This window comes from Dermabacter sp. Marseille-Q3180 (genome assembly GCF_940792985.1).
Classification (GTDB): domain Bacteria; phylum Actinomycetota; class Actinomycetes; order Actinomycetales; family Dermabacteraceae; genus Dermabacter; species Dermabacter vaginalis.
On sequence record NZ_CALNWU010000001.1, the window covers coordinates 1 to 461,373 of the forward strand.

The 461,373-nt window shown below is 62.4% G+C and carries 406 protein-coding genes, 14 tRNA genes, 1 other RNA gene and 2 pseudogenes (1 of these 423 only partly in view); 207 read left to right on the forward strand and 216 right to left on the reverse strand.

Annotated features, from left to right (window positions below):
• Positions 1 to 317: 317 nt before the first annotated feature.
• Positions 318 to 959: a hypothetical protein gene (locus NBW56_RS00005; RefSeq protein ID WP_250257504.1), complete on the reverse strand. Its 642-nt coding sequence runs from the start codon at positions 957 to 959 to the stop codon at positions 318 to 320.
• Here NBW56_RS00005 and NBW56_RS00010 point away from each other — a divergent pair.
• The 11 genes from NBW56_RS00010 to NBW56_RS00060 are packed head-to-tail and all read left to right on the forward strand — an operon-like array spanning position 939 to position 12,888.
• Complete coding sequence (locus NBW56_RS00010) at positions 939 to 1,745, forward strand: tetratricopeptide repeat protein (RefSeq protein ID WP_250257505.1); 807 nt, start codon at positions 939 to 941, stop codon at positions 1,743 to 1,745. The two genes, NBW56_RS00005 and NBW56_RS00010, sit on opposite strands and share 21 nt — an antisense overlap.
• A 1-nt stretch (position 1,746) precedes the next feature.
• Positions 1,747 to 2,760 (forward strand): HAD-IIA family hydrolase, encoded by a 1,014-nt coding sequence (locus NBW56_RS00015; protein ID WP_250257506.1) that lies wholly within the window; start codon positions 1,747 to 1,749, stop codon positions 2,758 to 2,760.
• A 10-nt stretch (positions 2,761 to 2,770) separates the two neighbouring features.
• Complete coding sequence (locus tag NBW56_RS00020) at positions 2,771 to 3,631, forward strand: TlyA family RNA methyltransferase (RefSeq protein ID WP_250257507.1); 861 nt, start codon at positions 2,771 to 2,773, stop codon at positions 3,629 to 3,631.
• A gap of 50 nt (positions 3,632 to 3,681) precedes the next feature.
• The gene (locus NBW56_RS00025; protein WP_284346067.1) at positions 3,682 to 4,638 is read left to right on the forward strand and encodes an NAD kinase; all 957 of its coding nucleotides are present in this window, start codon (positions 3,682 to 3,684) and stop codon (positions 4,636 to 4,638) included.
• Positions 4,639 to 6,351 carry a DNA repair protein RecN gene (locus NBW56_RS00030; protein WP_250257508.1) on the forward strand — a complete coding sequence of 571 codons (1,713 nt, stop codon included), beginning with the start codon at positions 4,639 to 4,641 and terminating at the stop codon, positions 6,349 to 6,351.
• Positions 6,348 to 7,529, forward strand: coding sequence for a putative cytokinetic ring protein SteA (gene steA, locus NBW56_RS00035; RefSeq protein ID WP_250257509.1), 1,182 nt, complete (start codon positions 6,348 to 6,350; stop codon positions 7,527 to 7,529). Before NBW56_RS00030 ends, steA begins: the two co-directional genes overlap by 4 nt.
• Complete coding sequence (locus tag NBW56_RS00040; RefSeq protein ID WP_250257510.1) at positions 7,526 to 8,599, forward strand: copper transporter; 1,074 nt, start codon at positions 7,526 to 7,528, stop codon at positions 8,597 to 8,599. The genes steA and NBW56_RS00040 overlap by 4 nt, the downstream gene beginning before the upstream one ends.
• Positions 8,596 to 9,483, forward strand: coding sequence for a hypothetical protein (locus NBW56_RS00045; RefSeq protein WP_250257511.1), 888 nt, complete (start codon positions 8,596 to 8,598; stop codon positions 9,481 to 9,483). Before NBW56_RS00040 ends, NBW56_RS00045 begins: the two co-directional genes overlap by 4 nt.
• Positions 9,480 to 11,150 carry a murein biosynthesis integral membrane protein MurJ gene (gene murJ, locus NBW56_RS00050; protein ID WP_250257512.1) on the forward strand — a complete coding sequence of 557 codons (1,671 nt, stop codon included), beginning with the start codon at positions 9,480 to 9,482 and terminating at the stop codon, positions 11,148 to 11,150. The genes NBW56_RS00045 and murJ overlap by 4 nt, the downstream gene beginning before the upstream one ends.
• 4 nt (positions 11,151 to 11,154) lie before the next feature.
• On the forward strand, positions 11,155 to 12,285 hold the full coding sequence (locus NBW56_RS00055) for a glycosyltransferase family 4 protein (protein ID WP_250257513.1): 1,131 nt from the start codon (positions 11,155 to 11,157) through the stop codon (positions 12,283 to 12,285).
• Positions 12,286 to 12,288: 3 nt separating this feature from the next.
• A complete protein-coding gene (locus NBW56_RS00060) occupies positions 12,289 to 12,888 on the forward strand; it encodes an NUDIX domain-containing protein (RefSeq protein WP_250257514.1) in 600 nt (199 codons plus the stop codon).
• Here the strand turns inward: NBW56_RS00060 and NBW56_RS00065 are convergent.
• From NBW56_RS00065 to glgX, 7 genes are all read right to left on the reverse strand, one after another.
• The gene (locus NBW56_RS00065) at positions 12,885 to 14,135 is read right to left on the reverse strand and encodes an HRDC domain-containing protein (protein WP_250257515.1); all 1,251 of its coding nucleotides are present in this window, start codon (positions 14,133 to 14,135) and stop codon (positions 12,885 to 12,887) included. The two genes, NBW56_RS00060 and NBW56_RS00065, sit on opposite strands and share 4 nt — an antisense overlap.
• Before the next feature lie 7 nt (positions 14,136 to 14,142).
• Positions 14,143 to 14,751 carry a DUF3000 domain-containing protein gene (locus tag NBW56_RS00070; RefSeq protein WP_074296966.1) on the reverse strand — a complete coding sequence of 203 codons (609 nt, stop codon included), beginning with the start codon at positions 14,749 to 14,751 and terminating at the stop codon, positions 14,143 to 14,145.
• A gap of 69 nt (positions 14,752 to 14,820) precedes the next feature.
• A complete protein-coding gene (gene msrB, locus NBW56_RS00075; protein ID WP_065247682.1) occupies positions 14,821 to 15,261 on the reverse strand; it encodes a peptide-methionine (R)-S-oxide reductase MsrB in 441 nt (146 codons plus the stop codon).
• The gene (locus NBW56_RS00080; RefSeq protein WP_250257516.1) at positions 15,258 to 16,043 is read right to left on the reverse strand and encodes a dihydrofolate reductase family protein; all 786 of its coding nucleotides are present in this window, start codon (positions 16,041 to 16,043) and stop codon (positions 15,258 to 15,260) included. Before NBW56_RS00080 ends, msrB begins: the two co-directional genes overlap by 4 nt.
• Positions 16,043 to 17,824 carry a malto-oligosyltrehalose trehalohydrolase gene (gene treZ, locus NBW56_RS00085; protein WP_250257517.1) on the reverse strand — a complete coding sequence of 594 codons (1,782 nt, stop codon included), beginning with the start codon at positions 17,822 to 17,824 and terminating at the stop codon, positions 16,043 to 16,045. Before treZ ends, NBW56_RS00080 begins: the two co-directional genes overlap by 1 nt.
• The gene (treY, locus tag NBW56_RS00090) at positions 17,821 to 20,340 is read right to left on the reverse strand and encodes a malto-oligosyltrehalose synthase (RefSeq protein WP_250257518.1); all 2,520 of its coding nucleotides are present in this window, start codon (positions 20,338 to 20,340) and stop codon (positions 17,821 to 17,823) included. Before treY ends, treZ begins: the two co-directional genes overlap by 4 nt.
• 30 nt (positions 20,341 to 20,370) lie before the next feature.
• Complete coding sequence (gene glgX, locus NBW56_RS00095) at positions 20,371 to 22,602, reverse strand: glycogen debranching protein GlgX (protein WP_250257519.1); 2,232 nt, start codon at positions 22,600 to 22,602, stop codon at positions 20,371 to 20,373.
• A 303-nt stretch (positions 22,603 to 22,905) separates the two neighbouring features.
• On the opposite strand from glgX, the gene NBW56_RS00100 reads away from it, so the two are divergent.
• Positions 22,906 to 24,099 (forward strand): IS481 family transposase, encoded by a 1,194-nt coding sequence (locus tag NBW56_RS00100; RefSeq protein ID WP_250257520.1) that lies wholly within the window; start codon positions 22,906 to 22,908, stop codon positions 24,097 to 24,099.
• A gap of 93 nt (positions 24,100 to 24,192) precedes the next feature.
• Here the strand turns inward: NBW56_RS00100 and NBW56_RS00105 are convergent.
• Both NBW56_RS00105 and NBW56_RS00110 read right to left on the reverse strand, forming a co-directional pair.
• Positions 24,193 to 24,268, reverse strand: a tRNA-Gly gene (locus NBW56_RS00105).
• A gap of 1 nt (position 24,269) precedes the next feature.
• Positions 24,270 to 24,341: transfer RNA gene (locus tag NBW56_RS00110), tRNA-Val, on the reverse strand.
• A gap of 366 nt (positions 24,342 to 24,707) precedes the next feature.
• Here NBW56_RS00110 and NBW56_RS00115 point away from each other — a divergent pair.
• The 4 genes from NBW56_RS00115 (at position 24,708) to NBW56_RS00130 (ending at position 25,917) form a co-directional block, all read left to right on the forward strand.
• Positions 24,708 to 24,780: transfer RNA gene (locus tag NBW56_RS00115), tRNA-Gly, on the forward strand.
• Between the two features lie 22 nt (positions 24,781 to 24,802).
• Positions 24,803 to 24,873: transfer RNA gene (locus NBW56_RS00120), tRNA-Cys, on the forward strand.
• A gap of 47 nt (positions 24,874 to 24,920) precedes the next feature.
• Positions 24,921 to 24,994, forward strand: a tRNA-Val gene (locus NBW56_RS00125).
• Positions 24,995 to 25,062: 68 nt separating this feature from the next.
• Positions 25,063 to 25,917 (forward strand): HAD hydrolase family protein, encoded by an 855-nt coding sequence (locus NBW56_RS00130; RefSeq protein ID WP_250257521.1) that lies wholly within the window; start codon positions 25,063 to 25,065, stop codon positions 25,915 to 25,917.
• Position 25,918: 1 nt separating this feature from the next.
• Here NBW56_RS00130 and NBW56_RS00135 read toward each other — a convergent pair whose 3' ends face one another.
• On the reverse strand, positions 25,919 to 26,908 hold the full coding sequence (locus NBW56_RS00135) for an L-lactate dehydrogenase (RefSeq protein WP_250257522.1): 990 nt from the start codon (positions 26,906 to 26,908) through the stop codon (positions 25,919 to 25,921).
• A 165-nt stretch (positions 26,909 to 27,073) separates the two neighbouring features.
• Here NBW56_RS00135 and thrS point away from each other — a divergent pair, with 165 nt between their 5' ends.
• The 12 genes from thrS (at position 27,074) to NBW56_RS00195 (ending at position 40,415) form a co-directional block, all read left to right on the forward strand.
• Positions 27,074 to 29,074 (forward strand): threonine--tRNA ligase, encoded by a 2,001-nt coding sequence (thrS, locus tag NBW56_RS00140; RefSeq protein ID WP_250257523.1) that lies wholly within the window; start codon positions 27,074 to 27,076, stop codon positions 29,072 to 29,074.
• A 5-nt stretch (positions 29,075 to 29,079) separates the two neighbouring features.
• The gene (locus NBW56_RS00145) at positions 29,080 to 29,682 is read left to right on the forward strand and encodes an HIT family protein (RefSeq protein WP_250257524.1); all 603 of its coding nucleotides are present in this window, start codon (positions 29,080 to 29,082) and stop codon (positions 29,680 to 29,682) included.
• The gene (locus NBW56_RS00150) at positions 29,679 to 30,959 is read left to right on the forward strand and encodes a PrsW family intramembrane metalloprotease (protein ID WP_250257525.1); all 1,281 of its coding nucleotides are present in this window, start codon (positions 29,679 to 29,681) and stop codon (positions 30,957 to 30,959) included. The genes NBW56_RS00145 and NBW56_RS00150 overlap by 4 nt, the downstream gene beginning before the upstream one ends.
• A gap of 23 nt (positions 30,960 to 30,982) precedes the next feature.
• A complete protein-coding gene (locus NBW56_RS00155; protein ID WP_250257526.1) occupies positions 30,983 to 31,738 on the forward strand; it encodes a YebC/PmpR family DNA-binding transcriptional regulator in 756 nt (251 codons plus the stop codon).
• 19 nt (positions 31,739 to 31,757) lie between these two features.
• Positions 31,758 to 32,342, forward strand: a complete 585-nt coding sequence (ruvC, locus tag NBW56_RS00160; RefSeq protein WP_250257527.1) for a crossover junction endodeoxyribonuclease RuvC — start codon at positions 31,758 to 31,760, stop codon at positions 32,340 to 32,342.
• A 27-nt stretch (positions 32,343 to 32,369) separates the two neighbouring features.
• Entirely contained in the window at positions 32,370 to 33,026 is a 657-nt protein-coding gene (gene ruvA / locus NBW56_RS00165; RefSeq protein WP_250257528.1) for a Holliday junction branch migration protein RuvA, read from the forward strand.
• Complete coding sequence (ruvB, locus tag NBW56_RS00170) at positions 33,023 to 34,132, forward strand: Holliday junction branch migration DNA helicase RuvB (protein WP_065247694.1); 1,110 nt, start codon at positions 33,023 to 33,025, stop codon at positions 34,130 to 34,132. Before ruvA ends, ruvB begins: the two co-directional genes overlap by 4 nt.
• Positions 34,133 to 34,200: 68 nt before the next feature.
• The gene (gene yajC, locus NBW56_RS00175; RefSeq protein ID WP_250257529.1) at positions 34,201 to 34,584 is read left to right on the forward strand and encodes a preprotein translocase subunit YajC; all 384 of its coding nucleotides are present in this window, start codon (positions 34,201 to 34,203) and stop codon (positions 34,582 to 34,584) included.
• A gap of 62 nt (positions 34,585 to 34,646) precedes the next feature.
• On the forward strand, positions 34,647 to 36,518 hold the full coding sequence (gene secD / locus NBW56_RS00180; protein ID WP_250257530.1) for a protein translocase subunit SecD: 1,872 nt from the start codon (positions 34,647 to 34,649) through the stop codon (positions 36,516 to 36,518).
• Entirely contained in the window at positions 36,518 to 37,507 is a 990-nt protein-coding gene (gene secF, locus NBW56_RS00185) for a protein translocase subunit SecF (protein WP_074296937.1), read from the forward strand. Before secD ends, secF begins: the two co-directional genes overlap by 1 nt.
• A complete protein-coding gene (locus NBW56_RS00190) occupies positions 37,504 to 38,052 on the forward strand; it encodes an adenine phosphoribosyltransferase (protein WP_074296935.1) in 549 nt (182 codons plus the stop codon). Before secF ends, NBW56_RS00190 begins: the two co-directional genes overlap by 4 nt.
• A gap of 80 nt (positions 38,053 to 38,132) precedes the next feature.
• Positions 38,133 to 40,415: a RelA/SpoT family protein gene (locus NBW56_RS00195; RefSeq protein WP_250257531.1), complete on the forward strand. Its 2,283-nt coding sequence runs from the start codon at positions 38,133 to 38,135 to the stop codon at positions 40,413 to 40,415.
• Here the strand turns inward: NBW56_RS00195 and NBW56_RS00200 are convergent.
• Positions 40,370 to 41,098: a hypothetical protein gene (locus NBW56_RS00200; protein WP_250257532.1), complete on the reverse strand. Its 729-nt coding sequence runs from the start codon at positions 41,096 to 41,098 to the stop codon at positions 40,370 to 40,372. The two genes, NBW56_RS00195 and NBW56_RS00200, sit on opposite strands and share 46 nt — an antisense overlap.
• Before the next feature lie 101 nt (positions 41,099 to 41,199).
• Positions 41,200 to 42,828, reverse strand: coding sequence for a DUF349 domain-containing protein (locus tag NBW56_RS00205; protein ID WP_250257533.1), 1,629 nt, complete (start codon positions 42,826 to 42,828; stop codon positions 41,200 to 41,202).
• Positions 42,829 to 42,990: 162 nt separating this feature from the next.
• Here NBW56_RS00205 and NBW56_RS00210 point away from each other — a divergent pair, with 162 nt between their 5' ends.
• From NBW56_RS00210 to NBW56_RS00230, 5 genes are all read left to right on the forward strand, one after another.
• On the forward strand, positions 42,991 to 43,731 hold the full coding sequence (locus NBW56_RS00210; protein ID WP_250257534.1) for an MBL fold metallo-hydrolase: 741 nt from the start codon (positions 42,991 to 42,993) through the stop codon (positions 43,729 to 43,731).
• A 48-nt stretch (positions 43,732 to 43,779) separates the two neighbouring features.
• The gene (gene hisS / locus NBW56_RS00215) at positions 43,780 to 45,126 is read left to right on the forward strand and encodes a histidine--tRNA ligase (protein ID WP_250257535.1); all 1,347 of its coding nucleotides are present in this window, start codon (positions 43,780 to 43,782) and stop codon (positions 45,124 to 45,126) included.
• 38 nt (positions 45,127 to 45,164) lie between these two features.
• Positions 45,165 to 45,536: a thioredoxin family protein gene (locus tag NBW56_RS00220; protein ID WP_055087681.1), complete on the forward strand. Its 372-nt coding sequence runs from the start codon at positions 45,165 to 45,167 to the stop codon at positions 45,534 to 45,536.
• Positions 45,537 to 45,645: 109 nt separating this feature from the next.
• Positions 45,646 to 46,500, forward strand: coding sequence for a siderophore-interacting protein (locus NBW56_RS00225; RefSeq protein WP_250257536.1), 855 nt, complete (start codon positions 45,646 to 45,648; stop codon positions 46,498 to 46,500).
• A 98-nt stretch (positions 46,501 to 46,598) separates the two neighbouring features.
• Positions 46,599 to 47,210 carry a DNA-3-methyladenine glycosylase I gene (locus NBW56_RS00230; RefSeq protein ID WP_250257537.1) on the forward strand — a complete coding sequence of 204 codons (612 nt, stop codon included), beginning with the start codon at positions 46,599 to 46,601 and terminating at the stop codon, positions 47,208 to 47,210.
• A 12-nt stretch (positions 47,211 to 47,222) separates the two neighbouring features.
• Here the strand turns inward: NBW56_RS00230 and nirD are convergent, their stop codons facing one another.
• A complete protein-coding gene (gene nirD / locus NBW56_RS00235) occupies positions 47,223 to 47,576 on the reverse strand; it encodes a nitrite reductase small subunit NirD (protein ID WP_250257538.1) in 354 nt (117 codons plus the stop codon).
• Between the two features lie 228 nt (positions 47,577 to 47,804).
• Here nirD and nirB point away from each other — a divergent pair, with 228 nt between their 5' ends.
• From nirB to NBW56_RS00250, 3 genes are read left to right on the forward strand one after another with little or no spacing between them, the layout of a single operon-like run.
• Positions 47,805 to 50,513 carry a nitrite reductase large subunit NirB gene (gene nirB, locus NBW56_RS00240; protein ID WP_250257539.1) on the forward strand — a complete coding sequence of 903 codons (2,709 nt, stop codon included), beginning with the start codon at positions 47,805 to 47,807 and terminating at the stop codon, positions 50,511 to 50,513.
• A 4-nt stretch (positions 50,514 to 50,517) separates the two neighbouring features.
• Positions 50,518 to 51,606 carry a uroporphyrinogen-III C-methyltransferase gene (gene cobA, locus NBW56_RS00245; RefSeq protein ID WP_250257540.1) on the forward strand — a complete coding sequence of 363 codons (1,089 nt, stop codon included), beginning with the start codon at positions 50,518 to 50,520 and terminating at the stop codon, positions 51,604 to 51,606.
• Positions 51,603 to 52,448, forward strand: coding sequence for a uroporphyrinogen-III synthase (locus tag NBW56_RS00250; RefSeq protein WP_239379579.1), 846 nt, complete (start codon positions 51,603 to 51,605; stop codon positions 52,446 to 52,448). The genes cobA and NBW56_RS00250 overlap by 4 nt, the downstream gene beginning before the upstream one ends.
• Here the strand turns inward: NBW56_RS00250 and NBW56_RS00255 are convergent.
• From NBW56_RS00255 to metG, 3 genes are read right to left on the reverse strand one after another with little or no spacing between them, the layout of a single operon-like run.
• Positions 52,429 to 53,151, reverse strand: coding sequence for a sirohydrochlorin chelatase (locus NBW56_RS00255; protein WP_239379580.1), 723 nt, complete (start codon positions 53,149 to 53,151; stop codon positions 52,429 to 52,431). The genes NBW56_RS00250 and NBW56_RS00255 overlap by 20 nt on opposite strands.
• 9 nt (positions 53,152 to 53,160) lie before the next feature.
• Positions 53,161 to 53,934: an ABC transporter permease gene (locus NBW56_RS00260; RefSeq protein ID WP_239379581.1), complete on the reverse strand. Its 774-nt coding sequence runs from the start codon at positions 53,932 to 53,934 to the stop codon at positions 53,161 to 53,163.
• A gap of 15 nt (positions 53,935 to 53,949) precedes the next feature.
• On the reverse strand, positions 53,950 to 55,746 hold the full coding sequence (gene metG / locus NBW56_RS00265; protein ID WP_074296914.1) for a methionine--tRNA ligase: 1,797 nt from the start codon (positions 55,744 to 55,746) through the stop codon (positions 53,950 to 53,952).
• Positions 55,747 to 55,797: 51 nt separating this feature from the next.
• Here metG and NBW56_RS00270 point away from each other — a divergent pair, with 51 nt between their 5' ends.
• Positions 55,798 to 57,171, forward strand: a complete 1,374-nt coding sequence (locus NBW56_RS00270) for a UTP--glucose-1-phosphate uridylyltransferase (RefSeq protein WP_250257541.1) — start codon at positions 55,798 to 55,800, stop codon at positions 57,169 to 57,171.
• Between the two features lie 247 nt (positions 57,172 to 57,418).
• Positions 57,419 to 57,760 carry a hypothetical protein gene (locus tag NBW56_RS00275; protein ID WP_250257542.1) on the forward strand — a complete coding sequence of 114 codons (342 nt, stop codon included), beginning with the start codon at positions 57,419 to 57,421 and terminating at the stop codon, positions 57,758 to 57,760.
• Between the two features lie 385 nt (positions 57,761 to 58,145).
• Here NBW56_RS00275 and pdxY read toward each other — a convergent pair whose 3' ends face one another.
• On the reverse strand, positions 58,146 to 59,000 hold the full coding sequence (gene pdxY / locus NBW56_RS00280; protein WP_250257543.1) for a pyridoxal kinase PdxY: 855 nt from the start codon (positions 58,998 to 59,000) through the stop codon (positions 58,146 to 58,148).
• Between the two features lie 41 nt (positions 59,001 to 59,041).
• Entirely contained in the window at positions 59,042 to 59,653 is a 612-nt protein-coding gene (locus tag NBW56_RS00285) for a thymidine kinase (RefSeq protein WP_250257544.1), read from the reverse strand.
• Between the two features lie 82 nt (positions 59,654 to 59,735).
• Here NBW56_RS00285 and NBW56_RS00290 point away from each other — a divergent pair, with 82 nt between their 5' ends.
• The 13 genes from NBW56_RS00290 (at position 59,736) to NBW56_RS00350 (ending at position 77,195) form a co-directional block, all read left to right on the forward strand.
• On the forward strand, positions 59,736 to 60,707 hold the full coding sequence (locus NBW56_RS00290; RefSeq protein WP_284346068.1) for a sugar phosphate isomerase/epimerase family protein: 972 nt from the start codon (positions 59,736 to 59,738) through the stop codon (positions 60,705 to 60,707).
• 114 nt (positions 60,708 to 60,821) lie between these two features.
• Entirely contained in the window at positions 60,822 to 61,847 is a 1,026-nt protein-coding gene (locus NBW56_RS00295) for a 3-oxoacyl-ACP synthase III (RefSeq protein ID WP_034374820.1), read from the forward strand.
• Positions 61,841 to 64,504 (forward strand): alpha/beta fold hydrolase, encoded by a 2,664-nt coding sequence (locus NBW56_RS00300; RefSeq protein ID WP_250257546.1) that lies wholly within the window; start codon positions 61,841 to 61,843, stop codon positions 64,502 to 64,504. The genes NBW56_RS00295 and NBW56_RS00300 overlap by 7 nt, the downstream gene beginning before the upstream one ends.
• Positions 64,501 to 65,481: an NAD-dependent epimerase/dehydratase family protein gene (locus NBW56_RS00305; RefSeq protein ID WP_250257547.1), complete on the forward strand. Its 981-nt coding sequence runs from the start codon at positions 64,501 to 64,503 to the stop codon at positions 65,479 to 65,481. Before NBW56_RS00300 ends, NBW56_RS00305 begins: the two co-directional genes overlap by 4 nt.
• Positions 65,474 to 66,142 (forward strand): vitamin K epoxide reductase family protein, encoded by a 669-nt coding sequence (locus NBW56_RS00310; protein ID WP_250257548.1) that lies wholly within the window; start codon positions 65,474 to 65,476, stop codon positions 66,140 to 66,142. Before NBW56_RS00305 ends, NBW56_RS00310 begins: the two co-directional genes overlap by 8 nt.
• 94 nt (positions 66,143 to 66,236) lie before the next feature.
• The gene (locus NBW56_RS00315) at positions 66,237 to 67,079 is read left to right on the forward strand and encodes a ComEA family DNA-binding protein (RefSeq protein WP_250257549.1); all 843 of its coding nucleotides are present in this window, start codon (positions 66,237 to 66,239) and stop codon (positions 67,077 to 67,079) included.
• A gap of 70 nt (positions 67,080 to 67,149) precedes the next feature.
• Positions 67,150 to 69,453, forward strand: a complete 2,304-nt coding sequence (locus NBW56_RS00320) for a ComEC/Rec2 family competence protein (protein WP_250257550.1) — start codon at positions 67,150 to 67,152, stop codon at positions 69,451 to 69,453.
• A gap of 119 nt (positions 69,454 to 69,572) precedes the next feature.
• Complete coding sequence (locus NBW56_RS00325; protein ID WP_250257551.1) at positions 69,573 to 71,192, forward strand: ABC transporter substrate-binding protein; 1,620 nt, start codon at positions 69,573 to 69,575, stop codon at positions 71,190 to 71,192.
• Positions 71,189 to 72,145: an ABC transporter permease gene (locus NBW56_RS00330; protein WP_250257552.1), complete on the forward strand. Its 957-nt coding sequence runs from the start codon at positions 71,189 to 71,191 to the stop codon at positions 72,143 to 72,145. The genes NBW56_RS00325 and NBW56_RS00330 overlap by 4 nt, the downstream gene beginning before the upstream one ends.
• Positions 72,142 to 73,020 (forward strand): ABC transporter permease, encoded by an 879-nt coding sequence (locus NBW56_RS00335; protein WP_250257553.1) that lies wholly within the window; start codon positions 72,142 to 72,144, stop codon positions 73,018 to 73,020. Before NBW56_RS00330 ends, NBW56_RS00335 begins: the two co-directional genes overlap by 4 nt.
• A 4-nt stretch (positions 73,021 to 73,024) precedes the next feature.
• On the forward strand, positions 73,025 to 74,869 hold the full coding sequence (locus tag NBW56_RS00340) for a gamma-glutamyltransferase family protein (protein WP_250257554.1): 1,845 nt from the start codon (positions 73,025 to 73,027) through the stop codon (positions 74,867 to 74,869).
• 9 nt (positions 74,870 to 74,878) lie between these two features.
• Positions 74,879 to 76,504 carry a dipeptide ABC transporter ATP-binding protein gene (locus NBW56_RS00345; RefSeq protein WP_250258510.1) on the forward strand — a complete coding sequence of 542 codons (1,626 nt, stop codon included), beginning with the start codon at positions 74,879 to 74,881 and terminating at the stop codon, positions 76,502 to 76,504.
• Positions 76,497 to 77,195, forward strand: coding sequence for a GntR family transcriptional regulator (locus tag NBW56_RS00350; protein WP_250257555.1), 699 nt, complete (start codon positions 76,497 to 76,499; stop codon positions 77,193 to 77,195). The genes NBW56_RS00345 and NBW56_RS00350 overlap by 8 nt, the downstream gene beginning before the upstream one ends.
• Positions 77,196 to 77,213: 18 nt before the next feature.
• Here the strand turns inward: NBW56_RS00350 and NBW56_RS00355 are convergent, their stop codons facing one another.
• On the reverse strand, positions 77,214 to 78,017 hold the full coding sequence (locus tag NBW56_RS00355; protein ID WP_250257556.1) for a sulfite exporter TauE/SafE family protein: 804 nt from the start codon (positions 78,015 to 78,017) through the stop codon (positions 77,214 to 77,216).
• Between the two features lie 99 nt (positions 78,018 to 78,116).
• Here NBW56_RS00355 and holA point away from each other — a divergent pair, with 99 nt between their 5' ends.
• On the forward strand, positions 78,117 to 79,106 hold the full coding sequence (gene holA / locus NBW56_RS00360; protein WP_250257557.1) for a DNA polymerase III subunit delta: 990 nt from the start codon (positions 78,117 to 78,119) through the stop codon (positions 79,104 to 79,106).
• A 213-nt stretch (positions 79,107 to 79,319) separates the two neighbouring features.
• Here holA and rpsT read toward each other — a convergent pair whose 3' ends face one another.
• Positions 79,320 to 79,586: a 30S ribosomal protein S20 gene (gene rpsT, locus NBW56_RS00365; RefSeq protein WP_250257558.1), complete on the reverse strand. Its 267-nt coding sequence runs from the start codon at positions 79,584 to 79,586 to the stop codon at positions 79,320 to 79,322.
• A gap of 253 nt (positions 79,587 to 79,839) precedes the next feature.
• Complete coding sequence (locus tag NBW56_RS00370) at positions 79,840 to 80,442, reverse strand: type II toxin-antitoxin system PemK/MazF family toxin (RefSeq protein ID WP_250257559.1); 603 nt, start codon at positions 80,440 to 80,442, stop codon at positions 79,840 to 79,842.
• A gap of 121 nt (positions 80,443 to 80,563) precedes the next feature.
• Here NBW56_RS00370 and lepA point away from each other — a divergent pair, with 121 nt between their 5' ends.
• The 3 genes from lepA to hemW are packed head-to-tail and all read left to right on the forward strand — an operon-like array spanning position 80,564 to position 84,358.
• Entirely contained in the window at positions 80,564 to 82,405 is a 1,842-nt protein-coding gene (gene lepA / locus NBW56_RS00375; protein ID WP_250258511.1) for a translation elongation factor 4, read from the forward strand.
• An 11-nt stretch (positions 82,406 to 82,416) separates the two neighbouring features.
• Positions 82,417 to 83,190 carry an MOSC domain-containing protein gene (locus NBW56_RS00380; RefSeq protein ID WP_250257560.1) on the forward strand — a complete coding sequence of 258 codons (774 nt, stop codon included), beginning with the start codon at positions 82,417 to 82,419 and terminating at the stop codon, positions 83,188 to 83,190.
• Complete coding sequence (hemW, locus tag NBW56_RS00385) at positions 83,174 to 84,358, forward strand: radical SAM family heme chaperone HemW (RefSeq protein ID WP_250257561.1); 1,185 nt, start codon at positions 83,174 to 83,176, stop codon at positions 84,356 to 84,358. Before NBW56_RS00380 ends, hemW begins: the two co-directional genes overlap by 17 nt.
• Before the next feature lie 504 nt (positions 84,359 to 84,862).
• Here the strand turns inward: hemW and NBW56_RS00390 are convergent.
• The gene (locus tag NBW56_RS00390; RefSeq protein WP_250257562.1) at positions 84,863 to 85,744 is read right to left on the reverse strand and encodes a DUF3097 domain-containing protein; all 882 of its coding nucleotides are present in this window, start codon (positions 85,742 to 85,744) and stop codon (positions 84,863 to 84,865) included.
• Positions 85,745 to 85,869: 125 nt separating this feature from the next.
• On the opposite strand from NBW56_RS00390, the gene hrcA reads away from it, so the two are divergent.
• The 11 genes from hrcA to NBW56_RS00445 all read left to right on the forward strand — a co-directional run bounded on the left by hrcA (position 85,870) and on the right by NBW56_RS00445 (position 96,569).
• Complete coding sequence (gene hrcA / locus NBW56_RS00395; RefSeq protein WP_250257563.1) at positions 85,870 to 86,898, forward strand: heat-inducible transcriptional repressor HrcA; 1,029 nt, start codon at positions 85,870 to 85,872, stop codon at positions 86,896 to 86,898.
• A 33-nt stretch (positions 86,899 to 86,931) separates the two neighbouring features.
• Entirely contained in the window at positions 86,932 to 88,086 is a 1,155-nt protein-coding gene (gene dnaJ / locus NBW56_RS00400; protein WP_250257564.1) for a molecular chaperone DnaJ, read from the forward strand.
• Positions 88,083 to 88,874 (forward strand): 16S rRNA (uracil(1498)-N(3))-methyltransferase, encoded by a 792-nt coding sequence (locus NBW56_RS00405; RefSeq protein WP_250257565.1) that lies wholly within the window; start codon positions 88,083 to 88,085, stop codon positions 88,872 to 88,874. The genes dnaJ and NBW56_RS00405 overlap by 4 nt, the downstream gene beginning before the upstream one ends.
• 124 nt (positions 88,875 to 88,998) lie before the next feature.
• The gene (locus NBW56_RS00410) at positions 88,999 to 89,349 is read left to right on the forward strand and encodes an HIT domain-containing protein (RefSeq protein ID WP_065247734.1); all 351 of its coding nucleotides are present in this window, start codon (positions 88,999 to 89,001) and stop codon (positions 89,347 to 89,349) included.
• Positions 89,350 to 89,351: 2 nt separating this feature from the next.
• On the forward strand, positions 89,352 to 90,359 hold the full coding sequence (locus tag NBW56_RS00415) for a PhoH family protein (protein ID WP_065247735.1): 1,008 nt from the start codon (positions 89,352 to 89,354) through the stop codon (positions 90,357 to 90,359).
• A complete protein-coding gene (gene ybeY, locus NBW56_RS00420; protein WP_250257566.1) occupies positions 90,356 to 90,850 on the forward strand; it encodes an rRNA maturation RNase YbeY in 495 nt (164 codons plus the stop codon). The genes NBW56_RS00415 and ybeY overlap by 4 nt, the downstream gene beginning before the upstream one ends.
• Positions 90,847 to 92,148, forward strand: coding sequence for a hemolysin family protein (locus tag NBW56_RS00425; protein ID WP_250257567.1), 1,302 nt, complete (start codon positions 90,847 to 90,849; stop codon positions 92,146 to 92,148). Before ybeY ends, NBW56_RS00425 begins: the two co-directional genes overlap by 4 nt.
• Before the next feature lie 10 nt (positions 92,149 to 92,158).
• On the forward strand, positions 92,159 to 93,097 hold the full coding sequence (gene era, locus NBW56_RS00430) for a GTPase Era (RefSeq protein WP_250257568.1): 939 nt from the start codon (positions 92,159 to 92,161) through the stop codon (positions 93,095 to 93,097).
• A 177-nt stretch (positions 93,098 to 93,274) separates the two neighbouring features.
• Positions 93,275 to 94,987, forward strand: a complete 1,713-nt coding sequence (gene leuA / locus NBW56_RS00435; RefSeq protein WP_250258512.1) for a 2-isopropylmalate synthase — start codon at positions 93,275 to 93,277, stop codon at positions 94,985 to 94,987.
• 14 nt (positions 94,988 to 95,001) lie between these two features.
• A complete protein-coding gene (recO, locus tag NBW56_RS00440; RefSeq protein ID WP_250257569.1) occupies positions 95,002 to 95,772 on the forward strand; it encodes a DNA repair protein RecO in 771 nt (256 codons plus the stop codon).
• Positions 95,769 to 96,569, forward strand: a complete 801-nt coding sequence (locus NBW56_RS00445) for an isoprenyl transferase (RefSeq protein ID WP_250257570.1) — start codon at positions 95,769 to 95,771, stop codon at positions 96,567 to 96,569. Before recO ends, NBW56_RS00445 begins: the two co-directional genes overlap by 4 nt.
• A gap of 6 nt (positions 96,570 to 96,575) precedes the next feature.
• Here NBW56_RS00445 and NBW56_RS00450 read toward each other — a convergent pair whose 3' ends face one another.
• Genes NBW56_RS00450 through NBW56_RS00470 form a run of 5 tightly spaced genes read right to left on the reverse strand, consistent with a single transcriptional unit; the run spans position 96,576 to position 100,331 of the window.
• Positions 96,576 to 97,142: a DedA family protein gene (locus tag NBW56_RS00450; protein WP_250257571.1), complete on the reverse strand. Its 567-nt coding sequence runs from the start codon at positions 97,140 to 97,142 to the stop codon at positions 96,576 to 96,578.
• Positions 97,143 to 97,157: 15 nt separating this feature from the next.
• Complete coding sequence (locus tag NBW56_RS00455) at positions 97,158 to 97,565, reverse strand: Fur family transcriptional regulator (protein ID WP_311201293.1); 408 nt, start codon at positions 97,563 to 97,565, stop codon at positions 97,158 to 97,160.
• A gap of 5 nt (positions 97,566 to 97,570) precedes the next feature.
• On the reverse strand, positions 97,571 to 98,440 hold the full coding sequence (locus tag NBW56_RS00460; protein WP_250257572.1) for a metal ABC transporter permease: 870 nt from the start codon (positions 98,438 to 98,440) through the stop codon (positions 97,571 to 97,573).
• A complete protein-coding gene (locus NBW56_RS00465) occupies positions 98,437 to 99,171 on the reverse strand; it encodes a metal ABC transporter ATP-binding protein (protein ID WP_250257573.1) in 735 nt (244 codons plus the stop codon). Before NBW56_RS00465 ends, NBW56_RS00460 begins: the two co-directional genes overlap by 4 nt.
• 44 nt (positions 99,172 to 99,215) lie before the next feature.
• Positions 99,216 to 100,331 (reverse strand): metal ABC transporter substrate-binding protein, encoded by a 1,116-nt coding sequence (locus NBW56_RS00470; RefSeq protein WP_250257574.1) that lies wholly within the window; start codon positions 100,329 to 100,331, stop codon positions 99,216 to 99,218.
• Between the two features lie 142 nt (positions 100,332 to 100,473).
• Between NBW56_RS00470 and NBW56_RS00475 the strand changes: the two genes are divergently transcribed.
• Genes NBW56_RS00475 through dnaG form a run of 4 tightly spaced genes read left to right on the forward strand, consistent with a single transcriptional unit; the run spans position 100,474 to position 106,375 of the window.
• Positions 100,474 to 101,862 (forward strand): glycine--tRNA ligase, encoded by a 1,389-nt coding sequence (locus NBW56_RS00475; protein ID WP_250257575.1) that lies wholly within the window; start codon positions 100,474 to 100,476, stop codon positions 101,860 to 101,862.
• 16 nt (positions 101,863 to 101,878) lie between these two features.
• Positions 101,879 to 103,036 carry a tRNA dihydrouridine synthase DusB gene (dusB, locus tag NBW56_RS00480; RefSeq protein ID WP_250257576.1) on the forward strand — a complete coding sequence of 386 codons (1,158 nt, stop codon included), beginning with the start codon at positions 101,879 to 101,881 and terminating at the stop codon, positions 103,034 to 103,036.
• A gap of 3 nt (positions 103,037 to 103,039) precedes the next feature.
• Positions 103,040 to 104,350 carry a deoxyguanosinetriphosphate triphosphohydrolase gene (locus tag NBW56_RS00485; protein WP_250257577.1) on the forward strand — a complete coding sequence of 437 codons (1,311 nt, stop codon included), beginning with the start codon at positions 103,040 to 103,042 and terminating at the stop codon, positions 104,348 to 104,350.
• An 18-nt stretch (positions 104,351 to 104,368) separates the two neighbouring features.
• The gene (gene dnaG, locus NBW56_RS00490) at positions 104,369 to 106,375 is read left to right on the forward strand and encodes a DNA primase (protein WP_250257578.1); all 2,007 of its coding nucleotides are present in this window, start codon (positions 104,369 to 104,371) and stop codon (positions 106,373 to 106,375) included.
• A gap of 29 nt (positions 106,376 to 106,404) precedes the next feature.
• Here the strand turns inward: dnaG and NBW56_RS00495 are convergent, their stop codons facing one another.
• The 4 genes from NBW56_RS00495 to NBW56_RS00510 all read right to left on the reverse strand — a co-directional run bounded on the left by NBW56_RS00495 (position 106,405) and on the right by NBW56_RS00510 (position 108,107).
• Positions 106,405 to 106,896: a DUF3145 family protein gene (locus tag NBW56_RS00495; protein WP_250257579.1), complete on the reverse strand. Its 492-nt coding sequence runs from the start codon at positions 106,894 to 106,896 to the stop codon at positions 106,405 to 106,407.
• 85 nt (positions 106,897 to 106,981) lie between these two features.
• Positions 106,982 to 107,467 (reverse strand): peptide deformylase, encoded by a 486-nt coding sequence (gene def / locus NBW56_RS00500; RefSeq protein WP_150333285.1) that lies wholly within the window; start codon positions 107,465 to 107,467, stop codon positions 106,982 to 106,984.
• Positions 107,467 to 107,955 (reverse strand): OsmC family protein, encoded by a 489-nt coding sequence (locus tag NBW56_RS00505; protein WP_250257580.1) that lies wholly within the window; start codon positions 107,953 to 107,955, stop codon positions 107,467 to 107,469. The genes def and NBW56_RS00505 overlap by 1 nt, the downstream gene beginning before the upstream one ends.
• A gap of 79 nt (positions 107,956 to 108,034) precedes the next feature.
• Positions 108,035 to 108,107, reverse strand: a tRNA-Asn gene (locus tag NBW56_RS00510).
• 151 nt (positions 108,108 to 108,258) lie between these two features.
• Here NBW56_RS00510 and NBW56_RS00515 point away from each other — a divergent pair.
• Positions 108,259 to 108,335: transfer RNA gene (locus tag NBW56_RS00515), tRNA-Ile, on the forward strand.
• 343 nt (positions 108,336 to 108,678) lie between these two features.
• Here NBW56_RS00515 and NBW56_RS00520 read toward each other — a convergent pair.
• The 11 genes from NBW56_RS00520 to aceE form a co-directional block, all read right to left on the reverse strand.
• Positions 108,679 to 108,819 carry a hypothetical protein gene (locus NBW56_RS00520; RefSeq protein WP_250257581.1) on the reverse strand — a complete coding sequence of 47 codons (141 nt, stop codon included), beginning with the start codon at positions 108,817 to 108,819 and terminating at the stop codon, positions 108,679 to 108,681.
• A 716-nt stretch (positions 108,820 to 109,535) separates the two neighbouring features.
• Complete coding sequence (locus NBW56_RS00525; RefSeq protein WP_250257582.1) at positions 109,536 to 109,952, reverse strand: hypothetical protein; 417 nt, start codon at positions 109,950 to 109,952, stop codon at positions 109,536 to 109,538.
• Between the two features lie 228 nt (positions 109,953 to 110,180).
• Positions 110,181 to 110,546, reverse strand: a complete 366-nt coding sequence (locus NBW56_RS00530; protein WP_250257583.1) for a helix-turn-helix domain-containing protein — start codon at positions 110,544 to 110,546, stop codon at positions 110,181 to 110,183.
• Between the two features lie 173 nt (positions 110,547 to 110,719).
• Positions 110,720 to 111,046, reverse strand: a complete 327-nt coding sequence (locus NBW56_RS00535; RefSeq protein ID WP_250257584.1) for a helix-turn-helix domain-containing protein — start codon at positions 111,044 to 111,046, stop codon at positions 110,720 to 110,722.
• A 151-nt stretch (positions 111,047 to 111,197) separates the two neighbouring features.
• On the reverse strand, positions 111,198 to 111,482 hold the full coding sequence (locus NBW56_RS10175; protein WP_502799319.1) for a hypothetical protein: 285 nt from the start codon (positions 111,480 to 111,482) through the stop codon (positions 111,198 to 111,200).
• A gap of 213 nt (positions 111,483 to 111,695) precedes the next feature.
• The gene (locus NBW56_RS00540) at positions 111,696 to 112,934 is read right to left on the reverse strand and encodes a beta-ketoacyl-[acyl-carrier-protein] synthase family protein (RefSeq protein WP_126845901.1); all 1,239 of its coding nucleotides are present in this window, start codon (positions 112,932 to 112,934) and stop codon (positions 111,696 to 111,698) included.
• Positions 112,935 to 113,021: 87 nt separating this feature from the next.
• The gene (locus NBW56_RS00545) at positions 113,022 to 113,270 is read right to left on the reverse strand and encodes an acyl carrier protein (RefSeq protein WP_055087801.1); all 249 of its coding nucleotides are present in this window, start codon (positions 113,268 to 113,270) and stop codon (positions 113,022 to 113,024) included.
• Between the two features lie 191 nt (positions 113,271 to 113,461).
• A complete protein-coding gene (locus NBW56_RS00550) occupies positions 113,462 to 114,463 on the reverse strand; it encodes a beta-ketoacyl-ACP synthase III (protein WP_250257585.1) in 1,002 nt (333 codons plus the stop codon).
• A 5-nt stretch (positions 114,464 to 114,468) separates the two neighbouring features.
• Complete coding sequence (locus NBW56_RS00555) at positions 114,469 to 115,410, reverse strand: ACP S-malonyltransferase (RefSeq protein ID WP_250257586.1); 942 nt, start codon at positions 115,408 to 115,410, stop codon at positions 114,469 to 114,471.
• 20 nt (positions 115,411 to 115,430) lie between these two features.
• Positions 115,431 to 115,814, reverse strand: a complete 384-nt coding sequence (locus NBW56_RS00560) for a GntR family transcriptional regulator (protein WP_250257587.1) — start codon at positions 115,812 to 115,814, stop codon at positions 115,431 to 115,433.
• Between the two features lie 5 nt (positions 115,815 to 115,819).
• A complete protein-coding gene (gene aceE, locus NBW56_RS00565) occupies positions 115,820 to 118,570 on the reverse strand; it encodes a pyruvate dehydrogenase (acetyl-transferring), homodimeric type (RefSeq protein ID WP_250257588.1) in 2,751 nt (916 codons plus the stop codon).
• Between the two features lie 249 nt (positions 118,571 to 118,819).
• Here aceE and NBW56_RS00570 point away from each other — a divergent pair, with 249 nt between their 5' ends.
• The 3 genes from NBW56_RS00570 (at position 118,820) to NBW56_RS00580 (ending at position 119,973) form a co-directional block, all read left to right on the forward strand.
• A complete protein-coding gene (locus NBW56_RS00570; RefSeq protein WP_074296849.1) occupies positions 118,820 to 119,230 on the forward strand; it encodes a DUF3052 domain-containing protein in 411 nt (136 codons plus the stop codon).
• An 80-nt stretch (positions 119,231 to 119,310) separates the two neighbouring features.
• Positions 119,311 to 119,384 (forward strand) — tRNA-Val (locus NBW56_RS00575).
• A 34-nt stretch (positions 119,385 to 119,418) separates the two neighbouring features.
• Complete coding sequence (locus NBW56_RS00580; protein ID WP_250257589.1) at positions 119,419 to 119,973, forward strand: hypothetical protein; 555 nt, start codon at positions 119,419 to 119,421, stop codon at positions 119,971 to 119,973.
• Between the two features lie 155 nt (positions 119,974 to 120,128).
• Here the strand turns inward: NBW56_RS00580 and NBW56_RS00585 are convergent, their stop codons facing one another.
• The 4 genes from NBW56_RS00585 to NBW56_RS00600 all read right to left on the reverse strand — a co-directional run bounded on the left by NBW56_RS00585 (position 120,129) and on the right by NBW56_RS00600 (position 123,190).
• Entirely contained in the window at positions 120,129 to 120,659 is a 531-nt protein-coding gene (locus NBW56_RS00585) for a DUF1697 domain-containing protein (RefSeq protein WP_074296847.1), read from the reverse strand.
• Positions 120,656 to 121,048, reverse strand: a complete 393-nt coding sequence (locus NBW56_RS00590; protein ID WP_074296846.1) for a DUF3224 domain-containing protein — start codon at positions 121,046 to 121,048, stop codon at positions 120,656 to 120,658. The genes NBW56_RS00585 and NBW56_RS00590 overlap by 4 nt, the downstream gene beginning before the upstream one ends.
• 495 nt (positions 121,049 to 121,543) lie before the next feature.
• Positions 121,544 to 121,978, reverse strand: a complete 435-nt coding sequence (locus tag NBW56_RS00595) for an MFS transporter (RefSeq protein ID WP_126845911.1) — start codon at positions 121,976 to 121,978, stop codon at positions 121,544 to 121,546.
• 132 nt (positions 121,979 to 122,110) lie between these two features.
• Positions 122,111 to 123,190, reverse strand: a complete 1,080-nt coding sequence (locus tag NBW56_RS00600) for a GNAT family N-acetyltransferase (protein ID WP_250257590.1) — start codon at positions 123,188 to 123,190, stop codon at positions 122,111 to 122,113.
• 134 nt (positions 123,191 to 123,324) lie between these two features.
• On the opposite strand from NBW56_RS00600, the gene NBW56_RS00605 reads away from it, so the two are divergent.
• The 5 genes from NBW56_RS00605 (at position 123,325) to NBW56_RS00625 (ending at position 128,077) form a co-directional block, all read left to right on the forward strand.
• Positions 123,325 to 123,846, forward strand: coding sequence for a TetR/AcrR family transcriptional regulator (locus NBW56_RS00605; RefSeq protein WP_284346098.1), 522 nt, complete (start codon positions 123,325 to 123,327; stop codon positions 123,844 to 123,846).
• A 573-nt stretch (positions 123,847 to 124,419) separates the two neighbouring features.
• A complete protein-coding gene (locus NBW56_RS00610) occupies positions 124,420 to 125,712 on the forward strand; it encodes an aminotransferase class V-fold PLP-dependent enzyme (protein WP_250257592.1) in 1,293 nt (430 codons plus the stop codon).
• Positions 125,709 to 126,173 (forward strand): Fe-S cluster assembly sulfur transfer protein SufU, encoded by a 465-nt coding sequence (sufU, locus tag NBW56_RS00615; protein ID WP_250257593.1) that lies wholly within the window; start codon positions 125,709 to 125,711, stop codon positions 126,171 to 126,173. Before NBW56_RS00610 ends, sufU begins: the two co-directional genes overlap by 4 nt.
• 33 nt (positions 126,174 to 126,206) lie before the next feature.
• Entirely contained in the window at positions 126,207 to 127,034 is an 828-nt protein-coding gene (locus NBW56_RS00620) for a Nif3-like dinuclear metal center hexameric protein (protein WP_250257594.1), read from the forward strand.
• The gene (locus tag NBW56_RS00625; RefSeq protein WP_250257595.1) at positions 127,031 to 128,077 is read left to right on the forward strand and encodes a S66 family peptidase; all 1,047 of its coding nucleotides are present in this window, start codon (positions 127,031 to 127,033) and stop codon (positions 128,075 to 128,077) included. Before NBW56_RS00620 ends, NBW56_RS00625 begins: the two co-directional genes overlap by 4 nt.
• A 3-nt stretch (positions 128,078 to 128,080) precedes the next feature.
• Here NBW56_RS00625 and NBW56_RS00630 read toward each other — a convergent pair whose 3' ends face one another.
• Positions 128,081 to 128,851, reverse strand: coding sequence for a YaaA family protein (locus NBW56_RS00630; RefSeq protein ID WP_250257596.1), 771 nt, complete (start codon positions 128,849 to 128,851; stop codon positions 128,081 to 128,083).
• Positions 128,852 to 128,900: 49 nt separating this feature from the next.
• Here NBW56_RS00630 and rnpB point away from each other — a divergent pair.
• Positions 128,901 to 129,236: RNase P RNA component class A (gene rnpB / locus NBW56_RS00635), an RNA gene on the forward strand.
• Between the two features lie 21 nt (positions 129,237 to 129,257).
• Here rnpB and ppgK read toward each other — a convergent pair.
• Positions 129,258 to 130,109 (reverse strand): polyphosphate--glucose phosphotransferase, encoded by an 852-nt coding sequence (ppgK, locus tag NBW56_RS00640; protein WP_250257597.1) that lies wholly within the window; start codon positions 130,107 to 130,109, stop codon positions 129,258 to 129,260.
• Positions 130,110 to 130,150: 41 nt separating this feature from the next.
• Positions 130,151 to 131,056, reverse strand: a complete 906-nt coding sequence (gene map, locus NBW56_RS00645; RefSeq protein WP_250257598.1) for a type I methionyl aminopeptidase — start codon at positions 131,054 to 131,056, stop codon at positions 130,151 to 130,153.
• A 52-nt stretch (positions 131,057 to 131,108) separates the two neighbouring features.
• On the opposite strand from map (NBW56_RS00645), the gene NBW56_RS00650 reads away from it, so the two are divergent.
• Positions 131,109 to 131,324, forward strand: coding sequence for an SPOR domain-containing protein (locus NBW56_RS00650; RefSeq protein WP_250257599.1), 216 nt, complete (start codon positions 131,109 to 131,111; stop codon positions 131,322 to 131,324).
• Between the two features lie 25 nt (positions 131,325 to 131,349).
• On the opposite strand, the gene panB is transcribed toward NBW56_RS00650, so the two are convergent.
• The gene (gene panB / locus NBW56_RS00655; protein WP_250257600.1) at positions 131,350 to 132,162 is read right to left on the reverse strand and encodes a 3-methyl-2-oxobutanoate hydroxymethyltransferase; all 813 of its coding nucleotides are present in this window, start codon (positions 132,160 to 132,162) and stop codon (positions 131,350 to 131,352) included.
• 103 nt (positions 132,163 to 132,265) lie between these two features.
• Here panB and NBW56_RS00660 point away from each other — a divergent pair, with 103 nt between their 5' ends.
• The 3 genes from NBW56_RS00660 to NBW56_RS00670 are packed head-to-tail and all read left to right on the forward strand — an operon-like array spanning position 132,266 to position 137,489.
• Entirely contained in the window at positions 132,266 to 133,597 is a 1,332-nt protein-coding gene (locus NBW56_RS00660) for a glutamine synthetase family protein (protein ID WP_250257601.1), read from the forward strand.
• A gap of 7 nt (positions 133,598 to 133,604) precedes the next feature.
• On the forward strand, positions 133,605 to 136,577 hold the full coding sequence (locus NBW56_RS00665; RefSeq protein WP_250257602.1) for a bifunctional [glutamine synthetase] adenylyltransferase/[glutamine synthetase]-adenylyl-L-tyrosine phosphorylase: 2,973 nt from the start codon (positions 133,605 to 133,607) through the stop codon (positions 136,575 to 136,577).
• 12 nt (positions 136,578 to 136,589) lie between these two features.
• Positions 136,590 to 137,489, forward strand: coding sequence for a hypothetical protein (locus NBW56_RS00670; protein ID WP_250257603.1), 900 nt, complete (start codon positions 136,590 to 136,592; stop codon positions 137,487 to 137,489).
• 26 nt (positions 137,490 to 137,515) lie between these two features.
• On the opposite strand, the gene glnA is transcribed toward NBW56_RS00670, so the two are convergent.
• Positions 137,516 to 138,940 carry a type I glutamate--ammonia ligase gene (glnA, locus tag NBW56_RS00675; protein WP_250257604.1) on the reverse strand — a complete coding sequence of 475 codons (1,425 nt, stop codon included), beginning with the start codon at positions 138,938 to 138,940 and terminating at the stop codon, positions 137,516 to 137,518.
• A gap of 113 nt (positions 138,941 to 139,053) precedes the next feature.
• Between glnA and NBW56_RS00680 the strand changes: the two genes are divergently transcribed.
• Positions 139,054 to 139,488, forward strand: a complete 435-nt coding sequence (locus NBW56_RS00680) for an RDD family protein (RefSeq protein WP_250257605.1) — start codon at positions 139,054 to 139,056, stop codon at positions 139,486 to 139,488.
• A 55-nt stretch (positions 139,489 to 139,543) separates the two neighbouring features.
• Here the strand turns inward: NBW56_RS00680 and NBW56_RS00685 are convergent, their stop codons facing one another.
• From NBW56_RS00685 to lipB, 3 genes are all read right to left on the reverse strand, one after another.
• Complete coding sequence (locus NBW56_RS00685) at positions 139,544 to 140,257, reverse strand: DUF4191 domain-containing protein (protein WP_065247774.1); 714 nt, start codon at positions 140,255 to 140,257, stop codon at positions 139,544 to 139,546.
• 67 nt (positions 140,258 to 140,324) lie between these two features.
• Positions 140,325 to 141,386 carry a lipoyl synthase gene (lipA, locus tag NBW56_RS00690; RefSeq protein WP_250257606.1) on the reverse strand — a complete coding sequence of 354 codons (1,062 nt, stop codon included), beginning with the start codon at positions 141,384 to 141,386 and terminating at the stop codon, positions 140,325 to 140,327.
• Between the two features lie 97 nt (positions 141,387 to 141,483).
• The gene (lipB, locus tag NBW56_RS00695; RefSeq protein ID WP_074296814.1) at positions 141,484 to 142,173 is read right to left on the reverse strand and encodes a lipoyl(octanoyl) transferase LipB; all 690 of its coding nucleotides are present in this window, start codon (positions 142,171 to 142,173) and stop codon (positions 141,484 to 141,486) included.
• 250 nt (positions 142,174 to 142,423) lie between these two features.
• On the opposite strand from lipB, the gene NBW56_RS00700 reads away from it, so the two are divergent.
• Positions 142,424 to 143,524: a hypothetical protein gene (locus NBW56_RS00700; RefSeq protein ID WP_250257607.1), complete on the forward strand. Its 1,101-nt coding sequence runs from the start codon at positions 142,424 to 142,426 to the stop codon at positions 143,522 to 143,524.
• 62 nt (positions 143,525 to 143,586) lie between these two features.
• Here NBW56_RS00700 and sucB read toward each other — a convergent pair whose 3' ends face one another.
• The 3 genes from sucB to NBW56_RS00715 all read right to left on the reverse strand — a co-directional run bounded on the left by sucB (position 143,587) and on the right by NBW56_RS00715 (position 148,404).
• On the reverse strand, positions 143,587 to 145,272 hold the full coding sequence (sucB, locus tag NBW56_RS00705) for a 2-oxoglutarate dehydrogenase, E2 component, dihydrolipoamide succinyltransferase (RefSeq protein WP_250257608.1): 1,686 nt from the start codon (positions 145,270 to 145,272) through the stop codon (positions 143,587 to 143,589).
• Between the two features lie 18 nt (positions 145,273 to 145,290).
• Positions 145,291 to 146,700 (reverse strand): dihydrolipoyl dehydrogenase, encoded by a 1,410-nt coding sequence (lpdA, locus tag NBW56_RS00710; protein WP_250257609.1) that lies wholly within the window; start codon positions 146,698 to 146,700, stop codon positions 145,291 to 145,293.
• Between the two features lie 234 nt (positions 146,701 to 146,934).
• The gene (locus tag NBW56_RS00715) at positions 146,935 to 148,404 is read right to left on the reverse strand and encodes a leucyl aminopeptidase (RefSeq protein ID WP_250257610.1); all 1,470 of its coding nucleotides are present in this window, start codon (positions 148,402 to 148,404) and stop codon (positions 146,935 to 146,937) included.
• A gap of 46 nt (positions 148,405 to 148,450) precedes the next feature.
• Here NBW56_RS00715 and NBW56_RS00720 point away from each other — a divergent pair, with 46 nt between their 5' ends.
• The 8 genes from NBW56_RS00720 (at position 148,451) to NBW56_RS00755 (ending at position 156,724) form a co-directional block, all read left to right on the forward strand.
• Complete coding sequence (locus NBW56_RS00720; RefSeq protein ID WP_250257611.1) at positions 148,451 to 148,798, forward strand: hypothetical protein; 348 nt, start codon at positions 148,451 to 148,453, stop codon at positions 148,796 to 148,798.
• 80 nt (positions 148,799 to 148,878) lie between these two features.
• Positions 148,879 to 149,238: a hypothetical protein gene (locus NBW56_RS00725; RefSeq protein ID WP_250257612.1), complete on the forward strand. Its 360-nt coding sequence runs from the start codon at positions 148,879 to 148,881 to the stop codon at positions 149,236 to 149,238.
• Between the two features lie 4 nt (positions 149,239 to 149,242).
• A complete protein-coding gene (locus NBW56_RS00730; protein ID WP_250257613.1) occupies positions 149,243 to 150,631 on the forward strand; it encodes a replication-associated recombination protein A in 1,389 nt (462 codons plus the stop codon).
• Positions 150,632 to 150,771: 140 nt separating this feature from the next.
• The gene (gene rpsD / locus NBW56_RS00735; RefSeq protein WP_126845948.1) at positions 150,772 to 151,395 is read left to right on the forward strand and encodes a 30S ribosomal protein S4; all 624 of its coding nucleotides are present in this window, start codon (positions 150,772 to 150,774) and stop codon (positions 151,393 to 151,395) included.
• 138 nt (positions 151,396 to 151,533) lie between these two features.
• Positions 151,534 to 154,218 (forward strand): alanine--tRNA ligase, encoded by a 2,685-nt coding sequence (gene alaS, locus NBW56_RS00740; RefSeq protein WP_250257614.1) that lies wholly within the window; start codon positions 151,534 to 151,536, stop codon positions 154,216 to 154,218.
• Positions 154,215 to 154,694, forward strand: a complete 480-nt coding sequence (gene ruvX, locus NBW56_RS00745; RefSeq protein ID WP_250257615.1) for a Holliday junction resolvase RuvX — start codon at positions 154,215 to 154,217, stop codon at positions 154,692 to 154,694. The genes alaS and ruvX overlap by 4 nt, the downstream gene beginning before the upstream one ends.
• 9 nt (positions 154,695 to 154,703) lie before the next feature.
• Complete coding sequence (gene mltG, locus NBW56_RS00750; protein WP_250257616.1) at positions 154,704 to 155,852, forward strand: endolytic transglycosylase MltG; 1,149 nt, start codon at positions 154,704 to 154,706, stop codon at positions 155,850 to 155,852.
• A complete protein-coding gene (locus NBW56_RS00755; RefSeq protein ID WP_250257617.1) occupies positions 155,834 to 156,724 on the forward strand; it encodes a shikimate dehydrogenase family protein in 891 nt (296 codons plus the stop codon). The genes mltG and NBW56_RS00755 overlap by 19 nt, the downstream gene beginning before the upstream one ends.
• Here the strand turns inward: NBW56_RS00755 and NBW56_RS00760 are convergent.
• Complete coding sequence (locus NBW56_RS00760; RefSeq protein ID WP_250257618.1) at positions 156,721 to 157,185, reverse strand: tRNA (cytidine(34)-2'-O)-methyltransferase; 465 nt, start codon at positions 157,183 to 157,185, stop codon at positions 156,721 to 156,723. The genes NBW56_RS00755 and NBW56_RS00760 overlap by 4 nt on opposite strands.
• Before the next feature lie 153 nt (positions 157,186 to 157,338).
• On the opposite strand from NBW56_RS00760, the gene NBW56_RS00765 reads away from it, so the two are divergent.
• Positions 157,339 to 157,427: transfer RNA gene (locus NBW56_RS00765), tRNA-Leu, on the forward strand.
• Between the two features lie 633 nt (positions 157,428 to 158,060).
• On the forward strand, positions 158,061 to 158,189 hold the full coding sequence (locus tag NBW56_RS10125; RefSeq protein ID WP_284346072.1) for a hypothetical protein: 129 nt from the start codon (positions 158,061 to 158,063) through the stop codon (positions 158,187 to 158,189).
• A 90-nt stretch (positions 158,190 to 158,279) separates the two neighbouring features.
• Here the strand turns inward: NBW56_RS10125 and NBW56_RS00770 are convergent, their stop codons facing one another.
• On the reverse strand, positions 158,280 to 158,783 hold the full coding sequence (locus NBW56_RS00770; RefSeq protein WP_250257619.1) for an A24 family peptidase: 504 nt from the start codon (positions 158,781 to 158,783) through the stop codon (positions 158,280 to 158,282).
• Positions 158,784 to 158,845: 62 nt separating this feature from the next.
• Entirely contained in the window at positions 158,846 to 159,133 is a 288-nt protein-coding gene (locus NBW56_RS00775; RefSeq protein WP_250257620.1) for a DUF5703 family protein, read from the reverse strand.
• Between the two features lie 112 nt (positions 159,134 to 159,245).
• Here NBW56_RS00775 and NBW56_RS00780 point away from each other — a divergent pair, with 112 nt between their 5' ends.
• Positions 159,246 to 159,545 carry a DNA primase gene (locus tag NBW56_RS00780; protein WP_065247792.1) on the forward strand — a complete coding sequence of 100 codons (300 nt, stop codon included), beginning with the start codon at positions 159,246 to 159,248 and terminating at the stop codon, positions 159,543 to 159,545.
• A gap of 145 nt (positions 159,546 to 159,690) precedes the next feature.
• Complete coding sequence (locus NBW56_RS00785; protein ID WP_250257621.1) at positions 159,691 to 160,563, forward strand: undecaprenyl-diphosphate phosphatase; 873 nt, start codon at positions 159,691 to 159,693, stop codon at positions 160,561 to 160,563.
• Positions 160,564 to 160,600: 37 nt separating this feature from the next.
• Here the strand turns inward: NBW56_RS00785 and NBW56_RS00790 are convergent, their stop codons facing one another.
• A complete protein-coding gene (locus tag NBW56_RS00790; RefSeq protein ID WP_074297029.1) occupies positions 160,601 to 161,443 on the reverse strand; it encodes a proteasome assembly chaperone family protein in 843 nt (280 codons plus the stop codon).
• A gap of 89 nt (positions 161,444 to 161,532) precedes the next feature.
• On the opposite strand from NBW56_RS00790, the gene NBW56_RS00795 reads away from it, so the two are divergent.
• The 16 genes from NBW56_RS00795 to NBW56_RS00870 all read left to right on the forward strand — a co-directional run bounded on the left by NBW56_RS00795 (position 161,533) and on the right by NBW56_RS00870 (position 177,156).
• The gene (locus tag NBW56_RS00795; protein WP_250257622.1) at positions 161,533 to 162,465 is read left to right on the forward strand and encodes a M50 family metallopeptidase; all 933 of its coding nucleotides are present in this window, start codon (positions 161,533 to 161,535) and stop codon (positions 162,463 to 162,465) included.
• Complete coding sequence (locus NBW56_RS00800; protein WP_250257623.1) at positions 162,462 to 162,623, forward strand: hypothetical protein; 162 nt, start codon at positions 162,462 to 162,464, stop codon at positions 162,621 to 162,623. Before NBW56_RS00795 ends, NBW56_RS00800 begins: the two co-directional genes overlap by 4 nt.
• A 30-nt stretch (positions 162,624 to 162,653) precedes the next feature.
• Entirely contained in the window at positions 162,654 to 163,691 is a 1,038-nt protein-coding gene (locus NBW56_RS00805; protein ID WP_150333258.1) for a tRNA (adenine-N1)-methyltransferase, read from the forward strand.
• Complete coding sequence (arc, locus tag NBW56_RS00810; RefSeq protein ID WP_250257624.1) at positions 163,688 to 165,241, forward strand: proteasome ATPase; 1,554 nt, start codon at positions 163,688 to 163,690, stop codon at positions 165,239 to 165,241. The genes NBW56_RS00805 and arc overlap by 4 nt, the downstream gene beginning before the upstream one ends.
• Positions 165,238 to 166,914, forward strand: a complete 1,677-nt coding sequence (gene dop / locus NBW56_RS00815) for a depupylase/deamidase Dop (RefSeq protein WP_250257625.1) — start codon at positions 165,238 to 165,240, stop codon at positions 166,912 to 166,914. Before arc ends, dop begins: the two co-directional genes overlap by 4 nt.
• A 63-nt stretch (positions 166,915 to 166,977) precedes the next feature.
• A complete protein-coding gene (locus tag NBW56_RS00820) occupies positions 166,978 to 167,169 on the forward strand; it encodes a ubiquitin-like protein Pup (RefSeq protein ID WP_250257626.1) in 192 nt (63 codons plus the stop codon).
• A complete protein-coding gene (prcB, locus tag NBW56_RS00825) occupies positions 167,166 to 167,924 on the forward strand; it encodes a proteasome subunit beta (protein ID WP_250257627.1) in 759 nt (252 codons plus the stop codon). The genes NBW56_RS00820 and prcB overlap by 4 nt, the downstream gene beginning before the upstream one ends.
• Positions 167,921 to 168,604, forward strand: a complete 684-nt coding sequence (prcA, locus tag NBW56_RS00830) for a proteasome subunit alpha (RefSeq protein WP_250257628.1) — start codon at positions 167,921 to 167,923, stop codon at positions 168,602 to 168,604. The genes prcB and prcA overlap by 4 nt, the downstream gene beginning before the upstream one ends.
• On the forward strand, positions 168,601 to 169,989 hold the full coding sequence (gene pafA / locus NBW56_RS00835; RefSeq protein WP_250257629.1) for a Pup--protein ligase: 1,389 nt from the start codon (positions 168,601 to 168,603) through the stop codon (positions 169,987 to 169,989). Before prcA ends, pafA begins: the two co-directional genes overlap by 4 nt.
• The gene (locus NBW56_RS00840) at positions 169,986 to 170,972 is read left to right on the forward strand and encodes an FKBP-type peptidyl-prolyl cis-trans isomerase (RefSeq protein ID WP_250257630.1); all 987 of its coding nucleotides are present in this window, start codon (positions 169,986 to 169,988) and stop codon (positions 170,970 to 170,972) included. Before pafA ends, NBW56_RS00840 begins: the two co-directional genes overlap by 4 nt.
• A gap of 30 nt (positions 170,973 to 171,002) precedes the next feature.
• A complete protein-coding gene (locus tag NBW56_RS00845; protein ID WP_126845975.1) occupies positions 171,003 to 171,377 on the forward strand; it encodes an FKBP-type peptidyl-prolyl cis-trans isomerase in 375 nt (124 codons plus the stop codon).
• 116 nt (positions 171,378 to 171,493) lie between these two features.
• Positions 171,494 to 173,461, forward strand: a complete 1,968-nt coding sequence (locus tag NBW56_RS00850; protein WP_250257631.1) for a primosomal protein N' family DNA-binding protein — start codon at positions 171,494 to 171,496, stop codon at positions 173,459 to 173,461.
• Between the two features lie 25 nt (positions 173,462 to 173,486).
• Entirely contained in the window at positions 173,487 to 174,434 is a 948-nt protein-coding gene (fmt, locus tag NBW56_RS00855) for a methionyl-tRNA formyltransferase (protein WP_250257632.1), read from the forward strand.
• Complete coding sequence (locus NBW56_RS00860) at positions 174,431 to 175,993, forward strand: RsmB/NOP family class I SAM-dependent RNA methyltransferase (RefSeq protein ID WP_250257633.1); 1,563 nt, start codon at positions 174,431 to 174,433, stop codon at positions 175,991 to 175,993. The genes fmt and NBW56_RS00860 overlap by 4 nt, the downstream gene beginning before the upstream one ends.
• Positions 175,994 to 176,005: 12 nt before the next feature.
• The gene (rpe, locus tag NBW56_RS00865; RefSeq protein WP_065247806.1) at positions 176,006 to 176,683 is read left to right on the forward strand and encodes a ribulose-phosphate 3-epimerase; all 678 of its coding nucleotides are present in this window, start codon (positions 176,006 to 176,008) and stop codon (positions 176,681 to 176,683) included.
• Positions 176,684 to 176,739: 56 nt separating this feature from the next.
• Entirely contained in the window at positions 176,740 to 177,156 is a 417-nt protein-coding gene (locus tag NBW56_RS00870) for a PH domain-containing protein (RefSeq protein WP_250257634.1), read from the forward strand.
• On the opposite strand, the gene NBW56_RS00875 is transcribed toward NBW56_RS00870, so the two are convergent.
• Positions 177,146 to 178,252 (reverse strand): DUF3866 family protein, encoded by a 1,107-nt coding sequence (locus tag NBW56_RS00875; protein ID WP_250257635.1) that lies wholly within the window; start codon positions 178,250 to 178,252, stop codon positions 177,146 to 177,148. The genes NBW56_RS00870 and NBW56_RS00875 overlap by 11 nt on opposite strands.
• A gap of 38 nt (positions 178,253 to 178,290) precedes the next feature.
• Between NBW56_RS00875 and NBW56_RS00880 the strand changes: the two genes are divergently transcribed.
• The 8 genes from NBW56_RS00880 (at position 178,291) to NBW56_RS00915 (ending at position 188,641) form a co-directional block, all read left to right on the forward strand.
• Positions 178,291 to 180,249: a WYL domain-containing transcriptional regulator gene (locus NBW56_RS00880; RefSeq protein ID WP_250257636.1), complete on the forward strand. Its 1,959-nt coding sequence runs from the start codon at positions 178,291 to 178,293 to the stop codon at positions 180,247 to 180,249.
• A 109-nt stretch (positions 180,250 to 180,358) separates the two neighbouring features.
• On the forward strand, positions 180,359 to 180,802 hold the full coding sequence (gene tatA, locus NBW56_RS00885) for a twin-arginine translocase TatA/TatE family subunit (RefSeq protein WP_150333244.1): 444 nt from the start codon (positions 180,359 to 180,361) through the stop codon (positions 180,800 to 180,802).
• Positions 180,803 to 180,874: 72 nt separating this feature from the next.
• Positions 180,875 to 181,762 (forward strand): twin-arginine translocase subunit TatC, encoded by an 888-nt coding sequence (gene tatC, locus NBW56_RS00890; RefSeq protein WP_074296755.1) that lies wholly within the window; start codon positions 180,875 to 180,877, stop codon positions 181,760 to 181,762.
• A complete protein-coding gene (locus tag NBW56_RS00895) occupies positions 181,759 to 182,694 on the forward strand; it encodes a diacylglycerol/lipid kinase family protein (protein ID WP_250257637.1) in 936 nt (311 codons plus the stop codon). The genes tatC and NBW56_RS00895 overlap by 4 nt, the downstream gene beginning before the upstream one ends.
• Entirely contained in the window at positions 182,691 to 185,528 is a 2,838-nt protein-coding gene (locus tag NBW56_RS00900; RefSeq protein WP_250257638.1) for a DEAD/DEAH box helicase, read from the forward strand. Before NBW56_RS00895 ends, NBW56_RS00900 begins: the two co-directional genes overlap by 4 nt.
• Before the next feature lie 139 nt (positions 185,529 to 185,667).
• Positions 185,668 to 187,278 (forward strand): apolipoprotein N-acyltransferase, encoded by a 1,611-nt coding sequence (gene lnt / locus NBW56_RS00905; RefSeq protein WP_250257639.1) that lies wholly within the window; start codon positions 185,668 to 185,670, stop codon positions 187,276 to 187,278.
• Positions 187,275 to 188,021, forward strand: a complete 747-nt coding sequence (locus NBW56_RS00910; protein ID WP_250257640.1) for a polyprenol monophosphomannose synthase — start codon at positions 187,275 to 187,277, stop codon at positions 188,019 to 188,021. Before lnt ends, NBW56_RS00910 begins: the two co-directional genes overlap by 4 nt.
• Complete coding sequence (locus NBW56_RS00915; protein ID WP_250257641.1) at positions 188,018 to 188,641, forward strand: FxsA family protein; 624 nt, start codon at positions 188,018 to 188,020, stop codon at positions 188,639 to 188,641. Before NBW56_RS00910 ends, NBW56_RS00915 begins: the two co-directional genes overlap by 4 nt.
• Positions 188,642 to 188,679: 38 nt before the next feature.
• Here the strand turns inward: NBW56_RS00915 and NBW56_RS00920 are convergent, their stop codons facing one another.
• From NBW56_RS00920 to NBW56_RS00940, 5 genes are all read right to left on the reverse strand, one after another.
• Positions 188,680 to 189,033, reverse strand: a complete 354-nt coding sequence (locus NBW56_RS00920) for an RNA polymerase-binding protein RbpA (RefSeq protein WP_016664563.1) — start codon at positions 189,031 to 189,033, stop codon at positions 188,680 to 188,682.
• 72 nt (positions 189,034 to 189,105) lie between these two features.
• Entirely contained in the window at positions 189,106 to 189,936 is an 831-nt protein-coding gene (locus NBW56_RS00925) for a glycerophosphodiester phosphodiesterase family protein (RefSeq protein WP_250257643.1), read from the reverse strand.
• 5 nt (positions 189,937 to 189,941) lie between these two features.
• Positions 189,942 to 190,865, reverse strand: coding sequence for an SURF1 family cytochrome oxidase biogenesis protein (locus NBW56_RS00930; protein WP_250257644.1), 924 nt, complete (start codon positions 190,863 to 190,865; stop codon positions 189,942 to 189,944).
• Positions 190,862 to 191,257 (reverse strand): DUF3099 domain-containing protein, encoded by a 396-nt coding sequence (locus NBW56_RS00935; protein ID WP_065247817.1) that lies wholly within the window; start codon positions 191,255 to 191,257, stop codon positions 190,862 to 190,864. Before NBW56_RS00935 ends, NBW56_RS00930 begins: the two co-directional genes overlap by 4 nt.
• Entirely contained in the window at positions 191,247 to 191,768 is a 522-nt protein-coding gene (locus tag NBW56_RS00940; RefSeq protein WP_065247818.1) for a hypothetical protein, read from the reverse strand. The genes NBW56_RS00935 and NBW56_RS00940 overlap by 11 nt, the downstream gene beginning before the upstream one ends.
• Positions 191,769 to 191,826: 58 nt before the next feature.
• Here NBW56_RS00940 and fabG point away from each other — a divergent pair, with 58 nt between their 5' ends.
• Entirely contained in the window at positions 191,827 to 192,609 is a 783-nt protein-coding gene (fabG, locus tag NBW56_RS00945; RefSeq protein WP_236886205.1) for a 3-oxoacyl-ACP reductase FabG, read from the forward strand.
• Positions 192,610 to 192,713: 104 nt separating this feature from the next.
• Positions 192,714 to 193,202, forward strand: coding sequence for a phosphohistidine phosphatase SixA (gene sixA, locus NBW56_RS00950; protein ID WP_065248743.1), 489 nt, complete (start codon positions 192,714 to 192,716; stop codon positions 193,200 to 193,202).
• A 57-nt stretch (positions 193,203 to 193,259) separates the two neighbouring features.
• On the opposite strand, the gene glgC is transcribed toward sixA, so the two are convergent.
• Positions 193,260 to 194,510, reverse strand: a complete 1,251-nt coding sequence (glgC, locus tag NBW56_RS00955) for a glucose-1-phosphate adenylyltransferase (RefSeq protein ID WP_065247820.1) — start codon at positions 194,508 to 194,510, stop codon at positions 193,260 to 193,262.
• A 210-nt stretch (positions 194,511 to 194,720) separates the two neighbouring features.
• Between glgC and glgA the strand changes: the two genes are divergently transcribed.
• On the forward strand, positions 194,721 to 195,914 hold the full coding sequence (glgA, locus tag NBW56_RS00960) for a glycogen synthase (RefSeq protein WP_065247821.1): 1,194 nt from the start codon (positions 194,721 to 194,723) through the stop codon (positions 195,912 to 195,914).
• On the opposite strand, the gene NBW56_RS00965 is transcribed toward glgA, so the two are convergent.
• Positions 195,884 to 196,672 carry an Rv1486c family protein gene (locus NBW56_RS00965; RefSeq protein ID WP_065247822.1) on the reverse strand — a complete coding sequence of 263 codons (789 nt, stop codon included), beginning with the start codon at positions 196,670 to 196,672 and terminating at the stop codon, positions 195,884 to 195,886. The two genes, glgA and NBW56_RS00965, sit on opposite strands and share 31 nt — an antisense overlap.
• Positions 196,669 to 198,201 carry an RNB domain-containing ribonuclease gene (locus tag NBW56_RS00970; RefSeq protein WP_236886207.1) on the reverse strand — a complete coding sequence of 511 codons (1,533 nt, stop codon included), beginning with the start codon at positions 198,199 to 198,201 and terminating at the stop codon, positions 196,669 to 196,671. Before NBW56_RS00970 ends, NBW56_RS00965 begins: the two co-directional genes overlap by 4 nt.
• Before the next feature lie 65 nt (positions 198,202 to 198,266).
• On the opposite strand from NBW56_RS00970, the gene NBW56_RS00975 reads away from it, so the two are divergent.
• From NBW56_RS00975 to NBW56_RS00995, 5 genes are all read left to right on the forward strand, one after another.
• Complete coding sequence (locus tag NBW56_RS00975) at positions 198,267 to 199,061, forward strand: ABC transporter ATP-binding protein (RefSeq protein WP_065247824.1); 795 nt, start codon at positions 198,267 to 198,269, stop codon at positions 199,059 to 199,061.
• Entirely contained in the window at positions 199,058 to 199,879 is an 822-nt protein-coding gene (locus NBW56_RS00980; protein WP_236886208.1) for a TrmH family RNA methyltransferase, read from the forward strand. The genes NBW56_RS00975 and NBW56_RS00980 overlap by 4 nt, the downstream gene beginning before the upstream one ends.
• Before the next feature lie 154 nt (positions 199,880 to 200,033).
• Entirely contained in the window at positions 200,034 to 200,828 is a 795-nt protein-coding gene (gene imuA' / locus NBW56_RS00985) for a DnaE2-dependent mutagenesis accessory factor ImuA' (RefSeq protein WP_065247826.1), read from the forward strand.
• Positions 200,829 to 200,875: 47 nt separating this feature from the next.
• Entirely contained in the window at positions 200,876 to 202,660 is a 1,785-nt protein-coding gene (locus NBW56_RS00990) for a DNA polymerase Y family protein (protein ID WP_157457091.1), read from the forward strand.
• 41 nt (positions 202,661 to 202,701) lie between these two features.
• Positions 202,702 to 206,241 carry an error-prone DNA polymerase gene (locus NBW56_RS00995; protein ID WP_250257645.1) on the forward strand — a complete coding sequence of 1,180 codons (3,540 nt, stop codon included), beginning with the start codon at positions 202,702 to 202,704 and terminating at the stop codon, positions 206,239 to 206,241.
• Here NBW56_RS00995 and NBW56_RS01000 read toward each other — a convergent pair.
• A complete protein-coding gene (locus NBW56_RS01000) occupies positions 206,238 to 208,829 on the reverse strand; it encodes a YhgE/Pip domain-containing protein (protein ID WP_250257646.1) in 2,592 nt (863 codons plus the stop codon). The two genes, NBW56_RS00995 and NBW56_RS01000, sit on opposite strands and share 4 nt — an antisense overlap.
• Complete coding sequence (locus NBW56_RS01005; RefSeq protein ID WP_250257647.1) at positions 208,826 to 211,576, reverse strand: MMPL family transporter; 2,751 nt, start codon at positions 211,574 to 211,576, stop codon at positions 208,826 to 208,828. The genes NBW56_RS01000 and NBW56_RS01005 overlap by 4 nt, the downstream gene beginning before the upstream one ends.
• Before the next feature lie 101 nt (positions 211,577 to 211,677).
• Here NBW56_RS01005 and NBW56_RS01010 point away from each other — a divergent pair, with 101 nt between their 5' ends.
• Positions 211,678 to 212,346: a TetR/AcrR family transcriptional regulator gene (locus NBW56_RS01010; RefSeq protein ID WP_250257648.1), complete on the forward strand. Its 669-nt coding sequence runs from the start codon at positions 211,678 to 211,680 to the stop codon at positions 212,344 to 212,346.
• A gap of 29 nt (positions 212,347 to 212,375) precedes the next feature.
• Positions 212,376 to 213,101 (forward strand): queuosine precursor transporter, encoded by a 726-nt coding sequence (locus tag NBW56_RS01015; RefSeq protein WP_065247832.1) that lies wholly within the window; start codon positions 212,376 to 212,378, stop codon positions 213,099 to 213,101.
• Positions 213,102 to 213,281: 180 nt separating this feature from the next.
• On the opposite strand, the gene trhO is transcribed toward NBW56_RS01015, so the two are convergent.
• Positions 213,282 to 214,163, reverse strand: a complete 882-nt coding sequence (gene trhO, locus NBW56_RS01020) for an oxygen-dependent tRNA uridine(34) hydroxylase TrhO (protein WP_065247833.1) — start codon at positions 214,161 to 214,163, stop codon at positions 213,282 to 213,284.
• An 84-nt stretch (positions 214,164 to 214,247) separates the two neighbouring features.
• Here trhO and NBW56_RS01025 point away from each other — a divergent pair, with 84 nt between their 5' ends.
• The gene (locus NBW56_RS01025; RefSeq protein ID WP_250257649.1) at positions 214,248 to 215,204 is read left to right on the forward strand and encodes a PAC2 family protein; all 957 of its coding nucleotides are present in this window, start codon (positions 214,248 to 214,250) and stop codon (positions 215,202 to 215,204) included.
• Positions 215,205 to 215,209: 5 nt separating this feature from the next.
• Positions 215,210 to 216,019 carry a ParA family protein gene (locus NBW56_RS01030; RefSeq protein ID WP_126846034.1) on the forward strand — a complete coding sequence of 270 codons (810 nt, stop codon included), beginning with the start codon at positions 215,210 to 215,212 and terminating at the stop codon, positions 216,017 to 216,019.
• A gap of 164 nt (positions 216,020 to 216,183) precedes the next feature.
• On the opposite strand, the gene NBW56_RS01035 is transcribed toward NBW56_RS01030, so the two are convergent.
• Both NBW56_RS01035 and NBW56_RS01040 read right to left on the reverse strand, forming a co-directional pair.
• Complete coding sequence (locus NBW56_RS01035) at positions 216,184 to 216,762, reverse strand: MerR family transcriptional regulator (RefSeq protein WP_065248744.1); 579 nt, start codon at positions 216,760 to 216,762, stop codon at positions 216,184 to 216,186.
• Positions 216,763 to 216,887: 125 nt separating this feature from the next.
• Positions 216,888 to 217,319 carry an FHA domain-containing protein gene (locus NBW56_RS01040; RefSeq protein ID WP_250257650.1) on the reverse strand — a complete coding sequence of 144 codons (432 nt, stop codon included), beginning with the start codon at positions 217,317 to 217,319 and terminating at the stop codon, positions 216,888 to 216,890.
• Between the two features lie 223 nt (positions 217,320 to 217,542).
• Here NBW56_RS01040 and NBW56_RS01045 point away from each other — a divergent pair.
• Together NBW56_RS01045 and NBW56_RS01050 are read left to right on the forward strand one after the other, a co-directional pair.
• Positions 217,543 to 217,616: transfer RNA gene (locus NBW56_RS01045), tRNA-Pro, on the forward strand.
• A 111-nt stretch (positions 217,617 to 217,727) separates the two neighbouring features.
• Positions 217,728 to 220,118, forward strand: coding sequence for a hypothetical protein (locus NBW56_RS01050; protein ID WP_250257651.1), 2,391 nt, complete (start codon positions 217,728 to 217,730; stop codon positions 220,116 to 220,118).
• 9 nt (positions 220,119 to 220,127) lie between these two features.
• On the opposite strand, the gene NBW56_RS01055 is transcribed toward NBW56_RS01050, so the two are convergent.
• The 7 genes from NBW56_RS01055 to NBW56_RS01085 all read right to left on the reverse strand — a co-directional run bounded on the left by NBW56_RS01055 (position 220,128) and on the right by NBW56_RS01085 (position 227,788).
• The gene (locus NBW56_RS01055; protein ID WP_250257652.1) at positions 220,128 to 220,613 is read right to left on the reverse strand and encodes an NUDIX hydrolase; all 486 of its coding nucleotides are present in this window, start codon (positions 220,611 to 220,613) and stop codon (positions 220,128 to 220,130) included.
• Between the two features lie 12 nt (positions 220,614 to 220,625).
• Complete coding sequence (gene der, locus NBW56_RS01060; protein WP_250257653.1) at positions 220,626 to 222,797, reverse strand: bifunctional cytidylate kinase/GTPase Der; 2,172 nt, start codon at positions 222,795 to 222,797, stop codon at positions 220,626 to 220,628.
• 72 nt (positions 222,798 to 222,869) lie between these two features.
• Positions 222,870 to 224,003: a prephenate dehydrogenase gene (locus NBW56_RS01065; protein ID WP_250257654.1), complete on the reverse strand. Its 1,134-nt coding sequence runs from the start codon at positions 224,001 to 224,003 to the stop codon at positions 222,870 to 222,872.
• On the reverse strand, positions 224,000 to 224,707 hold the full coding sequence (locus tag NBW56_RS01070; RefSeq protein ID WP_502799320.1) for a pseudouridine synthase: 708 nt from the start codon (positions 224,705 to 224,707) through the stop codon (positions 224,000 to 224,002). The genes NBW56_RS01065 and NBW56_RS01070 overlap by 4 nt, the downstream gene beginning before the upstream one ends.
• 179 nt (positions 224,708 to 224,886) lie before the next feature.
• On the reverse strand, positions 224,887 to 225,756 hold the full coding sequence (locus tag NBW56_RS01075) for a ParA family protein (RefSeq protein WP_065247842.1): 870 nt from the start codon (positions 225,754 to 225,756) through the stop codon (positions 224,887 to 224,889).
• Positions 225,757 to 225,871: 115 nt separating this feature from the next.
• A complete protein-coding gene (locus NBW56_RS01080; protein ID WP_250257656.1) occupies positions 225,872 to 226,819 on the reverse strand; it encodes a site-specific tyrosine recombinase XerD in 948 nt (315 codons plus the stop codon).
• Between the two features lie 9 nt (positions 226,820 to 226,828).
• Positions 226,829 to 227,788, reverse strand: coding sequence for a heme o synthase (locus tag NBW56_RS01085; protein ID WP_250257657.1), 960 nt, complete (start codon positions 227,786 to 227,788; stop codon positions 226,829 to 226,831).
• A 363-nt stretch (positions 227,789 to 228,151) separates the two neighbouring features.
• Between NBW56_RS01085 and tkt the strand changes: the two genes are divergently transcribed.
• The 5 genes from tkt to aroD all read left to right on the forward strand — a co-directional run bounded on the left by tkt (position 228,152) and on the right by aroD (position 235,554).
• On the forward strand, positions 228,152 to 230,251 hold the full coding sequence (gene tkt / locus NBW56_RS01090) for a transketolase (RefSeq protein ID WP_065248745.1): 2,100 nt from the start codon (positions 228,152 to 228,154) through the stop codon (positions 230,249 to 230,251).
• Positions 230,252 to 230,302: 51 nt separating this feature from the next.
• The gene (gene tal, locus NBW56_RS01095) at positions 230,303 to 231,406 is read left to right on the forward strand and encodes a transaldolase (protein WP_250257658.1); all 1,104 of its coding nucleotides are present in this window, start codon (positions 230,303 to 230,305) and stop codon (positions 231,404 to 231,406) included.
• 85 nt (positions 231,407 to 231,491) lie between these two features.
• On the forward strand, positions 231,492 to 233,030 hold the full coding sequence (gene zwf, locus NBW56_RS01100) for a glucose-6-phosphate dehydrogenase (RefSeq protein ID WP_126846054.1): 1,539 nt from the start codon (positions 231,492 to 231,494) through the stop codon (positions 233,028 to 233,030).
• Complete coding sequence (gene pgl / locus NBW56_RS01105) at positions 233,027 to 234,724, forward strand: 6-phosphogluconolactonase (protein ID WP_250257659.1); 1,698 nt, start codon at positions 233,027 to 233,029, stop codon at positions 234,722 to 234,724. Before zwf ends, pgl begins: the two co-directional genes overlap by 4 nt.
• Before the next feature lie 53 nt (positions 234,725 to 234,777).
• Entirely contained in the window at positions 234,778 to 235,554 is a 777-nt protein-coding gene (gene aroD / locus NBW56_RS01110; protein ID WP_250257660.1) for a type I 3-dehydroquinate dehydratase, read from the forward strand.
• 16 nt (positions 235,555 to 235,570) lie between these two features.
• Here aroD and secG read toward each other — a convergent pair whose 3' ends face one another.
• The 9 genes from secG to uvrA all read right to left on the reverse strand — a co-directional run bounded on the left by secG (position 235,571) and on the right by uvrA (position 246,894).
• A complete protein-coding gene (gene secG / locus NBW56_RS01115) occupies positions 235,571 to 235,813 on the reverse strand; it encodes a preprotein translocase subunit SecG (protein WP_065247849.1) in 243 nt (80 codons plus the stop codon).
• Between the two features lie 108 nt (positions 235,814 to 235,921).
• The gene (gene tpiA / locus NBW56_RS01120) at positions 235,922 to 236,704 is read right to left on the reverse strand and encodes a triose-phosphate isomerase (RefSeq protein WP_250257661.1); all 783 of its coding nucleotides are present in this window, start codon (positions 236,702 to 236,704) and stop codon (positions 235,922 to 235,924) included.
• A 2-nt stretch (positions 236,705 to 236,706) separates the two neighbouring features.
• Positions 236,707 to 237,903 (reverse strand): phosphoglycerate kinase, encoded by a 1,197-nt coding sequence (locus NBW56_RS01125; protein WP_239378452.1) that lies wholly within the window; start codon positions 237,901 to 237,903, stop codon positions 236,707 to 236,709.
• 148 nt (positions 237,904 to 238,051) lie between these two features.
• Positions 238,052 to 239,056 (reverse strand): type I glyceraldehyde-3-phosphate dehydrogenase, encoded by a 1,005-nt coding sequence (gene gap / locus NBW56_RS01130; protein WP_250257662.1) that lies wholly within the window; start codon positions 239,054 to 239,056, stop codon positions 238,052 to 238,054.
• 164 nt (positions 239,057 to 239,220) lie between these two features.
• On the reverse strand, positions 239,221 to 240,204 hold the full coding sequence (whiA, locus tag NBW56_RS01135) for a DNA-binding protein WhiA (protein WP_065247853.1): 984 nt from the start codon (positions 240,202 to 240,204) through the stop codon (positions 239,221 to 239,223).
• A gap of 1 nt (position 240,205) precedes the next feature.
• Complete coding sequence (locus tag NBW56_RS01140; protein ID WP_317889363.1) at positions 240,206 to 241,228, reverse strand: gluconeogenesis factor YvcK family protein; 1,023 nt, start codon at positions 241,226 to 241,228, stop codon at positions 240,206 to 240,208.
• Complete coding sequence (gene rapZ / locus NBW56_RS01145; RefSeq protein WP_250258513.1) at positions 241,228 to 242,130, reverse strand: RNase adapter RapZ; 903 nt, start codon at positions 242,128 to 242,130, stop codon at positions 241,228 to 241,230. Before rapZ ends, NBW56_RS01140 begins: the two co-directional genes overlap by 1 nt.
• Before the next feature lie 13 nt (positions 242,131 to 242,143).
• Positions 242,144 to 244,060 carry an excinuclease ABC subunit UvrC gene (gene uvrC, locus NBW56_RS01150; RefSeq protein ID WP_250257663.1) on the reverse strand — a complete coding sequence of 639 codons (1,917 nt, stop codon included), beginning with the start codon at positions 244,058 to 244,060 and terminating at the stop codon, positions 242,144 to 242,146.
• Complete coding sequence (gene uvrA / locus NBW56_RS01155; protein WP_150333214.1) at positions 244,060 to 246,894, reverse strand: excinuclease ABC subunit UvrA; 2,835 nt, start codon at positions 246,892 to 246,894, stop codon at positions 244,060 to 244,062. The genes uvrC and uvrA overlap by 1 nt, the downstream gene beginning before the upstream one ends.
• Before the next feature lie 50 nt (positions 246,895 to 246,944).
• Between uvrA and NBW56_RS01160 the strand changes: the two genes are divergently transcribed.
• Positions 246,945 to 247,637 carry an MBL fold metallo-hydrolase gene (locus NBW56_RS01160; RefSeq protein ID WP_250257664.1) on the forward strand — a complete coding sequence of 231 codons (693 nt, stop codon included), beginning with the start codon at positions 246,945 to 246,947 and terminating at the stop codon, positions 247,635 to 247,637.
• Between the two features lie 9 nt (positions 247,638 to 247,646).
• Here the strand turns inward: NBW56_RS01160 and NBW56_RS01165 are convergent, their stop codons facing one another.
• From NBW56_RS01165 to coaE, 3 genes are all read right to left on the reverse strand, one after another.
• The gene (locus NBW56_RS01165) at positions 247,647 to 248,120 is read right to left on the reverse strand and encodes a YbhB/YbcL family Raf kinase inhibitor-like protein (protein ID WP_250257665.1); all 474 of its coding nucleotides are present in this window, start codon (positions 248,118 to 248,120) and stop codon (positions 247,647 to 247,649) included.
• A 96-nt stretch (positions 248,121 to 248,216) separates the two neighbouring features.
• The gene (uvrB, locus tag NBW56_RS01170) at positions 248,217 to 250,316 is read right to left on the reverse strand and encodes an excinuclease ABC subunit UvrB (RefSeq protein ID WP_250257666.1); all 2,100 of its coding nucleotides are present in this window, start codon (positions 250,314 to 250,316) and stop codon (positions 248,217 to 248,219) included.
• A gap of 23 nt (positions 250,317 to 250,339) precedes the next feature.
• A complete protein-coding gene (gene coaE / locus NBW56_RS01175; protein ID WP_250257667.1) occupies positions 250,340 to 251,014 on the reverse strand; it encodes a dephospho-CoA kinase in 675 nt (224 codons plus the stop codon).
• Positions 251,015 to 251,093: 79 nt separating this feature from the next.
• Here coaE and NBW56_RS01180 point away from each other — a divergent pair, with 79 nt between their 5' ends.
• On the forward strand, positions 251,094 to 251,900 hold the full coding sequence (locus NBW56_RS01180; protein ID WP_250257668.1) for a trimeric intracellular cation channel family protein: 807 nt from the start codon (positions 251,094 to 251,096) through the stop codon (positions 251,898 to 251,900).
• A gap of 42 nt (positions 251,901 to 251,942) precedes the next feature.
• On the opposite strand, the gene aroB is transcribed toward NBW56_RS01180, so the two are convergent.
• From aroB to polA, 8 genes are all read right to left on the reverse strand, one after another.
• Positions 251,943 to 253,040 (reverse strand): 3-dehydroquinate synthase, encoded by a 1,098-nt coding sequence (aroB, locus tag NBW56_RS01185; RefSeq protein WP_250257669.1) that lies wholly within the window; start codon positions 253,038 to 253,040, stop codon positions 251,943 to 251,945.
• Complete coding sequence (locus NBW56_RS01190; RefSeq protein WP_250257670.1) at positions 253,027 to 253,638, reverse strand: shikimate kinase; 612 nt, start codon at positions 253,636 to 253,638, stop codon at positions 253,027 to 253,029. Before NBW56_RS01190 ends, aroB begins: the two co-directional genes overlap by 14 nt.
• The gene (gene aroC / locus NBW56_RS01195) at positions 253,635 to 254,867 is read right to left on the reverse strand and encodes a chorismate synthase (RefSeq protein WP_250257671.1); all 1,233 of its coding nucleotides are present in this window, start codon (positions 254,865 to 254,867) and stop codon (positions 253,635 to 253,637) included. The genes NBW56_RS01190 and aroC overlap by 4 nt, the downstream gene beginning before the upstream one ends.
• Before the next feature lie 128 nt (positions 254,868 to 254,995).
• The gene (rpsA, locus tag NBW56_RS01200; RefSeq protein WP_061211984.1) at positions 254,996 to 256,459 is read right to left on the reverse strand and encodes a 30S ribosomal protein S1; all 1,464 of its coding nucleotides are present in this window, start codon (positions 256,457 to 256,459) and stop codon (positions 254,996 to 254,998) included.
• A 715-nt stretch (positions 256,460 to 257,174) separates the two neighbouring features.
• Positions 257,175 to 257,573 (reverse strand): PKD domain-containing protein, encoded by a 399-nt coding sequence (locus NBW56_RS01205; RefSeq protein ID WP_250258514.1) that lies wholly within the window; start codon positions 257,571 to 257,573, stop codon positions 257,175 to 257,177.
• Positions 257,574 to 258,195: 622 nt separating this feature from the next.
• Positions 258,196 to 258,834 (reverse strand): DUF6318 family protein, encoded by a 639-nt coding sequence (locus tag NBW56_RS01210; RefSeq protein ID WP_250257672.1) that lies wholly within the window; start codon positions 258,832 to 258,834, stop codon positions 258,196 to 258,198.
• Between the two features lie 442 nt (positions 258,835 to 259,276).
• On the reverse strand, positions 259,277 to 259,903 hold the full coding sequence (locus tag NBW56_RS01215) for a DUF6318 family protein (RefSeq protein WP_250257673.1): 627 nt from the start codon (positions 259,901 to 259,903) through the stop codon (positions 259,277 to 259,279).
• A 322-nt stretch (positions 259,904 to 260,225) separates the two neighbouring features.
• On the reverse strand, positions 260,226 to 262,910 hold the full coding sequence (gene polA, locus NBW56_RS01220) for a DNA polymerase I (RefSeq protein WP_250257674.1): 2,685 nt from the start codon (positions 262,908 to 262,910) through the stop codon (positions 260,226 to 260,228).
• Between the two features lie 25 nt (positions 262,911 to 262,935).
• On the opposite strand from polA, the gene NBW56_RS01225 reads away from it, so the two are divergent.
• Positions 262,936 to 263,400: a PaaI family thioesterase gene (locus NBW56_RS01225; protein ID WP_250257675.1), complete on the forward strand. Its 465-nt coding sequence runs from the start codon at positions 262,936 to 262,938 to the stop codon at positions 263,398 to 263,400.
• Here the strand turns inward: NBW56_RS01225 and NBW56_RS01230 are convergent.
• Positions 263,397 to 264,035 carry an ANTAR domain-containing response regulator gene (locus tag NBW56_RS01230; RefSeq protein ID WP_065247866.1) on the reverse strand — a complete coding sequence of 213 codons (639 nt, stop codon included), beginning with the start codon at positions 264,033 to 264,035 and terminating at the stop codon, positions 263,397 to 263,399. The genes NBW56_RS01225 and NBW56_RS01230 overlap by 4 nt on opposite strands.
• A gap of 204 nt (positions 264,036 to 264,239) precedes the next feature.
• Between NBW56_RS01230 and NBW56_RS01235 the strand changes: the two genes are divergently transcribed.
• Positions 264,240 to 264,321: transfer RNA gene (locus NBW56_RS01235), tRNA-Leu, on the forward strand.
• 58 nt (positions 264,322 to 264,379) lie between these two features.
• Here NBW56_RS01235 and pyk read toward each other — a convergent pair.
• The 17 genes from pyk to NBW56_RS01320 form a co-directional block, all read right to left on the reverse strand.
• On the reverse strand, positions 264,380 to 265,858 hold the full coding sequence (gene pyk / locus NBW56_RS01240) for a pyruvate kinase (protein WP_074297015.1): 1,479 nt from the start codon (positions 265,856 to 265,858) through the stop codon (positions 264,380 to 264,382).
• Positions 265,859 to 266,000: 142 nt separating this feature from the next.
• Entirely contained in the window at positions 266,001 to 266,936 is a 936-nt protein-coding gene (lgt, locus tag NBW56_RS01245) for a prolipoprotein diacylglyceryl transferase (RefSeq protein ID WP_250257676.1), read from the reverse strand.
• A complete protein-coding gene (trpA, locus tag NBW56_RS01250; protein ID WP_250257677.1) occupies positions 266,933 to 267,739 on the reverse strand; it encodes a tryptophan synthase subunit alpha in 807 nt (268 codons plus the stop codon). The genes lgt and trpA overlap by 4 nt, the downstream gene beginning before the upstream one ends.
• A gap of 1 nt (position 267,740) precedes the next feature.
• Positions 267,741 to 269,012, reverse strand: coding sequence for a tryptophan synthase subunit beta (gene trpB / locus NBW56_RS01255; RefSeq protein ID WP_250257678.1), 1,272 nt, complete (start codon positions 269,010 to 269,012; stop codon positions 267,741 to 267,743).
• A 30-nt stretch (positions 269,013 to 269,042) separates the two neighbouring features.
• Positions 269,043 to 269,846, reverse strand: a complete 804-nt coding sequence (trpC, locus tag NBW56_RS01260; protein WP_250257679.1) for an indole-3-glycerol phosphate synthase TrpC — start codon at positions 269,844 to 269,846, stop codon at positions 269,043 to 269,045.
• Positions 269,847 to 269,939: 93 nt separating this feature from the next.
• Entirely contained in the window at positions 269,940 to 270,167 is a 228-nt protein-coding gene (locus NBW56_RS01265; RefSeq protein ID WP_065247870.1) for an HGxxPAAW family protein, read from the reverse strand.
• A gap of 102 nt (positions 270,168 to 270,269) precedes the next feature.
• Complete coding sequence (locus NBW56_RS01270; protein ID WP_250257680.1) at positions 270,270 to 270,893, reverse strand: Trp biosynthesis-associated membrane protein; 624 nt, start codon at positions 270,891 to 270,893, stop codon at positions 270,270 to 270,272.
• On the reverse strand, positions 270,893 to 272,461 hold the full coding sequence (locus NBW56_RS01275) for an anthranilate synthase component I (protein WP_250257681.1): 1,569 nt from the start codon (positions 272,459 to 272,461) through the stop codon (positions 270,893 to 270,895). The genes NBW56_RS01270 and NBW56_RS01275 overlap by 1 nt, the downstream gene beginning before the upstream one ends.
• 48 nt (positions 272,462 to 272,509) lie before the next feature.
• On the reverse strand, positions 272,510 to 273,715 hold the full coding sequence (gene metK / locus NBW56_RS01280) for a methionine adenosyltransferase (protein WP_250257682.1): 1,206 nt from the start codon (positions 273,713 to 273,715) through the stop codon (positions 272,510 to 272,512).
• A 52-nt stretch (positions 273,716 to 273,767) separates the two neighbouring features.
• A complete protein-coding gene (coaBC, locus tag NBW56_RS01285; protein ID WP_250257683.1) occupies positions 273,768 to 275,030 on the reverse strand; it encodes a bifunctional phosphopantothenoylcysteine decarboxylase/phosphopantothenate--cysteine ligase CoaBC in 1,263 nt (420 codons plus the stop codon).
• A gap of 16 nt (positions 275,031 to 275,046) precedes the next feature.
• Positions 275,047 to 275,388 (reverse strand): DNA-directed RNA polymerase subunit omega, encoded by a 342-nt coding sequence (gene rpoZ, locus NBW56_RS01290; protein ID WP_055088047.1) that lies wholly within the window; start codon positions 275,386 to 275,388, stop codon positions 275,047 to 275,049.
• A gap of 114 nt (positions 275,389 to 275,502) precedes the next feature.
• Complete coding sequence (gene gmk / locus NBW56_RS01295) at positions 275,503 to 276,090, reverse strand: guanylate kinase (protein WP_250257684.1); 588 nt, start codon at positions 276,088 to 276,090, stop codon at positions 275,503 to 275,505.
• On the reverse strand, positions 276,087 to 276,413 hold the full coding sequence (mihF, locus tag NBW56_RS01300) for an integration host factor, actinobacterial type (RefSeq protein WP_065247876.1): 327 nt from the start codon (positions 276,411 to 276,413) through the stop codon (positions 276,087 to 276,089). Before mihF ends, gmk begins: the two co-directional genes overlap by 4 nt.
• Before the next feature lie 257 nt (positions 276,414 to 276,670).
• A complete protein-coding gene (gene pyrR / locus NBW56_RS01305; RefSeq protein ID WP_250257685.1) occupies positions 276,671 to 277,234 on the reverse strand; it encodes a bifunctional pyr operon transcriptional regulator/uracil phosphoribosyltransferase PyrR in 564 nt (187 codons plus the stop codon).
• A gap of 15 nt (positions 277,235 to 277,249) precedes the next feature.
• Positions 277,250 to 277,792 carry a transcription antitermination factor NusB gene (gene nusB / locus NBW56_RS01310; protein ID WP_250257686.1) on the reverse strand — a complete coding sequence of 181 codons (543 nt, stop codon included), beginning with the start codon at positions 277,790 to 277,792 and terminating at the stop codon, positions 277,250 to 277,252.
• On the reverse strand, positions 277,755 to 278,312 hold the full coding sequence (efp, locus tag NBW56_RS01315; protein WP_065248752.1) for an elongation factor P: 558 nt from the start codon (positions 278,310 to 278,312) through the stop codon (positions 277,755 to 277,757). The genes nusB and efp overlap by 38 nt, the downstream gene beginning before the upstream one ends.
• A 120-nt stretch (positions 278,313 to 278,432) precedes the next feature.
• Positions 278,433 to 280,037 (reverse strand): ABC-F family ATP-binding cassette domain-containing protein, encoded by a 1,605-nt coding sequence (locus NBW56_RS01320; RefSeq protein WP_250257687.1) that lies wholly within the window; start codon positions 280,035 to 280,037, stop codon positions 278,433 to 278,435.
• 248 nt (positions 280,038 to 280,285) lie between these two features.
• On the opposite strand from NBW56_RS01320, the gene ald reads away from it, so the two are divergent.
• Complete coding sequence (ald, locus tag NBW56_RS01325; RefSeq protein ID WP_250257688.1) at positions 280,286 to 281,398, forward strand: alanine dehydrogenase; 1,113 nt, start codon at positions 280,286 to 280,288, stop codon at positions 281,396 to 281,398.
• Positions 281,399 to 281,503: 105 nt separating this feature from the next.
• Positions 281,504 to 282,781, forward strand: a complete 1,278-nt coding sequence (locus NBW56_RS01330) for a dicarboxylate/amino acid:cation symporter (RefSeq protein WP_250257689.1) — start codon at positions 281,504 to 281,506, stop codon at positions 282,779 to 282,781.
• Positions 282,782 to 282,870: 89 nt separating this feature from the next.
• Here the strand turns inward: NBW56_RS01330 and NBW56_RS01335 are convergent, their stop codons facing one another.
• Genes NBW56_RS01335 through NBW56_RS01360 form a run of 6 tightly spaced genes read right to left on the reverse strand, consistent with a single transcriptional unit; the run spans position 282,871 to position 287,759 of the window.
• Positions 282,871 to 283,191, reverse strand: a complete 321-nt coding sequence (locus tag NBW56_RS01335) for a metal-sulfur cluster assembly factor (RefSeq protein ID WP_250257690.1) — start codon at positions 283,189 to 283,191, stop codon at positions 282,871 to 282,873.
• A gap of 40 nt (positions 283,192 to 283,231) precedes the next feature.
• Positions 283,232 to 283,984: a Fe-S cluster assembly ATPase SufC gene (sufC, locus tag NBW56_RS01340; protein ID WP_065247882.1), complete on the reverse strand. Its 753-nt coding sequence runs from the start codon at positions 283,982 to 283,984 to the stop codon at positions 283,232 to 283,234.
• Between the two features lie 15 nt (positions 283,985 to 283,999).
• Positions 284,000 to 284,329, reverse strand: coding sequence for a Rieske (2Fe-2S) protein (locus NBW56_RS01345; RefSeq protein ID WP_126846626.1), 330 nt, complete (start codon positions 284,327 to 284,329; stop codon positions 284,000 to 284,002).
• Between the two features lie 6 nt (positions 284,330 to 284,335).
• A complete protein-coding gene (gene sufD, locus NBW56_RS01350) occupies positions 284,336 to 285,529 on the reverse strand; it encodes a Fe-S cluster assembly protein SufD (protein ID WP_250257691.1) in 1,194 nt (397 codons plus the stop codon).
• Entirely contained in the window at positions 285,529 to 286,956 is a 1,428-nt protein-coding gene (gene sufB / locus NBW56_RS01355) for a Fe-S cluster assembly protein SufB (protein ID WP_250257692.1), read from the reverse strand. Before sufB ends, sufD begins: the two co-directional genes overlap by 1 nt.
• Positions 286,953 to 287,759 carry a helix-turn-helix transcriptional regulator gene (locus NBW56_RS01360; RefSeq protein ID WP_150333188.1) on the reverse strand — a complete coding sequence of 269 codons (807 nt, stop codon included), beginning with the start codon at positions 287,757 to 287,759 and terminating at the stop codon, positions 286,953 to 286,955. The genes sufB and NBW56_RS01360 overlap by 4 nt, the downstream gene beginning before the upstream one ends.
• A 186-nt stretch (positions 287,760 to 287,945) precedes the next feature.
• Between NBW56_RS01360 and NBW56_RS01365 the strand changes: the two genes are divergently transcribed.
• The 5 genes from NBW56_RS01365 (at position 287,946) to NBW56_RS10130 (ending at position 294,001) form a co-directional block, all read left to right on the forward strand.
• A complete protein-coding gene (locus NBW56_RS01365; protein ID WP_250257693.1) occupies positions 287,946 to 288,845 on the forward strand; it encodes an ABC transporter ATP-binding protein in 900 nt (299 codons plus the stop codon).
• Complete coding sequence (locus NBW56_RS01370) at positions 288,842 to 289,636, forward strand: ABC transporter permease (RefSeq protein WP_250257694.1); 795 nt, start codon at positions 288,842 to 288,844, stop codon at positions 289,634 to 289,636. The genes NBW56_RS01365 and NBW56_RS01370 overlap by 4 nt, the downstream gene beginning before the upstream one ends.
• Before the next feature lie 37 nt (positions 289,637 to 289,673).
• Positions 289,674 to 290,642 (forward strand): COX15/CtaA family protein, encoded by a 969-nt coding sequence (locus tag NBW56_RS01375; RefSeq protein ID WP_126846126.1) that lies wholly within the window; start codon positions 289,674 to 289,676, stop codon positions 290,640 to 290,642.
• Positions 290,639 to 291,436, forward strand: coding sequence for a type I methionyl aminopeptidase (map, locus tag NBW56_RS01380; RefSeq protein WP_250257695.1), 798 nt, complete (start codon positions 290,639 to 290,641; stop codon positions 291,434 to 291,436). The genes NBW56_RS01375 and map (NBW56_RS01380) overlap by 4 nt, the downstream gene beginning before the upstream one ends.
• 330 nt (positions 291,437 to 291,766) lie before the next feature.
• The gene (locus tag NBW56_RS10130; RefSeq protein WP_284346079.1) at positions 291,767 to 294,001 is read left to right on the forward strand and encodes a CAP domain-containing protein; all 2,235 of its coding nucleotides are present in this window, start codon (positions 291,767 to 291,769) and stop codon (positions 293,999 to 294,001) included.
• Between the two features lie 210 nt (positions 294,002 to 294,211).
• Here the strand turns inward: NBW56_RS10130 and acnA are convergent, their stop codons facing one another.
• From acnA to NBW56_RS01400, 3 genes are read right to left on the reverse strand one after another with little or no spacing between them, the layout of a single operon-like run.
• Positions 294,212 to 296,872, reverse strand: coding sequence for an aconitate hydratase AcnA (acnA, locus tag NBW56_RS01390; RefSeq protein ID WP_250257696.1), 2,661 nt, complete (start codon positions 296,870 to 296,872; stop codon positions 294,212 to 294,214).
• A gap of 40 nt (positions 296,873 to 296,912) precedes the next feature.
• Complete coding sequence (locus NBW56_RS01395; RefSeq protein WP_250257697.1) at positions 296,913 to 298,238, reverse strand: class I SAM-dependent RNA methyltransferase; 1,326 nt, start codon at positions 298,236 to 298,238, stop codon at positions 296,913 to 296,915.
• Positions 298,235 to 300,244 (reverse strand): APC family permease, encoded by a 2,010-nt coding sequence (locus NBW56_RS01400; RefSeq protein ID WP_250257698.1) that lies wholly within the window; start codon positions 300,242 to 300,244, stop codon positions 298,235 to 298,237. Before NBW56_RS01400 ends, NBW56_RS01395 begins: the two co-directional genes overlap by 4 nt.
• Before the next feature lie 145 nt (positions 300,245 to 300,389).
• On the opposite strand from NBW56_RS01400, the gene NBW56_RS01405 reads away from it, so the two are divergent.
• Complete coding sequence (locus NBW56_RS01405; protein ID WP_250257699.1) at positions 300,390 to 301,058, forward strand: potassium channel family protein; 669 nt, start codon at positions 300,390 to 300,392, stop codon at positions 301,056 to 301,058.
• Positions 301,055 to 301,765, forward strand: a complete 711-nt coding sequence (locus NBW56_RS01410) for a potassium channel family protein (protein WP_065247895.1) — start codon at positions 301,055 to 301,057, stop codon at positions 301,763 to 301,765. The genes NBW56_RS01405 and NBW56_RS01410 overlap by 4 nt, the downstream gene beginning before the upstream one ends.
• 18 nt (positions 301,766 to 301,783) lie before the next feature.
• On the opposite strand, the gene NBW56_RS01415 is transcribed toward NBW56_RS01410, so the two are convergent.
• Genes NBW56_RS01415 through dut form a run of 4 tightly spaced genes read right to left on the reverse strand, consistent with a single transcriptional unit; the run spans position 301,784 to position 304,061 of the window.
• Positions 301,784 to 302,497, reverse strand: coding sequence for a DUF3159 domain-containing protein (locus NBW56_RS01415; RefSeq protein WP_250257700.1), 714 nt, complete (start codon positions 302,495 to 302,497; stop codon positions 301,784 to 301,786).
• Positions 302,494 to 302,856 (reverse strand): OB-fold nucleic acid binding domain-containing protein, encoded by a 363-nt coding sequence (locus NBW56_RS01420; RefSeq protein WP_236886214.1) that lies wholly within the window; start codon positions 302,854 to 302,856, stop codon positions 302,494 to 302,496. The genes NBW56_RS01415 and NBW56_RS01420 overlap by 4 nt, the downstream gene beginning before the upstream one ends.
• 3 nt (positions 302,857 to 302,859) lie before the next feature.
• Positions 302,860 to 303,543: a DUF3710 domain-containing protein gene (locus NBW56_RS01425; protein ID WP_250257701.1), complete on the reverse strand. Its 684-nt coding sequence runs from the start codon at positions 303,541 to 303,543 to the stop codon at positions 302,860 to 302,862.
• A gap of 2 nt (positions 303,544 to 303,545) precedes the next feature.
• Positions 303,546 to 304,061, reverse strand: coding sequence for a dUTP diphosphatase (gene dut, locus NBW56_RS01430; protein WP_250257702.1), 516 nt, complete (start codon positions 304,059 to 304,061; stop codon positions 303,546 to 303,548).
• Between the two features lie 123 nt (positions 304,062 to 304,184).
• Here dut and NBW56_RS01435 point away from each other — a divergent pair, with 123 nt between their 5' ends.
• The gene (locus NBW56_RS01435; protein ID WP_250257703.1) at positions 304,185 to 304,664 is read left to right on the forward strand and encodes a DUF3093 domain-containing protein; all 480 of its coding nucleotides are present in this window, start codon (positions 304,185 to 304,187) and stop codon (positions 304,662 to 304,664) included.
• A 12-nt stretch (positions 304,665 to 304,676) separates the two neighbouring features.
• Here NBW56_RS01435 and NBW56_RS01440 read toward each other — a convergent pair whose 3' ends face one another.
• Entirely contained in the window at positions 304,677 to 304,979 is a 303-nt protein-coding gene (locus tag NBW56_RS01440) for a DUF4193 domain-containing protein (protein ID WP_055088108.1), read from the reverse strand.
• Positions 304,980 to 305,244: 265 nt separating this feature from the next.
• Between NBW56_RS01440 and sepH the strand changes: the two genes are divergently transcribed.
• Positions 305,245 to 306,531: a septation protein SepH gene (gene sepH, locus NBW56_RS01445; protein WP_250257704.1), complete on the forward strand. Its 1,287-nt coding sequence runs from the start codon at positions 305,245 to 305,247 to the stop codon at positions 306,529 to 306,531.
• A 21-nt stretch (positions 306,532 to 306,552) separates the two neighbouring features.
• On the opposite strand, the gene NBW56_RS01450 is transcribed toward sepH, so the two are convergent.
• Genes NBW56_RS01450 through NBW56_RS01460 form a run of 3 tightly spaced genes read right to left on the reverse strand, consistent with a single transcriptional unit; the run spans position 306,553 to position 310,645 of the window.
• Complete coding sequence (locus tag NBW56_RS01450; RefSeq protein WP_250257705.1) at positions 306,553 to 307,647, reverse strand: alkaline phosphatase family protein; 1,095 nt, start codon at positions 307,645 to 307,647, stop codon at positions 306,553 to 306,555.
• Positions 307,644 to 308,201 carry a DUF5998 family protein gene (locus NBW56_RS01455; RefSeq protein WP_074296647.1) on the reverse strand — a complete coding sequence of 186 codons (558 nt, stop codon included), beginning with the start codon at positions 308,199 to 308,201 and terminating at the stop codon, positions 307,644 to 307,646. The genes NBW56_RS01450 and NBW56_RS01455 overlap by 4 nt, the downstream gene beginning before the upstream one ends.
• Complete coding sequence (locus NBW56_RS01460) at positions 308,198 to 310,645, reverse strand: GNAT family N-acetyltransferase (RefSeq protein WP_250257706.1); 2,448 nt, start codon at positions 310,643 to 310,645, stop codon at positions 308,198 to 308,200. The genes NBW56_RS01455 and NBW56_RS01460 overlap by 4 nt, the downstream gene beginning before the upstream one ends.
• A gap of 62 nt (positions 310,646 to 310,707) precedes the next feature.
• Here NBW56_RS01460 and NBW56_RS01465 point away from each other — a divergent pair, with 62 nt between their 5' ends.
• Positions 310,708 to 313,170 (forward strand): DNA gyrase/topoisomerase IV subunit A, encoded by a 2,463-nt coding sequence (locus NBW56_RS01465; RefSeq protein WP_250257707.1) that lies wholly within the window; start codon positions 310,708 to 310,710, stop codon positions 313,168 to 313,170.
• Positions 313,167 to 314,039, forward strand: coding sequence for a D-hexose-6-phosphate mutarotase (locus NBW56_RS01470; RefSeq protein WP_250257708.1), 873 nt, complete (start codon positions 313,167 to 313,169; stop codon positions 314,037 to 314,039). The genes NBW56_RS01465 and NBW56_RS01470 overlap by 4 nt, the downstream gene beginning before the upstream one ends.
• A 27-nt stretch (positions 314,040 to 314,066) precedes the next feature.
• Here NBW56_RS01470 and NBW56_RS01475 read toward each other — a convergent pair whose 3' ends face one another.
• On the reverse strand, positions 314,067 to 316,184 hold the full coding sequence (locus NBW56_RS01475; protein WP_250257709.1) for a DNA gyrase/topoisomerase IV subunit B: 2,118 nt from the start codon (positions 316,182 to 316,184) through the stop codon (positions 314,067 to 314,069).
• Positions 316,185 to 316,334: 150 nt separating this feature from the next.
• On the opposite strand from NBW56_RS01475, the gene NBW56_RS01480 reads away from it, so the two are divergent.
• A complete protein-coding gene (locus NBW56_RS01480; protein ID WP_074296640.1) occupies positions 316,335 to 316,538 on the forward strand; it encodes a DUF7455 domain-containing protein in 204 nt (67 codons plus the stop codon).
• 152 nt (positions 316,539 to 316,690) lie between these two features.
• Here the strand turns inward: NBW56_RS01480 and NBW56_RS01485 are convergent, their stop codons facing one another.
• The 3 genes from NBW56_RS01485 to NBW56_RS01495 all read right to left on the reverse strand — a co-directional run bounded on the left by NBW56_RS01485 (position 316,691) and on the right by NBW56_RS01495 (position 320,156).
• Complete coding sequence (locus NBW56_RS01485; RefSeq protein ID WP_250257710.1) at positions 316,691 to 318,211, reverse strand: RNA polymerase sigma factor; 1,521 nt, start codon at positions 318,209 to 318,211, stop codon at positions 316,691 to 316,693.
• Positions 318,212 to 318,339: 128 nt separating this feature from the next.
• Positions 318,340 to 318,765 carry a universal stress protein gene (locus NBW56_RS01490; protein ID WP_065247906.1) on the reverse strand — a complete coding sequence of 142 codons (426 nt, stop codon included), beginning with the start codon at positions 318,763 to 318,765 and terminating at the stop codon, positions 318,340 to 318,342.
• A gap of 158 nt (positions 318,766 to 318,923) precedes the next feature.
• Positions 318,924 to 320,156: a hypothetical protein gene (locus tag NBW56_RS01495; RefSeq protein ID WP_250257711.1), complete on the reverse strand. Its 1,233-nt coding sequence runs from the start codon at positions 320,154 to 320,156 to the stop codon at positions 318,924 to 318,926.
• A gap of 164 nt (positions 320,157 to 320,320) precedes the next feature.
• On the opposite strand from NBW56_RS01495, the gene NBW56_RS01500 reads away from it, so the two are divergent.
• Complete coding sequence (locus NBW56_RS01500) at positions 320,321 to 321,403, forward strand: polyprenyl synthetase family protein (RefSeq protein WP_250257712.1); 1,083 nt, start codon at positions 320,321 to 320,323, stop codon at positions 321,401 to 321,403.
• Here the strand turns inward: NBW56_RS01500 and NBW56_RS01505 are convergent.
• Entirely contained in the window at positions 321,400 to 321,774 is a 375-nt protein-coding gene (locus tag NBW56_RS01505) for an Rv2175c family DNA-binding protein (RefSeq protein WP_250257713.1), read from the reverse strand. The two genes, NBW56_RS01500 and NBW56_RS01505, sit on opposite strands and share 4 nt — an antisense overlap.
• Positions 321,775 to 321,838: 64 nt before the next feature.
• Between NBW56_RS01505 and pknB the strand changes: the two genes are divergently transcribed.
• A complete protein-coding gene (pknB, locus tag NBW56_RS01510; protein ID WP_250257714.1) occupies positions 321,839 to 323,950 on the forward strand; it encodes a Stk1 family PASTA domain-containing Ser/Thr kinase in 2,112 nt (703 codons plus the stop codon).
• 6 nt (positions 323,951 to 323,956) lie between these two features.
• On the opposite strand, the gene NBW56_RS01515 is transcribed toward pknB, so the two are convergent.
• Both NBW56_RS01515 and NBW56_RS01520 read right to left on the reverse strand, forming a co-directional pair.
• Complete coding sequence (locus NBW56_RS01515; RefSeq protein WP_250257715.1) at positions 323,957 to 325,357, reverse strand: class II 3-deoxy-7-phosphoheptulonate synthase; 1,401 nt, start codon at positions 325,355 to 325,357, stop codon at positions 323,957 to 323,959.
• Between the two features lie 58 nt (positions 325,358 to 325,415).
• The gene (locus NBW56_RS01520) at positions 325,416 to 326,156 is read right to left on the reverse strand and encodes a lysophospholipid acyltransferase family protein (RefSeq protein ID WP_250257716.1); all 741 of its coding nucleotides are present in this window, start codon (positions 326,154 to 326,156) and stop codon (positions 325,416 to 325,418) included.
• A 132-nt stretch (positions 326,157 to 326,288) separates the two neighbouring features.
• On the opposite strand from NBW56_RS01520, the gene NBW56_RS01525 reads away from it, so the two are divergent.
• Both NBW56_RS01525 and NBW56_RS01530 read left to right on the forward strand, forming a co-directional pair.
• Entirely contained in the window at positions 326,289 to 328,091 is a 1,803-nt protein-coding gene (locus NBW56_RS01525) for an AMP-dependent synthetase/ligase (RefSeq protein WP_250257717.1), read from the forward strand.
• 12 nt (positions 328,092 to 328,103) lie between these two features.
• Positions 328,104 to 329,810 carry a DEDD exonuclease domain-containing protein gene (locus NBW56_RS01530; protein ID WP_284346099.1) on the forward strand — a complete coding sequence of 569 codons (1,707 nt, stop codon included), beginning with the start codon at positions 328,104 to 328,106 and terminating at the stop codon, positions 329,808 to 329,810.
• Here NBW56_RS01530 and trpD read toward each other — a convergent pair.
• Positions 329,788 to 330,858: an anthranilate phosphoribosyltransferase gene (trpD, locus tag NBW56_RS01535; RefSeq protein WP_150333163.1), complete on the reverse strand. Its 1,071-nt coding sequence runs from the start codon at positions 330,856 to 330,858 to the stop codon at positions 329,788 to 329,790. The two genes, NBW56_RS01530 and trpD, sit on opposite strands and share 23 nt — an antisense overlap.
• Positions 330,859 to 331,086: 228 nt before the next feature.
• Here trpD and ctaE point away from each other — a divergent pair, with 228 nt between their 5' ends.
• The 6 genes from ctaE (at position 331,087) to NBW56_RS01565 (ending at position 337,467) form a co-directional block, all read left to right on the forward strand.
• Entirely contained in the window at positions 331,087 to 331,773 is a 687-nt protein-coding gene (gene ctaE, locus NBW56_RS01540) for an aa3-type cytochrome oxidase subunit III (RefSeq protein ID WP_250257718.1), read from the forward strand.
• 49 nt (positions 331,774 to 331,822) lie between these two features.
• Positions 331,823 to 332,623 carry a cytochrome bc1 complex diheme cytochrome c subunit gene (gene qcrC / locus NBW56_RS01545; RefSeq protein WP_126846175.1) on the forward strand — a complete coding sequence of 267 codons (801 nt, stop codon included), beginning with the start codon at positions 331,823 to 331,825 and terminating at the stop codon, positions 332,621 to 332,623.
• Between the two features lie 5 nt (positions 332,624 to 332,628).
• Complete coding sequence (gene qcrA / locus NBW56_RS01550) at positions 332,629 to 333,705, forward strand: cytochrome bc1 complex Rieske iron-sulfur subunit (protein WP_164497567.1); 1,077 nt, start codon at positions 332,629 to 332,631, stop codon at positions 333,703 to 333,705.
• Positions 333,706 to 333,711: 6 nt separating this feature from the next.
• On the forward strand, positions 333,712 to 335,343 hold the full coding sequence (gene qcrB / locus NBW56_RS01555) for a cytochrome bc1 complex cytochrome b subunit (RefSeq protein WP_250257719.1): 1,632 nt from the start codon (positions 333,712 to 333,714) through the stop codon (positions 335,341 to 335,343).
• Between the two features lie 664 nt (positions 335,344 to 336,007).
• Positions 336,008 to 336,334 (forward strand): ArsR/SmtB family transcription factor, encoded by a 327-nt coding sequence (locus NBW56_RS01560; protein ID WP_074296621.1) that lies wholly within the window; start codon positions 336,008 to 336,010, stop codon positions 336,332 to 336,334.
• Positions 336,334 to 337,467 (forward strand): MFS transporter, encoded by a 1,134-nt coding sequence (locus NBW56_RS01565; protein ID WP_250258517.1) that lies wholly within the window; start codon positions 336,334 to 336,336, stop codon positions 337,465 to 337,467. Before NBW56_RS01560 ends, NBW56_RS01565 begins: the two co-directional genes overlap by 1 nt.
• Before the next feature lie 763 nt (positions 337,468 to 338,230).
• Here the strand turns inward: NBW56_RS01565 and ctaF are convergent.
• The 5 genes from ctaF to NBW56_RS01590 all read right to left on the reverse strand — a co-directional run bounded on the left by ctaF (position 338,231) and on the right by NBW56_RS01590 (position 343,432).
• Entirely contained in the window at positions 338,231 to 338,647 is a 417-nt protein-coding gene (ctaF, locus tag NBW56_RS01570; protein ID WP_250257720.1) for an aa3-type cytochrome oxidase subunit IV, read from the reverse strand.
• A 2-nt stretch (positions 338,648 to 338,649) separates the two neighbouring features.
• Positions 338,650 to 340,362, reverse strand: coding sequence for an aa3-type cytochrome oxidase subunit I (gene ctaD, locus NBW56_RS01575; protein WP_250257721.1), 1,713 nt, complete (start codon positions 340,360 to 340,362; stop codon positions 338,650 to 338,652).
• Entirely contained in the window at positions 340,359 to 341,267 is a 909-nt protein-coding gene (gene ctaC, locus NBW56_RS01580) for an aa3-type cytochrome oxidase subunit II (protein WP_250257722.1), read from the reverse strand. Before ctaC ends, ctaD begins: the two co-directional genes overlap by 4 nt.
• A 333-nt stretch (positions 341,268 to 341,600) precedes the next feature.
• On the reverse strand, positions 341,601 to 341,957 hold the full coding sequence (locus tag NBW56_RS01585; RefSeq protein WP_150333157.1) for a HesB/IscA family protein: 357 nt from the start codon (positions 341,955 to 341,957) through the stop codon (positions 341,601 to 341,603).
• Between the two features lie 101 nt (positions 341,958 to 342,058).
• Positions 342,059 to 343,432, reverse strand: coding sequence for a dipeptidase (locus NBW56_RS01590; protein WP_250257723.1), 1,374 nt, complete (start codon positions 343,430 to 343,432; stop codon positions 342,059 to 342,061).
• 132 nt (positions 343,433 to 343,564) lie between these two features.
• On the opposite strand from NBW56_RS01590, the gene NBW56_RS01595 reads away from it, so the two are divergent.
• On the forward strand, positions 343,565 to 344,164 hold the full coding sequence (locus NBW56_RS01595) for a DUF3043 domain-containing protein (protein ID WP_250257724.1): 600 nt from the start codon (positions 343,565 to 343,567) through the stop codon (positions 344,162 to 344,164).
• A 71-nt stretch (positions 344,165 to 344,235) separates the two neighbouring features.
• Here NBW56_RS01595 and aspS read toward each other — a convergent pair whose 3' ends face one another.
• Positions 344,236 to 346,047: an aspartate--tRNA ligase gene (gene aspS / locus NBW56_RS01600; protein WP_126846190.1), complete on the reverse strand. Its 1,812-nt coding sequence runs from the start codon at positions 346,045 to 346,047 to the stop codon at positions 344,236 to 344,238.
• Between the two features lie 583 nt (positions 346,048 to 346,630).
• Here aspS and NBW56_RS01605 point away from each other — a divergent pair.
• The 3 genes from NBW56_RS01605 (at position 346,631) to NBW56_RS01615 (ending at position 352,313) form a co-directional block, all read left to right on the forward strand.
• Positions 346,631 to 348,541 carry a DEAD/DEAH box helicase gene (locus tag NBW56_RS01605; RefSeq protein ID WP_250257725.1) on the forward strand — a complete coding sequence of 637 codons (1,911 nt, stop codon included), beginning with the start codon at positions 346,631 to 346,633 and terminating at the stop codon, positions 348,539 to 348,541.
• A gap of 151 nt (positions 348,542 to 348,692) precedes the next feature.
• The gene (locus NBW56_RS01610) at positions 348,693 to 350,207 is read left to right on the forward strand and encodes a peptide MFS transporter (RefSeq protein WP_250257726.1); all 1,515 of its coding nucleotides are present in this window, start codon (positions 348,693 to 348,695) and stop codon (positions 350,205 to 350,207) included.
• A 45-nt stretch (positions 350,208 to 350,252) separates the two neighbouring features.
• Complete coding sequence (locus NBW56_RS01615; RefSeq protein WP_250257727.1) at positions 350,253 to 352,313, forward strand: CocE/NonD family hydrolase; 2,061 nt, start codon at positions 350,253 to 350,255, stop codon at positions 352,311 to 352,313.
• A gap of 68 nt (positions 352,314 to 352,381) precedes the next feature.
• On the opposite strand, the gene NBW56_RS01620 is transcribed toward NBW56_RS01615, so the two are convergent.
• Entirely contained in the window at positions 352,382 to 352,735 is a 354-nt protein-coding gene (locus NBW56_RS01620; RefSeq protein ID WP_150333152.1) for a sigma factor-like helix-turn-helix DNA-binding protein, read from the reverse strand.
• A 140-nt stretch (positions 352,736 to 352,875) separates the two neighbouring features.
• On the opposite strand from NBW56_RS01620, the gene NBW56_RS01625 reads away from it, so the two are divergent.
• Both NBW56_RS01625 and NBW56_RS01630 read left to right on the forward strand, forming a co-directional pair.
• Positions 352,876 to 353,040 carry a hypothetical protein gene (locus tag NBW56_RS01625; protein WP_250257728.1) on the forward strand — a complete coding sequence of 55 codons (165 nt, stop codon included), beginning with the start codon at positions 352,876 to 352,878 and terminating at the stop codon, positions 353,038 to 353,040.
• On the forward strand, positions 353,037 to 353,888 hold the full coding sequence (locus tag NBW56_RS01630; RefSeq protein WP_250257729.1) for an SDR family NAD(P)-dependent oxidoreductase: 852 nt from the start codon (positions 353,037 to 353,039) through the stop codon (positions 353,886 to 353,888). Before NBW56_RS01625 ends, NBW56_RS01630 begins: the two co-directional genes overlap by 4 nt.
• A gap of 34 nt (positions 353,889 to 353,922) precedes the next feature.
• Here NBW56_RS01630 and NBW56_RS01635 read toward each other — a convergent pair whose 3' ends face one another.
• Positions 353,923 to 354,519: a cation efflux transmembrane domain-containing protein gene (locus tag NBW56_RS01635; protein WP_250257730.1), complete on the reverse strand. Its 597-nt coding sequence runs from the start codon at positions 354,517 to 354,519 to the stop codon at positions 353,923 to 353,925.
• Complete coding sequence (locus NBW56_RS01640) at positions 354,516 to 354,947, reverse strand: pyrimidine dimer DNA glycosylase/endonuclease V (RefSeq protein WP_250257731.1); 432 nt, start codon at positions 354,945 to 354,947, stop codon at positions 354,516 to 354,518. The genes NBW56_RS01635 and NBW56_RS01640 overlap by 4 nt, the downstream gene beginning before the upstream one ends.
• A gap of 133 nt (positions 354,948 to 355,080) precedes the next feature.
• Between NBW56_RS01640 and NBW56_RS01645 the strand changes: the two genes are divergently transcribed.
• The 4 genes from NBW56_RS01645 to pepT all read left to right on the forward strand — a co-directional run bounded on the left by NBW56_RS01645 (position 355,081) and on the right by pepT (position 359,395).
• Positions 355,081 to 355,776, forward strand: coding sequence for a hypothetical protein (locus NBW56_RS01645; protein WP_250257732.1), 696 nt, complete (start codon positions 355,081 to 355,083; stop codon positions 355,774 to 355,776).
• A gap of 34 nt (positions 355,777 to 355,810) precedes the next feature.
• Positions 355,811 to 356,437: a hypothetical protein gene (locus tag NBW56_RS01650; protein ID WP_250257733.1), complete on the forward strand. Its 627-nt coding sequence runs from the start codon at positions 355,811 to 355,813 to the stop codon at positions 356,435 to 356,437.
• A gap of 107 nt (positions 356,438 to 356,544) precedes the next feature.
• Positions 356,545 to 358,116 (forward strand): AbgT family transporter, encoded by a 1,572-nt coding sequence (locus NBW56_RS01655; protein ID WP_250257734.1) that lies wholly within the window; start codon positions 356,545 to 356,547, stop codon positions 358,114 to 358,116.
• A 16-nt stretch (positions 358,117 to 358,132) separates the two neighbouring features.
• Complete coding sequence (gene pepT / locus NBW56_RS01660) at positions 358,133 to 359,395, forward strand: peptidase T (protein ID WP_250257735.1); 1,263 nt, start codon at positions 358,133 to 358,135, stop codon at positions 359,393 to 359,395.
• Between the two features lie 81 nt (positions 359,396 to 359,476).
• Here the strand turns inward: pepT and NBW56_RS01665 are convergent, their stop codons facing one another.
• Both NBW56_RS01665 and NBW56_RS01670 read right to left on the reverse strand, forming a co-directional pair.
• On the reverse strand, positions 359,477 to 362,137 hold the full coding sequence (locus NBW56_RS01665) for an esterase-like activity of phytase family protein (RefSeq protein WP_250257736.1): 2,661 nt from the start codon (positions 362,135 to 362,137) through the stop codon (positions 359,477 to 359,479).
• A gap of 192 nt (positions 362,138 to 362,329) precedes the next feature.
• A complete protein-coding gene (locus NBW56_RS01670) occupies positions 362,330 to 364,357 on the reverse strand; it encodes a S9 family peptidase (RefSeq protein WP_250257737.1) in 2,028 nt (675 codons plus the stop codon).
• 251 nt (positions 364,358 to 364,608) lie between these two features.
• Between NBW56_RS01670 and NBW56_RS01675 the strand changes: the two are divergent.
• Positions 364,609 to 364,785, forward strand: a pseudogene (locus NBW56_RS01675) (AraC family transcriptional regulator); the annotation flags it as partial.
• On the opposite strand, the gene NBW56_RS01680 reads toward NBW56_RS01675, so the two are convergent.
• From NBW56_RS01680 to NBW56_RS01690, 3 genes are read right to left on the reverse strand one after another with little or no spacing between them, the layout of a single operon-like run.
• Positions 364,754 to 364,978: a hypothetical protein gene (locus NBW56_RS01680; RefSeq protein WP_250258544.1), complete on the reverse strand. Its 225-nt coding sequence runs from the start codon at positions 364,976 to 364,978 to the stop codon at positions 364,754 to 364,756. The pseudogene NBW56_RS01675 and the gene NBW56_RS01680 sit on opposite strands and share 32 nt — an antisense overlap.
• A complete protein-coding gene (locus NBW56_RS01685) occupies positions 364,975 to 365,643 on the reverse strand; it encodes an NAD(P)-dependent oxidoreductase (protein ID WP_284346081.1) in 669 nt (222 codons plus the stop codon). The genes NBW56_RS01680 and NBW56_RS01685 overlap by 4 nt, the downstream gene beginning before the upstream one ends.
• Positions 365,640 to 366,554: an EamA family transporter gene (locus tag NBW56_RS01690; RefSeq protein ID WP_250257739.1), complete on the reverse strand. Its 915-nt coding sequence runs from the start codon at positions 366,552 to 366,554 to the stop codon at positions 365,640 to 365,642. Before NBW56_RS01690 ends, NBW56_RS01685 begins: the two co-directional genes overlap by 4 nt.
• 79 nt (positions 366,555 to 366,633) lie before the next feature.
• Between NBW56_RS01690 and NBW56_RS01695 the strand changes: the two genes are divergently transcribed.
• On the forward strand, positions 366,634 to 367,554 hold the full coding sequence (locus NBW56_RS01695) for a LysR family transcriptional regulator (RefSeq protein WP_250257740.1): 921 nt from the start codon (positions 366,634 to 366,636) through the stop codon (positions 367,552 to 367,554).
• Between the two features lie 452 nt (positions 367,555 to 368,006).
• Positions 368,007 to 368,570 (forward strand): hypothetical protein, encoded by a 564-nt coding sequence (locus NBW56_RS01700; protein WP_250257741.1) that lies wholly within the window; start codon positions 368,007 to 368,009, stop codon positions 368,568 to 368,570.
• A gap of 644 nt (positions 368,571 to 369,214) precedes the next feature.
• Here NBW56_RS01700 and NBW56_RS01705 read toward each other — a convergent pair.
• From NBW56_RS01705 to NBW56_RS01725, 5 genes are all read right to left on the reverse strand, one after another.
• Positions 369,215 to 370,039 (reverse strand): abortive infection family protein, encoded by an 825-nt coding sequence (locus tag NBW56_RS01705; RefSeq protein WP_154654214.1) that lies wholly within the window; start codon positions 370,037 to 370,039, stop codon positions 369,215 to 369,217.
• An 87-nt stretch (positions 370,040 to 370,126) separates the two neighbouring features.
• Entirely contained in the window at positions 370,127 to 370,870 is a 744-nt protein-coding gene (locus NBW56_RS01710) for a hypothetical protein (RefSeq protein ID WP_250257742.1), read from the reverse strand.
• Positions 370,871 to 371,323: 453 nt separating this feature from the next.
• Entirely contained in the window at positions 371,324 to 372,412 is a 1,089-nt protein-coding gene (locus NBW56_RS01715; RefSeq protein WP_250257743.1) for a DUF4238 domain-containing protein, read from the reverse strand.
• Positions 372,413 to 373,108: 696 nt separating this feature from the next.
• Entirely contained in the window at positions 373,109 to 373,495 is a 387-nt protein-coding gene (locus tag NBW56_RS01720; RefSeq protein ID WP_230403683.1) for a recombinase family protein, read from the reverse strand.
• Complete coding sequence (locus tag NBW56_RS01725; RefSeq protein ID WP_250257744.1) at positions 373,492 to 373,899, reverse strand: hypothetical protein; 408 nt, start codon at positions 373,897 to 373,899, stop codon at positions 373,492 to 373,494. The genes NBW56_RS01720 and NBW56_RS01725 overlap by 4 nt, the downstream gene beginning before the upstream one ends.
• A gap of 324 nt (positions 373,900 to 374,223) precedes the next feature.
• Between NBW56_RS01725 and NBW56_RS01730 the strand changes: the two genes are divergently transcribed.
• Together NBW56_RS01730 and NBW56_RS01735 are read left to right on the forward strand one after the other, a co-directional pair.
• On the forward strand, positions 374,224 to 374,976 hold the full coding sequence (locus NBW56_RS01730; RefSeq protein WP_108871775.1) for a hypothetical protein: 753 nt from the start codon (positions 374,224 to 374,226) through the stop codon (positions 374,974 to 374,976).
• A complete protein-coding gene (locus NBW56_RS01735; protein WP_250257745.1) occupies positions 374,976 to 376,364 on the forward strand; it encodes a helix-turn-helix domain-containing protein in 1,389 nt (462 codons plus the stop codon). The genes NBW56_RS01730 and NBW56_RS01735 overlap by 1 nt, the downstream gene beginning before the upstream one ends.
• A gap of 130 nt (positions 376,365 to 376,494) precedes the next feature.
• Here the strand turns inward: NBW56_RS01735 and mobF are convergent, their stop codons facing one another.
• Positions 376,495 to 380,055, reverse strand: a complete 3,561-nt coding sequence (gene mobF, locus NBW56_RS01740; protein ID WP_250257746.1) for a MobF family relaxase — start codon at positions 380,053 to 380,055, stop codon at positions 376,495 to 376,497.
• 200 nt (positions 380,056 to 380,255) lie between these two features.
• On the reverse strand, positions 380,256 to 380,465 hold the full coding sequence (locus NBW56_RS01745) for a hypothetical protein (RefSeq protein ID WP_250257747.1): 210 nt from the start codon (positions 380,463 to 380,465) through the stop codon (positions 380,256 to 380,258).
• A gap of 105 nt (positions 380,466 to 380,570) precedes the next feature.
• Here NBW56_RS01745 and NBW56_RS01750 point away from each other — a divergent pair, with 105 nt between their 5' ends.
• The 3 genes from NBW56_RS01750 (at position 380,571) to NBW56_RS01760 (ending at position 384,401) form a co-directional block, all read left to right on the forward strand.
• Complete coding sequence (locus tag NBW56_RS01750; protein WP_250257748.1) at positions 380,571 to 383,069, forward strand: helicase C-terminal domain-containing protein; 2,499 nt, start codon at positions 380,571 to 380,573, stop codon at positions 383,067 to 383,069.
• 53 nt (positions 383,070 to 383,122) lie between these two features.
• Positions 383,123 to 383,308, forward strand: a complete 186-nt coding sequence (locus tag NBW56_RS01755; RefSeq protein WP_108871779.1) for a hypothetical protein — start codon at positions 383,123 to 383,125, stop codon at positions 383,306 to 383,308.
• An 892-nt stretch (positions 383,309 to 384,200) separates the two neighbouring features.
• Positions 384,201 to 384,401 carry a hypothetical protein gene (locus tag NBW56_RS01760; protein ID WP_165884072.1) on the forward strand — a complete coding sequence of 67 codons (201 nt, stop codon included), beginning with the start codon at positions 384,201 to 384,203 and terminating at the stop codon, positions 384,399 to 384,401.
• 45 nt (positions 384,402 to 384,446) lie between these two features.
• Here NBW56_RS01760 and NBW56_RS01765 read toward each other — a convergent pair whose 3' ends face one another.
• A complete protein-coding gene (locus tag NBW56_RS01765; RefSeq protein WP_250257749.1) occupies positions 384,447 to 385,196 on the reverse strand; it encodes a TioE family transcriptional regulator in 750 nt (249 codons plus the stop codon).
• A gap of 81 nt (positions 385,197 to 385,277) precedes the next feature.
• On the opposite strand from NBW56_RS01765, the gene NBW56_RS01770 reads away from it, so the two are divergent.
• The 6 genes and pseudogenes from NBW56_RS01770 (at position 385,278) to NBW56_RS01795 (ending at position 394,210) form a co-directional block, all read left to right on the forward strand.
• Positions 385,278 to 387,581, forward strand: a complete 2,304-nt coding sequence (locus NBW56_RS01770; RefSeq protein WP_250257750.1) for an ATP-binding cassette domain-containing protein — start codon at positions 385,278 to 385,280, stop codon at positions 387,579 to 387,581.
• A gap of 100 nt (positions 387,582 to 387,681) precedes the next feature.
• A protein-coding gene (locus NBW56_RS01775) for an IS3 family transposase (RefSeq protein WP_250257751.1) occupies positions 387,682 to 388,904 on the forward strand; the annotation gives its coding sequence in 2 pieces (ribosomal slippage) (positions 387,682 to 387,958 and positions 387,958 to 388,904; 1,224 coding nt in all).
• 35 nt (positions 388,905 to 388,939) lie between these two features.
• The gene (locus NBW56_RS01780; protein ID WP_250257752.1) at positions 388,940 to 390,235 is read left to right on the forward strand and encodes an MFS transporter; all 1,296 of its coding nucleotides are present in this window, start codon (positions 388,940 to 388,942) and stop codon (positions 390,233 to 390,235) included.
• A 122-nt stretch (positions 390,236 to 390,357) separates the two neighbouring features.
• Positions 390,358 to 391,227, forward strand: a complete 870-nt coding sequence (locus NBW56_RS01785; protein WP_349815700.1) for a helix-turn-helix transcriptional regulator — start codon at positions 390,358 to 390,360, stop codon at positions 391,225 to 391,227.
• Between the two features lie 241 nt (positions 391,228 to 391,468).
• Positions 391,469 to 392,558: pseudogene (locus tag NBW56_RS01790) on the forward strand (ArdC-like ssDNA-binding domain-containing protein).
• Positions 392,555 to 394,210: a recombinase family protein gene (locus NBW56_RS01795; protein ID WP_250257753.1), complete on the forward strand. Its 1,656-nt coding sequence runs from the start codon at positions 392,555 to 392,557 to the stop codon at positions 394,208 to 394,210. The pseudogene NBW56_RS01790 and the gene NBW56_RS01795 overlap by 4 nt, the downstream one beginning before the upstream one ends.
• On the opposite strand, the gene NBW56_RS01800 is transcribed toward NBW56_RS01795, so the two are convergent.
• From NBW56_RS01800 to NBW56_RS01855, 12 genes are all read right to left on the reverse strand, one after another.
• A tRNA-Ala gene (locus NBW56_RS01800) sits at positions 394,202 to 394,274 on the reverse strand. The two genes, NBW56_RS01795 and NBW56_RS01800, sit on opposite strands and share 9 nt — an antisense overlap.
• A 44-nt stretch (positions 394,275 to 394,318) precedes the next feature.
• Positions 394,319 to 394,960 carry a histidine phosphatase family protein gene (locus tag NBW56_RS01805; protein ID WP_250257754.1) on the reverse strand — a complete coding sequence of 214 codons (642 nt, stop codon included), beginning with the start codon at positions 394,958 to 394,960 and terminating at the stop codon, positions 394,319 to 394,321.
• Positions 394,960 to 395,349, reverse strand: coding sequence for a ribosome silencing factor (gene rsfS / locus NBW56_RS01810; RefSeq protein WP_250257755.1), 390 nt, complete (start codon positions 395,347 to 395,349; stop codon positions 394,960 to 394,962). The genes NBW56_RS01805 and rsfS overlap by 1 nt, the downstream gene beginning before the upstream one ends.
• A complete protein-coding gene (locus tag NBW56_RS01815) occupies positions 395,346 to 396,260 on the reverse strand; it encodes an ICP22 family protein (RefSeq protein ID WP_250257756.1) in 915 nt (304 codons plus the stop codon). Before NBW56_RS01815 ends, rsfS begins: the two co-directional genes overlap by 4 nt.
• On the reverse strand, positions 396,247 to 396,855 hold the full coding sequence (gene nadD / locus NBW56_RS01820) for a nicotinate-nucleotide adenylyltransferase (RefSeq protein WP_126846219.1): 609 nt from the start codon (positions 396,853 to 396,855) through the stop codon (positions 396,247 to 396,249). Before nadD ends, NBW56_RS01815 begins: the two co-directional genes overlap by 14 nt.
• A 10-nt stretch (positions 396,856 to 396,865) precedes the next feature.
• A complete protein-coding gene (locus tag NBW56_RS01825; protein WP_065247941.1) occupies positions 396,866 to 397,075 on the reverse strand; it encodes a hypothetical protein in 210 nt (69 codons plus the stop codon).
• A gap of 91 nt (positions 397,076 to 397,166) precedes the next feature.
• A complete protein-coding gene (locus NBW56_RS01830) occupies positions 397,167 to 398,447 on the reverse strand; it encodes a glutamate-5-semialdehyde dehydrogenase (protein WP_250257757.1) in 1,281 nt (426 codons plus the stop codon).
• A 37-nt stretch (positions 398,448 to 398,484) separates the two neighbouring features.
• Entirely contained in the window at positions 398,485 to 399,657 is a 1,173-nt protein-coding gene (gene proB / locus NBW56_RS01835; protein WP_250257758.1) for a glutamate 5-kinase, read from the reverse strand.
• Positions 399,657 to 401,195 carry a GTPase ObgE gene (obgE, locus tag NBW56_RS01840; protein ID WP_250257759.1) on the reverse strand — a complete coding sequence of 513 codons (1,539 nt, stop codon included), beginning with the start codon at positions 401,193 to 401,195 and terminating at the stop codon, positions 399,657 to 399,659. Before obgE ends, proB begins: the two co-directional genes overlap by 1 nt.
• Positions 401,196 to 401,342: 147 nt before the next feature.
• A complete protein-coding gene (gene rpmA / locus NBW56_RS01845; RefSeq protein WP_055088258.1) occupies positions 401,343 to 401,597 on the reverse strand; it encodes a 50S ribosomal protein L27 in 255 nt (84 codons plus the stop codon).
• 33 nt (positions 401,598 to 401,630) lie between these two features.
• Positions 401,631 to 401,939: a 50S ribosomal protein L21 gene (rplU, locus tag NBW56_RS01850; protein ID WP_016664727.1), complete on the reverse strand. Its 309-nt coding sequence runs from the start codon at positions 401,937 to 401,939 to the stop codon at positions 401,631 to 401,633.
• A 243-nt stretch (positions 401,940 to 402,182) separates the two neighbouring features.
• The gene (locus NBW56_RS01855; protein WP_250257760.1) at positions 402,183 to 405,155 is read right to left on the reverse strand and encodes an Rne/Rng family ribonuclease; all 2,973 of its coding nucleotides are present in this window, start codon (positions 405,153 to 405,155) and stop codon (positions 402,183 to 402,185) included.
• Positions 405,156 to 405,669: 514 nt separating this feature from the next.
• Here NBW56_RS01855 and NBW56_RS01860 point away from each other — a divergent pair.
• The 5 genes from NBW56_RS01860 (at position 405,670) to NBW56_RS01880 (ending at position 413,084) form a co-directional block, all read left to right on the forward strand.
• Positions 405,670 to 407,244 (forward strand): cytochrome ubiquinol oxidase subunit I, encoded by a 1,575-nt coding sequence (locus NBW56_RS01860; protein ID WP_250257761.1) that lies wholly within the window; start codon positions 405,670 to 405,672, stop codon positions 407,242 to 407,244.
• A 19-nt stretch (positions 407,245 to 407,263) separates the two neighbouring features.
• On the forward strand, positions 407,264 to 408,352 hold the full coding sequence (gene cydB / locus NBW56_RS01865) for a cytochrome d ubiquinol oxidase subunit II (RefSeq protein ID WP_250257762.1): 1,089 nt from the start codon (positions 407,264 to 407,266) through the stop codon (positions 408,350 to 408,352).
• A gap of 73 nt (positions 408,353 to 408,425) precedes the next feature.
• On the forward strand, positions 408,426 to 410,078 hold the full coding sequence (gene cydD / locus NBW56_RS01870) for a thiol reductant ABC exporter subunit CydD (RefSeq protein ID WP_250257763.1): 1,653 nt from the start codon (positions 408,426 to 408,428) through the stop codon (positions 410,076 to 410,078).
• Positions 410,075 to 411,925 carry a thiol reductant ABC exporter subunit CydC gene (cydC, locus tag NBW56_RS01875; protein WP_250257764.1) on the forward strand — a complete coding sequence of 617 codons (1,851 nt, stop codon included), beginning with the start codon at positions 410,075 to 410,077 and terminating at the stop codon, positions 411,923 to 411,925. Before cydD ends, cydC begins: the two co-directional genes overlap by 4 nt.
• Entirely contained in the window at positions 411,903 to 413,084 is a 1,182-nt protein-coding gene (locus NBW56_RS01880; RefSeq protein WP_250257765.1) for a sensor histidine kinase, read from the forward strand. The genes cydC and NBW56_RS01880 overlap by 23 nt, the downstream gene beginning before the upstream one ends.
• 16 nt (positions 413,085 to 413,100) lie before the next feature.
• Here NBW56_RS01880 and NBW56_RS01885 read toward each other — a convergent pair whose 3' ends face one another.
• The 7 genes from NBW56_RS01885 to NBW56_RS01915 form a co-directional block, all read right to left on the reverse strand.
• The gene (locus tag NBW56_RS01885; protein ID WP_065247950.1) at positions 413,101 to 413,724 is read right to left on the reverse strand and encodes a response regulator; all 624 of its coding nucleotides are present in this window, start codon (positions 413,722 to 413,724) and stop codon (positions 413,101 to 413,103) included.
• 121 nt (positions 413,725 to 413,845) lie between these two features.
• A complete protein-coding gene (mutM, locus tag NBW56_RS01890; RefSeq protein ID WP_250257766.1) occupies positions 413,846 to 414,808 on the reverse strand; it encodes a bifunctional DNA-formamidopyrimidine glycosylase/DNA-(apurinic or apyrimidinic site) lyase in 963 nt (320 codons plus the stop codon).
• Positions 414,809 to 414,815: 7 nt separating this feature from the next.
• Positions 414,816 to 415,565 (reverse strand): ribonuclease III, encoded by a 750-nt coding sequence (gene rnc / locus NBW56_RS01895; RefSeq protein ID WP_250257767.1) that lies wholly within the window; start codon positions 415,563 to 415,565, stop codon positions 414,816 to 414,818.
• Positions 415,562 to 416,185 (reverse strand): YceD family protein, encoded by a 624-nt coding sequence (locus NBW56_RS01900; RefSeq protein ID WP_250257768.1) that lies wholly within the window; start codon positions 416,183 to 416,185, stop codon positions 415,562 to 415,564. The genes rnc and NBW56_RS01900 overlap by 4 nt, the downstream gene beginning before the upstream one ends.
• On the reverse strand, positions 416,182 to 416,697 hold the full coding sequence (gene coaD / locus NBW56_RS01905; RefSeq protein WP_065247954.1) for a pantetheine-phosphate adenylyltransferase: 516 nt from the start codon (positions 416,695 to 416,697) through the stop codon (positions 416,182 to 416,184). The genes NBW56_RS01900 and coaD overlap by 4 nt, the downstream gene beginning before the upstream one ends.
• Before the next feature lie 9 nt (positions 416,698 to 416,706).
• A complete protein-coding gene (locus NBW56_RS01910) occupies positions 416,707 to 417,288 on the reverse strand; it encodes an RsmD family RNA methyltransferase (protein WP_065247955.1) in 582 nt (193 codons plus the stop codon).
• Between the two features lie 2 nt (positions 417,289 to 417,290).
• Positions 417,291 to 419,549 carry an ATP-dependent DNA helicase RecG gene (locus NBW56_RS01915; RefSeq protein WP_250257769.1) on the reverse strand — a complete coding sequence of 753 codons (2,259 nt, stop codon included), beginning with the start codon at positions 419,547 to 419,549 and terminating at the stop codon, positions 417,291 to 417,293.
• A 214-nt stretch (positions 419,550 to 419,763) separates the two neighbouring features.
• On the opposite strand from NBW56_RS01915, the gene rpmB reads away from it, so the two are divergent.
• Complete coding sequence (gene rpmB, locus NBW56_RS01920; protein WP_065247957.1) at positions 419,764 to 419,955, forward strand: 50S ribosomal protein L28; 192 nt, start codon at positions 419,764 to 419,766, stop codon at positions 419,953 to 419,955.
• Positions 419,956 to 420,097: 142 nt separating this feature from the next.
• On the opposite strand, the gene NBW56_RS01925 is transcribed toward rpmB, so the two are convergent.
• From NBW56_RS01925 to NBW56_RS01935, 3 genes are read right to left on the reverse strand one after another with little or no spacing between them, the layout of a single operon-like run.
• Positions 420,098 to 420,757: a class I SAM-dependent methyltransferase gene (locus NBW56_RS01925; protein ID WP_250257770.1), complete on the reverse strand. Its 660-nt coding sequence runs from the start codon at positions 420,755 to 420,757 to the stop codon at positions 420,098 to 420,100.
• Positions 420,758 to 420,766: 9 nt separating this feature from the next.
• The gene (gene thiL / locus NBW56_RS01930) at positions 420,767 to 421,795 is read right to left on the reverse strand and encodes a thiamine-phosphate kinase (RefSeq protein WP_250257771.1); all 1,029 of its coding nucleotides are present in this window, start codon (positions 421,793 to 421,795) and stop codon (positions 420,767 to 420,769) included.
• Positions 421,796 to 422,887 carry a GNAT family N-acetyltransferase gene (locus NBW56_RS01935; protein WP_250257772.1) on the reverse strand — a complete coding sequence of 364 codons (1,092 nt, stop codon included), beginning with the start codon at positions 422,885 to 422,887 and terminating at the stop codon, positions 421,796 to 421,798.
• Between the two features lie 66 nt (positions 422,888 to 422,953).
• On the opposite strand from NBW56_RS01935, the gene NBW56_RS01940 reads away from it, so the two are divergent.
• Positions 422,954 to 423,490 (forward strand): DUF3515 family protein, encoded by a 537-nt coding sequence (locus tag NBW56_RS01940; protein ID WP_250257773.1) that lies wholly within the window; start codon positions 422,954 to 422,956, stop codon positions 423,488 to 423,490.
• A gap of 11 nt (positions 423,491 to 423,501) precedes the next feature.
• Here NBW56_RS01940 and NBW56_RS01945 read toward each other — a convergent pair whose 3' ends face one another.
• From NBW56_RS01945 to leuC, 6 genes are all read right to left on the reverse strand, one after another.
• A complete protein-coding gene (locus NBW56_RS01945) occupies positions 423,502 to 424,602 on the reverse strand; it encodes a D-alanine--D-alanine ligase family protein (RefSeq protein ID WP_250257775.1) in 1,101 nt (366 codons plus the stop codon).
• A 10-nt stretch (positions 424,603 to 424,612) separates the two neighbouring features.
• Positions 424,613 to 425,632: an NAD(P)H-dependent glycerol-3-phosphate dehydrogenase gene (locus NBW56_RS01950; RefSeq protein ID WP_284346087.1), complete on the reverse strand. Its 1,020-nt coding sequence runs from the start codon at positions 425,630 to 425,632 to the stop codon at positions 424,613 to 424,615.
• Complete coding sequence (locus tag NBW56_RS01955) at positions 425,616 to 426,209, reverse strand: hypothetical protein (protein WP_250257776.1); 594 nt, start codon at positions 426,207 to 426,209, stop codon at positions 425,616 to 425,618. The genes NBW56_RS01950 and NBW56_RS01955 overlap by 17 nt, the downstream gene beginning before the upstream one ends.
• Before the next feature lie 33 nt (positions 426,210 to 426,242).
• A complete protein-coding gene (gene murA / locus NBW56_RS01960; RefSeq protein WP_250257777.1) occupies positions 426,243 to 427,559 on the reverse strand; it encodes a UDP-N-acetylglucosamine 1-carboxyvinyltransferase in 1,317 nt (438 codons plus the stop codon).
• A 119-nt stretch (positions 427,560 to 427,678) separates the two neighbouring features.
• Entirely contained in the window at positions 427,679 to 428,290 is a 612-nt protein-coding gene (leuD, locus tag NBW56_RS01965; protein WP_250257778.1) for a 3-isopropylmalate dehydratase small subunit, read from the reverse strand.
• 31 nt (positions 428,291 to 428,321) lie between these two features.
• Positions 428,322 to 429,758 carry a 3-isopropylmalate dehydratase large subunit gene (leuC, locus tag NBW56_RS01970; protein WP_250258519.1) on the reverse strand — a complete coding sequence of 479 codons (1,437 nt, stop codon included), beginning with the start codon at positions 429,756 to 429,758 and terminating at the stop codon, positions 428,322 to 428,324.
• 133 nt (positions 429,759 to 429,891) lie between these two features.
• Here leuC and NBW56_RS01975 point away from each other — a divergent pair, with 133 nt between their 5' ends.
• Entirely contained in the window at positions 429,892 to 430,623 is a 732-nt protein-coding gene (locus NBW56_RS01975; RefSeq protein ID WP_126846256.1) for an IclR family transcriptional regulator, read from the forward strand.
• A 21-nt stretch (positions 430,624 to 430,644) separates the two neighbouring features.
• On the opposite strand, the gene NBW56_RS01980 is transcribed toward NBW56_RS01975, so the two are convergent.
• The 11 genes from NBW56_RS01980 to NBW56_RS02030 form a co-directional block, all read right to left on the reverse strand.
• Positions 430,645 to 431,463: a universal stress protein gene (locus NBW56_RS01980; RefSeq protein ID WP_126846258.1), complete on the reverse strand. Its 819-nt coding sequence runs from the start codon at positions 431,461 to 431,463 to the stop codon at positions 430,645 to 430,647.
• A 129-nt stretch (positions 431,464 to 431,592) separates the two neighbouring features.
• A tRNA-Glu gene (locus tag NBW56_RS01985) sits at positions 431,593 to 431,665 on the reverse strand.
• A 77-nt stretch (positions 431,666 to 431,742) separates the two neighbouring features.
• Positions 431,743 to 431,814, reverse strand: a tRNA-Gln gene (locus tag NBW56_RS01990).
• A gap of 139 nt (positions 431,815 to 431,953) precedes the next feature.
• Positions 431,954 to 433,114: a hydroxymethylglutaryl-CoA synthase gene (locus NBW56_RS01995; RefSeq protein ID WP_250257779.1), complete on the reverse strand. Its 1,161-nt coding sequence runs from the start codon at positions 433,112 to 433,114 to the stop codon at positions 431,954 to 431,956.
• Positions 433,111 to 434,172, reverse strand: coding sequence for a hydroxymethylglutaryl-coenzyme A reductase family protein (locus NBW56_RS02000; protein WP_126846262.1), 1,062 nt, complete (start codon positions 434,170 to 434,172; stop codon positions 433,111 to 433,113). The genes NBW56_RS01995 and NBW56_RS02000 overlap by 4 nt, the downstream gene beginning before the upstream one ends.
• Complete coding sequence (gene fni / locus NBW56_RS02005) at positions 434,165 to 435,250, reverse strand: type 2 isopentenyl-diphosphate Delta-isomerase (protein ID WP_250257780.1); 1,086 nt, start codon at positions 435,248 to 435,250, stop codon at positions 434,165 to 434,167. Before fni ends, NBW56_RS02000 begins: the two co-directional genes overlap by 8 nt.
• Entirely contained in the window at positions 435,243 to 436,361 is a 1,119-nt protein-coding gene (locus tag NBW56_RS02010) for a phosphomevalonate kinase (protein ID WP_250257781.1), read from the reverse strand. The genes fni and NBW56_RS02010 overlap by 8 nt, the downstream gene beginning before the upstream one ends.
• A complete protein-coding gene (gene mvaD / locus NBW56_RS02015) occupies positions 436,358 to 437,350 on the reverse strand; it encodes a diphosphomevalonate decarboxylase (protein ID WP_250257782.1) in 993 nt (330 codons plus the stop codon). Before mvaD ends, NBW56_RS02010 begins: the two co-directional genes overlap by 4 nt.
• Positions 437,347 to 438,519 carry a mevalonate kinase gene (gene mvk / locus NBW56_RS02020; protein WP_190870322.1) on the reverse strand — a complete coding sequence of 391 codons (1,173 nt, stop codon included), beginning with the start codon at positions 438,517 to 438,519 and terminating at the stop codon, positions 437,347 to 437,349. Before mvk ends, mvaD begins: the two co-directional genes overlap by 4 nt.
• Entirely contained in the window at positions 438,516 to 439,943 is a 1,428-nt protein-coding gene (gene gltX / locus NBW56_RS02025) for a glutamate--tRNA ligase (RefSeq protein WP_239378762.1), read from the reverse strand. Before gltX ends, mvk begins: the two co-directional genes overlap by 4 nt.
• Positions 439,944 to 440,109: 166 nt before the next feature.
• Positions 440,110 to 440,901, reverse strand: coding sequence for a fumarylacetoacetate hydrolase family protein (locus NBW56_RS02030; protein WP_250257783.1), 792 nt, complete (start codon positions 440,899 to 440,901; stop codon positions 440,110 to 440,112).
• Between the two features lie 195 nt (positions 440,902 to 441,096).
• On the opposite strand from NBW56_RS02030, the gene NBW56_RS02035 reads away from it, so the two are divergent.
• From NBW56_RS02035 to NBW56_RS02060, 6 genes are all read left to right on the forward strand, one after another.
• Complete coding sequence (locus NBW56_RS02035; protein ID WP_250258520.1) at positions 441,097 to 442,050, forward strand: 3-methyladenine DNA glycosylase; 954 nt, start codon at positions 441,097 to 441,099, stop codon at positions 442,048 to 442,050.
• Positions 442,051 to 442,125: 75 nt separating this feature from the next.
• A complete protein-coding gene (locus NBW56_RS02040; RefSeq protein WP_250257784.1) occupies positions 442,126 to 442,959 on the forward strand; it encodes an endonuclease/exonuclease/phosphatase family protein in 834 nt (277 codons plus the stop codon).
• A gap of 34 nt (positions 442,960 to 442,993) precedes the next feature.
• Positions 442,994 to 445,549, forward strand: coding sequence for a DEAD/DEAH box helicase (locus NBW56_RS02045; RefSeq protein ID WP_250257785.1), 2,556 nt, complete (start codon positions 442,994 to 442,996; stop codon positions 445,547 to 445,549).
• Complete coding sequence (locus NBW56_RS02050; RefSeq protein WP_250257786.1) at positions 445,546 to 446,055, forward strand: PTS sugar transporter subunit IIA; 510 nt, start codon at positions 445,546 to 445,548, stop codon at positions 446,053 to 446,055. Before NBW56_RS02045 ends, NBW56_RS02050 begins: the two co-directional genes overlap by 4 nt.
• A 38-nt stretch (positions 446,056 to 446,093) precedes the next feature.
• Complete coding sequence (locus tag NBW56_RS02055) at positions 446,094 to 446,795, forward strand: sigma factor-like helix-turn-helix DNA-binding protein (protein WP_250257787.1); 702 nt, start codon at positions 446,094 to 446,096, stop codon at positions 446,793 to 446,795.
• 1,348 nt (positions 446,796 to 448,143) lie between these two features.
• Positions 448,144 to 448,728 carry a helix-turn-helix domain-containing protein gene (locus tag NBW56_RS02060; protein ID WP_250257788.1) on the forward strand — a complete coding sequence of 195 codons (585 nt, stop codon included), beginning with the start codon at positions 448,144 to 448,146 and terminating at the stop codon, positions 448,726 to 448,728.
• A 547-nt stretch (positions 448,729 to 449,275) separates the two neighbouring features.
• On the opposite strand, the gene NBW56_RS02065 is transcribed toward NBW56_RS02060, so the two are convergent.
• From NBW56_RS02065 to ilvD, 9 genes are all read right to left on the reverse strand, one after another.
• A complete protein-coding gene (locus NBW56_RS02065) occupies positions 449,276 to 450,565 on the reverse strand; it encodes an MFS transporter (RefSeq protein WP_250257789.1) in 1,290 nt (429 codons plus the stop codon).
• On the reverse strand, positions 450,534 to 451,733 hold the full coding sequence (locus NBW56_RS02070; protein WP_250257790.1) for a radical SAM/SPASM domain-containing protein: 1,200 nt from the start codon (positions 451,731 to 451,733) through the stop codon (positions 450,534 to 450,536). Before NBW56_RS02070 ends, NBW56_RS02065 begins: the two co-directional genes overlap by 32 nt.
• A gap of 675 nt (positions 451,734 to 452,408) precedes the next feature.
• Positions 452,409 to 454,022 (reverse strand): citramalate synthase, encoded by a 1,614-nt coding sequence (gene cimA / locus NBW56_RS02075; protein ID WP_250257791.1) that lies wholly within the window; start codon positions 454,020 to 454,022, stop codon positions 452,409 to 452,411.
• Positions 454,023 to 454,066: 44 nt separating this feature from the next.
• On the reverse strand, positions 454,067 to 455,149 hold the full coding sequence (locus tag NBW56_RS02080; protein WP_250257792.1) for a branched-chain amino acid aminotransferase: 1,083 nt from the start codon (positions 455,147 to 455,149) through the stop codon (positions 454,067 to 454,069).
• Between the two features lie 41 nt (positions 455,150 to 455,190).
• A complete protein-coding gene (locus tag NBW56_RS02085; protein ID WP_250257793.1) occupies positions 455,191 to 456,246 on the reverse strand; it encodes a 3-isopropylmalate dehydrogenase in 1,056 nt (351 codons plus the stop codon).
• 49 nt (positions 456,247 to 456,295) lie between these two features.
• Positions 456,296 to 457,327, reverse strand: a complete 1,032-nt coding sequence (ilvC, locus tag NBW56_RS02090; protein WP_150333116.1) for a ketol-acid reductoisomerase — start codon at positions 457,325 to 457,327, stop codon at positions 456,296 to 456,298.
• 131 nt (positions 457,328 to 457,458) lie between these two features.
• A complete protein-coding gene (ilvN, locus tag NBW56_RS02095) occupies positions 457,459 to 457,989 on the reverse strand; it encodes an acetolactate synthase small subunit (protein WP_065247984.1) in 531 nt (176 codons plus the stop codon).
• Positions 457,990 to 457,991: 2 nt separating this feature from the next.
• Positions 457,992 to 459,746, reverse strand: a complete 1,755-nt coding sequence (locus tag NBW56_RS02100; protein ID WP_065247985.1) for an acetolactate synthase large subunit — start codon at positions 459,744 to 459,746, stop codon at positions 457,992 to 457,994.
• 218 nt (positions 459,747 to 459,964) lie between these two features.
• On the reverse strand, positions 459,965 to 461,373 hold the 3' portion of the coding sequence (ilvD, locus tag NBW56_RS02105) for a dihydroxy-acid dehydratase (protein WP_250257794.1). It continues 424 nt past the right edge of the window; the window shows 1,409 of its 1,833 coding nt (coding positions 425–1,833); its start codon lies off the right edge, out of view; the stop codon is at positions 459,965 to 459,967.

The following is a 461,373-nucleotide window of genomic DNA, read 5'->3' on the forward strand; positions in this document are numbered from 1 at the left end:
AACACCAAACGTCTTCACGAAGCATTGGGCTACGCCACCCCACAAGAAGTAGAAACCGAGTACTATCTCACCGAGCCCATCAACACAGGGCCGTAAAAGAAGCGGAACCAAACCCAGGACGCTTCACAGTGTGAACTTGGCCGGAAAACGGTGCCTACGGAGGCCTCGGAACGCTCGCGTCTATTAGCGTAGAACTACGTTGTGTACCGCGCTTGCGCGGGACCGCCAACGATGAGAGTTCCCCGCGTGCTGCACGATCGTGCCATGGCGCGCCCCCTGTGAGGAGTTGCGGATTGTCCGACAACGAAAGCTTTGAATCAAACTCGCGGCCTGCCCGCGATGACCGCCCCCGAGCCAAAGGCGAGTATGGATCGCGTAAGCCGCGTTCCGATGCCGGGCGCGGAGAAGGGCGTAAGAATGTGCGCGGTGGACACGATCAGCGGGGCGGAAACGGTCGCGAAGGCAAGCGACGGTCCTACGGATCCGATCGCAGCTCGCGCTACACCCGCGCCGGCCGCGACGGTGAATGGAAGGACCGCCGCACAAAGCGCGATGATCGTGATGGTGAACGGCGCTGGGGTCGTGAGGATCGGCCGCGTCGTGATGGTGAGCGTCGCCGAGGTCGTGAGGATAGGCCGCGTCGTGATGGTGAGCGCCGGTGGAATCGCGACGGCAAGCCCCGACGTGAGAGTGATCGCCGCCGAGGCGAATTCAAGGGTCGCGAAGGTCGCCCGGGTCGCGGAGATCGCGGCTTCCGCCGTGACCGTGATCAGAGGCGTTTTGAGCAGCGCGAACGTCTGTCGAGCGCGGAGGGGTTTGAGGCGGATCGCCAGGAGCGTTTGCGCGAAGGTCGCGAGCCCTTCGTTCCCGCGGACATCACCGGCAGTGAGCTCGCCCCCGAACTGCGCGGCACGCTCAGGGCTCTTACCAAGGAACAAATGGAGCGAGTGTCTCGCCACCTCGTAGCCTGCGCGATGCTGACGGAAAGCGAACCGGAACGGGCACTCGAACACGCCAAATGGGCTGCGCGTTTCGGAGCGCGCGTTGCCTCGGTACGCGAACTTTACGGCGCCTTGCTTTATGAGGCCCGAGATTACCGCGGTGCGATGCGCGAAATGCGCGCAGCGATGCGCATGAGTGGAAACGTCGATCTTTTGCCGATCGTTGCCGACTGCGAACGCGGGCTCGGCAGGCCAGAAAAAGCGTTCGACATTGCGCAGTCCGAAGAGGCGGCAAAGCTGACCAACGCCGAAACGATTGAACTCATGATGGTGGTTGCGGGCGCCTACGCTGACCTCGGCGATCTAGATACGGCGATCGCCACCCTCGAGATTCCCGCTCTGCGCTCCAAGGTCGATGGAAAATGGCAGTTCAGGCTGTGGCTCGCCTACGCCGATCTCCTCGAGGCGGCAGGTCGGGCCGACGAGGCCAAAAAGTGGGTCACGCTCGCCGCCGATGCCGACGTCAACGAAGAAACCGACGCGTATGCACGCCTTGGGCGCGCCCCGCGTCCTCGCGAGGCAGCCATCGAGCGCACCGAGGAAGAAATCGGTGTGTTCGACGTGGAAGCAGACTTCGAAGAAGCCGAGCGTGAAGCCGCAAAAATTGAAGGCCTGAATGCTCAGCAGTCGTCGGACCTCGAAAAGGCGACCGAGCGAACCGAGCCCTCCGCTTCTCCCGAGACTCCCTCATCTGCCCTGACCTCAGGTCCCTCCGATGCAGATTCCCCTTCCGAGGAGGAATGACGTGAAGCTTCCTGAACCGACGTTCGTCGATCTTTTCGATGCGCTCCTGTTTGATATGGACGGGACGCTCATGAACGGTGCGCGCGTGATCGACCACGGTGTAGAGGCGATGGCCCATGCCAGGGCTAAGGGCCTCGCGATCGCCTTCGCCACAAATAATGCCTCGCGCACGCCAGACATGGTGGTTCACCACCTGACATCGCTCGGCTACGAGGCCCATGCGAACGAAGTCGTGAACTCGCCGATGGTGGCGATGAGCCTTGTGAAGAAGCATGTTGAGCCGGGCAGCACCATCCTCGTCGTGGGCGGCCGTGGGCTTGTGGAAGAGGTCGAGCGGCATGGTTATACCGTGACGCGTGAAGACCGCGAGGATGTCAAGGCCGTCATCCAGGGTTTTGCGCCGACCGTCGGCTGGGCTGATCTCGCGGAGGCGGCCTATGCCATTCGCCGCGGTGCGTTTTTCGTTGCCACCAATATTGATTCGACCCTGCCCACGGAAAAGGGTTTTGCCCCCGGTAATGGCTCGCTCGTGCATGCGCTCGAGTTTTCGACTGGGGTGAAGGCCATCGCGGCAGGCAAGCCGGAGCCGGCAATGTTTACGGTCGCGGCGGAAAATGCCGGATCGACGCGCCCGCTCGCGATTGGGGATCGCCTCGATACCGATCTTGAAGGCGGCAATCGCGCGCATGTCCCCACTTTTCACACGCTCACGGGTGTCTCAAGCTGGCTTGATGCTGCACACGCGCCCGCTATTCAGCGCCCCGTGTTCGTGCGCCCGAACCTTTCGTTCCTTGCGCAGAGCGCCGCGCACCCCGTGATTGACGGTGAGCGTGCGCATCTGGGAGGGACTTCAGCTCGTCTTGAGGGAGGCGACATCATCGTGACAGGAGATGCCTCCAGCTGGCGTGCAGCGCAGGTCGTCGTGTCGCTCGTCAATGCCCGTTTCCCCGAAAGCGCCTTCGAAGGCGAGATCCGCGCGGTATCGGGCGAACTCTTCGCGCCGTTTGGCGACTAGCGCTTTCACCGTGCCACGTCTCGATGCCGCTCTTTTCGCTCGCGGCCTCGCACCCTCGCGCACGCATGCGCGACGCATCGTTGAGGAAGAGCGTGCGCTCGTCAATGGCCGCCTTGCCCGAAAGCCCTCGATGAGCGTCTGCGCCACTGACGTGCTTGAGGTGCGCGGTGTACCCGAGGGAGGAGAGTTCGCTTCGCGTGCGGCCCTCAAATTAGAGGGAACGCTCGAGCGGCTCGGCCCATGTGCGCCGCGAATTGAGGGGGCCCGGGTGCTTGACCTGGGAGCGTCAACCGGGGGTTTTTCCGACGTTTGCCTTCGCCGCGGTGCACGCCACGTGTGGGCGGTCGATGTTGGGCACGGGCAGCTTCTTGCACGCCTTGATCGCGAGGAGAGACTCGCCAACCTCGAGGGTACTGATGCGCGCTCTCTCACGAGGTCCGTGCTCGCCGCGGCAGAGCCGAACGGAGTGGGCACTCCCGATCTCGTGGTCACCGACGTGTCGTTTATTTCCCTCACCCACATTCTTGAGGTGGCCGCGGGGCTCGTGGAACCGGGTGCTCCTCTCCTTTTCATGCTCAAACCTCAATTTGAGGTGGGGCGTGCGCGGCTGCCAAAGTCGGGCGTCGTGACCGATCCCAGGGCTTGGCGCGACGCGCTTATGAGCATCGTCGAGTGCGCCAGAAGCGTCGGACTTTCGCTCCTGGCTGTGCACCCGAGCCCGCTTCGGGGGCAGGACGGGAATATCGAGTTTTTTCTTCTGTGCGAAAAATTGCCCCTTGGCACACGCGCGGCCGAGGGTGAATGTGGAATGATCGAGGGTGCCCTTGCCGAAGCCGAGGGTCGTCGTCACGAGGACTGCGCCGGCTCATAGGAGTTGGGCGCGCCGCACGTTCCGGGAGGAGGAGAGTCCTGAGGCGTTTTTTGCTGTACGTTCACACGGGCCGCGTCGTGGCTCTCAAAGCGGCGCGAAGAGTTGCGCAAGACCTCCACGCTGCTGGCGTGAAACCAACCTTGACGCGGGCGCAGGCCGAAGAAATTGCCGCGTGCACCGATGAGCCGGAGGCCCGTGCGCTCGTCGAGACGATTAGTGCCGGCCAGCTCGAGGTTCTCGACCAAGAGAAACTGCCGGCAGAAACTGAACTGTGCATCGTCCTTGGCGGCGATGGCACGATCCTTCGCGCGCTTGAGTTGATCCGCCCGCTGAGCATTCCGGTGCACGGCGTGAATCTCGGGCACGTGGGCTTCCTCGCGGAGAGTGAAGTGGCGGAGCTTGGTGCGACCGTGCGCAGGCTCCTTGCACGCGACTACGTTCTTGAAGCGCGAAGCGTGATCCGCACGAAGGCCTTTGCTGCGAGCGGTGCCCTCCTTTACGCCGATTGGGCTCTCAACGAAGCGAGCCTTGAAAAGAGTGAGCGGGCGCGCATGATCTACGTCGTGGTGGGTATCGACGGACGCCCCGTTTCGGAGTTCGGGTGTGACGGGGTGCTCTTGTCGAGCCCCACGGGCTCGACCGCCTATGCGTTCTCGGCGGGTGGCCCCGTGATGTGGCCCGAGGTCGACGCGATGCTGCTGGTTCCCCTCGCCGCGCACGCGCTTTTTGCGAGGCCGCTCGTGATGGGGCGCTCTTCCGTTGTGGAGATCGAGATTTCGCCTGACTCGCCTTCGCCCGCCCTGTTAACGCTCGACGGTCGCCGCCAGGTTGAACTTCCACCCGGCTCACGTCTCGAGACTCACCTTTCGAAAAGCAGCGTCCATTTTGCGCGTTTTGCGGAGACCCCGTTTGCGGATCGACTCGTGGAGAAGTTCAAGCTTCCCGTGGAGGGCTGGCGCGGTGGCAATCCCGATGCGCGGTACGAGCCGGGCGCGGAGGAGAGCTGAATGCTGCGATCGCTTTCGATTCGCCGCATCGGGGTTATCGACGATGCCACGATCGATTTTGGGCCCGGTTTTACGGCGCTCACGGGCGAAACCGGTGCGGGCAAGACCATGGTGATTACGGGCCTCGGCCTTCTTATGGGGCGCCGTCTTGATTCGCGGCGGGCCGGCGTGTCGAGCACTGTTTCAGGGTGCGTGGGCCTTGAAAAAGGCGCGCCCGTTCTTGCACGACTCGACGAGCTGGGCGCAGAGGTGGAAGACGACGAAGTTCTCGTGGTGCGCCGCGTGACGAAAGAAGGGCGCTCTCGCGCGCATATTGGCGGAGCTCCGGTTCCCGTGGGCACGCTCGGCGAGGTCATGGGGGCAGAAATCACGATTCACGGGCAGAGTGATCAGCTTCGCCTGCGAGAGCCAGCCGCGCAGCTTGCGGCACTCGATTCGATTCTGGGGGAGGAGGGCCGACGCTTGCTCGCCCAGCATCGTGCCCTTTTCACTGAAAGTGTTTCCCTCGAGAAAAACGTCCAGCGCCTCTCGAATGCGCTTCGCGATCGCGAGCGGCGCGAAGGTGAGTTGAACGAGATTCTCCAGGCGATCGAGGCGGCGAGCACTTTCGAAGGTGAGGATGACGCTCTGCGGGAGGAAATTGCGCGCTTGAGCGATGCTGCCGACACCCTCGCGGCGCTCGAGGGTGCGCTCATGCACCTTGCCGGCGATGAGACTTCGAGTGTGCTGACCCATGCCGATGCTGCTGCCGCTTCGCTTGGCTCGGCGCCTGGAACCCCCGAGATCCTCAATCGCCTTCTTGCGCTGCGTGAAGACGCGAGCGAGATCGCACGCGAGATCTCGCTTGTGCGCGACGGATGGGAGGCTTCGCCGGGAAGACTCGAGGAAGCGCAGGAGCGCCTGCACGAACTCAGCGTTCTCGTGCGCGACCTCGGCCCACGTCTGGGAGGGGCGCAGAGTGTGAGTGCGCTTTTGCATCATTCGCGCGAGGCACTGGAGGCTCTCCATGAGCTCGAGGACGGAGCGAAGCAGCTCGAGGAGTACGAGAGGCGCCGCAGGGAGCTCGAGGGTGAGCTTACTGAGGTGGCATCGGCGTTGAGCGCTCAACGGCGCGAGGCGGCCACTCGGCTCGCGGGGGAAATTGAAAGCGAGCTCGCGGAGCTCGAGATGCCAGGTGCGGCGCTTCGCATTGATGTTGAACCCGCGGCGCGCACCGCGAGCGGCAGTGACCAGGTGACGTTCACGATGCAACCGCACCCCGGTGCGGAGTTCATGCCGGTCGCCACCGGTGCTTCTGGCGGCGAGCTTTCCCGCGTGATGCTCGCACTCGAGGTTGCTATTGCTTCGCTTGCCGAGGCGTCGCGCGGCGGCGTCCATCCGGTTTTTGTTTTTGACGAGATCGATGCCGGGATCGGAGGGCGTGCGGCTCGTGCCGTGGGCGAGCGGCTCGCGCGGCTCGCCGAAAGTGCCCAGGTTATCGTCGTCACTCACCTTCCGCAGGTGGCGTCGTGGGCCGGCTGCCACGTGCGGATCGTGAAAGAAACGCGTGTCGAGGATGGCGAGGAGCGCACGCTCTCTCGGATCGAGCCGCTCGAGGGGGAGGCACGCGTACGGGAGCTCGCTCGGATGCTCGCGGGGGATGCAGAAAGCGATGCTGCACTCGAGCATGCTGCGGAATTGCTCGCGACCTCAACGGGGGTCCGTGGCGCGTGAGTAGTGAATATGATTTCCCGATCGCTGGTCGGGCGAAAGTTGGGGCACGCACCAAGGATCTGACGAAACGCGTTGAGCCTGGCGACATTGTGGTGATCGACCACGAGGACATTGATCGTGTCGCCGCCGAAGCGCTCGTTGATCGCCATCCGGGTGCTGTGCTCAACGCCGCCCCATCGATTTCGGGCCGCTACCCGAACGCCGGCCCGAAGATCCTCGTCGACGCCGGTATCCCCGTTTTTGACGTCCTGGATCAGGATTTGTTCGACACGGTGCGCGAAGGGCGGTTCGTCGAGATCGACGAGAGTGGTCTCTCGCTGAGTACCGGCGAGCGCCTTGAAGCGGAACTGTACTCACGAGAGGTTCTCGAGGAAAAGCTCGAGAAGGCCCGCGAGGGTCTCAGCGAGCAGCTCGAAGCCTTTGCCTCCAACACGATGGAGTACATGCTCCGAGAACGAGAACTGCTCATTAACGGTGTGGGAACGCCCGAAGTGCACACGCGTTTCCAGGGGCGGCCGGTCCTGATCGTTGTGCGCGGCTACCACTACCGTGAGGACCTCGCGACCCTCTTGCCGTTCATTCGCGAGAACAGGCCAGTCATCATCGGTGTTGATGGTGGCGCTGACGCCGTTCTCGATGCCGGATATCGGCTCGACATGATCATCGGTGACATGGATTCGGTTTCCGATCGCGCGTTGAAGAGCGGCGCTGAAATTGTTGTGCATGCGTACCGCGACGGCCGTGCTCCGGGTATGGAGCGCATTCGTGAACTTGGCCTCGCGGACGACGCCGTGACGTTCCCAGCCTCCGGTACAAGCGAGGACATCGCGATGCTCCTCGCTGACGATCGAGGCGCTGACGTGATTGTCGCCGTGGGCACCCACGGGACTCTCGAGGAATTTCTTGACAAGGGCCGAGCGGGCATGAGTTCGACCTTCCTCACGCGTTTGCGTGTGGGATCAAAACTCGTGGACGCCAAGGGAGTCTCGCGCCTGTATCGACAGCGCATCTCGACCATTCAGCTTGTCTTCCTCGTTGTCGCGGGTCTTCTCGCGCTTGCCGTCGCCCTTTCGGTGACCGACGGAGGCCAGGCACTCATCCAGATTCTTGGTGCGAGGCTCGATGATGCCTTGCGCTTTTTCACCGCTCTGTTTACCCAGGGAGGACCAATCCCATGATCGACTTTCGCTACCATCTTGTCTCGCTCGTGGCGGTGTTCCTCGCGCTCGCGATTGGTATCGTGCTCGGCGCGGGTCCCCTCCGCGACGGTGTTGGGCAGACACTGACCGCACAGGTCGAACAGCTGAGAGTGGAGCGCGATGAGATGCGGGCGTCGAACGACGCACTCACCGCCGAAAATGACGATCTCGAGGGTTTCGTGGAATCGTCTGGCGCAGGACTCGTGACCAACACGATGCGCGGCGAGAAGGTCGCGACGATTGCGGATCACTCCTCGCTCAGGAAGGAAGCCGAGGCCACGCGCGCCCTTGTGGATGCCGCTGGCGGAGAGAGCGGCCCGCGCATTGAGCTTGGTCAGGCGCTGTGGGATCCGGCGGCGGAGGGCGAGCGCCGATCTGCCCTCGCGACGATCACGAAAACGTGGCCTGGCGTGAAGCCGAGAGGCGCCTCAACCTCCGAGATGCTCGCGTCGATCGTTGCGCGGATCCTCGCACCGAGCGAGGACCTTGATGATGCGGCACGTCTAGAGATTGCGAAGGTCTTGAGCGCGAGCGGTGTCCTTACACTCGAAGGCGATATTTCCGCTGTCGATTCCGTGCTTCTGCTCTCGGGTGAAGAATCGCTGTTTGCGGTGACGAGCGATTCACCAGACTCGGCTTCGAAACGCGCGGATAATCTCCAGAAGGCTCGTCTTTCGCTTGTGACGACTCTCGACCGGCGAGGTGTATCGCTGGCCGTTGGCGGTTCTTCGACCGCGCGCGGCAGTTCGGAAGGGATCGTATCGGATGTGCGCTCGGGCGATCTTCGCGACCGAGTCGCAAGCATCGACATGCTCACGTATGCCTCGGGTCCCGCGACGCTGACGCTTGCGCTTGCCGCGGCCCAAGTCGACATGCCTGGAGCGTTCGGCTCAGCTTCCGATGCCGAGACCCTGACCCCCGACGCGGCGGCGATTCGTGAGGCGTCAAAAACGACGGCCGAAGAAAACGGAGATGAGGATTCGCAGGAGCCGCACACCGAGGCGAATGAGAACGAAGACGCTCCCGCAAGCGATGGCGGTGGGCAATGAACGCTACTGTGCGCTCGATCATGCTTGGGGCGGGAGCAGCGGCAATGGCCTCGCGCGCATGTGCCGAGGTTCTCGATAGGGCCCCCGCGTCGCTACTCACGCACCTCGCGCGCCGCAACTTTCGCGGCGAGCATGTCACGTTGGCCGAGGGGATCGAAGTCGCGTGCGCTCTCACTGCGGGTGCTCTCGTGAGTCTCGGCGCGAAGTCAGCAGCAGCGATGGCTCTCGTAGGTGCGGTTGGTGTTGGCGACGATGTGCTCGAGCCGGTCCTCATGCGGGGCGGCGAAGCGCCCCCGAAGGGACTTAAGGGGCACGTCGGGGCGCTCGCGCACGGACGCCTCACGACAGGGAACGTGAAGATTCTTGGTATTGCCGCGGCAGCCGGCGTGCTCGCGCGAAAATGCGCAAGGGCTCGGGGGGAGAGAGGGGCCGACGCTTCCTGCTCTTCGACTGCTCTCGCCGTGGTCGATTGCGGTCTCGATACCGTTCTTATTGCCGCGAGCGCTAACCTCGCAAATCTTTTCGATCTGCGCCCCTCGCGGGCACTTAAAGCAACGACGCTCGGGGCGATTCTTGCCCTTGCAGGTCCTTCGGGCGCAACTTCCTCGCGCGCGCGTGCCCGCCTTGCCTCCGCGCATGCGGCGGCGATGCTTCTTGCCGCACCTCGCGACTTTGGTGCGCGTGGCATGCTCGGTGATGCCGGTGCCAACGTTCTCGGCGCGAATGCGGGGGCGATGGCGGCGCTTTCCTCTTCACGTGGTTTTCGCGCGGCGGTGGCATGCGTGGCCGTGAGTCTCACACTCCTTAGTGAGCGTGTGAGTTTCACGCGCCTCATTGCCTCCTCTGAAGTTCTCACGGCGATTGACGAATGGGGGAGGTCATGACGGCTCCCTCTCGAACCTCCTCGCTCGTGCGCGCTACGGGTCTTATCGCCGCTATCACGGTCCTCGCGCGTCTCGCAGGATTTGTGCGTTACCTCGTGTTCGGCGCAAGCGTCGGCGCGGGTGAGATCGGAACCGCGTACGCGAGCGCCAACCTCGTGCCGAGCGTCCTGTTCGAAGTTGCTGCGGGTGGCGCGCTTGCGAGCATGGTGATTCCGCTTATTGCGGGAGTCCTTGAGGAATCGCCTCGTGAGCATCACGGCGGAAGTCGCCTCGTTTCGCATGAGAGTGCCTCAGGGATCGTCTCGGCGCTGCTCACGTGGAGTGTGCTGCTCACGCTTGTGCTCGCTGCGGTGCTGTGGGTTGTCGCTCCGGTTCTCGCCGAGGTGATTCTCGGCAGCGGCGCCCTCGCGGCCCAGACGCCCGCGATTGACCTGGGCGCCCGCCTCATGCGGGTCTTCGCTCTTCAACTACCGTTCTATGCCGTGACAATCGTGCTCGGTGCCTACCTTCAGGCCCGCCGTAAGTTCTTTTGGCCTGCTCTTGCACCTCTCGTCTCGAGCGTGGTCGTCATGGGCACCTACGGGATCTATGCCCTCACCATTCCCGTGGGCGTTTCGCCTGCCACCCTTTCGAGCGTTTCCGAGGCCGCGCTCGGCTGGGGCACGACACTCGGTGTCGTGGCTATGGCACTGTGCGTGCTGATTCCGGCGGTGCGTTTCGGTTTCGCCTATAGGCCGCGCCTTGCCCTTCCCCGGGGCGTGCGCTCGCGCGCGCTGGGACTTGCGGGCTCAGGCCTTGCCACCGTCGGCGCCCAGCAGCTCACGACGGCACTGATCCTCGCACTCGCCGTTCGTGCGGGCGGCACGGGAACCCTTCCGCTTTTCCAGTACGGTCAGGCCGTGTATCTCTTGCCCTATGCGGTACTCCTCGTTCCCGTGATGACGAGCGTCTTTCCCGAGCTTTCCGAACTTCGTGCCCTTGGTGATCGGGTGAAATTTTCGGCCCTCACGCTGCGCTCGGTGCAAACGGTCGTGGCCTTTGCAGCGGTGGGCGGTGCGGCGCTCTGGGGTGCGGGCATGCCGATCGATCGGTTTTTCGTCGTGGTCGATCGTTCAGGTATCCTCGGGGTTGGCGCTGTCACGGCGGCACTTGCCATGGGACTCATCGCTTACGGGATTGTGATGCTGACGACCAAGGTGCTCTACGCGGCGCTTCGGCCCGGAGAAGCGCTCGCGATCGGCGCAACCGGCTGGGGAATTGCAGGTGTGCTGATCCTCGTGACGGTTGTGACGTCACCGCCGCGAACGACGGCAACCGCCGGGGTTCTTTTTGGTCTGTGCATTTCCGCAGGAATGTGGATTGCCGCGATCGGTGCACTCAACCTTATTCGCGAACGTGTGTTGGTCCGTGAACACGTGCGGCCACTTTTCACGACGGTTCTCGCGTCCATCATCGCCTCCGCGCTCGGGTCGATTGCTGGGCTCGGGCTTGCGAAGCTGCTGGGCGAACTGTTCCGTGGCGTGTGGGGCACGCTTATTCTCGGCATCGGCACCGGTGTTGCAGGGGCAGCTGTGTGCCTCGGCGTGCTCATGCTCTCCGATCGTGCGCTCGCGGCCCCCGTGCTTGGACTCGTTTCACGCCTCGTGAAAATCCCGAAGGAAGCGTAGCGGCATGCGCCGTGTGATTCTCGTGCGGCCGCGTGCAGAAGGCGGTCTTCTCGCACACGTGCGCGAGGAAGCGCTCCTTCTCGCACATGCGGGTGTGCGCGTTGTGGACGCGGGGGAAGAGGCCCTCGTATCCAAGGCCACCTCTAACGCCAGTGCATCCGGCATCCACCACAGGCCTCTCGCAATCGCGTCCGGGGCGTCGCCGCGTCAAGCATGGGGTGCAGGTCGGGCGCTGCGGGAGATCGTCCGGGAGGAGGTGGAAGGCGCCGACGGGGAGCTGCTCACGGTTCATGCGCACGGTGCGCGAGCGGGAGCGATCGCGGCCCTCGCGCTCACGCCAAAGCTTCGCGCGCGTGTGCGCCTTGTCACGACGCTCCATAACCGCATGCCACGTTCGGGCTTTGCTGCACTCATTGGGCGGGCGCTCTTCACCTTCGCGTCGCGAAAGAGTGCTCTCATACTCGCGGTGTCGCCGGACCTCGCGGTTGCCGCGCGTGCCCGCGGAGCACGCAGGGTTGAGCGCGCAGTCATCCCGGCACCTGGCGCGGCGCTCGACGGTGAACGGGGGCCAGGCCAGAGCGATGTTCTTGAGGTCCTGTGTGTTGCGCGCCTCGCGCCTCAAAAAGACCTTGCGTGCCTGTGCGAGGCTGCGAGGATCGTGGAGGAACGCTACCCCGGCGCGCTTCGCGTGAGGATCGCGGGGGAGGGGCCCGAACGCCAAAACCTCTCCTCACGAATTGCCGCCGAGAAGCTCCCCATAGAGCTTCTCGGCCGGGTAGAAGATCCACGCGCGCTCATGCGCAAGGCCGATGTCGTTGTGCAGACGAGTCTCTGGGAAGGTCAGCCCGTCGCGCTCCAGGAAGCCATCAGCGAGGGCGCCGCGGTTATCGCCACGGACGCGGGCGGTACCCGGTGGGTGACGGGTGAGGAGATCCCTTTGGCCGCGCCGGGGAAGGCGCGAGAGATCGCCGAGCAACTCATAGCCGTGCTTCCCACCGTGCCCGGTTCCCGCGCGCGTCTTGAACAGATGCGTGAAGCCTCGCGAAGACGCGCGAAGCAACTTCCCACCGAGGGTGATTTATTAGCGCAGCTCGAGGGCGCGCTTTTTCCCGACACACGCGACGAGGAGCGATAGTGCATGACTATTCACGAGGACACGCTTGCCGACGAATTCTGCCCACGGCCCGTTGCCGAGAGTCGAACCGTGTACGAAGGGCTCGTGTGGAACGTCGCTCGCGATAGCGTCGATTTCGCTCCGGGCGTGCGTTTTTCTCGCGACTACGTTTCGCACACGGGTGCCGTGGCGATTCTCGCCTTCACGGTCGAGGGCGAAGCGATTGTGATCAGGCAATACCGACACCCCGCCGGTGCTCACATGTGGGAGCTTCCCGCGGGCCTCCTCGACAAGGAGGGTGAAGATCCCGCCGCGGCAGCGTTGCGTGAGCTCGAGGAAGAAACCGGGTACACAGCGCAGAGCGCGCGCCACTTGCTCGACTATTACCCGAGCGCTGGAGGCTCAAACGAGAAAATTCGCGTGTACGTGGCGCACGGGTGCACGAAGGCCTCGAGCATCGATTTCGCGCGCGTCGACGAGGAGGCGGAGATTCTCACGCGCACCGTGCCACTTGACGATCTTGAAAGTGCGGCGCTTTCGGGCCGGCTCCACAACAGTGCACTTCTCATCGCAACCCTCGCCTACACGTCACGCGTGCGGAAAGGCGAGGACGTCGCGATCTAGGTGCTCGGAGGTGTGTAATCGCGCAGCGATTCGATGATCGCGGGTGTCGCTTGTGCAGCCTGCCACGGCCGCGCGCCTACGGCCTCGAGTTCGCGCTCGATCTGTTCGGGGCTCGCGTGAGGTATACGGTGTTCCGCCTCGGCGTTGAAGTGACTCCACACCCAGTGGCGCACATGGCCGGGAGAAATGAGATTCTCGACCGGCATATGTAGTTCATCGGCGCGCGCAAGAAGCCCCTCACGAACCTTCTTGTAGGCGCCGAGAACCTCTGGGAAACGCTTCGACCACGACCGGTGATTGGGGTAGGGGCCCGCGGCTCGCGTTGAGGGGAGGTGCACGCGAGGAAGTTCGCGTGCTTCACGTACGCATCGCCACCACTGCTCGCGATGCTTGAGATTTTTCGGTGCCGCCTTGTCGAATGCCTCGCGGCCTTTGCTCGAGGCCTTCGCCATGGCCACAAGTGGTTTATCGCGAAGCACCATGAACGGCGCGATATCGGCATGACGGGCAATCGAATCGCGTCGCTCCCACATCGCACGTGCGACCGCAAGCTGAAGCGGGCTTTTGAGAGTACCGAGCCCGTGCAGGCTACGCCACGGCTCGTCGGGTGTGTCGGGGTGCGCAAATGTTGCTTCGAACGCAAATTCCTCTTGAGCCCACGCGGTTTTACCGCTCTCGTCGAGCCGCCGCGTGAGAGCAGCCTTGAGCTCGGCGAGGTATTCCACATCGAGTGCGGCATAGTCGAGCCATGATTCCGGAAGCGGCCTCTTCGACCAATTCGCGCTCGAATGCTCCTTGGCGAGCCGCACACCGAGCAGCTCTTCGGTGAGGGCGCCAAGATTCACCTTGGGCAGTCCCACAAGCCTGGCGGCGACCTCGGTGTCGAAAAGCGCGGGTGGTGTCAGCCCGAGCATCGAGAGTGAGGGAAGGTCTTGTCGAGAGGCGTGCAGAATCCACGGGTGAGAGTTCATGATGTCCGTGAAAGTTCCCGGGAGTTGGCACGCGAGCGGATCGAGCAGCAAAATTCCGGCTGCCTCGGTTTTGATCTGCACGAGGTAGGCCTTCGCGGAATACCGGTAACTCGAGGCACGTTCGACATCGATCGCAAGGTCCTCGCCGCTTTCAACGCGCGCGCACCACTCGAGGATGCCCTGGATGGTCGCCACGAGAGCTGGAGTTCCTCCCGCGGGCTTCTTAATGAGAGGCGCGGATGCTGTTTCCGTCGCCTGAGCGTTCGCGTCAGTCATGGATCCTTTAGCGGTCCTTCGCGGCAGAAAGGTGAGGAGCCCTCGCACGGTGCGAGGGGTGAAGGGGGCTTACGGATAGCGGCTGCGGTGGGAGACCACCGGCAGCGCACAGAATCGCGGACCACGCGCCAAAGTGAGGCCCGAGGGCGAGCGAGTCCGGTGTCCACGAGGCACGCATCTCGACGTCCACAGTCGTGGGCCGTGCCGCGAGCGCCCCGTAACTTTGCGACACGACGCGCGTCACGGTGCATCCGAGTTCGTGTGCCTCGGCGCCCGCAAGTTCAAGCGACTCGGTGACCCAGCTCCACGCGACATCGCCGAGCATCGATTCGAGGGCGAATTCGTGCTCCAGTTGGGCTTGGATAAGGGTCACGACCCTGGCCCGGCCCTTCCAGTCATCCTTGCCGTTCGGATCGTAGAGCACGATGAACTTTCCGCTCGCGAGGTCGGTGTCGTGCATGACGACGTCGGCCTCGGCCGCCCATGAAAAAGGAGCCAGGCGAGAAGGCGCGGGGATTTCTTCCCACTGAACCTCGTGGCGGAGGGGAGCGGCAGTGAGCGCGTCGATCGCGCTCACGAATTCTTCGCGCTCCTGAGGAAAGTGATGAATGGCCACGGCTGCAAACCTATCGCCCCGTGTCGTGATGGCGGGGGAGGCGCGCCGCGACCGCGTTACTCGGCTGAGTTACTCGGTCGAAGCCTCCGCATCGTCGCTGTGAACGAGGCAGATGGAATTGATGCAGTAGCGCTCGTTGGTGGGCGTGGGGAACCCTTCCCCCCTGAAAACGTGCCCGAGGTGCGATCCACATGAGGCACAGCGCACTTCGGTGCGAACCATGCCGAGGCTGCGATCCTCACGCAATTCCACGCGGTCGCTTTCGGAAGGTGCCCAGAACGCGGGCCAACCGCAGTGGGCGTTGAACTGTTCGCTCGCGCGGAAAAGCTCTGCACCGCACGCGCGGCACGCGTAGGTTCCCGCCGCCCGCACTTCCTCGTATTCGCCTGTGAACGGTCGCTCCGTTCCGCCCTCACGCAGTACGTGATATTCGTCAGCATTCAAACGCTCGCGCCATTCGTCGCGCGAAAGGGCAAAGCGGTAGTGGCCTTCACCAAGCGGTGAGTTCATCGGTTCTCCTTGAGCGTCGTGGGGACGTAGCGTTCGATGCACGCTCCGGGGCTGTGGAAGAGATCCGTGAGGTGCCACGTGAGTCGGTGCAATTTTCCGACGCTTGCCCGCGCCGCCTCGCCTCCCACGGTGATCGCCGAGCGTGTCCATACAAGTTCATCAAACGCCCCATCATCAAAAAACATTCCATTGACGAAAGGACCGCCCTCAACCTGAATGCCTCGAAACCCTCGCTCAGCGAGGGCCTCGACGATCGCGCGGGCTCCGTCGGCTTCGATGATGGCGTCACTCGAAAAACCACTTTCGCGCGCCACCCGGGAGCCATTCCCGGACGGGCACACGAGGAGTGTCGGCCACGTTTCATCAATGTGCGGGGGGATCTTACCGCTCGTCGTGAGGATCGCGAGCGCGGGAAGTTCCGCACCGCATGGACGCAGCCCTTCGCCGCGGAGCACCTTCCGGCCCGAAGGACGGCGAAAGTCTTCGCGTCGCACGGTTGTCGCGCCGCACACGATGATGTCGGGAAGGGCCCGTAGAACCGTGAGCATGAAGAAATCCCACGGGTTTGAGAGCGAACTGGAGGAACCATCCTCGCCAGCGGTGGCGCCGTCGAGACTCTGATTCATCATCGAACGCACGTGAACGCGGTCGCTCGGGAACGCGAGCAATTCACCGAGGCGAAGCGCGCCTTCGTCGTCGAGCCTGATCGACTCGGCGACGGGATGCCCACCTCCCACGAGGCGGGAGAGAGGGTGGGGGGTATCGGAACTGTGTGTCGCCATCAAGCGTCGGACCTTTCGCACACGAGTGCCCCCGCCCCCTCGAGCGTGAGGCTCTCTCCCTCGAGGTGTGCCCCACCGAACGAGGCCAGTTTCCGCACGGGAGAGGGCGACTGCCACGTCACGGGGGCGTCTCCGCGGGAGGCAAGAATGCTGTAACGGCCCCGATGCATGAGGATGGCCCCCTCGGTGAGCGCCTCCACCTCGATCGAGGCGAAATCGCCGCACTGGAAATCGTTGCGCTCGCGCCGAAGGGTAAGGAGAGTGCGGTAGAACTCGAGGAGCGCCGCGTGCGCACCGCTTTGAGTTTCACTCCAGTCGAGGAAAGACTCCTCAAAGGTGGTGCGCGCCTGGGGGTCGGGAACCGCGTCCCCCCAGCCCATGCGTGCAAACTCTTCCCTTCGACCCGTACTCACGAGTGGGCCGATTTCTTCGCCATGATCGCTGAAAAACGCGAACGGCACCTTCGTGCCCCACTCTTCGCCCATGAAGACCATCGGTGTCGTGGCACCGAGGAGATAGAGCGATGCGAGTGCCGCGTGGGTACCAAAGCCGATCGTCTCCGTGAGGCGGTCACCCGCAGCTCGGTTGCCCACCTGATCGTGGTCTTGGATGAACGCGACGAAGGCGTGCGCGTTGTAATCGCCGCTTGCGGGATCAACCTTCTGGCCCCAGGTCTTCCCCCGAAAGGTCGAAAAGGAGCCATCGTGCTCGAAGATTCGCTCGAGAGTTTTCTTGACGCCCCTCGCTTCTCCGAAGTCGACGTAATAGCCCTCGCGCTCCCCGCTCGCCCACGCATGTAAGTGGTGATGGATGTCATCGGCCCATTGAGCATGCATGCCAAACCCACCCTCGGCCACGGGCGTGACCATTGCGGGATCATTGAGGTCAGACTCGGCGATGAGCGAAAGCGGGCGACCCGCCTCGGTACTCATGCACTCTACGGCCCTGGAGAGCTCAGCAAGAATATGCGTGGGAGAGTCATCGCGAAGTGCGTGTACGGCATCAAGTCGAAGCCCGTCGAGGTGGAAATCACGCAGCCACTGGCGCGCATTCGCGAGGATAAACGCGCGCACCTCGCTTGAACCATCGGCGTCGAGATTGACCGCGGGACCCCACGGCGTGGAATGAGTATCTGTGAAGTATGGGCCGAAGTGTCCGAGGTAGTTGCCGTCGGGACCGAGGTGGTTGTACACGACATCGAGAATGACGGCGAGGCCGCGCTCGTGCGCAGCGTCGACAAAACGCGCCAAGGCCGCGGGGCCGCCGTAGGCCTCGTGCGTGGCGTAAAGACCAACGCCGTCGTACCCCCAGCCGCGTTCACCGGGAAACGCTGCGATGGGCATAATCTCGACCGCATTGACGCCGAGCGCACTGAGGTGGTCGAGGCGTGCGATCGCGGAGTCGAATGTGCCCGCGGTCCCGGCTGTACGATCTGCGCCGAACGTACCGATGTGCAGCTCGTAGATGACCTTCCCGCGAACGTCCATCCCCTTCCATGGAGCCTTGAAGCTCAAAGATCGCGGGTCGAAAACCTCGCTCAGGCCGTGTACGCCCTCCGGTTGTGAAAGCGAGCGCGGGTCGGGCAGCGGTGATGTCGAACCGTTAAGGAGGAAGCCGTAGCGGTCACCGGGCTGTGCCGCGAGACCGGGAGCGTGCCACCAGTCGCCATCGCCGCGTTCCATCGCGATCTCACGGCGATGTGTGCCAGTGCGCGGCTCGAGCGCAAGGGCGACCTCGCGGGCGTTCGGCGCCCAAACCTCGAAGCGCGAATAGTCTCTCATCTTCCATCCTCCTCCAGGCCATCGACATCCTCGCGCACGAGGAGCGCGATGGGCCAGTCGGCGAGCAGCGCGTCGAGCTCGAGCGTTCCGCCTTCGATCCGCTCGCCCGTGAGAACGTTCGTGTAGCGCCCCTCGTCGATCACGATCCGTGCACCCCGCCAGCCCTGAGCGCGCGTGTCGAGCACATGCGGAAGGCGGGTGGCGATGGTCACGACCTCGGCAGGGCCGCCTGCGCGGGCACGGGCAAACGCGACCGCGTGGGCGGACGACGTGGGGAGCGGCAGGTAGGTGGCATCGGGACCTATGAAAGCTTCGCGTCGATCGCGCCGGGCCTTGAGGGCCCGGTGCACGAGCAGGAGCTTCTCATCGGCGATGCCGTCTAGCGCCTCACCGGCAAGAAGGGCGTCGAGCCGACTAGCGTGCGCATCGTGGTTCGCCAGACGGCGGTTATCGGGATCCACGAGGCTCAGATCGAGAGTCTCGTTGCCTTGGTACACATCGGGAACGCCGGGCATGGTGAGCTGGATGAGTTTCTGGCCGAGGATGGCCGTGCGCTGCGAGTCGAACGTGAGCGACGTCCACTCGTCGAGGATCGCGCGCACCTGCGTGCTGTCGAGAGCCCACCGCGCGAAGTCGAGCACCTCGCGCTCGTATTCCTCGTTGCCATCGACCCATGCCGTATGCACCTTCGCCTCGCGCATCGCCTTCTCGAGATAGCCCGTGAGGCGCTCATTCGTGAGGGGAGCGAGCCTCGAACCGGGAAGCTCTGTCATCGCTGCGAGGGTCTGCCACACGAAAAGTTCGATGTGGGGGTCCACGAGAGGACCGCGGTGGTGAGTGCTTGCGGAATGCAGGCGCGCCACGTACACGGCCCATTCCGACGGATACTCGGTGAGTGCCGATAGCCGCGCGCGCACGTCCTCGCTGCGCTTCGTGTCGTGCGTCGAGAGGGTCGTCATCGAGGCGGGGAATGTTTCGAGCATATGCACGCAGAAGGCATGAAGCGCCTCGGGATCCACGCCTATGCGCCTCGGATCCGCTCCCACCTCGTTCACCGCGAGAAAGCGGTGGTAGCGGTAGAAGGCCGTGTCCTCGAGCGACTTTGCGTGAACAGGTCCGCACGTTTGCGCGAACCGCGTCACGAACTCGGCACGCAGCGGATCGAGAGTACCGTCGGGCATGAACTGTCCCTGCCCGGCAGCGAGCGCGGTGACAGTCTCGAGCGCAGCGAGGTCATCCGCGTCATTGCCAATCTCGAGGGCCGCGCGCTCGGCGGCCTCTGCGAGCACCTCGCGTTCGGTAGCGGGGGCTTTTTCACCCGGCACGATGTAGGCACGGTAGCGGTCCATCGCCATCAGGAGTTCGATAATGGCCTGTTCGAGCCGACGCGTGGTCGTATCCCGCAGCATGATGTCCGCATCGCAAATACGCCTCGCAAGGCGAACGAGCCGCGAGATCTCAGCCCACAGTGAGCCGTCGATGATCTCTTTTGCGCTTTCACGCACGATCTGGTCGAACGAACGGGTGTCGGAAGTGAAAACCTGCCACAGGCGCGTGAGCTCCGTGGCACCGACCGGGTCGTGGAACAACCCTTGGACGCGCCAGAGGGCGTCGTAGCCCGTTGTTCCCGCGACCGGGAAATCCTCGGGGAGCGACTCTTCGCCCTCGAGAATTTTTTCGATCACTGTCCAAGCGCCACCGGTCGCGCCCTCGAGGCGTCGAAGGTACCCGCGGGGATCCGCGAGGCCATCGGGGTGATCGATCCGGTAGCCGTCTATGATGCCTTCGGATTGGAGGCGGATGAGCGTCTCGTGAGTCTTTTCGAAGACCGAGGGGTCCTCGACCCGAATGGCGGCGAGGGTTTCGACGTCAAAGAAACGGCGGTAATTCAACTCGTCGGTTCCGATACGCCAATACGCGAGGCGATAGTGCTGGGCCTCGAGCAATTCCACGAGGGGAAGGTCCTCGGTGCCCTTCGCCAGCGGGAAAACGTGATCGTAGTAGCGAAGGACGCTCTCGGTGCGCACCGAACCATCGGGTTGCGGCACCTCCGCCTCACTTCGTTCGAACTCCTCGTCGAGGATCGCCTTTGCCACGGGGCGGCCCAAAACGGGCAGCACGATCCCGTGTTCGCCTCGCCAGTCGATATCGAACCACGAGGCGTAGACGCTCTCTTGCCCCTCCCGCAAGACTGACCACAGGGCGCTGTTGTGCCAGATTGGCGTGGGAATCGTCATGTGATTCGGGACGACATCGACGATGAGGCCCATGCCGCGCTCGTGCAAGGCATCCGCGAGCCTCCTCAGCCCTTCCTCACCGCCGTTCTCCAGGCTCACGTGCGAGTGATCCACGACGTCGTAACCGTGCATTGAACCAGGTGAAGCCTGGAGGATCGGCGAGATGAACGCGTGAGTGACTCCGAGCCGGTCGAGGTACGGCACGAGTTTTTCTGCGTCCTGGAAGGTGAACTCGGGGGTGATCTGTAAACGGTAGGTACTCGTAGGTGCATCGAGCATGGGCGATCCCTCTCGTTGATGAGGCGTGTCTCAGTACTTCTCGCGGCCGTCTCCGCCTTCGGGCTCGCTTGGTGTTGCGGGAGTCAGCACTGACGTATGCGGAGTGAGGGGATTGGTGAGAGACGTGGAGTCGTCATTTTCGCCAGGGGGAGTCAGAGGGCCGCGGCCGAGAACGAGGGTGGTGAACGCAGGGCGCGTGAGTACTTCGCCGGCCTTGACCGTGTCGCCTTGGCTCAGTGCCTTCGAGGTCGAGGCGGTCACCACCCATTCGAGGCCGTACTCTTCGCCCGGCACCGTGAATTCCACGTCTGTTTCAGAGGCGTTAAACATGAGCAGTGCTGAGTCATCAACAATGTGCTCGCCACGCTTATTCGGCTCAGGAATCGCACTCCCATTGAAAAAGACCGTGAGGCATTTCGCGACTGGGTCGTTCCATTCGTCGTCCGTCATCGGGGTGCCGTCAACGCCGAGCCACGCGACATCAGGCAGGGGCGACTCCGCGCCATCGCGCACCTCGCCGAGCAGGAAGCGGCGGCGACGGAAAATCGGGTGGGCGCGGCGAAGCTCGATCAGCATGCGAGTGAAGTTCAGCATCTCCTGCTGGCGCGGACTAATCTCCCAGTTCATCCATGAGATCTCGTTGTCCTGGCAATACACGTTGTTGTTGCCCATCTGCGTGCGGCCGAGTTCATCGCCGTGAAGGATCATGGGGACGCCCTGGCTGAGCAGCAGCGTTGCCATCATGTTTTTTGTGCGTTGAAGCCGAAGATCGAGGATGGATTCGTCATCCGTCGGCCCCTCCGCGCCCGAGTTCCACGAACGGTTATTCGATTCGCCGTCGTTGCCACCTTCGCCGTTGTCGTCGTTATGTCGCTCGTTGTAGCTCACGAGGTCGCGCAGGGTAAAACCGTCGTGAGCCGTAAGGAAGTTGACGGAGGCGATCGGCGTGCGCCCCGTGTGTTGATACAGGTCACTCGAGCCAGCGAAACGATTCGCGAACTTCGCGAGCATGCCCGATTCCCCGCGATGGAAATCGCGCATGGCATCGCGATATTTCCCGTTCCACTCAGACCACAGGGGAGGGAACCCACCGACCTGGTAGCCACCTTCGCCGAGATCCCACGGCTCCGCGATGAGTTTGACCTGGGAGATAATCGGATCCTGCTGAATGATGTCAAAGAAGCTCGAAAGGCGATCGACCTCGTGGAGTTCGCGCGCGAGGGTCGAGGCCAAGTCGAACCGGAAACCATCGACGTGCATCTCGGTAATCCAGTACCGGAGCGAATCCATGATGAGCTGAAGGACGTGTGGCGTGCGCATGCGCAGGCTGTTGCCCGTGCCGGTCGTGTCGTAATAGTGCGCGAGATCCTCGTCCACGAGGCGGTAGTAATTCGCGTTGTCGATCCCGCGGAAGCACAGCGTGGGTCCAAGATGATTGCCCTCGGCCGTGTGGTTGTACACAACGTCGAGAATGACCTCGATGCCTGCAGCGTGGAGGTTTTTCACCATCTGTTTGAACTCTTGAACCTGTTGGCCCGTATCGCCCGCGTAGGCGTATTCATTGTGTGGGGCGAAGAAGCCGATCGTGTTGTAGCCCCAGTAATTGCGAAGCCCTCGATCCTGGAGATGTCCGTCCTGAACGAACTGGTGAAGCGGCAAGAATTCAACCGCCGTGACGCCGAGGGATGTGAGATAGTCGATCGCCACGGGGTGTCCCATCGCCACGTAGGTACCGCGGATGCTTTCGGGGATTTCCGGATGCGTCGCCGTGAACCCCTTGAGGTGCGCTTCGTAAATGATCGAATCGTGGTACTCGTGAGCCGGAGGGTGATCATTGCCCCAGTCGAAGTAGGGGGAGACCACGACGGAGTGCATCGTGTGGTCTTTCGAATCGAGATTGCTGAGCTCATGGGGGTTTTCGAGGTCATAGCTCAGGAGGCTCGCATCCGTATCGGGCATCCCTGCGATTGCGCGCGCGTAGGGGTCGAGAAGCAGCTTCGAAGGGTCACATCGATGCCCCGCCGCCGGATCATAGGGCCCGTGCACGCGAAAACCGTAGCGCTGCCCCGGCTGAACAGCAGGGAGGTACACGTGCCACACGAAAGCATCCACTTCGGTCATCTCTACGCGGCGTTCGGAGAGATCATCGCCTATGAGGCAGAGCTCGACCTTGTCGGCGATTTCTGAATAGAGAGCAAAGTTCGTGCCGCTGCCGTCGAAAGTCGCACCGAGCGGATAGGGGGAGCCTGGCCAAATCTGCACTGTGAAAGATTCCTTGCGCTGAGGCAGCGAGTAGCTGCACGTGAACAGGTCTGCACCGTTATTGTGTCCCGCTGGCCTGGCAGAAAACCGAAGTGCACAAGCATGAGAAAAGGCCTCGTGCGCGTGCACGAGGCCTTTCTACTGGAGCGGATGACGGTGTCCGAGGTCATGACATATTTGACGGGGTGTGCCTGGGGAAGGCGTTGTGATCCTTGACAGGTCAGTCGCGTCACTGTTGACACTTAGGGTTACCTCACTCGTGTCGGTGACGCTTGACTGGTGAGTCGGGACATGGTTGACACCATGAACAGTCCCAACCGCAACCTCGCCATCGTCAGAGCCGTTCAAGACCAAGGCGGCACACCCACCAACGTCGCCAAACGCTTTGGCATCTCACGCCAACGCGTCCACCAGATACTCAACGCCTACGACGCAGGCGGCGCCGAGGCAATCGCACCGAAATCACGTGCCCCTCACACCCACCCACACGCGGTACCGGACGCGTTGCGCAACGAAATCATCGATATCCGCAAACAGCTCACCCGGCACGGACTTGACGCAGGACCCGAAACCATCGCCTACCACCTCGAACAGGCCGGCAAACGTGCCCCGTCAACTTCGACGATCCGTCGCATCCTCACCAACGAAGGCCTGATCACCCCGCAGCCGCAAAAGAAGCCAAGAAGCTCCTACATCCGCTTCGAGGCCGCAATGCCCAACGAATGCTGGCAAGCCGACATCACCCACCTCTTCCTTGCCGACAACACACGCATTGAAGTCCTCGACTTCCTCGATGACCACTCGCGATACCTGTTGTCAATCACCGCGGCCGCCGCATTCACAGGCCCCGCCGTCGCCGCCGAACTCACACGCTTAATCCACACATACGACCCGCCAGCATCCACGCTTACGGACAACGCACTGGTGTTCACCGCACGCCTAGCCGGGCGCAAAGGTGGGAGAAACGCTTTCGAAAAAGTGCTCGTCGCACACAAAATCCAACAGAAAAACGGCCGGCCAGGCCACCCTCAAACCCAAGGAAAAATTGAGCGGTTCCACCAAACCCTCAAAAAATGGATTAAAGCCCGACCCCCAGCACAAAACATTGATGAGCTGCAACAACTCCTCAATGAGTTTCGCCAATACTACAACTGCACCCGGCCCCACCGCGCCCTGGGCAGACGCACCCCACAGCAGGCATACACCACCGGAGTCAAAGCCACACCCAACAACAACCCCAAAGAAGAATGGCGAACCCGAAACGACACAATCGACAAAAACGGCAAAGTCAGCGTGCGCTACGCCGGCAAACTTTTCCACCTCGGCATCGGACGCGCCTACAAACACAAGAAAATTCTCATGGTCATCACCGACAACCACATCATCACATCACTGGTTGAAACCGGAGAAGTACTCACCGAGCACTACATCGACACCGCCCGCGACTACCAAAAGGCCTACTGGAAACACGGCGACCCACCGCTCTACCCCAAATGAACAAAACCGGCACCCCAGAACAAAAACAACTGGGATGCCGGCCCGTCCAGCATGTCGCGACTCATGCGTCAAGCATGACGCGACTCATGACACTGGAGCGGATGACGGGACTCGAACCCGCGACCCTCACCTTGGCAAGGTGATGCTCTACCAACTGAGCCACATCCGCGTGGGCGATACTGGGATCGAACCAGTGACCTCTTCCGTGTGAAGGAAGCGCGCTACCACTACGCCAATCGCCCGCATGAGCGTCGCGAAAATTTTCGGTTTCGCTCTGTGCGACTAGACAACAGTACACCACCTAAGCCGGGTCCCAAACTTTGATCGCCCTCGCGGGCCTCTTTTGTGGTGAGGCTCGCAGGCGCTTGGGGGAGTGCGGATTCTTCTATTGGAGTCGACCCAAAGGAGCGGGATTCCAGGAAGTCTCGTCGCCCACTATCGAGGCTCGGCGTTTCCGGAGCTTCTTTACGGGTCGCGAGTTTTCGCTAGTGGAGAAGGCGCGGGTGGGCTCCGAGGTGATCTGGGTCAAAAGGGGGCCTTTCGCTTTGCGCCGGGGGCCATCCTGACGTAATGTATCTATTCGTTGGTCCGAGCGATCGGCCAAAAATGCGGATGTGGCTCAGTTGGTAGAGCATCACCTTGCCAAGGTGAGGGTCGCGGGTTCGAGTCCCGTCATCCGCTCTGGAATCTCAGGTTTCCACGTGGTGGGTTGGCCGAGAGGCGAGGCAGCGGCCTGCAAAGCCGTATACACGGGTTCGAATCCCGTACCCACCTCTCGTGTGGCTTATGACCACGCATAAATAGACCGCACGGTCTCATACGGGCGATTGGCGCAGTTGGTTAGCGCGTTTCCTTGACACGGAAGAGGTCGCTGGTTCGAGTCCAGTATCGCCCACAAATAAAGGCGCCCCGCGGGGCGCCTTTTGTCATCTCTCGTGTTCCTTGACGTGAGAAGGTGGCAGCATGAGCGAACAGCACGCACTCTTTCTCGACTTCGATGGCACCCTTGCCGACCACGGCATCGTCCCCGCAGCGCACGTCGAGGCCCTCCAACGGGTCCGCGAGGCCGGGCATCTCGCCTTTCTCTGCACGGGGCGCCCACATTCCCTCATTCCGCACGACGTCGAGGATGCCCTCGATGGCGTCATTGGTTCCGCTGGCGCCTACGTGAAATTTGGCGACCTTATTCTCGAGGATTCTCGATTCCCCGACGATCTCGCGAAGCGCACGCTGCGTGTTCTTCAGGAGGCAGGCGATTTTCCCTTCGTGCTCGAATCTCCCGAGGCTACCGTCGGGAATCACACTGCCGAGCGGTACATTCGCGAGCGACTCACGCGCTCCTTCTCAACTCAAGAGGTGCTCCCCGCGAAAGAAGTGGGGACCCTCGGTGGGGGAGCGTCGGAGCTGCTCGACGCCTTCGTTCTTCGTGAAAGCCTTGCGGGGGTATCCTTCGCGAAAATCGTGGCGTGGCAAATCCCCGTGAGTATCACCGAGATCGCCCGGCACATCGGCCCGAAGGTGCGCGACATGCCCTACTCGATCGGCGAGGACAAAGACACTTCGGGTGAGTTGCAGCTTGCCGCGATCGACAAGATCGACGGTGTGAAGCGCATGCTCGCGCACGTTGGAATCCCGTGTGAGCGGGCGGTGGGCTTCGGCGACGGCATGAACGATATCGGCATGCTCAAAGGGGTGGGGCTACCGGTACCGGTTGAAGGATCCGACGCCTCCCGCGCGATCGCCGATCCCGCATTTGTGATGCGCGGCCCGCGCGAAGGCGGCTTCGCCGAGGCGATTGAACAGTTGGGGCTCGTGTGACTTATTCGAGCTCGAGGCCGAGCTCCTCCTGAATCGCGCTGAGCTGTCCGGCCGAGGCTCGGAAAAGCAGAGTTTCACGTTCGTCGAGGGGGATGTTGAGAACGCGCTCAACACCGCCACGGCCCACAACGCTCGGCACGCTCATCGCTACGCCGCTGACGCCGCGGTAGTCATCAAGCACGGTGGAAACGGTGAGAACGGCCTTTTCGTCGTTGATAATCGCTTCGCAAATACGCGCGGCGGAAACGCCGATCGCAAGATTCGTGGCGCCTTTCCCCTGGATGATGGCGTAGGCCGAGTTTGCGACCTCGTCGCGCACCGCATCAAGGTCAGCTTCGGTGAAAGCGAGAGTGCCGTCGGCCCCTCGCCATTCACGAAGCGGAATCCCGCCGATGTTGGCGTTTGACCAGACCGCGAATTCACTGTCGCCGTGCTCGCCGATAATGCGCGCGTGTACGCTGCGGGGGTTCACGCCGATCTTCTTGCTGATCAGGAATTTGAGGCGGCTCGAATCGAGCACGGTTCCGGAGCTGAAAACTCGCGAGGAATCAAGGCCGGTAATCTGCTGTGCCGCGACCGTGAGCACGTCGCACGGGTTCGTCACGAGCATGAACATCGCCTCGGGGGCCTGCTCAAGGAGTTGCGGCATGAGTGAACGCAGAATCTTGACGTTGATGCCGGCGAGGTCAAGGCGAGACTGCCCCGGTTTCTGCCGGGCGCCGGCCGTGATGACGACGACATCGGCGCCGGCGACGCACGTAATGTCACCGCCACCGATGACGGTGGCCCCCGAGCCGAACTGCGAACCGTGAGCGATGTCGAGTGCTTCGGCCTCCGCCTTTTCAGCCGCAAGATCATAAAGGGCGATCGTTTGCGCGCTTCCTCGCAGCATCGCAGCGTAGGCAACGGACGCTCCGACGCTTCCGGCGCCAACGATGGCGATCTTGGTAGGGCGGGGAGAGAGGGCGGTTGAAACATGCTGAGCGGTCATATTTTCATCGTTCGCTTCCCGACCACCGTTTCGCAAGTCATTGATTCTCTTTTCACACCTCCCGCATGCGAAACCGGCGCAGAAACACTTCGTGGGTACTCGTTAGACTGTGCGGTGGAGCCGGCAGCGTAGGTCGGTTCGCCCCCGAGATTAAAGGAGTTACCCGTGTCCCAGCTTTCCATCGTCCTCGACGGCTCGCCCACCACGATCGAGCAGGGGACCACGGGAGAAACGCTGTACGAGGGTCGCCGCGAGATCGTCGCCCTGCGCATCAACGGCGAACTGAAGGACCTGTACATTGCGCCTGCCGACGGCGATGAGGTCGAAGGTGTGGATATCGCGAGCGACGATGGCCTCAATATCCTGCGTCACTCATGTGCGCACGTGCTTGCCCAAGCCGTCCAACGCCGTGACGAAAACGCCAAGCTCGGCATCGGGCCGTTCATCACCGACGGCTTCTATTACGACTTCGATGTTGCCGAGCCCTTCACGCCCGAAGACCTCAAGGCGATCGAGAAAGACATGCAGCGCATCGTCAAGGAAGGGCAGCGCTTCCAACGTCGCGATATCGATGATGCCGATGCGCGCGAAGAAGAAAAGAATGAGCCGTACAAGCTCGAGCTCATCGGCCTGAAGTCAAACGCGGACACCGCAGCTGAAGGCGCAAGCGTCGAAGTGGGCGACGGCGGCCTCACGATGTACGACAACGTCAATAAAAAAGGCGAGGTAGTGTGGACCGACCTGTGCCGCGGGCCGCACCTGCCCTCGACGCGCCTCATCGGCAACGGATTCTCCCTCATGCGTTCTGCTGCGGCCTACTGGCGCGGTAGCGAAAAGAACCCCATGCTCCAGCGCATCTACGGCACGGCGTGGGCCACAAAAGACGACCTGAAGGCTTACAAGTTCCGCCTCGAAGAAGCGCAAAAGCGCGACCACCGAAAGCTCGGTAGCGAACTCGACCTCTTCAGCTTTCCCGATGAAATCGGCTCCGGCCTCGCCGTTTTCCACCCCAAGGGCGCCATGGTGCGCATGGAGATGGAAAATTACTCGCGCCTACGCCACGTCGAGGCCGGATATGACTTCGTGTACACGCCGCACGCGACCAAAGGGCAGCTTTTCGAGACCTCCGGTCACCTGGACTGGTATCGCGACGGAATGTACCCCCCGATGCACCTCGATGAAGAGCGCGATGCCGAAGGCAACGTCACGAAGCAGGGCCAGGACTACTACCTCAAGCCCATGAACTGCCCGATGCACAACCTCGTGTTCGCCTCCCGCGGCCGCTCCTACCGCGAGCTTCCGCTGCGCCTATTCGAGTTCGGCACCGTGTACCGCAACGAAAAGAGCGGCGTGATCCACGGGCTCACGCGCGCACGCGGCTTTACCCAGGACGACGCGCACATTTATTGCACGCGCGAGCAGATGCGCGACGAACTCACGACCCTGCTCACCTTCGTGCTCGACCTTCTGAAAGATTACGGTCTCGACGACTTCTACCTTGAACTCTCGACCAAGAACCCCGAGAAGTTCGTGGGCAGCGACGACGTGTGGGAAGAAGCGACCCGCACACTCGAAGAGGTAGCGACCGCCTCGGGCCTCGACCTTGTTCCCGATCCGGGCGGCGCAGCCTTCTACGGTCCGAAGATTTCCGTGCAGGCGAAGGATGCGATCGGGCGCACGTGGCAAATGTCGACCATCCAGCTCGACTTCAACCTCCCTGAGCGCTTTGACCTCGAGTACACGGCTCCCGATGGTTCGCGTCAGCGCCCCGTGATGATTCACCGTGCACTTTTCGGGTCGATCGAGCGTTTCTTCGGGGTGCTCACCGAACACTACGCGGGTGCGTTCCCGGTGTGGCTTGCGCCCGTGCAGGTCGTTGGCATTCCGGTCGCTGGCGAATTCGTGCCGTACCTCGAAGAGGTCGCCCAAAAGCTCCGTGCGCACGGAGTTCGTGTGGAGGTCGACTCCTCAGACGACCGCATGCAAAAGAAAATCCGCAACCATACGAAGGAAAAAGTGCCGTACATGCTCATCGCGGGCGGTGAGGATCGCGACGCCGGCGCCGTGAGCTTCCGGATGCGCGACGGTAGCCAGGACAACGGTATTCCCGTTGATGACGCCGTCGAGCGGATCCTCGAGGCGATTCGCACAAAGGCTCAGGTGTGAACCCGATGAACACAGAGCACGAGGGCGGAGTCGGGCACGCCTTCGAGAACGCGCACGCGTTCGCCGGGACCCCCGACTCCCTCCAACGCCTGTGGACACCGCACCGCGTGGCGTACATTCAGGGGGAGGGCAAACCCTCGAGCGCGGAGGCTACCGACGAATGCCCGTTTTGCACGGGGCCGGACAAGAGCGATGAGGACGCACTCATCGTTCACCGAGGCGACTTCGCGTTTGTGATCCTCAACCTGTTCCCCTACAACTCGGGGCATCTGCTCGTGTGCCCGTATCGTCACGTGAGCGACTACACCGAATTAACGCGGGAAGAATACACGGAGATTGCGGAACTGACGCGCACCGCCATGAGCGTGGTGCGAGCGGTCTCGAAGCCCGCGGGCTTCAACCTTGGAATGAATCAGGGCGAGGTTGCCGGTGCCGGCATCGCCGCGCATCTGCACCAGCACGTGGTGCCTCGCTGGCTCGGTGACGCGAACTTCCTCCCGATCGTGGGGCGCACGAAGGCTTTGCCCTTCTTGCTCTCGCAGACTCGCGAGATGTTTGCCGCCGCGTGGCCCGCAGCGGGGGAGAAAGGCACGAAGGAGCGCACGTGAGCACTACTGGAAAGGCGCTCGGGTACGGGTACGACGTGGAGCGTGAAATCCCCGCGGATCTTGCACATGTCATGCCGTCGTTTGCCGAGCGAGAGCAGCAAAAAAAGAAGCGCGGAAAGTTCGCCACGTGGGTCATCTTTACCCTTGCCTTCGCTGTTCTCGCGTTTGCCGCAGCAGCTCTTTTCCTGCTAGTGATTGTGCCGCTTGGGATCGGCACAAGCCTCGTCTCGCTCACGGCTGCGCTTGTGCCCTTTAGCATCGTGCTTTTCGCCGTGTGGTGGCTTGACCGAACGACCCCTCAACCGCGCTTCACGATGGCCTACGCCTTTCTATGGGGGGCGATCGGCTCGATCTCGCTCACCTACATCTTCGGCACCGCCGTGGTGATCATCATCGCGCTCCAAACTCAGGATGCCACTGCTCAGGAGTTTCTCTCGGTGGCATTCCAGGCGCCGGTTGTGGAGGAAACAACGAAGGCGTTTGGTCTCGTACTGCTGCTCCTCTTCGGCAGGCGGTACATCTCGGGAACGATCGATGGCGTGATCTACGCGGTACTGATCGCGGCCGGCTTCGCTTTCACTGAGAACATCACCTATTTTGCGCGGTCTTTCGCCGAGGCTCAGGTGATGGGGAACTCGACCGTATTCTGGCAAACATTTTTTATGCGCGGCCTGCTTTCGCCGTTCGCACACGCCTCCTTTACCTCGCTCGTAGGTTTGGGAATTGGCATTGCGGCACAGAGGCGCAGCCTTCCGCTCTACTTCTTCTTGGGAGCAGGCGGTCTCGGTCTTGGCATGGGGCTTCACGCCCTGTGGAATGGCGGCTCGATGCTCCTCGCGCTCAATGGCGTGACGAGCCTCAAAGAGTTGCTCTTTTGGTACGCCGTGATTGAAGTGCCAATTTTCCTCACGTTTGTTCTGGTCATGGTCTTCCTTCGGTGGCGTGAGAAACGTATGCTCCGAAGGCGGCTTTCGGAATACGGGCGCGCGGGATGGTTCACTCCGAGTGAGGTCGATATGCTCGTGAGCCTGCGCGGGCGGCGACGTGCGAAGGCGTGGGCGTCTAGTTTTGGCGCTGTAGCGACGTGGACCATGGCGGAGTTCCAGAGCCTTGCGCTTCGGCTCGCAGCCCAGAGGCAGGCGGCAGTTGCGGGACACACGTCCTCGAGAATCAAGGAATCCGAGGCACTGTTGCTTTCGCAACTCACCGAAACGCGCCGTGTGATAGCTGCACTGACGACTCCCGTCGTACCGGCGCGTACAATGGTTCAGCGATAATTGACGACGAATGAGGGAAACCGATGTCAGGTCACTCTAAATGGGCAACGACGAAGCACAAGAAAGCGGCGATTGACGCCAAGCGTTCCAAGCTCTTCGCGAAGCTCATCAAGAACATTGAAGTTGCGGCGCGCATGGGCGGCCCCGACCCCGCTGGTAACCCGACGCTTTACGACGCCATCCAGAAGGCAAAGAAGAGCTCCGTTCCGAACGACAACATCGATCGAGCGGTCAAGCGCGGCGGCGGCCTCGACGGCGCGGGCGTGAACTACGAAACCCTCATGTACGAGGGTTATGCACCCGGCGGCGTTGCGCTCCTCGTTGAATGTCTCACCGACAATAAGAACCGCGCCGTGTCCGAGGTGCGCGTGGCGTTCACACGCAACGGCGGCAACATGGCTGACTCCGGCTCGGTGTCTTACCTTTTCCACCGCAAGGGCGTTGTGACCGTGGCGAAGGCCGGTCACACCGAAGACGAGCTTCTCGAGATCGTGCTCGATGCGGGCGCGGAGGAAATCAATGACGAGGGCGAGGTTTTCGAGATTATTTCGGAGGCCACCGACTTCGTGAACGTCCGTAAGGCACTCCAGGAGGCCGGGGTCGACTACGAGAGTGCGGAAGCGTCGTTCGTACCGACCATGCGTACGGCTGTTGATCTCGAGGGTGCCCACAAAGTGCTTCGCCTTATCGATGCACTCGAGGATAGCGACGACGTGCAGAACGTGTACTCGAACCTCGACATTCCCGAGGACGTGGCCGCACAGCTCGCGGCTGAATAGTTCCTCCTCGGGGGCTTTGATGCGAGTCCTGGGTATTGATCCCGGTCTCACCCGGTGCGGGTTCGGGGTTGTCGATGGCGGCCCCGCCCGCTCCGTGCGCCTCGAGGGCGTGGGGGTCATTACCTCGAACAGGGGCCAGGGGGTGGATTTACGTCTCCTCGAGATTTACCGCGGGCTTACACACGTGATCGAGCAGTATGCCCCCGACATGGTGGCGATCGAGCGCGTGTTTTCGCAGAATAACGTCTCGACGGTCATGGGGACTGCGCAGGTGTCGGGCCTCGCGATCGTGCTCGCCGCCGAGCGGGGGATTCCGGTTCAGATGCACACCCCCTCAGAAGTCAAGCGTGCGATCACGGGCAACGGACGCGCGGATAAGGCGCAAATCCAGAACATGGTGCACAAAATTCTGAGGCTTGACGCGCTACCGAAACCGGCCGATGCCGCGGATGCGGTGGCGATCGCCATTACGCAACTGTGGCGCGGTTCTGGCCCGGTCAAGTTAGGGTCCGACGGTGCCCGGCGCACGAGTGCCCAAGCTCAGTGGGCTGAAGCCGAGCGGAAGGCTCGACGCGCCCAGGAGAAGTCGACCTCCCGTCTGTAGTCGTACGCGTGTTCTAAAATCGTGGGCGTGATTGCTTCCCTTCGCGGCGCCGTGAGCGCCATCGCTCTCGATTCGTTCGTGCTTGAGGTTGGCGGTGTTGGCTACTTGGTGAACACCTCGCCTCAAACTCTTTCCGCCGTCCGCACGGGGCAAGAGGTTCTCGTGCACACAGAGCTTGTGGTGCGCGAGGATTCGATGACCCTCTACGGTTTCCTCACGAAGGACGAAACCGACCTCTTTCGCACGATTCAATCCGTCTCGGGGATCGGGCCGCGCATCGCCATTGCCGTGCTCGCGGTCATGGATCCCTCTCGATTTGCGCGTGCGGTGCTCGACGAGGATGTGAAGACCCTCACGTCCGTCCCGGGCATTGGCAAGAAGGGCGCGCAGCGCATGGTGCTCGAACTGAAAGATAAGGTCGCACCTTTCGCCTCGAGTTCCAAAGAGGGCGGGGAGCCTGCACCTTTGGAAGCAGATCCCGCGCAAGAATCGGTTCTTGAGACACGTGCGGCAAAGGACGTCGTGCAGGGGCTCCAAGGCCTTGGTTGGCCCGAGAAAGGCGCGCGTGAAGCTGTCGAATCTGTGCTTGCGGGTTACGAGGAGAAAGAGAAGGGCTCGAGTGCGAACCTTGATTCGGGCGTGCTGTTGCGCCTCGCCCTGCGTCATCTAGGTGGCCGTGCATGATCGAGCATTCACATGTGAGCGGCGAGAGCGAGGAGTCGAACGAGACCCTCCAGCGGATTATCGGTGCCGAGGCCGGTGCGCTCGACCGCGCCGCCGAGGGCGCACTGAGGCCGAGAGAACTTGCGGACTTCGTTGGTCAAAAGAAGGTGCGTGAGCAGCTCTCGCTTGTTCTCGACGCCGCTTCGATGCGCGGAACGCCGCCCGAGCACATGCTCCTTTCGGGGCCTCCTGGGCTCGGTAAAACGACTCTCGCGATGATCATTGCCCACGAGCTTGGTTCCCCGCTCAAGATCACCTCCGGTCCGGCAGTGCAGCACGCGGGGGACCTCGCCGCCATTCTGTCGTCCCTTGAGGAAGGGGAGGTGCTCTTCATCGACGAGATTCATCGCCTCGCCCGTCCTGCCGAAGAGATGCTTTACATGGCGATGGAAGATTTCCGCGTTGATGTCGTGGTGGGGAAAGGCGTTGGTGCCACGGCTATTCCACTCGAATTGCCGCCGTTCACCGCTGTCGGGGCAACGACGCGTGCTGGCATGTTGCCCTCGCCTCTTCGCGATCGTTTCGGTTTCACGGGGCACCTTGACTACTACACTGCCGAGGAACTGTCTCGTGTGATCGCACGCAGTGCTGCGCGTTTGGAGATCGAGATTGAGGCGAAGAGCGCCTACGAAATTGCTTCTCGTTCGCGAGGCACACCTCGTATCGCCAATCGGCTCTTGAGACGTGTGCGCGACTATGCCCAAGTACGTGGCGGCGGAGCGATCACGATGGAGTCCACTCTCGAGGCGCTCACGGTCTATGAGGTCGATCCTCGCGGGCTTGATCGACTCGACCGCGCCGTGCTTCATGCGCTTTGTACGAAGTTCGGGGGTGGGCCAGTCGGTCTCTCGACCCTCGCGATCGCCGTGGGCGAAGAAACAGAAACCGTCGAGACCGTCGTGGAACCGTTCCTCGTGCGCGAGGGACTCCTGGGGCGTACTCCGCGCGGAAGGATCGCCACGCCGGCCGCGTGGCGGCACCTCGAACTCGACGCTCCGGCTCCTGATTCGGCGCATGACTCTACGCTCTTCGATGTTTCCGGACGTGAGGACGGTCGCTTTACCTGAATGGGAAATTGAGGGCGATGCGCGGGTAGAGTGGAAGAGACTGTGACCCCCGATGGAAGGCTCGCCTCGTGCAAAACCCCATGTTTTTGTTGATCATCATGCTCGTCGTGATGGCCGTACCGATGTTCCTCATGTCGCGCGGTCAGCGCAAGAGGGTTCAGCAGCATCAGGAGCTCGTCAAGTCCCTCGGCGTCGGTGATGAAGTGCGCACGCACTCCGGGTTCTACGGCATGATCGTCGAAGAAGAAGGCGACACTGTCATTCTCGAAACCGAGGATGGCTCGCAGCTCAAGTGGAACCGCAACGCCATCGCTGAGCGCACCGAGAGCTTCGGTGACAACGCCAACGATCAGTCGGCCGCTGGCAGCAACGAAGCGTCGGTCTCTGACGCCGACCTTCGCAGCGATGCGGAAAAGTCCTCGGATTTCCTCGCGGACGACACCAAAAACTGAACCGTAAAGGGCGACGCGCGGAAGCTTCGCGCGTCGCCTTCGTGTGACATAAAGGACCGTTCATGCCAGCACGACGCATAGCGCTTTCGGCGCTCACCGTCCTGATTCTCGTCCTCGGGGGCATCCTCGGCTTCGGCGTGGCGAACAACGGGTGGAAGGCCGCCCCGAAGCTCGCGCTCGACCTCGAAGGCGGAACCCAGGTCATTCTTCAAGCCAAATCTCACAACGGCGAGACCATCACCTCCGAGCAGATGGAGCAAGCGCGACAGATCATTTCCCAACGCGTCAATGCGATGGGCGTTGCCGAAACGGAGATCTCCGTCCAGGGCGGCACGAATATCGTCGTCAACGTTCCTGGGAAAATTGACGAGGCGACAAGCGATGCCCTTCGACGCACCGCGACGATGAGCTTTAGGCCCGTTCTCCTCCAGGTCGGGCCCAATGCAGGGGTTTCGGATGCTGGTGGTGCAAGCGACGGCACCTCGGGGGAGGACGCGGCGTCTCTCGGGCCCGTTGCCCAGGATGTGGCGTCGGCATCGGACGGTGGGGGCGAGAAGTCGTCTTCTTCGAGCGAGGGCGTGAACACCTACGAAGGTGAGAAGGCCTGGAGCCAAGCTTGGCTGAACACTGTCGACCAAGAAGAGTTCGCGAAGCTCGACTGCACCGACCCGGATACTCTCAACAATCACACGATCTCGGGGCGTGACGACGAGGCTGTCGTCGCGTGCGGGGCAGGCGGTACCTCGAAGCTCATTCTCGGCCCCGTTGTCGTCTCCGGTGAGGCCATCACGGATGCGAACGCCGGTGCTGATCACAACCAAGCGGGGCAGGCCACCGGGTACTACGCGGTCAACCTCTCTTTCAATGACGCCGCAGGCAAGGCCTTCGGGGAAATGAGCTCTGCGCTTTATGGCGGCCAGGGCGCAACTCAGCAGTTCGGTATCGTTCTCGATTCGCTCGTGATTTCCGCTCCGCAAGTGCAAGCGGTCACCACGACACAGTCCACGATCACGGGCAACTTCACGGCTGATCAGGCGAAGGAACTCGCCAGCCAATTGAAATTCGGTGCGCTTCCGCTCGAGTTCACGGTGCAATCCGAGCAGCAGATCTCGGCGACCCTCGGTTCCGATCAGCTCACTTCGGGTCTCATCGCGGGCCTCATCGGCCTCATTCTCGTCGTGATCTACGCGGCCTTCCAATACCGTGTGCTTTCGATCGTCACGACCGCCTCACTCGCCATCATGGGCGTGCTCGCCTATCTGATCATCACACTTATGTCGAACATGCCGGAGATCGGCTACCGCCTGTCACTTGCGGGCGTTGCCGGCCTCATTGTGTCGATCGCCTTCACCGCCGACTCGTTCATCGTCTATTTCGAACGCGTACGTGATGAAATCCGCGATGGCCGCGGAATTGTCGCGGCAATTGATCACGGTTGGGATCGCGCGAAGCGCACGATTCTCGCTTCCGATGCCGTCAACGTCATTGCCGCGGTGGTGCTTTACCTCGTGAGTGCTGGCGGTGTTCGAGGCTTCGCCTTTACGCTCGGACTCACGACGATCCTCGACCTTCTCGTGGTTTTCTTGTTCACCCACCCTCTTCTTCAGAGTCTCGGTCGCACGAATTTCTTCGGCAAGGGGCACCCGGCCTCGGGTCTCGACCCGGCGCTGCTCGGCCGCGACGTTCCCGCGTATGCCGGACGCGCGCGTTTCCGCAGCCCTGAGGAACGTGGGAAGAGCCGCAAGAAAAAAGTGGGCGATCAGGGCTCGGTAAGCGTCGGAACTGAAACGCTCGCCGAACGAAAGGCGCGGCTTGCTCGTGAAGCTGCGGAGGATTCGCACACTTCGGACACCTTAGTTGAGCGCTCTGGCTCGCACGCAGCGGCGAGCGGGGATTCCTCCGCTCCCACCACGACCCCGAAGGAGGATCGCTGATGTCGCGCTTTTCCACGTTCGGCAACGAACTGCACTCCGGTGAGCGTTCGCTTCCCATCGTGACCCGCCGCAAGTGGTGGTACCTCGCCTCCGCAGCCATCCTTGTGATCCTCGCGGTCATCACGGGTGTGCGTGGTGTCAATTGGGGCATTGAATTTACGGGCGGGAGCGAATTCCAGGTCTCGCACGTGCAAAATCCGGACCAGTCGCTCGCGCGTGACGTCGTTCGCGAGCACGTTCCCACGAATGAACCGCGCATCTCCCAGGTGGGCGGCAACATTCTTCGCGTGCAAACCGAGGAACTTTCCACCGACGCCACCAAGGCACTCAGCGCTGACCTTGCGAAGGCCTATAGCGTTCCGGCAGAGGACGTCTCGAGCTCGTTCATTGGCCCGAACTGGGGTGGGGATGTCACCGCCAAGGCCATCCAAGGCATCGTGATCTTCATGCTCCTCGTGACCATCGTGATGGCGCTGTACTTCCGCAACGTGAAGTCGTCGATTGCGGCAATGGCCGCACTGATGCACGACCTCCTGTTCACGGTTGTGGCCTACGGTGCGATCGGCTTCGAGGTCACACCAGCGACCGTGATCGGTTTCCTCACGGTGCTGGGCTACTCGCTTTACGACACCGTGGTGGTGTTCGACAAGGTGCGTGAGAATACCGAGGGCTTCCTGGAGCGGGCGGATGCGACTTTTGCATCGCTAGTGAACCGCGCTACCAACCAAACCCTCGTGCGCTCGATCAACACCTCGGTTGTGGCGCTCCTTCCCGTCGGGTCGATCCTCGTGATCGGCGCATTTATTTTGGGTGCCGGCACTCTCAAGGACATTTCGCTCGCCCTCTTCGTGGGCATCATCGCCGGTACCTATTCCTCCATCTTTCTCGCGCCCAGTTTCCTTGTGGACTTGCGCAAGGGCGAGAAAGCCATCAAAAACCACACCGCGCGTGTTGAGCGCACACATGAAAAGGACGTTGCCACGGCATGACCACCACTCCAGTTCCCCCCGAAATCGCCGAGATCGAGCGCACCCACATCGGGCTCTATCAGGACTTCCCACAGCCCGGTGTGCTGTTTCGCGACATCACCCCGCTGCTGCGCGACCCGAAAGCGATGAAGAGCGTCATCAAGTATTGGGCGAGCACCGTTCCGGGCGACGTGGATCTGATCGTCGGTACCGAAGCTCGCGGATTCGTCTTCGGGGCCCCGCTCGCGTACGAGATGGATCGCGGCTTCGTGCCTGTTCGCAAGGCCGGAAAGCTGCCCGGTAAGCCCACGTCGCTGACGTACGACCTTGAGTACGGCAGTGCAACGATCGAAATCGCTGAGAATGCCGTGCCGAAGGGCTCTCGCGTGCTCGTGCTCGATGACCTTCTGGCAACTGGTGGCACTGCGGCGGCCACGATCAAGCTGGTGGAGTCGCTCGGTGCCGAGGTTGTGGCGGCGAGCTTCCTGATTGAACTTCTTGGCCTGGGCGGCCGCGACAAGCTCGGCGATATTCCCTTGCACACGGTCTGGAGCATTCAGAACTGAAGAGTCGCATCCCGGTGCAGGCCGTGGGCAAAAACGGTCTAGACTGGGATGATTCCACGATGAGGAAGGCGGTGAGCGGCATGGACGCGGATCGTGATGACTCCCGCCCGCGTAGCGTATGGGGAACGAAGGATGACCCTCTGCTTGTGCCGCTCATCGAAGCGATCAGGGAGCTGCATCCTGACGCCGATCTCGCCCTCGTGTATCGGGCCTACGAGGTTGCCGAGTACTGGCACCGCCCGCAGTTTCGCAAAAGCGGCGAGCCTTACATCACGCACCCCATTGCGGTCGCGACTATCCTCGCAGGCATGGGCTCCCCGCCCGATGTGCTCGCTGCTGCCCTCCTTCACGACACGGTCGAAGATACCGACTACACGCTCGAGGAACTGACCGACGATTTCGGTGAAGTGATCGCGGTCATGGTTGATGGCGTGACCAAACTCGACAAGGTGCGTTACGGCGAGGCCGCCCAGGCCGAAACCGTCCGCAAGATGATCATCGCGATGAGCCGCGATATTCGCGTGCTGCTCATCAAGCTCGCCGATCGCCTTCATAACGCTCGCACGTGGAAGTACGTGTCGAGCTCGAGCGCCGAACGCAAGGCGAAGGAAACACTCGAGATTTACGCTCCTCTCGCCCATCGCCTCGGCCTCAACGCGATCAAGTGGGAACTCGAGAACCTGAGCTTCCAGGTGCTGTATCCGAAGCTGTACAACGAGGTGGTCGCTCTCGTGGCTGAGCACGCCCCGGCGCGCGAGGAATACCTCGCAGGCGTGATCGGCACGATTCAGGAAGACATTAAATCGGCACACATCGAGGGCACCGTGACGGGGCGCCCGAAGCACTATTACTCGGTGTACCAAAAGATGATTGTGCGCGGGCGTTCCTTCAGCGACATCTACGATCTCGTGGGAATCCGCGTGCTCGTGGATACGGTGCGCGATTGCTACGCGGTGCTCGGTATTCTTCATGCGCGCTGGAGCCCCATGCCCGGACGGTTCAAGGACTACATCGCGCTTCCAAAGTTCAACCTGTATCAGTCGCTCCACACCACCGTGATCGGTCCGGGCGGAAAGCCAGTTGAAATTCAGATCCGTACGTGGGATATGCACCGGCGCGCCGAGTACGGCGTTGCCGCGCACTGGAAGTACAAGGCGGCGACCGCGCGCGGGGAAAAAATCGATGATTCACCCCAGGATGCGGCCGTGGGTGGGGATATGTCGTGGTTGCGCCAGCTCCTTGACTGGCAAAGAGACACGACCGATTCGGATGAATTCCTCGATTCGCTGCGTTACGAGATGGCCTCGAACGAGGTGTATGTGTTCACCCCGAAGGGCGACGTGGTTTCTCTGCCGCAGGGGGCAACGCCGGTAGATTTCGCCTACGCGGTGCACACGGAAGTCGGGCACCGCACGATGAGCGCGCGCGTGAACGGCAAGATCGTGTCGCTCAAGTCAGAGCTCGCCACTGGCGACGTCGTCGAGGTGTTCACATCGAAAGCCGAAGGGGCAGGCCCGAGCCAGGATTGGCTTAACTTTGTGGCTTCCACACGTGCGCGCACGAAGATCCGCCAGTGGTTCTCGAAGGAGCGACGCGAGGAAGCCCTCGAGCGCGGACGTGACGAGCTTGCTCTCCAGTTGCGCAAGCAGAACCTTCCTCTCCGCCGGATGCTCACGCACGAGATGCTCACGAACGTCGCTGCAGACCTCAACTACGATTCCGTTGATGGCCTTTACACGGCGATCGGTGAACACCATGTGAGCGCCGAGAACATTGTGGGTCGCCTCGTTGCTGAGGTTGGTGGCGCGGAAGGGGCACAGGATGACATCGTTGAGTCGGTCGTGCCCTCGAGGGCACTCGCGAAACCACGCCGTACCACGCACGCTGATCAGGGAGTGGTCGTTGATGGTCAGCGCGACCTCTGGGTGAAGCTTTCCAAGTGTTGTGCGCCCGTTCCTGGTGACGAGATTGTGGGCTTCGTGACGCGTGGCAACGGCGTGAGCGTGCATCATGCGGCGTGCGCGAACGCGATTCAAATGCGCGAACAGCAAGCCGATCGTTTTGTTCCCGTGAGGTGGTCGGGTGCCACGAACCAGGCGTACCTCGTGCATATCAAGGTGGAGGCGCTCGACCGCGCGCGGCTCCTGACGGATCTCGCTGACGTGATTTCGGAGCTTGAGGTCAATATCCTTTCCGCTTCCGCTCATTCTTTGCCGGATCGGATTGGAATCGCGTTGTTCTCGTTCGAGCTTGCTGATCCGTCGCATCTTCGAACAGTGCTCAAGCAGGTGCGAAAGGTCTCGGGAGTGTTCGATGCCTACCGCGTGACGAGCGACGGCAAACCGATGGGATCCACCCTCTGATGGCCCGGCGCTGGGCTGTGGGCCTCGAGTCTTTCCTCAATCTCTCTCGCGAGTGCGGCGAGCCGCTTGTAGAGTGCCCTTCCCGTGCGTGGACCTGAATAACCGCGGCCGCGGCCTGAGCGACGGGCACGATAGGCAATTCTCGTGAGGTCGCTGCTTGTGACCCAGCCCTGTGCCACGAGCCTTTCGGCGAAGTCGCTCGCGCCCTTCGGCGCGCTCGCACGCGTTAATTCGGCGAACACGCGGTGAGGCGCGAGGGTAGGGACTCCTGCCGGGTAGGCGACGTCTCCCGTGGTGATGGTGATTTTCCGCAGGTGGATTCCCTCGTGTTTTTGGCTGTGCCGTTCGGAGGCGACGATGAGGCATTCGTGGGGCTCACCTCCGCACCACACCCACGCGGCTGTGTGGTCGGCGAGCACGGCGCCGGGAGCAGTAGCAGCCTGGGGAGAGCGCTCAAGGGCTATTCCGACGGCGGCTGCTCTTTCTCGAACCCCCATGTCGTGAGTGAGCATGACGGCAAAGCCGGCTCCAATCGGTGCGAGCGGTATATCGCGTGCATAAAACGGGAGGGATGCGCCGGGCGAAACGAGAAGGTCGTTTCCGGCTTCGAAAGCAAACGGCGAGCGGCCAGCGTTGCGAAGCAGGGGAGCGAGGGCCGCCGTGGCGTGTGAGTGCCGAGTCATGACTCAAGGGTCACACGAAGGGCGGGGTCCCGCTGGAACCCCGCCCTTCATTGTGGAGAACTTTCTCTCAGGAGCGTAAGGCGTACCTCGTGAGCCGTAGCTTAGCCGAGATCCTTTGCACTGCGCTCGATCACTTCGAGCCATTCACGCCTCGCATCGAGAGCGGCTTGCGCCTTCTCGATCTTCTTCGCATCGCCTGTAGCTTTCGCCTTCTCGAGGTCGTCCTCGTAGCTCGCGATCGCGGCGTGTAGCTGCGAGGAAGCACCTTCAACGCGGGCTTTCGTGCGCGGGTCGGTGCGACGCCACTCGTCGTCCTCAGCCTTCTGGAAAGCGGCGCGCACGGCACGGATGCGCTCGTCGACGCGGCGCATCGCGTTGCGCGGAACCCGCCCCGCGGCATCGAAGCGGTCTTCGATCGAGCGGAACTGTTCTTTTGCTTTGCCGAGGTCCGTGATGGGCAGGAGTGCCTCGGCTTCGGCGAGGAGGCCTTCTTTGACTTTGAGGTTTTCGGACTGCTCGGCGTCGATCTTCTTGAGGTCCGCGTTACGGCGCTCGAAAAACGAATCCTGCGCGGCCTTGAACTTGGCCCACTGGGCGTCGTCTTTCTTGCGGTTGCCGCGCGGAGCCGCACGCCACTGGTCCATAAGCGAGCGGAATTCGCGTGCCGTGGGGCCGAAATCTTCCGAGTCTTGAATCGCCTCGGCCTGCTCAATGAGGCGCGCCTTGATCTTCTCCGCTTCGGCGTGCTGCTCATCGAGTTCGCTGAAGTGGGCGCGCCGCTTGCGGTCAAACTCGCTGCGGGCAGCCGAGAGGCGCTTCCAGAGCTTGTCTTCGACCTCGCGCTCGAGCGAAACCTCGTTCTTCTGCATTTCCTTCCAGTCCGGAACCATCGAACGCATGCGCGCGGCAGCCTTCTTCCAGGAAATGCGGTGCGAATCAGTTGCGACGAGCTCCTCGATTCCTTCGACAAAGGCCGTGCGCTTCTTGGTCGATTCCTCGCGAGCCTCAAGGCGAGCTTTTTCAAGTTCACCAATCAGTTCTTTGGCCTTTTCTCGAAGCTCATGGGCGCGCTCGCGAAGTGCGGGAATATCGCCGACGACCTTCGGTTCCTTCATGTTTTTTCGCATCTGCTCAAGGATGCGATTGAGATCGGCCTGGGTGAGCCCGGGGACCTGGAGTTTTTGATCCACAACATCGAGGAACGCGCTCAGGTCGAGATATGCGTGGGCGAAAGGCGTGAGAGCCTTGTCGCGCTCGGTGCCCTTTTCGACGGTTCCGATCTCGCGGATCTGCGTGCCGTCTTTCACCGTGACCGTGCCTTCGGCGTTGACCTCGCCGTATGCGAGTGCCTCGGTGACCTTGGCGTCGTCATAGCTCGTTGCGGTGGGAACGATGGGCACCAGGGGAGTGCGGGGGGCTTTGCCCTTGAGCTGCGCGGGGGAGCCGGGCTTCGGGGCCCCGGGCCTTGGCGCTTGCGGCTTTGGAGCGGCGGGTTTCGGTGCCTGGGGCTTTGCAGCGTTACCCGATGCGTCCTTCGCCTCGAGGTCGTTGGCCGCGGTGGAGGCCTCAGATGCGAGCCCGGCTTCCGAACCGCTCGTCGAGGATTCAGGAGCCTCCGTTGCCGTGGATGATTCGGTAGCCTCGGGCACTTCGGTCGTGCTGGGTGTTTCGACGGCTTCGGGAGCTTCAGGCGCGGTGGTCTCGGGGGTTTTCTGGTCGTTCTCGTTCACGAGCTTCTCCTAGGATTCGAGGGCACCGGAGTGCCTCGGACAGGGGGCGGGGCGTATTGCCTCGCACCAACGGCGGCGCTTGGGCCACGGCATCACGTAAAACTGTATCGCGGATAACACTGCTAACGGAATTTCATGTGTCTTTCTGGGAAAAGGGGCACGATGGTGAGTATGAATGCAGAGCGCGCCACCCTCGATTTTGTTGTATCCCCTTATCTCAGCGCGACATGCTCGCTTCTCCACAACGACCGCGATGCGCTCCTCGTCGATCCCGGTCTTGACGTTGCGAAAGATGTGAGTGCGCTGCTCGAGAAGAATGACCGTGAACTTCGCGCGATCCTCGTTTCCCACGGCCACCTCGATCACGTCGCCGATGTGTCGCTGCTTGCCGAGACGTACGGCGTACCCGTGTACGTGGGCAAAGCGGATGAATACAGGCTTGAGAACCCCTTGGGCCAGCTACCGTCGGCCTTTACGCATCACATTCGCCCCCGCTGGGACGAGCGTGGATGGACGAAGCCTCGGGCAGTACATGCCCTCGCCGATGGTGAAGCCCTCGAAGCCGGGACCCTTCGCCTCGGCGCGCACGCCTATCCCGGCCATACCGAAGGCTCGACACTCTACTTCTTCGACGGTGAGGTGCAGATCAATCCACTCGTTGGTGTCACGCCGCGCGCGATGACCGCACCCGCGCTTGCGTTCACGGGCGACGTGCTGTTCAAAGGCACGATTGGTCGCACCGATCTTCCGGGTGGCAATGCCGAGGACATGAAAGCCTCGCTCACCAAGCTTCGTGCGTTCGCACTTGAGCACGCTGAAGCCGTGATCGTGCCGGGGCACGGCCCGCTCAGCACCTTCCGCGACGAACTTGCCGATAATGGATACCTGCGCACCGCTTTCTAAAGCGGGTTTCGCGCACACGACACCACGACCAGAAAAGGAGAAGTGCCCATGGCGAAAGTGACGCCACTTTCCGGATTCCCCGAATGGCTTCCCGCCGAACGCCGAATCGAGCAGCACGTGATGGACACGTTCCGCGAGGTTGCCGAGCTGCATGGCTTCTCCAACATTGAAACGCGTGCGGTTGAGCCTCTCGATCAGCTCCTCCGTAAGGGCGAGACCAGCAAAGAGGTTTACCTGATCTCACGCCTTCAGGCCGAAGAGGAGGAGAGAGAAAAGGAAAGCCAAAAACTCGGCCTTCACTTTGACCTCACCGTTCCGCTCGCGCGCTACGTGCTTGAGCACCAGAACGACCTTGCGTTCCCGTTCCGCCGCTACCAGATCCAGAAGGTGTGGCGCGGCGAGCGTCCCCAAGACGGTCGCTTTCGGGAGTTTTACCAGGCCGATATCGACATCATCGGGCAGGATACTCTGCCGTCGCACATGGATGCCGACGTCGCGATCGTCATGGCCGAAGTGCTTGGCAAGCTTCCGATTCCCGGTTTCACCATCTCGATTAACAATCGCAAGCTCTCGCAGGGGGTTTTTGAAGCGCTTGGCCTGAGCGATATCGAAGGCGTTTTGCGCCAACTCGACAAACTCGCAAAGGTGGGTGAAGCGGAGGTGCGCAAGCTCCTCATCGAACAGGTGGGGGCAAGCGAAGAGCAGGCCGACGGCTGCCTCGCCTTCGCGAGTATCAAGGCGACTCACGAGGACCTCGCCGACAAGGTTGGGGCGCTCGGGGTCTCGAGCGACGACATCACGAACGCACTCGAGGAACTGAGCTTCGTGATCCGCACCGTTAACTCTTCGGTGCCGGGCGCATGCATCGCCGATCTTTCGATCGCGCGTGGACTCGACTACTACACGGGCACGGTGTTCGAAACGTTCGTGGAGGGCCATGAGGATCTTGGCTCGATCTGCTCTGGCGGCCGTTACGACACGCTCGCGACCGACAACCGCCACTCGTACCCGGGCGTTGGCCTCTCGATCGGTCTTTCACGTCTCGTATCAAGGCTCGTGACGCGTTCGCTCGTGACGGCCACGAGGGCCGTGCCGACCGTCGTGCTCGTGGCCGTCACGGATGAGGAGCACCGAGTGGCAAGCGTCGAGGTTGCTCGCGTTCTGCGCTCGCGCGGCATTTCCGCCGAGATCGCGCCGAGCGCGGCAAAATTTGGGAAGCAGATCAAGTATGCGGACCGTCGAGGCATTCCGTTCGTGTTCTTCCCCTCCGAGGATGGCAGGGGAGAAGTCAAAGACATTCGCAGCGGCGAACAGACCCCAGCCGACGCGCACACGTGGCAGCCACCACAAGACGACATGACCGCGCGTGTGGTGGCGACCACCTCGACCAAATAACCTGAAATAAGAACGCCTTTAAGGGAGTTAAAAACGACATGGCTACCGTAGAAATGACCAAGGACAACCACGACGAACTCGTCAAGGACGGGATCGTCTTCATCGACTTCTGGGCAGAATGGTGCGGTCCGTGCCAGCGCTTCGCCCCGATTTTCGAGAAGGCCTCGGAGGAGAACCCCGACCTCACCTTCGCGAAGGTCGACACCGAGGACCAGACGGAACTCCAGATGCAGTACGGTGCGACCTCGATCCCCACGATCGTGGCCTACCGTGACGGCATCCCCGTTTTCGGCCAGCCCGGTGCGCTTCGCCAGGCTGATCTCGATTCGCTTATTTCGCAGGTGCGCGGCCTCAACATGGACGAGGTCCGCAAGGCTTACGAAGAGCAGCAGGCGAAACAGGGCAAGTAAGCACTCGCTCTCCGCAAGAGGGAAGAGGCTCGCCAGGAACGGCGAGCCTCTTCCCTTTTTTGAAAGGGTGCAGTTTTGAAAATGGGGAGCTGTCGGTATAGTGCTGCGCATGACATCGGAAAGCGCCGCAGCCCCTCCCCGTGGCAAAACCAAGCGCCAGCAGGCCGTGCTCACAGTTCAGGACAAGACGCAGGTGAGTAAGAACCTCGTGAGGCTCTGCCTTGGCGGCTCTGACTACGTAAAGCTCAACCGCAATTCGTGTACGGACGCATACGTCAAGCTCCTTTTGCCACAGCCGGGAAGCGGTCTAGCAGCACCCTTCGACATGGATCGGCTGCGAATTGAGGCCCCCGAACTCCTGCCCGCACGCCGCACGTATACGGTCCGCCGCTGGGATGATGCGAATGAACGGCTCTGGATTGACGTTGTCGTGCACAACGCTCCGGGTCAGCACGGCCTTGCATCCGACTGGGCCACACGTGCGCACGAAGGTGACCAAATCGCGCTCATGGGGGCTGGTGGTGGCTATTTGCCGCACCCAGAAGCCGATCTCCACGTCCTCGTGGGGGATCACGCAACAGTCCCGGCGATCGCCGCCGCGCTGGAGGTAATGCCGTCGAGCGCACGAGGCCACGCCGTCATTCACGTCGAAGACGAAGCCGATATTCTCCCCTTCTCTCTCCCGGAGGGCTTTTCGCTCGAATGGGTTGTTGGCGCGCGCGAAGGGCTTCTCGTGGCTGTCGAAACGCTCGATATTCCACACGACATCATCGACAAGCGCGGTGTCCATGTCTTTTGCCACGCCGAACGCGGCCTCACGAAGCAGTTGCGTGCCCATCTCGTGCGCGAAAGGGGTATTGCGCGCGAAGACATTTCGATCTCGGCGTATTGGGCGCTCGGCCGAGTGGAAGATCGATTCCAAGCAGAAAAGCGCGAAGCGATCGGTCGCATCGACCCCGATTGAGGGCGGTCTTGCTACGGCTCGTGCTCCACACCTTGGTGTTTTCCATGTCCTTGCACGGCCGAGAACATGCTGCGAAGAACAGTCGCTAGTCTCGAAGCATGAACAGCACAGTCACGCAGTTGCCGAGCTGGGCGAGCTCGAGCCCGCTCATGGAGAACTACTACCTCACGGAATGGGGTGTCCCTGTCACTGATGAGACCGGCGTTTTTGAGCGTGTGAGTCTCGAGGTCTTCCAATGCGGGCTCTCGTGGTCCACGATACTTGCGCGCCGCGAGGCTTTCCGCGAGGTTTTTCACTCCTTCGAGGTGGACCGGGTCGCAGCGATGGGGGAGAGCGACGTCGAGCGCCTTATGGGGGACCGGCGGATCATTCGCAACCGTCGGAAAATCGAAGCGACCATTGGTAATGCTCGTGCCGCGCAGGTCTTGCGCGAAGAAGGTTCGGACCTCGCCACACTCATTTGGAGTTACGTTCCCGAAGAGACGTACGCCCCTCAAGTACAAGAAGAAATCCCCTCGCGCGATGAAGTCTCGACGCGAATGTCGAAGGACCTCAAAGCTCGAGGGTTCTCCTTCGTGGGGCCCACAACCTGTTTCGCCTTGATGGAGGCGATTGGAGTTGTGGACACGCACCTCGTGACGTCACCGCGACGCGGTAGCTCGGGTGTTTTCGGTTCCGACGGCCGCCGGGCTGACGCCGCGACGCTTTAGGTGAGGTCGAGGTTAGGCGGGATTTTTCGAATCGAGATCAACCTCGATCACGCCGTCACTCACGCGCGAATCGTAAACGGGCAGTGTGTAGGCATCGCTCCCGTAGCATTGACCATTCTCAAGGTCGTAGACCTCTTTGTAAATGGGGCTGGCGAGTGTGGGGCGTGAAGCGCCGTCCACGGTGCGATCGCCCACAATGCCGCGCGACATAACCCCCTGCTGGGTGCGCGGATCCACATTCGAGACAACGTAGATCTTGCCATTCCACGCCTTCACCACGGCAACCTGCTCGGTGCCGAAGAGCGCCGCTTCAGGCAGGTCCTGGTTGATGTCGGTCTCCTTGCAGATGCTCTGCCAGTTGCTCATGGTCGTCCTCGCTTGTCGGTCAAGTGGCGGGCAATGTCGATGGCGGGGGAGTTCGGCCAAAACTGTGTTTGGCCTGCGGCGTAGCGGACCAAAGTCCCCCGTGGAACTCGTGTGGACCGGCGCGAAAAATCCCTCGCTTGTGCACCTCCACTGTACTCGAAAACGGGAGTCGATTTTGTGTAGGGTGGAAAGACATCTACACCCCTAAGCCTTGAAGTAGGAGCTGCCGTGAGCACTACCGACGTTGCCCTCAACTCTGAAACCGCTAACGAGGATGCTCTCGTCAAGCACGTCGTCGTCGTGGGCGGCGGTCCCGCCGCCCAGCGCTTCGCCGAAACGATGCAGGCACGCGACAAAGCCGGTGCCTACAAGATCACCGTCATCTCCGAAGAAAAGGTCGAACCCTACGATCGTGTCAACCTCGCGAAGCGCTGGGACAAGAGCTACGACCTGACCCTCGGCGACCGCTCGCTTTGGGAGGATCCGCATATCGACCTGCGCCTCGGCGACCGCGTGAACTCGATTGAAACGGACTCGAAGCTCGTACGCACGTCCTCCGGCACGGTCTACGGCTACGACGAGCTCGTGCTCGCGACCGGTTCTAACGCCTTCACCCCGCCCATTAGTGGCTGGGATACGAAGGGCGTTTTCGTGTACCGCACCGTTGACGACGTTGACGGCATGAGCGCCACCGTCGAGGGGCTCAAGAACGACGCCAAGCGCACGGGCAAGGCAGTCGTGCTCGGTGGAGGTCTTCTCGGTCTCGAGGCTGCGGGCGGTCTCGCGAGCGAAGGCTACGAAGTGCACCTCGTTGAGCTTGCGGGCTGGCTTATGCCCGCTCAGCTCGACGAGGGCGGTGGCAACCTTCTCAATCGTCTTATCGAGCAGCGCGGCATCGTGCTCCACACGGGCGTGAGCCTCGAGCAGGTGCTGCCCCGCGTCGAATACCGCAAGGGCAATACCGCTGACGAAGAGGCGATTAATGCCGCCGCTTCCAACGTGCGTGGCGTCAAGCTTTCCGACGGCACCGAACTCGATGCCGACCTCGTGTGTCTTGCCGTCGGTATCCGCCCCCGCGACGAGCTCGGCAAGGTCAACGGCTTCGAAATGGGCCCGCGCGGCGGCATTATGGTCGGCCAGGATTGCCGCACCTCGGTCGAGCACGTGTGGGCAATCGGTGAATGCGCCGCCATGGAAGGCCGCACGATCGGCCTCGTGGCCCCCGCCAACACGATGGCCGAGGTCGTTGCCGATCAGCTCCTCGGTGGCGAGAAGCTCTTCGGCGAGATCGACGGCTCGACCAAACTCAAGCTTTCCGGCATTGATGTCGCCAGCTTCGGCGATGCGAAGGGCGCCGAGAAGGACTCGCTCGATGTGGTCTACGCCGACCCCACGCGCGGCATCTACCAGCGCCTCGTGATGAGCCCCGATGCAGCCGTTCTCCGCGGCGGCATCCTCGTGGGCGACGCCTCGAACTACTCGACGCTTCGCGCGTACATCGGCCGCGAGCTTCCGGGTGATCCCGCCGCTTACCTCGCTGCGGGTGGCGGCGAGGTTCCTGACTCGGGCGACATGCCCGACGACGTCATCGTCTGCTCGTGCAACAACATCTCCGCGGGCACCATCAAGGCAGCGATCAACGGTGAGGGCGACTTCGCCGAGGCCTGCCACGATATTCCGTCAATCAAGGCTGCCACCACGGCAGGCACCCAGTGTGGCTCGTGTGTGCCCCTTTTGACCAAGATCCTCGGCAACGAGCTCGCAAAGTCGGGCATTGCCATGTCGCGCGGGCTCTGCGAACACTTCTCGATGCCCCGCGCCGAGCTGTTCCAGATCGTGAAGGAACATGACCTCAAGAGCTTCCCCGAGGTGATCGGTCGCTACGGTCAGGGCAACGGCTGCGATGTGTGTAAGCCGGTCGTGGCGTCGATTCTTGCGTCGCTCCGCGATGATTACATTCTCGGCAGGGGCCTGCAGGAGCTTCAGGACACCAACGATCGCTTCATTGCGAACATGCAGAAGGATGGCACCTATTCGGTGATCCCGCGCATGCCCGGTGGCGAAGTGAACCCCGAAGCCCTCGTGGTTCTCGCCGAAGTTGCGCGCGACTTCAACCTTTACACCAAGATCACGGGCGCTCAGCGCATCGGCCTTTTTGGTGCCCGCCTCGAGCAGCTCCCGAACATTTGGACCCGCCTCGTCGAGGCCGGCTTCGAGTCAGGCCAGGCCTACGGCAAGAGCCTCCGCGCCGTGAAGAGCTGCGTGGGTACGGATTGGTGCCGCTTCGGTCAGCAGGATTCGGTTGGCATGGCCGTGCTTCTCGAGAACCGCTACAAGGGGCTTCGTTCACCACACAAGTTCAAGCTTGGCGTTTCGGGCTGTGCGCGCGAATGTGCGGAGGCCCGCGGAAAAGACATCGGCGTCATCGCGACCGACAAGGGCTGGAACCTCTACGTTGGCGGCAACGGCGGCTTCACGCCTCGCCACGCCGACGAATTCGCGCACGACCTGAGCGACGAAGAACTCGTGAAGTACGTTGACCGCTTCCTCATGTACTACATCTCGGATGCTGACAAGCTCCAGCGAACCGCGTCCTGGGTTGAGGCACGCGGCATCGACCATGTCAAGGAAGCCGTACTCGAGGATTCGCTCGGCATGGGCGAGCAGTGGGAACACGAGATGCAGAAGTTTGTGGACAACCACAAGGACGAGTGGGTCGAGGCAGTGAAGGATCCCGAGAAGCTCTCGCGCTTCCGTTCGTTCATCAACGCCCCCGAGACCCCGGACCCGCTGTTCGCGCGTGTACCGATGCGCGATCAGAACCGCCCGGCCACCCTTGAAGAGCGTGAACAGGTGCTCATCTCCGGCCCGGTGATTTCCTTCCGCGATGCCCACGGCCAGGAGGTTCCCGCCGCTCAGGTTCTCGAGCGCAAGTAACTTCGTGAAGGCTTCTGCTCTCTCAGTAGCCCACCGATGGCAGGGCCGCGCCGTGGATCTTTCCGATCATCGCGGCCCCGCCAGCTGGCGGGCGGCGCAAGCCCTCGCGCTTGAGGGCGCTACGGTCTACATCGGCGATTCGCGCGCTCGCGATCGAGCACACGGGTTCGATCGTCTTGCGAGGGAGCGCGGGCTTGAGAAGCTTGCCCTCCAGTGGGCGGCGGAGCTACGTGGGGAGATCAGCTCCGACGCTTGTGCGCCCCACGCCGAGAAGATTGCGCTCCATGAGGCTGAGGAACCGTCGGAAAATGGGGAGAATCCCGCCGGCGTTGTGACGCTCGTAGGCGGTGGCCCAGGAGATCCGAGCCTCCTGACCGTGGCCGCACTTACAGCGATTGCGCGTGCCGACGTCGTTCTTCTTGATCGGCTTGGGATTGCACTGAACGTTGTGGACTTCGCGCCCGCCGCCCTCGTGATCGATGTGGGTAAAGCCCCGGGCCGCCACAAAATGTCGCAAGATTCGATCAACGAGACCATGCTGGCTTTCGCCCGCGCGGGTGCGCGAGTTGTGCGTCTCAAGGGCGGCGATCCGTTTATTTTCGGGCGCGGTGGCGAAGAGTGGCGATTCCTCGCGGAACAGGGGATTCGTGTCGACGTTGTTCCTGGCCTGACGAGCGCCCTGAGCGTTCCCGCACACGCGGGAGTTTCAGCGACGTATCGTGAGGTCACGCGCGCCGTCACGATCATGTCGGGCCATCAGCCCTTCAACCAGGCCGAACTCTCTTCTCTCGTGTCTCTTGGAAGCACCATCGTGATCCTCATGGGAGTCGCGACCTTCCCCTCAACCGTCGCGGGGCTTCGAAAGGCCGGCCTGCCCGATTCTACGGGCGTTGCACTCCTCGAGCAGGGGTACACCGCGAACGAACGGCACACTTTTACGACGCTCGGCGCCGCGATCGACGAGGCGCGCGCCCGAGGCGTCACGAATCCCGCGGTCATCGTCATTGGCGACGTCGTGAACGTCAGGGAAGCGTCGGCAGAAATCATCGAAGCCCGCACCGATACCCCTACCGAAGGAGAGGAACTCGCGTGAGTCACCCCAACCCCACGAGCCCGATTGACTCTCACGAGCGTCCCCTCGAGGGCCTCCGCGTCGCCGTGACCGCGGCACGCCGTGCTAACGACCAGATCGCCGCTCTTGAGCGAGCTGGTGCGAGCACCGTACATGCCCCAACGATGCGGATCGTGCCGGTAGAAGACGACACCGCCCTCATCGACGAGACCCGTGCTCTACTTGAGGCGGCGCCGCCCACGTTTTTCGTGACGACCGGGCAGGGCATCAACTCGTGGCTCCAAATTCTCGACGAGCCCCTCAAGCAGCAGGTTCTCGACTACCTCTCGTCAACTCAGATCATTTGCCGCGGTGCGAAAGGGCGCGGCGCGGTTCGTAAGTGGGGCCTTCCCGACGCGCCGAGCAGTGAAAAGGAAACGAGCACGTCGATGGTGGAACTCGCCCTCGACCTCGGTATTGCCGACGGCCCCGTGGGCCTTCAGCGTCACGGCTACGTTCCTGAAAAGGCGCTTGCCCCGCTTGGCGACCGTGAAGTGTATGTTGTGGCTCCCTATCGTTGGGAGCTTGCGGAGGACCTCACACCAGTGCACGATCTCGTGAAGAGCATCATCGCTCGCGAGGTTGACGCCGTGACGTTCACGGCGGCTCCGGCCGTCGTGGCGCTTCTGGAAGTCGCCGACGGAATGGGTGTTCGCGATCAGCTCCTCGAAGCCTTCGGCAGCGATGTGCGTCCGGTTGCCGTCGGACACGTCACCGCCGAACCTCTCGAAGATGAGGGTCTTGTGCCGCTGTACCCTGAGCGCGAGCGCCTTGGGGCGATGGTCAAGCTGATGGGGGAGAAGCTCAGTCCTCGCGGGCGCTGATCGCTTCCAGTGCGGTTTCGTAGCGTGCCGCCACGATCGGAGCGAGAGCATCGCCGAGGTGCGCGAGAACCTGCCAGCCGGCCCCTGTGGCGCGCTCACGTGCCTTATCGAGCAAAAGCCCGGGCGCAGTGAAAAGGGGCAGAACCGTGCCCGGCGTGTTGGCGGCTTCGAGACGGTCGTTTAAGCGCGGGGCACACGTGGCGAAACGCGCGCGCACATCCCGGCCCGTACGCTTGGCGAGTGCGGTCGCGAGCGACTCCACCGCTTCATTAGCGCCGGGGCGAGAGGAACCAACGGCGAGCAGAACGATCTCGCCGCGTACGCTTTGATCCTCAGTGCCGGCAAGATGTGTCTCAAGAACATCGACGAGATCCTCACCCGTGCCGATCACGTCAGCCTGGACGAGATCGAGGCCGTGGGCGAGCGTCGCGTCGCGCAGCTCGCTCGGCGCATCCTCTGTTGCGTGATAGGCCTCAGTGAAAAGGAGAGGTACGGCAATCGCCGAGGAGTACCCGTGGTCGGCAAGCGCGCCCGCCACCTCTGGAATCGACGGCGAGGCGAAATCCTCGAGGTACGCCGCGTGAGCCTCGACCCCGAGAATCGCGCCCGCTTTGGCCACAAGTGATTCGGTGGCGACCGCAGCGGCGGGGTTGCGGCTGCCGTGGGCGATGCCTATGAGGGCGGGTATTTCGGTGTGCATCATGCAAAAACCCTACCCGAGGTGGGATTTTTTCTCGCTTACGGCGCGCGAGGGCCGCCCGCTCGCGACGGGGTCCGAGCCCCACATCACGAGCGCCGCCGCGACCGTCCCCGTTGCCATGATGCCTGCAAGCACGAGAAGTTGGAACCGGCCTGCTTCGAGGGGGGAGGCACCCGCGAAGACGGCCCCCACGAATGCCCCCGGCATCGTGACAATGCCCGTCACACGCGTTTGATCAACGTTTGGAATGAGCGCCTCGCTCATCGCCCTCGAGGCAATATCGCGCACTGCCCGACGGTTTGTCGCACCGAGGCCGAGCCACCCTTCGATCTCACCCCAATGCTCAGCGACGTCCTGCGAAAGCCTGCGGCCCGAAAGCGTCACGACGCTCATGGCATTCCCCGTGATAATGCCGCCAAAGGCGAGAAGGTTCTGGCCCGTGAACTCGAGTGCCCCGGTGAGGAATACCGTGAGCACGGAGATCGCGACTGCGGCGGTCATGGCCCCTGCGACGAGCGCGACCGTGCGCGCATTGGCCCCGAGTCGGCGTGAGGAGGTCCAAATGCCGAAAGCAAGCATGATGAGCAGTGCGAGGAAAACGTAGGTGACCTGCGTAATCGCGATGCTGAGAACACTCGCGAGGATCGCGAGTTGCACGAGCGCCCGCAGCAGTGCCACGGCGGGATCAGCCCACTTTGGTACCGTCCATGCGCGCCTGAGCGCAAGGGTGAGAGCGAGACAGAGCGCTAAAGCAACCGCTGTTGACACAAGAGAAACGGTGCTCACAGCGCTCCTCCCGAACTATTTGCTTGCAACCCCGAGGCGCTCGAGTTCCTCTTCGACAATGCTGGGGTCGAGCTTCTGGAAAATCGGCTTGGGCTTTGCGACCGGAGCGCCCACCGTGACATCGCGATGCCCCCAAGCAGGAACGTGCGTGTAATCGCCCGTGATGATGGGGTAGGTGGCGTCGGCATCGAGATCCTCAACCTCTTCGATGTGTGGCATCGGCGCGATCTCGAGCGTGCCGCCCAGAACCTTCTCGACTTGGTTCGCGGAGAACGGCAGGAACGGCGAGAGCATCGTGTTGAGGTCGGTCACGGCCTGTGCCAGCACATGCAAAATCGTGAGCAGGCGTGGGCGCTCTTCTTCGGCTTTGAGCTTGAACGGCTCGGTCGCCGACACATACGCGTTCGCTTCTCCCACGAGATGCATGATTTCGGAGATGGCCGCCCTCTGGCGGTGGGTGCGAATGAGGTTTCCGACGGTGTCAAAGCCCTCGGTGATCTTCGTCAGGAGGGCGCTGTCTGCTTCCGTGAGCTCGCCCGCTGCGGGAATTTCACCCACGTTCTTGGCGATCATGGCAGCGGTGCGGTTCACGAGGTTGCCCCATCCAGCAACGAGCTCGTTGTTCGTGCGCGACACGAACTCGCTCCACGTGAAGTCGGCGTCCTGGTTTTCGGGGCCTGCCGCGGAAATGAAGTAGCGCAGGGCATCGGCCTGATAACGCTCGAGAACATCGCGCACATAAATCACGATGCCCTTCGAACTCGAGAACTTCTTCCCCTCCATCGTGAGGAACTCCGAACTCACGACTTCCGTCGGAAGGTTGAGCGTGCCGAGCCTTCCCGGCTCACCGCCCTTGCTGCCGCCGCCGTTGTGCGCAATGAGCTCAGCCGGCCAAATCTGCGAGTGGAAAACGATGTTGTCCTTGCCCATGAAGTAATACGAGAGGGCTTCCGGGTCATTCCACCACTTGCGCCAGGCCTCAGGGTCGCCAGAGCGGCGCGCCCACTCGATCGACGCCGAAAGATAGCCAATCACGGCATCGAACCACACGTACAGGCGTTTCGTGGGCTGATCTTCCCAGCCGGGAACGGGGATTCCCCAGTCGATGTCGCGGGTCATCGCGCGCGGCTTGATGTCCTTGAGGATGTTCTGACTGAAGCGAATCACGTTCGGGCGCCACAGCCCCGTGGCCTCGCGCTCATCGAGCCATTTGCCGAGTGCATCGGCGAGTGCGGGCAGGTCGAGGAAGTAGTGGGTGGTTTCGATGAACTGTGGGGTTTCGCCATTGATGCGCGAGACCGGGTCGATGAGGTCGGTTGGGTCGAGTTGGTTGCCGCATGCGTCGCATTGGTCGCCGCGGGCACCGGCCGTCTTGCACAGCGGGCATGTGCCTTCAATGTAGCGGTCGGGGAGTGTGCGGCCGGTCGACGGGGAGATTGCGCCGCGCGTCACCTTTTCGATCATGTAGCCGTTGTCGCGCACGGTCGTGAACATTTCCTGCACGATCGCGTAGTGATTGCCGGAAGTCGTGCGCGTGAAGAGGTCGTAGGAGAGCCCGAGGTTCACGAGGTCTTCAACGATCACGCGGTTGTTGCGATCGGCAAGCTCGCGCGCCGTAATTCCTTCTTGATCGGCAGCCACGAGGATCGGGGTTCCGTGTTCATCGGTTCCCGAGACCATGAGCACGTCGTGCCCGGCCATGCGCATGTAGCGCGAAAAAACATCGGAGGGGACACCGAATCCGGCAACGTGGCCGATGTGGCGGGGTCCGTTTGCATAGGGCCAGGCGACAGCAGAAAGCACAGTACTCATAGGGCACCAATTCTACGACGTTTTATGAGGGAAGCGCCTTATCCTGGACTCATGAGTTACGACAACGACACGAATGCCACCGGACTCACGCTTGCTCAGCAGAAAATGCGCGAGGCGGGCGTGGCCGAAGCCGCTATCAATGTCTTCAGCGATTTTTACCACCAGCTTGCGCAAGGCGTGACCGGTTCGATCCCGGAAGAGACGATCTCGCCGCTCACCGAGGTGGATCGACTTGCCGATGTCGAGGTTGATCCCGAGGTTGCGAAGGATGCTTTCTCGAAGCTCGTTGTCATTAACCTCAACGGTGGCCTTGGCACCTCGATGGGCATGGACCGCGCGAAGTCCCTCCTCCCCGTTCGTGAGGGAAAGAGCTTCCTCGAGATTATCGTTGAGCAGGTACTCGCGGCCCGTAAGAAGACCGGAGCGCGCCTCCCGCTTTTGTTTATGAACTCTTTCCGCACGCGCGAGGACACCCTCGAAGTACTCGCGAAGTACCCGGATCTTCAGGTGGGGGATCTGCCGCTTGACTTCCTCCAGAACAAGGAGCCAAAGCTCAAGCGCGATGACCTCACCCCCGTGGAGTTCCCGGAAAACCCGGAGCTGGAATGGTGCCCGCCGGGCCACGGCGATATTTATACGGCGCTTCTCACCTCGGGCGTGCTCGATGCGCTTCTTGAGCAGGGCTTTCGTTACGCATCGATCTCGAACTCGGACAACCTCGGCACGGTTCCTTCGCCCGAAATCGCCGGGTGGTTCGCCGCCTCGGGTGCACCGTACGCCGCGGAGTTGTGCCGCCGCACGGCCGCAGACCGCAAGGGCGGGCACCTTGCGATCCGCAAATCCGACTCCCGCCTCATCCTGCGTGATACCGCCCAAACCCCGGCGGAGCAGATGGAGTACTTCACCGATGAACACCGCCACCCGTTCTTCCACACGAACAACCTGTGGTTTGATCTCGTGAAGCTCAAGGAGATCCTCACCGAGCGTGAGGGTGTCATGGGCCTTCCACTCATCCGCAACGAAAAGACTGTTGATCCTTCCGATAAGTCGAGCACCCCCGTCTACCAGATTGAATCGGCGATGGGAGCGGCCATCGAAGTGTTCGAGGGCGCGACCGCGATTGTGGTGGACCGATCGCGTTTCCTGCCGGTGAAAACGACGAGCGACCTGCTGCTCGTGCGCTCCGACGTGTATGCACTCAGCGACGAGTTCGCACTCGAGAAGGTCGTGGACAAGGCGCCGCTCGTCAAGCTCGCCGATGGCCCCTACAAGCTTGTGGGTGACTTCGAGAAGCGTTTCCCGGGTGGTGCGCCGAGCCTTAAAGACGCGTCTTCCCTGACCGTTGAGGGCGATTGGACGTTCAATGAGGGCGCCCGGATTGAAGGCGACGTGACCCTCGGAGCTGAGGGCGGAATCCTCCCGTAGTTCCCCTCCTCGAATTGCATAGAGGTTGCGGGGGTTTGGCGCGGTGTGTGTGGGCCGCCCAGGCCCCCGTTTCCATGCTGAGCCGCCGCTGAGTCGAGCGCATCCCGGCTCGCCAAACTCTCTTTGCCCATGAAGAGCTTCCACAATTTCCAAACACCCGTTGCACAGGCTTTAGCGTTCTGGTTGGCTATGCGACATGGGCCTCGCTCGGGGGAGTGGGGCCGCGTCGAGCTGGATGGGGGAGTGCATGCGGAGCGGGCGGGCACAGGTTCTTGGTGCGTTGAGTGTCGCGGTTGTGGTGGCGGCTGGTTTCGTGGGCTGTGGTGGTGAGTCTGCGGGTGGTCCGACGCCTGCCGCACAGTCATCCAGTTCTCCTCTGAGCAGTGATGCTGGCGGTTCAGATTCTGGTGGTGGCAGTGATGGCGGTGGTGAAGCGTCCGGCCGCACGCCGAATCTTCCGCCCGAAAACGCGGCGCTTGAGGCTCCTGATTTCAAGGACTACACGGGCATAAAGTACGAAACCGATCAGGGTGCCCAGGACGCTTCAGGGCGCTGGGTACCTCAATCAGCGCTTCGTGCGGTCAACTGATTGACGCCGCTTGTGGAAGACGGAAAAACTGGAAAAGAGCGGCGAGGTCGGGAATCCCTGGCTGGAAGGGCGAGGTTAGATCAGGTTGGGAAATCCACGAGGCGGAACCGACTGAAGTAGTGCGGCGGTATGAGGCCGAGGCAACCGTCGGACCTGGGCGCCGACCCCAGTGACCACCGGCCCTGAGTTCACGCCATTGACCCGTCTCGCAAGACGATCGAATTAATCGAAGAAGGGGAGGGGCAAAGGCGCCGCGATCGGTGATTTCTAGGCCTCCCAAACCCCCACAGGGACAATGCAATCCAAGGAGGGGAGGGGGAAAGCCCCCACAACCCCTATGCAATCCGGAGGGGACCCCACCAAACCCCCACAACCCCTATGGAATTCAGTGAGGGAGGGGGTGGGCCTTGAATTTCGTGTCGGGATTGACGAACGCATCCTGGCTTTCGACGATCAAGAGCTCACGTGCATTCACTTTGAGGGTGCGGTCGATGAGCTCGAACACCGACGCGGCTGTTTTCTCAAGCGCCTCAACAGGGCCGGCACCGCCAAGCAAGTGCGCCGTGAAAAGAGCCGTCGTCACATCGCCGCTGCCGTGAACCTTGCGCTTCAGGCGCGGTGTCGAAATAAGGTGAGCGCCGGAAGAATCGGCCACGAGAAGTTCGAGGGTGCCGGGCGTGGTTTTATCGGTGAGTACGCTCGTGACAAGGATGGTCTCGGGGCCCTCGGCGCGCAGTTGTTCGACAGCAGTGAGGGTGCCCTCGAGAGTGGACACATCGGTGTCGGTGAGCACGCCCAGCTCGAAGTGATTCGGCGTCAGCACCTCCGCGGCCGGAACAACCTTGTTCGCCATGAGCGGCGGGATATCGGAATCAACGTAGAAACCTTCGCCCGCATTGCCCATCACTGGATCGGCGATATACACGGCGCGTGGATTGTGCTTCTTGACGCGCTCAACGGCATCGAGGATGACGTCAGTGACGGCAGCGGAGCCCTGATAACCGCTGAGAACAGCGTCGGCTTCGCCGAGGATGCCGAGCTCTTCGATGCCGAGAACGACCTCGTGTACGTCCTTCGCGTCGATCACGGGGCCACGGAATGTGGGGTGGCCCGTGTGATTGGAGAAGAGAACTGTATTCACGGGCCACACTTCGTGGCCGAGACGCTGGAGCGGGAACACCGCCGCGGAGTTGCCCGCGTGACCGTAGGCCACGGCAGATTGGATCGACAGAATTTTCATGCGTCACTCCTTGACGGCTTGGGAACGGGAAACATCGGTGTTTAGAAGAGAGCGGGGCCGAGCGCTTGCGTTTTCTCTTCGAGGTAGCACGTGCCACACAGCGACTCGTAGGTCACGCGGCCCGCGCCATCGATCGCTACTTGGTCGCCTTCGAAGACGAACGCGCCGTTCACGCTGCGGCAATTGAACTCGGCTTGCGACCCGCATCGGCACATCGTGGGGAGCTTCTCGAAGTTGTCGGCAAGCTCGAACAGGCGCGACGAGCCGGGAAATTGACAGGCGAGAAAGTCGGTGCGAAGCCCGTAGCAGATGACGGAGATTTGGTCGTTTTTAGCGACGAGGAACAGCTGGTCGATTTGATCGCGGTCCAGGAATTGGCTCTCATCGACGAGAACGACATGAAAGTTTCGCTCAGGGCGAGCAGCGATGAACGCTTTGATTTCTTCGCGGAGGTCGTGCCCGGACTCAATGAGAACATCGACCCGTCGCTTCGCGCCTCCGCGCGCGAGCACCCAGTCTTCACCCTTCGTATCGACAGCGGGCTTGACGGTAATGGTGCCGAGGCCGCGTTCCTCGTAGTTGTAGGCCGTCTTGATAAGGGTGTCGGATTTTCCCGAGTTCATCGCGCCGTATTTGAAGTGGAGCTTAGCCATCGGTTCCTCCTGAGCATCCCTTCGGCGCGCGTGAATATATCCTCCACAACCTTAGTGCACCTGGCCTTGCTAGCGTGAAGGCGTGACGACAAGCGACAAAAGTGGCAACGGCCGAAAGGTCTTCACCCGTAAGAACCAGGCGAGAAAAAACTCGAGAGCGTGGCGTGAGAGGAGCCGAGCAGGCGTCGGACCCAACGCTTCTCACTCCAGAGATGGGGCGGGCCGAACTGAAACAAGCGAAGCCGCACACCCGAGCACCCGCGCTGGTCGCACTATTCCCGTTGGGCTTTCCACTTCGTCGCTGTTCCCGCTCGGCCTCGAAGACACATTCAAGGCGGCCCGGGAAACGGGCTATGACGGCGTAGAAGTCATGTGTTCGCTCGATCCGGCTACCCGTGACGCCATGCGCCTTGAAACCCTTACGCGTGTGTACGACCTGCCGATTTTGTCGCTTCACGCCCCGACCCTCTTCTTCTTGCAGTTCGCAGGTGGTCTCGACCCCAAAAAGAAGCTTGAGGATACGATGCGCCTTGCCGTGGATCTTGGGGTTCCGACGGTTGTTGCCCATCCGCCGTTTCGGTGGCAGGGGCGTTATGCCCGGGATTTCGTCGATATCGTTGCCGAGCTTGAAGAGCGCTACGGGATCGCGCTTGCCGTGGAGAACATGTACCCGTGGCGCCTTGGAGTGCGCGAGGCACTCCCGTACTACCCGGACCACGACCCGACTGACGAAGATTACGCGCACCTCACGATCGACCTCTCTCATGCGTCGACCGCGGGTGATGATGCCCTTGCGATGATCGAACGTGTCGGGGATCGGCTCAGCCACCTCCACCTCACCGACGGTTCAGGCCACACGCTTCGCGATGAGCATCTCGTGCCCGGAGATGGCGATCAGCCGGTGACCGAAATTCTTCGCACCCTCGCGCGCGCCAACTGGGATGGATCAGTAGTCGTGGAAATCGCGACGGGTGCGAGCCGGAAGTTTGAAGCGAAGCTTCCCCCTATTGAACGCTCCCTCGCCCTCGCGCGCCGAGAACTCAGTCACGTTTGAGTCCTCCAGGGCCTTGAACTGGTCACTTTTTCATCGAATCTCCAGTGCTTCGGTGGACAATAATGTGGCGCTTTGAGAGGCGCGAACCGAGACTGAAAGCGATTAGTAGTAGTGATCCCCAATACCGCGTTTGACCATAAAAACGCCGCCATTCTCTCCGTTTCCGCCGTGGAAGCTCAGGTTCCCGTCACCTCTGACTCGATCGACGAGATGCTTTCACCGGCCCGCAAGCGCCTTCGACTTCCGAAGGGCACACTTCAGCGCGTCGCCGGGGTGTACGAGCGTCGATGGTGGAAGGACCCGGAAAACGGCTGGAAGCAAGGCGCAGTGATTGCCGCCGAGCGTGCGATGGCGAGTGCCGGCATAACGCGTGAGGACGTCGGCGTTCTCATCAATGCGTCCGTGTCGCGTCAGCACCTTGAACCGGCGATGAGTACGCACATTCATGCGGCGCTCGGCATGCCGGCCTCGTGCATGAACTTCGACATTACGAACGCGTGCCTGGGGTTCGTGAACGCGATGACTTTTGCCTCGGGCCTTATCGACGCGGGTCAGATTGACTACGCCCTCATCGTGGGCGCTGAGGACGTTGAAGAGGTGCAGCGACGCACCATCGCGCGCCTCAACGACAAGAACTCGACCCGCCAAGACTTCAACAATCAGTTCGCGTCACTCACGCTTGGCTCGGGTGCCGCCGCCGCGGTCGTGGGGCGCTTCGACAAGCACCCCGAGGGGCACAGGATTCTCCACACGCAAACGCGTGCGGGCACCGAGCACCACGAACTGTGCATCGGCGACATGGACGACATGCGTACCGACACGGCGGGCCTGCTTGAGAACGGCCTGGAGCTTGTGACGCAGACGTGGCGCGCCGCGGAGGAGAGCGGCCGCACCTATTCGAACAAGCAGTGGTACATCACCCACCAGGTGTCGATGGTGTACACGCGTGCCTTCGCGAAAGCCATGGGAATCAACCCTGAGATCATTCCGGTGACGTTCCCCGAACTTGGCAACATTGCCGCCGAGGCCGTTCCGCTCACTCTCGCCCTCAACCAAGACCGCTTCGCGAAGGGTGATGAGCTGCTGCTACTCGGCGTGGGCTCGGGCCTCAACACCGCGATGATGGAGGTGCAGTGGTGAGCGCCAAGGACTTCCACGACGTACAGGACGTTCCCGACCTTCCCGGAGTACAGCCTGAACTACACCACACGCTAAAGGTGCGGGATTCCTACGGCGACATGCGCCGCTGGCACTACCTCGACAACGTCCGCCAGCTAGAGAAGCGAGGCGTCGAGCCCCGTGGCACGCTTCTGTGCGTGCACGGCAATCCCACCTCTTCGTTCCTGTATCGCAGCCTGTTCAACGAGGAGATGCTCGAAGCCGGCTGGCGCGTCGTTGCCGTTGATCAGCTTGAGATGGGGTACTCGGAGCGCACGGGTCACGAGCGCCGCCTTCAGGATCGCATCACCGATCTTTCGCTTTTCACGGATGCGCTCGGCCTTGCGGGCAATGTCGTGACGGTGGGGCATGATTGGGGCGGCATCGTCTCGATTGGTTGGGCGCTCGATAATCGCCACGACGTGATCGGCATGATTCTCACGAACACCGCCATTCATCAGGAACTTGGTGAATCGCTGCCGGCTTCGCTTCAGCTCGCAACGGCCCCGGGTTTCCTGCCGTTCTCGACTTCGCGCACGGACGCGTTCCTTCGCACGACCGTCAATCTTTCCAAGCCACCGCTGCCTCGCGAGGTGCGTGAGGGGTATTACGCGCCCTACCGGTCGAAGGCGCGCCGCCGAGGCATAGAAACGTTTGTGGCCGACATCCCTGCGAGTGCGGACCATCCTTCGCGCGCAACGCTCGAGCGGCTCGCCGAAGGCCTCACAACCATGGACGTTCCCACCCTTATGGTCTGGGGGCCGCGCGATGTGGTGTTCTCGGACCGCTACTTGCGGGATCTTCTTGAGCGCGTGCCCCACGCGGATGTACATCGCTTCGAGGGAGCCTCGCACCTCGTGTGGGAGGACGCACCCGTGGCGGGCGTTGTGGAGCGCTGGCTCGAGGAACGATTCGTCAAGGGGGAAAACCTTCGCGAGCGTTCGGTGTCGAGCTATGCCGAACAGCCGGAGTACAAGCGCCTAGGGTCCCTCATCACCGAGCGCGCGAACGATCCTGGAACCGCATTTGAGCCCGCAGTCGTGGAGATGCGCGCCGAAGGGCCCCGCACTATTACGTGGAACCTGCTCGAAAAGCGTGTTTCGCAGCTCGCGAGCGGCATGCGCGCGCACGGCATCAAAGCGGGGGACCGCGTAAGCGTGCTCGTCACTCCGGGTGCCGATCTCACGGCCGTGCTCTACGCATGCTTGCGCATCGGTGCGGTTGCGGTTGTTGCAGACGCAGGCCTCGGCATCAAAGGCCTCACTCGTGCAATCGTGGGCGCGCACATCGACTACATCGTCGGCATTCCCACCGCTCTCGCCGGTGCGCGGGCGCTCGGCTGGCCGGGCGAACGCATCTCCGTGCGTACGCTCCCCACGATCGATCGCGCCGTGTTCGGGGTGAAAGCGTCGATCGATGAGCTTATGCGCGAGGGCGAACAGATCCATGCTCTCGGCGGCGGCGATGACACTGCCGATGTTGATCCGGATGCGGATGCGCTCGTGTTGTTCACGTCTGGTTCCACAGGGCCCGCGAAGGGGGCCGTATACACGCACCGTCAGGCGAGCGCGATGTTTACTGCGGTCGGCGACACGCTGCAGTTGCGGCCGGAGCGCGGCCTTGTCGCCGGCTTCGCGCCGTTTGCTCTGCTCGGGCCGGCTCTTGGTGCGCCGAGCATCGTCCCCGAAATGGACGTGACGCGCCCCGGCGAACTCACGGCAGCGGCACTTGCCGACGCCGTTGACGAACTCGGCTCGCCCGCGGTTTTCACAGCCCCGGCGGCCCTTCAAAACATCATCGATACGGCAGGCGATCTCAACGACCGCCAGCGCGAGGCGCTTTCACGTGTGCCGAGCTTCTTCAGCGCCGGCGCGCCGATCCCCGCGCCGCTCCTTCGCGCCCTCCGAGACGTTCTGCCAAACGCGCACTCGTACTCGCCGTACGGCATGACCGAGTGCCTCGCAGTCGCCGCGATTGATCTCGACGGAATCGAGGCGGCCGGCGAGAGCAGCGGCGTGTGCGTGGGTGGGCCCGTACCACGCGTGGAGCTTGCGATCGCACCTCTCGAGTCCGACGGTCGCGCAGCCTCGACTGTGACGACAGAGCCAGGCGTCGTTGGCGAGATCATGGTGCGCGCTGCGCACGTTCGCGACCGCTACCTCATGTTGTGGGATACGACCCGCGAGTCGATGCGCTGCGAGGGCTACCACGCGACGGGCGATGTTGGCCAACTTGATGCCGAGGGGCGCCTTTGGGTCGAGGGGCGCCTCGCCCACGTGCTGACCACCGCGGCGGGCCCCGTGACTCCCGTGCAGATCGAGAAGGCGGCGGAAAGCCTCGAGTTTGTACGCCGCGCGGGTGTGTGCGGTGTGGGTCCGTCGGGCACCCAGCAGGTAGTGGTCATCTATGAGGATCCCGCGACGTTCCGCCCGGGCAAGGGCCACACGCCGAAGCCTGCGACCCCGGAGCGTCAGGCTGCGATTCGCGAAGCGGTTGAGGCAGCGACCGGCATCGCCGTGACCGCCGCTTTTGAAACGACAACGCTCCCAACCGATATCCGCCATAACTCGAAGATCGAGCGGGCGCGTCTCGGTGCGTGGGCCGAACGTGAACTTGCTGGTGAAAGGAGCGCGCTGTGAAGGTTCTCGTGACCGGTGCGAGCGGCATGCTCGGCGGTGAAGTGGCGAAGCGGCTCCGCGATGCGGGCCACGAAGTAAGCGCGTTTCAGCGCCGTCCCGCTGGGATCGACGGCGTAAAGGACGTGTGCGGTTCGCTCACCGAAGCGGCCGATGTACGACGCGCCGTTGACGGTCACGATGCAGTCGTGCACCTCGCGGCCAAGGTCTCGATCTCGGGTCCGGAAGAGGAGTACCGCGCCGTCAATATTGACGGCACCCGCAACGTCGTGAATGCACTTCGCGCGCAGGGTGGCGGAAAGCTCGTCAACACGTCCTCGCCGTCTGTCGCCCACTTTGGCGAGGCTATCGTCGGGCTCGACGCGACCGCCCCCGAACCCACGCGTGCCCGCGGGCCCTACGCCCGCACCAAGGCCGCCGCGGAGCTCGTGGCGATGGAGGCTGACGGCAGCGATGGCATTCTCGTGACGACTTTGCGCCCGCATATCGTGTGGGGGCCGGGAGACACGCAACTTGTTGAGCGCATCGTCGAGCGTGGTCGTAAGGGCACGATGCCGCTCCTTGATCGAGGCATGGCGCTCATCGATACCACCTACATCGACAACGCTGCGGAGGCGTTCGTGGCAGCTCTCAACCGCATCGAGCACGTGCATGGCGAGAGCTTCGTGATCACGAATGGCGAGCCGCGCACCGTTCGCGACTTCGTCGTGGGGCTGTGCGATGCCGCAGGCGTCTCACGCCCACGGATCACGGTTCCCGGCCCTGCTGCGCGGATTGCCGGTCGCGTGATCGAGAAGGTGTGGGAGCTTCGCCCAGGTTATGACGAGCCGCCTATGACCGAGTTCCTCGCGGAGCAGCTTTCGACCGCGCACTGGTTTGATCAGCGCCGGACATGCGAGCGTTTGCAGTGGAAACCGCGCGTCAGTATGGACGAAGGCTTCGCGAAGCTCAAAGCGTATTACGATAAGGCGCGTGACTGAAAATTTAACGACTCGCTCGTTCGATGGTGCGGAACTTTCCAAGATAGACGCGGAAATCCGCGCCGAGCAGGACGCGAAGCCCCGGGCTTCCCAGCGCACCGTTGGGCTCGTGCTTCTCATCGGGTCTGTCCTCGGGATTGTGGCGTCATTTGCGCTCATGCAGGATAAGCTCGCGATTTTGGCGGACCCGAATGCCTCGCTCGCCTGCGACATCAACCCGTTCATCTCGTGCGGCACGTTCATCCAAACGTGGCAGGCCCAGACGTTCGGTTTCCCGAATATGTACCTCGGTTTCATGGGCTTCTCGATCATGGGTGTCGTCGGCGCTCTGCACCTTTCGCGACTTGCGCTTCCGCGATGGTTCCAGTGGGCGACCTTCGGTGGGCTCGCCTTTGCCTTTGCGTTCGTGCTGTGGCTCTCGAGCAACGCGCTGTTCGCGATTCGCGCGCTGTGCCCGTGGTGCCTAGTCGTGTGGGCCGTTGTGGCTCCCATGTTCTTTTCCTTCGTGGCTTTCCTCGTTGAGGAGGACGTGATTGACGTGCGGGGGCCGGTGCGCGCTGTACTGCGCTCATGGGTTGCGCTTTCGCTTGCGTGGTACGCGCTCGTGTTTATTGCGGCGTTCTTCGTGTTCCTGCCCGAGTGGGAGGCAATGTTCCTCTAAGCCGCACGGCGCTTCTTACTCCACACGCCCCGCCTGTCCCCAGCGGATAGCCGGGGCATTTTCGTCGGGCTTTTGTGGTCCTAGCGTGGTGGCTATGAACACAGACACGGGGCGCGAGGGGCGGCATCGCGCAGTGACGAAGGGCAGCGCGACAACCCCCTCGTGGGAAGATCTCGAGGAATGGTCGCGCGAGGGTTCTGGTGGGCGCAAGGGGGTTCGATGGTCAGCGCTCAAGGAGCCTCGAGTGCTCCTCGGCATTGTCACGGCGGGTGCACTCGCCCTCGGCGGAGCCCACATGGCGACATCGATGACACCACGTGAGGACACGGTTGCCGTCAATGGGGAGGCGCCACAGGAACTGCCGCACTCCACTAGTTCGCCGCGGGACTTCGCGAGTGCGGCGCCCACGGCCTCAAGCCCTCCCGCAATTGTGGGCGGCGAAGCCCAGCCCGTAGCCTCGCCAGAGGCGCCGCACACCATACTCGTTCATGTTGTGGGAGCCGTGAAGGATCCTCGGGTTGTGGAACTTCCCTCCCAGTCCCGCGTAGGGGAGGCACTCGAAGCGGCGGGTGGCGCCACGGATGAAGCTGACCTCAGCCGGCTCAATCTCGCTCGAGTGGTGAGTGACGGTGAGCAGGTGTTCGTTCCGCGCCAAGGTGAGGATATTCCCGCAGGGCTACCCGCACCTTCGCCGCAGCAAGGTGCAACACCCGGTGAGTCCACGGGAGAGAACCCTTCGGATCACGGACTCCTCAACATCAACACCGCCACGGAAAGCGAGCTTGAAGAACTTCCCGGCGTGGGGCCCGCCATCGCGTCCCGGATTGTTGAACATCGCACCACGAACGGCGCCTTCACGAGTATCGAACAGCTCCAAGACGTCAAAGGGATTGGTCCCGCGATCTTCGAGAAACTTCGTGAACGCATCACCGTGTGACGCCATTGGCGTAAGAGTCGGCGGTTTCGGGGAGAAGCCCGTTCGGGGGTTAAGCCTCATCCCTCACGCTGTGGTGGTATGGCCCGCGACGATTGCAGGGGTGTCCCTCGGCCCCGTTGTTCTGCTCGCCGTGATCCTCCCGGGCCTCCTCATGCTCATGGTTCGCGATAGGCGCGTGCGGGCACACGCCCTCCTTGCCGTCGCTCTCGGGGCGGCGATCGCCGGGCCGGTCGGGCGTGCACACGCCGCAGAGCTGAGCCTCGACGAGGCACTTTCGATAAGAAACGTCGTGACCGAGGTGCAGGTAACGCTTGGCGAGCAACCGTCGGAACCCAGGAAAACACGCGCGTGGGATACGGCACGCGCCCGCGCATCCGCTCTGCCTGCGACGTCGACGATTTTGGTGGGAGCGGGGAAGCAGGAGCTTCCTGGCAACGGACGTATTGTGTTGACGTGGAGCGAGACGACGCGCGGGGAAAATCCGTTGGCGCTTACACGGGGCGAGATTCTCACGGCACGGGGCTACGCCGAACGGGACGGTTCTACCTTTTTCCTCGACGTCACCGAGTGGGAGCGATCGAAGGTCGCGAATGAGAAGAATGAGGGATTTGCGTCACGAATAGGGCGCTTCCTCGACGACTGGCGTAACGCACGCAAGGATCTCGTGCGCGAGACATCGGCATTCCTCCCGCTAAATGAGTCCGCGCTCGTGGTAGGCATGACGCTTGGCGACGTGACCGGGCTCGACAAAGACACGAAGGACGCCATGGCGACTTCGGGTCTCACCCACCTCGTTGCCGCCTCGGGCGCAAACATCGCGCTGACCTACGCGTTTGTCACTCTGCCGCTTCTGGCGTTCGGCGTGCGACGCAAGGCGAGGGTAGTCGCGGGTGCGGTGGGAATCGTCGTGTATGTCGCTGCAGTGGGACCCGAACCTAGTCTGCTGAGAGCCGCGCTCATGGCTGTGCCCCTCTTGATTGGTCGCTACTGGGGGTTTCGCACCCCAGCCGTGAACGCCCTCGCGCTCACCGTACTCACGTGGTGCCTCCTTGACCCTTCACTCGTGGGGGAAGTGGGGTTCGTGCTGAGCGTCGGGGCCACGTGGGCGATCCTCGCTCTCTCGGTTCCACTCGCGGATGTTCTCCAGCAGGTCAGCGGTGGGCGAATCTCGCGGAATCTCGCGCTCGTGCTCGCCGTTCCGACGGTTGCCCAGGCTGCGTGTACTCCCGTCTTGCTTTTGCTCGCTCCCGAAACTTCCGTGTGGGCGGTTCCTGCAAATATCGCTGCCGAAATTGTTGTGGCTCCCGCGACCGTGGTGGGGTTCGCGGGCATTCTTGTCGCGCACGTCTGGCCGCCGCTGGCGATGCCTTTTTTCGCCGTCTCCGGGGCGGGCGCACACGTTCTTGTGCTCATCGCGACGGTGGCCGCCGCACTCCCAGGCGCGCACCTTTCGCTGCCGGCGGAGGCGAGCGGCGCGCTTGCCATAAGTGGACTTCTCGTGCTTGTGGGTTTGACGCTGTGGCTTCGCAAGCGGAGAGAAGTGCGCCTCGCGATTGCCTTCGTTGTGATCGTTCTTCTCGTGGTTGGCGGCTCACGGCTCGTGAGTCACGACGCGGGGGACTGGGATGTCGTGATGTGCGACGTCGGGCAAGGCGATGCCATGCTCGTGCGTGCAGGCGAGCACACGGTGCTCATCGATACGGGGCCCGACCCGGCAAAGCTCGCGAGGTGTCTCGATCGGGCCAGCGTAGAGTCGATCGATCTTCTCGTCGTGACCCACCCTCACGCCGATCACGACGGGGGTATCCCTGCACTTGAGGGGCAGTGGGCACCAAAACGTGCATGGGTGTGCCCTCTGGATACATCTACGGAACCCAAACTCCCGCGTGCAGAGGTGGAAGTGGTGCTCGCACCCCGTACGGAAACCCTGGGGGCGCTTTCCCTCGAGGTTGTGTGGCCGCGTTCGGCCGAGGAAGCGCGAGTCGTTGGTGCTGGCGAGGGTGGGGGAGAGGAGTCCGCGCTTAACGACTGTTCAATTTCGATGCTTGTGAAGGCGCCCGGATGGAGCGCCTTGACGCTAGGGGATCTAGAGCCAAATGCGCAAGCTAGCCTTGCGCGTTCGGGGGTTGTGGAACCTGTTGAGTTCGTTAAGGTTGCGCATCACGGTTCTCGGCGGCAGGCGCCCGAGCTTTATGAGCGCTCGCGAGCCTCTCTCGCCGTCATCGGTGTTGGTGAGAACACCTTCGGGCATCCGCATCCACGAACGCTCACGATGCTCAAGCGGCAAGGGGCGGTGGTGAAGCGCACCGACGCGGACGGAATGCTGGCCTTTGAGCGCACCCCGGAAGGGTGGAGGGTTGTCCCATTGCCATGAGTGTGTATACAAAAGGTCTCAAGATATGAACGGAGTCGACGCCCTCGATGCCACCCCTCTAGGTTGTATACAAAGCTTCGGGGAGGTGCCTCGAAAGCTCCTCTGAAGGGAGGTGCGGGATGAAGCGCAGAACGGTACTTAGCGCAGGCCTCGTGGCGTTCGTCGGTGCGGGGTGCGTCCCACGCCAAAGTCTCGAAGATCCACCGGAGCGGCCCGACATTGTGGACAGTAATTCCACGGGGCAGAGCCTTCGCAATGGTGGCGATCTCGTCATGGCTCTCTCGGCAGAACCCGACAAGCTTGACCCCACGACTTCCTCGTCGCTCTACACGCGATACGTCATGCAAACGATGTGCGAGAAGCTGTACGACCTCAACCACAAGGGCGAGATCATCCCGATGCTGGCCGCCGCTCTTCCCGAGATTAGCGACGATGGGCGTGAGGTCGTGATCCGCCTCCGCGAGGATGCGGTCTTTGCCGACGGCGAGCCGTTTAACGCCGAAGCCGTTCGTATCACGCTTGATCGCCACCTCAATCACGAGCAGTCTTCCCGGCGTTCGGAGCTCGGCCCCATCACCGGCCTCGAGGCAATCGAAGAGTTCGCCGTGCGAGTGACTTTCGAAAAGTCATTTTCTCCCTTTACCGCTGCGCTTGCCGATCGTGCGGGCATGATGCTCTCCCCGAAAGCACTCGAGGAACTCGGAGATGACTTTGCATCGCATCCGGTGGGGGTCGGGGCTTTCAAATTCGTTGAGCGCATTCCGCAAACCTTAATTACCGTCGAACGCGATCCGCTCTACTACGACGCACGCAACGTGCGACTCGACAGCGTGACCTACCGCATCATGGCCGATGCCAACATCCGCGCCGCGAATATTCAAAGTGGCGACGTGCACGTTGCCGACAACATCTCGCCGCAGGACATCGAAGCGGTCAAGGCGTCGCGTGACATCAACACTCTCCAGGTGCTCTCGCTTGGATACCAAGCCATCACCATCAACCTTGAGCCCAAAGACGACGCTGGTCACCCCCTCGATAAGGGCCTCATAGCGACAGACGAGCGAGTGCGACTTGCGTTCACGAAGGCGATCGATCGCGAGGCCCTCGTGAACACGGTGTTCAACGGGTGGTTCGATGCGGCGTGCTCGCCGATTTCTCCCTCGAGTCCGTTCGCGACCGAGGAATCCACTCAATGTCCTGAGTACGATCCCGAGGAATCAAAGCGCTTGCTCGAGCAGGCGGGCGCCCCGGTGCCGTACCCGATCACCCTCAAGGTCTCGAATTCTCAAGATTCGCTCCGCTTCGCCCAGGCCCTGCAGGCCCAAGTAAAGGAAGCGGGGTTCGCCATAAGCGTTGTTCCTATGGAGTACACGGCAATGCTCTCGGCTCAAGATTCGGGTACGTACGAGGCGATTCAGCTCGGTTGGTCCGGGCGTGTGGATCCCCACGGCAACGCCTATAACTTCTGGACCACCGACGCGAACAACAACTACGCGGCCTTCAGCGATCGCACGCTCGACGATCTGCTCACGAAGGCTTCTGAAGTCACCGACCTTGACGAACGCTCCGCGCTGTACGGAGCGGCTGTGAAACGCATGCAGGAAACGAACCCCGTGATCTACCTGTACCGCCAGCGCTCGCTCACCGCCTACAGGGCGAATCTCGTGGGGGTCTCGACCTACGCGGACGGCGTCGTCAAGCTCTCCCACGCGGCTTTTATCGAAGGGGAGCAGCCATGACTCGCTTTATCTCCGTACGCTTCCTCGAATCGCTGTGTACGCTCGTGTTGTCGTCGATCGTGATCTTCGTTGGCGTACGTGCGCTTCCGGGCGATCCCGCCGTCGTAATGGCGGGGGAGGAGGCCTCAAAGGAGCAGATCGAGGCAATTCGGGCAAGTCTTGGGCTCGACGACCCCCTCATCGTTCAGTACGGCGCGTTCGTGAAGAACATGTTTACGCTCAACCTTGGGGAGTCGACACGTACGGGCCAGGATGTTGTGTCGATGCTTGTGACCGCCCTTCCCGTCACGGTCCTGCTCTCGCTGTATGCCATCATCGTCGGGATCGTGATCGGGCTGCTCTTCGGGATCTTTGCCGAGCGCCGCAAGGGCAAAATCGACGAGCTCGGGGCCAATATCGCCGTTCTTTTCGGGCTCTCCGTGCCGAATTTTTGGCTTGGCCTCCTCGCGATTCTCGTGCTTGCCGTCTCGCTCGGGTGGTTCCCCGCCTCGGGGTACGTGTCCCTTACGGAGGACCCGCTGAGGTGCCTGTACTACCTCACGCTTCCTGCCTTCGTGCTGGGATCGGGGCTCGCTGCGGTCATCGCACGCCAAACCCGTGCGAGCCTCATCGACACGATGGCGACGGACTACGTGCGCACGGCCCGGGCTACGGGCATCGCGCCCTCCCGCATCTTGTTTCGATACGGCCTTCGCAATTCGCTCATCGTGCTCGTCACGATCGTCGGTCTCCAGATGGGCGGTCTGATTTCCGGTGCCGTTGTGACCGAGCGTATTTTCGCGCTCCCGGGAATCGGGCGCATCACGCTCGATGCGGTGTTTTCGCGTGACTATCCCGTGATCCAGGCCGTTGTGCTGCTCGTGACGGTTGCCTACATCGTCATTAATTTCCTCGTGGACATCCTCTACTCCGTTGTCAATCCGCGAATCAGAACGGGAGGTGCTGCATCGTGACTGCTACCGCGATCTCGCACTCATCCGATACTTACGCCCCTACGAAAGGCGTGGGCAAGCGTCTCCTCGCTTCCCCCGCGGGCCTCGTCGGTTCCGTGCTCGTGGCGTTCGTGATTCTCGTGGCGCTACTTGCGCCAGTGATCTCTCCGTACCACTACGCCGACACGAATTTCACCTACCCCTTCCAAGTGCCGTTCACGGAGGGCTTTTGGCTCGGAACCGACGACCTTGGGCGTGACGTGCTCTCTCGCTTGCTCTACGGCACCCGAGCATCGCTTCTCGTCGGCCTGCTCGCCGTTGCTCTCGCGGTTGTCGTGGGAACGCCCCTCGGCTTGCTTGCGGGATATTGGCGCAAGGCGGATATGGTCATCTCTCGCTTTGTTGACGTGACTCTTGCATTTCCGTTTCTTGTGCTCGCCGTGGGTCTCGCCGCGATCTCGGGTGCGAGCCTCACCAATGCGGCGATTGCATTGGGCGTTGGCAATATCCCTTCGATGGTGCGCGTTGTGCGCGGCGAAACGATGCGGCTGAAAGGCGAGGCCTTCGTTTCGGCGGCGATTGCTGCCGATGCTTCCCTCGTGAGGATTCTCGGGATGCACATTCTGCCGAACACGCTCAGCGCGATCATTGTGCAGGTCACGGTGATCCTTCCCGCTGCCGTCATCGGCGAGTCGATGCTGTCGTTCCTAGGCCTCGGCATCCAACCGCCAGCGCCGAGCCTCGGCATCATGCTTTCTGATGCGCAGCAGTACATCTACCGCTCACCTACCGTCGCGATTGCGGCTGGCTTGACCATCGTCCTCATTTGCTTCGCGTTCAACCTTTTTGGAGATGCGTTGCGCGATGCACTCGATCCCAACTCGTCGAAGGAATGACCCCATGACGACGTCGTTCACACCCGCCCCGGCTCCGCTCGCTCGCCTCGATCTAAAGGGCACGTTTGGGATGAGCGCATCGACGCACTGGCTTGCGACCGCGAGCGCGCAATCGGTCCTGGAAAAGGGCGGTAACGCGTTCGATGCGGCGACGGCTGCGGCATTCGTGTTGCACGTCGTCGAGCCCCACTTAAACGGCCCCGGTGGTGACATGACGGGGGTGTTCGTGACTGCCGAGGACCCACGCCATCCGCGTGTACTCATGGGGCAAGGCGCTGCTCCCGCCGGTGCGAGTGTCGAAACATATCGGGCGCTCGGACTCGAACGTGTGCCCGGTTCGGGTGCGCTTGCGGCCGCGATTCCTTGTGCTGTGGACGCCTGGCTCCTTCTGCTTCAAGAGTACGGAACGCTCACCTTGGGCGAGGTCCTCTCGTACGCGATTGGGTACGCGCGCGGGGGCCATCCTTTGCTCGAACGTGCGGCAGGCGTCATTGAGTCCATGCGCGAGTTTTTCGAGGAGCACTGGCCGACGTCTGCCGATCTCTGGCTACGTGATGGTGTCGCGCCGAAAGCCGGCGATATCGTGAAGAATCCTGCTTACGCGACTGTGCTCGAGGATCTTGTCGATGTGGCCGCGGCGCATGAGGACCGCGCCAGTGGGATTCGTGCAGCGCGTGAGCGTTGGCGCACGGGCCCTGTCGCCGAAGCGATGACCGCTTTTGTGCAGGAGCCGCACCGGCATTCCGACGGCGGTGATTACTCGGGGGTGCTGACGAAGGAGGATCTTGCGTGCCCGGGCGCGCGCGTGGAGAGTCCGACGGTTGCGTCATTTAGGGGCTTCGACCTCTATAAGACAGGCCCGTGGGGCCAGGGGCCCGTGCTACTTCTTGCGCTCGGTATTCTCGAGGGCTTTGAGGATGAGGATCTCGATCCGTCGACGGCTCGCGGTATCCACACGATCGCGGAGGCACTCAAGCTTGCGCTTGCCGATCGCGATGCGTTTTTCGGCGACGACAATAGTGTGCCGCTCAAGGAACTGTTGAGCGAGGAATACCTCGCCTCTCGCCGCGCGCTTATAGGCGAGAAAGCGTCGGAAGAGCTTCGCCCCGGTCGCCCCGGTGGGCGTGTCCCAACGCTCGTGTGTGCTGAAACCCGTGAGGCATACGATGCGCGCGGCGGAGCCCGCGGTGACGCCGCAGGTGAGCCGACCGTGCGCGTGAACACGGGTGAGGAAGAAACTGATCCTGAAACGGGCGAGTTGCGCGGCGACACCGTTCACATCGATGTCGTGGATCGGTTCGGCAATATGGTGAGCGCGACCCCTTCGGGTGGGTGGCTCCAATCCTCGCCGACGATTCCTGAACTGGGTTTTTGCCTTGGCACGCGGCTCCAGATGACGTGGCTGGACGAAAGGTCACCGTCGGCCCTTACCCCCGGGAAACGACCCCGCACGACGCTGAGCCCCACTCTCGTGCTGAAAGACGGCGAGCCTATCCTCGCGACCGGAACGCCGGGAGGGGATCAGCAGGATCAGTGGCAGCTTCTCTTCCTTCTGCGCGTGCTCGTGGGCGGGTACAGCCCGCAAGAAGCGATCGAATCGCCCATGACGCACACGACCTCGATGCTCGAAAGCTTTTGGCCGCGCACGTGGGAACCCGGTCAGCTCGTGGTCGAGGATTCGCTGGGCGACGACGTCATTGGCGAACTCGAGGCTCGCGGACACCGAGTCGTGCGGGCAGGGACGTGGTCACTCGGGCGTTTGAGCGCTGTGACGCGCGACCCGGCGACAGGAATGCTCGGTGCCGCGGCGAACAACCGCGGCCAGCAAGGATACGCGGCAGGAAGGTGAGGCTCCATGATGCACACAGATGAATTCGTGCTTGAGGTACGCGACCTCGACGTCACGTACGGGAGCGCGGCCAGCCCCACTGTCCACGGAGTGTCTTTCACGCTTAGACCGGGGGAGAAGCTCGCGCTCGTAGGCGGGTCCGGTTCTGGCAAGTCCACGACGATCGCCTCCATCCTCGGCCTACTGCCGGGCGAAGGTCGCATCACGGGTGGCTCGATCACCTATCGCGGAACCGAGCTCGTGAACGCGTCGCCGGCACGATGGCGAGACGTCCGCGGCAAGCGGATCGCGCTCGTGCCTCAGGACCCGATGTCGAACCTCAACCCGACGATGCGGGTTGGCGATCACATTGCCGATGCGCTTCGCGCCTACGGGATGAAGGACAAGAAGGCGATCGAGCGCGAGGTTGTCCAGCTCATGGCGGAATCGGGCATCCCGGATCAGAAGCGGCGTGCGCAGCAGTATCCGCACGAGTTTTCCGGGGGCATGCGCCAGAGGATTCTCATCGCGATTGCACTCGCGGGTGACCCCGACCTCGTGATCGCGGATGAGCCGACGAGTGCACTCGACGTCACCGTTCAAAAGCACATTCTTGACCACCTCGAATCCCTCGTGGAAGAACGCGGGATGTCGCTGCTGTTTGTGACGCACGATCTTGGCGTCGCGGCCGATCGAACCGACACCGTTCTCGTGATGAGCAAGGGCGAGATCGTCGAAAGAGGGGTGCCGGGACAGGTCCTAGCGAATCCCCAGCATCCATACACGCGGGAGCTCGTTGACGCATCCCCCACGCTCGAAGGAACGAAGAAGAGTGCTTCCGCATGCGAGGGGAGAGAAGGCGCGCCGAGCGAAAATGTCCTCGAAGTTGAGAAGGTGACGAAAGTCTTTCGCTTGCGTGGTGCGCGCAAGGGGGAGGTTCGTGCAGTGGACGACGTCAGTTTCACGGTGCGACGTGGATCGACCCTCGCGATCATCGGCGAATCGGGGTCGGGAAAATCGACCCTGGCCTCGATTATCCTCGGTTTGCAGGAAGCAACGAGCGGGGAAGTGAAGCTCGACGGGCGCTCAGTCGTCACCGCGAGCGCACAACAGCGCAAGGAACTTCGCCGCTTCACGCAGCCCGTGTTCCAGGACCCGTACTCGTCGCTCAACCCGATGTGGACGGTCGAACGGATCGTGCGCGAGCCCCTCGACACATTCGGAGTCGGGAACAAGAGCGAGCGCCGTGCGCGTGTACTCGAGGTGCTCGATCACGTTGCACTACCGTCGAGTGCCGCTCGGGTGCTTCCCGGGCAGCTCTCGGGCGGGCAGCGTCAACGCGTCGCAATCGCCCGGGCACTGGCGGCGCATCCCCAACTCCTCGTGTGCGATGAGGCGGTCTCAGCCCTCGACGTTCTCGTCCAAGACCAGATTCTCGATCTCCTCGGAGCCCTCCAAAAAGACCTTGGTGTCAGTTGCGTGTTCATCACCCACGACCTCGCGGTGGTGGCAAATCTCGCGGACGACGTTGTGGTGATGAAGGCCGGAAAGGTCGTGGAAAAGGGCTCGGTGTACGATGTCGTGCGAAACCCTCAGCACGAGTACACGCGAGGGTTGCTCGATGCCGTCCCCGGAAGGGAGTTCATGCGTGTCTGACGCCGCGGCGAAGACTGTGACCGCCACCCTGCGCAAGCGAATTATCGCTGCCCAGTATGCGGCCGGCACTCCACTTCGTGAAGTTGCCTTGGCGAAGGAGTTTGAGCTGTCGCGCGTCCCCGTGCGTGAGGCATTGCGCATCCTCACGGCGGAGGGATTCGTTGATACGCGGGCAAACGTCGGATCCCGCGTGGCCCACCCGCCCTTTGACGATGCGCGCGAGCTGTTTGACCTCCGCATCACCCTCGAAACCTCACTCGTGCGGGACGCAGCCGCGCGATTTGCCGAGTTCTCCGCTCCCGGGGCCGCTCATGTCGAGCGTTCGCGCCGTCTGTGCACGGAAATTGAGGATGCCCTCGCGCAAGGCGACGAGGCGTTTGCGAATCGAGACGGTGCTGGAATCGCGGAGGCGAATCTCCGCGTGCACCAGGGACTTGCGGATCTAGCCATGCGCCCTGTGCTGAGCCACATCCTCCAGCAGATTGGCGGGCGCGTGGAGTGGCTTCATAGCGCGCATCATGGCTTCACGGTTACGCGCGATACGTCTGCCTGGGATCAGCACAAAGTGATTTACGATCTCGTGCGCGCAGGAGATGCGCACAACGCGCCCACGCATATGCGCGCCCACCTGGAGGCGTCGCGCGACGCTTTCCTCGCGAGCCTCTCGAGTTTGGCCGACGAGGATCGGTAACTAGCCCCTTCGCTTTTCCTATACGAACTGTCGCACGAGCGCGACGAGTGCGACGACGACGATGGTCGCACGCAATACCGAGTTCGGTAGACGCTTCGCAACGTGCGAGCCAACATAGCCACCGATCATCCCGCCCGCGGCGAGAATGACGACGCCAGCCCACCACACGTGCGCGTTGAAAAACAAGAACGCCACGAGGTAGATAATTGCGGCCGTCGCATTGACGTAGAGCTGCATGAGGTTCTTGACCGGGTTGACGTCTTTCATGCTGCGGGACGTGGCGACGCCGAGGATCCCCATGTAGAGAACGCCCTGTGCAGCGGTGAAGTATCCGCCATAGACGGCGGCCGCCCCCATGGGCGCGACGAGCCACGGGCTCTCGTATGCCTCGCCTACGGGGCCGGTTTGCGTGCAAGGAGCGGCCTCGCGCCGTTTATTGAGCCACGCCGTCAGGTAGGGCTGACCGATGACGAGGGCGAGCGCAGCGATGATGAGAATGGGCACGACGATGTCGAGAGCGCTCGAGGGGGAGAGGAGGAGCAGTATCGAGCCTGCGCTTGCGCACACGATCGTGGTGAGCGAGAGGGGAGCGAGGTAGCGCTTCTCCGCCGCGATTTCTTTGCGAAAGCCAAGGACGGAGGCGATTGTCGCGAAGGACATGCCGATCGTGTTGGTGCGCACGGCCACGCCGGGCGGGACGCCGAGTGCGAGGAGCACGGGAAGGGTGAGGAGAGAGCCGGATCCGACGGCTGCATTGACGATGCCCGCGAGTATGCCCATGATGAACAGCAGCAGCGCGCTCAAACCCAACACGGGTTCCACCTCCAGTTTGTTGTATACATTTAGATGTCATGAGTCACCGTAGCCGTTGACCTCGCGTCAAGCGCAAAGCGTTCGCCATGCGGTCGATAGACTCTCTTCATGGCCGAAGTCCAGTGGCACAGTATCGAACCCGCGCCCGTTGTGCTTATCGCGGGCAAGGAAGCGCTCCTTGCCCAGCGTGCGCTCGAGCGCATCGTGAACCTTAGTCGTGAACGGCACGCGGACCTCGAGGTTCACCGCTTTACTTCGACCGAGATCACGAAGAGCGATCTTCTCCAGTACACGGCGCCTTCACTCTTCGGTGAACCACGCCTCGTGATCATCGACGAGGTTACGCGCGGTGCCGAGCCCCTCATCAACGCCCTCATGGAGTACGTGAAAAATCCCGAACAGGATGTCACGCTCGTGCTCATCAACCGGGGAGACCAGCGTGCCAAGAAACTCCTCGATGCCGTGAAGAAGTCGGGCGCGCCCTGGGTGAATGCCGCCGAGATCAAGACTCAAAAGGCAAAAATGACGTTCGCGATGAGCGAGTTCTCTCGTGCGCGCCGCCGCGTCAACTCCGATGCCGTCAAAGCTCTCGTTGATGCGTTCGGCACCGACCTCATGGAACTTGCAGCTGTGAGCACCCAGCTCATGCGCGACACCGAACCCGAGCCGGGGCAGCAGCCCGGCCCCATCACGCTCAGGCACGTCGAGGCTCTTACGGCAGGTCGCGCGGAGACAACGGGTTTTGCGATCGCCGACGCCTGCCTCGCCGGCAAAGAACGCGAAGCGCTCGTGCTGCTTCGCCAAGCCGAACTCTCGGGGCTGTCTCCCGTCGCCATCGTCGCGACGATTGTGCGCAAGGCCAGGCAGGTGGCGCAGGCAGCGATCCCCGGTGCGACGGCAAAGAGCACAGGCATGCAGGACTGGATGTTCCGCAACAACGCTCAGCTCGCCCGCCACTACTCGGAGCGAGCGCTCGCCTCAGTGTTCGAGTCCCTCGCTGCAGCGGATGCCGCGGTTAAGGGTAATGATCGTGACCCAATGTGGGCGCTTCAACGCCTTATCGTTGAGATTTCGCGCGCCAGGAGGGGCCGGGCATGAATCGTTTCGACTGGAGAACCGCTCTGTGGGTGGCGGGTGGTGCGCTTCTCACGCTTCTTCTCGTGCTGTCGTTCGCGAAGGACCTCGTCGCGCAGGTGCTGATCATCTTCGGCTAGGAAGGTCGACGCACGGGTCGATCCATTGCCAACAAGGCAACGAAAAAGGCCCCGCCGAAGCGGGGCCTTCCGTCACGCTAAAACGTGAGAACTATGCTCACTTCTCGAGCGTCGCCACAAGCTTCGCGAGACCCGACTTGCGGTTCGCGGCCTGGTTCTTGTGGATAACGCCCTTCGACACAGCCTTGTCGAGCTTGCGCGAAGCCTCACGAAGAGCCTTGGTCGATGCTTCTGCATCGCCAGCGGCAACCGCGGTGCGAACCTTACGCACGTAGGTCTTGAGCTCGCTGCGGTACGCCTTGTTGCGTTCCTGAGCTTTCGCGTTGGTCTTGATGCGCTTGATCTGGGACTTGATGTTTGCCACGAGGTGCCTTTTCTAGATGTTGAGGTGAAACGCCGCTCATGAGAGGTGCTCGCGCTCGACGGGGACGGGCGGTGGGGTATCGCCTGGAGACGTCAAACGTTCGCATCACGAACGGAAAAACTCACGCCGGCGCATGCAGCACTACGCCCCAGAGACACGAAAGGGGTGCAAGTGCGCCGCACTCAGCGCAGTATGTTCACACATACAGCCGTCAACTCTACCAGCGGCCGGCGCGAAAGCACAGGGCTTCAGCTCACCAGCCGTGTTCTTCGCGTGTGGCATTAGCCACCCGATCAAAGCGAGCCTTGTCGAGCTTGCCGCCCTCGCGTCGCACCTTGGAGGCTTCGAGGCGAATGAGGCGATCGACCCTCACTTCCGAGGGACGGTGCTTGGCGTCCCACGAACCGGTGCCGATGTCCACCCAGCGATTGCCGTGTTCATCGGTGTGATCGCCCTTGCCTCGATCGCGCGAGGTGAGCATGAGTGCCACGATCACGCCATTGCCCTCCTCAGCAAGCACGAGAACGGGGCGATCCTTGCCCTTCGAATGATCCTCCTCGAACGGCACCCACGCCCACACGACCTCGCCCGGATCGGGGTTGCCGTCTGCCGCAGGTGCATACGTGATGGTCAGGGGAGCGCTGCTGGCGCGATCGGGGAGCGCGGAGTGCGCTTCGCTTGGGCCGGCACCATCGCGGGTTTGTGGTCCGACGTTTGCCGGGCCGGCGTCGGACCTTTTCCGTTTGTTTTCGAAGGCCCGCACTCCCTCCCGGGCGAGGCGGCCAGCGGCGCGCTGCACCCGCCGGTTTCGGGCGAGTGTGCCAGCGATGGACTTGAGTGACGAGAGAACGCTCATGGTGTGACCGTATCAACCCGTGCGATGGCGGGAGTGAACGGGCCAAAAACGAGTGTGCATGGGACAATGAAGGCATCTTTGCCCGTCGAAAGGATTCCCGTTGACTAGCGCCCCCGCGAACATGCGCGAGATCGAGCCAGCCGCGACCTCCATGGAGAGGATTCGCAACTTCTGCATCATCGCGCACATCGATCACGGCAAATCGACTCTCGCCGACCGCATGCTCCAGCTCACCGGCGTAGTTGATGAGCGTGCGATGCGGGCCCAGTATCTCGACCGCATGGATATTGAACGCGAGCGCGGCATCACGGTGAAAAGCCAGGCCGTGCGCATGCCGTGGGTCGTGGATGGCGAGGCCTATGCGCTCAACATGATCGACACGCCGGGCCACGTGGACTTCACCTACGAGGTCTCGCGTTCGCTCGCCGCTTGCGAAGGCGCGATTTTGCTGGTCGATGCCGCTCAGGGGATCGAAGCACAGACCCTCGCGAATCTCTACCTCGCGCTCGATAACGACCTTGAGATCATCCCCGTGCTCAACAAAATTGATCTGCCGGCTGCCGATCCGGAAAAGTACGCCGCGGAGATTGCCCAGCTCGTGGGCTGCGAACCCGAAGACGTGCTCAAGGTTTCCGGCAAGACCGGCGAGGGAGTTGAGGCGCTTCTCGATCACGTCGTACGCACGATCCCGAAGCCCCATGGGCGCATCGATGCGCCCTCGCGCGCGATGATTTTTGACTCCGTGTACGACACCTATCGGGGCGTTGTCACGTATGTGCGTGTGGTTGACGGGCAACTCGACCCGCGCGAGAAAATTCAGATGATGTCGACCGGTGCGACTCACGAACTGCTTGAGCTCGGCGTGATTTCGCCCGAGCCGAAGCCCACGAAGGGGCTCGGCCCCGGCGAGGTCGGTTACCTCATTACGGGCGTGAAAGACGTGCGCCAGTCGAAGGTCGGTGACACCGTGACCGCTGCGCTGCGCGGCGCCGAAGAACCGCTAGCCGGCTACTCCGAACCGAAGCCGATGGTGTTCTCGGGGCTCTTCCCGATTGATGGCTCCGACTACCCGGCACTGCGAGACGCGCTCGACAAACTCAAACTTAACGACGCCGCGCTCAATTACGAGCCGGAAACGTCGACCGCGCTTGGCTTCGGTTTCCGCGTGGGCTTTTTGGGGCTGCTTCATCTCGAGATTGTGCGCGAGAGGCTCGAGCGCGAATTCAACCTGGACCTGATCTCGACTGCGCCAAGTGTGATCTACCACGTGACCATGGAGGACGGCACCGAGGTTGAAGTTCTCAACCCCTCGGACTTCCCCGAGGGCAAGGTTCACGAGATTCGCGAGCCCGCCGCGAAATCCACGATTCTCGTGCCTAAGGAATTCGTGGGCACCGTTATGGAGCTGTGCCAGTCAAAACGCGGAACGATGAAGGGTATGGACTACCTGAGCGAAGACCGCGTGGAGCTTCGGTACACCCTTCCCCTTGCCGAAATCGTGTTCGATTTCTTCGACCAGCTCAAGAGCCGAACGAAGGGCTATGCCTCGCTCGACTACGACGTGCAGGGTGAGGAAGCGGCCGATCTGGTTAAGGTGGACATGCTGCTTCAGGGCGAAACGGTGGACGCCTTCAGCGCGATTGTGCACCGCGATAAGGCCTACCACTACGGCGTAGAGATGGCCGGCAAACTCAAAAACCTCATTCCTCGCCAACAGTTCGAGGTGCCCATCCAGGCGGCGATCGGCTCGCGCATCATCGCTCGCGAGAACATCCGCGCGATTCGCAAGGACGTGCTCTCCAAGTGCTACGGCGGCGACATCTCACGTAAGCGCAAGCTGCTCGAGAAGCAGAAGGAAGGCAAGAAGCGCATGAAGTCGATCGGCTCGGTTGACGTGCCGCAGGAAGCGTTCATCGCGGCATTGCGCTCGGACGGCGGCTCGGCCGACGGCAAAAACAAGTGAGAGGCGTGAGCATGAACGTTGAACCGCTTTCGGTCACCATTACTGACGCCCCGGCGCGCGTGGTCTCGACGTGCTCGGTGGATTCCCTCTTCCACGTCGAAGCAACGGGGATACGCTCGGGGATCAACAAGGTCCCGCGCCCGGAGGGGATCAAGCTCTTGACGCACGGCGTGCTCGGCGACGTGCAGGGCGATACCGAACATCACGGCGGTCTTTTCAAAGCCGTGTACGCGTTCGCGCGCGAAACTCGCGAAGAACTTGCTCGCCAAGAAGGTTTCAGTGGTCTGCCCGACGGTGCCTTCGGTGAAAATCTGGTCACGGAGGGCATTGATACCGACGAGGTCGTCATCGGCTCGCGCTGGCGGATTGGCGGTGCCGAGCTTGAGGCGAGCGTGCCGCGCCAACCCTGCAAGACCTTTGCCGTCTGGATGGGGCGCTTCGCCGATCAGGCGGGGCTCGAACAGCGGGGCCCGTGGGGACGCCGCTTCACTGCTTACGGCAAGTGCGGCGCGTACTTCCGCATCGTGCGCGAGGGCGTTGTGCGCCCGGGCGATGAGATCGAGGTCCTGTCGGTTCCCGAGCACGGCGTCAGTATCGGCGAAATATTCCGCGGACTCACGGACGAGATTGATCCGGCGAGCGCCAAGGCGCTCCTGACCTGGGCCCGCGACACTGAAACGCCCGTGTACACGTCCATGGCAAAGGGATGCCTCGCGGCGCTCCAAAGTGCCGATATCGCGTTTGAATTCCCCGCCTCGCTCATCACTGATGGCCGCGGCAACTAACGTCAAGGGCCGAGGCCTCTCGGTCTATATTCATGTGCCGTTTTGCGCGGTGCGGTGCGGGTACTGCGACTTCAACACCTACACCGCGAAGGAACTCGGCGGCGGAGGCTCCCAGGCCGAATACCCCGCTAATGCGATGCGCGAAATGGATCTCACGCTCGCGGATGATGAAGCGTCGGGCTTTTCTTACAACCGAGTTGACACGGTGTTCTTTGGTGGCGGAACCCCCACGCTGCTTCCTGCCGATGACCAGGCGCGCATGCTCGCGCACCTCAGCTCGCTCATCCCTCTCGCCCCCGATGTCGAGGTGACGACCGAAGCGAACCCCGATTCCGTCACGCGGGACTCCCTCTTCCGCCTCGCCGATGCCGGATTTACTCGCGTGAGCTTTGGGATGCAATCGGCGGTGCCGCGCGTGCTCGCGATCCTCGACCGCACCCACAACCCCGAATCCGTGCCACGGGCCGTCGCGTGGGCCCGGGAAGCGGGCCTTCAAGTAAGCCTCGACATGATTTATGGAACGCCGGGGGAGACGCTCACGGACGTCGAGACCACGATCGAGGCGATCACCGAGATGCAACCGGATCACGTGAGCGCCTACTCGCTCATCGTCGAGGGCAACACCAAAATGGCGCGTCAGCTGCGGCGTGGAGAGCTCACCGAACCCGACCCAGACTTCATGGCCGATGCCTACGAACTCATCGCGGACCGCACGCGAGCCGCGGGCTTCGAGTGGTATGAGGTCTCGAACTTCGCGCGCGGCGAGGCGTATCAATGCCGCCACAACCTCGCCTACTGGCGGGGCCGCGACTGGTGGGGGATCGGCCCCGGCGCGCATCGACACCGCGACGGCTACCGCTCGTGGAACCTCAAGCACCCCTCACGCTATGCCGCCGCCCTCGCCGCCGGGCGTTTGCCCGTCGACGGGTTCGAGAACGTTTCGCCCGAGGATCGCGCGCTCGAGCGCCTCATGCTCGAGATGCGTATCCGGGAGGGTTTCGAGGCGGCGAGTAACCCGCTCACCTCGAGCGATGAGGCACGCGAGGTGCTCGAGCAGCACGTGGCAGCGGGGCGGTTGGATGCGTGTGCATGGGATAGCGGGATCGTGAGGCTTTCCGACGCCGGCCGGCTCATCGCCGATGCCATTGCGCGCGATGTTTTGCCTTGAGAGCGCCTTTGAAGCGGCGAAGACTCGGGTGATCCCTACGGTTCATCTTGATCACTTTCGTTGTCCGTTTTCTTATGTCGGGCGACGAATTGTTGAAGAACGGTAAAAATTAGAAAGCCGAGAAGCAGGATCGCCACGATCATCACGACAACAACGAAAATGACCATAAACCACGGGGACCTAAAAATCATGAGATACCTACGCTTTCGAAAGTCACCGATAACCCGACCTTGCACCTACCTGAACCTATCACGTGGCTTGGATCACGTTTAGTGCAGATGAGGGCCCGGACAGTCGGACGGGCAGTTGTGGCGTCCGTCAGGGCAGTGCATGATGTCTCGGTTGCGGCTTACGGCTGGATCTTGAATGAATACAGAGCACCGCATGGTTTTGGCAGAAGCGGGGACTCGGCCGCATAGTTAATGCTTCTGGTGGCTCTTGGGCGCGGGCGAGGTAAGCGTCGGATTTGGTTCCGTGCTCAAACCCCCACAAACCCAATGCAATTCAGTGAGTGGCGGTGACGAAATCGATAAGTTCTTCGATGCGCCCGCTAAGGGTCGGCTCGACATCCGCGTACGAGCGCACCCGCCCGAGAATCTTTTGCCACCCTTCGGCGATGTCCGCCTGCGACTCTGCGGGGAGGCCGAGCGCCTTGAGCGAGCCGACCTTGATGTCGACGCCTCTTGGGATGTGCGGCCACTTCTCGAGCCCTACTCGCGCGGGTTTCACGGCCTGCCACACATCGACGTACGGGTGACCGAGGATGAGAACGTGCTCACGTATTCCCGGCTCGCGCATGACGCTCTCGGCGATGCGGGTTTCCTTGGATCCCGCAACGAGGTGATCGACGAGCACGCCGAGCTTGCGGTCCGGCCCCGGCCGGAAAGCCCGAACGCGCTCGAGAAGATTATCGGCGCCATCGAGCATTTCGACAGCAACGCCCTCGATACGCAGGTCGTGCCCCCACACCTTCTCCACGAGTTCCGCATCGTGCTTGCCTTCCACCCAAATCCGCGAGCCCCGCGCCACGCGGGCACGCGCTCCCTCAACGTAGGTCGAGCCCGACGCGCTTCGCTTCGGGCCCGACGTTTGCCGAGCAGCCGGCGGATCACCCTTTGTGGGTGGAACAAGGCGAACGGGTTTCCCATCGATCAAGAAGCCTGGGCCGAGGCGGAACGTGCGGAGGCGCCCATGACGATCCTCGAGTTCGACGATGTGGATGCCGCCGGATTTCTCGACGCGCGTGACGGCGCCAACCCAGCCGGTTTGGACATCCTCGACGACGAGCCCGCGCTCGGCGGGGACATCCCTGCTCGCGGGGCGTTTCGGGTGAAAGGCATCCCCGGTACCGGAAAGGACGTCGTGGCCGTAGCGATCGATATTCACGGCGCTTTACGCTACCAGGGGCGTGTTCGCTCACAGGGGATCGCCACACCGTGCGAGGAGCGACCAGTGCGCGTAGTATTGGCACTCGAAGCCCGTGACTGCTAACGCGCGAAAGGATGAGATACATGGATGAGCGCAAGCTCAGCATCCTCGGCGCAATCGTGGAAGATTACGTGGCGACCCGCGAACCCGTGGGCTCGAAGTCACTGCTGGAACGTCACGAGCTAGGCGTGAGCGCCGCGACCGTGCGCAACGACATGTCGGTGCTCGAAGAAGAGGGGCTCATCATGCAGCCCCACACCTCGGCGGGGCGCATCCCCACCGATAAGGGCTACCGCGTGTTCGTCGATTACGTCGCGCAGGTCAAACCCCTTTCAGCGCCCGAGCGTCGCGCAATCCACACGTTCTTCGACGGTGCCCACGACCTCGATGATCTGCTGTCCCGCACGGTGCGTCTGCTCTCGCGCCTCACGAATCAAGTCGCCGTTGTGCAGTACCCCGCGTTGCGCCAGGCTCACGTGCGTCACGTTGAACTCGTGAAGACTTCCGAAACCCTCTTGCTCGTTGTGCTCATCACCGATGCGGGCCGAGTGGATCAGCAAACGATTTCTCTTCAGCACCCGCAGGATGCCGCGTTCTATGAACGCCTGCGCGAGCGCATCAATCGCGTGTGCGCATCGAGGCCCGTGACCTCAGTGGGCGGGGACCTCAATGCACTCCTCGAGGAGGAATCCGCACCAACACGCGCTGCCGCCACCGAAGTGCTCGAGGCGCTCGGCGAACTGCTTGCCTCGCGCCGCGAGGATCGTATGATCGTCGGCGGCGTCTCGAATCTTGCTCGCGGTGAGCAGTTCTCGCGCGAAGTTGGCCCGATGCTCGACCTCCTCGAGGAGCAACTCGTGCTTTTGCGGCTTCTTGGCGAGATGCATTCGAACTTCGGCGAGGTCGACGTGCTGATCGGCGAGGAGCTCAGTAGCGTTTCCGGTGATGCTCTTCAGCGCGCAGCCCTCGTGGGGAGCGCCTATACCGAAGCGGCGGGTGGCGTTTCGCCGTCTTCACGTATTGCGATCCTCGGCCCCTCGAGCATGGATTACGTGACCTCCATATCTTCCGTGCGCGCCGTCGCCCGGTATATTTCCCGTTTCATCGGTTAAGAACTGCACCCAACTCTCAAGGAACCACACTTCGTGAACGACGATTTTTACGAGATCCTCGGCGTCTCCAAGGACGCCAGCGCGGACGAGATCAAGAAGGCCTACCGTAAAAAGGCCCGCAAGCTTCACCCCGACGTGAACCCCGATCCTTCTGCGGCCGATCAAATGAAGAAGGTCTCGCAAGCCTACGAGACGCTCTCCAATCCTGAAAAGCGTCGCATGTATGACATGGGCGGGCAGAGCCCGTTCGGCGGCGGTGGTTTCGGTGGCTTCGGTGGGGGAGCGACGTTCGACTTCTCCGACCTGTTTGAGGCGTTTGCGGGCGCGAGTGGCATGGGCGGCGGGCGCGGGCGCGGTCCCATTCCCCGTGAGCGGCGCGGCAACGACATTCTCCGACGCATGACGCTCGAACTCGACGACGTTGTGTTCGGCTCCGAAAAAGAGCTCACGTTCCCGACGGCTGTGACGTGCAATCGATGCCACGGCAATTGCTGTGAACCGGGAACCGGAACGAAGAAATGCACCGTGTGTAGCGGAAGCGGACACGTGCAGCGCACCGTGAACTCCCTGCTTGGGCAAATGGTGCAGCTCGCGCCGTGCTCGGCGTGCCAGGGCCACGGCACGACCATCGAGAATCCTTGCGCCGAATGCCAGGGCCACGGCCGTGTGCAAGAAGAGCGCACGATTACCTTGCGCGTTCCCGCGGGCATCGATACGGGACGCCGCATTCAGCTTCGCGGCGAGGGCGAGGCCGGTGAGGCCGGCGGCCCCGCGGGTGATCTGTTCGTTGAAGTGCGTGTCAAGGAGCACGAAATCTTCCACCGTGAGGGCAACGACCTGCTTGCGCGCCTCACGATTTCGATGGTGGCCGCAGCCCTCGGCACGAAGGCCACTCTCACCACGTTTGACGGTGAACGAGAGGTCGAGATCAAGCCCGGCACCCAGCCTGGCGAGGTGTACCGCATGCGGGGGCTCGGTGTGAACTCGCTTCATGGTGACACGCGCGGCGACATTCTCATCGAAGTGGGCGTGGAAATTCCGAAGAAGCTCTCCGGTGCCGAGCGCGATGTGCTGTCGCAGTTTGCTGAAATGCGCGGGGAATCCGACCTGCGCGAAGCCGCCAAGAATGCCCAGCACAGCGATGGCGGAGTTTTCGCCAAGATCCGCGAGAAGTTCCGCGAGCTGTGAGCCTCAAAAACTTTCTTCTCCTCGAAGACACGCTCGAAGGAGCGAGCACCGGGGCAGCGTTCTCGATCGGTGGGGATGAGGGCCACCACGGGGCGCGCGTCATGCGTTTGCGCTCGGGAGAGCGCATCCTCGTGACCGACGCGAGCGGGCACCAGGCGGAGGCCTTGGTCGTAAACGTGTCGAAATCGGGTTTTGACATCGAGCTCAATGAAACACCGATTTCCCAGGCAGAGCCTTCGACTCTGCTCGTCCTCGTCCAAGCACTCGCGAAGGGTGGTCGGGACGAATCGGCGATCGAAATGGCGACCGAACTCGGCGTGGACCGTGTGATTCCGTGGCAAGCGGACCGCAGCGTCGTTCAGTGGAAGGGTGTGAAGGAAGAAAAGGGGCGCGAGAAATGGCGCTCGCGCATTATCGCCGCGGTCAAGCAATCGCGCCGCGCACGCATCCCTGCCCTGGAGACCGCTGTGACGAGTGCGGAACTTGTGCCCCTCATCGAGAGTGCGGTTTCTCGTGGGGCCATGGTCCTTGCTCTCCACGAGAGTGCGACCGAAAGGCTCGGTGGAGTGACTCGCGAGCTCGCGATGCGCGCCGCGAACGCGGGAGAAATGCCTGGGGAAGTGTGGGTCCTCGTCGGTCCCGAAGGGGGCATAAGCGACGAGGAGATTCGCCGATTTTCCGCCGCCGGCGCGGCCCCAGTTCTACTCGGGAACGAGATTCTTCGGGCGTCAAGCGCGGGACCAGCGGCTCTTGCCGCACTCTGCTCGGTGATCGGTCGATGGCAGTAGCTCGTTCACAATGACACCCGTGGCCCCAGGTGCACGCTCGAAGGCGTCGGACCCCACACGTGGGCACACCGCTTGCCCACTAGACTGGTGGGGCCAACGCTCTCATGCACCCGAGGAGGAGCCGATGACCACCACCGATCCGAACTGTATCTTCTGCAAGATCGTTGCTGGCGAGATCCCGTCGACCAAGGTCTACGAGGACGCCAACGTCGTGTGCTTCAAGGACCTCGAGCCGAAGGCTCCCGTGCACGTGCTCGCCGTGCCCAAGGAGCACTACTCCAACATCGTGGAACTCTCCGCCAATAAAGACCTGCTCGCCGCGGTCGTCAAGGCCGCGGGCGCCGTTGCGAAGGAACAGGCCCAGGGGGAGTTCCGCTTCATTTTCAACACCGGTGAAAGCGCTGGCCAAAGCGTTTTCCATGTACACGGACATATTCTCGCCGGTACGCCCCAGTCTGAAGGAGACCTCTTCTAACCGTGCAGGAGACCACCGAAATTCTCGAGCGCTACGTCGCGATCCCCGATCACTTGCGCCCCGTCGCCGTCCTCGGCGCAAACGACCAGGCCCTCAACGTCATCGAAAAAATCATGCCGGACATCGACGTGTCGATGCGCGGGCATCAAATCACGCTGCGCGGCCCCGAAGGCTCGCTCGACCGCGCTGCCGCGATCATGAACTCCCTTATTGAAATCGCCGCGAGCGGCGAAACCGTGACGGGTGAGGCGGTCCACCGCGCGGCGGAACTCTACGGCGATGATCGACGCCGGGATCAGCACGTGTCGCAGATCCTCAGCCAGTCCGTGCTCTCGTCCCGGGGCCGTACGATCCGCCCGAAGACCGTTGGGCAAAAGGACTACGTGGACGCGATCGACGAGAACACCATCGTGTTTGGCATTGGCCCCGCGGGCACCGGCAAAACATACCTCGCCGTCGCGAAAGCCGTGCGGGCTCTGCTCGATAAGCAGATCAACCGCATCATTCTCACCCGCCCCGCGGTCGAAGCAGGGGAGAGGCTCGGCTTCCTCCCGGGCACGCTCAACGAGAAGATCGACCCGTACCTGCGCCCGCTTTACGATGCCCTCCACGACATGCTCGATCCCGAGTCGATTCCGCGCCTCATGGGCGCCGGAACCATCGAGGTTGCTCCGCTCGCCTACATGCGCGGGCGCACCCTCAATGACGCCTTCATCATCCTCGACGAAGCCCAAAACACGACCGCCGAGCAAATGAAGATGTTCCTCACGCGCCTTGGGTTCAACTCGACAATGGTGATCACCGGAGACGCGACCCAGGTTGACCTCCCCGGCGGAACGAAGAGCGGTCTCAAGGTCGTTGAGCGAATCCTCGGCAACGTTGACGACATCGCCTTTTGCCACTTGAGCTCGAAGGACGTTGTGCGCCACCGACTCGTGAGCGACATCGTTGATGCGTACGCACGCTGGGATCTTTCCGAGTTCTCTCCGAAAAAGAAGGCCAAGCGATGAGCATCGAAGTCAATAATGAGACCACCGCGAAGATCGACGCGCGCGAATTCGTGGATCTTGCCCGATATGTCTTTGACGCGATGTTCCTGCATCCCGCAACGGAACTCTCCATCACGTTCGTGGATGAGAGCGCAATGAGCGACCTTCACGAGGAGTGGATGGACCTCGAGGGCCCCACCGACGTGATGAGTTTCCCCATGGATGAATTGCGCGAGGGAACCGAAGGCGAGCTCGCCCCCGAAGGGCTCCTCGGCGATATCGTCATCTGCCCCTCCGTTGCCGCCACCCAGGCGCGCATTGCGGGGCACAGCACCGAAGAAGAGATGCTCCTTTTGCTCACGCACGGCATCCTTCACCTGCTTGGCTACGACCATGTTGAACCCGAGGATGAACGCGTGATGTTCACGCTCCAGCGCAAGCTTCTCCTCACGTTCCTCGCGGGCCGTACCTCGCGCGTGGGCATCTCCGATACCGGGGGTCCGCGCCCGTGAACACGATCGCTATTCTTATTCCCCTCGCCATCATCGCGATCATCCTCGCGGTGTGCTTCTCGGCGGCCGATGCTGCCCTGAGCGCGCTGTCGCGCCACAGCATCGAACGTTACTTTGAGGATGAGGAGAAGAAGCGCGACCGCATCCTCACGATGCACGACGACACGCACACGACGTTCGCGACCATCGCGCTCGGGCGCGTCCTTGCCGAGGCAACCTACGCGGTCATCATTACGGCCTGCATGTTCGAGAGCCTCGAGGGCCTGTGGCTTCCGTTGCTCCTCGCGATCACGGTGACGTTCCTCGTGTCCTTCATGGGAGCCTCCGTCTCGCCTCGAACCCTTGGGCGTCGCGCTCCAGAGAAGACAATCTCGTTTCTCGTCCCCCTCGTGCGGTTCGCTCGCATTGTGCTCGCGGTGCCGTCGAAGGTGCTCATCCACATCTCCAATGCCTTTACCCCCGGCGGCAAGGTTGCGGGAGGTCCCTTCGCCACCGAAGAAGAGCTGCGCCACTTCGTTGATCGAGCGAGCGAAACCGAGGCGCTCGAAGACGACGAACGCAACATGATCAAGGGCGTGTTCGACCTCGACGACACGATGATTCGCGAGGTCATGGTGCCGCGCACCGACATGGTGACGATCGATGCGGATGCAACAGCAAATAAAGCGATGCGCCTCTTCGTGCGTTCGGGCTACAGCCGTATCCCCGTGATCGGTGAAGAGGGCGTTGACGACTTAAAGGGCATGCTTTACTTCAAGGACGTCATGCGCGCGATCCACTCGCCGTGGAATCCAGGTGGGGATCGCCCCGTCACCGAGATCATGCGGCCCGTGAAGTTCTACCCGGAATTTCTTACCGCGGACCGGGTCATGGAGGAAATGCGCACCTCCCGCGTCCACGTGGGCATCCCCGTCGACGAGTACGGAGGCGTCGCCGGCATCGTCACCATCGAGGACATCCTGGAAGAAATCGTGGGCGAAATTGCCGACGAGCATGATCGGCGCGAGCACGAGGCGGAAAAGGTTTCCGACGCTGAATACCGCGTGTCCTCGCGCATGACCGTCGTCGAGGTGGGGGAACTCTTCGATCTCGAGATTGAAGATGAAGATGTCGATACGATCGGTGGCCTTCTCGCGAAAACCATTGGCCGAGTGCCCATCATCGGAGCCGAAGGGGACGCGCACGGTCTCCACATGGAGGCCGATCGCACGAGCGGCAGGCGCAAGCAGGTCTCGGCGATCCTCGTGAGCCGCGCCCCGCGCGAGACAGCCAACGATTCGCGCGAGAGCGACGACTAGGAGAGCAAAGGTGGAAACTGTGCATCGAAGTGGCTTCGTCGCGCTCGTGGGAAGGCCCAACGTGGGCAAATCGACCCTCACGAACGCGATGGTAGGCGACAAAGTCGCGATCACGAGTTCGAAACCCCAAACGACGAGGCGCGCGATCCGAGGGATCGTGAGCCGCGAAAACGATCAGATCATTATCGTTGATACGCCGGGTGTGCACCGACCGCGCACCCTTTTGGGTAAGCGACTCAACGATCTTGTACGCGAGACCCTGGCCGAGGTTGACGTCGTGGGCTTTTGCCTTCCGGCGGATCAGAAGATCGGGCCCGGCGACCGCTATATCGCGGAGGATCTTCGGCAGTTGCGAGGCAACCGTCGGACCCCCGCGATCGTGGCGATCGTGACGAAAGCGGACCTCGTGAGCCGTGATGATCTGGCCGCCCACCTCATGGAAGTAGAGCGATTCGTTCAGGCGGAGGACATTGTTCCCATCTCCGCCGTCGAGGGACAACAGATCGACGTTCTCATGGACGTCATCGCCTCGCATCTTCCCGAGGGGCCGGCGCTCTACCCGGATGATCAACTCACCGAGGAGAGCGTGAGCGACCGTATCGCGGAGCTTGTGCGCGAGGCGGCTCTCGAGGGCGTCCGCGACGAGCTTCCACATTCGCTCGCGGTCGTGGTCGAGGAGATCGTCGAGGAGTCTCTCGATGGAGATCCGTTTGCCGAGGTGGTACTAGGGGAGGGGCGGCTTGTGGTACGCGTGTCCCTCTTCGTCGAACGCGATTCGCAAAAGGGCATCGTGATCGGCAAGGGCGGCAAGCGCCTCAAGCAGGTCGGCACGCGGGCGCGCCGCGGTATTCGGGATCTCATGGACCGCCCCGTTCATCTCGATATTCGCGTCAAGGTCGCGAAGGATTGGCAGCGTGACCCGAAACAGCTCGGCCGCCTGGGCTTCTAATATTTTGGGCGTTTTCATCTCACAGTTTGAGTGTCCGACGGTTGCCGCCCTGAGGTTTGCGCCCTCAGGTGTAAGGTGACGGCCATGAACCGTCACGCTCGTACCGTCTCCGCGACCGAAGATCCGAGTACGCCCGTTGTGGGTCAGCACGGCGATGCGCCGCAAACCCCCTCTGGCATGCCTGTGGATCGCTATACGCCCTTCCACGAGCACATTCCCTTCACTCTCGAGGATCGTCAGTGGCCGAACCGCGTGGTGACGCGCGCCCCGCGGTGGTGCGCGGTTGATCTTCGCGACGGCAATCAGGCCCTCATCGACCCCATGAACACCGAGCGTAAACTCCGGATGTTCAACCTTCTCGTGGAGATGGGTTACAAGGAAATCGAAATCGGTTTCCCCTCGGCCTCGCAAACGGATTTCGATTTTTGCCGCACGCTCATCGAACGGGATCTCATTCCCGATGACGTGACGATCCAGGTGCTTGTGCAGTGCCGTGAGCACCTCATCGAACGCACGTATGAGGCGCTTGAGGGGGCGAAGCGGGCGATCGTGCACTTCTATAACTCCACGTCGATTGTGCAGCGTGATGTCGTGTTCCGCGCGAACGAAGACGAGGTGCTCGACATCGCCGTGCAGGGAGCGTTGCTCGCGAAGAAGTACGAGGAGTCGCTTGAGGGCTGCGATATCACGTATGAGTACTCACCGGAGTCGTTCACAGGGACCGAGGTCGAGTACGCGGCGCGCGTGTGCAACGCGGTTATTGACATCATCAAACCCACGCCCGACAAGAAAATCATCATTAACCTCCCCGCGACCGTCGAGATGGCGACCCCGAACGTGTACGCCGATTCGGTCGAATGGATGGATAGGAACCTTCATTCGCGCGAGAGCGTGGTGCTCTCGCTTCACCCGCACAACGATCGCGGTACGGGTGTGGCGGCAGCGGAGCTCGGTTATCTCGCGGGCGCGGACCGCATCGAAGGTTGCCTCTTCGGCAACGGCGAGCGCACGGGCAATGTGGATCTTGTGACACTCGGCCTCAATCTTGCGACGCAGGGCGTTGATCCCCAGATCGACTTCTCTAACGTGCCCGAGATCCGCCGCACGGTTGAGCACTGCAATCAGATCGATGTGCACGAGCGCCACCCCTACGGCGGCGATCTCGTTTTCACGGCATTCTCGGGCTCGCATCAGGATGCGATCAAGAAGGGGCTCGAGCGCATGGAGGCCGATGCCTCCGAGGCCGGCGTCGAGGTGAGCGATGCGACGTGGCGCGTCCCGTACCTGCCGGTTGACCCGAAAGACATTGGCCGCAGCTACGAGGCCGTCATCCGCGTCAATTCGCAGTCCGGTAAGGGCGGCATGGCGTACCTTTTGCGCACCGAGCACGGCCTGGACCTACCGCGCCGTTTGCAAATCGAGTTCTCGAGCATCGTGCAGCATCGCACCGATACCGCTGGTGGCGAGGTGACCCCGGCAGAGCTGTGGGAGACCTTCGTGGACGAATACCTGCCGCACCCCGATGCGGCAAAACGCTGGGGGCGCTACGGTTTCCGCGGTGTCACCCAGCACTCCGAAGGGGACGGCACCGATCGGATCGCCGTACAGCTGCGCGTCGAAGACCACGAGAGCACGGTCGAGGGGCTCGGTAACGGCCCGCTCGACGCGTTCGTCAAGGCTCTTGCCTCACGCGGCGTGAAGCTCAGGATTCTCGACTATGCGGAGCACGCCCTTAGCGAAGGCGATGACTCGCTCGCCGCCGCGTATATCGAAGCGGAGATCGGCGAATCGATCTACTGGGGCGTGGGCGTCGACGGTTCGATTACGCGTGCCTCGCTCCAGGCCCTCGTTTCAGCACTCAACCGGGCGGCACGCGCCGGGATCCTTTAAGGGGCGCCAGTCGGGTGGTCTCGAGGCTGTACCGTGACGATGCGATTGTTCTTCGCACCCAGGATCTGGGGGAGGCCGATCGCATCGTCACCCTCTATTCGAAAAATCACGGGAAGCTTCGGGCCGTGGCGAAGGGGGTAAGAAAAACCTCCTCGCGGTTCGGAGCGCGACTTGAGCCTTTTCAGCGCGTCGACGTGCAGTGCTATCGCGGCCGCTCGCTCGATACCGTCTCGCAGGTCGTGACAATCACGGCCTATGCCGAGCAGATCGCGGGTGACTACGGCCGATATACGGCCGCAGCGGCCATGGGAGAGGCCGTCGAACGGCTCACCAATGAAGGCTTCGACCCCACCAGCGCACACTACATGATGCTCGTAGGAGCGCTTCATGCGCTCGTGCATTCGGGGCGCCCACCCGTGCTCATTCTCGACGCTTTTCTTTTGCGCACGATTGCGATGGCGGGCTGGCGCCCGGAGCTTCGACGCTGCGCCGTGTGCGGCGCCGAAGGCCCACACCACGCCTTCGATGTGGCCCAAGGAGGCGTCGTGTGCCGTGATTGTCGGCGCCCCGGCGCCGTTGCCGCGCGGCCGAGCGTGACCGAGCATATGATCTTTCTCCTCGCGGGCGATTGGGAGGAAGCTCTCGCAACCGAGGCCGCGGCCCAGGGAGAGGCCGGCCGGCTCATTGCGCGTATCCTCGCCTATCACCTGGAACGGCCGCTCACTGCCCTAGACTTGGTGGATCGATCCATTGAAAGCGCCCCGGCGCCGAAGGAGCACGCGTGAAATCCTCGTTTGTGAAACCGCCCGAACACCCCTCGGGCGAAACCGCCCCGATTCTCGAGGAACGCTTTATCCCGAAACACGTGGCGGTAGTCATGGACGGAAATGGTCGATGGGCGAATAAGCGTGGCCTGCCGCGAACAGAGGGGCACGCCGCCGGCGAAGCAGCGCTGCTTGATGTAGTGGCAGGCGCGATCCAGGCGGGTGTCACCCATCTGAGTGCGTACGCATTTTCCACCGAAAACTGGTCGCGATCCCCAAGCGAAGTGCGCTTCCTCATGGGCTTTTCGCGCAGCGTTCTTCGCCGCCAACGCGACACCCTTCACTCGTGGGGGGTTCGCATCAAGTGGATCGGTCAGGCGAAGCGCCTGTGGCCGAGCGTGATTAAGGAACTGCGAGAGGCCGAAGAGCTGACGAAGCACAACCCGGGTCTCACGCTCTACATGTGCGTCAACTACGGTGGCCAGGCGGAACTCGCGGATGCGGTAAAGGAGATCGCCGCGAAGGTCAAAAGTGGCAAACTCTCGCCCTCGCGCGTGAGTGAGAAGACTATCCGTGCGCATTTGTACGATCCGGAAATGCCCGATGTTGACCTGTTCATCCGTACCTCGGGTGAGCAGCGCACGTCCAATTTCCTCCTCTGGGAGGCCGCGTACGCTGAAATGCTTTTTGTTCCCGAGCTGTGGCCCGATGTGGATAGGCGAACGCTCTGGCGCGCAATCCTCGACTACGCGAAGCGCGATCGTCGATTCGGTGGCGCGGTCGACAAAGTCGCGAGTTCGCCTGAGAGCAGCGCGTAGGGCCTGCTAGATCCCACGCCCGTTGGCATCGTTCGTGGTCTCGTCGGGAAGGAGGGGCGCCCGCTCACCCGTCACATCACGCTCATGGGCAAGTTCTCGCGTGGCCCGGTTCCGCTCGGCACGCTTACGAAGGATGTGGAATGTGAGGAGTCCGACGGCTGCCAGGGCAATCGCCGCGGCCACGTAAGGGTTCGAGAGTGCCACTTCCCACCACAGTGCAAAAGCGGCGAGGCCCACGGTCGCGTATATCACGGCCCACGCGATTCCCCCCACGATGAGGGCTGGGAGGTAGCGTGTTAGCGGCATGCGAGTCACGCCCGCCGCGAGGTTTGCGGCCGTTTGGAAGCCGACCGTGAGGAAGCTGAGCGCGACGATCGGCGCACCCCACCTATTGACCTTCTCCGCGGCATTTTCCACGCGTGGGCTCGTGAGGATCGCGTGGAAGCGGCCACGGTTCGCGAGCCTGTAGGCGAGGCGCCCCAAAAGGTACGTGCCTCCTGCTCGGCAATAGATGACGACGAGAAGGAAGGCGATGGCGGGGACGAGGGGGAGTGAAGTGATCCAATCAAGCATTCGAGCGGATCGCGCCTACTTCGACGCTGATGCTGCGGAACACTCGGGGCAGGAGCCGAAGATTTCCATCGTGTGCTCAATCTGGGTGAAGCCGTTTTCGCGAGCGATGGTGTTTGCCCACTCCTCGAGCTCCGGCGGAAGAAACTCGATGGTTTTGCCGCACGTTCGGCACACGAGGTGGTGGTGGTGTGATTCCGTGGTGCACTGGCGGTAGATTGCTTCGCCGGAATCGGTGATGATGACGTCAACGAGTCCGGCATCCACCAGCGGCTGCATGTTGCGGTACACGGTCGCAAGGCCCACTGATTCACCGTCGGCTCTCAAAAGATCGTGAAGCTGCTGCGCGGTCATGAAATCTTTTGCCGATTCGAGCGCGCGCAAAATCGCGGTGCGCTGCTTTGTGGTGCGCAGTGGTTTCGCCACTTCAATCACATGCCCTTCGGTTCCGTCGAGATTCGCGCACGGCCAAGAATCGTTTGCGCGAGAACTCCCAGGATATAGAACCCGATCGCGATCAGCACGATCACGCCGCCAGGTGGGAGGTCGACGTACACGGTCAGTACCAGCCCACTCACCGCGCAGATCACACCGAGGAGCATGCTCATACGCATTGTGCGGGCGAAGCCGCGAACGATTTGTTGCGAAGCGGCGACCGGCACGATCATGAGCGCGGAGACCATGAGAGCACCAACGATTCGCATGGCGAGAGTTACGGTGAGAGCGGCCATGATTGCGATGAGCACGTTCACGGCACGTACGGGAAGGCCGATGGCACGCGCGTGTTCCTCGTCGCTTGTCACGGCGAACAGAAGCGGGCGCGCGCCGACACCGACGACAAGAATGACGAGCGCAAGGGCGAGGGCAACCCACAGATCAGAGTGCGTGACCGTCGCGAGTGACCCGAAGAGATACGCCATGAGGCTCTGCGACGTGCCACCAGCAAGTTGGATGATCACGACACCGCCGGCGATGCCGCCGTAAAAAAGGATCGCGAGGGCTGTGTCTCGGCTCGTGTGGCCGACTTCGCGCACGTACTCGATGAGCACGGCACCTATGACACTCGCGGCGAGCGCCCCCGGGATGGCGAGCGCATCGCTACTGGAAAGTTGGAAGATCGAGCTTGCAAACCACCCGATAGCCACGCCCGTGAGCGCGACATGGCCAAGTCCGTCGCCAAGGAGCGAGAGCCGCTTTTGCACGAGGTAGGTGCCCACGACGGGCGCTGTAAGCCCCACGAGAACCGCGATGATGAGGGGGTAGCGGACGATCGGCGAGAGAAGAAGGTCGAGGGGGCTCACGGGTGAATCTCGTTCCCTAGGCACTGGTCGATGGTCTCGTTCACGTGGTGCTTTCCGTCCTCGCTCTCGCTTGCATCCGCATGCGGATCGTCGTGGGGGAGTGGGCCGTCGTGAACAATTCGACCTTCCTCCATCACGATTGCGCGCGTAATGAGGTCGCGCAGCGGGTCGAGATCATGGAGCACGACAACGACGGTCGTCCCACGCTCGTGGAGCTTGCCGATGAGCTGAGAGATGTTCTCTTGAGTCGCGGCGTCAACCCCGGTAAAGGGCTCGTCGAGGACAAGAATGCGTGGCTCCCGCACGAGAGCGCGAGCGATCATGACGCGCTGACGCTGGCCGCCGGACATTTCCGTGACGGCGCGGCTCGAAAGATCACCGAGCCCCACGAATTCGAGGGCTTGCTGGACCTTGTGCTTCGGCGCCCGCGTGAACAGTCGCGTGCTCGTGAGCAGACCGCTCGCGGTTGTTTCGTACGCGCTTGCCGCGATATTTCCGCTGAACGCGGCCATCTGCGGCACGTACCCGATCGCGTCGTGCACACCGCGCGTAGTCGAGGGGCGCCCGAGAATCTGAGCGCTTCCACCTGAAAGGGGGAGCACCCCAATCATGGCCTTGAGCAGCGTCGACTTGCCCGAGCCGTTTGGCCCAAGAATAGCGACGACTTCACCCTCGTTAATGCGGGCTGTGACATCCTTGAGTACGACGGAGCCGCCGCGTTTGAGATTCACATGTCGAACCTCAAACGCGGCGGCGTCGTGGGTGCTGGCGCTACTCACTGCCAGGAGGCAACGAGTTTGTCGGCGTTGTCTCGCATGACCTGAGCATAATCTTTCTTTGCATCGAGCTGCGTCTCAAGATTGTCAAGTTCCTCAGCCTTTGCGCCGGTGCGGCTCGCGAGTGCCTCCGCAACGGCGGGAGTCGCGGAGGTTTCGAAGAACACGGTCGTGAGCTTTTCCTTCTTCACGAGTTCGGCAAGCTCGAGCAGGCGCTCGGTCGACGGTTCATTCTCGGGGTCGATACCGGCGATACCGATCTGGTGCAGATCGTAGGTGTCTGCGAGGTAAGCGAAAGCCGTGTGGCTCGTAATGAAGGCCTTCTCGCGGTCCACCGACTCATACTTTTGGTGAAGCTCCTCGTCGAGGTCCGTAAGCTCCTTCTCGAGTGCCTCGTAGTTCTTCGCGTAATCCTCGGCATGCTCGGAGTCGATGTCCGAAAGGGCGTCGGCAAGTGCCTTCGCAGCCTTGATCATGCGGTGGGGATCCTGCCAGAAGTGGGGATCGATTCCGCCGTGATCGTGGTGGTGGCCCCCGTGATCGTGATCATCGTGGTCGTGATCGTCGTGCTCATGGGCGTGGTCATCGCCTCCGCCGTCGCTCGCTTCGTGCTCATGATCATCGTGGTCGTGATCGTGTTCGTCGCCGTGCTCATGTTCATGCGCATGACCGTGCTCGTGCTCAAGCTCCTCGCCGCGCGCGGGAAGGATGTCCACGAAGTCGTTGAGGTTCACAAGCTTCTTTGGCTTGTGTGCCCTGATCGCGTCGTCAACCGCGTTCTGGTAGTGCTCGATCTGCACCACGAGATCGGCGTCGGCCATCTGCGCCACCTGCTGCACCGACAGTTCGAGACCGTGCGGGTCGATGCCCGGCTTCACGGGATTAATGATCGACACGTGCTCACCGCCCACCTTTTCGGCGAGGTACTGGGTGGGGTAGCACGTGATCATGACGGAAAGATCGCCGGATCCCGAGGTGGCGTCGGAACCCTTGCCCTTCTCAGAGGTGCCGCCGCACCCTGCAACGAGGGCAGCGAACGAAAGCCCGCCGCCGAGGGTGAAAGCACGGCGCGAGACCGGGGTGGACAGACCGAAAGAAGACCGTGAGTTATTCATGAGAACTATTATCAGTGATGCTTGTGGCATGCGGCAAATCTGTGGCCGTGCATGCGTGAGAAGAAGCAACGTTTTCGCGGTTTCTGGTTAGGGTGGAACAAAGCGTGCAAGCCATGCATGCCCAGCGTCCCAAGGAGATCTCGTGGCGAAGCCCCAACCGTCGAAGCTCGATAACGTCATCGCCCTCGCGAAGAAGCGTGGTTTTGTGTTCCCCGCCGGCGATATTTACGGCGGCACGCGCTCGGCGTGGGATTACGGCCCCCTCGGCGTTGAGCTCAAGGAGAACATTAAGCGCCAGTGGTGGCGCACCTTCGTGACCTCCCGCGCTGACATGGTGGGGCTCGACTCCTCGATCATTCTGCCCACGCGCGTGTGGGAGGCCTCGGGTCACGTGAAAACCTTTACCGACCCCCTCATCGAGTGTCGCAGCTGCCACAACCGTTTCCGCGAGGATCACCTTGTAGAAGAGTTCGAAGAGCGCAAGGGACGCAAGGCCGAAGGCATGAGCGAGATCCCGTGCCCGAACTGCGGCACGAAGGGCGAATTCACCGAACCGCAGCAGTTCTCGGGTCTCATGAAAACCTACCTCGGTGCCGTCGATAACGAAGCGGGGCTTCACTACCTGCGTCCCGAAACAGCGCAGGGGATTTTCGTGAACTTCCTGAACGTTGTGAACGCCGCGCGCGTGAAACCGCCGTTTGGCATTGGCCAGGTGGGCAAGTCCTTCCGTAACGAGATCACCCCCGGCAACTTCATTTTCCGTACGCGCGAATTTGAGCAGATGGAAATTGAGTTCTTTACGCAGCCTGAGCGCGCCGGTGAGTTCTTTGACGAGTGGGTTGAGGCGTGCGAAAAGTGGTTCTTTGACCTCGGCATCAAGCCGGAAAACGTTCGCCGTTTCGACGTTCCAGAGGAGGAGCGTGCGCACTACTCCGATGCAACGATTGACCTCGAATACCGCTTTGGATTCCAAGGCAGTGAATGGGGTGAACTCATGGGCGTCGCGAACCGCACCGACTTCGACCTCGCGAGCCACGCGGAGGCCTCGGGAACAAAGATGCAGTACTTCGATCAGGCGAGCGGCGAGCGCTACACGCCGTACGTGATCGAACCATCGTTCGGCCTTACTCGCTCGATGATGGCCTTCCTGATCGACGCCTACGAAGAGGATGAGGCGCCCAACACCAAGGGCGGTGTGGATAAGCGCACGGTGCTCAAGCTCGATCCACGCCTCGCCCCCGTCAAGGTCGCCGTTCTTCCGCTCTCCAAGAGCGAAGATCTTCAACCCACCGCGCACAACCTCGCCGCGGAGCTTCGCGCCCTGTGGAACATCGAGATGGACCTTTCGGGCGCGATTGGTCGTCGCTACCGTCGCCAGGATGAAATTGGTACGCCCTATTGCGTCACGGTCGACTTCGACACTCTCGATGACCAGGCCGTGACGGTGCGCGACCGCGACACAATGGCGCAAGAGCGCGTGGCCCTATCAAAGATCAAGGGTTACCTCGCTGAGCGCCTTGCGGGCTGCTAAGGAGCGCCTTTCACGCATGAGCCGTTCCCTCACGATTGGCCCTCACACGAGCGATACTCCCGTTGTTCTCGCCCCGATGGCTGGGGTCACCAATATGCCGTTTCGGCTTTTGTGCCGCGAGTTCGGTGCCCGTCATTCGGCGAATGACGGTGGTTTCTTCGTCTCCGAAATGGTCACGAGTCGCGCGATCGTCGAACGTCACCCCGAAACGATGCGCCTCGTCACCATGGGGGAGCGCGAAACTCCGCGCTCGATCCAGCTGTACGGCGTAGATCCCGCCACCATCGCGGCTTCGATCCGCGTACTGCGCGAGCTCGACCTCGTTGACCACGTGGATCTCAACTTCGGCTGCCCCGTTCCGAAGGTCACCCGCAAGGGCGGCGGCGCGGTGCTTCCGTGGAAAACGGAGCTTTTCACGCGGATCGTGACGGAGGCAGTGAAAGCGGCCGAGGACGTTCCAGTGACGGTAAAAACCCGCATGGGCGTCGACGACTCTCATCTCACCTACCTTGATGCCGGTCGGATTGCGGAGGAAGCCGGTGCTGCAGCCATCGCCCTTCATGGCCGCACCGCCAATCAGCATTACTCCGGACACGCTCGCTGGGAGGCGATCGCGAGCCTCAAGCAAGCTGTCACGAGCATTCCCGTTCTCGGCAACGGGGATATTTGGAGCGCCGAGGATGCGCTTCGCATGGTCGAAGAAACCGGGTGCGACGGCGTCGTTGTGGGGCGCGGGTGCCAGGGCCGCCCGTGGCTTTTCGCCGATCTCGCGGCAGGATTTGCCGGCAAACCAGACCGCGTGAAACCCACGCTCGGTGAGGTTGCCCAGGTGCTCATTCGCCACGCGGAACTTCTCATCGAATTTTTCGAGGATGAGGGCCGCGGCGTGCGGGATCTGCGCAAGCACGTTGGGTGGTACTTCAAGGGGTATCCCGTAGGCGGAAAGGCACGGCACGCTCTCGCGACGATGGAATCGCTCGACGACCTCAAGGAAAAGCTTTCCGTGCTTGATTGGGAGGCCCCATACCCGGGCGAGCCGGTCGAGGGCCCGCGAGGGAGAGCGGGCCACCCGAAGCGCACGCACATGCCCGACGGTTGGCTCGACTCACGCGAGATTTCCCAAGAGCATCGCGCCCGCTTACACGAGGCGGAACTGTCCGTCTCGGGAGGGTAAATCGTGCCACCGCATATTCCCGCCCCCTACCATTCGCGCGACATCGAGCGTTTCTTCCAAGAGCCCCCAAAGTCGCAAGCCCGCACGCCCTTTCAGCGCGACCGCGCACGGGTGCTGCATTCCTCGGCTCTTAGGCGCCTCGGTGCGAAGACACAAGTGCTCGGCGCTGGCTCCAACGATTTTTCCCGTACGCGCCTCACACACTCGCTCGAGGTCGCCCAGGTCGGCCGCGACATTGCTCACGAGCTCGGCTGTGACCCAGACGTGGTGGATGCCGCGTGCCTCTCGCACGATCTCGGACACCCGCCCTTCGGGCACAACGGTGAACGTGTACTCAACGATCTCGCGAGCGATATCGGCGGGTTCGAAGGGAATGCGCAAACCTTGCGTTTACTCGCGCGGCTCGAGCCGAAGGTGCTCGGCGGTGAAAAGAGTTACGGGCTCAACCTCACTCGCGCGGCTCTCGATGCCGCGATTAAGTATCCGTGGCAGCGCGCGAAGGGACCGGACCCCGATTCGCCAAAGTTCGGGGTGTACGAAGACGACCTGCCCGTGTACGAGTGGGCGCGCGAGGGCGCACCCGAGCATCGCAAGTGCGTTGAGGCGCAGGTGATGGATATTTCCGATGACATCGCCTACTCCGTGCACGACATTGAGGACGCGATCACGGGCGGATCGATCACGCTCAATGCCCTCAAAGACCCGCAAGAGCGCGCCGCCGCGCTCTACGTCGTGCAGGATTGGTATGCCCCGCACCTCTCCCTCGAGGAGCTGGATGTTGCACTCACTCGGCTCGAAACCGGCACGGTGTGGCAATGGGAGTACTCGGGTGATCCCTTTTCCGCGGCGGCGCTCAAGGATATGAGCTCGCAGCTCATCGGTCGTTTCGTGGGATCGGTCGTTGAGGCGACCCGCGCGGCGCACGGCGATCATGCCCTCGCGCGCTTTGAGGGGAGCGTCGTGGTGCCCGAAGAAACGGAGCGGGAGATCTCGGTGCTCAAAGGCCTCGCCGCCGCCTACGTCATGTCGAGTAGGGCGCAGCAGGGTGTGTACGCGCTCCAGGAGCAGATCCTTAGCGATCTTTTCGCGCTCTTTCGCCGCACGGGAGCGGCGCACCTCGACCCCATCTTCACGGTGCTCTACGAGCGCGCGAACAGCCTCGAGGAGCGCGAGCGGGTTATCGTGGATCAGATCGCTTCGCTCACTGACGTCTCCGCCGTGCGCCTTCATTCTGAATTCTTCTCGGGGGCCTATTCGGACGCTCTCGCGGGCGATGTACCACTCCCGGGCTTTGGCCCGGAAATTCCCTTTTAGAGTGCGAGGAAGGTGCGCGTGAAAGGTCTCATTAAGCGCGAGGACATCGTGGCCGTGCGTGAGCGCGCGAACCTTGAAGAGATCGTGTCCGAGTACGTGTCGCTCAGGAGCGCGGGCCTTGGCTCGATGAAAGGGCTGTGCCCCTTTCACGATGAAAAGACGCCTTCGTTCAACATTCGCCCCGCAATTGGCCGCTACCACTGCTTCGGCTGCGGCGAAGGTGGGGACGTGATCGAGTTCGTGCAAAAAATCAACCACATGAGCTTTACCGAGGCCGTCGAATATCTTGCCTCGCGTTATGGCGTGCAGCTTCGCTACGAGGAATCCTCGTCGAGGGGCGATCGCGATTCGGGACCGCGTACCGACTTTGGTACCCGCCAACGTTTGCTCGCCGCACACGAGGTCGCGGAGGAGTTCTTCCGTGAGCACCTCACGAGTCCCGAGGCTGAGACCGGGCGTCGTTTTCTTGCCGAGCGTGACTTCGGCCCTCGTGCCGCCGCTCATTTCGGTATCGGATTTGCCCCGCAAGGGTGGGACAACCTTACGCGGCACCTGCGCGGACGCGGCTTCACGGAAAAGGAATTGACGCTGAGCGGGCTCGTTTCCGAAGGTCAGCGCGGCGTGTACGACCGTTTTCGCGGCCGTCTCGTGTGGCCCATCCGCGACGTGACGGGCAAAACCATCGGTTTTGGGGCGCGTCGCCTTTTCGAGGACGATAAGGGGCCGAAATACCTCAATACGCCCGAAACTCCCATCTACAAGAAGTCCCAGGTCCTCTACGGCCTCGACCTCGCGCGTAAGAACATCTCTTCCAAGCGCCAAGTGGTCGTCATGGAAGGTTATACAGATGTGATGGCGGCGCATGCCGCCGGGATCGACACGGCTGTCGCTTCGTGCGGAACGGCTTTCGGCTCCGAGCACGTCACGCTCGTGCGCCGAATCATGGGGGATACCTCAGCGCTGAGTTCCTTGAGCCTCGCAAGCGGCGCGGGCAGCGCCTTTGCCGGAGTCGGAGGCGAAGTCATCTTCACGTTCGACGGCGATGCGGCAGGTCAAAATGCCGCACTTAAAGCCTTCCGTGAAGATCAACGTTTCGTTGCCCAGACCTATGTCGCCGTCGATCCGCAGGGCATGGATCCGTGCGATATCCGCGTGAAGCGTGGCGAGGAAGCCCTTAAAGACGTTATTGCCGCGCGTATCCCCATGTTCGAATTCGCGATCCGCGCGGCCCTGCGTTCCGTCGATCTCGACACGGCTGAGGGGCAAATTGCGGGGCTGCGCATGGCCGCGCCCGTGGTCGCCCAAATCAGAGATCACGCGCTCCGGCCCGAATATGCACGCAGGCTCTCCGGGTGGCTTGGCCTCGACGAACGTACGGTTCAGCGGGCTGTTCAGGACGCCGGTAAGGCGGTATATGAGCAGCGCAGGATTGCGCAGCAAGCGTCGGAATACCCCCCGGAGAGCCCCGAGGTGAACGATTCCGACGCCACCCACGCACCCGATGAGAGCTCACCTCTCTTGGCGCCCATTCGGCTGAGGGACCTCACGCAAACCCGCGATCCAATCGAAACCGCCGAGGTGCAGGCACTTGCGCTCATGCTCCAAGCACCCTCGAGTGTGAACCTCGCGGATGTGCACGCCCTCCCCGATGAGCCCTTCCGAACCGTGACGCTTCAGAGCGTGTGGGACTGTGTGATTGCGACCGGCCTCTTCGAAAACGCGGCCGAGAACAACGTAAGCGTGCGGGAGTTCGTCGAGGCAGTGATGGAAATCGCGGGGGAGTCGCTACGGCCACTCATCGGTGATCTTGCCTCGTACCCGCTACCTGCCCGTGACGAGCAACAGCTCAATCGCCTGGGCCCTGCGCTCATACGCCGACTTCAGCAGTTGAGCTTCACGCATGAAATTTCGGAGCTGCGAAGGAAGCTTGGCAGGCTTACCCCGGATCGCGAAGCCGAGGAGTTCCGTGCGACGATGACGGCCCTTCAAGACGCGCAGCAGAAGCTTCGCGCTCTCAAAGAGTAGGGGAGTTCCTCCCGGGGTGCAGGGCGCTGTTAGCCGACGAGGTGAAGGCGGCGCGGCTCCTCACCGCTTGCGGCGGCGCGGAAGCTTTCCAATTCATGGTCCCAAGCCTCGCCGAGGGCCTTGCCGATCTCGTTTTCAATCCGCGCGGCATCGCCTGCCCCGGTGGCAATGCAATAGCGAATACGGTCTTCGGTGAGGGTGACGTTGCCGGCGGCATCGATCGCCGCGTGGTGAATGCCGAGCGACGGCGTGTACATCCATCGCGAGCCTTCCTCGCCCGCGCTTGGCTCCTGCGTGACTTCGAAGCGAACGCTGTCCCAACCGCGAAGGGCGGTCGCGAGCCGCGCGCCCATGCCTTCGGGGCCGGTCCAGTTAATTGCCATGCGCAGCTGTGAAGGGTCGCCTTCGTGGCGGTGCCACCTCACGCGTACGGGCAGGCCAAGAACTCCGCTCACGGCCCATTCAAGATGAGGAGCGAGGGCACGCGACACGGAGTGGATTGTGAGGGTTCCACGAGCCATGGGCTTACCTTTCGTATCAATCGAAACGTCTTCCCCACGATTCGCGTTGATACCTATGGCGACCCGGCTCGGGCCTGAGAACAGTCTAGAGGGTTTCGCGGATCGCCCGCAACGCCTTCTTTTTCTCGCTCTTGTCGAGTCCATCGATGTAGAGGGCACCATCGAGGTGACCGACCTCGTGCTGGATGAGACGCGCGACGATGCCCTCGCCCTCAAGCGTCACCTTTTTTCCGTCAAGATCAATGCCCTCGCATGCAGCTTTCGCCGCACGCTCACGCTCGAACCAAAGCCCAGGAACGGAGAGGCAGCCCTCGTCGCCTCCCTGCTTCTCTTCCGAAAGGTACGTGATCACCGGATTGAGGATGTAGCCGAGTTCGCCATCAATGTTCCACGAGAACGCCCTGAGGCTCACGCCAATCTGGTTCGCGGCAAGACCTGCGCGCCCTTCCTCATTAACGTTTTCGAGGAGATCCTCGACGAGGGCGCGAACACCCGGCGTGATCTCCTTGATCGGATCGCACTCGGTACGCAGAACCGGGTCACCAACAACGCGAATCTCGCGCTTCGCCATTACTTCTCCTCCTCGTCAGACGCAGTGCACGATGCGAGGCCCGCGTCGGTGATTGTGTGGCGCACCTCGGCGCCTGGAACGACAGTGCGTTGAATCGTGCACGCAGCGTCGATCACGCGATCGATCACGGCAGCAAGTTTCTCCCGCTCGCGGTCATCCAGACCGGAGAGGTCAAGCTGAATCGTCTCGTCAATCTCATGGTAACGGTCATGCTCGGCATCGGATGTGCCGTGCGCGTACAGGCGCGCCGCAAAATCGTCACCAAGGCGCCGTGCGACGGCGTGATCCATCGACATGCCCGCACAGCCGATCAGCGCAAGCTTCAAGAGTTCACCGGGACTGACGCGCCCCTCTTCGAGCCCGATGGGAATCTCCACACCGCTTTGCGTATAGCCCACGAACTGGCGCGTGGCGACCCTGTCGACCCACACGCTGCCCGGTCCGAAATCCTCGGGGCGCTCGAAAGACTCGGGCGAGTGAACACTCATGGGTACCTTCCTCCAGGCCTCGGGGCTTAACGCTACCGCGAAAAGTGAAGGCCCCGGGTTTCCCCGGGGCCTTCGGTTGCTCCCCCAATTGGACTTGAACCAATAACCCTTCGATTAACAGTCGAATGCTCTGCCGATTGAGCTATGGGGGATCGACTCGAAATACATTAGCAGCGACCGGGCGCGGATCGCCAATTCAAAGCCCATATTTGGCCGGGATGTGCCAAAGGCCACGCTATCGCCCGCCACGCGGCGAGAACTTTCCAAGAAGACACCCGAGCGGCGATAATAGAGCGCGTATACGGGCCCGTAGCTCAGTTGGTTAGAGCACCGGACTCATAATCCGTCGGTCGCGGGTTCAAGCCCCGCCGGGCCTACCATATGCCCAGGTCACGCAGTGTTTTGGGCTTATTTCCGTCCTAGTCTTGTCACGGACAAAGTGGCGATTGTCCGTTTATCGTCCGTTTTTGCCTTGCCTGCGACGCCTCCAGGGCACGCTGGGGGACATAGTCGAGGGAGTAGGGACGCTCATTTGGTCGGGTCGATTCCGCGGATAGATATTTTCTGACCGCCGCCGACCGGAGCTGAGGCGGATCCCCTGCCGCCGGCGGCGGGGCTACAACGCATCGACAGTAACCCCACGGCCCTTCATGAGGCGTCGAGCAGCTCAATGAACTTGTGGAATACAAATCTCACCGTTCATCCAAGGTTCGCTAGTCCGTTTTATTGAAGCGGATGGCAGATAGTACAGCCGAAGCCGAGCAGTTCACCAGCCCTAGCATTATCGATGCCGTTCTCGCGGCCTGCGACGATTATCCGGTGGTCGTCCCAGGTGATGGCGGAGTCGTAATTGTTGGGATACATGGTGAGATCCGTTCAGCTTCAAATTCGGGCTGTCACCCCGTGAAAGGTGGGTTCTGCTTTCTCATCTCGCGGTATCGAAGTTGAAGTTGTTCGCCCCGCTACCAGGGAATTCGCCTTCACATAGGCCGTGCGCTTGGAGGCCCTGGCGGAGGTCGCAGAGGGTGAGGTTGCGGTCGGATGCAAGTGGGGTCTAGGCGGTTAGGGCGTTCGCTTTTAGGAGGGAGAGGGGAAGACAGCGCATGTGGTGGCCCTTAGCTTGGTCTGCGTCAGCGGGCGTGGATGATTTCGAAGTACGTCGCGGACTTCGGCGATCTAACGCCGGACGAGCTTCGCAGATCCCTTGAGGCTCGCAGCCCGTGGTTCAGCTTCGCTAGTGTGTATCGCGCTAACCTGCCACGTACCGAATGCGGGGGATACCTGTAGCCGCCATGCCGTGCGCCCGTCCGCTAACGTCGTCGGTATCACTTGGCTTGCTTTGATGGTGAAGTAACGTTCTTCGAGGTCTGCGTGGCGTGTCTTGCCGTCGGTGACGGACACGAATGCGCCGGCGCGTTTCGCTGTGTCGGTTTCGGTTAGCCATTGTTCGGCGGCGCGTTTCGTGGTGAAGCCGCGTTTCACGGTTCGGCGTCCGTCTGGTTTGCGCTAGCGGACGAGGTAGCGGGGTTTTCCGGTGCGTTTGTCGTCGTACCGTTTCACACGTGGGTTGCTGGTCGGTTTCATCCCCGGTTGTCCAGGATGCTCATGTCTAGACCCCGTTTCGGGTGGTAAGTCCACTGGTAGCGGAAGCCGTTCTCAGACACGGTTTGCACGCCGTCGATAGCGCGGGTCATTTCGATCTGGTCAATGACGGTTTGAGAGGTGCCGATTTTCTGGAGTACGCACGCGGTTTCGTTGATGTCCCCGTCGAGTGTGATGATCGCACCAGTAATGTCAGGGTTTGTGATGTCGCATGCAGCGGCGGCAGCGCGAAGGATTCCCCCGGGCTTGTATGGCTCAGATTCCTTTTTTTCGGGTGTCATGATGGTCGCGTACACGGTGAGCGCAACCAGTGCGGCCAGGACGATCCCGCCGATTTTTACCCACTTCATAAAGAGTTTGTCCCCTGGGGTGTCTTCCTTTTTGGCGGTGCTCATGTAGCTGTCCTTAGAGTCTCGTAATAGGCGTGGATAACTTCTCGCCACGCGCGGGCTTCAATGTGTGAGGGTTGTGGGTATTGGTCGCCGTGTATGGCGTGGGCGATTTCGTGTGCGAGGGGGCTGCAGGTTTCGGCGTTGGTGAGGTTTCGGGGGAGCCAGATTGATAGGCGTTGGTGGGAGTAGTAGGTGTGTTCGTGTGGTGTCCACCAGACGCGGACGCCTAGGTTATGCGCTCTCGGTATGAGGGCCGTGTGGTGACGTGATGGTCTCAAGGGGGTGAGACATTTCGACGCGACCGTTCAGGACGCGGGTGCGAAGCTCGTCGAGGAGTTCGAGGGAACTGAAATCTGAGGGTCTATGGATAACTTTGGGAATTCGCACCTCGTCGTCATGGAGGTAACCAGCGGCCACTAAGCCGTCAACGGCATTCGCTTTGAATGCGCGTGCTACTTGGATGATGGTCTCTGGACGTGGCGGTGCGCCTTCCCACCGGCCGACGGTGGACTTTGCGATCCCTGTCTTATGGGCGATTTCGGCGTTGGTGGCGTTGCTCGTTGCTTCGTTGAGCCATGTGCGAAAATGAGAGTGCATGTAGTAATCGTATTGCTTCTCGAATGGTATCCGTTTGAGCTTCAGCGAGATGGTTGAGGTTCTAATACCTGGATTGCGATAGCGATGAAATTAATGGTGCTAGGTTAGCGCCAATTGTCACCAACTTATTTGTGGGTGCGAGTCGAGTTAGCGGGGTAATTTTCCGTTCGGATCTATGAGCGCTGATGCCCGTTGACTCCAAGTCGGGTGGCAACGAGCGCGGCGAGTTGTTCGTTCGAGATTTCCTCTACTTTGACGACACTGTAGGAGACGAAAGCGGAGGCTTCGGTGGGGGTAATGAAGCCTGCTGCAATAAGTGCTTCGGTAACTGGACGCTCGTAGGCACGAGCAAAGGAAATTACGTCCGTTGCCTTCGGACGACCCCATCTACTAATAGTGGACGGACCTATGCCTGTGCGGTTGGAGATTTCGACGTTTGTCTCTCCGGCCGCGATCGTTCGGATGTACTGGTTCCAGTCGAGGGGGTCGTGGAATTGCATAGAAACATCATAAAAGGTTTCGCGGGGTATCTGCCTTGGGTGCCTGGAACAGAGCCAGCAAAGAGGTTGAATTACCGAACTATCTAGGATGCGGTGCTGAACGTGACACGAATGAGTTGTCAGAGGTCAGCGGGTCTAACCCCTGAGATACTCAAGATACTCGCTTGCGAAGTTCAGCGAACAGTTCGTCTGTAGTGAGGTCGGACAGTGCTGCTGGACCCGCCCCGGCCTCTTCATCGGTGAGGAAGCCGGCTGCCACGAAGGCTTCAAGTACAGCCCGGCCGTATGCGTGAGCAGCAGCTGATGCTTGTTCGGTAGATGGTGAGCCTCCATCCCTCCATCTGGTTACAGTCGAAGGCTGTATTTGTAAACGACGAGCAATGGCAGTGGGCGTGGATCCTCCGGAGACCTTCTGTAGCCATTCAAACCAAGTCATAGGTCTAGTATGCGTTTAACTGGGAACTTTACGAAACGCCGCCGCCTCTAGCACCTGCGTGAAGTAATCAAGCGACTGAATTGTCATCAATCCCCTGACCTGACATGCGGACCGCTTTTCTTGGAATCCGATGCGTTGGTGCACCGATAGACAACCCTGAGGGGCCCGACAACCGTCGGACCCCGTTTTCGTACGCCTATACGTGCGCGCGGTTTACGCGCTCGCGAATACGACCGACATGTCGTGACCGCCGAAGCCGAAGGCATTGTTGAGCGCGGCGATGTCGCCGCTCGGAAGCTCGCGTGCTGTGCCGTTCGCAATGTCCATCGTGACGCCCTCATCGAGGTTCTCAATGTTGATCGTGGGCGGCGCAACGCGATTGTGCAGTGCGAGGATGGAGAAGATCGACTCGACAGCACCTGCGCCGCCGAGGAGGTGGCCGGTCATCGACTTCGTGGAGGTCACGACGATCTGGTCGGTTTCGCCATCGAGGGCGATCGAAAGAGACTCGAGCTCGTTGAGGTCGCCGAGCGGGGTCGACGTGCCGTGGGCATTGACGTGGACGATATCGCGTGCGGTGAGGCCCGCATCCTCGAGCGACTCGCGGATGGCGCGCGCTTGGCCCTCGGTGCTCGGCGCGGAAATGTGGTGGGCGTCGGACGCCATGCCGCGGCCGGCGAGGTAGGCGTAGATCTGCGCACCGCGTGCCTTTGCGTGCTCTTCGGTCTCGATCACCATGATGCCTGCGCCTTCACCGAGGACGAAGCCGTCACGATCGCGGTCGTAGGGACGCGAGGCTGTCTCAGGTGAATCGTTGCGAGTGGAGAGCGCGCGGATATTTGCGAAGCCCGCGAGGGGGAGCGGGTGCACGCAGCCCTCGGTGCCGCCAACGATCGCGATATCGGCGCGTCCGCTGCGAATGAAGTCGAGGCCGTGCGCGAGCGCCTCAGCGCCCGAGGCGCACGCCGAGACGGGCGTGTGTGCACCGGCTTTCGCTCCGAACTCAATCTCGATATGCGCGGCCGCGGAGTTCGCCATGAGCATGGGAACGGTGAACGGGTTGACGCGGCGCGCGCCGCGTTCCTTCACGGTGTCCCACTGATCGAGGATCGTCCACACGCCACCGATGCCGGTACCAACCACGACGCCAAGTCGCAGAGGATCAACCTCGGGGCTGCCCGCATCCTCCCACGCCTCGCGCGCGGCGATCATCGCGTACTGCCCGTTCGGATCAAGCTTTTTTGCCTCGGGCTTCGAAAGGTGCTCGAGAGGATCGCCCGCGACCGTGCAGGCGAAGTTCACCGCGAGCCCGTAGCGCTCCGCCCAATCATTCTCAAGCGTGTGCGCGGTGGATACTCCCGCAAGGGCAGCCTTCCAGGAGCTCTCGATGTCGACTCCAAGCGGGTTGAATGTGCCGAGGCCGGTGACAACTACGCGAGGATTCTCGCTCATGGGTTCTCCTTGCGGGCGTGGTGAAAAAAGGGGAAATGATTAAGGTGCGCGCCCGCCGCAAACGGGCGAGCGCGCACCAGATAAGAATCAGGCCTGAGCGTTCTCGATGAACTTCACGGCGTCACCAACGGTCACGAGGTTCTTGACCTCTTCGTCGGGGATGCGCACGTCGAACTTTTCTTCGGCGTTCACGACGATGGTCATCATCGAGATCGAGTCGATGTCGAGGTCGTCGGTGAACGACTTGTCAAGCTGAACGTCAGCGGTCTCAACACCGGTCTCCTCGTTCACGATCTCGGCAAGGCCGGCGAGGATTTCGTTTTCGGTGTGTGCCATGGAGGCTCTCCTTTGTGCTTTACGAATTAGATCAGCGGCATTAGCCTACAGCGCCAAACCTGAAGGTTCAGGTTCCGACGGCTGCAAGTTTGACGCGTGTCTCGCTACTGCCGGTCGCTTCCTGCCCCGCGTTCTTCTTCGAAGAACCTTCTCTTTGGGCGCGGCTTCGACCAAACAATACGGGGCACGCGTTACGGCAAAACGACGATCTGGCACGCGTAGGCGAGTCCGGCGCCGAAGCCGATCTGCACGCACACATCACCGGACTTCGCCTGACCCTCGTCGAGGAGGCGGTGCACGGCAAGTGGAACAGATGCGGCAGACGTGTTGCCCGTGTCAGCAATATCGCGGCCAATCACCACACTCTCGGGAAGCTTGAGCTGCTTCGCGAGCTCGTCGATGATGCGCATGTTCGCCTGATGGGGCACAAAAACGTCGATGTCCTCAACGGTGAGCCCCGCTTCGTCGAGCGCCTTTCGAACAATCTCAGCCGTGTGCCACACGGCCCAGCGGAACACGGTGCGGCCATCCTGCTCGAGCGTGGGGAAGCCCAGCTCCGGCTTATCGCGGTAGTCGAGAAGCGAATGGGTCATGCGGATCGTGTCCCAGTGCTCGCCGTCACTGCCCCAAATAGTGGGGCCAATCTTAGGCTCGTCGCTCGCGGAGATGATCGCGGCTCCCGCACCGTCGCCGAGAAGGAAAGAAATCGAACGGTCGGTGGGGGAGATGAGGTCCGACAGCTTCTCGGCCCCCACGATGAGAACGTTTTTTGCCGCGCTTGAACGCACGAGGGCATCAGCCTGGCCCACCGCGTAGCAGAAACCCGCGCACGCCGCCGAGATGTCGTAGGCAACCGCATCCTCAATGCCGAGGCGCGCCGCGAGCAGTGTTGCCGCCGAGGGCGTCTGATATTCGAACGAGATCGTTGAAACGATCACCGTGTCGATGTCCGAAGCGTCAAGCCCGGACTTTTCAATCGCGTCACGTGAGGCTTTCTCGGCGAGGTCGATCACGTGGACGTCGTCGCCGGCGCGTTTGCGAGTGACGATGCCGGTGCGGCGGCGGATCCATTCATCCGAGGAATCAATGGGGCCTGCAATGTCGTCATTTGTGACAACGAGTTCGCCGCGAGCGGCGCCATAGGAGAGAATCTGCGAGCCCGCAACGGGTTTTGAGGGGCGAAGAGTGACCACCGAGATTACGCCTCCTTCGGGGCCTGGCCAGCGTGCTCGCGCACAAAGTCGCGTGCGGCATCGAGCTGATCGGGAGTGTTGAGATCGAAACGTGCAAGAGCTTTTGCATCGCGCTTCACGAGACCCGTGAGGGTACCCGCGGGTGCGAGTTCGAGGATGCCCGTAACCCTCTCGGCCTCGAAGGTGTGCATGCACGCGAGCCAATCCACGGTGTGGGCAACCTGGGTGACGATCGAGTTGAGGAACGCCTGTCCTTCCCGCACCACAGCACCGTCGGCGTTTGAAATCACGGGAATCTGGGGTTGACGCACCGAATAGTCGCTTACGCGCGCGGCAAGCGCCTCGCGAGCCTGCGCCATGTACGGGGAATGGAAGGCGCCGGCAACCTGAAGCGGGATCACGCGAGCCTTCGCGGGCGGGTTCTCCCTCAGCGTTTCGAGCTGCGCGATCGAGCCTGCTGCGACCACCTGGGCAGCACCGTTGATGTTCGCGGGAACGGCACCGGCGGCCTCGATTTTCGTGAGCACATCCTCACGCAACCCACCGACAATAGCAACCATGCCGGTCTTCTCCGCCGCTGCAGCCTCGGCCATGGCCTTCGAGCGGTCACGCACAAATTCCATCGCGTCGGTTTCGGTGAGCGCGCCACTGAGGCCAGCGGCGGCGACCTCGCCCACCGAGTGGCCGGCATAAAAATCGGGGCGTGGCACATCGAGAGCGCCGAAGAGAACGCTATGCACAATGAGGCTGGAGGCGACGAGGAGCGGCTGTGCGATAGCCGTGTCGCGGATCGTGTCGGCATCCGACACGGTCCCGTGTTTCACGATGTCCACCCCCGCGGCCTCACCGAGCGAGCCCGCGTATTCGGCCACGCTATCGATGTCGAGCCACGGAGCGAGGAATCCGGGCTTCTGAGCGCCCTGTCCGGGCGATGCAATGACGAGCACGCCACTGTCCTTTCACGTGTCTATCGGGAAGAGGCCGCTTCTGTGCGCAGCGCGGCCTCAAACATTGCGAGGGAGGCGTCGGACCCCACCCCAGACGAAACTGCCAGGCGCGCGGCATGCGCGAGTGCCTCCTGAAGCGAGCGTTCTACCTCGCCCCAGGGCTTCACGCGCGTGCCACGTCGCCCATCCGTTTCCACAATACCCGCCGCCGCAAGCGACTTGATGGCCTTCGCGGCCGTGTTCGGTGCGACGTTGCAGGCCTTGGCGAGCGAGCGCACGGAGGGCAGTTTCTCACCCGGGGCGAGAGTGCCCTCCGCAGCGGCGTTCGCGATCGCATCATGGAGCTGCGCGGCGGCATTCGGCGTTGAGGCGTCGATGTGCAGCCATGGCAGTTCAGCGGTCATGATGCTCAGGCGTCCCCGCCCGCCATGCCGGAAGAGCCGGCGTTCACGTTGAGCAGATCGTACTTGTCGATGGCCTGCTTGACGACCGAGCGATCGACCTTGCCCTGATCAGCGAGCGACTTGAGGGCGCGTACCACGAGCGACTCGCGGTCGATGTGCAGGTAGCGGCGACCGGCGGCGCGGGTATCGGAGAAGCCCCAACCCTCGGCACCAAGAACGGCGTAGTCGTTCGGGATCCACGGGCGGATCATGTCGGGAACGAGGTAGTCGAAGTCCGTCGTCGCCACGAACGGGCCCTCGGCGTCCTTGAGCTTCTCCACCATCCACGGGGTTTTGGGTTCTTCTTCGGGGTGGAGGAAGTTGTGCTTATCGGCGGCAAGAGCGTCGTTACGCATCTCGCTCCAGGACGTCACCGACCATACGGCCGAACGCACGCCCCAGTCCTTGTAAAGGAGATCGCGAGCTTCGCGAGTCCACGGAACCGCGACACCCGAGGCCATGAGCTGCGCGACCGGGCCATCGCCCTCCTGGACCTCGTCGACCTTGTACATGCCCTTGATGATGCCCTCGACATCAACGTTTTCAGGCTCAACGGGCTGGTGAATCGGCTCGTTGTACACGGTCAGGTAGTAGAAGACCTCCTGGAGGCGCTCCTCGTTATCGCCGTACATGCGCTGGAGACCATCGCGCACGATATGGCCGATCTCGTAACCGTAAGCGGGATCGTAGATGATCGCCGCGGGGTTCGTGTAGGCGAGAAGAGGCGAGTGGCCATCCATGTGCTGGAGACCCTCACCCGCGAGGGTGGTTTTACCGGCGGTCGCGCCGATCACGAAGCCCTTGGCCATCTGGTCGCCCGCGGCGTAGAAGAAATCGCCGGTGCGCTGGAAGCCGAACATCGAGTAGAAAATGTAGAACGGCACGAGAGGAACCTCGTGCGTCGAGTACGCGGTACCGGCGGCGGTGAAGGCACTCGTCGAGCTGATCTCGTTGATGCCCATGTGCTTGATCTGGCCCTGCGCCGACTCCTTGTAGGCAAGGAGAAGATCGCGGTCCACCGAGAGGTAGTTCTGGCCCTTCGGGTTGTAGATCTTCGCGGTCGGGAACATCGCATCGAGACCGAACGTGCGTGCCTCATCGGGAATGATCGGCACCCAGTACTTACCCGTCTCCTTGTCGCGCATGAGGTCTTTGAGCAGACGCACGAGCGCCATCGTCGTGGCGACTTCCTGCTTGCCTGAGCCGCGCTTCGCCACAGCCCACGTCTTTTCACCGGGGACGGTGAACGTCGCCTTCTTATGGCGGTTGTCGGGAACGACACCGCCGAGCTCAGCGCGACGATCACGCATGTACTGCATCTCGGGGGAGTCCTCCGCCGGCATGTAGTACGGCTGATCGTAGAGATCCGCCTCGAGCTGCTGATCGGTGAACGGAATGTGCAGCGTGTCGCGAAGCTGCTTGAGATCATCGATCGTGAACTTCTTCATCTGGTGAGTGGCGTTGCGACCAGCGAACTTCTTACCGAGCACGTACCCCTTAATGGTGTGCACGAGGATCACGGTCGGCTTCCCGTTCTTCACGGTCGTCGCGTGCTTGAACGCCGCGTAGATCTTCTTCGGGTCGTGGCCGCCGCGCTTGAGGCCCCACCAGATATCGGCATCGCTCATGTCCTCGACAAGAGCCTTCGTGCGCGGATCACGGCCGAAGAAGTTATCGCGGATGAAGCCGCCGGATTCGGCGCGGAAGGTCTGGAAGTCACCATCGGGGGTCGTGTTCATGAGATCCACGAGCGCGCCGTCGGTGTCCTCGGCAAAGAGCTTGTCCCAGCCTTCGCCCCACACGACCTTGACAACGTTCCAACCGGCGCCGCGGAACTGAGCCTCGAGCTCCTGGATGATCTTGCCGTTGCCGCGCACGGGACCGTCGAGGCGCTGAAGATTGCAGTTGACGACGAACGTGAGGTTGTCGAGCTGTTCATTGGCGGCGATGTGCAGTGCGCCGCGCGATTCGACCTCGTCCATCTCGCCGTCGCCGAGGAATGCCCACACGTGCTGTTCGCTCGTGTCCTTGAGTCCGCGGCTGTGGAGGTAGCGGTTGATCGAGGCTTGCTCGATCGCGTTGACCGGGCCGATGCCCATGGAGACGGTCGGGAACTGCCAGAATTCCGGCATCGCGCGCGGGTGCGGGTAGCTCGGGATGCCGCGGGGATTCGACTTTTCCTGACGGAAGCCGTCGAGGTCCTGCTCGCTCAGGCGGCCCATGAGGAAGGCGCGCGAGTAGATTCCGGGGGAGGCATGGCCCTGGAAGAAGACCTGGTCGCCGCCACCGCGGTGCTCGCGGCCGCGGAAGAAGTGGTTGAAGCCCACTTCGTACACGGTGGAGATCGAGGCGTAACTAGAAAGGTGGCCACCCACACCGATCTCGGGGCGCTGGGCGCGATGTACCTGCATCGCCGCGTTCCAGCGCACGGCGCGACGAATCGACTTTTCGATCTCAAGGTCGCCGGGGTATTCGGGCTCGTCCTTCGCCGCAATCGTGTTGACGTAGTCGGTGTTCTCCACGCTCGGCACGTCCAGATCCCGCTCGCGTGCGTGCGTGAGGAGGTTGCCGACGATGTGCGAGGCGCGCTCAGCGCCGCCGTTCGCGACGACCGCGTCGAGCGATTCCAACCACTCCCTCGTCTCCTCGGGATCCACGTCGTTTGCGTGGCTGGGAAGACCGATTCCTTGACGCCCGGTGATGTCGTTCGAGTTCACGCTTTTGTTCTCCCTCGTGGTGTGGGTGAAAAAGGGGCTGTGCCTTTGGGCCCGCCTTTGTGCTCATCTAGCGTATAGCGTGCGCCCGAAAGAGACGTGAGCGCGTGGGCGCGAAAGGTGCCGTGGCTCTCACCGGGTTCGGTTATTTCTCGTATTGTTTTTTGTGAGTGACACCGCCATGGACCTTCGGTACAGTTGGAGCGTCCCGAGATCCCCATCTCACTTTCCGAACCCCGAAGGAGTCGCCCCTTGTCACCGGTTGCAGCTTCGAGCGACAACCTTGCCGAAGTTTTTGAGTTCCACGAAGGCCAGCTTGTGCAGGAGTTCGGGTACGACGACGATGTAGACCTCGACCTTCGCGACGCCATCGAGGATCTCATCGACGCCGATCTCGAAGATGAGTACTCCCGCGAAATCGTGGATGGCGTCATCATGTGGTGGCGCGATGGCGACGGCGACCTGACCGATGGTCTCGTCGATTGTCTCTCGAGTCTCGTTGCGGGTGGTCCAGTGTGGCTCCTCACGCCGAAGCCCGGCCGTCCGGGTCACGTGGATCCCGCCGACATCCAGGAAGCAGCGAATACTGCGGGGCTCCGCGGGATGAATGCGGTGTCGCTTGCACCGGATTGGTCCGGTACGCGTCTCGCTTCGCGTTCGTAAGGGGCTGCTGGCAGACGGATCGACGCTCGCTCGCTCCCCGTTTTGCCGAATCGTGCACGTCGTGGGATGATGTCCTGCGCGGGTCTTTAGCTCAGTTGGTTAGAGCGCCACGTTTACACCGTGGATGTCGGGGGTTCGAGTCCCTCAAGACCCACGTAAGATGAGAAAATCGAAACTTGCCCCGCCTGATGGCGGGGCAAGTTTGTTTCTGCGGTGACGTGCGCCGGGGCGTCGAAGCTGGTGTGGGCGAGGACGGTGGCGGTGGTCTGCTCGGGTGTGTAGGTGGCGTTTTCTTCGTCGTTGATGGTGATGCGGGTGAACAGGGCGCGGTTGAGGATGCGTCGTTCGGCTGGGTCGCACTTGTTGTAGAGGTTGTCGAGGAGTTTGGTGAGCCGGTCCAAGCCTGTTCGGGCCTCGGCGTAGGTGTCGGTGAGGTTGTCGAGCCGTGTGCTGATCTGGTCGAGGCTGGCGCGGATGCGGTCTTGCTCGCTCTTGAGGAGGTCGAGGGGGATCGCGTCGGCGTAGTGGGCCTGGACGAGCTTGAGGCGTTCGGCTTCGAGCTTGTCGCGCTGGGCGGTCAGGAGCTTGCGTTCGTCCTCGCTGGATCCTTCGAGCTGGTCGAACACGTCGTTGAGGACCTTCCGGACGTGCTCAGCCTGGGTTGGGCTCAGGGAGTTGCGCTGGTAGGTGCGTTCGATCTCGGCTTCGGCGCGTTCGGCGAGGATCGCGGAGCGGGTGCATGACACTGCGGTGCATGTCGTAGATAGTCGCAGAAGATGATGCACAGCACGCTCGCCTGAGAAGCCCGTCGGTCTCGCGCTAGACAGTGGGAAGCAAGAAACTTGTCCGGCGGTGCCATCGTGCCCGGGGCAATCCGCTGATTCCCCTTGGGTTGCGGTTAGAGCTTGGTAGCGATCTTCATGAGCGTGTTCCAATTTCGAGCGGTCGCCGTCCCCCCGAAGCGCTTCTCCAAGGCAGTATGTGAGACCTTCATCGCCTTGACGCCACCAGGGGTCCACACGAACGCGGTGCGCCCGATGAGCCGTACTACTTCAGGACTGACATCTTCTGACTCTAGGGCCGCAACTTCCGCCATAGCGGGCGTTGCAGACAGGAAGATAGCCAAGTACTTGGAATAGTCGGTAGCGACGTCTGCTAAAGGATTGCTCGCCAAGACCTCGCGTACTTCGTCGGCTTGCCGCACCACCATGGGGACCGTAACTCCAAAGGCATCAGCCATTACCGACTGCACCTCAATGATAACTTGATCCTCACTCCCTGACCGAGTGGCAATAATGTTCCCACTTTGACCAATCGTGACGACAGCCTCGAACCCGGCGTCAGTGAGCGCGGAACGCAGTTCAGCCATTGGTACCCGGTTGTTGTTACCTACGTTGATGCCACGCGGCATGACAAGCCAGCGAGTCATGCGAGTTTGTAGTCAAACGTATAGGAGTGGTCACCGTCAACGTCGTCGATGGTCAAGGTGCCACTGATCCCGGTCAGCTCACCAGTACCCGTCCCAGGAACGATAACCACGGACAACTCCGGTTCCCCATGAGCGACGATTCCATGGTGTTGCAAGACGAAGGTGCCTTCCTTGCCATTAACGGTGCCGGTGAAGTGTTCGATCGCGACATAACCAGCCGAACCGGGATCAGGGGTGCGCGCTGCGATCATATGCGCTTCGGAGGTGCCGGTGACCGCACCTGTGAAGGTCTTACGCACCACATTGCGGTTGATTGTGACCCCGTCCTGTTCATAGAAAGGGGGCTCACTGTCAGTGGTGACCTCGAATGGTCCGCGAAGGATGGTCATTTTTCCCCTCTTCAATTGAGGCGGCGAATCGCCGGCGATAAGTTGGCATCTGCCTGCGGTCTCGGGGGGCCGAGGTCTCCTCAGACGCGCTCTCCCCGGGCACCGTAACACACCTCTTGGGGTTCGGTCATGTTGACGTGACCCTGCTACGACGACCGCCCCTAGAAGGTATGGACCATCAGCATCAACCGATTCAACCGCGGTGAAGTCGACTCTTGGATGATCGGTCAAAGTGCCTCGAGTCAACGTTCGCTCGATGTCCCGAGATTTTTGTGTTCTGGAGCGTTAAGGTGTGACTTATGGTCAACGGTTCATCGCGCACAGCCAAACGGGGGGCGTAGGCGCACCGCGTATATTGTTGTCGCAATTGTTGCTGTCGTTGCGTTTCTTGCGATGGTAGGAGTTGCCCAGTTCACCTCGGGAAATGCCAACGCTTCCAGTGACGGGTTAGCTCAGAGGAGTTCATCATCCTCGAATGAGAACACAAACGACGGGTCATCGTCCGGTCACGAAGGCAATGCCACCGATCGAGACACTCGACCAAACAGCGATGGCGACGTTGCGCTCATCCTCGTCCTCGAACGTGAACCGGATGATCGCGAGTGTCGCGGGCAGCATCAGTGCTGCACCCACCGCGAGTAGTGCCCGCGCGACGATCAGCACCCACACGTTTGGAGAAAAGGCTTCGAGTAGGGAAGCTATCCCGAACGCGCTGATGCCAATCTGGAACACCAGCTTGTGTACGAACCTATCCCCGAGCGTCCCGGTGCCCAGCAGTAGGCCAGTCATGACGAGGGGGTACATGTTGATAATCCACAGTGACTCACTTACGCTCGCCGACAACTCGTCCGTCAGAAGAGGCACGACCACGTAGAGAATCGAAGTGTCGACCGTTGCAAGCAGCAAACCGAGAGAGACGGCGGTGAGCACGAACCACCGTGTGCGCTGCGAGGCCGGCGCAGGGGATCTTGAGTCATCTCAGCCTTGCAATATTCCGATACGTCGTCAGAGCGCGGTAGATTTGGGGGCCGTATACAGGGAGCATGAAAGTCAGACTCCTGATCATTGGCGCATGTGCTCGGAGGCAAGTCGCGCGAAGATGAGGGTGTCGGTCCATTCGCCCTTGCTGAACCAGTCCTGGACGTGATGTGCTTCGAGCCGGAGCCCGACACGAGGAGCCAGTGCTGCCGAGGCGCTGTTGCGGGCATCCATCTGCGCGGTGATGCGGTGGAGCTTGTAGTGGTCAAACCCGAGGGCGAGTACTGCTCGGACGGCTTCGCTGGCGAAACCTTGCCCACCGTGCGCTGGGTCGAGAACCCACCCGATCTCGCCTTGACGGTGCTCGTGATCGGTGAGCCACAACGCGACGTCTCCGATTGGGACGCCGTCATGCTCGATGACCAGCGCAAGCGCGCCAGTCTCGCCATCGATGTCAGTCTTCGCTAGACGTTCGGTGAGCTTGTCGTGGGTGACTTCCGCGGTCCATGGCTCGTCCAGCAGGTAGCGGGCAACGTCGGGTCGCGAGTACAGCTCGTGAAGCCATTCGGTATCGTCGGCGTTATGCGGACGGAGCCGAAGCCGCTCCGTCGCCAACGGCCACTGGGCGGTGGGCTTGAGATCGCGCCGGTAATGGAAAAGTTCCTCGCGCTGTCCTGCGGGCGTGGTCCCGACGGCTCGCTCGACCTCATGGAACCCTGCGTTCGTCAAGCACCGCTGGGAGGCCTTGTTCTCCAGGAGCGTGCGTGCTGTCAAGGTTCGCAGTCCACTGTTGCGTGCGAAGCGCGATGCCAACTCCAGGCCCCGACGAGCGTGCCCTGCTCCCCGCGCATCCGGATGAATCCAGAACCCGACCTCGGCAGCCTCGGAGCTGACGTCGAAGAGCACCAAGGAGCCCATAAACCGGTCCGTCTCGGCGTCGGCAAGTGCGAGAACTGCCAGCGTGCCGGACGACAGACCCTCAGCAACCTCGTCACGGATCATCTGTCGCACGGACTCGGGGGTGTAGTCGGACTCGGGCAGGTGGCCGAAGCGCCGCACAGCTTCATCCTTGGTGCCGGCTGCATACGCGTCTGCGTCCAGCTCAGAGAGGGGACGTAGGCGAGTGTTCTCAAAGGTGATCGGGAGGGTGGTGGCATCCAGCATGCGCGAAACCTAACATAGAATGGATAGCTAACGGAAGCGTGTTTGGTTAGGCTGGTGGGGTGAGCTACTGGGAACATCGCAAACCTGTGCGACGCCTCCGCGCAGTGGACATCGGGGAGGTTGCGAGGGCATTGGTGAGGCTGCTGGACGAAGGCGGGTTGAGGGCCCTCACCCTGCGATCTGTGGCACAACAGGTGGGTGTCGCTCCAGCCAGCCTGTACTCCCGCGTCGAATCCGTCGACGACCTGTTCGACCTCGCCCTCGACACAGCGCTTGCAGACGATCCCGTGGTGTCCGAGTCGATCCGCAACGCCGACCTGTCTGCCCTGATGCACGCCTTCTTCGCGCACCTCACGACCCACCGGTGGGCCGGTCAGGTCATCGGTATGCGCGCTCCCAGGGGCCCGGCGTACCTGGCTCTTTCCGAGCGGATGTGCGTCCTGCTCGAACAAGCGGGTACCCCGGATCCGCTGGGAACTGCCTACCGATTGTCCAACCTGGTGATTGGCGCCTCGCTGACCGCACCCATGGCGTCTGACGAGAAGCGCGTCGCCATTGACCCTGACCAAGCTCCTACCTATGCGCGGCTCCACGCGACGCACCACGTCAGCCCACGCGAGATTCTCTCCGACGGCCTCACGGCACTCCTGTCGTGAGGGGGCCTTTTGATTCGGGGCCGCCCTGCGTTGCTGATGGCCACGGACTGGTCTCCGTGAGAGTGCGCCCCTTCGCAGTGCGCCGATAGTCGGACTGGCTGATCCCGACATCGTTCGCGATCGCGCGGAGCGCCTCGCTATCGTGATATCGCCGTTCCAGAGAGTCGACTGCCTCGCTAGCGATGCTGCGGTGCGGACTTACCGGTTCTGGCTCACGTTGGGTAAGCCGCCCCGCGCGACTGCGGATCGTTCGGTGCAGTGATCTCATGTAGCCCACCGGTGGGGCGAGTTTCTACAAGCTTTCTGCTAGGTCCACCATCGCCACCCTCAATCTTCGCGAAGAGTGAGGGTGTTGTGACGTTGAGTTCTGGTTGCTCAGTCGCGGTGAGCGCACGGCGTGTCGACAATGCGGGCGCAGCGCTTGTATCTTCGCTCCGGACGAAGGGCGGGGCCCGTGGCCCGAACGGCTCGTGTGAGGCTCTGACATATTCCCCACAGATTTGCGCTTTCGGTTTTGCAAAATTCCTATACTGGAGGTCGCACGCTCGAACGGTCGACAAGGAGCATTCATCCATGACACCTGAAGTGTCCGCGCAGCATCCCGGGCTCGACGTCGAGGCTATCCGCCACGACTTCCCGATTCTCCATCAGAACCTCGCGGATGAAAGACCGCTGGTGTATCTGGACTCGGGGGCGACGAGTCAGCGCCCCCAGAGCGTGATCGATGCCGAAGTAGCGTTTCTCACGGCGAGCAACGCGGCGGTTAAGCGCGGCGCCCACCAGCTCGCGGAGGTGGCAACGGATCGTTACGAGGGGGCGCGTGAATCGATCGCAGCCTTTATTGGCGCGACGGATCCTCGCGAGCTTGCTTTCACGAAGAATGCGACCGAGGCTCTCAACCTCGTGGCGTATGCACTCGGCAATGGCGATGCGTCGACTCCGGAACATCTTCGTGTGCGCGAAGGAGACGAAATCCTCGTCACGGAGATGGAGCACCACTCGAATCTTGTGCCCTGGCAGGAACTTGCCCGCCGCAGCGGAGCGACGTTGCGCTACCTTCCGCTCACGGACGATTTCGAGCTCGACCTCACCGACTTTGAGTCCCTTCTCAATGACCGCACGAAGGTTTTCGCCTTCACGCATCAGTCGAACGTGCTCGGCACGATCAATCCCGTGCGTGAGTTCGTGAAGCGGGCCCGCGAGGTCGGCGCGCTCACGGTTCTTGATGCCTGCCAATCCACTCCGCACATGCCGATTGACGTGACCGAGCTCGACGTCGACTTCCTCGCTTTCTCGGGGCACAAGATGCTGGGACCCACAGGTATCGGCGCGCTGTGGGGGCGGTACGAGCTTCTCGCAGAGCTGCCTCCATTTATGCTTGGCGGTTCGATGATCGAAATCGTCCACATGGATCGCACCACGTTTGCGGAGCCACCAGCACGTTTCGAGGCCGGCACCCCAATGATTTCGCAAGCGGTGGGTCTCGAGGCAGCCGTCGGATACCTCCGGAACCTGGGCATGGAGAACGTTGCCGCCCACGAAGCTGCGCTGACCGCGCGGGCCCTCGACAACCTCTCGCAGATCGACGGCGTACGGATTATCGGCAAGGGGCCGAGTACCGGTCGCGTGGGCGCTGTTGCCTTTAGCGTCGAGGGACGCCACCCGCACGATATTGGGCAGGTTCTCGACTCACTCGGGGTCGAAGTACGCGTGGGGCATCATTGCGCGTGGCCGCTCCATCGTCGATATGGTGTTCATGGAACGACTCGCGCGAGCTTTAGCGTGTACAACACACTCGACGAAGTTGATCGCCTTGCCTCCGCGCTCGAGGAAGCCATCTCGTTTTTCAAAGGATTTGATCGATGAACCTCAACGCTATGTATTCCGAGCTCATTTTTGAGCACGACAAGCGGCCTCAGAACTTCGGGCTGCGCGAACCGTTCCAATCTGAAGTGCACCATGTGAACCCCTCGTGCGGCGACGAGATCACGCTGCGAATCGAGCTCGAAGGCGATGCCTATAACCCGACTATCAAGGACCTTTCCTACGACGCGACGGGCTGTGCTATGAGCCGTGCGTCCGCTTCGATCATGAGCGACCTGCTCATTGGCGAGAGCCTTGAGGACGCGCAGAAAACCTACGCTCACTTCGATGAGGTCATGCATTCGCGTGGCAAGAACGAGGGTGATGAGGAGATCATTGGCGATGGCATCGCGCTCGTGGGCGCCGCGAAGTTCCCGGGGCGCGTAAAGTGCGTGCTCATGCCGTGGAAGGCGTATCAGGCGGCGCTTGCCGAAGCCCAGACAGCGCGCGCAGCTAACGCCTGATCCCTCATTCCTCACTGCACCAAGGAGCATCCCGTGACAGCGATCAACCGTGTGACCTCTTTTCTCGAAAACCTCTATCCGCTTGCGTGGGCGGAGGATTGGGACCGCGTGGGTCTCGTACTCGGGGATCCGGCCTGGGAGGTCGCTCGCCTGCGCCTCGCCGTGGATCCGACGGTTGCCGAGGCTCGTGAGGCTGCTCAGAACAACGGGACGCTTCTCATCGCCCACCATCCACTCCTTTTGAAGGGAGCGAGCTTCTTGCCCGCGACGTGCGGTAAGGGCGCCGTCGCCACCGAGCTCCTGCGCTCCCAGGGAGGCCTGTGGTGTGGGCACACCAATAGTGACCGCTCGCGTCACGGCACCGTTGGGGCATGGATCGATCTTCTTCGCCTCAAGGAAGCGAAGCCTCTTGAACCCGGAAAGCCCGAGGAGAGCGAGTCATTCTTCGGGCTCGGCGCCGTAGGTGAGCTTCCCGAAGCGTCGACGGTAGGCGAAATCGCCGAGCTCATCAGCAGGGCTGTTCCCGCGACGGCGCAGGGCGTTCTTCACACGGGGGATGCTGGACGAAAGGTCCGCCGTGTCGCCGTGTGCCCCGGCGCAGGTGACTCGTTCCTCGAGACCGCGACGGCCGCAGGCGTGGACCTGTACATCACGTCTGACCTGCGCCACCACCCGGCTCTCGAACATCTCGAATCCCGCGCTGATCATTCCCGCGTGCCCGCGCTCATCGACCTTCCGCATTACGCGAGCGAATCGCTGTATCTTCCACACCTCGCTAGCCTCTTGCGCGAAGAGTTCCCGGAGCTCGAGGTTGAAGTGTCCTCGCTCTCGAGCGATCCGTTCACAGGCGCCGCGCGATGAAGTCCCTTGTGCGTCCCGCTCCCGTGCGCGAGGGTGACAAGGTCGCTGTTCTCTCGCCCGCGTGGGCCGCGCCCGCGTATTTCCCGGCGATCCATGAACAGGCTATGCGCCGGCTCGAAGAGCTGTTCGGTGTGGAGGTTGTCGAATACCCCACGACCAGAGCGCTCGGAGCAAGCCCCGAGGAACGCGCCCGCGACGTCAATGCCGCCTTCGCCGATCCCCACATCCGTGCGCTTTTCTCGACAATCGGGGGCGACGACCAGATAAGGATTCTTCGCTACCTGGACCCGAAGCTCCCGCTCGCCGACTCAAAACCGTTTTTCGGCTACAGCGACAACACGAATCTGAGCGCATGGCTTTTCGCGCGCGGGATCGCGAGCTTCTACGGAGGCTCAACGATGGTGCACCTCGGTAGTGGTCCGACGGTCGATCCCGAACACCTCGCCTCACTTCGCGCGGCGCTCTCGGGTGAAGGGGACCTGACCTACGCTCTTCCGGCCGATAGCCAGGACTACGGTTTCGATTGGAGCGAGGAGCGCGCTCTCACGGAAGCCTCTCCTCGGGAAGCGGCAGCCCCGCTGGAATTTTACGGCCCTAAGGTTCGTGTTCGGGGCGGTACCTGGGGTGGGTGTCTCGAAGTACTCGATCAGCTCGCATGGGCGAATCACCTGCCCGATCCCTGCGAGCTCGACGGCGCGATCCTCATTTTCGAAACCTCCGAGGTGCTTCCGAGCCCCGACCTTGTGGGTCGCTGGATTCGGGGCATGGGGGAGAGGGGCTACCTCGAGGCTGCCGCGGGCGTGCTCGTTGCCCGCCCGGTCGTTGATGATCGCGACAATCCCGCACCCGCGAGCGTACGCGCGGCTCGTCGCGCGGCGCAGCGTGATTACGTTTTAGCCGAGCTCACACGCTACGCCCCGGATACGCCCGTCTGCTTTGGCCTTCCCTTTGGCCACACGCGACCCCAATACGTCATTCCCTACGGCGGCGAGATCACGCTCGATTCCGAGCTAGAGACGATCACGGGTCACTACGGCGCTTAGCGCTTAGTGGCGCTCCCAATCGTCGACGACGGTGAGCGTCGAGCGGGCTTTGCCTGAGCTGAGTTCAAACCCGAGGGAGTCCCCGAGGCCATTCATGAGGATCTCGAGCACGTCATCGGCCGTTTCAGCGGGAGAGGTCGCCTCGCATAGGGCACGCGCCACGAGGCCGCGATAGCGCTTCGCGTCGTGACTAATGACGCGGCGTTTTCCCTCGCGCACTGCCACGGGGGAGACTTCGAGTACCTGCGCCCCCTTGAGCGGCATCATCGAGCGATAAGCCCCTGAGCGGCAATCGATCACGATCTCGCCGCTTTCCTCGATCCCTTCGGCAATGTGCTTGAGGCGAGGCTTCCACCACGCAGCGACTTTCCCGAGCCCTTCAACTTCGCTTCCTGCCGAAAGCCTGTAGGCCGGAATTGCATCGGCATGGCAGTCCACGATTCCGAAAAGCGCGGAGGCGGCGAGGAGCCGGCAACCGTCGGAAACAGAAGGCTGCCCGAGTGCATCGAAAAGCACACCCGAGTACACCTCGAGCGGTGCTGCGACCGGCTCGTTCTCAAGGTGCGCCATGCGCTCGCGAAGTTCCGGTTGCGAGGCCGGAATCTTGAGTTTCTCCACGGCCACATCACCCCTCGCCGTGCGCCCGGCTGCCGCGATCATCTCTCGTCGAGACTCGGTTAGCTCGGGAAAGGCCATGGAAGAAAGATCGAGGCATGGCGCATCCGAGGCTGGCGGGCGAGTTTTCGTTTCCGAGGGTGGTAAGAGGATTAACATCTCGCGCGTGCTCCTTATGCTTAGCAGTGGAGTAAAGTTGAGACCTGGACCAGTCAGCTGGACAGTCGCGAGGCACAGCCTCGAGGAAAGTCCGGGCTCCCCCTGGCGCGGTGGTGGGTAACACCCACCCGGAGCGATCCGCGGGCCAGTGCCACAGAAAGCAAACCGCCTGCTGAAGTAGGTAAGGGTGAAAGGGTGGTGTAAGAGACCACCGCGGCCCCAGTGATGGGGCCGGCACGGTAAACCCCACCGGGAGCAAGGTCATGCAGGAGGCGCCAAGGCTGCCAGGCCGAGCCTCCGGGTAGGCCGCTCGAGGTCACCGGCAACGGTGATCCTAGATAGATGACTGTCGAAACAGAACCCGGCTTATAGGCTGGCTGGTCCGCGCCCTTGGCGCCCCCTCAGATCAGGCCTCTTCGACCGACTCGGCAGCGAGCTCTGCGGCCGACGTGTTCTTCTTGTCCTTCTTGGCTTTCTTCTCGCCCTTGTCTTTCTTCACCTCGAGCTTGCGCTCGGCGTGCGCGAGGGCGGCCGCACCGATGATCCCGGCCTCGTTGCGAAGCTTCGCGGGTACGATCTCGGTGTGGAGGTCGAGGAAGTGGAGGTATTTCTTCGAATCCTTTGACACTCCTCCGCCCACGATGAAGAGGTCGGGAGAGAAGAGGAACTCCACGTGCGAGTAGAACACCTGGAGGCGTTCCTTTGCCCATTCTTCGTAGCTAATACCGAGCTTTTCAAACACCGAACTCGCGGCGAATTTCTCGATGCTCGCGCCCTCGTAGTTCAGGTGGCCCAGTTCCGAGTTGGGGATGAGCTTGCCATCGATAAACATGGCCGATCCGATGCCCGTGCCGAGTGTCGTCATAATCACTAGGCCCGACTTATCTTTACCGACACCAAATTCCATTTCGGCGATACCGGCGGCATCGGCGTCGTTCACCACGAAGACCGAATGGCCCGTGGCCTCTGAAAGAAGCTGGTCCACGTTCACGCCGATCCAGGAATCGTCGACGTTCGCTGCGGATTTTGCGACGCCGTGCTGGATAATCGCGGGGAACGTGACGCCCACGGGCATATCGGAGGGGACATCAAACGAATCGATGAGCTCCTTGACGGTCTTCGCGACCGCCTTTGGGGTTGCCGGCTGCGGCGTAGGGATACGCACGCGCTTCGCGGCGAGCTCACCTTTCTTCAGGTTGACGGGAGCGCCCTTGATGCCGCTTCCGCCGATGTCGATTCCGAATGCTTCCTTAGCCATGGTGAAATGCTTCTCCTTGCGAGGTGACTACGTCGTTCATTTTACGCGGAAATTTCGGCATCGGGATCAGTGAGCACCTCGTAGCCGTCGTCGGTAATAAGGAATGTGTGCTCGAACTGTGCCGTGTACCCCTTATCGCGGGTCGTGATCGTCCAGCCGTCATCCCATTGATCCCACGCGCGCGAGCCGAGAGTCACCATGGGCTCGACGGTGAAAATCATGTTTGGCTCAATGATGTCGTCGTAGTGGGGTGCCGAATCGTAGTGGGGGATGATGAGGCCGTTGTGGAAGCCCTCGGCAACGCCGTGGCCCGTGAAGTCACGAACCGAGTCGTAGCCGAAACGCCCCACGTACTTCTCGATGACACGACCCACGACATTGACCTCGCGGCCCACCTTCGCAGCGCGGATTCCCCGGAACATCGCCGTTTCGGTCCGTTCGATGAGCTCCGCGGCCTCGGGTGCGATCTCACCGATGGGGAACGTGGCGTTCGTGTCGCCGTGGACACCGTCGAGGTAAGCGGTGACATCAACGTTGAGGATGTCGCCCTCCTCCATGACGGTTGAGTCAGGGATGCCGTGGCACACCACCTCGTTGAGGCTCGTACAGCACGACTTCGGGAAGCTCAGGTAGCCGAGGGTTGAGGGGTATGCGCCGTGATCGAGGATGACTTCATGCACGAGGGCATCGATTTCGTCGGTCGTGACGCCGGGCTTCGCAGCCCTGCCTGCCTCGCGAAGGGCGAGGGCGGCGATCTTCGAGGCACGGCGCACGCGTTCGATGACGTCGGGCGTTTGCACGTACGGCCCGCAATTATCGGATTGCGCTTCATCTTTGAACGCATACTCGGGGCGCGCAATCGAGGCGGGGACCGAGCGAAGCGGACTAATGGTGCCGGGTTCGATCACGGAGCGTTTTTCGGGGCGAAGCCAGTGGTCTACAGTCATGACTACCAGTCTGGCAGGTTCTTCTGGATATCGATGAACGAAAGGCCGCGTCGTGAGCGAGTTCTATTACAACACCAAGACGAAACAGATCGAAGAGGGAAACCAGAGTCCGGCGATCGAACTCATGGGCCCTTACGCGACGCGTGCCGAAGCCCAGCATGCGCTCGAGCTCGCCGAGGAGCGTAACGAGGAATGGGACGAAGCGACTGAAGAGTGGAACGAGTATTACAGAGACGACGACGAAGACTCACAAGACGAGCAGTTCTAGTTCACCCTCGTGCGCGTTGCGCGCACTATTTGTCGAATGTGTGCTCGGGGGCGGGGAATTCTCTCGTGCGAACCGCGTCGCCATACTCCACCGCCGCGCGCATGAGGTCCGAGCGGAGGTCGGCAAAGGCCTTCACGAACCGGGGCTTGAAGCCGCTGAGTCCGGCCATGTCCTGCCACACGAGCACCTGACCATCGCAGCCTGCTCCCGCGCCGATGCCGATTGTGGGGACCTCGAGCTTTTCGGTGACGCGCTCGGCGAGAGGAGCGGGGACTAGTTCGAGCACGACGGCGAACGCGCCGGCATTTTGGAGGGCTACCGCATCGGCGAGAAGAGCGTCGGCCTTCTCCCCGCGCCCCTGCACCTTAAACCCGCCAAGCTGGTTGACCGATTGCGGTGTGAACCCGAGGTGCCCGCAGACGGGAATACCCGCGTGCACGAGCGCTTCGACCTGAGGGAGAATTTCGCGTCCGCCCTCAAGCTTGACTGCCTGCGCGCCCGCCTGCATGAGCTCGACACCGTGACGCACCGCGTCCTCGACGCTCGCCTGATACGTGCCAAACGCGAGATCAGCGAGCACGAGCGGGCGCTCGCATGAGCGCGCGACGGCCCCGGTAAAGCGCACGATGTCCTCGTGTTTCGTGTACACGGTGGAGTCGTAGCCGAGCACGGTGTTGCCCGCAGAATCACCCACGAGAAGCACGTCGATTCCGGCCTCGTCAAAGATGCTGGCGCTGAAAGTGTCATAGCTTGTCAGCATCGTGATGGCCCGCCCCTCCTTCTTGAAGTCGCGAAGGGTGTGGGTTCGGATCTTGCGCGGGGTGACGCTCTCGCTCACGTGATGTCCTTTCGTGCGCGCCAAGTGCAGCGCGTTCGTCATCAGCGTATCCGGCCAAGCGCAGGACTTCAGTGGCGAGGCGGAGATGGGGCACAATTGATGTATGGAACGCCACCAGGATTCAGTGCTTCGGCAGGTCGAAGAGCAGGGGATTGACTACATCCGCCTATGGTTCAGCGATGTGGTGGGACGCCTCAAGTCAGTCGTGATCTCGCCGCATGACCTCGAAAAAGCGTTCGATGAAGGCATCGGCATCGATGGCAGCGCGATTGAAGGGCTCACGCGCTCGTATGAGTCAGACATGCTGCTTCGCCCCGATCCCTCGACTTTCCGCGTCATGGGTGCACCGCCAGGTGGTGAAACCGGCGTGATGATCTGTGATGTGTTTACGCCCGACTCCGCCCCCGCGGCATCGGATCCGCGCCGAGTCCTTCGCGACGCCCTCTCTCGCGCCGAGGCCAAGGGGCTTGAGTTCCTCACTCATCCCGAGGTGGAGTTCTACCTTTTCAACCGGCGCTATGAAAAAGGAATTCCCCTTGAGCCCGTCGATCAAGGCGGCTATTTCGACTACGTGCAACGGATCGATGGCAGCCGCTTCCGCCGCGAGGCGATGCAGGAACTCGAACGCATGAACATCCATGTCGAGTATTCCCACCACGAAGGCGGTCCCGGGCAAAACGAGATCGACCTCCGGTACGCTGATGCGCTCACGACCGCGGATAATTTGCTCACCCTTCGAGCCGTCGTCAAAGGCATCGCCCTTGCCGAAGGGAAGTTCGCGAGCTTCATGCCGAAGCCTATGATCGAACACCCCGGTAACGGCATGCACACGCATCTCTCGCTTTTCCATAACGGTACGAATATTTTCCACGAGCCGGGAGCCGAGTACGGGCTATCGCGCACCGCGCGTCACTTCATCGCGGGGCTCCTTGTGCACGCTCGCGAATATTCGATCCTCACGAACCAATTCGTCAATTCCTACAAGCGTTTGTGGGGCGAACAAGAGGCTCCGAGCTACATCGTGTGGGGTCACAACAACCGAAGTGCCCTCGTGCGCGTACCGTTCCACAAGCCAACGAAGGGAACCAGTTCTCGGGTGGAGTTTCGGGGTCTCGACTCAGCGGCGAATCCCTATCTCGCGTTCGCTGCGCTCCTCGGCGCTGGCCTCAAGGGCATCGAGGAGGAATACCCCCTCCCCGAAGGTGCGGAAGACACGGTATGGGAACTCACCGAGCGCGAACGGCAAGCGATGGGCATCAAACCGCTGCCCTCCGACCTCTTGCGAGCTATCGAAAGTTTTGAGACTTCCGAGCTCATGGCCGAGATTCTCGGTGAGCAGGTGTTCGAATACATCCTGCGCGATAAACGCCGCGAGTGGGACGGATATCGCCGCCAGGTGACCGAGTCCGAGCTCCGCACGACATTCGATATTTAACAACCACATGAGGCTTGAGACCGGCGCAATTGAGGCCCTCCAATCCGGGGAGGCCGGGGGCGAGTTCACGCACTTTGATCTCGCACGCCTTGGTTTCGTTCGAACGGACCGGAGCGCCGCGCTCCTCGCGAGCGCTTCACTCTCGTGTGTTCCGCCACAGCTCGTGCGCGCGATGGGGGAGGCGGCAGACCCTGACGAGGCTCTCCTCGGGCTCACCCGCCTTGCCGATGCGGCTCAGGAGGCGGGCCAGACCCACCAATTCGCGCGCGTCGTTGGCGACGAAAGACTCGGGCGCACCCTGGTGCTTGTGCTCGGCAGTTCGATCGCGCTCGGGGATGCTCTCGCGCGGCAGGTGAACGAGCTGGAGGAGATTCTTCAGTGTCCGACGCTTGACGGGCCCACGCGCGAGAGTTTTCGCGAGGTGATGCTGGCCGCCGTCGGCTCTCACCCTTCGGCCGCGGTGCCGGTTGCTGCTCCCGGCCCCGAGCCGCGTAGGGCCTTTCGCCGCGCCTACTATTTTGTGCTCGCTCAAATAGCGGCTCGAGATGTGGAGGCGGAAGCCCCCGTGGACCGCCAAGCCGAGATCTCAAGACTCCTTAGTGACCTCGCCGACGCCGCGCTCGAGGGCGCGCTCGCACTGGCCCGGGCCGCTACCGAGGGGCATGAAAGTGTGCAACTTGCGATCATCGCGATGGGGAAATCCGGGGCGCGCGAGCTCAACTATGTTTCCGACGTCGACGTCATGTACGTTGCGGAGGCAGCACACGAGGGTGTGAGCGAGGATGAGGTGACGAGGGTGGGAGGCGCGCTCGCACGCGAACTCGCTCGAGTGTGCGAGGAGCGCACGGCCGACGGCAGCCTCTGGGCGATTGACGCGAACTTACGGCCCGAGGGGCGCGATGGGGAACTCGTGCGGACGATCGATTCCTACGCTCGCTATTACCGAAAATGGGCTCGGACGTGGGAGTTTCAAGCGCTTCTCAAGGCTCGCGCCTGCGCGGGGGATCGCTCACTCGGTGAGCGATTTGAAGAGATCGCCACGCCGCTTGTATGGCAAGCCTCCACACGCGAGGGGTTTGTTGACGACACTCGCGCGATGCGCGCCCGGGTGCTCGCGCACGCCGATGCCGAGCGCGATCTCAAGCTGGGCCGGGGCGGTCTTCGCGATATCGAATTTACGATTCAATTGCTCCAAATGGTGCACGGCCGCGCTGATGAAGATATTCGTGAGGCTGGAACACTTGACGCCCTCGACGCTCTCACGCGAGGCGGATACGTGGGCCGCGAGCATTCGGCCGAGCTCGCCGGAGCCTATCGATTCTTACGCGTGTGCGAACACCGGCTCCAAATGTGGCGCCTGCGGCGAACCCACATGCTTCCCACCGGGGAGCGCGACATTCGGCGCCTTGCGCGCACAATCGGGGCGCAGCCGGCAAAACTTCCTGCCGAGATCGATACCGTGCGCCGGCGCGTGCGCCAGCTTCATGAGGAGATCTACTATCGCCCTCTCCTCGCCACCTCCGCAGGGCTAAGCGACGGGCAAATCGCCCTTAGTGCCGAAGCTCAGCGCGATCGGCTCGAAGCGATCGGCTACCGCGATCCCAATCGTGCTCTGCAACACATTGACGCGCTTACGAGGGGACTCAGCCGTGGGGCCGCGATCCAGAAACAGCTGCTTCCGGCCTTCCTCGAATGGTTCGCGGGGGGCGTTGATCCAGATCTGGGCCTGCTGTCATTCCGCAGGCTTTCCGAAACTCTGCGCGAAACCCACTGGTTTCTCGGCATGTTGCGCGACTCGGGGGTTGCTGCCGAACGGCTCACGCATATCCTCTCGAGTTCACGCTACGTGGGCGAACAGCTCGAACAGCACCCGAATACCGTGCGCTGGCTATCGAACGACGCCCAGTTGCAACCCCTTACGCGGGCACAGATCACGCAAGAACTCGACTCGATCGCGGGCCTGGCAACGAGCGACGAACACGTGATTGACGCCCTTCGCGGTGTGCGCGCACGCGAGATCGTCAGAATCTGCCTCGCCCACCTCTCGGGCGTCCTTGATCTGCGGGAACTCGCCCGGTCTCTGACTGACCTCGCGGAGGCGATCCTCGCCTTTACCCTGACCCGCGTAAGTGCCGAAGCGGACGTTGCGCTTTGCGTGATAGCCATGGGCTCCTTCGGCGCGGGGGAGATGGGCTATTCTTCCGATGCCGATGTGCAGTTCGTGTGCGAAGGCAACCTCGAGGTCGCGACCCGGATTGCCGCCCGCGTACAAAAGATCCTCAATGCCCCGGCCTCGGGCATCAACATGCGCGTCAATGCCGATCTGCGACCGGAAGGCCGCTCAGGCCCACTCGTGCGCACGCGCACGAGTTTCGAGGACTATTACGCGCATCACGCTGAGAGATGGGAACGCCAGGCGCTTTTGCGCGCTCGGTGCGTTTCCGGCCCCAAAGACATCTGTGAAACGCTCACCGCGATCATGGACCGCGAGCGCTTTCGCCCCGGCGGGATGGACGCGCACGAGCGCCGAGACTTCGCTCGCATGAAAGCCCGCATCGAAGGAGAGCGACTCCCGCGTGGCGTGAGGCCGAGCCATCACCTCAAACTGGGGCGGGGTGGAACGACCGACGTCGAATGGTGCGTACAGCGACTATTGCTTGAACACGCGGGAAACGACGAGAGCCTGCGTACCGTCGGAACCCTCGACGCCCTCGCAGCCCTCGAGAGCGCCGGGCACCTCACTCCTTCCGATGCACTCGCACTTCGCCGCGCCTGGATGCTGGCATGGGAGTTGCGGCGAGCGCTCTTTTTGTGGCGCGGTCGCGAGAGCGATGTTCTTCCTACCGACCTCGTTGACCTGAACGCTATCGCCACCCTCGTACGCGAGCCCGTGGAGAATGCCCGTGCGATCGAGGAGAGATACCTCAAAGTGACGCGCCACTCGCGCCAGGTCGCCGAACGCCTGATCTTTGACGAGTAGCCTGAAAGGGCTATGACCTCACCCGAACTGAGCGCTCAGACCCCTCGCGGCCGCATGTACCGGATGGAACCCGGAGGGAAACTCGTCCACCCATCCATCACCACTGTCGCAGGGATGCGCGCGAAAGACCACCTCAATGGCTGGTACGCGCGTATGGCTTCGAAACGCGCGCTTGAGATGTTCTCGTACCTCGATCGCAACCCCTCACGCGCCTTTGACGAAATCCGGCGCGTGAACCGCAACAGCTGGACCACCCAAAAGCGCATTGCCGAAGCAGCACCCGACTACACGAAAACAACCGCGGATTTCGGCACCTACGTTCATGCGCTATGCGAAGCATGGGAACGATCGGGAGAGCGGCCCACCGAGTCCGACATGCGTGAACTCGCGACAGAGATGCGAAGCGGGGGAGACCTCCTGAGCATGGAAACGAACCTCGGGGCGCTCGTGGGGCGAGCGAATGTTCGGCTCGACGGCTTTGCGGGTTTTCTCGAGGATTTCCAACCGGAATTCGTCGAGATCGAACAAACAGTGGTGAACCGCACCGTGGGCTACGCCGGCACAACCGATGCCATTGTGAAAATCGGCAACACGCTGCTCACGGGGGACATCAAGACCTCGAAGAAGGTGCGGGGTGACTACGCGCTCCAGGGCGTTGCCGTCATGAGGGCCGAAAACCTCCTCGACAATGACGGAACCTTGCGCGAGATGCCCGAACTCACCGGCGCGTTCATCATTCACCTGCCGGAAACGGGCGGGTACAGCGCGGTGCCGCTTCGCACATCCGACGCTGAGTGGGAAACGTTTAAAGCCCTGCGAAAAGCGTGGGACTTCGCGCCCGACGACTGCGCGCTCAGCGAAGCGCAGAGCCCGAAGGAACTGCTGCTTTCGCTCTTGAACGCGAAGCTCTAGCGCGAAGCCCCACGACACGACCCGGTTTAGAGGTCGTAGTAGAGCTCGAACTCGTAGGGGTGGGGGCGAAGCCTGAAGGGCTCAACCTCAAACTCGCGCTTGTAGGCGATCCACGTGGTAATGAGATCCTCCGGGAACACATCGCCCTCGGTGAGGAAGTCGTGACCACGCTCAAGCTCATCGAGCGCTTCCTCGAGCGAGGCCGGGAGAGTCTTGATATCCGCATGCTCTTCCGGCGGAAGCTCGTAGAGGTCTTTGTCGATCGGCTCGGGAGGTTCGATGCGGTTCCTGATGCCGTCGATGCCCGCCATGAGTTGAGCCGCAAAAGCCAGGTAAGGATTTGCCGACGGATCCGGGGCACGGAATTCGAGGCGCTTAGCCTTCGCCGAATTGCCCGTGACCGGGATGCGAATCGCCGCTGAACGGTTCCTTGCCGAATACACCATGTTGACCGGTGCTTCAAAGCCCGGCACGAGGCGCTTAAACGAATTCACCGTGGGGTTGGTGAAGGCGGTAAGCGCGGGGGAGTGCTCGATCAAGCCGCCAATGTACCAGCGGGCGAGATCCGAAAGCCCGCCGTAGCCACTCTCGTCGTAGAAAAGCGGCTCACCGTTCTTCCAGAGCGACTGATGGCAGTGCATGCCCGAGCCGTTGTCTCCAAAGATCGGCTTCGGCATGAACGTTGCCGAGCGCCCATTTTCCCACGCAACGTTCTTGATGACGTACTTGAACTTCATGACGTCATCGGCAGCCTGCAAAAGCGTGGAAAAGCGGTAATTGATCTCTTGCTGGCCTCCCGTGCCAACCTCGTGGTGGGCGCGCTCCACCTCGAGACCCACTTCGTCGAGCACGCGCACCATCTCATCACGCAGATCGGCCATTTGGTCTACGGGAGCCACAGGGAAGTAACCGCCTTTCATTGCGGTTTTGTAGCCCTGATTCCCAAACTCTTCTTCGCGGCCCGTGTTCCACGCGGCCTCGTTCGAGTCGATCTCGTAAAAAGCGCCGTTTGCTTCCGTCTGATAGCGGACGGAGTCGAAAATGTAGAACTCGGCTTCGGCGGCAAAGAAGGCGGTGTCGGCAATACCGGTTGAACGGAGGTATTCCTCGGCTTTCGCAGCGACGGTTCGCGGGTCGCGGCTGTAAGGAGCATCGGTGAAGGGATCGACGATCGCGTAATTGATCACGAGGGTCTTCTGATCGCGGAACGGGTCCACGTAGGCCGTGCTGAGATCCGGGATAAGTTTCATATCGGATTCGTGAATGGCCTGGAACCCGCGAATCGAGGAACCGTCGAACAGCTGTCCCTCGGCGATTGCTTCTCCGTCAAAGGTTTTCGCGGGAACATTGAAGTGCTGCATGACGCCGGGGAGATCGCAGAAGCGAATATCAATGAACTTGACATCCTCTTCCTCGATGAACTTCACGGCTTCGCTGGGATTGCTGAACACGTATCCTCCGTCCGTGCTGAGCGCACGTTAACTTTGAGCAGTTGCCTCTCCTAGTTTACGTCCACCCACGTCAGGGTTTGCCTCACGCACGGCCGCGAACGTACGGTTTTGGAATGAATCGCCCCATAAATAGTGACGAGTCAGTCGAAAACGACGCCCAAGCAGGGGCGCATCCCGGCGAAGTTTTTGGCCTTCCCGACCGCGGCAGATACTCCATTGCGCCGTTGCCGCGGCGTTTCCTCTCCATGTGCCTCGACTGGGCAGCCGCGGCAGCCGTGTCCTTTCTCGCCTTTCACTATGACCCGCTTGCCACTCTCGCGTTGTTCCTCGCACAGGTCACCGTGATGCAGACACTTTTTGGCGCAAGCCTCGGCCAATTCCTGACCGGGCTTCGCGTTCTGCCCGTGACTGGGCGCTCGCCCATGCTCCTTCGCGCCCTCGTACGTAGTGCCATCATGCTGAGCGTGATCAGCGCGTTCGTGGTGAACGAGAACAGGCAGACTCTCCACGACCTCGTCGCGGGGGTCGTTGTCGTGCGCTCTCAATAAGCATCGCCCCCAGCGGCCTGTACCGAAGGGGGCGAATACGCAGGTGTCGGTCGGCTTAGCGACCGCGCATAGCCTTGCGATTGGGGCGAGCGCGCATGGGATCGACGCCTTTGGGGATGGCCTGACGAACGGGATTGGGCAAGGCACGGAGGCGTCGGCCAATCTCGCCGGCTTCCGCCTTCGTGAGTTCATTCTTCATGGCGGTCAGGTGCCGGTTGAGCTTCGGAAGCGGCACTTCGCCCTCGCCGTGGCCCACATACACCGCATGCACCGGAACGTTCGGGAACATGCGGTTCATGCGCTTGACTTCCTTACTCATGAGCTTTCGCGAACCACCGCCGGAGCCCTCCGACACGAGTGCAATGCCCTTGCGGCCGCTCGCACGAAAGAGCATCGAACGACTGCGAGCATCGAAGGCCGCAGGATCCTGCTCAACATTCCACCCTCGCGAAATCTGCTGCATCACGGCAATCGCGGCACCCGGTTGATCCTCGATCTTCGAGTACGTGGCTTTCTGTGCCCTGCGGCCAAGGATGATCATCGCAAGGAGAAGGCCGAAACCGAGACCGATGAAGGCTCCGTAGATCGGGTGGCCGAAGGCCCCGAAAATGAGAGCGAGCAGGACGGTGAGACCCACGATCGAGAGAATCATGAGCGGTGCCGTCGAGCGATCGTACGCCTGAGTTTCCTTGAAGACGTCGATCGTCTGCCGGATGCGGCCGGGCTTCTTCGTCTTAGCGGGGGCGTCGGTCGTGTTCTTGCGTGCCATTAATCCTTGTCCTTAGCGCGATGCGGGTGGTTCGAAAACCATCCCCAAGCATAACCGGGAAATGGGCCTAAGCCGTTGCCGAAGCCTTCCGCTCAGCACGCTCCCTGTCACGCTTTTCACGTGCGGCCTGGCGCTCCACCACGCTCGTGGCTTCCTGGAGGGCGGGCGCCGAGGAATTGAGGTGCGAGAGTTCTTCGGGAATCTCGCGACCAAGTTTCTCCATCGCCTGAGCCCACAGCCGGCCGGCGCGATACGACGAACGCACCATGGGCCCGGCCATGATCCCCGCGAAGCCCATTTCATAACCTGCCTCGGAGAGTTCGAGGAACTCTTGCGGCTTCACCCAGCGATCGATCGGGTGATGAAGTTTCGAGGGGCGCAAATACTGGGTGAGGGTGAGAATCTCGCAACCGTGGTCGCGAAGATCCTGCATAGCTGAAAGAATCTCGCTCGTTTCCTCCCCCATACCCAGGATGAGGTTCGACTTCGTGATCATCCCGTTCGCCTTCGCATCGGCGATGACGCCGAGGCTGCGCTCGTAACGGAAGGCCGGGCGAATCTTTTTGAAGATGCGAGGCACGGTTTCGAGGTTGTGACCGAAGACTTCGGGCTTCGAGTCGTAGACCTGCTGCATCGCGCTCGAATCACCCTTGATGTCGTCGATGAGGAGTTCCACACCCGTACCCGGGCTGATGGCGTGGATCTGGCGGCAGGTCTCGGCAAAGAGCCCCGCGGCGCCGTCTTCGAGGTCATCGCGGGCCACTCCTGTCACGGTCGCGTACTTGAGGCCCATTTCCTTGATGGAAGTGGCGACCTTGAAAGGTTCGGCAGGGTCGATCACTTGTGGTTTGCCGCTTGCGATGTCGCAAAAATCGCAGCGGCGCGTGCAGGTGTCGCCGCCGATCAAGAAGGTCGCCTCGCGATCCTCCCAACACTCGAAGATGTTGGGGCAGCCCGCTTCTTCGCACACCGTGTGCAAGCCGCGTGAATGCACGCGTTTCTTCATATCGGTGTACTCGGGGCCCATGTTTGCCGTGGTTTTGATCCAGCTAGGTTTGCGTTCGATCGGGGTTTCCGCATTGCGGGCCTCGACTCTGAGAAGGCGTCGTCCTTGGGGTTCAACTGCCACGTCACACTCTCCTTGCGAGTAGGGGTCTCAAGATTCTAGTAGGCGTTGCTGCCAACTCCCGCACAGCGCTCATGCGATCTCGGCGGGTGGTGATTGTTTACTCGAGGCCGCGTTCGGCTTCGAGTTCCTTCATGGCGTCTTCGACATCAGCGAGCACATCCTTCGGGCGCACTGTACGGCCGCTTTCAACGGAAAGTGAGGTCACACCTGCGTCGTCGATTCCGCACGGGATCACGTTCATGGCCCACGAAAGGTCATTCTCGCAGTTCAGTGCGAAACCATGCATCGTGCAGCGCTTGGCGACGCGCAGCCCAATTGCGCACACTTTTCGGTCCATCCCGAGCTCATCGAGGACCCACACGCCGCTTCGCCCTTCAACGGGAGCCGTAGGGACGCCAGCCTTGGAGCACACGCCCATGATGGCCCGTTCGATGCCCCGTACGAAGCCCACGACATCGATGGGGGCAGGAAGCTTGACGATCGGGTAGCCCACGAGCTGACCAGGACCGTGCCAGGTGATCTTGCCACCCCGATCGACATCAATCACGGGGGCGCCGTCACGTGGACGCTCGACCTCGAGGGTGCGCCGACCAGCGGTATAGACCGGCTGATGCTCGAGAAGGAGAAGCGTATTTGGGCGCTCGCCCGCAATCACCTCCGCGTGGATCTGTTTTTGCACATCCCACGCAGCGTTGTAGTCAACGGGACCGGGCGGAAGATTGAAATCTTCGTGAGCGGATTCAATCCCGGAATCTTCGGAAAAAGCGAGGTGAATAATGTCGAGCACCTCACCATGCTAGTGGTCGACGTGGATAGGGAAAAGTTTCCGCGGGCGAGTGCACACGTTTGACGAGCGGGTTATCCACAATTTCGGATCAGCCCTGGGATTGGCATCGTCAAAGGGCTGAAATGATCTCATGAGACTTGACACCTCGCGCCTGACATTAGTTTTTGGCACAGGGCTTCAGCCCGTTCGACTGGTCCGCTCGGAAAATGGCCGGCAAGTGTGGCAGGCCCGGGATCACAGGGGCCGACGCTTGACGCTCGTCCGTGCTCGCACACTTCGCGCGGTGAAGCAGGTGCGGCGCGAGATCGCGCTGCTTCGAGCCCTCGAAGCGGGCAATATTTCGGCGGTTCCTTCGCTTAAATGGCGCGGCCTCGCAGCCTATGCGTTTGCGGAGGGGCCCAGTGCACTTGCGCCGCCACGCGGCAAAAGGGCCGCGCGGAGTGCGAACACGCGAAGTGGCGGAACGGTGGCGGAAATGGCGTCGGACCTCGCGGTTCTCCTGAAAGCACTGCATTCGCGAAACCTCACGCTCGGCCTCCCCGGGTTTCGCGGGCTCGAACTTTCGCCGCGCGGCCGTGTCGTCGTCACGGACTTTTCGCATGTAGCGCAGCTGAGTCCGGTGAAAAAGCGCGGTGATGAGCAATGGCTTGCGCGCCTCACAAGTGGTGCGGGAACCTACCGCTACGCGCAGCGCAAAGCTGAAGAGTTGGAGGGGTGGACATGGGAGGCTGGGAGTGAGGCCCCGGCAGCCGTATGCCCTACTCCATCCGGGCGGGGCGTGCCGGCTGGCGCTGCTCCGCGGCAGCGCAAGGGAAAGCCCGGGCGAAACCGCCCCCGAACGCGTAGCAAGCGCTCTTTGACGTTCGTCGCGGTGGCAGCGCTCGCGTGCACGGTTCTCGTAGGCGGAGCCATGAGGGCTTCCACCCCTCAACTGGCACCCTCCGAGGCGGCTGCGGTCGCCGCTGAAAGCGACGACCCGGTCACAATCATCACAGCCCTTGCCCACGCCAGGCACCGCTACCTCACCGGAAAGACTGAGCGCAATGACTCAGCGGTTCCTGGAAGTGAAGCGGAACTGGCCGACCGGAAGCTCCGTGCAGCTCTCGAAGGGGTGCAGGTTGAGGGTGGTGAAGTGCGCGTTCTCGAAGCACACACTCTCGAACAGAGCGAGAATGATGCGCGCGTGCGCGCTCGGCTCAAGGACACCCCCGCGCGCATGGGCGAAGGCGTGCACTCTCTGGAACTTGACCAAAGTAGGCCCTATGAAGTTGACATCCGCCTTGAGCGCATCGCGGGGTCGTGGCGGATCGCCTCCACGACGCCCGTCGGTGAGGGAGGGGAGAGCGCTTAAGAAAAACCCGGGCCGGGCTTTCTCGCGAAAGCACGGCCCGAGCTCTTGTCAGAGGAACTCGGTCAGAGTCCGAGATCCCCCTCGAAGGCGCCGTCCTCGAGGCGCTTCTTCATCGTGGAGAGGAAGCGGGCAGCGTCGCCGCCGTCCACGAGGCGGTGATCGTAGCTGAGGAACAGGTACATCATCGAGCGGATCCCGATCGTCTCATTGCCGTCGGCATCCTTCACGACTGCCGGACGCTTCACGATCGTGCCGCAACCGAGGATGCCCACCTGCGGGTTCGGAACGATCGGCGTATCGAACAGTGCCCCGCCCGATCCGGTGTTGGTGATCGTGAACGTCGCACCCTGCAGGTCATCCGGGGTGAGCTTGTTGCCCTTGGCCTTCGCGCCGAGCTCACCAATCTGGCGAGCGAGTCCCGCAAGGTTGAGATCCCCGGCGTTCTTGATCACCGGAACGACGAGACCGCGCTCGGTGTCCGCCGCCATGCCGATGTTTTCCACACCGTGGTACTTGATCATGTCGCCCGCGATCTCGGCATTGAGCTTCGGATGCGCCTTGAGCGCTTCCACAGCCGCCTGCATGATGAACGGGAGGAACGTGAGCTTCGCACCTTCACGCGCGAGGAAGTCGTTCTTCGCCCGGCCACGAAGAGCCGCAATGCGGGTCATATCGACCTCAACGGCGGTGGTGAGCTGCGCCTGTGTCTGGAGCGACTCGACCATGCGCGAGGCAACGATCTTGCGCAAGCGGGTCATCTTCTCCTCGGTACCGCGCAGAGGCGACACCTCGACCTTGGGGGCTTCCTTCTTCGCGGGAGCCGCGGCGGACGGGGCCGAAGCGGCAGCGGGAGCGGGAGCCTCCGCCTTCTTCTTCGCCTCGATCGCTTCCTGTACATCCTGCTTACGGATACGGCCGCCGATGCCCGAGCCCTTGACCGAGCCGAGATCAATGCCGTTATCCGAAGCAAGCTTTCGCACGATCGGCGTCACGTACGCCTGCGCGTTGCTGCTCGACGAGACGGCCTCGGACGCGGAAGCCGCGGGCGCCGCGCTCTCTTCGGCCTTCGGAGCGGCCTCGGCCGGCTTTACAGCGGGAGCGGAAGGTGCCGGGGCATCGCCAGCTGGGGCGCCCGAGCCGATGACGGCGATCGGAGCACCGACCTCAGCTTCCTCATCCTCCTGCACAAGGATCTTCTGGAGCGTGCCTGCGATAGGCGAGGGAACCTCGGTGTCGACCTTGTCGGTCGAGACCTCGAGGAGAGGCTCATCGGCCTCAACCTGTTCGCCAACCTCCTTGAGCCAGCGCACAACGGTGCCCGAATCAACGGATTCACCGAGTGCGGGCATCGTGACCTCTTCGCCCTCGGCGCTACCGGAGTTGCTCGATGAGTCACCGGGCGCTTCGCTTTCACCAACGGGGGCCCCCTGCGTTGTCGAGGGGGCAACCGTAGGATCCGAGGCAAGGTTCTCACCCTCGCTTGGCTCCGCGGAGCTCGATTCAACGCCGGAACCATCGCCGACCACGGCAAGGTCAGCGCCGATCTCGGCGTCCTCATCCTCATTCACGAGAATTTTCTCGAGAACGCCGGCAACGGGGGAGGGGACCTCGGTGTCGACCTTATCGGTCGAGACCTCGAGAAGCGGTTCGTCAACGGCGATTTCCTCGCCAACTTCCTTGAGCCAGCGAACAACGGTGCCCTCGGTGACGGACTCACCGAGCGCGGGCATCTTGACGATTTCAGACATAGGTATCTCTCCTCGTGATCAGGCGTGTGCGTGGAGCGGCTTGCCAGCGAGAGCGAGCGCAGCCTCGCCCATCGCCTCGTTCTGGGTGGGGTGGGCGTGGATGAGCGAAGCAACATCCTCGGGCTCCGCCTCCCAGTTGACGATGAGCTGTGCCTCGCCGATCTGCTCCGACAGGCGTGCACCGATCATGTGGACACCGACGATCGGGCCGTCCTTCTCACGCACGAGCTTGATGAAGCCCTGAGTGCCGAGGATCTGGGACTTTCCGTTGCCGCCGAGGTTGTAGTCGTAGGTCGCGACGTTGTCGTCGCCGAACTTCTCTTTTGCCTGCTTTTCGGTGAGCCCCACCGAGCCGATGTTCGGCTCGCAGTAGGTGACGCGCGGGATGCCCGACTCGTCGATCGGCTGGGGGTTGAGACCCGCGATCTGTTCGGCCACGAAGATGCCCTGCTGGAAGCCGCGGTGAGCGAGTTGGAGGCCCGGAACGATGTCGCCCACGGCGTAGATACCGGGAACGTTCGTTTCGAGGGTGTCCTTGTTGGCGAGCACGAATCCGCGATCCATCTCGATGCCCTGCTCTTCGTAGCCGAGCCCCTTCGTCTGCGGGCCGCGGCCAACAGCGACGAGGAGGTAGTCACCTTCGTAGGTCTTGCCGTTGGCGAGCGTGACCTTGACGCCAGTCTCGGTCTGCTCAGCCTTCTCGAAGAACACGCCGAGCGAGTAGGCGATCTTACGCTTCTTGAACGCGCGCTCGAGATTCTTAGAAATTGCCTCGTCCTCGTTAGCAACGAGGTGGGGGAGGCCTTCGATGATCGTGACCGATTCAGCGCCGAGCGACTTCCACACGGAAGCGAACTCGACGCCGATCACGCCGCCGCCAAGAATGATCGGGTTCTTCGGAACTTCGGGGAGCTGAAGAGCGACCTCGGAGTCAATGATGCGGCCGCCGAGTTCGAGGCCCGGGAGGGTCTTGGAGAAGGAACCCGAGGCGAGGATGATGTTCTCACCCGTGAGGGTCTGCTTCGAGCCGTCTTCCGCCTCAACCTCGACAGTGTTCTTACCCGTAAGGCGGCCGAAACCGTTGACGAGGGTCGCACCGGAGGAACCCACGAGGCCCTGGAGGCCTTTGTAGAGGCGCCCGATGACTTTGTTCTTGAAGTCGAGCATCTTCTCGGTGTTGATCGCGGAGGCGGTCATCTCAATACCCACGGCCTTCGCTTCGGCGGGGGTGTCGGCAATCTCGCCTACGTGAAGCAGCGCCTTGGTGGGCACGCAGCCGCGGTGGAGGCACGTGCCGCCGAGCTTGTCTTTCTCGACAAGGGCAACGCTCTTTCCAAGCTGGGTGGCGCGCAGCGCGGCCGCGTAGCCGCCGCTGCCACCTCCCAGAATCACGATGTCGAACTTCTGGTCTGTGGAGGTATCCGCCACGTTCAGCTCCCTAACTGTTGAGGATTGGGGGCATGTCGCCGAAGGTCCCGGCCTCGAACGCTAAGCCAGCCGGTGCGGCATGCACGCCCATTATCGTAAGACACGCCCCTGGATGTCGCCGTGGGCCGACCGTAAGTGGGGCCAGAGTGTGGGAAAACCCCCAACTCCGCCCGCGGGTGCGGGGCAAAAGCGGGGGCTTTCCGACGGTCGCTGCGCGTGAAGTGCGCAACCTTTTTACTTGGCGACTTCGCGCTCAATTACTTCGACGAGCGTGCGCATACTCATGCCGGTGCCGCCGATGTTGTTGTAGCCGAAAGGCTTCTGCGTGAAAGCGGGGCCAGCGATGTCGACGTGTGCCCACTTCGTCTCGCCAACAAACTCCTTGAGGAAGATGCCCGCGCTCAGCGCGCCTCCGGGGCGTTCGCCGATGTTGCTGAGGTCGGCCACGCGGCCGTTCAATCCCTCGCGAAGCTCTTCCGGGAAGGGAAGCGGCCACATGGGCTCGCCCGCGGCCTTAGATGCTTCCCACACCTCGTCGCGGGCTTCATCGGTCCCCATGACTCCTGCAGTGCGGTTGCCAAGGGCGACGATCGCCGCCCCCGTGAGTGTCGCGACGTCGATCAGGAGGTCGGGCTCAAGCGCCGCGGCATCCACGAGTGCGTCGGCCATGACCATGCGGCCCTCGGCGTCGGTGTTCAGCACCTCAACGGTCTTACCGTTGCGCATCGTGACGACATCGCCGGGGCGCTGCGCTCCGCCTCCGGGGAGGTTTTCCGCGAGCGCAAGGAAGGTCGTGACGTTGACGTCGAGCTCAAGGGCTGCAGCGGTGATGGTCGTGGCGAGCACGGTTGCGGCGCCACCCATGTCCATCGTCATCTCGTCCATTCCGGCGCCGGGCTTCAGCGAAATGCCGCCCGAATCGAACGTGATGCCCTTACCTACAAAAGCGACGTGCCGCTTGGCACGCTTCGGTGCGTAAGAAAGTTTGACGAGACGGGGCGGGCGGGTCGAGCCCTGGCCCACGCCCACGATGCCGCCGTAGCCGCCGTCGGCAAGGGCCTTCTCATCGAGAACCTCGACGCTCACGGGAAGCTTCTTCGTGAGATCCTTCGCGCGCTTCGCGAAGGAATCGGGGTAAAGCAGGTTCGGTGGGGTGTTCACGAGATCGCGAACGATGTGCACACCCTCGGCGATTTTCTCGGCGCGGTTTGCGGCTGCTTCGAGAGCTTTGAGTTCCTTTTTATCGGCCACGGCAAGAACGATCTCCTCGACGGGCTTTTGATCGTCCTTGAGGTCGCTCTTGTGGGAAACGAATGCGTAGGCGCCGAGAGCTGCGCCCTCGAGAGCGGCGGCGATGTGAGCTTCGGAGGCGGCCGGGAATGCGAGCGCGATGCTCTTGTGGCCGGTGAGCGTGCGCGAGGCGGCACCAAAGGCGTAGCGCACAGCCTCGCACGTCACGTCTTCCAGTGCTTCGGCGCCGAGGCCAACGCCCACGATCGCGTGGGCGCGATAGCCGGCGGGAGCCGGGATTGTCGTGAGCGCACCTTTGGCGCCCTCGGCCTTGACGGCCGTGAAGGATTCCTCAAGCGAGGGCAGCCCCACGGGGGTAGCGGGCGCGCCCTTTGCGCCCTTGAGGAGGGGGACCACGAGTACAACGGTCGTGATCGAATCAACGTTGCTGATGCTCATTTTTATATGTGCCATGCGTTTATCGTAGGGGAGTCAGTCAAGTTTGAGGTGGGAGCGGCGCATGCTGGTCGTTTTATACGTCGTGGCGGCGCTCGTCACTGCGCTTGGCGCGCTCTACGTGATCAAGGACCTTGCCGCTGATCTCGTGCTTATGGGCGCTTCACTGCTTCTGTCGTGTGTATGGCTCATTGGTGCTGGTGCGTGGCTGCTCGCTCCGATCGGTCCCACCGATGCGGTGATTTTTTGGGGCTACGTCGCGACTGCTGCGGCTTTGCCGATCGCAGGTGTCTACATTTCGTTCCTCGAACGCACCAAGTGGGGATCATTCGCGATCGCCGCGATAGCGCTCACATGTGTATTTCTCGCCTATCGTCTTCCACAAATCTGGCCCGCGGGGTTCGCGCAGTGACGAGGTCAAAGGCGAGTGGTGCGCCGGAGACGGGAGAGGTCTCTCGTGGGTTTCGCACGGCCCTCTTCGTGGTTTATGGCGTGTTTGCCGTATCAGCTACAGCCCGTGCGCTCGTTCAATCGATTCGCGATTTTTCCGAGGCCCCGCTCGCCTTTTCACTGAGCATTTTTGCTGCGCTTACCTATGTGGCGATTGCCGTTCTTCTCATGAGGAAAACCCCGCACTGGGGCGCAATAATGAGCCTCGTCGGTGTAGAGCTCGCGGGCGTGCTCGCGGTGGGATCCTTGAGCTTTGCGAAGCCCGAGTGGTTCCCCAAGGCCACCGTGTGGTCGCACTTCGGCGAGGGGTACGGGTACGTTCCGCTTGTGTTGCCGTTCGTGGCGGGCATCTCCGTTCTGGTTGCCCGTCGCCGCGAATCCCGTCGCGCCTCGTTACGCTAGAGACGTGGATGACGATCTCTTTTCCCTCAAACCTGGAGTCGAGGCTCCGAAAACTCTTGCGGACCGCAATGTCGATCACCGCGCGCCGCTAGCCGCGCGCATGCGGCCGCGCACGTTGGAGGAGATCGTCGGGCAAAGAAACGCCCTTGCCGATGGTTCGCCTTTGTATCGGCTCGTGGGGGAGGACGATTCGCATACCGCCCCGAGCTCAATCATTTTGTGGGGCCCTCCGGGCACCGGAAAAACAACCATCGCGTACGCGGTCGCGCGCGAGGGCAATCGTGAATTTGTGGAAGTGTCTGCTGTTCTCGCTGGTGTTAAGGACATTCGCGCCGTGGTGGATGCCGCGCGGTCCCGCTTGCGCACGACCGGCCGCGAAACGATCCTTTTCGTTGACGAGGTTCATCGCTTCAACAAGTCTCAACAGGATGCCCTTTTGCCGTCGGTCGAAAACCGCTGGGTGACCCTGGTCGCCGCGACCACGGAAAACCCGTATTTTTCGATCATCACTCCGCTTATTTCGCGGTCGATTGTGCTCACTCTCGATGCCCTTGGAGCCGAAGAAATCGATGCCCTTTTGACACGCGCACTAACCGAAGAACGCGGGCTCGGCGGCTCGGTTGCACTTGATGAAGATGCGCGTGAGGCTCTCGTACGGCTCAGCGGTGGTGATGCCCGCAAGTCGCTTACGGCTCTCGAAGCGGCTGCTGCGTCGGCACTCACAACGCCCGAAAAGCGCATCACTGGCGACATTCTTGCCCACGCCATCAATCGCTCGATGCTGACGTATGACCGCGAAGGCGATCAGCACTACGACGTCGTTAGCGCTTTCATTAAATCAATGAGGGGAAGCGATCCCGACGCGGCGTTGCATTACCTCGCGCGCATGATCGAGTCAGGCGAGGATCCTCGCTTCATCGCGCGTCGCGTCGTGATTGCCGCGAGCGAAGAGGTCGGCATGGCCGATCCGACGGCCCTCCAGGTCGCCGTTTCCGCGATGCAAGCCGTTCAGATGATCGGTATGCCCGAGGGGCGCATTCCTCTCGCGCAAGCGGTCGTGCATATCGCGACGGCACCGAAGTCGAACGCGAGCTATGCGGGCATCAATCGCGCGATTGACGACGTGAGGCACGGCAAAGGGCGTTCGGTTCCCGCGCATTTGCGCGACGGGCACTACAAGGGAGCGGAGAAGCTCGGGCACGGCGTGGGATACGTGTATGCGCACGATGAGCCTCGCGGTGTGGCGCGGCAGCAGTACGCTCCCGATGACCTCGTGGGCGTGAACTACTACGAACCGACCGATCGGGGATTTGAAGGGCGAGTAAAGAGCTCGCTGGCGATTCTGCGCTCGCTCACACGGGGCACGGGAGGGTCCGGGAGGTCCGACGACTGAGATGCGGTGAGCGATCCCACAGCGGCACGGCGCACTCAAGCCTTCTCCACGCTTGAGGTGGGGGCCTAAGCCCGGTAAAGTGTTGCGCTGAATCCGCGGCTGCCAAATGGATTCATCGCATCGAAATTGAGGTAACTTACGTGACCAGTGTCACCAAAGCACGTCGTACTGCACGCCTTTCGCGTGCACTCGGTCTTGCGCTTACCCCGAAGGCCGTCAAGTACTTCGAGAAGCGCCCCTACCCGCCGGGCCAGCACGGTCGTGGCCGCCGTTCGAACTCGGACTACGCGGTTCGTCTGACCGAAAAGCAGCGCCTGCGCGCTCAGTACCAGCTTCGTGAGAAGCAGCTTCACCGCGCCTACGTAGAGGCGAAGAAGCTCCCGGGTCTGACCGGTGAGTCGATGGTTGAGCTCCTCGAGACTCGCCTCGACGCGCTCGTTCTTCGCGCGGGCTTCGCCCGTACGATCCTCCAGGCTCGCCAGTTCGTCTCGCACCGCCACGTTCTCGTGGACGGCGAGATCGTCAACATCCCCTCGTACCGCGTGCAGCCCGGCCAGACCATCCAGGTCAAGCCGAAGTCGCAGACTCTCGAAGCTTTCGCGGATGCCGCTGAGGGTGCGAACTCCGACGTTCAGGCGTCGGTTCCTTCGTACCTCTCGGTGCAGCTCGAGGAACTTAAGGCTCAGCTCGTTGCTCGCCCGAAGCGCTCCGAGGTCCCCGTGACCTGCGACGTGGCGCTCGTCGTCGAGTACTACGCTCGCTGATATCTTTATGAAGGAGGCCTCACGGCCTTCGTCTCAGGCGGCCCCGACCAGTACGAGAACGTATACTTGGTCGGGGCCTCCTGTAGTTAAAACGCCCAGCCAGTCCGTGCCCGCGAGGGCTGAGGGAAGGAAGAATCCATGCAGACAGCCGAGGTCTCGCGCCGCTGGCTCGACTTCTTCAAGAACAAGCACCACGAGATCGTTCCGAGTGACTCACTCGTCTCGTCGGATCCATCGATCCTTTTTACCGTCGCCGGCATGGTGCCGTTCATTCCCTACATCGTTGGCACCGACGAGGCGCCCTGGCCGCGCGCGGCCAGCGTGCAAAAGTGCATCCGCACGAACGACATCGATAACGTCGGCAAAACCACCCGCCACGGCACGTTTTTCCAAATGGCGGGCAACTTCAGCTTCGGCGATTACTTCAAGGAAGGCGCGATCGATTTTGCGTGGGAGCTTCTCACGACCAGCGTCGACGAAGGCGGCTACGGCCTTGACGGTGACCGCATGTGGGTCACGCTTTGGGAAAACGACGCCGAAGCGTTCGACCACCTGACGCGAGTGATCGGTATCGATCCGAAGCACATCGTGCGACTTCCAAAGGAAGAAAACTTCTGGTCGACTGGCCAGCCGGGACCCGCGGGCCCGTGTGCCGAATGGCACTACGACCGTGGACCCGAGTTCGGGCCGGAAGCCGAAGGCGGCAACGTGGATCCGGGTGGTGATCGCTACCTTGAGATTTGGAACCTCGTTTTCGACCAGTTCATGCGCGGCGAGGGCAGCGGAAAGGACTACCCGCTTCTCGGGGAACTTGACCGCAAGGCGATTGATACGGGCCTTGGCGTCGAGCGCCTCGCTTATCTTTTGCAAGGCAAGAGCAATATGTACGAGACCGACCAGGTCTTCCCTGTGATCGCGCATGCCCAGGAACTCACTGGCCGCCGCTACGGCACTGGCGATGAGGAAAGCGACGTGCGCATGCGCGTCGTCGCTGATCACGTTCGCAGTGCGATGATGCTCGCTTCCGATGGCGTGCGCCCGGGAAACGAGGGGCGCGGATACGTCATGCGCCGACTCATTCGCCGCGCTGTGCGCTCGATGCGCCTTCTCGGTTTTGACAAGCAAGCGATGCCCGAGCTGCTGCCGGTATCGAAGAACGCCATGGTCGCCTCCTATCCCGTTCTTGAGGAGAAGTTCGCGGCGATCGAAGATGTGCTCTACACGGAGGAGGAGGCTTTCCGCCGCACCCTGTCTCACGGCACGCAGATTTTCGAGGGCCTCAGCTCCAATCTCAAGAAGAGCGGCTCCGATCTCCTCGCGGGCGAAGATGCCTTTACTCTCCACGACACCTATGGTTTTCCCATTGACCTCACTCTGGAAATGGCGGAAGAGGCTGGTCTGCGCGTTGATGAAGCCGGTTTCCGCGCCGCCATGCAGGAGCAGCGTGAGCGTGCCCGCGCCGATGCGCAGGCAAAGAAAGCCGGCCACACGGATACGGCGCTTTTCCACGACATTGTGAATGCGCATGGTCTTACCCGTTTCGTGGGCTACACGGACGACACGGTCTCGACGACAGTGGGTTCGATCCTCGTGAATGGCGCTCTCACCGAACAGGTGAGCGCGCCCGCAGATATCGAGATCGTTCTTGCCGATACTCCGTTCTACGCCGAGATGGGCGGACAGCTTGCCGATCAGGGCACCATTAGTCTCGCCGGAGGCGGCATCATCGAAGTTGACGATGTCCAGGCGCCCGTGAAGGGCCTTTCGGTTCACCGCGGCCGCCTCATCGAGGGGAGCGCCCGCGCCGGCGAGGCGGCGGTTGCGCGCATCGACACCGAGCGCCGCGGTGCCATCGCGCGCGCCCACACGGCGACCCACATGGTGCACCAGGCTCTTCGCGAGGAGCTCGGCGACGGCGCGACCCAGGCCGGTTCGGAAAACTCGCCCGGTCGCATGCGTTTCGACTTCCGCTACGGCCAGGCCGTACCTCAGAGCTCCCTCGCACAGGTCGAAGGCAAGGTCAATCAGATGCTTCAGCAGAACCTTGACGTCACCGACGCGCAAATGCCCATCGATGAGGCGAAGGCTCTTGGCGCTCAGGCGCTCTTCGGTGAGAAGTATGGCGATATCGTCCGTGTCGTGTCGATTGGCGGCGACTGGTCTCGCGAACTGTGCGGCGGCACTCACGTCCCGATTACGGGCAGCCTCGGCTCGGTTCAGCTCGTGTCGGAATCATCTATCGGTTCAGGCGTGCGCCGCGTGGATGCACTCGTGGGCGAAAGTGCGTACAAGTTCCACTCGAAAGAGCACGCGCTCGTGTCGCAACTCGCGGAAATTCTCAAGGTGGGTGCGGAGGATATTCCCGAGCGCGTTCAGGCGCTCACAAAGCGCGTGAAGGAGATGGAAAAGAACCTCCAGCAGATGCGCGGCCAGCAGCTCCAAGCTCAAGCGAGCTCGCTCGTCCAATCTGCGGCAGTCGTGTCGGGTGTTCGCGTCCTTGTTCACGATGCAGGCGAGGGCGTCGCCGCTGGAGACCTGCGTACTCTCGCCACCGATTTGCGCGCAAGGCTTGGCGAGGCCGAGGCGAGTGTGGTGGCGCTTGCAGGGGAGTCCGACGGTCGCGCGGCTCTCGTCGTGGCCACCAATGCCGCGGCGCGCGAAGCTGGCCTCAAGGCAGGCACGCTCTTGCGTGACGCTGCCGCTGTGATGAACGGCCGCGGAGGCGGCAAAGATGATCTCGCGCAGGGCGGTGGCGGCGACCCCGCGCTCGTGTCTGCCGCGCTCGAGTCGATCACGACCGCGCTTCGTGACCGCGCCTCATGAGTCGTCGCTTTGTGCGCATCGGCGTCGACGTGGGTGATGCCCGCGTCGGCGTCGCTCGAAGCGATGCCGACGGCCTACTCGCGACCCCCGTGGTGACCCTTCCGCGGGAGGACTCCGCGGCTCGGTTACAGGAATTGATCGTCGAACTCGGTGCAGAACGCCTGTACGTGGGAAAGCCTCGCCTCTTGAGCGGGAAAAACGGTTCGGCCGTCGAGAAAGCCAATGCTTTCATTGCGGAACTCGCCGAACTCGAGCCCCTCGCGGAAGAACCCGACTACGACGTGTACCTTGTAGACGAGCGCATGAGCACCGTGAGTGCGCACCGTGCCCTGAGCGATTCCGGCCGCAAGCATCGCAAGCATAGACCGGTGATCGATCAGGTCGCTGCGGTCATGATTTTGCAGACCGCCCTTGACTTTGAACGCGCGCGCGGCGCAGCGGCCGGAGAGCCGTGGATCCCAGACGATTCCCACTAAGGAGTATTTGTGCCAGATTCTTCACTTGAGGACCTGCTGGGTTCGTCAGGCGAAAGTCAGTCTCGATCGGGGCATGGCAAGCGTCGGAACGCAAAGCCGAGCAAACTCAAACGTTTCCTGCCCGCCTTTGTGGTGGTCGTGGTGCTCGCAGCGCTCATCGGCGGTGGATACTTTGCCTACTCGTGGGTTTCACACAACGTGAATGTGGCGAGCGCGTCGAAGGATTTTGATGGCCAAGGTAAGGGCGACGTCGAGATCGTCGTCAACAGTGGTGATACCGGTTCAGACATCGCGAGCACGCTCGTCGACGCCGGAGTGATCAAGACTAAAGGCCCGTTTGTGACGGCGTTCTCGGCGAGCCAGGATGCTTCGAGCATCACTCCCGGCACGTACAAGCTTCGAAAAGAGATGAGCGGAGCCTCTGCCCTGCGCTTACTTCTTGACCCCGCTAGTCGCGTGGGCATTCGTGTGACGTTCCCCGAAGGACTTACCGCCCACAAGATGTACGAGCGTTTGAGCGAAGCCACGGGGTTGCCCGTCGAGGACTTTGAAAAGGCGGGCGCTGACTACGAGGCGCGCGGTGTTCCACGTAATCCGGCGAAGTCGATCGAGGGATACTTGTGGCCCGGTACATATGACTTCCACGAGGGAGATTCCGCCGAAGACATTCTCGATGAGATGGTCTCGCGCATGACAACCGAACTTGAGAAGAAGGGCATCCCGAAAGAGAAGTGGCACGAGACCCTCACGATCGCCTCGATTGCGGAGAAGGAAGCTCGCAACCCTGACGACTACGGCAAGGTCGTGCGAACGCTTGAGAATCGCCTCGCTGGCGTGGGAGAAGCAGGCGGAAGGCCCATGAACCTCCAGCTGGATTCGACCGTGGCCTACTTTACGAAGAGCGAAACGATTTCGACGACCCCCGAGCAGCGTGCGACCGATTCGCCCTACAACACTTATAAGCACCCCGGGCTTCCCGTGGGGCCGATCGCCAACCCCGGCGAAGCCACACTCGATGCCGTGGAGAACCCTCCAGAGGGGCCGTGGCTGTACTGGGTGACGGTCAATACCGACACCGGCGAAACGAAGTTTGCGAGCACCAAAGCCGAGCATGATAAGAACGTGCGGGAGTGGCGCGAATGGGCGAAAAACAAGTAGGCGAGAGCGGGCGGCGATTTGCCGTGATCGGCGATCCCATTGCGCATTCTCTCTCGCCCGAACTGCACGCGGCGGCGTATCGCGCGCTCGGAATTGAAGGCGCGAGCTACGAACGAATCCACGTGCCTCGCGGCGAATTCGCGAAGTTCGTGCACGAAACGCTCCCGACGCTCGATGGCGTGAGTGTCACCATGCCGCACAAGGCTCACGCTCACGACCTCGCCGTGGCGCATGGCCCGCACGCGGAGCTCGGCATCGCGAACACCTTGATCCCTCTCGGCTCCGGCCACTCGCGCCGCTACGCAGCCTTCAATACCGACATCGCAGGTATCACCGGAGCACTCGCAACGGTCGGCATCGGCGCTCTCGAGAGTGCGACACTGCTCGGATCAGGGGCGACGGCGCTTTCGCTTGCGACGGCCCTGTGCGAGTCCGGTTGCACGCGCTTCACACTCCTCGCCCGCTCACGCGAAAAGCTCGCCGCACTCGAAGGACTCGTCGCGCGGTACGGAGCACAAGTTCACATAGGGGAGTGGGAGCGACCCGAACTGAGCTTCCACTCCGACATCGTGGCGAGCGCGCTCGCACTTGACGGTGCCGAAGCCTTCGCCGAACGCGTTTTCCACAAAATGCACGATGTTGCGCGGGTACCGTCGGCCTTTTTTGACGCCCTGTATTTTCCCGATCCCACCCCCCTGACGCGCATTCGAGACGCGCTTTGCCGTGAACGAGCAGTGCACGAAGAGCCCGCGTTCGCGACCGGCGCCCACATGCTCGCGCATCAAGCTGCGAGACAGGTCGAGCTCATGTGCGGTGTTGAGCATGCACCTGCCGAGGTCATGTACGAGGCCGTCTTTGGGCAGGAGCTCTAGAGCGCTCCCGTGTAACCAAGCTGTCGCCACGCTTCATACACCGCAATGGACGCGGAGTTCGCGAGGTTGAGCGAGCGTCGTCCCTCGAGCATGGGAATCCGAACCGATTTCGTGATGCGTGGGTGGTCGAGAACCCACCGGGGTAGGCCCGTGTCCTCGCGACCGAAGAGGAGAACGTCGGTGTCTTCGTAATGCACGTTTTGAAAGTGGGCATTGCTGTGCCCCGTGAAGGCGAAAATGCGAGAGTCGGGAAGCGCCTCGAGCGCGTGATCGAAACTTTCGTGCACAGTCATGACGGCGAGGTCGTGATAGTCAAGGCCGGCGCGCTTGAGGTGAGAGTCATCGAAGTTGAAGCCGAGAGGCTCGATGAGGTGCAAGGGCGCACCTGTCACAGCAGACAGGCGTATGGCGTTACCGGTGTTGCCGGGGATGAGCGGCTCAAAAAACATGATGTGGGGCATGGATTCGAGTCTCTCACGTTGCGCATCCAGGCACCGTAGAAGGACCTTGCGTGATTCCGTTCACGAAATAGCGAAAAACGGCCTCTCAATTTCCCCCGCAGCAACCACGGTGGTAATCTCATTGAGTCGCAAACGACGAGCGACAAAAACCCAGTCCGGGTGGCGGAATAGGTAGACGCGCTAGCTTGAGGTGCTAGTGCCCGCTTAAGGGCGTGGGGGTTCAAGTCCCCCCTCGGACACCACAAGATCCCGTGCAGGAGAGCCTGCACGGGATTCGTGGTTAATTCACCCTGATGAATGGGCCGACGGCGGGGAGGGCGGCGGCTAGTTCGTCAACGTTCACTCAGAGTTATCCGCAGTTCAGGTAAAAGTCTGCCCCTTGTCCTTTTCCTCTGCTTAGTTTGTGATGGGCGTCTCGTGGGGCGGAGAGACGAGTCCCAACCACGCGGAGCGGGCATGCGCTAACGCACCTGCGGTGTGAGGGTGAGGCGGGGGCCTCCCTTCAACACTCACGCTGCGGCATGAATGAAGACTGGTTGGGACCGCGGGCGAAGCCACGCATCGCGATATGCGAGATGCTTCGCCCGCCCCGCCCGCACCACACGACTAGGAGCCGGATAGCGCTTCGCGCACCTTAATGTCTTTGGCGTTTCACACAAGAGGCTCCCGCAGTATCACAGTGCCACGCCTAGGGGGTGTTAGTCCCGTATTCGCCAGCAGGGCGTTACGGTAACTGCGTTACACCAGGGCTACTGCCTGACGTCCGTGACACCTATCGGTCATTTTCACATGATCCGAAAGAGCCTGCGGCGCACACACAAATCTGGTTAGCCGGTTCTATCCAGTCTCGGTCCTTTTCCTAACTAGGGGGAATCATGAAAGCTCTTTACCGCATGAGCACGGTCGCTGCTGCCGCTGAGAACGACTACCTCGACGCTGCCGAGGACGAGTACAACCGCCTCAACGCCGAGCAGGGTGCTGAGGGCGATGTCACAAGGCTTTGAAGGTGCGGATGTGTGCCAGCGCATGCCCTTGCACGGCCCGCAGACCCGCGACACAACACAGAGTGGGAGGGCCCCGTGGACTTTACTGCTTTAGAAGATCCCAAGGAGAGTAAGAGCGAGGCCACCGTAGGGCGCACTCAGGATAATGGGGCCAAAGGCAAAGCGCGTTTTTGTACTCTTCGTTCGCATGAGGACCCACAGCGCAGAGATGGCGCCCGCACCACACACCCAGGCAAGGGCTCCGAGCAGGACTGGTGCGCCGCCTAGGGCCGCGAGGAGCACGGTCGCGGGCGTCACCTTCGCGTCGCCCATCCCGAGGCTCGCGGGGGAAAAGAGAGCAAAGCCAAAAGTCAGGGCACCCACGACGAGAGCGATGATGCAGGCGCCGAGCACGCGGGTGTCGAGTTCGGGAACGATAAGGGCGCCGATCGCCGCCGTGCAAAGGACTGCCCCGTTAAGGGCGAGGGTGAGCTTGTTCGGAAGACGATGCTCGCGAATGTCGTAATAGGAAAGTGGCACGGCGAACGTGAGGTGCGCGCACGTCACGAAAATAAAATGCATGACCGCGACGGTTGATTCGAAACTGCTGATCACGTCTCACAGTCCATCACATCGGTGGTGAACCCGGGCCTTAAACGGCGTGGTGTGGAGAACTTTTAAGGTGCACTCACACGCATGATTCGTCGGCGCAACCACACCTTCTTACCGCCGCCGATGAATTTTTGTGTGCGGGCAAGTTCCCAGCGCCCATACTCCGCCTCATCGGTGAGCGCCTGACGCGCCAGACCGATCGACGTGCCCTTCGGAATTGTCAGCACCTGAAACTCGTAATCACGCACGGAGCGCCCCCGGGTCACGGGAGCATCGCTAAGGTTCGAGGGCTTCGAGACCTTCCACTTCGGAGGAAGTACGAAGGTGCGCGAACGATCCGGAATGTTCGTCATGGGAGCTCCTTTCTCAGGTCGAGTCTGCCACCTTGTGCGAGCCTCGGAAAATTGGTGACGAAATCCGGGCAATCGGCTACCGCTCACTTCTTTTTCGGGGTATTTTCGTTCCATGAACACGAAAGATCCTCGCGCCGCACTGACCGCACTGATTGCCGCCCTTGAGCGCCACTACGATGTCATCGCCGCCACCAATGGCGAGGATGAAGATCAACTCGATGTGGCGACCGAACGCCTCTCGATGGCCTTCGAAAATTACGACGACGCGCTCTTCGATGCGTACAGCGTCGCGACTCCGTTCATCATTTTCGACGACGAGGACGATGACTACGACGACGATGATGACTTCGACGACTTTGACGACCTCGACCTGGATGAGGACGACTACGACGATGAGGATGACGAGGACTGAGCCCATGAGGCGCATCCCGTAACCGATCACACACCTCGCGGTGCCTTCCAAGTGGGGAGGCACCGCGTAGTGTCGCTTCGTGGCGCCAATGTCGCGCGCTGCGCATTGAATCGCCGGGCGTGCATGTTCTTAAGGAGTCGTTGAGTTGAGTTTTCTCGATGCGGTTATTTTGGGCATAGTCCAGGCACTCACCGAGTTTCTTCCCGTATCTTCAAGCGCACACGTGCGCGTCGTGGGTGAACTGCTGAATCCTGGGAAGGATCCGGGCGCGGCCTTCACGGCGATCATGCAGCTCGGTACGGAACTAGCCGTACTTCTCTACTTTTTCAAAGATATCGTTCACATCATCGCCCAGTGGGCGAAATCCCTAGTGGACAAGGTTCCTCATTCGGACCCGGATGCACGCATGGGCTGGTTCGTGATCCTCGGCTCGATCCCTATCGGCATCCTCGGGCTGCTGTTTGAAAACCAGATCGATCACGCGCTGAGGAACCTCTACATCACGGCGGCGATGCTTATTCTTTTTGCCGTGTTTCTTGCCTACGCGGACGCGCGTGGTGCTCAGGAAAAGAGTCTTGAAGAACTCACCCTCAAAGACGCGATTTTCTACGGCCTCGCGCAAGCCCTGGCACTCATCCCGGGCGTGAGTCGTTCGGGCGGGACCATCACGATGGGTCTCATCCTCGGCTATAGCCGCAAAGCGGCAGCGCGATACGCGTTTCTTCTGGCGATTCCCGCCGTCTTTGCGTCGGGCCTCTACAAGGCCTACAAGGAAGTTCCCGCGCTCTTGACCCCCGAAGGGCGTGCCGCAGCGGCCGTAGCGGGGGAACCCAGCCTCACGGCGATCATTGTGGCAACCGTCGTTGCTTTCGTGCTTGGGTATGCCGTGATCGTGTGGTTCATGCGCCTCATCGAAACCCACTCGTACGCGGTGTTCGTGTGGTATCGCTTGATCGCAGGCACGGTGCTCCTACTGCTGCTTCTCTTCGGAGTCGTCTCTCCGATCGGCGGCGCATAGAATCCCGCACTGTGCATCCGGCACGACGAAGCTGAACCTAGCCCTCCTTGCCATCTTCGCGGCTGCGCAGGAACTGCTCGAATTCCGAAGCGATTCGTTCGCCTGACGCCTCGGGAAGCTCAGTAGCATCACGCAAGCTTTCGAGCTGTTCAATGTAGTGCTTGATGTCTTCTTCCTCGTTGGCCATGGCGTCCATCCCGCGCTCCCACGCTCGAACGTCCTCATCCAGCTCCCCGAGAGGGATCTGCATGTCGAGTTCGCGCCCCAAAGTTGTGAGGAGGTACCACGCAGCTTTGGGCACGGGGTTTTGGCCAACGTAGTTAGGTACCTGTACCCATACGGCTAGGGTGCCGACGCCTGCTTCGACCGCAATGTCGTTGAGGATCGTGGGGATCCCTATCGGACCTTCGTAGTCGTTGGCATCAGCAACTTGTGGCGTGTGAGAGCTCCACGTGACCGTCGTGGGAAGCGGCCTTGTGTGGGGCGTATCGGCGAGGAGAGCCCCCAGGGTGACGAGGAGCGTGCAGCCTTCGATGTCAATGCGGTCGAGGATCTCTTCGCAGTACCCCGTCCAGTTGAACGAGGGCTCTGGACCGGTGATGAGGAGAATGCGGGTGCCCTGATGCGGAAGCAACGGAATGATTTGCGTGTGTGGCCACGTGACTCGACGCTGGCCTTCGCTGTCTCGCGCGATGAGGGGGCGGTTGATCTGGAAGTCCACGTAGCCGTTGGCATCGATGGTGTGAGTGGGGGCGTTCTCGTCGACACCGATCGTGTTCATGAGGTGGGAGAGAGCCTCGCTACTGGCGGTCCCCGCATCGTTCCATCCGCCGAACGCGGCGATGGCAATGGTGCGGATTACCTCGTCGTTCGCGGGCATTTCGGCCACCTTTCCTCCTTCATCAAGCACTGTTACGGCGCGTCGTGCAAGTATAGAACTCGATACTGCAGGCTCGAAAAGAGGTGCGTGTGCAAGAGACGTCAGAACGGTCGATGCCGAAGATCTCGATGGGGATCGGAAGCCTTCTCTTTACCCTATTGCTCGCGGTCATGGTGGAACCGCGATTCGCTCAGGTTCTGCCGCAGGGATATGCGATAGGGGCAGCCGCGATTGTAGCCGTGGTGTTCCTGCTTTCGGTTGCTCTTCACGAGGTCGCCCATGCGCTGGTTGCGCACGCCTTCGGTGCGCGAGTGTGCGAGATCGCGCTCACGGTCTATGGCGGGCACACCACCTATGAAGGGCCGCGCCTCAAGCCCGTGCGTTCCATGCTTATTTCGCTCGCGGGCCCCGGAACAAACGCGATCCTCGCCCTTGTTCTCAGTGCTTTCTCTCAGAGCCTGACCCCGGCTTTCATGAATAGCGGCTCCGCGGCGCTACTGATGGTCGCGATCGCATGCCAGTTTTTGGCCACCCTGAATTGGGCCCTCGCAATCTTCAATGTCATGCCGGGGCTTCCCATGGATGGCGGCCGCGCTTTCGAGGCGCTTCTTCGCGCATCAGGGGTCAATTCCGCACGCGCGACCATCATCACGGGGTGGACCGGTCGTGTGATTGCCGTCGCTGTCGTTGCTGTTCCGCTCTTGCTTGCTCTCCTGAACGGCACGTATCCCTCGCCCATTTGGATCGTGTGGAGCGTTCTGATCGCGCTTTCGCTTTTTCAAGGGGCGTCGCAGGCAATTGCCCACGCGCGGCTTCTTGAGGAGGCGGATATGCTTCACACTTCACACGTTTCACGGGAGGTCAGGAGACTGTCGAATGCAGCGACCGTTGGACGCGAACGCGCGTACGTTGAGCGGGGCGGCCTGTACGTCGATAGCGAGAACGTAGTGCTTGCACCGGGTGCCGAGGTCGAGCAAGCCCCGATAACTACCCGGTCCACGCGGTTCTCACGCCGCTCGTGAAAGCGAGTGTTCTTGAAGGGAGCCCCGAAGGCAGCGATCTGCTCGCGGCCATGCAAGCCGACGAAGCGTCCGCTTACCTCGTGCGTAACGACGCCGGTCTGGTCGAGAGCGTGATTTTTGCTGAGGACGTTGCTCGAGCGTTGAACGCTCGCGGGTGACGGACGGTAAATCCACGTAGACTCACGAGTATGACTTTGCCCGATTCCAACGAAAAATCCGTGACCGCGCGCCTTGACCGCACCGGGCCCTTTGTCGTGGGAGATAAGGTCCAGCTAGCCGATCACAAGAATCGCCTCAACACGATCACCCTTAAAGAGGGCGGGGTGCACCACTCGCACCGCGGGTACGTTCGCCACGATGATCTCATCGGGAAGCCCGACGGCACGGTCGTCGAGAACAGCGCGGGGGTTGCCTTTCAAGCCCTTCGGCCTCTCTACAACGACTACATGATGGCGATGCCGCGTGGTGCCGCGATTATCTACCCCAAAGATTCGGCGCAGATCCTCATGTACGGGGATATTTTTCCGGGGGCCCGCGTGCTCGAAGCGGGCGTGGGTTCGGGCGGTCTCACGATCGCGCTCTTGCGCGCGCTTGGTTCCGACGGCTCCTTGCGTTCCATCGAACGCCGCGAGGACTTTGCTGAGGTCGCGAAAGCCAACGTCGAGAATTTCTTCGGGGAGCTTCCCTCGTGGTGGGATCTGAGCGTCGGTGATTTCCAGGACGGAGCGCACGCACTCGCCGAAGCCGGCGGGCGCGTTGACCGGGTTGTCCTCGATATGCTCGCCCCTTGGGAGTGTGTGCAAAGCGCGGGCGAGGTGCTTGAAGACGGGGGAGTCTTCCTTGCGTATGTCGCGACGGTGACGCAGCTGTCGAGAACGGTGGAGGCTCTTCGAGATCACGGTGAGTTCACGGAGCCGTACGCGTGGGAGACGATGATGCGTCCCTGGCATCTCGACGGACTTGCGGTGCGTCCGGAGCATCGTATGAACGCCCATACGGGATTTTTGCTGACGTCGCGGCGTACCGCTCGCGGATCGAAGGCGCTCCTTCGCAAGCAACGCCCCGCGCCCGGATCGCGCGACGAGGCCGAGCTCAACGATCCCGCGAATGAGGGCTTTGGTGGCACGAACAATACATGGACCGGTGAGGATTTCCACGAGCGCAACGTCGCGCCGCGCAAAACGAAACGTGCCCTCCGCGACATTAGGCAAGGGAGGACCAGGTGAAGACTTATCAGGAGCTGAACGAGGAGCTCTCAAAGCTCGCTCGCAGTAACGATCAACTCGTCACATCACTGGCGAAGGCGCGTGAACAAATCGTGCAGTTGCGCAGTGATCTCGAGTCTCTTGCCGACCCGCCGTCGTCGTTTGGCGCCTTTGTCGAGCGTGTGGGGGAGAACCAGATCGATATCCTTCACAACGGTCGCAAACTCCGCGTGCTCGTGGCACCCGAGGTAGACGTGGATGCCCTCATGAAAGGCCAGGAGGTGCGGCTCAATGAGAACCTCATCGCCGTGGAAGCTCTTGCCCACGAGACGACGGGCTTCGTCGCGACCGCTGTCGAGCAGCTCGAGGATGCGCGCGTGCTCGTCCAGGTGCACGCGGATGAGCAGCGAGTGATGAACGTCGTGCCCGCGCTTCGCGAGAGCCGTATCAATCGCGGGGATCACCTCATGGTCGATCCCAAGTCTGCACTCGTGCTAGAGGTGCTCGAGCGCAAGGAAGTCGCGGACCTCATTCTCGAGCATATTCCCGACGTTTCCTACAGTGACATCGGTGGTCTCGGTGATCAGATCGAGGCGATTCGAGACGCCATCGAAATGCCGTTTCTCCACCAGGATCTTTTTCGCGAGTACGGCCTGCGGCCGCCGAAGGGGGTTCTCCTCTACGGCCCTCCCGGGTGTGGCAAGACCATGATCGCGAAAGCTGTGGCCCATGAACTTGCGTTGAAGGCTGCTCGGCAGCGCGGTCAGGACCCGAGCGAAGTCGTGAGCCGATCGTGGTTCCTCAACGTCAAAGGCCCTGAGATTCTGAACAAATACGTGGGGGAGACCGAGCGCTCAATTCGCCTCGTGTTCGAGCGGGCCCGGGAGAAGGCTAGTTCGGGCAACCCCGTCGTGGTGTTCTTTGACGAAATGGACTCGCTTTTCCGTACCAGAGGTTCCGGTGTGAGTTCGGATGTCGAGTCGACCGTCGTACCGCAGCTTCTCGCAGAAATCGACGGCGTGGAGAGTCTTGAGAACGTCATCGTGATCGGGGCGTCGAATCGCGAGGACATGATCGATCCGGCCATTGTGCGGCCCGGAAGGCTTGACGTGAAGATCCGCATCGAGCGTCCAGGGCCGAAGGCCGGCGCGGAAATCCTGCGGCTTTACCTTACGAATGATGTCCCGCTCGCCGAGGACCTCGATGCTCTCGTGAACTTCGCGATCGAACGCGTCTATGCACGTGAAGAGGAGATGGCGTACGTCGATCTCGAGTATGCCGACGGCACGACCGAGGTGCTGTACTTTGCGGAGTTCATGTCGGGTGCAATGCTGCGCAACATTGTGGATCGCGCCAAGAAACTTGCGATCAAGGCCGAGCTTTCTGATGGTGAACGCGGCATTACCCGCGCCCACCTCCTCGAGGCGATCCACACCGAGTTCAAGGAGAACGAGGATCTCCCGTCGACCGCGAACCCCGACGACTGGGCGCGCGTTGCCGGTCGTCGCGGCCAAAGGATTACGCGCATGACTCCGCGCCGAGCCGGCGCCACCGGTGGTGGTGCGCAGTGACCTCGAAGCTTTCACCGCTCACCACGCGTCGAGCGATGGGAATCGAGACCGAGTTCGGAATTGTCCATACCTCGGCGAGCGACCGCGAGCGCGCCGGTGCGAACGCGTCGATCCGCCTCTCGCACTACGCCGTGGCCGCGTACGCACTGCTCGAAGATTCGAATAAGCGTCGCGTGCGCTGGGATTACGGCGATGAAACACCCCTGCGCGATGCACGTGGTTTTGAGCTGCAGCGGGCTGCTGCCCATCCCACTCAACTCACGAACGAAACGCACGACGCTCATGTGCCGAGCGTCGATGCGGAGTTCGAAGTTGCCGTCGGTGACGACATCCCCCTCGAACTCGACGACGCCGCGACTCTTCACTTTGCGGAGCGACGCGCGATCGGCAACGCTGTTCTGCGAAACGGTGCTCGACTCTACGTGGACCACGCCCACCCCGAGTACTCCTCACCCGAAGTCATGACGGCCCGCGAAGGACTCCTATGGGACAAGGCCGGTGAAGAGATCGCCCGCCGCGCGATGGCACGCGTGGAGGGGGCCGACGGCATTTCGCCCCTCGCGCTTTTCAAAAACAACACCGATGGCAAAGGCCAAAGCTACGGAACCCATGAGAATTACCTCGTAGAGCGCTCAGTTCCGTTTGATCGTCTTTGCGAAATCCTCATCCCGTTCTTCGCGACACGGCAGATTCTCGTGGGCGCGGGCCGCGTGGGAATCGGTACCCGGGGCGAAGTCTCCGGCTTTCAGATCAGCTCGCGTGCGGATTTCTTCGAGAACGAGGTTGGGCTTGAGACAACCCTCAACCGCCCGATCGTCAATTCGCGCGATGAGTCGCATGCCGACGCCTCGCGGTTTCGCCGCCTCCACGTCATTATCGGCGACGCCAACGTTTTTGAAACCTCGACGTTCCTCAAGCTCGCGATGACTTCGCTCGTGCTGAATCTCGCTGAGCGCGAGCACGCGACGGGTGAGGTCTTGCTGCCCAACATCACTCTCGTGGATCCAGTCTCGGCCGTGCACGAAATCTCGCATGACCTGAGCCTTTCGAAAGCCTATGAAACCACGGACGGCGGTCAAGCGTCGGCCTTGGACATTCAACGTGCATATGTGAATGCCGTCCACAAAGCCCTCGAAGGTGAACAGCCGGATGCCGAAACGCGCGAAGCCGTGGCGCTGTGGTCCGAACTCCTCGACACTTTGGAGCGTGACCCGCTGGATGCCGCCGACAGGATCGAATGGGTGGGCAAGTATGCACTGGTGAACGCGTTTAAAGAGCGGCACTCACTCACGTGGTCGGATCCGCGCCTTACCGCCCTCGATCTTCAGTTCACCGATCTGCAAGCGGAGAAATCGATATATGAGAAACTCGCGCGGTCCGGGCGTGCCAGGCGCCTCGTGAGTGACGAGGAGATCGCACACGCGGTCACGCACCCACCCGAATCAACCAGGGCCTACCTGCGCGGCGCACTGGTGACGCATCACCGCGAGGATCTTGACTCGGCCGGCTGGGATGTCGTGACGGTCCGTACCAAAGGTGCTGCCATGCGCGTGAGGCTTGCCGACCCGGCGCTCGCGTCACAAGAGTGGTGCGAGGAGTACGGGATTGATCCGAGCGGCGACCTCGAGACGATCCTCGAGAGGTTCCGTCAGATTGCCGAGCACTCTCAATGATGCTGTTCCACGTTTCGCAAGGCGTGTAGCGTGGAAAACGATGTTTAGAAAGGACGAAACCGCATGACCCAGTCGCATATTCACGGCTCCGGCGGGGGCGATGATCACCAGGATGAACCGCTCGCCACGCAGGGCTCTGGTCAGATTCAGGCATCGATCGCTTCGAGCGACGATCTGCTCGACGAAATTGACCTCGTACTCGAATCAAACGCCGAGAGCTTCGTGAAGTCGTTCGTGCAAAAGGGCGGTCAGTGACTGAGCTCAATGACCCCCTCACCTCACTTTCGGCGCACCTGAAAGCCGAGGGACTGCTCGCACCGGAACTTACGGCTACGGGCGACATGGCGGTGAGCACGCCCGAAGCGACAACAATCGTCGCCCTTACACATTCGCAGTGCGCCGCCGTTACGCTTGCCGCCGATCGACGTGCGAGCGCGGGGCACCGTATCGTCAAGGACGATATGACGAAGCTGTTCCTTGCCGATCGCTTTTCGGCAGTGGGTATTGCGGGAGCGGCAGGTCTCGGCATTGAGTTCGCCCGGCTCTTTGCACTCGAACTCGAGCACGTGGAGAAGATCGAGGGGCGAACCCTCAGCCACGAAGGTAAGGTTCGCAGGTTAAGCCTGCTCGTGCGTGCTCATCTCCAGCTCGCCATGCAGGGGCTTGCCGCAGTTCCACTACTCGCGGGTTTTGATACGCGCACCGGCACCGCCCGACTCCATACCTTCGATGCGACGGGTGGGGCCTACGAAGAACGCTTGTGCGCCGCGATCGGATCGGGAAGCGATATTGCGCGCGCTGTACTCGACTCGCAGCGCTCCCGAGCAGAAACGACACAGGAGGACGCACACACACTCGTGCTCGAGGCACTCGCAGCGGCCTCTCGCCGGGATTCAGCAACGTCCGGTCTTCGTGGCGAAGCTCTTCCGGTTCTCGTCGACATAGACATCTCCGGTGCGCGATTCGTGAATGCCGATCGGGTAAGGCACAGTGTGGAGGCTCTCGCATGAGCATGCCGTTTTATATCGATCCCGAGCAGCTCACAAAAGACCGGGCAGATTTCTCTCGGCGGGGCGTGTCGCGCGGGCTTCCCGTGATTGCCGCGAGCAGCGCCGAGGGGATCGTGATTATCGCGCTCAATTCCTCGACCTCGCTCATGAAGATTGGGGAGGTGCACGACCGGATCGCTTTCGCTGGAGCGGGGAAGTTCCATGAGTACGAGGCACTCAGACTCGCAGCGGTGCGCTGGGCGGATACGAGGGCTTACCAATACTCGCGCCGCGACGTCTCGGCTTCCTCGCTCGCCAATGCTCTCGCCCACGCGATCGGGGAGGCGTTTGTGTCTGCACCGAAACCACTTGAGATCGCCCTTCTTCTTCCCGAGGTGGGGGAGCACGTGGGCGATGACCGGATTTTTTCGTTGAGCTTCGACGGATCCCTGAGCGATCACGGTACTTTTGCGGCTATCGGCGGAGTTCCAGAGGGGCTCGCGTCTCGCGCGCTCGGCGCGGATCTCGACAAACGAGGCGCCGAGGACGTCATCGATTTTTGCATCGACGAACTTTCGCACACCCACGCGCATGCCGGTACTCATGCCGAGATTGGTGTCCTCCGTCGTGGCGTTGCACTGCGCGCCTTTGAAAGGCATACCCCTCGAGACATGGGCGGTAAAGAAAGGATGAAGTTGTGAAACGGCGTGTAGGCGGCCTGGAAACGGAGTTTGGCCTCCTTGCTGTCTCGAAAGACGGCCGGCAGGCTCTCGAGCCCGAAGCGGCGGCACGCGAGCTGTTCCGCCCCGTTGTGGCGTGGGGCCGATCGTCGAACGTTTTCCTCACAAACGCGGGCAGGCTCTACCTCGACGTGGGGTCCCACCCCGAGTATGCGACGGCCGAATGCGATGATCCGTGGGAGATCGTTGCGCAAGAGCGGGCGGGGGAGCGGGAACTCCACGCGCTCGTGCAAGAGGCGAACGCTCGGCTTAGTTCCGACGGTTCCGATGCCCGCATCCATCTTTTTAAGAACAATGCGGATTCGCAGGGAAACTCTTTCGGGAGCCACGAAAACTATCTGGTCGAGAGGCGTGGCGAGTTTACGCGCCTTCCCTCACTCCTTTTGCCGTTTCTTATCACGCGCCAAATCATGACCGGTGCGGGCGGCGTTCTCGAAGGCGAAGGCGGGCCGGTATTCGGATTCTCGCTCAGGGCGGACCACATGTGGGAAACCGTTTCTTCGGCAACAACTCGAGCACGCCCGATTATTAATACGCGCGATGAACCTCATGGCGACCCATCGCGCTTTAGGCGCCTGCACGTGATCTCGGGGGATTCGACCATGAGCGAGGTCTCCACGTGGCTCCGGTTTGCGATGACCTTCGCGGTTTTGCGCTTTATCGAGGACGGCCATGCCTTCCCCGACTTCGAGCTTGCGGATCCGATCAGCGATATTCGTCGCATTGCGCGCGATCTCACGGCAAGCGAGCCGTTGCAGCTGAAGAACGGCGGTGTGAGTACGGCGCTTTCTATTCAACGCGCGTACTTCTCAGCGCTTGCGCGCACCTACGACGACCTCGACGAACGCATGATGGACACCTGGGATCGTGGACTTCGCGCCCTCGAGACCGGCGATTTCTCCCTCGTCAATCGTGAGCTTGATTGGGCAATTAAGCACGATCTCTTCACGACGGTTGCTCGCAGGCGAGGTCTTGCCCTCGATGCGCCTGAGATTCAGCGTCTCGAACTCGCCTATCACGACATTGACCCAGAACACGGCGTTTTCTACGCGCTCAAGAGACGCGGGCTTGCCCCGAGCGTGGTCAGCGAGGAACGCGTGGAGAACGCGCGTCATACCGGTCCTTCTACAACGCGCGCGCACTTGCGCTCCAAAGTTCTCAAGGCCGCACGGGACAGGGGCGTGGATATCGCCGTGGATTGGACGACGGTTCGCCCGAATGCTCCCGGAGCGCTCCCGATCACACTGCTCGATCCGTTTGAGACCGAAAACCCACAAATCGAGGCTCTCCTCGTTACGCTTGATGAGAATTCATCGGCACCTGCCGAGTTGAAAGGACTCCAGTGATTAACCGCCGCTCGCTGCTCGCCGCAGCCGCATCTACCTCCGCTCTCATCACTCTCGGGGCCTGCTCTGGTTCCTCGTCGCGAGAGGTCAACGGGGCCGCGCAGGCCTCGGATTCTGGCGGGAAAGCCGCCTCCGATGGCGGCGGCGACAAGCGCGATGAGGCACACGTGCTCGACGGCGTCAAAGTCACGAGCGGATTTGGTGAAGATCCTGCCCTCGAGTTTGATGCTCCCCTCGAGTTTTCTGAGTTTCACTCCGCCGTTGTCAGCGAAGGTGATGGTGCCGCGATCGTTGAGGGCGATTTCATCGTGACGCGTTCTGCCTACTTTGACCCTGAGAGCGGAGACGTACTCGCCTCGCAGTGGGAAGAAGGATCCTACTCGCCGTTCAAGGTGGAAACTAAATCGGTGGGAGATACTGCGACTGAGTTCTTCACGGGCCTCAAAGAGCATGCCCGCTTCCTCATGGCTGGTGTTGCGGGCACCCAAAAGCAGAAGGTGCTTCAGGTGGGAGATGTCGTGGGGATAGCACTCAAGCGTGCCGAAGGGGCGCGCAAGGATCTCCCTCCGGAAGTCCCCGCCTATACGCTTGCGAAGGATGGAGCCCCTGAGCTTGGCGGCAAACCCGAGGGCGCTGCCCCTGCATCGATGCTCATCGCACCTGCGATCGAGGGGGCCGGCCCGGCCGCAAAGAAGGGGGACACTCTCGTGATGCACTACCGAGGCTGGGATTGGGAGACTGGCGAGGAGTTTGACTCGTCATGGGGCCGCGGTGCACCGTTCTCCTTCAGGCTCGGCGAAGGTCAGGTCATCAAGGGCTGGGATGAAGGCCTCGTCGGCGCGAAGCAGGGAAGCCAGGTCGCTCTCATTCTCCCGCCCGCCTCTGCTTACGGTGACGCGGGTGAAGGCAACCAACATCCACTCGCCGGCAAGACCTTGTTCTTCGTCGCCGACGTCCTTTATGTCGCTTCACCCGAAGCCTAAAAAGTCATCCACACTACCGAGGAGATCATCATGGAAAAGCCCGTTGTGAGTGTCGAGGGGTGCTCGGCACCCGAGGAGCTCGTCATCATCGATGAGACGGTTGGCGATGGCCCCGAAGCCCAAGCCGGTGATGTTGTTGATGTGCACTACGTTGGTGTGGGCCTGAGCGATGGCAAGCAATTCGATGCCTCATGGGATCGCGGCGAGCCGTTGAGCTTTAAGCTCGGTGTCGGGCAGGTCATCCCGGGTTGGGATCGCGGTGTACAGGGGATGCGCGTTGGAGGTCGCCGACGTCTCGAAATCCCGTCGTCGCTCGCCTACGGCCCCCGTGGAATTCCTGGCGTGATCAAGGGCGGCGAAACCCTCATCTTCGTGTGTGACCTTGTTGGGGTGAGGGGACGCTGACATCTGAGCCACCAGCGCTCTTTGAACCTTCGCCGCGTGTCCGTGAGCCTGAGTGCGGCGAAGGGCGGCCGTTCGACACGACTTCGGGCTTCACTCTCGCCCCCGAGCGTCCCGTTGTGTCCGTGCACGTGCTGGGGACGCTCGCGCATCTCGATCGGGCTTTCGAATACGCCGTTCCTGACACGCTCGGTGCCGTTGCTCCCGGCATGCGCGTCAGGGTGCGTTTTTCCGGCCGCGAGCACGAAGCGCTGGTGCGGGACCGCTACGAACTTCCGGAAACAACGCGGCCACTCGCCCCCCTCATCAAGATCGTGAGCGAGGATCGCCTCATCTCCGAGGGCATGTTTCGCGTGTGCGAAGAGGTTGCGAAACGGTACGCGGGCTCTCTCAGCGATGTGTTGCGTCTTGCGGTTCCCGCTCGCAGCGCTGCCGCGGAAAAAGCCCACCGCGCACGCCTCGAGCGTGACAGGGACACGAGTGCCCACGCTCCCGGGACTGCACACACCAGAGGCCCCGATCCCCTTCCCGATGAACGCTCCTATCGCGCGAAGTTTGCGGGGCTCGGCGCCTTTCTCGAGCATTCACGCGGAGGGGAGGCCACGCCACGCGCCGCCCTTGTCCTCGACCCCGTTGATTCCTGGATTTCCCTCGTGATCGAAGCGCTAAGAAGCCTCGATTCTGATGCTGGCGCGATCATTCTCGCGAGCGATCAGCGTGATGTCGATCGGCTCGCTCGCGCTCTCACGAAAAGCGCCATTGACCACGTCCAATTCGGTAGCGCCCAAGGACCGCACGCCCGTTACACGGCGTTCCTCTCGGCGCTCGACGGGCGGGCACGCGTGGTGATTGGCACGCGCAGTGCCGTTTTTGCGCCCGTCAGGAATCTCCGCATGATTGTCGTGTGGGACCCGGACGACGATCTCTATGAAGAACCACGCGCGCCATATCCCCACGCGCGCACCGTTGCTCTCACTCGAAGCTTCCAAGAGCGGTGCTCCCTCCTCTATGTTTCGCGGGCCCCGTCGGACTTCGCACGCTACTTGACCCTTGCGGGAACGCTTGCGGCCCTCGAACCCGTGCCCGCACCCCACGCGAGCACCCACCCCCGCATCGAACTTATGGACGCCTATTTGCGCGAGCGAGAGGGTGCGAGTGGATTTTCTCGCTTGCCTTCGCATGCCCATGCGGTTATTCGTCGCGGGCTTGCTGAGGGTCCTGTTCTCGTGCACGTGCCTCGAGCGGGGTATGCCCCGGCTCTTGCGTGCCGTTTTTGCGGGACGAAAGCCACGTGCGTTCAGTGTCACGCGACCCTCGCCGCTCCGGGGCGAGGCGAGCTCAGCTGTAGTGTCTGCGCGCGCCGGTACGGGCAGTACCGTTGTCACGAATGCGGGGGGGTGGACCTGCGCCCTCTTGTTCTTGGACAGGAGCGCACTGCGGCCGACCTCAAGCGATCGTTTCCCCACGCCACACTTCACGTGTCGGGTGGGGCCTCGGGCATCGTGGACGACGCTGACGTCCACGACGGCGACCTCGTCATTGCGACCCCGGGCGCCGAACCTCAAGTGACAGGAAAGTATGCCGCCGCGGTCATCGTCGACGCCTCCGCGTCTCTCGGCCGAGCCGAGTACAACGCCGATACAGAAACAGTTCGGCGCTATTCCCACGTGATCGGCGCTACGCGGACCTTCGATTGTGGCGGGCAGGTTCTCGTGGTGGGGCCGGATCAACATCCGGCACTGCGCTCTCTCGTGCTCGTTCGCTCGAACGCTTTCATTGATCGTGTGCTCGAGGAACGAACCGAACTGGGGTTGCCTCCCTCCTCCAAGGTTATTGAGGTCCGCGGTGAGAGAGCAGCCTGCAGCGATTTTCTTGAGCGATTCGAAGCGCCAAAAAGCACCGAGATTTTCGGCCCTACGGAGGCCGCTTCCTTCGGCATCGACGCCGAAGCCAGAGTCATTCTTCGATGCCCCGTGAACCGCGCCTCGGAGCTTGTTGAGGCCGCTCGAGCAGCGATGCTCGTGCGGAGTGCGAAGAAGCTGCCAGGATCGCTTCGCCTTCAGGTTGACCCGCCGCACGTGTTCTAGACGAGGCCGGTAGACTCGAGGCATCATGCGAATACTTTTTGCCGGAACGCCCGACGTCGCCGCGACGTGCCTTGCTGCACTCGCCGATTCCTCACACGAGGTCGTGGGGGTGCTCACTCAGCCCGATGCGCGTGCGAGACGCGGCAATAGACTCGTCCCCTCACCCGTCGCCTCGCTCGCAAAGGAGCGAGGCATTCCCACGCTTAAGCCCGCGGACGCGAAAAGTGATGAGACCCTCGCCTGGATTCGCGAGACCGGCGCTGAGGTCGCGGCGGTGGTGGCCTACGGCCAAATCCTTGACGCACGCGTGCTTTCGTCTCTCACGCACGGGTTCTTCAATCTTCACTTCTCGCTGCTGCCCGCTTTCCGTGGCGCTGCTCCCGTCCAGCGCGCCATCGAGCAGGGCTTAAGCCAGAGCGGCGTGAGCGTATTTAAACTCGACGAGGGGCTTGACACCGGACCTCTCGCACGACAGGAAGTGCAAGAAATCCCTCCGCTCGCGACGGCTGGCGAGATGCTCGAAAGCATGGGTGCTCACGGCGCGCAGGTGCTCGTCGACGTTATGGAGGCGATCGAAGCCGATTCGCTCACGCTCGTGGAGCAGCCTTCGGAGGGGGCAAGCTACGCACGTAAACTCCACCCCGATGAAGCCGCGATTGATCCCGCTCGACCCGCGAGTGACGTTGCCGCTCACATCAGAGCATTTGCCCCGAATCCGGGAGCTTTTGCGAGCGTCCGAGGCGCCCGCCTTAAAATTTTGGGGGTCGGCGCTGCCGAGGCTCCGGAAGGCATGATTCTCGCCCCGGGGGAGTTCGGCGTGACGAAAAAGAAAGTCTTTCTTGGAACGGCGACGCGACCAATTGAACTCACGATCGTGGGTCCAGCCGGAAAGAAACACATGGGCGCAGCCGACTGGGCGCGCGGCGCCCGACTTGAAACTGGCGAACGCCTAGACGAGGAGAGCGCGGCATGAGTGAGAAGCCGAGGAAATCCCGCGGGGGACACACGCAGCGGCACAGGAATGATGCCGGCCACGAACGCAGCGGCTCGCGCGGTAAGGGAGGCCCGCGTAAAGGCTATTCGCGTCATCGCCCTAGCGAACGCCGACGCCACACAACGCCTTCACGCCTTGCTGCCTACGAGGCTATAAGGCGCGTGAGCAGCGAGGATGCTTATGCGAATATCGTGTTTCCCGCCGTACTTCGTCGTCACCGCATCGAGGGTCGCGACGCGGCTTTCGCCACTGAGCTGTTCTATGGGTCCCTGCGGGCACAAGGCCGCCTCGATGCTGTTCTCGCGCAGTGTGTTGATCGACCTCTCACGAAAATCGAACCGGCCGTCCTCGACGTCCTACGCCTCGGCGCCTACCAAATGCTCGATATGGAAGTCGCGGCGCACGCCGCGGCGTCCGAAACCGTGGGCCTCGCCCGGGAAGTGACGGGCGCCGGCTCGGCCAGCCTCGTGAATGCGGTGCTTCGGCGCGTCGGCGAACGCACTCGTGAGCAGTGGCTCGACATCGTCGTGCCCTCACGCGACGACAACGCTGACCGCTTCCTCTCGATCACGTATTCGCACCCTGAGTGGATTGTGCGGGCGCTGCGGGAGGCCCTCAAGGCGCACGGTCGAGATCCACGCGAAATTGACGCGCTTCTGGCGGCCCAAAACGAGGCTCCGTTCGTCAGCCTTGTGATGCGTCCGGGCCTGACGGATGAGAACGAGCTCACGAGGTCGGGGGCGACGCCCGGTAGGTGGTCATTGTTCTCCATGGCGTGGCCGGGGGGAGATCCGGGCCAAATCCCCGCGGTTGAAGAGGGGCGTGCCGCGGTTCAAGACGAAGGTTCACAGCTCGTCGCTCTCGCCCTTGCGCTGGGCGCGGATACCCTCGTTTCCGAGCCCGATCACCACTGGCTTGACCTGTGCTCCGGCCCCGGCGGGAAAACGGCACTGCTTGCTGGAGCAAGCATTACCCATGACGCCGAGGTCATGGCGGTTGAGCTTCAGGAACACCGCACGCGCCTCGTTGAACGCTCGGTCGCCACGCTCGTTGAGGCAGGTGCCGAGGTGGAAACGCTCACGGCCGACGGACGCGAGGTTGGGCAGAGATTCCCGGAGCAGTTCTCGCGCGTACTTGCCGACGTTCCGTGCTCGGGCCTCGGCGCTCTTCGTCGCCGACCGGAGTCACGCTGGCGGAAGAAGCCGGGAGACCTCGGCGGCCTCGCGCGTCTGCAGCGCGAGCTCCTCGACAGCGCCGTGCAGTCCGCCCAAGTCGGCGGAATCATTGCCTACGTGACGTGCTCGCCCCACGCGAATGAGACTCTTCTCGTGGTGAAGGAGGCTCAACGTCGCCATAAGGATCTCGAGGTGATCGATGCACGAGAGGCCGTTCGCGCGGGACTCCGTAGCGATGCGGGCGACATTGATCTTGGCGATGGTCCCTACGTGCAGTTGTGGCCGCACGTGCACGGCACCGACGCCATGTTCCTCGCGCTTTTGCGAAAGACCGATGCCCCAACCACCTCGCACGTTCAATAGGAGAGTTCCACCGTGTATTCGACGTCTACGACGACCATTCACCCGTCAATTCTCAATTGCGATTTCATGCAGATCGGTTCCGAACTGGACAGGATCAACAACGCCGAGGCCGCGCACATCGACATCATGGATCAGCACTTTGTGCCGAACATGACGTTTGGTGTGAGCATGGTCGAACAGATCGCGAAGCGGTCGCCAATCCCTCTCGACGCGCACCTCATGATCGATTCGCCCGATCGAGACGCCGTTGCTTATGCGGAAGCCGGAGCCCAGTCGGTCACTTTCCATGTGGAAGCTTCGAGTGCGCCCGTGCGTCTTGCGCGGGAACTTCGTGCCAAGGGGGTGAAGGCCGGGGTGGCACTACGCCCCGCTACGCCCGTCGAACCGCTCATGGACATCCTTGGTGAGTTCGACATGCTCCTCGTGATGACCGTTGAACCGGGTTTTGGCGGCCAGTCGTTCATAGAATCAATGCTTCCTAAGGTGCGCCGCGCAAGGAAGGCGATCAGCGAGCGGAACCTCGAGGTTTCGATCCAGGTCGACGGGGGCATTTCGCGCACCACGATTGAGAGTGCCGCGGAAGCGGGCGCGAATGTTTTCGTTGCGGGAAGTGCCGTGTACAAGGCTCCCGACGCTGCGGCCGAAATCGACGCACTGCGCGCTCTTGCGCGCGCTCACCGCCACGCTTAAACCCCTCCATGAATGCCTCATTGCCGCGCACCGATGGAGGTCCTGGCGCCCTTCCGGTGACATTTCGCCCCCGCGCGGTGCGCACGTGGGGGTACATCGTCGCGGGAAGCTTCGCCCTCGCGTGCGTTGCTATGGCCCTCACGCTCCCGCTCATCATTCACCGAATTCTTGACTCTTTCGGTTTTGTTGTGCTTGCCCTGCTCGTGGGGTGGTTCTGCCACCGCCACGCGAGCGTGGAGGTCATGGCGAACGCCACCCACGTGCACATACGAAATGCCTTTTCGTCGCGGAGCTTTGAGTGGCCCGAACTCATCGGGGTGAGCTTCCCGGAAGGCGATCCGTGGGCGCACGTGGATTTGGCCGACGGCGACACCTACGCAGTCATGGCTGCTCAACGGGCCGATGGGGCCCGCGGAGTCGCCATGGCACGCGAACTCAATTCACTTATCGAGGAGCACTCGCTCACCTCGTAGCCCCCGACGCCGCGAGGGCACCCGCGAGGGCGCTATAGAGAAAGCTTGCGTAATCCTCGTCGAGGCCACGGCCCATGGTCGAGACGCGGATGGGGAGGTCGCGCAGTGCCTGTTCGAGGCCGTCAGGTGAGGTTTCGACAACGTGATGCTGCTGCGCCCCGCGCGCAAGGCGTGCCCTATTGATGCTCGCGTATGATCCGGCGATGCTCTCGTCGATCTCGCGCCTGTTCGGCGCCTGCACGCACGGGAGTTCGACACTCGGAAAAAGCATGCGTTCGAGCACGATTCGAGAATGATGGGAAAGACCTACGTGGCGTTCGCGGGGATCGGCTTCGGAAACTCGCGGTGCGTGAATCGCGCGGGCGCCCATGGCACAGGCGGCGTGGAGGGCATCGGCGATCGCGATCGAGCCGAATCCCCAGCGGGTGCCCGTACCGAGGTTGCCGGGGCCTTGGGCGACGATCACGGCATCGGCTTCAAAGTGTGCGCGCGCGGCGGCAAGCGCGGAAGGGATGGACACCGCTTCGGCGTCGCCGCCAAAGGATTGCCCCGCGCTGATCGTGGCCGCGAGGAGGCCTTCCTCGCGCAGGCGCGCATTCGCGCGAGAATACGCTACGGGAAGCGCAGCCCAGTCCGTGTGCACATACACGAGGCGAGCCGCGGGGGAGTGGGTGCGAAAACCTGCAGCGATGGGTCCGACGGCTGAATGCAAACCGGCGACCACCACGCTCATCCCCTCGAGGTCCTCAAGAGCGTCAATGGCGTCGTGAGACTGCGAAGCCGGGTCGTCAAGTGCGTTCACCATCATTTGCTGAGGGGTATAGCGCGCCTTCATCATGTGCCCTTCCGGCAGCGCGGTCTCGCCCTCGGCATCAAGATTGGCGACAACAAAGGCATCCCCGCCCGTCCCGAGACCTTTGCGAAGCGCGTTCGCATTGAGAAGGAGTCGATCACCCGGCTTAGGAGTACCAACTATGTCGAGATACGAGAGCGCACTCACGCGGCTACCGTCGGAATCAAGTGCAACCCACACCCGGCTGACACCCGGCCACGCGTCTCGTTTTTCGAGCACCGTTCCTGTTTCCTGCGCGATCATGCCCCAAGCTTATCGAGCCGCCGCGCTAGTCTTAACGCGTGCCACCCACCCATAATGTCGAGCGTCTTTTGAGCCTTGCCCTGACCCTCACGTCGAGCACGAGGGGTCTCACGCGCGAGGAAATCACCGAGTTCGTTCCTGGCTACGACCGCATGAATCCCACAAGCGTTCGTCGCCAGTTCGCGCGTGATCTGGCGCGACTCAGTCGTCTTGGCCTTGACGTGTCCTCTCACCCTGACCTCGTGAATCCTTCGACCCTTCGATACACCGCATCCGCACGCGAGGGGAGAGCGACGACCGCCTCCTTCACTGAAACTGAACGGCTCATGCTCGCTTCGGCCGCAGCGATGTGGAATGCTGAATCCACCGGGAGTCTCGGTGCGCGTATACGTGCGAAGCTCGCGTCTTACGGGATTTCAACCACGGCGGAAATGGCGCGCGGCGCGCTCGGTTCCTCTCCGGCAACGACGCCGCTGCTCGAAGCCCTTGAATCGCGGCAGTCAGTTGTTTTTTCCTATCGCTCGTCGACTTCGCAGAGCGCGCAAAGGCGCAAGGTCGAGCCGTGGGCACTCGATGTGGTTGACGGCCGCGAGTACCTCTATGGATTCGATCTCGAACGCGAGGCCCCGCGCCTGTTTCGTGTGAGCCGCATCGAATCGATTCCCCTCGAAGGTCCTGAGGCAAAGCATCCACGCCACGCTCATCCCCCTATACGAGAGCTGCTCTCCGAATCGGAAAGTCGCGAGGATGATGAGCCTCAAAGCCCTCCCATACGCGTGCGCATTGCCCCCTTCAAAGCCCTTGCACTGCGCACGGCCCTAGGCTTAAATGCCGCCGAATCCGTGATCGACCTGCCCGCATCGCGGGCGAGGGGACTGCTCGAATCAGCGTGGGCCGAACCCCTGTGGGTGAGCCTCGAAGGAGAGAGGGCGGTTGCCCTCACGTGGAAGCGCACAAGAGAACGCATTGCCGCCCTGCACGCTGGATCGCCTTCACTCACCTGGGAGGAGGCTAGATCCTTTGAAAAAATCAAGCTTAAACGCGCCCGCGACGTGGGAAGCGGCGAAGGCGAACTGACGCGCCTCAGCGCCGAAATTGCTTACCTGCACGCCCACGGCGAGGTCGACACGGCGACGATGGCGAAGGAGTTTGGCCTCACGAACGAGGAACTTGAGGCCGATCTCGAAGTCATCTACAACGCGGGGGACTATTCGCGAGGGTACGACGACTTGGTCGACGTGATTCGCGACGACGGGTACGTGTCCATCTCCGGGGCCGAGTCGCTGGCCCATCCCATGCAGCTCAGCGCGAGTGAAACGAGTGCGCTTCTCATGGGACTCGAAGCGCTTTCCGAATCGGGCACGAGCTTCCCGAGCGAGGATCTCAGGGGATTGACGTCCAAGCTGACCGCGCTGCTGCCCGAAGGGACGGCGGTTGCCGAGGTGCCGTCGGATCCAACACCGACCCGAGAAACTGAAGCCCTCCGTCGCGTTCTTCGCGCCCACGCGCGCCGTGGCTCCGTGCGGATCATGTATTCGCCTCCCACCAGAGAGGGCGTGAGCGTGCGCGATATTAAACCGCTCGAGGTGAGTTCTCGATACGGGATGCTCTACATTCGCGCCTACTGCGAGCTTTCCGAAGCCGAGAGGGAATTTCGATCCGATCGCATCGTCGAATCGTGGGCCCCCGGTGATCCTTACGCCCCTGAAATCGGTGACCGCACGACCCCGCTTTCCTTCCCGCTAGAGGAATGGCCTAGCGTGACGCTCGCCATCGGCCACAAGGCCCGATGGGTCCTCGAGGCGTTTGGGGCGAAGGATCTTCGCGCTGAGCCCGCTTCTGGGCGGATCATCGCGCGGATCGCGCCATCCTCACCCCATGCTCTACTCGCGGCGGTCTTCGAAACCGGAGGCGAGGTAGAAATTCTTGACCCGGATCACATTCGGGAGGCCGTGCGTGGCGTGGCTGAGACCAAGGTCGCGCGTCTAGGGGAGTAGGCTGGAGCGGCCGAGACGATCCGGACTGACCGGTGGTGTCTATGCGAAAATATTTTCACGTGTCGATCTTCTCGGCACATACATCACACGCTTTGGATGGTGATTAAACATGGGTACAGGTTTCATTCGGAGCCCTTGGCCGATTCTGATTCTTCTCGTACTGATCGTGCTGCTCTTCGGCGCGAACAAGCTTCCGGGCCTCGCGCGCAACATGGGTGAGTCCATGCGCATTTTCAAGAGCGAGGTTTCCGAAATGCGCAAAGACGATGAGGATGGCGACCACAGCGAGGCCTCGATCGACGTCAAGCGTGAGCGCGGCGAGCGTTCGTACGACGCACGCGACGACCGTGATCGTGACTACCGCCGTGACGATCGTGATCGTGACTACCGTCGTGACGACCGTGATCGTGACTACCGCCGTGACGATCGCGACCGTGACTACCGCCGCGATGATCGCGACGACTTCCGCCGCGAAGAACCGGTGCGCGAAGTTCGCGATCGAGAGGACTTCCTCGGCGACAGCCGCTCTGACGACCTCTACCGCCGAGACTGAGACGAAACGCATCTAGCGTGCCCGGCCCTCCACTGGCGAGGGCCGGGCAGAAACTGAGGGTAGGCAACACACGTGGCAAAAAAGAAGAAACGCCCCCGCGATCCGGAAGGGCGCATGAGTCTTGGCGAACACCTCGCCGAACTTCGTGACCGCATCTTCATCGTCGCGGTGTTCGTGGTCCTCTTCTCGATTGCCGGTTGGTTCCTTTACTACCCGCTATATGAGGCACTCGCCGTACCGTTCCGCGAACTCAAAGGCCTCGGGTATAACGTTGCGATCAACATCGGCGGTGTTGCCGGTACGTTCGAAACTCACTTGAGGCTCGCCGCCTACATCGGTGTCGCACTGAGCATCCCCGTGATCGTCTACCAAGCGTGGGCGTTCATTTCCCTCGGCCTCAAAAAGAATGAGAAGCGCTGGGCACTGTCCTTCCTGTTCTCCTCGGGGCCGCTTTTTCTCGCCGGCGCGATCTTCGGATACTTCGCGATCACGCGCGCGATACCGATCCTCATGACCTTCGGGCCGAACAAGGAAGTTCTCCAGCTCGTGGAGTTCCGCGACTACATCGAGCTCGTCGTCAAAACCTGCATGGTGTTTGGGATTGCCTTCATCTACCCGGTGTTCCTCGTTGCGCTGAACATCGTGGGAATTCTCCCGTGGCGCACAATCCTCAAGGGATGGCGCTGGGCAATCCTCCTGAGCTTCATTTTTACCGCGGCTATGGTGCCTACCCCGGAGCCGATCACGCTTTTGCTCGTGACCTCGCCGTTCCTTATCCTGTTCTTCGGTGCCGTCCTTGTGGCCTACCTCCTTGAGACTCGGCGCGAAAAGCGGCTCAAGAAGCAAACGGCCTTCACGGAATCCGGCGAGTACATTCCGTCGGAGATCGCGCTTCCGAAGTCTCTCGACGACGCGTACGCCGACTCCCACAAGGATTCGGGCGGCTCGAACGACTCATGAACCGCCTGCGAGTCGGCGTGATCGCGAACCCATATGCGGCAAAGCGTCGAGCCGGCAACATCGGTCATGATGTATGCGCGCTTCTCAGCGTGGCTGGATTGTCGGTCGTCGATCTCTCCGCCCCCGATGCGCGCACAGCCCGGCGCCGTGCACGTGCGGTTCTCGACACGCTCGATGCGCTCGTAGTCGTGGGAGGAGACGGCACGGTCGCACTCGGCGCCTCCCTAGTGTGCAGGACCCGCACACGACTCGGTATCGTCCCGGCCGGCTCGGGAAACGACCTGGCCCGTGCGCTCGCGCTTCCTCTTGGTGATCCCGACGCCGCCGTGCGCACCATCGTGTCCGCGCTAGCACGCCCTGAGCAACGCATCGACGCGATTGAGACTCACTTTGAAGGCGAAGGGGAAACCGAGAGCGTGATCGCCCTCGGCAACCTGAACATGGGCTTCGATGCCATCGTGAACGCACGCGCGAACCGCTCCCGCTACGGGTATACGGCTGCGGTTGCGCGCGAACTTCTCGCGTACAGGCCACGCGAGTACTGGGTTGAGATCGACGGTGGTGCCCGCACCGAGTTCGAAGCCTCACTTCTGACGCTCTGCAACTCGGGCTACTTCGGTGGGGGAATGAAGTATTGCCCGTGCTCGCGCCTTGATGACGGCATACTCGAACTGGTGAGCGTCGCGGGTATCCCGCGCGCTGGACTCGTGCGGTTTTTTCCTCGCGTTTTCTCCGGTACTCATGCGAGTCTCGAGCAATATACGCTCACGCGGTGCACGAGCCTGAAGATCGGCTCGCGCGAGCCACTGGAGGTATGTAGCGATGGGGAGTCGCGTTCGTTCCTCCCGCTTCACGCACGGGTCTTGCCCGGGGCGGTGAGCATCCTGTCCCCGCCCCTTCACGACGACGAGACAGAGGAAGGAACAGTATGAGTGAGCACACGATCGCCAACATCCGCGAGGGCTTCACCGGGCGTTTCTCGTTTGACCTCGATCCCTTCCAGCTCAACGCCATGGACGCGCTCGATCGCGGAAGCTCTGTACTCGTCGCCGCACCCACCGGGGCTGGGAAGACCATCGCGGGGGAGTACGCGGTGCACCGCGCGATTGCCCACGGGGTCAAGGTGTTTTACACAACCCCCATCAAAGCGCTCAGCAACCAGAAATATCAGGAACTCGTCGAGTGGCTTGGGCACGAAGCCGTGGGGCTCGTGACGGGTGACGTCAACATCAACTCCGAGGCACAAGTTGTGGTGATGACGACCGAGATCCTCCGCAACATGATGTATGCCGACTCCCCCACGCTTCACTCGCTCGGCTACGTCGTCATGGACGAGGTCCACTACCTCGCCGACCGCATGCGCGGACCCGTGTGGGAAGAGATCATCATCCACTTGCCCCGCAGCGTGCAGCTCGTGGCACTTAGCGCGACAGTGTCCAATGTCGAAGAATTCGGCGCGTGGCTCGAGGAAGTTCGCGGAAGCACGGAGGTGATCGTCTCGGAGCGCCGGCCAATTCCGCTGTGGCAGCACGTTCTCAGCGATCACGAACTCATTGACGTGTTTCTCGATGAAGATGGCCAGGCGACGCCTTCCCACGGCCCCTTTACGCATAGACGCTACCGCGAGGTCAATCCCTTGCTTGCCGAGATCGGCAAGGACTCGTGGGAGAAGGTCCCCACCGACCGCCGCCACGGATCTCACCGCCGCGGGCGGGGCCGCAAGCACGGAAGGTCGGGCCGGCGGGGGTATCGTGATCGGCGCCAGGACCAGCGCGGGCACCGACGTTCAAGTCGCCATGACCAGCAGATGCGCCCTCGCGCCATGAGCCGCGCGGATGTCGTTTTCCTCCTCGAGAAGAAGGGCATGCTTCCCGCCATCTTCTTCATTTTCTCCAGAAGCGGTTGCGATCAAGCCGTATCGCAACTCATGCGCGCGAACGTGCGTCTGACCGATGACGCGGAGCGCTCTCAGATTAAGGAAGCCTTTCGGGCTGCGCTCGGCGATGTGCGCGCGGATGACTACGAAGCGCTAGGGATCGGCAGAATCGAACGCGCAGCCATGAACGGACTCGCCGCCCACCACGCCGGGCAGCTTCCCGCGGTCAAAGCCGTGATTGAGGATCTCTTCGCGCGGGGCCTCGTCAAGGTCGTATGTGCAACGGAAACGCTCGCGCTCGGCATCAATATGCCCGCACGCACGGTCGTGCTCGATAAGCTCACAAAATTCAACGGCACAGAACATGCGCAGATCACCCCTGGCGAGTACACGCAGCTCACGGGGCGCGCAGGGCGCCGCGGTATTGACGTCGAGGGGCATGCGGTGGTCGTGGTCGGATCCTCGGTAGCGGCCCAGGACGTCGCCGGGCTTGCCTCAACGCGCACGTACAAACTCCGCTCGGCATTCAGGCCCACCTACAACATGGCCGTCAACCTGCTTGGCCGCTACAGCCTCGAAGAGGCCTACGAAACGCTTGAAAGCAGTTTCGCGCAGTTTCACACAGACCGAAGCGTTGTCGCGCAAGCCCGCAAGGCGCGCGAAAAGCACGACGTGGCCGAGCAGTATCGCGAGGCGATGCATTGTTCGAAGGGCGATATCGCCGAATACGCGGACATCCTCGAAAAAATCTCCGCGAGGGAAAAGGAATTGAGCCGCAACCGTGCCGACAAACAGCGCGAGCGCACCCGTTCGATCGTTGGCAAACTTCGACGCGGCGAGATTATTGCGATCCCCGGCGGGCGCCGCTCGGGATTTGCCGTGGTGATCGACCACGAGAAAACCGTGAAGGGGCCACGAGTATGGGTCGTGACCCGCGAAGGGCAGCTCAGGGATCTCTACACCGAGGATTTTTCCGCGAGTCCCATGGTTCTCGAAACAATGAGGGTCCCCTCCCTTGACCGCATACGAAGCGCTCGCGTGCGTAAGGACACAGCCTCGGCCCTGCGCGAAAAGCTTCGCGGTGAGGATTCGCCCCGAAAGGCTGTGAGGGCCCGTTCAACGGGGAAAACGGCCAACCCCAACCACGATCCTCTTCTGGTAGAACTTCGCGAAGCACTGCGCGCGCATCCGTGCCATCACTGCGAGGAGCGCGAGCAGCACATGCGATGGATTTCTCGCTATCGGAAGGCGGCCCGCGAGGCGGCCCGTGCCGAGCGAACAGTCACCCAGCGCACTTCTCATCTTGTGCGGCAATTCGACCGCGTGAGGGCAGTTCTTGAAGCGCTCGGGTATGTGGGGGAGGCCGACGCCGCAGGGCACGTCAGCGTGACTTCGAAGGGCGAGCTACTGAAACGCGTCTATTCGGAGCGCGACCTTATCGTGTGCGAGGCTCTCGATCAAGGGGTCCTCGAGGGCCTCTCGCCGGACGCGCTCGCAGCGGTTGCGAGCGCCCTCAGCTACGAGCCTCGACGCGATGATGGCGGGAGCGAGGACCATGACGATCGCGCCGTCACCCGCGCGCTCTATGCCCTCTCCTTCCTCGTCGATGACATCAACGTTCAGGAAAGGCGAGCCGGGCTCGAGCAGACTCCCGCTCCACACCCTGGTCTGTGCTCGGCCGTGTACCGCTGGGCGCACGGGGAAGGATTCGCACAGTCGGTAGGCAATATTCCCGTGGCGCCCGGAGACTTTGTTCGCCACGTTCGGCAGGTCATCGACCTTCTTGACCATCTCGCTCACGTCCCGGGGGAGGCACACACGGGGGTTGCAGCAACCGCACGTAAGGCACGCCTTCAGCTTTTGCGCGGGATCGTGGCTCAAGATATGTAAAAGCGCTGTTTTGAGAAACAGTCTGTGTCGGTCTACCGGTGAAGGCGAGGAATGACGGTTAAGAAGAGGCGTGCGGCGTTCATCTTCGCTCGCTCCTTGGCGCCGTTGTTCGTCTGCTACGTCGTGCGAGGAGCCGCGCGTGAAGGCTAAGAACAGCAAAGCCGAAACTGAGACCCGCGAAATCCTCGTACCCCATTTCGAGGGCGAAAAGTTTACGCCCCCAATTTTTGCCCTCGTGAGCGCGGTGATTGGTGGTCTCCTGTTCCACTTCGCGTTTGATCCCTATGGCCTGTGGGGCCTTTTGCCGCTTGCTCTCGGCGCCCTCTTTTTTGCGTCGTTTACGCGACGCGCGAGCGTGGCGTTCGTGAGTGGTCTTGCCTTCGGAATCAGCGCTTTCATCCCTCTCTTCTCATGGGCGAGTATCTACGCCGGGCTTGGTCCGCATCTCGCACTCGCCATCTTCGAGGCTCTGTATATCGCCGTGTTCAGCGTGCTCGCACGGTTTATTCTCGTGCGCCGGGGTATCCGTTTCTCGAGCAGTGTGGGTATTGCCTGCCTGTGGGCGATCACGGAGTTTGCCCGCGCAACCGTGCCGTGGGGCGGGCTCTCCTGGGCAATGAGTGCCTTTGCCTACGCCGATTCCCCGCTCTTGAATTTCGGACCGTGGCTCGGGGTGACGGGGCTCGGGGCCATCTCAGGTTTGCTTGGCGCCTATGCTCTCAGCACCGTGGGCGCACTGACGTTCCGCCGCGCACGCGGCCGCAACGGGGTGCACGCCGTGTGGCCAGCCTCCGTGGCCATCATCATCGTGCTGTGCGCGCTAGTGACACCCAGGCCGGCCAACTCTGTGGATGCAGGCCATCATTCGCTTCGGGTCGCTGGGATTCAAGGAAACATCGAACGTCCCGAAGCCGGTTCTTACTACATTCCCGACACGATGTTTGACAACCACGTCGAGCAAACGCGCGACTTTCTTGCGGGCGGAGGTCATGCACGGCTTATCGTGTGGCCAGAGGATTCAACCGGCTGGGATGTGCAAAACAACCATGAGCGCATGGCCACTCTTCAACAGCTCGCACGTGACGCTGGTGCTCCCCTTCTCGTCGGCACACAGAGCCCTGATGGGGAAAAGGCCCGCATGAACACGTCGATTCTTCTTGACGCCGAGGGACCCACTGGCCAGGAATACACGAAACGACACCCGGTTCCCTTCGGGGAATACATTCCGCAGCGTGAATTTTTCTCGAAGATTACCGACAAAGTTTCGCTGGTGGAGCGGGATATGACCCCGGGCACCCAGGTCGGAGTGCTCGACCTTTCAGGCACCGAAGTAGGCGTACTCATTTGCTTCGAAATCGCTTATGAGCAGAGCGTCGCCGATACCGTCAACGCGGGCGCTGAGCTGCTCGTCGTACAGTCCAACAACGCCCTCTTCCTCGACTCCCACGAGTCCGTCCAGCAACTCGCACAGGCCAAGGTATTCGCCGTTATTTCTGGCCGGAGCGTCGTTCATATTTCTACCGTCGGAGATTCCGCTATCTACACCCCTGAAGGGCGGAAACTCGCAAGCCTCGACCACTGGACCGAGGGGACGATGGTTGCCGACGTCCCCGTGCGTACGGGTCGCACTCCCGCGATGGAGCACGGAGTCGTGATCAGAGGAATCATCGCGGCCCTTGCCGGCGTTGTTCTTCTTGCAAGTCTCCTCGCTCCGCCGCGCACGATCAAAGAAAGGCGCTCACGCCCGTGACCACGCTCGTGATCATTCCTACCTATAACGAAATCGACGCGCTCCCGCCGACTCTGACACGGCTGCGGGATGCCGAACCACAGGCTCACGTCCTCGTTGTCGACGATGCCTCACCCGACGGCACGGGAGAGTGGGTCGAGCAGATGTCGACCAACGATGACCACGTGCATGTTCTCCATCGCACCGACAAAGGTGGACTCGGCCCGGCGTATCTCGCTGGTTTCGCGTGGGGACTCGAGAACGGCTACGACGTCTTGTGCGAGATGGACGCCGATTCTTCCCATCGGCCCGAGCAGCTCGGCACCCTCCTCACCGCGCTCGAACGCGGTGCCGATCTCGCGATCGGATCACGCTGGGTCACCGGTGGGGCCGTGCACAATTGGCCCCTGAACCGCGAGTTGCTGTCACGGGGCGCCAATACCTACGTGAATCTTGCCCTCGGTCTCGGGGTGAATGACGCGACGGCAGGCTTCCGCGCGTTTCGTGCTGACGTTCTCGAGACCGTCCTTGCGGGTGAATCAATTGCAAGCCAAGGTTATTGCTTCCAGGTCGATATGACTCGCAGGGTTCGCGCTGAGGGTTTCGTCATCCGCGAAATTCCCATCGACTTTGACGAGCGAGAATACGGAGAATCAAAGATGAGTTCCGCGATCATTCGCGAAGCTATGCTCCGCGTGACGCAGTGGGGCCTTGAGCACCGTCTCTCGCAGGCTCGTAGGCTCGTGAAGGCAGGTGCCCGATGAACACTTCTCAGAAAGCTCGCTCGCTTCCCGCTTGGGCGCTGCCGGTCGGTGCCATCCTCCTTGGGATCCTCGAAATTGCGCTCCTCATTTGGATCGGTTCAGCCACGCGCTGGTGGATCCCACTGCTTCTTATCGCGCTCGGCTGGGTCGTGGGGTTCGCACTCGTGCTTTCCGCGGGCCAGCAATCACTCACGCGTATCATCTCGCTGTGGCGTGCCGCAACGGGGCGAGGGGAGCGCAAGAAGCATCTTTCGCGGCCCGCTTTTACCCTCATTTCCGCCGTGCTTTTCTTCTTTCCCGGCGTTCTCACTGACATCGCGGGCCTCGTACTTCTCTTCACCCCCGTGCAGGAAAAGACCCTCACCTCAATGGGGCTCGGTGCTGGTTCCTCTCCACGACGATTCCTCTTCACCTCTCATCGTGGGGCGGCTATCGAGAGTGAAATCGTGATCGATACAACCTCGCAGGCGTCGGAGCCGCCAAGGGGTGCGTACCAGGGCGGTTCCTCCCACGTGAGCGGAGATACTCCCCAGATCGACGCGAGCGATCGCACTCGACGCGACGGCCACGATCACCGAGACGGAAAAACGCCGCCCCCTTACGAGGGCGACGTTCTCTAAATGGCTTTGATCCCGGCCTGGATGGCCGGGCTTGGCTGCTACAGGAAGTGGCGGTTCGAGTGGAGCTTACCGGCGCGTAGCAGCTCGAGGCGCTTATCGAGAAGCTCCTGGAGTTCTTCCTCCGAGCGACGTTCGAGAAGCATGTCCCAGTGCGTGCGCTGAGGTTTGCCGGGCTTCCCCTCGGGCTTTTCGTGGTCGCGAAGGACGGCGGTCTCGCCGCAGCGGCACTCCCACACGAGGGGCACATCAGCCTCAACCGAGAACGGGAGAATGATGATGTGCTTATTGGGGCAGTCGTACTTCGCTTCTTGGCGCGGCGCGGCGAGTACGCCGTCATCCGTTTCCATCGAGAGCGAACCGAGTCGGGTGCCTCGCAGTGAGCGAGAGTTCATCAAACGACCTTCTTCCCTACGTAGTCCAATATGGACGCCTCCGCCGGCTCTGCGCCGGGCATTCACAAGCTTTCAACGCTTCGGCCGGGGGCGATATTCCCCTCCAGGTCCCGTGCGGCGTGCGGCACGGGCCTCGCGAACCTTCACGAGCCGATCAACACGGTTACTTACGATACCATCCACCCCCATGTCCAGCAGTGCGTGCATGGTCGGTTCCTCATCGATCGTCCACGCGTGCACCTCGCATCCGGCGCGGTGAGCGGCAGCAACAAAGCGTGGAGTGATGATCTTGATCCCCCTGAAACGAATGGGGACTTGGAGCGCTGCGTAAGGCGCGAGCATTCTTGCGTTCAGGCGCTCGACACCGAGGCTGGACGACGCGAGAAAGGCAGCCACGGTAGAGCGGGACGCACTCGCCATCACTGGACGCCCGCACTCCCGGCGCGCCAGTGCGACAACCTCACGCGCGACCGCAGGGTCGAAGCTCGTGAGGCACACGCGACGCCCGGCTCCCGTTTTCGCAATGGCCGCCACCGTTGGCGCAATTGCACGAGCACTTTTCACATCGATGTTGAAGGGCACATCCGAGAAGGCGTCCAGGGCGTCTTCAAGCCGAGTCACCGTTCCCGCGCCTTGAACGCGCACGGAACTAAGCTCTGTCCAGGACGTTTCAGCTACGGCTCGATGGTCTCCCTGGGCGATACGAGAAAGACTCGCGTCGTGAATGGTGAGCGCCACGCCGTCGCTACTCGCGCGTACGTCGGTCTCGAGTACGTCGGCTCCCTGCGCGAGCGCCGCTTCAAATGCTTCGAGAGTATTTTCCCCGCCATGAGGGGCAAAGCCGCGGTGCGCGATGGCACGGGGGAGTGGGCCCGAAAAATATCGACGCTCCATCTCACTCATCACTCTTACCTTTCTTCGAGTAGCGAATCTTCCTCGTCCTCGTCGGTCCCACGAGACCTGTGGTGGCCCCCGCGAGTCGAACCGTAGCGATGCAACCGTCCGTGTGCGGAGGGCGATGCTTGACCCCCGGGTGCCCCGGGCGCTGAGGAAGCGTCGGGCTCCGCTTCTCTTTCTTCGGCCTCATCGCGCAGTGTACGACGCACCGCGACTACAAAGCCGAGGAGGAAGAACACCGAAAAGATCCACCATTGGAACGCGTACGAGAGGTGGGGTCCAATCGACGTCTCGGGTTTGCTAAGGCCGGCAAGACCTTCTGGCGCGGTACCGTTTTCGCGCACGGCCTCGCCGTACGTGCCTTGGAGGACCTGGGTGAGCCCTGGCGCTTGTGAAACGACATCGGGGGCGTTCACGGAATGAAGTTGCCCTTCGACCTGGGGCCTGTCTGTAAGGCGCGGCTCTGTGGGCCTCAGCCGGGCGACAAGCTCCACCTCGCCGCTCGGAACATCGGGGCGCGTCGAGGGAACCGAATCCGTCTGCCCCGCGACAACCCACCCTCGCACCACGAGAAGGGTCTGCCCCGATACCGCCTTAAAAGGCACGAGCTGCCAAAAACCCACGCTTGAGCCTTGCACGCGGTTTCGAACGTAGAGCACGCATTCAGGCTCCGCGCAATAGTGACCGCGAGCTTTCACAACCGTGTAATCGTCACTCGCTGCAAGCTTCGTCCGTGCCGAGGCTGGAGCGTCGGCAAGGGGAATCGGCTCGGCATCGTAGTGCTGTTCGATCACGTCCGCACGGGCGTTCTTTTCCTCGAACCGATGCCACTGCCAGATCCCGAGGCGCACGCACGTCAAAGTAGCAAGGAGGACAAAAAGAAGGGCGAGCGCCCAGCGCCACGTGACGACGACGCGCAGATTCGCACCCCTCACAGGTGCTCACCACCCCAGGTCTCGCGCACCGTGCCATCGTCATCAACCGTGATAAACGGCTGTGAGGCCTCCGCGGTGAGAACGAAAGGCGCAGGTTGCGAGTCGTGACTCTGAACTCCCGTAGCGCTAGTAGGAACTGCTTGATCGTTGGCGACGAGCACTGCAAAAAGAGGGAGAATGACCGCGCCGATCAGCGCGGCGAGCTTCCACGCGCCAGGCACGATGATGAGAAGCACGAGACACACCATGCGGATCGCCATTGCCACGATGTAGGTGCGCGAACGGCGCGAAACATCAACCGATCGGGCAACGGGAATGGCCGCGGGAGGGGTCGAAAACGACGTGTGGTCACTCGCGGGTGGAAAAGAGCTTTCGAGGCGCTCAGAGGGCATGAAAACCCGTCGTTGGCAAATGGTGCGCGAGTGAAGCCGCCGCGCTTTCCCCCTTGGGGAGTTCATTCATCGCATAAGAGTAGAGCTGCGCAAACCCGTACACACTAGCGGCCGCAAGCACAAGGCCCACGAGGCACAGGCACAGATTCACGATGAGCCTTCTCCTACCGGCGTGCGGATCGTGCGGACCGAAAGCACGCGGTTTCTCGGGAGGAAAACCATTCACGAGTGAGGTATCGGTGTCGCGCATTTCGACGTGCCCGGGTAGCTCTACTCGAGCTGGGTACTGGCCTGGGCGCTCGGCAACAACACCGCTCGCACGGAGAGTTTCACTTCGAGTGACGGGAGCCGGAACAGCGGGGGAAGGTCCGACGGTTGCCGGGTCAAAGTCGAGGCGCCACCCAGCGGGTGTTTCGGGCCATCGCGGATCGGGGCTCCACGACGCGGGGAGATCGCCCGTTCCTTCGGGGGGCTCAGGCCATGACGGAGGCGGATTGAAGCGCTTAGCCATCGGTGCTCTCCTCCCAAGCGCGAATCAGGTCCATAGCCATGCCGTTCCATCGTAGGCTATGCGCGGCCGCACGATCTTTAGCGATAGGGTGGGCGCGAGACTCATTCTTCCACAGCGTGAAAGGGCTACCGTGACCTCACGAAGCGTGTTGATTACCGGCGGCAATCGTGGCATTGGCTACGCGCTCGCCGAACACTTTATTTCCCTCGGCGACAAGGTTGCCGTGACATCGAGGTCGGGCGAGGGCGGCCCCGAGGGAGCCCTCACCGTCAAGGCAGATGTCACCGATCCGGCCTCGCTTGACGAGGCCTTTGCCGAGGTCGAAAAGGAACAGGGGAGCGTTGAGGTTCTTATCGCCAACGCGGGCATTACCGACGATCAGCTCATGCTCCGCATGAGCGATGATTCTTTCGAAAGCGTTGTCAACACCAATCTCAACGGGACGTTCCGCACGGTGAAGCGTGCGATTAAGAGCATGATGCGCAAAAAGCAGGGCCGCATCATTCTTCTCTCCTCTGTCGTGAGCCTCCTTGGTTCCCCGGGGCAGGTCAATTACGCCTCCTCCAAAGCCGGACTTATCGGAATGGCCCGCTCACTCACGCGCGAACTCGGCTCACGTGGCATTACGACAAACGTGATCGCTCCCGGCTACATCGAAACGGAGATGACGAGCCAGCTCGACGACGCACGTAAGAAGCAGTATCTTTCGCAAATCCCCGCGGGGCGCTTCGCCGCACCCGCCGAAGTTGCCAAGGTCGCGGCGTTCCTCGCGAGCGACGATGCGTCCTACATCTCGGGTGCGGTCATTCCTGTTGATGGCGGCCTCGGCATGGGACACTGAAACCACCTCACCACGAGTACAAAACTGACGTCGAACGCGCCTTCGGGGCGCAGAATGGGTGAAATTGCGTGAGTGATGAACCTCCTAGTCGCATCCTCCTCCTGATGCGGCACGGAAAAGCAGAATCGGATGCCGCAAGCGATATGGAGCGCGCTCTTACCGACAAAGGGCATTCCCAGGCCCGGCTCATCGGTGATTACCTCCGCGCTCAAGGTGTGAAGCCGAGTCGTGTCCTCGTATCGACCGCGGCGCGCACGCAAGAAACGTGGAGCGACGTTCATCATTCGCTCGGCGACATCGAGTGCGAAGTGAGTGTCCTCGATGATCTCTACCACGGAGGAGTTCGTGATGTCCTCCGGATTGTCCGTGGAGTCGACGAAACTTCGAAGGTCCTGCTCGTTGTAGGGCACGAACCCACCATGAGCCAGTTGGCCGCCTATCTTGGCAACGATGACCGCTCTGATTCCGCGGCGCTTGCACAGGTGCGTATCGGCGTGCCCACCGGCTCGATGAGTGTTCTCACGTCGAGAGCCGAGACGTGGCAGGACATCGCCGAGGACGAACTCGACCTGCTCACCCTCGTGCGAGGTTAGCCTCGAAAGGACAACGAAAAAGAGGCGCCCCTTCGAGGGCGCCTCTTTTTTCAGGTGTTAGTGCTGTGGCTCGATGATGGTGCCTTTGCCGATCACCGTGATGCCCGAATCAGTCACGGTCCAGCCGCGAGCGAGATCTTCCTCGCGGTTGAGGCCAATCTGCGTACGCGGCGGGATATCAATATCCTTATCGATGATCGCGCGATGAATTTGCGAGTGGCGCCCCACGGTCACGTTATCCATAATGACCGAATCGGAGATCGAGGACCATGAGTGCAACTGCGCACCGGGGCCGATGACCGAGTTCGAGATTTGCGCGCCCGAAACGACGACGCCCGCCGAAACGATCGAATCTACCGCGGTGCCCACGCGGCCGGGACCGGCGTGCACGAACTTCGCGGGAGCAAGTGCCGAGCGCGACTCGGTGAAGACCGGCCACGCGGTGTTGTAGAGGTTGAAAATCGGGTGGATCGAAATGAGATCCATGTGCGCTTCGTAGAACGCATCGAGAGTACCGACATCGCGCCAGTAGTCGCGGTCGCGATCGGTCGAGCCAGGCACATCGTTGCGAATGAAGTCGTAGACGCCCGCGTCATCGAGGTTCACGAAGTGGGGGACGATGTCGCCGCCCATATCGTGCTTGGAGTCGGCATCTTCGGCGTCTTTCGTCACGGCCTCAACGAGAGCATCGGCCGTAAATACGTAGTTGCCCATCGAGGCGAGCACCGAGTCTGGGTCGTCCGGAAGCCCCTGAGTCTCCTTCGGTTTCTCCACAAACTGGGAAATGCGCGTGGGATCCTCGGGATCTACCTCGATCACGCCGAACTGATCCGATTGTTCGATGGGTTGGCGAATCGCGGCAACCGTGCACGAACGCCCCGACTCGATGTGTGCCTCCACCATTTGGGAGAAGTCCATGCGGTATACGTGGTCGGCGCCAACCACGACGATGTAGTCGGGCTTTGAATCGCCAATGATATTGAGGTTCTGGTAGATCGCATCGGCACTTCCGAGGTACCAGTGCTTGCCCATGCGCTGCTGGGCCGGCACGGGAGCAACATAATTGCCGAGAAGCGAGCTCATGCGCCACGTCTTCGCAATGTGCGTATCCAGTGAATGCGACTTGTACTGCGTGAGAACCACGACCTGGAGATACCCAGAGTTCACGATGTTCGAAAGCGCGAAATCGATGAGTCTGTAGGAGCCGCCGAACGGAACGGCGGGCTTTGCGCGATCGAGTGTGAGCGGCATGAGGCGCTTGCCTTCACCGCCGGCGAGAACAATTGCGAGGACCTTCGTTGCGACCATGCTTCCATCCTAATGCACAGTTAGCTGCATCACGTCATCGTTCACCCTGTGCTCACCTGGAGGCCGCTGAGCTTTTATTTCGCTGGAAGATCCGGACCACGCGCGGCACGATGAGTGTGACTATCATGACAGTGGGGCTGCGCTCAACGAGCGAGTCGATCAGTGCATCCCTATCACCCGAGAGGATTTCCCACAGTGAGGCAGACCGGCATGCGCGTTGATATCTTGACGAAGGAGTACCCGCCAGCGATTTACGGAGGTGCCGGCGTTCACGTCGATGAACTCAGCAAAGTGCTCCGCAATCGCGTTGACATACGCGTACGGTGCTTCGGGGAGAAACGCGAGGCCCCCGGTGTTCAGGCCTACTCCGTGCCTGCTACGCTCGCCAACGCCAATTCCGCTCTGCAAACCTTCGGCATTGACCTTGCGATGGCGGAGGATTGCGCGGGCGCAGACCTCGTGCACTCACACACGTGGTACGCGAACTTTGCCGGGTTTGCCGCCCAACAGTTGCACTCAATTCCGCACGTGCTCTCGGCGCACTCTCTCGAACCGCTGCGCCCGTGGAAGGCCGAACAACTCGGCGGCGGCTATAGGCTCAGTTCTTTCGCGGAGAAGACCGCTTACGAAAATGCCGATGGCATCATCGCCGTCTCCGGTGGCATGCGCGAGGATATTCTGCGCTCGTACCCCAACGTTGACCCCTCACGCGTTCATGTCGTCCACAACGGGATCGACGTGACCGAATGGAAGCCCAATCCGGCAACCGATGTGCATGAGCGCTACGGGATCGACCCCACAGCACCGACCGTCATCTTTGTTGGTCGCATCACCCGTCAAAAAGGCCTGCCGTACCTCCTGCGTGCCTTGCGCACGCTTGATCAGGGAGTTCAAGTCATCCTTTGCGCTGGGGCTCCTGACACTCCTGAGATCGCTGCCGAGGTGGAGAACCTCGTCACGGACCTCAAAACCGCTCGCGAAGGAGTGTTCCTCATTTCCGAGATGCTCCCGCGCCACGAACTTACCCAGCTGCTTTCACACGCCACGACCTTTGTGTGCCCCTCGGTCTACGAACCCCTCGGCATCGTCAACCTCGAGGCGATGGCCTGCGGCATCCCCGTAGTGGGGACGGCGACCGGGGGCATTCCCGAAGTAATCGTTGACGGTGAGACCGGAGTCCTCGTGCCGATCGAACAGGTGAGTGACGGCACCGGCGCCCCGGTCAATCCCGAGAAGTTCGTGGGCGACCTCTCCGATGCCCTCAACGACACGATCGCCAACCCCGAGCGTGCTCGAGCCTGGGGTAAGGCCGCGCAGCAGCGCGCCCGCGATCACTTTTCATGGGAGTCTATTGCTGACCGCACGCTCGAGGTTTACAACGCCGTGCTCCGCGGCGACGCATAGCTGAGCGTCTGCGCCAACACCGCACGCCCCTCGCGTGCAAGAAATCGCAATTCCTCGAGGGCCCGTTGTGCACTCGGCTCACCGGAGGCCGTCGCTTGCGTGATCCCCGCTTCCGCAAGCGACACCACCCGCCCCGCAAGCCTTGCCGCGTGAGCGTGGGTCGCGGGCATTCCACGCGGAGGTTCGATGAGCACCCATCCTTTCGGAAGAGCATCGGGGCGAACGGGTTCTTCAGGAATCATGTCGTATTCACGAAGCCTTTCATGGCTTCCCGACAGGGCGCGATAGAGCCGCTCTCGGGCATGCGCGGCTTCCGAGCCCGCTACGTGGGTTGAAGTGCCAGGCACATCCGTGCGCACAAGATCGAGCGTCGTGGCACCCTCGTAGCGCGGCGAAGCAATGGTGAGCTGATGGGAGGCATGAACACCGTCGCCCACCGTGAGTGCTTGGCCACCCGCGAGCGCAGCCATGACGGCTCGGGGACCGCCCACGAGCCCCGCAATCCTCCCGGGCTCGGGCATGACGAGTGTGAGCGCGGGAGAGGTGAAAGCGCGCACTTCAAGTAACCAGGCGAGAGTGTCGAAGTGTGCGCCTCCAAAGGTTCCTTCGTCCGCATCAAGGAGATCAGCGGCCTCCTCAAGAGAAATGTCTCGGCGCAAGGCAGCTCCCGCAAAAAGCGAGAGTGCCCCGAGGTAAGGGGCCGCAATGAGATTCCCCAGAGAGGAAGGCGCGTGCGATGTCGCAGCGATGATTCTCATGCAGACGTCGGACCCTGCCCCTCACTCGCGTGGCCCGGGCGCCCCGAGCTGACCACCGAGAATTCAGCCCAGTTCCTTTCCTCATCGACGCTTTCGAGCCGCGCCGTGACGCGGGTGCCAATCGGTAGCCGGGCGCCGTCAATCCACCGCGCGACCGGCGGGTTACTGAACTGCACCTCAATGCGGTCGGGCCGAGCATTGGAGGGATTCGAGCCACCATCGGTTTCAGGGCGGAAGTCGAGCACCGTGCCCTCAAATTCGGTTCCCACAAGGGTGGAAAGCACGCCGATCTCGGCGATCTCCCGCGCCTTCTTTTCCAGCATCGAATTGCGTTGCTGAGCCCCCTGCATCAGAGAGGGGAGTTCAGGCAGCGCCGCTCGGATACGCTCATCAAGCGGAGCGCCGGTGATGAGGCTGTGACACACGTGAAGCACGAAACGATCGACGAGTCGGCGTAGGGGCGCGGTCGTGTGCGCGTACGGGGCCGCGATTGCCGATTGTTCAAGAACCTCGGGCAGGGTGCCGTCGAAGGCTTCGTATCCCGCGCCACGGAAAAGTGAGGTTGCCTGGTCGAGAAGGGCGAGATGGCGGCCCTTGCGCCAATCGAGGGTACGCAGAAACTCCCCATAGGGCTGATCCTGAGGCCACGGCTCCTTGAGGGCCGCGGCTTGCGCGCGGAAGCGATCGATCGCCTCTGGAGTCGCGGGCGGCATCGTGCGCAAGATCCCAAGCTTGCCCTCGATCATGATCTTCGCCGCTGCCATGCCCGTCATGAGGGAGATTTGCGCATTGTGTTCCTCGATGGGTTCGGGAAGGCGCCACTGAAGGTGCACCGTATCCTCATCGGTCACGACTTCTTGCTCGGGGGAACTGAGCGAGGCACCACCGCGTTCGATTTCGAGCGCGGCCCGTTTTTCGCCCACTTCAACGAGGAGCTGCATGACCTCTCCAGCCTCCCCTTTCTCGAGTGCATGCTGCACCTCGGTGTAGGCGAGCTTCTGGCGGTTGCGCACGAGCGCGCGCGTGAGATTGACGTTCGTGACGCGTGCGCGTTCATCGAGAGTGAAATCCCATACGAAGGCGGGGGTGTCCTTGTGTGGAAGCAGCGAGGCTTCATCCTCGGAAAGTACTACGGGGTGAAGAGGAATCCGTCGATCGGGGAGATAGAGCGTGAGGCCCCGTTTGCGTGTCTCGCCGTCGAGCGCGCTTTCGGGCTCGACGAAAAGGGGAACATCAGCAATCGCGTATCGCACGCGATAGCCCTCGCCCTCGCGTTCGATATGAAGCGCCTGGTCGAGATCAGTCGAACTCTCCGGGTCGAGGGTGACGAACTCGATCGAGGTGAGATCCGCGTGCCCCGCCGTGTGTTCGCGCCACGTACGCGCCGCGTGCTCGGCTTCTGCGAGGGCCGCCTCGGGGTAGTCGGTGTCGATATCGGACTTCTCGAGTGCCTCATCGATCCTTGCCGCGAGCGTATCGAGTGGTGCTTTTTTGCGGTCGCCGGGCATTGAGAGGCGTTGTACGGGCACAGCTCACTCCTAGGGATAACGGTCCGTTTTAGTCTAGTGAGCACCTCCTGCCGTAGGCTGGAGACATGGTTGCTGTGTGCTCATTGAGCGATGTTGTGGTGCGCCGAGGCGCGAAGACTCTCCTTGATCATGTCGACTTTTGCGCGCGCGAGGGGGAACGTTGGGCGGTGCTTGGCCCGAATGGCGCGGGCAAGTCCACACTCATCCGCCTCCTTTCCTCGCGCCTGCACCCCACGAGCGGGAACGTCCAGATCCTCGAGGAAAAGCTCGGGCGCGTTGACGTATTCGAACTGCGCCCCCTCATCGGTCTTTCGAGCCAGGAGCTGGCCGAGACCATCCCCTCCGAGGAGACGTGCCTCAACGTCGTCATGACCGCTGGTTACGCGGTCGTGGGGCGCTGGCGGGAGCGCTATGACGAGGAGGACGACCAACGTGCCCGGCTGCTTCTTGGCGCGTTTGGCGTCGCCCCGCTTGCCGAGCGCCCTTTCGGTTCGCTGTCGACGGGGGAGAAGAAACGCGTGCTCTCGGCCCGCGCGCTCATGACCGATCCGGAGCTTCTCCTCCTTGACGAGCCCGCCTCCGGCCTCGATGTGGGTGGGCGCGAAGAGCTCGTGCGCTCGCTTAGCACCCTCGCGAAAGACCCCGCCACTCCCGTGACGGTCATGGTCACCCACCATCTCGAGGAAATCCCCGAGGGATTCACTCACGCGCTTCTGCTGCGCGAGGGGCGCGTCGTGGCGTCGGGACCGATCGCGAAGACCCTCACTTCGCAGAATCTCACGCGCACATTTGGCCTTCCGCTCGCACTTGAGGAGCGCGCCGGCCGGTACTTTGCAACGGCGGTTCCTCTTTCGCGATGAATCTTGTACCGATGGGCGCGCATGCGGATCACCCGCTGCTCGCCGATTACGTGTCGATGACCGACGTGAAGCTCCGCTCGAGCCTCGAGGTTGAACGCGGCCTTTTCATGGCGGAGAGCTATAACGTGATCGAGCGCGCCCTCGACGCAGGTGCACAGCCGCGCTCGTTCATGATGAGCGAGAAGTGGCTCGAAAAGTTCTCACCTCTCTTTTCCCGCTTCCCGGATGTGCCGGTATTCGTGGGCACCGAAGGTGAACTCGAGGCGTCGACGGGTTTTCACGTGCACCGAGGCGCGCTTGCCTCGATGCAGCGCCCCGTGAGTCGCTCCGTTGACTCGGTCCTCGAGGGCGCACGCACGGTGGCCGTACTCGAGAACATCGTGGACCACACGAACGTGGGGGCCATGTTCCGAAGCGCTGCCGCTCTTGGGGTGGACGCGGTTCTCGTCACGCCCTCGGCGGCAGACCCTCTTTACCGGCGCGCGATTCGCGTGTCGATGGGCACCGTGTTCCAAGTGCCGTGGGCGCGCATGGAATCGTGGCCGCACGGGGGAGTGGAGATCCTTCGTGCACACGGCTTCAACACGCTTGCTCTCGCGCTTACGGAAAACTCCCGCTCGCTTCATGACGTCGATCTTTCGGCTTCGCGCAAAGTTGCGTTTGTGCTCGGCACCGAGGGGCACGGCCTTACCGCCAGCACGCTTCGTGCCGTGGATGAGAGCGTGATTATCCCCATGAGTGGAGGCGTCGACTCCCTTAACGTGGCTGCGGCAAGTGCGGTGGTGTTCTGGCAACGCGAGGTATGCATGCGCGCGTGAGACGCGTGCGAGTTTAAATGTCCCACCCCTCCCCATAATGAAAACAAGTGTTCGATTATGGGGTGAAACGCTTGTAAATCTCCCTTGATTTCTCCCTCTTTCACTCCTACTATTCGAACACGTGTTCTAGTTCGTGGTGTGGGAAGGAAGAGCGATGTCCGCACAGGCTTCGGCGACACCGCGCGTTGCGGCGGATCCGCAACGCCTCGCGCTCGCGCACTCCATCCTCGGAAAAGCGGAGGCGAAAACCAGGCGTGAGCACAGCCCGCGGCATGAGGAGTGGTCCTCGTGCGAAGGGCGTCAGTTCGCGATCCCCGAGGCCCTTGCCTCACTCATGCCTCAAGGCAAGGTGCGCGCGGGCAGCAGTATTGAAGTCACGGGACCGTGCGGAACCTCTCTCGCACTCGCGTTTGCGGCAGCGGCCATGGGGGAGGAGTCCTGGTGTGCCCTCGTGGGGATGCCACACGTGGGGCTCGCCGCGTGTGCGGATATCGGCATGGACCCGCAGCGCACGGCCCTCGTACCTGCCCCCGGGGTGCAATTGTCGCCCGTACTCTCCGCGCTCATCGATGGAATCGACGTGATCGTTCTCGGTGCAGACCTTGACCTCACACCTGCCGAGTGGCGAGCGGCGGAAAACCGTGCACGCACGCAGGGAACGCTCCTCATTCGCGTGGGGAAAGCACGCTGCGATCTCACCGTGCGCTCCTCCTCTCCGCACTGGCTGGGGCTTGCGCGGGGCTCGGGGAGGCTCAGGCTTCGAAACGCTCGCGTGTCGGCGTGCGGTCGGGGCGTTGAGGGAGCCGGCTCGAGTGTGGGCGTTCGGGTTCCGACGCCCGCTGGGGCACTCTCGAGCGCACCCTGCACAGGGTCTTCCACCCCACACGTGAGTGAAGCACAAACCGAGGCGCGCGCAAGGCTCACGCTCGTGCGATCGGGGGCGCAGTGAAACCTCAGGGCACGCGTACGACGTGCGTATTCATCGAGAATTGGCCCGTGCTCACCGCGGTTGAGGGGTATGAGCGCGCAAACAAAGAAGCACCGAGCGAGATCGCTGTCATGGAGCACCATCGAATCGTGGCCGCAAGCACCGCGGCCAGGCAGAGCGGGGTGGCGCTCGGCATGAAGAAGCGTGCCGCCGAGGCGCTATGCCCGCGTATTGCGATTGTGGAGCGTGACCTCGATGCCGAGTGGCGCGTGTTTGAAAGCGTATGCTCAGCCGTCGACACGGTCGCGTCCGGGATCGAACCTCTCTCACCAGGAACACTCTTGCTTCACACGCGAGGGCCTGCACGACACGCGGGGGGAGAGGAGCCGCTCGTGCGCGCCCTGATCGATGCCGTCGCCGATAACACGGGTTGGGAATGCTCCGTGGGGATCGCCGATGGTCCACTCGGGGCGATTCTCGCCTCCCGCTCGGGGCGTATTGTGCTTCCGGGTGAGTCGGCGCGTTTCCTCGCGCCTTTCCCCATCGACTCACTTGCACATGCCCCCGTGGGCGCTGGTCAGCGGTTTCGGGTACCGGGGGGAGGCGAGGGGGTCGCGCGCGTGAGTGAGCTCATCGACGTGCTTCGCCGCCTCGGTATCAGCTCTCTCGGTGCGTTCGCCGATCTTCCTCGTGCCTCGGTGAGTGCGCGGTTTGGAGCCCTCGGCGTTCTTCTGCATACTCTCGCGTGTGGAGCCGAGATCGGCGAGGGCAAGCGTGAGCGGCCAGCTCAACCGATCCTCGTGGAACGGCACCTCGAGCCGCCACTCGAACGCATCGATCAAGCAGCGTTCATCGCGCGTCCCCTCGCCGAAGAGCTCGAGGAAGAGCTGCGTCAGCGCGGCCTTGCATGCATGGGCTTGCGCATCGTCGCACGCGGCGAAAACGGAAGCGAGATTGAACGCACGTGGCGCCACGAGGGCGCCCTAAGCATTCGCGATGTCGTGGACCGCGTGCGTTGGCAGTGCGATGGTTGGATACTTGCGGCTGAACGCGAGGCTTCCCGTCCCGGCGGGCCCCGTCATGGAGCTCCTTGTGCGGGATCCATCGTGCACATTCAGCTCATCCCTGTGCACACCGAGAGCGCGGGGGAGTATGCGCCGGGGCTGTGGGGGCGTGCGAGCACAGCCGAAAAGCGCGCCGCGCGCGCCCTCACACGCGTGCAGTCGCTCGCGGGGGAGCGGTCCGTGCTTGTGCCCGCCGAAAAGGAGGGGCGTTTCTTGCGCGAGGCAATCGCGGTGCGCCCCTTCCGCACGGCGCCCGCGCGCGAGCGCCGCGAGGGGCCCTGGATTGGATCTCTACCGCGTCCACTGCCCGCCACGGTTTTCACCCAGCAGATTGCGGCGCAGCTTATGGGCGAAGGGCGAGCGGTCTATGTGAGTGCGCGTGGCCTTCTCACGGGCGTGCCTGCTCATCTCGTCCTTATGCGCGAGGAAAGAAGCAGCTGCGAGATGAGAAGCGAGCGCGCGGCGGATACAGCAACCGCAGCAAATCTTCACACCTGCGCACGCGATGTCGCGGCCGTGAGGAGTTCTCGAACGGGTGCGAGCCACGGCGATGAGCACCGTGAGGGTGAGGAGTGCGCTCCCCTTCCCGCGGCACTGCGCCACTTCGGCTACGAGAGGCTTCTCCCTATCGCACACTACAGCGCCCCCATGCTCATCGATCAGCGGTGGTGGAGCGAGGGAGAAGGAAGCCGCAGGGGAGCGCGGCTTCAGGTCGTGCTCGAAAGCGGTGAAGCGCTCGCGCTGCTCTCGAGGGAGCGCACGTGGGAAGTAGAGGCGATCTATGACTAGGTACAGCGCGGGGAAGCGGGATCGCAAGAAAAGAGGCGGGCATGAGTAAATGGTTTCTAGGGCCGCCCTCGTGGCGCGATCTCGAGGCGGGTTTCAGTGATCGGCCCCCACCCCTGCGCCCCACGGGGCGCGTCATCCGTACCGGGGTAGGCGAGAAGCCTGAGCATAGCGGCGAGGGCGAAGAGCAAACACGCCCTCGCCAGGCGGGAAGTAGGCACGAGATCCCCTTCGCCGAGCTCCACGCACACTCACACTTCAGTTTTCTCGACGGAGCTTCGAGTCCCGAGGACATGGTTGAGGAAGCGGCTCGGCTTGGGCTTCGCGGTCTGGCCCTCATCGATCACGATGGGTTTTACGGGGCGATTCGCTTCATGAAGGCAGCGTCCGAAGTTTCGCTTCCCACCGTCTACGGCGCGGAGCTCACGCTTCCCGCGGGGTTTACGGCTGCCCTCACGGGGGAGTCCTCGACCGCCACGCCGGCTCATCCCGCCGTTGCGAGCGCCGCCCGGACGGGAAGCGCCGACCCCGAGGGTGAACACCTCGTGCTTCTCGCTCGCGGAATCGCGGGGTATAGGCGGCTTTCTTCCCTTATGGCGCGCGCACATCTCGCCGGTCCCGGCAAGGGCGAGCCGCTTTATCGTTTCGAAGCTGTGCGGGAGGCCCTCGCGAGCGGGGATGTCGTCGCGCTCACGGGCTGCCGAAAATCACCTTTTGTGCAAGAGGCTCTAGCGGTTCTGCCGCAAGGGGATATGGAGGCTTCGGCATGTGCTGCCGCGCGAGGAATCGAGGCTGCGCTCCAGGCAACCGGAATGCTCCACGCGGGGGATGCCGTGCCTTCTCACATGCCTCGGCCGCCGCGCGTGATCATCGAGCTTCCGCTCACGGGTGAGGCTCTCGAATCAGAGCTTCACGACGCCCTCGCTCAAGGCGCGCGCATCGTGCGCGAAGAGCACGGCCTAAGTGAAGCCGAACTGCCCGTTGCTCTCACCACCAACGCGCACTACGCACGCCCGGAGAATAAGCACCTTGCGGACACCCACGCCGCGCTTCGCGCACGGCGAAGCCTCGCCGACGCCGACCCCTACCTCCCCTCGCGGCTTGCCCATCTCAGGAGCGGGGCGGAACTCACCCAGCTCGTCCCGCGCTATCCGCGCGCGATCACCACCGCCGCGAGCCTTGCGTCAACGCTTGCCTTCGATCTTTCACTCGCCGCCCCCAACCTTCCACCAGCCCCCACCCCCGAGGGGCACGGTGAGGAAAGCTGGCTTCGATCCCTCACCGAGCGCCTCGGCGAGAAACGCTACGGCCCGCGAGAAAATCCCCGTGTTGAGGGGGCGTGGGAGCAGGTCGACCACGAGCTTCGTGTCATCACTGATCTGGGCTTTCCGGGGTACTTCCTCATCGTCTACGACATCGTCGAATTTTGCCGCACCCATGGCATCCTGTGTCAGGGGAGGGGCTCCGCCGCCAACTCCGCCGTGTGCTACTGCCTCGGCATCACGTCGGTCGATCCCGTTTTTCACGGACTTCTCTTCGAACGTTTCCTTGCACCCGAGCGGGACGGCCCTCCGGACATCGACGTCGACATTGCCGCCGATAGGCGAGAGGAAGTCCTTCAGTATGTTTTCGAGCGGTACGGGCGCGAGAACGCCGCGCAGGTCGCGAACGTCATTTCCTACAAGGCGAGGCTCGCGGTACGCGACGCGGCGCGCGCGCTCGGCTATAGCGTGGGGCAGCAGGATGCGTACGCGAAAACAATCGAACGTTCCTTCTCTTCGCTGAGCGATGCGAACATTCCACGCGATGTGAAAGACCTCGCGACTCAGCTTCGCGATGCCCCGCGCCACCTCGGCATTCACTCGGGCGGAATGGTGCTGTGCGATCGTCCCGTGATCGATGTCGTCCCGGTCGAACACGCACGCATGGAGGGCCGAACCGTCGTGCAGTGGGACAAAGACGACTGCGCCGATGCGGGGCTCGTGAAGTTCGATCTCCTCGGCCTCGGTATGCTCACGGCTCTCGATCACGCCTTCGAGATCGTCGCGCGCGTTCACGGTGAAGCGTTCACCCTCGCGAGCATCCCGCAAGAGGACCCCGCGCTCTACGACATGCTGTGCAGCGGAGACGCGGTGGGCGTGTTCCAGGTCGAATCACGTGCGCAGATCGCGACTCTCCCACGCCTCAAACCGCGCGAATTTTACGATCTCGTTGTCGAGGTCGCGCTCATCCGCCCCGGTCCTATCCAGGGTGGGAGCGTGCACCCGTATCTGCGCAGGCGCTCCGGAGCAGAAGATGTCACCTACCTCCACCCGCTTCTCGAAAAATCCCTCGGCCGCACTCTCGGGGTACCGCTCTTCCAAGAACAGCTCATGCAGATGATGATCGACCTCGCGAGCTTCACGCCGTCGCAAGCTGATCAGTTGCGCCGCGCGATGGGATCGAAACGCTCGACACGGAAAATGGCCGCGATGCGCGAATCGATGTTTGAGGGCATGGCCGCAAACGGCCTCACGCCTGAACAGTGCGAACTCGTGTACCGCAAGATCCTCGCGTTCGCGAGCTATGGTTTTCCCGAGTCACACGCGTACTCTTTCGCCTATCTCGTGTACGCGAGCGCGTTTCTCAAATGTCACTTTCCCGCGGCATTCACGGCCGCGCTCCTTCGGAGCCAACCGATGGGCTTTTATTCGCCGCAGTCCCTCGTTGCCGACGCTCGCCGACACGGCGTCGAGGTGAGGGGCGTGGACATCACCCGCAGCGACGCGTGGGCGAACCTGGAGCTCGATGCCGAGCATGCGGCTTATACCTTCGCTGCGCGCGCGCAGACGCACGACGGTGCCCACCCACCACAGGTACGGGGGAGTGAGGCGACGAGTGGCCCCGTGATCCGGCTCGGGCTCGAATCGGTGCGAGGGATCTCCCGCACGCTCGCAAAGCAGATTTGTGAGGAGCGCGCACGCGCACCCTTCCGCTCAATCGCGGATCTCGCGCACCGCACGGGCCTCAACACACGTCAGCTCGAGGCACTCGCCACGGCGGGGGCGCTCGACGCACTCGCGCCTTCGAGGCGCGCCGCCCTCTGGAGCGCGGGCACGGCGGCAGCCGTGAAGCCCGGGATGATCCCCGGACTCACATTCGCGCAGAAGGCCCCGACGCTGCCTGGGATGAGCGACGCCGAGCTCGTGGTCGTCGATACGTGGGCCACGGGAGTTTCCCCCGCGCGCCACCCGTTCACGCTTGCCCGCGAAAGTGCGCGCGAGGGGGGTGTGCTTCGCATCGAGGACGCCAAGAAAGTCGCGCATGGCACGCGTGTGTGGACGGCTGGCATCATCACCCATCGCCAGCGACCCGCGACCGCCACGGGCATCACGTTCCTTGGTCTCGAGGATGAAACGGGCATCCTCAACGTCGTGTGCTCGCACGGTTTCTGGAGTGCCAACAGGGCACTTCTTCGTACCGCGCCCGCGGTTCGCGTGCGCGGCCTCGTCGAGCGCAACGAGGACGGCGTTGTCAGTTTCCTCGCCGATGCCGTCGAGCCGCAGTCGCTCGAGGCGACCACGACCTCGAGGAACTTTTGCTAGCCCGCGGCCCGTGCAACCCCTATGCTCGGCGCCTGTCGCGGGGCCGAGGAAGGCTTCACTCGGCGTGCCCCGCGCGAGAACACGAGCGTGAGGGCAAAACTCACGGCGGCGAAGAGGGCGAGTTCCGCGAGAGTCGTTCCAGTCGAGACGATCGCACCGCCGAGGGCAGCACTCACGAGACCCTGGGATGCAACGGTGAGCGGCATGAATGCAGTGAGGGACTGCAAGAGCGAGGGGGCACTCTCGAGCGGGAGGATCCCCACGAGGGCAACGACTTGAAGCACGAGGACGATGATTGACACCACTCGCCCCACTCGCACACCACACACGGTCAGAAGCATTTGATGCACGATCGCGAAGCACAGGGCCGCGGCTACCGTAATGGCGGCCACCGAGGCAAGCGACGCCACGGGCACGCCGAAGGCCACGAGCAAGCCGATCACCAAGAGCGCCTGGCAAGCGGCAACGACGAGCGGCCACAGAAGCGACCGCAAAGCCACCCGCCACATGGGACGGGCCGAATCGAGGAACCTCTCACGAAGCGCCGGCCACACGAGGAAAATCCCGAAGGCGCCAAGCCACAGGCCGAGTGCCGCGACGAAGGGGAACGTCGCGACGGCGCCGCCATCGGCTTCGTTTTCGCGCGTCGTCGAAAGCGTCACGGCTTTCGTGCTCACCTCGGAGAGGTGCTTGCGTTCAGTTTCGGAATAGCTCGGGACTTCCTCGGCGCCGTCCCGAAGGCCGCTCGCGAGTTCGCCACTGCCGTCCGCGAGGCCGCGAGTGCCGTCCGAAAGCTGAGTGGTGCCGTCGGCGAGGCCATGTGCGCCCTCCACGAGAGGCGCGGTGCCCGAGGCAAGCTTGGATGTGCCGTTCGCAAGCCCATCAGCACCCTCGGCAAGCTGCCCCGTGCCCGAGGCGAGCTCGCTCGTCCCTCCCGCGAGTCCCTTGGCACCCTCGTCGACCTGGGCTGCGCCGCTCGAAAGCTTTCCGGCGCCATCGGCAAGCTGCGTTGCCCCGTCGCGAGAGGCATCGATGCCATCAGCGACTTGCGCCGCTCCCGGGGCCAGCTGCGCCGCACCATCTCCGAGCTTCGCGATCCCACCGTTCAGCTGATTGATGCCGTCCACGAGTTGCGGAGCGGCGTCGGCGGAGGCCGATGCGCCGTCGGCAAGCTTTCGCGCGCTCGGCGTAAGGCCCGGGTTCTCACGCGACCCGTCCCCCTCGAAGACGGTGTCGACGGCCTGGGGAACAACCTGCTCGGAAAGTGCTGATCGCACGCCATTCACGCCTTCCTCGCTCATCTGGGTGAGCCCGCCGCACATGTCGTCGAGACCCAAGACACGCGGGTCCCCGCTAAGGCGAGGATCAGCGCTAAAGGCCTGTTCGAGTTCCGTGCAGCTCGCGGCGAGTGTGCTCATCGATTCCGCGAAGCCCGGTTGACCGTCGCGCCCCGTGTCGAATGCTTGATCGATACCATGCTGAAGACCCTGCGTGAGTCCCTCTTGGGCTTGGGGGAGTCCTGAAGCGTACTGCTCGAGGCCTTCCGCCAGCTGCTGCGCGCCGCCCGCGAGTCCGGGATTTTCCGCGCTCCCGTCGCCATTGACCCCCGACGCGAGCTTTTCGGCGCCCTGGCGAAGCCCGGGCTGCGCGTCGGTGCCGTTGAGTCCGTCGGCAAGCTGGGCAACACCTCCAGAAACCTTATGTGCGCCATCGGAAAGCGCACCGAGGCCCGTCGAGAGGTCGTGCGCGCCACCGGCGAGCCCGTCCGTTCCGGACGCAAGCGTGCCCGTGCCGTCCGCGAGTTTGTGTGCACCGTCGGAGAGTTCCTTCGTTCCCTGATCAAGCCCGCGCACGCCATCGGCGAGTTTCCCCGCACCGTCGTCGAGCGAGACCACGCCGCCGTTCAGTTCGTCAATTCCTGTGGCGAGCTTGCCGGCGCCGTCGTCGAGGCCTTTCGCGCCGTCGGCGAGTTCGTGGGCACCGTCGGACAGTTCACCTGCGCCATCGGCGGACTTGGTGAAGCCGTCTTTGAGGCTGTTGAAGCCCACGTACATTCCCTCGAGGTACTGCTTTGTCATCGTTCCGTTGAACTCGCTCGCAACGACCTGGGTAATGGCCTGGCCCACCATCGAGTCGAGCATGCCCGAGGAGTCATTCGTGTTGACGATCACGGTGGCCTGGCGAGCATCGGTCTTGCCCATGGTTCCCAGGTTGTTGCTGAAGTCCTTGGGGATCACGACGACCGCGGAATAGGTGCCGTCCTCGAGTCCGGCTTCGGCGTCTTTCTGCGTCGTGAGTTGCCAATCAAAGCCCGTGGAGTCGAGGTTTACCGAGCTGCCGTCGGAATTCTCGTTCTTCATGGTGCCCGGCTGCGTGAGCGCCCCCGCGAGAAGCCTTCCGAAGGGGACGGTTTGCGTGTGCCCGTCCACCTCCATTTCCGTTCCCTCATCGAGGTTGACCACGGCTGCGGGCACATTTTCGAAGCCCGACGCGCGGTCTTTGAGCGCCCATATGCCGACCCCCGCCACGAGGAGCGGCAAGAGCACAACGACGAGAAGGGCTTTCGGGAAGCGAGCGAGGGTTTTCATGCGTATGCCTCCGCATCCGTGTGTAGTGGCAGGGGATCGGTGTGGTCGGTGACGAGGTGTGCGAGGGGGAGGACCTCGACGCGTGCGGGGTCCCGCAGACGTTCGGCAAAGCCCTCAGTCAGGGCGTCCACGCCGATGACGATTGTTGTTCCGTGTGAGGCAAGCAGTTCGAGTCGGTCAAGCGCCGTGTCGCCTGCTTCGAGAAGGTCGGAAAGGGATTCGATGACAACAATCCGCGTGTCGCGTTCTCGCACGAGCGCCTGGCCGCATGTGCCACCGCGGCCTTCGGGGTAAAGCTCAACGTGTGCTTGCGCCGCTCCCGTTTCGCCGGGAACCTGACGATCGTGTACGAAGAGTGTGCCGGTTGAGGGCTCGAGGCGCGCGGAGAAGAGTGCGAGGACGCTTGCGCGCGCGTCCGCGTCTTCACTTGCGAGAAGCGTGATGGACCCGGGGGCCAGAGCCCCGGAGAGTGGGCCGAGCGTTCCGCGGCCGCTCACGCGCGGGATTTCGACGTCGCGAAGCCGCAGCGCGCTGGCGCCGTTCGCCGCCGTCCATTCGCGGTGCTCCAGGGCAATTCCTAGCCCTTCGCCTTCAACGTCGAGGTGGGGGAGGAGGCGGTCGAGCACAGCAGGGAATCGCCACGCGCCATCGCCGAGGAGGGCGAGAACGGCGGGCACGAGCGTCATGCGCACAACGAAAGCATCCACGAAAACGCCGACGGCGAGGGAAAGAGCGATCGGCTGAATCATGTACTTCGACCCGGGAATGAAACCCGCAAAGATGAAGATCATGATTGCCGCGGCCGCGATCACCACGGGCGCCGATGCCGTGAACCCTTTAATGATGGCCTGGCGAGGATCGCGGGTATGCATGTACTCCTCGCGCATGCGCGTCACGAGGAAGACCTCGTAATCCATGGCGAGGCCGAAGAGTACGCCGAGTGTCATGATCGGCAAAAATGGAATCACTGGCCCCGTGGCTTTCGCTTGGAGGAGGTCCGCGCCCCACCCGTAGGTGAACACCATGGAGGTCACGCCGAAAGCAGCCCCCGCGGAGAGAAGGAAGCCGACGGCTGCTTTCAGGGGAACCCAGATACTTCGGAACACCATCGCGAGAAGCACGAGGGAGAGCCCCACGACAAAAATTGTGAAGGGAAGGAGGGCCTTGTCGAGGCGGTCGGCAATGTCGATCGCCACGGCGGTGGCACCCGTAACCTTGATATCGGAGATGCCGAGGTCCTTTTCCCACTGAGGCGCATCGGTGCGGAGGGTGTCCACGACGTTCTTGGTGAGCTCTGAGGTGGGGCCTTCGGTAGGTCGAAGCACAACGACGCCCATGTCGGCGCCCATGTTGGGGGTCGCAATCTGCACGCTGTCCACGCCGTCGATCGCGAGAACGTCCCGCTCGAGTTCATCCATGACGCCGAGCGGATCCTTCGTGTTGATAATGTCGGCGGTCAGCATGATCGTCGCGTTGTGGCCCGCGCCGAATTTCTCGGCCACGATGTCGTAGGCTTCGCGACCGTAGGAGCCCGGATCTTCCGTGCCCTGGTCGGGAAGCGCAAGTTCGAGGTCTTTGAACGGAATGGCCACCGCGCCGAGCCCCACCGTGACCACGATGATCGTCACGAGGGGGAAGCGAATGGCGGCGCGCACCCAGCGTTCAAGCAGGGGAGTGCGGGCAGCGCGGGTGGAGGGGTCCGACGCTTGCTGGGCGGTGCGTTGACGCTGGCGTTTGGGGCGGATTTTCTCGCCGAAGAGTCCAAGGATTGCGGGCAGGAGCGTGAGCGCGGCGAGCACGTTGCACGCGACCGCCACTGCGGACACAACACCCATGACGGTGATGAAGGGGATGCCGGTGATGAACAGCCCCACGAGGGCGATCACGACCGTGAGGCCCGCGAAGATGACGGCGCTACCGCTCGTGGCGGTTGCGCGCGCGATGGATTCATACGGGTCGAGACCGCTTCGAAGCTGGTCGAGGTGCCGCGAGACGATGAAGAGCGAGTAGTCGATGCCCACGGCGAGGCCCAGCATGAGGGCGAGAGTTGGGGTTGCCGAGGAGATCGTGAAGATGCTCGTGCCCATGAACATGACGATCATCGAGACGATGATGCCCGTGATCGCAGTGACGATGGGAATGAAGGCGGAGCGCACTGCGCGGAAGACGATGCTGAGCACGATGAGGGCGGCGATCACGCCGAGGACCTCCATGATGCTCATCCCCATTTCGGGGGTCATCGTGACCTGACCACCGATGTAGGCGTGGAGGCCATTGCTCGTGTGAGTTGTGTCGTCAACGATGTCCGTGAGCCCGTTCAAGGTTTCTTTGGGGACGACGTCGAGCTCGGGGTCGAGCTGGATGTTCGCGATGATGGCCGTGCCGTCCTCGCTTTTTTCGCCCGGCATGTCCTTGTCGAACGGATTTGTTGCGGTTTCGACGCCCTCGACCTCGCGGGCGCGGTCCATCGCTTTGATGATCTGGTCCTCGTGGGCGGTGATGGGGGAGTCGTCTTCGCTGACGAAAATTATCTGGCCACCCGTGCCACCGAGCTGCGGGAAGCGCGTGGCGAGGGAGTCGAGGCCTTCTTGAGATTCGGTTCCGGGGATGCTGAAGGCGTCGTCAAGGCCTTTCCCGAGGGTGAGCGCGCCGGCGGCGGCGAGGAGGATGATCGCGAACCACGTGCCGAGAACTTTCCAGGGCGAGCGTGCGGCGCTGAGGCCGAGGCGGTACAGGGTCGATGACACGAATGCTCCTCGCTACTCTCGAGACACTGAATACACTTTCGTATCGAGTTCGATACTAAGATGTCTCGAGTAGGACCCGTAAGGCCAACAGGAGCAATATCGTGGACGTCACAGCCTCGGAGAGCGCGCAGCCGGCGCGATCCAAGGAGAACACCCGCCGAAGGCTCGTCGACGCCTCCATCGACGTTTTCACGCAAAAGGGCGTTGAGGGGGCCACGGTCGATGACCTCACTCGGGCCACGGGCTTCACGCGCGGCGCTTTCTATTCAAACTTTTCCTCGAAAGACGAGGTCTTTTGGGAGGCCTTCACCGAGGTCACGACGCGGGCGCTAGCGGCCACGCAGCCCTTCCCGAATGCAGAAGACCAGGGGAGCAGCGCCCCTGAAAGCGCCGGCGAACCAGATCTTCTCGAGTCCCTCGAGTCACTTCGTCCGCTCGGCCTTGCCTGGTACCTCATGCACACCGAGGCCGTGTCACTCTCCCTTCAAAACATCGACGCTCGTACACACCTCGGGCGCGAGCGTGATCGCCTTATCACGGGGATCGCGCAGATCTTCGAAGAGCTTTCGGCGAGATACCCGATCACCCTCACCGTTCCGGCAGAAACACTTGCGGAAACACTTCTCGGGGTCTATCTCAACCGCATGGTCGCTGAACTCGCCACGGAGGAGAGACTCGAGGAAGACACCTCCCGCATTCTCGAAGCGATCCTTGATGCCTTCGTTGAAGGACGTGGCACACACGCTCCCGCAGTGCCTTGGAAGCAATGAGGAGGGCGAAGCGGCTCTAAGGTAGGCGCATGGGAGAAAACACCACGGGCTCACCAAACACCAAGTCGCGCAGCAAGGCCGCGTACGCGACGCGAGGAAATTCGCATTACGACCTTTTGAGCGCACTCATGGCGGTCGTCGTCGTCATTTCCGGCATTGGCGCCGCCAAGGGCGTCACGATCGGATTCGTCATTACCGACGCGGCGTTCTTTCTTTTTCCTCTTGCCTATATCCTTGGCGACATCATCACCGAGCTGTATGGACCGAGTGCTGCGCGCCGCGCCATCCTGACGTCCTTCGCGCTCAATATTTTCGCGGTCGTGTGTTACGCCGTGATCATTTGGCTTCCGGGCTTCGATGACGATTACGGAGTTGCGAAACAGGGAGCGCTCGAGCTGGCGATTGGGCCGGTATGGCAAATCGTTCTTGCCTCGCTGTGCGGTTTTCTCGCGGGTCAAACGCTCAACTCGTTGATCGTGAGCCGAATGAAGCGCCGCACGGGCGAGCCTGGCATCGTCGCTCGACTACTCATGTCAAGCGGCACGGGCGAACTGGTTGACACGATGATTTTCTGCACGATTGCCGCGCCGGTGCTTGGGATCACGACAGTCGGCCAATGGCTCAACTACACGGCCTTCGGCTTCCTGTACAAGGTCATCGTGCAATACGCGGCCATTCCCGTGACGGCTCACGTGATCGCACGACTCAAAAAGGCTGAGCCTAGCTACCAAGAAGCCCTCACGCGAATTGCATAGAGGTTGTGGAGGTTATAGGCATCGGCGCAGTTCCGCCTCGCCACACGTATTACGCCGATAATGTACGTTATGTAAAGTGAGCGCTGGGAGCGCCACCCACTTCAGTCCGACGGTTGCCGATCTACCGTCGGACCCACTCCCCGCACACCAGCACCACGACCGGATACGAAAATCGAGCCCCTAGGCTCCGCACGCGCCGCAATGAGGGGCGAGCCCCTTATCCGTGCACGCCTCGCACCGCAAAAATTGCGTGCGGCACGAGGGGTTTTCACAGTTGACGTAGACCGGCGTTTTCTCGCCGCACGAGACGCACGACCCGAGAGATTCCGCGCCGTCACCGAACTCCATGTGCATACGGCCGTCAAACACGTAGAGCGAACCGTCCCACAGCCCGTCATTGCCGTATTTTTCGCCGTAGCGAACGATTCCGCCGTCGAGCTGGTACACATCCGTAAAGCCGCGATTTTTCATGAGAACCGTGAGAACTTCGCAGCGGATACCGCCCGTGCAGTACGTCACGATCGGGCGGTTCTTGAGGTCGTCATACATCCCCGATTCAAGCTCGCCTACAAAGTCTCTCGTTGTTTCCGTTTCGGGCACGATCGCCCCGCGGAAGCGCCCAATTTCCGCCTCCATGCGGTTGCGCCCGTCGAAAAAGACAACCTCTTCTCCGCGAGAATCCACGAGCGCATGCAAAGCCTCTGGGCTTAGGTGCTCTCCCCCGCCAATCACACCCTCGGCACCCACCTTAATTTCCTCGGGAACGGTGAAGGTCACGAGTTCTTCTCGGACCTTCACGGAGAGCTTCGGGAAGTCGGCACCAGTTCCCTCAGACCATTTAATGTCGGCTCCGTGAAATGGCGCGTAGGCCTTCGTACGCTTGACGTACTGCTTGACAGCGCCAATCTCACCTCCGACGGTCGCGTTGATGCCATCTTTCGAGATGATCACTCGCCCTTTGAGGCCAAGCGACTCGGCGAGGGCAAACTGCCAGAGTTTCACTGCCTCCGGATCGGCGAGCGGAGTGAAAACATAGAAGAGAACGATTTTGTGAACGGCCACGTCACAAGTCTAATCGGCCGAGGAATAACTCTCCGACGACTTGGCGTTCAAGGAAGCATTAGCCGTGCACATTAGGAGGTTTTCGTGCTCGATCCCACCACGCTCTTCACCTATGAGCGCGATGTCGACTCGCGTTCGCTCCACGCGAGCACGCTCGTCGTGACTCTCGGCTCGTTTGTGGACTCCGGGCGTGTCCAGGAGAAACTCGACGAGTTCATTACGGCGAATCATCCGAACCGCCTCGTGGGCACGTTCGATTCCGATCAGGTCATCGATTACACCGCTGTACGCCCTCCCATCTCCCTTGACCAGGATCATCTCACCGGGTACTCCTCCCCTGCGCTGACACTTCGTGAGGTCACGCCCGAGGGCGAGAAGCCCTTCCTTCTGCTCAGTGGTCCCGAACCGAACTTTCAATGGGAACGTGTTGCGCACGCCGTGCGCATTATCGTTGAGCAGCTCGGCGTGACGCGCACCCTTGTTGCCACGAGTTTCCCCGGCGCAACACCGCACACAAGACCCGTGGCCGTGAGCCGCTACGCCGGCGACCCCAAGGACCTCGTTCTTGCGAGCCCGTTCCCCGGCACGATCGAGATGCGGGCCTCCTTCCCCGCTCTGCTGATCGTTCGCATGGCTGAAGCAGGTCACCCCATCATTGGGCTCGCCGCCCATGTGCCGTCCTATGCACATGAAATCGAGTACTACCCCGCGCTCCCTGCACTGTTCACGGCACTTGACATCGAGGGCGGTCCGGCGTTCACGCCCACAAGGGAACTCGAAGAGAAAATCGCCGAGGTGCGCGAGGCACTCGACCACAGCGCAGCGGAAAATGAGCAGCTCTCCTCTCTCATCAAAGGGTTTGAGGAAAACTATTCGCGCATGGACGGGATGGTGCAGCACCTCTCCCCCGGCACCGACACTCCCCTGCCTGGCGCCGAAAAGCTCACCGACGAAGTCGAGGACTTCCTCAAGGAAATTTCTGATGAGCCGGAAAACACGGACGGACGAAGCGATGACCGCGGCCCTGATTCGGTAGGCTAAATTTCGTGTTTGTCGTCAGCGTATATTCACTCAAAGGTGGCGTAGGAAAAACCTCCGTCACTCTCGGCCTCGCATCCGCCGCCCTCAACCAGAGCGTCAATGCCCTCGTTCTGGATCTCGACCCTCAGGGAGATACGACCCTCGGTCTTCTTGGACACCCTGGCGGCGAACCCGATATCGCTGAAGTGATTGCGTCTGCGCGCACCGAGACCGTCGATCGAGCTATCGTTCAAACCCCGTGGGCTCAGCGCGAGGAAAGTACAGCCTCCGCTTCGAGCCACCTCGACATCATCCCTGGAAGCCACCGGTCCTCGCGTTTAGACTCCCCCGCGCTCGCCCGCCGTGGCGTTCGGCGCCTGCGCGAAGCCCTCGACAAACGATCCTTCCACTACGACATCGTCTTGATCGATTGCCCGCCTTCTCTCAACGGTCTCACGCAAATGGCTCTCGCGGCCTCTGATCGCTCGATCGTGGTTTCCGAACCTGGCTTTTTCGCGGTGTCGGCCGCCGATCGCGCTCTCAAACTCGCTGATGAGCTCCACGAAACCGGTATCGCGCCACGCCTACGTCCGCTTGGCATCCTTGTGAACAGGTATCGCCCTCGCAGCGTCGAGCACCAGTTCCGCCTCAATGAATTGCGTGAACTGTTTGGCGACCGCGTGCTCACGCCGGTTCTTGAAGAACGAGTAGGCCTTCAGCAGGCTCAGGGCGGCGCGATCCCTCTTCACGAGTACGAAGGTGCGAGCGCAAAACAGCTCACTCACGACTTCGATCGTTTACTCGCGACGATTATGGATTCACGCCAGGATTCCTAAGCCCAGGCTGTGGCATGGGAGTCGCCCAACCTCGCGGCCGGCTCCCCTCTGTCATGAAAAACTGACGCCCCTCCCGCATGTCGATGATCCCGACGTGACGTGCGAAAAGGGGCGTGAGTTAACGAGGAAACTTGAGGTACGACTTAGCGCCGAGGGGAAAGGCCTCAGCTTGCCTTTCGCGCACGGCGTGCGGCGAGTTCGTCTCGAAGAGCCTCCGCTGCATCGTGCTGCGGGTCAACGCTCGGAAGAATGGCGAGATCGGTCTCGACCTCGCGGGCCACGCGACCAACCGCGATACCAAAGACGCCCTGGCCACCGGAGACGAGGTCGTAGACATCTTCGGCGCTCGTGCATTCATACACCGAGGCACCATCGCTCATGAGGGTGATTTGCGCGAGGTCTTCCACTCCGCGTGCGCGCATGGCATCCACGGCGACGCGGATCTGCTGGAGCGAAACTCCGGTGTCGAGCAGACGCTTGACCACTTTGAGAACGAGGATGTCACGGAAGCCGTAAAGGCGCTGCGAGCCCGATCCGGTGGCGGAACGCACGCTCGGCTCAACGAGGCCGGTGCGCGCCCAGTAGTCGAGTTGCCGATACGTGATGCCTGCCGCTTTGCATGCCGCCGGTCCGCGGTAGCCGAGTTCGCCGGGCGTATCAACGAGATCGTCGAAAAGGACGCCCTGGGCTTCGGTCGCCGGGACGGTGCTCTGTGCACCAAAGGTGCTTTCGCGCTTGCTCACGGTTGCCTCCAGATGGACTTTCGTGTCGGGGAAGGGAGAAAGTCTCGACGACAGAATACCCACCCGGATACGCATCCGGGATTAAACGCGCCGAAATGTGGCGAGAATTTTTTGCGTGTCGCCCCTCACGAGGGGGTGAAGAAGGTGAAGCGGTACTTACCGATCTGGATCTCGTCGCCGTTGTTCAAGCGCGCCTCGTCGGTAAGTTCGCGGTTGACGTAGGTGCCGTTAAGAGAGCCCATGTCGAGGACGAGGAAGCCGCCTTCGCCGCGCACGAACGTGGCGTGCTTGCGGGACACCGTGACATCGTCGAGGAAAATCTCCGATTTCGGGTTACGGCCTGCCACCGTACTCTCAGAGTCGAGGAGGAAACGGGCCCCCATATTGGGGCCTTTCCGCACGATCAACAGTGCCGTACCTGCCGGAAGAGCTTCGACGGCTTGGCGATCCTGCGGGGATAGGCCGTGTTCGGCATCCTCCGCGAACTCGACCCTGCCGTCGATCGGAGAGAGTTTCGTGGTCTGCTCGGGGTTCGAGTCAAACATGTGTTCATTCATGACACAGACCTTCTTTCCACGCTCACCCATTGCACAAAACGGCATGAGAGTTCATTGCTTCCGCATCTATTTTGACACGTCGTTTTGGGCAAGCCCGCGTTTTTTGGCCGATCGCTGCGAACCCTTTAGTTCCTCTTGACTAATTTTGGGCGTGGCACGCCTCACCCTCCTGAATTCGCGCTTCGGCATGCACCTCCGCTATAGTTGACAGGGTCGAAAACCGCGGGCTGTGGCGCAGTTTGGTAGCGCACACGACTGGGGGTCGTGGGGTCGCAGGTTCAAATCCTGTCAGCCCGACGCGGATAAATGGGCGAGGCATCTCATGGGTGTCTCGCCCATTTCTTTATATTCACCCTTATGTGACTGCCCTATAGTCGAGGGCTGAATGAGCCTTGGGAGGTTGATGCGATGTCCACATTTTTCGGTCATGTGTCCTTTGACGGAGACACTAAGGCGTGGCCCGAGGGTGCCGGTAGCGAGTGTTGTGCGCTCGAGGGCTATGTTCTCCCGGTCGGCTCGCAAGAAACCCTTTCGGGCGCCTCGGGTTCCGACGCCTGCATGCGCATTATCGAGTCTGAAGGTCTTTCAGGGCTTGCCACGCTTGACGGCGAATTCGCGGTGGCCTTTCGCGACTCCGACTCTTCGCTCGTGCTCGCGAGGGACGTCCTTGGATCGCGGCCTCTGTACTACGCCAAGACCTCGGCAGGCGTAGCTTTCGGGACGTCGATTGCCACCATCATCGACAAGGCCGAGCTTCCGTGCGAACCCCACCTCGATGTGGTGCGCCAGTACCTTCTTGGCGAAGACCGCCGCGGTGTCGAGACATTTTTCGCGGGGATTTCCCGTGTGCTTCCGGGCGAGGTTGTGCGTATTTCACGGGGCGAAGTGGAACGCACCGTGTTGACGAAGGAAAAGGACCAGTTTTTCTCGGTTCCCTCGAACCCACGACGCGCCGACCACACGTGCGTTGAGGAGTTTCGCACGCGCCTCAGCGATGCGGTCGCACGCCGTGCAGGCGAAAGCGGTGCACTTCTTCTCACTACCGTGGATCCCGTCGCCGCGGCTGCGCTAGACGGCGCCGCTCGGGCCTCTCATGCACCCCTTGACTCGCTTTCTCTCAGCGCTTCTACGGGCGGTCCTGAGCTCGATTCGGGGCACGAGGGTGAAGTGAGGGCGACCCCTCAGGGTTTGAAGAACGATCTTCCGCGTATGCTTCGCGTGTTCGAAGAACCGCCCACGTCGCTCACCTCGTACTTTATGTGGCTTCACCTGCACGCATGTCGGCAGGAGGGCCGTTCTCTCGCGATCGACTCCTACGGTGCTCGCGCACTTCGCGCTCCCGCAAGAGCCCACCGGTCGGTTCTCTCGCGCGCGTTCGCTGCCGCCCGGCGGCGCGAAAAAACCGTTCCAGCATCCCTTCTCGGCTCTGCACTGCACCGTGATCATGCGGGTCAAAGGGTCGCACCCGAGCCGCTTCCCGAATATGCGGGCCCGCTCGCCCCGCTCGGCTATGCGGGGAACGTTGAAGCAGAGCAACGAGCCAAGGCCGCACAGGCTTTCGGCTCGGGCGTTGCGGTGTGCTCACCGTTCACCGATCGCGCTTTTCTTCGCTTCTACGCGTCTCTCGATGACACTGCATTCGGTGCGGGAGCGCGCCCATCCCTGATCGAAGCAGCCGCTGATGTATCGCATGGTGAAGGGACCACTCTCACCGACGGTGAGCGTGAAACCGCGTGGTTCAAGCGCATCAAGGGCACGTACTTTGCGCTGTTTTCGTCGCAATCCTTCGGCACGCGCGGCTGGTTCAACCAGGCGGAGATTCTCAAGGCCTATGACGCGCACATCAATGGTCGTCCGAGCCTGAGCGCCGGTCAGCTTTGGCGCTTCGCGTGCGCCGAGCTGTGGGCGCGCCTCTTCTTTGACGCGGATGATCTTCGAGAGCAACACGAGTGGGAGGACTCCGCACTCCTTGCCGACGATAACGGCCAGTCGCTCCCGCCGGATCCCCACACACCGCTCACGGCGAACGCGGGTAAGCAGCTCGACCTTGCGCTCGATGGCGACGTCGTCGCCCGCCGCTATCCCATCCAAACGGAGAAGTTCTCGAAGGAATCCCGTATGGACGAGGAGATTGCCGGCTACGTGAAGGGCTTCTTTAAAGAGCTCGACGAACGCGGCACCGACGATGATCGTCATGCGACCGAAGGACGCCGATGGAATTTCACGGTCTCGGAAAAGATCATCGCGATCATGCAGGGCCGCTCGTGGTTTGTGTGGGAGATCAAACCTTCCTTCGCCGCGAAGCAACTGTCAAAGTTTGTGACCCGTACACCCGCGGGCATCGGTCTCGGTGACCCGGTAACGATGCAGCTCGCGATCAATGAGGCAGGGCTTGCGCGCATCACCTATGCGGCCGCCCTCGGCGCACTTGGCAAACTGCGAGGCAAGCGAGGAGTGTTCTACGAACTCGCAGGTGCCGATGTGCGGGCGATCGACGGCCCCACCGAATACTCGGTGTATCCGTCGAATGTGTCGGCGAAGCTCCCGCCTAAGGATCCGGATCAGGTCGCGGAGCATCTCGTGCGTGTGATCCGCGACGTTGTTCCCGCGCGTTTTGCCGAGACCTTCGACGGCGTGGTCGTCATGGATGCCAATGACATTGGGCGTAACGTCCTTGGTCTTTCTGCCACCCAGGAACGCGCGCACTACGAGGCGCAGTTCGCGGATAATCCGCTTGGCCAGGGGTCGCAGCAAACGCCCATGGCAGTCGTGTTCGAGCGTCCCACGAGCGAGCGCTAAGAAAGATCCCTACCGCTCAAATTTCGCCACGTGCTCGCCACTCTCGACTTGCGCGAGCGCGTGGCGAAATCCTTCTGTGAAGCGGCGATTGAGCTCCGGCGGCTCACCGATGGGGAACCACGCGGCTTGCAGGTTTTCGCCATCCGCTGGGTGCGGGTCACCCTCCACGTGAGTCGCGACGAACGCGAGATCGAGATAGCTCGCAACGTCACCATTGGGGTGGGTCACCGGGCCGACGCATCCCACATTTGAGAGGAACTCAATTTCGCACGTGCATCCCGTTTCCTCGAGAACTTCGCGCACCCCCGCCCGTGCGGGTGCCTCCCCGGGATCGATGATGCCCGTGACGGGAGTCCACTGCTGATTGTCGGCCCGTTGCACGAAAAGACAGTGCGTGCGCTCCTCATTGAAGACGAAGACCGTGACGCCTGAGAGCCACAGGTGGTCGTGGCCGATCTTTTCGCGCAGAGCAATCACAAAGTCGGGCGCGGGCACGTTCTCTCCCCTCTAGCGGTTCTTTCTCTTTTCGCGCACGCGCACGCTGATCTCCACGGGCGAGCCGTCAAAGGAGAAATCCTCGCGAAGGCGACGCTCGATGAAGCGACGGTAGCCGTGTTCGAGGAATCCCGAGGCGAAAATGACGAAGCGCGGTGGCCGCGTGCGCGCCTGTGTGGCGAAGAGAATGCGAGGCTGCTTCCCGCCGCGCAGGGGGTGCGGGTGCGCCGCCACGAGCGTTCCAAGGAAGGCGTTGAGACGCGCTGTGGGGATGCGCGTATCCCACGACTCAAGGGCGAGGTCGAGCGCTGGAACAAGCTTGTCGGTGTGGCGCCCCGTGAGCGCGGAGATGTTCACACGCGGCGCCCATCGCACGTGGGAGAGATCCTTCTCGATTTCCCATTCGAGCTGTGCGCGGCGCTCCTCATCGAGGAGGTCCCACTTGTTGAATGCGAGCACAAGGGCGCGGCCGGACTCGAGCACCATGTCGATGATCTTGAGGTCTTGGGTCGAGATCGGTTCGGTGGCTTCAAGGAGAACGACGGCAACTTCGGCGCGGTCAAGCGCGGCCTGGGTACGGATCGAGGCGAAGAAGTCGGCGCCTTCGCTCTGGCGGATGCGGCGGCGAATGCCAGCGGTATCCACGAACGTCCATTCACGGCCGTCAAGTTCGATGACTTCGTCAACGGGGTCACGCGTTGTGCCCGCTGTCGAATCCACGACAACGCGATTTTCCCGCGCGAGCTTATTGAGCAGGGAGCTTTTGCCCACGTTGGGGCGGCCGATGAGTGCGACGCGGCGAGGCCCGCTCGGTTTCGCGCGCGTTTGCCCTTCCTCGGGGAGGATTTCAAGGATGCGATCCAGCACATCACCCGAGCCGCGACCGTGCAGCGCGGAGACCGGATGCGGCTCACCGAGGCCAAGGTTCCATAGCGCGGCAGCTTCGAGTTCACCTCGCTGATCATCGACCTTATTCGCGACGAGAAGCACGGGCTTTTGAGAGCGGCGAAGCACCTTGACGAGCTGCTCGTCGGTGTGGGTGATGCCCACGTTCGCGTCGACGACGAACATGACGGCGTCAGCGAGCCCAATCGCGAGTTCAGCCTGTTCAGCCACACGGTAGGCGATTCCCTCGACCTTGTCTTCCCAGCCGCCCGTATCGACGAGCATGAAGTCGCGTCCCGCCCAATTAGCCTCGTAAAACACGCGGTCACGGGTCACGCCCGGGGTGTCTTCGACGACCGCTTCGCGGTGACCGAGAATGCGGTTCACGAGGGTGGATTTTCCAACGTTGGGTCGACCAATGACGGCGAGTACGGGAAGCATGCGCTCGTCCTCGGCGGTAGCGATCGGCGCGTATTCCTCGGTCAGGAGGTGTTGATCGTCCTCGTCCAGGCCGTACTCCTCAAGGCCCGCTCGCAGCGAGGCCGTGCGGGCCTCATCACCGAGCGACTCGAGGTCGTGATCGTCGTGCGGCTCCTCAAGTTCAAGGTCGTCGTCCACGAGCTCGATGCCGGGAACGAGCTCGAGAACCGCGTTAATCACATCGTCAATACCGAGGTTGGTCGTATCGATGAGGGCGACGCCTTCGGCCGCTTCGGTGAATTCGGAAACTGTCGAGTCGTCGGCATCGCGACGAAGAACCTGGTCGCGCATGCGCTCGCGCACGCTCTCCGATTCCTCAAGTCCCAACTGGCCAGCGCGGCGTTTCAGTCGTGCCTCCGCGCTTGCGGTGAGGAGCACGCGAACGTCGGCATCCGGTGCCACAACCGTCGTAATGTCACGGCCCTCCGCGACGCAGAAGCCCTTCTCATTCGCCGTGCGGAAGAAAACTGCGCGCTGGCGTTCCTGAAGAATCGCGCGCACATCGGTATTCGTCGCCACGCGGCTCACGCATGTGGAGATTTCCTCGCTGCGGATCTGCTCAGAAATTTCCGTGCCTTCAACGAAAATGTAGGATTCGTCGGGGTCGGTCGACATCACGAGGTCGAACTCCGCCACGTGCTGCGTGACGGCCTCGCGGTCATCGAGGTCAACCCCTTCGTTGAGGCACGACCACGCCGCCGCGCGATACATCGCACCCGTATCGAGATAGCCGCCTTCAAGAGCGCGTGCCAACTCTTTCGACACCGTGGACTTCCCCGAGCCTGCGGGGCCATCGATCGCGATGGTGACGCCGTTCATGCCTTTACCTCCCCTGTCGCTGGTTATTTTCTCACCCTAATGGTGGGTTGCTCACGCGCGGCGTGCGCGCCTTCACTCGGTGCCCGCGCGTGCCCAACCTCTCTTTTCTAGCATCGCGGTGAGCCGCTGTTCGTCGGCCCTCGCCACACTCACGTGGGCAAGACCCACGCGCTGCCCAAGCGAATGTTCAAGGCGTAAATCCTCGAGGTTAATCTGCTCCTCCCCCATATCACCCAGAAGTCTCGCCAGCTCACCGGGCTCATCGGGAACGAGAACCGTGAGTTTGCAGAAATTCTCCGCTCCCCCGCCATGCTTACCGGGGATGCGCGCCACGCCGTCGTTTCCCGAGGCGATAGCCCGGGCAAGACGTGCCCGCGACCCGGGCTGCGGGTCGGGCTCGTTCAGCACCTCGAGGGCTCGCGTGAGCGCGGCAAGATCCTCGCCGAGGGCGCGGAGAATAGGGGCAATGCGCCCGGCGTTTGCCGAAAGAATTTCCACCCACAGTCGCGGATCGCTCGCGGCAATGCGGGTCGTATCGCGAAGTCCCTGACCCGAGAGCCCCAGGGCGGCCTCGCTCGCGCTCGTAAGCCGGGCTGCCAGAAGACTCGCAACGATTTGCGGCACGTGCGAGACATACGCAACGGCCTCGTCGTGCGCATCGGGGTCGATCTCGACCACGGCCGCACCGAGTTCAATTCCGAGCAGCCTTGCGAGAGCGTAGCTTCGTGGCGAGGTAGCCGGCGTCGGAACGACAACGAAGGCTCTCCCCCGGAACAGGTCTCCACGGGCCGCGACCACCCCGGCGACCTCACGGCCGGCCATGGGATGCGTACCCACGTAACGCGAGGAATCAAGCCCTCGAGCCCTCGCTCCCGCAAGGATCTCCTCGGCGATGTGCTGCTTCACGCTTGCCACGTCGAGCACGCATGCCTCGGGAAACTCCTCGAGCGCCTCGAGAACGATCCGGGCGGAAACATCTGGAGGCGTCGCGACGACAACGAGTTGGGGCGTATCCCCGCGCTCCTCCTGGCGTCCAGCGCCCAGCTCGCACGCGAGAAGTGTGGTGCCCGGCGACGAGTCGCGCACGAGAACGTCAAGACCCGCATGCGCGAGCGCCATACCGATCGAGCCGCCAATAACTCCCGCGCCAATCACGAGGATCGGACCTTCGAGCGCGATAGTTTCGCGCTCCGCCTCGGTACTCACAGACCGACCTCCGCCATGAGGGTTCCGAGCTCTTTCGCCGTCAGCTCGCGCGTGGCGCCCGGGGCAAGATCAGCAAGCACGACCGGGCCAATGCGGGTGCGCACGAGGCTCGTCAGCTCATATCCCAGGGAGGAGAACATTCGGCGTACGATGCGATTACGCCCCTCGTGAAGTGTGACTTCAACGATCGCTTCTTTCCCGTCATGCGCGACGAGACTCGCGCGATCGGCCTTCGCGAGGCCGTCATCAAGATCGAGGCCCGAACGCAGTTTCGCGAGAATCGATCGCGGAAAAGATCCCGGGCAGTCGAAACGGCACACATACGTTTTTGAGACCTCAAAACTCGGGTGCGTGAGGCGATGGGTGAGTTCACCGTCGTTACTGAGCAGCAAAAGCCCTTCGGTTTCGTAATCCAGCCGTCCCACGTGGTAGAGCCGCACGGGGTAGCGCTGCGCAAACTCCTCGAGCGTTCGGCGCCCCTGCGGATCTTCCATCGCGCTCATGATCTTGCGAGGCTTATTGAGTGCGACGGTGAGCTTTTTCTCGTCGAGCTGCACACGGCGGCCATCGACGTGAATCACCGCCGAGCGTGGATCCACGCGCACGCCCTGTTCCTGAACGGTGTGCCCACCGACCGCCACACGGCCCTGCGCTATGAGAGCTTCGCATGCGCGACGCGAACCGAACCCCGCCTGCGCGAGCACCTTTTGAAGGCGCTCCCCGTCGCTGGCGGTGTCTTCCGACGGCGACTGCGAATGATCGCCGCTGGCAGTGCGCGGCGTACCATCGGACTCTCGGAGCCGAACTTTTTTCGGGGCGGTGAAATCACTTTTACGCCGTTGCGGCCCACGCCCTCGCCGGCGCCCCCGTCCTCGCGCGGGCGTCAAGCTGCGGCCCCGCGCGCAATGAGCTCGCGCGCAAGCTGGCGGTAGGCGTCGGCGCCCTTGTTGTTCGAGGCGAATGTCGTGATCGGCTCGGCCGCCACCGAGGCATCCGGGAATTTCACGGTGCGGTTGATCGCTGTGTGGAAGACCTTGTCAGGGAATGCCTCCACCACGCGACTCACGACCTCCCGCGCATGCAGCGTGCGCGGGTCAAACATGGTGATGAGAATGCCGTCCATTTCGAGGCGCGGATTGATGCGGTCCTGCACCTTCTCAATGGTCTCGACGAGAAGCGCAACGCCGCGAAGCGCGAAGTACTCTGCGCCGAGGGGAATGATCACGCCATCGCTTGCGGCGAGAGCATTGACGGTGAGCAGGCCTAGCGACGGCTGACAGTCAATGAGAATGACATCGTACTCGCCCACGACAGGGCGCAGCACGCGCGCGAGCGCCATTTCGCGGGCGACTTCGTTCACGAGCTGCACCTCGGCAGCGGAGAGGTCGATGTTCGCCGGGAGAATTTCCATGTTCTCCGTGGTCGTCGCCTGGATGGCCTCGCGGATGTCATGGTCGCGCTCGAGAAGGAGGTTATACACCGTAAGATCAAGTTCGTAGCTGTTGATCCCCGTGCCTGCACTGAGAGCGCCTTGAGGATCGAGATCCACGAGGAGAACCTTGCGGCCCAGCTCGGCAAGCGCGGCGCCGAGATTGATCACCGAGGTCGTCTTGCCCACACCGCCCTTCTGATTCACCATCGAGATGATGCGCGCGGGACCGTGGGAGTCGAGCACCTTTGGCTCGGGAAATTCCGGCAGCGGGCGCCCCGTGGGGCCGAAGTTCAGCTTGAGATCAAGCTCGCTCTTTGTCACGTGTACCTGTCCCTACGTCGTTGATGTTCGTGGGTTTCCGTGCGCGCAGAGCGCACACCACCCTTGGGCAATATCCTAACCGGCAGCCCTGAACACGGCCGCCACCCTCGCCCGTTCACAGCGCGCGCGGATGAGAAGTCGCGTGGATCTCGCGGAGTGCTTGGGCTCCAAGGTGCGTGTAACGCTGGGTCGTGGTGATCGAGGCATGACCGAGAAGTTCCTGAACCGTGCGAACGTCAGCCCCACCTTCCAGCAAATGCGTCGCGTAACTGTGGCGGAGGGTGTGGGGGCTCACGTGCGACGAAATCCCTGCGTCAGCAGCCGCGTTTTTGACGATGGCAAAGGCCGCTTGGCGTGTGAGGCGCGTGCCGCGGTTGCCGAGAAAAATCGCGGCGCTTCCTTTCCCCTTCGCGAGAAGAGTTGGCCTCGCACGCGTCATATACGCTTCGAGCGCCTCGAGAGCGAAGCGGCCTAACGGAATGAGCCTCTCCTTTTCGCCCTTGCCGCGCACGCGCACGAGGGCATCGGCGAGTCCCGTGTCATCCACGTCAAGGGCGAGAGCCTCGCTAATGCGGCAGCCAGTGCCGTAAAGAAGCTCCACGAGCGCACGATTACGCAGGGCGCGTTCTGTCGCGAAGGGGCCGGTGAAGGGACCCGACGCCGCCTCAATAAGCGCGGAGACCTCAGCAATACTGAGGGCGTCCGGCAAACGCAACGGACGGGAGGCTTCTCGCACCAGGGCCGACGGGTCACCGGTACGCGCTTCACCCTCCTCGTCGAGAAAACGATGAAAAGCACGGATGGACGCGAGCGATCGCGCGGCGGATGAGGCCGCAAGGGGAGCCCTTTCGGCGGTTCCCTCGCGCAAGGAGCCCACGTATCCCGCAATCGTGGGCGTATCAACATCGCGCACATCGATGCCACGAGAGTGAAGGTAGGCGAGGTAGCGATGAAGATCGCGGCGATAAGCCGCGACCGTGTTGGGGCTCAAGCCGCGTTCGATGCGGATGTGAGTGAGGAAGGATTCTGCGAGTCGCGAACCGCTTCCGGCGCGCTCGGGCATGCGTTCTCGCTAGAGCGCCACGAAGGGATCGATCGCGAGAGCGACGAACACGAGCGTGAGATAGGTGATCGACGCGTGGAATACCCCCATGGGGTTGAGCTGCTTACCTTCCGCACCCCGGCGCACACGAACTGCGTAGCGCACGACCAGGAAGAGGAACCAACCACCGAACACGATCGAACTCACGGTATAGACGATTCCCGTGGGCGCGAGAGGAATGATCGCGAACGAGCTCGCAAGCATGAGAACCGTGTGAAACACCATCTGGTTCGCCACGTTTTTTCGCGAGCTGACGACGGGGAGCATCGGAACTTCGGCACGCGCGTAGTCCTGCGTGAATCGCTCTGCGAGCGGCCAGTAATGCGGGGGCGTCCAGAAGAAGATCACGAGGAACAGGAAGAACGCCGTCCACGACACGCTTCCCGTGACGGCGGACCAGCCAATGAGCACGGGCATGCACCCGGCGATGCCACCCCACACGATGTTCTGGCTCGTGCGACGCTTGAGGATCATCGTGTAGAACACGACGTACAGAAGAATCGCGCCGAGAGCAAGAAGCGCCGAGGGAGCATTCACAAAGGCCCACAGGTATGCCACCGAAAGGGCACTCAACACGAGACCGAACGTGAGCGCCGCCTGCGGGGATACTTCTCCCGTGACGAGCGGGCGATTCTTCGTGCGCTTCATCTTCGCGTCGATATCGCGATCGAGGTACATGTTGAGCACGTTCGCGCCGCCGGCAGCGAGGTAACCGCCCACCATCGTGTTCAGGATGAGCAGCCACGAGGGAAAGCCGCCCGCCGCAAGAAACATCGTGGGGATGGTCGTGATCAGCAGGAGCTCGATGATGCGGGGCTTGGTCAGCGCAACGTACGCGAGGACGGTTCGGCGAAGCGAAGGCTCCTGCGACTTCCCACGCTGCGCCGTCGCTTTGTGGGAGAGGGTTGTCGTGCCGGGGCTTTGATTCACTCGCGTTCCTCGATTGCGTGGAGAAGACTGTGGAGGCCGGGAAAAGTGGGAAAGGGCCTAACGTCCCTCCACAATAACCGGCACGACGCGTCCGGGGCCAGGAACTCGCGGGTAAGTCACGCCACTAGAAACTCGGTTCCGACGTCTCCCAGGCAAGCGTCGGAACCGTGACTTCCAAAGATCCCGGCGCCCGCCCCGTCGGCGCACCCCGGATCCCCGAACCTCCCTGCGTTTCCTGAGACAGCAGTCACCTTTCGCCCAAATTCGCGCGATACTATCGACACGATTTTGGCCCCTCGCGCCGAAATGGTGATTCGCCATCGGCGCTCGAGATGGATCAACCGATGGAAGGGAAAAACTTTCGTGAGTAGCAATTTCGTAGCCCCCGAGGGCTGGAGCGATCTCGACAAGCGCGCTATCGACAACGCGCGCATCCTCGCCGCCGATGCCGTGCAGAAGGTCGGCAACGGGCACCCGGGCACTGCCGTGAGTCTCTCCCCCGCCGCGTACCTCCTGTACCAGGACATCATGAACCACGACCCGAAGGACCCGGAGTGGTTCGGTCGCGATCGATTCATCCTTTCGTGCGGGCACACGAGCCTCACTCAGTACCTTCAGCTTTTCCTCGGAGGCTTTGGCCTCGAGCTCGAGGATCTTCAGGCCCTCCGCACCGAAGGTTCGAAAACCCCGGGCCATCCCGAGAATTTCCACACCGCTGGTGTTGAGATGACGACCGGCCCGCTCGGCCAGGGAATCGCCTCCTCCGTTGGTTTCGCGATGGCACAGCGTCGCGTGCGCGGCCTCCTCGACCCGACTGCCCCTGCCGGCGAAAGCCCGTTTGACACGTTCACCTACGTTCTCGCTTCCGACGGTGATCTGCAGGAAGGCGTGAGCAACGAGGCCAGCTCGATCGCGGGCACCCAACAGCTTGGCAACCTCATCGTCATCTGGGACGACAACGAGATTTCGATCGAGGGCGACACGAACATCGCGTTCACCGAGGACACGGCCGCGCGCTATCAGGCGCTCGGCTGGGACGTGCGCACCGTTGACTGGACGAACGGCGGAACGGACTACGTCGAGAACCTCAAGGAGCTCAAGGACGCGATCCTCGCGGGCCAGAAGGTCACCGACAAGCCGACTTTCATTCAGCTTCGCACCGTGATCGCATGGCCCACCCCGGGCAAGTCGGGCGACCACGCCGCTCACGGTTCTGCACTCGGCGATCAGCCGGTCTCGGGCCTCAAGGACATCCTCGGCTTCGATACCGAGAAGACCTTCGAAATTGACGAGGACGCCCTCGCTCATGCGCGCAAGCTCATCGAACGCGGTGCCGAGAAGCACCGCGAGTGGGATGCGAAACTCGACGAGTGGCGCAATGCCAACCCGGATGCCGCGGCGCTCTACGACCGCCTGACCGCTCGCGAACTTCCCGAGGACCTCGACGCGGCGCTCCCGGTGTTCGAGGCGGACGCCAAGGGCATCGCCACCCGCGCCGCTTCGGGCAAAGTTCTCGGTGCCCTCGCCTCGGTCATGCCCGAGCTATGGGGCGGTTCCGCTGACCTCGCCGGCTCGAACAATACGACCATGAAGGGTGAGCCGTCTTTCATCCCCGAAGCCAACCAAACCAAGGATTTCCCGGGTAACCCGTACGGCCGCACGCTTCACTTCGGCATCCGCGAGCACGCCATGGGCGCGATTTTGAGCGGTATTTCGCTCTTCGGTCTTACACGCCCCTACGGCGGCACGTTCTTCCAATTCGCCGACTACATGCGCGGCTCGGTGCGCCTCGCTTCGCTGTGCAAGACCCCGGCAACCTACGTGTGGACGCACGACTCGATCGGCCTCGGCGAAGACGGCCCGACCCACCAGCCGGTCGAGCACCTCGCGGCCTACCGCGCGATCCCGAACCTCTCGGTTGTGCGTCCGGCCGACGCGAACGAGACGGCCCAGGCATGGAAGGCCATCCTCAAGCGCGACGAGGGTCCAGCGGGTCTCATCCTTACGCGTCAGGGCGTTCCCACGTTCGATCGCGACGAGTACGCAGCCGCGGAGAACCTCGACAAGGGTGCCTACGTCATGAAGGACGCCTCGAACGGTGAGCCCGAGGTCATCCTCATCGCCACCGGCTCCGAGGTACAACATGCTGCCGGCGCACAGAAGCTTCTCGAGGAAGAGGGCATCCCCACGCGACTCGTGTCGATGCCGTGCGTGGAGTGGTTCGACGAGCAAAGCGAGGAGTACCGCGAATCGGTTCTCCCGAGCTCGGTCAAGGCGCGCGTCAGCGTCGAGGCGGGTATCGCGATGCCCTGGTACCGCTTCCTCGGCGACGCTGGTCGAGCGGTCTCGCTCGAGCACTACGGCGAGTCCGCCTCGGGTGCGCTCCTGTTCGAGAAGTACGGCTTCACCGCCGAGAACGTTGCGGCAAAGGCAAAAGAGTCCCTCGCCGCAGCCCGAAAGTAGAACAGTCCATCGGAATATCGCGCAAGCAACCTCTTAACGAAAGGTTTTGCCATGACCGAACTGACCCAGAAACTGAGCGACCTCGGCGTCTCGCTGTGGCTTGACGATCTCTCGCGCGCTCTCATCGAGAGCGGCGACCTCGAAAAGCTCATGAGCGAGCGCAACATCGTGGGCGTCACCACGAATCCCGCGATCTTTAAAGCGGCTATCGCCGGAAAGTCGGATTACGACGCGGCGATTGCCGACGCAGCCTCGCGAGGCCTCGATGTCGACGACACCATCACCGAGCTCACGACTGCGGACGTGCGCAGCGCGTGCGACGTGTTCAAGCCGACCTATGAGAAGTCGAATGGCTTCGACGGGCGCGTGTCCATCGAGGTCGACCCCCGACTCGCTCACGAGGAAGAGAAGACCGTCGAGCAAGCGAAGTCTCTCCACGCGCTCGTGGACCGCGAGAACGTCATGATCAAGATCCCCGCGACAGATGAGGGACTCCCGGCGATCACTCGCGCCATCGCCGAGGGCATCAGCGTGAACGTTACGCTGATCTTCTCGCTCAAGCGCTACCGCCAGGTGATCGACGCCTACCTCGCGGGCCTTGAAAAGGCCGCCGAGAACGGCGTAGACCTCTCGCGCATCCACTCGGTTGCCTCTTTCTTCGTGTCCCGCGTGGACAGCGAAGTCGATAAGCGGCTCGAAGCCATCGGCGGCGAGGCCCTCGAGCTTCGCGGCAAGGCTGGTCTCGCCAACGCGCAAGCTGCCTTCGCCGAATACCTCGATTACGTTGGCTCCGAACGCTTCGCCGCGCTCAAGGCGAAGGGGGCGAACCCTCAGCGTGCGCTGTGGGCATCCACGGGCGTCAAGAACGAGACCTACCCCGACACGATGTATGTCGACCGTCTCGTGGCTGACCCCGTCGTGAACACGGTCCCGGGCAAGACACTCGAGGCTGTCGCCGACCATGCACGTGTCGAAGGCACCCTCACCGAAAGTGACTTTGCCGAAGCGCGTGACGCACTCGAGAAGATCAGTGCCGCCGGCATCGATCTTGACGATGTTTTCGCGGTTCTCGAGCGCGAGGGCGTCGAAAAGTTCGAGACCGCGTGGGAGGAACTCCTCTCGGCAGTCCGGGACGCCGCTGCGTCCACCAAGTAAACCTCGAAGCCTCGTGCCCGCGTGCCCTTTCTTGGGTGCGCGGGCACGGGTGCGACACACACATATCCCTACACAAAGGACCACAGTGAGGCAGAACGAAGCTGCACCCGGCAACCCCTTGCGCGACACGCGCGACCGTCGCCTCCCCCTCATCGCTGGACCGTGCTCGGTCGTGATGTTCGGTGTGACGGGCGATCTTGCCCGCAAAAAACTGCTCCCCGCCATCTACGACCTCCATAATCGCGGTCTCCTCCCCCCGGCCTTCGGTCTCGTGGGCTTCGGCAGACGCGAGTGGAGCCACGACGACTTCGCGACGTACATGCGGGAAAGCGTAGAAAAGTACGCGCGTACCCCCTTTAACGAGCATGCCTTTGAACAGCTCCGGGGCGGGCTGCGTTTCGTCACGGGTGCCTTCGATGACACCGAAGCGTTCGAAGAACTCACGCGTGTGGTGAGTGAGCTCGACGAATCGCGCGGCACGGGCGGAAACCATGCCTTCTATCTCTCCATTCCGCCGAGTGCCTTCCCCCAGGTGGCCGAGCAGCTCGCACAGTCCGGACTTAACACACCCTCGGAAAACTCGTGGCGCCGCGTCGTGATTGAAAAACCCTTCGGGCACGATCTCGACAGCGCACGCGAACTCAACGACATCGTCGAAAAAGTCTTTAAGCCCGAGGAAATCTTCCGCATCGACCACTACCTCGGCAAGGAGACGGTGCAAAATCTCCTGGCGTTCCGGTTCGCGAACCAAATGTTCGAACCGGTGTGGAACTCGCGCTATGTCGATCACGTACAAATTACGATGGCCGAAGACATCGGCATCGGCACCCGCGCGGGGTACTACGACGGCATCGGCACGGCTCGCGACGTCATCCAGAACCACTTGCTTCAGCTCCTCGCTCTCACGGCGATGGAAGAGCCCATTACGTTCGATGCAGCCGAGCTTCGCAACGAGAAGGAGAAGGTTCTCGCCGCTATTGAGCTGCCAGAAGATCTCGCTGAAGGTACCGCGCGTGGCCAATACGTGGGTGGCTGGCAGGGCGGCGAGCAGGTCAACGGGTACCTCGAGGAAGACGGCATTTCCCCAGATTCGACGACCGAGACCTTTGCCGCTATTAAGCTCATGGTCAACACGCGCCGATGGGCTGGTGTGCCGTTCTATCTCCGCGCAGGCAAGCGCCTTGGCCGCCGCGTCACAGAGATCGCGATCGTCTACAAGCAAGTTCCGTTCTTGCCGTTCCGCGATACCGACACGGTCGATCTCGGCCAGAACGCAGTCGTGATTCGCGTCCAGCCAGACGAGGGCGTGACGATGCGATTCGGCTCCAAGGTGCCGGGCACGCAAATGGAAGTGCGCGACGTCAATATGGACTTCGCGTACGGCTCGACGTTCACGGAAGAGTCACCTGAGGCGTACGAGCGTCTGATTCTCGATGTTCTGCGTGGCGCTCCCCCGCTCTTCCCGCGGCAAAAAGAGGTCGAACTTTCGTGGCAGATTCTCGACCCCATCCTTGAATTCTGGGATGAGCACATGCCGCCAGCCCCGTACCGCTCTGGCACGTGGGGGCCGCAGACCGCACACGACATGATGGCCCGCGACGGCCGCACTTGGAGGCGTCCATGATTTCCACCCTTGAGAACACCACCGCTTCGCAAATCAGCGCGAGGCTTCGCGATTTGCGCGAGGAGGAGGGGCTCATCTCCCTCAATCGCGTCGCGACCCTCGTGATCGTGACCCACACAGGTTCGCTCGATGACCCGATTAAAGCGGCCGTTCGTGCGAGCCAGGAGCACCCTGCCCGCATCATCGTGATCGTGACCGAACACGGCTCGACGCGCGACGCCCTTGACGCGGAGATTCGCGTGGGCACCGACGCGGGTGCGGGAGAGGTCATTATTCTCCGGGCACACGGGCGCGTGAACGCGGGTCTCGACACGCTCATCACCCCGCTCCTCCTTCCCGATGCGCCGATTGTCACGTGGTGGCCGTACACGCCTCCAGCTTCACCGTCCCAGGACCCGCTCGGGGCGATCGCCCAGCGTCGCATTACCGACGTCTACCAGTGTGAGAACCCGAAATCTTCGCTTTTGCGCTTGGCTCGCGGCTACAAGTCCGGAGATTCCGATCTCTCGTGGTCGCGCATCACCAACTGGCGCGGTCTCGTTGCTACCGCGTACGACTATCCGCCCGCACCTACGCCCACCGCAATCACGGTCGAGGGGATCGAGAACAATCCGTCTTCGCTGCTCATGCAAGCATGGCTGCAGAACTCGCTCGGAGACGATGTGCCCGTGGAGTTCAAGGCGGTTGAGGCCGATCATGGCCTGAGTGCGGTGACGCTGCATCGCACGGACGGCGATATTCGCCTCATGCGCTCAAGCGAGGAGGGCATCACGATGAGTCTTCCCGGCAACAATGACGACCAGTTCGTGACGATGCCGAAGCGCACCATGTACGACCTCTTGAGCGAGGAATTGCGACGCCTCGATCCCGATGACGTCTACGGCGACGTTCTCAAAAAAGCGTTCCCCCTCACGGGCGATCCGGGCAGTTTCGCCGTTGGCAAGCCCGAACCGACCGACGTTTTCACGGCCGATATGGATGCCGTCGTGAAAGCCGTGGCAAAGGACGCCGTTGCGCGCATCGCCACCGCGATCGAGGAACGCGGAATCGCGCATCTCGTACTCACCGGCGGGCGTGCGGGAACGGCAACAGCCGAGCGCATCGCCATTTCTCTCGAGTTCGCCGACGTGGATACGTCAAAGCTCCACGTGTGGTGGGGGGATGAACGGTTCGTCGCGGCGAAGTCCTCGGATCGTAACGATCGGCCCGTGATATCGGCCCTGACGACCGGTGCGGGAATCCCCGTGTACAACGTCCACACGATTCCCGGGGCCGACGCAGGCATGAACCTCGACGAGGCTGCCGCGTGGTACGGCCAACAGCTGACCATTCAAGGTGGTGACTCCGCGTTTACCACCCAGGGCGAAGCGTATTTCGATGTGCTCCTTCTCGGTGTCGGACCCGACGGCCACGTGGCTTCGCTTTTCCCGGAGCACCCCGATGCACGCGCAACCTCGGCCTACGCGGTTCCCGTGCGTCAGTCCCCGAAGCCTCCTTCGGAACGCATTTCGCTTTCCTGGCCGGTTCTCAACAGCTCGCGCCACGTGTCATTCCTCGTGGCGGGCTTCGATAAGGCCCAGGCCGTGAAGACCGCGCATACGAAGATCGATGCGGCACAGTGCCCCGCCTCCGCGGTGCGCGGTACCGAATCAACAACGTGGTTCCTTGATAAGGAAGCCGCGCACTTCCTCTGAGCAATCATCGGCCCCGCACTCGTCGAATGCGGGAAAACATAGATGGAGATCCCATGACAACGGGCGTGATGATCGGTAATGTTCCGCTTGGCGCGGAGCACGAGACGGCGATCATCGCGCCCGTCTTGGGGTCAACGCTCGATGAGCTTAAGGCCGAGGCTCACGCGGCTATCGATGCCCCCGTGGACATTCTCGAGGTGCGCCTCGACCACGTCCTAGCCGCTTCCCAAGCTTCCCCAGCTACTGCCAAAGAACGTGCCTACGCCGCACTTCAGGGCGTTAGTGAGGTCGCTTCCTCACTGCCTCTCCTCGCGACGATACGGACCGCACGTGAGGGCGGTGAGTGGGGTGTTTCCGACGACGTGTACGCCGAGCTGCTCTGCTCGATTACGAGCTCCGGCCTCGCGCATGCCATCGACGTGGAAGTGGCGCGTCACCCCGCCGCCATCAGCGCCGTTCTCGACGCGGCTGAAAAGTCGGGCCTCCCCGTCGTTCTCTCGCGTCATTTCTTCGATGCCACTCCTACGCGTGAAGAAATGCTCGCCATGCTCGAATACATGGCGGCTCTCGCGCCTGCCGATCGTGCCGTCGCCAAGCTCGCCGTCATGCCTCATACCCCCGAGGATGTCCTCGCGCTCCTCGGTGCTGGCCTCGAGGCAAGAAACAGACTTGAGCATGCGCTCATGGCGATTGCCATGGGGCGCCTTGGCAGGGTGAGCCGGCTTGCCGGCGGAGTTTTTGGTTCCGACGCCTGCTTTGCCACCGTCGGACCCGAATCCGCCCCCGGGCAGCCAAGCGCCCGTGCCCTCGCTGCTCTCCTTGAGCGGTAGCGCGCCCGAGGGGCGATTAACCTAAGCGTTCAAGCACGGCGATGCCGATCGCACAACCGAGCCACACCACGCCGACGATGGTCGTGATGATGTTAAGGTTGCGTTCGGCAACTCCCGAAGAACCCGCGCCGGTCGAGATGCCGCCACCGAACATGTCGGAAAGGCCGCCGCCGCGCCCCTTGTGCATGAGGATGAACATCATGAGCAGGAGGCTCGTGATCGCAAGAAGAATGAAGAGTGCGATCTTCAGAATTTCCATGACCGGGCGAATCCTTCGATTGAAAAACGGGCAACGACGTTAACAATACGCTACGCGGCCCAGCCTATGGCCGAGCCGCGTAGCACACTACTTCGTTCGTGAGGGAAATCAAGCAGCCACGTTGTAGGTGGCGATCCTCGCGAACTCGTCAGCCTTGAGCGACGCACCGCCCACGAGGGCGCCGTCGACATCGGCCTGCTGCATGAGGTCCACAATCGAGGAGGACTTCACCGAGCCGCCGTAGAGCACGCGCACGGCGTCGGCAACCTCGTCGCCGAACTTCGTGGCGAGCAGATCGCGGATCTCGTGGCACACTTCCTGTGCGTCCTCGCTCGTGGCGACCTCGCCGGTGCCGATGGCCCACACGGGCTCGTACGCGATAACGACCTTCTTGACCTCCTCAGCCGAGAGGCCTTCGAGACCGCCCTCGACCTGAGCAAGGGTGTACTCGACGTGCTTGCCGGCCTTGCGCTCTTCGAGTGGTTCGCCAACGCACAGGATGGGCGAAAGCTCATTCGCGAGGGCGGCCTTGACCTTAGCGTTGGTCACCTGCTCGGTCTCACCGTGGTACTGACGACGCTCCGAGTGGCCAACAGCGGCGTAGGTCGCGCCGAGCGCCTTGAGCATCTTGCCCGAGACCTCGCCCGTGTAAGCGCCCGACTCGTGCTCGGAAATATCCTGGCCTCCGAAAGCGATGCCGGAATTCGAGCCATCGAGAACGGTCTGCACGGTGCGGATGTCCACGAACGGGGGAAGAACCGCGACCTCCACGGCATCGGCCTTGTGGCCGGCCTCCTTGAGGTTCTCCACGAGATCCTCAAGCAGCGCCTGTGCCTCGATGTAGGTCAGGTTCATCTTCCAATTGCCTGCAATGAGCGGTGTACGAGTCATAATCACTTCTCCTCAAGAATGGCGATACCCGGCAGTTCCTTACCCTCGATGAGCTCGAGGCTGGCCCCGCCGCCGGTGGAAATGTGGGAATAGCGTGCTTCGTCGAAGCCAAGGTTACGAATCGCGGAAGCGGAATCGCCGCCGCCCACAACCGTGTAGCCCGGGCACTCGGCGAGTGCCTCGGCGATAGCCTTCGTGCCGTCGGCATAAAGCTCGAACTCAAACACGCCCATGGGGCCGTTCCAGAAGACCGTGCCGGCATCGCCCAGCTTCGAGGCGAACAGTTCGCGGGTCTTCGGGCCAATGTCGAGGCCTTCCTTTTCGGCCGGGATTTCGTTCGAGGGAACGACGTCCGCGGGGCCATCCGGACCGAAGTTCTCCGACACGACGTTGTCGACCGGAAGGACGATCTCGACGCCCGATTCCTCGGCGCGCTTGAGGTAGCCCTTCACGGTCTCCACCTGGTCTTCTTCAAGGAGCGACTTGCCAACCTCGTGGCCGAGGGCCTTCTGGAAGGTGTAGCTCATACCGCCACCGATCAGGAGGCGGTCAGCCTTGCCGAGGAGGTTATCGATCACACCGAGCTTGTCCGAAACCTTCGAACCGCCAAGGATCACGACAAACGGGCGGGCCGGTTCATCGGTGACCTTGCGCAGCGATTCCACTTCCTTCTCCACGAGGGAACCGGCGGCAGCGGGCAAAAGCTGAGCGACGTCGTACACCGAAGCCTGCTTGCGGTGGACAACACCAAAGCCGTCCGAAACGAAGGCATCAGCGAGCGAGGCAAGCTCCTTGGCGAAGGCTTCGCGCTCAGCTTGATCCTTGCTCGTTTCGCCAGCGTTGAAGCGAACATTCTCGAGCACGGCAACATCGCCATCGCCAAGGTTCTCGACGGTCTGCTTAGCGCTGTCGCCAACGGTGTCGGTAGCGAAAGCCACGGGAGCGTCAAGGAGCTCGCTCAGGCGATCCACAGCGGGCTTCAGGGAAAACTTGGGATCCGGCGCACCTTTCGGACGGCCGAGGTGAGCGGTCACGATGACACGCGCGCCCTTCTCGCGCAGCGCATTGATCGTCGGCAACGAGGCACGGATACGGCCATCGTCCGTGATGGTCGTGCCGTCGAGCGGAACGTTGAGATCGGCGCGCACGAGAACGCGCTTGCCGGCGAGGTCGCCGAGCGAATCGATGGTCTTAAGCATGGGTCACATCCTCATGAAAAGGGGCGGGGCGGCGATTGCACGCCCCGTGTGGGGCACGATGCCCCGGGTGGACGAAGGGTCCGCGCCCACAGCCGTGCCGTGACGCGGACCCTTCATCGAGGTACTCAAGAGTGAGCGTTGGGGAGAATCAGAGCTTCTCGCCGATAAGGACGGTCAGGTCAACGAGGCGGTTCGAGTAGCCCCACTCGTTGTCGTACCACGACACAACCTTGACCTGGTTGCCGATGACCTTGGTGCAGCCAGCATCGAAGATCGAGCTGTGGGGATCGGTCTCGATGTCCTTCGACACGATCGGGTCCTCGGTGTAAGCAAGAACGCCCTTGAGCGGGCCTTCAGCCGCCTTCTTCACGGCAGCGTTGATCTCCTCGACGGAAACCTCGCGCTCAGCCTCGAAGGTGAGGTCAACAACCGAGCCGGTCGGCGTGGGAACGCGGAGTGCGTAGCCATCGAACTTGCCCTTGAGCTCGGGGAGCACGAGAGCAACGGCAGCAGCAGCGCCGGTCTTGGTCGGAATGATGTTGAGGGCTGCGGCGCGGGCGCGGCGCAGATCCTTGTGGGGCGCGTCGAGGATGCGCTGGTCACCCGTGTAGGCGTGAACCGTGGTCATGAGGCCCTTGACGATGCCGAATTCATCGTTGAGAACCTTGGCGAGAGGCGCGAGGCAGTTGGTCGTGCACGACGCGTTCGAGACCACGTGGTGGTTGTCAGCGTCGTAGTCGCCTTCGTTCACGCCGACCACGAAGGTGGCGTCAACGTTCTTGCCGGGAGCCGAGATGATGACCTTCTTGACGGTGTCACCGAGGTGTGCCTTGGCCTTCTCAGCGTCGGTGAAGAGACCGGTCGACTCCACGACGACCTCAGCGCCAACCGACGCCCAGTCGATCGCTGCCGGATCCTTTTCCGAGAACACCTTGATCGACTTGCCGTCGATGGTGATCGAATCCTCGGTGGACTCAACGTCGCCGTTGAAGCGGCCGAGGATCGAGTCGTACTTCACGAGGTGCGAGAGGGTCTTGGTGTCGGTGAGGTCGTTGACGGCAACGATCTCGATGTCCGCACCCTGCTCAAAAGCAGCGCGCGCGAAGTTACGGCCGATACGACCGAATCCGTTAATACCAACCTTTACGGTCACAGTTCCTCCTTGGTGCACGGCGGCGTTTCCGCCGTGTGGGACTGGGCTTCGCGCACCTCGTTGTACGCATGGATCCCGCATGTGCGGGTTGCCTCAACCCTATCAACGTTGTGATGCGAGGCTCACAGGAACCTGGACGAAAAACCGGGCTCAAAAGCGATTTTTTATTCCCCATCTAACAATTCGGGACTAATGTTGGCCTCTGTTCCCGGAATGCCGCGCTCTTCGGCGGTCTTGTCGGCAAGGGCGAGAAGGCGTCGAATCCTCCCCGCCACCGCATCCTTTGTCATGGGTGGGTCGGCAAGTTGTCCCAACTCCTCGAGGCTCGCCTGGCGATGCTCGATCCGCAATTGGCCCGCAGCGCGCAAGTGATCGGGAATGTCGTCTCCCAGAATCTCAAGCGCCCTCTCGACCCGCGCACCAGCGGCCACGGCGGCTCGGGCGGAGCGACGCAGATTAGCGTCGTCAAAGTTCGCGAGCCGATTTGCGGTGGCGCGCACCTCGCGCTTCGAGCGCTTGTCGTTCCACAGTGCCGCGGTTTTCTCCGCTCCCATGAGCGTGAGCATCTGACCAATGGCCTCGCCGTCGCGAATCACCACCCGATCGGTGCCGCGGACTTCCTTCGATTTTGCCTGGATCCCGAGCCGACGTGCCGAGCCCACCATGGCGAGAGCGACTTCGGAGCCAGGGCACGTGAGTTCAAGCGCCGCGCTTCGGCCGGGTTCGGTGAGGCTTCCGTGGGCGAGGAAGGCCCCGCGCCACGCGGCAGCCTGATCCTCAGCGCTACCGCCAACGACGAGCGGCGGAAGCCCACGAACGGGCCGTGAACGCGCGTCAAGAAGGCCGGTTTGTTTCGCAAACATCGCCCCGTCAGAAAGAACGCGCACGATGTAGCGAGTCGAGCGTCGGATGCCCGAAGCCGCGAGTACGGTCACCTCACTTGCGTGACCGTAAAGATCAGCCACGTAGGTTTTGAGCCTGCGCGCGCTCGCCGACTGGTCGAGTTCGGCTTCAATTGACACGCGACCACCCACGAGATGAAGCCCACCGGCAAAGCGCAAAAGGGTTGCCACCTCCGCTTTACGCGCACTTACGCGCGTCACGTCGAGATGGGAGAGCTCCTCCTTGACATCGGCAGTCAGGGCCATTTCAGTCCTTCCGTGGGTGGGTGAAAACGCCATTAAACACGTCGCGATACGCGGTCGCGAGTCGAAGTGGATCGTGTGTGGGGGTTCCATCGCCGGTCGACACCATGCGCATGAGAACGTCAATTCCACGTTCGTGAGCGGCACTCGTCAGTGCTTTCCCACCGTCTCGTTCGGCGGAAGGGTCGGCAATGAGGGCGTCGAACGCGAGGCCTGGGGCCGCATCACACACGATGTTCAGGAGGTCAACCCCGGTGAGTCCGACGGTTTCCGAGCGCCCCGCCGCAAGATTCATCGTGAGAATTTTCCGTGCTTTTGTATGCTCGATCGCCTCGCGCAATTCGGGGATTTTCACGTGCGGGAGAACCGAGGTGTACCAACTTCCGGGGCCGATCACGAGCCATTCGGCCTCATCGATGGAGTCAAGGACCTCGCGTGCGATGGCGGGCTCGGGCGGGATCACGCGCAAGGTTTCGACGTGGCCGGTGGTCGCGGCAACATCCGCCTGTCCACGGATTGTCCGTGTCCCCTCCCCCGGGAACGACACGAGGGCTTCAATGTCGAGAGGCTCGAGTGCCATGGGCAGCACGCGCCCAGAGGTGCCGAGGAGCTCGCCCACGTAGTCGAGCGCGGCGATAGGGTCGTCCAGGAGCTGCCAAAGGGCAACGATGAGGAAGTTGCCGAGAGAGTGGCCATCCATGTCGCCCTCGGAGGTGAAGCGATGCTGTACGACATCGCGCCATGTCACTCCCCATTCCGAATCTTCACACAGGGCGGACAGCGCCATGCGGAGGTCCCCGGGCGGAAGGATCGGCATTTCAGCTCGGAGCCTGCCCGAAGAGCCTCCGTTATCGGCGACCGTGACGACAGCGGTGAGGTCGCGCGTGAGGTGTCGAAGCGCATTGAGGCTTGCCGAAAGGCCGTGCCCACCGCCGAAGGCCACGACTTTGGGCCCACGTGTGCGGCTGCGAAGAGGCGTGGGCATGAGTGAGGACGTACGCCTCGGAACATTCGCACTCACGGTCATTACTCCCGGCCGAGGTCGCGGTGGCGCACGCGCACGGGGTAGCCGAGCTTGCGAAGTTCATCCCCAACGTTTTCCGCGACTGCGACGGAGCGGTGTTTTCCACCGGTGCATCCGATCGCGACAGCCGCAAATTGTTTGTTTTCCTCACGATACCCGCGGAGAACAGGAATGAGCATGTCGACGTAGCGGGCGATGAACTCTTGCGCGTTGGCCTGTTCAAGAACGTAATCCGCGACCTCTTTATCGATGCCGCGCTTGTCGCGAAGCTCCGGAACCCAGTACGGGTTCGGGAGGAAGCGCACGTCGGCAACGTAATCCGATTCAATGGGAATTCCGTACTTGAAGCCGAAGCTAAGAACGTTAACGGTAACGGTGTGGTCGTCACCTTCGCCAAACTCTTTGCGCATGCGCATCGAGAGCTGATGGACGTTGAGAGGCGAGGTGTCGATGACGATGTCAGCCATGCGACGAAGTGGGGCAAGCTGCTCACGCTCACGGCGGATTCCTTCGAGCACTCCCTCCTCTCCCTGAAGAGGGTGGGGGCGGCGCACCGAGTCGAAGCGGCGCACGAGTGTATTTTGGTCGGCACTCAAGAAAACGAGGCGCGTGCGGACTTCTTGCTCGCGCAGGTCCTGAATGACCTCGGGGAGGTCGTTGAAGAACGGGCCCGAACGAGGATCTGTCACGACCGCAAAGCGATTGGCGCGACCTACAGCCTGCGACTGAAGATCGAAGAGCGTGCGAATCAACTGGGGCGCAATGTTGTAGACGACGTACCAGCCCATGTCCTCAAGAGCGTGTGCGGCGGTTTCACGCCCCGCTCCGGCAAGTCCCGTAATGATGACAATTTCCGGAGACACACCGCTTTGGTCCGACGCCTGCTGAGCCTCGGCGTCGCTCAGGTCTTTCGTGTGATCACTCAAGAATCTCTCCCGTCGTCATGTTTACCGCAGGGGCCCGCTCTTCGGATTGTAGTGCGGAGTGGATCGTTGCCGCGAGTGAAGGGCCAATCCCGGGAACACTCTCGAGATCCTCGACGCGGGCCTTACGAATGGCGTCGACCGTGGTGAACCGGTCGAGGAGGGCCCTGCGTCGGCTCGGTCCTAGTCCCGGAATTTCGTCAAGCACGCTCTCGTGCATGGAGCGTCCTCGCTTTGATCGGTGGAAGGTGATCGCGAATCGGTGTGCTTCGTCGCGAAGGCGTTGGATCAAAAAGAGTGCCTCGGAGGTTCGCGGGAGAATGAGGGGGTAGTCGTCATCGGGCACCCACACTTCTTCGAGGCGCTTCGCGATGCCAATGAGGGCAATGTCGCTGATGCCCATCTCCTCCATGACGCGTTTCGCAGCATTGACCTGTGGGAGACCGCCGTCCACGATCATGAGATTAGGCGGGTACGCGAAGCGCGTTGCGGAGGGGTCAACAGCCTCGCCGCTCGCGCGGGCTTCCTTGTGCTCGAGGTGGTGGCGAAGCCGGCGCCGGATCACGTCCTCGATGCTCGCGGTATCGTCCCTTGCAGCATCGCCCGAGATTGAGAACCGTCGGTATTCGCTCTTGCGCGGGAGGCCGTCTTCGAACACGACCATCGATCCCACGACGTTCGTGCCTTGCGAGTGGGAGATATCGAAACATTCGATGCGCAGCGGGGCGTCGTCCATACCGAGCGCTTCACCAAGTTCTTCGAGCGCTTTGGAGCGCGCAGTGAGGTCCCCCGTGCGGCGGAGCTTGCCAAGCCTCATCGCTTCCTTCGCATTAGCGCTCACCGTCTCGAGAAGAGCTTTCTTTTCGCCGCGCACCGGTACGCGGATGTCGATGCTTTGTCTGCCGAGAAGCTCTCGAATCTCGTCCGGACGCAAAGGCATGTGTGTCACGAGAATCTCGTGAGGAGGCTTCGTGTCGGTGCCTTGATACAACTGGGTGAGCGCGCGCTCCATAAGCTCCGCGGGACCCGAATCATCGAGCAGCTCGGCAACCCACCCGCGCTGGCCGCGAATACGCCCCCCGCGCACGTGGAATACCTGCACGCTGGCTTCAAGCTCATCGAGTTCGAGAGCAACAAGATCCGCATCGGTCGCGTCCGACAGCACGACCGAGTTTTTCTCCATGACCTTCTCCAGGGCGGCGATATCGTCACGGTACCGGGCTGCGGCCTCGTAGTCCATCTCGGCCGCCGCGGCTTTCATCTTGGCGCGTCGATCCCTCACGAAAGCGCCCGTATTGCCGTCCATAAAGGCGACGAGGTTCTCGGCAAGTTCGCGATGCTCGTCAAGGCTCACGTTGCCCACGCACGGCGCCGCGCACTTCCCGATGAAACCGAGAAGGCACGGGCGGCCCGAGCGTTCCGCGCGGCTATAGACGCCCTGAGTGCACGTTCTCACGGGGAATACTCGCAAGAGAAGATCGAGCGTTTCGCGGATGGCCCACACGTGAGCGTACGGTCCGAACGAGCGATCGGATTTGTGGCGTTCTTTGCGGGTAATCATCGCCCGTGGAACCTTGTTGCCCATCGTCACGACGAGGAACGGGTAGGACTTATCGTCGCGGAACTTGACGTTAAAGCGCGGGTCGAATTCTTTGATCCACGTGTACTCGAGCGTGAGCGCCTCGACATCGCTTGTCACGACCGTCCACTGCACCTGGCTCGCGGTCGTCACCATTTTTTGGGTGCGCGGGTGGAGATGCGTGAGGTCCTGAAAGTAATTACTCAGGCGCTGGCGAAGGTTCTTGGCCTTCCCCACGTAGATGACCCTCGAATCGGGATCGAGGAATCGATAAACGCCGGGATCCGTCGGAATAGACCCTGGCGCCGGACGGTACGTCGCCGGGTCAGCCATTACAGAAGATCCCTGAGGAACTGCCCGGTGAAGGACTCCTCGACCTTGGCGACTTGCTCGGGCGTACCCGTGGCGATCACGCGCCCACCACCGCTACCGCCTTCTGGGCCGAGGTCGATGAGGTAGTCGGCGCTCTTGATGACGTCGAGATTGTGCTCGATGACGACCACGGAGTTCCCCTTGTCCACAAGTCCCTGGAGCACCGCAAGAAGCTTCTTGATGTCCTCGAAATGGAGGCCTGTAGTCGGCTCGTCCAGCACGTAAATCGTGCGGCCCTTCGAGCGCTTATGAAGTTCCGCCGCGAGCTTCACGCGCTGCGCCTCACCACCCGAGAGCGTGGTGGCGGACTGCCCGAGTCGCACGTAGCCGAGCCCCACTTCCACGAGGGTCGCAAGCTGACGATGGATGGCAGGAACCGCTTCGAAGAACTCGACGGCTTCGGCGATGGGCATGTCGAGTACCTCAGCGACATTCTTGCCCTTGAAATGCACCTGGAGGGTCTCGGAGTTGTAGCGGGCCCCGTGACACACTTCGCACTTCACATAAACGTCCGGAAGGAAGTTCATTTCGATCTTGATCGTGCCGTCGCCGGCGCAGTTTTCGCAGCGCCCTCCCTTGACGTTAAAGGAGAAGCGCCCCGCCTTATAGCCGCGAACCTTCGCCTCGGCCGTCTGCGCAAAGAGCGTTCGAATGCGATCCCACACGCCCGTATACGTCGCGGGGTTCGATCGGGGCGTACGGCCAATCGGCGATTGGTCGACGTGCACGACCTTGTCGAGGTTCTCAAGCCCCTCCACTCGCGTGTGACGGCCAGGAACGACGCGTGCACGATTGAGGTTTTTGGCGAGCACACGGTAGAGGATGTCGTTGACGAGCGTGGACTTCCCCGAACCGGAGACGCCCGTGACCGCGGTGAAAAGACCGAGGGGGACGGTGACGTTGACGCCCTGGAGATTGTTTTCTCGCGCGTTCACCACTTTGAGCACGCGACCGCGATCCACCTTGCGTCGTTCCTTCGGCACCTCAATCGCACGCTCACCGCTCAGGTACTGACCGGTGATCGATCGCGGTTCCTCAAGGAGCCCTTCGTAGGCGCCCGAGTACACCACTTCGCCACCGTATTCGCCTGCTTTGGGGCCGATGTCCACGATCCAGTCGGCTGTGCGAAGCGTGTCCTCGTCGTGTTCCACCACGATGAGAGTATTGCCAAGATCGCGCAGCCTCACGAGAGTGTGGATGAGACGCTGGTTATCACGCTGGTGCAAGCCGATCGACGGCTCGTCGAGAACGTACAGCACGCCCACAAGCCCCGATCCGATTTGGGTCGCAAGACGGATACGCTGGGCCTCGCCGCCAGAAAGGGTTCCCGCAGCACGCGAGAGGTTGAGATAGTTGAGGCCCACGTCCACGAGGAACCCGAGGCGTGCGTGAATCTCGCGGAGGATCTCCTCGGCGATCGTCAGATCGCGCTCGGAGAATTCGACCCCCTCGAGAAACTTCTTTGCTTCGCCAATGGGGAGATCAGAGAACTCCGCAATTGACTTTCCCCCAACGGTAATGGCGAGAACCTCAGGCCTCAGCCTGCGGCCCTGGCACACGGGGCAGGGAGCGTTCCTCATGAACTGCTCATAACGCTCGCGAGCCCAATCGGATTCCGTGTCCTCGTGCCTACGCTTGAGGTAGTGCATGACGCCCTCGAAGCCCGTCGAGTACCGCCGTTCACGCCCGAAGCGATTGCGGTAACGCACGTGAACTTTGAAGTGATGGCCGTTGAGCAGAGCGTCCCTCGCTTCGCGAGAAAGATCCTTCCACGGCGTATCCATGGAAAATCCAAGCTCGCCGGCGAGTGCGCTCATCACCTGCTGGTGGTGGTCGGCGCTGCCGAGTGTCCACGGCGCAATTGCCCCTTCCGCAAGTGTCGCCGATTCATCGGGAACCACAAGTTCGGGGTCAATCTCGAGCCTCGTCCCAATGCCCGCGCACTCCGGGCACGCGCCGTAAGGAGCGTTAAACGAAAAGGATCGAGGTTCGATTTCTTCGAGTTCAAGCGGATGTTCATTGGGGCAGGCCCGCTTCTCGGAGAACCGACGAATACGCTCGGGTGAGCCTTCCTCTTCATCGACGAAGTCGGCGACCACCACACCGCCCGAAAGTCGGGTCGCAGTTTCCACCGAATCGGTCAGGCGCGTCCGTGAGCCGTCCTTGACGGCGAGGCGATCAACGATGACCTCAATCGTGTGCTTCTTCGTTTTCGCGAGCGAAATCTCGCTCGAAAGGCGCGTGACCTCGCCGTCGATGCGCGCGCGAGAAAAACCCTGCGACTGAAGTGAGCTCAAAAGGTCGGAGTGCTCGCCCTTACGCCCCTTCACCACTGGTGCGAGCAGCTGGAAGCGCGTTCCTTCAGGGTAAGCGAGGAGAGCGTCGACCATTTGCTCCGCACTTTGCGAGGAAATCTCTGCTCCACACGTAGGGCAGTGCTGGATCCCCGTGCGCGCAAAAAGGAGGCGCAAGTAGTCGTGAATCTCCGTGATTGTGCCGACCGTGGAGCGGGGGTTGCGGTTGGTCGATTTCTGGTCGATCGACACGGCGGGCGAAAGCCCCTCAATGAACTCCACTTTCGGTTTGTCCATCTGCCCGAGGAACTGCCGCGCATAGCTCGAAAGCGATTCGACGTATCGGCGCTGCCCCTCAGCGAAGATGGTGTCAAACGCGAGGGAGGATTTCCCCGATCCCGAAAGTCCCGAAAAGACCACGAGCGCATTGCGGGGGATCTCGAGGTCGATGTTCTTGAGGTTATGTTCGCGCGCACCGCGCACAATCAATGCTTCACTCACCCTCACAATTCTAGGAGTCGGTTCTGAAAAGCGAAGGGCGCCGCCGTAGCATGGTGAGCATGAGCACCCTCAGAAAGCAGTACACGGGAAGCGTGACGGTCGGCGGAGAAAGCGACGTGCGCACCCTCGGTTCACTTGTGATTCGCAAGGCCTCCGTCGGCCCGCTCGACAATAATGCCTACCTGCTCACGTGCAGAGTTTCGGGCGCGCAATTGCTCATCGATGCAGCTGCCGACGCCCCGCGCCTCATGCGCCTCATTCGGGAGGGCTCCCCCACCTCACGCCTCGATTCGATCCTCACGACCCACTCCCACCACGACCATGTGGGCGCCCTGGCCCAAATGCGCGCCGCGACTCAGGCAAAAACCTTTGCCGGGGCGAAAGACGCTCCGGAGATCCCCACCCCCACCGATGTGCCGCTCTCCAACGGTGACACGATCAGGGTGGGCGTGAACGACCTCGAGATCGTCAGCCTTCGGGGCCACACGCCGGGTTCCATCGCCGTCATCTATTGGGGGCAGGCCGACGGTACCCACGTGTTCACCGGAGACTCCCTCTTTCCCGGCGGCGTCGGCGCAACTCAGGGCGATTCGGAACGCTTCACGTCGCTCCTCAATGACGTTGACATGCGACTCTTCGGCGTGCTCCCCGACGAAACCTGGGTGTACCCAGGCCACGGTGAGGATACGACGATCGGAGCGGAGCGTCCCTACCTTGACGAATGGCGCGAGCGCGGCTGGTAGAGCGCGTTCTCAGGCGCCATCGGATGCAAGCTGGAAACGGCCCGTCAGGCTCACCGAATCGATCTGGTTCGCAAAAATCGCAAAGCGTGCCTGGGCCTGAGTCGCCTCCGCGGGCACGTCGAGCTTTTCGCATGAAAGCGCGTGCACGGTGTGGATGTAGCGATGCACACGGCCCTCGGGCGGGCATGGGCCACCGTAGCCCTCATATCCGTAATCGTTCACCCACTCGCGCACGCCGCCTGGAAGGTCTTCACCTTCCCCGATGCTCGCGATGCTCGCGGGAATATCGAAAGCGATCCAGTGCCAGAATCCCGAGCCGGTCGGGGCGTCTGGATCGAAGACGGTGAGCGCGAAAGATTGCGTGCCCTCGGGTGCCTCCGACCATGAGAGATCGGGGTGGATGTTCTGCCCGTGTGCGGCGTTCTCGGCGAAGCGAACGGGAATGGTCTCGCCCTCGGCGAAGGCGTCGGTGTGAATACGCATGGCGGTGTCTCCTTGCAAGCGATCGAAAACGGAATAACCGAGCGGCGCTGCACGGAGTGATCCGGCAATGCTACTCGGTTATGCGTTCATCGCGATCTAAGCACCCGTGAACTGTCGCAATTCCTTTTTGAGCTCCGTCACTTCGTCACGAATACGCGCGGCTACCTCGAACTGGAGGTTCTCGGCCGCCGCATGCATGTTCGCGGTCAGTTCCTCGATCATCTCGCGCAACGCTTTTTCAGGGTTATCCCCCAGGTCAAGGGCACGATTACCCGTCGTTCCTCCGCGCTCGGGCGAGCTCGAGCCCTTCATTCGCTCCTTGCCCTTGCGGTAGTCAGTCGCCAGCAGCGATTCGGTGTCGATATCCTCACGCGCGAGCATGTCTGTGACATCCGCAATTTTTTTGCGCAAAGGCTGCGGATCGATCCCGTTCTCCTGGTTGTACGCGATCTGGATCTCACGGCGACGGTTCGTCTCGTCGATCGCCTCTCGCATCGAATCGGTGATCGTATCGGCGTACATGTGTACCTGACCGGACACGTTTCGCGCAGCACGGCCAATGGTCTGGATGAGAGACGTGCGCGAACGGAGGAAGCCTTCCTTGTCGGCATCGAGAATCGCGACGAGCGAGACTTCGGGTAGGTCCAGGCCCTCACGCAGCAGGTTGATTCCCACGAGCACGTCGAATTCACCCTGGCGGAGCTCACGCAGCAGTTCAACCCTTCGAAGCGTGTCGACATCGGAGTGCAGGTATTGCACGCGCACGCCGTTTTCCAGCAGGAAGTCGGTGAGATCCTCGGCCATGCGTTTCGTGAGCGTCGTGACGAGGACGCGTTCGTTCTTGTCGACTCGTTTTTCAATCTCCGCGCGAAGATCATCGATCTGCCCTCGCACGGGTTTGACGATCACTTCGGGATCCACGAGCCCCGTGGGGCGAATGATCTGCTCGACGTAGCCGTTTGAGCGTTCAAGTTCGTACTGCGCGGGCGTTGCCGAGAGGTACACGGTCTGTCCCGTACGTTCGATGAACTCATCAAAGCGCAGTGGCCTATTGTCGAGCGCCGAGGGCAAACGGAAGCCGAAATCGACCAACGTGCGTTTGCGGGAACGGTCCCCCTCGAACATCGCACCAATCTGCGGCACGGTGACGTGCGATTCGTCGATGATGAGCACAAAATCTTCGGGGAAGTAGTCAAGGAGCGTGTTCGGGGGCGTGCCAGGCCCACGACCATCGAAATGACGCGAGTAGTTCTCGACGCCGTTCGTCGTGCCTGTTTGGCGGAGCATCTCAATGTCGTGCGTCGTGCGCATCCAAAGGCGCTGTGCCTCGAGGAGCTTGTTCTCGCTCTCGAGCTCTTCAAGACGCTCGGCAAGTTCGGCCTCGATGTCCTTGATCGCGCGGTGAAGCCGTTCGGGACCCGCAACGTAGTGGGACGCAGGGAAGATATGGATCTGCTCTTCTTCCCGGATCACCTCACCGGTCACGGGATGGAGCGTGTAGAGCGCATCGATCTCATCGCCGAAAAATTCGATGCGAATCGCGAGCTCTTCGTACATGGGGATAATCTCGACCGTATCGCCGCGCACTCGGAAAGTGCCGCGCACGAACGCTACGTCATTGCGGTCGTACTGCATGTCGATAAATTGGCGAAGAAGATCGTCGCGCTCAATCTGCTGGCCAACCTTCAAAAGCACCATGCGGTCCACGTACTCTTGCGGAGTACCGAGGCCGTAAATGCAGCTCACCGAGCTCACGACGACCACGTCGCGTCGGGTCAGAAGCGAGTTCGTCGCGCTGTGGCGCAGACGCTCGACCTCGGCGTTAATCGAGGAGTCCTTCTCGATGTAGGTATCCGACTGAGGAACGTACGCCTCGGGCTGGTAGTAGTCGTAGTAACTCACGAAGTACTCGACCGCGTTGTTCGGGAGAAGCTCGCGAAACTCGCTCGCGAGCTGCGCCGCGAGGGTTTTGTTGTGCGCCATCACGAGGGTCGGGCGTTGAAGCTTTTCGATCAGCCACGCCGCGGTCGCGCTCTTGCCGGTGCCGGTCGCGCCGAGGAGTACCACATCTTGTTCACCGGCATTGATGCGAGCGGCAAGTTCTTCAATGGCCTTCGGCTGATCGCCGGCGGGCTTGTACTCGGATACAACTTCAAAGGGCTTGAGCGCACGGGTCAGTTCGGTCACGGGACGCATGGCTTAAGCCTAGCGCCCGCTGCTTACTCGAGAGCGTGGAGCCGGTCACGAATGAGTCTGCGCGCCGAGGCGAGGGCAGCGTCGGCACGCGTCTCGAGGCCCTCGGGTGCCCCCGCATTGTCGATGAACACATCGCCTCGGGCCTGGCGTTCCTTATCACTCACTTGCGCCCGAATCACCCCCTCGACGTACTCGCGGGTCTTGCCGCGCTCGCGGACGACTCGGTCAATGCGCTCCCCATCGGGGGTAAGTACCACAACAATCGCCTCATAATGAGCGTCGTGTCCGAGTTCGAACAGCAAAGGCGAATCGTGGACGACAAGGAGCGATGCCCCCGCGGCCGTCGTCTTCGCCAAGTCCTTTTCGAGCCTTGCTACCTCGGCCCACAAGTAGCGATGAACGATCTCTTCGAGTTCAGCGCGTGCACGGGAATCGTTGAACACGAGGGCGGCGAGTGCCGCACGGTCAGCCGTTCCCGTAGCCGAGTCACGGTATTCCTCACCGAAGTGGGCAATCGCCTCCTCGAGCCCGTCCCCCGGTTGGTCGAGAACAGCGCGCGAAAGGGCGTCTAAATCGATCACGTGGTGCCCTTCTCGGGCCCATATTTTTCCGACGGTGGACTTGCCCGAACCGATGCCCCCCGTGAGGCCGATGCGGTGCACTCCGGGGGGAGCGTCGGGAACGGAAACGTGCGTCATGTGAGTTCACTCCTAGCCTTGGGAGAGTTGAGCAACAGCCTGCTTCTGGACTTCGCGCCCGCTCCAATAGATTAGAGGAGTGAACACCACGCCCGATCACTTTCTCCTCACGAATCAGCTGCTCATTGCAATCGACCTCATCGGCGTGTTTGTGATGGGTATCGTCGGCGGCTCTCTTGCACGCCGCCTCCAGTTCGATGCTGTGGGGTACGCCGTTCTCGGAGTGATCTCGGGCCTCGGAGGCGGCATCATCCGCGACCTCATTCTCAATTACGGCATTCCCGCGGCCTTCGCTAATCCCCTGTACCTTACGGTCAGTCTCGCGGGCTCAGCGATCGCCTACGTTGCGTCATCCGAAGGCCCCATGTGGCGTCACACGACAACCGTGCTCGACTGTATCGCGCTCGGCCTCTGGGCAGCGATCGGCACCGCAAAATCGATGCTCGTTGGCCTCTCCCCGCTGCCCGCGGTGATGCTGGGCGTCACGACTGGTATTGGCGGTGGCATCATCCGCGACATGGCCGTGGGGCGCATCCCGGTCGTGTTCGGCGGCGGTCCCCTCTATGCGACTGCCGCTCTTCTCACGTCGGTACTCACGTGGCTCGTCTACTACTTTGATCTTCCCGCCTGGACAGTGCTCATCGCCGCCGGGTGCGGCACACTTCTTGCGATCTTCGCGCAGTGGAAGCAGTGGAGCCTCCCCACGAAAACTCCCGACCTGACTGTGACCATGAGCCCGAGCCAGCTTCGTGCGTTCGCTCGGCGCGTGCGGAAGGCTGAACGGCGCCGCGTGGCGATCGAGACGGGCGCGATTCCCGTCGTCAACATCGACAACGACGACCTCGCGCGGGACATCCTCGAAAATCCTCCCGAGGTCGAGCCTTAAGCGCGAGCACAGATCCGCGCCCACCACACCTTCCGGGCGATTTCACGCGCTAATCGCGTCGTAGCACTCCTCGAGCAAGTCCTCGCTTGGCCCTTCGAGGCGAACGGGCTTCTCCGTGTCCTCGAGGATCACGAAACGCAGCGTGGCCCCACGCGCCTTTTTATCGCGCGCCATCGCCTCCCGGAGCTTGGCAAATTGCCCCTTTCGATAGCACGTGGGCAGGTCGAGCGACGTGAGAACCGAACGATGGCGAGCGAGCACGTGTGAGCTCAAATAACCTGCTCGGTGGGCGAGCTCGGCCGCAAACACCATTCCGACGGCGACCGCGTCACCGTGACGCCACGTGTACTGTTCGTGGCGTTCGATCGCGTGAGCCAGGGTGTGCCCGTAGTTGAGGATCTCGCGGCGGCCCTTCTCGGTAAGGTCCTCGCTCACGACATCGGCCTTGAGACGGATCGCCCGGGTCATGATTTCGGCAAACTCTGACGCACGCGTGTCGAGAACACGACGCGGATCGGCCTCGATGATCTCGAGAATACGTTCATCGGCAATGAAACCCGCCTTCACGACTTCCGCGAGGCCCGCTGACACATCGTGCCCGGGTAAGCCGTCGAGTGCCTCGAGATCCGCGATCACCGCGAGCGGCGTGTGGAACGCCCCCACGAGGTTTTTCCCCTCCGCGGTGTTGATGCCGGTCTTGCCTCCCACCGCGGCATCGACCATTCCCGCCACCGTTGTTGGCACGTGAATGACGTCGATTCCCCGCAGCCACGTCGCCGCGGCGAACCCCGCTAGATCAGTCGCGGCGCCGCCGCCCACCCCGATGAGGAGATCGCTTCGCGTGAAGTCCTGCGTCCCGAGAATACGCCAAAGCTCCGAGAGAGTTTCGACTCCCTTGGCCTGCTCCGCGTCCGGAATTTCCACGGTGAAAGCCTTGCGACCGTCGGACTCAAGTGCCCTGGCGAGAGCACGTGCCCTGCCCGCCACCGGTTCTTGGTGAACGATGAGCACGCGAAGGACGCTTTCAGGGATCGCGGTGAGGATCGTGCTGTCGAGGCCACGGCCGACCGTCACGCTATAGGAGTGCGTTCCCTCCCCCACTTTGATCACCGTGGCGGCCGTACCGTCATGACTCGTCATGTGCTGTCCCTTCGCTCTCGAGGAGTGTTGAACGCTTGCAAAGTTCACGCACAAGCACCGACGCGAGGTCCTTGGGAGCCGCGCCATTCGTGTCAAGAACCCAGGTGGCAACCTCGGTGAAGAACGGTTCACGGGCGCGGCTCACCGACACCCAGCGCGCGTGCGGGTCACCCCCCGCGAGAACGGGCCGGCCACCACCGCTACCGATGCGCTCGGGGGCATGAGCGGAATCAAGCGCAAGGTACACAACGGTGACATCGCGCAGGCGCTCGCGGGTCGCGGATGACGTCACTGCTCCGCCACCAAGGGCCAGTACGCCGCTATGGAAGGTGAGAAGACGCGCGATCACGCGCTCTTCCAGGGCACGGAAATGTCGCTCTCCATCGGTCGCAAAGATTTCGGGAATCGCACGGCCTGCTTCACGCTCGATCTCGGCATCAGAATCCCGAAAAGCGACGTCAAGAGTTTCCGCAACGAGCCGCCCCACCGTGCTTTTCCCCGCGCCCATGGGGCCCACGAGCACAAGCCTAGGGCCCTGATCGTTCAGCTCGGGCGCACGAAGCCGCGTTAGCCGCGCGTCCTGGTGCGGAGCACTCATGCCGCACCCGCGCCGGAAGTTTCGGCGCATGTGCGAATCGCCTCGACGCGAGGCGCAATCTCGCCGACACTATCGCCGCCAACCTTTTCGAGAAGTGCCTCAGCGAGCGTGATCGCCACCATCGCTTCCGCAATCACCGCGGCAGGAGCCACCGCACACACGTCGGAGCGCTGGTGGTTGGCGGTCGCTTCAGCGCCCGTTACCGTATCGATCGTTCGCAGGGCCCTTGGCACCGTAGAGATGGGCTTGAGGGCACCGCGCACAGAGATAATCTCGCCGTTCGAAATTCCGCCCTCGGTGCCGCCCGCCCGGTTCGAGGCGCGGCGTGTGCCTGCCGGGCCATGCCCACCGGAAAGGATTTCGTCGTGGGCGAGGCTTCCACGTCGCCCCGCGTTAGCGAAGCCCTCCCCGATTTCTACGCCCTTCATCGCCTGGATGCTCATGACAGCCTGGGCGAGGCGACCGTCGAGCTTGCGATTCCACTGCGTGTGTGAGCCGAGGCCCACGGGAACGTCGTACGCGAGCACTTCAACGATGCCACCGAGGGTGTCAGCGTCCCCCTTCGCGGCATCCACCTCAGCGACCATGGCTTTTGACGATGCAGCGTGGAAGCAACGCAAAGGATCGTCGTCAAGCGCGGGGGCGTCAGCGGGGGTCGGAAGCACAGCGCCTTCTGGAACCCGGGCACCACCCACCTGCAGCGTATGGGACACAAGCCTGATGCCAGCGGCTTGCGCGAGAAGCGCCTCGCACAAGGCACCGATAACAACGCGTGCGGCGGTCTCTCGCGCGCTCGCACGCTCAAGCACGTTTCGCGCATCCTCGTGACCGTACTTGGCCATGCCGGCAAGATCCGCGTGACCGGGGCGCGGACGCGTCAGAGGTTTGTTGCGTGCAATTTCACGCTCATCGCCCGTGCCGGCATCGATCAGGAGATCCTCGCGTGACACGGGATCAGCGCTCATGACTTTCTCCCATTTCGGCCACTCGGTGTTCTTAATTTCTACCGCGATGGGAGAACCGAGGGTCACGCCGTGACGCACGCCCGAGAGGATGCGGATCTCATCCTGTTCGAACTTCTGCCGTGCTCCGCGCCCATAGCCGAGGCGCCGCCGCGCAAGCGCGGAGCGCAGTGTTTCGTGCGTGACCTCAACTCCAGCGGGGAAACCGTCAATTATTGCCACGAGCGAGGGGCCGTGTGACTCCCCCGCGGTCATCCAATTCAGCACTGGTGGCCTTTCTGGTATGAGGTGGGCGTGATGCGAGCGCCCGTTGCCGACGCCATTCAGGTTAAAGGCGAAAGCGCCCCCCGCAAAACGAGGAGCGCTTTCGTGAGATCGCTAAGCGATCACTTTGTTCAGTTGTTGCCCGTGAGCTTCTCGCGAAGCGCCGCGAGGGCCTCGTCGGAAGCGAGGGTGCCCTCGTCGCTCGAGGACGACTGGAACGAGGTCGGTGCGGCCTCGCTAGCCGCCGGAGCGGCTGCCTGAGCTTCGGCGTCTGCCTTCGCAGCCTCGGCAACCTGGGCCTTGTGCTGGGTCCAGCGCTCGTAAGCACGGGCGTAGTCGGCCTCCCAGGCCTCGCGCTGCGCCTCGTAGCCTTCGAGCCACTCATTGGTCTCGGGATCGAAGCCCTCGGGGTACTTGTACTCGCCGTTTTCGTCGTACTCCGCGGCCATGCCGTAGAGAGCAGGATCGAAGGTCGAGTCGTCGCCTTCGGGGTCGACGCCTTCGTTGGCCTGCTTGAGCGAGAGCGAAATGCGGCGGCGTTCGAGGTCGATGTCGATGACCTTGACGAAGACCTCCTGGTCAACGCTCACAACCTGCTCGGGGAGGTCAACGTGGCGCTGGGCGAGCTCGGAGATGTGCACGAGGCCCTCGATGCCGTCCTCGACACGAACGAACGCGCCGAAGGGAACGAGCTTCGTCACCTTGCCCGGCACAACCTGACCGATGGCGTGGGTGCGGGCGAAGAGCTGCCATGGGTCTTCCTGGGTGGCCTTGAGCGAGAGCGACACGCGCTCGCGATCCATCTCGACCGAGAGAACCTCAACCTTGACGGGCTGGCCAACCTCGACAACCTCGCTCGGGTGGTCGATGTGCTTCCAGGAAAGCTCGGAGACGTGGACGAGACCGTCGACCCCGCCGAGGTCCACGAACGCACCGAAGTTGACGATCGAGGACACGTGACCCTCGCGAACCTGACCCTTCTGCAGGGTCTGGAGGAAGTCGGTGCGGACCGATGCCTGGGTCTCTTCGAGGTAGGCGCGGCGCGAAAGCACGACGTTGTTGCGGTTCTTGTCGAGCTCAATGATCTTCGCTTCGAGCTCCTGGCCGATGTACGGCTGGAGGTCGCGCACGCGGCGCATCTCAACGAGCGACGCGGGGAGGAAGCCACGAAGGCCGATGTCAACGATGAGGCCGCCCTTGACAACCTCGATGACGGTACCGGTGACGACACCCTCGTTTTCCTTGATGTCCTCGATCGAGCCCCACGCACGCTCGTACTGCGCGCGCTTCTTCGAGAGGATCAGGCGACCTTCCTTGTCCTCCTTCTGGAGAACGAGTGCCTCGACCTCGTCGCCAACCTCGACAACCTCATCGGGGTCGACATCGTGCTTGATCGAGAGTTCGCGGGAAGGAATGACACCTTCGGTCTTGTAGCCGATGTCAAGAAGAACCTCGTCCCGGTCAACCTTGACGACGGTGCCCTCGACGATGTCGCCATCGTTGAAGTACTTGATGGTCGAATCGATCGCGGCGAGGAGTTCCTCTTCGCTACCGATATCGTTGATGGCGATCTGAGGTGCGTTGTTCGTGGTCATGTAGTAAATGGCTCCGTCGGGACAGGTAGTAGTTGGTACAGAAACACGTGTGGGCATAGCGCACACACCTGATCTAGCCTAGCGGTCTGCATACGCGGGGGTCAACGAAATCCCCACTCATAAGCGCCCTCTGCGCCGGGAGGTGACTAATTCAACACTCACGCCCGCCCCCGCACTTCTGAATTGCAGAGGGGTTGTGGGGGTTTGCCGTGCCGCATCGCGGGCTGCTTGGCCTGCGAGGCACGACGTACGCGGCGCCCACTCCACCGTCTGCCTCTCGCACACTCGCCCCACGGCCTGGACGGGCCCACGATCCGCACACACCAAGCGCCTGGAAGGCCCCCTTGCATAAATCTCCGGTTTTTGTCGCGACTCATGGGAAACGATAGTGGGCGCGCTTCGCGGCCCTCACAAACGGACCCGGCCCGATTGCCCTCGGCCGCACCATCGTGAAGGTCGGGCTGCCGGCGATTATCAGCCGCCTCCACCCCAACCTCACTGAATTCCATAGGGGTTGTGGGGGTTTGAAACCACAGGGTTTGGGGGATATTGGCCCCTAAGTCAGTGGGGCTTTGACTCTATAGAGCCCAGGAGTTGTGATCCCAGGGCACTTGCGCGACATAGACCGCCTCATGATGGTGGAGAAAAACGACGAGAGGACTTCCGAAACGGTGCCGCCTCATTTTCTCGCCCCCGCCCAACGGGAGACTAAAACTTAGTTCTTCTTGCGCGGTTTCGTGAGCGTTTTCTTCTCCGCCTCCGGGTTCAACGGCCCCAGCGTATCCTCACCCCGTTCTGGAATATCGAGATACTCCTCGGGGACCTCATCCCCCACAAGACGCGCCTGACGAAGATCCGAATACATCCACTTCGGTTCAGACCTCACCTGCACAGTGCCATCAATCGGCTGCCACGCACCCCCACCAACCGAAAACTCCCCACTAAAAACCGTCACCAACGACACCTCATACCACCCCTCGAACGCATACCCCATCGACACATCCTTATTCGGAAACGGCCTACCGGGAAACGAGGTCGTGAGCACCGTCCCATCACCAAAATCCCAGATATATTTCACCGGCGTCGCCCGCACACTCACAGCCTGACCGAGCATCTCCACCTCAAAAGTCTACACCCGAGACTCCGCCCACACCACCATGTCCAACCCAATCGGGATCCACTCTCCCGGCGGCCCCAAATGTGCCACAAGCGGCTCCACACCAAGCGACCGAAAATCCTCCTGCGACACCACCGGCATCACAGGAGCACCCCCACCCGAGCTCGAAGACGGCGACGAACACCCCGACACACGCTCCGTCCCCAAAATCGGCGCCCCCGTCGACACCTCCACCTCACGCCCCACCACCACTGACGCCCCCGGAAAAGCAACCGGACACGCTGCCCGCACAGTGCGACAAAACGACGTCACAGCAAGCACCCGAAACACATCAGGCCCACCACTTCGACAACCCAAATCCCGATCACTCGCCGACACCCACACCCGCCGCGGGCCATCCGTCACCGCATCACGCTTCCCCGGCGACATATCCACAGGCCGCTCAACAGAATCACCACGACCACGCCCCGGCTTTGGATCACGCCGCACAGAAATGTTGATGCTTTCGTCCCCACCATCACCCGTAAAAATGTCTTCTGAACCTTGATCAGCGAATACGGTAGGTGCCATAACGACCTGCATGTTGAGTACAAGTAAGCAGACTAAGAACCATCGACCTCTACTCCACCTCATCAGAGCCCTTCCACGCAACGCCTTGGATTTGCCATTTGCCGTTAGCAAATTTCATGCGAAAACCCGATGCATATTCTTTAGAGGGAAATTGCTCTAGCTCTTCGCCCTTCTTGAACTTCTTAACGTCATTCACCCTAAAAATATAGTGAACTTCCGAAATTCCGTCTTTCTTGCCAGATACCCAAGAATCAACGTGTTCAATCGTTGCAGGACTGAGATACGTTCCGCGACTTCGCCATTTATCAATTTCATCAATCAGGCGATTACAGGCACCACAGGTCTCCAAATTCGAAGACTCACGTAGCGCTTCAGTATCACCAGTGGCGTACGCATAGTACATAGCATCAAAGAAGTACTTAGCTGTCTCCTGGGCGCCCTGATCGGTCTCGTAAGTAATCCCCGTATAGTCCTTAAAATCAGGAGCCTCGAGAGCCGCATTCTCCGGAGGAAGATTCGGCGTGCGGCCGGTCACTTCACCGCCGCCATCACTGCCACCACCAGAACCTGCACCGCCAGCATCACTGCTCAGCGGAGAACTGGATGACTGCACGGCAGGCGTCGGACCACCCGCAGACTCACCACCACAGCCCACGAAACCAGCCGCCACCACAACCGCGACACTCAACGCACCAAGGACCTGTGCCCGCCCGCTCCGCATACACTCCCCCATCCAGCTCGACGCGGCCCCACTCCCCCGAGCGAGGCCCATGTCACATAGCCAATCAGAACGCTAAAGCCTGCGCAACGGATAAGCCGACATTGTGAATACTTGGGGCACACGAGAAACCGCCTCGGCACTCACCCCTCATGCACAGTCGCCCGAACCACGAGAGACGATTTGCTCCGGTCATAGCAGCCGCTCACAGTCGGCGTGCTCCACTCGGTTCGGGGGTAGCGACGCCTCACTCGGGCTCTCGAGCGGTCAAAGGAGCCGGGTAGAGAGGAAGCGGGGTGGAAGGCGACTCAGGGGAGGAACGAGTCTCGTGAGCCTGCGAAGCGCACGACGATTTCAAACCCCCACAACCCCTATGCAATTCGAGGAGGGCGGGATGGAAGGGGGAGGAATTTCAGTCGAGCCAATCGAAGTGCAGCACAAGCCACTCCCCGTCGCTGAAATCCAGCGTCATTTTGACCGTGTGCTGCTCCGTCGGCTGGCCCTCCGTGGAGTCTCCGTAGGAGCCGGGGTGGAGATCCTCGATGGTGAATTGGTACCGGACCAAGACGTAACCATCTTTCGTGGTGTCAGTACTAATCTCCCCGGGGGTCACACCCACGACGCTCGCGAAATGCTTATTCTCGCGCCACCGGTCCATTTCGGCGAGCGTTTCCCCGCAAGCCTTGCACGCCCCGAGCGAAACGACGCTCTCGTAGGGGGCCGTGTCGCCGGTCGCGTATCCGTAATAGAGGGCCGCAATGACATATCTGGCCGTGGCCTTAGCGCCCTCATCAGTTGCGAAATGGCGTGCCTCGAACACTTCGCCATCCGGCTTCCTCAGTGCCTCATTGTGTGGAGGAAGCCCATCGGTGCGTTCGGGCGCCTCGCCAGTTCCGACGCCTGCTCCGCCCGCATCGCTCCCGCTGGTTGCCGGTGCCGTATGTGCGACAGGAGTCGGGCCGATAACCGGCATCGCGTCTTCGTTGCATGCGGTGAGCGCAGCTGAGGCAATGGCAAGGGCGCCTACAGTCGACAGCATGCGCCATCGCGAGTTCCGCTTCATGTGTTCTCCCGCCTGTCACACCCGTCGATCTGGGACCGACCCACTCGGTACAGCGAACCAGACTGCTCGCAAGCGTGCAATACCTACCGCAGAAAAGAAGCAGGATTTTTCGCGAACAGCTGTGTCGACCTTGGGCTACGTCGATCTGCATCGCAACGATGCGGCACGCGAGCGAGTGAGTGCCCACGGAACATGCTGCCTGGTCAGTGCTTGATCGAGGCCGGGTAGAGGGGCGGCGGCGGACGCTACGGGCGCAAACCCCCATAACCCCTATGCAATCCAGAAGGGAAGATGGGGGCTAGTGCGCGGCCTCCAGCCAGGAGTGGCCAACGCCCACCGAAACGTCCATGGGTACGGAAAGCTCGTAGGCTCCCTCCATGCCTTCGCGCACGATGTCACTCACGAGGTCGATTTCACCGGGGGCGACATCGACGATGAGCTCGTCGTGAACCTGGAGCACGAGACGCGAGGCGGCGGCGGTCTTCTTCAGCGCATGGTCAACGCGCAGCATCGCGAGCTTGATGATGTCGGCAGCACTCCCCTGAATCGGCGAGTTAAGGGCGACACGCTCGGCATTTTCTCGCCGCTGCCGGCTATCGCTCGTAAGTTCGGGAAGGTAGCGGCGTCGACCGAGAAGAGTTTCCGTGTAGCCGAGTGAACGCGCCTTCTCCACACTTTCGTGGAGATAGTGTTGCACCCCGCCAAAGCGCTCAAAATACTGTTCGCGCAGTGCTTTTGCTTCGGCCTGGGAGATGTGCAGCTGGCGGGAAAGACCGAAAGCGGAAAGCCCATAGGCGAGGCCATAGCTGATCGCCTTCGTCTTCGAACGCTCTTCGCTCGTCACCTGATCGACCGGGGTGCCGAACACTTGCGAGGCGACGAAGCTGTGGAGGTCCTCGCCGTCACGGAAAGCCTGGATGAGCCCCTCGTCGCCAGACAGGTGCGCCATGATGCGCATCTCGATCTGCGAATAGTCGGCCGTGAGCAGCGACTCGAAGCCTTCGCTCGCGTGGAAGGCTCCGCGGATCTGACGGCCGGCTTCGGTGCGCGCCGGAATGTTCTGCAAGTTCGGGTGAGACGAGGCCAGGCGCCCCGTCGCCGCGACGTTCTGCGAAAGGGTCGTGTGGATACGCCCTTCCTCGGTCACGGATTTGCGCAGCGTTTCGATAATCTGGCGCAATTTCGTGACGTCGCGGTGCTCGAGAAGCGCCTGAAGGAAAGGGTGCCCAGTCTTCGCGTAAAGGTCGGTGAGGGATTCGGCGTCAGTCGAATGGCCCGTCTTGGTTTTGCGGGTCGGAGGCATCCCGAGCCGGTCGAACAGCACGGTTTGAAGCTGCTTCGGTGAACCGAGGTTAATTTCCTCGCCACCGATTTCCGCGAAAGCGCGAGCGGCAACCTCAGACTGCCGTTCGGCATGTACCGCATCGAGCCGGTCAAGCTCGGTAGCGTCAACGGCAATGCCCGATTCCTCCATCTGCGTCAGCACACGCGCAAGCGGCAGTTCGAGATCATCGTAAATGGCGCGGGTCTCATGCGCATCCATGTCCTTCACGAGGAGAGGGGTCAGACGGTACTCCGCCCTCGCACGTCCCAAAAGATCCTCGTGTAGCGCCTGCGCGGTGGGCTTCTTGTCGAGTTTCGGGAATTCCTCGTGGAGGTGGCGCATCGCCAGGCCGGCCACATCTGCGGGTCGCTGCCCAGGCCTGCACAGGAACTCCGCGAGAGAGAGATCAACGTCGAGCCCGCGAATGGCGAAGCCCGCACCGCCAAGAATATGCGCGAGCTCCTTGGAGTCAAGCGTCCATTTTGGAATGACCGAATTTCGCAGCCATCGCTCGAGCTCACGGCGATCCTGCTCATTCATGCGCGAGGCGCTGATGTCAAGGCTTGCGCTGCCGGTGGCAATCACCAGGCCGCGAAACTCCGCTTCGCCCATCGCCCAGGTGCCGTCGGCCTCAAGGGCGCCTCCCAAAGCGGCATGCTCTGCAAGAAGCGCGCCAAGCTGCCCAGTTTCCGGTTGAATCACGGGAAGGGTGGGGTTCGCAACGATCGGCTGGGTACCGGCATCCTCCGCGGCATCGGCGGGCAAAAGCCCCGCGGGAATATCCCGACGGATGCCCGGCCCAAAGGCGAGTTCATCAAAGCGCGCGTTGATGGCGACACGATCGCCGCGTCCAAGAAGATAAGCGTCGAAATCCTTCGGCAGATCCAGGTCACGCACGGCCTCGTTCATGCGGCGATTGCGCACCACGTCCTCGACGTGATCGCGAAGCGACTGCCCCGCTTTGCCTTTGATCTCATCGCGGTGTTCAAGGATGCCGTCGAGTGTGCCGTACAGTCCAAGCCACTTCGCGGCGGTTTTGGGTCCTACACCGGGAACACCCGGAAGATTATCGGCGCTCTCCCCCACAAGCGCAGCGAGATCCGGGTAGAGCTTCGGCGGAACGAGGTACTTCTCTTCGACAGCCTCGGGAGTCATGCGGCGAAGCTCCGTGACGCCCTTCACCGGCTGCAAAAGCGTAATCGTCTCATCAACGAGCTGGATCGCGTCGCGATCACTCGTGACAAGCAGAGGCTGCACCCCGGCATCCTTCGCATACGTGGCGATGGTGGCAACGATGTCATCGGCCTCGTAGTCCTCGACGCTAAAATGCGCGATGCCCATGGCCTCAAGTACCTGCTGAATAAGGGCGACCTGCCCCTTGAATGCCTCGGGAGTGGCCTCACGGCCGCCCTTGTATTCGCTGTAAATACGATCGCGGAAGGTGCCGCCCGGCAGATCGAAGGCGACCGCCATGTGAGTGGGCTTCTCGTTCTTCACGATGTTGAAGATCATGCGGCAAAAACCGTACACCGAGTTCGTCGCCTGCCCCGCGCTGTTCACGAACGACTCCGGTGGCAGGGCAAAGAACGCGCGGAAGGCCATCGCATGGCCATCGATCACAACGATGCGCCTCTCAGGGGCGTTTTCGATCTCGCTCATGCGTCAAGTGTGTCACGCTAGGCGAATGGACACGAACGCACGCGCGACAACCGCGACACAGGATACTCTCACACGCCTACGCGAGGAGCTCAAGGGAACACTGTGCGAGCGCATGGGAATGGAGGTGCTCTCACTGACCGCGAGGGAAGCACACCTCAGTATGCCCATTGCGCCAAATCGGCAGCCGCACGGTCTGCTGCACGGTGGCGCCACGATCGCGCTCGCCGAAACTGCCATATCACTCGCCGCACAGCTCCATGCGGAAAGTCTCCACGGTGAAGGCGCAGCAGCCGTCGGAACCTCCTTCAGCGCAACCCACCACGCGCCCGCGCGCGAAGGCCTCGTTCACGTGACCGCTCACGCACAGCACCTGGGCCGCACCCACGCGAGCTATCTCGCCGAGATACGACGCGAGGACGGCACTCTCGTGAGTACCGTCCTCGGAACCGCGCGTCTCTTTCCGCCGCGAGAAGAGGTTTCTGCGCGTTAGTCCTTATGAGGGCCGAGCTGGTCAATGACGGCGTCGGCAACCTCGCGCATTGTCAGACGGCGATCCATCGACGTCTTCTGGATCCAACGGAAAGCATCCGGCTCGCTCAGATTCATGTTGGTCTGCAGAAGCCCCTTCGCGCGATCCACGCGCTTACGAGTCTCGAAGCGTTCTTCAAGATCGCGAATTTCCTCATTAAGCGACGTGATCTGCTGATAGCGCGAAAGCGCAATCTCAATGGCGGGAAGCAGATCGTTAGGGGTGAAAGGCTTGACCACGAATGCCATGGCGCCGGCATCTCGCGCACGCTCCACGAGTTCCTTTTGCGAGAACGCCGTCAGCATCACGACGGGAGCAAGGTGCTCCTTGCCGATAGCCTCAGCCGCGGACACGCCGTCCATCTGCGGCATTTTTACGTCCATGACGACGATGTCGGGGCGAAGCTCGCGCACTTTCTCCACAGCGCTCGCGCCATCGCCCACAGCGGCGACGACCTCGTAACCCGCTTCAGTGAGGGTCTCGACAATATCCATGCGAATGAGGCTTTCGTCCTCAGCCACAACAGCCGTGCGCGCCACGAGACCGGAATCCTGTTCGTTCTCGGCGATCTTTTCCACAGCTTCGTTTTCGTTCATGGCATCCAATCTTTCGCCTGTTTTTATCGTTGTGCAGCGAGCGCGCTCCAACTCCATAGTGCAGCACACTCGCCCCCTGAGCGGAATCGGCAGTCGCTTCCCACGATATTACTCACGTGTATGAGACGACGCGCAGCCAGCGCCAGTTAGGCAAGCGCGAACTCGTTGGTTATTCTATAGGGCGTGCCTTAATAAGCGCACAGGGCCGGGTTGGCGGAATTGGTAGACGCGGCGCACTCAAAATGCGTTGTCTTCGGACGTACGGGTTCGAGTCCCGTACCCGGTACAGCACAAGGGTGGGGAGCTCACGCTCCCCACCCTTTTTATATGCGACTGTTCGAGGATCAGGCCTCGGGAATCGCCTTGCCCTTCGCAATGCGGTCGGCTTCCACGCGCGCAGCTTCGGTGCCGTCGAGGTCACCGATGCGGTGCACGCGCAGCGTGTTGGTCGAGCCGTGAACACCCGGAGGCGAACCAGCCGCGATGATCACGAGGTCGCCGGGCTGCAGGCCCTTCTTCTCACGCAGAAGTTCGTCGACGACCTTCACCATCTGATCGGTATCGGTCTGCATTTCCACGTGGTGCGCTTCGATACCCCAGCTAAGCGAAAGCTGGTGCTGGACCTTCTCGTACGGGGTCAGCGCAAGAAGAGGAATGGTGGGACGCAGACGCGAAAGACGGCGAGCGGTGTCGCCCGACTCGGTGAACGTCACGAGGTACTGCGCCGAGAGCTGGTCGCCAATCTCGGCTGCAGCACGAGTGATCGCACCGCCGCGAGTGTGCGGGATGGTGCCGAGCTCAGAGATGCGGTCCGCACCGTTTTCTTCGGTGTTCGTGACAATGCGCGCCATCGTGCGCACGGCCTCAAAGGGGAAGGCGCCGACGGAAGTTTCGCCCGAGAGCATGACCGCGTCGGCACCATCGAGGATGGCGTTCGCACAGTCCGAAGCCTCGGCGCGGGTCGGGCGCGGGTTCGTAATCATCGACTCGAGCACCTGGGTCGCCACGATGACGGGCTTCGCGTTGCGTCGAGCGAGTTCGATGGTGCGCTTCTGCACGAGCGGGACCTGCTCGAGAGGAAGCTCCACACCGAGGTCGCCGCGGGCCACCATGATGCCGTCGAAAGCGCCGACGATACCGCGCAAAGCACGCACTGCCTGGGGCTTCTCGATCTTGGCAACCACGGGGAGGCGAATGCCTTCCTCGTCCATCACGCGGTGCACGTCTTCGATGTCGTGCGCATCGCGCACGAAGCTCAGGGCGATGAGATCCGCGCCGAGGTGGAGGCCCCAGCGAAGGTCAGCGATGTCCTTCTCGCTCATCGCGGGAACGGAAACGGCGACGCCGGGAAGGTTGATGCCCTTATTGTTCGAGACGGGACCGGGCACTTCGACGACGGTCTTGACGTCGGTGTCAGTCACCTCGACAACGCGGACGCCGACCTTGCCGTCGTCGATGAGGAGAGTATCGCCGGGGCGGCAGTCACCAGGCAGTCCCTTGAAGGTCGTGCTCACACGGTCTTTCGTGCCGAGAATGTCGTCGGTCGTGATCGTGAAAATATCGCCGACAGCGAGGTCGTGGGGGCCATCCTCGAACTTGCCAAGGCGGATCTTAGGGCCTTGAAGGTCCACGAGAACGGCAACGTTTTTACCGAGGTCCTCGGAAGCCTTACGAATGTTGGCGTACACCGCTTCGTGATCGGCGTAGGTGCCGTGGCTGAGGTTCATGCGGGCGACGTTCATGCCCGACTCGATAAGCGTGCGGATCTGCTCGTACGAGTTCGTTGCAGGTCCCAATGTGCACACAATTTTTGCTTTACGCATGTCTACCCATCTGTAGCTATGAGAGGCGGGACCCACGTGCGCCGTGTGCTCGGGAGCGAGCGCACGAGGGGCGCGGGTCGCATCGCCGAGATCCACCTATCACCCTACAATTAAGTAATCGGCGCCACTCCCAGTTTGCCCCTTATTTCGTGGGGTTTTTAAGATTTTCTCCCTGCTCCGGGGCTTTTGCTTCCTCATGACCGGTGTGGCCGGCTTCGCGCTGCGCGAGCGGTTCGCCGTTAATACTCTCGTACGCCCCGCGTGCTTCTCCCTTGGTCTTCGCTCGCCTGGTGAGCCACAGGAACACGCCGATCGCGATGAGCCCCGTCACGATGTAGATCACCATGTGGATGCGGAGCCCAAACACCATCGTCGAAGGTTCTGTTCGCATGGTTTCCATGAGTGTGCGACCGGCAGAATAGGCGATGATGTACATCACGAAGATGCGGCCGCCCGCAACTTTGAACCGTTTCGCGAGGAACAGAACGATCGCGCACGCCGCGAGATTCCAGAGCGCTTCGTAGAGGAAGGTCGGTTGATAGGTGCCGGGAACGCACCCGAGGATCGTTCTGCCGTTGGTTTCGCACGTAATGTCGAGGGCCCACGGCAAAGTGCTCGGTTCGCCGTGAAGCTCCTGGTTCGCCCAGTTTCCAAGACGACCGATCGCCTGCGCAACGAAGAGAGTCGGGGCGATCGAGTCGGCCAGCGCGAGGAACTGCACGCCTTTGCGCCAGGTCATAAAGAACGCCGCGAGGCCGCCGACCGCGACCGCGCCCCAGATTCCAAGGCCGCCCTCCCACATGCGCAGCGCGCTAAGCGGATCTTTCCCGGGCCCAAAATAGTCCGGGATATTCACACCCACGTGATACATCCGCGCACCAATAATTCCCGCGATGATCGTCACGAAAGCGATGTCAAAGAAATCGTCGCGGTCACCGCCACGCTCGCTCCAGCGCTTGAGCGACCACGCGTACGCGATGGCGATACCGGTGAGGATAAAGAGCGCGTAGAAGTGAATGGTGATAGGGCCGATGCTGAACGAGCTGACAGGCGGGCTAGGGATCGTCGCGGAAATCATGCGCGTGCCTCCTCAATTCCGTTGCGCAATTCTGTTGCGAGCGTTTCAAGGGCGCGGAGCCCTTCCGACGGTGTATGTGCTTCGAGGAGTCTTCTCACAAAGGCGCTCCCCACGATGACCCCATCGGCATAGGCTGCCACTTCCGCGGCCTGCGCGCCATTCGAAACACCGAGCCCCACGCACACCCGCTCGGCGCCCACGGCGCGCGTGCGTTCGACGAGGGTTTTCGCGGCATCGCCCACGTGTGTGCGAGGCCCCGTGACCCCCATGGTGGACGCGGCGTACACAAAACCAGTGCTTGATTCAGTCACGAGCCGCAACCGTTCTTCGGGAGAGCTCGGCGCGGCGAGGAAGATCCGTTCGACATCGTGCGTGCGCGACGCTTCGATCCACTCTCGGCCCGAGTCGGGCGTGAGATCCGGGGTGATCACACCGGCGCCACCTGCGGCAGCGAGGTCGCGTGCAAAGGCGTCGGGCCCGTATTTGAGGATCGGATTGTAGTAGCTCATGACGAGGAGCGCCGCATCGAGATCGCTCAGGGCGTCGAGTGCCCGCATCACATCGGCGGGGCGCGTGCCTTGGGAAAGCGCAAGATCCGCGGCCTCTTGGATCACCGGGCCATCCATCACGGGATCCGTGTAGGGGATCCCGAACTCGATAGCGTCGACGCCCGCGCCTACGAGTGCGCGGACTGCCTCCACACTCCCCGCAAAGCTTGGGAAGCCCACGGGAATATACGCGACGAGTGCAGCGCGCCCCTCCCCCTTGGCACGGTCAATAACCTCTGCTGAAAGATGCCTCATGTCAGTTCTCTTCCTCGCTCGCAAGCACCGCGCGAATCCGATCTTTGATCTCTTCAAGATCTGCCCGTTTCTCGTCCCCGATGAGTCCGAACCAGGTCGATGCCGTCGTGACGTCCTTATCGCCGCGCCCCGAAAGGTTCGCGACGATGACCGCGTCTTTGCCGAGTTCACGGCCGAGGGCGAGAGCACCGGCAAGGGCGTGCGCGGATTCAAGCGCGGGCATGATGCCTTCCGTCATGGAGAGCAAGGCGAAGGCTTCCATGGCGTCGGTATCGGTAATCGCGCGGTATTCCGCACGGCCCGTGTCGGCGAGGTAAGCATGCTCTGGGCCAACACTCGGGTAATCGAGGCCGGCACTCACGGAGTGGGATTCGATGGTTTGACCATCCTCATCTTGCATCACGTATGAGCGTGCCCCGTGTAAGACACCGGGGCTGCCTGCCCCGATCGTCGCGGAATGCTCGCCCGACTCGATGCCCGAACCTCCGGCCTCACAACCAACGATCCGCACCGAAGAATCTTCGAGAAACGCGTGGAAGAGCCCCATCGCGTTCGAGCCTCCGCCCACGCACGCGACGATCGCGTCGGGAAGGCGACCCGCCTGGGCGATGATCTGCTCGCGTGCCTCGCGCCCAATCATCGAGTGGAACTGCCGCACCATCGTGGGGTACGGATGCGGCCCCGTGACCGTTCCAAGGAGGTAGTGCGTTGTGTGAACATTCGTGACCCAATCGCGGAAGGCTTCGTTGATCGCATCCTTGAGGGTTCGTGAACCGTGGGTCACGGGGATCACTTCCGCGCCGAGAAGTCTCATGCGGGCAACATTGAGGGCCTGGCGTTCCGTGTCGACTTCGCCCATGTAAATGCGGCATGCGAGACCGAGGAGCGCTGCGGCCGTGGCGGTAGCGACGCCGTGCTGGCCAGCACCTGTTTCGGCGATCACGCGGGTCTTGCCCATGCGCTTGGCGAGAAGGGCCTGCGCGAGCACATTGTTGATTTTGTGACTGCCCGTGTGGTTGAGATCTTCACGCTTGAGGAAAATCCGCGCACCGCCCGCGAGGGCGGAAAAGCGCGGGACCTCAGTGAGGAGCGACGGTCGCCCCGTGTACTCGCGATGAAGTCGTTCGAGCTCACGAGTGAAGGCCGGATCATCGTCGGCCGCGTGCCACGCCTTCGTGAGTTCATCGAGCACGGGAATGAGAGCCTCGGGGAGAAACCTCCCGCCGAACTCACCGAAAAACGGTCCGTCCTCAGGGGTAAAAGTGTCGGTCAATGTCACTCCTCCTATTCTCCTCCACACGCGTCAACTCCGTGCGCGCCCTTGTCGCTTGACACTACGAAAGTCGCGCGCGGCTTTGGTGGGCTCTGCGTGGCGCACAAGCGCTTCTCCCACGAGGACCGCGTCTGCGCCCGCGCGGGCATAGGCTTCCACGTCGGCGAGCGTTGCGACCGCCGATTCTCCCACGGCGAGGCGGTCCTCGGGGATCTCGCCCAGCAGAGAGCACGCGTAGTCCAGATCAACCTCAAGAGTTTTAAGGTTGCGAGCGTTCACCCCGATAAGTTCGGCCTTGCTTGCGAGCGCCCGGTCGACTTCCTCCGGCGTATGCGCTTCGACGAGCACACGCATGTCGAGGGAGCGTGCAAGGGCGTAAAGATGCTGAAGCTGGAGGTCGCTCAGGGCCGCGACAATCAGCAACACGATGTCTGCTCCGTGGGCGCGCGCCTCGAAGATCTGGTAATCCTCGACCATGAAGTCCTTGCGCAGCACGGGAATCTCCACGCGTGAGCGCACTGCGTCAAGGTCCGCGAGGGATCCGGCAAACCGGCGCTCCTCCGTGAGAACGCTAATCGCCGTCGCCCCACCGCTTTCATAAGCATCGGCGAGCAGCGCGGGGTGAGGAATGTCGGCGAGCGCACCTTTTGACGGGGACGAGCGCTTCACTTCGGCGAAAAGCCCAAGTGTCGCCTGCGAGCGAAGACGTTCGACCACATCGATCGCGGGAGCCGCCTCGCGCGCACGGTGCTCAATATCGGCTGGGCAGACGTCGGACTTACGCCGATCAAGATCCTCACGCACCCCCGTGATGATCTCGTCCAGTATGCTCACGTGGGACCCTCCTCGAGTGCTCGAACCCGTCGTTGGTAGCAAAATGCCCTGCACGAAAAGACTCTCCTTCGCGCAGGGCGGTAAAAATTCGGGTTAGCGCTTGACCTTTTGACCGAATCCCGCGGTGCGGAGAATGAACCCGACCACGATGGCGAGCACCACCGCCCCAATGCCGACGAGAAGAAGGACGCTCTGGCCAGTAACCATGCCAAGCGCGAAGAGGATCGCACCGAGCAGCACGAGAGCCGAGAAGGTCCATGCGGCAACGGTTTTGCCTTCATTCTGCGGCGGGGCGGGGGGAACGAGATAGGTCTTCGGCATTCTTCACTCCGGTAAAAATTGAGTCTGAGGCTTCTTGGCGAATTTTCGCGTCAGTCCGCGAGAATCATTGTGCCACGTTTCCGCGTGGGATTGCGCGCCCACTCACCTCTCGAAACGCGCATCGCTCGGATCCTCACCAAGGCTTAGCATGTCCCAGGCCTCTGCGTCCGTGCGCTCACTCCGCTTCGCACTTCCTGCCTCGCCGGTCGGCGCATGTCGGGTATAGCGGGTCCGGGTTGCCCCGCCGCCACCCGCCACGCGCGTGCGCGCCACGAGTAGTCCGCCCGCAATCGTCACGAGCACCCCGCACACAATCGTTGCCACGACGGGCCATGACGCCGATACGTCGACGGGCGCATTCACACTTCCCGTGGCCTCGAGTGCGGCACTTGAGGCAGCACGAGCCGGGTCAAGCAACACCAGTACGCCGCTCACTGCAATGCCGATCCCCGCAAGCAAAGACACGAACGCGCACGCGAGAGCCAAGCCGCGCCGAGAGAGGCTGAGAGCGCCCGCGGCTGCAAGAGCCACGAGCGCGCACGCAAGCGAGAGCGGTGACGCCTTCGCGCCCGCGATGCTGAGTTCGGCAATGTTGCCCGCGAGCCCCACGGCTTCTCCCTCGACCCACGTCGGTTGCGTGAGCATAGCGGCCACTCCCCCGGCCACAACAAGCACGAGCAGGAGCGGGGTGCGGAAACCGGTCGATGCCGACGTTTGCCGTGCCATCACTGACTCCTGAGAGTTTCGGCACTCGCCACGGCTCGTTCGGCGGCCGCCGCTTTGGAAAGCGACTCCCGGTGCTCCATCGTGGGGGATGAATCCGCGACAACGCCGCCGCCAGCTTGAACGTGTGCGCGACCGTCCTTCATCACTGTCGTGCGAATGGCGATGGCCATGTCAAGATCACCCGCGAAGTCGAGGTAGCCTACGGTGCCGCCGTAGATCCCTCGTGAGACGGGTTCGAGTTCGTCAATAATCTGCATCGCCCGCGGTTTCGGCGCCCCCGTGAGCGTGCCCGCGGGGAAGGTCGCGGTCAGCGCATCGAAAGCGGTCATGCCGTCCTTAAGCGTGCCCGTCACCGACGAAATCATGTGCATGACGTGCGAGTACTTCACGACATTCATGAAGTCGCGCACAATCACGCTTCCCGCTTGGCACACCTTGTGCAGGTCGTTTCGGCCGAGATCCACGAGCATGAGGTGTTCAGAGCGATCTTTGGGATCGGCCAGCAGCTCATTCTTGAGGCGCTCATCATCCTCGGCATCCACTCCGCGCGGGCGTGAGCCCGCGATCGGGTGCGTGCTCGCCTGACGGTCTCGCACCGTGACGAGAGTCTCCGGGCTCGCCCCCACAATGTCGATCGGCTTCCCATCGCCGTCATGCGCTCGCACGAGGAACATATACGGCGAGGGATTGAGCCTGCGAAGAACGCGATACACCTCGAGGGGGTCGGCGTTCGTGACCTGCGTGTGACGCTGCGAGGGGACGACTTGAAAAATTTCGCCATCGATAATGTTCTCGATCGCAGTTTCGACCGATTTTTCGAATTCTGTTTGGCTTGTCCGCGCCGTGCTCAACGGCGACTCCACGCTCGAGTAGACGACGGGGGTCGTCTCGATCCTCGCCCGAAGCGCTTCTCGCATCGCCTCGATCCGTACGAGTGCCGCGTCGTAAGCCTCCTCCGCACCGCTTTGGTGGCCGTTGAGGTTGAGAGCGTTCGCGACGAGAAGGACCGTGCTATCGGTGTGGTCAAAGACGGCAACGTCCTCAGCGAGGAGCATGCATAGTTCTGGCGTGCCAATCTCGTCAATGGGCTGATGCGGGAGCTTTTCGATCCTGCGCACCGCGTCGTAGCTCACAAAACCCACGAGTCCGCCGGTGAACGGCGGTAGGTGGTCGAAGCGCGCGGATTTAAACGCCGTTGCCGTGGCCCTGAGCGCCTCAAGGGGATCGCCCGAGGTGGGAACACTCGCGGGGACGTCCCCGTACCAACGTGCTTCGCCGTCCTTCTCGGTGAGGGAAGCACGGGCCTTGACTCCGATGATCGACCAACGCGAGTCCTCGCCCTGGCCGGCAGATTCGAGCAAGAAACTGCCCGCTGGGCCCGAGGGAGCCGTGAGCTTCCGGTAGAGGGAAATCGGCGTGTCTTGATCGGCGAGGAGCCGAATCACGACGGGAACGATGCGCTGCGAGCGAGCGAGCTCGAGAAAGGTCTCGCGATCCGGCCATACTTCGCCGAGCTTTGCCCCCTCAAGGCCGCGCACCTTTTCGGGGTAAATAACGCGCTTGGACATGCGCTCTCCTTTCGTCGTCGCCCCCGAAAACTTCGTGGGCTCAGCCAGCTAGAGCGCTCGCGTAAGTTCTTCGGCTCTGTTCGTCTTCTCCCACTCGAACTCGGGAAGAGGCCGGCCAAAGTGACCGAAAACCGAGGTCTTCCGGTAGATCGGGCGCAAAAGATTGAGCTCCTCAACGATCGCCTGAGGGCGAAGATCGAAGACCTTTTCGATCGCGCGTGCGAGCTGGTGTTCGGGCACCTTCCCGGTTCCGAAGGTTTCCACATAGAGACCCACGGGGGCTGCTCGACCGATCGCGTAGGCCACCTGGATCTCGCACCGATCGGCGAGGCCCGCTGCGACGACATTCTTGGCCACCCATCGAAGAGCGTACGCTGCGCTGCGGTCGACCTTCGAGGGGTCCTTACCCGAGAAAGCGCCGCCGCCGTGGCGTGCCATACCGCCGTAGGTATCGACGATGATCTTACGGCCCGTGAGGCCCGCATCGCCTTTGGGCCCGCCCACAACGAAGCGACCGGTGGGATTGATGTGGCGCTTGACGTCGTCGATTGCAAGGCCCAGCTCCGCGAGTTCGTCGAGGACAGGCTGGATCACCACGCGAGAGATGGCCTCGGTGAGTTGCCCGGAAACATCGACGTCCTCCGCGTGCTGGCTCGAGACCACGACAGCGTTGACGCTGCGCGCGACGAAATCATCGTCATAACCTATGGTCACCTGAGATTTTCCGTCGGGGCGCAGGTACGGCAGCACGCCGTCGCGGCGTGCGTTCGAGAGGTTCTGGGCGAGCTTGTGGGCCGCATAGATGGGAAGCGGCATGAGGTCCTTCGTATCGGTACACGCGTATCCGAACATCAGCCCCTGGTCACCGGCCCCGAGCTGGAAGCCCTGCTCAACGCTTCCGCCCTTAAACTCTTCAGAGTTATCCACGCCCAGGGCGATATCGGCAGATTGCGCACCGATCGAGACTTCAATCCCGCAAGAATCCGCGTCGAAGCCCTTCTCAGAAGAGTCATAACCGATCGAACGAATGACCTCACGAACAATCGAGTTCACGTCGCTGTAGCCCTCGGTTCGCACCTCACCGGCGACGTGCACGAGGCCCGTCGTCACAAGCGTCTCAACCGCGACGCGTGACTGAACGTCCTGGGCAATCATGTCGTCGAGAATCGCATCGGAAATTTGATCGCAAATTTTATCCGGGTGTCCCTCCGTAACGGATTCGGAGGTGAAATACCGCAGGTCGCTGAGAGTCATGTACTGCCTTTTCGACGATATCTAGTGGAGAGAATGAGGGCGCACCACACGGCTAGCCGTGCTCACGAGTGAGGAGCGCAGCAACGTGATCGAGCATCGCGTGAGAGACCTCGTCTTTCGACCCTGACGCCGCGCCGAGAATCTCACCGCTGGAGCCGAGAAACGTGAGTTCGTTGTGATCGGATCCGAAACCGTTTTTACTCACGTCGTTAAAGGCAAGGAGGTCTGCGCCTTTCGCTTGAGCCTTGCGTTTCGCGTGCGCGAGGGCGCTCGAGTGCTCATCTCCGGTCTCGGCTGCGAAGCCGCAAATTGCACGCGGCCGGCGACCTGGGACTCGCCGCTCCGTCAGGCCACGCAGGATGTCTTCGGTTTCCGTCAGGTGCAGCGTGAGCCCCGATTCGCCCTCACGCTTCTTGATTTTGCTACCTGAAGCCTCCGGGGTGAAGTCGGAGACGGCGGCGGCCATGATGAGTGCGTCAGCTTTCCCTTCGAGCTCGCGCACGGCCAAGGCCAGGTCCGCCGCGCTCACGGCTCGCACGACCTCAACCCCCGCGGGCGGCACGATATTCGAACCTGCGAGGACAAGCGTCACACGAGCCCCACGCACGCACGCGGCACGCGCGAGCGCAGCACCTTGCTTGCCGCTTGAACGATTGGTGAGCACTCGAACCGGATCGAGTGCCTCGCTCGTACCACCGGCGGTAATCACGATGTGCGAACCTTCAAGATCGCGCTCACGCTCCCCCGCCGCGAGAACCGATTGGGTGAACTGCACGATCGCCTCGGGCTCGGGAAGACGCCCCACACCGGTATCGGCACCCGTAAGGCGACCACTCGCGGGCTCGATCACGTGCACACCACGAGAACGGAGCACGTCAACGTTATCGCGAGTCGCGGGGTGTTCCCACATTTCGGTATGCATCGCGGGAGCGAAAATCACCGGGGCCCGCGTGACGAGAAGCGACGCCGAGAGGAGGTCATCCGCTCTGCCCATGCGCACACTCGCCATAAAATCCGCCGTCGCAGGAACGACGAGGATAGCGTCGGCCTCCTGGCCGAGCCTCACGTGCGCCACCGAATCCACGTCCTCGAAAACCGAGGTGCGCACGGGATTGTGACTGAGCGCTTCCCACGTGGCCGCCCCCACAAACTCGAGTGAATTTTTCGTGGGAACTACGCGCACGTCAGCGCCGAGCTCGGCGAGAGCGCGCACCACATGCGCCGCCTTATATGCAGCGATGCCCGCACACACTCCTACGATGACGCGAAGGCCCTCAAGAGGACGCAGCGGTATTGAGGAAGGCGATGCGGGCATCGTCGAAACCTCGTGCTTAGAGGTTAAAGTCGATCGGTACCTCGGGGGCGTCATCCCCGAGCGTGAGAGGTTCGCGCGCGGGAGGCTTCGGAGCGTTTTCATCGATCTCCTTCGCCTCAAGCAGACCTTCGTCGATCTCGCGAAGTGCAATCGAAAGCGGCTTCTCCTGAGGCTCGGTGTCCACGAGCGGACCGACGTGCTCGAGGAGGCCATCTTCGACCTGCGAGTAGTAAGCGTTGATCTGACGCGCACGCTTCGCCGAGTAGAGCACGAGGGCGTACTTCGAATCGACGGTCTCGAGCAGACGATCGATCGGTGGGTTGGTGATGCCTTCGGGCTGGGCTACGGTTCCAGGCACGAAACGTCCCTTCCTAGTGTGAAGTCAGATGTCGGCACTCGTCCATGACGAGCGCGCAAGGACTCAGTTTACCCGAAACAGGCCCCTAGCGGCAGCGACAAGCGGTGATGTCATTCACGCGACGCCGAGCCCGGCCTCACGGGCGAGTGCATCGACAGCCTCATCGAGGTCGTCGTTCACGATCGTCACGTCGAATTCATTCTCCGCCGCCATTTCGACACGTGCGGTTTCGAGTCGGCGCTGCTGCTCCTCCGGAGTTTCCGTGCCGCGTCCCACGAGACGCTCCACGAGGACGTCCCAGCTCGGTGGGGCGAGAAACACGAAGCGCGCATCGGGCATCGTTCGGCGCACTTGGCGGGCGCCATCAAGGTCAATCTCAAGGATCACGGGCCGCCCTTGGGCGCACGCCTCTTCGACCGCGCTTCTGGGGGTGCCATAGCGATTTTGGCCGTGCACGAGCGCCCATTCGAGCATGTCGCCCCGCTCTATCGCGTCGTCGAACTTCTCAGGGCTCCAAAAGAAGTAGTGAACCCCATCAGCTTCACCGGGGCGTGGACTTCGCGTGGTTGCCGATACCGACAGGTACACGTCGGGGTAGCGCTCGAGAAGCCTGCGCGTCACGGTCCCCTTACCCACGGCGGTGGGGCCAGCTACCACAACGACCCGAGCGCGCTTCACCCCGGCCGGATCGGAGGGCCTCACTCTGCGAAGTGCTGGATGAGCTTTTCCGCCTGGTGGCGGCCAAGGCCCCGCATCTTGCGAGAAGGGGAAATGCCGATCTCCTCCATGATCTGGGCGGCCTTCACCTTGCCGATGCCCGGGAGCGATTCGAGCATCGCGGAAACTTTGAGCCTCGCGACGGCTTCGCTCGTCTTTGCTTCTTCGAGAAGCTTCGCGATTTCCTCGCCGCGGTTGCCGGTCGAATTCTTGAGGCGGTTCTTCACCTGTGCACGCTCCTGGCGGAGCTGTGCGGCCTTCTCGAGAGCGGCTTTGCGCGCTTCGGGGGTCAAAGTGGGGAGAGCCACGTGTTTACCTCTTCAATCTATCGGTGGGTTTTCACCCATTCTCGTGGGGTTCCATAAGAAACACCCAGCAAACCTTCGAGTGCCCCCACCTAGCGGACTGCACTTAACTGGCAGACCGCCCGGCTCGGAGCTACGTATAGAGTTACCCACCAAGTTGATAAAGTCTTGAAGAACGCTGAATTATTGCCATTCCATGACCTAAATGCCACCTTGAGCAGCCCAATCGCCCATGGTTCTCGGGCTCGCCATCACCTCGATCAGGCGATCACTGGTTTTTCAAGAACAATGGAGTCCACGCCATCGACTTCCTCGAGCAGCACGCTTACGCGCTCACGTCTCGACGTAGGGAGGTTCTTTCCCACGAAATCTGCGCGAATCGGGAGCTCCCGGTGGCCACGATCAACGAGAATTGCGAGCCGCACGGCAGCCGGACGCCCGAGGGCGCTCAACGCATCGAGCGCCGCTCGCACCGTACGCCCCGAATAGAGAACGTCGTCAACAAGCACGACGGTACGCCCTGCGATACCGCCGGCTGGGAGCCGAGTCTCGCGCTCCGCGCGCACGGGCTGCGATGTGCGATCGTCGCGAAAGCGCGTAATGTCGAGCTCTCCAACGATGTCCTCGGGATTGCGTTCGGTGTTGCCTGCCCGCGCAATAGCCTCGGCGATGCGGCGAGCGAGTGGCACACCACGGCTGTGGATTCCCATGAGCACGAAATCATCGGCGCCTTTTTCGCCTTCGACGATCTCATAGCCGATACGAGTGAGGGCGCGGCGAATATCGCCCGCCTTGAACACTTCCGTGCGCAGATCCTCGGCCATGGAGGGCTCCCTTCCTTATCCGAGCAGGTCCTTCGCGTCGGCCACGCGTTGAAGAAGCGCGTTGACGAACGAGGCCGAATCCTCGGTGGACAGTTCGGAGGCAACGCTCGTGTATTCCTTGAGCAGCACGGGTGAATCGACGCCGACACCGTGAAGGATCTCAGCGGCCCCCATGCGCAGGATCGCACGGTCAACAGCCGGCATGCGTTCAAGTGTCCAGGCTTCCGAATGAGAGGCGATCGTGTCGTCAACATCGGCGGCGTGCGCGGCATACAGGAGCGCGAATTGCTTTGCGGCTTCCGGCAGCGGCGTTTGCGCAGTCGAGGTAACCGTGCGCTGCTCAGCGAGGTCCTCAACGCCGACCTGGCGAGCGTCGGCTTCAAAGAGCACGTCGATCGCGCGCACACGCGCCCTGGTCTTGGCCCCAAACTTCCCCGCCCGAGACGGGAGGGTCTTGACGAGTTCGACCTCGTCGCCCTCGCGCCCCGGGAGCGGCAGATCCAGCGGATCGAACGGCATCTCAGGCGCGCCCGAGGTAGTCGCCCGTGCGGGTGTCAACCTTGACCTTGGTGTTCTGCTCCAGGAAGAGCGGCACTTGAATTTCGAGGCCGGTTTCAAGGGTCGCGGGCTTCGTCCCACCCGAGCTGCGGTCGCCCTGGAGGCCCGGCTCGGTGTGGGTGATCTCAAGAACAACCGAGGCGGGAAGCTCAACGAAAAGCACGGTGCCCTCGTAGAACGCGACGACCGCATCCTGCCCTTCGAGCATGTAATCCGCGGCTTCACCAACGACCTCGGCGGTCACGTTGACCTGCTCCCAGGTTGTCGTGTCCATGAACACGAAGAGGTCGCCATCCTTGTACGAGTACTGCATGTCGCGGCGGTCGATCGTCGCCGTCTCAACCTTGACGCCCGCGTTGAAGGTCTTGTCCACGGTCTTGCCGGAGAGAACATTCTTGAGCTTGGTGCGCACGAACGCCGGCCCCTTACCGGGCTTGACGTGCTGGAATTCGACAACGCTCCAGAGGTTGTTGTCGATCTTCAGAACCATTCCGTTCTTGAGGTCGTTAGTGCTTGCCATGATTCTCCGTTCGAGGTTGCTGTTGCGCACGCGCCCCTTCGAGGGCGCACACAATCCTTAATTTTAGCGCCCTTCGGGCGCGGAGTTTTCCGACGGTTGCCGGATTCCCCTTGATCCTTCTCACGCGAGCGCGATCAGTTCTTCGTATTCGGCGTTCCAGAGGTCCTCGACCGCATCGGGCATCATGAGCACGCGCTCGGGGTTGAGCGCGGCGACAGCGCCGGGATCGTGACTCACGAGCACGATCGCTCCCTCGAAGGCACTGAGGGCGCCGAGGATTTCTTCGCGGCTCGCGGGGTCGAGGTTGTTCGTGGGCTCGTCGAGAAGCAAGACGTTCGCGCTCGAGACCACCAGGGTCGCGAGGGCGAGGCGAGTCTTTTCGCCACCGGAGAGCACCCCGGCGGGCTTATGCACGTCATCTCCCTGAAAGAGGAAGGAGCCGAGGATCTTACGGACCTCAACCTCGGGAAGATCGCCCGCGGCGCGCTGCATATTGTCGAGAACGGTGCGCTCAAGCTCGAGTGTGTCGTGCTCCTGCGCGAAATAGCCGAGCTTCAGCCCGTGCCCGGCAACCACCTCACCCGTGTCTGGTGTTTCGACGCCCGCGAGCAGACGCAAAAGCGTGGTTTTCCCCGCACCGTTGAGGCCGAGAACAACAACGCGCGAGCCACGATCGATCGCGAGGTTCACGTCGGTGAAAATCTCGAGGCTCCCGTAGCTCTTCGAAAGCCCTTCGGCGCTCAGTGGCGTCTTTCCGCTCGGAGCAGGCTTCGGGAACCGCAGCTTCGCCACTCGCTCAACCTGTCGTTCTTCCTCGAGGGAATCGAGGAGTTTTTCAGCTCGACGCAACATCTGTTGAGCAGCAACGGCTTTCGTCGCTTTCGCGCGCATCTTCTCGCCTTGTGCCTGGAGGGTCGCGGCTTTCTTCTCGGCGTTCGCACGTTCGCGCTTACGGCGCTTCTCGTCGTCCTCACGCTGGCGCAGATAATTCTTCCAGCCCATGTTGTACACGTCGATGACCTGGCGGTTTGCATCAAGGTAGAACACCTTATTGACCACGTGTTCGACGAGCTGAATGTCGTGCGAAATGATGATCATGCCGCCCGGGTACTGCATGAGAAACTCACGAAGCCACACGATCGAATCGGCATCGAGATGGTTCGTGGGCTCATCCAGAACGAGTGTCTCTGCTTGTGAAAACAGAATGCGCGCGAGTTCAACGCGGCGACGCTGCCCACCTGAGAGGGTGCCAAGCTCAGCCTCGAGCAGCCGGTTATCAACCCCAAGGTTGGCCGCGAGTTGCTTGGCCTCCGCCTCGGCGGCGTAACCACCCTGGGCCTCGAGCTCGTTGTTGAACCGCACGTAGCGATCCATCGCTTTCTCACGCTTGCTTTCGCTGAGGCTCATGTCGGCCATGTCATGCTCACTCTGCGCGAGTTTTTCGAAAATGCGCGCGAGGTTGCGGGCCTCGAGGATGCGCGCAAGCACCTTTTGCTTCGGATCCCCCTCAGTCGTGTCTTGAGGCAAGAAGCCGATCTGCCCGCGAATATCGATCGATCCAGCCGCAGCCTCACGTTCGCCCGCGAGGGTACGCGTGAGCGTCGTCTTGCCCGCACCGTTGCGCCCCACGAGACCTACACGATCGCCTTTCGCCACCTGAAAGTTCACGCCGCTCATCAGCATGCGTGCACCCACGCGAATCTCGAGGTCATGGACCGTGATCATGGTGTCCTTTGCAAACAGATGGTGGTAGGGCTTGGCCGTTGTGGGCCGCGCACAAGTCTAATCAGGCGCGTGCGCTGAAGGCCGTGCAACCGTCGGACTCTGCCTCACCGGGTAGCGGATTCCACACGCGCCCTCCGGAGCTTCAGATCTTTCCTCGTCTCCCTTGAACGAGGGGCCCTCGTGCGTCACGATGGGTGGAGACAATTGGCGGCGCGACGGCGCGCTGCGGAACAGGGTGATGAAGCGCCATGAAGATCGGCATCGTCAGGGAAATTAAGAACAACGAATACCGCGTGTCCATGCACCACGCTGGCGTTGAAGAATTGATCCGCTCAGGCCACGAGGTCATCGTGGAAACGGATGCGGGCGTAAACGCGGGCTTTACGAACCGGGACTACGAGCAAGCAGGCGCCCGTATCGCGACCACGGCAAAGGAGGTGTGGGAAGAGGCCGAGTTGCTCCTCAAGGTGAAGGAACCGCTCGAGAGCGAGTACGGCTTCCTCCGCGAGGATCAGATCCTGTTCACGTACCTGCACCTCGCGGCCTCGCGCCCACTCACGGATGCCCTGCTCGAGGCCAAAACACCGGCGCTTGCGTACGAAATGGTGCGCGGATCCGACGGCTCCCTGCCTCTGCTCGCCCCCATGAGCATCATCGCGGGTCGGCTCGCCGCACAGGTCGCCGCGCACCAACTCATGTCGCCCTTTGGCGGAACCGGCGTGCTCATGGGTGGTGCGCCCGGAACGGCAAGAGCAAAGGTCCTCGTCGTGGGAGGAGGTATCGTCGGCGAACAAGCCGCGCTTGTGGCCGCAGGCATGGGCGCGAGCGTGACCGTGCTCGACATCAATTCCTCTCGCCTCGCCGATCTCGACCGCATCCACGGCACACGTATTTCGACGGGGTTCTCCAACGCGCAAGCGATCGATACCTTCGCTCGCGATGCCGATGTTGTAGTGGGCTCGGTTCTCCTACCTGGCCGTGCAGCCCCGAAACTCCTCAAACGAGAAACGATCGAGGCGATGCGCCCCGGCTCGATCGTCATTGACGTTGCCATCGACCAGGGCGGCTGCACCGAGGTTTCTTCGCCCACGACCCACGATGATCCAACCTTCCGCGTGGGAAACGCCACCGTGTACTGTGTCGCGAATATGCCGGGCGCCGTGGCCCGTACCGCGAGCGTTGCCCTCGCAGGGGCGAGCCTCCCGTATGTCCGTGCCCTCGCGAACGGTGGAATCGCCGGCATTGCGGGCCACGCTGGGCTCCTCTCCGGCTTTTCGACGTACCGCGGAGAACTGCTGCACACGGAGGTCGCCGAGAGTCACGGACGTGAAAGCCGCGATGCACGCACCATGCTGAGTTAGCGTTCGGCTCGCGCGTCAAAGGTCGGGGGCGGGCTGTGCGGAACATCCCAGCCCACCACGCCCTCAATTCCGCTTGTAGCGGGCCAAAGCTGGGATAATGCACGCATGCTGCGAAATTATCGATTCCCCCTCATTATTCTCACGTGCGTGATCCTCGGCGCAATCGCCGGACTCGTCTTCGGCCCCGATGCCGCCGTGGTGAAACCCTTCGGGGTGGTGTTCGTGAACATGATGTTCACGCTCGTGGTGCCGCTCGTGTTTTTCTCCATTGCCTCATCGGTTGCCGCCATGGAATCAGCAAAGCGCCTAGGGAAAATCATGGGTTCGATGATGCTCGTGTTTATCTCCACCGGCATCCTCGCGGCCATCATCATGCTCACCGTGCTGTGGCTGTTCCGCTCAAGCGAGCCGCTCAACATCACGCTTACGGATCCCGGCGCGGTGGAAAAACCGGAATCGATCGGCGACCAGATCGTGCAGACCCTCACCGTGAGCGAATTCGGTGAGCTCCTCTCCCCCTCCAACATGCTCGCGCTCATCATCTTTGCCGTGCTCGTGGGCTTCGCGACGAGCGGAATTGGCAAGGCTGGTGACCCTTTCCGCGAGTTTCTCACGTCAGCGAGTGCCGTGTTCTTGAAGCTCGTCTCGCTCGTGATGTACTACGCACCGATTGGCCTTGGTGCCTATTTCGCCGCTCTCATCGGTGAGCTCGGCCCACAGCTCGTGGGCGGTTACGTCCGCGCCTTCGTGATCTACTTCCCCGTCACGATCGTCTACTTCTGCGTGGCCTTCACGCTTTACGCCTATATTGCTGGCGGAGCGAAGGGCATCAAGCGCTTTTGGAGCAACATCCTCGAGCCCACCGCCATCGCGCTCGGCACCGGTTCCTCCGTTGCCTGCCTTCCGGCCAACCTCAAGGCTGCGCAGCGCACCGGTGTCCCCCGCGATATTCGCGAAACGATCATTCCTATCGGCGCGACGATCCACATGGAAGGCTCCGTGCTTTCCGCGATCCTCAAAATCTCGTTCCTCTTCACGCTATTCCAGCGAGATCTCTTCACGGTCGAGAACATGCTCATCGCCGTGGGCATCGCCCTCTTGAGCGGCATGGTCATGAGCGGCATCCCCTCGGGGGGATTCGTTGGTGAGCTCATGATCATCACGCTCTACGGCTTTCCCACCACGGCCCTGCCCGTCATTTCGATCATCGGCACCATCATCGATGCTCCCGCGACGACGATCAACGCCGTTGGCGACAATTCCTCCTCGATGCTCGTTGCCCGCATGATCGACGGCAAAGACTGGATGGGCAAGGGAGATCGCGAGCGAGCTGAAGATGAGGCCCTCGCCGCAGCACCGCGCGCCGAAAGCCCAGCGCTGTAGGTTCCGACGCCTCCCGCACCCAGAAAGGGTGGCCAGCTCCACACGAGCTGGCCACCCTTCTTTTGAGTCGCGGCGCTGCCGCAACATTTTTAGATATTGAAACCGATCGCGCGGAGCTGATCCTTGCCGTCCTCGGTGATGCGCTCCATGCCCCACGGCGGCATCCACACCCAGTTAATGCGGTGCGTCTCCGCAATCGGGTCGAGTGCGGCGAAGGTTTGATCTTCGAGCACGTCCTGAAGCGGGCACGCGGCGCTCGTGAGCGTCATGTCGATCACGGCGTTACCGTTCTCGACCGTGACCCCGTACACGAGGCCAAGGTCCACAACATTGATCCCGAGTTCGGGATCGATCACGTCCTTGAGGGCTTCGGTGACGTCCTCAGCGGTCACATCCTTGGATTCGGACATTGCTAAGCCGTCCTTTCAGGTAGTCGCAGTCGTGCGGCGCTCAGGCCGTAAGGAAGCGGTCGTAGCCCTCGGCCTCGAGACGCTCGGCGAGCTCGGGGCCGCCCTCTTCCGCGACGCGGCCGTTCACGAACACGTGCACGAAATCGGGCTTGATGTACTTGAGGATACGCGTGTAGTGCGTGATGAGCATGACGCCGAGGTCGCTCTCCTCCTTGACGCGGTTCACGCCTTCCGAGACGACGCGAAGCGCGTCGACGTCGAGGCCGGAGTCGGTCTCGTCAAGGATCGCGATCTTCGGGCGCAGGAGCTCCATCTGGAGAATCTCGTGGCGCTTCTTCTCGCCGCCCGAGAAGCCTTCGTTCACGTTACGCTGCGCGAACTGCGGATCCATGCGAAGCTTCTCCATTGCGGAGTTCACATCCTTGACCCACTCGCGAAGCTTCGGAGCCTCGCCGGCAACGGCGGTCTTCGCGGTGCGCAGGAAGTTTGAGACGGTCACGCCGGGAACCTCGACCGGGTACTGCATCGCGAGGAAGAGGCCGGCCTTCGCACGTTCGTCGACGCTCATCTCGAGAACGTCTTCGCCGTCGAGGAGAACCTCACCCGAGGTGATCTCGTACTTCGGGTGGCCCGCAAGCGAGTAGGCAAGCGTGGACTTACCGGAGCCGTTCGGCCCCATGATCGCGTGGGTTTCGCCCGAGCGGAGCGTGAGGTTCACGCCCTTCAGGATCTCTTTCGTACCTTCGGGAGTTTCCACGGTTGCGTGGAGGTCCTTGATTTCAAGAACGGACATGATGTTCCTTTCGAGTCAGGAAAGTTCGATGGGGTCGAGCGAGACGCTGATCGCGCCGCTCGCCTGGTCGATCGTGACGGGATAAACGGGTGTTGCAACATGTGCGGGAAGTTGCCGAGGCACGCCGGTGCGAAGGTCGAACTGACTGCCGTGCTTCCAGCACTCAAGGGCGCCGTCTTCGACGTCGCCATCGGAGAGGTTGACACTGCGGTGGGTGCACAGATCGCCAAGCGCGTGCACAGTTCCATCTGTATCGCGCGCCAGAGCAATCTCGACCCCTTCGACCTCTATGCCCATGACCGTTCCAGGGGCGAGGTCTTCGAGGTGTGCAACCGTGTGTGTCATGGACATTTAGTTCATGCTCCGCTGCAGCTCGACCTCGATCTGCTCCGTGAGGTACTCACGCACCTCAGGAACCTCGATCCTCTGGATGAGCTCCTGGAAGAAACCGCGCACAACGAGGCGGCGAGCCTCGATTTCGGAGATGCCGCGTGCCATGAGGTAGAACAACTGCTCATCGTCGAATCGACCCGTCGCGGCGGCGTGTCCTGCGCCTTCAATTTCGCCAGTCTCGATCTCGAGGTTCGGCACCGAATCGGCGCGCGCCCCTTCGGTGAGCACAAGGTTGCGGTTCATTTCGTAGGTCTCGGTGCCTTCGGCCTCCTTGCGGATGAGCACATCGCCCACCCAGACACTGCGCGCACCGCGGCCCTGGAGTGCGCCCTTATAGAGCACGTTCGAGGTGCAGTTTGGCGCGGAGTGATCCACAAAAAGGCGGTGTTCGAGGTGCTGGCCTTCGTCGGAAAAGTACAGGCCGTCCTGTTCAACTTCGCCACCGGGGCCCGCGAAGGTCGCGGTCGAGTTGACGCGCACGGCTTTGCCGCCGAGCGTGACGACGATGTGCTTGAGGCGCGCATCCTTGCCGATCTTGGCGACGTGGGTGGACACCTGCACCGCGTCGTCGGCCCAGTCTTGGATCGCGATCACGGTCATCTCGGAACCTTCGTCGAGGATCATCTCGACATTCTGGGCATAGAGTGCCGAGCCCGTGTGGTTGACGACGTAGGTCGCGCGGGCGTTCGCTTCGGTGTGGAGCACAATCTCGCCGTGGCTCGCAACCGAGGCATCGTGTCCCCCGATCTCGACGCGCGCCGGCTCACTGATCTCGGCGTTCGAGGGAGCTTTGAGGTAGAGCGCGTTCGCGGTGAGTTCGGCGGCTGCCGCAGCGATCCGGTCCTCGGGGAGGATCGCCGTGTGGCGGGGGGCTTCCTTTTTCCCGAGCGAGTCGACGACGATGCCCTCGGGGGCCTCGACCTCGTAGCTCACGACGCTTTCTTCAACGTGGGTCTCGCGCGCCTCGAAAAGCGGGGCGAGCTGGCGGAGGCTTGCAAAGCGCCACTCTTCCTCACGGCCGGTCGGAATCTCGTGGTTGTCGATTCCGAACGCGGCGTGACGGGTCGCGCGCGAGAGGAGGCCGCTGCGCTCACCGGGAAGGGCGACGCCTTCGGATTCGAGCTGTGCTTTCGAATGATCCGTCGTGGTCATTAACCCACGGCTCCTTCCATCTGCAGTTCAATGAGGCGGTTGAGCTCGAGCGCGTACTCCATGGGGAGTTCACGCGCAATCGGCTCGATGAAGCCGCGCACGATCATGGCCATGGCTTCGGTCTCTTCGAGACCGCGGCTCATGAGGTAGAACAGCTGCTCTTCGCTGACCTTGGAGACGGTGGCCTCGTGGCCCATCTGCACGTCGTCCACGCGAACATCGACATACGGGTAGGTGTCGGTTCGAGAGATCTGATCGACGAGGAGAGCATCGCAGAGGACGTTCGAGGCCGAGTGGTGTGCGCCATCGTTGACCTGGACCAGGCCGCGATACGAGGACCGACCGCCGCCACGCGAAACCGACTTCGACACGATTGAGCTCGACGTATGGGGCGCCATGTGCACCATTTTCGAGCCCGTGTCCTGATGCTGGCCCTCGCCTGCGAAGGCGATCGAGAGGGTCTCGCCGCGGGCGTGCTCACCCTGGAGCCACACCGCGGGGTACTTCATGGTGACCTTCGAGCCGATGTTGCCATCGACCCACTCCATCGTGCCGCCCTCTTCCACGGTCGTGCGCTTCGTGACGAGGTTGTACACGTTGTTCGACCAGTTCTGGATGGTCGTGTAACGCACGCGGGCATCCTTCTTCACGACGATCTCGACGACGGCCGAGTGCAGCGAATCCGACTTGTAAATCGGCGCCGTGCAGCCCTCGACGTAATGCACGTACGAGCCTTCGTCGGCGATGATGAGCGTGCGCTCAAACTGGCCCATGTTCTCCGTGTTGATGCGGAAGTAGGCCTGGAGCGGAATTTCCACGTGGACGCCCTTCGGGACGTACACGAACGAGCCGCCCGACCATACGGCGGTGTTGAGGGCCGCAAACTTGTTGTCGCCCGCGGGGATGACCGTTCCGAAGTACTCCTCGAAGATCTCGGGGTAGTCGCGAAGGCCCGTGTCGGTATCCACGAAGATGACGCCTTGCTTCTCGAGGTCCTCGCGGATCTGGTGGTACACAACCTCGGACTCGTACTGGGCGGCGACGCCCGCGACGAGGCGCTCCTTCTCGGCTTCGGGGATACCGAGGCGGTCGTAGGTCGCCTTGATGTCTTCGGGGAGGTCTTCCCAGCTCTTCGCCTGACCCTCGGTCGAGCGCACGAAGTATTTGATGTTGTCGAAATCGATGTCGCTCAGATCCGCACCCCACGTGGGAAGCGGCTTCTTTTCGAAGAGCGAGAGGGCGCGCAGTCGGCGCTTGAGCATCCATTCCGGCTCGTTCTTCAGGTGCGAGATGTTCCGAACGACGTCCTCGCTCAGCCCTCGCTGAGCGGCGGCACCGGCCGTATCCGTGTCGTGCCAGCCGTATTCGTAGCTGCCAATCGACGCAATGATCTCGTCCTGACTGAGCTGCTCTGGTGCAGTCGTCATGGCTTCCTTCCTTCTGTGAGCAAATCTGTGGTGACGTCCGAGGCAAGTTCCCCTTCCGCCATGGACTCGGCGATCGCTGCGCTCATGGCGGGGGTCAAGTGGGTCGTGCATACGTGCGCGCCTGCCGCTCGGGTGGAGAGGCGCTGGACGGGGACGCCGAGCATACGCGAGAGCGCTGCGGTTTCCACCTCGCACAGCTCCGGGTGCTTGGCCGCGATGTCCTGGACGGGGCAGCGCCCCTGGCACATTTGCACGGTTGTGAGGGTACGCGTCGAGGCGCCGTCTTTCCCGGGTGGGCCAACGGTCACCGTCACGGGCCTCAGTGACGCGGCGTACCCGAGTTCCTTGAGAAGGTCGATGACGAGGCGCACGCGCTTGGATGGGGGCACTTCTCCCCTCGCATTTTCGCGCTCGTACCGCCTCTCAAATTCGGCTTCCCACTCCGAAGTTCGCGCCTTTGCGAGCGTCACGAGTGCCTCGTGACCGCCTGCGCGCTCGAGTTCCCTCATCGCGAGAAGCGCGAGGCTTTCGCATTCGCGTGAGTTCGCATCGGTGTCGGGGGCTTTCGCGGCGAGCACGAACTCTTTGCGGGGCCGTCCACGACCACGGGGGCGATTAGGTGCTTCCTTTTCCTCAATAATGCCTTCGGCGTGTAATTGGGAGAGGTGCCGACGGATGGCCGCGCCCGTGAGGTGGAACCGTTCGGCAAGGTCGCCAGCGGCGATGGGGCCGTCGACGCTGATGGCCTCGATGAGACGTTCGCGCGTTGAATCCGATGCGTGCGCATCAGTGCGAGCATTCACGACATCCTCCTCTCGCCGAAACGGTGGACGCTCCGATTCTACAAGCCGCAAGTTTCGAAAAGATAGGGAGGGTTACCTAAGTCCCGCTAAGCCGCGGTGTAAGTCACACCACGCATCGATCGCCAAGCAACCGTCGGCCCCGGGCCTCGCCTCCCGGAAGCGCGCGGAACAGTACGATGGAGAGCCATGGGCAAGAACACCACCACAGTCAAGGGTTCACCGAAGGCGGCGCCAGCGTCGGCCCTCGAGATCGCGAACCTGAGGAAACAATTCGGAGACGTGACGGCGTGCGAAAACGTCAGCCTCACGGCAAATTTTGGTGAGATCACCGCTCTTCTTGGCCCCAATGGCGCGGGAAAATCGACGACCATTGCGTGCGCCACCGGGCTTCTCAACCCCGATGGCGGCGAAGTTCGACTCCTCGGAAGCAACCCCCGCACTCACGACGCCGAGACTCGCGCTCGCGTGGGCGTGATGCTTCAGGACGGCGGGCTTACCTCCGGTGCCACTGCGAAGCATCTTCTCGAATACGCTTCCTGCCTTTATTCGCACCCTCGAAACTGGCGCGCGCTCTCGAGCGAACTGGGCATCGACGCCTTTGCCTCAACGCTCGTGCGACGCCTTTCCGGTGGGCAACGCCAGCGCCTCAGCCTCGCGCTCGCACTGCTCGGAGAACCGGATGTCCTCTTCCTCGACGAGCCCACCGCGGGCATGGACGCGGCCGTCAAGCGCCGCACGCGTGAACTGATCCGCGCGGAAGCCGAGCGAGGGGCAGCAGTAATCCTCACCTCCCACGCGCTCGACGACATCGCCTCACTTGCCGATCGCATCATCGTGATCTCCGGTGGCGTCGTGCGGGCCGACGGTACCCTCGCCGACGTCGAAAACACCCTCGGGAATGGCACAGCGCTCGCGCTCGACGTCTCGGCGACAGCCCCAGCACAAGAAAATCTCACGGGATTCGAGCGTGCCGTGCGCGAAGCCGCGACGGCGCACGGGGTTTCGCTCACGGTCAATCGTGGCCCCGCCTCGCTCGAGGACATCCTTGTCACGCTCTCCACGCACTCAACGAAGGAGCAAAAGTGAGCATCGCCGATCGTCATTCGCCCAGTGTGAGCGGTACCCGCGCCGCACGAGCACCGCAGCGAATCGCCGCACACGCGAAACTCGAAGCCCGGGCACTCCTCACGAACGGCGAACAGCTCATGGTTTCGCTCATGCTGCCCGCCATGGTGCTCCTCGGTCTTCGGTTCATTCCCGTTTCGCCCGCACTTTTTGGTGGCCACATTCCTTCGATTTCCGACGCGGTTGCTGCGACGGCCGTCACGGCGATCATCGCGACCTCGCTCACCTCCCAGGCGATCTCCACGGGTTTTGACCGCCGTAATGGTGTGCTGCGCTGGATTGCCACGACACCGCTCGGCCGGGGCGGGTACATGCTCGGCAAACTTGGCGCCCTCTCCCTCGTCCACATCCTGCAGATCGTCGTTCTCGGCGTGCTGTCACTCGCACTCGGATGGCGTCCCACAGTAAGCGAAATCCTGTGGTCGATCCCGGCGTGGATTCTCGCGACGTGCGCATTCGGAGGCCTCGGTCTTTTGATCGCGGGTACGCTCCGTACGGAGGCTGTGCTCGCGCTTTCCAATATCTTCTTCCTCCTCTTCATTGCCGTGGGCGGTGTCGCTATTCCCGCGAAGAGTTTCCCGGCTCCCCTGGACGCCATCGTCGCGCTCTTACCGTCAGCGGCGGCCACGAATGCCCTCACCGCTGCGCTTTCGGGGCACGCGCCCTCCCTATGGTCGCTCGCGCTCCTTGCGATTTGGGCCGCCCTCTTTGGCGGCCTGACGGTGAGATTCTTCCGCTGGACGAGCAGCTGAGCCGCGGGTCCCGGCCGGGGTTTCTTACACTTGGCGCATGACCTCTCCGAAGAGCACACCACGCGCCGTTGCCGAGCGCCACAATCGCTGGATTTACGTCATTTTTTGGATCAATCTCGCGTGCCAAATCGGCATCATCGTGACGGGCGGCATCGTGCGCTTGACGAAGTCGGGGCTCGGCTGTTCCTCGTGGCCGCACTGCGAACCGGGACAATTCACGCCGCGGTATCACCCCGAATCGGGCCTGCGCCCCTTCATCGAATTTGGCAACCGTGCCCTCACGCTCGTGTTGCTCATCTTCGCGATCCTCGTGCTCGTCGCAACCTATAAGCACCTTCGCGCCAAAGGCGCGGGATTCGTGCGTCTTTCGTGGGTGCCGCTCGCGCTGACGCTCTTCCAGGCGGTGTGGGGCATGCTCGTCGTCTACCTCCACCTCCACCCCTTCTTCGTGTCGGTGCACTTCATCGTCTCGCCAATTCTCGTGGCGTCCTCCGCGGTTTTGGTCTACCGACTTTACGAGGGCAACGGTTCTGCAAGACTTGCCGTGAACCGCGGCGCTCAATTCGTTTTTTGGCCACTTGCTGCCGTCGGGTTTGCGGTGCTGATTCTTGGAACTCTTACGACCGGCTCAGGCCCGCACTCCGGTGACGCCAACACCCCGCAACGCTTCCCGTTCAACCCGGCGAAAATCGCGTGGCTTCACGCCGATTTCGTATGGCTTTTCTGCGGGCTTCTGCTCGGTGTCGCCATCATCCTTATGATCACAAAGGCGCACACTCGGGCGAAGAATGCTCTCATTGCCCTCACGGTCGTGACGCTCCTCCAGGGCGCGATCGGGTACATCCAATATTTCACCGGCCTACCCGAGGCTCTCGTGGGGTTGCATATGTTTGGCGCGGCCCTGCTCTCCGCGGGCATCGCGTGGCTCGGCGCAAGCCTGTTCACGTGGTACCCGATCGGGGAAGGCACGGCACCGCACGACCACTCAAAGGAGGCGCAGCAATGAGCCTGTTCCGCACGAAACGTTACCCAACCCCCGAAGAAATCAAACCCGCGGGCGAGTTCGTGGCGGGCGTGCTCGCAACGCTTGAGAAAACCGTCTCCGTTGGCGATAACCTCCTCGACATCGACGCCGAGGTCCACCGCATGATTCGCAAGGCCGGTGCGACCTCGTGTTACATCGACTACCACCCCAGCTTCGGCGGCTCCCCCTTCGGAAAAGTTATCTGCTTGAGCGTCAATAATGCGGTGCTCCATGGCCGCCCCTACGATCGCAATCTCGTAAGCGGGGACCTCGTCTCCATGGATTTCGCGATCGAACTCGAGGGATGGGTCGCGGATTCATCGCTCTCAATCGTTGTGGGAGAGCAGCGCGAGGACTACCTCAAACTCATTCGAGATACCGAAAGCGTGATGTGGGCCGGCATCGACGTGGCCCGCGCGGGCAACACCGTGGGCGACATCGGCCATGCGGTGGAGTCGCGCGCTGCCGAGCTCGGGTACACGATCAATCACCAGTTCGGTGGTCACGGCGTGGGACGCACGATGCACGAGGCACCTTTCGTACCTAACTACGGGCCGCCGGGCTCGGGCCAACGATTGCGCGAGGGTATGGCGCTCACGGTCGAGCCGTTCCTCACGCCCACGACCGACGTCATGCGCATCACCGAACGCGACGGCTGGACCGTCGAATCGGGGGATGGCTCAACTGGCGCGCACGCGGAACACACCCTCATCGTCACGAAGGACGAGCCCATCATCGTGACGGCTCGCACCCCTGACCTCCCCCGGATTGCATAGTCGTTGTGGGGGTTACCCCTGCCCTGCACCTGTCCGCGCTACGCGAGCCCGTGGGCGGTGAATTCCGACGGTTGCCAGCGCTCATTCGCGCCTCAAACCCCAGGGCCCCTCCCCTTCTAGCCCCCTCGCGATAAAATTCACCGCAATGTAACATTTTGGTAACGGCATGGTCGCTCCCCGCCTTCGTTCGAAACGGTGTAAGTAGTAATATCCGTAGCGGCCCAGGCCAGACCCCGATCCGAAAACACTGCCCACCACACTCTTTCCCTCAGTGGCGAACAGCGATGGCAACGGTGGCCGAGACACTCGAGCACAGAAAAGAGACTCTCCATGACCCTCACCCGTAAGAAGCTTGGGCCGGTCCTCGGCCTTGGACTCTCCTTGTCGCTCCTCGCTGCGTGCTCCGGTGGCAGTGCGTCCAACGACGCCGCGCAGTCGCCGTCCTCAAGTGTGACGGCCAGTGCGGATTCGTCTTCGAGCTCCTCGACGAGCACAGATGACACGGAGGACAGGCTTCCGGGTTCCGTGGATTCGTCCCCCGCGTCCTCGGAAGAGGAAGACCATTCTGGGGAGTCCCTTGCGCAGCAGTGGGCACGGAAGAGGAACCGTGCTTCCGGCCAAGATTCCAACGTGAACGCCGAGAGCGATGCAAGCTCGGACAGCAGCGGGCGTCGACGTGCCCAGGGTGACTCCGAGTTGAGTGCAGGCCGTACGCCCGAAAATACTCGCGAAAACGGCTCAGGCCAGCAGAGGCCGGCCTTTGAGGTCACGCCTGATACCGCACTTGCTCACGGTGAATCCGATGCGTCGATTCCGCCCGCACAGGATCCCTCGAACGGCCCGGGTCCCTTCCCGGGCAACGTGGTGGCGCAACCGGCGGAGCCGAAGCCCGCGCAGCCGAAGCCACATCCCACACCCGAAAAACCTGGCGACGGTACCGGTAAGCCAGCTCCGAAGCCGCACAAGCCGGGCAAACCGAGCAATCCCGCTCCGGAACCCGGAAACCCCAAGCCCGGAAAGCCGGGCAAACCCGACGACTCTCCTACGGTGACGATCGCCGCTTTCGATGAGAAGGGCTACAACTCCGCCCTCGATGCATGGAAGAACGAGCTCGATAACGCGACCCGCAAAGCAGATCGCGCAAATGCGGCATTGAATGAGGCGCGACAAAACGCCGAGAACGCACGTTCGAAGGCTTCCGCTTCGCAAAGCGCCTACGAAGCCGAGAAGGCGAAGCTCGACGAACTCGTCGCTGCCATGCCCGGTACGGGCGATCTCGCCCAGAAGCGCGACCTCGCGGCGAAGCTGAAGGTCGAAGCGGAGAAGGCCGCCGCCGACGTTGAGACCGCTGAGAAGAAGGTCACCGACGCCGAGAAGAAGAAGCAGGATGCCGATCGCAAGCTCGAGCAGGCCACCAAGCAGCTCGAGGTGCTTTCCGACAAGCGTGACAACATTGCGATTCAGAGCAACCTCGAGTTCGCACAACTGAATTCGGAAGACCAGCTTCGTGCCCTCTCCGACGCCCTCGCGGAGCGTGTGAACGACTACCGCGTGAAGAACGGTCTGAACGAACTCGTGTACGCACCGGTGTTCAACGACAAGGCCGCAGGCTGGTCCACGACTATGGCCACGAGCAAGGACTTCACGCACTCGAATAGGGACGAAGAAGGCTACAGCAGCGAGAACGTCGTAAAGTCCAACTGCAATACCGACGCGGCAACCGTCGGCGAGTGCGCCGATGCATTGTTCGAGCAGTGGCAAAAGTCGGATGACCAGAACAAGAACATGCTTGACGAGACCTTCTCGCACGCTGGTATGGGCCTTGCAAAGGGCGACGACGGCCAGGTCTATGGCACGAACATGTTCTTCATCAAGGACGATGCCCACGAGGCTAACTCCACCACCGTCGTCCCGAAGTCGAAGGGCATGCCCGAAAATCTTGGCGGCGAGTACGTGCCCGAGGGTGCAATCGCGGTCACGGGTGGCACGAAGCTCGCCCACACGGTTGACGATCGCAACACCACCGAGTACGACAAGTGGGAAGGCGGCAAGGACGGCCTCGACTACACGAAGGGCGTGCGCCGCGGTGTTGATAAGCGGATTTCTGAGCTTGAAGAAGCCCCGCGGGTCGATGAATTGAAGAACCTCGATTCGGACATCAGCGAAGCACAGGCCAAGGTCGACGCGGCCCAGGCCGAAGCCGACCAGAGCAATCAGGATCTCGAAGACGCCAAGAGGGCTAAGGGCGACGCAGACATTCGGAAGACCGAGAGCGAGGATGCCTCCTCTAAGGCTCAGGCTGACCTCGCCGAGGCGGAAGCCGCCGCGCCTGAGGCCGAAACTGCACGCAAGCAGCAGCAGGCCAAGGTCGACAATCAAAGTAAGATCGTAGGCGAGGCAGAATCAAACGCCGCTCGCGACAACAAAGCGGCGTCGGATGCCGAGAACGAGCTGAATGAAGCGCAGGCGAAAGCTGACGACGCGAAAGCAGAGCAGCAGCGCGTTGAGGCTCAAGAGCCGACGAAGAAGGATTACACCACGACTATCGAGGTTCCCGCGGAGTGACCTCGCCGCTCCCGTAATCCCAAGGAGGGGCTGCCTCATCCCGAAGCAGCCCCTCCTTCGTCGATTGCATAGGGGTTGTGGGGGTTTGGGAAATCAGCAACGTGCCCGGACCCGAGCGAAGCGGCATCGCTTTCGAGCCATGCGACGCCACAAGCCCGCGCATCAGGCGATACGCGGGCTGCGGAACAGTGAAGCGGCTCCGGCTCTCCCCTACTCGGCGAGCGAGCGCAGGACGTACTGCAGGATACCGCCGGCACGGAAGTAGTCGGCTTCGCCGGGGGTATCGATGCGCACGAGCGCATCGAACTCGATGGGTTCTTCACCTTCGCGCGTTGCGCGTACGGAGACGGTTTTCGGGGTGACGCCTTCGTTAAGAGCGCTCACGCCAGAAATGGAGAAGGTTTCTTCGCCCGTGAGGCCGAGGCTTTCAGCCGACTCGCCAGCGGGATACTGCAGCGGCAGCACGCCCATGCCGATCAGGTTTGAGCGGTGAATGCGCTCGTAGCTCTCGGCGATGACCGCGCGCACGCCCAGCAGCTTCGTGCCCTTGGCTGCCCAGTCGCGAGAAGAGCCGGTACCGTACTCCTTGCCGGCGAGCACGACGAGCGGGATTCCCGCTTCGGCGTAGTCCTGGGCGGCGTCGTAAATAAAGCTCTGCTCACCGGTGAGGAAGTTCCTCGTGTAACCACCTTCGACGCCGTCGAGAAGAAGGTTCTTGAGGCGGATGTTCGCGAAGGTGCCACGGATCATGACCTCGTGATTGCCACGGCGCGAGCCGTAGGAATTGAAGTCTTTACGATCCACGCCGTGCTCGCGCAAGTAGCGCCCGGCCGGCGAGTCGGCCTTGATGGCACCCGCGGGCGAGATGTGGTCGGTTGTCGTCGAGTCGCCGACCTTCACGAGTACGCGCGCACCTTCGATGTCACGAATCGCCTCAAGCTCCATGCTCATCCCCTCGAAGTACGGGGGTTTGCGCACGTAGGTCGAGTCGTCGCTCCACGAGAACGTGTCGCCGTCAGGAGTGTCGAGGCCGCGCCAACGCTCATCGCCGGCGAAGACATCGGAGTAGTCGTTTTCGAACATCTCCTGCGTGATGTTCTCGGCGATCGTGTGTTCGACTTCGGCGGGAGTCGGCCAAATGTCGCGAAGGAACACGGCGTTGCCCTCGGCATCGTGCCCGAGCGGGTCGGAGTCGAAGTCGAAGTTCATCGTGCCGGCAAGCGCGTAGGCGATGACAAGGGGCGGCGAAGCCAGGTAGTTCATTTTGACGTCGGGGTTAATACGCCCCTCGAAATTGCGGTTGCCAGACAGCACAGCGGTCACGGCAAGGTCGCCCTCGGCAATGGCTTCGGAGATTTCGGGGGTGAGAGGGCCGGAGTTGCCGATGCAGGTCGTGCAGCCGTACCCGACGAGGTGGAAGCCAAGCTTCTCGAGGAACGGCCACAGGCCGGCTTTCTCGTAGTAGTCGGTGACAACCTTCGAGCCAGGTGCCATCGACGTTTTCACCCAAGGCTTGACGTCGAGGCCACGTTCAGCCGCGTTCTTCGCCAGCAGCCCCGCGGCCATCATGACCGAGGGATTTGACGTGTTCGTGCACGACGTGATGGAGGCGATCGAGACGATGCCATGGTCAATCGTGTAATCGGTTCCTTTAACCGAAGTGGGGTTCGAGGTGTTCTCGGCATAGGCCGGCAGGGATTTCGCGAAGCTTTCTTTGGCTTCGGTGAGCACGATGCGATCTTGCGGGCGTTTGGGCCCGGCGATCGAGGGGACGACGGTTGCCAGGTCTAGCTCGAGGTATTCGGAGTATTCCGCTTCCCTCTTAGGGTTATGCCAGAGCCCCTGACGCTTGGCGTAAGCCTCGACAAGGGCCACTTGATCGTCGTCACGGCCCGTGAGGCGCAAGTAGTCGAGAGTGACATCATCGATCGGGAAGATCGCGGCGGTCGAGCCAAACTCGGGACTCATATTGCCGATCGTGGCGCGGTTCGCAAGGGGAACCTGCGAAACGCCTTCGCCGTAGAACTCCACGAATTTGCCCACGACACCGTGCTTGCGGAGCATCTCGGTGATCGTGAGGACAACGTCGGTAGCGGTTGCGGCGGGCGGGATTTCGCCAGTGAGCTTGAAGCCCACGACTCGCGGGATGAGCATTGACACGGGCTGGCCGAGCATGGCCGCTTCCGCCTCGATCCCGCCAACGCCCCAGCCGAGCACGCCGAGACCGTTGACCATCGTCGTGTGCGAGTCGGTGCCGACGCACGAATCGGGATAGGCGCGCACAACGCCGTCAACCTCGCGAGTCATGACGGTGCGGGCGAGGTACTCGATGTTGACCTGGTGGACAATGCCCGTGCCCGGCGGGACCACCTTGAAATCATCAAACGCGCCCTGGCCCCAACGGAGAAATTGGTAACGCTCGCGATTGCGCTCGAACTCGAGATCCATATTGAGCTCGAGTGCGTCGATGCGACCTGCAACATCGATCATGACGGAATGGTCGATCACCATTTCCGCAGGAGCAAGGGGGTTGATCTTGGAGGGATCGCCGCCGAGGTCGCTCATCGCTTCGCGCATCGTCGCAAGATCCACAATGCAGGGCACGCCGGTGAAGTCCTGCATGATGACGCGCGCTGGCGTGAACTGGATTTCCTCACTCGGCTCGGCCTGGGGATCCCAATTGGCGAGCGCCTGGACGTGGGCGGCAGTGATGTTTTCGCCGTCTTCAGTGCGCAGAAGGTTTTCAAGGAGCACTTTGAGGCTGTAGGGAAGCCGACGGTACCCCTCAACAGCGTCGAGTGCATAGATCTCGTATTCGCGCGAGTTGACACTCAGGGAGGTCTTCGCGCCGAAAGAATTCACCGTGCTCATCGAGGCTCCTATCGCAAGTGCGGTCGATCGTTGTCAGTATTTATCGTGCGGCTCGTTCGAGCTTCACAACGCATTCCATGTGGTGGGTGTGGGGGTACAGGTCGAAGACTTGGAAATCGGTGATGGCCCAGCCCTCGTGCTCGGCAACTCGCAGGTCGCGCGCGAGAGTTGAGGGTTCGCACGAAACGTAGACCATGCGCTCGCGAGTGAGCTCGGCAAGGCGCGCCATGGCCTTTTCGCCAACGCCCGCGCGGGGCGGGTCCATAATGACGCGGTCAGGCCCTTCATTCGCTTCCGCGAGGAAGTCGCGGACATCCGCGGTGACGGCTTTGGCCTGGGGGTAGGCAGCGAGGTTCTCGGTGGCGTCGGCGCTCGCGCGTTCCGCGCCCTCGACGCTCACAAGTGCACCTGTGCCGCCGACTGCGCGGGCTGCGGGGACCGAAAAAAGGCCCGCCCCGCCGTACAGATCCCAAATCCGCTCACCTTCGTGCGCGTCAAGAGCGTGTCCGACGGCGGCGGTCAGAAGGCGCGGCGCATCAACGTGCACTTGCCAGAAACCGCCTGCGTAGAGAGTGAAAACGTCATCGCCGACGATTTCCCGCACCGAGTCGTCGCCGCGCAGAGCAGTGGTACTGGTGCGCGTGGCGAGCACGATGCTCGCGTTCTCGCAGGCGGCAGGAAGATTGAGATCGTCGAGGGTCAAATCGTTCTCGGAGCGCACGATGATCGCGGGCGCGCTCCCGCTTGGAGCGACTACATCGACTGCAACGACGCCGCTCGGGGCCTTCCACACGTCGATGCCGAGTGCTTGGATTGCGGGATGGGCGAGAGGATTTGACCCAACGGCGTGAATTTCGTGGGAGCGCCAGCCGTGCATGCCAACCTTGCCCTGATCGACGGCGAAGCGGACGCGCGAGCGCCAACCGAGCCCCGTGTGGTCGTCCCGAGCGGGCTCGATTTGGATGTTTTCAATCGGGTACGTGCCAATTCGGGCGCGCGTCATGAGCTCCTGAAGAACTTCGGTCTTGATACGACGTTGCGCTTCGATGCGGATATGGGCATAGTCGGCTCCACCGAGTCCCTCGTATCCGCATTCAGGCCACGCACTGGGGACGCGATCGGGCCCAGCCTCGATCACGTCGATCGTTTCGGCACGCCAAAAGCGCGCGTTCGCCTTCGAGTCGGGAAGCACTTCAGCAACGACGGTTTCTCCCGGGCACGCGCCACGCACGAAGACAACGCGACCTTCGTGACGCGCGACGAAGGTGCCTCCATGTGCCGGCTTATCGACGGTCAGGGTGATCAGCCGCCCTTCCCCTGCGAGCTCCTGCACTTCTTTTGGTCGCTCGGATGCGGGACGGGTCATGGGGCTAGCTCCTTGACAACGGGATTCGTGTACGACGCGATCGATGCTTCGTGCTCGGGACCATCGAGATCCCAAGGGACACGGCGGACCGTGACGCGCTCATACTTTTCGAGTCGGGTCGTGACTCGCCTCAGCACGTGGTTGTGCATGATCGACTCCCACCAGTGTCCCACGAGAAATTCAGGAATGTAGACAACCACGGCGTCACGGGGGTACGTGCGTGTAAAAGATCGCACGTAGTCGTCGAGCGGCGCGAGGAGGGCGCGATACGGCGAATTGATCACGCGTAGCGGGATGGGGATCTTGCGCCTGAGCCACTCCGTGCTAAGCGTGTCGATCGCGGAATCGTTGGTCTTCACGGCCACGGCTTGGAGGCTCAGGTGCGGTGACGCCATCGCTTCCTTGATCGCTCGAATGGCGGGTCGGTTCAGTTGCGTGAGCAGAACGATGCCCCGTGTGGGATCTTTACCGTCGAGGGGGGCGGGTGCAGCGATCGGCCAGCGGCCAAGATCCTCGTCGTGGCCGAGGGCGAGTTTCGAGAAGATCCGAGAGTAGTAGCGGCTGATGATCGTCATCGCTGCCCACATAAGCGCCACGGCAGCGAGTGTCACCCATGCGCCGAGGAGGAAGTTGGCGGTGGCCACGGTCAGAAGAACCAGGGCCAGGCACACGGTGGCAACGAGACTGACCGCGCGTTTGCGGGCAAAGCGCTGGCGTTCCTTGAGCCGCACCGCCACGCGGTGTTTTTTCGTGTAGTGGCGGAACATCCCCAGCTGCCCGATCGTGAAGGTCATAAAAACGCCCACGACATACATGTGGATGAGCAGCGTAATGTTCGCGCCCGTCGCGAGAACCACGATTTCCGCAAGCCCCGCGAGGAGCAGAATGCCATTGGAGTACACGAGCCTGTCGCCCCGTGAGGCGAACACGCGGGGGATGTAACCGGTGCGGGCGAGAGCCGCCGTCAGTACCGGCAGTCCGGTGAAGGCGGTGTTCGCGGCAATGCACAGCACGAGAGTGGCCATGGCGAGCATTGCGAGCGACATGAGCGATCCGGCCCCGAAAATGGCCTCCGCAATCTGGCCGAGCACTGGTGTCGCTTCGCTCACGCGCGCGCCTTCCGCCTCGCGGGGCGAAAGGCTCACGCGCGTCGCGAGCGCGAGTAGCATGACCCCGAGGAAAAGCACCGCCGTCATCGCGCCCGAAATGACCAGCGTGATGCACGCATTGCGGGCTTTCGGGGGCCGGAAAACAGGCACGGTATTCGTGATGGCCTTGACACCGGATACCACGGGAAGGCCGCTCGAAAAAGCTCGCGCAAGAACGAGCGCGCCGCCGAACGCAGTGAGAGCCACAGGCTCCCCCTCCCCCGGTTCCGGATAGCTTCCCGCATGTGGGGATAGCCCGAGCGTCCCTCGCCATGCCTCAATTCCGCCCCACACGAGCGTGATGGTGATCAAAGCGATGAAGGTATACACGGGAAGGCTCACGAGCCGCGCAGATTCCCGCGCACCTCGAAGATTCACGAGTGCAAGGAGTGCAATAATCGCCATCGCCATGCCGGTTTGAAACGGTGCAAGAGGGCTTATCGCACCCCCGATATAGGCGCCCGCTTGCGAGGAGGCGACCGCGACCGTAAGTACATAATCGGTCACCAGAGCCGCACCTGCGAGTCGGCCCGCGTTCGGACCAAGATTGGTTCGCGCGACAACGAAGTCGCTTCCCCCGCCTGGATATTCCTCGATCACGTTCAGGTGGGCGGTCACGACGATCGCCATGACAAAGACGACGGCGATTCCTACCCACGGGCTCCATGCGAAAAGGCCGATTCCGGAAAGGCCGAGCGTGAGAATGATTTCATCGGGGGCATACGCGAGTGCACTCACCGTATCGGCCGCAAAGGAGGGAATAGCGAAGCGCTTCGGGAGGCGCTGGCGCGCGAGGCGATCGGAGCTAAACGGACGCCCGATCACAATGCGTTTGACGGAAGCGAGGGGGCGGGACACACGGATAATCTACTCTCCGCCCGGGCACGGCGCACATCCTCATCCGCGCGCACGCCTCGCGGCGCCCCTCACGCGTTAGGCTGGATTTATCGTCCGGGCCAGCTCCGGCGCGCACCACACCAACCGCATCAGGCGAGGATCAGCAATGCACATCGTCATTATGGGCTGCGGCCGCGTAGGCGCAACGCTTGCCACAAAGCTCCAGACAAACGGACACTCGGTGGCGATTATCGATCGCGACGAGAAGGCGTTCCGCATACTCCCCGATGACTTCGAGGGGATCAAAGTCCACGGAATCGGCTTTGACCGCCGCTCGCTTGAGCGCGCTCGTTGCGACGAAGCCATCGCCTTTGCCGCGGTCGCAGGCGGCGATAACTCCAATATCATCGCGGCCCGCGCCGCGCGGCAGCTCTACGGCATCCGCAATGTCGTCGCGCGTATCTACGATCCGAAACGCGCCGAGGTGTATGAACGCCTTGGTATCGCAACCGTGCCCACGGCGCGGTGGACCACGAATCAGATGCTTACCCGCCTGATCCCTGGCCAGTCAGCTCGTGAGTTTCAGGATATTTCCGGCAACGTGTCGATGCTCGCCTGCGATTTCCACTCCAGCTGGGTGGGCACAACGCTCGCGGACCTCGAAAAACTCACCGCCTCGCGCGTCGCTTTCGTGACCCGCTACGGCGAAGGGTCGTTGCCGAGGCGCGACTACCGCATACAGGAAGAGGACATCGTGCACCTCACGCTCGAAACAGAGCGAGAGGCGGAGGTTTCCGCACTGCTCACCCACCATTTTGAGGAGGACGCCGAATGAAGATCGTCATCGTGGGTGCAGGAAGTGTGGGGCGAAGCATCGCGCGGGAGCTTCTCGACAAGGGACGCACGGTCACCCTGATCGACCGGGAGGGGGCACGTCCCGGTCTTGACGAAGTCACGTGGGTGCAGGGCGACGCCGCCGAACTCGATGTTCTCGAAAAGGCGAAGCTTGCCGAAGCCGACGTGGTTGTCGCCGCCACGGGCGATGACAAGGTGAATCTCGTCGTTTCCCTCCTCGCCAAAACCGAGTTCGGAGTTCCGCGAACCGTGGGCCGCGTCAACCACCCTCGCAACGAATGGATGTTCGACGATGCCTGGGGCGTCGACGTTGCGGTGTCGACCCCGCGGATTATGACTTCCCTCGTCGAGGAGGCCGTGAGCATCGGCACTGTCGTCACGATGTTCTCTTTCGCGAAGTCCGAAACGAGCATGGTCGAGATCACCGTCCCGGAAACCTCGCCGATCGTTGGCAAAGACATCGGTGATGTGGCGTGGCCGAGGAGTGCGACCCTCGTTGGCGTCGTGCGCGAGGGGCATCCGCGCCCGCCTGCCGAATCCGAGGCCCTCGAGCCGCGCGATGAGCTTTTGTTCCTCGCTCACCGCTCATGTTTGACGGCTCTTCAGCGCACGGTGGTGCCAAGGGGACTCGAGGAAACGACCGCAGCGCTGCCCGTTGTGCGGGTTAGTGACGAGGACGAGGACTAAAAACCCTCCAATTTCGCCCTACGAACGCTTGGACTCCTTGAGGGGCGTCGCATCTATGTGAGCGCTGGTAGCGTCGGAAAACCACCGCTTCACAAGCGCGCGGTGCTGCAGAAAAACCACATACGTGACCGCCACGAATGCCGGGATCCCCATGATGAGCTTGGCGATACCGAGCGCGTCCGTGAACCCCGCGAAATACAGGGGCGCTTGCACGGCGACCTTGAGCGCAAAGAGCCCTGCGTACCACAGCGTGGCATACGTGTAGGTGCGCCTGCCCTCGCGAGAGGTGCGCCAGGCTGAAACTCGCGGGTCGACGAGTGCAGCCACGTATCCCACTGCAGGGTGTTTCACAAGGATCGAGACGCTCAGTACCACGGCATAGACGGCGTTGGTGATCAGACCGGGAAGGTAAAAGCCGCTGCCGTCGCCGCTTTTCACGGCGATGAACGCGCCGAGGCCAATCCCGATCGCACCGCTGATGGCGGGTGTGACCTGACTTTTCGTGGCGATACGCCACACGAGTGCGAGAACGACGACGCCGAGCGAAGCGACACTCGCGAGCACGACGTTGCGCGTGAAGAGAAACAGCACAACGAACAGGAGGGTCGGGAGGACCGATTCGATGAGCCCCCTCACGCCACCGATCGCGTTCATGACGCTGTAGTCATCAGAGGTAAAGCTCGCTTTGAGCCCGGTTGCAGGTGGTTCGGGGGCTGACGAAGGTGAGGTCACTGGCCGTCGTCCTTCGCACCGTGGATCGCGTATCGGGGGTTGTACATGATGCGCTTACGGCCTCGCAGGCCTACGAATCCTTCGACCTCCAGGCGCGCACCAGGTTCGATACCGGCGATCGACTGACGCCCGAGCCACACGAGGGCAAGCCTGCCCGTACCATCGTGGAGATCAACGTCGAGCTTCGGATCCTGGCCTGCCGGCTGGACGACGATCGAGCTGACCGTGCCAAGGCAATGCGCCGGGCGGCGGGACGTGATGGACGCAATCTCGTCAAGATTCTCCACGCCGCTCTCGTCGTCGTCATTGGTCGACGCGGACGCAGTCAACAAATCCCTCGCCTTCGTGAGGACGCTCACGGCCTACCTCACCTCGGCGATTGTGGGCCCCTGACCGAGCGGATCCGCGTCATCCGGAAGCGGTGAAGCGTTCCCCTCACCGGGAACCTTCAGTTCGAGAACCTCACGGGGCGCCTTCGCCATGGAGCCACGCACGACAACGATCGAGCGAATGATGTCTTCGACCTCTTCGCGCACCGTACCGGTTTGAAGCGCTGCTCCGGAGATCACGGCGCGCAGAAACCAACGGGGCCCGTCAATGCCCACGAAGCGCATGGGCCTGTGAGCGCGCGCGTTCGATCCCTTAATGGCGAGCGGAATGCGCGCGTAGAGTTCGGTGCCAAACGCCCCTTCACGTGTTTCCGTCGTGCCGCCTTGCGACGCGACTGATTCGCGCAGCGACTTGCGGATGTCATCCCATAGCCCTTCGCTCTTCGGCGCAGCGAAGGCGTTGATCTGAATTTGCGACTCACCGTACGTGAGAGTGAGGCCCGTGACGGCCCTCGAGCGTTTTTCTACCTCGACGGCGATGCTCATGCCTTCGCATGCGGGAATCTGAATCGACCCGAAATCGAGACGTTCGGTATCGGGGGCATCCTTGATATCGAAGGGGCCCTTGACTTCCTCTTCCTCCGGTGAAGGAGTGTGCGCGAGCGGCGCGCTGTCAGTAGCGGAAGTTTTCTTTTTCGAGCGTCCAAAAAGTCCCATGTTTACCCCTCGTGTCCTTCGCCATTGGTCGTGGAAGAAAAACCGCCGCTTGAACCAAAACCAGCTTCGCCGCGCGCTGCCGGGTCGAGGGAGTCGACCTCCACAATCGTGGGGCGCAGGATCGGCACGATCACGATCTGAGCGATGCGATCACCACGCTCAATGTGCAGAGTTTCGGTTGTGTCGGTGTTGAGCAGCGCAACCTTAAGTTCACCCCGGTAGCCCTCGTCTACCACTCCCGGTCCGTTCACGATCGTGATGCCGTGCTTGGCGGCGAGTCCGGAGCGGGGGCACACGAGCCCGACGGTGGCCGGCGGAAGAGCGATCCTGACTCCCGTGGGAATAAGGGCGCGCTCACCGGGGGCGAGGTCAAAGTCAATGGCGCTCGTGAGGTCGAGTCCTGCGTCGTCAGCGTGCGCACGCGAGAGCGCAAGCTCGGGCGCCTCGCACACCGTTGGCAATTCGACGGGGCGCGGGGCGCCGGCGGGCGGCGTAGGCGCGGTGGCGTTTTCACTCATGGGCTCAGCCTATCGCCGCTTGAGCTCTTCGTGCGGATACTTGCACGGTTGCGCCCCTCGTGTGTGGGAGATCTTGCGCGAGTGCGGGCGCGGCTCGAAGTGCTGTGTGAGACGATGGCAGCTATGTCTTCCCTATTTCAGGAGCGCCTGCACCCGGGCCCCTTCGTCACACTCATTGCCGTCATCTTCGGTGTGCTGCTCGGGGCAATCCTCATGCCTCTTAGCGAAATCGTCAGCATCGTGACCGCGCTCGCCCTCGGAATCCTTTTTCCCGTTCTCCTTTTCGCGGCATCCCCGGTCGTCGAGGTTCGCGAAGATGTGGTCGCCGCGGGACCGGCACGGATTGAGGTGGATGTCCTCGGCGAGCCGCGAATCCTTGCGAAGTCCGATTTCGCCAAGATCCTCGGACCCGATATTCGCCCGCTGGATTTTCGTGTGGTGCGAGGGTGGATTTCGACCGGCGTTGAGGTGCCGATCCTCGACCCTGAAGATCCGACCCCCGCTCTCGTTCTCTCGCTTCGGCGCCCCGAGGATTTTGCTCTCGCACTCAAGGCGATAAAGACAAAGCGGGTGCGCGAGGACGATTCCTCGCACACCCGCTAAGGGTCGGGCGCGTCAGTCGCCCGAGCACTCCTTGCAGATAATGAGCTTTCCTTCAACGTGGTCAATTTGGCTGCGATGCTTCACGAGGAAGCACGAACCGCACGTGAACTCGTCGACTTGGCGAGGCAAAACGGTGACCGACAGTTCCTCATTGGAGAGGTCGGCGCCGGGGAGCTCGAACCCCTCCGCAGCTTCGGCCTCGTCCTCATCGACGGAAGGTGAGGCGTTGTCGTTCCGGCGCCCCTTGAGTTCTTCAATCGAGTCTTCGCTCGAGTCGTCGTCCTTCTTGAATGGGGCGTCGTAATCGGTAGCCATGGTTCTCTTTCACGGGGATCTGGGGCGCTGGGGTCCGCGCCCGGTGCGGTGTTCAGCAACGGCGGGAATTCTCGCAGTTTGCCTCGGACTTTGCAAGCTGTGCGAAGAAACTACCAGAGTTCGATACCTCGCGCCCGCATAACCCGCACGGGGGGGTTGGACGAGTGTTCCTCGAAGACTGTCCCGCCGTGTCAGCAGCGTTTTTCGAGTCTCGCGTTTTAGTATTGGCAGCACGCGAGACCTCGATAGAGAAAGAAGGCCGTTAATGCGCGAGCTCACACTCGGCGGGTTGCACGAGAACTCCGATCACCTCATTTTGCTCGACGCTGAGGGCGAGCGATACACGGTGCGCATTGATGAAGCCCTGCGTGCAGCGGTACGCCGCGATGCGTCGTCCGTTGGACTCATCCAGCAAAATCACTCGTCGGCTCTCAAACCCAAGGACATCCAGGCGATGCTGAGGGGCGGATCGACCGTGGAGTCGATCGCGGAACTCGCGGGGATGGAAGTTGAGCACGTGAAGCGCTACGAGGGGCCCGTTCGTGCCGAACGTGATCACACTGCGCGCCGCGCACAGGACTTCCGCACCTCGAAGGGCGGGACCGAGAAGCTCATTGACGTCGTGGAGCCTCGCCTGCGCGCACGCGGGGTTGACGAGGATCTCGAGTGGGATGCGTGGCGCCGCAGTGACGGCACGTGGACCCTCCAGCTCACCTTCGTCGCCGGTGGCCGTTCGCGTGTCGCCACGTGGCAGGCAGATCTTCCTAATCGCGTCGTGACGGCCGAGGATAACGAAGCACGCTGGCTTTCCGACTCCGAGGCCCAACGTGAGGATTCTCCCGCGCGCACGCGCTTCAAAACGCAGCGAGCAAATGTGTTTAACATCGAGGAGAGTACGGCTAATCCCTCGAGCGAGCCGCCTGCCGCCTCCTCGCCAATCTCGGAACGAGAGCTCGACGAACTCAACGCTCGCCGTGGGACGCCGGTTTCTGCTTCGGCACCCGTAGAAACCGTTCCGGAGCCCTCGGCGGTGCAAACCGAAACTCCGGCTCCGGCCTCGCCGTGGCAGAGCCTCGAAGAATACGAGCCTGAGGCACGCGACAACAACGAGAGCGCCGAAGAAGAGGCGCTCGCGGCTCCGGGGGAAGAGCGCCCTGCTCCCGTGCGGATTGTCCCGATCAGCGCCCACCATCACAACCGCGAGGTTCGCGCCGATACCTTTGATACCGAAGAGGTCTCCTACATCGACGGCCCGGACGATCTGAGCGAAGCGCCCGACCCCGCTCACGATCCGTCAGCCTCTGAGGACGACACCCACGAGGGCACCTCGACCGACGCGGATATCGCCGCGAAAGAGGACCTCAATGAGTCCGAAGAGTCCGCTCCCGCCAACGAGGGAGAAGACTCACCGGCAGCTGGCGAGGCTGAAGACGAGAACCTCACGCCTCTGCCCGGCTTTGACGCGGAGCCGAAAAAGCCTCAAAAGAAGACGAAGCGCCAGCGTGCGTCCATCCCGTCGTGGGATGACATCGTGTTCGGCCACAAAGATTGATCGCAGCGAGGCCGCTGCCTTCTACACCGTGAACTGAAGAAACGGCACCGCGAGTTCAGCATCGCTGAGCGAACCGTGAACTCCTCGTTGTGTGAGGGAGGCTGCGGTGACGAAGCCCGTATGGGTGAACTGGTGGCGACCTCGAGCGAAGATGAGCGCGTCACCGAGCCGCTGCGCAACGATTGCTCGCTCCGACCCGCGTGCCTCTCCCAGAAGCCCGCTCGAAAGCATCTGGTCGGTATCGAGAACGTCCCCCCGCTCCCCTACCCACGACCGAAGCTCCGCGAGGGGCGGGTGGCCGTCGGCATCCCCGAACCGGACCATGAGTGCGCGCCCCTCACCCGCGACGGCACTGCATCGTGAGAGCATGCCGGGGGCGTGTGCGAGGTCCATGATCTGCTCAAAATCGGCTTCGACCATGCCGTGATCCGCGGTGATGCTTACGCGCGTGCCTTCATGGACGGAACGCATGAGCGTGTCAAGAAACCTGTCGGTGTCTTCAAGAGCGTCTAGCCACGCGGTCGAGCCAGGGCCGTAGCGGTGCCCCGCTTTGTCGATATCCGGGACATGGAGGTAGCACGCGCCACCGGCACCGACGTGAGAGAGTGCCTTTCGCACGGCGCCAATTCTTCCGCCGGGCGAGGAGTAGCCGAAAAAATCCCAGCGTTCAGCGGGTTGAAGCATGCCCGTGAGGAAGCTATTGCGGTAGCGCACCGGCCCCACGTGCGCGACGCAGCGCTCAGAGCCCTCGGCGTATCCGCGGGCGCGTATCCACTCGCGAGGGTCAAGATTCTTTGCTCCCCTGAGGTTGTTCACGCGAGTGCCGTTCGACGTGAGCCCTTCGTAACCGAGAATCCCGTGCGCGAGTGGTGACACTCCCGTAAAGAGGGAGGCGAGCACGCTGGTCGTGGTGGCCGGTGCGATGGTCGTTTCTCGCTCGAGAGAGTTCGCGTGCGTGCGAAAAAACCGTGTGTGGCCTCGATAGCGTTCGAGGTCCTCAAAGCCCAGGCCATCGACGAGGATCAGGAGGTCGCGGCCGCTGCGCGCCTCGAGCGCCTCGCGCCATCGTCGCACGAGGCGTGGTTCGCCCTCGCGCCAATCAACGGGATCGGTCACTGCGTTGCGTCGTAAAGGGAATCGAAGAAGGCGAGCGCGTCGGCGATGGCCTGTTCGCCGTCGGCGATGGCGCTCACCCGCAAAACGAGGTCCGCTTCGCGGCTCTCACCCGTATATCCGTGATCGGCGCTGCACTGCGGGTCGTCGCACCAGGCAGGTTGCACATCGAGCCGTCGGTTCGCACCCCAGTTCAGGCCGAGTGTCACTTCCGCCTCACGCGGCGCGATTGCGGCGCCATCGGCGTCGTACGCTTGCGCAAGCGCAAGGTTGCCCACGCGCGCGAGCTTGACGCGTTCGGTGGAGACGATCACCTGGGTGGGGTTGAGCGCGTCCGCGCTTTCGTCGTCGAGGTGCACGATGACCAGGTGCTCGTCGGTGAGCACAAGAATCGTGAGGTGGCGGCGCACTTCCGGCCCATCGAAGGTTGTCTCGGGTCGCACCAGGTAGCTGCGAATTCGGCTTTCGCGCACGGCGCGCTCGAGGGCTGCGCGGGCCGTATCGGGGAAATACCCGGCAAGCTCGAGTTCCGTGAGGAGTGTCGGTGGAAGGCTCATGGCTCCAGTGTAGTGAGGTCCGGTGAAGGGCCGTGAGGAGGCCCGACGGTTGCTTCGCATCCGCCGATCTCGAGCCCTTTGGCGTGCACCCGCACGGGATTCAACGTGAGTGAGGCGAGAGAGTCAAGGTGCAAGAATGCAGCGGCGAGAGTGTCGAGTGCCTCGACGAGCCGGGCGCGGCCTTCGCAGTCGCGTGGGACGTGAGCGTCGAGAACAGGCGCGGCCTCGAGCTCCTCGAGCATGGCTTCCGCCGTTCCCTGCCGGAGTGGAAGGCGCGCATAGGAAGCGTCGGCGAATACTTCATAGGCAATTCCGGTGAGGGCGAGTGTGAACACTGGGCCGAGGGCATCGTCGCGTTCGAAGCGAAGGCGAAGCTCGCATTCGCTCTCGCGGGTGCGGCGGGAATCGTTGAAGGGAAGGCCGAGTGCGCCGAGGAGAGCCCCTTGCGCGGGCGTGGGGGAAAGCGCGGCGCGAGCGTGCTCGAGCTGGGTCTCGGTGAGGGCGCGAGTAGCCGGTACCGGGCGGGGTCTCCGAACACGCGAGTGTGCGGCGCGCAGGGAGGTCGCGAGTGCTTCGCTCGCGCGTGAGGCGGTCGCGAAGACCGGCGGGAGGCTCGGATCCTCGCGTAATGCTGACCGCAAAACACGTACGCGGGGTTCATCACTCACGACGACCATGAGGACCTGAACGGCAGAGCCTGACGCGAGGGTTGAAAGCGCCTGGGCAAGGTGTACGAGATCCACCCGTTGTGTGTCGAGGATCGCGGCGATCACACAGTCGACGCCGCCCGGGGCGGCCATCGCGGTGAAGGCGCGCGAGACGAAACGATCATCGCCGACGATCGGCACACGGAAATTCTCGCGTCGAACGTCGAGCCCCGCCTCGTGGGCGGCCGCCCTCAACGTGGCGCCTAGCGCACTCGAATTGGACAGAAGGCCCACTCGAGTGCCGTGAGCACGACCCTCGCGAGAAAGGAGAGCAAGGGTATCGAGCAGGTGGTCGACGCTCTTGGTACGAAGCGCACCGGCGCGATCCAAAATCTGGTTGATGGCGCGATCAGGAAGAGGTGAGGCCTCACGCGCGGTGTCGGCGGGGCCACGTTCCGGCTCGTTGGGCGGGCGAACAATGAGAACGGGGACTCGTGCCGAAAGAGTCTCAATGTGGGACACGAGTCTCGCCGGATCACCGAGGGATTCGAGAGAGAGCGCGACGAATTCGATGTCCTCGTCGCTGTGCCAACGCTCCAGTGCGCTCGTGAGGGAGAGATCCGCGCGATTACCTGCGGAGAGGAACTCCTTCACGCGAAGGCCGCGCGAGTCAGCTCCTGCGAGAATCATGGCACTGAGGGCCGTCGACTGACCGGCCAGTGCGATCGTTCCCCGCTCGGACGTGCGCGGGGCGAGCGAAACGTTGAGAGGGTTCTCCCCCGTGCGGAAGAAGCCGAGCGAGGAGGGGCCAAGAATGCGAATGCCGTGTGCACGCGCAGCGGAAACGAGCGCTTCCTGCGCGGCGAGCCCCTCCTCGCCCGCGTCCGCGAAGCCCGCACTCACCACGACTACGGCTTTCACGCCGCGCTCCGCGAGAGCTTCGAGCGCCGAGATACACCGATCGGGGCGAAGGGCGAGGACCGCGAGATCCACGGGACCGGGGACATCGGCGATGCTTCCGAAGCTTTTAAGACCATTGATTTCATAGGCCTCGGGGTTCACGGGGAAGATCGCACCGCTAAAGCCACTCGCGATGAGCCCGCGAATGATCTGGGCTCCCACCTGGTCCCGGCGACGGCTCGCCCCCACGACCATGATCGATGCCGCGTCGAACAACAGCGCCATGGATGCGGCCTCAGCTCGACGCACACGCTCGCGCTGCGCCGCGAGGGTGGCGGGCGTCGGAACTGTGCTCCAGGAAAGGGCCACGGCCCCTTCCTCGATTTTTCCTCGCTCAAGCTCGACGCCCGTGCGCTCAAGAACGCGGAACATCGCATCGTTATCGGCGAGCACATCCGCCGTGAACGTTTCAATACCCACCGAACGGGCGATAGCCGCCAGGCGTTCGATGAGGATGGTGCCGATTCCCTGCCCATGCAGACGATCCGAAACGACGCACGCGATGTCGGCAACACTCGGCGCTGTGCGGGTCAGGCGCGAAACCCCCACGATGACCCCGCCCCTCAACGCCACGAGGGCGATGCGGTCACGGGCGTCAACGCGTGAGAGACGCTTGAGCTCCTCACGCGAGAGAGTGCGCTTCGAGGTGAAGAAGCGTTGATACCGCGTGCGCTGTGAGAGGCCCGAGTAAAAAGCCTCGAGTGCCCGGGAATCCGAGGCTGCGAGGGGGCGCACGAGAACGCCCATGCCGTTTGCCGCGCACTCGTACGAGGACCACCACTCGGGGTAGTGACCATCGTGTGCGCGCCCTTTTGCGCCTCGCCGTCCTCGTGCCATGTGACGATTCTACGTTCGTCACCTCCCCCGTATATGGGATTGACGCTGGCACAATGGTGCGCATGGCCTCACGTACATCCACGCCCGCACCGGAGCCGATTAAAGAAAACATCGTCGACATCGACGTCACGAGCGAGATGGAGACGTCCTTCCTTGAGTACGCGTATTCGGTGATCTACTCCCGCGCGCTCCCCGATGCGCGCGACGGGCTCAAACCGGTCCAGCGCAGGATTCTCTACACGATGGACAACATGGGGCTCCGCCCAGACAAGGGGCACGTGAAGAGCCAACGCGTCGTTGGCGATGTCATGGGCAAACTCCATCCCCACGGTGACTCCGCGATTTATGACGCCCTCGTGCGTCTCGCCCAAGACTTCAACATGCGCCTGCCTCTCGTCGACGGCCACGGCAACTTTGGTTCGCTCGACAACGGGCCCGCGGCGGCGCGCTACACCGAGGCACGCATGGCGAAGGCCGCGCTTCTGATGACGGCCTCCCTCGACGAAGACGTCGTCGACATGGTGCCGAACTACGACAACCAGCTTCTCCAGCCGGAAGTTCTTCCCGCCCAATACCCGAACCTGCTCGTCAACGGCGCCTCGGGTATCGCGGTGGGCATGGCCACCAACATGGCTCCCCATAACCTCGTGGAGGTCATCGCGGCAGCGCGCCACCTCCTCGATCACCCCGAGGCCACGCTCGAAGATCTCATGCGCTTCGTTCCTGGTCCGGACCTCCCAAGCGGCGGGCGCATCGTGGGGCTCGGGGGCATTCGCGATGCCTACGAGACCGGACGCGGTACCTTCAAGATTCGCGCGACGACGAAGGTCGAAAACGTCACGAGTCGCAAGAAAGCAATCGTCGTGACCGAACTTCCCTATCAGGTTGGCCCCGAGAAGATCGCGGAGAAACTTCGCGACGCCGTTCAGGCGAAGAAAGTCCAGGGCATTAGCGACTACCAGGATCTCTCCGACCGCAAGCACGGAATGCGGCTCGTGCTCACGCTCAAGAGTGGATTCAACCCCGAGGCCGTTCTCCAGCAGCTCTACAAGCACACGCCCATGGAGGATTCCTTCGGCATCAACAACGTCGCGCTCGTGAACGGGCAACCGCGCACGCTCGGGCTCAAACCGCTTCTGCGAGTCTTCCTCGATCACCGCATCGACGTCGTGCGCCGCCGCACCGAATTCCGTCTCGGCAAGCGCCGCGACCGCCTCCACCTCGTTGAGGGCCTCCTGATCGCGATCGTCGACATTGACGAAGTTATTCAGATCATTCGCTCCTCCGACACCGTCGAGAGCGCACGCGAGCGCCTCATGACGGTCTTTGACCTCTCGAGTGCCCAGGCTGAGTACATTCTTGAGCTGCGCCTTCGCCGCCTCACCAAGTTCTCGCGCCTCGAGCTTGAGGCGGAGCGAGACGAACTCGAGCGCGACATCGCCGAACTTCTCGAAATCCTTTCCGAAGAGTCCGCACTGCACCGTGTCGTCAGCGCCGAATTGCAGCAAGTCGCAGAGGAACACGGCACGGCGCGCCGCACGATCCTCCTTGAGGCCGATACCGCAAAGGCCAAAGCCACCCCCGCGAGCCTCGAGATCGAGGATTCACCGTGCGACGTCCTCCTCTCCGGGACAGGCCTCGTGGCCCGCGTCCCCCGACGCAAGCCCCTTGGCGCCGACGCCCACACGCGCTCCCAGCACGACGTGATTCTCGCGCGCGTCAGCACGACGACGCGCTCGGTCATCGGGGCCGTTACCGACCTCGGCCGGCTCCACCACGTCGACGTCGTGGACCTCCCCGCGCTCGCTCCCTCGGCGGGCTCGTCTTCCATCGCGGGTGGCACGCGTCTCGCCGACCTCCTCTCTCTCGAGAAGGACGAGAAAGTCGTGGGCCTCGTGCGCCTCGAACTTCCCGAGGGCGAAACCGATAGAGGCGGCATCGCGCTCGGTACCGCGAACGGCGTCGTCAAGCGTGTCAACAGAGACTTCCCTAAGTCGGACGGTTTCGACATCGTGACGCTCAAGGGCGGCGACCGCGTCGTGGGCGTCGTCGACATGCTCGACGATGCCGACATGGATCTGGCCTTTATCACCTCTCACGCGCACCTCTTGCACTTCCCCGCCTCGGGTGTACGCGCCCAGGGCCGTGGAGGTTCCGGCGTGGCAGGCATCAAGCTCGGCGAGGGCGATAGGGTCATTGGCTTTGGTGCTTTCGATGTCACGAAGCCCGGCGAGGTTGTGACCGTCGCCGGTTCGTCGAGTGCGCTCGACGGTGTGCAATCAGGCTCCCTCAAGGTCTCCGCCGCATCGGAATACCCCGCAAAAGGACGCGCGACGGGCGGTGTTCGCTGTCATCGCTTCCTGCGCGGGGAAGACACGCTTATCTCCGCGTGGATCGCCAATGCGCCCGCACTCGCCTGTTCCGATGCCGGCGCACCGATCGACCTCCCCTCCCCGATCGCCCGGCGAGACGGCTCCGGTTCGCCTCTCACGCTTCCCATCGCGGCGGTTGGTTCCCTCTCATGACGGCCCCCATGCACCTCCCCGAGGGAGTCTCGCTACACGAGCGCGAAGGCGCCCGAGTGCTGAAGGCTCACACCCCCGCATGCGAACTCGAGATTTCTCTTTCGGGCGCACACGTGACGAGTTGGATACCCAAAGGGCACAGCGAGACCATGTGGCTTTCCCCGCTCGCCACCTTCACCCCCTCCTCTCATATCCGCGGCGGAGTACCCCTCATTGGCCCGTGGTTCGGCCACGGTCGCTCAGGCAACGAAGAGCCACAACACGGCTGGTTCAGGCGGGCACAATGGGCACTCACAAGCCTTCATGTCGATCCGAACGGAGTCGTGACCGCAGCTTTCGACCTTGAGGAGCGACGCCACTACCCCGGTTTCGAGGTCGGCGCGGCTCGCCTCCACGTGCGGGCGAGCGCGACCCTCGAACTGAGCCTCACCGTGACCGCTGGCGAACAGCCCCTCGAACTCGAAGCGGCATTCCACACGTATTTTCTTGTGCAAGACGTACGCGAGGCTCGCCTCGAAGGGCTCGCGGGTGTGCCCTTTACGGATGCGGCGCGGGGTCGCGCGGCAGGCGTCGGAACCGAAAACCAGACCTTCGCCGCCCCCACGGACCTCGTGTTCGAGGCGGCTCCACCGCTCGTTCTTGCTGATCCCCGCGCCAATCGGCGCATCGAAATCGCACAGAGCGGGGCGAACCGCACGGTCGTGTGGACGCCGTGGCGCGAAGATGTCGCCTCCACGGCGGACATTCCCGATGAGGAGTGGACCCGCTTCGTGTGTGTTGAAACCGCAGTCAGCGAAGGCGGTGCGGTGCCTCTTGCTCCCGGTGAAGCGCACACGCTCACGGCGCACTACAGCCTCACGCGCGGCTGACGCATTCGCTCTTCTTGGGGCAGGCCCCTACGCGTCGATCCTCTCGACGTCGAGCTCTTCGGCTCCCTCGACGATGAACTGCTTGCGCGGCGCTACTTCGGAGCCCATGAGCAGCTCGAACACGCGGTCCGCCGACTCGGCATCCTGAATGGTCACTCGGCGAAGCAAGCGCTGTGAAGGGTCCATGGTCGTGTCCGCGAGCTGATCGGCGTCCATCTCGCCAAGACCCTTATAGCGCTGGATCGGCTCCTTATAACGTTTCTTTGAACGCTCGAGCTTCTTCAGAAGCTGATGCAGTTCCTTCTCCGAATACGTGTACACGAACTCGTTCTTCTTCGCTCCACCGTGGATGATTTCCACCCGGTGCAGCGGCGGTACGGCGGCATAGATACGCCCCTCTTCGATGAGTGGACGCATATAGCGGTGAAAAAGCGTGAGCAAAAGCGTACGGATATGGGCTCCGTCAACATCGGCGTCGGTCATCATGACGATCTTGCCGTAGCGCGCCTGCTCGATATCGAACGTGCGTCCCGATCCGGCGCCGATCACCTGGATGATGTTCGCGCATTCGGCATTCTTCAGCATGTCCGTGATCGAGGCTTTTTGGACGTTGAGGATTTTTCCGCGGATCGGCAAGAGCGCCTGGAACTCCGAATCGCGGGCACTCTTTGCCGTGCCGAGCGCCGAGTCGCCCTCGACGATGAAAAGCTCGGAGCGGTCGATCCCCGTGTGGCGACAATCCGCAAGTTTCGTAGGCATCGTCGAGGATTCGAGCGCGTTCTTACGACGCGAAACCTCCTTGTGCATGCGGGCGGCGACACGTGCACGCATCTCGCTCACGACCTTGTCGACGACGAGCGCGGCCTGCTCTTTTTCACCCTTTTTGGTCGAGCTGAGGAAGGCGCCGAGTTCGCGCTCGACGACCTTGGCGACAATCTGCCGGGCGGCGGGGGTGCCGAGCACCTCTTTCGTCTGGCCCTCGAACTGCGGCTCATCGATGCGCACGGTCACGACGGCAGTAAGGCCAGCAAGCGTGTCGTCCTTCTCGATCTTGTCCTTCTTCGAGTTGAACTTCACCCGGCGCGACTGCGCCTCGACCGCCTTGCGGATAACCTTCGCGAGAGCCTGTTCGAAGCCTGCGACGTGCGTTCCGCCCTTCGGCGTCGAAACGATATTCACGAAGCTACGCACGGTCGTGTCGTAGTCCGCGCCCCAGCGCAGGGCGATATCAACCTCGCATGTACGCTCGACGTCCTTGGAGACCATGCGCCCGCTCTTATCGAGAACGGGAACGGTCTCGGTGTACTCCCCCGACCCGCTCAAACGGATCACGTCGGTGATCTTCTGATCCTTCGCCAGATACTCGACGAACTCCGAAATACCGCCTTCGTAGTGGAAAACTGTGCGTTCACTTTGCTCGGGGGTGCGTTCCTCGCGCTTGTCAAGCAGCACAATCTTGAGCCCCGGGACGAGGAACGCGGTCTGGCGTGCGCGACGTTGGATCTCATCGAGAACCACGTGCGCACCCTTGATAAAGATCTGAGGGTCCACCCAGTAGCGCACGCGTGTACCCGTGACGCCCCGCTTGACCTTGCCTATCTCACGCAGCTCGCCGGCTCCCGTGAACTGCGTAAACGGCGCGTTGGGATCCGGGGCGTCGGCATCGTCGAACGTGCCCGGGATACCGCGCTGGAAGCTCATCGCATACGTTTTCCCGCCGCGATCAACTTCGACATCCATGCGAGAGGAAAGGGCGTTGACGACGGAGGCGCCAACGCCGTGAAGGCCGCCCGAATTAGAGTACGAGCCGCCGCCGAATTTCCCGCCGGCGTGGAGCTTCGTGTAGACGACTTCAACGCCCGTGAGGCCGGTGCGCGGTTCCTTATCGATCGGCACGCCGCGCGCCTTGTCGCGCACTTCGATCGAGCCGTCGGGGTGAAGGATCACCGTGATCTCGTCGCCGAAACCGCCGAGGGCCTCATCAACCGCGTTATCGAGGATCTCCCACAGGCAGTGCATGAGGCCGCGCGAATCGGTCGAGCCAATGTACATACCTGGGCGTTTACGGACGGCTTCGAGCCCTTCGAGAACCTGGAGGTTCGCTGCGTCGTAGGCAGCCGTTTGGGAGTTTGTCTTTTGTGCCACGCCCTGATTTTAGGCGGGAGAGGGCCCCTTTCGGTGGATTTGAGATTCCGACGATTGCCCCGCGTTAGGCGTGCCACAGGTGATTGCGCTGCGAGCGAACCACGGTGGGAACCGCTCGCTTCACGCGCGCGTAACGGCCACAATGGGGGCATGGAAACGATGCTAGAAGAACGCACTTTGACCGCGCACGATCGCTGCGATCGCTGTGGCGCGCAGGCTTACGTGAAGTTCGAACTCGAGGTGGGCGGCGAGCTTCTCTTTTGCGCCCACCACGCACGTGCCAACGCCGAGGCCCTCGAGGGGATCGCGACCCGAGTCGTCGATGAGACCGAGCGCCTGACTTCCGCGCAGTAGCGCGGGTGAGCTACGGGGAGCGCCCGTAGCTCCTTACAGCACGAAAAAGTGGCCGCGCCCTCCGGGGCGCGGCCACTTTATGCTCACCTCAAAGCGAGTGCTGCTCGCGTCCACGTGGAGGGACGCGAGCAGCGCTTAGATAACCATACGGTTTAGTCGAGGTAGTCGCGGAGCACCTGCGAGCGCGAGGGATGGCGCAGCTTGCTCATGGTCTTCGACTCAATCTGGCGAATACGCTCGCGCGTGACACCGTAAACCTTGCCGATTTCGTCGAGCGTCTTGGGCTGGCCGTCCTCGAGGCCAAAACGCATGGCCACGACCCCCGACTCGCGCTCACTGAGCGTGTCGAGAACGGAGTGGAGCTGCTCCTGCAGGAGGGTGAAACTCACCGCATCGGCGGGCACGACTGCTTCGGAGTCCTCGATGAGGTCGCCGAATTCGCTGTCGCCATCTTCGCCGAGCGGGGTGTGGAGCGAGATTGGTTCGCGACCGTACTTCTGCACCTCGACGACCTTTTCCGGGGTCATGTCGAGTTCCTTCGCGAGTTCCTCGGGGAGCGGCTCGCGGCCGAGATCCTGAAGCATCTGGCGCTGCACCCGCGCGAGCTTATTGATGACCTCCACCATGTGAACCGGGATGCGGATCGTGCGCGCCTGATCAGCCATCGCGCGCGTAATCGCCTGACGAATCCACCAGGTCGCGTAGGTCGAGAATTTGTAGCCCTTCGCGTAGTCGAACTTCTCCACCGCGCGGATGAGGCCGAGGTTACCTTCCTGGATGAGGTCAAGGAAGAGCATGCCGCGCCCCGTGTAGCGCTTGGCGAGCGACACGACGAGGCGCAGGTTCGCTTCGAGGAGGTGATCCTTTGCTGCTCGGCCATCGGCAACAATGAGTTCGAGATCTCGCCCTTCGATTCCCTTCTTGAGAGAGGGATCCTGCTTGAGCTTGTGTTCGGCGTACAGGCCTGCCTCAATGCGCTCGGCAAGCTCAACTTCCTGAACCGCATTGAGCAGCGCAACCTTGCCGATCTGCTTGAGGTAGTCCTTGACGGGATCGGCGGTAGCTCCGGCAGTGACAACCTGCTGAGCGGGCGAGTCGTCCTCGTCGTTGGTGAGAGCAAACCCCTTGCTCGGATCGTCGTCGTCAGAGGAGTCCTCGCCTTTGGCGTCTCCCGCCTCTTCCGCGGCGGATTCTTCTTTCTTAGTGCCGCGCTTACCGGCCTTCTTGGCGGAGGAAGCCTTAGCGGCTTTCTTGCGTGAAGCCTTCGATTCTACGGTCTCAGTGCTTTCAGCTTCGTTCGAGGAATCTTCCGCCTCCGAGGGAGCCTCAGCGCTCTTGTCAGTCGAGGTGGTCTTCTTCGCGCTGCTCTTCTTTGCCGAAGAGGTCGCGGCTTTCTTCGAGGAGTCGCTCGCCTCGGCGGAGTCGTTGCTGCGCGCTTCGGCGCTCTTCGCACTCGACTTCTTCTTGCGAGAGCCGCTCGGGCGATCGAGAATCTCGATGCCGGCTTCCTCGAGCTTCTTCGAGAGCGAGGCAACCTTGTAGGGAGAAATGCCAAGATTCTTGGCGGCGGCTTTGAGTGCCTCGTAGCTCACCGAGGTTTCACCGTCGAGTGCCTTCGTGAGCGACTCAAGGTTCTCGGCGACTTCTTCTTTCTTAGACGTGCTCGTCGACACAGGCTTCCTTCAGTTGGGATCCGAGGGTGGCGTGCGGGCTCAGCTCTCGCACCGGGTGACTGGCGGGCGAATCGCGCACGGACCGTACAATTATAACGGCCCTTGCCCCTCATCTATTCCAACTGAGGCTAGTCCTTCGTCACGAGAACTGGGCAGGGCGACTCGAGTAGCAGCCGCTTGACGGTTTGGCCGAGCATGAGCCGACCTACCGGCGCGCTGTGTCGAAGGCCAATCACGATGAGGCTCGCCTTTTCTTCCCGCACGACGCGCAAGAGAAAATCACCGATATCGCGCGAGCTTTCCAACCCGGCCTCACGCACGCGAACCTCGAGAGTCTCAAGGTAGGCCCGCTCTTCATGGCTCATGTCCGCGGACACGCGCTTGATCGCTTCGTTGACTTCCTCTGCATCGGCGGATCGGGAGCCCTCAAGCGGATCGGAATAGGGGAAGGACGCAACGAGCAGCTCGCGGTCGGTCATGGCAACATCGCGAATGGCCGCAGCGAGCGCGGCATCTCCCTGCGAGGTCGAGGCGTAGGCGGCAACGACAACCATGACGGTCCTTTCGACGGGCAGCGTGTGCTGCGCAGACGGTGCGCGTGTAGCGCTCAACGATCGTGCGCGTCAAGTCTAATCGCTGTGCCCGTGCAGCGTCACGTGCGCCTTTCCTACCCCACGTGCGCGTGTGCCTGTCCGTCGCACGGCACCCTTCTTCACCTGCTCGGGGGAGCGTATGCCTCCTCAAGCCACAGTGGGCTCACTCCACCGGCCCCGAGACCGACGACGAGCTCGGCCATTTCGGACGAGTCCTCCACCGCGATAATGTCGCTCGCAAGCCGATAAGCCTCCCCCATGCGCCCGCTGAACCACAGGAGAAATGCGGCAATCGCCGCCAGGTTGGCGAAGGCAGCACGATAGCGGGCCGAGCAGTCCCACCCGTTCGAGCGCCGCCAAATCTCTGCCAGGGCGTTGATGAGACGGTCGCCCTCTCCACCGGGCATCAGATGTGCTGCGGGGAAAAACTCCGGATCTTCGAAGACGCGTTCGATGGCGTCGGACGGGCTGAGCGGCTCCTCTTCGTCAAGGCCAATCACGCTCGCGATGATGTGGTCGCGGCCCGGTCCTAGCACGGCGAGCGACGCGAGGGTGAGGACAGCCTCGCGGTAGTGTTCCGCGATGCCGGGGTCCAGCTTCTGCTCTCCCTGGCCGGCGAAGGCATGTGGTGTGAGCAGATCCGCGAGGGCCTCGCGGCTTTCATTCTCGAGGCACCTGAGCGAAGGAAAATCCACGTCTCTATCGCACAGTGGTTTCACCGCAGCAATGAGCGCGTCATGGGAGCTAGACTTTTCGATCTTCGAGCGGAACGGAATTCCGCTCGCCACCACACTCGCCGCAAAGGCGCTCTCTTCGAGCTCCCCGAGATGGGAGACGCGCCAGTACTCGGCATCAACGGTTGAGCTGAACGCCCACAGCCCTTCGTAAGCGTGAAGAGCACACGGGATTGTGACCCCGCTCATGAGACACGCCTCGGCAACGAGGTCGCAGAGTGTAATCAGCTGGCTCGTCTCGGCCATGTCACGCCAATGACCATCGAAGCACTCGACCCGCGCCCCCGAACACTCGCCACACTCACCGGGGGTTGGGGTGCCCGTTGCGAGGAGCGCAAGGTGAGTGGCGCCGAGCTCCTGCAGGTTGCGCGCGAGGCGACCAATCTCGCGGGCAAGAAGTTCTGCCTCCGCGCATTCCTCAAGGCGCATGCGGCTAAGGATCACACCAGAATCGCCGTGAAGGCTCGCCCCGCACCCGAAAATGATGAAAGAAGAGTTGAGGTCGAGGTGTGCGAATTGCATGGCGACTGCCGCGAAAACCTCTCGTGCATCGAGGAGATTGACGGTGGGAGCAAGCTCCGTGGATCCTGGCGAAAACTGCTGTGTGTTGTGTGTCATGCCTCCACGATCACCTGCGCAGTCCCCGCATGCGAGCCGCGCTGTCGGATATGGGGAGGCGCCACAGCTGTGGAGCGCGAGCCGCCACGAGTTTTGCTGTGGCACGATGGAAAAGCACAGCAGAACGACGAGAAAACAACGCCCCCGCGCCAAGGAGGACCCGCGTGCAACACCCCCCTTTCGACGACGTCCGCGAAAGCGTGACCGCGATTCTCACGCGTTTCCTTCAAAGTGAACAGGAGAGACTTGCCGCCCTAGCGCCGGAGCCCGCAGCGCTCAGTTCCAAGCTCGAAGGATTCCTCGAAGGCGGCAAGTGCCTACGCCCCATGTTCGTGCGCGCGGGAGCGCTCGCGGCCGCGGGCGACCTCGACGACACGACAGAACACGACATCGCGCAGCTCGGCGCCGCAGTTGAGCTCGTCCAAGCGGCAGCACTCATCCACGACGACGTCCTCGATCATTCCCCTACGCGCCGGGGCCGCCCCGCGATCCACGTCGCCGCCACGGCCCAGCACGAGAAGCACAACCTCAAAGGCAACGCCGAGGACTTCGGGGTGGCGACAGCAGTGATCCTCGGTGACCTCGCACTTTCGCTCGCCCACCAACTCGCTTCCTCCGCTTTTGCGGGCGAAGCCGACCGCGCACATTTCCACGCACTGTGCGCGGAAGTCATGGCCGGTCAATACCTCGATATTCTCAACCAGGCAGGCGCCATCACCTCCACCGACTCCGCAGCTACTTCCGCCCGCCTCGTGACTCGGTGGAAGACAGTTTCCTACACGGTGCACCGGCCCCTCATGATCGGCGCCACCCGATGTGGCGCCTCCCCGGAGCTCCTCACCGCCCTCAGCGACTACGCGCTTCCCGCAGGCGAGGCGTTTCAGCTTCGCGACGATCTCGACGGAGTATTTGGCGACGAATCTGCGCTCGGCAAATCCACGAGCTCCGACATCCTCGAGGGGAAGCGCACGATGCTCCTCGCTTTCACGGAAGAGGGCTCAACCGAAGCTGAGCGCCGCGTGCTGGCGGCCACCGTGGGCAACCCTCAGGCCACCGCCGAAGAGGTCGCCCATGTGCGCGACATCATGGAATCTACGGGAGCGCGCGAAAGCGTCGAGGGCCTCATTCGCACCCGGGAAGACAACGCGCGCGATGTCGTTGCCAGGGAACTCTCAACGCTGACATCGAGGAAGGCGTGCGAACTCCTCGACTCACTCGTGCGACAACTTGCCCGAACGGGACGCTAGAAACCGAGCGACTGCGCGCGTCGACGCACCTCTCCACGCTGGCCGCGACGCAAGTGATCGATCGGGCGACCAGGCAGGGAATCATCCGAGGTGAAAAGCCACTCGAGGATCTCGTAGTCGGAAAGGTGTTGATCGCGCAGCACCATGATCGTGCCACGAAGGTGCGCAATGACCTCGCCCTCAAGAAGAAAATCAGCGGGGACAGAGCGGACCTTGGGCGTCCCGCGACGCACCTGAACGAGATGGTTATCCTCGATAAGGCGCTGAACCTTCGTCACGGAAATATCGAGAATCTCGGCAACGTCCGGAAGGGTAAGCCACCGACCGACGAGCGAGTCGAGGCGGGAAATGTCGTCTTCTGAGATATTCACCCCTTCAGCATATTCCAGGGTGTCGCGCGCGGGCACGCGAGAGAGGCGCGCATAGACTTGCGGCGTGAGTACCGAGTCTTCTTCCCCAGACATCGGCCTCGTCCTTAGCGATCGCTATCGCATCGAGCACTTGATAGCGCGTGGCGGCATGGCCACGGTCTATCGAGGCTTCGACGAGCGCCTGCATCGCCCCGTCGCGCTCAAAATCATGCACCCGCATCTCGCGGATAACCCCGAGTTCATCTCGCGTTTCTCACGCGAAGCGCGAAGTGCCGCTCGACTCACCCACCCGCATGTCGTGAACGTCTACGACCAGGGCGAGGACCAGGGGCGCGTGTACCTCGCGATGCAACTCGTGGAAGGCGAAACCCTTCGCGACGAACTCCGACGTGAAAAAACCCTCACGCTCAAGCGTGCTCTTCGTGTGGGTCGCGACGTGCTTGCCGCTCTCGACGCCGCCCACCGCTCAGGCATCATCCACCGCGATATCAAGCCGGAAAACGTGCTCGTGAACGCCGAGCGCGACATTCTCGTCGCTGATTTCGGCCTCGCGCGCGCCGTAGGTTCCGCGACAACCTCCGCGACGGGCACGATGCTCGGCACGGTCGCCTACGTGAGCCCAGAGGTCGTCACGCGCGGCGTCAGCGACGCGCGCAGCGACCTGTACTCATGGGGCATCATGATGTTCGAGATGCTCGTGGGCCGCACGCCTTTCCAGGGCGACTCGGCGGTGCACATCGCTTACCAGCACGCGCACGAAGACATCCCCGCTCCCTCGCAGTTCGCGCCGGGCGTCCCCGCCTCCGTCGATTCGATCATCACGTGGGCAGCCTCGCGCCTTCCCGCCTCACGCCCGACACGTGCTCACGAAGTTCTCCTTGCCCTCGACGACATCCTCGATACGCTGAGCGCCACCGAGCTCGCGTATCGCGCGCAGCCCGCGGTCGAAGCAGCCGCAGACGACGCCACGGCTAATGTTCCTCGACTTACGCGCCAGATTCCCCCCGACGCCAAACCCGCTGCGGCCCCCTCGTCACCAGCATCGCCACCGTCGCCTTCGCACGCGACACGGGGTGGTGCGTCGCAAGCGGAATTGTTCTGGGAGAAGGGTGCCTCCAGTCCCTTAGGCAACGGTGCTTCGGGTAGCACGGGCGCGACCGCACGCAAGAGTTTCACTCCGAGCGAGAAACCGTCGGACTCCACTGATCCCGATGAGAGTATCCGCGAAGTGGCTCTCACGGGCCCCCACCGTTCACGAGGCGCCCATACCCGCGATTCGCATCCTTCGCCTCTCCTTCGCGCTCTCGCGATAGTGAGCATCCTCGCGCTCCTCGCGGCTTCGATTTTCGGGGCGCTGCGCTGGTACGACACCGAGGGTCCGGGCGGTATGCGGACCGTTCCGCTCGTTGCGGGCGCTCCCCTCAGCGATGCCGAGGCTGCGCTCCAGGCGGAGGATCTCGACGTCACGACCGCCAAGGCCTATAGCAACGACGTCCCCGCGGGGCGCGTGATCTCCTCCGACCCCGCAACAGGGGCCGAAGTGCACAAAGGCACGCCCGTGCGTCTCACGCTCTCGCTGGGCCAGGAACTATTCGATGTGCCGCAGGTGCAGGGACAGCCAATTTCCGACGCCACCTCGGCCCTGGCAGACGCAGGATTCGAGAGCACCGAAACCCGCGCATATTCCTCGGAAGTACCGAAAGATTCGGTGATCAGCCAGGAGCCCGCTGACACATCGCTGCCCCACGGAGCGAACATCACGCTTACCGTCAGCGACGGCCCCGAGCCCGTTGAGGTACCGAGCGTCGCGGGAAGCGAACGCAAAGCCGCCATCAAAGCACTCGAAGACGCGGGGCTCGTCGCGAAAGTCACCGAGCAGTACAACTCGAAAGTGCCGGCGGGGCAGGTCATCTCCCAGGACCCGGCGGGAGCCACTTCCGCGCTTCCCGGTAGCGAGGTGAAGGTTTCGATCTCGCTAGGCCCGAACCTCGTGGACGTGCCCGACGTTTTCCGCAAGAGTGAAGCGGATGCCCGTGCGGCGCTCGAGGGCGCCGGCCTCAAGGTCGAGGTCGTGTACGAACGCGGAACCCCCGTGTTCGATCTCGTGTCGCAACAGTCCCAGCCGGGCGGCACGAAGGTGCCACGCGGCTCGACCGTCACGATTACGGTCTACTAAAGTCGATTAGCTCGGGCGGTTGCCAAGCATATCTGCGACGAGAAACGCGAGCTCAAGCGACTGCGAGTGGTTGAGACGGGGATCCACGAGAGTCTCGTAGCGATGCTGCAGCCCCTCTTCATCAAGCTCGCCTGAGCCACCGAGAACCTCGGTGACATCATCGCCCGTAAGCTCCATGTGGAGCCCGGCGGGTACGGTTCCGACCTCCCAATGCGCTTCGAAGAAGCCCCGCACCTCGTCCATGATGTCGTCGAAGCGGCGAGTCTTGTAACCGTTCGAGCTCGTGATCGTGTTGCCGTGCATCGGGTCGGTTACCCAGACGGCCTCGATTCCCTCGCTCTTTGCGGCCTCGAGGAGCACGGGAAGCTTCTCGCGCACGTTTGCGGCGCCCATGCGGCTCACGAAGGTGAGGCGGCCCGCCTCGCGCTCGGGGTCAAGAACATCGGCGAGGCGGAGCATGTCCTCGACGCTTGCGTTCGGGCCGAGCTTCACCCCAATCGGATTGCGCAGTTGCGACATGAAGTGCACGTGCGCACCATCGAGCTGACGTGTACGTTCCCCAATCCAGAGGAAGTGCCCCGAGCAGCCGTAAATCTCCCCCGTGCGCGAATCAACACGCGCAAGTGCTTCTTCGTAATCCAAAAGAAGCGCCTCGTGAGACGAGTAGAACTCGACCATGCGAATGGGATCGAAGTCCACGCCGATCGCCTCCATGAAGCGCACGGCACGCTCGATGTCGTCCGCGACGCGCACGTACTTCGAGTAGGCGTCGGACTCCACGAAGCCCTTGTTCCAGGCCTGCACCTGCCTGAGGTCGGCGAAACCGCCTCCCGTGAACGCTCGCAAAAGATTAAGAGTCTGCGAAGCGGTCGTGTACATCTTCCACAGGCGTGAAGGATCCGGCACGCGGGATTCGGGCGTGAACTCATACCCGTTTACGGCATCGCCGCGGTAGCTCGGGAGGCTCACGCCATCGATCGTCTCGGTATCGCTCGAGCGAGGCTTCGCGAACTGTCCCGCCATGCGCCCCATTTTGATGGTGGGCAGGGACGCGCCATAGGTGAGGATCGCTGCCATCTGGAGGATCGTCTGAACCTTGTTCTTAATGCGATCTGCGGTCGAATCGGCGAAAGTTTCGGCGCAATCGCCGCCTTGGAGCAAGAATGCCTCACCACGAGCTGCCTTCGCGAGATGCGTGCGAAGCAGGTCGACCTCGCCGGCGAACACGAGTGGTGGCGCTGCGCGAAGCTCATCAAACACCCGCGCGCGCTCCTCCTCATTCGGCCACGTGGGCTGCTGGATGCGCGGATATTCGCGCCACGACGAGAGTGCCTCAAGGTGGGCTGAGGATTCGGAGAGCTCAAAGGGGTGGAAGCTCGCGGCAACGTTTCGGTTCTGGTAACTCACCCGGTCATAGTAGGCGAAACCTGCGTGCGGGGCATGTGCAGTCCACGCGCGGTCGCGCTCAAACGCGCTCGTGCGCCTTCGCGCGCGAAGCCTTGAGGCTCTTCTTCACCTCGGAAGCGTACTCATCCACGTACTCTTGGCCGGACAAGTCGCGAATCGCCTCCATGAGAATACGCGCAAGGGCACGCAGCTCATCGCGCGAAGCGGGGGAATTGCTCGACGCCCCGCCCCTGAGACCTGCCAACTCGGCGCGCATATCGAGCGTGGGGCCGATCGTCGTGTGCAGGCTCGCCCCTAGTTTCGGAAGAATGGATTTCTTCGAGCGCTGGGCCTCAAACGCACCAATTTCAGCAACGGGAAGAATAGGCGCCCCGGTCGCGAGCGCGAGACGAACCGCGCCAGTCTTGCCGCGGTACATGCGACCATCGGGGCTTCTCGTGCCCTCGGGAAAAACCCCGAGGGCGTGCTCACCTTCAAGCACGGCAATCCCCGCGTTCAGCGCCGCGCTCGCGCCTGCCTGCCCCGAACGGTCCACGGGGATGACATTGACAGACCGCATGAGCCACGCGAAAAACTTTCCCGGCAATCCCTTGCCTTTAAAAAGAGCGTCTTTGCCGAGCCAGTGAATCTCGCGCGGGATCATGCACGGCACAACATAGGTTTCAAACGCGGAGACATGGTTGCAGGCCATGATCATGCGCCCCGAGGACGGAACGTTTTCTAGGCCCGAGACTGTCGGGCGCCATACGATCCTCAGGAGGAATTTCACGATGGGCTGCAAGGCAGAATAAAGATGCACGGCTCAACCTTATAGGGCAGCGACCAGCGTGAGGGAACGAATGCGCCACGAAGGCCTGCCAAGGAGGCCCAATCCATCGAAGACGCGTACACTCGACTTCAGCGCCGCCTAGCAGTCAAGGAGCATTCCCCCGTGTCACGCGAGTTCGAAACACCTCAGATCGCTGAGTCGAAACCCGACGAAAACATCACTGATTTCCTCCTCTTGCGCCGCACAAAGCACGCCGATATCCCCCTGTGGGAGCGCCAGCTGACACCGGGCACATGGTCGCCCATGTATGCACCCGAGTTCATCACGCTCGTCAAGCGCCTCGCGCAAGGGCTCATCAACGAGGGTCTCAAGCCCGGTGATCGCGTGGCGATCATGTCGCGCACACGTTTCGAATGGACACTCATCGACTGGGCGCTGTGGTTCACCGGCGCCATTAGCGTGCCGATCTACGAAACCTCCTCCCCCGGGCAAATCGAATGGATTGCCTCTGACTCGGGTGCACGCTTCATTTTCTGCGAGAACGCCGGCCATGCGCAGGACATCGATGAGGTGCGCTCCTCGCTACCTGACCTCGAGCAGGTCTGGGTTATCGATGAAGGCATCATCGACGCACTTTCCGTTGCCGAGAGCGACGTTGACGACGAGGCTGTCGAAAAGGCTCGCACGAGCCGCCACAAAACCGACACCGCAACGATCGTCTACACCTCGGGCACAACGGGCCGCCCGAAAGGCGTGGAACTCACGCACGCGAACTTCATGGACCAATCGCTCAATGCGATTGGGCTTCTCGGTGAGGCCGTGATGCCTCCTGGCTCGCGCCTCCTCATGTTCTTGCCCCTCGCGCACGTGTTCGCGCGCGACATCACTTTCATCACGGTCGTCACCGCATGCACGACCGGTTTTTCGCCTGACGCGAAGCACCTTCTCGACGACCTGGCATCGTTCAAGCCGACCGTTCTGCTCGCCGTACCGCGCGTATTCGAAAAGGTCTACAACGGTGCCGAGCAAAAGGCTGTTGGCGACGGCAAGGGGAAGATCTTCCACCACGCGGTCGACGTCGCAATTGACTACTCCAAGGGCCTCGATACCGGCAAGATTCCCCTGCACATCAAGGCTCAGTACAAGCTGTTCGACAAGCTCGTGTACTCGAAGCTTCGCAACCTCATGGGCGGCAAGCTCAATTACGCCATTTCGGGCGGGGCGCCGCTCGGCGATCGCCTCCCCCATTTCTTCCGCGGGGTGGGCGTCACGATTCTCGAGGGGTACGGCCTTACTGAAACCACCGCCCCCGTGGGCGTCAACAACCCTTGGAACGTGAAGGTGGGCACCGTGGGCCCGCCGTTCCCGGGCTCCAAGGTGAAGCTCAACGATAAGGGTGAGCTTCTCGTGAAAGGCGTCATGGTGTTCAAGGGGTATTGGAACAACCCCGAAGCAACAGCCCAGGCTCTCCAGGATGGCTGGTTCAACACGGGCGACACCGCAACGATCGACGAAGACGGTTACATCACGATTACCGGGCGCTCGAAAGAAATCATCGTGACGGCGGGCGGGAAGAACGTCTCCCCCGCACAGCTCGAGGACGTCGTGCGCCAGAGTCCTGTTGTCAGCCAGTGCATCGTTCTTGGTGACCAGAAACCCTTCGTCTCGGCAATCGTGACGCTCGATCGCGAGATGCTTCCACGGTGGCTGAAGAACAAGGGACTTGGCTCGGTTCCCATGGCTGAAGCGATTTCCCACGAGGACGTCGTCGCCGAGGTCCAAAGAGTCGTCGACGAGGCTAATACTTCGGTCTCGCGCGCCGAGTCGATCCGCAAGTTCGAGATCATCGACGCGGACTTCACGGAAGAAAACGGTTACCTCACCCCGTCGTTCAAGCTCAAGCGCGCCGCCGTCGTCAAAGACTTCTCCGACGTCATCGACCGTATTTATACGAAGAAAAAGTAAGGCGGAAGCGCAATCGCTCACGTAGCGCAGCGAGCGTTTGAGGATCTCGGCCCCGAGCTGGTCGATGTCGAATTCGTCGTCGTCGACCTCGAAACAACCGGGACTAACGCCGATCTCGACGCGATCACGGAAATCGGCGCCGTTCGTGTGGTGGGCGGCGAGGTCGTCGAAGAATTTCAAACCTTCGTCAACCCCGAACGGCCGATCCCCGCGTATATCGCCGCGCTGACCGGTATTTCCGATCACATGGTGAGAGAGGCGCCCACGGCAGAAGCCGTCATCCCCGCGTTTCTCGAGTTCGCGCGTACATCCGTGCTCGTTGCCCACAACGCGCGCTTCGACATCGGCTTCCTCAAGGCCGCGGCACTGAGGCTCGAGTACCGTTGGCCTCCCTTCGAGGTTGTTGACACTCTCGCTCTCGCCCGCAGGGTCTTTGGCCGCGACGAGGTAAAAAACCACAAGCTCTCAACGCTCGCAAGCACCGTGGGGGCGACCACAGTCCCGAATCACCGGGCACTTTCCGATGCGCGTGCGACAGTCGATGTGCTCCACGAAATCATCGCGCGCCTCTCCACGAGTGGAGCGAGTCATCTTTCCGATCTCACCACGAGCGGCAAGAGGGCGACTCCCGCGCAAATTCGCAAACGCTACCTCGCCGCCGACATTCCGGCAGTCCCAGGCGTGTATTCGTTCATCGATGCACACGGCTCCGCGCTGTATATCGGGAAATCCGGCAACCTCCGCTCACGCGTCCGCACCTACTTTTCGCCGCACGAAACGAGGCGTGCCGTTCTCGACATCATCCCTGCGACCGAGCGCATCGACGTGGTGCAATGCTCGAGCGAATCCGAAGCCGCGGTCCGCGAAATGCGCGCGATCGCCCGCACACGCCCTCTCGCGAACCGCCAGGGAGTGCGGCGATCGCTCGGCAATTGGCTGCGTGTGAATCAGGATGGTCTGCGCCTCGCGCGCAAAGTTCATGAGGAAACCGCCGTCCATGCCTATATCGGTCCGCTGCGCTCGCGCCACGATGTCGAACCCATTCGCTCGCTCGTCTACGCGGCCTTGGGCTCGGCGGTCGGGAGCGAGCAAACTCCCGGCTCTGAGGCTGGCCCGCTTGAAAGCGAGGGTCCGACGGTTGCCGAGGGACCGTCGGACCGTCTGTGCGGACACCCGGGCTTCCACGCGCGCATGCACCGAGCCCTCACCGAGGACCCACGTGATGTTTTCGAGTATGCGGCGGCGAAGATGCGTGTCCTCGTGGAGCGCGGACTTTACGAAAACGCCGAAGCACTCCGCACCCGAGTGGAGCTGTTTACGCATGCGGCACGCCGCGCGGCGCGGCTGCGCTCAATCGCTGCCGTGCCGCTCATTGTCGCTGCTCGTAAGGTCGCCTGCCCGGGAGCAGAGGCAGATACGCCATGGCAGTGGGAGATTTTCGCGGTGCGCCACGGGCGTCTCGGAGCCACTCGCACGATGCCCGCGTGGACGGACCCGCTCTCTGTGGTCGCGCAGCTCTCACGCGAAAGCGAACCGGAGACCGAGCTGCGCGCGCCAATGTGCTTCGGCTATCACCACGAGGCCGAGCTCATCCTCGAGTGGCTCGCCGAACCGGGGATAAGGATCGTGCACATTGAGGGCGAATGGTCGATGCCCTCTACAGCGCGCTTCACCCTCGAGGAATTTCAGCGCACGTTCACGCGCTCTGCGACGCCGTAACCCAGCAATCAAGTGCAGCCTGAGCGGCGCCGGAATCGAGTGATGCTTCTGCACGCTTCACCGCGTTACGCATGCGGTCCATGAAAGCGAGGCAGGCGTCGGAATCTTGTTCAAGTCCTTCGGCTGCGACGATGCCCGAAGCGGCATTGAGCACGACGGCATCGCGAACCGGCCCCGTTTTGCCCGCGAGAAGATCGCGCGCGACTTGCGCGTTATAGGAAGGATCGCCTCCTCGAAGTGCGTCGATGCTCGCACGTGAAAGTCCGAAATCCTCGGGCTTGACCACGTGTGTGGTGACGATACCGCCGTGGACTTCCCAGACATCGGATTCGGCGGCGATACTCAACTCATCGAGACCGTCCCGGCCCCGCACAACGACTGCCGAAGCCCCGCGGTCGGCAAAAACTCCAGCGATCACGGGGGCCATCTCCTCAAAAGCAACCCCCACCGAATGTGCCCGAACGCCCGCGGGATTCGTGATGGGACCGAGAACGTTGAAGACCGTGGGGAGCTTGAGGCCGCCGCGTGCGGGAGCCGCGTGTTTCATCGAAGGGTGGAACACCTGCGCGAAGCAAAACGAAATTCCTGCTTCGTCAAGGACGCGTTGAACATGTGCAACGGGAAGGTCGAGGCGCACGCCCAGCGCTTCGAGAACGTCGGCGGAACCCGATTTCGAGCTCACGGCCCGATTGCCGTGTTTCGCGACAGGGATTCCGGCGCCACGAATGACAAGCGAGGCCATAGTCGAGACATTCACCGTATGTGCACCATCGCCGCCGGTCCCCACGATGTCTACGGCACCTTGCGGCGCCGTGATGGTTGTAGAGTGCTCGAGCATCGAGGAGGCAAGCGCATTCACTTCATGCACGACAGCACCCTTGGCTTGGAGTGCCACGAGGAATCCCGCGAGTGGGACCGGATCAACCTTCCCCGTCATGACCTGACCCATGGCCCACCACGCCTCATCGCTCGTGAGATCGCGCCCCTTCGTGAGGGCGGTGGTCAGTGCCGACCAGGTATAGATTTCTTGATCCGTCATAGCGCCCATGCTAAGCCGCGCCGACTCGTGACGTAGGGCATGCTCACCAGGCGGAACAGGGCTTAGATCACGCAAAAAACCGGGACAAAAGCCCCCATTCGATTCAACAATCACGCTCCTAGCGGGTATGCTGAAAAAACCTGCGCACGGACTTTTGTCCCAGCAGGGCCGCGAGGGCTCCTGCCCCACGGCCGAGACCATGTGCCGTGCATGGCCTCGCTTCCCGACCAACGACGAATGAGAACCGTGACAACAGCGACTCTTTCCTCCGCCCCTCGCACCTCCCCCGTGAGCAGGCCGAACACCACTCAGGTCGGCACCATCGTGTGGCTCGCGAGCGAAATCATGTTCTTCGGTGCGCTCTTTGCCATGTACTTCACGCTGTACGGCGTTGTGCCCGAAGTGTTCTACGAGGGCCAGAAGAACTTCACGCTCAACTTCGCCATCACCAACACGATCATCCTGGTCACAAGCTCGATCACGTGCCAGATGGGCGTCTTCGCAGCCGAGAAGCGCCGTAAGCGCCGCACCGGTTCGATCGTCAACATTGCCGGTTGGGGCCTTATCGAGTGGTACACGCTCACGTTCGTGCTCGGCGCGATTTTCGTCTCAGGCCAGGTCTTCGAGTACGCCGAGCTCATCCACAAGAGCCTCACGATTTCGAGCACGCCGCACGGTTCGATCTTCTACCTCGCCACGGGCTTCCACGGCCTCCACGTCCTTGGCGGGCTCATCGCCTTCCTCTTTGTTCTCGCGCGCGCTTACGCCGCGAAGAACTTCACGCACCACGAAGAAGTCAGCGCGATCTGCGTGTCGTACTACTGGCACTTCGTCGATGTCATTTGGGTAGCACTCTTCTTCGTCGTCTACCTCCTCGATCCACTCGTCCTGCACACCGTCGAAGGCAATTGGGTCTTCTTCTAAAGTTTCCCTTGCTCGGATTCGCACCCTTTACCGAAACGAGGTCCTCACAGTGAAGGCTTTGGCCACACACCGCCATCACCCGATGGCGCTCCTTGCCATCATCCTGATGGCGTTGATCGCCACGGGCGGGTTGTTCGCCGTCCTCTCCCCCAAGGATGCTTCCGCCGAGGCCTTCTCGGCGTCGGATGTCGCCGAGGGGAAGAAGCTTTTCGTGTCGAACTGCGCGACCTGCCACGGCATGAACGGCGAAGGCCGCAAGGACGACGACGGTAATACAGTTGGCTCCTCGCTCATCGGCGTCGGTGCCGCAGCCGTCGACTTCCAGGTCGGCACGGGTCGTATGCCAATGCAGGAATCCGGCCCCCAGGCGCAGCGCAAGCCCGTGCAGTTCACTGACAAGCAGATCTCGCAGCTTTCCGCTTATGTCGCTTCGCTCGGCCCCGGCCCCTCGGTCCCGGGTGAAGAGCAGCTCAACACCGAGGGTGCGGACGTCACCAAGGGCGGCGAAATTTTCCGCATCAACTGCGCCATGTGCCACAGCGCATCCGCCGCTGGCGGCGCCCTCACCGAGGGAAAGTGGGCCCCCACTCTTCGCGGTGTTGAGGACAAGCACATCTACGAAGCCATGGAAACCGGCCCCCAGAACATGCCGGTGTTCAACGACAACAACCTGAGCCCCGATGACAAGCGCGATGTCATCGCCTATCTCAACCAGCTCGAAGAGAATGGCTCGCCCGGCGGGTACTCGCTTGGCGCGCTCGGCCCGGTCACCGAGGGCCTCTTCGCCTGGACGGCGATTCTCGCGATCCTGCTCGGCTGCGCAATCTGGTTGGGAGCTAAGGCAAAGTGAACGAACTGACCCACAACATTGACGGCACCTCACCGCGCAAGGGCGTAAGCACCGTCGCGCGCGCAGAGGAAGGTGGTTTCCGGAACCCGGGTATTCCGCCCCACGAATATCGCCAGGCGGACCTCGACCCAAAGGCCGAAAAGCGCGCCGAGCGAATCGTCTCGCTGCTCTTCCTCCTCTCGATCCTTGGTACGGCGTTCTTTATCGCCTCCTACTTCCTGTTCAGCCCCACGGGCACGAACCTCCTTGCCGAGGAAGGCACGCTTTCGGCCGTGCACTGGTCGACACTCACCATGGGCGTTGGCCTCGCCGTGGGCGTGTTCTTTATTGGCGCGGGCGCGATTCACTGGGCGAAAACCCTCATGCCCGACCACGAAGTCACCGAGGAGCGTCACGCACAGCGAGGTGACGAGGAGACCCGCGAAGCTGCGTCGAACATTCTTGTCGACGGCATCAACGAATCCGGTATTGCTCGCCGCCCCCTCGTTGTAGCGTCGCTCGTGGGAGCGCTCGCGGCGCTCCCCATCGCGGTGCTTTTCCCGATTTCTACCCTTGGCCCCTTGCCCGGCAACAAGCTCCACCACACCTACTGGGGCCGGGCAACAGAAAACAAGAAGCGGGTGCGCATCGCTCGCGACCACGACCAGACCCCGATCAAGGCCTCCGACGTCACGGTCGGCTCGATCTTCCACGTGATGCCCGAGGGCCTCACGGAAGAAACGCCCGATTGGATCGAAGAACGTGCCAAGGCAGCCGCCGTGCTCGTGCGCATCGATCCTGCGGATGGCAAGAGCGAAGCATCGCTTGAAGCGGGGCACGAAGGCATTCTCGCGTTCTCCAAGATCTGCACGCACGTTGGTTGCCCGGTAGCTCTCTACGAGCAGCAGACCCACCACATGCTCTGCCCGTGCCACCAGTCGACCTTCGATGTCACTGACGGCGCGAAGGTCGTGTTCGGTCCCGCGCACCGCCCGCTTCCCCAACTTCCCATCGAGGTTGACGACGAGGGCTACCTCGTGGCGACCGGCGATTTCCCCGAGCCCATCGGTCCCAGCTTCTGGGACATTCACAAGGAGAAGTAATTCCTCATGAGTGACACCCAGACCACCGGCCTCGACCGCGACTCGAAGGCCTTCAAACTCGGTTCAGTTGGCGCAAGCTGGCTCGACGAGCGCACGAGCGGCGCCAGCATTGTCAAGGGCTTCGCGCGCAAGATCTTTCCCGATCACTGGTCGTTCATGTTCGGCGAGGTCGCGCTCTACAGCTTCGTGGTGCTGATCATCTCGGGCATCTTCCTCACCATGTTCTTCGTTCCTTCGATGAACGAGGTTGTCTACGACGGCTCGTATACGGCGCTTCAAGGCGCGCACATGTCGGCGGCATTCGAATCGACCCTTCATCTGTCATTCGACGTGTGGGGCGGTCTTCTGTTTCGCCAGATTCACCACTGGGCTGCGCTCACGTTCATGGTGGCGATCTTCGTGCACATGTTCCGCGTGTTCTTCACCGGTGCATTCCGCAAGCCGCGCGAGCTCAACTGGCTCATTGGCTTCGGCCTCATGGTTCTCGCGATGCTCGCGGGCTTCTCGGGCTACTCACTTCCCGACGACGTGCTCTCGGGTAACGGCCTTCGCATCGCCGATGGCGTGATGAAGGCGATCCCCATTCTCGGCACCTACGGTTCGATGCTCATGTTCGGTGGCGAGTTCCCGGGCCACGACATTATCCCGCGCCTCTTCACGGTGCACATCCTCATCATCCCGGGTGCGATCCTTGCACTCATCGCGCTGCACATGTTCTTCCTCGTGATGCACAAGCACACGCAGTACCCGGGCCCCGGTCGCACCGACCGCAACGTTGTGGGCTACCCGCTCTTCCCCGTGTACACGGCAAAAGCTGGCGGCTTCTTCTTCATCGTGTTTGGTGTGTTGACCCTCGTGGGCGCTACGGTGGCGATGAACCCCGTGTGGAACTACGGCCCCTACGACCCCTCCCCCGTGTCGGCGGGCTCGCAGCCTGACTGGTACATGCTCTTCCTCGAAGGCTCGCTGCGCCTCATGCCGGGCTGGGAGCCCACCATCTTCGGCTACCCGATCTCACTCAACATCATCATCCCCGGCATGGTCTTCCCGGGCATCATGTTCGGCAGCCTTGCCCTCTACCCCTTCATCGAACAGTGGGTGACGGGCGACGACCGCGAGCACCACGTCCTCGACTTGCCATACAACACTCCGGTGCGTACGGGCTTCGGTGTGGCGTGGATCGCCGCGTACCTCGTGTCGATTCTCGCCGGTGCGAACGACCTCATGGCCGTGGCGTTCCACATGTCGCTCAACAACCTCACGTGGTTCTTCCGCATCGGTATTTTCGCGATCCCGATCATCTCGTTCATCGTGACGAAGCGCCTGTGCCTTTCGATTCAGAAGCACAAGAAGCAGCTCGCCCTCCACGGCGTTGAAACCGGCAAGGTTGTGCGCATGGAGAACGGTGAGACGCTCGAGATCCACGAGCCGCTTAGCGAGTACGACCGCTGGGTGCTCGTCAGCTACGACAACCACCGCCCGCTCCAAAAGGGCGAGGGTGTCTCGTCGCTGCGTGCAAAGGCGTCGAGCTTCTTCTTCAAGGATCGCGTGGAGCCTGCGACGCCTGCGGAGCTCCGCGAGGCACTCGAGCACTCGGGTCACGAGGAGCATAAGATCAAGGCTCTCATCGGCAGCTGATCGAGTACACTCCTCGAATTCCATAGAGGTTGTGGGGGTTTGCCTCCGAGCGTTTGGCTCGAGGCAGGCCCCCACTTCCGCATGTCGGGGCTTCTTCTGCTTTGCCTCCTGCTTCCCCACCACACCTCCGTTCCCTTCTCTTCTGTTCCCCTCTTCCCTCCTCACCGGGTTGATTAAGGGCAGTCAAACTTCGTTAGTTCGCGTGGTGGTTTTGTTGCGTCGGCAGTCCGACGGTTGCTCGGCTTTCGTGCATGCGCACCGCGCGTCACGAAACCGGCCACACGTCCAGAAGGAGCGCAGCCAAATCGCTCCCACCACAGTTAAAAAGTTCACGTTTGCCCAAACATCCAAATGAGTTTCCCCTGTCGCACCCGCAGATAGTTTGTCGCCCTCTACCCCGGGCACCCCTTGCTTTACACAAGTGCGGCGCTCAACCGCGGTCTCGGCTCCGCCTTCTAACGGCTAGAAATCTCGTCACTGTTGCGTTGGAGCCACCATCAATCACGTATCCCTCGTCGAGAGCCGCCGCAACACTTCTAGACACCACCGGGAGAGCCCAAATCGTCTGAATGTCCGGTGTCACCTCACTGACGGCGTTCGGAATCGTGCAGCTTTTCCTGTACGATAATCGTGCAGCTATTACTGCACGATTAATGGAGGCGCGATGACACCCCGTGAATATCACCACCCAAATCCTGACGACATCAGTTTGCCTAGGGTACTTGCCGCCCTGAGCGACCCTACGCGGTTAGAAATGATCTGCCGCCTAGCCGACGGGCAGGAGCACGACAGCCTTGAGCTCGCGGACGACCTCCCCCGTTCGACGCTGACGTACCACACGCGTATGCTGCGAGAGGCAGGAGTGACGTGGACGAGGAGCGAGGGCCGTGCATGCCTAATCCGGTTACGGCGCAAGGATCTGGATGAGCTGTTCCCAGGGGTTCTTGCGGCACTTATCGCAAACGCAGCCTCCAAGGCGGCACAAGAATGATGCGTCGACTGTGGCCATTCGTGTTGGGCAGCGTCGCCCTCGGCCTAGACGCCTATGTCGTGGCGGGTCTTCTACCCCAGGTCGCCTCTTCATTGGGAACTAGGGAAGCCAATGTCGGGTTGAGCGTTGCGGCATTCACGGGCTCGTACGCAGTCTCGGGCCCCTTACTTGCAGGACGCGCTGGGCAGCGGTCACGACGCAGTTTGGTTACAGCCCTGCTGGTATTCACGGTAGCTAACCTGATCACAGCACTATCACCAACGATCGGGGTCTTCCTGGCCACTCGTATAGTCGCTGGCGCAGCAGCAGGCGTGTACTCGCCACTGTCGTCCGCGGTGGCCTCAGAGGTTGTAGATCAACAGCGTCGTGGTCGTGCGGTGGCTTTGGTTCTTGCCGGTCTGGCCGTCGGTACCGTGTTCGGTGTGCCCATCGGCCTGTTCCTGGCACAACTGTGGGGATGGCGCGCCGCGATACTGCTGATCGTGATCATTGGCTGCGCTGCGCTAGCAGGCATAACGCTGGGCGGCGGCGAGCTACCGTCAATTCCGGCGTCTAGCGCTGCTGACCGACTGCGATCCATCACAAGCCCACGGAATCTCCTCACGATTTCAGTAACTCTTCTCACCGCAGTGGCTTCCTTGGGACTCTACACCTACCTGACCGTCGTGCTGTCCGCCGGAAGTCTAGCGTCGCATCAGAGCCTGGGGATTTGGGTCTGGGGACTCGGTGGGGCGCTCGGTGCACTAGGCATCGGACGGCTCGTGGACAGATGTGACCCCTTGCGCTTGAGCGCTGTCATCCTTGCCGGCCTGACATGCGCGCTGATCGGCATGACTCAAGGGCATCTGCCAGGGGTCACCGTGGTAAGCCTGTTCATTTGGGGGCTGTGTGGTTGGTCGTCCCTCGCGCCCCAGCAACATGTGCTCCTGCAGGCGAATCCAGCAGATGGTGCCACGGCTGTGGCTGCTAACGCATCAGCCAACTACCTGGGATCGGCACTAGGGGCGACTCTTGGCTCGCTGTTGGTAGCTGCGCACGTGGCGCCGGCCGTGCTGTGCGGTTCGGCAGCGGGCGTCGCCGCACTCGCACTGCTCTGCCAGATTATTCGACAACGGGTGGGTTCCAAAGCGTAGCAGCGTGACCCAATACGTCTTCAAGCCGCTTCATCGCTTCTCGTTTCGACAGCCCGTACTCTATTAGGACCCGCCCAGCGCCCCAGCTCCCCCGACTGCCAGGGTGCCGGCCGTCAGCAACGCCCTACCGCATCATTCGCGCCTATGGCGGTCCAAGTCGAAATCATTCGCGCCTATGGCGGTCCAAGTCGAACCGCAGATGACAACCCACCAACAGCCCAGCAATACCGACTCATCCACGGCAGTGCATAGACCCTCGCCGCGATCACCGTCGCTGCCCTGCTTACCCCGTCGGGGAAGGGCTCAATAAGTACCATGCCGTCTAGGAACAGCTTCTGCCCAAACGACGAAAGGAACCTACCGCCAACACCCGCGACGCGGTGGAGCTAGCTAGCCCCGCAAAGTTGGGCCTGACGCCCGCACATTGGGACATCTCGACCCAGCCGGATCGACAATCGAACGTTTCCACAAGAGTCCCGCCAGTGTGCGCCAAGGGCAACATTCCTACCGAATTAGCGAGGATGAGTGGCGTGATGGTTTCGTGGGCGGATTGCACAATTCCTAATCTCCGAAATCAACGCCATCCACGCTAGCCCGGCCACTCCACCTTGAGGCGAACCACCTATCGGCGATCTCGGCCACGAGCCGTCGCGGTGTTCGCGATACGCAGCAAAGTGCCCGGCGGGCTCTTGCGAGCCAGCCGGGCCTTCACTATGTCCAAGATGTCAGCGCCCAATTTCAGGAGCGACTAGGAGTCTTACTCTCAGTGGTTGTTGTGCCCCACGGAGTAGGCCATCACCCACATGACGACGCCAATCATGCCAATCACGATTCCGAGCGCGGTGATCCAGTGGGCGATCGGGAACCCGCCGAACGCGAGGGAAGCTCCGACTGCACACACGAGGGGTGCCCAGCTGTATGGGGCGAAGATGCCCTTGTGGCCAGCCTCTTCGTGAACCTCGGCGTCTTCATCGTCCTGGGCGCCGCCGCCGAAGCGGCGTTCGTTCATCCACACGTAGATGGCGATCATCCAGCACATCGCCGCGAGGGCAAAGAGTGCGGGAACACCGACCCATTCGATCCCGCCGGGATCGACGTTGAGGGTGAGGAGGGTGTAAACGACGCCGACGACGGTCACGAAACAGCCGATGAGGGCGAAGATGATGACGTTGGTGCGCATTCTTACTTACCTCCGTGGGCGCTAGCGAGTGCTGCCTCGTCGCGATTGACGTGAACCTGATCGACGGCGGCAACTTCGGGGAACTTCTGGTCGAAAGCCGGGCGTTCCGAGCGGATGCGCGGTAGTTCGGCGAAGTTGTGGCGCGGCGGCGGGCACGAGGTGGCCCACTCGAGGGAGGCGCCGTAGCCCCACGGATCGTTGACGGTGACCTTCTTGCCCTTCGTGTGGGTAAGCACAACGTTGAGGATGAACGGGAGGGTCGAGGCGCCAAGGATGAACGCACCAATCGTGGAGAACTGGTTCATCCACTGGAAGCCGTCCTCAGAGAGGTAGTTCATGTAGCGGCGCGGAGCACCTTCGACACCCATGAAGTGCTGGATAAGGAAGGTCATGTGGAAGCCTACGAGAAGAAGCCAGAAGTGGATCTTCGCGAGGTCTTCACGGAGCTTGTATCCGAACATCTTGGGCCACCAGAAGTAGAAGCCCGCGAACATTTCGAAGGCAACCGTGCCGAAGATGACGTAGTGGAAGTGGGCGACAACGAAGTAGGTGTCGCTCAGGTGGAAGTCGAGCACCGGGGTCGACAGGATCACGCCGGTGAGGCCACCAAAGAGGAAGGTGGTCATGAAGCCAAGCGTGAAGAGCATCGGTGATTCGAAGGTGATGGACCCGCGCCACATGGTGCCCACCCAGTTGAAGAACTTCACACCCGTGGGCACGGCGATCATCATCGTCATGAACGAGAAGAAGTCGAGCATGACGGCGCCGGTCGTGAACATATGGTGGGCCCACACTGTCACGGAGAGGGCGGCGATCGAAATGGTCGCGTAGACCAGGGTCTTGTAGCCGAAGATGGGCTTGCGGCTGAAGACGGGGATGATCTCCGAGGCAATGCCGAAGAACGGGAGTGCGAGCACGTACACCTCGGGGTGGCCGAAGAACCAGAAGAGGTGCTGCCAGAGGATCGGCCCGCCGTTCGCGGGGTCGAAGATGTTCGCGTCGAGCACGCGGTCGGCGCCGAGGGCGAAGAGCGCGGCGGCGAGCGGCGGGAAGACCATGAGGATGAGAATCGACGTGATGAGGATGTTCCACGTGAAGATCGGCATGCGGAACATGGTCATGCCGGGCATACGCATCGTGATGATAGTGGTGATGAAGTTGACGGCGCCGAGGATGGTGCCGAAGCCCTGCATGCACAAACCGAAGGCCCACAGGTCACCGCCGAGGCCCGGCGTGAAGGTGGTGTCGGAAAGGGGCGCGTAGGCGAACCAACCAAAGGAAGCCGCACCCTGGGGGGTAAGGAAGCCCGCGCACGCAATGAGGGCACCGAAAGCGGTGAGCCAGTAGGAGAACATGTTCAGGCGTGGGAACGCCATGTCGACAGCACCGATCTGCAGCGGCAGAAGGTAGTTCGCGAATCCCGCGAACAGGGGCGTGCCGAACATAAGAAGCATGATCGTGCCGTGCATCGTGAAGAGCTGGTTGTACTGGCCCTTCGACACGACAACCTGGAGACCGGGCTCCCACAGTTCAGCGCGGATCAGAAGCGCAAGCACGCCGCCAAAGCAGAAGAAGAAAAAGGCGGTGGCCATGTACATGATGCCGATCGTCTTGTGATCGGTCGTGGTGAGGAGCTTGAAGAACTGGTTGCCCTTCTTCGTCTCAGGCTGTGCCGGGGCGAAGCGGCGCGTGGTTTCTGTGGTGGTAGTGCTCACTTTTTGGCATCCTCACGACGGTTTTCGATGCGGCGGTCGGAATCGTCCTTCATATTCCAGGACTTCTGGAGGCGGTTGAGGTCGTTCGAAAGCTGCCCCTCATTGCCCTTGGCACGCAGCTCTTCCATGTGCTTGTCGAATTCTTCCTTCGACACGACCTTGACGTTGAACAGCATGTCAGAGTGGTACTCACCGCACAGTTCGGCGCACTTGCCCGCGTAGGTGCCTTCAATTTGCGGCGTGACCTGGAACGCGGTGGTGTGGCCGGGAATCATGTCTTTCTTGTACAGGAAGTCCACGACCCAGAAAGAGTGGATGACGTCGCGGGAGTCCAGCTGGAACTCGACAGTCTCACCGACGGGGAGATAGAGGGTCGGGAGATCCTCGGCTGCGCCTTCTTCGCCGGTGCGGAACGACTGGACACCCGGATCTTCGTGGACATCGGCGTCAACGTAGTTGAAGTCCCAGCTCCACTGCTTGGCAACGACGTTGACCGTGACATCGGGGTTCGGATCGAGACGCTCGATCTCGGAGATATCACGCTGCGTGAAGTAGAAGAGGGTCATGATCATGATGACCGGAATCAGCGTGAAGGTCAGTTCGATCGGCACGTGGTAGCGCAGCTGAACGGGGAAACCCTTGTCGTTCTTCTTGCGGCGGTAGGCGATCGCACACCAGAAGATGAGGCCCCACACAAGGAGACCGACGGCGAGGAGGGTGATCCACGAGCCGCTCCACATCGTGATGATGCGGTCGGTGTGGTTCGTGATCTGGTGGGTGGCGTCACCAGGGAGGAATCCTCGCTGCTGCTCTTCCGTGCAGCCCACGAGAGCAAGCGCCGTAAGGGCGAAAGCGGCGATGGCCTTCGGCATCCGGCGACTGCGTTCCGGGGTTTGGGGGATCACAGGCTGACCTTCCGTGTATCGCGTGGCGAATCGGCTGCGGGGAGATTCGCGCTCGATTGTGCTGTTTTTTCGGGCTCTTCCCTCCCGGCTGGCACGGGGCGCACGCCTGGATCGGGACGAGAGTCCTTAGTCATCATACGCGACTCGCCACTAAATGTGGCCTTCACAGCCGCTTTTCGCGGATTCGGTGGGGTTTGCTCAGTCACGTTTATGCCGGTCGGGATGTTTTCACGGCGCGTGCGCCCCAGTACCAGGCTCCGACGGCTACTCGAGGAAAGTCGAATGGGCCGCCGCATGTGCGGCAGCCCACTCGTATCGCTCTCACTGTGGCGCTCAGGCGAAGGAATCTCCGCAAGCGCACGAGCTCGACGCGTTCGGATTGTCGATCGTGAAGCCCTGCTTTTCAATCGTGTCGGAGAAGTCGATCGTCGCACCGGAAAGGAACGGGATCGAGTTCTTGTCGACAACGACCTCAACGCCGCTGAAGTCCACGGTGGCATCGCCATCGAGCAGACGCTCGTCGAAATAGAGCTGGTAGATGAGCCCCGAGCATCCGCCGGGCTGCACGGCAATGCGAAGGCGCAGGTCATCGCGGCCCTCTTGTGCGAGCAACTGCTTGACCTTATCGGCGGCCACCTGGGTGAGGGTCACGCCGTGGGCGGGAGCCGTCTGTGTTTCGGTCGTAGTCATGGTTCCTCCGTTAAGTCCGAGTAGGTGACGCTTAACGTCACTGTACGCGGGCCCACCTCACGCGGTCTATGACGCGTGGGCATTCCCTCGTCACGTGTGACTTAGGCGGTTTCCTTCGGGTCGAGCTCGGCAGCGCCGAGCAGGATGAGCGCTTCGGCGACGCATACGCGCTCGAAGTCGCCGAGGTGGAGCGATTCGTCGACGCCGTGTGCGCGCGAATCCGGGTCTTCAACGCCGGTGACGAGCACGTCGGCCTTGGGGAACAGCTCGAGCAGATCCGAGATGAACGGGATCGAGCCGCCGAGCCCGGTATCCACGGGCTCGACTCCCCACGAATCATGGAACGCGCGGCGCGCAAGATCCATTCCCGCGCTGCTCGCGGGTGCGAGGAACGGCTTGCCCGCGTCAACGGGCGTGAAGGTGACCTTCGCTGCGGCCGGCGTATGGGCCCCAACGTGCTTTTTGAGCACTTCGGTCGCGTGTGCCGGGTCTTCGCCCGGGGCGATGCGAACGCTCACCTTGGCGCGGGCTTTCGAGATGAGGGTGTTGGAGGCCTGCTGCACGGGCGGCGCATCAATGCCGATCACCGAGATCGCGGGCTTGGTCCACAGGCGCGACGTGATCGAGCCGTCACCCGCAAGGGGCAGCCCTTCGGGAACGCCGGCGTCGCGGCGGAAGTCCGCTTCCTCCATGTCGACCTTGGGGGCTTCGGCAACGTGAAGTCCCTCAACGGCAATGGTGCCGTCCTCGTTGTGGAAGGTGGTGAGGATGCGCGAGAGCTGCGTGAGCGCATCGAGCACCGGCCCGCCGAACATGCCCGAGTGCACCGAGTAGTCGAGCACTTGAACGTCGAGCTCGAAGGCGACAACGCCGCGCAGGCTCGTCGTGAGGGCGGGGCGGCCAACGGCCCAATTCGAGGAGTCGGCCACAACGATGATGTCGCTGCGCATCAGGTCCTGGTGCTTTTCGAGGAATGGGCGGAAGGTCTCGCTGCCGTATTCCTCTTCACCTTCGACGAACACGACGATGCCCACGCCGGATTCTTCGAGCTCATCTTTAAGGGCGCGAAGCGCGGTCACGTGCGCCATAACGCCGGCCTTGTCGTCGGCAGCTCCGCGGCCATACAGGCGGCCGTTTCGCTCGGTGGCCTCGAACGGCGGGGTGGTCCACTCGGATTCGTCGCCAACGGGTTGCACGTCATGGTGGGCGTACAGCATCACGGTCGGCTTTCCGGGCTTCGCTGGACGGCGGGCAAGAACCGCGGGGGCGCCACCATCAACGGACTCGATGCTCACTTCGGGCATGCCCGCATCTTCGAGGAGCGACGCCACCTTCTCGGCGCTCGCCTGCACGTGCGATTGATCGTAGCCATCGAAGGCAATCGAGGGGATCGCTACGAGCGCGGTGAGATCCTCGAGTGCTTGGGGTTGAAGGGCTTTGACCTTGTCATTGATGGCGTCGACGCTGAGCGACATTCCTCTTCTCCTTCCGCGCGGCGAGCGCGATACTGGCTTTGGCTCCACCGTATCCCCGCAAGCGTCGGAATTCCTCACGAAACTCCGTACCAACCGCGCGAGTCCGGCCCCCGGGAGACTAAGATTGGCCGGGTGAATACCGAGACCCCATCCGAGCACTCCCCTAGCCCCACTCGCGCTGAGCACTCCGCGACGACCCCGAAGAAGGGGCGTCCAACCCGCTCGCGCAAGGAAGCTGTCGCCGCGCGCCGCACGCCTCTCGTGCCGAAGGACCGCAAGGAAGCAAAGCGCCGCTCTAAGCAGAAAGATCGCGCCGCTGCAAACCGCGAACATCAAGCTCTGCTCACCGGTGATGAGGCGCACTACCCCGTGCAGCACCGAGGCGCCGATCGCCGTCTCGTGCGTGACATCGTCGATTCGCGCCACAACGTCGCTGAGTATTTTTTGCCGTTCGCGCTTATCGCGATGCTGTTCCCGTTCGCCATGCAGCTCATCGACCCGGTGAAATTCCAGGTCGTCTCGATCGTGTTTCTCGCCGTGCTGTGGGCGGGCATCCTCGTCGTCGTGATCGATACGTTCCTCTTGCGCCGCAAGATTCGCAAGGTTCTTACCGAACGCTTCGGCGTGGTCCCCGCCGGCATGGTGTCGTACGGCCTTCTTCGTTCAACGAACATTCGCCCGTGGCGTATGCCTAAGCCGCAGATCAAACACGGCGAGGCTCCGCGTCCGTAAGACTTCCTCACACACGAAAACCCCCGGCCCGAACTTTCGTTCGGTAACCGGGGGTTTCCTGTCAGGCGGTTTTACTTAGCCGTGTCCGACGCCTGCTCAGCTTTCGCCGAGTCCTTGTCTTTGGCCTTCTTCTCGGGCTTGAAGTCCACGCCCGCTTCCTTGCGTTGCTGCGGCGTAATCGGCGCGGGAGCGGCGGTCAAGGGGTCATAACCGTTACCGGTCTTCGGGAAGGCGATGACATCGCGAATCGAGTCGGTCTTCGCGAGGATCGACACGATGCGGTCCCAGCCAAACGCGATGCCGCCGTGGGGCGGTGCGCCGAACTTGAAGGCTTCGAGGAGGAAGCCGAACTTCTCCTGCGCTTCCTCTTCTCCGATGCCCATGAGCTTGAAGACGCGCTGCTGCACATCGGCCTGGTGGATACGGATCGAACCGCCACCGATTTCGTTGCCGTTGCACACGATGTCGTAGCCGTAGCTCAGTGCCGAGCCCGGGTCGGTGTCGAAGGTGTCGAGGAACTCGGGCTTCGGGGACGTGAAGGCATGGTGCACGGCGGTCCATTCGCCGTGACCCACGGCAACGTCGCCCGCGGCTTCCGCATCGCCCGCGGGCTCAAACATGGGCGCGTCCACGACCCACACAAAGGCGAACTCGTCGGGGTTGATGAGGCCGAGACGGTCACCGATTTCGTTGCGCACGGCACCGAGGAGCGCGCGTGAGCTCTTGGCGTCGCCCGCGGCGAAGAACACGCAGTCGCCTGCACTCGCACCAACCTTTTCGGCGAGGCCGGCCTTCTCCTCGTCGGAGAGGTTCTTGGCGACGGGGCCGCCAAGCGAACCGTCTTCCTGGAAGAGAACGTAGGCGAGGCCCTTCGCGCCGCGCTGCTTCGCGAATTCCTGCCACGCGTCGAGGGTGCGGCGGGGCTGCGACGCACCGCCCTTCATGACGATCGCGCCAACGTAAGGGGCTTGGAACACGCGGAAAGGCGTGTTCTGGAAGTATTCGGTCATCTCGGTGATCTCGAGATCGAAGCGCAGGTCGGGCTTGTCGGAGCCGTAGCGCGCCATGGAGTCACGGTAGGTGAGGCGCTTGATCGGGGTCTCGATGTCGTAACCGATCTGCTTCCACACGTTCACGAGAACCTTCTCGGCGAGCGCAATGACGTCTTCCTGATCCGCGAAGCTCATCTCGACGTCGAGCTGCGTGAACTCCGGCTGGCGATCCGCGCGGAAGTCTTCATCGCGGTAGCAGCGGGCGAGCTGGAAGTAGCGTTCCATACCGCCAACCATCAGCAGCTGCTTGAACAGCTGCGGCGACTGGGGAAGCGCGTACCACGATCCGGGAGCAAGCCGCGCGGGCACGAGAAAGTCGCGCGCACCCTCGGGCGTCGAACGGGTGAGGGTCGGGGTTTCGATTTCGACGAAATCCTCGTTGAGGAGGACCTCGCGCGCGGCCTGATTCACCTTCGAGCGCAGGCGCAGCGCGTATGAGGTTTCCGCACGGCGCATGTCGAGGTAGCGGTAGCGAAGGCGGGCCTCTTCGCCAACCTCGCTGTGCTCATCGAGCTGGAACGGTAGCGGGGCCGCGGGGTTGAGCACCTCGACCTCACTCGCAATGACCTCAATATCGCCCGTGGGAAGTGCCGGGTTCTCGTTACCCTCGGGGCGGCGTTCGACCTTGCCGGTCACCTTGAGCACAAATTCGTGGCGAAGGTGGTGAGCGTCTTCTTCACGCACAACGACCTGCGCAACTCCGGACGCATCACGCAGGTCGAGGAAGGCCACGCCGCCGTGATCACGGCGCCTTCCGATCCAGCCGGTGAGAGTGACGTCCTGGCCGATGTGATCTTCCCTGAGATCACCGGCGCGGTGGGTGCGAAGCATGAGGATTCCTTTGACTTCGAGGTGGTCGGTGGTGGGCGGCGCGTAGACGTTCAGCCGCCGCACGGGGCGGGGCGAGGCGCAAGAGGCCGCAATCCGCACCAGTTTAGCGCGCACCAGGTTCGGGTGCAGTCCGACGCTTGCTGGGCAACCGTCAGATCCCCTTCCCTCCCGCATCCCCCTCCCCCTCCTGCTTCTTGCTTCACTCCTTGCTCGTCCTTCGCTTCCTTATCTCGACAGTGGTGATTTTTCGCGCGAATCGCCTGTTCCATGTCGTGAGGTGGCGATTTTTTGCCGTTTTCACCCGAGTCGCGTGGGCGAAACGGAGCAGAGTGGCAGATGGGGGTGACTATTGTCGCGCGCGGATCCCCTCCCGTAGCGCCTACCTCTTCCGTAAGCTGGTTCCAGCACGTGTGAGCGCCATGAGGGCGCGATGAGAGTGGCGCCGCTCCGGACGGCGAATTTTTTGTGTGCGGGGATGCCCGCGGGAACGTGCTCGACCAAATGAGGGGCCGATGAACGGCCCGCAAGTGTTCACGTGCGTTTTCCGGGGCGGGCGTGTGCGATGGCCCGGAAGGACCCAAAAATGACGACTGATAGCACCGACCGCACCGAAACCGCTCTCGAGAACCGCGAGGAAATTGCGGAAGCGCTCGAAATGGACGGCATGGCAGCTCCGAGCCCCAACAGTGCCGAAGATGCACCGAACGCCGATAGTACCGATGCATCGAACGCGGCCGACGCCCCCGAAGCCTCCCATGACGATGAGCGCGTCCGCTTCGACGAGCTCGGCCTTCCGCCCGAACTGCTCGCCGCCGTCCGTGACCTCGGATTTACTCACCCCTCCCCCATTCAGGAACGCGCAATTCCGGCTCTGCTTGAAGGCCGTAGCGTTTTGGGAGTCGCACAGACGGGCACGGGCAAGACCGCGGCATTCGGCCTCCCGCTCCTCGCGGAGGTCCGCGCCTCGAACCGCGCCACGCAAGGACTCGTTCTTGCACCGACCCGAGAGCTCGCGATGCAGGTGGCGGAGGCGATCCAGTCATTTGCCACAAAGCTCGATGGCGTGAACGTCGTGAGCGTGTACGGCGGTGCTCCCTACGGACCGCAGGAACGCGCCCTCGCGCGCGGCGCCCACGTGATCGTCGGCACGCCTGGGCGCGTCATCGACCACCTCAAGCGCGGCAATATCGTGCTTGATCACCTCTCGACGCTCGTTCTCGACGAGGCGGATGAGATGCTTCGCATGGGCTTTGCCGAGGACGTTGACGAGATTCTTAGTTTCGCTCCACAAAAGAAGCGCATGGCACTGTTCAGTGCAACGATGCCACCCGCCATCAAGCGCGTCGCCGAGGAACACATGCCTGACGCCGTGAGCGTCGCCGTCGCCCGCCAGTCAACGACCGTGACGAGCGTCGAGCAGACGTACGCCGTGGTGCCATTCCGCCACAAGACCGGTGCTCTCACGCGCATCGTCGAGACGACCGACGCCGATGCGACGATCGTGTTCGTGCGCACGCGCAGCGCCGCCGAGGAAGTTGGAACGGCGCTCATTGCCCGAGGCATCGTCGCCGCAACCATCTCGGGTGACGTCCCCCAAAAGGAGCGTGAACGCATCGTCGAGCGTCTACGCGACGGCTCTCTCACGGTGCTCGTCGCGACTGACGTCGCCGCGCGCGGTCTCGACGTTGAGCGTATCGGCCTCGTGGTGAACTTTGACATTCCCTCCGAACCCGAGGCCTACGTGCACCGTATTGGCCGCACCGGTCGCGCCGGTCGCGCGGGTAAAGCCCTCACATTCGTGGCTCCCCACGAAAAGCGCAAGCTGCGCAATATCGAGCGCACGACCCGCCAGGAGCTCGAAGAAATTCACATCCCCTCGCCCCTTGATGTCTCGCGTCACAAAATGAAGAAGGTTCTCGCGGAGGTTCCCGGGCGCCTCGAGAAGGGGCGCCTCAACCTCTACTTCGATCTTCTCAACGAGTTTTTGGCCGAGAACAACGTCTCGGTCGAGCAGGTTGCCGCGGCTCTCGGAGCGATGACGGTTGGCGACGACGGCCCTCGCGCACACGAAGACGACTTCACTGGCGCGAGCTTCCGCGACAAGGGCGAACGCGGGAAGGGCAAGGATCGGAACAAGCGCCGCGACCGTGGGGAGAAGCGTCCCCGCCGTTCGAGCGCGGGATTTACGACCTACCGCATTGCGGTGGGCAAGAATCACGGGGTGCGGCCCCAGTCGATTGTGGGAGCCATTGCAGGTGAGGGCGGCCTCAACGGCCAGGATGTGGGGAAAATCGATCTTTTCCCCTCGTTCTCACTCGTAGAGCTTCGCGACGGTGTCGACGAGGCTGCTCTCGCGCGCATTGGTCGCGCCCGAGTGGGCGGCAAGCCCATGCGCATCCAGGTAGATCAGGGTCCCAAGAAGGGCGGCAAGTTCAAAGCTCGCAAGGGTAAGCACTTCGACGATCGCGGCGCAAAGAAGTCGAATCGCTGGTAGAAGGGCGATACTCCTCACAGCTCCCACCATGCGCTCCTTTACAGGCGTCACAAGGGTGTCCACGGTAGAAGAGTCCGCGTTTTATATGCGTACATAAATAACGCATGTTTTCGCGGCGCCGTATCCCCTATCGCGCCATGAAAGGATTGGCATGGACAACCCCGCATCCACCGCAGGGGACCGCTTTGTGCGTGAAGCCGAGCGAGATCGCGCTGTCCAACAGGACAGCGCGTTCCTCGGCCACCCCCGCGGCCTTGCAACGCTCTTCGGTCTCGAGATCTGGGAGCGCTTCTCCTACCTCGGCTTCCAGGCGATCCTCGCCCTCTACTTTGCCGATGCCATCGCCAACGGCGGCATGGGCTTCGAGGAGGGCGTCGCCTCGAGCATCGTCGCCGCCTACGGCGCACTCGTATACCTCCTCTCCATCGTGGGCGCGTGGATTGCGGATCGCATCATCGGCACCTATCGCACGGTACTCTTCGGAGGCATCATCATTGCCGCCGGACACATCTTCATGGGCATCCCCACGGCCTTCTCCACCTGGTTTGGGCTCGCCCTCATCGTTCTCGGTACGGGGCTGCTCAAGCCCAACGTCTCCACCAAGGTCGGTGAGCTCTATTCGAGCGAGGATGAGCGCCGCGACGCTGGCTTCTCCATCTACTACTCCGGCATCAACATCGGTGCGTTCCTTGGCCCCATCATCGCCGGCTGGCTTGGCCAGGAGATCGGTTGGCACTGGGGCTTCGGTGCAGCTGCGGTGGGCATGATCGCAGGTGTCGTCCAGTACGTGCTCGGTTCCAAGCATCTCGCGGGTAACGAGGCGGCAGCTCGCATCCGCGCCGCCTTCCGTGCCGACCGGGGCTTTTGGGCAACAATTGGGCTCATCGTGGCTGCGGTGATCGCCGCGGCTCTTTTCACGGTCCTCGCGGAAGACGGCATCAATGCCCTCGTGAACGTCATCTCGATCGTGAGTGCGATCGTGCCGATCGTCATGCTTGTGCTCATGGCCCGCTCGCCCAAGGTCACGAAGGCTGAGCGCGCGAACCTCATGCCGTATTCGCTCTTGCTCATTGCCCTCGTGGCGTACAACCTCATGTACTTCCAGACGGGCAATACGCTCAACTTCATGGCGCTCAACCGCACCGAGAACTCTCTGTTCGGTTGGGGTTACCCCTCGACGTGGTACATCTCCCTCACCGCGATCGTCGAGATCATCATGGGCCCGGTTCTCGCGCTCCTGTGGGTCAAGCTCGGTAAGCGCCAGCCGCACGTTGCGGCGAAAGTTGGCCTTGGCACCGTGTTCGGTGGTGCCGCCTTCCTCGTGGTGGCCCTCGGCGCGAGCGTGAGTGGCGAAGCGGCGATGCTCTCGGCGATCTGGCTCGTGATCTGCTATATCTTCCTCGGTCTCGGCGATCTCGTGCTGCAGACGAGCGGCATGAGTGCCACGACGAAGCTTGCACCGCGCGCCTTCGCTTCGCAGACGATGGCCGTGTGGTTCGCGGCAATGGCCCTCTCGCAGGGCATCCAGGCGCAGATCGTGAAGTTCTTCGACTACGACAACGCGGCCCTCTACTTCGGTATTCAGGGCGCCCTCGTCGTCGCCTACGGCGTTTTCCTCATGGCCATCACGCCATGGCTCAAGAAGCGCATGACCCTCGTGGGCTAAAAGCATCTCGCCAATTTTTCACTCAGAAAGGAGCACAGCTCTTTCATGAAATACATCGACGATTTCCCCTATGACGTGAAGATTGTGGAGGACTGGATTCCTCTCGCCGACGGCACGAAGCTGTGGATGAAGGCTTTCATGCCCGTCACCGACGAGAAGGTCCCCGCTCTTCTCGAATACTTGCCCTACCGTGCGGGTGACTGGACGGCGCCTCGCGATCACGAGCGTCACCCCTACTATGCGGGTCACGGTTACGCCTCGATCCGCGTGGACATTCGCGGCCACGGCAACTCCGATGGCGTGCCCGGCGACGAATACGACGAGCAGGAACTGAGCGACGGCGAAGAAGTGCTCGCGTGGATCGCCGAGCAGGAGTGGTGCACGGGCGACGTTGGCATGTTCGGTATCTCGTGGGGCGGCTTCAATTCGCTCCAGCTCGCCGCTCGTAAGCCCCCGCAGCTCAAGGCGATCGTGACCACGTGCTCGACGGACGACCGCTACGACAATGACGTGCACTACCTCGGCGGCTCGATGCTGGCCGTGGACATGCACGCGTGGGCGGCGACGATGCTCGCGTTCGAGTCACGCCCGTCTGACCCGCGCGTGGTGGGCGAGCGCTGGAAGAACCAGTGGCTCGATCGCCTAAACAAGATGGAGCCGTACATCGACGAGTGGATGCGCCACCAGACTCGCGATGAGTACTGGAAGCACGGCTCCGCGTGCGAGGACTACGACAACATCGACGCGGCAGTGTTCGCCGTGGGCGGTTGGTTCGATCCGTACCGCGACACGGCTCTTCGCCTGTGCGAGAACCTCACGTCGCGCGGTAAGAGCGTCAAGGGTCTCATCGGCCCGTGGTCGCACCAGTACCCGGATCGCGATTTGCGCCCCGGCCCCCACATCGACTTCCTCGGGGAGACACTCCGCTTTTGGGATCTGCACCTCAAGGGAAAGAACACGGGCTTCGACGACGAGCCGCTGCTTCGCGCGTGGATGCTCGATTCGATGCGCCCGAGTTCGGTCTATGACGAGGTTGGCGGCGCCTGGGTGGCCGAAGAGTCGTGGAACACCGACGAGCGCCCCAAGGAGCGTTTCGCTTTCGCGTCGGCGAACGCGGTCCCGGCGGCGGAGCGTTCGGGCAGCGAAATCCGTGTCAAGAGCCCGCAGGATACGGGCATGAGCGCGGGCCGCTACTTCCCCTTCGGCAACGCGGGCGATCTGCCCACCGATCAGCGCGTCGACGATGCGAAGAGCGCATGCTTCGATTTCGTTCTCGACGACGACGTGGCGATCCTCGGCAATGCGTCACTTCGCTTGCGCGTCAAGTCGGCGCATCCGAAGGGCCAGGCCTACGTTCGCCTGACCGACGTTGCCCCGGATGGCTCCTCCACTCTTGTCACGCGCGGGAACATGAACTTCTCCGCTCGCGAGGGACGCGACAAAGCCGTTGAGATACCCACTGATCAATGGGTGGATCTCGACATTCCCCTCACGGGAATCGGCTACGTGCTGCCGAAAGGCCATACGCTTCGCGTGGCTGTGTCGAGTGCCTACTGGCCGTGGGTGTGGCCGCAGCCGGGGGCCGACGGTTTCTCACTCGATATCGAGAAGAGCTTCCTCGAGGTTCCCGTGCGCGAGACTCCTGCCGAGGATTCACAGGCGGCGTCGCGCGATGCCGCCGTCGGATTCGGCGAAGCCGTTCAGCCCACTCCCCTCGACGTGAAGTACCCGGAGTCCGGGAAGGCCGGCGCGAGTAGGCCCGAGCGGCTCGTGCAGCAGGATGTGGTGAAGCGCGAGACGATGCTCCAGGTCGATCCCGCGTACGGTGGCACTCGTGTGTACCCCGATGGTTTGCACTACGACGAGGATACGGTCGAACGCTACTGGATCACGTGGGACGATCCTCTTTCGGCACGCACCGAGGCCGTGTGGAACGTCGGTCTCAGGCGCCCGGACCTCGATTGGGACGTGTCCCTGACCGCGACGACGCGCATCACGTGCTCGGCAGACTCGTTCACGACCGAGTCGATCGTTGAATGCCGCGATTCGGGCGAGATTGTGTTTGAGAAGCGGTGGAGCGAGGAGATCCCGAGGATCGCTTCGTAACCAGCCGTCTTCTCCCCACAAGCGGCGTCACCCCGCGAAGGTGGCGCCGCTTTCGCATGCCTGCGTGGTTAACCGCTTAATTGCGAGACACGTTGGCGTGAGATTCCGAGGATCGCGCCTACATCCTCTTGACTGAGGCCGTCTGCGCGCATTTTCCGAATGATTGAACGGCGAATTTCCGAGGCCATTTTTGCGGCGGCTTCGGCTTCGGCACTGGCCTGGTCAGCGCCACGCTTCGCGTCGTCATATTCGGTCGTCACGCGGAGCGTCTCTGCTTCGTGGCCGGCATCACCGAGTGCACGTTCAGCGAGGGCTGTGATCTCGGCAAATGTTCGGGCGCGGATCCGGATCTTCTCGCCGTCAACGGCAAGCGTTGCGTCCCATTCGCGCCCGCTCCGCTCGGCTTTGACCTCGATCGTCATGTGTTCCTCCTTCTCCACTCCCAAGTATGCCACCTTCCCTTGCGTTGAGAACGCAAGGATATCTAGCAACTTTGGGCGTGAAGGGCCAATGGCGTCCCGGTAGAGTGGAGGCATCACCGTCACTCACAAAGGAGGCGCACATGACCCCGCCGAAGTACGCGCAGGCATACCCGAGCGCGACTGATCAGCAAAACATCTCGGCCGCGAACTCTCGCGTCGAAGCACGCATCGCGGGCAAGGGCGCCATCACTCCCCCGCAGTTCGCCACCCTCCTGCAGGCCTGGCGACTCGAGAAGCTCGCATGAGAGGCGGGCAGATCATGCAGAACACCCTTTCGCCCAAGGGCCTGCGGGGCAAGGTCGCATTTGTGACGGGAGCATCTGGTGCGCTCGGTTCCGACACCGCCCGAGCACTCAGCGCTCGTGGCGTTCGGCTTGCCCTTCTCGGCCGCAACACCGAGAAACTCGAGGCGCTCGCCCGCGAACTGGGAGGGCCCGAAAAGGCTCTCGCGATCGAGATGAACGTGCGTAACCTCGCCTCGGTCGAAGCCGCCGCGAAGAATGCCGCCGAGCATTTCGGTGGCATCGATATTGTCGTGGCAGGGGCAGGCATGGTGACGACCGAACTTGTCGAGAACTACTCGGCAACGGGTTTCGTGGACGACATTGATACGAATCTCAACGGTGTGTGGCGCACCGTCAAGGCCACGCTTCCCTACGTGCGCGAATCCAAGGGGCACATCAGCATCGTCGCTTCACTCGCCTCGTTCATTCATATGCCGGAAATGTCCGCATACTCGGCCTCGAAGGCCGGCGTTCTCGCGCTCGCGAATTCGCTTAGGCTTGAGCTCGATGGGAGCTCAGTCACCGTCGGAACCATTCACCCCTCGTTCTTCGAGTCCGCGCTTGGCAATGCACTCACGACCTCACCGCTTCTCAACCGCGCAAGCGGGAACTTCGGCGGGCTCTTCACACCGATCAAACGCGAGGACGTCGTAGCCGCGATCGCCAAAAACATCGAGCGGCGCTCACGTGTCGCCGTACTCCCACGCGCCTTCTCAGCTCTCGCGCTCATGCCGGGGCTCGGCCAGCGCGTCATCGAACCGTATCTCACCCACAACCTGCGAAAAACCGCCGGGAACCTCGAGCGCTAACGCGAGAGACCTTCTTCGCGCGGGCTTCGGCGTCTCAAGCTTCGAGTTCCGGCTGTTCCGCTCGGGCCTGCTCGAACACCTCTTTTGCTGCACCAAGATTGACGAGCCCGATGACGATGCCGACCGCGACATCGGGGAGAACCGAATGCCATACGAGAGTCACGAGCCCCGCGGCGATGATGAGCACGTTCGCAAGCACGTCGTTGCGGGCAGCGAGCCATGCGCCACGAACGAGAGTACTGTGGCCCGTGCGCAGGCTTACGAGGAGCACTGCGCAGCAGGCGTTAATCACGAGCGCGGCGAGGGCCGTTCCGGAGAGCGCAAACGGCTCCGGCGGCAGTCCCGTGAGGATCTTGTGAATCGCCATCGCGAACGCGGCCCCCGCGGGGATCAAAATGAGTCCGGCAAGCGCGTAAGACGCTTTGCGTCTACTGCTGAGCGACCACGAGAGAGCAAGCAGCACGAGCGAGTTGATGAGGAAGTCCTCGAGGAAGTCCGCAGCATCGGCAAGCAGGGAGGCGGAGCCAATCGCGAAGGCGAGTATCGCCTCACCGAGGCAGCCAGCGAGGTTGAGGAGCGCGACGATCAGTATTATTCGTCGCGCACGAGTGTCAAGTTCCGGGGCGTTCATGCCCTCTCCCACGATTCGAGATGTCCTTCCTGCACCCGGAAAAGCGGGTGCGATTCAAGCCTATTTCCCTCTAGTGGGAGTCCCTGCCACTGCGGGGCGCGTTCGCGCACTTTGCGTCGCAAGTGCTCAGCTTCGTACGCGAGTTGACCGGTCGTCACCGAGAGGGCGCCATCGAGGTGGCCCGGCACGTGAATTTTCGAATGATTGAACGTGTAGCCGCGGCAGTCCGCTTCGAGCGCGATTCCCGTGAGGAACGCTCCGATGCTGGCCTCGGGATTTTCGCTTTCACGGAAGCGCTCGAGTTGGGGGTGCTTCGTGTATCCCGTCGTGAGGCCCGCAAGCACCTTCTGCGCAAGAAGAGCCTCACGCCAGCAGGCCACAAGTGCCATTCGGTCGAGGTAGCGCGGGTGGAGCGACCAGAGTCGCATTGAGAACAGCCTTTCCGGGGGAAGAAGAAGAGAAAAGTGGGTTCCTCTAGAGTATCGACCCTCACACACGTACAGTAAGATGCGGACGACTGTTATATGGCTCCGCACGCGGCGCCGCATCGAAGGAGAGCCGATGTCTTCACCCTACGATCCCCGGGAACATCAAAGCGCCCCGCAACCGCCGCAAGGGTCGCTACCACCAATGCCGCCCGAGCAGAAAAAGTCCTCCGGGGGAAAAATCGCCATGTGGTCGTGTATCGCACTCGCGATCATCGCCCTCGCGCTCGTCGCTTTCGGTGTCGCCGGCTTCTTCCTGTGGAAGAACGCCGGGCAGACCCCCTCACAGCCGGACCCTGCGCCTCACGAAAGCACCACGACCTCAGCGCCGGAAAGGGGGGGGGCAACCCCCCCGCCGGCAGGTGAGGAGACAACTCCCGCTGACGACCCCGCCGCACCCGGGACTACGAACGATATTCCGCAGGACCCCGACCAACTACAGGCCGACTTCTACGCTTCGCTCCCCCCGCAGATCGAGAAATGGTCGACGAAAGACGTATCCGGCTCGGTCATCTACACCGACGGGAACGGTGGCCGTATCAGCTTCCTGCTCGTCGACCCCAATGGCACCCCCGACGACCCAACAGGCGGACGCGAAGGCGAGGTCGTTTTTGAGCGCGGCTCATGCGGCACCAACCGCAACAATCCCGAGCACGTGACGTGCACGATCTACCCCAAGAAGTTCGACACCGCGATGTTCACCATGACGTCGAAATACTCGAATGTCGAGGAAATGCAACGCATCGCGACTGCTGTCATCGAGGGGAAGTAACCCCACGACGTACACGTGAAGGTAAAGGGAAACCATGACTGGCCCGCACAACCTGCAGAATCGCGCACGATCGCCGCTGGCGATAATTTTTGCCACTTGCGGCTGCCTCATCGCCGCAGGTGTGGCTGGGATCGTGATCGCGGTCGCCGCGATCATCATCGGTATGCCCAAAGCCGCAAACCCGCCGTCACCAACATCTAGTACGTCGCCGTCATCGTCTAGCCCGTCGGCGTCGGCGGACGAAACCTCGCCCCCACCTGTCTCCCCAGCGCCTGGCGTCCCTCAGCCGACGCCAGGCCGTCCGTCAACGAATACGGGAGATAACATCGACGACACCATAAACGCCCGCCTTCCCGACACCATCGGTGAATGGAACCTCGCCCACATCGGCACAAGGCCCATCTACGCGCGAGGCGAAAACACCATTTCGATCCTCCTCACCGCCATCGCCGACGGTAAAGCCACTGCGGAAAATCCCTCGTGGGGAATCGAAGGTGAGAAGGTTTTCGACCGTGGCGTGTGCGCGCCGCATCCCGATGGCCGCGGAGGCTTCATGTGCTGGGTATGGCCCAAGGACCTCCCCGACACAGTGTTGACGGTGCAGTCTCGCCACGCGTCGATGGACGAGATCATTAAGGTCGCGGAGGCTGTGCGCGGCTAACTCGAGTACCTGTCTCAGGATCCGCACACCTCCTAAGATTGTCTACAATCGGTGTAGGCTTTCGCATATCCGCTCTCACTCGGGTCGGTATGACGAAAGGACTCCCCGTGACTGCGACCCCCTCCTCCCCCGCGTCCCCCTCTCAGGAGGTCGAGCCGAAGGGCTTTCTCGGGCTCGTCGTGCGAGTCGGCAACAAGATCCCCGACATCACGACGCTCTTCGTGAGCGCCCTCGTGATCGTACTTCTCGTCTCGGCGCTTTTGTCGTTCGTGAGCTTCGATTACGTCAATCCGGCGACCGACGAGAAAATCCAGATCGTCAACATGCTCGCGCCCTCCCGTCTCGTTGAGCTCATGGCTACGGCTGTCACGAACTTCGCGACCTTCCCCGCCCTCGGCATGGTCATTGTCGCGACCATCGGCATCGGCATCGCGGACGGCTCCGGTTATATCAACGCGGCTCTTCGCAAGCTCCTCGCCTTCACGCCAAAGTCGCTGCTCACTCCCATGATCATCGTCGCGAGCATGCTTTCGCACCTGGGCCCCGATACCGGTTACGTCGTGATCATCCCGGTCGCGGCGTACATGTTCTACGCGGTCGGCAAGCACCCTCTCGCTGGTATCGCAGCGTCGTTCGCCGGCATCGCAGGTGCCTTCGCCGCAAACTACACGCCCTCCGCGATCGATCCCGTCATCCAGGGATTCACGGAGCCCGCGGCACGCATCATCGACCCGAGCTACAGCGTCAATATTCTTGCGAACTACTTCTACAGCCTCGGCGCAACTTTCACCGTGATCCCCGCGCTGTGGCTCGTGACGGAGAAATGGGTGGAACCTTGGCTCCAAAAGAACTTCCCCCTCGATGTCACCTCCGATGACATCGAAAAGGTCGACACTCCCCTCACCTCCCGTGAGAACCGTGCCCTGTTCATCTCCACAGGCGTCTTCGTTCTCGCGGTTATCGGGCTCGTCATCTCCCTTCTTCCCGCTGATTCAGCATGGCGCGCTCCTGGAACCGGATCGCTCACGGCCCCCGACGCCCCGATCATGAAGTCCATCGTCATGATGATTTTTGTGCTCACCGGCCTCGTGGGTCTTCTCTACGGATTCATCTCCGGCCGTTTCACGGGCCCGAAGGGCGTGTCAAAGGCCATGGAAACGATGACGGAAACTCTCGTCCCTCTCATCGTCTTCTATTTCTTCGCCGCTCAGTTCATGTGGGCCTTCAATCAGAGCCAGATCGGTTCGCTCCTCGCTGTCTCCGGCGCGGAATTTCTCCAAAACCTCAACCTGCCGCCGCAGCTCACGGTCCTCGGCATCATTCTTTTCGTCGCGTGTTTGAACCTCATCATCACGTCCGCCTCGGCAAAATGGGCGATCCTCGCGCCGATCTTCGTGCCGATGCTCATGGGAGTGGGGATCGCCCCCGAGCTCACGCAGGCCACATTCCGCGTGAGTGACTCAGCGATCAATGTCATCACGCCAATGTTCGCGTTCTACCCGCTCATCATCACCTACTGCCAGCGGTACGTAAAGAAGTCGGGCATCGGCACGCTTTCGTCCATGATGTTGCCGTACTCGATCGGCCTCATGGTGACGCTTACGATCACGCTCTTTATTTTCTGGGGCTTCAATATTCCCCTTGGCCTCGACTCAAGCTACGTCTACCCGCGCCCGTAAGGTGCGCGAAGAAAGGATGATTACCGTGACTTCTAGCCCAATCCAAGATGCCCTCGCCGAACGCTTCCTTCGCTATTCGGCGATTTCGAGCCAGTCCGATGCCTCTGCCACGACCGTGCCCACGAGCGAGGGGCAGTGGGAACTTGCGCGATTGCTCAAGCGCGAACTCGAAGAGGCCGGTGCCGAAGCGATTCACCTCAGCGACACGTGTGTACTCACCGCCAAGATTCCCTCGAACATTCCCGGGGATGCCGCGGCACCCGCGATCGGTTTTTGTACCCACCTCGATACGGTCGATGTGAACCTCTCCCCTGAGGTGAAGGCTCGCGTGATCGAGTACAGCGGCGGGGACGTGTGCCTCAATGACGCTAGCGGCGTGTGGTTGCGCGAGAGCGAGCATCCCGAGATCAGCCGCTACGCGGGTGAGCGGATCCTCGTCACCGACGGCACGAGCGTGCTTGGTGCCGACGACAAGGCGGGCGTCACGTCCGTCATGGAGGCGGCTGTGCGCCTGCTTCAGGATCCGACGGTTCCCCACGGCGACGTGTACCTCAGTTTCGTTCCGGATGAAGAGATCGGGTTGAGGGGTGTACGGACGATGGACCTTGCGCGCTTCCCCGTCCAGTACGCGTTCACTCTTGACTCGTGCGAGCTCGGCGAGGTTGTCGAGTCCACCTTCAACGCGGCGAGTGCCACGATCGACATCGTCGGTGTTTCCGCGCACCCCATGAATTCAAAAGGAAACATGGTGAACCCGATCCTCATTGCGCACGACATCATCGCGCAATTCGATCGGGAGGAAACTCCGGAGTGCACCGAAGGCCGCGAGTCCTACATTTGGGTGAACGAGATCGAAGGCAATCAGACGACGGCGCGCGTGGGTATTTCGGTGCGCGACCATGATCTTGCAGGTTACGAGGAAAAGAAACAGCGTATTCGCGATATTGCCGCGCGTGTGCTCGAGGCGAATCCGCGTGCGAAGGTCACGGTCGAGATCGAAGACGTGTACGGCAACATCGAGGACGCGAAAACTGAGGAGAATGCGGTTGCGACCGACAACATCGTGAAGGCCATGGCGGAACTTGGCATCGAGCCGATCAACCTTTCGATGCGCGGCGGCACGGATGGTTCGTGGCTTTCGCGCCAGGGTATTTTCACGCCGAACTTCTTCACGGGCGCGCATAATTTCCACTCGGTGTTCGAGTTTTTGCCGCTTAATGCTTTTGAGAAGAGCTTCGAGATGGTGAACACCCTCATTCACCAGGCAGCTCAGCAGTAGAGTCCGCGCACACCGCGCAAAAAAGGGCCGGCGGCCTCCCGTGGGAGATCGCCGGCCCTACGTATCGGTGAGAGCTACCGATTAATGTTTGCGAGCGGAGCGTGCAACGAGTGTGCCGCCCACGCCAAGAAGCACGAGAGCTCCGAGAGCGGTCACGAGGTAGGCGCTACCGTCGACACCTGTACGCGGAAGCGAGACGTGGCTCTTCGGTTTTTCCGGCTTTGTCAGGCGGATGGGCTGATCAGCCTTCGACGGTGCCTTCGCTGGCGCTTCGACCGGGTTCGACGGTCCGTCGGCGGGAGCGGGGGCAGGTTTCTCGGGTGCCTTACCCGCGCCTTCGTCCGTGTCGTCATCGCCGTTCCCCGGGGCGGGATCGGCAGGGATTGCTTCCGACGGCTGCTCGCTTTCATCGGAGGCGACGTCGAAGGCGTCACCGACTTTGCCCAGGCGGAGGAATACCGTCTCGCCGGTCGCGTCGTCGAGGCCGTCGTTATCGGTGACGGCATACATCGAGCCGTCTTTCGCGACGGTGAAGCCTTCGAGTTTTTCCTGGGTCCAGCCGTTGGTGGCACGAAGCTTCGGGAGGACGTCAAGAACCTTGCCCTTGCCAAGCGCGATCGGCGCGCCGTTCGCCGCAGCCACCTCGTCTTCGCTTGGAAGCGCTACCTGCACAAGCTGCTTCACCTTGGCATCGGGGCCGTTGAGCTTGTCGCGCTCGATGAGCACGAGCGTGTTGTCGACGATCGTGAGTTCGGAAAGGCCCATCCAGTCGCCCTTCGTGTCGGTCGCGGTGAGCTCGACCGTGTACCAGTTCCATTCCTTGGTCGTGGTGTTGTAGCGGCCGATGCGTGCGACGTTGCCTTCGGACTCCTCGAGTGGCTTGACGCTCGGGTCCTTCCACAGCGGACGCTGGATCGCGACGAAAACCTCTTCTTCGCCCTTCTCATTGACGCGGGCGTCGATCCCCTCAAGACCCCACTTGCCGATGTGTGCGGATACGTCCTCCGGAAGGGCGATCTCTTCCTGGATGTTGAGGTCTGCATCAGTGCGCACGAGGCGGTTCTTGTCGCCCGTCTTGCCTTCGGAGGCAAGCCAGAAGCCGCCATCCTCGCGCTGAGTGAGGCCTTCGATGTCAATACCTTCGGCGTGAGCACCGTCGCGCTTGACCGCGCGACGCTCGGTGATGAGAGCCGGGGTGGCCGAAGCGTCGATCGTGTAGAGGTAGGCAACGTCAAGAGCCGAATCGGAAGCGGCGTAAAGCGTGGAGGCGTCGGACTTGCTCCCCGCGAGTGAACCGAGCGCCGTCCACGGAACCGCATGGCCGTCTGCTTGCGTTGCAGAGACAATGCTCGGCTGGGCGGTTTCGGGGGCATCGGCACCGAGCTTGTAGAGGTTCACGGCGCTGCGCACGCGAGCGGAGGCGTCATCGGTCTCGCTCGAGACGGCGAGAAGGTTCCGCCCGGGAATCGGCAGAATCCCCTCTGGTCCGTTGGTCGTGAACAGGAGCTGCTCGAAGGTGGGGTTGGACGGGTCGTTCACGTTGTAGACCGCGACGAAGTTGGAGCGCTCCGAGGCGACGAAGGCGTAGCGGACACCGTCGATCTCAGCGACGGCGAGCCCTTCAATTTCGGGGCCTTTCTTGCCGGCGCGCTTCTCGTTATGGAGGCCGTACGCGTTGGCGAGTTCTTCGATTGAGTTTCCGGCGTCCCAGACCACTTCACCATCGGTGGCGAAGATGGTCCAGCCGCGCGAACCGCCCTTCCAGTCGCCTTCGTTCGCGGTCGCGACGTGTTCATCATCGACCCATGCGATCGCGTCAGGTTCGCGCGGGATTCCATTGAGCGATTCGGTCGGCAGAATGTCGCCATCCTTGCTCGCATCAATGCCGTCGATGTTTGCCCAACCAGCGGTGAAGACGCTCGTAATCTCGTTCGTGTTGAGGTCGATGATCGCAACGCCGTTGTTCTCTTGGAGCGTGACGGCGAGCTCGTTCTTCGAGTTAATCGACACGTACTCGGGCTCGAGGTCCTCCGGGGTGTCAAGGCGCGCGCTCTTCACGATGTCGAGAACGTTGCCCTCGTCATCGGTAAAGTTCACCGGAACCGCGCTCCAGGTTGAAGGATCGCCCTCAAGCTTGAGGGTCTGCACGAAACCGGTGGGCATCTGGGGGAGACCGCCGTCGACGTCCTCGCGTTCTTCATCGCGCTGGTTCTCGATCGCGATCGCGGCGATCGAGCCGTCCTTGTTAATGGCGATCGAATCGGGCTGGCCCTTGAGGTCGATCGAGGCTACCTTCTCGCGAGTGTTGACCTCGAGCACATCGACGCGCCCCTTCGGATGCTCAAAGTCGCCGCCGGTCTCATCAATCACGACGAGCACGTAATCGCCGGCGACAGCAACCGAGGTGGGCTGGTCATCGGCGTGTCCGAGCTCGGCCAGGGAGACGCTGCCCGCACCCTTGGGGTGATGGGGGTCGGAGATGTCGAGGAACCCGATGCGCTTACCCGCGGCATCGGTGTAGATGAGGGTGTTGCCGTCCTCGCTCACGGTCGAGATCTCGGCGACGGTTTCGTCGGCGGGGTCAACGCCCTCGGGGGCGTTCATATATACCGGGTAGGTCGCGGTGCGGGCGAAGGGGCTTTCGACGTTCTCGTCGCCATCGGCGAGAGCGGGGACAGCGAGGCCAAGGCCGAGCGAGCACACGAGGGCACTCGCGGCAAAAATGGAGGAGGTACGCTTCACGTCAGTACTTTCTAAGAGATGCGAGATCGTTCACGTGCGCCGGGGAAAGTTCACGCATCTCCCATGATTCTCCTGCTCGGTAAACGCACGGTTACGCAGCGGAGAGTGTTGAATGAATCGCTCCTCTCCAAGCAGGAAAAACGCGGCTCGACGGCGGCCTAGAAACCGTCGAGCCGCGCAGCGAGTCTCACGCTACCCGAGCAGGTCTGGGTAGTCGGTCTCCACGCCCTTGACGTGACGATCCACGAACGCGAGAACCGTCGAGTACCACGTGAAGGCGTTGTTCGGCGTGAGCACCCAGTGGTTCTCGTTCGGGAAATAGAGGAAGCGATGCGGGTTTTCCTCGGGGCTCTTCCCGCTTGCGCTGAGCAGCTCGTACCAAAGACGCAGACCCTCGCCGATCGGAACGCGATAATCCTTATCGCCGTGAATCACGAGCATGGGCGCGACGATCTCCCCCACTGAATCGGCGGGATTGTACTCGGCCACATGAGCATCATCGAGGTGGGCGCCCCAGTGCTGGCCAGCGTCGGTCGTGTGGCGGAACTGGTCGATGTTCCACAGGGACGCGTGGGTCACAATGCAGTCGAAGAAGTCTCCCGTATGGCCCGCCACCCAATTCGCCATGTAGCCGCCGTAGGATCCGCCAAGCGCCGCCTTCTTCGTCTCATCGATTTCGGGGCGTTCAAGCGCGGCTTTGGTGGCGCGCATGATGTCGTCGAACGGGCTCCCGCCAAGCTGATCCCAACCACGGTCGATCATCTGCTGGCCGTACCCGGTCGAGATGGCGGGGTCAGGAAGAAGCACCGCGTAGCCGCGCGCGACGGCGGTCCACGGGTTCCAGCGCCAGCTCCAGCTGTTCCACGAGCCGAAGGGGCCACCATGAATCCACAGGAGCAGCGGTGCGGGATTGTCGGCGTTCGCTCCGCTCGGCACACACAGCCACGAGCGCACGCTCGTACCGTCTTCTGCCTCGATGCTGAACTCGGTGAGGTCGCCCGGAACCTCCGGGGCCTCAAGCGCGGCATCGATGCGGCTCACCTCGCGCGTGTCGGGATCGAGACGCACGGGAAGAGGCGGCTGGTCGATGGCGTCCTGAAGCGCCACAAGGGTTCTGCTGCGCTCATCAAGGGCGAGGTGGGAGTAGTGGAACTTCCCTTCGGTGAGGAGCTCGACGGTTCCTTCCTCAGTATCGAGCTTGAAGATTCCGCCGCGGCCTTCATGATCGGCCGTGAAGTAAAGACTCTTTCCGCACGGTGTGATCGCGGCATCTCCGATCCAGTCCGAGAAGTTCGTCGCCGTAGCTGTGCGCTCGCCGGTTTCACAGTTGTAGATCGAGTACTCGAGCTTCAGCGGCACGGTGCGGCTCACAGCCGCCTCACGGGAGAGGAGGAGGTAGTCTCCCGCCGGGCTGACCGCCTCGAGCATGTGGTGAACGCCCTCCTCTTCGGCAAGAGTCGTCGCCTCTCCCGATTCGACGTCGACCTTGATCACGATGGAAAATGCGTCGGTGCCGCGCGCCGTGCGCGTGAGGGTCGCGTACACCGAGGAACCGTCGGAACTAATCTGGGCACCCGAGACCCGTTCGTAAGGGGCGAAGTGGGTGAGCTGGCGAAGCTCGAGTTGTGCATCGTCGTCTTCGGCATCGAGCGGCTCGGCCACGAAGATTTGGCTCACGGTGGGGCCAAGATCGTGATCCCACGCGCGCACGGGATAGCCGGTGTGGAGGATGCCCGTGAATTTCTTGTCTTCGCGCTCTTTCGCGATGCGAGCGTCGTCTTCGGCGTCCTTTGCATGAGGATGCACCCCACTCACGAGCGCGATGTGACCGCTCTCGCGCGCGATGCTGAGTCCGGCAAAGCCTGAGTGGCGCTTCGCGACAACGCGGGCCTCTCCCCCGCCGTTCGGAAGCAGAAAGAGGCGCTGTTCACTGTCGTCATCGCCCGTCTCGCGCTTCGCGGTGAAAAGGATGTCTCCGTCGTTCGTGAAGCCTGCGAGGGCCTCCCCTTCGAGGCCGCGCGTGAGCCGGCGGGGTTTAGCGGCGCTTCCGTCGCCGTTCGGGAGTTCCCACAGGGCACTCACGTACGCGTTTTTCTTGTTGTTCAATTCGCTTCGCACGGCGATCAGGCGATCGCCTCCGGGCGAAAGCGCGAGGCCCGTCAGTCGCGGCTCTGCGACGAATGCTGTGAGGTCATGAAAAATTGATGCTGTCTCAGTCATGGAGCAAGCCTAGCGAGAAAAGTGCACAGTGTGCTGCGCGTCTCACCCGGAGGAAGTCGGCCCGCGACAAACGAAAAACCCAGGCCCGATACCGGCAACCTGGGGCTTTAGTTCGGCGTGGACCTAGCGGGAGGCTTGTCGACACTTGCCCCGGCGTTAGCACGGATGAGTTCAATGCACGACGCGATCCGGAGCCGCACAGGCGACTCGGTCGGCCGTGAGGTCTCTCGGGCCCATGGCACGATGAGCGCATGCCCACGCCCGAACAGCGCCGTCACGGCCTCGCGCGGCTGCGGCGCGTCCGGGACCGGATCGACCGCGAGTTCGACCAGCCCCTCGACCTGGAGGGCCTGACCCGCGGCGAGCACATCTCGGCCGGGCACCTGTCGCAACAGTTCACGGCCGCCTACGGAGAGTCGGTGTACTCCTCGCGACACTGGCCAGAATCAGTGCCGAGACCGCCCACCCGTAGGTGTCCATCCCTCCCAGCTCTGAGGCGATGGCCGGCAGAGCCGTGGTCACCCCCAGTCCGTCGAACGCGACGATGCCCACCGAGACCAGCAGACCGACGGTGACCAAGCGCAGCGCGGGCGAGAACACACCTTCAGTAGTGGCGGTCATGCACGCTTCTCCATCATCCCATTGTCGGAACTGAACGTCGCCACGGTGAAGTGGATGTCCTCGCCGGGGTTCTCCAGTTCGTCGACGATGGCGATCGCGAAGTCCGCCGCATTGATGCGAGAGGTTCCGCGCTCGTCCACCAGGAGCGTGTCTGTGCCGCGTTCGTACCGTCCGGTTCGTGGTCCCGGTTCGAAGATCGCTGGTGGGCTGACGTACGTCCACCGCTCATGTGGATGCTGCTGACAAGCGGTGAACTGGTCCAGGCTCGCCTGAGCGATGGTGCGCCACGCTGCCGGAACATAGGTAGGGTCGTCAAAGACTCGACGGCCCGGCAAGCTGGGCGACCACAGGGGTGCGGATCCGCCCACCACGATCACGCGAACATCGTGGAGCCGGGCGGCATCGAGCACGTTCCGGGTGAGGGCAGACAGGCTACTCTCCTGGCCCGGCGCGGGGCGGACGGCGACAACAGCCGCGTCCATGTCGGCCACAGCCGCTGCTACTGACGTGCTGTCTGCGACGTCGACGGCTCGGGATGCGACGTCGGCCGCACCGTCCGCGCGCGGGTGGCGGGATGCGGCGAGGACGTGGTGCCCGCGTCGTGCGGCTTCGTCGGTGATGGCAGAACCTGCCATACCCGTGGCTCCAAAAATGGCGATCTTCATGCGTTGTCCTTTCGTCGATTCGGTGGTGGAAGTTGCCCCGAGGCCAGGGCGATCAGTGCCGTGGCGAAGCCGACAAGCTGGATCGCGGTGAGCGCTTCATCCGCGATGAGCGCGCCCAGTGCCGCAGCGGTCAGGGGTGAGAGCAGGCCGAGCAAGGCGGTCGGCGTGACGGGCAGATGGCGGATACCCGCGAACCAGATCGTGTACGTCAGCAGCGCCCCGACGAGGCCGAGCCAGGCGTATCCGGCGAGCGCGGCGGCGTCGATGCCGGGCGGGCCGTCGATCACCAGCGCGGGCAGCAGCAAGATCAGCCCGGCTGCGGTGAGTTGCCATCCCGCCAGTCCGACGGCGCTCACGTTCACGGGACGTCCCCACTTCTTGGTGAGCACGACGCCGGTCCCCATGGACACGGCACCCGCGAGGCCCGCCACCACCCCGAGCGGGTCCAGCGCGGCCTCCGGTCCGAGGACCACGAGGCCCACGCCCACCATGCCGACCACGCCCCACAGCAGCCGCCAACCAGAGAGCTTCTCGTGCAGGATCACGACAGCGAGGAACGCAATCACGATCGGCTGCACGGCGCCCAAGGTGGCAGCGACCCCACCGGGCAGACGCTGAGCTGTCACGAACAACAAGGGGAAGAACGCCCCCATGTTCAGTCCGCCCAGCACCAGACTCTTCCACCACCAGTTGCCCCGGGGGAGTTGGCGGGCAACCGCGAGGGCGATCAGCCCGGCCGGAAGGGTGCGCATCAACGCGGCGAACAATGGATGTCCCGGCGGAAGCAGGTGGGTGGTGACGATGTAGGTCGTGCCCCAGACCATCGGCGCAACGGCCGTGGTGGCAATCCAGCCGGCACGTGCCGCGGGAGTCGTCGCGCTGTCTGTGCCTGGCGCGGTCGTGGTGTTCATGTGTTCCACCCTCACCCCCACACGGTCATGAGTCCAACACATGTTTGTCATTTCTGGCATGCACAGCGATCATGGATGAATGGAGTTGCAGCAGATGCGCTATGCCGTGGCAGTCGCCGAGGAGCGGAGTTTTACCCGTGCCGCCGAACGGTGTTTCGTGGTCCAGTCAGCGCTGAGCCACCAGATCAAGGCGCTCGAACAGGAGATCGGGGTCCAGCTTTTTGCGCGCACCTCACGCCGCGTGGAACTCACCCCGGCGGGGGAGGCCTTCGTCCAGGCGGCACGGCAAAGCCTGGCCGCTGCCGAGCGTGCCGTCGCCGACGCCGCCGCAGCCGGCGGCGAGGTGCGCGGGTCTTTGAGCATCGGAGTGATCCCCACCGTCACGGCCATCGACGTGCCGCACCTGCTCGCGTCTTTTCACACCAGACACCCCGCGGTTCGCATCGCGCTACGCACCGGAGGCAGCAAACAATTCCTGGGCGACATCCGCTCCGGTCAGCTCGACGTCGCCTTCCTCGGACTTGCCGAGAGCACACCCCCGCATGGGGTCGCCACCAGGGAACTCTCGAGAGAATCCCTGGTCGCGGTACTGCCAGCAGCACACCCACTGGCATCGAGCACGCACGTGACGCTGGAGGACCTCACCCACGAACGGTTCGTCGACTTTCCCAGCGGAACCGCCGGCCGGGCACAGGCCGACCTTGCATTCAGCGCGGCCGGCCTGCAACGCGAGGTGGCGTTCGAAGCGATGACCATCGATCTCATCCTCGGACTCATCCGCAACGGCCTGGCAATAGCCCTCCTATCCGCCCATGTTGTCCCCGCAGACCACACGCTGGCAGCAATCACCGTGCAGGACGCGCCACGGCGAGTGGAATACCTCGCCTGGAACGACTTCAACCCCAGCCCCGCCACCACCGCGTTCCTCGACGCCGTCACCCTCCATCACGCAGAGCGCGCCGAGCATTCCGCGGACCTCTCTGACGAATCACCCTCGTGACGTCTACCTAGCAGGATGAAGCGCCCCCCACCAAAGCGCCTCTGGGCTACCTCAACGTCCGCACCACCGATGCCCGAGGAAGCGAGTCCCGCGAGATCGAGATTGACCCCGAACGCGCCGACCTCGTCCGTTTCGCATTCACCGCCTACGCCACCGGGGGCTGGTCCCTGTCGCGCCTGCCTAACGAACTCACACGTGGCCTGACCACCCAGTCCACCCCTCGCAGTCTGCCAAACCACTCACCACCACCGGCCTGCACAAGATCCTCACCACAATCCCTGCTACCAGGGCACCGTCACCTTCCGGGCGTCACCCACAAGCCCCTCGTCGACGCGGAGACGTGGCTGCAGGTCCACACCAACCTCGACGCCAACAACGCCCGGGGCGAACGAGCACAGAAGTACGACCACTACCTCAAAGAAACCCTGTACTGCGCCTGCGGAGCCCAGCTCATGATCGAACGCACCTACCAGCGCAACTCCCTCAGCCACGCCCAGGCCGCACAGGTCCGGAAGGTGCTCAACGACATGTTCGACCAGCTCGAAGGATCCAGCGAGGACGAACGCAAGCTCCTGACCGCCCAACGCGACAAACCCGAAGCCGAACGCCTCAAACACGTCCAAGCCCACTACGCCGACGCGATCCCACTCGACCTCCTCAAAAGCGAACAAGACCGCATCCGCGCCAGCCTCGACCAGATCTCCACCCGGCTCGACAACCTCACCGACACCTACGCCGACGCCCGAACAGGCTTAGACCAGCTCACCGACCTCCTCGTCGACCTCGACGACCTCTACAACAAATGCGAACCAACCGAACGACGCATCCTCAACCGCGCCCTGTTCACCCGCATCACCATCGACGACGAAGAGAACGCCACCTACACACCCGACAAGACCACCGCCAGCATCCTTGCCCACACCGGCATTAACGCCCCGGCACAACTCACCGCAGAAACAAAACTGCCCCGCCATCAGGCGGGGCAGTTTCGATTATCTAATCTTACGTGGACCTAGCGGGAGGCTTGTCGAAACTTGCCCCGCCGGTGATTCAAATGGTGCGAGCACACCAGTCGATCCGCGCTGGACGGCACACGTCGCACCGTCGGAGGCGCCAACCGCAGCGGGCGGGTCTCTGAAAGCTGTGGCCCGGCAAGTTGGTCTTGGACATGAGCGGCTCTCTCGTCTCCTTCGGGAACGCGGTGTCGTCCTCCGGAACCACTCACCGTCCAGCAGCGACATTCGGCTGATGCGGTCCATATATGAGCAAGGGGCTTCACTGGAGCGTGTGGGCGACAGGTTCGGTTACACAGCCGGGACAGTCCGCATACACTTGATCATCGCCGGCGTCGTGATGCGTGACACGCACGGCCGCGGCGCACTCCCGAAAGTGCAGCAGGCCCATCGCTGAGGATCAACCCGCGCCTAGGCATCCGAGACACGTTACGTAACCTCAAGGTCCAGGCGGAGCGTGCAGCTCTCGTCGCTGGGCGGAAGTAGCTGCACGCCTACCCCTCCCCGCCCCGACCGAGGGGGAGGGAGGGAGCGCAGCGCACGACTGACGACCGCGGCGAGGACTGCGGCTGAGACCGTCGCACACCGACGACCTACCGGCGACCAACAGACCATGCTGTCCTAGCGCGTGCCTTCCGGGATCGCTGTCAGGAGGCGCGACCCATTTGCCGATCATGCGTGGTCAGGAGCAGCTCCGCCACGTGCGTTGCCTCGCGGATCACGTAGCGGCCGGTCTCCTTGCTGATGCCCGTGGGCAGCGTCCTCCCGTGGCCGGTGCCCTGGAGGTTGCGCAGCTCGTTGATCGTCGAGGCCGTTGTCTTGGCCGACTGGTAGATCGCGCGGAGCTGCTTGCCGCCAGGCTGCGAGGCGTCGACCAGCTGTGGCTGGAGTCCGAGCCGCTCCATCGCCAGATGCAGCAGCGGTTCGAAGTCGAGCTTCCCTGTCGGGAGCATCATCTGCTCCTCCAGCACGAACTTGCAGATCGATTCCAAGAGCTCCTTCGCTCCACCCAGAAGGGCCCCCGGATCCTCGACGTTCCGTCGCAACCGAGCGAGCTGTTCGTCGAGGGCCTGTCTTCCGCCGGTCTCCAGGTCGAGCGGCTGCTCGTGCTGGAGCCGCCCTTCGTCGTCCAGCACAGCACCCTGAGCCAGGAGCGCGCGCTGCAGGGTCGCGACCCGCTCCTTGGTCTGCGCGTCCGAGCTGTTGAACGCGCCATCGACGCGCAGCGCCGTCAGCAGCTGATCCAGTGCCTTCGCGGCCACGTCACCCGGACGTCGCCGGGCTGTCCGGCACAGCAGCAGCACTCGGTGCTCCTTGTTCGGCGTGCCGGTAGCGACGTCGTAGGGGTCCTCGTCCGATAGACCACACGCCGTGAAGCACCTCGTGAGGGTCGCGTGGCTCGGGCCCGCGCCGCCGAAGAAGAACTTACCCAACGAGGCGGCGACCTCGTCCGATAGCAGCTGACCTATCACGGAACTCCCCTCGTCTGGCGCCATACGACGGCACGATCCCGACCAGTGTCTCAGGACGACGCGTTCGGTTCCGGCAAGCGGATCGCCTCACCAGCGGTACGTCGGCTTCGGTTCATACCGGCCGTGCCGTGCTCGCTCTTCGTGCGTCCACGTGGGCACGTCGCCCGACGGCAGCACTCGGCGCGGGTCGACCGCCGCCAGGTGACTGCGGGCCCACTCGACAAACGGGTGTCCCTCCTCGCCGATGGCGCGCTCCAACTCGTCGACGAACGCGGCCATCTCGCGGTGCCTGGCCCACGCGTCGGCACCGGCGTGGAGCGCCTGCTCCCACTCCTCGTAGCCGCGGCGCAGCTGCTCGACCCGGTGGGCCTCCTCGCGGCGAAGCCTCTCCTCCTCCTCGCGGCGGCGGCGCTCCTGCTCCATCTGCACTGCGCGCTCGCTGGCGGCCTCGACAGCGGCGATCACGTCAGCCAGCCGCTCCTCGACCTTGACGCGCGCGCCGTCGGTCCACGAGGCCCCGGTCTTCCGTCCGTCGCGGTCCGTCAGATGAAGACGCAGTCTGCCGTCACCGACGTAGTCGTACCTCGGTACCCAGACGTACTGGCCCTTCGCCCGGCGCGCGGCCTCCTCCTTCGTGCCCTCGTGCGGCCGCCGCTTCGTCACCTCGCTGAACACGATCCCCACCGTCGCGTGCCCGGCATCAAGCAGGAGCAACGCTTGGCTCGCATAGTGCAGGTAGGTGCCGCGGTAACCATCGGGCTCGCGGCGCGCCTCCACGGGCGTGACCGTCCAGCCGCGAGCCAGCGCCTCGGTGACGAGAGAGTGGGCCACCAGGACGCAGCGCCTTCGCAGGGGCATCGGAAGCCGGCCCGGCCGATCCCTGAGTTCCTTGACGGCCGGGTGGGGTCGCCGGACGACTTGGCGCAGCGGAACCTGTTCCTGGGGCTCCTGCGGCACTCCGACTGGCTCTCGCGTCTCAGCCGGCGCCGGGGAGGGCTCCGGAGTCCCTGGTCTTGCAGGACTCCCTGCACGGCGTGTTCGTGGAGCCGGTGGCCTCTCGGCCTCACCCGGGTACCTGCCGTGTTCGACGTAGTACCTGCCCGTCTCCGTGAGCTCGGCCGTCCACTTCCCGCCCGGGCGGCGGACCTTGACGAGGCCGCGCGCCGTCAGCGCGGCGGCGCTCAGCTTCATCTCCGGCCGCGGCGGGTCCTGGGAGCCTCCGGCGGCGAGCCAGTCGAGCACCTCACGCTGGGCGTCGTTGACGGGTCGGGGTGGCATGGTGGACTACCTGCGTTGATCGTTCGAGTGTGCTCTCACCCGGATCGTCGATCCGTCGGTGGCCAAGAAGCAGCTCACAGGGAAGCGCCGCGCGGTTCGGGCGAACCGGAAGGCGATACGGGAGTCGAGCTCGGTCACGCCCTCGAACCGGTCCAGCAACCACTCGTCGAGATCCAGTGGCTCGTCATGCAGGAGCTTGTCCACTGGCGCATGAAGACCCGCAAGAACCAAGGTGTCGATATTGAAGGGCCACTGGCCTAGGACCTTCTCGATTTGGGAGGGGCCGAAAGTCGACAAGTCCGCGGCGGAGATCGACTCGGTAGCAGCTTCTGTACCTGCGACGAAGTCCTGCGCACACTGACATAGATAGCGGTTCAGGTCGACCGAAGACCCGGCCGACCGAGCGTGCACTAGGGGCACCTGCCACGTCCCGTCGACGGATCGGGTCGCGAGGACACGCTCTGTCACAGGCATCAACTCCAGGATGTGGCGACGACCCACCGGCAGCATGAAGCCCACGCGCTCCGGCTCCTCGTCGGGGTCGGAGAGCAAGTCGAAGCCAAACCCGAGATCCGGGATGACAATATCCCCATCCAGTTCGAAGACGTACCATTCGCAGACAATCGCTCGTGCAGCGAACCTGTTCATCTCGACCAAGCGATTCAAATTCAAATTCGTCTTGTCAAACAAATCGGGAGCTTCAGTCTGCGGGTCCTCTACGCCCTCCTCCTTCAGACGCGCGACAACTCTCGCCTCGTATGAGCGATCCCGAGCGAAGGTTGCGGCAACGAAGGGCACGAGGATTCGGATCCAGTCCGAGGCGCTGAGGGTTCCGGCGATGAGATCATCCAGAACCCTGGGCAACTGCGGCTCGTACGCGTCCCACAACTTGTCGATGGCGCGCCCCTGCGAGGTCTGGAAGAAGTCCTGGTCGACGCCGTACAGACGCTTCTTGTACCCGATGGAAGCCGCCGTCGTAACCCGGCCGGCGGTATGGCGACTCACGACGTGAAGCCTGCGCTGACGAAGCGGTCCACTCTCGTCTTCGGAAAAACGCCCGAGCAGGGCCGCCGGGATGAAGTGATCCTTAGCCATGCAGTGCCTCCTCGCAGACTTGGCCTGAACCCGGCAACGAGACTATCGGCAGACCATGCAGATGGCCCTGTCCAACACGATGCATCTCAATGACGCCCTCACCTGGATTCAAAGCAGCAACAAGGCCCGATCCGACCCATCGATGACGGCAAAGGTTCGAGCCGTGTGCGTGGGGTGGAGGTAGCGCGACAGTGCTCTAACCTTGCCCCGACCCTCCAGTTGGCGGTCACGTTGCATCGAGCGATCCGACGTCGCCGCAGGCCAACGGTGGGGCCGGCCTCCTCTCGGCCGCTGCCGCGTCCGGTTCCGCGGTTGACGGCGGCGATGCTGGATGAGGCGGAGCGCCGCTACAAGTGCGGCGAGATTCTGCGGGTGATCGCTGACGATCTGGGCGTGAGTCGGCAGCGCCTCGCTGACCGGTTGCGGGATCGAGGCGTGCGACTGCGCCGCGAGAAGCCATCATCGGGAGAGGTTCTCGAAATGTGCCGCCGTTACGAGCAGGGCGAGTCGCTGGCCAGGGTCGGCGAGCGGCTGGGTTTCAACGCGAGCACGGTCCGGACGAACCTGCTCGTGCGGGTGTCTCGCTTCGTGATCCGCACGGGCGGGAACGGTAGGCGAACAAGCAGAAGGATTCGCTCTCTTCCAGTCGAGAGCGGACCCTTGGCGGTGGCGGTAGCGGATCAGTCCGTGGGGTCGCTACCACCGGAGGGGAACGACCGCGGGGCCTCGGCATCGAGGTGTGCCTGCTTGACGGCGATCAGGTTTCTCCTCGACGGAGCTTGTCGTGCGGTCTTTGGTGACGTGGATGTCGACTCCAGCGTCGTGGAGCTGCTGGACGACGGCGACGTGATCGGCGTACTTAGAGCCGAGCCGTGCAAGGTCGGTGACGATGAGCCCGGTCACGTCCTGCCGCTCGACGGCATCGAGCATGTGACGCAGGCCGTGGCGACTGTGCCCGACGTCGGTGAAGACCTCGGTGACGGTCAGGCCGTGCTCGTCGGCGTAGCTGCGGCAGTCGGCTTCTTGCTGGTTCAGCCAGGCAGGGTTCTCCGCCGCGCTGTACCGGTAGGTGACTGCGTTCATGATGCACCGCCGACCATGACCGGAGCATCGTCCGGCGTGCCGCGCCCCTCGGCTTCACCGCGGACAGCGCGGCGTTGGGCGTGCTCGCGGTGCCGGGCACCGGCGAGGGCGATGAGGCTCATCGGGCCGAGCCAGAGCATCTTGAGCGCGTTCCACGCGCACAGCAGCACGACCAGGTGGAGCCAGCCGGGACCGCCCTGCTCGATGTGATCGCTCAGCAGCTTCACCGCTGCGATGTAGGGGGCGGCGAGCAGCATCGCCGGGACGCCCCATTTGAGTCCGCGGCGACTGTAGACGGCATCGCGGATGCGGTTCGTCGGGAAGAGCCGGCGGACCGGCTCCAGGTTCTGGGCGGTGTTCTCGCTCTGGCGCCAGCGGCGCCGCACGCGGTCGCTGAAGAACATCGGTGGGTCTCCATTCAACACGGTTCGAATGTTAGGAAGCGGCGTGTTGGTGGTGGCCCCGCGAAAGGGGTGGTCCCGGAGAACCCGACAGATTGGAAGCCTCCGCTTCGCCTTCCACTCTACGCCGGCGTGCGGACAAGAGGAACCCCCGACCCGGGAGGCCAGTCCGGTCCCATCGGCGCCAGGTGGCGTAGATTGACCGTCAGGAGCTCCTTGCTTCCCGTCAAGATGACCTTCACCCACGACTCGACTCCCCGCAAGTTGACGGATTCTTGATAAGAACTGAAGTACTGTGCTACGCTTCCACTGACGATGGGAGACGACATGCGCGATGACGACCACCTTGACTGGCGTTCGGAGTTCACTCAGGAGGAGATCCAGACTCTGCGGTCTGCGATCCCGCAAGCCATTCATCTCAGCCAGCAACGTTCGGCCCGAGCGCACACCGAGTACCAGGACCCGGACGGAGACCAGGATGTTTACGGCGTCGGGATGGCTCGTGGGGCTCAGAAGGAACTTCAGGCGCTCATCAATGCCCTGCCCTCCTACCATGAACAACGGGTTCCCGGTACGCGTCGGACGCTGACGTATGTCGGCAACAGCCTCGTCTTCCTTCAGCGCGTGGGCAAGAAGATGCCGCGCAATCATCGTCGCTACCGTCCGAGCTATCTCCCCGAGAAGCGGCGAGAGATGTTCGCTGCGGCCAGCAACACGAAGTACACCGAGCCTGGCGGCCTGTTCGAACTCCCGCCCAGCCACATCAATGAGGAAGACGACGTGGCCCGCCTGTCCGATGCGCTCGACATCGTCTCAGATCCGAACGGCAAGGTGACGCTGTTCGTGCCGTATTACAGCAGCACGCCGTTCGGCGTCGGCACAATCTATTGGGCGCCAGCACGACTCAACGGTCGACACCTCGAATTCACCGATCCTGAGCGTCTGACCTACACGAAGGAACCGGCAGAAGCTCCGTCGGTACAGCAGAAGCCTCGTCTGGTCGGCGGCTTCGCCGAGGGAGATCGGCCTCGTACTCGGGCCAAGCTGCGCTCGCGTTCCGAGGAGAAGGAGGGTAGCTGATGCCAGAGCAAAGCCTGACCGATATTGCGCGCCTTTTTGATCCCGCCCGCCTGACTCAGGCGCGACGCATCTGCAAGATGAGTAAGACCGAACTCCATCGAGCGGTTGGAGTCTCTGCCGCCGCGATTGGTCAGTACGAGCGTGGCGAAGTCAGACCGCGTGCAGAGACAATCGCAGCGCTGGCCGACGCCCTCAAAGTTCCAGCAGGTTTTTTCGCACATGGCCGTCCTCGCGCACAAGTCGAGATCGCAGAAGCTTCATTCCGAAGGCTCCGATCGACCACTGTCAGTCAGCAGCAACAGGCCACTGCCTATGTCGAACAGGCGTGGGAGCTTAGCTGCTATCTCGAAGAGAGTGTCGAGTTCCCTGATATCGATCTGCCGGGCTGGGCGCAACCCGACTCGTTCGACGTGCCCGACCCGGTCACCGCGGCACGCGCTATGCGCGAGCATTGGCGGCTCGGTTTCGGCCCGATCCCTCATCTCGTTTATCAGCTAGAGCAGCACGGCATTCTCACGGTGTTCTTCTCAATGAAAGAAGAGGAGCTGGACGACAAGAGCCGTATCGATGCGTTCTCAACGATCGCCCTGCCGCGTCCTATGATCGTGCTCACACCGGACAAGGCCAATGATGTTATGCGCCACCGATTCTCCGCGGCTCACGAATTGGGACACATCGTGCTGCATCACGGGCGTCAAGGAAGTGACACCCAAATGGAGCGTCAAGCCGACGAGTTCGCGGCCGAGTTCCTCACGCCCCGTGATGTCATCTGCAACGAGCTTCCGAAGCGGGTTAACTTCAACCGGATCGAGGAGATCAGCGAATGGTGGGGCGTCTCGGTTCACTCATTGCTGTATCGCATGCGCGAGCTCGAAATCATTTCCGAGTCAACCACCAGGCGAGCCTACATAACGCTCAATAGCTTGCCGCGACGCTCACGACCAATCCGAGACTTCCCTGGGGAGCAACCAGAGCTCCTCAAGAACGCCATCGAGCTTCTCGAAACTGTCGACGTGACCGTTGTCGATATCGCGCGCGACCTACAGTTCACCCCCAGACATGTTCGGCAACTCGCGGGCATCGAGGATCCTCGGCCGAAGCTCTCGCTGGTGCCAACCCCAGACGACCGTCGAACCACGACGGCGCCCCCCGACGACATAGGGGGGAACTCCGAGGAGGAAGGAGCCGACATGGCTCATCGCTCTGCAATCACAGGCCGCTACATCTCGAATGCCGCGGCCGCTCGTCATCCGAAGACGAGCGTTACCGAAACCGGAGGGAACAAGTCGAGCGGCACGCACAACCGCTCGGCGATCTCCGGCCGGTACATCTCGGGCGCTGCCGCTGCTCGTCACCCCAACACGAGCGTGACGGAGAAGGGAAAGTAGGGCCGAACGAGAGAGGGCGGTCGATCTCCCTGGGACTGAGATCGACCGCCCTCTTCTCGTGCCACCCTAGCGGCAACTTCTTCGGCAACGACACAAGAACTCCAGAGACCTGCACCCCTCCTTCTCGCTTTCAAAGAGTGCGGCACTGCCGGGCCTCCACCGTGAGGTCCGGCTGTTCGGAGTCCCGGGTCTGACGGCTGAGCTGCTGCGCCCGCGTGAGCGCGGCAGTCGCGCGGGCGGCGTCGAGCTTCTGCGCATCCGATCCCGCATCGCGGCCAAGCGGGGTGTCATCGGTGATCTGGTACCGGCCGCGGTACGCGGCGACAACCCGGCCGGCCTGCCGCCACCGCTGCGCCGTCCGTGCGTCCGCGGGCGGCTTGCCCAGCGCGGCCGTCCACGGCTTCCCCTGATCCCGGTCGCGGCCGAGGACCGCCGCTGCGCGATGTTCGATCAGCTCTTCGCGTTCAGCGAGGGCGTGGTGCATCTCAGGGTCGGTCACGCCCGAGGCATACGGGATGAGCCCTGCGATCAGCCGCGGCGACCGGCGGGCGCGCCCGGACCCGGCGGGGCGGGCGGTGGCGCGGGCGAGGCGGTGATGCAGGACCGAGGCGAGGTCGTCGGCATCGGTAAAGCCGCGCGCCGCCACCAGCCGCGGAAACAGGGCGTCGAGGTCGTGATGATTCGCCTCGGCGCGGCGCAATTCCGCGGACAGGGCACCGTAGGCGTCCGAGCCGAGCACCACATCGACCTGCCCCTCGGTCAGGCCGGAGGTTTCCAGGAGGGTGGCCCAGCGGTCGTGCTGGGCGGCTTGGGCGATGGTCTCGTACTCCGCCGCCAACTGGGCGATGGACCCCCAGCGTTCGTGTTCGGCGGTGATGGTCTCGTGTGCGGACAGCTCGGCGCCGACGTGCTGGAGCACCCCGTACAGGACGGATCGGGCGGTGGCGTCGGGGTTGTCGGAGGGGTGCGGGGCGACATGCGCGTCGTCTGTGGTGTCGGTGGCGACGTAGGCGTAGTTCCCGTGCCGGCCGCGGGTCATCGCGACGTAGAAGTTCTCCCGCGTGGTCGTCGCCGTCACGACCGCGTGCGCGGTATCGACAGTGATCCCTTGGGCGCGGTGCCCGGTGATCGCATACCCGAGTTCGACCTGTTCGGCGACATAGGCGGCGGGGAGCACGAGCGATCCGCCGAAGCGTCGCCCGGCGGGGCGGACGGTGATCGACCCGTCGCTGGAGATGTCGGTGATGGTCCAGCGGTCGCCGTTGCGCACCCAGTTCTTGCCGTTCTTCGACCGCAGGCGCCGGTCGTTCTCCCTTGTGATGACCCGGTCACCCTTGGATGCCTGGGTGCCGTCGTGCAAGGCGACTTCTCGGCTGGGGGTGATGGTGCCGTCGAGGATGAGGTCGGCGCGGGCACGCTCGTTGAGCTGGGTGACACTCTCGCGGGTTTCGGCGACGAGGATCGACGCCCGCCCCACCTGGACGTCGTGTCGCCAGGCGGTGTAGGCGGCATCGATCATCGCGTCCTGGTCACCGCCGCGCACCCGGTCGTGCTTGATGAGCGTGTCGATCGCCGGGGTACGGCCGTGCCGCAGGGCCAGCGAGTTGGCCTTCTCCCATTGATGGGTGAACCGGTGTACGTCGACCAGTTCGGGGGCGTCGTCGCGGTCGTGGACGAGCATCCCGAACGCCCCGCCCGCATCCACGGCCTGGAGCTGCGACCAGTCACCCACGAGCAGGACTTTCGCGCCGGCTTGTTCGGCGAGGCCGGTGATGCGATCGAGGGAGCCGGTGCCGGCCAGGGATGCCTCGTCGAGGATCACGAGCTGGTCCTTGTCGAACGTGGTCCCGTGGAGGAGGTGCATCTGCCACCAGCGGGCCGTGTTCTCCGTCTCGATGCCCAGTTCCTCGCCGAGCACCTGCGCCGCGTTCTCCGACGGCGCCAAACCGACCACGCTGCCGGCGCCGTGTTGCTTCTCCCACGCCCGTTTCAACGCGCTCATCGCCGTTGTCTTCCCCGCACCTGCGGGCCCGACGAGCACGTCCACGACCCGGCCCGACACCGCGATCCGCTGCAGGGCATCGGCCTGATCGGGGCCGAGCCGGCGCCCTTCCGAGTCGGGCCTGCTGGTGATCTTCTCGACGGTGGCCAGTTCCACGGTCGGCCCGGTCGTCGCGTGCGAGCGGTCGAGGAGCCGGTCTTCCGCGGCTAGCAGTTCCTCGGTGGAGTACAGGACGGCGCTGGGGTGGCGGAAGCGGCTTGATCCGTCGGGGCGGCGGAACACGATCGGGCTCGATGCCAGCTCCGGCGGCGTCAACCGCAGCGACGCCTGTTCGGCGGCGTCGGTCAGCATCCCGGTAATCGCCTCCCTGTCGGCAGCGGTCGCGAACCGCACCCCCATGAGCTGCCGGCTCGCTTCGGAGTGGAGGTTCCAGCGCCGCCACGTCGACCGCTTCTCACCCACCGCCGCGACGACGGACTGGCCGAGGTCGGTGATGGTGTCCACGGGCACGTCGTCGGCCCGCAACAGCGCTGCCTGTTCCCCGCTTGTGAGGGTGCGCGCCCAGGCGGTCGCGTCCTCGCCGAGGACCTCGCCTGCGCGGTGGCGCCAGTTGGCGGTGAGGGTAGCGAGCGACTGGACCTGCTTCTCGGGTCGGGTCGCGAGGGTCGCTTGGGCGCGGAGCTTCAGGATCGTCTTCGTCGACGGTTCACGGCCGTGCTTGGCCCGGTAGGCGTCGATCAGGCGGGTCTTCTCCTCCTCGATCTGCCGAGACCGGGAGGAGAACTCCGAGATCAGCTCCTCCGGTACCGGGGCGAGCTCCCATGCCGGGTTGCGATCCCGGCCCCGTTCCCTGGCCTCCCACTCGATCCCGAACATGCCCGTGATCCGGTCGGCGAGGGTGGCGTTGTACAGCTCGGACAGGGCGACGACCGAGGCGTGCACCGGGCGACCGGCGAGGGTCCGCCACTTCTGGTCCTGCACGGTGAGCACTTTGTTGCTGACCACGACGTGGGTGTGCAGCTGCGGATCGCCACGGCGTGAGTCGTAGTGGTCGAACGCGGTGGCGAGGACGCCGGCGACATCGACATGCGCGACCGCGCCCTCCGGTCCGGCGGCACCGACGCGCGTGGTCGCGACCTCGCGTTCGAGGAACGCGATCACCTCCGCGACCGCCTGATGGTGCGCGTCCGCAATCAGCGATTGCGTGCCCGCATCCGCAACGCCCCACCAGGCCGACAGCGACTTCGGCACCGAGAACGTCAGATCATACCCCGCGACCGCGCGGCGGGTGCCGCGCTCGGCTTCCTCCGCCTCGATGGCCGCGACCTGCTCCGCACGAGATACCGGCCCCAGCTCCGGGTCGAGGTCGGCGACCCGACGATCGACGCGGTCCTGCACGCTCGCGTACTGCCGATACGCTTCACCCAATGGCTCGCCTGTGATGGGGTCGCGGCCCATCCCGACCAGGAGCTGGAGCTGCGCCTCGGTGACTCGGCCGCCCTCGGCCAGCTCACCGCTGCCGAGGGACGGCAGGCCCGTCCCCATCCAAAACCCGGGGGGCGTGCCCTCCTCCGTGTAATACTTCGTCAGCGGAGTCGACAGGGAACGGTCGCCGTCGCCCGCGGCGACGGTGCGTAGCAGGTACTGGTAGCCGTCGCCGGCGCTCATCACTCGCATCGAGACCGTCATACCGAGCAGGTGAGCACCCGAAGTGGTGCATGACGCCACCATGCCCAGCGCGAGATTCCGCCCGCCACCTATGAGGGCCGCGCTTCGTCCGGCCGTACGTTGTCGGCTTCACGCAGTCGGGCTTGAACACTGAGCGTCCTGTGCACGGCAGACGTGTGGCGCGAGCAGGAGCAGCCCGTAGGCGAGGACAAGGAAGAACGCTACCGCCCCTGTTGCGGTCCGGGCAGCACCGGATACCGGCTCGCAGTTGCGCCGTACACCACCGCATCCAGCAGCAGACCGGTCACGGCGATCACCGTACCGAACAGCAGACGGAGCGTGAGCGAGTCGGTACGGGGCCGGCGGAAGATCAGATAGGCCAAGGTTGCGATCCCGAGTGTGAACACCCCGAATCCCGCGACCAGCAGCATGTCACCCCAGCGCGCGGCCCGATGACCTGCGCGGTTGGCCGAGCCCTGGCTGCATAGGAGAGAATGAGGGCACCGTGGATGAGGTCAACACGAAGCGAGGATGCGATGGCCAAGGTCAACTTCAAGCGACTGGGCCAGGGGGCCTCGGCTCCGGCCAATACGATTACCGACCCCCGTGATCTATTCAACGCTCTCCCTGAGAAAGTCTCCGGACTGGACTATCTGAGAGGGCCGCAAGATCAGGTGCTGGCCGCTTGGCACGAGCGTCGCGACGAACGGGACCTCGTGATCAAGATGAATACAGGGGGCGGCAAAACGCTGGTCGGGCTCCTGCTGGCTCGTAGTTGGCTTAACGAGGGAATCCGACCGGTTGCTTACCTCGTGCCTGATGACTTCCTCACGGCCCAGGTCACTAACGAGGCACAACGAGCGGGGATCACCACCACGAACGACCCCAAATCGCCCGAGTATCAGCAGGGACGCGCCGTCCTCGTCGGGACGTTCGCCATACTCTTCAATGGCTTGTCAGTCTTCGGGGTCGGCGGCAGCGTGTCCAAGCCTCCGTCGCACGGACTCGCAGGAGTGATCATTGATGACGCTCACGCCTGCATCGCGCAGGCAGATCATGTGTTCCGGCTCCGGGTCGATGCTGAGTCGTCCGCATACGACGAGCTGCTGGACCTTTTTGCTGCCGATTTAAAGGTTCAGTCTCCTAGCGGATATTTGGACTTGGAATCTCGTCACCGTAGTGCGATTCAGGAGGTTCCATTCTGGGCCTGGCAAGCGAAACAAGATCAAGTCTTGTCCATCCTGCACCCGCTTTCGACCGGCGCTCTGAAGTGGGGTTGGCCCCTTGTTGTTGACAGCCTCCCGCTCTGTACTGGCGTTATTACAAGCGACGCCTTCGAGATATACCCTCCTTGTCACCCAACCGAAGCGCTTCTCGGGTTCTCCCAGGCGCAGCGACGCGTGTACCTCACCGCCACTCTTGCTGACGACTCAGTGCTTGTCCGGCACTTCGGCGCCGCCCCAGAGTCGGTCGCACGACCCATTTTCCCTTCAAGCGCGGGCGATATAGGGGATCGGATGATCCTTGTGCCCCAGCAACTCGTGCCGAGAGCGACAGATAACGAAGTGCGTGAGCTTGTCCTAGATCTGGCAGAAGAGCAAAACGTTGTTGTCATCGTTCCGAGCCATGCACGTGCCGACTGGTGGCGGGACGACGCTGCCCTCGTTCTCGACCGTAACAACATCCACGAGGGCATCGAGAAAGTACACCAGAACCCCCAACTGGGACTCGTAGTCCTCGTCAACCGCTACGACGGCATTGACCTACCCGGCGACGCGTGCCACGTCCTAGTCATTGATGGACTCCCCGAAGCACTCGACGGGCCCGAACGGATAGCGCAGGCGCGACTAACCGGATCAGCAAATCTCCTTGGTCGGCAGATTCAACGCCTGGAGCAGGGTATGGGTCGGGCTACTCGGTCAAACGAAGACCATGCCGTGGTTCTCCTCCTTGGGGCTCGGTTGGCCGAACGCCTGAATGCGCCCGAAGCACGAGGCTTCTTCTCTCCCGCGACCAGAGTGCAACTGGACCTCGCGGCGGAAGTTGCGAGCGAGGTCGAAGCCGAGACCCTTGACGATCTACATGACATCATGAATCAGTGCCTCGAACGCGATAGGGACTGGATCGCTTACAGCAAGGGCGCTCTGGCGCAGGTCCGTTACGACGCTTCGATGGTCGTTGAAACCGCTAAGGCTGAGCGACTCGCATTTAGTGAAGCCATGCGTGGCGACTATGTGTCCGCGGCACGAGAACAGCAGTCAGTCGTCAATAGCATCACGGATGACGACACTACACAAACACTCCAGCAACAGCGACTCGCGACTTACATCAACTTCTTCGATCCATCGCAAGCACAACAGATTCAAAAGACGGCTAATCGCGCGAACATGCGACTACTTCGACCTCTCGCAGGTGTGCAGTACGAGAGATTGAAAGCGGCCAGCCGCCCGCAGGCTGAGCAGGCTTCATCTTGGCTGCAAGCGAGGTACGAGTCCGGTAACGATCTGCTCCTCGGTTTCAACGCCCTAGCGCAAGACCTAGATTGGGGGCCTCGGACGGACCAGTTTGAGCAGGCGGTGCGAGATCTTGCGGAACATATCGGACACGTAGGGCAGAGACCCGAGCAACTTCCCAAGCCCGGACCCGACAACTTGTGGGCGCTCAGCGACGGGAGTTTCTGTGTCATTGAGGCGAAGAGTGACGCGGACGCCGGGCACCCGGTCTACAAGAAGTGGGCCGGGCAACTTTCCCAAGCGATGGATTGGTTCCGTGAACAGTATCCGAGTAGCCAATCGGTTCCTGTGCTTATCCACCCGGAGGAGAGGTTCGATTCACACGCTGCGATACCGTCGGGCTGCCGGGTTATTACCACGGAGCAGCTTGCTCGCCTGAAGAAGGCGCTGGCGTCCTTCGCTACAGGGCTGGCTTCGAATGATGCCTTCCGTGATCCCGCTCGTGTCGCCAGCCTTTTGAACGATCATGGGTTGACCGCCGCCGAGTTCATGCGTCGATTCTCGGTAGAGGGACGATACTGAGTGCCCTGCCAGTTCATCCTCGCGAGACCAGCGGGGCTAGGAGATGCAACCGCATGAACTCAGACCCATTCGAAAGCCTTGCCCCAAGGGCCGAGGGCTACCGCACCTGCGCAGAGTGCGGAGCCGATTGCGCGCCAGAGCCGTTCGACGCGGGCGAGGGCACGGGCCTGCGCATCGCGTTCTCCTGCCCCGCGCACGGCGTGCATACGGTCGTGGACCCGTTCGAGGAGACCCGCTGACTAAAGCCTGCTGATCGATCTGTGCATCCATCTCTCGGCCAGCAGCGCGATCCCCATCACCGTCTTCGACTCACGCCGCATCGACGGCCACCTCACTGTGCGGCACACTGACGGACAGCACGTGGGAGGCATGCAGATCGTCATCGATACGCGCTAGATGGCCCTGGTAGCGACGAAACTCGTGCACGATCGCAGAGCGCTCAGTGCGATCCAGTGACAGCACCTTCACGGGCCAGCCCCTGGCCCCTCCCATCCGGGATGCGCTCACGCCGATCAGGTGCGCTGATGACGACACTTGAACCCGGTTGTCAACTCAAGTTGACGCGGCGAGCCTCGCTTGAAAGACGTGTGGCCTCTCGATCAGGTGCTGTCGGCAGTGGTCTACTGGCTGCCCGAGCTGCGGAATGGGTGATCGCCTCTGCGGCCCGTGGAGGCGAAGGGGACGCATAGTGCAGCGAGGACGAAAGTGACCCAGTCGAGGTCACTGTTGGGGACCGCAACCGCGCGGGAGTAGCCCACCCGAGGCATCCGGTCAGGTGCTCGACACCGTTCCGCGCATCACCGGACGCCTCGGGCGCACCTTCGCCCAGTGGGCACGTGAGAACACCACGGACTGGTGAACCCGCCCCTGCCATGATCCAGCGCGTGTTCTCACTGCCCTCCGTGACCATTCACTCGCGTGCCTCAGCACGTGTTCTCGGCCTACTCCTCACCGGTAAGGCGGGACGGGCCCGGTCGTCAATCTCGCCGACAGCCTCCCCATCGAGCTCTGAGCGCACAAAGTCGCCCGAGGTCGGGATAGGTTTTAAACTTTGCGCCCGACAGGACCCATAGATGCAAGCTAGATCACCAAGCAAGCTTCAATAGCTCATTCAACGTTAAGGTGAAGGCTATGAACGATGAACCAACGAACATCCAGACCTTCCGACTCGAAGTGGATCTTGAGACCGTCGCGGGCGACCCAGCGGAAGAGCTTGGGCGCGTACTGCGCTACTGGGCCGGCAACCTCAAGCACTACTCGTTCGACAAGCCGCATCACGAAGCTGTCATGGACTCCACGTACCGCGAGGTCGGACACTGGTCCCTCTCCTGACCACACCGCATTCCCTGGGCCCAGCGATTGCCTCGGGGGTTGTGGTCAGCTGGATGTCATGCTCCGCCCACACCTCTCGTCGTCTGCGGCGATATCGAGGTACTCGCTGAGCTTTGCCGAAGCCTTGAGCATCGCTATGCCTTGTGCGGTCAGTTTGGCTTGCCAGTCTCCGACGGTCTTCGAAAGTTCATCCGTGCCGCCGGCCGAGCGTATCTGCCCAATCACTACCGCGATCTGGTCGAGCAAATAGCCGCCCCGACGCAGTAGGTGGGCGAGGCGGGCATCGCGAACATCGTCGTTCGCATACACCCGGTATCCTGTGGCGAGGTCACGCTGGGGGTCGAGGATTCCAGCTCGCTCCCAAGTTCGCACGGTTGCCGGGCTCAGATCCAATGCATGCGCCAGTTCCCCAATGGAACGGAAGCCAGCCGAGGGTGAAGCACCTACGGAGAGTTCGTCGGACTCAGCGGCGATGTGCTCCACAGCTTCGCGCACAGTACTCAGAGTTGCGCGGTCGCGCATGAGTTGCTCGTGCCCGGCATCGATCACTGCCAGAGCGTCGTCGGTCCTGCCTTGATGGACCGCCTGCATGATCGACCTGGCGCTAGCGTGCCCGAACCCGCGAACGAGTGCGACATAGGCGCGCAGTGCTGCGGCGTGCACGTCCGTGTAGATCCGGTAGCCCGTCGGCGTCCGATCGGCGGGTGGGAGGCAGCCGTTGCGCTCGTAGTTGCGCACCGCCTGGGTGGACAGGCCATGCTCTCGCGCCAGGTCGGCGGGTCGGAGGCTTCTCATCGTATTGAGACTTTACCACCGCCTGGCCGCAGGAATCGACGCAAAGTATCAACAGCTCGTTCAGAGATACGATTGATGCACATGAGTCATCATGTCAAAGAGTCATCAAGCCCGATCACGGCAGGTTCGTCAACGCCGGATGTCATCCGCGTCCGAGGAGCACACAGCCACAACCTCAGGGGTGTCGATGTCGAAATCCCCAAGCGCAAGCTGACCGTCTTCGCAGGCCTGTCAGGGTCAGGAAAGTCAAGCCTCGCCTTCGGAACGATCGCATCTGAGAGCAGGCGCCTGATCAACGAGACCTATTCCGCGTTCCTCCAAGGCTTCATGCCGACGCTCTCTCGCCCTGATGCCGACGAGATGTCGGGGCTCACGGCGGCTGTCGTGGTCAACCAAGACCCGATCGGCGCCAACGCCCGCTCGACGGTAGGCACGGCCACCGACGCCTATGCCCTCCTGCGGTTGCTCTTCTCCCGCATCTCCACTCCATATGTGGGGCCAGCCGCGTGCTTCTCCTTCAATGCGCCTGATGGAATGTGTCCGGCCTGTGAGGGCATCGGAACGGCATCCGCCATCGACGAAGACATCTTGGTCGACCGCAATCGATCTCTGAACGACGGAGCCATCACCGTGCCGAACTTCGGCGTCGGCACCTGGTACTGGCGCCCCTACGGCGAATCGGACCGCCTCGACGCGGACAAGCCGCTGCACCAGTACAGCCCGGAGGAATGGGACTGGCTGATGCACGCAGAACCCGTCAAAGTCCGTCTCGGACACACCAACACGACGTACGAGGGTCTTGTCCGGAAAGTCCGCCGAGTCTTCCTCGACAAGGCCGGTGAGACGAAGCAGAAGCACATCCGCGACTTCATCGCTCGAGTTGCGACCTTCGCTGAGTGCGCCGAGTGCCGAGGCACCCGATTGAACGAGGCCGCACGGACGGCGACAGTGCAGGGAGCGACCATCTCTGAGTGCACCGCCTTGCAGGTGAGTGACCTGCGGTCCTGGCTGGATCGCATTGACGACTCGGACGTCGCACCGCTGATCGTGCAGCTGCGCCGCATGCTCGATTCCCTTGCCCTCGTCGGTCTCGGGTATCTCTCCCTCGACCGTCAGACCTCCACCCTCTCCGGCGGAGAGGCTCAGCGGATCAAGATCGTCCGTCACCTTGGTTCGGCTCTGACGGACATCACCTACGTCTTCGACGAACCCACCAGTGGCCTCCATCCCCACGACATCGACCGCATGATCGCCCTGTTACTCCAGCTTCGAGACAAAGGCAACACCGTCCTCGTCGTCGAACACAAGCCTGCAGTCATCGCCGCCGCCGACCACATCATCGAACTCGGGCCGGGCGCCGGACGCGATGGCGGAACGATCACGTACGCCGGCGCACCGGCGGGGTTGCTCGACAGCGGCACGGTCACCGCGCGTGCTCTCGGCCATCGCAGCACAGAGGAACGTGAAGCCCGGCAGCCCACCGGAGCGCTGAAGATCCGCAACGCGACAGCACACAACCTCAAGCACGTCTCCGTGGACATTCCCACGGGTGTGCTCAGCGTCGTGACAGGCGTGGCCGGATCAGGCAAGTCCACTCTCATCCGTCAAGGCCTCGACGGCCAGCCCGGGGTACTGCTCATCGATCAGAGCCCGCTGAGGGGCTCGCGACGCTCCATCCCCGCCACCTACACCGGCCTTCTCGACTCCATCCGGAGCGCATTCGCAAAGGCCAACGGCGTCAGCGCCTCGCTCTTCTCCGCGAACTCCGACGGCGCCTGCGCCACGTGCCGCGGGCTCGGAGTCGTCTACACCGACCTGGCAATCATGGCCGACGTTGAAAGCACTTGCCCCGAATGCGACGGTCGCCGCTACAGACCAGACGTGCTGACCCACCGGCTCCACGGCCTGGCCATCGACGAGGTGCTCAGCCTGACAGTTCGCGAAGCCCGCGAGATCTTCCGCACCGGCAAATCCGCCGGGATCCTCGACCAGCTTCTCACCGTTGGCCTGCCCTATCTGACTCTCGGCCAACCACTGAGCACTTTGTCCGGAGGCGAACGACAGCGACTAAAGCTCGCCTCGGCCCTGCGCGACGACGCCAACGTCTACGTCCTGGACGAACCATCCAGCGGCATGCACCTCGCAGACACGCAGATGCTCATCACCATGCTCGGCAACCTCGTTGATTCCGGGCGCAGCGTCGTTGCCATCGAACACAACCTCGCGGTCATCGCGGCAGCCGATTGGATCATCGACATCGGACCCGGGGCCGGAACTGACGGGGGGCGTGTGGTGTTCGAAGGGACCCCACAGCACATGGTCGCGACAGCCGACACGTACACAGCCATTCACCTGCGTGCCTGGACCGAAGCCCACGGTCGCTGACGATCCCCTTCTGCCCTCTTCACGCCGATCATCACTGAAAGGAACCTCTTTGAAGCGTCCTGGGTTTAGTTCCTACCTCTGCTAAGGAAGGATTGGCACTATGCCCAGAAAGTATTCCGCCGAATTCAAGGAGAAGGCGATCCATCAAGTCCTAGAGATGGTCCGTCTGGAATCCTGCTCACGGCAACGCGCGTACGAGGAAGTCGGAGAGCTCCTTGGCGTGTCCCACCACACGTTACGCGCCTGGTACCGTGACAGCGTCGCCCATGAGCAGACGGCACCAACAGGTGGCGAAACCATGGAAGAAGAGCTCAAACGGCTACGCCGGGAAAACCGCGAGCTGAAACGAGCCAACGGAATCCTCAAGACTGCCTCGGCTTTTTTCGCGGCGGAACTCGACCGACCCACGACCAGATGATCTCCTACATCGACGAGTACAAGGAGCAATTTGGGGTCGAGGCCATCTGCCGTGTTCTGAAACAAGCAGACCGTGGATTCATCACCTCCCGCGGCTACCGTAACGCCACCACCCGCGCCCCGAGTGCGAGGGCTTTAAGCGATAGCCTGCTTATCCCAGAGATTCAGGTCGTCCATGCGGAAAACTTCTCGGTCTACGGCATCCGCAAGATGTGGCACGCCATGAACCGTGAGGGCTTTCATATCGGCCGCGACAAGACCGCACGCCTGATGAAACTTGCAGGTGTGTCTGGTCGACGACGTGGACGCACCCCGGCGACCACGATCAGCCCTAAGGTGCCGGATCATCGTCCGGATCTTGTGCAGCGAAACTTCCGGGCCACAGCACCTGGGCGACTTTGGGTCGCCGACATTACCTACGTTCGCACCCTGTCAGGATTCGCCTACACCGCGTTTGTCATTGACGTCTACAGCCGCAAAATAGTCGGTGTTGCCACCCGATCTACGATGCGCACCGATGCGCTGCCGATGGAGGCACTGGAACATGCTTTAACGACTGCCGGTCGAATCCACGGCGACCAGCTGATACACCACAGTGACCGGGGAAGTCAGTACGTGTCACTGAAGTACTCCACCGCACTGGCCGAAGCCGAGATCCGGCCGAGTGTCGGCACAGTCGGAGATTCCTATGACAACGCGCTGGCCGAGACTGTTAACGGTCTCTACAAGGCTGAACTTATCCATCCTCAAGGCCCGTGGACATCAGTAGGAGAAGTCGAGCTAGCCACCTTGCGGTGGGTGCACTGGTGGAACACCAAACGTCTTCACGAAGCATTGGGCTACGCCACCCCACAAGAAGTAGAAACCGAGTACTATCTCACCGAGCCCATCAACACAGGGCCGTAAAAGAAGCGGAACCAAACCCAGGACGCTTCACTTGCATGCCCGCCCATCTCGAAGACACCCCCTCAGCTCCACCCGATCGCTGGGCTAGGAACACCGTCCTATTCGTCACCGGACAGACCGTGTCCCTGTTCGGTTCGATGATCGTCCAGTTCGCCGTGATGTGGCACATCACCCTAGAGACTCGATCAGGCATGGCTCTCGGTCTCTTCATGCTCGCCGCATTTGGCCCTCAAGGCGTGATGTCGATCTTCGGAGGCGTTCTGGCCGATCGGCTGGACCGGAAGAAACTCATCATCGCCGCCGACTCACTGATCGCAGCGACAACCTTGATCCTTGCCGTCCTGATGAGTATCGGACTCACCGACCTATGGCTGATCCTCACGGCAGTCGCCATCCGCTCGGTTGGTGCCGGGGTCCAGACGCCGACCGTTCAAGCGCTGATCCCACAGATCGTCCCCCAGGAACATCTCATGCGCATCAACGGCATCTTCCAGACGATCAATTCGGCGATGGCCCTTCTCGCGCCTGCCGCAGGGGCCGCGATCTACGCCAGCGCCGATATCATCGCAGCCTTCTATCTCGATGTACTCACCGCGGTACTTGGAATCGGGCTACTACTCTTCGTCGGGGTCCCCATAGTGCAGGCGAACGGAGACAAGCGGGAAAGCTACCGCCGTGAACTCGTGGAGGGAATGCACTACATCAGTTCCAACCCATTGATCCGATGGCTCCTGCTCATCCTCGCCCTCTTCTTTCTCCTCTCCCAAGCACCCGCGATGGTTGTCTCTCCACTACTGATCGCTGAGAGCTTCGGCACCGAGCCGTGGATGCTAGCAGTCATGCAAATGCTCCTCAGCATCGGCACAATGCTTGGAGGAATCTTGGTCGCGACGCTCTTCGCCAAGAGCAGCAGGATCGGGCTGCTCCTCGGGTCCGCCTACGCGGTCGCAGCATTCACCGTCGCTCTCGGGTTGAGCCCGAACCTTTGGCTGTACTACCTCTTCACCTTCCTCTTCGGGCTAGCAGTACCTGCATTCTCCGCGCCGTTCATGACGCTGATCCAACAGACAGTTGACCCCGGAATGCTCGGACGCGTCTTCAGCTACGTCAGTATCGCCATGACGCTGTCCACACCCGCCGGAGTAATCATCTTCGGCCCCCTCGCCGATGTCGTCAGCCTGCAAGGACTGCTCATCTCCTCAGGCACTGCACTCATCGTCGTGCTGACCCTCGCCACCGCGATTCCATCCGGACGAGCTGTGATAAGAGCGGCACGCTCCAACTCTGCCACCAACGAGTCAAAGAATCCGACTGGACGGACAACTCAGTGACGGGCTGAAGAACCACTTTCGCAGTGTGAGCTTCGAGAGCCATGCCGAGGCCAGTGCTACCGCCGCCGACGCCCACGGAGGCACGGCTGCTACCTCGTGGACGTAATTCTCCATACCCGATCTTGGCCGACACTCGCGCTTTACACAGGCCGACAGGTCCCATCGGCTACGACTACGTGAGGCTCATGTTTTCCCGAGCCGGTAGCGTTCTGCTGCTAAGCGAGTTCGGTGAGAAACATTTGAACGCGGGGGATGTGGCGGTGATCGGGGCGAATACACTGTGCGCAACCGAACCCGAGGAGTCGGCGACGGTCACGACCATCTACCTGGACCACGACTATGTGGTCGACCAGGTATTTTGGCAACACGCAGCATTTCTCGCGGACCGGCTACAGGCGCGAGACTTCGTTGATGAGCTGTACTCCGAACCAGCGCAGCTTCTGCATATAGGTGAGGACCGTATCGGACTGTTGACACCCTGGCTGGACGAGTTGGTCGCACTCAGTGTTGACGGACCAGCGCCCGAACGGTTCTGTCGGATCCAAGCATTGCTCTTTGCAGTTTTGGACGTTGTCATCCCTCACATACGGACCAGCGCCGTTCACAGAAGGCCAGCCCAGCGTACGTCCACTCTGCCTAGCCTGCCGAGGAAGCGTAGAACCATGGCGCTGAGGACTGAGGCATATCAAGTGGCTGAGCTGCTGCGTAGTAGTCCCGAAGCTCCTTGGACGCTCTCCCGCCTGGCTAAGCACGTCCACCTCTCCCCGAAGCACCTCTCGCGAGTATTGACCGACGCGTATGGCAAGACGCCGCTGGCGTACCTGACCATGTTGAGAGTCGACGTCATGGCCCGGCTTCTCCGCGAAACGGACCTTAGCGTCGCGGCAGCCGGACGAGCCGCAGGTTGGGCAAGCCGTAGCAGAGCCTCAGAGGCATTCCGGCAGTGTGTCGGCATCACCCCCAGCGGTACCGTGACCGACTCAGTGAGATGACGAGCGCCTGACCGGGATCGGGACACCGTTGTAGCCGAAAGGGACTCCACCCCCATAGCCGCTACCCATAGAGACCCAAGAGCTGATAAGTCGTTGGGACACGTCAGGTTCACTGTGGATCCTGGCGGTCACTGTAGGGGTTCCTTGTTGTCCGTCTTCTAGTGCTGGTGGTTCCGGCGTACCTGATGGTCACCGGGTCGGTTCTTCGACCCGGTGGGCAGGTTCGCGGAAGGAGACCGGCATGGCTACGTCGGGCAAGGATGCTCGGGCGGCGCGGGAGGCGAAGCTTGATGCGCTGCATGAGCGGCTGACGGGTGCGGTCGAGCAGCTGGTCTCGGGTGAGGATTGGGCCCGAGCACTGGAGTTCGCAGCCCGGTTTCGGGCGCGGTCGTTCGCGAACACGATCCTGATCTTCACCCAGCATCAGGAGGCCTACGGGCTGGGGCTGGTACCGGAGCCGGTGCCGTCGCATGTGGCCGGGTATAAGCAGTGGCAGCAGTTGGGCCGTCAGGTGTCGAAGGGGCAGTCGGGGTATCAGATTCTGGCGCCGGTGACGGACGGGACGGTTCGCGTCAGCAACCCCGGAGGATGCTGAGTCGTGGCGGCGGCTGGGTAAGGTTGAGAAGCCGCGTGCGGGTGAGACGGTGCGCACGAGGATGGTCGGCGTCCGGCCCGCCTACGTCTGGGATGCCTCACAGACCACCGGCGAACCGATTCCTGAGCCGCCGGCGCCGCGGTTGTTGGAGGGGCAGGCTCCTGCCGGATTGTGGGAGGGCCTCGCTACGCAAGTCGCCGAGGCCGGCTTCGAGCTGCGACTGGTCGCTGACGCGACGGAGATTTTCGGGGCGAACGGGCTGACCGACTACGCCACCCATGTGGTGTCGGTGCGTGAGGATATGGATCCGGCCGCGCAGGTGAAGACCCTGGCTCACGAACTGGGACACGTCCTGTTGCATGGCCCGGATACGGGTGAGGCGCGACAGCATCGTGGGATCGGCGAGGTCGAGGCCGAATCGGTGGCGCTGATGGTCGGGGCCGCGCATGGCATGGATACTTCCGGCTACACGGTCCCGTACGTGTCGACGTGGGCGGCCCGGGTGGAGGGCCAGGACCCGGTCGAGGTGGTCAAAGCCACCGGGGAACGGGTCCGCAAGACGGCTCTGGGGATTTTGGAGGAGCTCGACACGGTGCAGGTCGGCGACGGCACCCCGCCCGGTCTGGAACGCGACACTCCCACTCGCGAACCCGCGACCCGGCAGTCCCCTGCTGCGCCAGCGGTGTCGGACCCGTCAGGGCAGGTGGTGTCCGAGCGTGAGGCGGTGGCACTATGAGCCCGAACCTTTACCACCTCGCCAGTCTCGTGGCCCCTGGCTCGGATCGATCGCTGGGGCGGGTGGCGGCGATCAGCTACCTGCGGGTCTCGACCAAGGATCAGGCCGCCCGCAACGGGCTGGAAGAGGGTCTGTCGATCCCGGCCCAGCGCGAAGCCGCGCAGCGCAAGGCCGAACAGCTCGGCGCAGTGATCGTCAAGGAGTTCATCGAGCCCAGCGAGTCCGCCAAGACCGCCCAACGACGCACGCTCCAAGAGATGCTCGACTACGCCACCACGCACCCGGTGCGGTACTGCATCATCAACAAAGTCGACCGCCTCGCCCGCAACCGGCTCGATGACGCCATGATCCACGCCGCGCTACGGGATGCGAACATCAGCCTGGTGTCGGTCACCGAGAACATCGACGAGACCCCCTCAGGGATACTCATGCACGGCATCCTGGCCTCCATGGCCGAGTTCTACTCGCTGAACCTGGCCCAGGAAGTCCTCAAAGGCATGACCCAGAAAGCGGCCATCGGCGGCACCCCCACCAAAGCGCCTCTGGGCTACCTCAACGTCCGCACCGCCGATGCCCGAGGAAGCGAGTCCCGCGAGATCGAGATTGACCCCGAACGCGCCGACCTCGTCCGTTTCGCGTTCACCGCCTACGCCACCGGGGACTGGTCTCTGTCGCGCCTGGCCAAAGAACTCACAGCCCGTGGCCTGACCACCCGGCCCACCCCTTCGCAGCCGGCCACGCCACTCACCACGACCGGGCTGCACAAAATCCTGACCAACCCCTACTACCAGGGCACCGTCGCCTTCCGCGGCGTCACCTACGACGGCACCCACCAGCCCCTCGTCGACGCGGAGACGTGGCTGCGGGTCCAAACCAACCTCGACGCCAACAACGCCCGGGGCGAACGACCCCAGAGGTACGACCACTGCCTCAAAGGCACCCTGTACTGCTCCTGCGGAGCCAAGCTCATGATCGAACGCCCCCAAGACAAGACCGGGGACCGCTACGAGTACTTCATCTGCTCCGGACGACGACGCAAGACCACCAACTGCACTCGCTCCGCGATCCTCGCCGAACGCGCCGAAGCCGAGATCGAACGCACCTACCAGCGCAACTCCCTCAGCCACGCCCAGGCCGCACAGGTCCGGAAGGTGCTCAACGACATGTTCGACCAGCTCGAAGGATCCAGCGAGGACGAACGCAAGCTCCTGACCGCCCAACGCGACAAACCCGAAGCCGAACGCCTCAAACACGTCCAAGCCCACTACGCCGAAGCGATCCCACTCGACCTCCTCAAAAGCGAACAAGACCGCATCCGCGCCAGCCTCGACCAGATCTCCACCCGGCTCGACAACCTCACCGACACCTACGCCGACGCCCGAACAGGCTTAGACCAGCTCACCGACCTCCTCGTCGACCTCGACGACTTCTACAACAAATGCGAACCAACCGAACGACGCATCCTCAACCGCGCCCTGTTCACCCGCATCACCATCGACGACGAAGAGAACGCCACCTACACACCCGACAAGACCACCGCCAGCATCCTTGCCCACACCGGCATTAACGCCCCGGCACAACTCACCGCAGAAACAAAACTGCCCCGCCATCAGGCGGGGCAGTTTCGATTATCTAATCTTACGTGGAGCTAACGGGATTCGAACCCGTGACCTTCTGCATGCCATGCAGACGCGCTACCAACTGCGCCATAGCCCCAAATTTTTGGGCGCCGCCGAAGCGACTCCAGCAATATTACACGCTTAGGGTGTCCTCGCGAAATCCGGCGGGAGGTTCAGTGATGTGAGCCTCACCCAGCCGGCACCTTCAGTTCGGTGCCTTACTTCGACGACGGCGCGGTGGCAGTTCTCCATGCTTGCCAGCCCGTAGAAATTGCCCTCACCAGCACCGATCATCGCCGCGAGGCCAAGGGAGATCGCAGCGCCGTGCGCCACCACAACAACCGTGCCTGATTCATGCCGCTCAGAGAATTCACGGCAGGCGGCATCAAAGCGGCGCGCGACATCGGCCCGGTGTTCGACCCGCGCCTTCTCGAGACCGCTCGACACACCAGCGCGCCACAGCGCGAATTCAAAAGGCCATTCCTTTTCGATTTCCTCGCGCGTGAGTCCTTCCCAATCGCCGAAGCCGCGTTCACGTAGCCGGGCGTCACACGTCACCTCGAGGTCGTGGTGAGCGGCGATCGCCTCGGCTGTCCTTTGCGCCCGCCCGAGCGGCGAACTGTACACGGCGGCGATGGCTTCTTCCCTCGCAAGTGACTCCCCCACGGCACGCGCTTGCGCGAGACCGGTCTCGTTGAGTGGGATATCGGAAGCCCCCTGAAGGCGACCGTTGAGGTTATAGTCCGTTTGTCCGTGGCGCACAAGAATGAGCCGGGAAGCCATTATTTCTCCTGAGACTCCGCCTCGGGGCCAAGGTCCAGGTCGAGGTCGATCATCGGGGCGTCGCGCCACAGGCGCTCGAGGGCGTAAAACGCGCGGTCCTCGGCATGCTGGACATGCACAACGATGTCGGTAAAGTCGAGGAGGATCCAGCGAGCATCCTTCTCGCCCTCGCGGCGTTTCGGCTTGTAGCCCGCCTTGAACATTTCTTCTTCAACGCCGCTCACGATCGCGTTCACCTGACGCTCCGAGTCGCCCGAGCAGACGACGAATACGTCGGTGATCACGAGCTGCTCCGAAACATCGAGCGCGATCACGTTTCCCGCGAGCTTATCGGCTGCGGCCTGCCCGGCGATACGGGCCATGTCGATGGATTCCTGGGTAGCTGTCACGAAGTGAGTCCTCCGGAAAGGTCAAAGGGGATGGTCTCAGGGGCGGGCGCAAGAGCATTGACGATGCCGGGCCCGATGACGCCGGTCATGAGAAGGGCGACGAGAGTGATCGCGATGGCGGCGACGATCAGCCACGTCACCCACATGCCGACTCCACCGGATGTGCGGCTCGGCTTGTGGAGCACAGCGCCGTCAAATCGTGCGGCCGGTTTCGGCTCGGGCGCCTGGTCTGCAGGAAGGTCGCCCACTTCAAGCCATTCGGAGGCATCGGTGAGATCGCCCGCGTCGGTCGTCTCGTACACGGGACCGGGTTCTGGGGTAGGGTCGGCTGGTTTCGGGGCAAGTGCCTCGGAAGCGCTCGTGTCTTCAACCTCGGGCCCTTCAGTCACGGACGTCCAGGCCGACGCTTGCGCGGCTTCACCTGGTTCCGCCTCGGTACCGATGATGTGTGCCTGGGGTTCGGTAGCGGGCTCGGTGGCGTCGGCCTCAGGAGCCCGAAGTGAACCGGGCCACGAACCCTTTTTCGTTCCGACGCTCGCCGCGGGAAGAGCGTCGCTCAGCGAATCGGGGGACTCCCCCGGCGCGTCCTGTGGGGCAGCTTTGGCCATGCCGGTGCTTTCGGCAGGTGGTTCATCGACCTTCACCTCGGAGGCAGCTGCCTCCTGAGCGCCCTCGTCACTGCCTGGCATCACGGAGACATCGGCGCGGCGTTTCGCACGCTTGCCCGCGTAGTGCTTGAGTTCGGGAAGCTGCTCATCCGCAACCGGGGGAATGACCGCCGTGCGGCGCGCATAAAGCGTGAGGTCGCCCGTCACGCCGCGAGTCGCCGACGTGTTCTGCTCGTCACTGCTCACGGCGCGGGCGCGGCGCCCGTGCCGGCGCCCTGAAAGCTGAGTCTCAGTGCCCGTCATGCTCACTTCCTAAATAGAGCTTGTACTTATTGATGTATTGCACCACGCCGTCCGGAACGAGGTACCACACGGGAACCCCGCGCTTGACGCGCGTACGGCAGTCGGTCGAGGAAATTGCCATCGCGGGCACCTCGATGAGGGTCACGCCGCTCGGCGGAAGGCCCTCGGTGTTGATGTCATGGCCAGGTCGCGTCACGCCCACGAAATGCGCGAGGTCAAAGATCTCGCTGTAGTCCTTCCATGTGAGGATGTTCGTGAGAGCATCGGCACCCGTAATGAAGAACAGGTCATCACCGGGGTATTGCGCACGGAGATCCCGAAGCGTGTCAATCGTGTAGGTCTGGCCGGGACGATCGATATCCACGCGCGAGACGGTGAACCGCGGGTTGGCGGCCGTCGCGACGACCGTCATGAGGTAACGGTGCTCGGGGTCGGAAATCTCCTTGCCCGATTTTTGCCAGGGGCGCCCAGTGGGCACAAATATCACTTGGTCGAGGCGGAAGACCGACTGGACTTCGCTCGCGGCAACGAGGTGGCCGTGATGGATCGGATCGAATGTTCCACCCATCACGCCGATTCGGCGCTTTGCGCTCATACGCGATGAACTAGTGGGACGCGCCGCGGCGGTGTTCGCGTTCCACCTCGGCGACGGTCTTCGCGCTCGACGAAGGCTCCTGGTGGAGGCCGCTGAAGAGTGAGGTGACCACGAGCAATAGCATGAGGATCACAAAGGCGACAACCCCGAAGACCGCGGGGTGGGGGCCATGAGAGTGCGCGGCGGCCTCTTCGGCGAGGATCAGGAAATCAGCGTGCATGCCAGACCTTTCTTCGCAATCGTTCATCCCCTCGAGGGGCTATGCCATTGTTCCACATCTTGCGGGCGGCGCGGTGGTAACACCGCGAAGCTCACGCACGCACGTGGCCTTCACCTCGCACGATCCACGTCGTGCTCGTGAGCTCGCGAAGAGCCATGGGGCCGCGCGCATGGAGCTTCTGCGTCGAGATCCCAATCTCCGCGCCGAAACCAAATTCGCCCCCATCGCTGAAGCGCGTCGAGGCATTGACCATGATGACAGCAGAGTCGAGCCCCTCGATGAACGCCCGTTCACTCTCGATCGAAGCAGTGAGGATTGATTCGGTGTGCCCGCTCGTGTGAAGGCGAATGTGCTCCACCGCTTCGTGCACATCAGCAACGACCTTGAGAGCGAGGTCCAGCGAAAGGTATTCAGTGAAGAAGTCTTCCTCTCGAGCTTCCACCACGTGCGCGGACCCGCCTTTGAGCACCGCGTAGGAGCGAGCATCCGCGTGCAGCACCACGTTTTTCGGGGCAAGGACCTCGGCTAGACGCGGAAGAAAATCCGGGGCGATGCGTTCGTGGACGAGGAGGTTTTCGAGCGCATTGCACACCCCCACGCGCTGGGTTTTCGCATTCACCACGATGTCGATCGCACGGTCAAGATCCGCGCTTTCATCGACAAAAATATGCGTGTTGCCCGTGCCGGTCTCGATCGTCGGCACGAGGCTTTCCTCGACGACGCGAGAGATAAGGCCCGCCCCTCCCCGAGGAATGAGGACATCGACGAGACCACGAGCGCGCATGAGGGCACTGACGCCCTCACGCCCGAACTCATCGAGGGAAGCCACGAGTTCCGAGGGAAATCCCTCGTTTGTGAGTGCGGTCCTGATCGAGTCCACCAGCGCGCGATTCGTGGACGCCGCTGCGCTTCCTCCCCGAAGGATGACCGCATTGCCTGACTTGAGTGCGAGGGCTGCCGCGTCAACGGTAACGTTCGGCCGCGCCTCATAGATCATGCCGATCACCCCGAGCGGGACCCGGACTTCGGTGAGCGACAATCCGTTATCGAGCACTCCCCCACGCACAACCTCGCCGGCGGGATCGGCAAGGGCCGTGGTCGCGCGCACCTGGGCGGCGATCGCCTGCACGCGAGAGGCGTTCAACGCGAGGCGATCCCTCAGGCCCGGATCGATTCCATTCTCATCAGCCCGGGCAAGATCCTCGGCATTCGCCTCGAGGATTCGATCGCAATCCGCGTCAAGCCTCGCGGCGATCGCACGCAGAAGGGAATTCTTTCGCGCGCGGTTCTCGCGTGCGATCGTGCGTTGAGCGCGCTTCGCGCGCGCAGCAATGTCGTGGACCCTTTCGGTCACCGTGGGCTGCTCATTCATAAGCACCACTTATAGCGCATCTATCCCGGTGAAGCGTCTATTTCAACAGCACAAGATCGTCCCTGTGCACAACTGTGTGCCCACCGATCTCGCTTTCGCGCGCGGCAATCTCTTCCGACGTGAGTCCCATGATGCGCGAGATAGCGTCGGACGAAAAATACGTAAGCCCGCGCGCCAACACCCGCCCCGAGCCATCAGCGATATCCACGGGAGATCCGGCTGCGAAGGTGCCCTCCACGCGCGTGATGCCCACGGGCAAAAGCGAACGCCGTTCCTCCACGACCGCGCGCACGGCGCCATCGTCGAGCACGAGAACACCCTCCCCGCGACTCGCATAGCTCAGCCACATGAGTCGCGAGCGCCGCCGCCCCTTCGCACGCGCAGGGAAAAACGTTCCGAATTCCCCGCCCGCAATCGCAGCATCGAAGTGTGCGGGGATGGTGAGAAGGCACGCGGTTCCCGTGATGGTCGCGTCGTGCGCGGCGGAAAGTTTGGTGACCATCCCGCCGGTTCCGACGGTCGACCCTCTCGAGCCGATTTCCACTCCGTCAAGTCGAGCTGCATCTTTCACAACCGAGATACGCTCGGCACCGGGCTCCTTGGGGGGTTTCGTGAACAGGCCATCGACGTCCGTAAGAAGAACGAGGAGGTCAGCCCCCGTCACCTGTGCGACGAGACTCGCGAGGCGATCATTATCGCCGAAGTGAATCTCGCGCGTCGCAACCGTGTCGTTTTCGTTCACGATCGGGACCGCGCCCGCGGCGAGAAGGGCGTGGAGCGAGGCCCTCACATTTTGGTACTTCTCGGGGTTGACCATGTCATCTTCGGTCAGGAGCACCTGCCCCACGAGCACGTTGCTCATGCCAAAAGCCTGCGACCATTCACGAATGAGCATGCCCTGCCCCACGGAGGCGAGCGCCTGGCTATCGGTGATCGACTCCGGGCGCCTCGAGAACCCCATGGGGCGAAGCGCCGCCGCGATCGCACCAGAGCTCACAATCACGACCTCACGGCCGCTGTGCACGAGAGCGGCGACGCTCGAGGCGAGCACCCAGATCGCGTTGCGGTTGAGGTCGCCGCTTGGAAGCGTGAGCGAGCTCGAACCGATTTTCACCACGATGCGCTGTGCGCGCGTGAGAGACGCTCGCGTATCGAGTCGTGCGGGGTCGTGCACGCCGTGCCCGATACGCACCTTGTCGATACGGGCCATTAATCGTCCTTAGAGGGATCCGACCAGTGGCCGGATTTGCGCTCCGCCTCCATCGCACCAAGGCGGTCCATGCGCTCCTGGACGCGCACTCGACGCACCTCGCGCTTTTCTTGGCGCGTGGGGCGAGTGCGTTCCTCGAGCCTCATATCCGTACCGCGCTGACCGAGGAACTCGGCACCGGTGACCATGGTCGGCTCCCAATCGAACACCACCGCGTCTTCGCCGGGGCCGATCACGACCGTGTCGCCAGCCTTAGCGCCCTTCTTGAAGAGCTCATCCTCGATACCGAGTCGGTTAAGGCGATCGGCAAGGTAGCCCACGGCCTCGTCGTTCGCGAAGGCCGTTTGGCGCACCCACCGCTCAGGCTTGTCTCCGCGGATGCGGTACACAAGCTGCCCCTCAAATTCCTCCGGGGTGATCGTGAAGTCGCTCGAGTCCTTATCCTCTGGCGTGAGCGCAATCGTGGGGCGCTCATCACGCTCGGTTTCTGGGGTTTCCTTGCGCTGCTTCTCGACGAGCGCACCGAGCGTGAGCGCAAGCTCGCGAAGACCCTTGCGAGTAAGTGCAGAGACCTCAAGAACGGGAAAACCGCGCTCGGCCAGTTCCTCGCGCACCATGTCGGCCATATCCGAACCATCAGGCATATCCACTTTGTTGAGCACGATGACCGTCGGTCGCTCCATGAGGGGCGGGAGACCAAGCCGACTCGACTCAGAATCGAGCCGTTCAGCGTACGTACGCAGCTCGTTCTCGATCAATTCGAGATCGTGAACCGGGTTGCGGTCCGCCTCCATCGTTGCGGCATCGAGCACGTGCACGATCACGTGACAGCGCTCGATATGCCGAAGAAAATCGAGACCTAGCCCCTTACCTTCCGATGCACCGGGGATCAGGCCGGGAACGTCCGCCATCGTGAAGCGGAACTGCTCCTGTTCGACCACGCCAAGGTTCGGCGTGAGCGTCGTGAACGGGTAATCGGCGATCTTCGGGCGCGCCGCACTCATCGCGGCAATGAGCGAGCTCTTGCCCGCGCTTGGGAACCCTACGAGTGCCACGTCAGCGATGGACTTCATCTCGAGAACGAGAGAGCGTTCCTCGCCAGGCTCACCCAAGAGAGCAAAGCCCGGGGCCTTACGCTTTGAGCTCGCGAGGGCCGCATTGCCAAGGCCACCCTTGCCACCGCGTGCCGCCACGAATTGCGTACCGTCACCCACGAGATCCGCGAGAAAGACCCCCTGCTTATCGCGCACCACGGTGCCTTCGGGCACCTGGAGAACGAGGTCGGCGCCCTTCGTCCCCTCGCGGAAATCACCCTTGCCAAATCCGCCTGACTCTGCACGGCGGTGAGGAAGATGATGGAAGTCCATGAGAGTCGTGACGTTGCGCGAAACCTCGAGGATCACGTTGCCGCCATCGCCGCCGTTCGCGCCGTCGGGGCCTGCGAGGGGCTTAAACTTTTCGCGCTTAATCGAGGCGCAGCCGTTGCCACCATCACCGCCGGTGATGTGGAGAACGGCGCGGTCAATGAAGGTTGCCATGGTGGCCTTTCAACGCGAGCGGAAGCGCCTTGGCGCTCGTGTGAACAGCCTAGGCTGTCCCGCTCATAAGTGTAGGGAGGTTAAACGTGAGGCGGGGAAGAGCCCCATGGGCACTTCCCCGCCTCACCCGTGAAAGTGGGGCCGGCCTCAGGCCGAGGCCACCACGTTCACCACGTTACGGTCGCGCTTACGCGCAAACTCCACAACGCCCTCGGTGAGAGCGAAAAGCGTGTCGTCGCCGCCACGGCCAACGCCCTGGCCGGGGTGGAAGCGAGTGCCGCGCTGACGAACGATGATCTCGCCAGCGCCAACTTCCTGGCCCGCGTAGCGCTTCACGCCGAGGCGCTGAGCGTTCGAGTCGCGGCCGTTCTTCGAGGAGCTAACGCCCTTCTTTGATGCCATGAGTCAGTACCTTCTCTCGATGTTTGAGATCGCTCAGGCGATCTTTGTGACCTTGAGCCGAGTCAGTTCCTGACGGTGGCCCTGGCGCTTTGTGTAGCCGGTCTTGTTCTTAAACTTGAGGATGCGAACCTTGGAACCGCGGAAATCCTCGATTTTTTCAGCGGTCACGGTGACCTTCTCGAGGTCTTCCTTCGCGGAGGTCACCTTGTCACCGTCAACCAGGAGGACGGGAGCGAACTCTACGGTGTCGCCCGCCTCGCCGGCCACGCGGTTGATCACGATGGTGTCACCGACCGACACCTTCTCCTGACGACCGCCTGCGCGGACGATTGCGTACACCACGTCACTGCTCTTTTCTCGTTTGCTGACAATTTATGCTGGGTGTTTCCCCTCAAACCGCGCGGAGCACCGGGCGGGGCTTCTCGGCCGGGGCCGAAAGCGCAACCGCGAGAACCGCTGCGGGAGGGAAAAGTCTACGGCACGAAATGCACCGACGTATAGCTTACGAAATGCGTTCCCCAGATTCAACCGGCACAGGCGCCACGACCTGCAAAAATGCTCGGCTTCACTGTGGAACTCCTCACGTCACTCGCCTTCCGGCTTCTCACTGTGATCCACGGCCGTGGCCTCGGTCTCAGTTGAAGCGTTGTCGACTTCGCTCGGGGCTTCGGTCGCTCCGGCCGACTCAGACTTCTCTTCCGGCTCGGTGGCCTGCTGCTCCTCGACCGGCGCGATCACCTGACCATCGACCACTACTTCGGGAGCCGTGTGCCCCGTGCTCGCCGCGGCGATCGAAGCGATCGTTGCCCTCGCGAGGGCACGCGAGGCCTCGTTCTCCTCGAGGCGGTGGACATCTGAAGCGGTCTTCGAATCCACAAGATCCTGCACGGCGTCTTTCGCCGCATTCGCCTTGTCGTCAGAGGAGGAGCCCTTCGACTCACGCCCCCGTGACTTATTCGAATCACCTTCGGCGTTCCGCGACTTCTTCGAGCGCCTGCGCGACTTCTTCGGTTCGTCATCAAATGCCGGCGGCTCATGGTGGTGCTGGCCGTCAAGATCGATCTGGATGCCGCGCCCGTTGCACGATTCACACATGCTCGAGAAGGTCTCCACGAGGCCCGCGCCCACGCGCTTACGCGTCATCTGTACGAGCCCGAGGCTCGTCACTTCCGCAACCTGATGCTTCGTGCGGTCGCGAGAGAGGCACTCGATCATGCGGCGAAGCACGAGGTCACGGTTAGCCTCGAGGACCATGTCGATGAAGTCCACGACGATGATGCCGCCGATGTCGCGAAGGCGAAGCTGACGCACGATCTCTTCGGCCGCCTCGAGGTTATTGCGCGTCACGGTTTCCTCGAGCGAACCGCCTGTTCCCGTGAACTTGCCCGTGTTGACGTCCACAACGGTCATGGCTTCGGTGCGGTCAATGACGAGCGAGCCACCCGAAGGCAGATAGACCTTGCGATCCATGGCCTTCATGAGCTGTTCGTCCACCCTGTACTTTGCGAAGGAATCCCTCTCCCCCACGTGCTTGGTGACACGTTCGAGAAGGTCGGGGGCGACTTCGCTGATGTACTCGTGAAGCTCCCTGTAGACGTTCTCACCTTCGACGATGAGCGACGTGAAGTCTTCGTTGAAAATATCGCGCACGACCTTGATCGCGAGGTCGGGCTCGGTCGAGAGGGCCGTGGGGGCGTTCTTCCCCTTGGCGCTCGCTTTCTCGATCTTTTCCCACTGCTTCTGGAGGCGCTCAACGTCGCGCGTGAGCTCTTCTTCGCTGGCCCCTTCGGCGGCGGTGCGGACGATCACGCCCGCTTCGGCGGGAACGACCGACTTGAGGATCTTCTTGAGACGCGACCGCTCTTTATCCGGAAGCTTACGGCTAATGCCGGTCATCGACCCGCCCGGGACATACACAAGGTAACGACCGGGAAGCGAAATCTGGCTTGTGAGACGCGCGCCCTTGTGGCCGATGGGGTCCTTCGTGACCTGCACGAGAACGGGGTCGCCAGCTTTGAGTGCTGATTCGATTCGGCGCGGCTGACCTTCGAGCCCCGCAGCGTCCCAGTTCACCTCACCCGCGTAAAGAACGGCATTGCGGCCACGGCCGATATCCACGAACGCCGCCTCCATCGAGGGGAGAACGTTCTGCACCTTACCGAGGTAGACGTTGCCCACCATCGAGGTGTGTGACTTCTGGGCGACGTAGTGCTCCACGAGGATGTTGTCCTCGAGAACAACGATCTGGGTACGCCCAGGGCGCTCCCGCACGATCATCGTGCGCTTCACCGACTCGCGGCGGGCGAGGAACTCAGATTCAGTGATCGAGTGGCGGCGCCTTCCGGACTCGCGGCCCTCGCGGCGGCGCTGTTTCTTTGCCTCGAGGCGGGTCGATCCCTTAACTGCCTTGACCTCGTCGCGGGCCTCGCGGACCTTGACGACAGTGTTCGGCGGGTCATCGGGCTGGGGTTCATCGGAGCTTCCCGAGTGACGGCGGCGACGGCGACGGCGACGGCTCGACGTGCCCGATTCGTCATCGTTGTCACCCGAGCCCTCAGCCTCGGAGGAGTTGCCCGAGGGCTCCTTGGCCCCCTCATCGTCATTGCCGTTCTGGTTCGAGTCGTCGTCGGCTTTTCCGCCGCGACCTCGACGACCACGTCCGCCGCGACGGCGGCGTCGGCGCGAGCTGCGCTGAGTGTCGTCACCGTTCAGATCGCCGGACTTCTCGGATTCGCTGCCGCTCGAATCCTCACCCTCATCACTCGAAGATTCGTCGTCAGCTTCGTGCTTCTTTTTCGCGCTCCGCTCGGTACGGGCCGCTTCGCGCGATTCGCGTTCCGCTCGTTCGATCGCCGCGCGCCGGGCCGCCTCAAGATCGGGCGCACCGAAGGTAATGTCCACCGAGGCCTCGGCGAATGGGTCGCTCGAGTCTTCGCTTTCGTCGTCTGCGCTCGACTCCTCACTCGGCTCCAGGGTGGGGGTCGGGGCCTGGAACAGGAGGGACGCGAAGTCCAACATGTCGGGGGCCGACGCTGCCTCGCTCTCCTCGGCGCTCTGGCGAGAATCGGCAAGGGCCTTGAGGTCACTCGAGAGGTCAGGTGCCGCGAATGGCTTCTCGTCACCCGCACCCGCCTCGTTTCGCGCCTCCGGTGCCCCGTTTTCGGGAGCGGAGCTCCGCGCGTTCTCGGTGGCGGTGTTGGAGGAGGTAACGCTCGTGGGGGTTTCGGCGGCACGTGGCGTGGTCGCGCCGGATACGCTCGCGTCAGCTGAGTTGCCCGGTTCCGAAGACGCCTGCGCGCCTGCTTCCGCCTTATGCGCCTGCTCTTCTTCTCGCTTGGCCGCAAGGCGGCGCTCGCGGAGGTTGAGCGGCTTTGCATCGCTCACAACTGCGCTCTGCTGAGATGCCACGCTCGTGTGCGCGGTACTCGTTTGTGTCTGTTGCTCAGCGCCCACCTTTGGGGCACCCGCGGGAGCCCCCGCGGCGCGGCGGGTTCGTCGTCGTGGGCGCGAGGCGCCCTCGGTACTTGAGGATTCGTGTAGAGGATCCACTTCAGCCATGTGGCTGCTCCGTTCTAGGGCGGCCCAGCGCATCCTGATGCCACCATGTGTCATCGCCCGTGGGCGGAAGCCGAATAAACCTCCCCCTTCGCGCTGCTCTGGTCGAGCGCTGCGACACTCGGAGCCTTGCGTCACGGCCAAAGCGTGGCCGGAGCGGCACCCGAGTAACGGGGGATCCTTTACGCCGGATGCGTCAGCGTAAACATCGCTCCCAAGTATCGCATACGAATGCGCGGATCGTTTGCAGGAAAGTCATCGTCGGACCGGGTTTCGCACCCGTGCCACCCAAGGTGACTGCGAAACTGCCTGCACCTCCCCCACACACCAAGGCTCTTTTCGCGAAGCACCCATTGCATAAATCGCGTGGTCAACACGGTAAAAATGCCTGCGAGGAACGCTAGTAAAGGAGTAGAATGACACCCAACAATGGCGGGGATGAAAGTCCCGACCCGCCAACCTTGAGGTTCCTAGCCTGAAGGTGAATCCCCCTGTCCCTCTCTAGAAAAGGACGCCCATGGAAGCGCTCGATCTCGCGCGGTGGCAGTTCGGTATCACTACCGTCTACCACTTCATTTTCGTGCCGCTCACGATCGGTCTTTCGCTCCTTGTGGCGATCATGCAAACGATCGCTGTACGCGCAAAAGACCCCGTGAAGGCCGATTCGTGGACGCGCATCACGAAATTCTTTGGCTCAATGCTCATCGTGAACTTCGGTATTGGCATCGCGACCGGCATCGTCCAGGAGTTCCAGTTCGGCATGAACTGGTCTGAGTACTCCCGCTTCATGGGCGACATCTTCGGAGCGCCGCTCGCACTCGAAGGTCTCGCGGCCTTCTTTATGGAGTCAACCTTCCTCGGTCTGTGGATCTTCGGCTGGAACCGCCTCCCGAAGGGTCTGCACCTCCTCACGATCTGGATGGTGGCACTCGGCACTACTCTTTCGGCATACTTCATCATCGCCGCGAACTCCTTTATGCAGCACCCCGTCGCCGCGGTGTTCAACCCTGAGACGGGCCGCGCCGAGCTCGACCCGTCGCAGGGCGGCATCTTTGCACTCCTCACGAATGTCACGACCCTTGCCGCGTTTCCTCACGTGATCGCGGGCGCATGGCTCGTGGCAGGTTGCTTCGTGACCGGTATCGCCGCCTGGCACATGGTGAAAAACCACAAGCGCGCCGAGGACCAGGCCCTGACGAGCGAGGATCAGGCCGCTGCCGCCCACCTCGCGAAGAACGTATGGCGGCCCGCGACTCGTTTCGGTGTGCTCGTCATGGTCCTTTCCGCCGTCGGCCTTTTTGCCTCGGGCGACTTCCAGGGCAAGCTCATGTTCGAGCAGCAGCCCATGAAGATGGCGTCGGCTGAAGCGTTGTGCCACACCGAAACCGGCGCGAACTTCTCGATCCTCTCGGTCGCGGGTCCCCGCGCTTTCTCTCAGGACTGCGCAGACATCTCCCACATCATCGAAGTCCCCTACGTGACGTCGATCCTCGCGACGAATGATCCGAACGCGACCCTCAAGGGCGTGACCGAGCTCAACGCCGAATATAAGGAGAAATACGGCGCGACCGCCGTTGACGCGAGCGGCAAAACCGTCGAGGTTGACTACCGCCCGAACCTCTTCGTCACCTACTGGTCGTTCCGGCTCATGATCGGCTTCGCAATTTTCTGCGGCATCCTCGCCGTCTGGGCCTTCTGGATCACGCGTGGCAAGGGTAAAAACGCCCGAACCTCGGGCTCGACCTGGTTCGCGCGCTTCGCGATCCTCGCGATCCCCATGCCGTTCCTCGCGAACGCCTTCGGTTGGATCTTCACCGAGATGGGTCGCCAACCGTGGATCGTCGCGCCTTCACCCGATGGCGACCCGCTCGTACGACTTCTGACGATGCAAGGCGTCTCCGGCCACGAAGGCTGGCAGGTCATCGTCTCGCTCGTGGTCTTCACGCTCCTCTACGGTGTCCTCGCCGTTGTGTGGTACTACCTCATGCACAAGCAGGCCGTCAAAGACATCAAGGCTCCGCGTTCGGACTTGGCGAAGGAGAGTGCAGCTTCCGCTGAGCTCGATACCCCGACCATCAGCTTCGGCTACTGAGAGAAAGGAGTAGACAATCATGGAAGCAACGTTCCTACAGACCCTGTGGTTCATTCTCGTCGCAGTGCTGTTCCTCGGCTACTTCGTTCTCGAAGGCTTCGACTTCGGCGTGGGCATGAACGTCTTCGCGCTTGGGAAAGGCGAAGAAAAGCGCAAAAACCAGATCATCACCACCATCGGTCCCGTATGGGACGCCAATGAGGTGTGGATCCTCGTGGGTGGCGGCGCCCTCTTCGCGGCTTTCCCCGAGTGGTACGCGACGATGTTCTCGGGCTTTTACCTTGCGCTCATCATCATCCTCGTGGCACTCATCGTGCGTGTCTGCGCGTTCAAGTACCGCAACAAGGCGGAAAGCGCCTCGTGGAAGTTCGCATGGGACATCTGCCATTTCATCGGCGGTCTCGTTCCGGCCCTCATCTGGGGCGTGGCAGTGGGCAACATCGTTCGCGGTGTCAACATGGAGGCAAATGCCGGTGGGAAGAGCGTTGTGACTGATTCGCTCTTCGACTTGCTGAACCCCTTCGCGCTCCTGGCCGGCATCGTCTTCGTGCTCCTCTTCTGGCTGCACGGCACGCTGTTCCTCGCTCTTCGTACTACTGGCGAGGTTCGACACGACGCGAACAAGCTCGCGGGCGTCATCGCCATCCCGACCATCGTCGCGGCGGCAGCGTGGGTCCTGTGGGCCCAGCTCGCCTACTCGAATAACGCCTGGACGTGGATCCCGCTCGTCATCGCGGCGCTTGCCCTCATCGGTGCGCTCGTGTGCAACCGTGCAGGTCGCGAAGGCCTCGCGTTCGCCTCAACTTCGATCGCGATTGCCTTCGCCACGATCATGGCCTTCGGCGCAATCTTCCCGAACGTGCTGCCCGCAGCCAATAATCCGGCGCTTTCGCTGACCGTCATAAATGCCTCGAGCACCGAGTACACTCTTCGGGTGATGACGATCGCGACCGTGGTTCTTCTGCCGATCGTGCTCGCCTACCAGGCTTGGGCCTACTGGGTGTTCCGCGCTCGCGTCACGGGCAAGGGCTTCCCGGCCGCCCATGCGGCAAACCTCGCGCGAAAGGCGAAAGAGGGCTACCGCGAAGCCTTCGATACGGAAAGCTAAACCTCCTTTGGCCAAACGACAGCCTCCACTTGATCCGAGACTCCTCCGCCACGTTCATAGCGCTCGCGCGCATGTGATCCGCACGGTTGTTCTCGGCCTCGTGGAGGCTGTCTGCGCTATTACGACCGCGTGGTGCGTGGCCTTGCTCGGTTCCGATTTGCTCGCCGAGCGCACGTGGCCACACGAGAACCCACTCCCCCTTGCGATCCTCGCAGCAGCCCTTCTCATGCGCGCAGCCGCCGTGTGGTACACGCAAGCCACGGGTCATCGCGCCGCCACCGACACGATCGGGGAGCTTCGCCGCGCCGTCGTGGAAAAGAACGCGGCTCTTGGCCCCCGCGGACGCTCCGGCGAAGCAGCCTCGACCGCTGCCCTCGCCACTGCGGGACTCGAGAACTTGCGCCCCTACCTCACGGGCTACGTGCCCCAACTCGCCCTCTCGGCAACCGTCACCCCACTCGCGCTTCTCGCGATTGCCGTGTGGGACGTCACGAGCGCCATCGTCGCGTGCATCGCCCTCCCCCTCATCCCCATCTTCATGATCCTCATCGGGAAAATGACCGAGGGCTCTTCGGCACGCTCTCTTGCCACCATGCGCACCCTGTGGGCGGAAACTCTCGACCTCGTCGAGGGCTTGCCGACACTCCGCGCGCTCGGGCGCGCCAAAGGCTCCGAAAGGATCGTCGCGGATCTTGGCGAGCGCCATAAGAAGTCCGCGATGACGACTCTCGCGTGGGCGTTTCTTTCGAGTTTCGCTCTTGAACTGATCGCTACGCTCGGCGTCGCTCTCATTGCTGTCTCGATCGGGTTGCGCCTCGTCAGCGGCGGTATGGAACTCTTTCCCGGGATCGCCGTGCTCGTGCTCGCGGCCGAGGTGTACCTCCCCTTGCGTCTCGTGGGTCAACAGTTCCATGCCTCGACGGACGGCCTCGCGGCGGTCGATGCCGCCTTCGAGATCCTCAATGCCCCCGCAGCGGCGGGCAAAGTGGATACCGGTGACGAGGCCACCCGCCCCGCTGCCCCCTCGCTATCACGCACGAGTATTGTCCTGCGTGATCTGAGCGTTGCGGGGCGCGACCGTCTCGCGCCAGCCCACCTCACTGCCGTCATCACACCCGGCCAGATCACTGCCCTTCGCGGCGCAAGTGGCGAGGGAAAATCGACGACGATCGCCGCCATCCTCGGGCTCCTCACGCCGACCACGGGCGGCGTCCTGCTTCGCACTGAGGAAGGCAACAGTATTGCACTCAGCGAGATCGATCGAGAAAGCCTCTGGGCGCAGATCGCATGGCTGCCCCAGCGACCCGTCGTGGGCCCTGGCACCCTACGCGAGATCCTCCACGAGTCCCTTCCCGCGGGAATCGCCCCGGGAACCGAAGAGGCATGCGCCCTCATTACGAGGGCGTCACGTGCGACCGGTCTCGGCACACACGTCGCGGATGTTCACGGCTGGGACGTCGAACTTGGTCGCGGCGGGACCGGGCTTTCCGTCGGTCAGCGCCAGCGCGTCGCCCTCACAACCGCCCTCCTCGAGGCGAAACCGCTCGTCATTCTTGACGAACCCACTTCGCACCTTGACGGGGCGAGCGAGGCGATGATCGTTCGCCTGCTCGAGACGCTGCGCGAACAGGGCTCAAGCGTCCTCGTGACCGCCCATAGACAGGCTCTCCTCGATGTCGCCGACCAGGTGATCGATGTGTATGCGGCGGAGGTGTCCGTCCCGTGAAAATATCGTCGCGCGCTCTTTCGCGCATGCATGAGCTCATGGAGATCGGCCCGCGCCAGCTCACATCAGCGGTCGCCGCAGGTGCAGCGACACTCGCGAGCGCCTTTGCCCTCGCGGTTGTGTCGGGCTACCTCATTACAAAGTCGTGGACGATGCCGCCAGTTCTCGACCTTTCCGTTGCCGTCGTGTCCGTGCGTGCTCTTGGCATCTCCCGCGGCGTCTTTCGGTATTTCGAGCGCCTGCTCACGCACGATGCCGCCCTCACCGGCGTCGCGCGTCTGCGTACCAACATGTACGCGGGGCTTGCGAGCGCCCCCTCAGCCCTCGCAGGGCGCCTCAAACGCGGCGATCTACTCGCGCGTATCGGCGATGACGCCGAAGACATGGCGAACGATGTCATTCGTGCCGTGGTGCCCGCCCTCGTCGCACTCATCATGGCAGTCGCGATCCTTGCGACCATCGCCCCATTCTCGCCGATTGCGGCACTCGCCATGCTCGTTGGCCTCGCCTTCGCGACGATCATCGCCCCGTTCTTCGCCTTCAAGGCGGCGCTCTTTGCGGAGCGCGAACTCGTCGAGGCCCGCTCTCGCCTCAATACGCTCTCGCTTTTTGCCCTCGACAACGCTGATGTCCTTCGCGTAAAGGGGCAATGGAACAGCACCCTCGCCGACCTAGAGGCCGCCCAGGGACAGTTTGATGCGGCCCTCGACAAAGCGGCCGTGCCCTCGGCTTTCGCGCGCAGTAGCACCCAGATCGCTATGATCCCCGCGCTTCTCGGCTCGATTCTCGCCGCGGGCGCCGTCTACAACCTCGACACCACGGGGTTGCTTGGCGGCCTCATGGGCCACACGGCGGGCATCATCGGCGTCATCATTCTCGCCCCGTTGTCGAGCTTTGAAGCGGCATCTGTTCTCCCGCAAGCAGCCAGTCAGCGCGCACGGTCGATTGTCGCAGCTGAACGCCTCCACGAACTCGATCCGGGCAACACCCCGATCGCCTCAGCGTTCGACACTCGGGCAGGCTCGAGCGTGCGCGACGCTCTGCGCGCTGCGACAGAAGACGCGCAGTCGGCGATCGAGGGCCGCCGAGCCGTCGGCCCCACTTCTGCCGAAGACATGCCCGCGCCCGCGCGCACTGAACGCCCCGCCCCCGCCGTCCTGAGTGCATCTGGACTGACGACGGGCTGGAGTGCCGAGCATCCGCTCGCACACGGGCTTGAACTGAGCTTTACCCCGGGAAGTCGCACGCTCGTGTATGGCGCTTCGGGTCGTGGAAAGTCGACGCTCGGCCTGACCCTTGCGGGGCTTCTCACCCCGCTGAGCGGGCAAGTTGTGTATGGCGATACTCCCCTCACGTCGTTCACTCCGGCCGCGCTCGCCTCACGTGTGTCGTTTTACGCCGAGGACGCGCATGTGTTTGCGACGAGCCTTCGCGAGAATATTCGTGTTGTGCGCGGCGATCTCAGCGACGCAGAAATCCATCGCGCCCTCGACCTCGCGGGTCTCGGTGCCTGGGTTTCGGGGCTCGTTTCGGGGCTCGACACAATCCTTGGCAGTGGCGGTGAGGATGTCTCCGGGGGCGAACGGCGAAGGCTTCTTCTCGCTCGCGCGATCGCGCACGCTGCTCCCGTCACGATCCTCGACGAGCCCACCGAACACCTCAACCTCGACCTCGCGTCCTCACTCATGGGGGGTATCCTCACCCCGGGCCGGTTCTTCCCCGCCGATTCCACGGTCATCGTGATTACGCATGATCGACGCTTCACGGATTCGGGAGCGGCGGTTCTCGATCTCGACGCCCACAGCACGCATGAAGGGAGCACCCATGTCAAAAGCCACGAGAATTAGCGAGCTCACAGCAGCGGTTCTCAACGCCGAGGATCCCGACGACCTGCTCGATCTGCTCGCCGACACCGCCTTCGACATTCTCACGCCGGACTCACTTCTCGTGCTCCTCCCTCTCGACGATTCGACATGGGTGTGCGAGCTCGTTCGAGGGCGTTTCGCGCAAGAGCTTCTCGGGACTTCCGTATCCCACGCCTCAGGAAGTTCCAAGGCTGCGCGTCTCCCCTTCGTCCTCGACTACGACTCCCCCGATGACCTCAAGAAGCTCACGTGGAATGATCTCACTCACGCTCTTGCCGGTGAGCAGTTCGGCGATGGTGCGCTCGTAGGCTCGGAAATCGCGGCGTTCCCGATTGATGCGGGGGCCGCGAGGCGGGGTCTGCTCATCGCCGCTCGGCTGACGGATGAGGGTGCCGACGCTCCCTTGGCCTTCACCGAGGCAGAAACCGTGAGCGCTGCTTCGCTCGCCTCCCTCTTTTCGTTCGCTCTCAATGGCGCGACGGGACGCAGTGCGATCGAGGATGACCTCAATAACGAACGTCATCGCATCGCGCGCGATCTCCACGACCTCGCCATCCAAGAGCTTTTCGGCGTAGGGATGCAGCTCGAGACCGTCATGGCGCAAGCGTCGCGCTTTCCCGAGTATTCCGATGAAGGGCCGGTGGCGACGAGCCTCAAGGACTCGGTGGCGGGTATCGAACGCTCAATTGCGGAGATCCGCGGGATCGTTCAGTCCCTGCGTAACGAGACGATCGAGGTGACACTATCGCAGCGGCTTCGCCACGAATGCGGCCTCGCGATCGCTGGCCTCGGCTTCGTGCCGTCGCTCCAGCTCAATGCGCCGATCACCGAGATCGATGCGATCGAGGGTGAGCTCAAGGAAGATGTCGTCGCGGTCGTCAAGGAATGCCTCGCGAATGTGGCTCGCCACGCGCATGCGAGTGCGGTGTCGGTCAATATCACGCTCTTCAAGGAGGGCGTGGACACGGTCATTCAGGTGAACGTGAGCGATAACGGTCGGGGCATAGATCCGAGCATCACGCGCCGTTCGGGACTCGCGAATATGGGCTCGCGCGCACGGCGCCATCTCGGCTGGGTTGACTTCTACAACCTCGACCCGGGAACGATGGTGAGCTGGCGCGCGACGGTCGGCGCTTCCTAAACCGGAAGCAGCGATTCTACTTCCAGTCGGCGCGGCGGCGGGCCACAACCCACGCCGCCACCTGTGTGCGGCGCTGCAGCCCCATCTTGTGAAGGATGCCCGTGATGCGGTTTTTGACGGTTTTCTCGGCGACACCGAGCTGATCGGCGATCTCGCGGTTGGCGAGGCCGTCACCGATGAACTCGACAATGCGGCGTTCGACGGCGGAGAAGTCGAATTCGTCTTCGTTCGCACCACCCGCGGGCCACGCTGTTTCACCGTTCGCCACTTTGATGATCGTCGAGATGATCTCGTTTGAGCGCACGGACTTGAGCAGGAGACCGGAGGCGCCGGCTGCGCGTGACTCGCGGATCGCCGCATCGTCGTTGAACGAGGTGAGCACGAGCATGGTCTGGTTCTCGTTCTCCTGGCGTGCCGCGTTCATCACATCGATTCCGGTGCCGTCGGGAAGTTGGAGATCCGTGACGAGAATGTCCGGCTGCACGGCGGGGAGCCGACGCTTGGCTTCGCCCACGGTGCTTGCTTCGGCAACGACGCTGAGGCGTGCATCCGCGTCAATGACGGCAACGATGCCGCGACGCACGACTTCGTGGTCATCGACAATCATGACGCGGTATTGATCGCCGCTTACTTCGCTCACGCGCTATTCTCCAGTTCGATCGATCGGGTCGTCACATTCACTACCTGGACATCTTAGCCGAACAGGGACCAAATGCCCGCGCAAAACGGCGATTTGCGGGCGGTCTGCCTCACCACCGTTTTTAGCGTCGGCGCTGGCAGTAGGGGCAGAGATGGCTCGAGCGGTTTTGAAACTGGACTCGTACGAGGGCACGGCCGCAGCGTGGACATGGGGTGCCGTGCTTGCCGTAAGCCTTAAGTGACCGTGCGAAATAGCCGCTTCGGCCATCGACGTTCACGTAGAGCGCATCGAAGCTCGTGCCACCCACCTCGAGGGCGCGCTGCATGACATCGCGGCAGGCCGACAGAAGCTCCTTGACCTTTCGACTCGAGATCCCGATCGCGGGGCGCGCGAAATGCAGCCGCGCCTCCCACAGGCCCTCATCAGCGTAGATATTCCCGATCCCGCTGAGGGTGCTTTGATCCAGGAGGACGGATTTGATGGGGGCCGTGCGCATACGAATCCGGCGCACGAGGGAGCCCTCGTCGAGAAACGGATCGAGTAGGTCACGGGCAATATGGGCCGCGCTTTGCGGGATGAGCGGCAGATCGGTGCCCTCGCCTCCTGCACGAGCATCGGCTGTGCCGATCAGCGGGCTCACGTGCATCCCGCCAAAAATTCGCTGATCCACAAAATCGATGCGCGCACCGCCCTCCATGTGAAGGCGAATGCGTAGGTGGGTCGCGGGATCTGGCGCGGGTCCCTCGCTCACGTGCGGTTCCGACGCTTGATACGCCCCACGCCCTGCCCCGTCGCGAACACGAAGCTGGCCGCTCATGCCCAGATGCATGACGAGTGCTTCGCCGAGCGAAGGCGAGCTCGACGTCGCGCGGCAGGCGTCGGAAAGTGGTGCCCACAGGAATTTTCCGCGGCGCGCGACCTCCCGAATTTCCCGCCCCTCGAGTGCGCGCACGAAGCCCTCAACTCCATCCGCGTGGCGCTTGAGCGACCGCGACTCGAACACCTCCACCCGCTCGATCACGCGACGGGCCATAAAAGGCTCAAGACCGCGACGAACCACCTCGACTTCGGGAAGCTCGGGCATAAAGCACTCAGTCCTCGAACATCGTGAAGGTTTCGCCCCGCGCGCTGTAGTAGGCGAGAACGGCCCGGCGCGCAGCCTCCATTTCGGCGCCTTTCTTGCTCGTTCCCTCACCCGCACTCGCGAGCGAATCCCCCACGCTCACGTGTGCGCGGAAGTGCTCGGCGTCGCCCTCGGTCCACTCTTCATAGGTGTAGGTGGGAACGGCGCCGAGGAGCGCACCGATTTCTTGGAGACGCGACTTGTAGTCGAAGGCACCGAGCATGAAGGTGTCGTCGTCGAGGATCGGCGAAAGAAGTTCAAGCACAAACACGCGAGCTGCTTCCGCGCCAAGACTAAGGTGCACGGCTCCGATAATCGCCTCAACAGCATCCTCGAGAACCGAGTCGCGATCGCGGCCGCCCGTGAGCGCCTCCCCCTTGCCGAGCTTGATGTATGCGCCGAGATTGTGCAACCGCGCGATGTGCGAGAGCGCACGCGTACTCACGACCGTCGAACGGCGGCGTGAGAGCGAGCCCTGGGGAGCATCGGGAAAAGCGCGATAGAGGTGATCGGCAACGGCGAGGCCCAAGACAGCGTCGCCAAGGTATTCGAGGCGTTCGTTTTGCGGGCACTCATCATGCTCGAAGCTGTACGAGCGGTGCGTGAGTGCGAGATCGAGCAGATCTGGATCGAGCTCGCCTTTGAGCGGGAGCGAGGCAAGGAGCTCGGAGCGATCCTCGAGATGGGGAACGGCCTTCCGTTTGCTCTTGCGACTCACTTGGCGCCGCCCTCGCTTTCCTCGTCCGTGTCCAGGAGGCCGGCGAGTGCCGCGAAGCGCGGGTCGTACACCACGTGCTCGTGGTCGGGGTCTTCTTCCATGCGCTTGCCGCACTGCGGGCACAGGCCCGGACAATCCTCACGGCACAGTGGCTGGTAGGGAGCGGCCATGGCGAAAGCATCGTGCACGAGAGGACCGAGATCGATCACGTCGGCTTCGAGAACGGGGACGTCCTCTTCTTCGAGTTCCGCGGGAACTTTTTCGGGATAGGTGAAGAGCTCGTCGAAGCGCACGTCGAGGCGCTCCTCGACGGGGTCGAGGCAACGCGAGCATTCGGCGTGTACATCGGCGCTCGCCGTGCCCGTGACATAAATGCCTTCGTCAACCGATTCGAGGCTCGCTTCAACCTCGATCTCATCCCCGGGCCTGACGGCGAATTCGGGGTCGCCCACGGGCTGCGCGGAGGTGGCCGTGCGGCTTACGGTGCGCTGCGAACCAATTTTGTGGATGAGGTCGATCGCGTCGATCTCCAGATCGAGGCCCGCGTTGAAGGGCTTCTCGGCCTGGGCATCTTTCTTGTTGTGGGGGCGCTCCGAGCGCCGGCCCTTCATGTCGGTCATGAGTGCTCCTTTGAGTGTGCGGCGGAATGGGCATGTGCGGCCTCGAGTGCGCGAGCGGAGGCGGCGGGGAGGTACGGCGTGATGTCGCCACCGAGCGAGTAAATCTCGCGCACGAGCGAGCTTGAGACATGCGCGAGGGCCGGATCGGTAAGCAGGAACAGGGTGTCAAGCTCGCCGAGATCCATGTTCGCGCGCGCCATGGGCTCCTCATAGGCGAGGTCCTGGGCATTTCTGAGTCCCTTGACGAGGTGGGTCGCCCCAAGCTTTTTTGCACCGTCCACGAGGAGACCGGCGGGGAGCTTTTCAACGCTCGCCTTTTGGGCGAGTCCCTCGCTTTCGAGCGTCTCTCGGATCGCTTCGGTGCGCGCATCGAAGGGGATGCTCGCGCGCTTATTGGGGTTGTGGGCAACGGCGACGATGACGCGATCGCTAAGCGCGTGCGCGCGCCTCACGAGGTCGAGGTGGCCGAGCGTAAACGGGTCGAAGGAGCCCGGAATGAGCGCGGTGAGCATGCGTTAAGCCTACCGGCTTGCCTCCGTAATCGCAGGGTCGAGGTAGGTGAAGTATTCGACTCTCGTGTCGCCGAAATTGCGTTGTCCTTCGTCCACGAAATACTCGGGCAGCAAGGTCGGCTCACTGCGCGCGGAGCGTTCGAGAACGATCGTCGCCTCGTCCGCAAGCTGTCCCGCCTCTCCAAGCCCGGTCACAAGGCATGCAAGCTGGTCTGTGGCAACGGCGTAGGGCGGGTCGGCACACACGAGGGTGAAGGGCCCTTCGGGCCGGGGTCCGACGCTTGCCTGGCCGCACTCGATCCTGAGCTCATTTTCGAGGCCAAGCGCGCGTGCGGCCTCGCCGATCGCTTTGGCCGTGGGGCGATGAGCTTCGACGAGAACGGCAAACGCGGCGCCGCGCGACAGCGCTTCGAAGGCGAGTGCGCCAGTTCCGGCGTAGAGGTCGAGCACCGTGGCGCCCTCCACTGCTCCCCAGGCGTCGAGCCTCGAGAACATCGCTTCGCGCACGCGGTCGCTCGTGGGTCGCGTGCGGTTCGTGGGAGGGGATGGCACGGTGCGTCCGCCAAGCCTTCCGGCGATGATGCGGGGCACGTTCAACTCCTTTCGAGGTCGTCGACGCCGCGAGCGCTGTGACGCGCGATCGCGGAATCGAGGGCGTCGTGTTCGCTCGGGGTGGGCGGTGTGAGACTACTCGAGGTGAGGGAGCCTCGCGCAAGAGCCTCGGTCACGAGCGCATCTTCGCGGGCCTCGAGGATCATGCGCGCGTCACGCCCCACGTCGAGGAAGCGCACGGCAACGGACGTTCCCGACTGAATATCGCCCACGAGATCGCCGCCACCGCGTCGTTCGAGGTCGAGTTCTGCAAGGGCGAAACCATCGGTCGTCTCCGCAAGCTCCGTGAGCCCTTCATGTTGCGCACTCCCCCGGTCAAACTGCGTCGCAAAAAAGGCGATCCCCGGATGGGTCCCGCGCCCGATGCGACCGCGTAACTGGTGAAGCTGGGCGAGTCCGAAACGCTCGGCATCGAGCACGATCATGACGCTCGCGTTTGGCACGTCGACCCCCACTTCGATGACCGTGGTCGCCACGAGAATGTCAATCTCGCCTGCCGCGAAGGCCTCCATGCGCTCACGCTTGACGTCGCTTGGAAGCCTGCCGTGTAACTCTTCAATGCGCAGAGAGGAGAATCCCGGTTGTGCACGCAGCGTCTCGAGCGTTCCCGTCACCGCGTGAAGCGGCTGTGAAGTTTCTGGAGGGTGAGTGATCGGGGCACTCATATCGACGAGGGCACTCTCTTCTCCACCTTCGACGGTCTCATCGAGGTCGATTCGCGGACACACAACGAAAGCCTGGCGTCCCGCGCGGATTTCCTCGAGGGCGCGCTCCCACATGCGCTCACGCCATGCATCATCCCCGAGAGGCACAACGAACGACGACACCGCCGCGCCTTCGTGCGGGCACCCCTTGAGTGTGAGCGAATCGAGATCGCCTACGAGGGCGAGTGCCGCGGAGCGGGGGATCGGCGTTGCGGTCATCACCAGCATGTGTGGGCGAAGCTCCCCCGGTCCTTTCGAACGCAACTGCCGGCGGTGATCCACACCGAAGCGATGCTGCTCATCAATAATCACGAGGCCGAGCTTCAAAAAGTCGACGTTCTCGGTGAGCAGCGCGTGGGTGCCCACGGCGATCCCAGCTTCGCCGTTCATGAGGTCGAGCAGGCTCTCTCGGCGCTCGGCGGCCCTTTGTGCACCCACGAGGAGCCTCACGCGCGTGGCCGCTTCGTGTGCGTCCAGGTGGCCGTGGCGCGCGAGGTCGCCGAGCATTGTGGTGATCGTCGCGAAATGCTGCCGGGCGAGCACCTCTGTTGGGGCGAGAAGCACCGCCTGATAGCCGGAATCAACAGCACGCGCCATGGCGCGGAGCGCTACGACCGTTTTCCCCGAACCGACGTCACCTTGAAGGAGCAGGGACGTGGGGTGTGGCTCGGCGATCCTCTCGGCGATCTGGTCGCCCACCTCTTCTTGCGAGGGTGTGAGGTCGAACGGTAGGCGTTCGTCAAGGGCCCGACTGAGGTCGCCGTAGGTCGCGAGTGGCGGCGCGGAATCCGCGACGTCCTGAGCCCTGCGCCTCGCAAAGATCGACTGGATAATGAAGGCTTCCTCGAATCGAAAGTAGCGTAGGGCCCGCTCGATGTCCGCACTATTGCGGGGTGCGTGAAGAAGCCGCGCTGCCTCCTGGATTCCCGGCAGGTCGCGCTCATGCCGGATCGCCTCCGGGACCACCTCGCGCAGATCGCCCGTATGCCGCAGAACTTTGGAAAAAAGCGACCGCATCACCTTTTGCGTCACCGAACCGCGAAGCGGATACACGGGAGCGGGTTCGAGTGCCTTCTCGATGTCGCGTGCCTCGTGCGCGGAAGGGTTATCCGCGAGAAGAAGGTAATCGGGGTGGGCGATTTGGTTCTCGCCCCGGTACCGCGAGACCGTTCCGCTCACCAGCACGCGCGTGCCCTCGCGCAAGCGGCTCATGTGCCACGTCACGAGATGCGCTTTGAAGAGGAAGAACGTGAGTGAGAGGCTCTCGCCCTCGTCATCGCGCACACGCACGTCCAAGAGGGTGCCCTTGCGATTCTTCATCGTGCGCTCTCGCGTGCGCTCAACGGTCGCGATGACCGAGATATCCTCGCCTTCGTTCAAATAGCGAAGGTCGCGCAGAGGGCCGGGTGCAGCGTAACGGCGTGGAGGAACCCTCACGAGGTCCTCGAAGTTTCGTGCGCCGAGCCCGCGTGCGGCAGCACTTTCCTTAGGGGTGAGGAGGCCCGCGGGGAAACCGTCGGCCTTCGCCTGAACCACGCATGCTCCTTCCGCGCCGTCGATACTCACCGCATTCTTTCACGCCCCACCCACCGGTGTGGCTGACTACACAGGGGTTGCGGGCGCATCCCTATCGCTCTTCACGCGCAAGTGGGCTATGCTTTTGGGGTTGCCCAGCGCCACGCGGCTCGATCCGCTGCATGAGCCTCGGCGCACAAGATCAAGTACGTTAGCGATTATTCAGGAGAACACCGTGGCTTCCAAGTGTGACATTTGCGCCAAGGGCCCGAGCTTCGGCAAGAGCGTTTCCCACTCGCACCGTCGCACCTCGCGCCGCTGGAGCCCCAACATCCAGTCCGTGCGCACCGTGATCGGCGGCACCCCGAAGCGCCTCAACGTGTGCACCTCGTGCCTCAAGGCCGGCAAGGTTCAGCGCGCCGCCTGAGCATCCGGGCACTGCCCGAGCGAAAGCTTATGAAAGGACCTCCCCCAGGGGAGGTCCTTTTTCGCATGCCGCGGGGATCGTGATTTCGTAAGGAAGCTCCCCCGGTGCAGCCCCACGCGATTCGGTTTCCGGCTAAGCGCCTCTATTCGTGAGCACCCATCGGAGAAATCACGACCGCAAATCCGGGATCATCGCTCGCGGGCCGCAAGTCCCAGGTCGAAAATACCTGCGGGGCCGTGAAGCCCGCTGCCGAGGCATCCGCGATATAACTCTCGAGCGAGTACCCGCGCGCGGTGCCGAACCCCGCGACGAGCCTGCCCCCGGGGCGCAGGAGCCTCGCGAAGTTCTCGAGCACGCGGCGCCTGTCGCTTTCGGCGATGAACGACACCACGTTGCCCGCAGCAACGATCACGTCGAACGAAGCGAGTGCACTCTCCCCCAAAAGGTCGCAAGCGTCCGCGAGATCGCCTGCGATCCACTGTGGCCCGGGCGACGTTTGCGCGGCATACGCCACGAGCGTGGGATCGAGGTCGATACCCACAACGTCATGGCCGCGCCTTGCGAGTTCCGCGCCCACGCGGCCCGTGCCACTGCCGGCATCGAGAATTCTCGCCTCGCGCGGCGCAAGCGCATCGATCAGTCGTGCCTCACCGTCGAGGTCCTTGCCCGCTTCACGCATGCGCTCCCAGCGCGCGATGTACCACTCAGAATGACCAGGATTGCGCTCGAGGTTGCGGGTCCACTGGGACTTTCCACGCGAGTTGGAGGCGGAGTTCGTGGGAATTATTGGCAGGGAAGGCATGCCCCCACCCTAGAGGGAAAAATGGTCCCATCCGTGCATCGCGAGCGGAGCGCCGTCGAGCAACACGGTCCCCTCCCCCTCGCACGGGAGAACACGGCCAATCTCGCGGAATTCGGCGCGCACCTCGGTGCTCTCGGCCCACACGTTCGCAGGGAAGGTCGCAAGCATGAGGTGTTCCTCCCCCGAGCCGAGCACCCACTCCATCGCGTCTACACCGAAAATATCGGCGAGTGGAGCAAGGAGGGCCCGGTCACTCTCAAGAGCGGCTCGTGAAAGATCCAAATTTACGTCGCTCGCACGAGCGATCCGGCTCGCATCGCGCACGAGCCCGTCGGAGATGTCGATCATCGCGCTCGCGCGGCACCCCGAGTTCCATCCCCTTGCGATCGCAGGCTCGGGTGCAAGGTGCCACGCAAATGCGCGCTTGGCGAGCCTCGCGACCGCTCCACCCCCCGCTTCAATATCTGGCAGGGTGGCGTCGGCCTTCCCGAGCACCTGCGCGAGACCGGCACTGCTGAGTCCGAGTAGGTCCCCGCCCACCGCAAGAACGTCCCCGGCCCGTGCGCCCGAGCGCACAATGGCCGTGCCTGGCTCCCTAAGCTCGCCGATCGCCGTGATCGAAATCGTCAGCTCACGCGCCGTACCGAGATCCCCGCCAATCACCGAAGCGCCGTGGGAGTGCGCCTCGAGCGCGATTCCCTCAGCGATCCCCTCGAGCACCGCGATTGGCGTGGCCTTACCCGCGAGAACGGTCGTCAGCAGCCAGCGTGGCCGCGCCCCCATCGAGGCGACATCCGCGAGGTTCTGCACGGCAGCCTTGCGGCCAATGCTCACGGGATCGGAAATACCGAGAATGAAGTCGTATCCCTCGACGATCGCATCGGTCGTGAACACGAGCTCCCCGGCGGCGCGAACAACGGCGCAGTCATCGCCAGGGCCCACGATGACCGCATCATCGCGATGCTGAAAAAACGGGACGATTCGCTCGAGGATCCCCGACTCACCAAGCTCGCCGAGGCTTGTCTCGTGCTGCCGCACTCAAATCCCTCGAAGCTTTCCTTCGAAGCTGATCTCTTTCGCGACGGTGCGATAGCCGAGGCGTTCGTTCACGGCGTTCATATGGGTGTTGGTGTGGTTCGTGTACGTGCGCAGCACATCGACTTTTGACTCGGTTTCGGTCAGGAGGCGATGCGTCATGAGCTTGAGCGCGAGGCCAAGATTATGCCCGCGGTGCTCGGGCATGACCAGGGTGATGGCCTGCTCGCCAAGTCGCGAACCATCCTCGCGAAACATCACGTACGACGTCCCAGCAAACGTGCCGTTCGACGCGAGGGCGACCGCCGTGAGGCGGCGATAGCCCCGCTCAGCGCTCCTCGCTTCGGTCGCTCGGACCCGCTCCTCGTCGAAGTTGGGCTTCTCAAGTGAAGAATCCTCAGTCGGGGCATCCGCGAACATCTGATTCAGCAGCACACACCACTGCTCCATGTGCTCCTCAGGGACGTCCCCTTCCCAGGTAATGATGCGGTACTTGCCGAGGGAAGCTTCGACCTCGACGTGGAGGTCTTCGACGAGGTCGCGATCGAGCGGGAGCGACACCGTGCTCACGAACTCCGTGGCGACCTTCGCGAGGCCAAGCCGGGTCGCGATCCTTGAAGCCGGAAGCTCGTTTTCCGCCTGAGTTGAATCCACGTGGGTGAGCGCATAGCCGAAAGCCTTCGGGCGCTCCTCGTGCGTCATGATGTCCCGAAGAGCATCCGTGAGCATCGTGCCAATGCCTTTGCCTCGCCACGCCGGGTACACCACGAGGTCGATCTCCTGCGTATCAGTGTTCTCCGCGAGAGGAAGCTCAAGTTCAGCGAATCCGGCGATCATGCGCGCGCCTTCAAGACTCTCAACCTCGGCCACGAGTTGATAGGAACGCTTCCGATCGGTGTCCGCGTGTTCAGCACGAAGCTCGGCGGGCGTGCGACGCTCGTGGGCGCCGCAGAATTCTTCGTCTAGCACGCGATGAAGATCCCAGTACTGTTTGAGCTCGGCGTCGCTCGATTCGTCGAGGAATCGCACAGTGACGTGCGGCCCTTCGGGGAAAAGCTGCTCGGTGCGGGGCGTCAGTGCGTACTTCTCGCTCATGGTCACAAAGATTATCAGCTTTCGTCCAGGCACTCACTATGCGGTCAGAGAGTTAGGCTGGTGTTCATGATTGACACACCCACGGCTGCCGCTCGCCCGCGCCACGCCTTCCGCGCGATCACCAGCGTGCTCGCGCTCGGGTGCACCCTTACCCTTACCGCGTGTGGTGCCGTCGCTGTCCCACCCCCCGAAGCCGACGCCACCAACCCCCGCTGCGCGGAGATCATCGTGGCACTTCCGGAGGTGCTCCTTGGCCTCAGCCGCAGCGAAACCACCGCCCAATCAACAGCGGCTTGGGGCTCGGGAGAAGACACAATCGTGCTCCGGTGCGGCGTGACCCCTCCCCCGCCTACAACCGACCTGTGCACGACGATCGCCTCGCGAAGTGGCACGGAGATCGACTGGATCGTCAAGGAAGACGACAAGCGCGGGATCGTGCACATGACGACCTACGGTCGCGAACCCGCGGTTGACCTTACCGTGCCGCGCGAAGTTGCACCCGATCAACCAAGTGCGGCAGCGATCGACCTCGCCGGCCTTCTTTCGCGCATTCCGCAATCGGGAGGGCGATGCCTCGCGTTCGACGACGCTGAAGAGCTCTGAGAGCAAAGCCCCTAGCGGAGCCCCACGCCACGGTCGAGCGCGTTGTCGATCAGGCGTGAGATCAGGTCGGTGTACGAAAGACCCATGTTCTCCCACAGCACGGGGAACATCGAGATCTGGGTGAAGCCCGGCATTGTGTTGACCTCGTTGACGATCACTTCGCCCGCCCCGGTCACGAACACATCTACGCGCGCGAGCCCCTCGAGCTCGAGAGCATCGAATGCACGTGCGGCCACCTCGCGCACCGAGGCGATGTGGGCCGCGGGAATGGACGCGGGGATCTCGATCGTGACGGTTCCCTTGCCGAAGTACTTCGATTCGTAGTCATAAAAAGCGAGGTCTTCGCCGATCACGACCTCACCCGGAAGACTCGTGCGCGGCGCCTGCCCGCTCTCGCCCTGGAGAACGCCGCATTCGACCTCGCGCCCCTCGACTCCCTGTTCGATGAGCACCTTCGGGTCGAAGCGGAAGGCCTCATCGAGGGCAGAATCGAGATTCTCGAGGGCATCAACCTTCGTCACGCCGAAGCTCGAGCCCGCGCGCGCCGGCTTAACGAACAGCGGAAAAGCGAGGCTGGAAGCGCGTTCGCGCACCGCCGCTCGAGGTTCACTCGCACGTGCGACGACCCCGCGGGCGACGTTGAGACCCGCACCTTCGAGAATGCGTTTCGTGAAGTCCTTATCCATCGATACAGCGGAAGCAAGCACGCCTGAACCCACGTAAGGGACGTCCCATAGTTCAAAGAGTCCCTGGATTGTGCCGTCTTCGCCGTAAGGGCCGTGGAGAAGCGGAAACACCGCGTCGATATCGGCGAGATGCTCAAGGCGTCCGCCATCGCGCACGACGCGCAGCTCCACTTTCCCCTTACCAAGGCGCGATTGTTGGAGGATGATTTCGTCGCCCGAGTCTGGCACGTGCGGGGCAGTGCCATCCGTGATCTGCCAGTGGTCGGGGTCACCCGTGACCTCAACGAAACGGCCCTCGCTTGTCACCCCGATCGGGACAACGGTGAAGCGCGAGCGGTCAATCTGGCGCAGAATACCACCCGCGGTCACGCACGAAATGCCGTGCTCGCTTGAGCGACCGCCAAAGATCAGCGCAATGGTATGCACGTGAGCTCCTCTATTCGAATCGGACGGAACGCGAAAGCAGTGCGCTCGTCACCTCGGCAATGTTACGCCCGCAATCAACCACATCGACCAGGGCGCGCGTAATGGGCAGGTCGAGATGCGAGCGGTCGGCGAGGTCCGCCACAGCTCTCGCCGTGGGTACGCCTTCGGCGGTTTGTCCGACGCTTGCTTTGGCCTCCTCGAGGCTCTGCCCTTCACCGAGTGCCTTCCCGAGCCGGAAATTCCGTGACAAAGGCGACGCACACGTGGCGACGAGATCCCCCATTCCCGCGAGGCCCGCAAAGGTCGAAGGTTCGGCGCCGAGGGAAACCCCGAGCCGCGTAATTTCGGCAAGGCCGCGCGTGATGAGGGACGCGCGAGTGTTGTCGCCATAGCCGAGGCCGGCCGCAGCGCCCACGGCAATCGCGATGACATTCTTCATCGCACCCGCGACCTCGATTCCGGTCACGTCTCGACTCACGTACGCGCGAAAATACGGGGCGGAGCACCATGAGGCCACTTCGCGAGCCGTGATCTCGCTCGTGGAGGCAATGACCGAAGCACACGGTTGCTCGCGCGCAATCTCGCGAGCAAGGTTCGGGCCGGACAGCACCGCGATGAGATCTTCGCTCACAGCGCCGGACTGCGCGATGATCTGCGACATGCGCTCGTCGCTTCCCCGCTCGATGCCCTTGATGAGGGAAACGACGGGAACGCGAGGCAGGCGTGGCCACGCCTCAAGGCATGCCCGCAAGGATTGGGCGGGAACCGCAAGCACGATGCCGCGTGCCCCTTCGAGAACATGAGCGATATCGCTCGAGGCTTCGATTCTCGCGGGAAGATGTAGGCCGGGCACGTAACTTGCATTCTCACGAGCCTTCGTGATCTCTGTGGCGAGTTCCTCGCGGCGTGCCCACAAACGCACGTCGTTGCCGCCCTTGGCGAGCATATGCGAGAACACCGTGCCCCAGGAGCCAGCGCCAAGAACGGCGATGTGCCCCGTGCATGCGCCCGCGCTACCGGGAACGTTCACCGTCACCCGACGTCAGCTGGCGGTTGCGACGAATGCCGCGCGTGATACTCGCACGTCGAGACCTGCCTGCCGAGAGCCGCGCGGCCTCCCGGCGCCTCAGAGTGGCCGGTGCGCGCTTCGCGAGAGTGTGGATCGCCGAAGCGTGCATCATGCGGCGCGGCCCGAACGTGAGACGGCCGCGGATCGTGCGGTATTTGACTGCGGTGGTGATGCGCACGAGGTCCCCGCCGGGCTCGACGGCCACACCGATACGGATCGTGAGCGACGGCGTGTCGTCAATAATGAGCGCTTCCGAACCCACGACCTCGCTCACGAAACGCTCACGCTCGGGCGGGGGCACGAGATCGAAGAGGCGAATAGCCTCGTCGCGTACAGCTCGAGCGCCGCGCGAGGTCAGCGTTGCGTTCTCATGGGAAAAGATTGCCTCGGCCCACACACGCGGATCGGGCTCATCCACCCCTTTCGTGGGCACGATGACCACATCGCAGTAATCCGGCACCGGAATATCGCGAAGCGCAAGCGACGCGTAGCGCCCCTGGGACGCTTCGGTCACGCGCACGCCAGGAATATCGTTCACCGCTGGCTCCTCATGTCGAGAGTCGATGAGTTCTCACTCTTCCCAAAAATCCGCGCCAAGCTTCGTGAGCTTGTCCCTGAATGATTCGTAGCCTCGATCAATCAGGTCGATGCCGTGAATCTGCGAGGTGCCGTCGGCACCAAGCGCCGCGATCAGGTAGCTGAACCCGCCGCGCAGGTCCGGAACCGTGATTTCCGCACCTTTGAGCGGGCGCGGACCATTCACGACGGCCGAGTGATTGTAGTTGCGCTGGCCGAAACGGCAACGCGAACCACCGAGGCACTCGCGATACACCTGGATCTGGGCACCCATGTCGTTGAGGGCGCTCGTGAAGCCGAGGCGGTTTTCGTAGACCGTTTCGTGGACGATGGAAATACCGTTCGCCTGTGTGAGGAGCACGACGAGTGGCTGCTGCCAGTCGGTCATAAAGCCCGGGTGAACATCGGTCTCGATCGCCGCAGAGGAGAGCCCCTCGCCCGTGTCGTAGAAGCGAATGCCTTCGTCGTGAATGTCAACGCCGGCGCCGATCTTCCGCAGCACGTTGAGGAACGTGCCCATGGCCTTCTGCTCTGCACCGCGCACGAACACGTCGCCATGCGTCACGAGGGCGGCGCATGCCCAGCTCGCGGCCTCGATACGGTCGGGGAGGCAGCGGTGGCGATAACCGTTCAATTTCTCCACGCCTTCGATCACGATCGTGCGATCGGTGCGAAGCGAAATGATCGCGCCCATCTTTTGAAGCACCGCGATGAGATCCTCGATCTCAGGCTCAACGGCGGCGTTTTCGAGTTCCGTAATGCCCTGGGCACGCACGGCCGTGAGCAGCACCTGTTCGGTGGCGCCGACGCTCGGATATTCGAGGCGGATCTTCGCGCCGCGGAGCCCATCGGGTGCCGTGATGTAGATGCCGTGTTCGCGCTTATCGACATGCGCGCCGAAGTTGCGCAGCACGTCGAGGTGATAGTTGATCGGGCGCGTGCCGATGCGGCATCCACCGAGATCGGGAATGACGGCTTCGCCGAGGCGGTGCAGCAAGGGGCCGCAGAAGAGAATCGGGATGCGTGAGCTTCCCGCGTGCGCGTCGATATCGGCCACGTGCGCGCGTTCAACGTTGGAGGGATCCATGCGGAGGGTTCCCGCCTCTTTGTCACGCTCGATCTTGACGCCGTGCACGCGGAGGAGTTCGCTCACGATCCGCACATCGCTGATGTCAGGAACGCTCGTAAGGAAACTTTCGGTTTCGCCGAGGAGCGCTGCAACCATGGCCTTCGAAACCAGGTTCTTCGCACCGCGAACGGTGATCTCACCTTCGAGCGGCTTGCCGCCACGCACATAGAAGCTTGAGGTCATAGTGGAGTTGATTCCCTTTCCGGGCTGAGCCCACAGGTAACCGTCTCACCATACCGAACAGCCCTGTGGAAATAACGGCACAGCGGCACCGTGTACGCCGAGGGCGCAAAAGACTCCTTCTACTGGTCGTCGGGGGTGCGCGCGGGGAGCGTCTTCGGAAGCCACGAGGGGCGACGCTCTTCAAACTCCGCGATCTCTGCTTCGTGCCGCATCGTGAGCCCGATGTCGTCAAGGCCTTCCATGAGTCGCCAGCGCGTGTAGTCGTCGATTTCAAACGCGAAGGTCGCATCCGCGACCTCTACCACCCGGTTCTCGAGGTCCACGGTGATGTCGGTGCCCGGCTGATTTTCGAGGATCTTCCAAATTTGTTCGATGTCGGCCTGCGAGAGCACCGCGGCCACGAGGCCCTGCTTGCCCGCGTTGCCTCGGAAGATGTCGGCAAAGCGGCTCGACAGCACAGCCTTGAAGCCGTAGTCGCGAAGCGCCCACACGGCGTGCTCGCGCGACGAGCCCGTGCCGAACTCCTCCCCCGCGACCAGCACGGAGCCGCGCGTGTACGGCTCGCGATTCAACACGAAGTCCGGGTCTTGGCGCCACGCGCTAAAAAGCCCGTCATCGAATCCCGTTTTCGTCACGCGCTTGAGGTACACGGCGGGGATGATCTGGTCGGTGTCCACGTTGGAGCGGCGCAGAGGAACGCCAACGCCCGTGTGCGAGATGAACTTTTCCATAATGCGAGTCCTTTCCACGCGTCCGCGGGCCTCAGGCGAGCACGGCCGCGTCGGTTTCACCAAGATTGTCGAGATCGGCGGGCGAGGAGAGGGTTCCACGCACGGCGGTCGCTGCCGCGACAACGGGCGACACGAGGTGGGTGCGCCCACCCTTGCCCTGACGCCCCTCGAAGTTACGGTTCGAGGTCGAGGCCGAACGCTCACCGGGAGCGAGCTGATCCGGATTCATGCCGAGGCACATCGAGCAGCCCGCGTTTCGCCACTCCGCGCCGAAGGCGAGGATGTCCTTATCGAGCCCTTCGGCTTCCGCCTGGAGGCGTACGCGAGCCGAGCCCGGCACCACGAGCACACGAACGTTCGGGTCTTTTTGGCGGCCACGAATCACGTCGGTAAAGGCGCGTAGATCCTCGATGCGCCCGTTCGTACACGAGCCCATGAAGACCGTGTCAACGCGGATGTCCTTCAGGGGTGTGCCGGGTTCGAGATCCATGTACTCGAGCGCGCGCTCACAGGCGGCCTTCGAGTTCTCGTCGGTGAAGTCCTCGGGCGCGGGAACAGCGCTCGAGAGCGGAAGCCCCTGGCCGGGGTTCGTTCCCCACGTCACGAAAGGCTCGAGCTCATCGGCATTGATCACGACTTCGGCATCGAAGGTCGCGTCGTCATCGCTCCTGAGGCTCTTCCAGTACTCGACCGCTTCGTCCCACGCCTCCCCTTTCGGCGCGTGAGGGCGCCCCTTGACGTACTCGAAGGTCGTCTCATCGGGGGCGATCATGCCGGCACGGGCACCCGCTTCGATCGACATATTGCAGATCGTCATGCGCCCCTCCATGGAGAGGCGACGGATGGCTTCACCGCGGTATTCGAGCACGTATCCTTGCCCGCCGCCCGTTCCGATCTTCGCAATGACCGCGAGGATGATGTCCTTCGCACTCACGCCCGGCCTCAGCGAGCCTTCCACGTTGATCGCCATGGTCTTAAAAGGCTTGAGGGGCAGGGTTTGAGTGGCGAGCACATGCTCGACCTCCGAGGTGCCGATGCCGAACGCGAGAGCGCCGAACGCGCCGTGAGTCGACGTGTGCGAGTCGCCGCACACAACTGTAATACCCGGCATAGTGAGCCCGAGCTGGGGGCCCACGACGTGCACGATCCCCTGGTCGACGTCACCGAGCGAGTGGAGGCGCACGCCGAATTCCTCAGCGTTTTTGCGCAACGTATCGATCTGGGTGCGGCTCGTGAGATCAGCAATTGGCTTATCAATATTCACGGTCGGAGTGTTGTGATCCTCCGTCGCGAGCGTCTGGTCAACGCGCCGCGGCGCTCGCCCTTCGAGGCGCAGGCCCTCGAATGCCTGCGGCGACGTCACCTCGTGAAGGAGGTGAAGGTCAATGTAGAGAAGATCGGGCTCGTTTCCTTCGCCCTTGCGGACCACGTGATCGCGCCATACCTTTTCCGCGAGAGTTCCCGCCATGTCATTGACTCCTCGATCGTCGTCTCCCGCGGTGCCCGTCGTGAAAGGCGCGCGGCTCATTGGGCCCAAGTCTCACGGACGTCCAGGGGGCGAGGCACTCGCATTTCATATCTCGAGACGCTAGTCTTATTCCATGAACATTCAAAAGGAAGAGGGAAGCGGCGTCGGCGTGATCGACAAGGCCGCCACGGTACTCGGGGCTCTCGAGGCGGGCCCCGCAACGCTCGCCAATCTCGTGAGCACGACCGGTCTTGCGCGCCCCACAGCTCACCGACTCGCGGTCGCACTTGAACACCACCGGCTCGTGGCGCGCGACATCCAGGGGCGCTTCATCCTCGGCCCTCGCCTTACCGAACTCGCGGCCGCCGCAGGCGAGGATCGACTCCTCGCTTCCGCTGGGCCGATCCTCGCCGAGCTCAGGGACTATACCGGAGAATCCGCCCAGCTTTATCGCCGCCAAGCCGATCACCGCGTGTGCGTTGCCACCGCGGAGAGGCCGAGCGGCCTTCGTGACACGGTCCCGCTCGGCTCCACCCTCACGATGCGCGCAGGCTCCGCCGCGCAGATCCTCTTGGCATGGGAAGAACCCGATCGGCTTCACCGCGGCCTCCACGGCGCACGCTTCACCGCGTCGATGCTCTCGGCCGTGCGCAGGCGCGGCTGGGCCCAGAGCGTTGGCGAGCGCGAATCGGGAGTAGCGTCGGTCAGCGCCCCGGTGCGAGGACCGAGCGACCGGGTCGTTGCGGCCCTCTCGATCTCGGGGCCCATCGACCGCATGACGCGTCAGCCCGGGCGCATCCACGCGGCCTCGGTCATCGCCTACGCCGAAAAACTCAGCGAGCTCGTCCGCCAGGCCGGAGCGTAGCCCCCGCGGGAGGCCGAGCGGCTACTGCCGCTCGAGCCACACGGGAGTGTTGGCGTACTGCAGGAACGCCGTGTTCGACACGACCGGCTGGCGTTCAAGCTCCTCGTGTTTCCCGCGCGCGTTCGCCACAATGAGCCTCGTGCCTTCGCTGCGCCTAATGAGTTCCTTCGCGGTGTGCTGACGGCCGTACTCGGTGATCTCCACGTCAACCTCGGGGGAAACCTTACGCAAGTACGCTTGGGCATCCTCAAGGATGCCCGCCCATTTCTCCTCGGGAATGACGATTGACGGAATGACACGCACACCCGTTCCGTAAATTTTCGCGAACTCAGCGGCGCGCTCGAGGGCGCGATCAAACGCCGTTCCGCCGTCATAGAACACCGCGACAGGGCCGTCGGCAGCGATATCGCCGCGCACAACGACAATCGAGCACTTCGAGCGCGTGAGCAGCGCCGAGCTCGTAGAGCCAACGATGAGCGAAAGGAAACGGCCCAGCCCGCGCGAGCCTACGACGAGGGCATCGGCGGTCTCCGACTGCTTGATCAAAACGTCAACAGCGCGACCATCAACGATCTGGGTCGTCACCTCGCAGCCCGGGGCAACCTCATACGCGATCTCCGCCGCTTCATCAAGGAGGCGCTGCGCGGCAACCTTGAGTCCAGAACCGCTCACGCCCGGCACGGGGTCGACGTCGACGCCCATGAGCGGCCACACGAACGCATGCACGAGGTGCAGGGGCTTCTTGAGAGCCAGGGCATTGCGCGCCGCCCAGCGGATTGCGTGATCGGATTCTTCGGTGTCCTCGACACCCACAACGATGCGGCCTTCATTTGCACTCATGGTTTTCTTCCTTCCACGGCCGGGCTCACGCTTTTGTGAACCTAAACTCCCTGCTGGCTTTAAGGATACGTCGGGAAGGTCCCGGACACGAAAAAGCCCGACCACCGAAGTGGTCGGGCTTTCGCTCTGTACCCCGTACCGGATTTGAACCGGTGTTACCGCCGTGAGAGGGCGACGTCCTAGGCCGCTAGACGAACGGGGCCTTTGCCTCAATGAGGCCTTAGAAACTTTAGCAAAACAGCTGATCGTTTCCAAATCCAGGCCGTGTGACCTGCATCGCTGGGGTACCAGGACTCGAACCTAGAACAACTGAACCAGAATCAGCCGTGTTGCCAATTACACCATACCCCAAGGGCTTCGCTCGGCGAACCGAACGAAATACCACAGTAGTCGAGCCCGGTAGGCCCGGCAACTTTTCGTGACCCGTTTGTGGAAGCCTTCACACGAGAGGGGTTCCGACGCTCGCCCAGCAAGCGTCGGACCCCATTTCTCACGCCTTTTCGTACACCCGAATCGCGTCGCGCACGCCCGCGAAGCGGAAGGGGCCCTGCGCCTCAACGCGCGCCTCAAAATCCCCCGTGCGATCGGCAAGGAGGTGACGCTCGCGGTACTCTTCGTAGCCGATTTCACGCCGTGCCTCAAGCTGGGCGGAAAGCGCACCGGGCCGAAGCTGCGAGCGGTATCCCTCCACGAGCCGGCCGGAGAAGAACTCCGCGACCGCACCCGAGCCGTAGCTGAAGATGCCGACCCGCTCCCCCGCCTCCAGTTCGGCGTTCTCGAGAAGCGAGAGAAGCCCCATGTACACGGAAGCGGTGTAGGTATTGCCGAGGCGCCGGTTGAAAATCATCGTCTCCTCGAGAGTCGAGACGGCATCGGCAACAGACTCGGCACCCGCGTGTTTGGCAAGGGTCTGCATCGCTTTGGTCGCCATTTTCGTGAATGGCTGGTGGAAACACACACGCGAGAGGGAAGAGAACTCCGCTCCTCCGCGACTGACGTAGTCGTCGTAGGCGGCGGTCACGGCGCGCAAGTACACGGTGACGGAGAAACGTCCGTCAACGAGAGCGGTCGTGCGGTCGTTGGGGCGCCAGAAGTCATGGACATTCTCGGTGAAAAGCCCCGAGGCAGGTTCGACCGTCATGATCGCCGGGTCGGCGCTCACGAGCATCGCGAGCGCTCCCGCACCCTGAGTCGCCTCACCGCTCGAGTCGAGTTCGTAGCGGGCGATATCGCTCGCGATCACGAGGACCTTCTCGCCCGGATGGCGGGAGACGATTCCGAGCGCAAACTGCAACGCGGCAGTCGCCGAGTAGCACGCTTCCTTGAGCTCCACCACACGCGTATGCTGCGCGAGTCCGAGCAGCTCGTGCACATAGATGCCCGCGGCTTTTGACTGATCGATCCCCGTCTCCGTTGCAAGAACGAGAGTGCGGATCTCGTCGACACCGTGGCGTTCAACGATGGGTGCCGCGGCACTCGCGGCGAGGGTCACGATGTCCTCGTCCTCGCAGGGCACACTCATCTCGTGCTGACCGATGCCGCGCAAGTACTTCCCGGCACTCGTGCCCTGCGCCTCGGCGAGCGAAGTGAGGGGGAAGAAGAGCGAGGTCGTCGCCGCTGAGATATCGGTGATGCCGATCGCGTGCGTCATCGCGAACTCCTTTCAAACTGGACGTGGGCGGCCATGAGCTCGCCCGGATTAGTCTGCGCGGCCATGAGGGAAAGCTCCCCGCACAAAACGGTCGCCGCGGCGAGCCCCGCGAGTCGCCTCGCGTTCTCCCCCGACTCGCGATCGTCTCGGCACCCAAGCCGCTCGAGGTTCTCGCTCACGAAGTCAAGGCCTTTGCCGTTGCCCACGGAACCGACGATGAGGTGCGGGATCGTACACGAGAAATAGAGGTCCTCACCATTGTTGCCACGGCGCTCGGTGTGCGTGATTCCCTGGCTTCCCTCAACGATGTTTGCGGCATCCTGGCCCGTCGCGAGGTAAAAGCCGAGCAGCATATTCGCGTAGTGCGCGTTTGCGCTGCGGAGCGAGCCCGCGGCGATTCCGCCCACGAGATTCTTGCGCACGTTAAGGTCCATCATGCGTTCGGCACTCGTGCGGAGTCGACGGCGAAGCACCTCTTCGGGCAGCACGATTTCTGCAATGACATTCTTGCCTCGGCCACGAATGCCATTGACGGCGGAGGGCTTCTTGTCGGTGCAGTAGTTACCGGAAATGCTCGCGTAACGGAGCATCGGCTCGCGGCTCGCGATGTGAGGCATGAGCGCATCGGCGGCGAGGGTCACCATGTTGTGGCCCGCAGCATCCCCCGTGAGGAACTCGAGGCGAAGATACAGGAGGTTGCCCACGATCTCGGGGGCAATATCGATGAGGCGGGCGAAGCGACTCGTCGAAGAGACGACCTCTTGCAGCCCTGCAAGGTCCGCGCAAATCCGCTGTGCGGCTTCATAGGCCTCGGCTGCGGAATCCGCTTCGAATAAGATCGAGCGGGTCATGCGTTCGTCTACGAGGGTTGTGCGAATACCGCCCTCCACAAGGCGGGACACGGTGGCGCCGCGCTTGACCGAGGGGAACAGTGTCGTCTCATAGGTCGCAAGCGGAACCTCGACCTCGCCTTCGGCCACGTTTCCGCTGATCCGCAGCGGGCCGAGCCATTTCATGGGGATCTGGGCGAACGCGCCCTGATCGCGCTTGTCACTCATGAGAACCTCCACTTGCCTTGCCGCTTCGCCGTGCGAAATGGGAAAGATCGAAACCTCGCGCATTCGCGTATTCGCGCACGCTTCCCGTGAGCACGAGATCGGTGTGCGTAAGCGCCTCAACATTTCGTGCTCCCACCAGCGCCATCATTGAGCGCAGCTGTGCCTCCCACGTGCGGATCTCGCGGATGAGCGCCTCGGGCCCGTCCTCGCGCACCGTGGCGAGGAAACCGCCCGCGATGCCTACGGCTTTGGCACCCAGAGCGAGGGCCTTGAGCACGTCGAGGCTCGTGCGCACGCCTCCGCTCGCGAAAAGTGGAATACCCGTGTCGCGCGATGCCCCCCGTGCGTCAATGAGGCTTTCGACCGCGCTTTGGCCCCAACCGTTGAGGTGGGAGAACCGATCAGCTCTGCGCGCACTTTCGATGCGCGCGAAATCGGTTCCACCGTTGCCCGCGACATCCACGTAAGCAACGCCGAGAGAGGACAGCGTTCGCACCGTGGCGCCCGTCATCCCGAAACCGACTTCTTTCACCACCACGGGGACATCCACGGCTCGTGCGATTGCCTTGATATGCCCGCTCCAGTGTTCGAACTCGCGATCGCCCTCGGGCATCACGATCTCTTGGACGGCGTTCACGTGAATCTGGAGGGCATCGGCGTCGATCAGTTCGATCGCTTCGCGCGCTTGCTCAGGGCTTGCGTTTGCCGAGAGGTTCGCCATGAGGAAGCCGTGCGGGTTCTCCTCGCGAAGAACGGTGAAGCTCGGTGCACACGAGGGATCCTTGAAATACGCGCTCATCGAGCCCGAAGCCATCGCGATGCCCGTCTCCGCGGCCGCGATCGCGAGAGCCTGGTTGATTTTCCCCGTGAATTCGCTTCCGCCCGTCATGCCGTTGATGTAAAACGGCAGCGTCCAGACTCGATCCGCGACCTCAACGTCAAGACTCACCGAGTCCACGTTGACGGCTCCGAGGGCGTGGTGCACCACGCGCACGTCGTCGAAGTCCCTCGAACGGAGCTTTGCGGTCTCTTGCTCCAGTGCAAGCCGCACGTGGTCGTCCTTGCGCGAACTACTCATGGGCGCTCCTTCGCTTTCCAGTCGTGTCCTCTTCGCGATGCGCGAATTCCGACGCTTGCACGCCCACGTCGAGCGCAATTTTTCCCGCCGCTCGCCAGGCTTTCCTCACGGCTTCGGCCACGCCCGCCCTCGACGCAAGAGCGATGACGCAGTCGCCGCCACCCGCTCCCGAGAGTTTCGCGGCGGCACCGTGCGCGTTGGCGATCTCGGTCATGGCGCGCAGTTCTGGAGTTTCGATCCCGAGTGGCTGCGTGCCTCCAGCCGCCTTGTCGAGGGCGCCAAGCTGTGAGAGGACGGCGTTGAGCGTCACCATCGCGGCGCTCGCTTCACCCGCGCGCAGTTCGCTCGCGAATCGGTCAACGTAGGCGGCGTTTTCACGCGAAAAAACCTCGAGGTCCACGAGCCCTTCTCTCGCGGCCTCATCAACGTGAGCGACGAGTGACCTGGTCGAAGCCGGCGCGCCGCTCCAGCCGATCACCACATCGAGATTCGCGGGCACGTCGAGAGCCTCGAGTGCGAGACCCGGCCACGGCGCGGCAAGTGCAGCCTTCACACCGTGGTGCGCACACAGATCGCGCACGGCTTCCCGGTCGAATGAGCGGTAAAAAATCCACCCGCCCAGAACGCTCGTCGCCACATCGGCACACGAAGCGCGAACGTTGCCCTTGAGCACGGCGAGGGCGGAAAGCTTGAAGAGTTCGAGTGGGGAAACGTCTTTTTTGAGGGCCCGCAGAACGGCACCGATCGTCGCGACAACCACGGCGCCCGAGGAGCCAAAACCGAACTTGCGCCCGTCACTTTCCTCGAGGGTCGAGGAAAGGTGAAGATCGAGAACTGGCAGAGTGCCAAGGTACTCCTCGAGCACGTCGAGAGCGAGGAAAACTGGCTCACGCGACTGCGCCGCCTCCCCCTCGTGAGCGGGCGCGTAATCGCGCTCTTCGCTCCACAGCTCGCTCGCTACGCGTACGCCGAAGGCGCGACGAACGGGAAGGGCGCGCGCGGTCACGGCCCGATCCACCGCGATCAACACTGCCGGATTGCCCGGGTGCACAACGCCGTATTCGCCCGCGACAAAAAGTTTGCCGGGCGCACGGAACTCAAAAGCGCTCATGCTGCGCTCGGGCGCTCACCCTCGTCAAGGAGGTAGGCGCCGGGGCCGGCGTTCGCAACGTGCATCTTCACGTCTTCGATCCTCTCACGCACGGACTGCGTCACGAGAGCGGCCTCACGCGAGCGACACAGAATCTTCACGTTGGGACCCGCATCCGCGCTTGCATAGGCCCCTAGCCCTTCTTCACGCAGCGCCTGGACTGCGTCAAAAATCGCGAAGCTCTTCCCCGTGAGGTACCGCACGGGCGGCTCGGCACCAAGCATCGAGGCGTGCATACGCAGCGCACTCATCTCGGCAATCTCACCGAGGCTCGTGAAATCCGCCTCGGCCACAGCTCGCGACGCACGCTCCACGAGAGCGGCATTCGAACGGACCCACCCCTCGAAGTACGGGGAGGTCTCCACAGTGTGGTTCATCCCGGCGCGGCTACCGATCTTCTTGCGAGCGCTCGAGATCACCGCGACGACCATGGCAAGGTCTTCCCCCTTCCACTCGAGGGGTTCCGCGACGCTCGTCTCATCGCTCGTGCCCTGGTTCCAGCGGGCGAGGCCACCAAAAATTGAGCGACATGCTGACCCTGAGCCACGGCGGGCAAGCCGCGAAAGCTCCGCATCGCTCAGCGAAAGCCCATAGGCAACGCTCGACGCCTTCGCAAGCGCCGCGAACGCGGCTGCACTCGACGCGAGCCCCGCAGCCGTCGGAACCGTATTCGTGGACGTCACCCGCGCATGCGCACCCGAACCTGCCCGCTCGCGTGCGAGATCAAGAACCGTGCGCACGCGCGCGGATTCCTCCCCGGAAAGCGTGGCGCCGTCAAGTATGACCTGGTCGGTGGCCTCCTCGGTGAGTTCAACGGTCGTGGTGGTGGGGAAGATGTCGAGGGTAAGCGAAAGGGAGCCAGTCGCGGGAAGGTTCAGTTCGCGATCGGCTTTGCCCCAGTACTTCACGAGGGCGATGTTGGGGTGGGCAACAGCGGTGGCGCGCGTCATGAACTCTCCTCACACGCGGTGTTGATCGGCCAAACGTTTGTCGCACCAGCCGCAAGGAGCGCCCGCTTGAGCGCGGGCACGGCGCCGTGGGACGGTGCAAGCGCAATGATGCAACCGCCCTGACCGCCGCCCGTGAGTTTCGCGCCAAGCGCACCAGCCTCACGCGCCGCACCTACGAGACGTTCGAGTCGCGGATGCGATACATCGAGTTCCGCAAGAATCTGCTGGCAGTCATTCATCGCGCGGCCAACGCTGCTCATATCGCCAAGGCGGAGTGCTTCACGCGTCGTGTGCGCGAGCGAAGCGATCGTTTCGAGCGCGAGATCCACGAGCCGGGAATCCCGTTCGCGCCGTTCGCGGATCCCCCGAACGGCATCGAGTGTGTGTCCGGGAAGGCCCGTGTCGGCCACGACAAGCGCGGGGGTCACAGAGAGTTCGAGAGGCTCCGCTTTTCCTGCCTGGAACCACAGGGGAACCTTCGCCATGGTCTGGTAGGCGTCGAGCCCGCTTGGGGTTCCGTGCGCGATGCGCTCCACGAACTGCACGAGTTCGAAGCGCTCCTCACTCGTGAGTTCATGGCCGTACAAGCGCGCGACAGCAACAGCGATCGCGCTCGCCATCGCGGCGCTCGAGCCGAGTCCGCGGGCCGTGGGAATGCTCCCCTCGACCGTCACCTCAGCGCGTCCCGGCTTCTCCCCCACATAGCCGAGAATCGTGCGCAGGGCGGATTGGGCGAGTTCGTCTTCCGCTTCTTCCGTATCAACATCGAGATAGATCGCGCCCGTCGACGGATCGCCAACGGTGGCAATGCGCCGCCTGCCGCGCCGCTCCCCCGTGCGGGTCGATGGCACGTCGAGAGTCAGCCCGCTCTCAAAGCGAACCTCGCTTCCCGGAACGGTCTGCTCGTCAAACGACAACCCCTCCGCGAGCGAATACGATCCACTGATCGTGCCAAAGCCCTCGGCCGAAACCGAGCCCTCAATGCGACCGGCATGCGCGCTCACCGAGTCCGGGTACGGCAAGAGTCTCGCGGTCGCCGTGAGGCTCAAATGCGGGATGGGAAACGCGATCGCGGGATGGCCGTACACGACCGCGTGCTCGCCAATGAGGATCGTCTTGGCGTGCGCGCGGCCGTGCCCGGTCGCGTATTCGAAGGTCTCGTCACTCACCGCGATGCGAGAAGCGTGGCAAACGAGTCGAGGCGGGCGAGGGTCGAGTCGAAACCGAGAAGTTCCATCGATTCAAAAAGCGGCGGGCTCACGCGACGGCCCGAAATGCCGGAGCGAAGCGGCCCAAACGCGAGGCGCGGCTTGACGCCCATGCCTTCGATAATGGCCGCGCGCAGCGACGCTTCGAGTTTCTCGGTCGTGAAGTTCTCTTCACCGCCCTCGTTGATGACCTCGATCGCGCGGCGCACCACAGAAACCGGATCGTCGCCGAGCTTTTTAAGGGCGTCCTCCTCGATCACGAGGTCGGCATCGTCGATAAACAGGAAGCGCAGCATGCCCGGGGCCTCGCCGAGGAGGTTCATGCGCGGCTGCACGAGAGGCGTGGCCTTCGCGAGAAGTGCGCGCTGTTCTTCCGTAATGGGCGTGGAAACCACGCCCTCCTTCTCAAGGTACGGGATCATGCGCTCGGTGAACTCGGCTTCGTCGAGCATGCGCATGTGGTCAGCGTTAATCGCGAGCGCCTTCTTGTAATCCACGCGAGCCGGATTCGGGTTGACGTCGGCGACGTCGAACTTCGCAACGAACTGCTCGCGCGTGAAAATGTCCTGATCACCGCTGTAGCCCCAGCCGAGAAGCGAGAGGTAGTTGATCATGCCTTCGGGCACGAAGCCTTCGTCGCGGTAGAGGAAGAGGCTGGATTCGGGATCGCGTTTCGAGAGCTTCTTGTTGCCTTCACCCATAACGTAGGGAAGGTGCGCATATTCGGGCGTGAACTTCGCGATGCCGATCTTCTTGAGCGCTTCGTACAGCACGATTTGTCGAGGCGTCGAGCTGAGGATATCTTCGCCGCGCAGAATGTGGGTGATGCCCATGAGCGCGTCATCGACCGGGTTCGTGAGCGGGTACAGTGGTTGACCGTTCGCGCGCACGACCACGTAATCGGGGGTCGAGCCAGCCTTGAAGGTGATCTCCCCGCGCACGAGATCGTTGAACGTGATGTCGTCGTCGGGCATGCGCACGCGCCACACGGGCTCGCGGCCTTCGGCGCGGAACGCCGCTTTCTGCTCCTCGGTCAGGTCACGATCGAAGCCGTCGTAGCCAGATTCTTTGGGGCGGCCGGCCGCAATGTGGCGCTGCTGAATTTCCTCGGGAGTCGAGAACGACTCGTAAATGAACCCGCCGTCCTTGAGCTTCTGAATGACGTCCTGGTAAATCTCGCCGCGCTGAGACTGACGGTAGGGGCCGTCCTCGCCGCCGGCATCGACGCCTTCGTCCCACGTGATACCGAGCCAGCGCATCGCGTCGAGAAGCTGGTTGTAGCTTTCCTCGCTGTCGCGCGCTTGGTCGGTGTCTTCGATGCGGAACACGAGCTTTCCGCCCGTGCGCTTCGCGTAGGCCCAGTTAAACAGCGCGGTGCGCACCATACCGATGTGGGGCGTGCCTGTGGGCGAGGGGCAAAAGCGCACGCGCACCTCGCTGTGACCGCGCGTGCTATCGAGGGTGGGAAGGGTCGCGAGATCGATGTTCTCAGCGCTCACGTGGATGTTCTCCTTTGGGAGGTTGGCGGAGCGAGTGCCCCGGTTGCGGATTTTAGGCCTCGAGTTCTTCGGGCGAAACGACGCGATTGGTCAGGGTGCCGAGCCCGTCGATATCGACCTCGACGGTGTCACCAGCTTCGAGCAGGCCAACGCCCGCGGGGGTTCCGGTGAGGATGACGTCGCCGGGCAGAAGCGTGGTCGAGCGGGTAATCTCCTCGATCAGCTCAGGGATCGTGCGGAGCATCTGCGCGCTCGTGGCGTCCTGTTTGACCTCGCCGTTGACTCGCGAGCGGATGCGCGTTTGCGCGGTGTCGAGATCAGTTTCGATCCACGGGCCGAGAGGGCACGACGTATCGAACGCTTTCGCGCGGAACCACTGCGATTCTTCGCGCTGGGCGTCACGCACCGTGAGGTCGTTCGCGCACGTGTACCCGAGGATGACGTCGGCAGCGCGCTCGGCCGGAACATTCTTCGCGAGGGACTTGATGACGATCGCCAGCTCAGCCTCGAAGCTCAGCTCCTTCGCGTAAGAGGGATAGATCACCGGGTCGTTCGGGCCGATGACGGACGTGTTCGGCTTGAGGAAGAGCAGAGGAGTCTCGGGCGCTTCTGTGCCCATCTCGCGCGCGTGCTCGGCATAGTTTTTGCCCACGCCAACGACCTTGGAGCGGGGAATGACCGGAGCGAGGAGGCGAACATCCTCGAGCGGGAGGATCGTACCGTTCGGCTGAATCTGCGTGTAGAGCGGATCTCCCGTAATCCCGTACACCATGTCCACGCCATCTTTTTCTTGGACGATACCGAACATCGGGTTCGAGCCGGTGGTGAATCGTGCAATGCGCATGCCCCCAGTCTAGTAGGGCCGTTCGGCCCTCACGGGTGTGCTGCCTATGCCCTTGACCACCCCTCACCCTTTCTTCACATTCGCCGCCCGCGAGCGCGGCCCGGCTCACGTGCACATGGCACGTAGGCTTGTGGGGTGCCCCATTCTTCACTGGTATTGGATTCGACCCCCGCCCCGGGCGGCCTCGTGACCCTCATGTCTGCGTCGGAGGTGGCGCGTGCACGCGAGGCTCATGAGAACCGCGCCGACGCCCTGAGCGCCCCGCACCGCGAGCGCAAGGCGCGGGGTGAAAAGCATCCGATTGAGGATTTTCTGCACACGTACTACCCCTTTAGCCCGGGACAGCTTCGGCGGTGGCACCCGGGCTGGCACATCGGTTACGACGCCGCGGCGGATGAGGAGCTTCGGGGGCGCGGGGATGTGGACTCCGACGGCACTCGGCGCTGGTATCGCGAGCTTAAGGATTCGTCGAGTGGGGAGCCAAACGGCGTGCGGGTGGCGGATCTCGAGCGTTTTGTGCGTGAGCGCGGCGATGCTGCCTATTGGATTCATCGCCTGCTCACGAATTCGAGTTTCGCTGAAAAGCCGGGAAATTTCTCGTGCTTTGGGCTTCATGAGTGGGCGATGGTGTATCGGCTTGGGGCGGGCGAAAAACGCCACGAGTCACTCCCCTTGCGCCTTAGCGCCGAGGAAACGAACCGCGTCGTCGAGGAGAACCGTCTGGTGTGTTCACATATCGATGCCTTTCGCTTCTTCACGCCTGACGCGGCTCCGCTCAATGCTTCGCATCCCACACGGGAGACTCAGCCGATGAGGGATGATCCCGCATGTCTCCACGTAGGGATGGACCTCTACAAGTGGTCGATGAAGCTTGCGCCCCTGCTTCCAAGCGACATCGTGCTCGATTGCTTCGAGCATGCCCTGGACTTGCGTATCCTCGACATGGAGGCTTCCCCGTACGACTGCCGAGGTTACGGTTACGGGGTGGTTCCGATCGAAACCGATGAGGGAAAAAAGGAGTATGTGCGGCGTCAGCGGGCACTCGCCGATCGCTCCAACGAGCTACGCATGCGCATCCTCGCGATTCTTGATCCGCTTGCCTCGCTTTTTGCTGACGCTGCGGGGGCTCACGTCGAAAATGCGCGATAGCTCATCGTTGTACCAGCACCCGGACACCCCGCAGGAAACCTCATGATTCGTCGCTCAAGCGGGCACAATGGTGTCATGCCCCCTTCGCCCGCTTCGACGCAGTCCTCACCCGCGCCCGTTAGGCGCGTGCGTGTCGCGACCTTCAATATTCATCACGGCGCGAATTCCAGAAACGTCCTCAACCTGGAATCGACGGCACATGCCCTCGAGGCGCTTGAAGCTGATGTCATCGGCTTGCAGGAGGTCGATCGCTTCTTCGGTACACGCTCGGATTTCGTGGATCAGGCGGCCTGGCTCGCGGATCGGCTCGATATGCACGCCCAGTTCGCACCCACGATTGATCTGGATCCCTCGCGGCGCTCCGTCGAGCGGGTAGGGATCAGCACGCGTCGCCAGTACGGGGTCGCGGTGCTCTCGCGCTTCCCGATTCTCGAGTCACACATGGCGCGTCTGCCCGAGAACCGCCTGATTGAGCGCCGCGCGGTGCTCCGAGCCCGGATCGACGCGGATGGGGTGCCGTTTGCGTTTTCGGTGACCCACCTTGCGCTCGGTCCCGCGAAGTCTCGGCGCGCGCAGTTTCGGGCCGCGCGCGAGGTGGCCTTCGCGGGCGAGGAGCCGGCGGTCCTCGTTGGCGACCTCAATGCCGCGCCTTCGCAAGTGCGCGATTACGCGGTTTTCACGAAGGGCCTCATCGATGTGTGGGCCGCGAAGCACCGTTTCCCCCTTGCCAAGCGCCTGCTTGGCCGCACGAATCCGGTGCTCCCTATCCCCATGAGGCGAATCGATTACATTCTCGCGAGCCGCTCCATCCGGCCGATCTCGGCCAAGACCCATCGCACGCACGCCTCGGATCACCTACCGGTGGTGGCCGAACTCGAGATCCCTCACGCAGATCCAGCTACGAAGTAGCGGCTGGCCCTGCCAGGGCTGCCACAATGGAGGCATGCCACTTCTTCACGACTTTCTCCCCCAGGACTCGAGCGAAGACGCGATCGCCCAGGGCTTTATCGCCGCGCAAGCCGAGGTAGGCCGCACACTCTACCCCCACCAGGAAGAGGCGCTTCTCGCGATCGCCGCGGGTGATCACGTCATTGCCGCCACCCCTACGGGCTCGGGAAAGACGACGATTGCGTACGCGGCTCTCTTTGCGGCGATGGCGCGCGGAGAGAAGGCATACTACACGGCCCCCATCAAGGCGCTTGTGAGCGAGAAGTTCTTCGAGATTGTCTCGATGTTTGGGGCGGAATCCGTGGGCATGATGACGGGCGATTCTTCCGTCAATCACGAGGCTCCCATCATCGTGTGCACCGCGGAGATTCTCGCGAACCACGCCCTTCGCGACGGCGAGACGAGCGACATCGGTCTCGTCGTCATGGACGAGTTTCATTTCTACGACGATGCGCAGCGCGGTTGGGCCTGGCAGGTGCCCCTGATCGAACTCCCCCGCACACAGTTCGTTCTGATGAGCGCGACTCTCGGCGATGTGAGCTTCTTCGAGAAGGATCTCGCCGAGCGCACTGGCCGAAGCGTGAGCACGATCGCGGATGCTGAGCGTCCCGTTCCGCTCGATTTTCGCTGGGCAACCACCGATCTTCCCGACACGATTAAAGAGATCCTCGAAAATCGCGACGCACCCGTATACATCGTCCACTTCACGCAAAAAGACGCCCTCGAGCAAGCACAGCATCTCCTCGGTACGAAGATTCTTACGCGCGAGGAAAAGGACACGATTCGCGAGCTCATCGGTGATTTCCGCTTTTCACGAGGCTTCGGCTCGATTCTCTCGAAGCTCGTGCGCGAGGGTATCGGCGTGCACCACGCCGGCATGCTCCCTAAATACCGCCGTCTCGTCGAACGCCTCGCCCAATCGGGCCTGCTCAAGGTCATCGCGGGCACCGACACGCTCGGCGTAGGCATCAACGTTCCCATTCGCACGGTGCTGATGACGGGGCTTGCGAAGTTTGACGGTCGCCGCCAGCGACTTCTCAATACGCGCGAGTTCCTCCAGATCGCTGGCCGCGCCGGTCGAGCGGGCTACGACACCGTGGGCCACGTTGTCGTCCAGGCACCCGAATGGGCCGTCGAATTCGAAAAGGAGAAGGAGCGCTTCGCCAAGCGGACCGAAAGTGGCGCGAAGCCGAACAGCGCGAAGAAAAAGCGGCGCGAGCCAAAAATGAGGATTCCCGAGGGGCGAGTGAACTGGACCGAGGAGAACCTGAAGAAGCTTAGTGAAGAGCAACCGTCGGAACTCAAACCGCACATGGCGATGACGAGCGCGATCCTCCTCGCGCTTATCTCCCGACCGGGTAGCGCCCTTAAAGCGGCCCAGCACCTCATCGACGAAAGCCACCAGACCCGCACCCAAAAATTCGCACTCAAACGCCGCGCCCTCGAACTTTTCCGAGGCCTCAAAGAGGCAGAAATCATCACGGTGAGAGAAGAGCCGGATCACCTTGGCCGCACCGTGACGCTCGTGGACGACCTCCAGTGGGACTTCCAAATGAACCAGCCCCTCGCGGCGTTCGCGATCGCGGCCCTCGATATCCTCGACGAGGACTCCCCGACCCTCACAATGGACTCGGTATCGATCATCGAAGCGATCCTCGAAGACCCGTTCCAGATTCTCCTTGCTCAACAAAATGCCGCGAAGAGCGCGCTGCTTGCCGAACTCAAGGCCGACGGCGTCGAATACACCGAGCGCATGGCGCGCCTCGACGAGGTCACGTGGCCGAAACCCCTCGAGGAAGAACTCACGGCGGCGCTCGAGATCTACGCAAAAAACCGCCCGTGGATCAACATGCACGACCTCTCCCCCAAGAAAATCGTGCGCGAGTTCTACGAAACGGGCGCGACGTTCAGCGAATTCGTCTCGCGCTACAGGCTCATGCGCTCCGAGGGCATCGTGCTGCGCTATCTTTCCGACGCCTACCAGGCCCTGCGGCGTACGCTCCCCGTAGAGCTCCGCACCGAAGAGCTCGAAGATGTGATCGAGTGGCTCGGCGTGCTCGTGCGGGGTGTTGATTCCTCGTTGCTTGACGAGTGGGAGGCACTGTCGAACCCCGAGGACACTGGCGACGCGGCCAGCGAGGTACGCCCCGATTCACCCCGAGCGTTGAGTGCGCAAACGAAAGTGCTCACGCAGATGGTGCGCGCAGCCATGTGGCGCCGAGTCGAGGATTTCGCGTTCGAGCGTGAAGAACAGCTCGGCGAGCTCGATAGCGAAAGTGGCTGGAACGCCGACCGCTGGGGGGAAGCCATGGACGACTTCTACGACGCGCACGACCACGTTGTCATCGAGGACTACGCCCGTAAGAGCCAATACCTCCGCATCGAGCACGAATCCAAACGCTGGCTCGTGACCCAAACGATCGTGGATCCCGAGGGAGACAACGACTTCGTCATGCAAGCAATCATCGATCTCGAGAAGACCGATGAGGAGGGCGAGCTCGCCCTCACGCTCGAATACGTGGGTGACCTCGTGAAAGCGCCGTGGCGATGAACACCCCCGTGATCTTCGTGCTCGATGTGCCGAGTGCCGAGTGCACGGATTTTGCCTCGCTCGCGCGCGTTGTAGCCGCGCGCCTTGAGGCGAGCGGCTGCGTCAAACCCTCCTGGCGCGACGCCGTGATCCTCCGCGAAGAGCGCTTCCCCACCGGGCTCCCGCTCGAGCCTCCCGCGGCGATCCCTCACGCTGACGGTGAGCACACGCTCGCGGACGCCTTCGTCATCACCCGGCTCGCCGAGCCGCTCGCGTTTGGTGCGATGGGAGATTCCGACGCCGGAGCGCTCCAGGTGCGCCTCGCCGTCTTTATCGTTGCCCGCGACGGGATGGCCCAGGTCGAGGCACTCGAAAGGCTCCTCAGCATCCTTGGTGACGGCGCTCGGCGCGAAAGGCTCGAAGTCGGCTCTGCCGAGCACGCATGCCGGTCCTTCGAAACGATGCTCGAACAACTCGCCGCACTCACCACAACCCCCGACAACCCCCCACACCCGCGTACACCTTGATCCTTCAAGCCAAAGCCAACCGCGAACGCGCTCAACGCATGCGCGCCCTCTCCGACGAGCTCGACGGCCTCAGCGTCGAAGAACTCGAACGCCACGACCCGTCCTACATCCAAGGCGTCCGCGTCCTCTACGACGCAGCAGGAGTCCCACAACGCGACGAAACAGCCTTCCGCCACGCCCTCAAAACCGCACACCGCGCACACAAACGCGGCCAACGCCTCAAAGACAACCTCATCATCGACGCCTACGAACACGCCTACCGCACCGCCCACGCCCAAGACACCCTAGGCCGCCCCGACGAAATGCCACCTATGCGCGACCGCCTCACCATGGCCCGCCGCGTCCGCGCCTACGCCACCACCAACAAGACCACCAAAGAGGCCGGAACAAGCCTCAGCTCCACCCAACACGTCACCCCCACCGAACGCAACGCACTACGCACCTTCGGCTCACGCGGCGGCAAGAAAGCCGCCCAGCGGTGGGACGACCCCACCCAAACCGAGTACCAGACCAACGCCCGCAAACCCCTCGAAGCCGCAAACAAACGCCGCAAGCTTGGCGCTTCCTCGATAAGGCTTGAGATTGCCGCAGCTGTTCAAAAGCACGAGTTCGAACTAGGTGCTCCACCCACGATGGCAGAAATCGCGGAGGAGTTTGGTGTCTCGCGGGAAACGGTGAAGCGTGCTCTCAAACAGGCAGGAATCAGTCTGCCGCGAGGACGGCGCAGCAGCTCCAAATAAATGGGTCAGGCCGTAAGCATAGAACGGTTCCCCCTCCATTAGGAGGGCACATGGCTTCCAGTCTTTTCACCCATGCAAACCCCGCTTCTCTAGCCACGTTTCCGTGACTGTTCCAGGGGCCGCCCCGGGTGGCTCGTGACTGTCTGCTCAGAGGGGCTTCACATATGCGGACTTTCCTTCTCGAAGGCTTCCGCGTAGCAGGCCGTAGAGGGTGCTGGGGCTGGTGTATCGAGCCGTCCAAAGAAGGCGCTCCAGCAGAAGATAACGGCGGCTAGGACATGAGCAATTTTTTTCATCATGCCCTGTGGTGTACCGGCAACCGCGAGCGGCCGTTGCCGACAAAATAAGAGCTGTACGTAAGTGCATGAATGTGCACTTACGTACAGCGGTTGTTACGTGCGTGTTCTTCGTCGGGCTTTGTGTCGCTCTGCGACCTTTTCACGGACAAGCAGTACAGCAAGTACAGCGAGGGTGGGGGTTGCGATAGTCGACGCGATCGTAAGCGGGGTGAATGTCCCGCCCAAGAGCCAGAAGACCACTGCACTTACTGCGATCGCTGCCAGAACAAGAGCAGACTTCTTTTGCCATGTCATTGAGACTCCTTGGGTTACCTTCTTGTTCTGCATTCTTACTTCGCCAGCAATCCGAGGACAATACTCACGCCGACCGATGTGACAATGTTGCACGTGAGGGAATTGTTAGAACACCACTTCTGTGCATCTCTATATCCTTTTTTGAAGACCGTTCTCGCGTCGACCCAATTGGGGGATTTGACTTCGAGCAAGAGGCCTGCTCTTCCTCTACTGATATCCCAGAGCTGGTAAGTACCTTTACAGGTCTTGGGATTCTTACCGTCCCAGTCTTTGCTAGCTATGCCAGATCGCGTACTCACAATGCAGATCGCGCTTGTAGCGGGGGCAGCTTCGGCTGCTGAGACCGTCCCGAAAGCCGTAAGAAAAATGATGATTGAAGCGGTAAGCCTCTGCATGAACTTTTTGTGCATATTTCATCCAAGGTGAAGAGAATCGGGTGGAGGGATACAACTGGTGTCGAGAAGGGAGCTATTGGCCTCGTTGCCCACTCTTCTTTGAACGAAGCCAAAGGCCTTTGCCGAGCCAGCTCCCGAGAAAGCCAAAGAGGGCAATCCAGCACAGGCCGAATATGGCCTCGGCGAGTGATGGCAGTACGAAAGTCATGAGCTTTCCTTGCTCTTGTTGTTTCCAGAGACTCCGCTACGGAGTCCCTGGTGTGGCGTCATCGCCGCTCGAAAGGTAACACTTTGATAAAAGGGTCGAAAGGGGTTTTCTCGAGATCCGGGAAACATCCGGGTTGTTTGCGTGTGGTCTGGTTGGGTACCCCACAACGCGACGAAACAGCCTTCCGCCACGCCCTCAAAACCGCACACCGCGCACACAAACGCGGCCAACGCCTCAAAGACAACCTCATCATCGACGCCTACGAACACGCCTACCGCATCGCCCACGCCCAAGACACCCTAGGCCGCCCCGACGAAATGCCACCTATGCGCGACCGTCTCACCATGGCCCGCCGCGTCCGCGCCTACGCCACCACCAACAAGACCACCAAAGAGGCCGGAACAAGCCTCAGCTCCACCCAACACGTCACCCCCGTAGAACGCAACGCACTACGCACCTTCGGCTCACGCGGCGGCAAGAAAGCCGCCCAGCGGTGGGACGACCCCAACAGTGAATATGCCCAAAGGGAACGCGCAAGGCTCGCGAAGCAGCACCGCAGAAAGAAGCTGCAGGGCCAAACGACCCGTGCTCAAATTCAAATGATTGTCGGACGCTACTACGAAGAGCTAGAGCGTGTCCCAACCTGGGCGGAGCTGATGGAAGAAGCGGGAGTTTCGAGGGCCACTGTAGCCCGCCACATGAGCGCCCTTAGGGCAGCTGGGATGCTCCCCGATTAGGGGGTCTCATACCGTAAGCATAGAACGGTTCCCCCTCCCCCCTGGGGAGGGCACAAGACTTCTAACCCACTAACTACCTGGAGCACTCATGCCTAAGCCTCCTGTTCTCTCCGATGTCCGGACTCGTGCCGGAGCCTTCGTGGCTGACTGGCGTGAGGCGGAAGGCTATGAGAAGGGGGAGGCGCAAGAGTTTGTTCGAGGACGGCCACAATGAGCCGGGCGGGCTGTGTCCGCCTCGGGCAGAGTCCACGAGGAGTCAACGAAGGCGGCGCCATGAAAGAGCGGGGCGCGAGTGAGAGCGTTGTGGGGGAAGTGGCGAAGGGCCTCGTTCAAGCCGTCCTCGTCAGCGAGGGAGGCCAGGGAGGGGGCGAGTGCGCTGTAGGGGGTGGAGAGGGTGACGCCGTCAACGAACGCGTCGAGTGTGGGCGCGCCGTGAAGTGCCCCGGACTGACAGATGCGTCGCAGAAAGAGTCATCTGGACCCCACAGGGAACCATAAAATTACCGTTGCGTAATTTTTAAGAAAATGACTTGAGCTGCCGCGAGCGTTAAGTTTCGCAGCTTTCTTCCGCAACATACTCCTCGTACTTGTCTGAGGTAGGTATGTGTCGCAGCCTAGAGGTTGATGCCAGGTGAACAAGGCTGGCTGCGACAGCAGCAACCGACACAAGGAGTGTGGGCGTGTAGCCGAAGTGTTCGTACAGGCTGGATACCGCTACAGTCGTTATTGCGGTCAGGGTCAGCTCAACAAGGCCGATTGCCGCGACGAAGCGCCCAAGCGCGCTTCTGGGAACAGAAAGCATTTGAATTGAGCCCATCACAGCGCTTCCTGCAGGCAGTAAGAACATTGCAGGGATAAGGAACGCTACCTTCGCGAAGGTGTGCTCGACCAGAAGCAACCCAATGAGCGATACCAGCGGTAATAGGTATGCGCATAGCACCAACGCTCCCCCCTGAAAGCGGGATGCGAACTTTGGTGCAAAAACTGCGCCGATCACCACACCGACAGCAACACCAGTGTTAACGAGACTCGCTGCTACAGCACTGTTTTCCCTGCTCAATATCTCCCAAGTCGTGACAAGGATGGCGGTATTGAATATCGCAAGCGCGAGATTGCCAGTTATGGAAATTGTGCGCAAAAGGGGGCTTCTCCACATGTACCCGAATCCCGCTAAGACCTCACGTACTGAGACTGGCTTCCTTACTTCCCCCGTGGAGCTCGCTTCCGGATCGAAGATGGCTTTCGGGAGGAACAGTGACGCGAGCAGTGCGCATAGGTTTAAGACTGCGTTGGTTACAAAGGGGAAAGCTCTACCCACTTCAAGGAGGAACCCGGCGGCAGGGGGGCCAAGAAATTCGATCGATGCGTCTCGAGCTTGATTCACAGCAATTGCTTTTGGTAAGAGCGACGCTGGAATGAATGATCGCAGCATGACATTCGTTGTTGAGCCGACCAACCCCGCCCGGAGTCCAAGGAGGCAAGCCAGCGCTGATGCGGTGATGAATGTGAACTGACCTGTGGCGAGAAGCAGGACCCCCGAAATAAACAGAGCCATGCCCGCCACACTGCTGAGTATCACGAGACTTCGCTTATTGATGGTGTCTTGCAGCCACCCACCGAAGACATGACTTACCCCTGCTGTCGCTGCCCCTATGGCAGAGACTGTGCCAGCTTCGGATGCCGTGCCTCCTTCGAGGAGTACGAGAATAGGTAGCGCGAACCCGTTTACCGCAATGGCCAGCGCAAAAGAAGCATCGGTGAGAAACCACGGCCGGTATCCGCGAACAGCTGAGAGGTGACCTGGGCTAACCTTGGTTGGCGGTAAGTTTCCATCCATCGATCAGCCCTTCGAGAGATCCGATTCGGTAGTTACAACTAATGGAGTCCCGCCCAGTAAACACTTCCCGCTGAGCGTAAACAGCCCCGGGGCACCCCCTGCAAACCTCCTTGATGTCACAATCCTGGCACTCGCTCGCTTTCAAAGGGGTGGCCTGCTGTAGCTCTAGGAAAATATCTTCGCTCCGCATGCTTGGCATGAAGGAAGTGTCGCTTAGGTGCCCGAGCGTCCACCGATTCTTGTGGTCAAGCAGTGTGTAGCAGGGGACTACTGTACCGTCCGCGGTAACGGTGCACGTGGATCGCCCCAAAGCACACCAGCCGTGGGTGGACTTGGGACCGAAAAGCACCCCGAGGTTGTCCTCAGTAATTGCCCTGTACGAAACATGCTCTTCTTTGCGGCGCACGCACTCGCGCACGTAGTCAGTCGCTGTTTCTCTGATCCATGCAGCGAAGTCAACCTGCTCTGGATGCTCATCTGGCAGAGCAGCCTGCAAAGGTGTGAGGATAACGCGCCTCGGGTTGAGTATGGAGAGAATGAACTCGTGGAGATCGAGCATGCTGATCCCGGCCGCCTTGTGTGCGGGAGAGTAGACGCACTCAACGCCATCGATAGAGATGCCTGAATCGGCATAGCGTTTCGCAACGGAAATGATCCGATCGAATGACCCGCGCCCGTTACGGAAACGACGGTTGAGGTCATGGATTTCGCGTGGACCATCGATCGAGGCGGTGATGCGAATGTTCGCTCGCTTGATGAGGTCTACTAGCTTGGCAGAGTAAATCGTTAGATTTGTTACGCATCCGACGGAGATCTGCTTGTGTCGATCAGGATTGCGAGCGAGATGCTCTTCGAACGCGTCAACAAAGCCAGTAATTGCTGGAATATTCATGAATGGTTCGCCCCCGAATAGCTTGATCCGAGAGATATTCGGGTGAGACTCGAGCATCTGCTGAGTGTATCGATACGAATGTTCTCGTGACATCCAAGCGGGTGACTCTTCGGAGTAGAGCCCCTCTTTCGCAAAACAGTACCCACAGGTGAGGTTACAGCCCTCTGAAATATTGAGCACAAGTTCAGAGAGGATAGGGGCGCGGGTAGCGGCTGCACTAACTTTGCTGCGGGCTTTGGTGTAAGTATCCAGCGCTAGCGTGTCGGCGAATTTCATGACTTAATTTCCAGTCGAAAGTGGGAGGGTGGAAGCCTGGGCGACCGCCCTCCCTGTCGGTTATTAGAATCCCATGCCGTTGCACCCAATTCCGCACCAGCCCGGTGCTTCCACTTCATTAGCGTGCAGGTAGTTGGCCATCAAATCCAGGATTTCCTCGGACATTTCTTCACCTCCTTGTGAGGACTCGAGTAATAAAAGAGTAGGGCACATATCACAGCAACTTCGGGACGAAAGGCCACGCTTGCGTTGCCGGAGTGTGGTGGCGAGCGACCTAGAGGGGTGGTTTCGTTTGGGTACAGGGCAACGAGACGCGCGGTCGCATCCACCTCGCCGTCTCCAGTAGCTATAGCGATACCGGACGTATACCACCCCGCCGCGATATCTCGGAAGAAGTGGGCTGCACTCCCCGCACCGCTACGACGCACGTAGCGACGCTCCGAGAAGCTGGCTTGCTGCCCGCGAGTAGGGGTGGAAATGCCATAAGCATAGAACGGTCCCCCTCCCCCCCCCTAGAGAGAGCACATGGCTTCGACCCTTCTTCACGCCCCACCACCACGGGCCTCCCGGCTCCCCTTCCGCCCTTCTCACTGCGGGCTTGAGATGTGGTCCCGCCTACCGCTGGCACTGCTGTCCATTCAGGATCCGCAAGCTGAAAGATCTCGAAGCGATGCTCTAGTACGATTCTCCGCTTTCGCGCGCGGGTGTCACACCGAGCTTGTGGAGGCCGTACCAATAGGCATCGAAAAGCGCTTCCCACGAGGCCTCGATAATGTTCGGGCCCACGCCCACCGTGGTGAAACGACCAAACGGCGCTTGGCTCGTGACAAGAACGCGAGTGGTCGCATCGGTGCCCTGCTGCGAGTCGAGGATGCGTACCTTGAAGTCCACGAGCGCGAAGGACGCGATCTGGGGGTAGGTATCCATAAGTGCCTCGCGAAGGGCTTTATCGAGCGCGTTCACGGGGCCGTTTCCCTCGGCGATCGTCACACTGCGGTGGTGGGGCGCTGTGCTCAGTCGCACGGTCGCTTCTGATTCGAGCGAGCCGTCGCGCAATTGATGCGAGGAGGTGCGCCACGACTCGACTTCCACGTACGTGGGCAGATCCCCGAGAACGTGGAGAACAAGCATCTCAAAGGAAGCGTCGGCAGCTTCGTAACTGTACCCCTCGGCTTCACGCCCCTTCACGGTTTCGGCGAGCAGCGCGAGCGTGGCGTCTTCCCCGGAGAGGTCGTAGCCGAGCTCGCGGCCCTTCAGCTCGATCGAGGCCTTGCCCGCCATATCCGAGATGATCATGCGCATGTCGTTGCCCACGACCATGGGATCCATGTGTTGATACAGATCCGGATCGACCCTGATGGCACTCGCGTGCAAACCTGCCTTGTGTGCGAAGGCGCTCGCGCCCACGTAAGGGGCGCGCGACTGTGCAGGAATGTTGGCGACTTCCGCGATCGCGTGGGCAATGCGAGTCGCATCGCCGAGCTGTGCGTCAGTCACAAGCTTTCGGCCGAGCTTGAGCTGGAGATTCGCGAGGACTGGGATGAGATCGGCGTTGCCCGTGCGTTCGCCGTAACCATTGACGCAGCCCTGGACATGCACCGCGCCAGCCTCGACCGCAGCGATCGTGTTCGCGATCGCGCAACCCGAATCGTTGTGCATATGCGCGCCCAGGAGATCAGGATCAAGCCCTTCGGCTTCGAGCCGTGCGCGCACATCCGCGTAGATTGCACTGACCTTGTGTGGAAGCATCCCACCGTTCGTGTCACACAACACCACTATCGAGGCACCCGCGCGGAGGGCCTCGGCTACCACACTTACCGCGTAGTCGGCATCGTAGGCGTAGCCATCGAAGAAATGTTCGGCGTCGATGAACACCTCACGGCCACACTCGCGCAGAAACTCGATGCTCTCGCGCACCATGGCGAGATTTTCCTCGGCGCTTGTGCGAAGGGCCGCTTCGACGTGTCGAAGATCGGACTTCGCCACAAGAGTGAGCGTGGGGGCGCCCGACTCGACGAGCGCACGCAACTGAGGATCCTCCTTGGCCACGGCGTCCTTCTTGCGCGTCGCACCGAAGGCCGCGAGTCGCGCATTTTTCAGCGTGAGATCGCTTTGGGCACGCGCAAAAAATTCGGTGTCTTTCGGAACCGCACCCGGCCAGCCACCCTCGATGTAGCTCACGCCAAGGTCGTCGAGAAGTCGCGCAACCTGGAGTTTATCCTCAACGCTCAGCGTGAGGCCCTCCTGTTGGGAGCCGTCACGAAGGGTCGTGTCGTAGAGGTGAAACACTGCCGTGACCTCCGAAATCTGCAGGGGAACGAAGAAAACTGATGCTAGACGAGTCGCGTGAGCCAGCCGTGACGGTCCTCGATACGGCCGTACTGGATTCCCGTGAGCTCCTCGCGAAGCGCCATCGTGACATCACCACTACCGCCATCACCGATCGTCCACGTGGAATTTTCGTCGCGTAGTTCGCCGATCGGGTTGATCACGGCGGCCGTGCCGCACGCGAACATTTCGGTTACGCGCCCTTCGGCGATATCGGCCGTGAGTTTCGCGTAGTTCACGGATTCTTCGCTCGGGCGAAGCCCCCGATCAGCCGCCAGCGTGAGGATCGAATCGCGTGTGACCCCGGGGAGGATCGAGCCGGTGAGGGTCGGGGTCACGATACGGCCATCGGCGTACACCACGAAGATGTTCATGCCGGAAAGCTCATCGATGTTCGTATGGGTCTCCGAATCGAGGAACATGACCTCATCGGCGCCTGACCGGGCAGCTTCGTACTTGCCCTGGAGAGAGCTCGCGTAGTTACCGCCGCACTTCGCAAAGCCAGTACCGCCGCGGCCGGCACGTGCCGCGAGGGGCGAGACCCACACGACGAGCGGTTGAATGCCGCGCGGGAAGTAGTTGCCTGCGGGCGAGGCGATCACGTAGTAGTCGACGGTGTGCGCGGCGCGCACGCCGAGGAAGTTTTCCGAGGCAAACATGAACGGTCGAAGGTAGAGGCTCGTCTCGCCGCCCGTGGGCACCCAGGGCTCATCGGCGCTCACGACCGCGCGAAGGGACGCGAGGAAGTCCTCGGTTGAAATTTCCGGCAAGGCGAGGCGCCGAGCCGAGTTCTGAATGCGCGCGGCGTTCTTCTCGGGACGGAACGTCCACACGCTTCCGTCGGCGTGGCGGAAGGCCTTGAGGCCTTCGAAAATTTCCTGAGCGTAATGGAAAACAGCCGCGGCGGGCTCGAGCGAAAGGGGGCCGTACGGGAGAATCTCTCCTTCCCCCCACCCCTCGGTCTCGGTCCAGCGCTGGTGGGCCATGTAGTCGGTGAAATTGTCGCCAAAGCCAGGGTCGCGGAGAATTCGCTCGCGCTCCTCACTCGAGATTCGACGCGGAGCCGAACTTGCGCGGTACTCACCCATGGGTTTCTTTCCTCTCACATGCTTTCGTGGATTCCCCCAGTTTACGAGCCCGAGCTCCCCTTTTCTCGCACCGCTTTCGCGATCACGTCCCCGAGCTCGGCGCACGATCGCGCGGAGTTCGGATTGTTCGCGAGATCCTCGGTGACAGCTTCTCGAACCCTGCGCGCGGCATCGTCCTCACCGATCGACTCGAGAAGGAGCGCTACGGAAAGGATCGTCGCGGCGGGATTCGCGATGCCCTTGCCCGCGATATCGGGGGCGCTGCCGTGCACGGGTTCAAACATCGAGGGGAACTCGCCCGAGGGGTTGAGGTTGCCGGAGGCCGCAAGGCCGATGCCCCCCGAGATCGCGCCCGCGAGGTCGGTGATGATGTCACCGAAGAGGTTGTCAGTCACGATGACATCGAAACGCGAAGGATCCTGCACGAGATAGATCATCATCGCATCGATATGGGAGTAATCCACCTCGACGTCCGAATACTCGGGGGCGATCTCCTCAACGATGCGTTTCCACAAGCGGCCGGCGTGCACGAGCACGTTGTGCTTATGCACGAGCGTGAGTTTCTTTCGGCGCTTTCGTGCGAGGTCGAACGCGTAGCGCACAACGCGTTCGACTCCGTGGGCGGTATTAATTGACACCTCGGTCGCGACCTCATTTAACCCGCCCTCGCGGAGCGCGCCGCCGGCACCCACGTAAGCACCCTCGGTTCCCTCACGCACGACGACGAAGTCGACTTCACCGGGATTCGCGAGCGGAGAATCCACGTGCGGGAAGAGGGTCGTGGGGCGAAGGTTCACGTAGTGCTCGAACGCGAAGCGCAACTTGAGGAGGAGCCCTCGCTCGAGCACACCCGAAGGCACGCTCGGATCTCCGACGGCGCCCAGCAACAAGGCGTCGTGACACTTGAGCGAGGCGAGGTCCGCATCCGTGAGGGTCTCACCGGTCTCATGCCAGCGGCTCGCGCCGAGATTGTAGTTGGTCGTGACGAGGTCGCGTCCAGTGCCCTCGAGTGCCGCCCGAAGCACCTTGAGGCCCTCGGGAACAACTTCCTGGCCGATCCCGTCTCCGGGGATCACGGCGAGGTCGACTGTGTTCATGGTTTCTCCTTCGGCGACGCTAGCGGTGTGGCACGGGGCAAAGGGCGGATCAGCGTTCCGCCGTACCCTCGGTGTAGTCGGAATCGAGCTGCTCGGCGCTCCACGAGAACATCGTGCGAAGTTCTTTGCCAACCTTCTCGATCGGGTGCTCCTGCTCGCGTGCGCGCAGTTTCGTAAATTCGGTCGCTCCCGCCTTCTGATCGTCAACAAAGCGTTTCGCGAAGCTGCCGTTTTGGATGTCGTCGAGAACGGCTTTCATGGAGGCCTTGACGTGCTCGTCTACGACTCGCGGGCCCGACACATAGTCGCCGAACTCGGCGGTATCGGAAATGGACCAGCGCTGCTTGGCGATTCCACCCTCGATCATGAGGTCAACGATGAGCTTGAGTTCGTGGAGCACTTCGAAGTAGGCGATTTCGGGCTGGTAACCGGCTTCGGTAAGGGTTTCGAAGCCCGCCTGCACGAGGTGGCTCATGCCGCCACACAGAACGGCCTGCTCGCCAAAGAGGTCGGTCTCGGTTTCCTCGGTGAAAGTCGTCTTGATCGCGCCCGCACGAAGCCCGCCGACGGCCTTCGTATATGAGAGCGCGAGCGGCCAGGCCTCGCCCGATTCGTCATTCTCCACCGCAACGATGCAGGGCACGCCGCGCCCTGCGACGAACTCGCGGCGAACGGTGTGTCCCGGGCCTTTCGGGGCAACGAGCGCAACGTCCACGCCCTTCGGTGCCTCGATGTAGTTGAAGCGGATATTGAATCCGTGGGCAAAGAAGAGCGCGTTGCCGCTTTCGAGGTTGCCCGCGATCTCGTTTTCGTAGATCTCCGCCTGGTGCTGATCGGGCGCGAGAATCATGAGGACATCGGCCCACTTCGCCACCTCCGCAACCGTGTCAACGGCGAAGCCTTGTTCTTCAGCCTTGGTGCGCGACTTCGAGCCTTCCTTGAGGCCCACTCGCACCTCGACGCCCGAGTCGCGGAGGTTGAGGGCGTGGGCGTGGCCCTGCGAGCCGAAGCCTACGATGCCAACCTTTTTCGACTGGATCACTGCGAGATCGGCATTGTCGTCATAAAACATTTCCGCCACGATGAACTCCTTCGGTTCTCCTGTGTGATTCGGTTGAGGGCAGTCTATCCACCACTCGTCTTACTTTATGGATACGTGTCTCATATTGAGAAACGCTTGTGGGCCTGCGGGCGTCGGACCTCGCCGCTCCCCTAGCCGAGTAGCGCGCGATCAGTGATCGAGCGCGGGCCGCGACCGATCGCGACGGCCCCCGACTTCACGATTTCTTTGACGCCGAACTGTTCGAGCATGGACAACAGCGCCGCAAGCTTATCCGCCGACCCCGTCGCCTCGATCGAAACGGAATCGGACGCCGCATCGACGACCTTGGCGCGGAACATTTGCACGATTTCGAGCACGGACGTACGGGTCTGGTTATTGGCCTTCACCTTCACGAGCACGAGCTCGCGCTCAACCGACTGCCTTGGTTCAAGCTGCACGATCTTGAGCACGTTCACGAGCTTGTTGAGCTGCTTCGTGATCTGCTCAAGCGGCATTTGATCCACCTCGACGACGACCGTAATGCGCGAGATTCCTTCGTGCTCCGTGGGACCCACGGCAAGGGAAGCAATGTTGTAGCCGCGCCGCGCGAAGAGTGCCGAGACGCGCGTCAGCACGCCGGGTTTGTTCTCCACGAGAACGGACAGCGTGTGGTTCTTTTCCGGGTCGCGCGAAAAGTCCATGCTCAGATCTCCCTTTCCCATTCGGGCGTCATCCCCTGCGCGATTTGAATCTCGTCATTGCTCACGCCAGCGGGCACCATGGGCCACACCATCGCGTCAGCACTCACCTGAAAATCGACCACGACGGGGCGGTCGTTGATCGCCATCGCCTCGCCAATCACCCGGTCAATATCCTCATCGCGCTCACAGCGCAGGCCCACCGCACCGTAAGCCTCGGCGAGCTTCACAAAATCGGGAATGCGACGCGTGCCGTGACCGGTGTTGAGATCGGTATTGGAGAATCGCTGGTCGTAGAACAGGTTCTGCCACTGGCGCACCATGCCAAGCGAGGAATTATTGATCACCGCGACCTTCACGGGAATGTCGTTCAGCACGCACGTCGCAAGCTCCTGATTCGTCATCTGGAAACAGCCATCACCATCGATCGACCACACAACCTTGCGCGGTTGGCCAACCTTCGCCCCCATCGCCGCGGGGAGCGAGTAGCCCATCGTGCCAAGGCCACCCGAGTTGATCCACGAGTACGGCTCCTCGAAGTCGATGAACTGGCTCGACCACATCTGATGCTGGCCCACGCCGGCAACGAAGATCGACGCGGGTCCACTGATCGCGCTGATCCGGGAGATGACGTGCTGCGGCGCCGTGTAGCCGTCGGCCGTCGCGGTCCATCCGAGCGGATAGTTCTCGCGAAGCCCCCTCATGAGCTGCCACCAGGCCTCATAGTCGCGCGGGTCGTCCTCGGCGAGGCAATCGCTCAGCTCTGCACGAAGAGCACGCGCGACATCGGCAGCATCGCCCACGATCGGGACGTCGGCGACGCGATTCTTCGAGATCTCGGCCGGGTCGATATCGGCGTGCACGACTTTCGCACCGGGGGCGAAGGAATCGAGTTTGCCCGTGACACGGTCGTCAAAGCGCGCGCCGAGCGCGATGATAAGGTCACTGCGCTGGAGCGACGCCACGGCTGCGACATCGCCGTGCATACCGGGCATACCGAGATGCTGCGGATGCGAATCGGGAAGCGCTCCGCGTGCCATAAGCGTCGTCACGAACGGAGCGTTCGCCTCTTCCACAAGCGCGCGCACTTCCTCGCTTGCGCCAGAGCGGAGCACACCGCCGCCAAGCAGAAAGACGGGCCGCTTAGCGCGAAGAAGCAGGTCAACAGCCTCGCGGATCTTCTTTCCGTTGGGGCGGCCCGGAACGCGATAGCCGGGCAGATTCAGCTCTTCGGGCCACTCGAACACGGTCTCGGCCTGCTGCGCGTCTTTCGTCACGTCTACGAGCACGACTCCAGGCCTGCCCGTCGAGGCGAGATGGAAAGCCTGCTTGATCGCGAGCGGGATCTCCTCCGCGCTTTTCACGAGGATGTTGTGCTTCGTCACGGGCATGGTCATGCCCACGATGTCGGCCTCTTGAAACGCGTCCGTGCCAATAAAACTCGAACCCACCTGACCGGTGATGACCACCATGGGGATCGAATCCATCTGTGCATCAGCGATCGCGGTGATGAGATTCGTTGCGCCGGGACCAGAGGTGGCGATGCACACCCCGACCCTGCCCGTCGCATGGGCGTATCCGCTCGCCGCGTGGCCAGCCCCCTGTTCGTGGCGCACGAGAATGTGCCGAAGGTGCTGTGCATCGAGTAGCGGATCGTAGGTGGGCAAAATAGCGCCGCCGGGGAGGCCGAACACGACCTCCGCTCCCGCCGCCTCGAGCGACATAATGAGCGATTGCGCTCCCGTGACCGTTTCAGTCATGACGCCTCCAACTATGCACTGAAGAAAAAGCCCCTCGTTCCTTGGAGGAATTCGAGGGGCGCGGCTTATCGTGCGGGGGCGTTAGCCGCGCCCGGTGACGATAAGAAGAATGGTCTGCATGGGAGTAAAACTACACACTCACAAAACATGAAACGAAAAGGTCCATATTTTGGGATCCGACGGTTGTCGAGAACCGTCGGCCCCACTCCGCTCACTGTTTACGGCAGCGGCCTGCGCGTTGCCCCAAACGTGGCCGAGCGCACGTGGTGGGCGTAAACCTTGAGCGCCTGACTCACCTCACGGCGGCGATTCTTCGGTCGCCACGGGAGCGGGCCGCGCGCCTCGCGACGGCGCTCAAGCTCCTCCTCGGGGACGTCGAGCGTGAGCTCGCGCCTGTGGACATCAATCACGATCCGATCGCCTGTTTCGACAAGGCCAATCGCCCCGCCCTCGGCCGCTTCCGGCGAAATGTGCCCGATCGAGATCCCCGAGGTGCCGCCCGAGAATCGACCGTCAGTGATAAGCGCGCAGGCCTTGCCGAGCCCACGCCCCTTGAGGTAGGAGGTTGGATAAAGCATCTCCTGCATCCCGGGGCCTCCCTGAGGGCCCTCGAACTGGATGACAACGACATCGCCCTCTTTGACGGACTTATCGAGAACGCGTTGAACGGCTTCTTCCTGGGATTCGACCACGAACGCGCGCCCCTCGAAGTGGAAAAGCTCCTCGTCGATCCCCGCGCTCTTGATAACCGCACCTTCAGCCGCGAGGTTTCCCCGAAGCACGCATAGTCCGCCATCCTTCGTGTGCGCGAACGGAACGGAGCGGATCACGCCACCCTCGGGATCGAGATCCAGCTCTTCCCAGCGCATATCCTGACTGAACGGCACCGTTGTGCGCTTTCCGCCGGGCGCGGCACTAAAGAGGGTAAAGGCTTCATCGGCCGCCTCACCCCCGCGAATATCCCAGTGGGCGAGCCACTCGGCGAGTGAATCAGCGTGAATCGCATGTACCGAATGATCGAGGAGGCCCGCGCGATCAAGCTCGCCGAGGATTGCGGGGATACCACCCGCACGGTGAACATCCTCGACGTGCGCAAAGCCGTTCGGCGCCACCTTCGAAAGGCACGGAACATTGCGCGAAATCCGGTCGATATCCTCAAGCGTGAAGTCCACTTCGCCCTCGATTGCGGCCGCGAGGATGTGCAGCACGGTGTTGGTTGAGCCCCCCATCGCCACATCGAGGCTCATCGCGTTCGTGAAGGCCGCCTTCGTGGCGACAGCGCGGGGAAGCACGCTCTCGTCGTCATTGTCGTAGTAGCGCCGACACAGCTCCACAATGCGCGTGCCCGCCTCCACGAAGAGGTTGCGGCGAAAAGCGTGAGTCGCGAGCGTCGTGCCGTTGCCTGGGAGTGAGAGGCCAAGGGCCTCGGTCAAGCAATTCATCGAGTTGGCCGTGAACATACCCGAGCACGAGCCGCACGTAGGGCACGCGTTGTTTTCGATCTGCGCGAGCTGATCATCACTCACGGCCTCATCGACCGCGTAGCTCATCGCATCAACGAGGTCAATCTTGTGGTCGATCACGCCCTCCACGGGCTTTCCCGCCTCCATGGGGCCGCCCGAAACAA

Excerpts from the sequence above, each read along its gene's own strand:
- nirD (WP_250257538.1), bottom strand. The coding sequence starts at position 47,576 with ATGAGCAACTGGCAGAGCATCTGCAAGGAGACCGACATCAACCAGGAC.
- coaE (WP_250257667.1), bottom strand. The coding sequence starts at position 251,014 with ATGACGCACGTTTCCGTTCCCGACGCTCCCCCCGGAGTGCACCGCATC.
- NBW56_RS01460 (WP_250257706.1), bottom strand. The coding sequence starts at position 310,645 with ATGGCACGAGGACGGCGAGGCGCAAAAGGGCGCGCACACGATGGTCAC.
- NBW56_RS00545 (WP_055087801.1), bottom strand. The coding sequence starts at position 113,270 with ATGGCACACACCGAAAACGAAATCCTCGCCGGCCTTGCCGAGATCGTG.
- NBW56_RS00540 (WP_126845901.1), bottom strand. The coding sequence starts at position 112,934 with ATGAGCGAGAATCCTCGCGTAGTTGTCACCGGCCTCGGCACATTCAAC.
- der (WP_250257653.1), bottom strand. The coding sequence starts at position 222,797 with ATGAACGGCGTCACCATCGCGATCGATGGCCCCGCAGGCTCGGGGAAG.
- hisS (WP_250257535.1), top strand. The coding sequence starts at position 43,780 with ATGGCGAAAGTGACGCCACTTTCCGGATTCCCCGAATGGCTTCCCGCC.
- NBW56_RS01815 (WP_250257756.1), bottom strand. The coding sequence starts at position 396,260 with ATGACGGGCACTGAGACTCAGCTTTCAGGGCGCCGGCACGGGCGCCGC.
- NBW56_RS00495 (WP_250257579.1), bottom strand. The coding sequence starts at position 106,896 with ATGGCTCGTGGAACCCTCACAATCCACTCCGTGTCGCGTGCCCTCGCT.
- NBW56_RS02000 (WP_126846262.1), bottom strand. The coding sequence starts at position 434,172 with ATGAGTGACAAGCGCGATCAGGGCGCGTTCGCCCAGATCCCCATGAAA.
- NBW56_RS01995 (WP_250257779.1), bottom strand. The coding sequence starts at position 433,114 with ATGACGCACGCGATCGGCATCACCGATATCTCAGCGGCGACGACCTCG.
- msrB (WP_065247682.1), bottom strand. The coding sequence starts at position 15,261 with ATGAACTCACCGCTTGGTGAAGGCCACTACCGCTTTGCCCTTTCGCGC.
- NBW56_RS01700 (WP_250257741.1), top strand. The coding sequence starts at position 368,007 with ATGATCGAACGCACCTACCAGCGCAACTCCCTCAGCCACGCCCAGGCC.
- qcrB (WP_250257719.1), top strand. The coding sequence starts at position 333,712 with ATGAGTGACACCCAGACCACCGGCCTCGACCGCGACTCGAAGGCCTTC.
- lgt (WP_250257676.1), bottom strand. The coding sequence starts at position 266,936 with ATGATTTCCGCGACGATCCCTAGCCCGCCTGTCAGCTCGTTCAGCATC.
- NBW56_RS02065 (WP_250257789.1), bottom strand. The coding sequence starts at position 450,565 with ATGGATGGAAACTTACCGCCAACCAAGGTTAGCCCAGGTCACCTCTCA.
- NBW56_RS01620 (WP_150333152.1), bottom strand. The coding sequence starts at position 352,735 with ATGACGATCGAGGTCAAAGCCGAGCGGAGCGGGCGCGAATGGGACGCA.
- NBW56_RS02070 (WP_250257790.1), bottom strand. The coding sequence starts at position 451,733 with ATGAAATTCGCCGACACGCTAGCGCTGGATACTTACACCAAAGCCCGC.
- tatA (WP_150333244.1), top strand. The coding sequence starts at position 180,359 with ATGGGTACAGGTTTCATTCGGAGCCCTTGGCCGATTCTGATTCTTCTC.
- treY (WP_250257518.1), bottom strand. The coding sequence starts at position 20,340 with ATGCTCGATGCACCTACGAGTACCTACCGTTTACAGATCACCCCCGAG.
- murJ (WP_250257512.1), top strand. The coding sequence starts at position 9,480 with ATGACGGCTCCCTCTCGAACCTCCTCGCTCGTGCGCGCTACGGGTCTT.
- aroD (WP_250257660.1), top strand. The coding sequence starts at position 234,778 with ATGACAACGGGCGTGATGATCGGTAATGTTCCGCTTGGCGCGGAGCAC.
- NBW56_RS00775 (WP_250257620.1), bottom strand. The coding sequence starts at position 159,133 with ATGACGAACATTCCGGATCGTTCGCGCACCTTCGTACTTCCTCCGAAG.
- NBW56_RS00370 (WP_250257559.1), bottom strand. The coding sequence starts at position 80,442 with ATGAGCGTTCTCTCGTCACTCAAGTCCATCGCTGGCACACTCGCCCGA.
- NBW56_RS01405 (WP_250257699.1), top strand. The coding sequence starts at position 300,390 with ATGCACATCGTCATTATGGGCTGCGGCCGCGTAGGCGCAACGCTTGCC.
- NBW56_RS01770 (WP_250257750.1), top strand. The coding sequence starts at position 385,278 with ATGAGTCATCATGTCAAAGAGTCATCAAGCCCGATCACGGCAGGTTCG.
- mobF (WP_250257746.1), bottom strand. The coding sequence starts at position 380,055 with ATGACGGTCTCGATGCGAGTGATGAGCGCCGGCGACGGCTACCAGTAC.
- pdxY (WP_250257543.1), bottom strand. The coding sequence starts at position 59,000 with ATGAAAATTCTGTCGATCCAATCTGCCGTGGCCTACGGTCACGCGGGC.
- cydB (WP_250257762.1), top strand. The coding sequence starts at position 407,264 with ATGGAAGCAACGTTCCTACAGACCCTGTGGTTCATTCTCGTCGCAGTG.
- NBW56_RS02100 (WP_065247985.1), bottom strand. The coding sequence starts at position 459,746 with ATGACTGAAACGGTCACGGGAGCGCAATCGCTCATTATGTCGCTCGAG.
- fni (WP_250257780.1), bottom strand. The coding sequence starts at position 435,250 with ATGAGTAGTTCGCGCAAGGACGACCACGTGCGGCTTGCACTGGAGCAA.
- NBW56_RS02035 (WP_250258520.1), top strand. The coding sequence starts at position 441,097 with ATGTCTGCGTCGGAGGTGGCGCGTGCACGCGAGGCTCATGAGAACCGC.
- NBW56_RS01625 (WP_250257728.1), top strand. The coding sequence starts at position 352,876 with ATGACCCCGCCGAAGTACGCGCAGGCATACCCGAGCGCGACTGATCAG.
- leuC (WP_250258519.1), bottom strand. The coding sequence starts at position 429,758 with ATGGCGGGAACTCTCGCGGAAAAGGTATGGCGCGATCACGTGGTCCGC.
- NBW56_RS00805 (WP_150333258.1), top strand. The coding sequence starts at position 162,654 with ATGACTTTGCCCGATTCCAACGAAAAATCCGTGACCGCGCGCCTTGAC.
- NBW56_RS00330 (WP_250257552.1), top strand. The coding sequence starts at position 71,189 with ATGACTCGCTTTATCTCCGTACGCTTCCTCGAATCGCTGTGTACGCTC.
- pepT (WP_250257735.1), top strand. The coding sequence starts at position 358,133 with ATGATTACCGTGACTTCTAGCCCAATCCAAGATGCCCTCGCCGAACGC.
- NBW56_RS00925 (WP_250257643.1), bottom strand. The coding sequence starts at position 189,936 with ATGAGTGAGATGGAGCGTCGATATTTTTCGGGCCCACTCCCCCGTGCC.
- NBW56_RS01410 (WP_065247895.1), top strand. The coding sequence starts at position 301,055 with ATGAAGATCGTCATCGTGGGTGCAGGAAGTGTGGGGCGAAGCATCGCG.
- NBW56_RS01000 (WP_250257646.1), bottom strand. The coding sequence starts at position 208,829 with ATGAAAACCCTCGCTCGCTTCCCGAAAGCCCTTCTCGTCGTTGTGCTC.
- NBW56_RS00760 (WP_250257618.1), bottom strand. The coding sequence starts at position 157,185 with ATGCCCCACATCATGTTTTTTGAGCCGCTCATCCCCGGCAACACCGGT.
- NBW56_RS00190 (WP_074296935.1), top strand. The coding sequence starts at position 37,504 with ATGACCACCACTCCAGTTCCCCCCGAAATCGCCGAGATCGAGCGCACC.
- ctaE (WP_250257718.1), top strand. The coding sequence starts at position 331,087 with ATGAGAACCGTGACAACAGCGACTCTTTCCTCCGCCCCTCGCACCTCC.
- NBW56_RS01975 (WP_126846256.1), top strand. The coding sequence starts at position 429,892 with ATGAACATTCAAAAGGAAGAGGGAAGCGGCGTCGGCGTGATCGACAAG.
- NBW56_RS00625 (WP_250257595.1), top strand. The coding sequence starts at position 127,031 with ATGAAGTCCCTTGTGCGTCCCGCTCCCGTGCGCGAGGGTGACAAGGTC.
- NBW56_RS01760 (WP_165884072.1), top strand. The coding sequence starts at position 384,201 with ATGAACGATGAACCAACGAACATCCAGACCTTCCGACTCGAAGTGGAT.
- NBW56_RS01745 (WP_250257747.1), bottom strand. The coding sequence starts at position 380,465 with ATGCTGCTGGTCGCGGGATTCGGGGTGTTCACACTCGGGATCGCAACC.
- NBW56_RS00155 (WP_250257526.1), top strand. The coding sequence starts at position 30,983 with ATGTCAGGTCACTCTAAATGGGCAACGACGAAGCACAAGAAAGCGGCG.
- NBW56_RS00315 (WP_250257549.1), top strand. The coding sequence starts at position 66,237 with ATGAACACAGACACGGGGCGCGAGGGGCGGCATCGCGCAGTGACGAAG.
- NBW56_RS02010 (WP_250257781.1), bottom strand. The coding sequence starts at position 436,361 with ATGAGCGCTTTTGAGTTCCGTGCGCCCGGCAAACTTTTTGTCGCGGGC.
- NBW56_RS00145 (WP_250257524.1), top strand. The coding sequence starts at position 29,080 with ATGAACACAGAGCACGAGGGCGGAGTCGGGCACGCCTTCGAGAACGCG.
- NBW56_RS00220 (WP_055087681.1), top strand. The coding sequence starts at position 45,165 with ATGGCTACCGTAGAAATGACCAAGGACAACCACGACGAACTCGTCAAG.
- NBW56_RS01480 (WP_074296640.1), top strand. The coding sequence starts at position 316,335 with ATGGAAACGATGCTAGAAGAACGCACTTTGACCGCGCACGATCGCTGC.
- NBW56_RS00780 (WP_065247792.1), top strand. The coding sequence starts at position 159,246 with ATGAACACGAAAGATCCTCGCGCCGCACTGACCGCACTGATTGCCGCC.
- NBW56_RS01880 (WP_250257765.1), top strand. The coding sequence starts at position 411,903 with ATGTCAAAAGCCACGAGAATTAGCGAGCTCACAGCAGCGGTTCTCAAC.
- fmt (WP_250257632.1), top strand. The coding sequence starts at position 173,487 with ATGCGAATACTTTTTGCCGGAACGCCCGACGTCGCCGCGACGTGCCTT.
- NBW56_RS00935 (WP_065247817.1), bottom strand. The coding sequence starts at position 191,257 with ATGCCCTCTGAGCGCCTCGAAAGCTCTTTTCCACCCGCGAGTGACCAC.
- NBW56_RS01160 (WP_250257664.1), top strand. The coding sequence starts at position 246,945 with ATGGTGAGCATGAGCACCCTCAGAAAGCAGTACACGGGAAGCGTGACG.
- NBW56_RS00135 (WP_250257522.1), bottom strand. The coding sequence starts at position 26,908 with ATGACCGCTCAGCATGTTTCAACCGCCCTCTCTCCCCGCCCTACCAAG.
- NBW56_RS00660 (WP_250257601.1), top strand. The coding sequence starts at position 132,266 with ATGGAACGCCACCAGGATTCAGTGCTTCGGCAGGTCGAAGAGCAGGGG.
- NBW56_RS01855 (WP_250257760.1), bottom strand. The coding sequence starts at position 405,155 with ATGGCTGAAGTGGATCCTCTACACGAATCCTCAAGTACCGAGGGCGCC.
- NBW56_RS00255 (WP_239379580.1), bottom strand. The coding sequence starts at position 53,151 with ATGATGCACACCGAAATACCCGCCCTCATAGGCATCGCCCACGGCAGC.
- NBW56_RS00505 (WP_250257580.1), bottom strand. The coding sequence starts at position 107,955 with ATGAGTGTTCACTCGCCCGAGTCTTTCGAGCGCCCCGAGGATTTCGGA.
- trpD (WP_150333163.1), bottom strand. The coding sequence starts at position 330,858 with ATGGGCGCTATGACGGATCAAGAAATCTATACCTGGTCGGCACTGACC.
- rpsA (WP_061211984.1), bottom strand. The coding sequence starts at position 256,459 with ATGACCACGAACAACGCACCTCAGATCGCCATCAACGATATCGGTAGC.
- NBW56_RS01395 (WP_250257697.1), bottom strand. The coding sequence starts at position 298,238 with ATGACCCGTCCCGCATCCGAGCGACCAAAAGAAGTGCAGGAGCTCGCA.
- map (WP_250257598.1), bottom strand. The coding sequence starts at position 131,056 with ATGACTGTAGACCACTGGCTTCGCCCCGAAAAACGCTCCGTGATCGAA.
- NBW56_RS01345 (WP_126846626.1), bottom strand. The coding sequence starts at position 284,329 with ATGACACACACGGTTGCACACCTCGAAGACCTCGCCCCTGGAACGGTC.
- NBW56_RS01585 (WP_150333157.1), bottom strand. The coding sequence starts at position 341,957 with ATGACTACGACCGAAACACAGACGGCTCCCGCCCACGGCGTGACCCTC.
- ruvC (WP_250257527.1), top strand. The coding sequence starts at position 31,758 with ATGCGAGTCCTGGGTATTGATCCCGGTCTCACCCGGTGCGGGTTCGGG.
- NBW56_RS01440 (WP_055088108.1), bottom strand. The coding sequence starts at position 304,979 with ATGGCTACCGATTACGACGCCCCATTCAAGAAGGACGACGACTCGAGC.
- NBW56_RS00030 (WP_250257508.1), top strand. The coding sequence starts at position 4,639 with ATGCTGCGATCGCTTTCGATTCGCCGCATCGGGGTTATCGACGATGCC.
- sixA (WP_065248743.1), top strand. The coding sequence starts at position 192,714 with ATGCGGCACGGAAAAGCAGAATCGGATGCCGCAAGCGATATGGAGCGC.
- fabG (WP_236886205.1), top strand. The coding sequence starts at position 191,827 with ATGCGCGGCCGCACGATCTTTAGCGATAGGGTGGGCGCGAGACTCATT.
- imuA' (WP_065247826.1), top strand. The coding sequence starts at position 200,034 with ATGTCCGCACAGGCTTCGGCGACACCGCGCGTTGCGGCGGATCCGCAA.
- NBW56_RS01490 (WP_065247906.1), bottom strand. The coding sequence starts at position 318,765 with ATGGTTGTCGTTGCCGCCTACGCCTCGACCTCGCAGGGAGATGCCGCG.
- NBW56_RS01215 (WP_250257673.1), bottom strand. The coding sequence starts at position 259,903 with ATGCTGTCGACTGTAGGCGCCCTTGCCATTGCCTCAGCTGCGCTCACC.
- NBW56_RS00045 (WP_250257511.1), top strand. The coding sequence starts at position 8,596 with ATGAACGCTACTGTGCGCTCGATCATGCTTGGGGCGGGAGCAGCGGCA.
- NBW56_RS01125 (WP_239378452.1), bottom strand. The coding sequence starts at position 237,903 with ATGCTTAAGACCATCGATTCGCTCGGCGACCTCGCCGGCAAGCGCGTT.
- NBW56_RS00345 (WP_250258510.1), top strand. The coding sequence starts at position 74,879 with ATGCACACAGATGAATTCGTGCTTGAGGTACGCGACCTCGACGTCACG.
- sufU (WP_250257593.1), top strand. The coding sequence starts at position 125,709 with ATGAACCTCAACGCTATGTATTCCGAGCTCATTTTTGAGCACGACAAG.
- glgA (WP_065247821.1), top strand. The coding sequence starts at position 194,721 with ATGCGCGTTGATATCTTGACGAAGGAGTACCCGCCAGCGATTTACGGA.
- NBW56_RS00450 (WP_250257571.1), bottom strand. The coding sequence starts at position 97,142 with ATGCTTGATTGGATCACTTCACTCCCCCTCGTCCCCGCCATCGCCTTC.
- aspS (WP_126846190.1), bottom strand. The coding sequence starts at position 346,047 with ATGCTTCGCACCCACCGCGCCGGTGATCTCAGGGAAGATCACATCGGC.
- NBW56_RS01140 (WP_317889363.1), bottom strand. The coding sequence starts at position 241,228 with ATGACCGTGAGTGCGAATGTTCCGAGGCGTACGTCCTCACTCATGCCC.
- murA (WP_250257777.1), bottom strand. The coding sequence starts at position 427,559 with ATGACCTCAAGCTTCTATGTGCGTGGCGGCAAGCCGCTCGAAGGTGAG.
- trpA (WP_250257677.1), bottom strand. The coding sequence starts at position 267,739 with ATGAGGCATCTTTCAGCAGAGGTTATTGACCGTGCCAAGGGGGAGGGG.
- NBW56_RS02080 (WP_250257792.1), bottom strand. The coding sequence starts at position 455,149 with ATGGGTGAGTACCGCGCAAGTTCGGCTCCGCGTCGAATCTCGAGTGAG.
- dut (WP_250257702.1), bottom strand. The coding sequence starts at position 304,061 with ATGAGTGAAAACGCCACCGCGCCTACGCCGCCCGCCGGCGCCCCGCGC.
- ctaF (WP_250257720.1), bottom strand. The coding sequence starts at position 338,647 with ATGCGCACCAACGTCATCATCTTCGCCCTCATCGGCTGTTTCGTGACC.
- NBW56_RS10125 (WP_284346072.1), top strand. The coding sequence starts at position 158,061 with ATGAAAGCTCTTTACCGCATGAGCACGGTCGCTGCTGCCGCTGAGAAC.
- NBW56_RS01830 (WP_250257757.1), bottom strand. The coding sequence starts at position 398,447 with ATGAATGAGCAGCCCACGGTGACCGAAAGGGTCCACGACATTGCTGCG.
- NBW56_RS00715 (WP_250257610.1), bottom strand. The coding sequence starts at position 148,404 with ATGGCACATATAAAAATGAGCATCAGCAACGTTGATTCGATCACGACC.
- whiA (WP_065247853.1), bottom strand. The coding sequence starts at position 240,204 with ATGGCCCTGACTGCCGATGTCAAGGAGGAGCTCTCCCATCTCGACGTG.
- NBW56_RS02050 (WP_250257786.1), top strand. The coding sequence starts at position 445,546 with ATGAACACCCCCGTGATCTTCGTGCTCGATGTGCCGAGTGCCGAGTGC.
- NBW56_RS00860 (WP_250257633.1), top strand. The coding sequence starts at position 174,431 with ATGAGTGAGAAGCCGAGGAAATCCCGCGGGGGACACACGCAGCGGCAC.
- NBW56_RS00720 (WP_250257611.1), top strand. The coding sequence starts at position 148,451 with ATGCTGGTCGTTTTATACGTCGTGGCGGCGCTCGTCACTGCGCTTGGC.
- hemW (WP_250257561.1), top strand. The coding sequence starts at position 83,174 with ATGGCCGCGGCAACTAACGTCAAGGGCCGAGGCCTCTCGGTCTATATT.
- sucB (WP_250257608.1), bottom strand. The coding sequence starts at position 145,272 with ATGTCTGAAATCGTCAAGATGCCCGCGCTCGGTGAGTCCGTCACCGAG.
- NBW56_RS00585 (WP_074296847.1), bottom strand. The coding sequence starts at position 120,659 with ATGACTCGCTGGCTTGTCATGCCGCGTGGCATCAACGTAGGTAACAAC.
- mvaD (WP_250257782.1), bottom strand. The coding sequence starts at position 437,350 with ATGACGCGCGCCACCGCTGTTGCCCACCCCAACATCGCCCTCGTGAAG.
- NBW56_RS01435 (WP_250257703.1), top strand. The coding sequence starts at position 304,185 with ATGTCTTCCCTATTTCAGGAGCGCCTGCACCCGGGCCCCTTCGTCACA.
- NBW56_RS01190 (WP_250257670.1), bottom strand. The coding sequence starts at position 253,638 with ATGAGTGCTCCGCACCAGGACGCGCGGCTAACGCGGCTTCGTGCGCCC.
- NBW56_RS01565 (WP_250258517.1), top strand. The coding sequence starts at position 336,334 with ATGCGTCGACTGTGGCCATTCGTGTTGGGCAGCGTCGCCCTCGGCCTA.
- NBW56_RS00845 (WP_126845975.1), top strand. The coding sequence starts at position 171,003 with ATGGAAAAGCCCGTTGTGAGTGTCGAGGGGTGCTCGGCACCCGAGGAG.
- NBW56_RS01590 (WP_250257723.1), bottom strand. The coding sequence starts at position 343,432 with ATGTCGCTCAGCGTCGACGCCATCAATGACAAGGTCAAAGCCCTTCAA.
- NBW56_RS01495 (WP_250257711.1), bottom strand. The coding sequence starts at position 320,156 with ATGACACACAACACACAGCAGTTTTCGCCAGGATCCACGGAGCTTGCT.
- NBW56_RS01645 (WP_250257732.1), top strand. The coding sequence starts at position 355,081 with ATGTCTTCACCCTACGATCCCCGGGAACATCAAAGCGCCCCGCAACCG.
- NBW56_RS00010 (WP_250257505.1), top strand. The coding sequence starts at position 939 with ATGGAGCGAGTGTCTCGCCACCTCGTAGCCTGCGCGATGCTGACGGAA.
- secG (WP_065247849.1), bottom strand. The coding sequence starts at position 235,813 with ATGGAAATTCTGAAGATCGCACTCTTCATTCTTCTTGCGATCACGAGC.
- NBW56_RS01610 (WP_250257726.1), top strand. The coding sequence starts at position 348,693 with ATGGACAACCCCGCATCCACCGCAGGGGACCGCTTTGTGCGTGAAGCC.
- NBW56_RS01730 (WP_108871775.1), top strand. The coding sequence starts at position 374,224 with ATGCGCGATGACGACCACCTTGACTGGCGTTCGGAGTTCACTCAGGAG.
- NBW56_RS01935 (WP_250257772.1), bottom strand. The coding sequence starts at position 422,887 with ATGAGCGAGAAGTACGCACTGACGCCCCGCACCGAGCAGCTTTTCCCC.
- NBW56_RS00900 (WP_250257638.1), top strand. The coding sequence starts at position 182,691 with ATGAGTGAGCACACGATCGCCAACATCCGCGAGGGCTTCACCGGGCGT.
- NBW56_RS00820 (WP_250257626.1), top strand. The coding sequence starts at position 166,978 with ATGACCCAGTCGCATATTCACGGCTCCGGCGGGGGCGATGATCACCAG.
- NBW56_RS01375 (WP_126846126.1), top strand. The coding sequence starts at position 289,674 with ATGACCTCTCCGAAGAGCACACCACGCGCCGTTGCCGAGCGCCACAAT.
- NBW56_RS00520 (WP_250257581.1), bottom strand. The coding sequence starts at position 108,819 with ATGTATCCCAACAATTACGACTCCGCCATCACCTGGGACGACCACCGG.
- rpmA (WP_055088258.1), bottom strand. The coding sequence starts at position 401,597 with ATGGCATCAAAGAAGGGCGTTAGCTCCTCGAAGAACGGCCGCGACTCG.
- NBW56_RS00525 (WP_250257582.1), bottom strand. The coding sequence starts at position 109,952 with ATGAGCACCGCCAAAAAGGAAGACACCCCAGGGGACAAACTCTTTATG.
- coaD (WP_065247954.1), bottom strand. The coding sequence starts at position 416,697 with ATGCTCACCGCGCTCATTCCGGGCTCCTTCGACCCGTTTACGCTCGGC.
- ruvX (WP_250257615.1), top strand. The coding sequence starts at position 154,215 with ATGAGTCGTCGCTTTGTGCGCATCGGCGTCGACGTGGGTGATGCCCGC.
- NBW56_RS01365 (WP_250257693.1), top strand. The coding sequence starts at position 287,946 with ATGGGCAAGAACACCACCACAGTCAAGGGTTCACCGAAGGCGGCGCCA.
- NBW56_RS00980 (WP_236886208.1), top strand. The coding sequence starts at position 199,058 with ATGAATCTTGTACCGATGGGCGCGCATGCGGATCACCCGCTGCTCGCC.
- metK (WP_250257682.1), bottom strand. The coding sequence starts at position 273,715 with ATGACTCTCAGCGACCTGCGGTATTTCACCTCCGAATCCGTTACGGAG.
- NBW56_RS01425 (WP_250257701.1), bottom strand. The coding sequence starts at position 303,543 with ATGGGACTTTTTGGACGCTCGAAAAAGAAAACTTCCGCTACTGACAGC.
- NBW56_RS01635 (WP_250257730.1), bottom strand. The coding sequence starts at position 354,519 with ATGAACGCCCCGGAACTTGACACTCGTGCGCGACGAATAATACTGATC.
- NBW56_RS01230 (WP_065247866.1), bottom strand. The coding sequence starts at position 264,035 with ATGAACGAAAACGAAGCTGTGGAAAAGATCGCCGAGAACGAACAGGAT.
- efp (WP_065248752.1), bottom strand. The coding sequence starts at position 278,312 with ATGGCAAGCACTAACGACCTCAAGAACGGAATGGTTCTGAAGATCGAC.
- NBW56_RS00230 (WP_250257537.1), top strand. The coding sequence starts at position 46,599 with ATGAACAGCACAGTCACGCAGTTGCCGAGCTGGGCGAGCTCGAGCCCG.
- NBW56_RS00275 (WP_250257542.1), top strand. The coding sequence starts at position 57,419 with ATGCGGAGCGGGCGGGCACAGGTTCTTGGTGCGTTGAGTGTCGCGGTT.
- ruvB (WP_065247694.1), top strand. The coding sequence starts at position 33,023 with ATGATCGAGCATTCACATGTGAGCGGCGAGAGCGAGGAGTCGAACGAG.
- lepA (WP_250258511.1), top strand. The coding sequence starts at position 80,564 with ATGCGCGAGATCGAGCCAGCCGCGACCTCCATGGAGAGGATTCGCAAC.
- NBW56_RS00975 (WP_065247824.1), top strand. The coding sequence starts at position 198,267 with ATGGTTGCTGTGTGCTCATTGAGCGATGTTGTGGTGCGCCGAGGCGCG.
- NBW56_RS01980 (WP_126846258.1), bottom strand. The coding sequence starts at position 431,463 with ATGAGTGCAAATGAAGGCCGCATCGTTGTGGGTGTCGAGGACACCGAA.
- pgl (WP_250257659.1), top strand. The coding sequence starts at position 233,027 with ATGATTTCCACCCTTGAGAACACCACCGCTTCGCAAATCAGCGCGAGG.
- NBW56_RS02045 (WP_250257785.1), top strand. The coding sequence starts at position 442,994 with ATGCCACTTCTTCACGACTTTCTCCCCCAGGACTCGAGCGAAGACGCG.
- sepH (WP_250257704.1), top strand. The coding sequence starts at position 305,245 with ATGCGCGAGCTCACACTCGGCGGGTTGCACGAGAACTCCGATCACCTC.
- nadD (WP_126846219.1), bottom strand. The coding sequence starts at position 396,855 with ATGAGCGCAAAGCGCCGAATCGGCGTGATGGGTGGAACATTCGATCCG.
- NBW56_RS01615 (WP_250257727.1), top strand. The coding sequence starts at position 350,253 with ATGAAATACATCGACGATTTCCCCTATGACGTGAAGATTGTGGAGGAC.
- ald (WP_250257688.1), top strand. The coding sequence starts at position 280,286 with ATGAAGATCGGCATCGTCAGGGAAATTAAGAACAACGAATACCGCGTG.
- NBW56_RS01165 (WP_250257665.1), bottom strand. The coding sequence starts at position 248,120 with ATGCGTATTCACACCGACGCCTTCGCCGAGGGCGAGACCATTCCCGTT.
- mutM (WP_250257766.1), bottom strand. The coding sequence starts at position 414,808 with ATGCCCGAGCTTCCCGAAGTCGAGGTGGTTCGTCGCGGTCTTGAGCCT.
- NBW56_RS00040 (WP_250257510.1), top strand. The coding sequence starts at position 7,526 with ATGATCGACTTTCGCTACCATCTTGTCTCGCTCGTGGCGGTGTTCCTC.
- dusB (WP_250257576.1), top strand. The coding sequence starts at position 101,879 with ATGAGCCGTTCCCTCACGATTGGCCCTCACACGAGCGATACTCCCGTT.
- NBW56_RS01640 (WP_250257731.1), bottom strand. The coding sequence starts at position 354,947 with ATGCGACTCTGGTCGCTCCACCCGCGCTACCTCGACCGAATGGCACTT.
- NBW56_RS00535 (WP_250257584.1), bottom strand. The coding sequence starts at position 111,046 with ATGCAATTCCACGACCCCCTCGACTGGAACCAGTACATCCGAACGATC.
- ilvN (WP_065247984.1), bottom strand. The coding sequence starts at position 457,989 with ATGGACTTTTCGCGCGACCCGGAAAAGAACCACACGCTGTCCGTTCTC.
- NBW56_RS02085 (WP_250257793.1), bottom strand. The coding sequence starts at position 456,246 with ATGAACACAGTCGACCTCGCCGTGATCCCCGGAGACGGGATCGGCCAG.
- secF (WP_074296937.1), top strand. The coding sequence starts at position 36,518 with ATGTCGCGCTTTTCCACGTTCGGCAACGAACTGCACTCCGGTGAGCGT.
- NBW56_RS01650 (WP_250257733.1), top strand. The coding sequence starts at position 355,811 with ATGACTGGCCCGCACAACCTGCAGAATCGCGCACGATCGCCGCTGGCG.
- NBW56_RS01860 (WP_250257761.1), top strand. The coding sequence starts at position 405,670 with ATGGAAGCGCTCGATCTCGCGCGGTGGCAGTTCGGTATCACTACCGTC.
- NBW56_RS01335 (WP_250257690.1), bottom strand. The coding sequence starts at position 283,191 with ATGTCCGAATCCAAGGATGTGACCGCTGAGGACGTCACCGAAGCCCTC.
- NBW56_RS00225 (WP_250257536.1), top strand. The coding sequence starts at position 45,646 with ATGACATCGGAAAGCGCCGCAGCCCCTCCCCGTGGCAAAACCAAGCGC.
- NBW56_RS00755 (WP_250257617.1), top strand. The coding sequence starts at position 155,834 with ATGGGCGAAAAACAAGTAGGCGAGAGCGGGCGGCGATTTGCCGTGATC.
- NBW56_RS00470 (WP_250257574.1), bottom strand. The coding sequence starts at position 100,331 with ATGAATAACTCACGGTCTTCTTTCGGTCTGTCCACCCCGGTCTCGCGC.
- proB (WP_250257758.1), bottom strand. The coding sequence starts at position 399,657 with ATGGCCCGTATCGACAAGGTGCGTATCGGGCACGGCGTGCACGACCCC.
- NBW56_RS00665 (WP_250257602.1), top strand. The coding sequence starts at position 133,605 with ATGAGGCTTGAGACCGGCGCAATTGAGGCCCTCCAATCCGGGGAGGCC.
- NBW56_RS01725 (WP_250257744.1), bottom strand. The coding sequence starts at position 373,899 with ATGTTCTTCAGCGACCGCGTGCGGCGCCGCTGGCGCCAGAGCGAGAAC.
- polA (WP_250257674.1), bottom strand. The coding sequence starts at position 262,910 with ATGAGCGAGATCGAAAACGCCCCTGAGAGGCGCATCGTTGTGATCGAT.
- NBW56_RS00995 (WP_250257645.1), top strand. The coding sequence starts at position 202,702 with ATGAGTAAATGGTTTCTAGGGCCGCCCTCGTGGCGCGATCTCGAGGCG.
- NBW56_RS00380 (WP_250257560.1), top strand. The coding sequence starts at position 82,417 with ATGAACGTTGAACCGCTTTCGGTCACCATTACTGACGCCCCGGCGCGC.
- NBW56_RS01715 (WP_250257743.1), bottom strand. The coding sequence starts at position 372,412 with ATGGCTAAGGATCACTTCATCCCGGCGGCCCTGCTCGGGCGTTTTTCC.
- pyrR (WP_250257685.1), bottom strand. The coding sequence starts at position 277,234 with ATGGCCGAGGATCTGCGCACGGAAGTGTTCAAGGCGGGCGATATTCGC.
- NBW56_RS10175 (WP_502799319.1), bottom strand. The coding sequence starts at position 111,482 with ATGACTTGGTTTGAATGGCTACAGAAGGTCTCCGGAGGATCCACGCCC.
- NBW56_RS00080 (WP_250257516.1), bottom strand. The coding sequence starts at position 16,043 with ATGGCGACACACAGTTCCGATACCCCCCACCCTCTCTCCCGCCTCGTG.
- NBW56_RS00580 (WP_250257589.1), top strand. The coding sequence starts at position 119,419 with ATGGCGGGGCAAGTTTGTTTCTGCGGTGACGTGCGCCGGGGCGTCGAA.
- NBW56_RS01755 (WP_108871779.1), top strand. The coding sequence starts at position 383,123 with ATGAACTCAGACCCATTCGAAAGCCTTGCCCCAAGGGCCGAGGGCTAC.
- NBW56_RS01720 (WP_230403683.1), bottom strand. The coding sequence starts at position 373,495 with ATGAACGCAGTCACCTACCGGTACAGCGCGGCGGAGAACCCTGCCTGG.
- NBW56_RS00895 (WP_250257637.1), top strand. The coding sequence starts at position 181,759 with ATGAACCGCCTGCGAGTCGGCGTGATCGCGAACCCATATGCGGCAAAG.
- leuA (WP_250258512.1), top strand. The coding sequence starts at position 93,275 with ATGCCTGTGGATCGCTATACGCCCTTCCACGAGCACATTCCCTTCACT.
- map (WP_250257695.1), top strand. The coding sequence starts at position 290,639 with ATGAGCCTGTTCCGCACGAAACGTTACCCAACCCCCGAAGAAATCAAA.
- NBW56_RS00410 (WP_065247734.1), top strand. The coding sequence starts at position 88,999 with ATGACCACCACCGATCCGAACTGTATCTTCTGCAAGATCGTTGCTGGC.
- NBW56_RS00270 (WP_250257541.1), top strand. The coding sequence starts at position 55,798 with ATGAGTTACGACAACGACACGAATGCCACCGGACTCACGCTTGCTCAG.
- alaS (WP_250257614.1), top strand. The coding sequence starts at position 151,534 with ATGCAGACAGCCGAGGTCTCGCGCCGCTGGCTCGACTTCTTCAAGAAC.
- coaBC (WP_250257683.1), bottom strand. The coding sequence starts at position 275,030 with ATGCCCGCATCGCCTTCCTCAATACCGCTGCGTCCTCTTGAGGGCCTT.
- NBW56_RS01225 (WP_250257675.1), top strand. The coding sequence starts at position 262,936 with ATGGACACGAACGCACGCGCGACAACCGCGACACAGGATACTCTCACA.
- secD (WP_250257530.1), top strand. The coding sequence starts at position 34,647 with ATGCCAGCACGACGCATAGCGCTTTCGGCGCTCACCGTCCTGATTCTC.
- NBW56_RS01265 (WP_065247870.1), bottom strand. The coding sequence starts at position 270,167 with ATGCCGAAGACCTATCTCGTTCCCCCCGCCCCGCCGCAGAATGAAGGC.
- uvrC (WP_250257663.1), bottom strand. The coding sequence starts at position 244,060 with ATGGCTGACCCGGCGACGTACCGTCCGGCGCCAGGGTCTATTCCGACG.
- NBW56_RS01320 (WP_250257687.1), bottom strand. The coding sequence starts at position 280,037 with ATGATCACGGTCCATGACCTCGAGATTCGCGTGGGTGCACGCATGCTG.
- NBW56_RS01205 (WP_250258514.1), bottom strand. The coding sequence starts at position 257,573 with ATGCTCGGTCAGGCTGTGAGTGTGCGGGCGACGCCGGTGAAATATATC.
- NBW56_RS01735 (WP_250257745.1), top strand. The coding sequence starts at position 374,976 with ATGCCAGAGCAAAGCCTGACCGATATTGCGCGCCTTTTTGATCCCGCC.
- NBW56_RS01750 (WP_250257748.1), top strand. The coding sequence starts at position 380,571 with ATGGCCAAGGTCAACTTCAAGCGACTGGGCCAGGGGGCCTCGGCTCCG.
- NBW56_RS00340 (WP_250257554.1), top strand. The coding sequence starts at position 73,025 with ATGACGACGTCGTTCACACCCGCCCCGGCTCCGCTCGCTCGCCTCGAT.
- NBW56_RS01695 (WP_250257740.1), top strand. The coding sequence starts at position 366,634 with ATGGAGTTGCAGCAGATGCGCTATGCCGTGGCAGTCGCCGAGGAGCGG.
- leuD (WP_250257778.1), bottom strand. The coding sequence starts at position 428,290 with ATGGAAAAGTTCATCTCGCACACGGGCGTTGGCGTTCCTCTGCGCCGC.
- glgC (WP_065247820.1), bottom strand. The coding sequence starts at position 194,510 with ATGGTCGCAACGAAGGTCCTCGCAATTGTTCTCGCCGGCGGTGAAGGC.
- NBW56_RS01765 (WP_250257749.1), bottom strand. The coding sequence starts at position 385,196 with ATGAGAAGCCTCCGACCCGCCGACCTGGCGCGAGAGCATGGCCTGTCC.
- hrcA (WP_250257563.1), top strand. The coding sequence starts at position 85,870 with ATGGATGAGCGCAAGCTCAGCATCCTCGGCGCAATCGTGGAAGATTAC.
- NBW56_RS01605 (WP_250257725.1), top strand. The coding sequence starts at position 346,631 with ATGACGACTGATAGCACCGACCGCACCGAAACCGCTCTCGAGAACCGC.
- ybeY (WP_250257566.1), top strand. The coding sequence starts at position 90,356 with ATGAGCATCGAAGTCAATAATGAGACCACCGCGAAGATCGACGCGCGC.
- NBW56_RS00065 (WP_250257515.1), bottom strand. The coding sequence starts at position 14,135 with ATGACTGACGCGAACGCTCAGGCGACGGAAACAGCATCCGCGCCTCTC.
- NBW56_RS01795 (WP_250257753.1), top strand. The coding sequence starts at position 392,555 with ATGAGCCCGAACCTTTACCACCTCGCCAGTCTCGTGGCCCCTGGCTCG.
- uvrB (WP_250257666.1), bottom strand. The coding sequence starts at position 250,316 with ATGCGTCCCGTGACCGAACTGACCCGTGCGCTCAAGCCCTTTGAAGTT.
- NBW56_RS10130 (WP_284346079.1), top strand. The coding sequence starts at position 291,767 with ATGACCCTCACCCGTAAGAAGCTTGGGCCGGTCCTCGGCCTTGGACTC.
- aroB (WP_250257669.1), bottom strand. The coding sequence starts at position 253,040 with ATGACGAGTCATGACGGTACGGCCGCCACGGTGATCAAAGTGGGGGAG.
- sufC (WP_065247882.1), bottom strand. The coding sequence starts at position 283,984 with ATGTCCGTTCTTGAAATCAAGGACCTCCACGCAACCGTGGAAACTCCC.
- prcA (WP_250257628.1), top strand. The coding sequence starts at position 167,921 with ATGAGCATGCCGTTTTATATCGATCCCGAGCAGCTCACAAAAGACCGG.
- NBW56_RS00210 (WP_250257534.1), top strand. The coding sequence starts at position 42,991 with ATGGTGAGTATGAATGCAGAGCGCGCCACCCTCGATTTTGTTGTATCC.
- NBW56_RS01270 (WP_250257680.1), bottom strand. The coding sequence starts at position 270,893 with ATGGCACGGCAAACGTCGGCATCGACCGGTTTCCGCACCCCGCTCCTG.
- NBW56_RS00920 (WP_016664563.1), bottom strand. The coding sequence starts at position 189,033 with ATGAACTCTCGCTCACTGCGAGGCACCCGACTCGGTTCGCTCTCGATG.
- NBW56_RS00100 (WP_250257520.1), top strand. The coding sequence starts at position 22,906 with ATGAACAGTCCCAACCGCAACCTCGCCATCGTCAGAGCCGTTCAAGAC.
- NBW56_RS00060 (WP_250257514.1), top strand. The coding sequence starts at position 12,289 with ATGACTATTCACGAGGACACGCTTGCCGACGAATTCTGCCCACGGCCC.
- NBW56_RS00325 (WP_250257551.1), top strand. The coding sequence starts at position 69,573 with ATGAAGCGCAGAACGGTACTTAGCGCAGGCCTCGTGGCGTTCGTCGGT.
- NBW56_RS00285 (WP_250257544.1), bottom strand. The coding sequence starts at position 59,653 with ATGGCTAAGCTCCACTTCAAATACGGCGCGATGAACTCGGGAAAATCC.
- NBW56_RS01455 (WP_074296647.1), bottom strand. The coding sequence starts at position 308,201 with ATGAGCCTTCCACCGACACTCCTCACGGAACTCGAGCTTGCCGGGTAT.
- NBW56_RS00055 (WP_250257513.1), top strand. The coding sequence starts at position 11,155 with ATGCGCCGTGTGATTCTCGTGCGGCCGCGTGCAGAAGGCGGTCTTCTC.
- NBW56_RS00790 (WP_074297029.1), bottom strand. The coding sequence starts at position 161,443 with ATGCCCGCGAACGACGAGGTAATCCGCACCATTGCCATCGCCGCGTTC.
- NBW56_RS00200 (WP_250257532.1), bottom strand. The coding sequence starts at position 41,098 with ATGACTCGGCACTCACACGCCACGGCGGCCCTCGCTCCCCTGCTTCGC.
- gltX (WP_239378762.1), bottom strand. The coding sequence starts at position 439,943 with ATGGTGCGCACCGCGCTGTTTAACTGGGCCTACGCGAAGCGCACGGGC.
- metG (WP_074296914.1), bottom strand. The coding sequence starts at position 55,746 with ATGAGTACTGTGCTTTCTGCTGTCGCCTGGCCCTATGCAAACGGACCC.
- NBW56_RS01805 (WP_250257754.1), bottom strand. The coding sequence starts at position 394,960 with ATGGCTTCCCGGCTCATTCTTGTGCGCCACGGACAAACGGACTATAAC.
- NBW56_RS01080 (WP_250257656.1), bottom strand. The coding sequence starts at position 226,819 with ATGCCCGAGCGCGCCGGAAGCGGTTCGCGACTCGCAGAATCCTTCCTC.
- NBW56_RS01275 (WP_250257681.1), bottom strand. The coding sequence starts at position 272,461 with ATGTCCAAGCGCGTTATTTACCCCGAAAAGGTGCGCGGCCTTGAGGGG.
- pyk (WP_074297015.1), bottom strand. The coding sequence starts at position 265,858 with ATGCGTAAAGCAAAAATTGTGTGCACATTGGGACCTGCAACGAACTCG.
- NBW56_RS00875 (WP_250257635.1), bottom strand. The coding sequence starts at position 178,252 with ATGATCGCGCAGGAAACAGGAACGGTGCTCGAAAAACGAGACGCGTGG.
- NBW56_RS00530 (WP_250257583.1), bottom strand. The coding sequence starts at position 110,546 with ATGCACTCTCATTTTCGCACATGGCTCAACGAAGCAACGAGCAACGCC.
- treZ (WP_250257517.1), bottom strand. The coding sequence starts at position 17,824 with ATGAGAGACTATTCGCGCTTCGAGGTTTGGGCGCCGAACGCCCGCGAG.
- obgE (WP_250257759.1), bottom strand. The coding sequence starts at position 401,195 with ATGGCAACCTTCATTGACCGCGCCGTTCTCCACATCACCGGCGGTGAT.
- NBW56_RS02055 (WP_250257787.1), top strand. The coding sequence starts at position 446,094 with ATGCGCGCCCTCTCCGACGAGCTCGACGGCCTCAGCGTCGAAGAACTC.
- NBW56_RS01470 (WP_250257708.1), top strand. The coding sequence starts at position 313,167 with ATGACGGCCCCCATGCACCTCCCCGAGGGAGTCTCGCTACACGAGCGC.
- NBW56_RS01685 (WP_284346081.1), bottom strand. The coding sequence starts at position 365,643 with ATGAAGATCGCCATTTTTGGAGCCACGGGTATGGCAGGTTCTGCCATC.
- NBW56_RS00195 (WP_250257531.1), top strand. The coding sequence starts at position 38,133 with ATGGACGCGGATCGTGATGACTCCCGCCCGCGTAGCGTATGGGGAACG.
- NBW56_RS00610 (WP_250257592.1), top strand. The coding sequence starts at position 124,420 with ATGACACCTGAAGTGTCCGCGCAGCATCCCGGGCTCGACGTCGAGGCT.
- NBW56_RS01680 (WP_250258544.1), bottom strand. The coding sequence starts at position 364,978 with ATGACCGCCACTACTGAAGGTGTGTTCTCGCCCGCGCTGCGCTTGGTC.
- ppgK (WP_250257597.1), bottom strand. The coding sequence starts at position 130,109 with ATGGCTAAGGAAGCATTCGGAATCGACATCGGCGGAAGCGGCATCAAG.
- NBW56_RS01630 (WP_250257729.1), top strand. The coding sequence starts at position 353,037 with ATGAGAGGCGGGCAGATCATGCAGAACACCCTTTCGCCCAAGGGCCTG.
- tal (WP_250257658.1), top strand. The coding sequence starts at position 230,303 with ATGACCGAACTGACCCAGAAACTGAGCGACCTCGGCGTCTCGCTGTGG.
- NBW56_RS00560 (WP_250257587.1), bottom strand. The coding sequence starts at position 115,814 with ATGACCGCTGAACTGCCATGGCTGCACATCGACGCCTCAACGCCGAAT.
- NBW56_RS00940 (WP_065247818.1), bottom strand. The coding sequence starts at position 191,768 with ATGGCTAAGCGCTTCAATCCGCCTCCGTCATGGCCTGAGCCCCCCGAA.
- sufD (WP_250257691.1), bottom strand. The coding sequence starts at position 285,529 with ATGACCACGACGGATCATTCGAAAGCACAGCTCGAATCCGAAGGCGTC.
- NBW56_RS01040 (WP_250257650.1), bottom strand. The coding sequence starts at position 217,319 with ATGAATGAACACATGTTTGACTCGAACCCCGAGCAGACCACGAAACTC.
- NBW56_RS01670 (WP_250257737.1), bottom strand. The coding sequence starts at position 364,357 with ATGACTGAGACAGCATCAATTTTTCATGACCTCACAGCATTCGTCGCA.
- NBW56_RS01780 (WP_250257752.1), top strand. The coding sequence starts at position 388,940 with ATGCCCGCCCATCTCGAAGACACCCCCTCAGCTCCACCCGATCGCTGG.
- NBW56_RS00680 (WP_250257605.1), top strand. The coding sequence starts at position 139,054 with ATGAATCGCCCCATAAATAGTGACGAGTCAGTCGAAAACGACGCCCAA.
- NBW56_RS00600 (WP_250257590.1), bottom strand. The coding sequence starts at position 123,190 with ATGCTGGATGCCACCACCCTCCCGATCACCTTTGAGAACACTCGCCTA.
- NBW56_RS00630 (WP_250257596.1), bottom strand. The coding sequence starts at position 128,851 with ATGTTAATCCTCTTACCACCCTCGGAAACGAAAACTCGCCCGCCAGCC.
- NBW56_RS01825 (WP_065247941.1), bottom strand. The coding sequence starts at position 397,075 with ATGCACGCTGATTTCCTGATCCTCGCCGAAGAGGCCGCCGCGCACTCT.
- NBW56_RS01940 (WP_250257773.1), top strand. The coding sequence starts at position 422,954 with ATGATTGACACACCCACGGCTGCCGCTCGCCCGCGCCACGCCTTCCGC.
- NBW56_RS01900 (WP_250257768.1), bottom strand. The coding sequence starts at position 416,185 with ATGACCGACATGAAGGGCCGGCGCTCGGAGCGCCCCCACAACAAGAAA.
- sufB (WP_250257692.1), bottom strand. The coding sequence starts at position 286,956 with ATGACGACTGCACCAGAGCAGCTCAGTCAGGACGAGATCATTGCGTCG.
- NBW56_RS00130 (WP_250257521.1), top strand. The coding sequence starts at position 25,063 with ATGAGCGAACAGCACGCACTCTTTCTCGACTTCGATGGCACCCTTGCC.
- NBW56_RS01560 (WP_074296621.1), top strand. The coding sequence starts at position 336,008 with ATGACACCCCGTGAATATCACCACCCAAATCCTGACGACATCAGTTTG.
- NBW56_RS02030 (WP_250257783.1), bottom strand. The coding sequence starts at position 440,901 with ATGCGCATTGCACGATTCACCACCGGCTCGAACCCGATGTTCGGTATC.
- NBW56_RS00590 (WP_074296846.1), bottom strand. The coding sequence starts at position 121,048 with ATGACCATCCTTCGCGGACCATTCGAGGTCACCACTGACAGTGAGCCC.
- NBW56_RS01050 (WP_250257651.1), top strand. The coding sequence starts at position 217,728 with ATGTCCACATTTTTCGGTCATGTGTCCTTTGACGGAGACACTAAGGCG.
- NBW56_RS00685 (WP_065247774.1), bottom strand. The coding sequence starts at position 140,257 with ATGGCACGCAAGAACACGACCGACGCCCCCGCTAAGACGAAGAAGCCC.
- tpiA (WP_250257661.1), bottom strand. The coding sequence starts at position 236,704 with ATGACTCGTACACCGCTCATTGCAGGCAATTGGAAGATGAACCTGACC.
- acnA (WP_250257696.1), bottom strand. The coding sequence starts at position 296,872 with ATGAGCACGGTGAATTCTTTCGGCGCGAAGACCTCCCTGAGTGTCAAC.
- NBW56_RS00670 (WP_250257603.1), top strand. The coding sequence starts at position 136,590 with ATGACCTCACCCGAACTGAGCGCTCAGACCCCTCGCGGCCGCATGTAC.
- NBW56_RS01925 (WP_250257770.1), bottom strand. The coding sequence starts at position 420,757 with ATGCCTTCCCTGCCAATAATTCCCACGAACTCCGCCTCCAACTCGCGT.
- NBW56_RS00915 (WP_250257641.1), top strand. The coding sequence starts at position 188,018 with ATGAACACTTCTCAGAAAGCTCGCTCGCTTCCCGCTTGGGCGCTGCCG.
- NBW56_RS00965 (WP_065247822.1), bottom strand. The coding sequence starts at position 196,672 with ATGAGAATCATCGCTGCGACATCGCACGCGCCTTCCTCTCTGGGGAAT.
- NBW56_RS01690 (WP_250257739.1), bottom strand. The coding sequence starts at position 366,554 with ATGAACACCACGACCGCGCCAGGCACAGACAGCGCGACGACTCCCGCG.
- NBW56_RS01015 (WP_065247832.1), top strand. The coding sequence starts at position 212,376 with ATGGGAGAAAACACCACGGGCTCACCAAACACCAAGTCGCGCAGCAAG.
- def (WP_150333285.1), bottom strand. The coding sequence starts at position 107,467 with ATGGCGAAGCGCGAGATTCGCGTTGTTGGTGACCCGGTTCTGCGTACC.
- NBW56_RS02040 (WP_250257784.1), top strand. The coding sequence starts at position 442,126 with ATGCCCCCTTCGCCCGCTTCGACGCAGTCCTCACCCGCGCCCGTTAGG.
- NBW56_RS01330 (WP_250257689.1), top strand. The coding sequence starts at position 281,504 with ATGCTGCGAAATTATCGATTCCCCCTCATTATTCTCACGTGCGTGATC.
- NBW56_RS01465 (WP_250257707.1), top strand. The coding sequence starts at position 310,708 with ATGGCCTCACGTACATCCACGCCCGCACCGGAGCCGATTAAAGAAAAC.
- holA (WP_250257557.1), top strand. The coding sequence starts at position 78,117 with ATGGCCGAAGTCCAGTGGCACAGTATCGAACCCGCGCCCGTTGTGCTT.